The organism is Arsenophonus endosymbiont of Crataerina pallida, from assembly GCF_964020125.1.
Classification (GTDB): domain Bacteria; phylum Pseudomonadota; class Gammaproteobacteria; order Enterobacterales; family Enterobacteriaceae; genus Arsenophonus; species Arsenophonus nilaparvatae.
Map to the genome: position 1 here is coordinate 3,255,823 of NZ_OZ026540.1, position 461,373 is coordinate 3,717,195.

At 40.3% G+C, this 461,373-nt stretch carries 501 protein-coding genes, 2 tRNA genes, 49 pseudogenes and 1 riboswitch (2 of these 553 cut by a window edge); of the genes and pseudogenes, 248 read left to right on the forward strand and 304 right to left on the reverse strand.

What is annotated here, in order from left to right; genetic code table 11:
* A protein-coding gene (gene pmbA / locus AACL31_RS17315; protein WP_310511866.1) for a metalloprotease PmbA crosses the window boundary here: on the reverse strand, positions 1-300 show its beginning. The gene continues 1,041 nt to the left of window position 1, outside the view; the window shows 300 of its 1,341 coding nt (coding positions 1-300); the start codon lies at positions 298-300; the stop codon falls past the left edge of the window.
* 182 nt (positions 301-482) lie between these two features.
* Here pmbA and yjgA point away from each other — a divergent pair, with 182 nt between their 5' ends.
* Positions 483-1,022 carry a ribosome biogenesis factor YjgA gene (gene yjgA / locus AACL31_RS17320; protein WP_310511867.1) on the forward strand — a complete coding sequence of 180 codons (540 nt, stop codon included), beginning with the start codon at positions 483-485 and terminating at the stop codon, positions 1,020-1,022.
* Here the strand turns inward: yjgA and AACL31_RS17325 are convergent.
* The 10 genes and pseudogenes from AACL31_RS17325 to mreB form a co-directional block, all read right to left on the reverse strand.
* Positions 1,019-1,309, reverse strand: a complete 291-nt coding sequence (locus tag AACL31_RS17325; protein ID WP_238565690.1) for a barstar family protein — start codon at positions 1,307-1,309, stop codon at positions 1,019-1,021. The two genes, yjgA and AACL31_RS17325, sit on opposite strands and share 4 nt — an antisense overlap.
* The gene (locus AACL31_RS17330; RefSeq protein ID WP_310511868.1) at positions 1,310-1,771 is read right to left on the reverse strand and encodes a ribonuclease domain-containing protein; all 462 of its coding nucleotides are present in this window, start codon (positions 1,769-1,771) and stop codon (positions 1,310-1,312) included.
* 20 nt (positions 1,772-1,791) lie between these two features.
* Positions 1,792-3,237, reverse strand: a complete 1,446-nt coding sequence (gene tldD, locus AACL31_RS17335) for a metalloprotease TldD (protein WP_339053444.1) — start codon at positions 3,235-3,237, stop codon at positions 1,792-1,794.
* Positions 3,238-3,252: 15 nt separating this feature from the next.
* Positions 3,253-4,110, reverse strand: coding sequence for a deaminated glutathione amidase (nit1, locus tag AACL31_RS17340; protein WP_339053445.1), 858 nt, complete (start codon positions 4,108-4,110; stop codon positions 3,253-3,255).
* Positions 4,100-7,921 carry an AsmA2 domain-containing protein YhdP gene (yhdP, locus tag AACL31_RS17345; RefSeq protein ID WP_339053446.1) on the reverse strand — a complete coding sequence of 1,274 codons (3,822 nt, stop codon included), beginning with the start codon at positions 7,919-7,921 and terminating at the stop codon, positions 4,100-4,102. Before yhdP ends, nit1 begins: the two co-directional genes overlap by 11 nt.
* A gap of 54 nt (positions 7,922-7,975) precedes the next feature.
* The gene (gene rng, locus AACL31_RS17350; protein ID WP_310511872.1) at positions 7,976-9,445 is read right to left on the reverse strand and encodes a ribonuclease G; all 1,470 of its coding nucleotides are present in this window, start codon (positions 9,443-9,445) and stop codon (positions 7,976-7,978) included.
* An 18-nt stretch (positions 9,446-9,463) separates the two neighbouring features.
* A pseudogene (locus AACL31_RS17355) lies at positions 9,464-10,041 on the reverse strand (Maf family protein).
* Positions 10,042-10,083: 42 nt separating this feature from the next.
* Positions 10,084-10,572, reverse strand: coding sequence for a rod shape-determining protein MreD (gene mreD / locus AACL31_RS17360; protein ID WP_339053447.1), 489 nt, complete (start codon positions 10,570-10,572; stop codon positions 10,084-10,086).
* Between the two features lie 42 nt (positions 10,573-10,614).
* Complete coding sequence (gene mreC, locus AACL31_RS17365) at positions 10,615-11,604, reverse strand: rod shape-determining protein MreC (protein ID WP_310511874.1); 990 nt, start codon at positions 11,602-11,604, stop codon at positions 10,615-10,617.
* A 103-nt stretch (positions 11,605-11,707) separates the two neighbouring features.
* On the reverse strand, positions 11,708-12,751 hold the full coding sequence (gene mreB / locus AACL31_RS17370) for a rod shape-determining protein MreB (protein ID WP_026821343.1): 1,044 nt from the start codon (positions 12,749-12,751) through the stop codon (positions 11,708-11,710).
* Between the two features lie 616 nt (positions 12,752-13,367).
* Between mreB and AACL31_RS17375 the strand changes: the two are divergent.
* The 10 genes and pseudogenes from AACL31_RS17375 (at position 13,368) to AACL31_RS17420 (ending at position 22,954) form a co-directional block, all read left to right on the forward strand.
* Positions 13,368-14,345, forward strand: a pseudogene (locus AACL31_RS17375) (MDR family oxidoreductase).
* Between the two features lie 178 nt (positions 14,346-14,523).
* Positions 14,524-15,021, forward strand: a complete 498-nt coding sequence (gene aroQ, locus AACL31_RS17380) for a type II 3-dehydroquinate dehydratase (protein WP_310511893.1) — start codon at positions 14,524-14,526, stop codon at positions 15,019-15,021.
* A 17-nt stretch (positions 15,022-15,038) separates the two neighbouring features.
* Positions 15,039-15,509 (forward strand): acetyl-CoA carboxylase biotin carboxyl carrier protein, encoded by a 471-nt coding sequence (accB, locus tag AACL31_RS17385; RefSeq protein WP_063654248.1) that lies wholly within the window; start codon positions 15,039-15,041, stop codon positions 15,507-15,509.
* Positions 15,510-15,520: 11 nt separating this feature from the next.
* Complete coding sequence (accC, locus tag AACL31_RS17390; protein ID WP_310511875.1) at positions 15,521-16,867, forward strand: acetyl-CoA carboxylase biotin carboxylase subunit; 1,347 nt, start codon at positions 15,521-15,523, stop codon at positions 16,865-16,867.
* A 126-nt stretch (positions 16,868-16,993) separates the two neighbouring features.
* Positions 16,994-17,236, forward strand: coding sequence for a YhdT family protein (locus AACL31_RS17395; RefSeq protein WP_180816371.1), 243 nt, complete (start codon positions 16,994-16,996; stop codon positions 17,234-17,236).
* Positions 17,226-18,674, forward strand: coding sequence for a sodium/pantothenate symporter (gene panF / locus AACL31_RS17400; protein ID WP_310511876.1), 1,449 nt, complete (start codon positions 17,226-17,228; stop codon positions 18,672-18,674). The genes AACL31_RS17395 and panF overlap by 11 nt, the downstream gene beginning before the upstream one ends.
* 26 nt (positions 18,675-18,700) lie before the next feature.
* Complete coding sequence (gene prmA / locus AACL31_RS17405) at positions 18,701-19,588, forward strand: 50S ribosomal protein L11 methyltransferase (protein ID WP_310511877.1); 888 nt, start codon at positions 18,701-18,703, stop codon at positions 19,586-19,588.
* Positions 19,589-20,009: 421 nt separating this feature from the next.
* Positions 20,010-21,035, forward strand: coding sequence for a tRNA dihydrouridine synthase DusB (gene dusB, locus AACL31_RS17410; RefSeq protein WP_310511894.1), 1,026 nt, complete (start codon positions 20,010-20,012; stop codon positions 21,033-21,035).
* Positions 21,002-21,298 carry a DNA-binding transcriptional regulator Fis gene (fis, locus tag AACL31_RS17415; protein ID WP_032115641.1) on the forward strand — a complete coding sequence of 99 codons (297 nt, stop codon included), beginning with the start codon at positions 21,002-21,004 and terminating at the stop codon, positions 21,296-21,298. Before dusB ends, fis begins: the two co-directional genes overlap by 34 nt.
* A 1,042-nt stretch (positions 21,299-22,340) precedes the next feature.
* A pseudogene (locus tag AACL31_RS17420) lies at positions 22,341-22,954 on the forward strand (hypothetical protein).
* Positions 22,955-23,255: 301 nt separating this feature from the next.
* On the opposite strand, the gene rpoH reads toward AACL31_RS17420, so the two are convergent.
* The 4 genes from rpoH to ftsY all read right to left on the reverse strand — a co-directional run bounded on the left by rpoH (position 23,256) and on the right by ftsY (position 27,207).
* On the reverse strand, positions 23,256-24,113 hold the full coding sequence (gene rpoH, locus AACL31_RS17425; protein ID WP_310509660.1) for an RNA polymerase sigma factor RpoH: 858 nt from the start codon (positions 24,111-24,113) through the stop codon (positions 23,256-23,258).
* 226 nt (positions 24,114-24,339) lie between these two features.
* The gene (ftsX, locus tag AACL31_RS17430; protein WP_310511878.1) at positions 24,340-25,299 is read right to left on the reverse strand and encodes a permease-like cell division protein FtsX; all 960 of its coding nucleotides are present in this window, start codon (positions 25,297-25,299) and stop codon (positions 24,340-24,342) included.
* On the reverse strand, positions 25,292-25,957 hold the full coding sequence (ftsE, locus tag AACL31_RS17435) for a cell division ATP-binding protein FtsE (protein ID WP_310511879.1): 666 nt from the start codon (positions 25,955-25,957) through the stop codon (positions 25,292-25,294). The genes ftsX and ftsE overlap by 8 nt, the downstream gene beginning before the upstream one ends.
* Positions 25,958-25,962: 5 nt before the next feature.
* Positions 25,963-27,207 carry a signal recognition particle-docking protein FtsY gene (ftsY, locus tag AACL31_RS17440; RefSeq protein ID WP_310511880.1) on the reverse strand — a complete coding sequence of 415 codons (1,245 nt, stop codon included), beginning with the start codon at positions 27,205-27,207 and terminating at the stop codon, positions 25,963-25,965.
* 213 nt (positions 27,208-27,420) lie between these two features.
* Here ftsY and rsmD point away from each other — a divergent pair, with 213 nt between their 5' ends.
* Positions 27,421-27,999: a 16S rRNA (guanine(966)-N(2))-methyltransferase gene (rsmD, locus tag AACL31_RS17445; RefSeq protein WP_032115636.1), complete on the forward strand. Its 579-nt coding sequence runs from the start codon at positions 27,421-27,423 to the stop codon at positions 27,997-27,999.
* A 16-nt stretch (positions 28,000-28,015) separates the two neighbouring features.
* On the forward strand, positions 28,016-28,279 hold the full coding sequence (locus AACL31_RS17450) for a DUF1145 family protein (protein WP_310511881.1): 264 nt from the start codon (positions 28,016-28,018) through the stop codon (positions 28,277-28,279).
* 58 nt (positions 28,280-28,337) lie between these two features.
* Here the strand turns inward: AACL31_RS17450 and AACL31_RS17455 are convergent, their stop codons facing one another.
* On the reverse strand, positions 28,338-28,703 hold the full coding sequence (locus tag AACL31_RS17455; protein ID WP_310511882.1) for a DUF2500 domain-containing protein: 366 nt from the start codon (positions 28,701-28,703) through the stop codon (positions 28,338-28,340).
* Between the two features lie 105 nt (positions 28,704-28,808).
* On the opposite strand from AACL31_RS17455, the gene AACL31_RS17460 reads away from it, so the two are divergent.
* Positions 28,809-29,438, forward strand: coding sequence for a lysoplasmalogenase (locus AACL31_RS17460; protein WP_310511883.1), 630 nt, complete (start codon positions 28,809-28,811; stop codon positions 29,436-29,438).
* 144 nt (positions 29,439-29,582) lie between these two features.
* A complete protein-coding gene (locus AACL31_RS17465) occupies positions 29,583-31,949 on the forward strand; it encodes a zinc/cadmium/mercury/lead-transporting ATPase (RefSeq protein ID WP_310511884.1) in 2,367 nt (788 codons plus the stop codon).
* 105 nt (positions 31,950-32,054) lie between these two features.
* Here AACL31_RS17465 and tusA read toward each other — a convergent pair whose 3' ends face one another.
* Complete coding sequence (gene tusA, locus AACL31_RS17470) at positions 32,055-32,303, reverse strand: sulfurtransferase TusA (RefSeq protein ID WP_339053448.1); 249 nt, start codon at positions 32,301-32,303, stop codon at positions 32,055-32,057.
* 199 nt (positions 32,304-32,502) lie between these two features.
* On the opposite strand from tusA, the pseudogene AACL31_RS17475 reads away from it, so the two are divergent.
* The 3 genes and pseudogenes from AACL31_RS17475 (at position 32,503) to glpQ (ending at position 36,230) form a co-directional block, all read left to right on the forward strand.
* Positions 32,503-33,180, forward strand: a pseudogene (locus AACL31_RS17475) (7-cyano-7-deazaguanine/7-aminomethyl-7-deazaguanine transporter).
* Positions 33,181-33,700: 520 nt separating this feature from the next.
* Complete coding sequence (gene glpT / locus AACL31_RS17480) at positions 33,701-35,053, forward strand: glycerol-3-phosphate transporter (RefSeq protein WP_310511885.1); 1,353 nt, start codon at positions 33,701-33,703, stop codon at positions 35,051-35,053.
* 100 nt (positions 35,054-35,153) lie between these two features.
* Positions 35,154-36,230: a glycerophosphodiester phosphodiesterase gene (glpQ, locus tag AACL31_RS17485; RefSeq protein WP_310511886.1), complete on the forward strand. Its 1,077-nt coding sequence runs from the start codon at positions 35,154-35,156 to the stop codon at positions 36,228-36,230.
* A 60-nt stretch (positions 36,231-36,290) separates the two neighbouring features.
* Here the strand turns inward: glpQ and epmA are convergent, their stop codons facing one another.
* Positions 36,291-37,271, reverse strand: a complete 981-nt coding sequence (gene epmA / locus AACL31_RS17490) for an elongation factor P--(R)-beta-lysine ligase (RefSeq protein ID WP_310511887.1) — start codon at positions 37,269-37,271, stop codon at positions 36,291-36,293.
* A gap of 941 nt (positions 37,272-38,212) precedes the next feature.
* Here epmA and frdA point away from each other — a divergent pair.
* The 4 genes and pseudogenes from frdA to frdD all read left to right on the forward strand — a co-directional run bounded on the left by frdA (position 38,213) and on the right by frdD (position 41,509).
* Positions 38,213-40,009 carry a fumarate reductase (quinol) flavoprotein subunit gene (gene frdA / locus AACL31_RS17495; RefSeq protein ID WP_310511888.1) on the forward strand — a complete coding sequence of 599 codons (1,797 nt, stop codon included), beginning with the start codon at positions 38,213-38,215 and terminating at the stop codon, positions 40,007-40,009.
* Positions 40,002-40,736 (forward strand): succinate dehydrogenase/fumarate reductase iron-sulfur subunit, encoded by a 735-nt coding sequence (locus tag AACL31_RS17500; protein ID WP_310511889.1) that lies wholly within the window; start codon positions 40,002-40,004, stop codon positions 40,734-40,736. Before frdA ends, AACL31_RS17500 begins: the two co-directional genes overlap by 8 nt.
* A gap of 11 nt (positions 40,737-40,747) precedes the next feature.
* Positions 40,748-41,139: pseudogene (gene frdC, locus AACL31_RS17505) on the forward strand (fumarate reductase subunit FrdC).
* 13 nt (positions 41,140-41,152) lie between these two features.
* On the forward strand, positions 41,153-41,509 hold the full coding sequence (gene frdD, locus AACL31_RS17510) for a fumarate reductase subunit FrdD (RefSeq protein WP_310511890.1): 357 nt from the start codon (positions 41,153-41,155) through the stop codon (positions 41,507-41,509).
* A gap of 698 nt (positions 41,510-42,207) precedes the next feature.
* Here frdD and AACL31_RS17515 read toward each other — a convergent pair.
* From AACL31_RS17515 to AACL31_RS17600, 20 genes and pseudogenes are all read right to left on the reverse strand, one after another.
* The gene (locus AACL31_RS17515) at positions 42,208-42,828 is read right to left on the reverse strand and encodes a tail fiber assembly protein (RefSeq protein WP_339053374.1); all 621 of its coding nucleotides are present in this window, start codon (positions 42,826-42,828) and stop codon (positions 42,208-42,210) included.
* Positions 42,828-44,024 (reverse strand): phage tail protein, encoded by a 1,197-nt coding sequence (locus AACL31_RS17520; RefSeq protein WP_339053449.1) that lies wholly within the window; start codon positions 44,022-44,024, stop codon positions 42,828-42,830. Before AACL31_RS17520 ends, AACL31_RS17515 begins: the two co-directional genes overlap by 1 nt.
* An 8-nt stretch (positions 44,025-44,032) precedes the next feature.
* Positions 44,033-44,686 carry a DUF2612 domain-containing protein gene (locus tag AACL31_RS17525; RefSeq protein WP_339053372.1) on the reverse strand — a complete coding sequence of 218 codons (654 nt, stop codon included), beginning with the start codon at positions 44,684-44,686 and terminating at the stop codon, positions 44,033-44,035.
* Complete coding sequence (locus AACL31_RS17530) at positions 44,683-45,873, reverse strand: baseplate J/gp47 family protein (protein WP_339053371.1); 1,191 nt, start codon at positions 45,871-45,873, stop codon at positions 44,683-44,685. Before AACL31_RS17530 ends, AACL31_RS17525 begins: the two co-directional genes overlap by 4 nt.
* Entirely contained in the window at positions 45,873-46,226 is a 354-nt protein-coding gene (locus tag AACL31_RS17535; RefSeq protein ID WP_339053450.1) for a hypothetical protein, read from the reverse strand. The genes AACL31_RS17530 and AACL31_RS17535 overlap by 1 nt, the downstream gene beginning before the upstream one ends.
* 13 nt (positions 46,227-46,239) lie before the next feature.
* The gene (locus AACL31_RS17540) at positions 46,240-46,401 is read right to left on the reverse strand and encodes a hypothetical protein (RefSeq protein WP_339053369.1); all 162 of its coding nucleotides are present in this window, start codon (positions 46,399-46,401) and stop codon (positions 46,240-46,242) included.
* Positions 46,402-47,154: a Gp138 family membrane-puncturing spike protein gene (locus AACL31_RS17545; RefSeq protein WP_339053974.1), complete on the reverse strand. Its 753-nt coding sequence runs from the start codon at positions 47,152-47,154 to the stop codon at positions 46,402-46,404.
* Positions 47,154-48,125: a phage protein gene (locus tag AACL31_RS17550; protein WP_339053368.1), complete on the reverse strand. Its 972-nt coding sequence runs from the start codon at positions 48,123-48,125 to the stop codon at positions 47,154-47,156. Before AACL31_RS17550 ends, AACL31_RS17545 begins: the two co-directional genes overlap by 1 nt.
* A gap of 5 nt (positions 48,126-48,130) precedes the next feature.
* Positions 48,131-48,430 (reverse strand): phage baseplate plug family protein, encoded by a 300-nt coding sequence (locus AACL31_RS17555; RefSeq protein WP_339053118.1) that lies wholly within the window; start codon positions 48,428-48,430, stop codon positions 48,131-48,133.
* Entirely contained in the window at positions 48,420-48,596 is a 177-nt protein-coding gene (locus AACL31_RS17560) for a hypothetical protein (protein ID WP_339053451.1), read from the reverse strand. The genes AACL31_RS17555 and AACL31_RS17560 overlap by 11 nt, the downstream gene beginning before the upstream one ends.
* 5 nt (positions 48,597-48,601) lie before the next feature.
* A pseudogene (locus AACL31_RS17565) lies at positions 48,602-49,339 on the reverse strand (DUF2213 domain-containing protein); the annotation flags it as partial.
* 5 nt (positions 49,340-49,344) lie between these two features.
* A complete protein-coding gene (locus AACL31_RS17570) occupies positions 49,345-50,100 on the reverse strand; it encodes a phage minor head protein (RefSeq protein ID WP_339053453.1) in 756 nt (251 codons plus the stop codon).
* Positions 50,009-51,408 (reverse strand): annotated as a pseudogene (locus AACL31_RS17575) (DUF1073 domain-containing protein). Before AACL31_RS17575 ends, AACL31_RS17570 begins: the two are co-directional and overlap by 92 nt.
* On the reverse strand, positions 51,405-53,027 hold the full coding sequence (locus tag AACL31_RS17580; protein ID WP_339053454.1) for a TerL protein: 1,623 nt from the start codon (positions 53,025-53,027) through the stop codon (positions 51,405-51,407). The pseudogene AACL31_RS17575 and the gene AACL31_RS17580 overlap by 4 nt, the downstream one beginning before the upstream one ends.
* Before the next feature lie 163 nt (positions 53,028-53,190).
* Positions 53,191-53,664 (reverse strand): DUF2280 domain-containing protein, encoded by a 474-nt coding sequence (locus tag AACL31_RS17585; protein ID WP_310513533.1) that lies wholly within the window; start codon positions 53,662-53,664, stop codon positions 53,191-53,193.
* A 69-nt stretch (positions 53,665-53,733) separates the two neighbouring features.
* Positions 53,734-53,799: a hypothetical protein gene (locus tag AACL31_RS21165; protein ID WP_409014156.1), complete on the reverse strand. Its 66-nt coding sequence runs from the start codon at positions 53,797-53,799 to the stop codon at positions 53,734-53,736.
* The gene (gene lysC / locus AACL31_RS21170) at positions 53,789-54,016 is read right to left on the reverse strand and encodes an Rz1-like lysis system protein LysC (protein ID WP_422389257.1); all 228 of its coding nucleotides are present in this window, start codon (positions 54,014-54,016) and stop codon (positions 53,789-53,791) included. Before lysC (AACL31_RS21170) ends, AACL31_RS21165 begins: the two co-directional genes overlap by 11 nt.
* On the reverse strand, positions 53,931-54,311 hold the full coding sequence (locus AACL31_RS17590) for a hypothetical protein (protein WP_339053139.1): 381 nt from the start codon (positions 54,309-54,311) through the stop codon (positions 53,931-53,933). The genes lysC (AACL31_RS21170) and AACL31_RS17590 overlap by 86 nt, the downstream gene beginning before the upstream one ends.
* Positions 54,281-54,763 carry a lysozyme gene (locus AACL31_RS17595; protein WP_339053353.1) on the reverse strand — a complete coding sequence of 161 codons (483 nt, stop codon included), beginning with the start codon at positions 54,761-54,763 and terminating at the stop codon, positions 54,281-54,283. The genes AACL31_RS17590 and AACL31_RS17595 overlap by 31 nt, the downstream gene beginning before the upstream one ends.
* The gene (locus AACL31_RS17600; protein ID WP_339053455.1) at positions 54,723-54,944 is read right to left on the reverse strand and encodes a phage holin family protein; all 222 of its coding nucleotides are present in this window, start codon (positions 54,942-54,944) and stop codon (positions 54,723-54,725) included. Before AACL31_RS17600 ends, AACL31_RS17595 begins: the two co-directional genes overlap by 41 nt.
* A gap of 200 nt (positions 54,945-55,144) precedes the next feature.
* On the opposite strand from AACL31_RS17600, the gene AACL31_RS17605 reads away from it, so the two are divergent.
* Entirely contained in the window at positions 55,145-55,294 is a 150-nt protein-coding gene (locus AACL31_RS17605; RefSeq protein WP_339053351.1) for a hypothetical protein, read from the forward strand.
* On the opposite strand, the gene AACL31_RS17610 is transcribed toward AACL31_RS17605, so the two are convergent.
* From AACL31_RS17610 to AACL31_RS17625, 4 genes are all read right to left on the reverse strand, one after another.
* The gene (locus tag AACL31_RS17610; protein WP_339053456.1) at positions 55,275-55,844 is read right to left on the reverse strand and encodes a hypothetical protein; all 570 of its coding nucleotides are present in this window, start codon (positions 55,842-55,844) and stop codon (positions 55,275-55,277) included. The genes AACL31_RS17605 and AACL31_RS17610 overlap by 20 nt on opposite strands.
* A gap of 115 nt (positions 55,845-55,959) precedes the next feature.
* A complete protein-coding gene (locus tag AACL31_RS17615; protein WP_310513603.1) occupies positions 55,960-56,391 on the reverse strand; it encodes an antiterminator Q family protein in 432 nt (143 codons plus the stop codon).
* A gap of 799 nt (positions 56,392-57,190) precedes the next feature.
* Complete coding sequence (locus AACL31_RS17620) at positions 57,191-59,530, reverse strand: DUF5906 domain-containing protein (protein WP_310513068.1); 2,340 nt, start codon at positions 59,528-59,530, stop codon at positions 57,191-57,193.
* Positions 59,531-59,604: 74 nt separating this feature from the next.
* The gene (locus tag AACL31_RS17625) at positions 59,605-59,868 is read right to left on the reverse strand and encodes a Cro/CI family transcriptional regulator (protein ID WP_310509971.1); all 264 of its coding nucleotides are present in this window, start codon (positions 59,866-59,868) and stop codon (positions 59,605-59,607) included.
* A gap of 159 nt (positions 59,869-60,027) precedes the next feature.
* Here AACL31_RS17625 and AACL31_RS17630 point away from each other — a divergent pair, with 159 nt between their 5' ends.
* Positions 60,028-60,435, forward strand: a complete 408-nt coding sequence (locus tag AACL31_RS17630; protein ID WP_310509970.1) for a helix-turn-helix domain-containing protein — start codon at positions 60,028-60,030, stop codon at positions 60,433-60,435.
* 382 nt (positions 60,436-60,817) lie between these two features.
* Complete coding sequence (locus AACL31_RS17635; RefSeq protein ID WP_339053457.1) at positions 60,818-61,051, forward strand: hypothetical protein; 234 nt, start codon at positions 60,818-60,820, stop codon at positions 61,049-61,051.
* Here AACL31_RS17635 and AACL31_RS17640 read toward each other — a convergent pair.
* Complete coding sequence (locus AACL31_RS17640; RefSeq protein WP_310513645.1) at positions 61,020-61,259, reverse strand: hypothetical protein; 240 nt, start codon at positions 61,257-61,259, stop codon at positions 61,020-61,022. The genes AACL31_RS17635 and AACL31_RS17640 overlap by 32 nt on opposite strands.
* A 377-nt stretch (positions 61,260-61,636) precedes the next feature.
* On the opposite strand from AACL31_RS17640, the gene AACL31_RS17645 reads away from it, so the two are divergent.
* Positions 61,637-61,936 (forward strand): hypothetical protein, encoded by a 300-nt coding sequence (locus AACL31_RS17645; protein WP_310513657.1) that lies wholly within the window; start codon positions 61,637-61,639, stop codon positions 61,934-61,936.
* Positions 61,937-62,077: 141 nt separating this feature from the next.
* On the opposite strand, the gene AACL31_RS17650 is transcribed toward AACL31_RS17645, so the two are convergent.
* A complete protein-coding gene (locus AACL31_RS17650; protein WP_339053458.1) occupies positions 62,078-62,590 on the reverse strand; it encodes a hypothetical protein in 513 nt (170 codons plus the stop codon).
* A gap of 137 nt (positions 62,591-62,727) precedes the next feature.
* On the opposite strand from AACL31_RS17650, the gene AACL31_RS17655 reads away from it, so the two are divergent.
* The 6 genes from AACL31_RS17655 (at position 62,728) to AACL31_RS17680 (ending at position 66,820) form a co-directional block, all read left to right on the forward strand.
* The gene (locus tag AACL31_RS17655) at positions 62,728-62,862 is read left to right on the forward strand and encodes a hypothetical protein (protein ID WP_339053341.1); all 135 of its coding nucleotides are present in this window, start codon (positions 62,728-62,730) and stop codon (positions 62,860-62,862) included.
* A gap of 12 nt (positions 62,863-62,874) precedes the next feature.
* A complete protein-coding gene (locus AACL31_RS17660; RefSeq protein WP_339053459.1) occupies positions 62,875-63,828 on the forward strand; it encodes a hypothetical protein in 954 nt (317 codons plus the stop codon).
* Positions 63,800-65,119, forward strand: a complete 1,320-nt coding sequence (locus AACL31_RS17665; RefSeq protein ID WP_409013971.1) for a DUF2800 domain-containing protein — start codon at positions 63,800-63,802, stop codon at positions 65,117-65,119. Before AACL31_RS17660 ends, AACL31_RS17665 begins: the two co-directional genes overlap by 29 nt.
* A 15-nt stretch (positions 65,120-65,134) precedes the next feature.
* A complete protein-coding gene (locus tag AACL31_RS17670; RefSeq protein ID WP_310513679.1) occupies positions 65,135-65,689 on the forward strand; it encodes a DUF2815 family protein in 555 nt (184 codons plus the stop codon).
* 262 nt (positions 65,690-65,951) lie between these two features.
* Positions 65,952-66,548 (forward strand): pentapeptide repeat-containing protein, encoded by a 597-nt coding sequence (locus AACL31_RS17675; protein WP_339053460.1) that lies wholly within the window; start codon positions 65,952-65,954, stop codon positions 66,546-66,548.
* 14 nt (positions 66,549-66,562) lie between these two features.
* Positions 66,563-66,820, forward strand: coding sequence for a hypothetical protein (locus AACL31_RS17680; protein ID WP_339053226.1), 258 nt, complete (start codon positions 66,563-66,565; stop codon positions 66,818-66,820).
* Positions 66,821-66,893: 73 nt separating this feature from the next.
* Here the strand turns inward: AACL31_RS17680 and AACL31_RS17685 are convergent, their stop codons facing one another.
* Positions 66,894-67,286 carry a hypothetical protein gene (locus tag AACL31_RS17685; protein ID WP_339053461.1) on the reverse strand — a complete coding sequence of 131 codons (393 nt, stop codon included), beginning with the start codon at positions 67,284-67,286 and terminating at the stop codon, positions 66,894-66,896.
* A 159-nt stretch (positions 67,287-67,445) separates the two neighbouring features.
* Between AACL31_RS17685 and AACL31_RS17690 the strand changes: the two genes are divergently transcribed.
* The 14 genes from AACL31_RS17690 to AACL31_RS17755 all read left to right on the forward strand — a co-directional run bounded on the left by AACL31_RS17690 (position 67,446) and on the right by AACL31_RS17755 (position 77,306).
* Positions 67,446-68,198 carry a BRO-N domain-containing protein gene (locus AACL31_RS17690; protein ID WP_339054029.1) on the forward strand — a complete coding sequence of 251 codons (753 nt, stop codon included), beginning with the start codon at positions 67,446-67,448 and terminating at the stop codon, positions 68,196-68,198.
* Between the two features lie 25 nt (positions 68,199-68,223).
* Positions 68,224-68,397 (forward strand): hypothetical protein, encoded by a 174-nt coding sequence (locus tag AACL31_RS17695; protein WP_339053462.1) that lies wholly within the window; start codon positions 68,224-68,226, stop codon positions 68,395-68,397.
* A gap of 91 nt (positions 68,398-68,488) precedes the next feature.
* Positions 68,489-69,262: a BRO-N domain-containing protein gene (locus AACL31_RS17700; RefSeq protein WP_339053463.1), complete on the forward strand. Its 774-nt coding sequence runs from the start codon at positions 68,489-68,491 to the stop codon at positions 69,260-69,262.
* A 65-nt stretch (positions 69,263-69,327) separates the two neighbouring features.
* Entirely contained in the window at positions 69,328-70,029 is a 702-nt protein-coding gene (locus AACL31_RS17705) for a hypothetical protein (RefSeq protein WP_339053464.1), read from the forward strand.
* Positions 70,030-70,041: 12 nt separating this feature from the next.
* The gene (locus tag AACL31_RS17710) at positions 70,042-72,105 is read left to right on the forward strand and encodes a DNA polymerase (protein ID WP_339053465.1); all 2,064 of its coding nucleotides are present in this window, start codon (positions 70,042-70,044) and stop codon (positions 72,103-72,105) included.
* A gap of 28 nt (positions 72,106-72,133) precedes the next feature.
* Complete coding sequence (locus AACL31_RS17715; RefSeq protein WP_310513200.1) at positions 72,134-72,355, forward strand: ANR family transcriptional regulator; 222 nt, start codon at positions 72,134-72,136, stop codon at positions 72,353-72,355.
* Positions 72,346-72,627, forward strand: coding sequence for a VRR-NUC domain-containing protein (locus AACL31_RS17720; protein WP_310513574.1), 282 nt, complete (start codon positions 72,346-72,348; stop codon positions 72,625-72,627). Before AACL31_RS17715 ends, AACL31_RS17720 begins: the two co-directional genes overlap by 10 nt.
* A gap of 89 nt (positions 72,628-72,716) precedes the next feature.
* Positions 72,717-73,601: a DNA-processing protein DprA gene (locus AACL31_RS17725; RefSeq protein WP_310513575.1), complete on the forward strand. Its 885-nt coding sequence runs from the start codon at positions 72,717-72,719 to the stop codon at positions 73,599-73,601.
* Complete coding sequence (locus AACL31_RS17730; protein ID WP_339053466.1) at positions 73,598-74,242, forward strand: hypothetical protein; 645 nt, start codon at positions 73,598-73,600, stop codon at positions 74,240-74,242. Before AACL31_RS17725 ends, AACL31_RS17730 begins: the two co-directional genes overlap by 4 nt.
* Before the next feature lie 40 nt (positions 74,243-74,282).
* On the forward strand, positions 74,283-74,417 hold the full coding sequence (locus AACL31_RS17735) for a hypothetical protein (RefSeq protein ID WP_310513633.1): 135 nt from the start codon (positions 74,283-74,285) through the stop codon (positions 74,415-74,417).
* Positions 74,418-74,481: 64 nt separating this feature from the next.
* A complete protein-coding gene (locus AACL31_RS17740; protein ID WP_339053467.1) occupies positions 74,482-75,213 on the forward strand; it encodes an antA/AntB antirepressor family protein in 732 nt (243 codons plus the stop codon).
* A gap of 27 nt (positions 75,214-75,240) precedes the next feature.
* On the forward strand, positions 75,241-76,665 hold the full coding sequence (locus AACL31_RS17745) for an SNF2-related protein (protein WP_422389263.1): 1,425 nt from the start codon (positions 75,241-75,243) through the stop codon (positions 76,663-76,665).
* A gap of 195 nt (positions 76,666-76,860) precedes the next feature.
* Positions 76,861-77,037 carry a hypothetical protein gene (locus tag AACL31_RS17750; RefSeq protein ID WP_310513667.1) on the forward strand — a complete coding sequence of 59 codons (177 nt, stop codon included), beginning with the start codon at positions 76,861-76,863 and terminating at the stop codon, positions 77,035-77,037.
* 23 nt (positions 77,038-77,060) lie between these two features.
* Entirely contained in the window at positions 77,061-77,306 is a 246-nt protein-coding gene (locus AACL31_RS17755; protein ID WP_339053468.1) for a hypothetical protein, read from the forward strand.
* 235 nt (positions 77,307-77,541) lie between these two features.
* On the opposite strand, the gene AACL31_RS17760 is transcribed toward AACL31_RS17755, so the two are convergent.
* The 4 genes and pseudogenes from AACL31_RS17760 to dgt all read right to left on the reverse strand — a co-directional run bounded on the left by AACL31_RS17760 (position 77,542) and on the right by dgt (position 84,622).
* Positions 77,542-78,774, reverse strand: coding sequence for a site-specific integrase (locus AACL31_RS17760; protein WP_339053469.1), 1,233 nt, complete (start codon positions 78,772-78,774; stop codon positions 77,542-77,544).
* Positions 78,775-79,044: 270 nt separating this feature from the next.
* Positions 79,045-81,278: pseudogene (gene relA, locus AACL31_RS17765) on the reverse strand (GTP diphosphokinase).
* 13 nt (positions 81,279-81,291) lie between these two features.
* Positions 81,292-82,523 (reverse strand): annotated as a pseudogene (rlmD, locus tag AACL31_RS17770) (23S rRNA (uracil(1939)-C(5))-methyltransferase RlmD).
* A gap of 573 nt (positions 82,524-83,096) precedes the next feature.
* Positions 83,097-84,622: pseudogene (dgt, locus tag AACL31_RS17775) on the reverse strand (dGTPase).
* 123 nt (positions 84,623-84,745) lie between these two features.
* Here dgt and mtnN point away from each other — a divergent pair.
* Positions 84,746-85,459: a 5'-methylthioadenosine/S-adenosylhomocysteine nucleosidase gene (mtnN, locus tag AACL31_RS17780; RefSeq protein WP_310511969.1), complete on the forward strand. Its 714-nt coding sequence runs from the start codon at positions 84,746-84,748 to the stop codon at positions 85,457-85,459.
* A gap of 69 nt (positions 85,460-85,528) precedes the next feature.
* On the opposite strand, the gene erpA is transcribed toward mtnN, so the two are convergent.
* Positions 85,529-85,873, reverse strand: coding sequence for an iron-sulfur cluster insertion protein ErpA (gene erpA / locus AACL31_RS17785; RefSeq protein WP_032116700.1), 345 nt, complete (start codon positions 85,871-85,873; stop codon positions 85,529-85,531).
* Positions 85,874-86,091: 218 nt separating this feature from the next.
* Between erpA and hemL the strand changes: the two genes are divergently transcribed.
* Entirely contained in the window at positions 86,092-87,375 is a 1,284-nt protein-coding gene (hemL, locus tag AACL31_RS17790; RefSeq protein WP_310511968.1) for a glutamate-1-semialdehyde 2,1-aminomutase, read from the forward strand.
* Positions 87,376-87,442: 67 nt separating this feature from the next.
* On the opposite strand, the gene mrcB is transcribed toward hemL, so the two are convergent.
* Positions 87,443-89,923 (reverse strand): bifunctional glycosyl transferase/transpeptidase, encoded by a 2,481-nt coding sequence (mrcB, locus tag AACL31_RS17795; protein WP_310511967.1) that lies wholly within the window; start codon positions 89,921-89,923, stop codon positions 87,443-87,445.
* Positions 89,924-90,223: 300 nt separating this feature from the next.
* On the opposite strand from mrcB, the gene sfsA reads away from it, so the two are divergent.
* From sfsA to folK, 5 genes and pseudogenes are all read left to right on the forward strand, one after another.
* Positions 90,224-90,928 (forward strand): DNA/RNA nuclease SfsA, encoded by a 705-nt coding sequence (sfsA, locus tag AACL31_RS17800; RefSeq protein WP_310511966.1) that lies wholly within the window; start codon positions 90,224-90,226, stop codon positions 90,926-90,928.
* A 195-nt stretch (positions 90,929-91,123) separates the two neighbouring features.
* A complete protein-coding gene (dksA, locus tag AACL31_RS17805) occupies positions 91,124-91,579 on the forward strand; it encodes an RNA polymerase-binding protein DksA (protein WP_032116626.1) in 456 nt (151 codons plus the stop codon).
* Between the two features lie 61 nt (positions 91,580-91,640).
* A pseudogene (gluQRS, locus tag AACL31_RS17810) lies at positions 91,641-92,543 on the forward strand (tRNA glutamyl-Q(34) synthetase GluQRS).
* Positions 92,544-92,860: 317 nt separating this feature from the next.
* Positions 92,861-94,201: a polynucleotide adenylyltransferase PcnB gene (gene pcnB / locus AACL31_RS17815; protein WP_339054031.1), complete on the forward strand. Its 1,341-nt coding sequence runs from the start codon at positions 92,861-92,863 to the stop codon at positions 94,199-94,201.
* Positions 94,202-94,203: 2 nt separating this feature from the next.
* Positions 94,204-94,683 carry a 2-amino-4-hydroxy-6-hydroxymethyldihydropteridine diphosphokinase gene (gene folK, locus AACL31_RS17820; RefSeq protein ID WP_310511965.1) on the forward strand — a complete coding sequence of 160 codons (480 nt, stop codon included), beginning with the start codon at positions 94,204-94,206 and terminating at the stop codon, positions 94,681-94,683.
* A gap of 732 nt (positions 94,684-95,415) precedes the next feature.
* Here folK and AACL31_RS17825 read toward each other — a convergent pair.
* Both AACL31_RS17825 and AACL31_RS17830 read right to left on the reverse strand, forming a co-directional pair.
* Positions 95,416-96,186, reverse strand: a complete 771-nt coding sequence (locus tag AACL31_RS17825; RefSeq protein ID WP_310510966.1) for an ABC transporter permease — start codon at positions 96,184-96,186, stop codon at positions 95,416-95,418.
* Positions 96,183-97,127: an ABC transporter ATP-binding protein gene (locus AACL31_RS17830; RefSeq protein ID WP_310511964.1), complete on the reverse strand. Its 945-nt coding sequence runs from the start codon at positions 97,125-97,127 to the stop codon at positions 96,183-96,185. The genes AACL31_RS17825 and AACL31_RS17830 overlap by 4 nt, the downstream gene beginning before the upstream one ends.
* A 163-nt stretch (positions 97,128-97,290) precedes the next feature.
* Between AACL31_RS17830 and can the strand changes: the two genes are divergently transcribed.
* Positions 97,291-97,944 (forward strand): carbonate dehydratase, encoded by a 654-nt coding sequence (gene can / locus AACL31_RS17835; RefSeq protein ID WP_032116621.1) that lies wholly within the window; start codon positions 97,291-97,293, stop codon positions 97,942-97,944.
* Between the two features lie 58 nt (positions 97,945-98,002).
* Here the strand turns inward: can and hpt are convergent, their stop codons facing one another.
* Positions 98,003-98,539 (reverse strand): hypoxanthine phosphoribosyltransferase, encoded by a 537-nt coding sequence (hpt, locus tag AACL31_RS17840; protein ID WP_310511963.1) that lies wholly within the window; start codon positions 98,537-98,539, stop codon positions 98,003-98,005.
* Positions 98,540-98,654: 115 nt separating this feature from the next.
* Positions 98,655-100,238, reverse strand: a complete 1,584-nt coding sequence (cueO, locus tag AACL31_RS17845; RefSeq protein WP_310511962.1) for a multicopper oxidase CueO — start codon at positions 100,236-100,238, stop codon at positions 98,655-98,657.
* A gap of 226 nt (positions 100,239-100,464) precedes the next feature.
* Between cueO and AACL31_RS17850 the strand changes: the two genes are divergently transcribed.
* The 3 genes and pseudogenes from AACL31_RS17850 (at position 100,465) to speD (ending at position 102,612) form a co-directional block, all read left to right on the forward strand.
* The gene (locus tag AACL31_RS17850) at positions 100,465-100,818 is read left to right on the forward strand and encodes a YacC family pilotin-like protein (RefSeq protein WP_310510969.1); all 354 of its coding nucleotides are present in this window, start codon (positions 100,465-100,467) and stop codon (positions 100,816-100,818) included.
* 105 nt (positions 100,819-100,923) lie between these two features.
* Positions 100,924-101,786, forward strand: a pseudogene (gene speE, locus AACL31_RS17855) (polyamine aminopropyltransferase).
* 26 nt (positions 101,787-101,812) lie between these two features.
* Positions 101,813-102,612 (forward strand): annotated as a pseudogene (speD, locus tag AACL31_RS17860) (adenosylmethionine decarboxylase).
* A 131-nt stretch (positions 102,613-102,743) separates the two neighbouring features.
* On the opposite strand, the gene AACL31_RS17865 reads toward speD, so the two are convergent.
* Entirely contained in the window at positions 102,744-103,370 is a 627-nt protein-coding gene (locus AACL31_RS17865) for a TetR/AcrR family transcriptional regulator (protein ID WP_310511961.1), read from the reverse strand.
* A gap of 217 nt (positions 103,371-103,587) precedes the next feature.
* Here AACL31_RS17865 and AACL31_RS17870 point away from each other — a divergent pair.
* The 3 genes and pseudogenes from AACL31_RS17870 to AACL31_RS17880 all read left to right on the forward strand — a co-directional run.
* A pseudogene (locus tag AACL31_RS17870) lies at positions 103,588-104,804 on the forward strand (Tm-1-like ATP-binding domain-containing protein).
* Positions 104,805-104,819: 15 nt separating this feature from the next.
* Positions 104,820-105,650: a phosphoenolpyruvate hydrolase family protein gene (locus tag AACL31_RS17875; RefSeq protein ID WP_310511960.1), complete on the forward strand. Its 831-nt coding sequence runs from the start codon at positions 104,820-104,822 to the stop codon at positions 105,648-105,650.
* A 401-nt stretch (positions 105,651-106,051) separates the two neighbouring features.
* A pseudogene (locus tag AACL31_RS17880) lies at positions 106,052-106,611 on the forward strand (MATE family efflux transporter); the annotation flags it as partial.
* Here the strand turns inward: AACL31_RS17880 and AACL31_RS17885 are convergent.
* From AACL31_RS17885 to AACL31_RS17915, 7 genes are all read right to left on the reverse strand, one after another.
* Positions 106,500-106,943 carry a fimbrial protein gene (locus AACL31_RS17885; protein WP_339053470.1) on the reverse strand — a complete coding sequence of 148 codons (444 nt, stop codon included), beginning with the start codon at positions 106,941-106,943 and terminating at the stop codon, positions 106,500-106,502. The pseudogene AACL31_RS17880 and the gene AACL31_RS17885 overlap by 112 nt on opposite strands.
* A 282-nt stretch (positions 106,944-107,225) precedes the next feature.
* Complete coding sequence (locus AACL31_RS17890) at positions 107,226-107,765, reverse strand: fimbrial protein (protein WP_310511959.1); 540 nt, start codon at positions 107,763-107,765, stop codon at positions 107,226-107,228.
* A 1,199-nt stretch (positions 107,766-108,964) separates the two neighbouring features.
* A complete protein-coding gene (locus AACL31_RS17895; protein ID WP_339053471.1) occupies positions 108,965-109,705 on the reverse strand; it encodes a hypothetical protein in 741 nt (246 codons plus the stop codon).
* Between the two features lie 597 nt (positions 109,706-110,302).
* A complete protein-coding gene (locus AACL31_RS17900) occupies positions 110,303-110,968 on the reverse strand; it encodes a hypothetical protein (RefSeq protein WP_310511957.1) in 666 nt (221 codons plus the stop codon).
* A gap of 367 nt (positions 110,969-111,335) precedes the next feature.
* Complete coding sequence (locus AACL31_RS17905; RefSeq protein WP_339053472.1) at positions 111,336-112,085, reverse strand: hypothetical protein; 750 nt, start codon at positions 112,083-112,085, stop codon at positions 111,336-111,338.
* A 297-nt stretch (positions 112,086-112,382) separates the two neighbouring features.
* Positions 112,383-113,390 carry a hypothetical protein gene (locus AACL31_RS17910; protein WP_339053473.1) on the reverse strand — a complete coding sequence of 336 codons (1,008 nt, stop codon included), beginning with the start codon at positions 113,388-113,390 and terminating at the stop codon, positions 112,383-112,385.
* A 966-nt stretch (positions 113,391-114,356) separates the two neighbouring features.
* Positions 114,357-114,653 carry a helix-turn-helix domain-containing protein gene (locus AACL31_RS17915; RefSeq protein ID WP_032116439.1) on the reverse strand — a complete coding sequence of 99 codons (297 nt, stop codon included), beginning with the start codon at positions 114,651-114,653 and terminating at the stop codon, positions 114,357-114,359.
* A 925-nt stretch (positions 114,654-115,578) separates the two neighbouring features.
* Between AACL31_RS17915 and AACL31_RS17920 the strand changes: the two genes are divergently transcribed.
* The 4 genes from AACL31_RS17920 (at position 115,579) to AACL31_RS17935 (ending at position 120,631) form a co-directional block, all read left to right on the forward strand.
* Positions 115,579-116,361, forward strand: a complete 783-nt coding sequence (locus tag AACL31_RS17920; RefSeq protein WP_310511954.1) for a DUF1460 domain-containing protein — start codon at positions 115,579-115,581, stop codon at positions 116,359-116,361.
* A gap of 985 nt (positions 116,362-117,346) precedes the next feature.
* Positions 117,347-118,330 (forward strand): hypothetical protein, encoded by a 984-nt coding sequence (locus AACL31_RS17925; RefSeq protein WP_339053474.1) that lies wholly within the window; start codon positions 117,347-117,349, stop codon positions 118,328-118,330.
* A 259-nt stretch (positions 118,331-118,589) separates the two neighbouring features.
* Positions 118,590-119,591 (forward strand): DUF4056 domain-containing protein, encoded by a 1,002-nt coding sequence (locus AACL31_RS17930; protein ID WP_339053475.1) that lies wholly within the window; start codon positions 118,590-118,592, stop codon positions 119,589-119,591.
* A gap of 242 nt (positions 119,592-119,833) precedes the next feature.
* Positions 119,834-120,631 carry a protein bax gene (locus tag AACL31_RS17935; protein WP_310511951.1) on the forward strand — a complete coding sequence of 266 codons (798 nt, stop codon included), beginning with the start codon at positions 119,834-119,836 and terminating at the stop codon, positions 120,629-120,631.
* A gap of 132 nt (positions 120,632-120,763) precedes the next feature.
* Here AACL31_RS17935 and gntU read toward each other — a convergent pair.
* Together gntU and gntK are read right to left on the reverse strand one after the other, a co-directional pair.
* A pseudogene (gene gntU / locus AACL31_RS17940) lies at positions 120,764-122,114 on the reverse strand (gluconate transporter).
* A pseudogene (gntK, locus tag AACL31_RS17945) lies at positions 122,115-122,653 on the reverse strand (gluconokinase). It abuts the pseudogene before it with no gap.
* 383 nt (positions 122,654-123,036) lie between these two features.
* On the opposite strand from gntK, the gene zur reads away from it, so the two are divergent.
* Complete coding sequence (gene zur / locus AACL31_RS17950; protein WP_032116445.1) at positions 123,037-123,507, forward strand: zinc uptake transcriptional repressor Zur; 471 nt, start codon at positions 123,037-123,039, stop codon at positions 123,505-123,507.
* A 203-nt stretch (positions 123,508-123,710) separates the two neighbouring features.
* Here the strand turns inward: zur and lexA are convergent, their stop codons facing one another.
* Both lexA and AACL31_RS17960 read right to left on the reverse strand, forming a co-directional pair.
* Positions 123,711-124,325 carry a transcriptional repressor LexA gene (lexA, locus tag AACL31_RS17955; RefSeq protein WP_032116446.1) on the reverse strand — a complete coding sequence of 205 codons (615 nt, stop codon included), beginning with the start codon at positions 124,323-124,325 and terminating at the stop codon, positions 123,711-123,713.
* A 101-nt stretch (positions 124,326-124,426) separates the two neighbouring features.
* Complete coding sequence (locus AACL31_RS17960) at positions 124,427-124,801, reverse strand: diacylglycerol kinase (protein ID WP_290608249.1); 375 nt, start codon at positions 124,799-124,801, stop codon at positions 124,427-124,429.
* Positions 124,802-124,924: 123 nt separating this feature from the next.
* Here AACL31_RS17960 and plsB point away from each other — a divergent pair, with 123 nt between their 5' ends.
* A complete protein-coding gene (plsB, locus tag AACL31_RS17965; protein ID WP_310511950.1) occupies positions 124,925-127,375 on the forward strand; it encodes a glycerol-3-phosphate 1-O-acyltransferase PlsB in 2,451 nt (816 codons plus the stop codon).
* 96 nt (positions 127,376-127,471) lie between these two features.
* Here the strand turns inward: plsB and ubiA are convergent, their stop codons facing one another.
* The 3 genes and pseudogenes from ubiA to pgi form a co-directional block, all read right to left on the reverse strand.
* Positions 127,472-128,290 (reverse strand): 4-hydroxybenzoate octaprenyltransferase, encoded by an 819-nt coding sequence (ubiA, locus tag AACL31_RS17970; protein WP_422389289.1) that lies wholly within the window; start codon positions 128,288-128,290, stop codon positions 127,472-127,474.
* A gap of 70 nt (positions 128,291-128,360) precedes the next feature.
* Positions 128,361-128,892 (reverse strand): annotated as a pseudogene (gene ubiC / locus AACL31_RS17975) (chorismate lyase).
* 212 nt (positions 128,893-129,104) lie between these two features.
* Positions 129,105-130,754, reverse strand: a complete 1,650-nt coding sequence (gene pgi / locus AACL31_RS17980) for a glucose-6-phosphate isomerase (protein ID WP_310511949.1) — start codon at positions 130,752-130,754, stop codon at positions 129,105-129,107.
* A 267-nt stretch (positions 130,755-131,021) separates the two neighbouring features.
* Between pgi and lysC (AACL31_RS17985) the strand changes: the two genes are divergently transcribed.
* A complete protein-coding gene (gene lysC, locus AACL31_RS17985) occupies positions 131,022-132,401 on the forward strand; it encodes a lysine-sensitive aspartokinase 3 (RefSeq protein ID WP_310511948.1) in 1,380 nt (459 codons plus the stop codon).
* Positions 132,402-132,475: 74 nt separating this feature from the next.
* Here lysC (AACL31_RS17985) and AACL31_RS17990 read toward each other — a convergent pair whose 3' ends face one another.
* The 4 genes from AACL31_RS17990 to AACL31_RS18005 all read right to left on the reverse strand — a co-directional run bounded on the left by AACL31_RS17990 (position 132,476) and on the right by AACL31_RS18005 (position 136,577).
* Positions 132,476-132,694, reverse strand: a complete 219-nt coding sequence (locus tag AACL31_RS17990) for an SEL1-like repeat protein (protein ID WP_310511947.1) — start codon at positions 132,692-132,694, stop codon at positions 132,476-132,478.
* 18 nt (positions 132,695-132,712) lie between these two features.
* Positions 132,713-133,906, reverse strand: a complete 1,194-nt coding sequence (locus tag AACL31_RS17995; RefSeq protein ID WP_310511946.1) for a tetratricopeptide repeat protein — start codon at positions 133,904-133,906, stop codon at positions 132,713-132,715.
* Positions 133,907-134,549: 643 nt separating this feature from the next.
* A complete protein-coding gene (locus AACL31_RS18000; RefSeq protein WP_310511945.1) occupies positions 134,550-135,398 on the reverse strand; it encodes a hypothetical protein in 849 nt (282 codons plus the stop codon).
* A 288-nt stretch (positions 135,399-135,686) separates the two neighbouring features.
* Positions 135,687-136,577 carry a hypothetical protein gene (locus AACL31_RS18005; protein WP_310511944.1) on the reverse strand — a complete coding sequence of 297 codons (891 nt, stop codon included), beginning with the start codon at positions 136,575-136,577 and terminating at the stop codon, positions 135,687-135,689.
* 606 nt (positions 136,578-137,183) lie between these two features.
* Between AACL31_RS18005 and AACL31_RS18010 the strand changes: the two genes are divergently transcribed.
* Complete coding sequence (locus AACL31_RS18010; protein ID WP_339054032.1) at positions 137,184-137,300, forward strand: IclR family transcriptional regulator domain-containing protein; 117 nt, start codon at positions 137,184-137,186, stop codon at positions 137,298-137,300.
* A gap of 311 nt (positions 137,301-137,611) precedes the next feature.
* On the opposite strand, the gene AACL31_RS18015 is transcribed toward AACL31_RS18010, so the two are convergent.
* The 25 genes and pseudogenes from AACL31_RS18015 to AACL31_RS18135 all read right to left on the reverse strand — a co-directional run.
* Positions 137,612-138,232: a tail fiber assembly protein gene (locus AACL31_RS18015; RefSeq protein ID WP_339053477.1), complete on the reverse strand. Its 621-nt coding sequence runs from the start codon at positions 138,230-138,232 to the stop codon at positions 137,612-137,614.
* The gene (locus AACL31_RS18020; protein WP_339053478.1) at positions 138,232-139,428 is read right to left on the reverse strand and encodes a phage tail protein; all 1,197 of its coding nucleotides are present in this window, start codon (positions 139,426-139,428) and stop codon (positions 138,232-138,234) included. Before AACL31_RS18020 ends, AACL31_RS18015 begins: the two co-directional genes overlap by 1 nt.
* Positions 139,429-139,436: 8 nt before the next feature.
* Positions 139,437-140,090 carry a DUF2612 domain-containing protein gene (locus AACL31_RS18025; RefSeq protein WP_339053479.1) on the reverse strand — a complete coding sequence of 218 codons (654 nt, stop codon included), beginning with the start codon at positions 140,088-140,090 and terminating at the stop codon, positions 139,437-139,439.
* A complete protein-coding gene (locus AACL31_RS18030; RefSeq protein ID WP_339053371.1) occupies positions 140,087-141,277 on the reverse strand; it encodes a baseplate J/gp47 family protein in 1,191 nt (396 codons plus the stop codon). Before AACL31_RS18030 ends, AACL31_RS18025 begins: the two co-directional genes overlap by 4 nt.
* Positions 141,277-141,630, reverse strand: coding sequence for a hypothetical protein (locus AACL31_RS18035; RefSeq protein ID WP_339053480.1), 354 nt, complete (start codon positions 141,628-141,630; stop codon positions 141,277-141,279). Before AACL31_RS18035 ends, AACL31_RS18030 begins: the two co-directional genes overlap by 1 nt.
* Before the next feature lie 13 nt (positions 141,631-141,643).
* Complete coding sequence (locus tag AACL31_RS18040; protein ID WP_339053369.1) at positions 141,644-141,805, reverse strand: hypothetical protein; 162 nt, start codon at positions 141,803-141,805, stop codon at positions 141,644-141,646.
* A complete protein-coding gene (locus AACL31_RS18045; RefSeq protein WP_339054000.1) occupies positions 141,806-142,558 on the reverse strand; it encodes a Gp138 family membrane-puncturing spike protein in 753 nt (250 codons plus the stop codon). It abuts the gene before it with no gap.
* Positions 142,558-143,529 (reverse strand): phage protein, encoded by a 972-nt coding sequence (locus AACL31_RS18050; protein ID WP_339053482.1) that lies wholly within the window; start codon positions 143,527-143,529, stop codon positions 142,558-142,560. The genes AACL31_RS18045 and AACL31_RS18050 overlap by 1 nt, the downstream gene beginning before the upstream one ends.
* Positions 143,530-143,534: 5 nt before the next feature.
* A complete protein-coding gene (locus AACL31_RS18055) occupies positions 143,535-143,834 on the reverse strand; it encodes a phage baseplate plug family protein (RefSeq protein WP_339053118.1) in 300 nt (99 codons plus the stop codon).
* Entirely contained in the window at positions 143,824-144,408 is a 585-nt protein-coding gene (locus AACL31_RS18060; RefSeq protein ID WP_339053366.1) for a phage baseplate protein, read from the reverse strand. The genes AACL31_RS18055 and AACL31_RS18060 overlap by 11 nt, the downstream gene beginning before the upstream one ends.
* A complete protein-coding gene (locus AACL31_RS18065) occupies positions 144,408-146,375 on the reverse strand; it encodes a lytic transglycosylase catalytic (RefSeq protein ID WP_339053365.1) in 1,968 nt (655 codons plus the stop codon). Before AACL31_RS18065 ends, AACL31_RS18060 begins: the two co-directional genes overlap by 1 nt.
* Positions 146,362-146,541 (reverse strand): DUF6889 family protein, encoded by a 180-nt coding sequence (locus AACL31_RS18070; protein ID WP_310509987.1) that lies wholly within the window; start codon positions 146,539-146,541, stop codon positions 146,362-146,364. Before AACL31_RS18070 ends, AACL31_RS18065 begins: the two co-directional genes overlap by 14 nt.
* Before the next feature lie 11 nt (positions 146,542-146,552).
* Positions 146,553-146,963: a phage tail assembly chaperone gene (locus tag AACL31_RS18075; RefSeq protein ID WP_339053115.1), complete on the reverse strand. Its 411-nt coding sequence runs from the start codon at positions 146,961-146,963 to the stop codon at positions 146,553-146,555.
* Positions 146,963-147,403 (reverse strand): phage structural protein, encoded by a 441-nt coding sequence (locus AACL31_RS18080; RefSeq protein WP_339053364.1) that lies wholly within the window; start codon positions 147,401-147,403, stop codon positions 146,963-146,965. Before AACL31_RS18080 ends, AACL31_RS18075 begins: the two co-directional genes overlap by 1 nt.
* A gap of 9 nt (positions 147,404-147,412) precedes the next feature.
* Positions 147,413-148,891 (reverse strand): DUF3383 domain-containing protein, encoded by a 1,479-nt coding sequence (locus AACL31_RS18085; RefSeq protein WP_339053483.1) that lies wholly within the window; start codon positions 148,889-148,891, stop codon positions 147,413-147,415.
* Positions 148,891-149,442, reverse strand: a complete 552-nt coding sequence (locus tag AACL31_RS18090; RefSeq protein ID WP_339053484.1) for a phage neck terminator protein — start codon at positions 149,440-149,442, stop codon at positions 148,891-148,893. Before AACL31_RS18090 ends, AACL31_RS18085 begins: the two co-directional genes overlap by 1 nt.
* On the reverse strand, positions 149,432-149,821 hold the full coding sequence (locus AACL31_RS18095; RefSeq protein ID WP_339053485.1) for a head-tail adaptor: 390 nt from the start codon (positions 149,819-149,821) through the stop codon (positions 149,432-149,434). The genes AACL31_RS18090 and AACL31_RS18095 overlap by 11 nt, the downstream gene beginning before the upstream one ends.
* Complete coding sequence (locus AACL31_RS18100) at positions 149,808-150,356, reverse strand: hypothetical protein (RefSeq protein ID WP_339053360.1); 549 nt, start codon at positions 150,354-150,356, stop codon at positions 149,808-149,810. The genes AACL31_RS18095 and AACL31_RS18100 overlap by 14 nt, the downstream gene beginning before the upstream one ends.
* Entirely contained in the window at positions 150,353-150,763 is a 411-nt protein-coding gene (locus AACL31_RS18105) for a DUF4054 domain-containing protein (RefSeq protein WP_339053486.1), read from the reverse strand. The genes AACL31_RS18100 and AACL31_RS18105 overlap by 4 nt, the downstream gene beginning before the upstream one ends.
* The gene (locus AACL31_RS18110) at positions 150,714-150,950 is read right to left on the reverse strand and encodes a hypothetical protein (RefSeq protein WP_339053358.1); all 237 of its coding nucleotides are present in this window, start codon (positions 150,948-150,950) and stop codon (positions 150,714-150,716) included. Before AACL31_RS18110 ends, AACL31_RS18105 begins: the two co-directional genes overlap by 50 nt.
* A 72-nt stretch (positions 150,951-151,022) precedes the next feature.
* Positions 151,023-151,964 carry a DUF2184 domain-containing protein gene (locus tag AACL31_RS18115; protein ID WP_339053357.1) on the reverse strand — a complete coding sequence of 314 codons (942 nt, stop codon included), beginning with the start codon at positions 151,962-151,964 and terminating at the stop codon, positions 151,023-151,025.
* Between the two features lie 10 nt (positions 151,965-151,974).
* Positions 151,975-152,493, reverse strand: a complete 519-nt coding sequence (locus AACL31_RS18120; protein WP_422389258.1) for a structural cement protein Gp24 — start codon at positions 152,491-152,493, stop codon at positions 151,975-151,977.
* 2 nt (positions 152,494-152,495) lie between these two features.
* Positions 152,496-153,707 carry a DUF2213 domain-containing protein gene (locus tag AACL31_RS18125; RefSeq protein WP_339053356.1) on the reverse strand — a complete coding sequence of 404 codons (1,212 nt, stop codon included), beginning with the start codon at positions 153,705-153,707 and terminating at the stop codon, positions 152,496-152,498.
* A 5-nt stretch (positions 153,708-153,712) separates the two neighbouring features.
* Positions 153,713-154,468: a phage minor head protein gene (locus AACL31_RS18130; protein WP_310513535.1), complete on the reverse strand. Its 756-nt coding sequence runs from the start codon at positions 154,466-154,468 to the stop codon at positions 153,713-153,715.
* Positions 154,377-155,426: pseudogene (locus tag AACL31_RS18135) on the reverse strand (DUF1073 domain-containing protein); the annotation flags it as partial. The pseudogene AACL31_RS18135 and the gene AACL31_RS18130, both read right to left, overlap by 92 nt.
* Before the next feature lie 335 nt (positions 155,427-155,761).
* Between AACL31_RS18135 and AACL31_RS18140 the strand changes: the two are divergent.
* Positions 155,762-155,923 (forward strand): hypothetical protein, encoded by a 162-nt coding sequence (locus AACL31_RS18140; protein WP_339053487.1) that lies wholly within the window; start codon positions 155,762-155,764, stop codon positions 155,921-155,923.
* A 2-nt stretch (positions 155,924-155,925) separates the two neighbouring features.
* Here the strand turns inward: AACL31_RS18140 and AACL31_RS18145 are convergent, their stop codons facing one another.
* From AACL31_RS18145 to AACL31_RS18215, 15 genes are all read right to left on the reverse strand, one after another.
* Complete coding sequence (locus AACL31_RS18145; protein WP_339053488.1) at positions 155,926-156,573, reverse strand: hypothetical protein; 648 nt, start codon at positions 156,571-156,573, stop codon at positions 155,926-155,928.
* Positions 156,574-156,826: 253 nt separating this feature from the next.
* A complete protein-coding gene (locus tag AACL31_RS18150; protein WP_026821893.1) occupies positions 156,827-157,201 on the reverse strand; it encodes a Mor transcription activator family protein in 375 nt (124 codons plus the stop codon).
* Entirely contained in the window at positions 157,195-157,617 is a 423-nt protein-coding gene (locus tag AACL31_RS18155; RefSeq protein ID WP_310512882.1) for a regulatory protein GemA, read from the reverse strand. The genes AACL31_RS18150 and AACL31_RS18155 overlap by 7 nt, the downstream gene beginning before the upstream one ends.
* A 136-nt stretch (positions 157,618-157,753) precedes the next feature.
* A complete protein-coding gene (locus AACL31_RS18160) occupies positions 157,754-157,933 on the reverse strand; it encodes a hypothetical protein (RefSeq protein WP_310513441.1) in 180 nt (59 codons plus the stop codon).
* 16 nt (positions 157,934-157,949) lie between these two features.
* A complete protein-coding gene (locus AACL31_RS18165) occupies positions 157,950-158,183 on the reverse strand; it encodes a hypothetical protein (protein ID WP_026821890.1) in 234 nt (77 codons plus the stop codon).
* Positions 158,180-158,350 (reverse strand): hypothetical protein, encoded by a 171-nt coding sequence (locus AACL31_RS18170; protein WP_310512884.1) that lies wholly within the window; start codon positions 158,348-158,350, stop codon positions 158,180-158,182. The genes AACL31_RS18165 and AACL31_RS18170 overlap by 4 nt, the downstream gene beginning before the upstream one ends.
* Positions 158,347-159,336, reverse strand: a complete 990-nt coding sequence (locus AACL31_RS18175) for a DNA cytosine methyltransferase (RefSeq protein WP_310512885.1) — start codon at positions 159,334-159,336, stop codon at positions 158,347-158,349. Before AACL31_RS18175 ends, AACL31_RS18170 begins: the two co-directional genes overlap by 4 nt.
* Positions 159,336-159,863, reverse strand: a complete 528-nt coding sequence (locus AACL31_RS18180) for a host-nuclease inhibitor Gam family protein (protein ID WP_310512886.1) — start codon at positions 159,861-159,863, stop codon at positions 159,336-159,338. The genes AACL31_RS18175 and AACL31_RS18180 overlap by 1 nt, the downstream gene beginning before the upstream one ends.
* Positions 159,864-159,895: 32 nt before the next feature.
* Positions 159,896-160,126: a hypothetical protein gene (locus AACL31_RS18185; RefSeq protein ID WP_310512887.1), complete on the reverse strand. Its 231-nt coding sequence runs from the start codon at positions 160,124-160,126 to the stop codon at positions 159,896-159,898.
* Between the two features lie 2 nt (positions 160,127-160,128).
* The gene (locus tag AACL31_RS18190; protein WP_339053490.1) at positions 160,129-160,431 is read right to left on the reverse strand and encodes a hypothetical protein; all 303 of its coding nucleotides are present in this window, start codon (positions 160,429-160,431) and stop codon (positions 160,129-160,131) included.
* Positions 160,432-160,441: 10 nt separating this feature from the next.
* Positions 160,442-161,596, reverse strand: a complete 1,155-nt coding sequence (locus AACL31_RS18195; protein ID WP_310512889.1) for an AAA family ATPase — start codon at positions 161,594-161,596, stop codon at positions 160,442-160,444.
* Positions 161,597-161,608: 12 nt separating this feature from the next.
* Positions 161,609-163,396 (reverse strand): transposase family protein, encoded by a 1,788-nt coding sequence (locus AACL31_RS18200; RefSeq protein WP_310512890.1) that lies wholly within the window; start codon positions 163,394-163,396, stop codon positions 161,609-161,611.
* Positions 163,393-164,346 (reverse strand): DUF3102 domain-containing protein, encoded by a 954-nt coding sequence (locus tag AACL31_RS18205; RefSeq protein WP_310512891.1) that lies wholly within the window; start codon positions 164,344-164,346, stop codon positions 163,393-163,395. Before AACL31_RS18205 ends, AACL31_RS18200 begins: the two co-directional genes overlap by 4 nt.
* Before the next feature lie 12 nt (positions 164,347-164,358).
* Complete coding sequence (locus AACL31_RS18210) at positions 164,359-164,679, reverse strand: helix-turn-helix domain-containing protein (protein WP_310512892.1); 321 nt, start codon at positions 164,677-164,679, stop codon at positions 164,359-164,361.
* Positions 164,680-164,736: 57 nt separating this feature from the next.
* Positions 164,737-164,970 (reverse strand): hypothetical protein, encoded by a 234-nt coding sequence (locus AACL31_RS18215; protein WP_310512893.1) that lies wholly within the window; start codon positions 164,968-164,970, stop codon positions 164,737-164,739.
* Between the two features lie 139 nt (positions 164,971-165,109).
* Between AACL31_RS18215 and AACL31_RS18220 the strand changes: the two genes are divergently transcribed.
* Both AACL31_RS18220 and AACL31_RS21175 read left to right on the forward strand, forming a co-directional pair.
* Positions 165,110-165,235 (forward strand): hypothetical protein, encoded by a 126-nt coding sequence (locus AACL31_RS18220; protein ID WP_339053491.1) that lies wholly within the window; start codon positions 165,110-165,112, stop codon positions 165,233-165,235.
* A complete protein-coding gene (locus AACL31_RS21175; protein WP_409013956.1) occupies positions 165,235-166,146 on the forward strand; it encodes a helix-turn-helix domain-containing protein in 912 nt (303 codons plus the stop codon). Before AACL31_RS18220 ends, AACL31_RS21175 begins: the two co-directional genes overlap by 1 nt.
* A gap of 31 nt (positions 166,147-166,177) precedes the next feature.
* Here the strand turns inward: AACL31_RS21175 and AACL31_RS18230 are convergent.
* Positions 166,178-166,944, reverse strand: a pseudogene (locus AACL31_RS18230) (DNA adenine methylase).
* Between the two features lie 277 nt (positions 166,945-167,221).
* Here AACL31_RS18230 and AACL31_RS18235 point away from each other — a divergent pair.
* The 17 genes and pseudogenes from AACL31_RS18235 to AACL31_RS18315 all read left to right on the forward strand — a co-directional run bounded on the left by AACL31_RS18235 (position 167,222) and on the right by AACL31_RS18315 (position 177,592).
* A complete protein-coding gene (locus AACL31_RS18235; protein ID WP_310512923.1) occupies positions 167,222-167,575 on the forward strand; it encodes a putative holin in 354 nt (117 codons plus the stop codon).
* Positions 167,576-167,589: 14 nt separating this feature from the next.
* A complete protein-coding gene (locus tag AACL31_RS18240; protein WP_310512931.1) occupies positions 167,590-168,309 on the forward strand; it encodes a transglycosylase SLT domain-containing protein in 720 nt (239 codons plus the stop codon).
* Positions 168,302-168,925 (forward strand): hypothetical protein, encoded by a 624-nt coding sequence (locus tag AACL31_RS18245; RefSeq protein WP_310512924.1) that lies wholly within the window; start codon positions 168,302-168,304, stop codon positions 168,923-168,925. The genes AACL31_RS18240 and AACL31_RS18245 overlap by 8 nt, the downstream gene beginning before the upstream one ends.
* A complete protein-coding gene (locus AACL31_RS18250; protein ID WP_310512925.1) occupies positions 168,922-169,245 on the forward strand; it encodes a hypothetical protein in 324 nt (107 codons plus the stop codon). Before AACL31_RS18245 ends, AACL31_RS18250 begins: the two co-directional genes overlap by 4 nt.
* A gap of 2 nt (positions 169,246-169,247) precedes the next feature.
* The gene (locus AACL31_RS18255) at positions 169,248-169,559 is read left to right on the forward strand and encodes a hypothetical protein (protein WP_310512926.1); all 312 of its coding nucleotides are present in this window, start codon (positions 169,248-169,250) and stop codon (positions 169,557-169,559) included.
* 2 nt (positions 169,560-169,561) lie between these two features.
* Entirely contained in the window at positions 169,562-170,116 is a 555-nt protein-coding gene (locus AACL31_RS18260) for a DUF3486 family protein (RefSeq protein ID WP_310512927.1), read from the forward strand.
* Complete coding sequence (locus AACL31_RS18265; RefSeq protein WP_310512928.1) at positions 170,113-171,429, forward strand: terminase large subunit domain-containing protein; 1,317 nt, start codon at positions 170,113-170,115, stop codon at positions 171,427-171,429. Before AACL31_RS18260 ends, AACL31_RS18265 begins: the two co-directional genes overlap by 4 nt.
* A complete protein-coding gene (locus tag AACL31_RS18270) occupies positions 171,429-172,916 on the forward strand; it encodes a DUF935 domain-containing protein (RefSeq protein WP_310512929.1) in 1,488 nt (495 codons plus the stop codon). The genes AACL31_RS18265 and AACL31_RS18270 overlap by 1 nt, the downstream gene beginning before the upstream one ends.
* 67 nt (positions 172,917-172,983) lie before the next feature.
* Positions 172,984-173,469: pseudogene (locus AACL31_RS18275) on the forward strand (hypothetical protein); the annotation flags it as partial.
* 3 nt (positions 173,470-173,472) lie between these two features.
* The gene (locus AACL31_RS18280) at positions 173,473-173,826 is read left to right on the forward strand and encodes a capsid cement protein (protein WP_310513445.1); all 354 of its coding nucleotides are present in this window, start codon (positions 173,473-173,475) and stop codon (positions 173,824-173,826) included.
* On the forward strand, positions 173,826-174,287 hold the full coding sequence (locus AACL31_RS18285) for a DUF1320 domain-containing protein (RefSeq protein ID WP_339053492.1): 462 nt from the start codon (positions 173,826-173,828) through the stop codon (positions 174,285-174,287). The genes AACL31_RS18280 and AACL31_RS18285 overlap by 1 nt, the downstream gene beginning before the upstream one ends.
* Positions 174,287-174,748: a Gp37 family protein gene (locus AACL31_RS18290; protein ID WP_339053493.1), complete on the forward strand. Its 462-nt coding sequence runs from the start codon at positions 174,287-174,289 to the stop codon at positions 174,746-174,748. Before AACL31_RS18285 ends, AACL31_RS18290 begins: the two co-directional genes overlap by 1 nt.
* A 2-nt stretch (positions 174,749-174,750) precedes the next feature.
* Complete coding sequence (locus AACL31_RS18295) at positions 174,751-175,041, forward strand: hypothetical protein (RefSeq protein WP_310513448.1); 291 nt, start codon at positions 174,751-174,753, stop codon at positions 175,039-175,041.
* The gene (locus tag AACL31_RS18300) at positions 175,038-176,471 is read left to right on the forward strand and encodes a phage tail sheath subtilisin-like domain-containing protein (RefSeq protein ID WP_339053494.1); all 1,434 of its coding nucleotides are present in this window, start codon (positions 175,038-175,040) and stop codon (positions 176,469-176,471) included. Before AACL31_RS18295 ends, AACL31_RS18300 begins: the two co-directional genes overlap by 4 nt.
* A complete protein-coding gene (locus tag AACL31_RS18305; RefSeq protein ID WP_339053495.1) occupies positions 176,468-176,617 on the forward strand; it encodes a hypothetical protein in 150 nt (49 codons plus the stop codon). Before AACL31_RS18300 ends, AACL31_RS18305 begins: the two co-directional genes overlap by 4 nt.
* Positions 176,607-177,131: a phage major tail tube protein gene (locus AACL31_RS18310; protein ID WP_339053496.1), complete on the forward strand. Its 525-nt coding sequence runs from the start codon at positions 176,607-176,609 to the stop codon at positions 177,129-177,131. Before AACL31_RS18305 ends, AACL31_RS18310 begins: the two co-directional genes overlap by 11 nt.
* Before the next feature lie 188 nt (positions 177,132-177,319).
* Positions 177,320-177,592, forward strand: coding sequence for a phage tail assembly protein (locus tag AACL31_RS18315; RefSeq protein WP_280632355.1), 273 nt, complete (start codon positions 177,320-177,322; stop codon positions 177,590-177,592).
* A gap of 83 nt (positions 177,593-177,675) precedes the next feature.
* On the opposite strand, the gene AACL31_RS18325 is transcribed toward AACL31_RS18315, so the two are convergent.
* On the reverse strand, positions 177,676-177,969 hold the full coding sequence (locus AACL31_RS18325; RefSeq protein ID WP_310513134.1) for a hypothetical protein: 294 nt from the start codon (positions 177,967-177,969) through the stop codon (positions 177,676-177,678).
* Between the two features lie 38 nt (positions 177,970-178,007).
* On the opposite strand from AACL31_RS18325, the gene AACL31_RS18330 reads away from it, so the two are divergent.
* The 9 genes from AACL31_RS18330 (at position 178,008) to AACL31_RS18370 (ending at position 186,663) form a co-directional block, all read left to right on the forward strand.
* Positions 178,008-180,422, forward strand: a complete 2,415-nt coding sequence (locus AACL31_RS18330) for a phage tail tape measure protein (RefSeq protein ID WP_339053497.1) — start codon at positions 178,008-178,010, stop codon at positions 180,420-180,422.
* A gap of 73 nt (positions 180,423-180,495) precedes the next feature.
* Complete coding sequence (locus tag AACL31_RS18335; RefSeq protein WP_339053498.1) at positions 180,496-181,389, forward strand: phage tail protein; 894 nt, start codon at positions 180,496-180,498, stop codon at positions 181,387-181,389.
* Positions 181,389-181,553 (forward strand): tail protein X, encoded by a 165-nt coding sequence (locus tag AACL31_RS18340; RefSeq protein ID WP_422389264.1) that lies wholly within the window; start codon positions 181,389-181,391, stop codon positions 181,551-181,553. The genes AACL31_RS18335 and AACL31_RS18340 overlap by 1 nt, the downstream gene beginning before the upstream one ends.
* A 50-nt stretch (positions 181,554-181,603) precedes the next feature.
* On the forward strand, positions 181,604-182,791 hold the full coding sequence (locus AACL31_RS18345; protein ID WP_339053499.1) for a phage late control D family protein: 1,188 nt from the start codon (positions 181,604-181,606) through the stop codon (positions 182,789-182,791).
* Positions 182,788-183,429, forward strand: coding sequence for a phage baseplate assembly protein V (locus tag AACL31_RS18350; RefSeq protein ID WP_310513009.1), 642 nt, complete (start codon positions 182,788-182,790; stop codon positions 183,427-183,429). The genes AACL31_RS18345 and AACL31_RS18350 overlap by 4 nt, the downstream gene beginning before the upstream one ends.
* A gap of 62 nt (positions 183,430-183,491) precedes the next feature.
* Positions 183,492-183,851 (forward strand): GPW/gp25 family protein, encoded by a 360-nt coding sequence (locus AACL31_RS18355; protein ID WP_310513010.1) that lies wholly within the window; start codon positions 183,492-183,494, stop codon positions 183,849-183,851.
* A complete protein-coding gene (locus AACL31_RS18360) occupies positions 183,842-184,945 on the forward strand; it encodes a baseplate assembly protein (protein WP_310513011.1) in 1,104 nt (367 codons plus the stop codon). Before AACL31_RS18355 ends, AACL31_RS18360 begins: the two co-directional genes overlap by 10 nt.
* Entirely contained in the window at positions 184,938-185,525 is a 588-nt protein-coding gene (locus AACL31_RS18365) for a phage tail protein I (RefSeq protein ID WP_310513012.1), read from the forward strand. The genes AACL31_RS18360 and AACL31_RS18365 overlap by 8 nt, the downstream gene beginning before the upstream one ends.
* A 1-nt stretch (position 185,526) precedes the next feature.
* Positions 185,527-186,663, forward strand: coding sequence for a phage tail protein (locus AACL31_RS18370; RefSeq protein ID WP_339053500.1), 1,137 nt, complete (start codon positions 185,527-185,529; stop codon positions 186,661-186,663).
* Between the two features lie 15 nt (positions 186,664-186,678).
* On the opposite strand, the gene AACL31_RS21180 is transcribed toward AACL31_RS18370, so the two are convergent.
* Positions 186,679-186,780 (reverse strand): tail fiber assembly protein, encoded by a 102-nt coding sequence (locus tag AACL31_RS21180; RefSeq protein ID WP_422389265.1) that lies wholly within the window; start codon positions 186,778-186,780, stop codon positions 186,679-186,681.
* Positions 186,780-187,421, reverse strand: coding sequence for a hypothetical protein (locus tag AACL31_RS18375; RefSeq protein ID WP_339053501.1), 642 nt, complete (start codon positions 187,419-187,421; stop codon positions 186,780-186,782). Before AACL31_RS18375 ends, AACL31_RS21180 begins: the two co-directional genes overlap by 1 nt.
* A gap of 89 nt (positions 187,422-187,510) precedes the next feature.
* On the opposite strand from AACL31_RS18375, the gene AACL31_RS18380 reads away from it, so the two are divergent.
* The 3 genes from AACL31_RS18380 (at position 187,511) to AACL31_RS18390 (ending at position 192,283) form a co-directional block, all read left to right on the forward strand.
* Positions 187,511-188,101, forward strand: coding sequence for a recombinase family protein (locus AACL31_RS18380; RefSeq protein ID WP_310513658.1), 591 nt, complete (start codon positions 187,511-187,513; stop codon positions 188,099-188,101).
* A 222-nt stretch (positions 188,102-188,323) separates the two neighbouring features.
* Complete coding sequence (locus AACL31_RS18385; RefSeq protein WP_310512494.1) at positions 188,324-189,805, forward strand: hypothetical protein; 1,482 nt, start codon at positions 188,324-188,326, stop codon at positions 189,803-189,805.
* A 6-nt stretch (positions 189,806-189,811) separates the two neighbouring features.
* Entirely contained in the window at positions 189,812-192,283 is a 2,472-nt protein-coding gene (locus tag AACL31_RS18390) for a hypothetical protein (RefSeq protein WP_310512516.1), read from the forward strand.
* Here the strand turns inward: AACL31_RS18390 and AACL31_RS18395 are convergent.
* Positions 192,273-192,803 carry a hypothetical protein gene (locus tag AACL31_RS18395; RefSeq protein ID WP_310512495.1) on the reverse strand — a complete coding sequence of 177 codons (531 nt, stop codon included), beginning with the start codon at positions 192,801-192,803 and terminating at the stop codon, positions 192,273-192,275. The two genes, AACL31_RS18390 and AACL31_RS18395, sit on opposite strands and share 11 nt — an antisense overlap.
* Positions 192,804-193,026: 223 nt before the next feature.
* Between AACL31_RS18395 and AACL31_RS18400 the strand changes: the two genes are divergently transcribed.
* A complete protein-coding gene (locus AACL31_RS18400) occupies positions 193,027-193,344 on the forward strand; it encodes a hypothetical protein (RefSeq protein ID WP_310512496.1) in 318 nt (105 codons plus the stop codon).
* A 49-nt stretch (positions 193,345-193,393) separates the two neighbouring features.
* Here the strand turns inward: AACL31_RS18400 and AACL31_RS18405 are convergent, their stop codons facing one another.
* From AACL31_RS18405 to AACL31_RS18425, 5 genes are all read right to left on the reverse strand, one after another.
* Complete coding sequence (locus AACL31_RS18405) at positions 193,394-195,190, reverse strand: DUF2326 domain-containing protein (protein ID WP_310512497.1); 1,797 nt, start codon at positions 195,188-195,190, stop codon at positions 193,394-193,396.
* Complete coding sequence (locus tag AACL31_RS18410; RefSeq protein ID WP_310512498.1) at positions 195,177-195,428, reverse strand: ABC-three component system middle component 8; 252 nt, start codon at positions 195,426-195,428, stop codon at positions 195,177-195,179. Before AACL31_RS18410 ends, AACL31_RS18405 begins: the two co-directional genes overlap by 14 nt.
* Positions 195,412-195,858: an ABC-three component system protein gene (locus AACL31_RS18415; RefSeq protein WP_310512499.1), complete on the reverse strand. Its 447-nt coding sequence runs from the start codon at positions 195,856-195,858 to the stop codon at positions 195,412-195,414. Before AACL31_RS18415 ends, AACL31_RS18410 begins: the two co-directional genes overlap by 17 nt.
* Before the next feature lie 69 nt (positions 195,859-195,927).
* Positions 195,928-196,380, reverse strand: coding sequence for a hypothetical protein (locus AACL31_RS18420; RefSeq protein WP_310512500.1), 453 nt, complete (start codon positions 196,378-196,380; stop codon positions 195,928-195,930).
* A gap of 294 nt (positions 196,381-196,674) precedes the next feature.
* The gene (locus AACL31_RS18425) at positions 196,675-196,926 is read right to left on the reverse strand and encodes a hypothetical protein (protein WP_280548879.1); all 252 of its coding nucleotides are present in this window, start codon (positions 196,924-196,926) and stop codon (positions 196,675-196,677) included.
* Positions 196,927-197,086: 160 nt separating this feature from the next.
* Here AACL31_RS18425 and AACL31_RS18430 point away from each other — a divergent pair, with 160 nt between their 5' ends.
* The 6 genes from AACL31_RS18430 (at position 197,087) to AACL31_RS18455 (ending at position 200,734) form a co-directional block, all read left to right on the forward strand.
* Positions 197,087-198,697 carry a gp53-like domain-containing protein gene (locus AACL31_RS18430; RefSeq protein ID WP_339053502.1) on the forward strand — a complete coding sequence of 537 codons (1,611 nt, stop codon included), beginning with the start codon at positions 197,087-197,089 and terminating at the stop codon, positions 198,695-198,697.
* 14 nt (positions 198,698-198,711) lie between these two features.
* Positions 198,712-199,152, forward strand: coding sequence for a tail fiber assembly protein (locus tag AACL31_RS18435; RefSeq protein ID WP_310512503.1), 441 nt, complete (start codon positions 198,712-198,714; stop codon positions 199,150-199,152).
* Positions 199,153-199,238: 86 nt separating this feature from the next.
* The gene (locus AACL31_RS18440; RefSeq protein ID WP_310513377.1) at positions 199,239-199,628 is read left to right on the forward strand and encodes a putative holin; all 390 of its coding nucleotides are present in this window, start codon (positions 199,239-199,241) and stop codon (positions 199,626-199,628) included.
* Positions 199,615-199,884: a phage holin family protein gene (locus tag AACL31_RS18445; protein WP_310512505.1), complete on the forward strand. Its 270-nt coding sequence runs from the start codon at positions 199,615-199,617 to the stop codon at positions 199,882-199,884. The genes AACL31_RS18440 and AACL31_RS18445 overlap by 14 nt, the downstream gene beginning before the upstream one ends.
* 11 nt (positions 199,885-199,895) lie before the next feature.
* Positions 199,896-200,240, forward strand: coding sequence for a M15 family metallopeptidase (locus AACL31_RS18450; protein WP_310512506.1), 345 nt, complete (start codon positions 199,896-199,898; stop codon positions 200,238-200,240).
* Positions 200,240-200,734: a hypothetical protein gene (locus AACL31_RS18455; protein WP_310512507.1), complete on the forward strand. Its 495-nt coding sequence runs from the start codon at positions 200,240-200,242 to the stop codon at positions 200,732-200,734. Before AACL31_RS18450 ends, AACL31_RS18455 begins: the two co-directional genes overlap by 1 nt.
* Positions 200,735-200,901: 167 nt before the next feature.
* Here AACL31_RS18455 and AACL31_RS18460 read toward each other — a convergent pair whose 3' ends face one another.
* From AACL31_RS18460 to AACL31_RS18485, 6 genes are all read right to left on the reverse strand, one after another.
* A complete protein-coding gene (locus tag AACL31_RS18460) occupies positions 200,902-201,204 on the reverse strand; it encodes a transcriptional regulator (protein WP_310512508.1) in 303 nt (100 codons plus the stop codon).
* A 710-nt stretch (positions 201,205-201,914) separates the two neighbouring features.
* Positions 201,915-202,139 carry a hypothetical protein gene (locus AACL31_RS18465; RefSeq protein WP_310512509.1) on the reverse strand — a complete coding sequence of 75 codons (225 nt, stop codon included), beginning with the start codon at positions 202,137-202,139 and terminating at the stop codon, positions 201,915-201,917.
* Between the two features lie 647 nt (positions 202,140-202,786).
* Positions 202,787-202,972: a hypothetical protein gene (locus AACL31_RS18470; RefSeq protein ID WP_310512510.1), complete on the reverse strand. Its 186-nt coding sequence runs from the start codon at positions 202,970-202,972 to the stop codon at positions 202,787-202,789.
* Between the two features lie 520 nt (positions 202,973-203,492).
* Positions 203,493-203,711, reverse strand: coding sequence for a hypothetical protein (locus AACL31_RS18475; RefSeq protein ID WP_310512511.1), 219 nt, complete (start codon positions 203,709-203,711; stop codon positions 203,493-203,495).
* 1,084 nt (positions 203,712-204,795) lie between these two features.
* The gene (locus AACL31_RS18480) at positions 204,796-205,158 is read right to left on the reverse strand and encodes a hypothetical protein (RefSeq protein WP_339053503.1); all 363 of its coding nucleotides are present in this window, start codon (positions 205,156-205,158) and stop codon (positions 204,796-204,798) included.
* Positions 205,128-205,517, reverse strand: a complete 390-nt coding sequence (locus tag AACL31_RS18485; RefSeq protein WP_310512513.1) for an alpha/beta fold hydrolase — start codon at positions 205,515-205,517, stop codon at positions 205,128-205,130. The genes AACL31_RS18480 and AACL31_RS18485 overlap by 31 nt, the downstream gene beginning before the upstream one ends.
* A gap of 351 nt (positions 205,518-205,868) precedes the next feature.
* Here AACL31_RS18485 and AACL31_RS18490 point away from each other — a divergent pair, with 351 nt between their 5' ends.
* Positions 205,869-206,003, forward strand: coding sequence for a hypothetical protein (locus AACL31_RS18490; protein ID WP_310512514.1), 135 nt, complete (start codon positions 205,869-205,871; stop codon positions 206,001-206,003).
* Positions 206,004-206,550: 547 nt separating this feature from the next.
* Here the strand turns inward: AACL31_RS18490 and AACL31_RS18495 are convergent.
* From AACL31_RS18495 to AACL31_RS18505, 3 genes are all read right to left on the reverse strand, one after another.
* Positions 206,551-206,627, reverse strand: a tRNA-Pro gene (locus AACL31_RS18495).
* Between the two features lie 74 nt (positions 206,628-206,701).
* Complete coding sequence (gene yejM / locus AACL31_RS18500; protein ID WP_310512515.1) at positions 206,702-208,447, reverse strand: LPS biosynthesis-modulating metalloenzyme YejM; 1,746 nt, start codon at positions 208,445-208,447, stop codon at positions 206,702-206,704.
* 20 nt (positions 208,448-208,467) lie between these two features.
* Positions 208,468-208,695 carry a DUF1414 domain-containing protein gene (locus tag AACL31_RS18505; RefSeq protein ID WP_032114647.1) on the reverse strand — a complete coding sequence of 76 codons (228 nt, stop codon included), beginning with the start codon at positions 208,693-208,695 and terminating at the stop codon, positions 208,468-208,470.
* Between the two features lie 258 nt (positions 208,696-208,953).
* Between AACL31_RS18505 and yejK the strand changes: the two are divergent.
* Positions 208,954-209,958: pseudogene (yejK, locus tag AACL31_RS18510) on the forward strand (nucleoid-associated protein YejK).
* A 77-nt stretch (positions 209,959-210,035) separates the two neighbouring features.
* Here yejK and rplY read toward each other — a convergent pair.
* The 7 genes and pseudogenes from rplY to AACL31_RS18545 all read right to left on the reverse strand — a co-directional run.
* The gene (rplY, locus tag AACL31_RS18515; RefSeq protein ID WP_129109578.1) at positions 210,036-210,317 is read right to left on the reverse strand and encodes a 50S ribosomal protein L25; all 282 of its coding nucleotides are present in this window, start codon (positions 210,315-210,317) and stop codon (positions 210,036-210,038) included.
* Between the two features lie 210 nt (positions 210,318-210,527).
* A pseudogene (locus tag AACL31_RS18520) lies at positions 210,528-211,715 on the reverse strand (DEAD/DEAH box helicase); the annotation flags it as partial.
* Positions 211,716-211,890: 175 nt separating this feature from the next.
* Entirely contained in the window at positions 211,891-212,676 is a 786-nt protein-coding gene (locus tag AACL31_RS18525) for an ABC transporter ATP-binding protein (protein WP_310509328.1), read from the reverse strand.
* Positions 212,676-213,767: pseudogene (locus AACL31_RS18530) on the reverse strand (FecCD family ABC transporter permease). Before AACL31_RS18530 ends, AACL31_RS18525 begins: the two are co-directional and overlap by 1 nt.
* 9 nt (positions 213,768-213,776) lie before the next feature.
* Positions 213,777-214,859 carry an ABC transporter substrate-binding protein gene (locus AACL31_RS18535; RefSeq protein ID WP_310513076.1) on the reverse strand — a complete coding sequence of 361 codons (1,083 nt, stop codon included), beginning with the start codon at positions 214,857-214,859 and terminating at the stop codon, positions 213,777-213,779.
* 251 nt (positions 214,860-215,110) lie between these two features.
* A pseudogene (locus tag AACL31_RS18540) lies at positions 215,111-216,241 on the reverse strand (amino acid permease); the annotation flags it as partial.
* 6 nt (positions 216,242-216,247) lie between these two features.
* Positions 216,248-216,826 (reverse strand): annotated as a pseudogene (locus tag AACL31_RS18545) (DEAD/DEAH box helicase); the annotation flags it as partial.
* A gap of 265 nt (positions 216,827-217,091) precedes the next feature.
* On the opposite strand from AACL31_RS18545, the gene rsuA reads away from it, so the two are divergent.
* From rsuA to AACL31_RS18560, 3 genes are all read left to right on the forward strand, one after another.
* Positions 217,092-217,784, forward strand: coding sequence for a 16S rRNA pseudouridine(516) synthase RsuA (gene rsuA, locus AACL31_RS18550; RefSeq protein ID WP_290607281.1), 693 nt, complete (start codon positions 217,092-217,094; stop codon positions 217,782-217,784).
* A 38-nt stretch (positions 217,785-217,822) separates the two neighbouring features.
* On the forward strand, positions 217,823-219,010 hold the full coding sequence (locus AACL31_RS18555) for a Bcr/CflA family multidrug efflux MFS transporter (protein ID WP_310512861.1): 1,188 nt from the start codon (positions 217,823-217,825) through the stop codon (positions 219,008-219,010).
* A gap of 466 nt (positions 219,011-219,476) precedes the next feature.
* Complete coding sequence (locus tag AACL31_RS18560) at positions 219,477-219,833, forward strand: hypothetical protein (protein WP_310512860.1); 357 nt, start codon at positions 219,477-219,479, stop codon at positions 219,831-219,833.
* A 3-nt stretch (positions 219,834-219,836) separates the two neighbouring features.
* Here the strand turns inward: AACL31_RS18560 and mepS are convergent.
* Positions 219,837-220,384: pseudogene (gene mepS / locus AACL31_RS18565) on the reverse strand (bifunctional murein DD-endopeptidase/murein LD-carboxypeptidase).
* Between the two features lie 918 nt (positions 220,385-221,302).
* Here mepS and AACL31_RS18570 point away from each other — a divergent pair.
* Positions 221,303-221,662 carry a hypothetical protein gene (locus AACL31_RS18570; RefSeq protein ID WP_310512859.1) on the forward strand — a complete coding sequence of 120 codons (360 nt, stop codon included), beginning with the start codon at positions 221,303-221,305 and terminating at the stop codon, positions 221,660-221,662.
* An 83-nt stretch (positions 221,663-221,745) separates the two neighbouring features.
* Here the strand turns inward: AACL31_RS18570 and yeiP are convergent, their stop codons facing one another.
* From yeiP to AACL31_RS18590, 4 genes are all read right to left on the reverse strand, one after another.
* Positions 221,746-222,318: an elongation factor P-like protein YeiP gene (yeiP, locus tag AACL31_RS18575; RefSeq protein ID WP_310512858.1), complete on the reverse strand. Its 573-nt coding sequence runs from the start codon at positions 222,316-222,318 to the stop codon at positions 221,746-221,748.
* 151 nt (positions 222,319-222,469) lie between these two features.
* Entirely contained in the window at positions 222,470-223,714 is a 1,245-nt protein-coding gene (mtr, locus tag AACL31_RS18580) for a tryptophan permease (RefSeq protein ID WP_310512857.1), read from the reverse strand.
* A gap of 384 nt (positions 223,715-224,098) precedes the next feature.
* Positions 224,099-224,938, reverse strand: coding sequence for a deoxyribonuclease IV (gene nfo / locus AACL31_RS18585; protein WP_310512856.1), 840 nt, complete (start codon positions 224,936-224,938; stop codon positions 224,099-224,101).
* 135 nt (positions 224,939-225,073) lie between these two features.
* Positions 225,074-226,129: a YeiH family protein gene (locus tag AACL31_RS18590; RefSeq protein ID WP_310509443.1), complete on the reverse strand. Its 1,056-nt coding sequence runs from the start codon at positions 226,127-226,129 to the stop codon at positions 225,074-225,076.
* A gap of 186 nt (positions 226,130-226,315) precedes the next feature.
* On the opposite strand from AACL31_RS18590, the gene AACL31_RS18595 reads away from it, so the two are divergent.
* From AACL31_RS18595 to AACL31_RS18630, 8 genes and pseudogenes are all read left to right on the forward strand, one after another.
* Positions 226,316-227,179 carry a LysR family transcriptional regulator gene (locus tag AACL31_RS18595; protein WP_310512855.1) on the forward strand — a complete coding sequence of 288 codons (864 nt, stop codon included), beginning with the start codon at positions 226,316-226,318 and terminating at the stop codon, positions 227,177-227,179.
* 147 nt (positions 227,180-227,326) lie between these two features.
* Positions 227,327-228,814 carry an amino acid permease gene (locus tag AACL31_RS18600; protein WP_339053504.1) on the forward strand — a complete coding sequence of 496 codons (1,488 nt, stop codon included), beginning with the start codon at positions 227,327-227,329 and terminating at the stop codon, positions 228,812-228,814.
* A gap of 251 nt (positions 228,815-229,065) precedes the next feature.
* A complete protein-coding gene (locus AACL31_RS18605) occupies positions 229,066-230,148 on the forward strand; it encodes an ABC transporter substrate-binding protein (protein ID WP_310513076.1) in 1,083 nt (360 codons plus the stop codon).
* A 9-nt stretch (positions 230,149-230,157) separates the two neighbouring features.
* Positions 230,158-231,249: an iron ABC transporter permease gene (locus AACL31_RS18610; protein WP_310513455.1), complete on the forward strand. Its 1,092-nt coding sequence runs from the start codon at positions 230,158-230,160 to the stop codon at positions 231,247-231,249.
* Positions 231,249-232,034 carry an ABC transporter ATP-binding protein gene (locus AACL31_RS18615; protein ID WP_310509328.1) on the forward strand — a complete coding sequence of 262 codons (786 nt, stop codon included), beginning with the start codon at positions 231,249-231,251 and terminating at the stop codon, positions 232,032-232,034. The genes AACL31_RS18610 and AACL31_RS18615 overlap by 1 nt, the downstream gene beginning before the upstream one ends.
* 146 nt (positions 232,035-232,180) lie before the next feature.
* Positions 232,181-234,157 (forward strand): annotated as a pseudogene (locus AACL31_RS18620) (ligand-gated channel protein).
* Between the two features lie 276 nt (positions 234,158-234,433).
* Entirely contained in the window at positions 234,434-234,649 is a 216-nt protein-coding gene (locus AACL31_RS18625) for a hypothetical protein (RefSeq protein WP_032114629.1), read from the forward strand.
* Positions 234,639-236,018 (forward strand): annotated as a pseudogene (locus AACL31_RS18630) (APC family permease). The gene AACL31_RS18625 and the pseudogene AACL31_RS18630 overlap by 11 nt, the downstream one beginning before the upstream one ends.
* Before the next feature lie 107 nt (positions 236,019-236,125).
* Here AACL31_RS18630 and sbcB read toward each other — a convergent pair.
* Complete coding sequence (gene sbcB / locus AACL31_RS18635; RefSeq protein WP_310512908.1) at positions 236,126-237,553, reverse strand: exodeoxyribonuclease I; 1,428 nt, start codon at positions 237,551-237,553, stop codon at positions 236,126-236,128.
* A 449-nt stretch (positions 237,554-238,002) separates the two neighbouring features.
* Here sbcB and tmaR point away from each other — a divergent pair.
* A pseudogene (tmaR, locus tag AACL31_RS18640) lies at positions 238,003-238,321 on the forward strand (PTS system regulator TmaR).
* Positions 238,322-238,417: 96 nt separating this feature from the next.
* Here the strand turns inward: tmaR and AACL31_RS18645 are convergent.
* Entirely contained in the window at positions 238,418-239,011 is a 594-nt protein-coding gene (locus tag AACL31_RS18645) for an NAD(P)H-binding protein (protein ID WP_310512907.1), read from the reverse strand.
* 132 nt (positions 239,012-239,143) lie between these two features.
* Entirely contained in the window at positions 239,144-242,377 is a 3,234-nt protein-coding gene (gene rne, locus AACL31_RS18650; protein WP_339053505.1) for a ribonuclease E, read from the reverse strand.
* Between the two features lie 554 nt (positions 242,378-242,931).
* Between rne and rluC the strand changes: the two genes are divergently transcribed.
* Entirely contained in the window at positions 242,932-243,879 is a 948-nt protein-coding gene (gene rluC, locus AACL31_RS18655; protein WP_310512611.1) for a 23S rRNA pseudouridine(955/2504/2580) synthase RluC, read from the forward strand.
* Between the two features lie 71 nt (positions 243,880-243,950).
* Here the strand turns inward: rluC and AACL31_RS18660 are convergent, their stop codons facing one another.
* Complete coding sequence (locus AACL31_RS18660) at positions 243,951-244,532, reverse strand: nucleoside triphosphate pyrophosphatase (protein WP_310512610.1); 582 nt, start codon at positions 244,530-244,532, stop codon at positions 243,951-243,953.
* A gap of 142 nt (positions 244,533-244,674) precedes the next feature.
* On the opposite strand from AACL31_RS18660, the gene yceD reads away from it, so the two are divergent.
* The 23 genes and pseudogenes from yceD (at position 244,675) to AACL31_RS18775 (ending at position 262,800) form a co-directional block, all read left to right on the forward strand.
* Positions 244,675-245,205, forward strand: coding sequence for a 23S rRNA accumulation protein YceD (gene yceD, locus AACL31_RS18665; protein WP_310512609.1), 531 nt, complete (start codon positions 244,675-244,677; stop codon positions 245,203-245,205).
* Between the two features lie 5 nt (positions 245,206-245,210).
* Positions 245,211-245,381, forward strand: coding sequence for a 50S ribosomal protein L32 (rpmF, locus tag AACL31_RS18670; protein WP_026822220.1), 171 nt, complete (start codon positions 245,211-245,213; stop codon positions 245,379-245,381).
* 31 nt (positions 245,382-245,412) lie between these two features.
* Positions 245,413-246,450, forward strand: coding sequence for a phosphate acyltransferase PlsX (gene plsX, locus AACL31_RS18675; RefSeq protein WP_310512608.1), 1,038 nt, complete (start codon positions 245,413-245,415; stop codon positions 246,448-246,450).
* Positions 246,451-246,456: 6 nt separating this feature from the next.
* The gene (locus AACL31_RS18680; RefSeq protein ID WP_310512607.1) at positions 246,457-247,410 is read left to right on the forward strand and encodes a beta-ketoacyl-ACP synthase III; all 954 of its coding nucleotides are present in this window, start codon (positions 246,457-246,459) and stop codon (positions 247,408-247,410) included.
* 19 nt (positions 247,411-247,429) lie between these two features.
* On the forward strand, positions 247,430-248,362 hold the full coding sequence (gene fabD, locus AACL31_RS18685; protein WP_310512606.1) for an ACP S-malonyltransferase: 933 nt from the start codon (positions 247,430-247,432) through the stop codon (positions 248,360-248,362).
* 7 nt (positions 248,363-248,369) lie between these two features.
* Positions 248,370-249,104 carry a 3-oxoacyl-ACP reductase FabG gene (gene fabG / locus AACL31_RS18690; RefSeq protein WP_310512605.1) on the forward strand — a complete coding sequence of 245 codons (735 nt, stop codon included), beginning with the start codon at positions 248,370-248,372 and terminating at the stop codon, positions 249,102-249,104.
* 149 nt (positions 249,105-249,253) lie between these two features.
* Positions 249,254-249,517: an acyl carrier protein gene (gene acpP / locus AACL31_RS18695; RefSeq protein WP_310509338.1), complete on the forward strand. Its 264-nt coding sequence runs from the start codon at positions 249,254-249,256 to the stop codon at positions 249,515-249,517.
* 101 nt (positions 249,518-249,618) lie between these two features.
* A pseudogene (gene fabF / locus AACL31_RS18700) lies at positions 249,619-250,886 on the forward strand (beta-ketoacyl-ACP synthase II).
* 129 nt (positions 250,887-251,015) lie between these two features.
* Positions 251,016-251,852 carry an aminodeoxychorismate lyase gene (gene pabC / locus AACL31_RS18705; protein WP_310512604.1) on the forward strand — a complete coding sequence of 279 codons (837 nt, stop codon included), beginning with the start codon at positions 251,016-251,018 and terminating at the stop codon, positions 251,850-251,852.
* 57 nt (positions 251,853-251,909) lie between these two features.
* Entirely contained in the window at positions 251,910-252,935 is a 1,026-nt protein-coding gene (gene mltG, locus AACL31_RS18710) for an endolytic transglycosylase MltG (RefSeq protein ID WP_310512603.1), read from the forward strand.
* The gene (gene tmk / locus AACL31_RS18715) at positions 252,932-253,567 is read left to right on the forward strand and encodes a dTMP kinase (protein ID WP_032114615.1); all 636 of its coding nucleotides are present in this window, start codon (positions 252,932-252,934) and stop codon (positions 253,565-253,567) included. Before mltG ends, tmk begins: the two co-directional genes overlap by 4 nt.
* 1 nt (position 253,568) lies before the next feature.
* Entirely contained in the window at positions 253,569-254,558 is a 990-nt protein-coding gene (gene holB, locus AACL31_RS18720; RefSeq protein WP_310512602.1) for a DNA polymerase III subunit delta', read from the forward strand.
* An 11-nt stretch (positions 254,559-254,569) separates the two neighbouring features.
* Positions 254,570-255,355 carry a metal-dependent hydrolase gene (locus AACL31_RS18725; RefSeq protein ID WP_310512601.1) on the forward strand — a complete coding sequence of 262 codons (786 nt, stop codon included), beginning with the start codon at positions 254,570-254,572 and terminating at the stop codon, positions 255,353-255,355.
* 38 nt (positions 255,356-255,393) lie between these two features.
* A complete protein-coding gene (hinT, locus tag AACL31_RS18730) occupies positions 255,394-255,756 on the forward strand; it encodes a purine nucleoside phosphoramidase (protein ID WP_310512600.1) in 363 nt (120 codons plus the stop codon).
* Between the two features lie 152 nt (positions 255,757-255,908).
* On the forward strand, positions 255,909-256,484 hold the full coding sequence (lpoB, locus tag AACL31_RS18735) for a penicillin-binding protein activator LpoB (RefSeq protein ID WP_310512599.1): 576 nt from the start codon (positions 255,909-255,911) through the stop codon (positions 256,482-256,484).
* Positions 256,477-257,337: a phosphotransferase gene (locus AACL31_RS18740; RefSeq protein WP_310512598.1), complete on the forward strand. Its 861-nt coding sequence runs from the start codon at positions 256,477-256,479 to the stop codon at positions 257,335-257,337. The genes lpoB and AACL31_RS18740 overlap by 8 nt, the downstream gene beginning before the upstream one ends.
* Before the next feature lie 41 nt (positions 257,338-257,378).
* On the forward strand, positions 257,379-258,398 hold the full coding sequence (gene nagZ / locus AACL31_RS18745; protein ID WP_310512597.1) for a beta-N-acetylhexosaminidase: 1,020 nt from the start codon (positions 257,379-257,381) through the stop codon (positions 258,396-258,398).
* Positions 258,395-258,931 carry an alpha/beta hydrolase YcfP gene (ycfP, locus tag AACL31_RS18750; protein WP_310512596.1) on the forward strand — a complete coding sequence of 179 codons (537 nt, stop codon included), beginning with the start codon at positions 258,395-258,397 and terminating at the stop codon, positions 258,929-258,931. The genes nagZ and ycfP overlap by 4 nt, the downstream gene beginning before the upstream one ends.
* A gap of 253 nt (positions 258,932-259,184) precedes the next feature.
* Positions 259,185-259,952 carry a hypothetical protein gene (locus AACL31_RS18755; protein ID WP_310512595.1) on the forward strand — a complete coding sequence of 256 codons (768 nt, stop codon included), beginning with the start codon at positions 259,185-259,187 and terminating at the stop codon, positions 259,950-259,952.
* 12 nt (positions 259,953-259,964) lie between these two features.
* Positions 259,965-261,017 (forward strand): C80 family cysteine peptidase, encoded by a 1,053-nt coding sequence (locus tag AACL31_RS18760; RefSeq protein WP_310512594.1) that lies wholly within the window; start codon positions 259,965-259,967, stop codon positions 261,015-261,017.
* 47 nt (positions 261,018-261,064) lie between these two features.
* Entirely contained in the window at positions 261,065-261,475 is a 411-nt protein-coding gene (locus AACL31_RS18765; RefSeq protein WP_339053506.1) for a hypothetical protein, read from the forward strand.
* A 51-nt stretch (positions 261,476-261,526) separates the two neighbouring features.
* Positions 261,527-262,144, forward strand: coding sequence for a hypothetical protein (locus tag AACL31_RS18770; RefSeq protein ID WP_310512592.1), 618 nt, complete (start codon positions 261,527-261,529; stop codon positions 262,142-262,144).
* Positions 262,145-262,281: 137 nt separating this feature from the next.
* Complete coding sequence (locus tag AACL31_RS18775; protein WP_310512591.1) at positions 262,282-262,800, forward strand: hypothetical protein; 519 nt, start codon at positions 262,282-262,284, stop codon at positions 262,798-262,800.
* Between the two features lie 82 nt (positions 262,801-262,882).
* On the opposite strand, the gene AACL31_RS18780 is transcribed toward AACL31_RS18775, so the two are convergent.
* The 14 genes from AACL31_RS18780 to AACL31_RS18845 all read right to left on the reverse strand — a co-directional run bounded on the left by AACL31_RS18780 (position 262,883) and on the right by AACL31_RS18845 (position 270,038).
* Complete coding sequence (locus tag AACL31_RS18780) at positions 262,883-263,926, reverse strand: tyrosine-type recombinase/integrase (protein WP_339053507.1); 1,044 nt, start codon at positions 263,924-263,926, stop codon at positions 262,883-262,885.
* Positions 263,883-264,026 (reverse strand): hypothetical protein, encoded by a 144-nt coding sequence (locus AACL31_RS18785; protein WP_310513676.1) that lies wholly within the window; start codon positions 264,024-264,026, stop codon positions 263,883-263,885. Before AACL31_RS18785 ends, AACL31_RS18780 begins: the two co-directional genes overlap by 44 nt.
* Positions 263,998-264,126, reverse strand: coding sequence for an excisionase (locus tag AACL31_RS18790; RefSeq protein WP_310513673.1), 129 nt, complete (start codon positions 264,124-264,126; stop codon positions 263,998-264,000). Before AACL31_RS18790 ends, AACL31_RS18785 begins: the two co-directional genes overlap by 29 nt.
* 16 nt (positions 264,127-264,142) lie before the next feature.
* Entirely contained in the window at positions 264,143-264,754 is a 612-nt protein-coding gene (locus AACL31_RS18795) for an MT-A70 family methyltransferase (protein WP_339053508.1), read from the reverse strand.
* Position 264,755: 1 nt separating this feature from the next.
* Positions 264,756-265,004, reverse strand: a complete 249-nt coding sequence (locus AACL31_RS18800; protein ID WP_339053509.1) for a hypothetical protein — start codon at positions 265,002-265,004, stop codon at positions 264,756-264,758.
* Between the two features lie 206 nt (positions 265,005-265,210).
* Entirely contained in the window at positions 265,211-265,780 is a 570-nt protein-coding gene (locus tag AACL31_RS18805) for a hypothetical protein (RefSeq protein WP_310513203.1), read from the reverse strand.
* 140 nt (positions 265,781-265,920) lie between these two features.
* Entirely contained in the window at positions 265,921-266,490 is a 570-nt protein-coding gene (locus AACL31_RS18810; protein WP_339053510.1) for a hypothetical protein, read from the reverse strand.
* A gap of 86 nt (positions 266,491-266,576) precedes the next feature.
* Positions 266,577-266,822, reverse strand: coding sequence for a hypothetical protein (locus AACL31_RS18815; protein ID WP_339053277.1), 246 nt, complete (start codon positions 266,820-266,822; stop codon positions 266,577-266,579).
* A gap of 217 nt (positions 266,823-267,039) precedes the next feature.
* Positions 267,040-267,615 carry a DUF669 domain-containing protein gene (locus AACL31_RS18820; protein ID WP_310513102.1) on the reverse strand — a complete coding sequence of 192 codons (576 nt, stop codon included), beginning with the start codon at positions 267,613-267,615 and terminating at the stop codon, positions 267,040-267,042.
* Positions 267,612-268,277 carry an ATP-binding protein gene (locus AACL31_RS18825; RefSeq protein WP_339053511.1) on the reverse strand — a complete coding sequence of 222 codons (666 nt, stop codon included), beginning with the start codon at positions 268,275-268,277 and terminating at the stop codon, positions 267,612-267,614. The genes AACL31_RS18820 and AACL31_RS18825 overlap by 4 nt, the downstream gene beginning before the upstream one ends.
* A 2-nt stretch (positions 268,278-268,279) precedes the next feature.
* On the reverse strand, positions 268,280-268,576 hold the full coding sequence (locus tag AACL31_RS18830; RefSeq protein WP_310509880.1) for a hypothetical protein: 297 nt from the start codon (positions 268,574-268,576) through the stop codon (positions 268,280-268,282).
* Complete coding sequence (locus tag AACL31_RS18835; protein WP_290607096.1) at positions 268,573-268,722, reverse strand: hypothetical protein; 150 nt, start codon at positions 268,720-268,722, stop codon at positions 268,573-268,575. Before AACL31_RS18835 ends, AACL31_RS18830 begins: the two co-directional genes overlap by 4 nt.
* Positions 268,723-268,888: 166 nt before the next feature.
* The gene (locus AACL31_RS18840) at positions 268,889-269,239 is read right to left on the reverse strand and encodes a hypothetical protein (RefSeq protein ID WP_339053512.1); all 351 of its coding nucleotides are present in this window, start codon (positions 269,237-269,239) and stop codon (positions 268,889-268,891) included.
* Position 269,240: 1 nt separating this feature from the next.
* Entirely contained in the window at positions 269,241-270,038 is a 798-nt protein-coding gene (locus tag AACL31_RS18845; RefSeq protein WP_339053513.1) for an antA/AntB antirepressor family protein, read from the reverse strand.
* A gap of 101 nt (positions 270,039-270,139) precedes the next feature.
* On the opposite strand from AACL31_RS18845, the gene AACL31_RS18850 reads away from it, so the two are divergent.
* Entirely contained in the window at positions 270,140-270,664 is a 525-nt protein-coding gene (locus tag AACL31_RS18850; protein WP_339053514.1) for a coiled-coil domain-containing protein, read from the forward strand.
* Between the two features lie 73 nt (positions 270,665-270,737).
* Here the strand turns inward: AACL31_RS18850 and AACL31_RS18855 are convergent, their stop codons facing one another.
* Both AACL31_RS18855 and AACL31_RS18860 read right to left on the reverse strand, forming a co-directional pair.
* On the reverse strand, positions 270,738-270,995 hold the full coding sequence (locus tag AACL31_RS18855) for a hypothetical protein (RefSeq protein ID WP_310513665.1): 258 nt from the start codon (positions 270,993-270,995) through the stop codon (positions 270,738-270,740).
* 14 nt (positions 270,996-271,009) lie between these two features.
* Entirely contained in the window at positions 271,010-271,741 is a 732-nt protein-coding gene (locus AACL31_RS18860) for a pentapeptide repeat-containing protein (protein WP_339053515.1), read from the reverse strand.
* A 319-nt stretch (positions 271,742-272,060) separates the two neighbouring features.
* Here AACL31_RS18860 and AACL31_RS18865 point away from each other — a divergent pair, with 319 nt between their 5' ends.
* Positions 272,061-272,585, forward strand: a complete 525-nt coding sequence (locus tag AACL31_RS18865; protein ID WP_310513160.1) for a super-infection exclusion protein B — start codon at positions 272,061-272,063, stop codon at positions 272,583-272,585.
* A 29-nt stretch (positions 272,586-272,614) separates the two neighbouring features.
* Here AACL31_RS18865 and AACL31_RS18870 read toward each other — a convergent pair whose 3' ends face one another.
* The gene (locus tag AACL31_RS18870; RefSeq protein WP_310513159.1) at positions 272,615-272,890 is read right to left on the reverse strand and encodes a hypothetical protein; all 276 of its coding nucleotides are present in this window, start codon (positions 272,888-272,890) and stop codon (positions 272,615-272,617) included.
* A 164-nt stretch (positions 272,891-273,054) separates the two neighbouring features.
* Here AACL31_RS18870 and AACL31_RS18875 point away from each other — a divergent pair, with 164 nt between their 5' ends.
* Positions 273,055-273,582 carry a super-infection exclusion protein B gene (locus AACL31_RS18875; protein ID WP_310513158.1) on the forward strand — a complete coding sequence of 176 codons (528 nt, stop codon included), beginning with the start codon at positions 273,055-273,057 and terminating at the stop codon, positions 273,580-273,582.
* A gap of 293 nt (positions 273,583-273,875) precedes the next feature.
* Here the strand turns inward: AACL31_RS18875 and AACL31_RS18880 are convergent, their stop codons facing one another.
* Positions 273,876-274,400, reverse strand: a complete 525-nt coding sequence (locus AACL31_RS18880; protein ID WP_339053516.1) for a hypothetical protein — start codon at positions 274,398-274,400, stop codon at positions 273,876-273,878.
* Positions 274,401-274,417: 17 nt separating this feature from the next.
* A complete protein-coding gene (locus AACL31_RS18885) occupies positions 274,418-274,759 on the reverse strand; it encodes a hypothetical protein (protein ID WP_310513146.1) in 342 nt (113 codons plus the stop codon).
* A gap of 150 nt (positions 274,760-274,909) precedes the next feature.
* Between AACL31_RS18885 and AACL31_RS18890 the strand changes: the two genes are divergently transcribed.
* Positions 274,910-275,092 carry a hypothetical protein gene (locus tag AACL31_RS18890; protein WP_310513177.1) on the forward strand — a complete coding sequence of 61 codons (183 nt, stop codon included), beginning with the start codon at positions 274,910-274,912 and terminating at the stop codon, positions 275,090-275,092.
* A gap of 80 nt (positions 275,093-275,172) precedes the next feature.
* Here the strand turns inward: AACL31_RS18890 and AACL31_RS18895 are convergent, their stop codons facing one another.
* Complete coding sequence (locus tag AACL31_RS18895; RefSeq protein WP_310513178.1) at positions 275,173-275,823, reverse strand: LexA family protein; 651 nt, start codon at positions 275,821-275,823, stop codon at positions 275,173-275,175.
* A 106-nt stretch (positions 275,824-275,929) separates the two neighbouring features.
* Between AACL31_RS18895 and AACL31_RS18900 the strand changes: the two genes are divergently transcribed.
* The 5 genes from AACL31_RS18900 to AACL31_RS18920 all read left to right on the forward strand — a co-directional run bounded on the left by AACL31_RS18900 (position 275,930) and on the right by AACL31_RS18920 (position 278,947).
* Complete coding sequence (locus AACL31_RS18900; RefSeq protein ID WP_310513179.1) at positions 275,930-276,145, forward strand: Cro/CI family transcriptional regulator; 216 nt, start codon at positions 275,930-275,932, stop codon at positions 276,143-276,145.
* 119 nt (positions 276,146-276,264) lie between these two features.
* Positions 276,265-276,603 carry a CII family transcriptional regulator gene (locus tag AACL31_RS18905; RefSeq protein ID WP_310513180.1) on the forward strand — a complete coding sequence of 113 codons (339 nt, stop codon included), beginning with the start codon at positions 276,265-276,267 and terminating at the stop codon, positions 276,601-276,603.
* Complete coding sequence (locus tag AACL31_RS18910; RefSeq protein WP_339054037.1) at positions 276,600-277,088, forward strand: hypothetical protein; 489 nt, start codon at positions 276,600-276,602, stop codon at positions 277,086-277,088. The genes AACL31_RS18905 and AACL31_RS18910 overlap by 4 nt, the downstream gene beginning before the upstream one ends.
* Positions 277,063-277,530, forward strand: a complete 468-nt coding sequence (locus AACL31_RS18915) for a replication protein (RefSeq protein ID WP_310513215.1) — start codon at positions 277,063-277,065, stop codon at positions 277,528-277,530. Before AACL31_RS18910 ends, AACL31_RS18915 begins: the two co-directional genes overlap by 26 nt.
* A 325-nt stretch (positions 277,531-277,855) precedes the next feature.
* Positions 277,856-278,947, forward strand: a complete 1,092-nt coding sequence (locus AACL31_RS18920; RefSeq protein ID WP_339053517.1) for a replicative DNA helicase — start codon at positions 277,856-277,858, stop codon at positions 278,945-278,947.
* A 42-nt stretch (positions 278,948-278,989) separates the two neighbouring features.
* Here the strand turns inward: AACL31_RS18920 and AACL31_RS18925 are convergent, their stop codons facing one another.
* Positions 278,990-279,649, reverse strand: a complete 660-nt coding sequence (locus AACL31_RS18925) for a DUF4145 domain-containing protein (RefSeq protein ID WP_310513224.1) — start codon at positions 279,647-279,649, stop codon at positions 278,990-278,992.
* A 197-nt stretch (positions 279,650-279,846) separates the two neighbouring features.
* Between AACL31_RS18925 and AACL31_RS18930 the strand changes: the two genes are divergently transcribed.
* The 3 genes from AACL31_RS18930 to AACL31_RS18940 are packed head-to-tail and all read left to right on the forward strand — an operon-like array spanning position 279,847 to position 281,488.
* Complete coding sequence (locus tag AACL31_RS18930; RefSeq protein ID WP_339053518.1) at positions 279,847-280,110, forward strand: DUF1187 family protein; 264 nt, start codon at positions 279,847-279,849, stop codon at positions 280,108-280,110.
* Between the two features lie 8 nt (positions 280,111-280,118).
* Complete coding sequence (locus AACL31_RS18935; RefSeq protein ID WP_339053519.1) at positions 280,119-281,051, forward strand: hypothetical protein; 933 nt, start codon at positions 280,119-280,121, stop codon at positions 281,049-281,051.
* Positions 281,051-281,488: a recombination protein NinB gene (locus AACL31_RS18940; protein ID WP_339053520.1), complete on the forward strand. Its 438-nt coding sequence runs from the start codon at positions 281,051-281,053 to the stop codon at positions 281,486-281,488. The genes AACL31_RS18935 and AACL31_RS18940 overlap by 1 nt, the downstream gene beginning before the upstream one ends.
* A 214-nt stretch (positions 281,489-281,702) precedes the next feature.
* Here AACL31_RS18940 and AACL31_RS18945 read toward each other — a convergent pair whose 3' ends face one another.
* The gene (locus AACL31_RS18945; protein ID WP_339053521.1) at positions 281,703-281,900 is read right to left on the reverse strand and encodes a hypothetical protein; all 198 of its coding nucleotides are present in this window, start codon (positions 281,898-281,900) and stop codon (positions 281,703-281,705) included.
* A 394-nt stretch (positions 281,901-282,294) separates the two neighbouring features.
* Between AACL31_RS18945 and AACL31_RS18950 the strand changes: the two genes are divergently transcribed.
* The 15 genes and pseudogenes from AACL31_RS18950 to AACL31_RS19015 form a co-directional block, all read left to right on the forward strand.
* Positions 282,295-282,777 carry a hypothetical protein gene (locus AACL31_RS18950; protein WP_339053522.1) on the forward strand — a complete coding sequence of 161 codons (483 nt, stop codon included), beginning with the start codon at positions 282,295-282,297 and terminating at the stop codon, positions 282,775-282,777.
* 56 nt (positions 282,778-282,833) lie between these two features.
* Positions 282,834-283,325, forward strand: a pseudogene (locus AACL31_RS18955) (antiterminator Q family protein).
* Between the two features lie 187 nt (positions 283,326-283,512).
* Entirely contained in the window at positions 283,513-284,037 is a 525-nt protein-coding gene (locus AACL31_RS18960) for a hypothetical protein (protein WP_339053524.1), read from the forward strand.
* 12 nt (positions 284,038-284,049) lie between these two features.
* A complete protein-coding gene (locus tag AACL31_RS18965; RefSeq protein WP_339053525.1) occupies positions 284,050-284,919 on the forward strand; it encodes a Kiwa anti-phage protein KwaB-like domain-containing protein in 870 nt (289 codons plus the stop codon).
* A gap of 190 nt (positions 284,920-285,109) precedes the next feature.
* On the forward strand, positions 285,110-285,433 hold the full coding sequence (locus tag AACL31_RS18970; protein ID WP_339053526.1) for a GrlR family regulatory protein: 324 nt from the start codon (positions 285,110-285,112) through the stop codon (positions 285,431-285,433).
* Between the two features lie 323 nt (positions 285,434-285,756).
* Complete coding sequence (locus AACL31_RS18975) at positions 285,757-285,939, forward strand: HP1 family phage holin (protein WP_339053527.1); 183 nt, start codon at positions 285,757-285,759, stop codon at positions 285,937-285,939.
* Positions 285,936-286,418 carry a lysozyme gene (locus AACL31_RS18980; RefSeq protein WP_339053529.1) on the forward strand — a complete coding sequence of 161 codons (483 nt, stop codon included), beginning with the start codon at positions 285,936-285,938 and terminating at the stop codon, positions 286,416-286,418. Before AACL31_RS18975 ends, AACL31_RS18980 begins: the two co-directional genes overlap by 4 nt.
* Positions 286,388-286,768 (forward strand): hypothetical protein, encoded by a 381-nt coding sequence (locus AACL31_RS18985; protein WP_339053530.1) that lies wholly within the window; start codon positions 286,388-286,390, stop codon positions 286,766-286,768. The genes AACL31_RS18980 and AACL31_RS18985 overlap by 31 nt, the downstream gene beginning before the upstream one ends.
* Positions 286,683-286,910 carry an Rz1-like lysis system protein LysC gene (lysC, locus tag AACL31_RS21185; protein WP_422389251.1) on the forward strand — a complete coding sequence of 76 codons (228 nt, stop codon included), beginning with the start codon at positions 286,683-286,685 and terminating at the stop codon, positions 286,908-286,910. Before AACL31_RS18985 ends, lysC (AACL31_RS21185) begins: the two co-directional genes overlap by 86 nt.
* Before the next feature lie 304 nt (positions 286,911-287,214).
* Positions 287,215-287,757: a BRO-N domain-containing protein gene (locus tag AACL31_RS18990; protein WP_339053531.1), complete on the forward strand. Its 543-nt coding sequence runs from the start codon at positions 287,215-287,217 to the stop codon at positions 287,755-287,757.
* A gap of 43 nt (positions 287,758-287,800) precedes the next feature.
* A complete protein-coding gene (locus AACL31_RS18995; RefSeq protein ID WP_339053532.1) occupies positions 287,801-287,998 on the forward strand; it encodes a hypothetical protein in 198 nt (65 codons plus the stop codon).
* Positions 287,999-288,019: 21 nt separating this feature from the next.
* On the forward strand, positions 288,020-288,532 hold the full coding sequence (locus tag AACL31_RS19000) for a terminase small subunit (protein WP_339053533.1): 513 nt from the start codon (positions 288,020-288,022) through the stop codon (positions 288,530-288,532).
* A gap of 2 nt (positions 288,533-288,534) precedes the next feature.
* The gene (locus AACL31_RS19005; RefSeq protein ID WP_339053534.1) at positions 288,535-290,022 is read left to right on the forward strand and encodes a terminase; all 1,488 of its coding nucleotides are present in this window, start codon (positions 288,535-288,537) and stop codon (positions 290,020-290,022) included.
* Positions 290,022-290,321, forward strand: a complete 300-nt coding sequence (locus AACL31_RS19010) for a hypothetical protein (RefSeq protein WP_310513167.1) — start codon at positions 290,022-290,024, stop codon at positions 290,319-290,321. Before AACL31_RS19005 ends, AACL31_RS19010 begins: the two co-directional genes overlap by 1 nt.
* Positions 290,322-290,674: 353 nt before the next feature.
* Positions 290,675-290,923, forward strand: a pseudogene (locus tag AACL31_RS19015) (IS110 family transposase); the annotation flags it as partial.
* A gap of 41 nt (positions 290,924-290,964) precedes the next feature.
* Here the strand turns inward: AACL31_RS19015 and fliP are convergent.
* From fliP to fliF, 11 genes and pseudogenes are all read right to left on the reverse strand, one after another.
* Positions 290,965-291,702: a flagellar type III secretion system pore protein FliP gene (gene fliP / locus AACL31_RS19020; RefSeq protein ID WP_310512150.1), complete on the reverse strand. Its 738-nt coding sequence runs from the start codon at positions 291,700-291,702 to the stop codon at positions 290,965-290,967.
* Entirely contained in the window at positions 291,695-292,141 is a 447-nt protein-coding gene (gene fliO / locus AACL31_RS19025; protein WP_310512151.1) for a flagellar biosynthetic protein FliO, read from the reverse strand. The genes fliP and fliO overlap by 8 nt, the downstream gene beginning before the upstream one ends.
* Positions 292,142-292,144: 3 nt before the next feature.
* Positions 292,145-292,564: a flagellar motor switch protein FliN gene (gene fliN, locus AACL31_RS19030; RefSeq protein WP_310509061.1), complete on the reverse strand. Its 420-nt coding sequence runs from the start codon at positions 292,562-292,564 to the stop codon at positions 292,145-292,147.
* Positions 292,557-293,584 (reverse strand): annotated as a pseudogene (gene fliM / locus AACL31_RS19035) (flagellar motor switch protein FliM). The gene fliN and the pseudogene fliM overlap by 8 nt, the downstream one beginning before the upstream one ends.
* A 5-nt stretch (positions 293,585-293,589) precedes the next feature.
* Positions 293,590-294,072 (reverse strand): flagellar basal body-associated protein FliL, encoded by a 483-nt coding sequence (gene fliL, locus AACL31_RS19040; RefSeq protein ID WP_310512152.1) that lies wholly within the window; start codon positions 294,070-294,072, stop codon positions 293,590-293,592.
* A 217-nt stretch (positions 294,073-294,289) separates the two neighbouring features.
* Complete coding sequence (locus tag AACL31_RS19045; RefSeq protein WP_310512153.1) at positions 294,290-295,510, reverse strand: flagellar hook-length control protein FliK; 1,221 nt, start codon at positions 295,508-295,510, stop codon at positions 294,290-294,292.
* Complete coding sequence (gene fliJ / locus AACL31_RS19050; RefSeq protein ID WP_310512154.1) at positions 295,510-295,950, reverse strand: flagellar export protein FliJ; 441 nt, start codon at positions 295,948-295,950, stop codon at positions 295,510-295,512. Before fliJ ends, AACL31_RS19045 begins: the two co-directional genes overlap by 1 nt.
* Positions 295,947-297,344 (reverse strand): annotated as a pseudogene (fliI, locus tag AACL31_RS19055) (flagellar protein export ATPase FliI). The gene fliJ and the pseudogene fliI overlap by 4 nt, the downstream one beginning before the upstream one ends.
* The gene (locus tag AACL31_RS19060; protein WP_310512155.1) at positions 297,341-297,943 is read right to left on the reverse strand and encodes a flagellar assembly protein FliH; all 603 of its coding nucleotides are present in this window, start codon (positions 297,941-297,943) and stop codon (positions 297,341-297,343) included. Before AACL31_RS19060 ends, fliI begins: the two are co-directional and overlap by 4 nt.
* A 130-nt stretch (positions 297,944-298,073) precedes the next feature.
* Positions 298,074-299,066, reverse strand: coding sequence for a flagellar motor switch protein FliG (gene fliG, locus AACL31_RS19065; protein ID WP_310512156.1), 993 nt, complete (start codon positions 299,064-299,066; stop codon positions 298,074-298,076).
* Positions 299,063-300,727, reverse strand: a pseudogene (fliF, locus tag AACL31_RS19070) (flagellar basal-body MS-ring/collar protein FliF). Before fliF ends, fliG begins: the two are co-directional and overlap by 4 nt.
* A 274-nt stretch (positions 300,728-301,001) precedes the next feature.
* Here fliF and fliE point away from each other — a divergent pair.
* On the forward strand, positions 301,002-301,313 hold the full coding sequence (fliE, locus tag AACL31_RS19075; protein ID WP_310512157.1) for a flagellar hook-basal body complex protein FliE: 312 nt from the start codon (positions 301,002-301,004) through the stop codon (positions 301,311-301,313).
* 1,372 nt (positions 301,314-302,685) lie between these two features.
* Here the strand turns inward: fliE and fliT are convergent.
* Genes fliT through fliD form a run of 3 tightly spaced genes read right to left on the reverse strand, consistent with a single transcriptional unit; the run spans position 302,686 to position 304,826 of the window.
* Positions 302,686-302,982, reverse strand: coding sequence for a flagellar protein FliT (gene fliT / locus AACL31_RS19080; protein WP_310512158.1), 297 nt, complete (start codon positions 302,980-302,982; stop codon positions 302,686-302,688).
* Between the two features lie 29 nt (positions 302,983-303,011).
* Entirely contained in the window at positions 303,012-303,419 is a 408-nt protein-coding gene (gene fliS / locus AACL31_RS19085; RefSeq protein ID WP_310512159.1) for a flagellar export chaperone FliS, read from the reverse strand.
* Positions 303,420-303,422: 3 nt separating this feature from the next.
* On the reverse strand, positions 303,423-304,826 hold the full coding sequence (gene fliD / locus AACL31_RS19090; RefSeq protein ID WP_310512160.1) for a flagellar filament capping protein FliD: 1,404 nt from the start codon (positions 304,824-304,826) through the stop codon (positions 303,423-303,425).
* A gap of 193 nt (positions 304,827-305,019) precedes the next feature.
* Here fliD and AACL31_RS19095 point away from each other — a divergent pair, with 193 nt between their 5' ends.
* The 3 genes and pseudogenes from AACL31_RS19095 to fliZ all read left to right on the forward strand — a co-directional run bounded on the left by AACL31_RS19095 (position 305,020) and on the right by fliZ (position 307,995).
* Entirely contained in the window at positions 305,020-306,297 is a 1,278-nt protein-coding gene (locus AACL31_RS19095; protein ID WP_339053535.1) for a flagellin, read from the forward strand.
* Between the two features lie 412 nt (positions 306,298-306,709).
* Positions 306,710-307,432 (forward strand): annotated as a pseudogene (locus AACL31_RS19100) (RNA polymerase sigma factor FliA).
* Positions 307,433-307,479: 47 nt separating this feature from the next.
* Positions 307,480-307,995 (forward strand): flagella biosynthesis regulatory protein FliZ, encoded by a 516-nt coding sequence (fliZ, locus tag AACL31_RS19105; protein ID WP_310512161.1) that lies wholly within the window; start codon positions 307,480-307,482, stop codon positions 307,993-307,995.
* Between the two features lie 92 nt (positions 307,996-308,087).
* Here fliZ and putA read toward each other — a convergent pair.
* Positions 308,088-311,978, reverse strand: a pseudogene (putA, locus tag AACL31_RS19110) (trifunctional transcriptional regulator/proline dehydrogenase/L-glutamate gamma-semialdehyde dehydrogenase); the annotation flags it as partial.
* 574 nt (positions 311,979-312,552) lie between these two features.
* On the opposite strand from putA, the gene putP reads away from it, so the two are divergent.
* A complete protein-coding gene (gene putP / locus AACL31_RS19115; RefSeq protein WP_310512162.1) occupies positions 312,553-314,040 on the forward strand; it encodes a sodium/proline symporter PutP in 1,488 nt (495 codons plus the stop codon).
* 173 nt (positions 314,041-314,213) lie between these two features.
* On the opposite strand, the pseudogene cycA reads toward putP, so the two are convergent.
* Positions 314,214-315,608 (reverse strand): annotated as a pseudogene (gene cycA, locus AACL31_RS19120) (D-serine/D-alanine/glycine transporter).
* A 478-nt stretch (positions 315,609-316,086) separates the two neighbouring features.
* Between cycA and modA the strand changes: the two are divergent.
* From modA to modC, 3 genes are read left to right on the forward strand one after another with little or no spacing between them, the layout of a single operon-like run.
* Complete coding sequence (gene modA, locus AACL31_RS19125; protein ID WP_310512178.1) at positions 316,087-316,860, forward strand: molybdate ABC transporter substrate-binding protein; 774 nt, start codon at positions 316,087-316,089, stop codon at positions 316,858-316,860.
* A gap of 17 nt (positions 316,861-316,877) precedes the next feature.
* Positions 316,878-317,570, forward strand: coding sequence for a molybdate ABC transporter permease subunit (gene modB, locus AACL31_RS19130; RefSeq protein ID WP_310512179.1), 693 nt, complete (start codon positions 316,878-316,880; stop codon positions 317,568-317,570).
* The gene (gene modC / locus AACL31_RS19135) at positions 317,525-318,628 is read left to right on the forward strand and encodes a molybdenum ABC transporter ATP-binding protein ModC (RefSeq protein WP_310512163.1); all 1,104 of its coding nucleotides are present in this window, start codon (positions 317,525-317,527) and stop codon (positions 318,626-318,628) included. The genes modB and modC overlap by 46 nt, the downstream gene beginning before the upstream one ends.
* Positions 318,629-318,695: 67 nt before the next feature.
* Here modC and AACL31_RS19140 read toward each other — a convergent pair whose 3' ends face one another.
* On the reverse strand, positions 318,696-319,514 hold the full coding sequence (locus AACL31_RS19140) for a pyridoxal phosphatase (RefSeq protein WP_310512164.1): 819 nt from the start codon (positions 319,512-319,514) through the stop codon (positions 318,696-318,698).
* A gap of 761 nt (positions 319,515-320,275) precedes the next feature.
* On the opposite strand from AACL31_RS19140, the gene AACL31_RS19145 reads away from it, so the two are divergent.
* Positions 320,276-320,875: a lytic polysaccharide monooxygenase gene (locus AACL31_RS19145; protein WP_310512165.1), complete on the forward strand. Its 600-nt coding sequence runs from the start codon at positions 320,276-320,278 to the stop codon at positions 320,873-320,875.
* Positions 320,876-321,079: 204 nt separating this feature from the next.
* Here the strand turns inward: AACL31_RS19145 and AACL31_RS19150 are convergent, their stop codons facing one another.
* Positions 321,080-321,646, reverse strand: a complete 567-nt coding sequence (locus AACL31_RS19150; protein WP_310512166.1) for a 3'-5' exonuclease — start codon at positions 321,644-321,646, stop codon at positions 321,080-321,082.
* Between the two features lie 597 nt (positions 321,647-322,243).
* Between AACL31_RS19150 and pgl the strand changes: the two genes are divergently transcribed.
* The gene (pgl, locus tag AACL31_RS19155) at positions 322,244-323,236 is read left to right on the forward strand and encodes a 6-phosphogluconolactonase (protein WP_310512167.1); all 993 of its coding nucleotides are present in this window, start codon (positions 322,244-322,246) and stop codon (positions 323,234-323,236) included.
* Between the two features lie 12 nt (positions 323,237-323,248).
* Here the strand turns inward: pgl and bioA are convergent, their stop codons facing one another.
* Positions 323,249-324,523 carry an adenosylmethionine--8-amino-7-oxononanoate transaminase gene (bioA, locus tag AACL31_RS19160; protein ID WP_310512168.1) on the reverse strand — a complete coding sequence of 425 codons (1,275 nt, stop codon included), beginning with the start codon at positions 324,521-324,523 and terminating at the stop codon, positions 323,249-323,251.
* A gap of 97 nt (positions 324,524-324,620) precedes the next feature.
* On the opposite strand from bioA, the gene bioB reads away from it, so the two are divergent.
* The 5 genes from bioB to uvrB all read left to right on the forward strand — a co-directional run bounded on the left by bioB (position 324,621) and on the right by uvrB (position 330,802).
* Positions 324,621-325,652, forward strand: coding sequence for a biotin synthase BioB (gene bioB / locus AACL31_RS19165; protein WP_310512169.1), 1,032 nt, complete (start codon positions 324,621-324,623; stop codon positions 325,650-325,652).
* Entirely contained in the window at positions 325,652-326,818 is a 1,167-nt protein-coding gene (gene bioF, locus AACL31_RS19170) for an 8-amino-7-oxononanoate synthase (protein WP_310512170.1), read from the forward strand. The genes bioB and bioF overlap by 1 nt, the downstream gene beginning before the upstream one ends.
* Positions 326,787-327,560 (forward strand): malonyl-ACP O-methyltransferase BioC, encoded by a 774-nt coding sequence (gene bioC / locus AACL31_RS19175; RefSeq protein ID WP_310512171.1) that lies wholly within the window; start codon positions 326,787-326,789, stop codon positions 327,558-327,560. Before bioF ends, bioC begins: the two co-directional genes overlap by 32 nt.
* Positions 327,553-328,230: a dethiobiotin synthase gene (gene bioD / locus AACL31_RS19180; RefSeq protein ID WP_409013927.1), complete on the forward strand. Its 678-nt coding sequence runs from the start codon at positions 327,553-327,555 to the stop codon at positions 328,228-328,230. The genes bioC and bioD overlap by 8 nt, the downstream gene beginning before the upstream one ends.
* A gap of 559 nt (positions 328,231-328,789) precedes the next feature.
* On the forward strand, positions 328,790-330,802 hold the full coding sequence (gene uvrB, locus AACL31_RS19185; RefSeq protein WP_310512173.1) for an excinuclease ABC subunit UvrB: 2,013 nt from the start codon (positions 328,790-328,792) through the stop codon (positions 330,800-330,802).
* Between the two features lie 73 nt (positions 330,803-330,875).
* Here uvrB and AACL31_RS19190 read toward each other — a convergent pair whose 3' ends face one another.
* Entirely contained in the window at positions 330,876-331,829 is a 954-nt protein-coding gene (locus AACL31_RS19190) for a uridine diphosphate-N-acetylglucosamine-binding protein YvcK (protein WP_310512174.1), read from the reverse strand.
* Between the two features lie 240 nt (positions 331,830-332,069).
* Positions 332,070-332,219: riboswitch (molybdenum cofactor riboswitch) on the forward strand.
* On the opposite strand from AACL31_RS19190, the gene moaA reads away from it, so the two are divergent.
* From moaA to AACL31_RS19215, 5 genes and pseudogenes are all read left to right on the forward strand, one after another.
* Complete coding sequence (moaA, locus tag AACL31_RS19195) at positions 332,209-333,189, forward strand: GTP 3',8-cyclase MoaA (RefSeq protein WP_310512175.1); 981 nt, start codon at positions 332,209-332,211, stop codon at positions 333,187-333,189. It overlaps the preceding riboswitch by 11 nt.
* A 32-nt stretch (positions 333,190-333,221) precedes the next feature.
* A pseudogene (gene moaC, locus AACL31_RS19200) lies at positions 333,222-333,700 on the forward strand (cyclic pyranopterin monophosphate synthase MoaC).
* Positions 333,697-333,941: pseudogene (moaD, locus tag AACL31_RS19205) on the forward strand (molybdopterin synthase sulfur carrier subunit). The pseudogenes moaC and moaD overlap by 4 nt, the downstream one beginning before the upstream one ends.
* Positions 333,942-334,400, forward strand: a complete 459-nt coding sequence (gene moaE / locus AACL31_RS19210) for a molybdopterin synthase catalytic subunit MoaE (RefSeq protein ID WP_310512176.1) — start codon at positions 333,942-333,944, stop codon at positions 334,398-334,400.
* A gap of 196 nt (positions 334,401-334,596) precedes the next feature.
* Positions 334,597-335,307: a Bax inhibitor-1/YccA family protein gene (locus tag AACL31_RS19215; protein WP_310512177.1), complete on the forward strand. Its 711-nt coding sequence runs from the start codon at positions 334,597-334,599 to the stop codon at positions 335,305-335,307.
* A 61-nt stretch (positions 335,308-335,368) separates the two neighbouring features.
* Here the strand turns inward: AACL31_RS19215 and AACL31_RS19220 are convergent.
* From AACL31_RS19220 to AACL31_RS19295, 17 genes and pseudogenes are all read right to left on the reverse strand, one after another.
* A pseudogene (locus AACL31_RS19220) lies at positions 335,369-336,111 on the reverse strand (ABC transporter permease); the annotation flags it as partial.
* A gap of 372 nt (positions 336,112-336,483) precedes the next feature.
* Entirely contained in the window at positions 336,484-337,104 is a 621-nt protein-coding gene (locus tag AACL31_RS19225; RefSeq protein ID WP_339053536.1) for a tail fiber assembly protein, read from the reverse strand.
* A pseudogene (locus tag AACL31_RS21190) lies at positions 337,104-337,187 on the reverse strand (phage tail protein); the annotation flags it as partial. The pseudogene AACL31_RS21190 and the gene AACL31_RS19225, both read right to left, overlap by 1 nt.
* Before the next feature lie 126 nt (positions 337,188-337,313).
* A pseudogene (locus AACL31_RS21195) lies at positions 337,314-337,553 on the reverse strand (phage tail protein); the annotation flags it as partial.
* A gap of 842 nt (positions 337,554-338,395) precedes the next feature.
* On the reverse strand, positions 338,396-339,127 hold the full coding sequence (locus AACL31_RS19235) for a DUF2612 domain-containing protein (RefSeq protein WP_339053538.1): 732 nt from the start codon (positions 339,125-339,127) through the stop codon (positions 338,396-338,398).
* 2 nt (positions 339,128-339,129) lie between these two features.
* On the reverse strand, positions 339,130-340,041 hold the full coding sequence (locus AACL31_RS19240; protein WP_310513384.1) for a hypothetical protein: 912 nt from the start codon (positions 340,039-340,041) through the stop codon (positions 339,130-339,132).
* Complete coding sequence (locus AACL31_RS19245; RefSeq protein ID WP_339053539.1) at positions 340,038-340,376, reverse strand: hypothetical protein; 339 nt, start codon at positions 340,374-340,376, stop codon at positions 340,038-340,040. The genes AACL31_RS19240 and AACL31_RS19245 overlap by 4 nt, the downstream gene beginning before the upstream one ends.
* Before the next feature lie 31 nt (positions 340,377-340,407).
* On the reverse strand, positions 340,408-341,055 hold the full coding sequence (locus AACL31_RS19250; RefSeq protein WP_339053994.1) for a Gp138 family membrane-puncturing spike protein: 648 nt from the start codon (positions 341,053-341,055) through the stop codon (positions 340,408-340,410).
* Positions 341,007-341,864, reverse strand: coding sequence for a baseplate hub protein (locus tag AACL31_RS19255; protein WP_310513387.1), 858 nt, complete (start codon positions 341,862-341,864; stop codon positions 341,007-341,009). The genes AACL31_RS19250 and AACL31_RS19255 overlap by 49 nt, the downstream gene beginning before the upstream one ends.
* Complete coding sequence (locus AACL31_RS19260) at positions 341,861-342,184, reverse strand: phage baseplate plug family protein (protein ID WP_310513388.1); 324 nt, start codon at positions 342,182-342,184, stop codon at positions 341,861-341,863. The genes AACL31_RS19255 and AACL31_RS19260 overlap by 4 nt, the downstream gene beginning before the upstream one ends.
* A gap of 4 nt (positions 342,185-342,188) precedes the next feature.
* On the reverse strand, positions 342,189-342,944 hold the full coding sequence (locus AACL31_RS19265) for a phage baseplate protein (RefSeq protein WP_310513389.1): 756 nt from the start codon (positions 342,942-342,944) through the stop codon (positions 342,189-342,191).
* Entirely contained in the window at positions 342,941-344,935 is a 1,995-nt protein-coding gene (locus AACL31_RS19270; protein WP_339053540.1) for a hypothetical protein, read from the reverse strand. The genes AACL31_RS19265 and AACL31_RS19270 overlap by 4 nt, the downstream gene beginning before the upstream one ends.
* 3 nt (positions 344,936-344,938) lie before the next feature.
* Positions 344,939-345,061, reverse strand: coding sequence for a hypothetical protein (locus AACL31_RS19275; RefSeq protein ID WP_310513391.1), 123 nt, complete (start codon positions 345,059-345,061; stop codon positions 344,939-344,941).
* A 107-nt stretch (positions 345,062-345,168) separates the two neighbouring features.
* Positions 345,169-345,534, reverse strand: coding sequence for a hypothetical protein (locus AACL31_RS19280; protein WP_310513392.1), 366 nt, complete (start codon positions 345,532-345,534; stop codon positions 345,169-345,171).
* A 12-nt stretch (positions 345,535-345,546) separates the two neighbouring features.
* Positions 345,547-345,978, reverse strand: coding sequence for a hypothetical protein (locus AACL31_RS19285; protein ID WP_310513393.1), 432 nt, complete (start codon positions 345,976-345,978; stop codon positions 345,547-345,549).
* 9 nt (positions 345,979-345,987) lie between these two features.
* On the reverse strand, positions 345,988-347,517 hold the full coding sequence (locus tag AACL31_RS19290; protein WP_339053541.1) for a DUF3383 family protein: 1,530 nt from the start codon (positions 347,515-347,517) through the stop codon (positions 345,988-345,990).
* Positions 347,507-348,046: a phage neck terminator protein gene (locus AACL31_RS19295; protein WP_310513395.1), complete on the reverse strand. Its 540-nt coding sequence runs from the start codon at positions 348,044-348,046 to the stop codon at positions 347,507-347,509. The genes AACL31_RS19290 and AACL31_RS19295 overlap by 11 nt, the downstream gene beginning before the upstream one ends.
* Positions 348,047-348,147: 101 nt before the next feature.
* Between AACL31_RS19295 and AACL31_RS19300 the strand changes: the two genes are divergently transcribed.
* Together AACL31_RS19300 and AACL31_RS19305 are read left to right on the forward strand one after the other, a co-directional pair.
* The gene (locus AACL31_RS19300) at positions 348,148-348,327 is read left to right on the forward strand and encodes a type II toxin-antitoxin system HicA family toxin (protein WP_310513396.1); all 180 of its coding nucleotides are present in this window, start codon (positions 348,148-348,150) and stop codon (positions 348,325-348,327) included.
* 18 nt (positions 348,328-348,345) lie between these two features.
* Complete coding sequence (locus AACL31_RS19305) at positions 348,346-348,744, forward strand: type II toxin-antitoxin system HicB family antitoxin (RefSeq protein ID WP_310513397.1); 399 nt, start codon at positions 348,346-348,348, stop codon at positions 348,742-348,744.
* Here the strand turns inward: AACL31_RS19305 and AACL31_RS19310 are convergent.
* From AACL31_RS19310 to AACL31_RS19350, 9 genes are all read right to left on the reverse strand, one after another.
* Positions 348,736-349,101, reverse strand: a complete 366-nt coding sequence (locus AACL31_RS19310) for a hypothetical protein (protein ID WP_310513398.1) — start codon at positions 349,099-349,101, stop codon at positions 348,736-348,738. The genes AACL31_RS19305 and AACL31_RS19310 overlap by 9 nt on opposite strands.
* Positions 349,098-349,568, reverse strand: a complete 471-nt coding sequence (locus tag AACL31_RS19315; protein ID WP_310513399.1) for a hypothetical protein — start codon at positions 349,566-349,568, stop codon at positions 349,098-349,100. The genes AACL31_RS19310 and AACL31_RS19315 overlap by 4 nt, the downstream gene beginning before the upstream one ends.
* A complete protein-coding gene (locus AACL31_RS19320) occupies positions 349,568-349,954 on the reverse strand; it encodes a DUF4054 domain-containing protein (RefSeq protein WP_310513400.1) in 387 nt (128 codons plus the stop codon). Before AACL31_RS19320 ends, AACL31_RS19315 begins: the two co-directional genes overlap by 1 nt.
* A 33-nt stretch (positions 349,955-349,987) precedes the next feature.
* Positions 349,988-350,275 carry a hypothetical protein gene (locus AACL31_RS19325; RefSeq protein ID WP_310513401.1) on the reverse strand — a complete coding sequence of 96 codons (288 nt, stop codon included), beginning with the start codon at positions 350,273-350,275 and terminating at the stop codon, positions 349,988-349,990.
* Positions 350,276-350,380: 105 nt separating this feature from the next.
* On the reverse strand, positions 350,381-351,349 hold the full coding sequence (locus tag AACL31_RS19330; RefSeq protein WP_310513402.1) for a major capsid family protein: 969 nt from the start codon (positions 351,347-351,349) through the stop codon (positions 350,381-350,383).
* 3 nt (positions 351,350-351,352) lie between these two features.
* Positions 351,353-351,832: a structural cement protein Gp24 gene (locus AACL31_RS19335; protein ID WP_310513403.1), complete on the reverse strand. Its 480-nt coding sequence runs from the start codon at positions 351,830-351,832 to the stop codon at positions 351,353-351,355.
* Complete coding sequence (locus AACL31_RS19340) at positions 351,832-353,010, reverse strand: DUF2213 domain-containing protein (RefSeq protein ID WP_310513404.1); 1,179 nt, start codon at positions 353,008-353,010, stop codon at positions 351,832-351,834. The genes AACL31_RS19335 and AACL31_RS19340 overlap by 1 nt, the downstream gene beginning before the upstream one ends.
* Positions 352,997-353,539, reverse strand: a complete 543-nt coding sequence (locus tag AACL31_RS19345) for a phage minor head protein (protein ID WP_310513405.1) — start codon at positions 353,537-353,539, stop codon at positions 352,997-352,999. Before AACL31_RS19345 ends, AACL31_RS19340 begins: the two co-directional genes overlap by 14 nt.
* Before the next feature lie 291 nt (positions 353,540-353,830).
* Positions 353,831-355,018 (reverse strand): anti-CBASS protein Acb1 family protein, encoded by a 1,188-nt coding sequence (locus AACL31_RS19350; RefSeq protein WP_339053542.1) that lies wholly within the window; start codon positions 355,016-355,018, stop codon positions 353,831-353,833.
* 64 nt (positions 355,019-355,082) lie between these two features.
* Here AACL31_RS19350 and AACL31_RS19355 point away from each other — a divergent pair, with 64 nt between their 5' ends.
* A complete protein-coding gene (locus tag AACL31_RS19355; protein WP_339053543.1) occupies positions 355,083-355,217 on the forward strand; it encodes a hypothetical protein in 135 nt (44 codons plus the stop codon).
* 181 nt (positions 355,218-355,398) lie between these two features.
* On the opposite strand, the gene AACL31_RS19360 is transcribed toward AACL31_RS19355, so the two are convergent.
* The 11 genes from AACL31_RS19360 to AACL31_RS19405 form a co-directional block, all read right to left on the reverse strand.
* The gene (locus AACL31_RS19360) at positions 355,399-356,625 is read right to left on the reverse strand and encodes a PBSX family phage terminase large subunit (RefSeq protein WP_310513407.1); all 1,227 of its coding nucleotides are present in this window, start codon (positions 356,623-356,625) and stop codon (positions 355,399-355,401) included.
* Entirely contained in the window at positions 356,603-357,145 is a 543-nt protein-coding gene (locus AACL31_RS19365) for a terminase small subunit (RefSeq protein WP_310513408.1), read from the reverse strand. The genes AACL31_RS19360 and AACL31_RS19365 overlap by 23 nt, the downstream gene beginning before the upstream one ends.
* A 21-nt stretch (positions 357,146-357,166) precedes the next feature.
* The gene (locus tag AACL31_RS19370) at positions 357,167-357,523 is read right to left on the reverse strand and encodes a KilA-N domain-containing protein (RefSeq protein WP_310513409.1); all 357 of its coding nucleotides are present in this window, start codon (positions 357,521-357,523) and stop codon (positions 357,167-357,169) included.
* A gap of 229 nt (positions 357,524-357,752) precedes the next feature.
* Positions 357,753-357,980: an Rz1-like lysis system protein LysC gene (gene lysC / locus AACL31_RS21200; RefSeq protein ID WP_422389266.1), complete on the reverse strand. Its 228-nt coding sequence runs from the start codon at positions 357,978-357,980 to the stop codon at positions 357,753-357,755.
* Complete coding sequence (locus AACL31_RS19375) at positions 357,895-358,275, reverse strand: hypothetical protein (RefSeq protein ID WP_339053544.1); 381 nt, start codon at positions 358,273-358,275, stop codon at positions 357,895-357,897. The genes lysC (AACL31_RS21200) and AACL31_RS19375 overlap by 86 nt, the downstream gene beginning before the upstream one ends.
* Positions 358,245-358,727 (reverse strand): lysozyme, encoded by a 483-nt coding sequence (locus AACL31_RS19380; protein ID WP_339053545.1) that lies wholly within the window; start codon positions 358,725-358,727, stop codon positions 358,245-358,247. Before AACL31_RS19380 ends, AACL31_RS19375 begins: the two co-directional genes overlap by 31 nt.
* Positions 358,687-358,908 (reverse strand): phage holin family protein, encoded by a 222-nt coding sequence (locus tag AACL31_RS19385; protein ID WP_339053546.1) that lies wholly within the window; start codon positions 358,906-358,908, stop codon positions 358,687-358,689. The genes AACL31_RS19380 and AACL31_RS19385 overlap by 41 nt, the downstream gene beginning before the upstream one ends.
* Positions 358,909-359,057: 149 nt before the next feature.
* On the reverse strand, positions 359,058-359,927 hold the full coding sequence (locus AACL31_RS19390; RefSeq protein ID WP_339053547.1) for a Kiwa anti-phage protein KwaB-like domain-containing protein: 870 nt from the start codon (positions 359,925-359,927) through the stop codon (positions 359,058-359,060).
* Between the two features lie 12 nt (positions 359,928-359,939).
* Positions 359,940-360,464: a hypothetical protein gene (locus tag AACL31_RS19395; RefSeq protein ID WP_339053524.1), complete on the reverse strand. Its 525-nt coding sequence runs from the start codon at positions 360,462-360,464 to the stop codon at positions 359,940-359,942.
* Between the two features lie 187 nt (positions 360,465-360,651).
* Complete coding sequence (locus tag AACL31_RS19400; protein ID WP_310513647.1) at positions 360,652-361,143, reverse strand: antiterminator Q family protein; 492 nt, start codon at positions 361,141-361,143, stop codon at positions 360,652-360,654.
* A 56-nt stretch (positions 361,144-361,199) separates the two neighbouring features.
* Positions 361,200-361,682, reverse strand: a complete 483-nt coding sequence (locus AACL31_RS19405; protein WP_339053548.1) for a hypothetical protein — start codon at positions 361,680-361,682, stop codon at positions 361,200-361,202.
* 161 nt (positions 361,683-361,843) lie between these two features.
* Here AACL31_RS19405 and AACL31_RS19410 point away from each other — a divergent pair, with 161 nt between their 5' ends.
* Entirely contained in the window at positions 361,844-362,275 is a 432-nt protein-coding gene (locus AACL31_RS19410) for a type II toxin-antitoxin system PemK/MazF family toxin (RefSeq protein WP_310513240.1), read from the forward strand.
* A gap of 220 nt (positions 362,276-362,495) precedes the next feature.
* On the opposite strand, the gene AACL31_RS19415 is transcribed toward AACL31_RS19410, so the two are convergent.
* From AACL31_RS19415 to AACL31_RS19450, 8 genes are all read right to left on the reverse strand, one after another.
* Positions 362,496-362,936 carry a recombination protein NinB gene (locus tag AACL31_RS19415; protein WP_339054033.1) on the reverse strand — a complete coding sequence of 147 codons (441 nt, stop codon included), beginning with the start codon at positions 362,934-362,936 and terminating at the stop codon, positions 362,496-362,498.
* A complete protein-coding gene (locus AACL31_RS19420) occupies positions 362,936-363,892 on the reverse strand; it encodes a hypothetical protein (RefSeq protein ID WP_339053549.1) in 957 nt (318 codons plus the stop codon). Before AACL31_RS19420 ends, AACL31_RS19415 begins: the two co-directional genes overlap by 1 nt.
* A gap of 19 nt (positions 363,893-363,911) precedes the next feature.
* On the reverse strand, positions 363,912-364,163 hold the full coding sequence (locus AACL31_RS19425; RefSeq protein ID WP_339053550.1) for a DUF1187 family protein: 252 nt from the start codon (positions 364,161-364,163) through the stop codon (positions 363,912-363,914).
* 39 nt (positions 364,164-364,202) lie between these two features.
* Positions 364,203-366,089, reverse strand: coding sequence for a toprim domain-containing protein (locus AACL31_RS19430; protein ID WP_339053995.1), 1,887 nt, complete (start codon positions 366,087-366,089; stop codon positions 364,203-364,205).
* 117 nt (positions 366,090-366,206) lie between these two features.
* Entirely contained in the window at positions 366,207-367,211 is a 1,005-nt protein-coding gene (locus AACL31_RS19435; RefSeq protein WP_339053551.1) for a replication protein, read from the reverse strand.
* Complete coding sequence (locus AACL31_RS19440) at positions 367,208-367,375, reverse strand: DUF2740 family protein (RefSeq protein WP_310513698.1); 168 nt, start codon at positions 367,373-367,375, stop codon at positions 367,208-367,210. The genes AACL31_RS19435 and AACL31_RS19440 overlap by 4 nt, the downstream gene beginning before the upstream one ends.
* 67 nt (positions 367,376-367,442) lie before the next feature.
* Entirely contained in the window at positions 367,443-367,787 is a 345-nt protein-coding gene (locus tag AACL31_RS19445) for a CII family transcriptional regulator (protein WP_339053552.1), read from the reverse strand.
* A gap of 108 nt (positions 367,788-367,895) precedes the next feature.
* Positions 367,896-368,102, reverse strand: a complete 207-nt coding sequence (locus tag AACL31_RS19450) for a YdaS family helix-turn-helix protein (RefSeq protein WP_310513206.1) — start codon at positions 368,100-368,102, stop codon at positions 367,896-367,898.
* 117 nt (positions 368,103-368,219) lie between these two features.
* Here AACL31_RS19450 and AACL31_RS19455 point away from each other — a divergent pair, with 117 nt between their 5' ends.
* Positions 368,220-368,942 (forward strand): S24 family peptidase, encoded by a 723-nt coding sequence (locus tag AACL31_RS19455; protein WP_310513205.1) that lies wholly within the window; start codon positions 368,220-368,222, stop codon positions 368,940-368,942.
* Positions 368,943-369,043: 101 nt separating this feature from the next.
* Here AACL31_RS19455 and AACL31_RS19460 read toward each other — a convergent pair whose 3' ends face one another.
* Positions 369,044-369,238, reverse strand: coding sequence for a hypothetical protein (locus tag AACL31_RS19460; RefSeq protein WP_339053553.1), 195 nt, complete (start codon positions 369,236-369,238; stop codon positions 369,044-369,046).
* A gap of 150 nt (positions 369,239-369,388) precedes the next feature.
* Here AACL31_RS19460 and AACL31_RS19465 point away from each other — a divergent pair, with 150 nt between their 5' ends.
* The 4 genes from AACL31_RS19465 to AACL31_RS19480 all read left to right on the forward strand — a co-directional run bounded on the left by AACL31_RS19465 (position 369,389) and on the right by AACL31_RS19480 (position 370,777).
* Positions 369,389-369,730: a hypothetical protein gene (locus AACL31_RS19465; RefSeq protein ID WP_339053554.1), complete on the forward strand. Its 342-nt coding sequence runs from the start codon at positions 369,389-369,391 to the stop codon at positions 369,728-369,730.
* A 10-nt stretch (positions 369,731-369,740) separates the two neighbouring features.
* Positions 369,741-370,268 (forward strand): hypothetical protein, encoded by a 528-nt coding sequence (locus tag AACL31_RS19470; protein WP_339053555.1) that lies wholly within the window; start codon positions 369,741-369,743, stop codon positions 370,266-370,268.
* A gap of 61 nt (positions 370,269-370,329) precedes the next feature.
* On the forward strand, positions 370,330-370,506 hold the full coding sequence (locus AACL31_RS19475) for a hypothetical protein (protein WP_339053556.1): 177 nt from the start codon (positions 370,330-370,332) through the stop codon (positions 370,504-370,506).
* Between the two features lie 37 nt (positions 370,507-370,543).
* Entirely contained in the window at positions 370,544-370,777 is a 234-nt protein-coding gene (locus AACL31_RS19480) for a hypothetical protein (RefSeq protein ID WP_310513607.1), read from the forward strand.
* Positions 370,778-370,900: 123 nt separating this feature from the next.
* Here the strand turns inward: AACL31_RS19480 and AACL31_RS19485 are convergent, their stop codons facing one another.
* The gene (locus tag AACL31_RS19485) at positions 370,901-371,413 is read right to left on the reverse strand and encodes a super-infection exclusion protein B (protein ID WP_310513606.1); all 513 of its coding nucleotides are present in this window, start codon (positions 371,411-371,413) and stop codon (positions 370,901-370,903) included.
* A gap of 89 nt (positions 371,414-371,502) precedes the next feature.
* Here AACL31_RS19485 and AACL31_RS19490 point away from each other — a divergent pair, with 89 nt between their 5' ends.
* Positions 371,503-371,808, forward strand: coding sequence for a hypothetical protein (locus tag AACL31_RS19490; RefSeq protein WP_310513605.1), 306 nt, complete (start codon positions 371,503-371,505; stop codon positions 371,806-371,808).
* A 54-nt stretch (positions 371,809-371,862) separates the two neighbouring features.
* On the opposite strand, the gene AACL31_RS19495 is transcribed toward AACL31_RS19490, so the two are convergent.
* A complete protein-coding gene (locus AACL31_RS19495) occupies positions 371,863-372,273 on the reverse strand; it encodes a hypothetical protein (protein ID WP_310513604.1) in 411 nt (136 codons plus the stop codon).
* Positions 372,274-372,592: 319 nt separating this feature from the next.
* Here AACL31_RS19495 and AACL31_RS19500 point away from each other — a divergent pair, with 319 nt between their 5' ends.
* Positions 372,593-373,039, forward strand: coding sequence for a pentapeptide repeat-containing protein (locus AACL31_RS19500; RefSeq protein ID WP_339053557.1), 447 nt, complete (start codon positions 372,593-372,595; stop codon positions 373,037-373,039).
* A 14-nt stretch (positions 373,040-373,053) separates the two neighbouring features.
* On the forward strand, positions 373,054-373,311 hold the full coding sequence (locus AACL31_RS19505; RefSeq protein WP_310513665.1) for a hypothetical protein: 258 nt from the start codon (positions 373,054-373,056) through the stop codon (positions 373,309-373,311).
* 73 nt (positions 373,312-373,384) lie between these two features.
* On the opposite strand, the gene AACL31_RS19510 is transcribed toward AACL31_RS19505, so the two are convergent.
* A complete protein-coding gene (locus AACL31_RS19510) occupies positions 373,385-373,756 on the reverse strand; it encodes a hypothetical protein (RefSeq protein ID WP_339053558.1) in 372 nt (123 codons plus the stop codon).
* A 101-nt stretch (positions 373,757-373,857) separates the two neighbouring features.
* Here AACL31_RS19510 and AACL31_RS19515 point away from each other — a divergent pair, with 101 nt between their 5' ends.
* The 13 genes from AACL31_RS19515 (at position 373,858) to AACL31_RS19575 (ending at position 380,488) form a co-directional block, all read left to right on the forward strand.
* Positions 373,858-374,121 carry an antA/AntB antirepressor family protein gene (locus AACL31_RS19515; protein WP_339053559.1) on the forward strand — a complete coding sequence of 88 codons (264 nt, stop codon included), beginning with the start codon at positions 373,858-373,860 and terminating at the stop codon, positions 374,119-374,121.
* Positions 374,122-374,238: 117 nt separating this feature from the next.
* Positions 374,239-374,655 carry a hypothetical protein gene (locus AACL31_RS19520; RefSeq protein WP_339053560.1) on the forward strand — a complete coding sequence of 139 codons (417 nt, stop codon included), beginning with the start codon at positions 374,239-374,241 and terminating at the stop codon, positions 374,653-374,655.
* Between the two features lies 1 nt (position 374,656).
* Positions 374,657-374,977 (forward strand): hypothetical protein, encoded by a 321-nt coding sequence (locus tag AACL31_RS19525; RefSeq protein ID WP_310513104.1) that lies wholly within the window; start codon positions 374,657-374,659, stop codon positions 374,975-374,977.
* 343 nt (positions 374,978-375,320) lie between these two features.
* On the forward strand, positions 375,321-375,617 hold the full coding sequence (locus AACL31_RS19530; protein WP_310509880.1) for a hypothetical protein: 297 nt from the start codon (positions 375,321-375,323) through the stop codon (positions 375,615-375,617).
* A gap of 2 nt (positions 375,618-375,619) precedes the next feature.
* Positions 375,620-376,285: an ATP-binding protein gene (locus AACL31_RS19535; protein WP_310513103.1), complete on the forward strand. Its 666-nt coding sequence runs from the start codon at positions 375,620-375,622 to the stop codon at positions 376,283-376,285.
* Positions 376,282-376,857 (forward strand): DUF669 domain-containing protein, encoded by a 576-nt coding sequence (locus AACL31_RS19540; RefSeq protein ID WP_339053561.1) that lies wholly within the window; start codon positions 376,282-376,284, stop codon positions 376,855-376,857. Before AACL31_RS19535 ends, AACL31_RS19540 begins: the two co-directional genes overlap by 4 nt.
* Positions 376,858-376,873: 16 nt before the next feature.
* Entirely contained in the window at positions 376,874-377,050 is a 177-nt protein-coding gene (locus AACL31_RS19545) for a hypothetical protein (protein WP_310513101.1), read from the forward strand.
* Positions 377,051-377,074: 24 nt separating this feature from the next.
* The gene (locus AACL31_RS19550; protein ID WP_339053277.1) at positions 377,075-377,320 is read left to right on the forward strand and encodes a hypothetical protein; all 246 of its coding nucleotides are present in this window, start codon (positions 377,075-377,077) and stop codon (positions 377,318-377,320) included.
* Between the two features lie 86 nt (positions 377,321-377,406).
* Positions 377,407-378,183 carry a KilA-N domain-containing protein gene (locus AACL31_RS19555; protein WP_310513249.1) on the forward strand — a complete coding sequence of 259 codons (777 nt, stop codon included), beginning with the start codon at positions 377,407-377,409 and terminating at the stop codon, positions 378,181-378,183.
* Between the two features lie 183 nt (positions 378,184-378,366).
* Entirely contained in the window at positions 378,367-378,609 is a 243-nt protein-coding gene (locus AACL31_RS19560; RefSeq protein WP_310513649.1) for a hypothetical protein, read from the forward strand.
* An 8-nt stretch (positions 378,610-378,617) separates the two neighbouring features.
* The gene (locus tag AACL31_RS19565) at positions 378,618-379,229 is read left to right on the forward strand and encodes an MT-A70 family methyltransferase (protein WP_339053562.1); all 612 of its coding nucleotides are present in this window, start codon (positions 378,618-378,620) and stop codon (positions 379,227-379,229) included.
* 16 nt (positions 379,230-379,245) lie between these two features.
* Positions 379,246-379,488 (forward strand): excisionase, encoded by a 243-nt coding sequence (locus tag AACL31_RS19570; protein ID WP_339053563.1) that lies wholly within the window; start codon positions 379,246-379,248, stop codon positions 379,486-379,488.
* Positions 379,445-380,488: a tyrosine-type recombinase/integrase gene (locus AACL31_RS19575; protein WP_310513210.1), complete on the forward strand. Its 1,044-nt coding sequence runs from the start codon at positions 379,445-379,447 to the stop codon at positions 380,486-380,488. Before AACL31_RS19570 ends, AACL31_RS19575 begins: the two co-directional genes overlap by 44 nt.
* A gap of 139 nt (positions 380,489-380,627) precedes the next feature.
* Here AACL31_RS19575 and mrdB read toward each other — a convergent pair whose 3' ends face one another.
* From mrdB to miaB, 14 genes and pseudogenes are all read right to left on the reverse strand, one after another.
* Positions 380,628-381,740, reverse strand: coding sequence for a peptidoglycan glycosyltransferase MrdB (mrdB, locus tag AACL31_RS19580; RefSeq protein WP_310509816.1), 1,113 nt, complete (start codon positions 381,738-381,740; stop codon positions 380,628-380,630).
* A gap of 3 nt (positions 381,741-381,743) precedes the next feature.
* Positions 381,744-383,657 carry a peptidoglycan DD-transpeptidase MrdA gene (mrdA, locus tag AACL31_RS19585; protein ID WP_339053564.1) on the reverse strand — a complete coding sequence of 638 codons (1,914 nt, stop codon included), beginning with the start codon at positions 383,655-383,657 and terminating at the stop codon, positions 381,744-381,746.
* A gap of 22 nt (positions 383,658-383,679) precedes the next feature.
* A complete protein-coding gene (gene rlmH, locus AACL31_RS19590; RefSeq protein WP_310512698.1) occupies positions 383,680-384,150 on the reverse strand; it encodes a 23S rRNA (pseudouridine(1915)-N(3))-methyltransferase RlmH in 471 nt (156 codons plus the stop codon).
* Between the two features lie 2 nt (positions 384,151-384,152).
* Positions 384,153-384,471: pseudogene (rsfS, locus tag AACL31_RS19595) on the reverse strand (ribosome silencing factor).
* 279 nt (positions 384,472-384,750) lie between these two features.
* Positions 384,751-385,431, reverse strand: a complete 681-nt coding sequence (nadD, locus tag AACL31_RS19600; RefSeq protein WP_310512697.1) for a nicotinate-nucleotide adenylyltransferase — start codon at positions 385,429-385,431, stop codon at positions 384,751-384,753.
* Positions 385,415-386,458 carry a DNA polymerase III subunit delta gene (holA, locus tag AACL31_RS19605; RefSeq protein ID WP_310512696.1) on the reverse strand — a complete coding sequence of 348 codons (1,044 nt, stop codon included), beginning with the start codon at positions 386,456-386,458 and terminating at the stop codon, positions 385,415-385,417. Before holA ends, nadD begins: the two co-directional genes overlap by 17 nt.
* A complete protein-coding gene (gene lptE, locus AACL31_RS19610; protein ID WP_032116227.1) occupies positions 386,455-387,006 on the reverse strand; it encodes an LPS assembly lipoprotein LptE in 552 nt (183 codons plus the stop codon). Before lptE ends, holA begins: the two co-directional genes overlap by 4 nt.
* Before the next feature lie 17 nt (positions 387,007-387,023).
* Positions 387,024-389,606 (reverse strand): leucine--tRNA ligase, encoded by a 2,583-nt coding sequence (gene leuS / locus AACL31_RS19615; RefSeq protein ID WP_339053565.1) that lies wholly within the window; start codon positions 389,604-389,606, stop codon positions 387,024-387,026.
* Between the two features lie 271 nt (positions 389,607-389,877).
* Complete coding sequence (locus tag AACL31_RS19620) at positions 389,878-390,603, reverse strand: amino acid ABC transporter ATP-binding protein (protein WP_032116229.1); 726 nt, start codon at positions 390,601-390,603, stop codon at positions 389,878-389,880.
* Positions 390,604-390,788: 185 nt separating this feature from the next.
* Positions 390,789-392,321: an apolipoprotein N-acyltransferase gene (gene lnt / locus AACL31_RS19625; protein ID WP_339053566.1), complete on the reverse strand. Its 1,533-nt coding sequence runs from the start codon at positions 392,319-392,321 to the stop codon at positions 390,789-390,791.
* 5 nt (positions 392,322-392,326) lie between these two features.
* Positions 392,327-393,205, reverse strand: a complete 879-nt coding sequence (gene corC / locus AACL31_RS19630) for a CNNM family magnesium/cobalt transport protein CorC (protein ID WP_032116231.1) — start codon at positions 393,203-393,205, stop codon at positions 392,327-392,329.
* Between the two features lie 70 nt (positions 393,206-393,275).
* Positions 393,276-393,743, reverse strand: a complete 468-nt coding sequence (gene ybeY / locus AACL31_RS19635) for an rRNA maturation RNase YbeY (protein WP_310512693.1) — start codon at positions 393,741-393,743, stop codon at positions 393,276-393,278.
* 16 nt (positions 393,744-393,759) lie between these two features.
* On the reverse strand, positions 393,760-394,812 hold the full coding sequence (locus AACL31_RS19640) for a PhoH family protein (RefSeq protein WP_409013946.1): 1,053 nt from the start codon (positions 394,810-394,812) through the stop codon (positions 393,760-393,762).
* Positions 394,809-396,263 carry a tRNA (N6-isopentenyl adenosine(37)-C2)-methylthiotransferase MiaB gene (gene miaB, locus AACL31_RS19645; RefSeq protein ID WP_310512692.1) on the reverse strand — a complete coding sequence of 485 codons (1,455 nt, stop codon included), beginning with the start codon at positions 396,261-396,263 and terminating at the stop codon, positions 394,809-394,811. The genes AACL31_RS19640 and miaB overlap by 4 nt, the downstream gene beginning before the upstream one ends.
* Positions 396,264-396,457: 194 nt before the next feature.
* Between miaB and ubiF the strand changes: the two genes are divergently transcribed.
* Positions 396,458-397,639 (forward strand): 3-demethoxyubiquinol 3-hydroxylase, encoded by a 1,182-nt coding sequence (ubiF, locus tag AACL31_RS19650; protein ID WP_310512691.1) that lies wholly within the window; start codon positions 396,458-396,460, stop codon positions 397,637-397,639.
* A gap of 1,005 nt (positions 397,640-398,644) precedes the next feature.
* Here ubiF and AACL31_RS19655 read toward each other — a convergent pair.
* The 14 genes and pseudogenes from AACL31_RS19655 to AACL31_RS19720 form a co-directional block, all read right to left on the reverse strand.
* A pseudogene (locus AACL31_RS19655) lies at positions 398,645-399,662 on the reverse strand (integrase).
* Complete coding sequence (locus AACL31_RS19660; protein ID WP_310512690.1) at positions 399,643-399,870, reverse strand: DUF4224 domain-containing protein; 228 nt, start codon at positions 399,868-399,870, stop codon at positions 399,643-399,645. The pseudogene AACL31_RS19655 and the gene AACL31_RS19660 overlap by 20 nt, the downstream one beginning before the upstream one ends.
* A 27-nt stretch (positions 399,871-399,897) precedes the next feature.
* Positions 399,898-400,509 (reverse strand): MT-A70 family methyltransferase, encoded by a 612-nt coding sequence (locus AACL31_RS19665; protein WP_339053567.1) that lies wholly within the window; start codon positions 400,507-400,509, stop codon positions 399,898-399,900.
* 1 nt (position 400,510) lies between these two features.
* On the reverse strand, positions 400,511-400,759 hold the full coding sequence (locus tag AACL31_RS19670) for a hypothetical protein (protein WP_339053509.1): 249 nt from the start codon (positions 400,757-400,759) through the stop codon (positions 400,511-400,513).
* A 206-nt stretch (positions 400,760-400,965) separates the two neighbouring features.
* Complete coding sequence (locus AACL31_RS19675) at positions 400,966-401,535, reverse strand: hypothetical protein (protein ID WP_310513203.1); 570 nt, start codon at positions 401,533-401,535, stop codon at positions 400,966-400,968.
* An 11-nt stretch (positions 401,536-401,546) separates the two neighbouring features.
* Positions 401,547-402,245: a hypothetical protein gene (locus tag AACL31_RS19680; RefSeq protein ID WP_339053568.1), complete on the reverse strand. Its 699-nt coding sequence runs from the start codon at positions 402,243-402,245 to the stop codon at positions 401,547-401,549.
* An 86-nt stretch (positions 402,246-402,331) separates the two neighbouring features.
* Positions 402,332-402,577 carry a hypothetical protein gene (locus AACL31_RS19685; RefSeq protein ID WP_339053277.1) on the reverse strand — a complete coding sequence of 82 codons (246 nt, stop codon included), beginning with the start codon at positions 402,575-402,577 and terminating at the stop codon, positions 402,332-402,334.
* A 24-nt stretch (positions 402,578-402,601) separates the two neighbouring features.
* Positions 402,602-402,778 (reverse strand): hypothetical protein, encoded by a 177-nt coding sequence (locus tag AACL31_RS19690; protein ID WP_310509408.1) that lies wholly within the window; start codon positions 402,776-402,778, stop codon positions 402,602-402,604.
* Positions 402,779-402,795: 17 nt separating this feature from the next.
* Positions 402,796-403,371, reverse strand: a complete 576-nt coding sequence (locus tag AACL31_RS19695) for a DUF669 domain-containing protein (protein ID WP_310513102.1) — start codon at positions 403,369-403,371, stop codon at positions 402,796-402,798.
* Positions 403,368-404,033: an ATP-binding protein gene (locus AACL31_RS19700; RefSeq protein WP_339053569.1), complete on the reverse strand. Its 666-nt coding sequence runs from the start codon at positions 404,031-404,033 to the stop codon at positions 403,368-403,370. The genes AACL31_RS19695 and AACL31_RS19700 overlap by 4 nt, the downstream gene beginning before the upstream one ends.
* Positions 404,034-404,035: 2 nt before the next feature.
* Entirely contained in the window at positions 404,036-404,332 is a 297-nt protein-coding gene (locus AACL31_RS19705) for a hypothetical protein (protein ID WP_310509880.1), read from the reverse strand.
* Positions 404,329-404,478: a hypothetical protein gene (locus tag AACL31_RS19710; RefSeq protein WP_290607096.1), complete on the reverse strand. Its 150-nt coding sequence runs from the start codon at positions 404,476-404,478 to the stop codon at positions 404,329-404,331. The genes AACL31_RS19705 and AACL31_RS19710 overlap by 4 nt, the downstream gene beginning before the upstream one ends.
* A gap of 197 nt (positions 404,479-404,675) precedes the next feature.
* A complete protein-coding gene (locus tag AACL31_RS19715) occupies positions 404,676-404,996 on the reverse strand; it encodes a hypothetical protein (RefSeq protein ID WP_339053570.1) in 321 nt (106 codons plus the stop codon).
* A gap of 1 nt (position 404,997) precedes the next feature.
* Positions 404,998-405,795, reverse strand: coding sequence for an antA/AntB antirepressor family protein (locus tag AACL31_RS19720; protein ID WP_310513587.1), 798 nt, complete (start codon positions 405,793-405,795; stop codon positions 404,998-405,000).
* Positions 405,796-405,896: 101 nt separating this feature from the next.
* Between AACL31_RS19720 and AACL31_RS19725 the strand changes: the two genes are divergently transcribed.
* Positions 405,897-406,355, forward strand: coding sequence for a coiled-coil domain-containing protein (locus AACL31_RS19725; protein WP_339053571.1), 459 nt, complete (start codon positions 405,897-405,899; stop codon positions 406,353-406,355).
* Positions 406,356-406,428: 73 nt separating this feature from the next.
* Here the strand turns inward: AACL31_RS19725 and AACL31_RS19730 are convergent, their stop codons facing one another.
* Positions 406,429-406,686, reverse strand: coding sequence for a hypothetical protein (locus AACL31_RS19730; RefSeq protein ID WP_310513665.1), 258 nt, complete (start codon positions 406,684-406,686; stop codon positions 406,429-406,431).
* 14 nt (positions 406,687-406,700) lie between these two features.
* Positions 406,701-407,147, reverse strand: coding sequence for a pentapeptide repeat-containing protein (locus AACL31_RS19735; protein ID WP_339053572.1), 447 nt, complete (start codon positions 407,145-407,147; stop codon positions 406,701-406,703).
* 349 nt (positions 407,148-407,496) lie between these two features.
* Between AACL31_RS19735 and AACL31_RS19740 the strand changes: the two genes are divergently transcribed.
* Positions 407,497-407,865 carry a hypothetical protein gene (locus AACL31_RS19740; protein WP_339053573.1) on the forward strand — a complete coding sequence of 123 codons (369 nt, stop codon included), beginning with the start codon at positions 407,497-407,499 and terminating at the stop codon, positions 407,863-407,865.
* 89 nt (positions 407,866-407,954) lie between these two features.
* Here AACL31_RS19740 and AACL31_RS19745 read toward each other — a convergent pair whose 3' ends face one another.
* Positions 407,955-408,359 (reverse strand): helix-turn-helix domain-containing protein, encoded by a 405-nt coding sequence (locus tag AACL31_RS19745; RefSeq protein ID WP_310513089.1) that lies wholly within the window; start codon positions 408,357-408,359, stop codon positions 407,955-407,957.
* 136 nt (positions 408,360-408,495) lie between these two features.
* On the opposite strand from AACL31_RS19745, the gene AACL31_RS19750 reads away from it, so the two are divergent.
* Positions 408,496-408,732 (forward strand): YdaS family helix-turn-helix protein, encoded by a 237-nt coding sequence (locus tag AACL31_RS19750; protein ID WP_339053574.1) that lies wholly within the window; start codon positions 408,496-408,498, stop codon positions 408,730-408,732.
* A 133-nt stretch (positions 408,733-408,865) separates the two neighbouring features.
* Here AACL31_RS19750 and AACL31_RS19755 read toward each other — a convergent pair whose 3' ends face one another.
* On the reverse strand, positions 408,866-409,177 hold the full coding sequence (locus AACL31_RS19755) for a hypothetical protein (protein ID WP_310513088.1): 312 nt from the start codon (positions 409,175-409,177) through the stop codon (positions 408,866-408,868).
* Positions 409,178-409,677: 500 nt separating this feature from the next.
* The gene (locus AACL31_RS19760; protein WP_310513087.1) at positions 409,678-410,085 is read right to left on the reverse strand and encodes a helix-turn-helix domain-containing protein; all 408 of its coding nucleotides are present in this window, start codon (positions 410,083-410,085) and stop codon (positions 409,678-409,680) included.
* Positions 410,086-410,191: 106 nt separating this feature from the next.
* On the opposite strand from AACL31_RS19760, the gene AACL31_RS19765 reads away from it, so the two are divergent.
* The 6 genes and pseudogenes from AACL31_RS19765 (at position 410,192) to AACL31_RS19790 (ending at position 414,098) form a co-directional block, all read left to right on the forward strand.
* Positions 410,192-410,428, forward strand: a complete 237-nt coding sequence (locus tag AACL31_RS19765; RefSeq protein ID WP_310513086.1) for a transcriptional regulator — start codon at positions 410,192-410,194, stop codon at positions 410,426-410,428.
* Between the two features lie 107 nt (positions 410,429-410,535).
* Positions 410,536-410,901 carry a hypothetical protein gene (locus AACL31_RS19770; protein WP_310513085.1) on the forward strand — a complete coding sequence of 122 codons (366 nt, stop codon included), beginning with the start codon at positions 410,536-410,538 and terminating at the stop codon, positions 410,899-410,901.
* An 81-nt stretch (positions 410,902-410,982) separates the two neighbouring features.
* Positions 410,983-411,156, forward strand: a complete 174-nt coding sequence (locus AACL31_RS19775; RefSeq protein ID WP_310513084.1) for a hypothetical protein — start codon at positions 410,983-410,985, stop codon at positions 411,154-411,156.
* A pseudogene (locus tag AACL31_RS19780) lies at positions 411,131-411,933 on the forward strand (replication protein). Before AACL31_RS19775 ends, AACL31_RS19780 begins: the two are co-directional and overlap by 26 nt.
* Positions 411,930-412,679, forward strand: coding sequence for a replicative DNA helicase (locus tag AACL31_RS19785; RefSeq protein ID WP_339053575.1), 750 nt, complete (start codon positions 411,930-411,932; stop codon positions 412,677-412,679). The pseudogene AACL31_RS19780 and the gene AACL31_RS19785 overlap by 4 nt, the downstream one beginning before the upstream one ends.
* A 186-nt stretch (positions 412,680-412,865) precedes the next feature.
* Positions 412,866-414,098, forward strand: a complete 1,233-nt coding sequence (locus AACL31_RS19790) for a site-specific integrase (RefSeq protein ID WP_339053469.1) — start codon at positions 412,866-412,868, stop codon at positions 414,096-414,098.
* Between the two features lie 235 nt (positions 414,099-414,333).
* Here AACL31_RS19790 and AACL31_RS19795 read toward each other — a convergent pair whose 3' ends face one another.
* The 10 genes from AACL31_RS19795 to AACL31_RS19840 form a co-directional block, all read right to left on the reverse strand.
* Positions 414,334-414,579, reverse strand: coding sequence for a hypothetical protein (locus AACL31_RS19795; protein WP_339053468.1), 246 nt, complete (start codon positions 414,577-414,579; stop codon positions 414,334-414,336).
* 23 nt (positions 414,580-414,602) lie between these two features.
* Positions 414,603-414,779 carry a hypothetical protein gene (locus tag AACL31_RS19800; RefSeq protein ID WP_310513667.1) on the reverse strand — a complete coding sequence of 59 codons (177 nt, stop codon included), beginning with the start codon at positions 414,777-414,779 and terminating at the stop codon, positions 414,603-414,605.
* Positions 414,780-414,974: 195 nt separating this feature from the next.
* Positions 414,975-416,357, reverse strand: coding sequence for a DEAD/DEAH box helicase (locus AACL31_RS19805; RefSeq protein ID WP_339053576.1), 1,383 nt, complete (start codon positions 416,355-416,357; stop codon positions 414,975-414,977).
* A 20-nt stretch (positions 416,358-416,377) separates the two neighbouring features.
* A complete protein-coding gene (locus AACL31_RS19810) occupies positions 416,378-417,124 on the reverse strand; it encodes a Rha family transcriptional regulator (protein ID WP_339053577.1) in 747 nt (248 codons plus the stop codon).
* Positions 417,125-417,188: 64 nt separating this feature from the next.
* Entirely contained in the window at positions 417,189-417,962 is a 774-nt protein-coding gene (locus tag AACL31_RS19815; protein ID WP_339053154.1) for a BRO-N domain-containing protein, read from the reverse strand.
* A gap of 308 nt (positions 417,963-418,270) precedes the next feature.
* Positions 418,271-419,059 (reverse strand): KilA-N domain-containing protein, encoded by a 789-nt coding sequence (locus AACL31_RS19820; RefSeq protein ID WP_339053579.1) that lies wholly within the window; start codon positions 419,057-419,059, stop codon positions 418,271-418,273.
* Positions 419,060-419,120: 61 nt separating this feature from the next.
* The gene (locus AACL31_RS19825; RefSeq protein WP_339053580.1) at positions 419,121-419,402 is read right to left on the reverse strand and encodes a VRR-NUC domain-containing protein; all 282 of its coding nucleotides are present in this window, start codon (positions 419,400-419,402) and stop codon (positions 419,121-419,123) included.
* Positions 419,393-419,614 (reverse strand): ANR family transcriptional regulator, encoded by a 222-nt coding sequence (locus tag AACL31_RS19830; RefSeq protein ID WP_310513200.1) that lies wholly within the window; start codon positions 419,612-419,614, stop codon positions 419,393-419,395. The genes AACL31_RS19825 and AACL31_RS19830 overlap by 10 nt, the downstream gene beginning before the upstream one ends.
* Before the next feature lie 28 nt (positions 419,615-419,642).
* Positions 419,643-421,706, reverse strand: a complete 2,064-nt coding sequence (locus tag AACL31_RS19835; RefSeq protein WP_339053581.1) for a DNA polymerase — start codon at positions 421,704-421,706, stop codon at positions 419,643-419,645.
* A 12-nt stretch (positions 421,707-421,718) separates the two neighbouring features.
* A complete protein-coding gene (locus AACL31_RS19840) occupies positions 421,719-422,420 on the reverse strand; it encodes a hypothetical protein (RefSeq protein WP_339053582.1) in 702 nt (233 codons plus the stop codon).
* An 89-nt stretch (positions 422,421-422,509) separates the two neighbouring features.
* Here AACL31_RS19840 and AACL31_RS19845 point away from each other — a divergent pair, with 89 nt between their 5' ends.
* A complete protein-coding gene (locus tag AACL31_RS19845; protein ID WP_339053583.1) occupies positions 422,510-422,956 on the forward strand; it encodes a hypothetical protein in 447 nt (148 codons plus the stop codon).
* A 36-nt stretch (positions 422,957-422,992) separates the two neighbouring features.
* On the opposite strand, the gene AACL31_RS19850 is transcribed toward AACL31_RS19845, so the two are convergent.
* The 6 genes from AACL31_RS19850 to AACL31_RS19875 form a co-directional block, all read right to left on the reverse strand.
* The gene (locus AACL31_RS19850) at positions 422,993-423,226 is read right to left on the reverse strand and encodes a hypothetical protein (RefSeq protein ID WP_310513681.1); all 234 of its coding nucleotides are present in this window, start codon (positions 423,224-423,226) and stop codon (positions 422,993-422,995) included.
* Between the two features lie 45 nt (positions 423,227-423,271).
* Entirely contained in the window at positions 423,272-423,466 is a 195-nt protein-coding gene (locus AACL31_RS19855; protein WP_310513699.1) for a hypothetical protein, read from the reverse strand.
* 134 nt (positions 423,467-423,600) lie between these two features.
* Positions 423,601-424,155, reverse strand: a complete 555-nt coding sequence (locus AACL31_RS19860; protein WP_339053584.1) for a DUF2815 family protein — start codon at positions 424,153-424,155, stop codon at positions 423,601-423,603.
* A gap of 15 nt (positions 424,156-424,170) precedes the next feature.
* Complete coding sequence (locus AACL31_RS19865; protein ID WP_422389267.1) at positions 424,171-425,490, reverse strand: DUF2800 domain-containing protein; 1,320 nt, start codon at positions 425,488-425,490, stop codon at positions 424,171-424,173.
* Complete coding sequence (locus AACL31_RS19870) at positions 425,462-426,403, reverse strand: hypothetical protein (RefSeq protein ID WP_339053586.1); 942 nt, start codon at positions 426,401-426,403, stop codon at positions 425,462-425,464. Before AACL31_RS19870 ends, AACL31_RS19865 begins: the two co-directional genes overlap by 29 nt.
* 12 nt (positions 426,404-426,415) lie before the next feature.
* On the reverse strand, positions 426,416-426,550 hold the full coding sequence (locus AACL31_RS19875) for a hypothetical protein (protein ID WP_339053076.1): 135 nt from the start codon (positions 426,548-426,550) through the stop codon (positions 426,416-426,418).
* A gap of 137 nt (positions 426,551-426,687) precedes the next feature.
* Here AACL31_RS19875 and AACL31_RS19880 point away from each other — a divergent pair, with 137 nt between their 5' ends.
* Positions 426,688-427,200, forward strand: coding sequence for a hypothetical protein (locus AACL31_RS19880; RefSeq protein WP_339053077.1), 513 nt, complete (start codon positions 426,688-426,690; stop codon positions 427,198-427,200).
* Positions 427,197-427,565 (forward strand): hypothetical protein, encoded by a 369-nt coding sequence (locus AACL31_RS19885; RefSeq protein WP_339053587.1) that lies wholly within the window; start codon positions 427,197-427,199, stop codon positions 427,563-427,565. Before AACL31_RS19880 ends, AACL31_RS19885 begins: the two co-directional genes overlap by 4 nt.
* 12 nt (positions 427,566-427,577) lie before the next feature.
* Here AACL31_RS19885 and AACL31_RS19890 read toward each other — a convergent pair whose 3' ends face one another.
* Entirely contained in the window at positions 427,578-427,877 is a 300-nt protein-coding gene (locus tag AACL31_RS19890) for a hypothetical protein (protein ID WP_310513657.1), read from the reverse strand.
* 377 nt (positions 427,878-428,254) lie between these two features.
* Here AACL31_RS19890 and AACL31_RS19895 point away from each other — a divergent pair, with 377 nt between their 5' ends.
* Positions 428,255-428,494, forward strand: coding sequence for a hypothetical protein (locus tag AACL31_RS19895; protein WP_310513645.1), 240 nt, complete (start codon positions 428,255-428,257; stop codon positions 428,492-428,494).
* Here AACL31_RS19895 and AACL31_RS19900 read toward each other — a convergent pair.
* Positions 428,463-428,861 carry a hypothetical protein gene (locus AACL31_RS19900; RefSeq protein WP_339053588.1) on the reverse strand — a complete coding sequence of 133 codons (399 nt, stop codon included), beginning with the start codon at positions 428,859-428,861 and terminating at the stop codon, positions 428,463-428,465. The two genes, AACL31_RS19895 and AACL31_RS19900, sit on opposite strands and share 32 nt — an antisense overlap.
* Before the next feature lie 279 nt (positions 428,862-429,140).
* Positions 429,141-429,770 (reverse strand): LexA family protein, encoded by a 630-nt coding sequence (locus AACL31_RS19905; protein WP_310513063.1) that lies wholly within the window; start codon positions 429,768-429,770, stop codon positions 429,141-429,143.
* Positions 429,771-429,899: 129 nt separating this feature from the next.
* Here AACL31_RS19905 and AACL31_RS19910 point away from each other — a divergent pair, with 129 nt between their 5' ends.
* The 5 genes from AACL31_RS19910 to AACL31_RS19930 all read left to right on the forward strand — a co-directional run bounded on the left by AACL31_RS19910 (position 429,900) and on the right by AACL31_RS19930 (position 433,914).
* Positions 429,900-430,118, forward strand: coding sequence for a helix-turn-helix transcriptional regulator (locus AACL31_RS19910; RefSeq protein WP_310513064.1), 219 nt, complete (start codon positions 429,900-429,902; stop codon positions 430,116-430,118).
* 3 nt (positions 430,119-430,121) lie between these two features.
* Positions 430,122-432,092 carry a DUF5906 domain-containing protein gene (locus tag AACL31_RS19915; RefSeq protein WP_339053589.1) on the forward strand — a complete coding sequence of 657 codons (1,971 nt, stop codon included), beginning with the start codon at positions 430,122-430,124 and terminating at the stop codon, positions 432,090-432,092.
* Positions 432,093-432,154: 62 nt separating this feature from the next.
* Complete coding sequence (locus AACL31_RS19920; protein WP_339053590.1) at positions 432,155-432,472, forward strand: hypothetical protein; 318 nt, start codon at positions 432,155-432,157, stop codon at positions 432,470-432,472.
* Between the two features lie 330 nt (positions 432,473-432,802).
* On the forward strand, positions 432,803-433,234 hold the full coding sequence (locus tag AACL31_RS19925; RefSeq protein ID WP_339053591.1) for an antiterminator Q family protein: 432 nt from the start codon (positions 432,803-432,805) through the stop codon (positions 433,232-433,234).
* 110 nt (positions 433,235-433,344) lie between these two features.
* Positions 433,345-433,914 (forward strand): hypothetical protein, encoded by a 570-nt coding sequence (locus AACL31_RS19930; RefSeq protein ID WP_339053592.1) that lies wholly within the window; start codon positions 433,345-433,347, stop codon positions 433,912-433,914.
* Here the strand turns inward: AACL31_RS19930 and AACL31_RS19935 are convergent.
* The gene (locus AACL31_RS19935; protein WP_310513217.1) at positions 433,895-434,044 is read right to left on the reverse strand and encodes a hypothetical protein; all 150 of its coding nucleotides are present in this window, start codon (positions 434,042-434,044) and stop codon (positions 433,895-433,897) included. The two genes, AACL31_RS19930 and AACL31_RS19935, sit on opposite strands and share 20 nt — an antisense overlap.
* Positions 434,045-434,214: 170 nt before the next feature.
* Here AACL31_RS19935 and AACL31_RS19940 point away from each other — a divergent pair, with 170 nt between their 5' ends.
* The 5 genes and pseudogenes from AACL31_RS19940 (at position 434,215) to AACL31_RS19960 (ending at position 435,671) form a co-directional block, all read left to right on the forward strand.
* Positions 434,215-434,436: a phage holin family protein gene (locus AACL31_RS19940; RefSeq protein WP_310513216.1), complete on the forward strand. Its 222-nt coding sequence runs from the start codon at positions 434,215-434,217 to the stop codon at positions 434,434-434,436.
* Positions 434,396-434,872, forward strand: a complete 477-nt coding sequence (locus AACL31_RS19945; protein WP_310513284.1) for a lysozyme — start codon at positions 434,396-434,398, stop codon at positions 434,870-434,872. Before AACL31_RS19940 ends, AACL31_RS19945 begins: the two co-directional genes overlap by 41 nt.
* Positions 434,842-435,294 carry a lysis protein gene (locus tag AACL31_RS19950; protein WP_310512040.1) on the forward strand — a complete coding sequence of 151 codons (453 nt, stop codon included), beginning with the start codon at positions 434,842-434,844 and terminating at the stop codon, positions 435,292-435,294. The genes AACL31_RS19945 and AACL31_RS19950 overlap by 31 nt, the downstream gene beginning before the upstream one ends.
* Before the next feature lie 36 nt (positions 435,295-435,330).
* Positions 435,331-435,543 (forward strand): annotated as a pseudogene (locus AACL31_RS19955) (terminase small subunit); the annotation flags it as partial.
* A gap of 11 nt (positions 435,544-435,554) precedes the next feature.
* Positions 435,555-435,671, forward strand: a complete 117-nt coding sequence (locus tag AACL31_RS19960; RefSeq protein ID WP_339053593.1) for a tail fiber assembly protein — start codon at positions 435,555-435,557, stop codon at positions 435,669-435,671.
* Positions 435,672-436,089: 418 nt separating this feature from the next.
* Here the strand turns inward: AACL31_RS19960 and AACL31_RS19965 are convergent, their stop codons facing one another.
* The 10 genes and pseudogenes from AACL31_RS19965 to AACL31_RS20010 all read right to left on the reverse strand — a co-directional run bounded on the left by AACL31_RS19965 (position 436,090) and on the right by AACL31_RS20010 (position 451,168).
* Complete coding sequence (locus AACL31_RS19965; RefSeq protein WP_339053594.1) at positions 436,090-436,803, reverse strand: 4'-phosphopantetheinyl transferase family protein; 714 nt, start codon at positions 436,801-436,803, stop codon at positions 436,090-436,092.
* A gap of 171 nt (positions 436,804-436,974) precedes the next feature.
* The gene (locus AACL31_RS19970) at positions 436,975-437,121 is read right to left on the reverse strand and encodes a hypothetical protein (RefSeq protein ID WP_339053595.1); all 147 of its coding nucleotides are present in this window, start codon (positions 437,119-437,121) and stop codon (positions 436,975-436,977) included.
* Positions 437,122-437,141: 20 nt separating this feature from the next.
* Positions 437,142-438,545: a thioesterase domain-containing protein gene (locus tag AACL31_RS19975; protein ID WP_339053596.1), complete on the reverse strand. Its 1,404-nt coding sequence runs from the start codon at positions 438,543-438,545 to the stop codon at positions 437,142-437,144.
* A 94-nt stretch (positions 438,546-438,639) separates the two neighbouring features.
* Positions 438,640-439,905 (reverse strand): KR domain-containing protein, encoded by a 1,266-nt coding sequence (locus AACL31_RS19980; protein WP_339053597.1) that lies wholly within the window; start codon positions 439,903-439,905, stop codon positions 438,640-438,642.
* A gap of 3 nt (positions 439,906-439,908) precedes the next feature.
* The gene (locus AACL31_RS19985) at positions 439,909-441,021 is read right to left on the reverse strand and encodes a polyketide synthase (RefSeq protein ID WP_310512036.1); all 1,113 of its coding nucleotides are present in this window, start codon (positions 441,019-441,021) and stop codon (positions 439,909-439,911) included.
* The gene (locus AACL31_RS19990) at positions 440,994-446,240 is read right to left on the reverse strand and encodes a non-ribosomal peptide synthetase (RefSeq protein WP_310512035.1); all 5,247 of its coding nucleotides are present in this window, start codon (positions 446,238-446,240) and stop codon (positions 440,994-440,996) included. The genes AACL31_RS19985 and AACL31_RS19990 overlap by 28 nt, the downstream gene beginning before the upstream one ends.
* On the reverse strand, positions 446,237-446,716 hold the full coding sequence (locus AACL31_RS19995) for a hypothetical protein (protein ID WP_310512034.1): 480 nt from the start codon (positions 446,714-446,716) through the stop codon (positions 446,237-446,239). Before AACL31_RS19995 ends, AACL31_RS19990 begins: the two co-directional genes overlap by 4 nt.
* Positions 446,694-448,895 (reverse strand): AMP-binding protein, encoded by a 2,202-nt coding sequence (locus tag AACL31_RS20000; RefSeq protein ID WP_339054034.1) that lies wholly within the window; start codon positions 448,893-448,895, stop codon positions 446,694-446,696. The genes AACL31_RS19995 and AACL31_RS20000 overlap by 23 nt, the downstream gene beginning before the upstream one ends.
* Positions 448,872-450,116: pseudogene (locus tag AACL31_RS20005) on the reverse strand (condensation domain-containing protein); the annotation flags it as partial. The pseudogene AACL31_RS20005 and the gene AACL31_RS20000, both read right to left, overlap by 24 nt.
* 957 nt (positions 450,117-451,073) lie before the next feature.
* Positions 451,074-451,168: transfer RNA gene (locus AACL31_RS20010), tRNA-Sec, on the reverse strand.
* A 199-nt stretch (positions 451,169-451,367) separates the two neighbouring features.
* Between AACL31_RS20010 and prlC the strand changes: the two genes are divergently transcribed.
* The 6 genes from prlC to AACL31_RS20040 all read left to right on the forward strand — a co-directional run bounded on the left by prlC (position 451,368) and on the right by AACL31_RS20040 (position 460,351).
* Positions 451,368-453,410: an oligopeptidase A gene (prlC, locus tag AACL31_RS20015; RefSeq protein WP_310512033.1), complete on the forward strand. Its 2,043-nt coding sequence runs from the start codon at positions 451,368-451,370 to the stop codon at positions 453,408-453,410.
* The gene (rsmJ, locus tag AACL31_RS20020; protein WP_310512032.1) at positions 453,411-454,178 is read left to right on the forward strand and encodes a 16S rRNA (guanine(1516)-N(2))-methyltransferase RsmJ; all 768 of its coding nucleotides are present in this window, start codon (positions 453,411-453,413) and stop codon (positions 454,176-454,178) included.
* A 461-nt stretch (positions 454,179-454,639) separates the two neighbouring features.
* Positions 454,640-455,776, forward strand: a complete 1,137-nt coding sequence (locus AACL31_RS20025; RefSeq protein WP_339054035.1) for a collagenase — start codon at positions 454,640-454,642, stop codon at positions 455,774-455,776.
* A 99-nt stretch (positions 455,777-455,875) separates the two neighbouring features.
* The gene (locus AACL31_RS20030) at positions 455,876-457,108 is read left to right on the forward strand and encodes a hypothetical protein (RefSeq protein ID WP_310512031.1); all 1,233 of its coding nucleotides are present in this window, start codon (positions 455,876-455,878) and stop codon (positions 457,106-457,108) included.
* Positions 457,109-457,502: 394 nt separating this feature from the next.
* The gene (locus AACL31_RS20035; protein ID WP_310512030.1) at positions 457,503-458,963 is read left to right on the forward strand and encodes a type I secretion system permease/ATPase; all 1,461 of its coding nucleotides are present in this window, start codon (positions 457,503-457,505) and stop codon (positions 458,961-458,963) included.
* A gap of 50 nt (positions 458,964-459,013) precedes the next feature.
* The gene (locus AACL31_RS20040) at positions 459,014-460,351 is read left to right on the forward strand and encodes an HlyD family type I secretion periplasmic adaptor subunit (RefSeq protein WP_310512029.1); all 1,338 of its coding nucleotides are present in this window, start codon (positions 459,014-459,016) and stop codon (positions 460,349-460,351) included.
* A 171-nt stretch (positions 460,352-460,522) separates the two neighbouring features.
* On the opposite strand, the gene gdhA is transcribed toward AACL31_RS20040, so the two are convergent.
* Positions 460,523-461,373, reverse strand: the 3' portion of a protein-coding gene (gene gdhA / locus AACL31_RS20045; RefSeq protein WP_310512028.1) for an NADP-specific glutamate dehydrogenase. Its footprint extends 490 nt past the window's final position; the window shows 851 of its 1,341 coding nt (coding positions 491-1,341); the start codon falls outside the window, past its right edge; the stop codon is at positions 460,523-460,525.

The following is a 461,373-nucleotide window of genomic DNA, read 5'->3' on the forward strand; positions in this document are numbered from 1 at the left end:
CGAAGTATACTGTGCAATATCAATAGCGGCTTGCACAGTACGCTTAATCGCTGTTGGATGTAAATTAGTGGACGATGCACTACCTTTACGTTGTTTATGATAAACCGTAATGCCAAGAGCACCATCACTATTAAATTCAATATTTTCAGTTTCACCAAAACGTGTACTTACACTGATACCTGTTGATTTATTAATAGCCACTTCAGCTGCATCACAACTCTTTTTGGCGATTGATAATGCATATGCAACTGTTTCTTCTAATTGTTTACGTTGTAATAAAACCTGTTCCGTCAAACTCATTGATATCATCCAAAAATAGAAAATAAAATCAACTCAACCAATACCTATCTTCAGCAGAAAATAAATCCTCTGTAGCATTAAATCTATTTTCCCAGTTACAATAGATATAAGATGTTAACATACCAGACGACAGATTATTCTGAAATAAAATAATCCGACGTCTTGCTAAGAGGAAAACCGCGATGGCAAAACAGCCCGATAACTGGTTCGATGATAACGCCAATAATATCGATAAGGATGAAATCATCTGGGTCAGTAAAAGCGAAATCAAGCGTGATGCCGAAGCGCTAAAAAAGCTGGGAGCAGAACTGGTTGAACTTAGTAAACATGAACTAGAACGTATCCCCCTTAATGATGAACTACTAGCAGCTGTTGAATTAGCGCAAAAAATTAAGCGTGAAGGGCGACGACGCCAGCTACAATTTATTGGTAAATTACTCAGAGCGCAAGATCCTCAACCTATTTATGATGCGTTGGATAAGCTAAAAAATCGGCACAATCAACAAATCGCCATATTACATAAACTTGAAGCTTTACGTAATCAATTATTAGAGAATGGCGATAATGCAATTGAAGATGTAATACGTTTATTTCCCTTAGCTGATCGACAACAGCTACGGACATTAATTCGTAACTGTAAAAAAGAAAGGGAGGCAAATAAACCGGCTAAAGCCTATCGCCAACTCTTTCAATACCTAAAAACACTATCTGAAAGTGCCTAAGCTGGATTAGATTGGGAGGCTCGGCAATGAAATATGAATTGCCCTCCCAATGTTTGTTCAGCTTCTCTAAAAACCGTTATCAGCTCAGCAAATTCTGTTAACTGATATTCATTTATATGAGAAAAAATAACCTCTACCGGTAAAGCAATTCCACCAGTCAACATATCCCAAAGTGCATCCAAATTTTGGCCAAACCATTTTGGTAATTCAAAAACCAATATCGCTTTTTGATAAAAGTCATTCAGATTGTCTATTTCACGAAAATCAAATTCAACACAATGCATCATTTAATTCACTCTTGAAAAGGTTTTATAATGATCTAACGTCACATAAATCAATCCATCTGATGAATAAAGCAATCTATCACTAGCTCGATGACCACAGTGATAATTGATATCGGCTTCATACCATTGGCGATCTGGCGCAGCAGGTAGCAATTTTTCTCGGTTGTTGTATCTATCGCCACCAATCGCTTTACCCGGCACAACTTGACATAAATTACCTGCCCTTGGATCCCAACCACTTTGTCGTGCTTTTCTTTTTGTAATATAAAAGTCTGGTAATCGATGGTATTGCCTTAGATAATTAACCACATTTTGCTGTGCGGTTAACTTATCAATATTATGGACAGCCGTGGGCGCTACTGTTTGCCCTATTATGTCTGCCTGCTGCCGACTATGCCATTTAAAGTAAACGCCTGCCCCTATTAATATGGCTAATATTAGCAAGATAACAATTTTTTTATTCATCCAATCATCCAAAAAATTTATTATGCTGTTCCACCAACCGTCATACTATCGAGCTTTAATGTGGGTTGGCCCGCACCAACAGGAACACTTTGCCCTTCTTTGCCGCAAACACCAATCCCGCTATCAAGTTTGAGATCATTACCAACCATTGAAATCTGCTGCATTGCTTCTCGCCCGGAGCCAATTAATGTTGCTCCTTTTATCGGTTTTGTGATTTTCCCTTTTTCGATCAAATAGGCTTCCACAGTCGAAAAAACAAATTTGCCCGAAGTAATATCAACTTGCCCACCAGCAAAATTAGGTGCATAAATACCACGATCAACACTGGCTATTATCTCTGCCGGGGTTGATTGTCCGGCTAACATATAAGTATTTGTCATACGAGGCATCGGCAAATGCGCATAAGATTCACGCCGACCATTACCGGTTGGCACAACCCCCATCAAACGAGCGTTCATTTTGTCTTGCATATAACCTTTTAAAATACCATTTTCAATCAAGACATTATATTGTCCCGGTACACCTTCATCATCGATGGCTAAAGATCCTCTACGACCGACTAGAGTGGCACCATCAACCACGGTACAAAGTGGTGAAGCAACTTGTTGACCTACTTTTCCACTAAAAATAGATGTGCCACGCCGATTAAAATCACCTTCAAGACCGTGGCCGACTGCCTCGTGTAGTAAAACACCTGGCCAACCAGCACCGAGTACCACAGGCATTGTGCCTGCCGGTGCAGCAATTGCGGTAAGATTAACCAATGCTATGCGGACAGCCTCTCGAGTATAATATTCCGCCCGAACTTCACCTTGCTCTGTTTCAAGAAAATATTGGTAACCATAGCGCCCACCACCACCACTACCAGCACGCTCACGCTTGCCGTCATGTTCCACTAACACACTGACAGATAAGCGTACTAATGGACGAATATCAGCCGCTAACGTGCCATCTGTTGCTACGACCAGAACATGTTCATAAACACCAGATAGCGTTACATCGACCTCTTGCACACGAAGATCTTCGGCTCGGGCAACTTGATCAACACGCTGCAACAATGCGATTTTCTCTTCCGGGCTCATTGTTTGTATAGGATCAATCGCAGAATATAAATGTTTAAAATTAACCTTACTAATTAGACATGCTTTGCCCTTCCCAGCCTGATTTACAATGCTTCGAGCCGCATTAGCACTTTGCTGTAGTGCCTGTAAAGTTATCTGATCGGCATAAGCAAATCCAGTTTTATCATCACGAATAGCGCGAATACCTACACCCTGATCAATATTGTAGGATCCTCTTTTAATAATTCCGTCTTCCAATCCCCATGCTTCATGACAACTCGATTGAAAATAGAGATCGGCATAATCTAAATGTCGCTCGGCAAGTGATTGTAAAACATCTTGCAGATGTTGATGATTAAGATCGTTTGATGTCAGCAAATATTCACTAACAGAGGTTAAACTCATATTTATTTACTCTTTCTATTTCGTTTTGTGTTCAATTAATGGCATCAAACTAGTACGGAAGCGATTATGCTTTACGACTTTCATCTGTTCACGGACACCAATCAGGCTTTCTTTAGCTTTATCAATATTAAGCGTTAATGCACTGACTGCATCTGCATTTTCTTGCAAAATATTGCCCCAGCTATCAATCACCATTGAGTGACCCCAAGTACGACGTTGACCATGCACGCCTATTTGTGCCGGCGCCAAAATAATACATTGATTTTCAATCGCGCGGGCTTTTAACAGTGGCTCCCAGTGAGCTTCACCAGTTAAACGTGTAAAAGCAGCCGGCACAGCAATGAGATCCGCCCCTTGCTTTCTTAATGCCTGAAACAGGCAGGGAAAACGTAAATCATAACAAATCGTCATTCCTAAACGGCCAACTGGCGTATCAACTACTGTAATATGTTCACCACGTTGATAAATTGACGATTCGTTATAAATACCTTGTTCATCATCAATTATATTCACATCAAACATGTGAATTTTGTCATAGCAAGCACGAATTGCGCCGCTATCATCAAATAACAGACTACTACTCGTGATAAGCTCAGGATCTTCACGACTGATTAATGGCATAGAGCCCACCAATATCCATACTTGATAATGACGAGCCATTTCAGCAATTGCACCTTGTAAAGGACCTTCTCCCTGTGATTCAGCAAAATTACGGTAACTGATATTATCACTAAACAACAGTGCATTTTCCGGTGTTAAAACCAATTTCACACTATTTGGCAATTGTTTAATCTGCTGCTCTATCTGAGCAAGGTTATGTTTAGTATTTTTACCACTACACAATTGTAATAGTGTAATATTGTCACTTGTCATCCCGTTGATTCTCCTTCAATTGACGTAAAGTTTCATCAATTTTTGGTTGTTCCAGACTACCGGTAATTCGATAACGAATAACCGATATTTTACTCCATAATGGGCCCAATACTCTAGTTGCGGCAAACACTGCCGCACCCGCAAGTGGATTAACGGCAAATGCCGTTGCAACACTTACCGTGGTTGAAATTTCAGGGGTAATAATAGCTTCTAAATTCATATCACGACGAACTAAATTAATTTTGCCATGTATTGTAATATCAGCCATTAAACCATCAATATAAAAATTATCAGTATTCAAGATGCCATTTTTTATATTGGCGTTACCCCGAATGGCATCAAACGCAAAGTCATCACTAAAAGTATCACTAAAATCCAATTGCAATTTACGTAAAAGTGCGTCAAAACTGATAAAACGCAACAACTGACCGGCTCCACCACCACCCATCTGAGCAATTGCTCCCTTAGCTAATTTAAAGCTCAGATTACCGTTCAAACTAGCAACATCAGGTTGCCATGGTACTGCGGCCCAATTTAAATCAAAATCAATTTTAAAAGGTGCCTGTTTAATCGGCACAAGTATGCCGTAATAAGCAGCCAAATCATCAAATCGATTACCTTTTAATATCCCTTTTATCGTTGTACTGTTTAGCTGATCTGCATGCCACATACCAGAGATTTTCAAATCAGTGGAGCTATTTATTAACGATCCTTCTTTTAAAATGAGGGTTTGTCTATTGCGTATGACTTGTGCTTTTAGTTCACCTAGTTTATAGCCTGCAAGCCAACATTCTGAGCAATAAATATTCATATTTGGCCAAGCTGAAATATCATATCTTTGCGCAAGGTTATTTATTGCCACATAATTCTGCTGTTGGAATGAAGTTTCTGGATTAAAATAAAGATAGTTAATCTTAGCTTGCCAATCACCCTGCTTCGGAATACTTAAACTACCCTTCAAATTATCGCTATCTACAACAATTGTCGTTAATTCAGCGGTTTTATTAATGGTAAATGCCATATTATTCCATTGCTGTTTAGCAAAAGTGATCTTTGGCAAGTTAACAATAGCGATATCGGGTATTACAAATGATTTACCATAACTTTGCGGTGCTAAATTTAATGAAGAAAATGAAGTCAACAATGAAAGCCATTTCAGATCATTGATTTCAGGTAAGTTGATCATAACTAATCGACTGTCGAGCAGAACAACACCTTTAGCGGTGTAAGGCTGAATGGCTACTTTTAGCAAACGAACTTGCTTGTCAGTAAATTGCCATTGGCTATTAAAGCTAACTTGCTTACCAACATCACCATAAATTTGTAATTGCCGGGTATCACCACTAGCACGAATTTGCATATCACCTAATTGCCTTACTTGCTCGCTATCCAAAGCAGGAAATTGGCTAGTAAGCTTATCTAATTTGCTATTCAGAGCAATGGATAAGGTTGGATTTTGCTTAAATTGATTGGGCAATTGAATATTAACCTGTCCTTGCCAGGCTGTGCTACCTGCCAATTGACGTGTAATCGATTTAGGCAAAATAGCAATTTTTTTAGCTTGCCAATTACCGCCAACATTTACATTGATCTGGTAATTCTGTCGTTCATTAGTGGTATTAAATGTTAAATTTATCGGTTGGCCAAACCATTCAGCTTGCAGCTTTTCACTTTTCAAATCACCGTTACGAAAATAAAAACGCCCCGTTAGCTGTTCCAACTGACTATCAATAGCCGTGATATCGACATCATTATTCTTAAGATCAACTTGACCACTAGCAATCACACTACCACTATTTCTCTCTAACGGAATATCAAGCATCAATTTGCCACTAACGTTACCGCCTATTTTCACTGCATCTAATGCCTTGCCAATCGAACCTTCCATCGGGCTATGGATAAAATAATTACGGATCGCTTTTCCATCACCGGTAATATGAGATTTTATTAATAATTTAGATTGACTATAATCGGCAATATCTGCGCTAAGATCTACCGCTTTAGCATCACCTAATTTTACACTAAGCGCCGACATCCAAAGTCCATTACGTTCAAAATTAAGATCGATATCCAAATCAAAAATTGTCGGCCAATCAGGTTGATACTTAAAAGTCGCATCTCGTAGCGGTACAACAACTTGAAATTGTCCATTATTCTTTTTAAAAGGAAAATTAGCCGGATCACCGTGAAAAACCATCGTGGCGGCATCAACATGACCGCTAATAATTGCTTTCGTCAGATAATCAGATAAATCTTTACCCATTAACGTGGTGGGAAAATAACGCCATGCATCACCCGCATCGGTCAATTTTGCGCCAGCCAAAATACTTAATATAGGTGGCTGATCTTTTGCTGCCTGATAACGAAAATCGCCGGTTGTCGATAGCGATTTTGCTTGCAGCATCAGATCCTCACTCCAAATCTGGCGTGATTGGCCTTCTTCCGACCAAAAAATCGTTCCCTGTCCGGCAGAAATTTCCAATGGCACTTTAAACATTGGCACATATTCGATAAAACTATTATTTAAGTTAAATGAGAATCTTCCACTTTGCTGACTACCTCGCAATGAACCACTAAAATGGCTAACTGAAGGTATATCTTTCCAGCGTATCCAGCTAATATCTTGCCAGGTGGCATCAATGAGTGCCTTCTCTGGCTTGCCCGGCGTAATATCCAATGCCAGTGCGACGAGTTGACCTTTTGGCTGACGTTTTTGCCAATCACTAATAAATTCAGGCGTGAAAAAAGAGAAAATAGGGATAATAGTTCTTAATCGCTCTAATTGAATATTATTAATCCGTATACGCCAATGATTTTCATCTGCTTTTGATTGTGGTAAATAGAGTAGAGAAATTTGACCTTCAAGCCATTGTTGTTGATCAGTTTTTAAATGTTGTAGCTGTGGAATATTAAATAACCAACCATTCTCTTGACGATGCAGGGTCAGCAATAAATCATCAACAGCCAACTGATGCTCTTGTCCATCAACCTGCCAATTTGCCTGTCCTTGATGCAACTGTAATTGCCCACCTTCGATACGACTATCTTTGATAGTAATCCAGCTAGAAAGACTAAATACTGCATTCTGTAATCCAGTACTATCACGTAACCAACGACTTAACCAAGGGCGCAAATTTACATTATCTGCCTGTAAGTAAACCGTGCCGCTATTAATCACGCCATTTTTATTACGAAGATTGAGTTTAATTTGAATGGCATCTTGATCTTGCTGCTGTTCAAAATTATCAAGACTGATAAATCCTTGTGCTCGATGATATTCATTTTGATTTAACCAGGTCAGTTCAGGGATCTTTAAGATCTTTTTTTCTGCCGACGGCGTCAGAAAAGTGATACGGCTTTCTTTTAAGGTAAAATAATCAAATTGCTGTAAAAACAATTCATCTAAAGCATCTAAATCAAAATGACTAAAATCGCCTTCACTGACAAATTCAAGTGGTTTATAACAATCTGCATTTAATTGATAGAAAATAATATCCCGAAAACGGAGATGTAAAGAAAAGAGTGAACGCCATATATCAAGTGAAAATTTTATTTTCTTTACCTGAATATTCACTTTTTTCGTGCTGACACTGACATCAGAAAACGTTAATACTGGTCCAAAAGAGACCCATTCACCTTCAATATGACCAATTTTAAACGGTATTCCTGTTAACGATTGCAGCTGTCCTTCAAGTTGATTGCGATATTCATTAATTTGTGGAAGAAAAAGACGTAGTCCAATAATGGCCAATGCCATAATAAGTACTATTATTGCGCTTATGGCTACCAATACCTTAGGTAGTCGTTTCACCCATCTCTCCTTCCAAAAGAAGTTACTACAATGGCAATCTAACCACTATCATAACTACATCATAACGACATCAAACTGTTCCTGACTATACAGTGACTCAATTTGGACTTTGACAGATTTGCCAACAAAAATTTCTACTTCGGCCAATATATGAGATTCATCACCATTTAATGCTTCAACAACTGCCGCTGAAGCATAGACTAAGAAACGATTGGCATCGATAGTACGATTTATACGAACAATTTCACGTAAAATTTCATAACAGACTGTTTCTACCGATTTTACTGTTCCTCTACCCTGGCAAGTCGGGCATTCATCACATAGAACATGTTCAAAGCTCTCACGTGTTCTTTTGCGTGTCATCTCGACCAATCCTAGTTGAGAAAAACCATTAATGGTGGTTTTAACCCGATCTTTTAATAATGATTGTTCCAACGATGCCAAAACACGACGACGATGCTCAGGATCAAGCATATCAATAAAATCGATAATAATAATACCGCCCAAGTTGCGTAACCTTAACTGTCTCGCTATAGCTTGTGACGCTTCAATATTGGTATTAAAAATGGTCTCTTCCAGATTACGATGACCAACAAAAGCACCAGTATTAATATCAATAGTGGTCATTGCTTCAGTTTGATCAATAATGAGGTAACCACCTGATTTTAATTCAACTTTACGTTCTAAAGCACGTTGGATCTCTTTCTCAACATCATACAGATCTAATATTGGTAATGGTCCTTGATACAGTTCAAGTTTTACTGTCATTTCAGGCACATATTCATCAATAAAATCTTTTAATGAAATAAAAGTCAGGTTTGAATCAACACGGATCCAGTCTAATGAAGCACCGGCAAAATCACGAATGATACGATGTGCTAAAGCCAGTTCACCATAAATCTGCATACGGGACTTATGACGTTTTTTACGCTCAACAATTTTAGCCCATATACGCTTCAGGAAAGCGGCATCTTGAGCCAGTTCATCATCACCAATCCCTTCTGCCGCAGTACGAATAATGAAGCCACCATGCTCATCACAAAATAGCTCAACAATATTTTTCAAACGTTCTCGTTCTTCTTCACCTTCAATGCGTTGGGAAACGCCGACATGAGAAGCGCCCGGCATAAAAACCAGATAACGGGATGGTAATGTGATATCCGTTGTTAAACGAGCACCTTTTGTTCCTAGCGGATCTTTAACCACCTGTACCATAATATCTTGCCCTTGCCGAACCAATTCGCCGATATCACGTACATGAAAGTTTTTTTGTTCGTCGCCGGCAATGCATTCGGTGTGAGGCATAATATCTGAGGCATGAAGAAAAGCGGATTTTTCCAAGCCAATATCAACAAAGGCCGCCTGCATACCGGGCAAGACTCGACTCACACGACCTTTGTAAATATTACCTACAATGCCTCTTTTAGCTTCACGCTCAATATGAATTTCTTGTAACACGCCACCATCAATATAAGCCACCCGTGTTTCAGAGGGGGTTACATTGACTAATAGTTCAGCTACCATAACTCTCATTCCTATTATTTAACGCTTATTTAATGCCAGAAACTTGGTAAATAATTCATCTGTTTCAACTAACGGTAACCCTACTACAGCGTGATAACTTCCGACAATCCGCTTAACAAAACAGCCACCTTTACCCTGGATAGCATAAGCTCCTGCCTTGTCCATCGGCTCACCCGACAAGATATATTGATCGATTTCTTTATTTGTTAATTGCCGCAATGTCACTTTGGTGACAATTAAATCATACAATGTATTTCGCTTATCTGAGAACGCGATTGCAGTCATCACCAGGTGTGTTTTACCTGAAAGTTGTCTTAATATATGCGCAGCATGGTTTTCATCTTTAGGCTTACCCAAAATATTTCCGTCACTTACGACAATAGTATCCGCACCCAACACTGGGTAGGGTTTTTCTGCCATATCAACACCCGCCTGAGATTTTTCACATGCTAAGCGAATAACATACTCACAGGGTGTCTCTCCTTCGTAACATAATTCAGATATATCAGGGAGAATAATGTCAAATAACCACCTAGCTGCTCAATTAACTTACGCCTTCTTGGCGAAGCTGACGCTAAATAAATTCTATTTACCATAGAAAAAACTCTCAGAAAAAATAGACACTTGGCTGCCCATTTTTAACGAACTAAAAACTGGCGTCGAACTTTGCGCAATAATAAAAACATCCAAGGCCACAAGATGGCATTAATCAAACAATTCCAAAATACTTCGAGATGAAATAATACTAGAGAGGAAAGAAACTCCACCCAGAAGATCGTAAAATTCATAACCACTGATAATCCAGCAATAACAAGGGATTGTTGCCACAGTGCCATATTACGAAGAAGCTGATGTTTATACGATACCAAATAACAAATCATACTATAAGCTAATGCATGTACACCAAGAGCTGAACCTTGGATCAGATCCATAAAGATCCCCAAAAAAAATCCTGTGCCTACACTAACTCGATGCGGCAAAGCCATAACCCAATAAATTAAAATTAATGCTAACCATGTGGGGCGATAATAAATAAACTGCTCAGGCCAGGGCACTTGCTCTAGGATTATTGCAATTAAAAAGGACAGCCAAATGATCCACCGCCCATTTCCACGGTATTGATCCATTTTATGTTTCCTTTAGTTGCCTTGATTTCACGGTAGCAATTCCTACTGAGCGACCAAAGGAGGTTGCTCGACATTTTTTTTCATTTCTGTTGACGGTAGCTGTGGCCCTTGAAGCTCGTTTGGGCCAGGAAACACCTGGGGCAGAATCTTCATTAAACGTTCATTTGCTGCGCGATATACTTCTGATGGAGGTAAAGGATGAGAAGGATCGCTAGAGTTTCCCCATAGCAATAAAAGATAGCGTAGTCTTTGTAAATCTGCGGTAGGCCGTGCATGGATAATCGTATAAGCGCGCTGGGTATTATGTCTTACGGAAGAAACAGTCGCAACTGGGTAACCTTCAGGAAAACGCCCGCCTAAACCAGAAGTAACTATTACATCACCAATACGTATATCAATATTATCTGGTAAAGGTTCAAGTTGAAGATCATCACTACATCCTGTACCCACTGCAATAACCCGAATATCATTACGTAATACTTGTATAGGTAATGCATGCGTTGTGTCGCAAATCAGTAAAACACGACTATTAAACTGGCTCACTGCGATAACCTGTCCAACAACACCTTTATCACTAATAACAGGCAGGCCTTCATAAACACCATCATGTAAACCTTTATCAATCACAATTTGATCTCGATAAGGTGTATTCGCACCTGAAAGCACTTGAGTAACCATCATGTGTTCATCCTGACGTAGAGGTGAACCCAATAGCTCACGTAATCTAGCGTTTTCCTGTTTAAGTTGTCCAAGTAATAAATTATCTGCTTTTTTTAGTAAAACCTCTTTCTTCAATGCTTTATTTTCAAAAAGAAGTTGATCTCTTCTCGCCAATGCATCTGAAATATTATCAAGCAGTTCTCGCGGACCATTTGCCAAAAAATAAAAAGGACTAACAGCCGTATCTAAATAACTACGTATTTTATTAAAAGTATCAAATTGACGATCAAAAGCAACCAACACGATTGCAACAACGATCGCAATAATAATACGTAATTGTAGGGATGGCCCTCGACTAAAGATCGGCTTCATGAGTTATTTTGATAAAAAATAAATAAACGTTAAACATTAACATCGCTATACATAAAGTAAGGAGGAGCGCCATCCTTAAGTTCCTCCTTCTATTGGTTAACGTCTAGTCATCACTAAACAGATCACCACCATGCATGTCGATCATTTCCAATGCCTTGCCACCACCACGTGCAACACAAGTTAGCGGATCTTCAGCAACAATAACGGGAATGCCTGTTTCTTCCATTAATAGACGATCCAAATTACGCAACAACGCGCCACCACCAGTTAACACCATACCTCGTTCAGAGATATCAGAAGCTAATTCTGGTGGACATTGTTCCAAGGCCAACATAACGGCACTAACAATACCGGTTAAAGGTTCCTGTAATGCCTCAAGTATCTCATTAGAATTAAGTGTAAAACCACGTGGTACGCCTTCAGCCAAATTACGGCCGCGCACTTCAATTTCGTAAACTTGATCTGTAGGATAGGCCGAACCGATTTCATGTTTAATCCGCTCAGCAGTAGCTTCACCGATTAATGAACCATAATTGCGACGAACATAATTAATGATCGCTTCATCAAACCGGTCACCGCCTATACGTACCGATGACGAATAAACAACACCATTTAATGAAATAACAGCAACTTCTGTCGTTCCACCACCAATATCAACCACCATTGAACCCGTTGCTTCGGAAACAGGCAAACCAGCACCAATTGCAGCCGACATGGGTTCTTCAATTAAGAAAACCTCACGAGCGCCAGCACTAAGCGCCGACTCTCGGATTGCACGACGTTCTACCTGGGTCGCACCAACAGGTACACAAACTAAGACGCGTGGACTTGGACGCATAAAGCTATTGCTATGAACTTGTTTGATAAAATACTGTAACATTTTTTCAGTAACATAAAAATCAGCAATCACGCCATCTTTCATTGGACGAATAGCCGCGATATTACCTGGCGTCCGGCCTAGCATCTGTTTTGCTTCATGACCTACAGCAGCAACGCTCTTAGGTGAGCCTGCGCGATCTTGACGAATAGCGACAACTGACGGTTCGTCTAACACAATACCTTGTCCTTTGACATAGATGAGAGTATTGGCGGTACCCAAATCAATAGACAAGTCGTTGGAAAACATGCCACGAATTTTTTTAAACATAACGAAAGGATAATCCTGCAAGCTGGAAACGAATGAAAATCCGTCTACTTTACCAACCACATGAAGCGACGACAAGGAGTTAATTAAATCGCTTCAATAAAAAGTGGCTAATTTTTTTACAATACAAAAAACCACTACTACTGCTTATTCTCTATAATCAATTACAGTATAAAGTAAACAATACCCTCATAAAAATCACTTAATTCATTTAATATAAAACTTTCTAACAAGAAAATTAACTATTTTAGATTAAAATATACCACTGTATTAAGTTTATATGACGCTACATAATTATTAGTTGACATATGCTTCAAAGCAAGGTCAATTCGCTTTTTAATATTATATTAAAGTATAAAAGCCTGCCATGTTAATACGTTATTAAAGTAGCAATAAAAAATAATTTAAATGTAAGTATTAATTCTGCACGTTATTATTTATAGAAGAAAAAATTTTTTTTACTACTAAAATAAACTAGTATTCTGCCTGATAACGCCCTATTGACGCTAGTAAAAAAACATATTTACAATTTATTTATTATTGAGACTTTATGCCCGCCGAAATAACGAAAATAACTTTATACTGCAGCATCCTTATACAAACTTAAAGGCCACAAATTATGAAAGCCTTGCTATTAGAACAAGAAAATCAAGCATTAAAAGCCAGTATAAAATCGATCGATGACACACTTTTACCCTCTGATGACGTTACCGTAGATATTTATTGGTCTACACTAAACTACAAAGATGCTTTAGCTATTACTGGTAAAGGAAAAATTATCCGCCAATTCCCGATGGTACCAGGCATCGATTTTGCTGGTATCATTAAGTCTTCAACAGATGCAAAATTTCAAGTCGGCCAACAAGTTTTACTGACCGGTTGGGGTGTTGGTGAAAACCATTGGGGGGGATTAGCAGAACAAGCGCGAGTACCAGCCAAATGGTTAACAGCTATTCCTGACAAAATGACTATGCGACAAGCGATGATAATCGGCACCGCTGGTTTTACCGCTATGCTCTGTATAATGGCGTTGGAAGAAAACGGCGTAACCATTGATAAAGGCAACATTGTTGTGACAGGAGCCAGTGGTGGTGTAGGTAGTACCGCAATTCAACTGCTGGATAAACTTGGTTATTCCGTCACAGCAGTAACTGGTCGGGAGAGTAATATCGATTACTTAAAAGCACTTGGCGCTAAACAAGTGCTGCTACGTAAAGAGTTTACTACCATACCTCACCCTTTAGAAAAGCAACGTTGAGCAGGAGCTATTGATACCGTTGGCGGCAATATATTAGCAACCGTTATTTCACAAATGTGCTATTCAGGTACAGTAGCAGCATGTGGTCTGGCCGCTGATATTATGTTATCGACAACAGTGATGCCTTTTATTCTGCGTAATGTACGACTACAAGGGATAGACTCGGTGATGGTTCCAACGATCAAACACCCACAGATATGGCAACGGTTAGCCAATTTATTACCCGATAGTTTTTATCAATTAACAACCACAGAGATCCCGTTAGAAAAAGTGATTGATTATGCCGATAAATTAATCAATAACCAAATCACTGGCCGGACACTGGTAAAAATACGTTAAATTTTTCGAGCCAACCTTGCTGATTAGACTAAAATTTTGCTGCTAATTGCTATGAAATGTTTATAATATCGCTCTCTGTCGTCAAAATAAACGTTTTCATTATGAGAAAAAGATGACAAACTATTAGCATCAAGTTATGTTGTCTAATTATCAATTATCAGTCGGAGATACCCGCAAAATGGCAAAAGATTTCCACATTTTGCTGCTAAATGGCCCAAATTTAAATATGCTGGGGACGAGAGAACCACTATTCTATGGTGCTTTTACACTTCAGGATATTGTTAACCAAACGAGCCAAAAAGCAAAACAATTAGGAGTTAAATTAAGTCATTTTCAATCTAATGCGGAACATGAGCTTATTAATGAAATCCATCAAGCTCAAGGAAAAATCGACTTTATATTGATTAATCCGGCAGCATTAACGCATACTAGTGTGGCTTTACGCGATGCAATATTAAGCGTTGCCATTCCTTTTTATGAGATCCACCTTACTAATATTTATGCACGTGAGCCATTCAGGCATCACTCCTATCTCTCCGATATTGCAAACGGCGTCATCTGTGGTTTCCGTGCTGATGGTTATATTTTTGCATTAGAAGCTGCGGTTAAATTCTTATTAAATATTGAAGAATTAGCAACCATTGATGAATCCCAACCTAATAAATGTAAAGAATAAAAATACGGAATTAATTTATGGATATTCGTAAAATTAAAAAATTGATTGAGCTTGTTGAAGAATCTGGCATTTCTGAACTAGAAATTTCGGAAGGTGAAGAATCAGTGCGTATTAGCCGTACAATCGTGCAGAATTTACCAAATTTACAACAGTATATGGCAGCGCCAACCACGCATCAACCGGCTTTAGCAAACGCCATTGCACCTTCTCAAATTTTACCTGAAACAACAAATGAGAAAAAAGCAGAGATCAGTGGTTATACTGTTCGCTCGCCAATGGTAGGTACCTTCTACCGAGCGCCAAGTCCAGAAGCAAAACCATTTGTTGAAGTCGGCCAAACGGTTAAGCTAGGGGATCCTCTATGTATTGTCGAAGCGATGAAAATGATGAATCAGATCGAAGCAGACAAAGCAGGTGTAGTTAAAGCAATTCTGCTGGAAAATGGAGAAGCGGTTGAATTTGACGAGCCATTGGTTATCATCGAATAACGAGGCATCCTATGCTTAAAAAAATTGTTATCGCCAACCGTGGCGAAATTGCTTTACGCATTTTACGTGCCTGTAAAGAACTAAAAATAAAAACCGTCGCCGTGCATTCTGCCGCCGATCGTGACTTAAAACATGTATTACTTGCTGATGAAACTGTCTGTATCGGGCCTGCCGCTTCAGCTGAAAGTTATCTTAATATTCCAGCAATCATCTCGGCAGCAGAAGTTACTGCTGCAGAAGCCATTCACCCTGGTTATGGTTTTCTATCTGAAAATGCCGACTTTGCCGAAAAAGTGGAACGTTCTGGTTTTATATTCATTGGTCCCAAACCAGAAACTATTCGACTCATGGGTGATAAAGTTTCTGCCATTGAGGCGATGAAAAAAGCCGGTGTTCCTTGTGTTCCTGGCTCAGACGGGCCTTTAGGAAATGAGATAAAAACCAATAAAACAATTGCTAATCGAATTGGCTACCCAGTTATTATTAAAGCATCTGGTGGCGGTGGTGGCCGCGGTATGCGCGTTGTTCGTAACGAAAGTGAGCTAGAACAAGCCATTACCCTAACTCGCGCCGAAGCCAAAGCTGCCTTTAATAATAGTATGGTTTATATGGAGAAGTTCCTGGAAAATCCGCGCCATATTGAGATTCAAGTACTTGCTGACGGTCAAGGCAATGTGATTTATTTAGCCGAACGTGATTGCTCAATGCAACGTCGCCATCAAAAAGTGGTTGAAGAAGCGCCTGCACCAGGTATAAAAGTTGATATGCGTAAAAGCATTGGCGAGCGCTGCGCAAAAGCTTGTCTTGATATCGATTATCGCGGTGCCGGTACTTTTGAATTCCTTTATGAAAATGGCGAATTCTACTTTATTGAAATGAATACGCGTATTCAAGTTGAGCATCCTGTGACGGAAATGATCACTGGGGTTGATCTGATTAAAGAACAGTTAAGGATCGCTTCTGGCTTGCCCCTATCTATTAAACAAAAAGATGTTAAAATTCATGGGCATGCAATAGAGTGCCGAATTAATGCAGAAGATGCAAATACCTTCTTGCCAAGTCCGGGTAAAATTACTCGCCTCCATATTCCTGGTGGTTTTGGTATACGTTGGGAATCACACATTTATGCAGGTTACACCGTTCCACCTTACTATGACTCTATGATTGGTAAGCTGATCACATATGGTGAAACCCGGGAAATTGCTATCCTTCGGATGAAAAATGCCTTATCTGAATTAATTATTGATGGCATTAAAACTAACATAGAATTACAACAAAAAATTATTGATGACAGCAATTTTTTCAAAGGTGGTACCAATATCCATTACCTGGAAAAAAAACTCGCTTCACAGGAATAAACTTTTCTATTCACCTTTCATCACAATAGGGTACGGAATGTACCCTAATTTTTGATACTTTTTCTGAAGATAATCTTTAACTAATATACAAACCCTCAGATTAAATTTTTACTACCAGGAGAACCAATGGACAAACGTTTTCTTCAATCCAACAAAGAAGCTCGTTGGTCAGTTTTTCTTACTGTTGCTTATTTATGTAGTTGGATTATGACTGCCTACCTCCCCGGTGAGGAAATGGGAATAACAGGGATGCCATTATGGTTTGAACTTTCATGTTTATATTTACCTCTGATTTTTATTTTACTTTGTGTCTTAATGGTTAAATTCATTTTTAAACAAATGTCATTGGAAGATAAAGATGCAAATTGAAATTCTATTACCACTTATTGGTTATTTATTATTGGTTTGTTTACTGTCTATTTATGCTTATCATCGACGTCAAAAAGGCGAATTTTTGCATGAATATTTTCTAGGTAATCGCTCTATGGGCGGGGTTGTTTTGGCGATGACCATCACTGCTACCTACATCAGTGCTAGCTCTTTCATAGGTGGTCCTGGAGCAGCCTATAAATATGGCCTTGGCTGGGTGCTACTTGCCTTAATTCAAGTTCCAACTATTTGGCTGTCGCTTGGTGTACTAGGTAAAAAGTTTGCCATTTTGGCTCGTCGCTATAATGCGGTGACACTTAATGACATGCTGTATGCTCGTTTTCAAAGCCGTTTACTGGTATGGATTGCTAGCATTAGTTTACTCATCGCTTTCTTTGGTGCTATGACAGTTCAATTTATCGGCGGAGCTCGTCTACTTGAAACTGCGGCAAATATCCCCTATGAAATAGGGTTATTAATATTTAGCATCACTATTGCGCTTTATACTGCGTTTGGTGGTTTTAGAGCTAGTGTCCTTAATGACACCTTACAAGGCTTTGTTATGCTAGTAGGAACCATTATTCTGCTGGTTGCGACTATTCACAAGGCAGGCGGTCTGGCGGTGGCACCAGAGACACTAAAAACGATTGATCCAAAACTAATCACACCACAAGGTGCCGATAACATCTTTAGTATGCCCTTTATGTTTTCCTTCTGGATATTAGTTTGTTTTGGCGTTATTGGCTTACCACACACTGCTGTCCGCTGCATTTCTTATAAAAATAGCCAAGCGATGCACCGGGGGATCATCATCGGTACCATTGTGATGGTTATTTTAATGTTGGGAATGCATTTAGCAGGTGCATTAGGTCGAGCTATTTTACCGGATTTAACGATCCCAGATCAAGTCATCCCAACATTAATGATCACGGTTTTACCTCCATTCGCCGCAGGAATTTTCTTAGCCGCCCCAATGGCTGCCATTATGTCAACAATTAATTCACAATTACTCCAATCTTCAGCAACTATTATAAAAGATCTATATTTAAATATTGCACCAGAGGAGATAAAAAAAGAGAAAAAATTAACCTGGATCTCAAGTGCTTCTACCCTCATTCTGGGTGCTTTATTACTATTAGCTGCCTGGCATCCACCACAAATGATTATTTGGTTAAATTTACTGGCTTTTGGTGGATTACAAGCAGTTTTTCTTTGGCCATTAATACTCGGACTATATTGGCAAAGAGCAAACCGTTTTGGTGCATTAAGTTCAATGATCCTCGGTGCCCTTTCTTATACATTATTGACCGCCTTTGATGTTAAATTTTTAAATTTTCACCCCATCGTACCCGCTCTATTATTGAGTTTGATTGCTTTTTTAATCGGTAATGTTGTTGGTGAGAAAAAATCATTATCTACATCGATAAAAATGAGCTAATAACCTACGATCTCAAGAGAATATTTATGCCCTGGATACAAATACGTCTGAATTCGACAGCCGAGCAGGCAGAAGCCTTAAGTGATATATTAACGGAAACCGGAGCGGTTTCTGTCATCTTTCAGGATAGCTACGACAACCCTGTTTTTGAACCCTTACCGGGTGAAACTCGCCTTTGGGGAGATACGGATGTTATTGGTCTATTTGATGCTGAAAGCGATATGGAGCAGGTTATTAGCCAACTTGAAAATTACTCCTTATTGGGTAAAAATTTTGTTCATAAAATTGAACAAATAGAAGACAAAGATTGGGAACGTGAATGGATGGATAATTTCCATCCTATGCGTTTTGGACATAAACTATGGATTTGCCCTAGCTGGCGTGATACGCCTGATCCCAATGCGGTTAATGTCATTTTGGATCCTGGTTTAGCGTTTGGTACCGGCACCCATCCTACTACATCACTCTGTTTAGAGTGGTTAGATAGCTTAAATTTGAAAGATAAAACAGTTATCGATTTTGGTTGTGGCTCAGGCATATTGGCCATTGCCGCGCTTAAACTAGGCGCCAAAAAAGCGATTGGTATTGATATCGATCCTCAAGCCATCCAAGCTAGCCATAACAACGCCGAACAAAATAGAGTCGCCGATAAATTAGTTCTGTATTTGGCGAAAGATCAGCCTGAAGATCTAAAAGCGGATATTGTTATTGCTAATATCTTAGCTGGCCCCTTACGCGAATTAGCTGGTGCAATCGGTGGATTAACTAATCCAAATGGCTTACTTGGACTGTCTGGAATATTAGCCAGTCAGGCGGAAGCAATTATAACCGCTTACCAACAACAATTTAATATTGAGCCGATAATAGAAAAAGAAGGATGGTGCCGAATAACCGGAATAAAAAAAGCGGATTAGCCATAAGCGAGGTTAGCGCATGTTAATGCGCTAACCCGACAATAAAAATTTTGCTAAAAATCTGCTGCTATAAAAAATCACAAAATTATAACAATTATCAAACTAATTAATTTTATTGTTTATGCAAAATAATATCTTTTCAATAACCATCATAAAAATAGTGATCAAGGTTGATTTTTATACAATCAACAGAGATAATCTAATCTAACAAGGAATTTACGATAAAGAATAACAAAATTTGAAAACAAATCAGAAATTTTCATTATATTGATTTTTATGAATATTATTTGTAATCAAAAAAAATCAAGATAAAATTTTTCAAAGAAATATCAATTTGCTCAAAGTTTGTCCTTTCATATCTCGTAAAAAATGCGTAATATACGCGCCTTTGCAGTCACAGGATGGTGTTCTTTTATCGCCTATGTATATTGGTCAATATCAGATAAAAAACTGTCTCATTGCAGCACCAATGGCGGGTATCACCGATAGGCCTTTTCGGTCACTGTGTTACTCAATGGGTGCTGATATGACAGTGTCGGAAATGCTTTCTTCCAATCCTCAGGTTTGGAAAACAGACAAATCCAGATTGAGAATGATCCATAGTGATGAATTAGGCATTTGTTCTGTGCAAATTGCAGGTAGTGATCCCGATGAAATGGCAGCAGCTGCACGAATTAATGTTGCAAATGGTGCTCAGATCATCGATATCAATATGGGTTGCCCTGCCAAGAAAGTGAACCGTAAGTTAGCAGGTTCAGCATTATTGCGCTATCCAGAGTTGATTGAGAAAATTCTATTAGCTGTTGTGAATGCGGTTGATGTTCCTGTTACATTAAAGGTTCGCACTGGTTGGTCACCTGAAGAACGGAACTGTATAAAAATAGCTCAACTGGCCGAAAATTGCGGTATTCAAGCTGTAACTATTCATGGCAGAACTCGTTCTTGCTTATTTAATGGTGTAGCTGAATATGACAGCATTCGAGCAGCTAAGCAAAATGTTACTATTCCTATTATCGCTAATGGCGATATTACTGACCCGCTTAAAGCCAGAGCAGTGCTTGACTATACTGGGGCTGATGCCTTAATGATTGGTAGAGCTGCTCAGGGAAGACCCTGGATCTTTCGGGAAATCCAGCATTACCTGGAAACAGGTGAGTTACTGCCACCTATGCCTATTGCTGAGGTGCAGTGCTTAATGCAAGCGCATGTTAAGGAGCTGCATGGCTTTTACGGTCTAAGCAAAGGAATCCGCATCGCACGCAAGCATGTCTCTTGGTACTTAAGAGAACATGCACCTGATGACCAGTTTCGGCGCACATTCAACACCATAGAGGATGCCAGCGAACAGCTGGAAGTGTTGGAGGCATATTTCGAAAAATTTTGCGTAAATCAAAGAAAAGAGCTGACAGAACTATGTTCGAACAACGCGGAAATTCTGACGTACTAACCGTTGCTACTGTAAATTCACAAGATCAAATAACTCAAAAGCCACTACGTGATTCAGTTAAACAAGCACTGAAAAACTATTTTGCCCAACTTAATAACCAGGATGTTAATGACTTATATGAATTAGTATTGGCTGAGGTGGAAAAACCATTATTAGATATGGTAATGCAATATACCCGTGGAAATCAGACCCGTGCTGCGTTAATGTTAAGCATCAACCGTGGAACTCTACGTAAGAAATTGAAAAAATATGGTATGAACTAGCCATAAGTGGTTAACATACTAATTAAAAAAGCACTTTTATATTTTATATAAGTGCTTTTTTGTTATTACTTATACCCTACTCACTGAACAAATATATAAATAGAAGATAAGACGAAAACATGATGAGGCGGTAGCTAATGGCAGCTCTAAATGAAAACCGGCAAAATCCAATTACTCAACGTTGAAATCAGCTCTCCGAATCGATTGCTACTGACACAGGCAATCAAATCTAACAGCTCAGTTTGAAGTTCTACCGAATTTAGCATAAATTTGCTAATATCAGAGCCATGTGCATTCCATCTTCACTATAACCATTCATTATCCAGATAACCTCTTTGATTTAGGTATTAGCCAGATTAATACCAACCTCCTAAAAACCATTCAAAAAGAATATCCAGCATTAACGGAAAATAATTGATTAAATAATCCCAGCTTGAATATTCATCCAGGTACAATGATATTAAAGCGTAATTTTGTTTCATATGGGAGTAAATGGTTAACTACATAAATATATAATGCGGCGATGGGTAATCTTGATTCAACGATCCATAATCGTTTCCGTTATGCCAAAAAATTTATCAAAAGCTATTTTCACTACATGACTATTAATGTGGTTTTTCGTCAACATCGATTTTTAAATAACTGTTCCATCTCTGCATTTGTAAGACCACTTGACATGTTGATAACATTTTACCAACATCATTTTTAAGAAACTAGCGTGCTATCAGGCTAATATTGAATCAAACAAGAACTCAAATTGAATTAAACAAAAATAAAATTATTGATTCTCGATGATAATGAAAAAAATCCTAAATGATTGCAATTTTTGGTGTTTTTTAAAATTTATGATTTCTTTTCCACTTGTCAGTAAATCATGACAGCACAGCCTCCGTAACGAATTCATCATTCTGATGTAAAATTTTATCCTGATATTTAATTATTTTGCAGTCAACATTACTGTTTATATTCTGTTTGTATTGGTGATAGTATTGTTATACAGAGGCTGCGGTAAACAACAAGGACGTTTTTTATGAAAGATAAAATGACTGCTGTAATGATGCTGGCTGCTACAGTGATTGCCGGTGGTGCACAAGCCAATGATATAAATATGTGGCGTGAACCAGCACCGGTTGTTAAAGAAGGCAAATTTTTCTCCGTTATTCAGATCGAGGAACCTTGCAAAAGGCAGTTAAAAATAGCAATAACGAGTTTCTTTTTTCAGAAAAAGGTGCAGGCGTTAAGCCGCTAGTACTCATCGGATCACCAGTGGAGATTTTCGAATATTTGGAAAAAAATCAAACCCGCGGTATCGAAAACCATCTACAGGAAACCCCTGAAATATATATGGGCATCACAAAGTACGTACCACATAAACGTTTTAATGGACTTTTTCCGATACAGGATTTTTTAGTTAAAACACTTGAGCAGGTGCTTAAATTTGTACCTACCGGAACAGTTATTACGGACGCAGCTGGTATTCCTGCGGATCTTAAAGAACTTTATCGCGTTACCAATTCGTTTAAAAGTAAAGAAAAATCCAGTGGTGATTTACTCTACGTAAAATTTAGTTATCTTCCAGAAGATGGAATGCAAAAAATTGGTACCCGTTCGGTTAGCTTTGGTCGTATATTACAATTGATGCAGAATAAAAATTAACGATCGAGTCTATCAGAATAGGATAGGTGTATATTAAATATAAACACACGCAGAATGTCACTGACAGATAAAATATTAGGTAATATTGTAGGGAAGTAATAGACAAGCTACTAGATACATGTAAAAAGGCGCTTACCTCACAGGTAAATGCCTTTTTATTTTAACAGGTAACAATCAGAATAAATTTACTATTACCTTTCTATCTTTCAACAACTTTTCATATAGTTAATTGCCAAACTTTAAATTGGCTACATAACAAAAGTTTCAGCTAGATTTTTACATCACGCGAATGTGGCTTATTCTAAGCTTCCATTACTAACCGAAGTTTTTTCATGGCATTTTTTTCTAATTGACGAACACGTTCAGCGGATACACTATATTTATCGGCTAAATCCTGTAAAGTGGTTTTGTTTTCTTCATCAAGCCAACGCGCTCGAATAATATCCTGACTACGCTCATCTAAGGTGGATAATGCCTGCGTTAATTTATCAGTAGCATGGTTTTCCCAATTATCTTCCTCAATGCTATCGGCAAAATCAGAAGATTTATCCTGTAGATATAAAACCGGGGCAATAGTGGTATTTTCACCATTATCATCATCGTCATTCATGTCGAATGCCATGTCTTGTGCAGCCATTCGCGATTCCATCTCACGAACATCCTTGCTGGTTACGCCTAGCTCCTTGGCAACCATATCGACTTCATTTTGATTAAACCAGCCGATACGTTTCTTATTCTTACGCAAATTGAAAAAAAGCTTACGTTGAGCTTTAGTGGTGGCAACTTTAACTATCCGCCAATTACGCAATACATATTCATGAATTTCAGCTTTTATCCAATGAACAGCAAATGAAACTAAACGTACACCAACTTCAGGATTAAAACGACGCACAGCTTTCATTAGACCGATATTACCTTCTTGGATCAGATCCGCTTGCGGCAATCCATAACCTGAATAATTACGCGCGATATGAATAACAAAACGTAAATGAGAGAGTATAAGCTGTTTAGCCGCATTTAAATCACCATGATAATGCAGCCGTTTTGCATATTCTTGTTCTTCCTCTGCGGTTAGCATTGGATAAGCATTAGCTGATCGCACATAAGCTTCAATGCTACCTTGTGGAATTAATGCTAATGATTGCATATCTTTGGTCATTGATATCCTCTTTGAATTCAACAAACTAAGAGTTAGTTCTAAATAAAAAATTTATATTTGAGCAGATTCCATTGCTCAGCGATTAATCTGATATCGAGTAGTTTACCACTGCTTGGTATCGAAGAAAATTGCCTTGATTTAATTACATTGAACTTTTAACTTCGACAAAATGTCAGCATAAAAGTTCAATATTGATCACCCGTGTCACTTTTCCTGCTGATAATGATCATTCTGGCGTGAAACGTCTTAAATGTTGAGCTGTAGCCAGCCAAGCCGCTAACCAGCCAATCATTGCGACAATCAGTATAACTAATAGCACCTCATCCCATAAAAAACCTTGAATATGAAATGTAGTACCAAATACACCCGCTACCTGTGTAACGATACCGGTCAGTTGCCATACCAATAATGCAGAAAGTATTAATGAGAGTAAAGCACCAAAGAATCCCAGTATAATACCACTATTTAAAAAAGGACGCATAATAAAACCATCTGTCGCCCCAATCAACTTCATGACATTAATCGTATCCCTACGGGCAAAAATATTTAGTCTTATACTATTGCCTATCACTAAAAATACCGCCATAACCATTAAAATACCAATCACCATGGCAATTTGTCCAATCAGCCCGGTTAATGCTGCTAAACGGGTAAACCAGCTATCATCCATGCGAACATCTTCAATTCCAGCTAATTGACCTACTTTATTACGCAGGTTTATCAATGATTGTGAATTTTGAAAATCAATTTTAGGCGTGATAATGGCTACTGCTGGTAAAGGGTTTTCTTCCAACAGATCTAACGCTGTGCCGAATCCTGACCAATTGCGAAACTCAATCATGGCTTCTTCCCGCGACAGGTAATTAACACTCTTAACACCATCTAATTGCTTAAGTCCAGCGACTGTCTGTTCAGCGCCTTTTTCATCTAATGATTTATCCAAATAAATGGTTAATTGGGGTGCGGGATACCATTGTTGCGCGGCTTGTGAAACATTTTTCCAAACAATATAACAAAGACTGGGCAGCGTTATCGAGATAGCAATAACAGCCACCGTTAAAAGCGTGGCTAAAGGCTGGCGTAACATATCAGCTAATGTATTTAACCAAGCATAGCGCCATTGCTCTCGCCACCCTCCTTTCAATGCCTTGGCTTTGGCTATTTTATGGATAGGTTTTTTAGCCATTCTGACCTCCTACCATTCTTCCCTCGCTTAATGTCAAAATAGAATAATGACGACGCTCAATAAGCTCAAGATCATGAGTGGCTACCAAAACTGTTACCCCAACTCGATTGAATTCTTCAAACAATCGCATAATACCTTCAGATAATTCATCATCCAAATTACCCGTTGGCTCATCTGCTAGCAATACACTAGGCTTATTAACAATTGCGCGAGCTATACCTACCCGCTGCTGTTCCCCACCTGATAATTGAATTGGATAACTTTTCGCTCTATTAAGTAAACCCACCTTATCTAAAGCAGCAGAAACCCGACGACGAATATCCTCAGAGCTGGCACCGGCAATAATCAGCGGCATAGAGACATTGTCATATACGTTTCTATCAAACAACAAATGATGATCTTGAAAGATCATACCTATCTGCCGACGTAAAAAAGGGACTTCCCGTTTTTTTAAGCGACTAATGTGATGACCACCAAACCAAATATGGCCAGTACTGGGGCGTTCAATACCACATATTAACTTTAATAAAGTACTTTTCCCCGCCCCCGAATGGCCAGTAAGAAATGCCATTTCTCCAGGATGAAGATGAAAATCAACGCCCTGAAGTGCTTGCTTGCCACTACGATAAGCTTTACTAACATGTTCAAAGCGAATCATTGATATTAATCCTCTCGGACAAAAAGCGCCTCGATGAAATCATTAGCTACAAATGGCCGGAGATCATCAATGCCTTCACCAATCCCTATATAGCGAATCGGGATCTTAAACTGATCGGCAATAGCAAAAATCACGCCACCTTTAGCTGTACCATCAAGTTTAGTTAAAATAATGCCAGTTAACCCCACTGCCTCATGAAAAATTTTAGCCTGATTAATTGCATTTTGACCAGTACTTGCATCTAATGTTAGCATCACTTCATGAGGCGCTTGTTGATCAAGTTTTTGCATAACTCGGACAATTTTTTTCAACTCTTCCATCAAATGCGCTTTGTTTTGCAATCGTCCGGCAGTATCAGCAATCAATATGTCGACTCCCTTCGCTTTCGCCGACTGAATGGCATCAAATATCACTGAAGCAGGATCTGCGCCAGTATGCTGAGCAACAACCGGGATATTGTTACGCTCTCCCCAAACTTGTAATTGTTCAACCGCTGCTGCCCTAAATGTATCGCCAGCCGCTAGCATTACTGATTTACCTTCTGCCTGATATTGGCGGGCTAACTTACCAATTGTTGTGGTTTTACCGACCCCATTAACCCCAACCATCAATATTACATAAGGTAGCTTATTTTCTATAACCAATGGCTTATCAACATCAAATAAGATATTGGCCATCTCTTCGCGTAATTTGCTATAAAGCATCGCAGCATCATTCAACTCTTTACGATTAGCATGGGTAGTTAGGCTATCTATAATCTTTCGTGTTGTTTCTAGCCCCACATCAGCAACTAAAAGTTGTTCTTCTAACTCATCAAATAGCTCATCATCAATTTTTTTACCACGAAAAAAACTAACAAAACCGACTCCCATATTCTGCCGCGTTTTTAATAAACCTTGCCTTAACCGTGCAAAGAAATTCTCTTTTGCCGGTTTTTTTGGCTGTTGTATCGGCGGTACTTTTTTCTGTTCATCTATGTCTTGCAAAGTGGTTATCTGCTGACTAGGTGTAACAATTTTTGCGGCTTTCATGTCTGCTGTTTGGCATTGATCGTTTTTTTCTTCCGCTACTTGAGGTTGCACCTTTTCTACTTTTGCAGACTGCTGTGATGTTGCTATTACATCCGTCACCCCTTCAGAACTGTCTTCTACTTTCGGTTCGGATTGTTGCTCTGTCTCTCTTTTTTGCACTTCATTTTCAGATCCTAACCCTAGCCAGGAAAAAAAACTTTTTTTTCTCTTTTTAGCCATCTGCCATTACACTCCTAGCGGTAAAAATATGGTGTTACCAATGTAAATAATAAAAATAGGATGGCAGTGTATCACTTGATTTGATTGCAACACATATCTGACACCCATTTCATGTTAAATTAGCGATAATTTTCATGTTGTACATGCTGTCGATAAACATTGGTATTATTATCATCTATATTAACAAACTGTAATGACTAAACTATGTAAATTATGGCAAGAAAAATACAATCTGCATCACGTGGCCAAATTCGTATTATTGGTGGTAAATGGCGAGGTCGTAAACTACCTGTCTTTGATAGTGAGGGCTTACGCCCCACAACAGATAGGATCAGAGAAACTTTATTTAATTGGTTAATGCCTGTTATTCAGGAGGCTCGCTGCCTTGATTGTTTTGCTGGTAGTGGCGCTTTAGCTATTGAAGCACTTTCTCGCTATGCCGCTTCAGCTACCCTAATTGAATTAGAGCGCTCCGTCGCAACACAACTTGTGGCCAATCTAGCTAAATTAGAGGCAAAAAATGTACAAGTGATTAATAGCGATACATTGAACTATCTGGCACAGAACGGCACAGCCTATGATGTCATTTTTCTTGATCCGCCTTTTCGTAAAGATCTATTGCAACAAACAGCCTTGCTACTAGAACAAAATGGTTGGTTAAGCGAAAATTGTTGGATCTATGTTGAGGCAGAGGCAGAAGCTAATTTAGCCTTGTTACCTAAAAATTGGCAGCTTCATCGTAAAAAAGTTACTGGGCAAGTCGCTTACTGTCTTTATATTCGTAATCAATAATTAGTTGGAAAATATCATGTTAATAAATGCTGGAAAATTATTAATGGTTTTTGTTTGGGGATTCATGATGTTTAATTTAATCCATCCATTTCCAAAACCATTAAAATATTTTATAGATGTAGCAATGATATTTATGATTTTCATGCATGCCATGCAAGCCATTTTTTTGCACGCCGCTTTTGCAAAAACAGAAAAGCATCCTCGTTGGCTGCAAATAAAAATCTTTCTATTTGGCGTTTTTGAACTTTTAGCCTGGCAGAAAAGACAAAAAACTGACTAACTATAAAAAAAATCGCAAGTAATTACAAAGGCAATGCATTATTGGCTGATAAATTTAGCTATTTTGCATTGGCTTTGCTTTGAAAGCGAACAAACCTTGTTCCCTGCATATAAAGCGTACCTCTATCCCCTTTTTTAATCGCATTATATTCCTTCTCCTTTTTTAGGAAAATCTTTATTACCTCACTAGCCGATAGCCGCTGAAAATAAATTTCATAACGAAAAGTTTCCGGAGTAACAACCTCTCGTTGACGAGAACGCATATTAGGATAGGGATAATCTTTCTTATCAATGACCTCAACTTGATAACTGATAATCGGAGAATTATCATTAATGACATCTTGTCGACGTTGATCAAAAAAACGTTTCGTCGCTAACATAATAATGATAATAATAGTAATAACGAATATAACCGATTTATTCACAATATTTTCCAAGCTTTCATTATTCATATATTTAGTAACTATTATTGTCTATCCTCTAATAGGATCAATAATTTCTAATTAACCTTTTTAGTTAGTGGGGAAACCATGATCAGTTGGCCATTTCTTGCTGTGTTATTTTCTAGTTGGCTTTATATTGATGCTGCCTATCGCGGTCCACAATGGCAATGCTGGCTGTTTCGCCCAGTTACGCTATTATTGTTAGTATTTTGGGCTTGGAGTGCCGATTTTACTGATGCTGCCGGCTATCTGATCATGGCGGGTCTGTTGGTGATGCTAATTGCTGACAGCTGGCAAATGCTTTCCAAGGAACGTTTATTGCCGACTATTTTCTTGTTGTCTCTAAGCTACCTACTTTATACCATCAGTTTTGCTATGCAGATGAATTTCACTTTCTACTTGCCATTACTGACTATCCTACTAATACTTAGTGTCATGGTATTAATTATAATCTGGGCACCTCTTGGTTCACTACGCGCACCGGCCATTTTTCTACTAACAATGTCATTCATTATGGCTTGGATAGCGGGTGAACAATATTTCGGTCTAGCAAGAGAACATAATTTTTCCATTATGATAGGTGCATTTTTACTTTTTATTGCCAACAGTATTTGGCTTATCGCCAACTTTCGTTACCCATTTAAAGCTTCTAAAGCAACAATTACCGCTTGCTATTTTATTGGTCAATTTTTCATTGTACGTTCGCTTTACTTATAAGTTGGATTGATAACCATTTTTCAGCTAAATAGCATTTTTTGTCAAAAAATCCCCTCTTTTATGTTTGACTTTAGAGTTAACTCTAAAGTGTAAAGTAAATCACAGAAACGAAATTTTAAGTGAGTGAATTAAAAAGGGGATACTATGTGCGCGCATACCCATCAACAACATAAGCATACTGCAAAATGTTGCACAACCAATAGCCACAGCAGCGATAAAAAGAAAGTTAGTGGTCACAAACATAGCAAAAAAACCGTATCGCTATCAGCAAAAAATAGCGCTGATGATGAACATCATCCTGCGAAGAGTAACACTAAACTTATTGATCAGCAGGCATGCAGTGATACCAATCAATATAATTGTGTAAGTGAACATTCACTTATGCCTGAGGAAAGTAATGCCGTTATTTCAAGAGGAAAGCACCGCTTTCATTGGATTGTAAGCGGTATGGACTGCGCAAGCTGCGCGCGTAAAATTGAAATAGCCGTTAGCAAGGTCAAGCATGTCAAACAAGTAAAGGTACTGTTTACAACCGAAAAATTAATTGTCGATGCTGATGATGATGTTCGTGATGATGTAATCAAAGCTGTGCAACAAGCGGGCTTCAAATTATATAACCTCAATGCCGCCGAATCAGCCACAAAAAAGAGGCAAAATAATCCATTTAGTGAATCTAAACCTATCATTATTTTAATATTTTTTATGTTAATCAGTTGGGGAATTTCCTTCATTGATGTAAAAGTAGAACAAATTGCTTTTATTTTAACAACATTATATGGACTCTACCCGATTACAGTTAGAGCAATACAACTGATACGCTCAGGTACCTTTTTTGCAATAGAAACATTGATGAGTGTTGCGGCAATAGGCGCATTATTCATTAATGCCAGCGAAGAAGCCGCGATGGTACTGTTGTTGTTTATGATAGGAGAAAGATTAGAGTCATATGCCGCTGGACGCGCACGCCGAGGCATCAGTAGTTTAATGGCCCTTATTCCTGAACAAGCGGTACTCATTAAAAATGGTGTAAAAACCACTGTCCCTGTCTCGACACTGCAACCAGGCGACATCATTGAAATCCTTCCTGGTGGCCGTTTACCCACTGATGCTGGATTAGTGAATGAATTTGCCAGTTTTGATGAAAGTGCATTAACCGGTGAATCAATACCTGTTGAACGAAAAACGGGGGAAAAAGTATCAGCCGGCGCACTTTCTATCGATCGCGCTATACAAATGAAAGTAATATCTGAACAAGGGCAAAATGCGATCGATCGCATAATGATATTAATTGAAGAAGCTGAAGAGCGCCGCGCCCCAATTGAACGATTTATTGATCGTTTTAGCCAAATTTACACGCCCCTTATTATGTTAGTCGCAACATTGGTTATTATTATTCCACCACTATTTTTTGCTCAATCATGGGACATATGGATCTATCGTGGTCTAACCTTGCTGTTAATAGGCTGTCCTTGCGCTTTAGTGATCTCTACTCCAGCGGCAATTACTTCTGCTCTGGCAGCAGCAACCCGTCGAGGAGCCTTGATTAAAGGTGGCGCAGCCTTAGAGCAATTAAGTTCTGTCACCCAAGTTGCCCTGGATAAAACAGGTACACTTACCGAAGGGAAACCACAAGTTACTGACATCATAACCGCTGAAACAGTGACCGAGGAAAAACTATTGCAATTTACCGCTTCAGTCGAAAGCGGATCACACCATCCTTTAGCAAAAGCAATTTTGGCTAAGGCTCAAGCGCTAGAAATAAATGTTGAACCCGCCCAGAATCATAAAGCATTGGCTGGTATTGGGGTGGAAGGTTATTTGGCAGATAAATATATTCTGGTGTCAGCACCGAATAAAATCTCTGACGATATATTAACCATACAATGGCAGCAAACTGTAAAAACACTTGAAAATCAAGGTAAAACTGTTGTTGTGGTACTAGTCGATAACAAGCTACTTGGCGTTATTGCTATGCAAGATACATTACGCTCAGATGCCATTGATGCAGTTAATAAACTGCAAAAACTGGGTATTAAAACCGTCATGTTAACGGGTGATAACCCACTGGCAGCTGAATCAATTGCGCAAAAAGTTGGTTTAGATTATCGGGCAGGGCTGTTACCTGAAGACAAAGTCAATGCCATTATAGCACTCAGTAAAACCAACCATACACTGATGGTTGGCGATGGTATCAATGATGCTCCCGCAATGAAGGCCGCAAATGTTGGCATCGCCATGGGTAATGGAACGGATGTCGCTCTTGAAACCGCTGATGCGGCATTGACTCATAACCGGCTAACTGGATTAGCCGAGATCATTATGTTATCACGAGCAACCAGAGCCAATATTCGTCAAAACATTACTATCGCTTTAGGACTAAAAGCTATCTTCCTGGTGACCAGTTTATTAGGCATAACCGGCTTATGGATGGCTATTTTAGCAGATTCCGGTGCCACTGCATTAGTGACCGCAAATGCGCTCCGTTTATTGAAGGATCGCCACCCAGAATAAATACTTTGTTAAATATTATTTATATATTTGAAAAAAGAGAGACATGATTCAATAATCTCTCTTTTTTCAATATACTTTTTGTTTAACACCGTTTCGCTTTTAGTATTAATTAACTTTCTTGCGGATCAAATAACGGTAGGGAGGTTGCTGAATCTCTTCAGCAAGCAATTGATGTTCCATAAAACGGCAAAAAGCAGGAATATCACGGATTGTAGCCGGATCATCCGCAATAATTAATAACGTTTCATCTTCAACCATCTGACGAACCATTTTTCTTATCATCATCATTGGCTCAGGACAACGTAATCCTTGTGTATCAAGGGTTCGGTTAGGGTTAGTAAAAATATCTGGCATTGGTATTTAGTTTTAAAGCCTATTCAATAGGTTGGAATTATATTACAAATCAAATAAATTCTCCCGCCATTTATTAAATAAAAATAGATAAGAAAACTTTATTATTCATTTTGCTTTTATCTTATCTCAGGCGTATGATGCACCGCGTAAATTAAATTATCATGGGTTCCCTCACCCCATTTAACCAAAAAGGTATAATATGTTCGAATTTACGTCACAACAGCGTATCAAAGCACTCATTTGGCTTTCCTTTTTTCATATATTGATTATTACCTCCAGTAATTATCTGGTACAACTGCCAATTACCATTTTTAGCTTTCATACCACATGGGGAGCATTCACTTTCCCTTTTATTTTTTTAACAACGGATCTAACTGTACGTATTTATGGTGCTCCTCTCGCTCGACGGATTATTGCTGCAACTATGCTGCCGGCTCTTTCTGTCTCCTACATTCTTTCGGCGCTTTTTTACCAAGGACAATGGCAAGGGTTTATCACACTAAATGAATTTAATCTATTTGTTGCCCGTATTGCGCTAGCAAGCTTTATGGCTTACGCTTTAGGTCAGATTATGGATATTTTCGTGTTCAATAAATTACGTAATTATCGTCGTTGATGGATTGCGCCGACTGCGGCAATGTTTTTCGGTAATCTACTGGATACGATTGCTTTCTTTTTCATTGCATTTTATCACAGCACTGATCCTTTTATGGCGGCCAATTGGGTAGAAATTGCTTTAGTCGATTATAGCTTTAAGTTATTTATTTGTATGTTATTTTTCCTCCCTGCTTATGGATTGATGTTGAACTTCATTCTAAGTTACTTTTTCCAAGGTCAACACCAAAAGAATGGTTATCTAGCTGCAGATAATAATTAAGTTGAATCAAGACAAAATTTGCCTAATTGAATATCTGTTTAGCGACAAAACCATCTATTGAGTGGAAAGTGACGATATCCACTCAGTGGAATACCTTGTAACCAACAGAATGCGCAGCAATAATTCCGTTATAGGTGAATTGTTGACCTTAATCTAATGTCTGATAGCGACTTAATAAGTAGTCATCGAACACAATATAAGCCACTCTTAATCAATAATCTTTATTAAGAAACAAAAACGAGCATTCATGGTGACTTTTTGTAGCAGAACTAACAAATTTATGACAAAGCTCACAATTATACTTGAATAATTAAAAAATTATTTCTATCGCCGATATATATTTTGTCTGTTTACTCACAAATTTATAACATTTTCGCATTCGTATGCAGACATATGCATTAAAATGAGTTATCTTAGCGCGCGATTAAGAAAAAAGACCTAATAATAACGTCTCACATTTTCGTTTTAGCAATTGCTTATTACTTGATAGCAAAAATTTAAATGCTATCGGAGGGGAATTATGTTAAGTATTTTTAAGCCAGCACCACATAATAAAAGAGTTCCGGCAGATCAAATTGATCCGCTTTATCGTCGCCTACGTTGGCAAATTTTCTTCGGTATCTTTTTTGGTTATGCCGCTTACTACCTCGTTAGAAAGAATTTTGCATTAGCGATGCCCTATTTAATTGAGCAGGGTTTTTCTAAAGGTGATCTTGGTTTTGCTTTATCAGGTATCTCAATTGCGTATGGTATCTCAAAATTTATCATGGGCTCAGTCTCTGATCGTTCAAATCCGAGAGTATTTTTACCTGCCGGGCTAATTTTATCCGCCTCAGTAATGCTGATTATGGGCTTTGTGCCTTGGGCTACCTCAAGCATTATGATTATGTTTGTGCTGCTCTTCCTATGCGGGTGGTTTCAAGGTATGGGATGGCCTCCTTGTGGCCGAACAATGGTTCACTGGTGGTCACAAAAAGAACGGGGTGGCATCGTTTCAATTTGGAACTGCGCGCATAATGTTGGTGGTGGCATCCCGCCGTTGTTATTTATATTAGGCATGGCATGGTTCCACGACTGGAAAGCAGCACTATATATGCCTGCTTTTGCTGCCATTTTTGTTGCTATGATTGCCTTTGCTTTAATGCGTGATACGCCACAATCTTGTGGTTTACCACCGATTGAAGAATATAAAAATGACTACCCACCTGATTATACTGATAAAGACGAAAAAGAGCTGACTGCAAAGCAGATTTTTATGCAATATATTTTGCCTAATAAGCTACTTTGGATGATCGCTTTTGCTAACGTTTTCGTATACTTATTACGTTATGGTGTACTCGATTGGTCACCAACTTACTTACGTGAAGTTAAACACTTTGCTATGGATAAATCCTCATGGGCTTATTTCTTATATGAATATGCAGGTATTCCAGGCACGCTACTTTGCGGTTGGATGTCAGATAAAGTTTTCAAAGGAAACCGTGGCGCCACCGGCGTATTTTTCATGGCATTAGTCACCATTGCAACTATTGCCTTCTGGCTCAATCCGCCAGGTAATCCTCATATTGATATGGCTTGCATGCTAATTATTGGCTTCTTAATTTATGGCCCTGTTATGTTGATCGGTTTACATGCGCTTGAATTAGCACCCAAAAAAGCCGCAGGTACTGCTGCTGGTTTTACCGGTTTATTTGGCTACCTTGGTGGTTCGGTAGCAGCAAGTGCTATCGTGGGTTATACCGTTGACTATTTTGGCTGGAATGGCGGCTTTATGGTAATGATTGGCGGTAGTTTACTTTCTGTTATTTTATTATTTATCGTGATGCTGAGTGAAAGCAAGCATAAACGCGAAATGGCAGAACAACATAGCTAATTTATGTCATAAATCAGTTATCTTTAATTAATAAGCTTGGCAAAAAGGGGAACTCATTTTATCACTGATTTCCCCGCTCATAATAAAGAGAATTATACTAATGAATATAAAATTAAATAGCTTGGTTGCTAGTATGTTATTAGTTATGTCAATGTCAACAATGGCACAATCTAACGCAAAAGTCGTTATTGCTCACCGCGGGGCAAGTAGTTATCTACCAGAACATACATTACCCGCCAAAGCAATGGCTTATGCGCAAGGTGCCGATTTCCTTGAACAAGATCTGGTAATGACAAAAGATAATGAACTGATTGTATTACATGATCATTACCTAGATAGCGTTACAGACGTTGCGGATCGCTTCCCTGGCCGCGCTCGCAAAGATGGTCGCTTCTATGCCATTGATTTTACCTTACCCGAAATTCGATCACTCAAATTTACTGAAGCCTTTGAAATTAAAGATGGTAAAAAAGTTCAAACCTATCCTAATCGTTTCCCGATGGGAAAATCCAGCTTCCATATTCATACTTTTCAAGAAGAAATTGAATTTGTCCAAGGTTTGAATAAATCTACTGGCAAAAATATCGGCATTTACCCGGAAATTAAAGCACCTTGGTTTCACAAACAAGAAGGAAAGGATATTTCGACCAGAGTGTTAGAAGTTCTGAAGCAATATGGCTACAGCAAGAAAAGCGACAATGTTTATCTTCAGTGCTTTGATGCGAATGAATTAAAACGCATTAAAAATGAACTTTTACCTAAATTAGGCATGGATTTAAAACTGGTTCAATTAATTGCTTACACTGACTGGCATGAAACTTATGAAGAGCAGCCTAACGGTACATGGACAAATTATAGCTATGATTGGATGTTTAAACCGGGAGCAATGAAAGAAGTTGCTAAGTATGCTGATGGCATTGGCCCAGATTACCACATGCTTATTAATGAAAGCTCCAAACCTGGTAAAATAAAACTTACTGCTATGGTTAAAGATGTGCACAAAAATAAGTTAGTCGTTCATCCTTATACCATTCGGATTGATAAGCTACCAAATTACGTGAAAAACGGTCAACAGCTGTTTGATATTATCTATAACAAAGCTAACGTCGATGGTGCCTTTACCGATTTCCCTGATCTCGGGGTAAAATTCTTGCAAAAACAGCATCAACATCAATAATAGCCAGCAATAAATTCAGCGGTAATAATTTACCGCTGATTACTATTAGTTTACTGATAATTAAGCTCGCTCTATAGAAAAAGAGATAACATCACTGATTTTTTCTGCATTCAGCGCCAACATGACTAAACGATCAATACCTAAAGCAACACCTGAACAATCAGGTATGACTTTATCTAGCGCAGCAAGCAGACATTCATCAATAGGCTGTTCTGGTAAACCCATTTTTTCGCGCATTTGATTATCATGCTCAAAACGTTCTCGCTGTTCTTGTGCATCAGTCAACTCACGAAAACCATTGGCCAACTCAATACCCTTAAAATAAACTTCAAAACGCTCAGCAACTCGGTGGTCTTCTTTACTAATTTCAGCTAATGCTGCCTGTGAAGCAGGAAAATGATAGATAACGGTAGGTTTATCTTTACCTAAATTTGGTTCAACTCCCATAGTAAACAAAAATTGTAATAACACATCTTTGTCTTCTTCTGTTTCGGCATTATTTAAACCCAACTTCACTGCTGCATCACGTAATTGTTTTTTTTCTGACTCCAGTGCTAATGGATCAATGTTTAGATAACGCTGAAAGGCCTGTTGATATGATATCCGCTCAGTGGGTTGGCAGTCCAAAATTTGTTGCAACAAATCATCTACTTCATCAATAAGTCGGTACATGTCATAATGAGGCCGATACCATTCAAGCATAGTAAATTCTGGATTATGATAACGTCCCTCTTCTTCATTACGAAAAGCTTTAATCATCTGATATATAGGCCCACTGCCGGCCGCTAGCAAGCGTTTCATATGATATTCAGGACTGGTTATCATATACAATTTGGTGCTGTCAGCAATTACCGGAGCAACAAATTGGGTTTCAAACGGTGAGAGATGAATATCTGTTACCGTGAATTTGCTTAATATAGGCGTCTCTACTTCCACTACCCCTCGATCGATGAAAAAACGTCTGATTTCAGCAATAATTTTGTCTCTTTTCAGTAAGTTATTGATAGACGCGCTCGGTTGCCAATTCACTATCTCACTCATTGTAAAAACTCCAAAAAAGAATAAAGCGCGCTAGTTTACTCGCCTGTAAACAAATAAACAAATTTTTCATATCGTTAATCTCATCACTCTGTTTTTTAACAAAAATAAACTAACCCTTAGTTAAATAGTAAGAGAACTTGAAAATATTAATTAGTTGAAATAAATAATTAACGTTAGTTATAAGTTGATATAACTACTTTCTATATGATCTCCAATTTAGCTGAATAAAGAAAATATTTCAACTCAAAATCATCAAACCATAAAAAATAAATTCAAATAATATCAATATGTTAAGAACATTTGGAAGTTATTTTCAGCTATAAAATTAATAAAAATAATCATTTTAATGGATTAGTGTAAATTTTTATTTATTAAAATTGCATTTATTTATAATATTTTTATTTTTATAATATTTTTATTTTTATAAAATTATTATAAATATGACTAAAATTACCTTATTGCTCATAAAAATATTATCAATGAATATATTTTTATTGATATAAAAAAACACCAAAATAGAATAATGTTATATATCAATAAATAAGCATATAATTACGCTATTTTTATTAAATAAAAATCATATTATTTATTAAATTGGCAACAAAAATTTGCTGCTGGTAATTATTTGAGATTTATTTAAAAATCATTATCAATACAATAAAAATAAAAACCAACCCAAAATCCACTAAGTTAATAAGATAACATATAAACTTAATTATACCCATTTTATGATCAAAAATAGCTAATTTTTAAACAAGTCTATTAACTCTCACTTTTTATAAGCAAAATCCTAGAAAACTTGTACCTGAATCAAATCTCTGTCGGTAACAATTTGTTATAAATTGCTAAATAATAATTTATTGTTAATTATTAATCATAATTAAATAACAATGCCATAACAACATGAAGTTTATTTTCAATTAGTAATGGAGAAGCATAGTGTGCAAACCTTTAATGCTGATTTAGTCATAATAGGAGCTGGTGGAGCTGGTTTGAGGGCAGCAATTGCTGCTACTGAAGCTAACCCCAATCTAAAAATTGCTTTGGTTTCAAAAGCCTATCCCATGCGCAGTCATACTGTCGCTGCAGAAGGTGGCGCAGCTGCAATTGCTCAATCCCATGATACCTATGATTATCACTTTAATGATACGGTTTCAGGGGGAGATTGGTTATGTGAACAAGATGTGGTTGAATATTTTGTGAAACATTGTCCAACCGAAATGACACAACTGGAATTATGGGGATGCCCATGGAGTCGTAAAAAAGATGGTACAGTGAATGTCCGTCGCTTTGGAGGAATGAAAATCGAGCGCACTTGGTTTGCTGCTGATAAAACAGGCTTCCATATGTTGCATACTCTATTTCAAACCTCTCTCAAATACCCACAAATCCAGCGATTTGATGAACATTTTGTGTTAGACATTCTGGTTGATGAAGGAAGAGTACATGGCCTAGTCGCTATCCATATGATGGAGGGCACTCATATTCAAATTAACGCAAAAGCCGTTATTATGGTCACCGGTGGAGCCGGCCGTGTTTACCGTTATAATACTAACGGCGGAATTGTTACCGGTGACGGTATGGGTATTGCATTACGGCATGGCATTCCATTACGTGATATGGAATTTGTCCAATACCATCCGACTGGCTTGCCAGGTTCTGGAATACTTATGACTGAAGGTTGTAGAGGTGAAGGCGGGATCCTCATCAACAAAGATGGCTATCGTTATCTACAAGATTATGGTTTAGGGCCTGAAACCCCTCTCGGTAAACCAGAAAATAAATATATGGAATTAGGCCCTCGAGACAAGGTTTCTCAAGCTTTTTGGCATGAGTGGCATGCAGGCCGCACAATAAAGTCATCACGCGGTGATGTCGTGCATCTTGACTTACGCCATTTGGGCGCAGAGAAACTACATGAACGCCTACCCTTTATTTGTGAATTAGCCAAAGCTTATGTCGGCGTCGATCCCGTTACTGATCCTATCCCTGTTCGCCCAACCGCACATTATACAATGGGGGGAATTGAAACGGATCAGAAATGTGAAACATCAATTAAAGGTCTGTTTGCTGTGGGCGAATGTTCGTCAGTTGGCTTACATGGTGCAAACCGCCTGGGTTCTAACTCTTTAGCAGAATTAGTCGTTTTTGAGCGATTAGCTGGCATTGAAGCGGCTAAATATGCCACTGAAGTCTCTCCAGCCAATAATAACGCCATTGAATTAAAATCGCTTGAAGTTGAAACCAATTTAACCAAACTGATCAACCAAAAAGGTAAAGAGAATTGGGCTAACATCCGTGATGAAATGGTGATAGCAATGGAGGAAGGTTGTGGCATCTATCGTACACCTGAATTAATGCAAAAAACCATGGATAAACTAGCTGAACTTAAAGAACGCTTTAAACATATTGAAATTACAGACCATAGCAGCGTCTTTAATACTCAACTGCTCTACACTATCGAATTAGGCTTTAGTCTAGATGTAGCGGAATGTATGGCTCATTCTGCTTTCTATCGCAAAGAATCGCGTGGTGCTCATCAGCGTCTGGATGAGGGTTGTACTGTCCGTGATGATGTTAATTTTCTAAAACATTCTCTTGCCTATTATAACTCACAAGGCGCCCCAAATATTGCTTATCGCGATGTGAAAATTACCAAATTAGCGCCAGCTAAGCGAGTTTATGGTGGTGAAGCAACAGCACAAGAGCAAGCAAAGAAGGAGCAGGTGAATGGCTAAGATGAAAAAACTGAAAATGGAGATCATGCGCTATAATCCTGAAACTGACGATGTCCCCTATTCTGTTACTTATGAAGTACCTTATGATGAACAGACCTCTTTACTAGATGCTCTCGGTTATGTTAAAGACCACTTAGCACCTGAGCTCTCATACCGTTGTTCTTGTCGTATGGCAATATGTGGCTCTTGCGGTATGATGGTTAACCAGGTGCCTAAATTAGCCTGCAAGACTTTTTTACGGGACTATACCGATGGCTTAAAAGTAGAAGCATTGGGCAATTTTCCTATTGAAAGAGATTTAGTGGTAGATATGACCCATTTTATTGAGAGTCTTGAAGCTATTAAACCCTATATTATTGGTAATAATCGTAAAGTTAGTGATGGTCCCAATAAACAAACACCTAGTCAAATGGCTAAATATCATCAATTCTCTGGCTGTATTAATTGTGGTCTGTGTTATGCAGCTTGCCCTCAATTTGGCCTTAATCCAGAATTTATTGGCCCTGCTGCAATCACACTGGCAGAACGTTATAACCTTGATAGCCGCGATAAAGGCAAAAAAGAGCGCATGCCATTATTAAATAGCGATAATGGTGTATGGAGCTGTACATTTGTCGGTTACTGCTCTGAAGTATGTCCTAAACATGTCGATCCTGCCGCTGCTATTCAGCAAGGAAAAGCCGCAAGCGCAGAAGATTTTATTATTGCTATGTTGAAACCAAGGTAAGGAAGAAAAAAATGACGACAAAACGTAAGCCTTATGTACGCGAAATGTCATCAAATTGGTGGCAACAGATTGGATTTTATCGTTTTTATGTTATTCGGGAAGCAACCGCCATCCCTCAAATTTGGTTTAGTTTAGTCGTGCTTTATGGCCTATTTTCGTTAACAGCAGGGCCTGAAAGCTGGTTTAATTATGTACCTTTCTGCATAATCCAATCGTTTTATTAATTAATATTTTCACTTTAATAGCAACTTTATTCCATACAAAAACCTGGTTCGAACTGGCGCCTAAAGCTGTTAATATCGTGATAAAAAATAAAAAAATAGCCCAAGAAAGCATTATAAAATTACTCTGGGGTATCACTTTTCTAGTAACAATCATTATCTTAGCTATAGCGCTAATATAATTTAAGGAGAACAATGATGAATCAACCTCCTAAACGTTCTGATGAACCTATTTTTTGGAGATTATTTGGTGCTGGTGGTATGTGGAGTGCAATTATCTCTCCGGTTATTATTCTTTTGCTAGCAATTTTTATTCCTCTAGGTTTAGCACCAGAAATGTTAAGTTATGAACGCATTCTGACATTTTGCCAAAGCTTTATTCGCCGTATTTTTTTGCTATTAATGATCATTTTACCTATCTGGTGTGGACTGCATCGACTTCATCATGGCATGCATGATCTAAAAATAGCGATTCCAGCCGGTAAATGGATTTTTTATGGTGCGGCTGCCATTATTAGTGTGATTGCTATTATTGCTATCATCAAACTCTAATCAAAAGTTAATCTAATAAAAAAGCCAGATAGTTTCAAACCATCTGGCTTTATTGTTTGTGATAAGCATTGGCTAGGTTAATTGATAGACGGCGTAGCAAACGCTCGTTCCAGTTCATCTATATTATTAACTGTCAGATACGGATTAATAACCACGAATTCCACCGGGTTAAACTAATAAAGATTGATAACTCAAACGTTGGGTAACTAACAATAAAAATCGCTATTAGTTAAAGTAACCATTGTACTAATCCTATTGATTAATCTAATCTTTAATTGTGCCTTAATCAACATCGGCAAAAAACAATTCCAGTTGACGATATGAAATTGATTTATAAAATGAAATTTTTAAACACCAGCATGAAAAAAGTTTCAGTAGAAATTTTAATTTTTTTACCGGTTCTGGCTATTACTGAAATAGGTTGCTAAACATAGGAAAAATTATTTCCATCACAAATAATAAGTTAGATAAAATAAATTATATTAGTCAAAAGGTTAATTAAAAAATATGTATCTTAATTTATTTTTATATACACAGTCATGTACAAATTATTTTTCATACCCCCGTGTTATCTTTGCCATAATACCAAAAACAAAACCGCAATCTCTCACAAAGCCACTTACACTCAACCAACAACTAATAGTTAACAACTTCCGCCAACGCTGCTAATATCATGCCCCTGAAATGGGGCTAATTTGTTATTCGGGCTTCTTAGGCCAGTCAATCTCGGGTGCGGTGGCGGTATCAATATCATTGAGTTTTACGCTGTACATTTCCCAAGCCCGTAGCGCGGTTTTCTCGCTATTGGTGGCCATCCCTAATCGCACTTTACGCTCAAGCAAGGTAATTTTTGTTTCCGCTTCGTCGATTAAATGTAATTTTGTCTGATTTGCGGTGTTGATTTGGTCTGCTTTCATCGCCTGATTATCCGTTACCCATTTTTTGCCATCCCATTTATCGAATTTCGTTACCGGTGCTAACAAGGTGAAGCCGGTTTTTATCACGCCGAGATAATCAACGGGATAGGAAGCACGATTATTGGTATCGTATACCGTCTTGCCTCGGTGGTCAGGAACATATAGCCACTGTTTACCATCAAGACTCCGGATAATGGCGATTTCGTCATTGTTCGGTATTTCTGGCGCATCCGTATAAGAACATTCTCCCACGCTGAGACCATCATGCAAAAATTCCATTGTTGCACCGATATATTCATGGGGTGCGTCCTTCATGCAAATAAACGTTTTTATCCAGCCTCGGTTTTTCGCGAAACCGTTTTCACCGATTTCGGTGGTTTTTATGTCTACACTGTATTTCATTATGCAGCCCTCACGATGTATAAAAATGCGACATTTCGCGGTCGGTTTTCGTTTGCGGTAGGAACGACCCGCGAAGCATTAAAAGACATGACGCTGCCCCAATCGTCATTTCGTCCATTACCGATATTACTGTTGTGATTGCTGTCTTTTCGGAATGCGCCATCACCCCCTGCAATCGGTGGTTCGGTTCCGCCATGTCTGGCATACCCAATGCGTCCGGTGATATTTCGAATAGCATCACCTTGATTACTTAATACTGTTCTGCCTGGGTCAACTCCTATGCCTAAATCCAGCCCGCGAATAAATTCACCGTACAAAATGGGCAATTTCCCAGAAGGGTAAGCTAATGCTAATTGGGGATACTTGGCTTTATCGAAGTTATTGCCATCGCAGACAAAATAACCGTTAGGGGGTGTCGCCTGGGGCCAGGGAATGGGCGCGCCGACCGGATAATTGTTAATCGCGTCCACATCAGACGTTAAAGCAAGTTCACCGGATTTTTGCGGAAACAAAACCGTTGTTTTTGTGTTTGTATCGTGAACCTGGGTTCTTTTTGAATTTCTGACGTAAGCAAACTCAGCACCGCTAGAACCATTAGTGCCACCTAAATTGAAAACCGTATCACCCGTTGGTGATTCAATGTTCAGTCTTCCAACTTTGAGAGCTTCTTCTGAACTTTTCTTAGCATAATTATCGTCACAGGCTTTTTGGCTCAGCACTTTATCGGTCGAATTCCCCGTTGTTTGCAAGACGCTTGCTTTATCGAGTTTTTTATTGACTTCATCAATACTCACCGTTTTCGCCAAGTCATAAGCAATTTTAACCGCTTTAGGTGTGGCTGCTAGCGTTTCGTCATTGCTGTCAGTGGCGCTACTGAGTTTCGTTATACCTGCTACTGTTTTTGTGGCAGTTGGCACCGTGTTGTTAACGTTTTTTGATAAGGCACTGATGAGTCCGGCTTTCAGTTTATCAACGTTGCCATCGTCCAGTACATCACTGTTATTGGTTTCAGCGATGAATTGCGCGATGACATGCGCTATCACCGATGCCTGTCGCCAGACGGTGTTTAGCTCCTGTGAGCGAGCGACACCAGCACTAAAGCCGTTATTACGCGCAGGGAGTTTCTGATACTCATCTGCCGGCAATACGTTAGCCCCGTCGGCTATACCAAACGGTAAAATTTCATTTTTTTCCATGATTATTCCTATAATTTTACTGACCAGCTACCGACGTCAAAGCCGTCGATGTAACGATTATTGACATCAAACCCCAAAATACCGTTATCCCCTTCGGAACCGGTGTAGGCGTTAAGTCTTACGCCTTCTGGCTTGATATTGAGATATCCCTGTTTGATAACGGCTTTTGTCACTTCCGGTATGACGCCACCGGTTAGATACACATCCATCGACATATTCTGATTGTCGATAAAAAAGATTTTTACTGTTTCATCAGGGATTACGCCCTGATAAATTTCTGAGAGCATCTCGCTTGTGCCATCCCAGTGATTTGCGCGGATTTTTGCTCTTAATATGAAGCGGTAGGTTTCGTCATCAAGCTCAGTAAAACCACTATCAGCATCAAAGCGCCGTTTCCAGCTCCCTTGGTCAAAGCCCACCTTTTCGGTATCCAGTGAAAAATAGACCCCTTTTATCGGCGTTTTGACAAAACGTGATAAGCCTATCCATTCACCCACGGCATCCAGTTGTTTACCCGTTGCCGTATCAATACTGAAAAAGGCATTAAGCTGTGAGGCCAAAGCTGAAATATCACTTAGCGCGCGCGTCATTAACTCAATATGTTGCGTAAACTTTTCTGCTTGACGATGTTGTGGGGTAATGTACTCGGTGTAATCTCTCATGAGGTCACCACCAGTTTGATGTTATTCTCACGACAACTGACTGCTTCGTTGAAGGCAACGACTAAATTTTCTTCTTTCACGCTTTCTGGTGTTCGACCAATCTTTAACGACGTAATATCAAACGTTTTCCCTTCTTCATCAGCGGGCAGATTTGCCGGGGAGTAAAGACGGGTCAGATACAGATTGTCGCCAATGAGTTGCTGGTTAATATAGTCTGCAACTTTACGTCGGATTTTATCACCGGTTAAGGTGGTAAATCCTAAAAACGCCGTTAAGTCAATTTCAACGTGTACCTCAACCGTTTTAGGCCGGGAAAAGCGAATCGTAATTGGCATATCGTAACGGTCTTTTACTGTCACGGCGGTATCACCATACGTGCCTGCACCTGGGGTTTTCTTTTGTGCGATTGCGTTGGCAATCGTGGTGACATCGCCACCATCGACTATCATCGCAATGGAATGCGGAGAAATACCGGTTTTATCCGTTTTACTGGTGTCATTTTCAAAACCGCGTTGTCTCGTCACCCCTGATATGAGACTAATCGCGCCCTGTATACCTTCCAGTACCGTGCGTGAAGGGAGTGAGACCGATTTTCGCTGCCGTTCCCGTAACTGATTATCCGTTTCAATCGGCCTGCCTTGTGTTGCGGATTTTGGATTGCTCACCGTTTGCCAGCCTCGCGTGGGTGTGGCTATCTCGTTAATTTCACCGGTCAATGCGGTAACACTTCCGGCAACCAGACAAACCGCTGTCACCGTCGCTTCACCGTGCGTATCGAGCGTAACCGTTTTCGGTAACCGCCAGATATTGCCGTTTTTATCGCGCACACGGCCATTTTTTATCACCGTACCCACTTGCCCCGTTAATACGACATCCACATTCGAGTACCCCGATGCATGACGGGAAATGCCGTTAATGGCGACATTATTTGAAAGTGCAGCCCCTGTACTGGTACTCGGGCTAAAACTGTTGTAGGTGGCGATAAGCGCATTATTGGCATCGTGGATAGCGAGTGCGTAAATGGCTATCATCTGGCCGTCTTTGCTATCCGGCGTTAAATACGCATCCTGCCCATAAATTTCATGAAAAAAATCGGTTAATCGCATCAGTATCGTCTGATAATCCGGCGCACTGATGCCGTCGTCAGTCACTTTCGCTGACAACGCTAACGTATCAAGATTTAACATTATGCCTCTTGGATAAAAGAAGTTTCGCCGTATTGGGTTTGTACTTTTGTGCTGATAGTCAGTTTTCGCGTCGTTGAATTTTGATTGACATTGAAATCGGTTAATGTGGTTACACCCTGCGTGTCCAGTATGCGCTGTTTGAGGGTCATACCGTAAGCCTCCCGATAAGGCTTACCCAATACCGATTGCAACCAAGGCGTACCTTCTTCACGGTCTAAAAACCATTGCCCCTGCCAGAGGGACAAGCGGGTTTTAATTGCAAGGGCGACGGCATCAGGGGTGTTGGTTAAAAACGTGTTATCCCCTTGACCAAAGCTGTAGTCGCCTTTAGTCGTTTCTCGTCGATAACACATCAATAGAGTCCTTTTACTGTTGCTTTTTATTTTTTTCAACTACCTTGATGTCTTCTAACTTTAAGGATGGCTCTTCATTGATGATTAATAAAAAAATCACGCCCAGAAGTCGCCATGAGGTTTTTAGTTTGTGTAAATATGAACCGCCGAAAAAAATATTAACGCTTTCTTTCATTTAATTTACCTCACCTGAATTATCCCCACCGGCTTTGACACCTTTGTGGGTATGTGTGTCGTCAATCCGTTTGCCGTTGGCGGTCAATGTGCCCAAAAACTCAATCGCACCGGTGATTTTTGCAGCCACACCGGAGGCCGTTGAACCTACCATGCCACCTAGCCAACTCAATAGTCCTTTTACGGTAATTCTCTCCGAAAAAATAGCTTCCGGTGTGATAATTTCAAGCCCCCCAGGGGCGACAATTTTCATTTTTTGCGTTGTCGGGTTTACTTCAAAATAGGTTGCGCCATCGTCACTTCTTAACTGCATCGCATCGGTGCTAATTTGGCTTATCTTCTGTTTTTGTGATTGCACACCGACGAAAGCGAAGGCATCTGATAAATCATGCTGTCTGGGGTCGATCGCTTCTTGTATCCCGCCGTTTTGCCACCAAAAATCAATACATCTATCTGCAAACACCACCAGACACTCATCACCGCTTTTAATGGGGAAGGTCATTGTGACACCGCCACCGCGCGGGAACACAACCGGTACATCAACTAGCAGGGGCAAATTCACCGACTGGCTATTCCCTTTGGTATCCGTCAAGGCTCCCTTTATCGCTGGTTGTACAACACAAGTGACTTTGCTGGCATCGAAGGATTGAACAATAGCCGGCATCGCGACGCGAAGTTGTGACGAAATCGCATGGCGAAAGACTTCAAGCAGTTGTTGTTGGTCGCCGGTGCGCGCTGATACGGAAATCGCCATCATCCCACCTTCTTGATATCGATTCGGTCATTTGATCCCTTGGCAATACACACCAAATCCATATACCACGGCTTGCCGCGCGTATCGCCGGAATACGTGATGTTTTTCACAATATAATCCCCATCGGTGGAAAGACTGGCCGGTTGTGAAACAGCGCCTTGGGTTTGCTGTAAGCCGCCGTCATCGTTTTCGCTTAACTTGCTGTACCCCAAAGCGATATCGCTGTTGGGCAACATCGTGCGATAGATTAACGCCTGGTCAAGACGAATAAGCCCATTGATTTGAATGTTTGGGTTAATCAAACAACGCACATTCACCCCCGCCTCAATCGTTTGTTGCGGTAAGCCAATCAAGCCCGTTGCGCTATTCAGGACAATCGCTTCATGGATATAATTCTTCTCCGGCACCATCACGAGCTGGCCGTTAATGTATTGCCACGAGGCAAGGCATTGCCCTGCCAGATTATCAGCGGCGTCCCTAACCATACCAAAATGGACTTTACCCCTTGGAAAGCGGATACTATCAAACTCAGGCGTCACGCCTTTGACAATCCCGTAAGGGGTAAGCCCTGTCAGTAACGTATTGTGTTGCTCTGCCTGAGTATGCCCTGCGCTTAAGGTAGTATTTAGCGTGGCGTAGTCATAGGCCTCATGAGAATCAATCGCCTGAACAATAACAAACGTGTCAGTAGGATTATCTCTACCTGAAATCGTGTAGCGGATTTTTCCAGTAAATATCAGACCCGTATTATCCTGATAGCCTGCCATGAGCTGAATGTTAACAAACTCCTTCGCCTGAATTTGACTGACGGTTTCTTTTCTCAGATTCCAGACTTTAAACACCCCCGCACGAGGGTAACGCGTATCTGGCCACGTGATATTGAACGTGGCGCGAAAATCCGATAGCTCAATACCTTCCCCGTTTTTATCAGAAACAATCAGTGAGCATTTTCGTATCCAGTTTTTTGACATAACAATCAGTCCGTGATCCAGTATAATTTTACGGTTGCGCCCAACGTATCCGCGTTGATATCGCTTTCTTCATCTGATAGCAAAACGAGATTTCCTTTACTGATAAGGTGACTATATTGAGCCAGTAGATTTTCACCCACGATCAGCGGAATACCCTGTATCACCGGTTGATTGTCAACCGTGAGCATATCCAGCACCCAGCCCGCACTATCACGCCAGATAAGGCGAAACTGCCAAACAGTATCAGATAGCTTAATCGTAAATTGCTGGTTGGTGGGGGTAAGCGGTATTTCGTTAATTTCCATTGAAAAATGCGGCTCCTCGCTGTAATAGGCTGCGATTATCAACGGGTTTTGGCGTTTTCATACCGGTATTACTCACGCCACTCGTTGTATTCCCTTCCCGCATATTTTTTGCATCGGTAGATTTGATATTAACCGTTTGGGTTTGGGTGATGTTAAGCTCCCGCAAGGTTAATCGGGTTTTTCGGCTGGCATCGGATTTTGAGGGCTGATAGTAATATTAATCGCCTTCGGTAACTCGCCGGTGCCTTCATCACCGGTGAGGGATTCAGGCGGATTATTTAGGACTGATTCCATTGCCACGGCGTCTTTCGTGCGATGGGCACTTAGCAGCCGTTTGAACCAGGTTTGCGTTTTGTTTGACATACTGTCTCCAATTGCACATCGTATTCCCGCTCTGCCTTTAGGTACCAGAGCGACATGATTGCCAACGATTTCATACTGACGTGCGATGCCAGGCGCAATCTGTTCGTATTGCGCGTCATAACCACACGAGACTTCGTCGTTGCCGTTGTTAATTTCCTCGATAGCGAGCGCATCTTTGATAATCAAATCCGCGATTATTAAATCCGCCTGTTCACCCTCTCCACGTCTAACGTTTTGCACATGCCCTTGCGCTAAATCGCGCCAATTGTCGGTATCAACAAAAATGACATTGCCTTCTTCATCTTCGGGATGCAGTAGTGTGACACTCATCCCTTCAAACGAGGCCAGCGTTTCGGGACGAAAGACGTCACTTTCCTCTCTTTCTACCAGGATTTGTCCGCGGCTATCCGGTTTGACCTTCGGCAAATCCAAGGCGGAATAAACCTGCGTGCCCGTTCGGGCAATCGGTACGTTTTTACACAATAGCGAGCCGTCCGCCATCTGGTAACGGGTGTTACCAAGACGGGTTTCAAAATAATATTTCATGGGTTTTATCTGTCAGAAAAAGAGACTTCACAGTAGCAACGGCAATTGGGTAATGCGCCCGCGTGCCCTGTCATACCATCCAGGGTAGGTGGGTTGTGCCAATCGATAAATTGACCTTCCAGTTTTTTGTGTGATGGCCTTACATCACCATCATGGGCGGTACGCCAAATATAGCCGGTTGAGCCAATTGCCAATGCTCTCGCTTGAGTTAAGGCTTGCGTTGCTCGGCCTAGTTCGGTACGGGCTAGCATCTTTGCCCGCGATGCCGCCACCTGACCGGATTGCGCTATCATTGTGGTAAAATGTTCAGGTCTTTCGGCGTTCACTACCGCTTCAATCGCTCTGTTTTGGATATCGTAGACTCTATCAGCGGCATCCATTGGCAGCGATTTAATGTACTTGATTTGCTCATGGACAATAGACTGCATGACATGCCCCACGGGTGCTTGAGCAATTAACTGTTTGAGTTCCCCGCTCATTTCATGGCTATTTTGTTGCCACAATTTCGCGTTATCTTGTGATACCGTGTCGACAAATTTTGTCGCTACCCGCCTTGCCCAACTCTCGATAAGTTCGCTGTAATCCTCTAATGCTTGCTGAATGTCCAGCACTGAATCATTCGAACCGTCGTAGCGTTGGTTGATAATAGCGCCAATTTCGCGGGCAACCTTACTCAGGCTCGTTCGATATTGGGTTTCCGCCCGTTTTGACAGTCGCTGCGTGGACAGCACTGAACCTTGGCGGCGGTTCGTCTTCCGCATGATTGATATCCTCATCGGTGATGGTACTGCCAATACTGATAACATCGGACAAATCCCGTAGCGAGGACATGGCCGCTTTCACTGACAGCATGCCGCCATCCTGTGCGGCATTGAGCGCATTAATCATGTTAACCGCGACGGTAGACTTATCCATGTCTGACATTTGCCAAAGGGGATTAAACGCAAAACTAAAATCATCGGGTAAGGGTTTACCTAATGCCGATTGATGCGCTATCTCAAATAGCTTCCTTAACGGTTGCTTTAATCGCCTTGATTGTTGCGTGGCGATATTGTCGTAGTAATTGGCTAAATCGGCATCGCCAGTATTGAACCCTGACGGGGATTGACCAAACAGCCGGACTAAGGGAATACCTGTCGCTCCGCTAATCTGTTCAGCAAACCGCGTCAGCACGTTATCTAATCCTGAAAACGAATAGCTATGCGTTTCAAAGTCATCGTCCGTATCCATGAGCGTCATCCCTTCGTTGCTCTGGTACTGACGTATCATGTCCATGTGCTTCATCAGCGATTCGTATGGCTTGCCGCCAAAACCGATGATTTCACGGAGCTTATTCACTTTGAATGTTCGTAAATGCGCTTTATACACCAATTGCGCAATACCGGTTGTGGTGCTATCAAAGGCGGTTAACCGGTCAAAAATACGTTCAATGACCGACATGCCCCACTCATTCTCGGTTTTGGCTTGCTGGTAAGGGAGTGTCACCCCATCAAAACGGATTAATCGACTATGATGCACTTTCCAGGCGGGAATGCCGTTCTCAACGGTCACAATGTCGTAGAATTCTGGTCTACCTAGGTCCTTGCTTAACGTTTTGATACGACGATTCAAATCCGGGTTAACCTGCCAACGGTCAAGCGGTAAAATACCTTTGAATTTACCTTGTCCTATCGTCTCGATACGTAATGGTGTAAAAGCGCTTGCCCTTCTATCATAATAAGCCCTAATGCGCCGCCGTAAAGCCGTGACCACTTGATCGCGTTATTGAGACTCTCCCAGATTTCCAGTTCATCAAATAAAGATTCGATTTCCCCTTTGTCGCTCGACTCCATTTGTGAAGTAATGCGAACACCTTTTCGGGTCATATCATCGGCGACGGTATAGACCGCCGCACCAATGATCCACGATGAGCGATAAGCATATTCGAGTAATAACCGGTTTCGACTTGTCCAGTCAGGGCGATAAGTTGAATCCGCATGTTGATTGGGGGTTTGCATCCCGACACGGGCGGTAAAATTCTCATACCCGTCAGCCGTTTTTTGAGAGTGTGATTTTTTCTTTTTTGTCATGCGCTTCTACCCAGTAGTGTCCAGATTTCAAGTGCCGTGTTCATTGGGGCAAAGTTGATCATCACTGAATCGGCTAGATTGGGTGACTTTGTCCCATCGGGTTGTTTATCTATTACGATTTTTCCCACCGCGTTAATGGAATAGGTTGGCTGCGATAATTCAACGATGAGTTTGTCTTTGAGTCGCATTGCGCCATTAATGGCAATCAGTTCATCCGGTTTGAAGGGTTGTTTTTCGACTACCGCTCGGTAAACATTTTGGAAGCGTTTGCGTAAATGCCACCAACTTTGCGCTTTGGCATTGGCAAAAAAATCCTTGTTTAATCGCGCATTCTGGCCGTCAAATCCGGCGATCGCTTCTTTGTCTGGGTCAAACACCCCGCCACTGCCGCGAAACGGCACGGCGTCAATACGTACGGCTCTTCTTTGTCTGCGCTGGTCATTGATAATTCGCGCATCCCCTCTTACGCCCGCACCTAACCCATCCTCATCAAAGCGAAAACTCTCAAGCTGATACTTATCCGCTAACTGAAAAACGGTTTCAACGCTGCCGAAAATATCGCTGCCTTTTCCTGACCACTCTTCGATACCCTCAAGCAAAAAACCATGCCGCCAAGAAAAGGCGTTCTTGTCTCTGCCCTCATCCGCCACATCAAAGGCCCCTAGACGTATTCCGGTTAGGTTAATGCCAAGTTTCGTATGGGCATCAATTGCTGCTTGTACCCACTCTGCCGGAATCAGCACCCCTTCAACCGACGCCTGATAGTTCAAATCCAACTCTTGCGCCACAATGACCGGATTATCAATTTTCTGGCATTCTTTCTCGTACCATCCATCATCCTTGCGCGGGTCACTTCGCCAGTGAAAGGTAAACACCGGAATACGGCCACTATGACGTTTTTGGGCAAACGGATTAGCCATGCCGTTAACCGAGCTCAAATCAATGCGGCAACGGGTGGTTTGAGATAAGGCAGCATCAATCAGTAACGGTCTGGGCAAAAAGGCGGCTTCATCGACGAAATAGAGTGTCGTGCGGTCACCCCGTCCGATATTGTCCCCTGCTTCACCCTTGATAATGGCGCCTGTGTTTGGGAAATTGACCCGCATGTAGGGGGCGTGTTTTTTCGCTTCCCAACCGCCCCTAAACTCTTGAGGTAACGATTCCACAAACTTGCGCGCTTTCCAAAATAGCGCTTTCGGATCACCGGTGCTGTCAACGTACTCTTCTTTGCGGGAGCCAAAGCCAATCACCATTTCCTTGTTGAAGAGACATAACGCACAGGCTAACGCAATTGACGTCCAGCTTAAGCCCATTTCGCGGCTTTTTTCGGTAATGCCATTTTCACGCCCACGCCAGCGGGTCATTATCCAGTCAATCCAGGCTTCCTGTTTCGGGAACAGCAAAAAAGGAATAGTCATCGGTAGTCCATAATCAATATTGCGCGGATCTGTTGTCATGCCCCAGTCGATAATAAACTGCGCGGGATTATCCTTGTAAAATCGGGTTAATAGTTCAAAACTTTCCGGCTGCTCCCGAAGACGTTGTAGTCGCTCCGCGCGCCACTTAAACACCTGGACATAATCCGGCTTTTTAAAGTCAAAAGGGAACGGTAATGGCATAGGGATTTGTCCAGAAAAAAGCGAGTCAAAAAAATATATCGCACATAACTGCGTACATAAAAAATAAAAACAGGAAATTAATTAACGTAGTATATTGATATTAATACATAATATTTATCTAAATATTATTTCTAGTAAAAATAAGTAAGCGATTTTTAGCCCTTTACCCCATCAATTTTTTATAGGCTTCTGCCGCCTGTTCGGGGGTCATCTCATGCGTGATTAATTCAACCTGATTATGTGAAGTTCCTGAATGTTCTATTTTCTGTTTATTGGTATACGCGTCACCACATTCTTTAGCTGCTTGCTCTATCATTTGCGCCGTGAGTAAAAAATTATCCATCGACTCTGTTCGAATCGCCATACGGTTTAACACACGCAGTCGATACGCTTTATTGGCAATAGGAATATCACTAATCTCTTTTTTGAATCGCTCTCGCGTGAAGTGAAAGAGATCAACCCATTTTTGACCAAGGCTTTTTCCAATCGCTTTTGTGGGGTCATAGGAAGAGACCTGTTGTACGGTGAGCGTTAATCCAAATTCCAGTTTCACCTGTTTGAGCACCTGAGTTGGGCTATCGAAACAGGCTAACGACTGCACGATGAAGGCCTTAACCTCTGGAGATAATGCCGCCATTGGTTACCCCTCCTACTAAGTTAATATAATTTATTCTGGTTAATTTCAATCGAAAACACGTTTACTGATTTATTGACACTGTGTTTTGATGTACTGCTGTAAATATTCTGTCTGCTTTTCGTTCTCAACTATCATTTCTCTGCTCTTCAATTCGCTTTATTGCCTGTTTGTCAAGATTACACTGTTCAATCACTGTCAGTAACTGCTCATTGAGTATCAGGCTATCACGCCATGTCATCATACCCGCAATCGCTGGCGGCAAGCAGTCAGCGAGTAGGTGAGAGGGTATCGGAATGTGAGGAATCTGAACGTATTCGATTTGTGTGCTGCTGCAACTCGACAACAGCACCATTAGGGATAATGCGATTGGCACAATCCCGATTGGCGACATGCGTTTTAATTGCTGCTTGTGTTGCTTCAGAGTCAACCGCTTTACGCTGACGGGTTTCACTATTAATTCGTGCAATATCATTGATTACCCTTATTGACTGAAAAGCATTAGTCGTGATGGCTACCTGTTTATTGAGGTCAACAGTGAGTTTTTTATTTAATGCCCTGACTTCGTTTAAGGATGTCAACAACCAAGATGCCCATAAGATTAATCCTGCAATAATCACTACGACAAATGCGTAAGGTCGCCATAACATATTACGCTCTCTATTTCTCGACGGGTCATTAGTCCTTTCCAGACTTCGCCTTTCACATAAACCCATCGTTTCATCTCATCACATGCTCCCTTTCGGTCATCAGCGTTGAGCTTTTTGAGTAACGTCGATTTAGCGAAATTTCCTACGCCCACGTTGTAGGCAAATGAGTAAAGGGCTGCCTGAGTGAGCGTATTGATACTGACCTTAATCAACGGGTCAACGTAACGCTTAACCGCGTTTAAATCGTCATTAAGCCACTTATCACACTCTTCTTGCGTGTACGTCCGGTTAGGCTCAATCTCGTTGCCTGTGTGCCCGTAACAGACGGAAAGCACACCACCCCCATCGAAATAGGGCTTAAGTCTCAACCCTTCAAAATGCGTTATTATGCTTGAGGCCAAAAACAACGCACTACCGCCCGTTGCCATCACTATTTTTTTCGGTATTTTCATACTGACGCTCCTTGAGTTTGTACTCCTTTTTGCGGTAGTACACGTTGATTAAAAATGTCCCTATCGTGCAGACAATACCGACAATAGCCACCCACTCCTCAAGGGTAAAAAAACCTAAAATGGTCGTCATAATGCCCCAGAGATAGGCCGTTGGGGTTGAGTATTTTTCAGGCATGCGCATATACCCTCCTTGTTGAGGGTTCCATTGCTTGGATTAAACAGGGGAGCCAACCGCCTTACTCGTTTCGATTATTAGATTTGTCAGTATTGCGGTGGCGTAAATGCCAAAGCGAAATAAAGCCAGTTAAGCGACTGGCGGCACATATCCGTATTTGATATTGTTAAATCGTCAAATAAACCAATGTCAAAATAAGGAAAATTATGTCTGACCAAAAACAATCACCAAGTGAAAACAACACCCAATCTTCTAACGCCGGAAAAACCACGCCAGAACAAGGTGCTAAAGACTTCACAACAAAACGTATGGTTGTCGGGGATTCAGCGAAAAATATCAAAAAAAGTAATAAGTAATTGCAGATATTGTCATTGATAATATTGGAGTGAGGATTGTTGCGATCCTCACTCTATTTAAATGTTTTCTAATTTTGATGTTAATATCAATCAATTCATCCGCGGTAGCACATAAATCAATTAGCCGGTAACGCCGTATGAGCGTTAAGGGTTTTCTTTGCGCTTTGAACCCTTTGATTTCTAAATTTTTATAATCGGTATCACAAATGGCTTTGTAAGGTTGCGTATACAATCTGTTTGGCGAAGTAAACACAGCACCTCTAATATTTGGTCGTAAGCAGAACAAGACCAGATACCCTGCACAGAGCACCCAACACACCAGGAAGGTAGCTAAACCCATCGTTAAATACGCAAAAATTGGCTTTTGCGTTAAGAGCAAGAAAGCGGAGCCAATGCCTACTATCAAAATGTTTAGCAATTTATACGCGTTTTCAATATTAACCGTATTCGACTTGTAAATTTCTTTAGCGCACTCCTCACCTTGTTTTTCAAGAAATGCCAATAGGTCATCATCCACATCAAGGAAATAATCACTTGGAAGTTTGTTCATCCCCACCCCACAAAAAAGAAAACCTCGCAAAAGCGAGGTGAGCAAAAAATACTTAATCGAGGTTTTATTTATCAGCGTACATTTCGGCTGGACGCAAAAATTCATCATGGGCACTTTAGCATACCTTTTGCGGCCGCACCAGTGTTTGATAACTGTTTGTATGATATTTGTACAATACATCGATATCTAATTGAATATCAAGGGTTTCTAAGCATCCCAAAATAAAGCCTTCCGCAATTTGCATTCTTTTTCGCACCTCATCCTCTCGTACCGCAAACTTTCGCGCGATAGCACGCTTGGATATCCCACGGATATAATAATCCTCGATGTAATTCAGCTCTCTCGCCATCCCCACCGTGTTAAGGCGACTGACGCACACATCAATCACTAACCCATCTGCATCACTGCATGATAAACGATTTGCCCCGGTAAACGGCATGAAGCGATCAAAGCCCGATGCCACCGGCAACCAACTTACCGCGGCATACGGATTACCCGCACACCACCCGCCCCAGTGGAGTAGTATTTTCTCGATGTCTCTGCTCATGATCTTTGTCGCTCCTGTTGTGAACGGGAATGTTTTACTAATTTAATCTTCATATCCCCGTATGCGTCTGTAATGAGCATACTGCTTCTCCGCTTTCTCCCAGAATATTTTCGTCCCTTCTTCATGTTCCGATAACACTAAGTAAAACCATGTAGTACATTCTTCACACCTAAATTTCAAACGAACACCACTACGTTTAGGAGAAGGGTTATCAGTCATGTAGGTATCTTGGTGTATATCCCCGTGATATACCGTTACATGCTGTCCATACTTACTGTTTCTCTTTCTGTTAAACACGTGAACCGCATCGTGGGTTAAATAAGAACTACTACATTTTGGGCATAACAAATCTAAATCCGTATTGGTCACTATTTTCATTCTATTTTCCTTTTCTAAATTATTTAAAATTTTGAGGTAACAGATAGGTAACAGATAGGTAACAGATAAAAAGTTAACTGTTACCTGCCTTAACTCCTTTTACTATAAGGCTTTACGACTATTAAGGTAACAGGTAACGCTTATTTTCAACTCTATATACACACGTAACATGGTGTATGTATGCACCCACATCTCGCGCGTTATATGTTTAAAACAACTGTTACCTGTTACCTTTTGTACTTAAAGTTATGATTTTAATATAAAAAATAGAGGTAACAGATCTGCTTTTATCTGTTACCTATCTGTTACCTTTGCACTTAAGTAGTCAAAAATCTTTTTTTTAACTGTTACCTGTTACCTTTGCACTTAATTAGTCAAAAATCTTTTTTTAACTGTTACCTTTTGCAGTGGAATTTTTGTTTTATAAACTTTGCGCTTGCAATTTTTCATAAGTTTCAAAAAGCCCACGTAATTCAGTGCTACTAAATTCGCGATTTTTTTCCAATATCCAAAAACGGTAGGCTATACCTTTAATTTTTACTAATTTTGTAGCAGGCCGCTTCGTTCTTTCTTTTAAAATTCGAGTAATATGTTTCTGGTTAATCTCAGCTTCCAATCCAATTTCCTTAATAACTTCATTAACTATTTGCTGATAGGTCATAGCCGGTACGGGAGGATTCTCTAGAAGCGTAATAATCGCTACTTCAATATCACTTTTATTACTTTCGATCATTAATTGGCGTTCTTTGGTATTGGGAGCACGTTGCCAATTAAACTTTGATATATCAACACTCATGAGATACCAATACACCTGTGCGATAAAATCATTATCGCTAAGTGCACTATATAACTCGGCATAATGATCTTCATTAGCGGCAGTATCAGGCCCTCCAAGAACCGCTATACGTCGATCTTCCTCTGGTAACGCTAAAGCGTCATAATGGTTAGTGTAAAAAAGAAATCCTGTAAATATATCAATAGTCATTTTTCGTCCGTATTTTCTGTTAACCTCAAAACGAGACTCTGTCAGCACATCACGGATTTTATCATTAACCTCATACCTTTTAGTGTTTTCCTTAACTTCATCTACAGTACATAATAACGTGTGGTACAGATAATCGTGATACTGGTTATCGCACAAGACATTCATACGTGTTCGGGAGCAGTTCCATGCTCCTAACACTCTTTCCATTAATTGGCTAATCCACCCCCTGCCTGTACCATGTGCAGTGGCCACATGCAATATGGATATAGGACATCTACGTTCTGGACGCTGAACAAACCATGCCAGACGTGCAATGAAAAACTTACGTTGCCATTCATCTGGCACTAAATAATTCATATGGTTAAGAAAGATCTCAGTCTTACGTGTGTTTAAGTTTTTTTTATGCTTCGGCATATAGAATTGATTAATTTCGAAACGCCCGTCAGGACGTTGCACTAACCTACTTTTACCGGGCTGATACCCCGCACACTCAGCCACTTGTTTTTTAGGATGCTCTATCCAGCGTTTCGTTGCAGCAACTGGCTGACCTTTTTTACTTACTGAAGGTATTTGATAAGGTGCCATCAGATTTTTAAACGATCTCATCTCCATTACACAATTATAAGGAGGCCGTAGTAGGTCACAGACCTGATCACCTTCAATCACATAAATAAAACGTTCAAGGAAGTGGCTTGTCATATCCATATTGATATCGGTAAAACCCTCTTCAGTCTTATTATCCGACAGATCGTCAAAATCATCTTTACCAAACCCAATAGCGTGCAAGAAATCGCCATCGCTTCGGTGTGCACAACTGGCATGCAGACATTTGAAATGCCCTACTTCAAAACCAGCTGTATTTTTAGGGAAATACGCTGTACTGGTGACTCCACTATCCGTGCTATGTCCGCTTTCAAAAGGACAAGTGATATAGCGTTCACCATTACGACCATAGTCTAATGTTAGCCCTTGACTATCCAAGAACTCAGCGACTTCATCAGTTGCATTAGGCGTTGCGATCGAACGGTCTCGTACTTTACCTACGCGATTAGACTCTGACGACGACACAATAGCTAATTCATCCGCTAAGCCCTTCCAGAAATCATTCAATTGTTTTTCAGTGATCATGAAAGGTTCAGACGGTAAATCATTATCCCATCGAAGCCTCGCACCAGTAGGATGCACCCCCATGGCAACAAACTGTTGCCCTTTAGCGAGCAGCTCAATGATCTCCAAATCGTTTTTTAAACGATGTACACGTTTAGAATACTCACCTTCTACTGTGATGAGGTAAAGGCATTTGTTACTGTTATCTCTATAACGGCGTGGTGGGATTTGCCCAAAGGACTGTAACATAAAGGACTGGATACGGGATTGCACATCCGCATCGTCGCTATCACAATCCAGTGCTACTATGCCGGAGCCTGTTTTGACACAGATACCGTAATCAGGCTCCATCATCCATTTTTCGATATCTGCCCCTGTGGAAGATTTGCGAGTCCATTCGGTTATACCAATAACTTGTCGCTGAGAATTATAGATAGAGGGCGTTTTGCCTAGTGCTTTCATTTTGCTGGAAGGCGAAATAGTAGCCTCAGCATTACAAACCACAGGTAATAATCTATCGGTATAACCAAGGACTAAATCGAAGTGCACCCATTCATCAGGCAACGCACCCCATGTTTTTATGTGATCAAGCTCGGCAAAAGAGCCAACAACAGCAGGACTCGGGCGCTGATCAGTAACACTACGCCCGACGGAATAATTGATTTGCATGGATTATTTGGACTTTAAGGTTTTATGAATTAGTTTTTGGCGGATAGCCAAGATTGTTGCACATCCAAGATCCCTTAAAAATTTTCACATTTCGCCAGACCAATATTAATTTCTTTATTGCAGTATTCAGTTTTACTAGATTTATTTTGGGTAAATGGAGATTTAATATATAGGGCTGGATCATAAGTTAGAGCCCCAGCGGTAATACGTTCTATTTGAAGCGCCCTTTTTTCAGGAATAATTTCATTCCAAGTACTGATAGATGCTCGATTAATGTTTAACGCCCTTGCTAAAGCGGCCGCGCTATTAAAGTATTTAATCACATAACTTTTATACATAATCACCTCTAAATTGATGTTTAGCTAGCTACCCCTAAGCTTTTTAGCTGACTTAATTGCATATGTTAGGTTAAACTAACTTTTGTTAGCTTATCCTTACTATATAAGTTAATAAAAATGAAATCAATATTTGTTAATTTAATCTAACAAGAGGTATATATGGAAACATTAGGAAAACGTATAAAAGCACGTCGTCAAGAATTGAAATTATCTCAGCGCGCTTTAGCAACTATGTTAGGTATAGCTCATGTTTCAATATCTCAATGGGAGAGAGATGAATCTACACCAAAAGGTGAAAATCTAATGGCTCTTGCTAAAGAATTGCATTGCGAACCCTCATGGCTCTTTGAGGAACAAGGAAATTTACCTATATCGGCGAGTGAACTACCGGAAGCCCCATTAAAGCTATCCGATCTCCAAAAAACATTATTAGATTTATTCGACGAATTACCTGATAGCGAACAAGAAGAATTAGTTAAATCGCTCAAAGAAAAAAAACAATATTACGACCAACTATTTGAACAACTTGCTAAAAAGAGAATTCGAACCAATAGGCAATCAAGATAAATTTCATATCAAACTCCCCTACCTAAAAAGCTGACTTATCTTCTTCAGAGTTTTCTTTTCGCATTTATTGGTAACTAATACTAACAAAATAGTTGACGGTAATGTTATATAAAGTTAACATTAAATTATGTAAGAAATATGAACACCCGCTCTTTAACAATTTAGAAAGTCGGAATGTACAGCGCGTTATGTCTGTATGAGTGCAGTGATGCACGTTGCATTGAGTGCGATCCGCTCTTTGCAAAACAGCAATGTCAAGGGACAGGCAGCCATAATGGACTGTACAAACGCAAAAAACACTAATTATAGGTCATTTTGCGAAGTGGCCTATGGTGAGTGACGACAGTTAAACGCTAAATTACGTTAATCTAGGAGGTCAAAAATGGATAACGAACAGTTAAGTAGGAAAACCGTGATTATTGACGGGAAAGAAATTGATAAAGAAATTGTTCATCACTGTATGGATACGGTGGAGCAAACGGTTTTAGACGTTGTGACACATTTAGTGAAAAACGGTGCAGAAAAAGAAGACGTGATTAACGCTGCAAAAACTACCGCCGAGGCGATAGTTGTTGGAATGGTTTTTAATCTTTCTGGCCTAGCTTCTTCCAAATAGCTAAAGACTTCTTGCTGCCAGCATCCTCAATAATTTTTTGATAAACATCTTCTAGTTTAAGAACTTCAATAAGATATTCTTCAGGGGTAAATTTTTTATCACAACGTCTAAGGTATTCGACCGCTAAAGCGCGAGCATCGTATTTATAGCATACAAATTTTTCATTTTTATTGGACATTACTTTTTCCTTATAAGTTAATCGAACCATAAGGATACCACCTCGCCTGACGTGGTTAAAAGCAGGCAATGAATAAATTACGTTAACAAGCACCGCGCTTTAGCCCTTTTTACGGTGAACAAAATGCTCAGATATATCAATATTTCGATTAGGTTTTTATTTATAATTCTTGCTCTCCCAATCGTTTTTTATCTTGGTGTAGTTCAAAATACTGATTTGAGTTTTTTTATTGGTAGATGGGAAGCCAAGGCTGAAAAACTCCTCGCTTTACTACAAACATTCTTGGATAAATATTTCCCTGTAGCGTCAGAGCAAGAAAGATGATGCGCCAAACAGTCGGTTTTGGGGTGTGTGAATAACCAAAATACAGCCATTAAGTTAAAAACCAACACCAGGGCACTACCAATATGGCTGTAGATATAATCCGGATACCTCCGGCACACACCGCCAAAACCGATTGGTATTTAGGAGAAATGATGAAATTTGAAGAATTGAGTGAAAAATCTCAAGAGAAAGCCAGCGAAGCGCTACTGTATGCATTACAGGCAGAAATGGATTCAAATCGCGCTATCGATAATGTCAGGGCGAAAGCACTTGCATCGGCTATCAGAGACGGTTTTATTGCACTTGAAACAGAAGAGCTAGAAAAAAGAGCTAGTAAAGATCCTGGTAAAAACAATAAGAATTTTGGGTTTGCCAATTCATGATGTATACGGTAACCAGGCTTCCCAATCGTCAACCAGGCTAGTCACTCATTATTGATATACCTGTTTTGTGTGTTGTCGTAAACCACAAAGGGGGCGAGCCTGACGCGCCAGAAATATCAGGCAACTCAATAAAATAGTTGATCACTTGTAATCCCTAACATACTCATAAGGGAAATCATAATAGGCATTGCATCTATGACAATGGAAAAGCGCATCGTGAAGAGAAGTATCACCTGGTTTAATGACAGCATATTGAAGTATCGATTTCACGCCAGACTCATAGCAATGAATACAAAGATAGTGAGGTTTTTGCTCAGCACTTTCAGGTATTTTGCTACGGTAGACTACCGTACCCGGTTTAGGGTTATAAAGTTCATAATTAGATTTTTCAATCAACCATTGCTCTTTGTTATTAACCTCTTTTTCAAGCTCAATGATGCGATTCTTTGCCATCATCAAAAGTTCTTGAAGTAGTATTTGTTGTTGGGATACCGCACCTAATTTATTTAATAAATCTATCGTTTTTGATTTGACTTCATAATCGATTTTCATACTGAGAATAGCCCGTCCAGCACTAAAAGCCTGACCAACAGATGAAGTCGTATTTGTTAACACCTCAGTTATTTTAGTAATAATGTTTTTATCTTCTGACATAAAACTCTCTCACTCTGTAAGGGTGAAATTATTTTAGCCGATTTCTCTCTGTAGGGGTACAAGAGGAACCACTGCGGCCTGAAGTGGCAAAATAATCAGGCATACCCTATCTAGCCCATTCCATCGGAAAAACCACCATGCAAAAAGCAAAAATCCTGTCATCGGAGCGATTTCCGATGAACAACAACGTCCGGCGTTTACGCTATTTACAAAAATTAGAAGCGTTAAAACGTAATAGCAATCACCAATTCCCTGTCACTGTATATCGTTGAGGTCGACGCAAAATGCTTACCGCAAATAGCCCCCTGCTGGCAAGACTGGCAGAAAACCACACGCAAATGATCATGGCGCACAATCAACTGGCCGAAGCCCATAAAATGTTAATCAGTCAGTTGGTCGGACATACTGAAAATGACCCCAGTGACCCAAATGAACCGACAGGGGTGAAAAAGCCGAAACCCTTCACACCGGATGTTAAGCCACAACCTGTTGCGCCATCGGTTACCTTTGAACCTCAAGAAGCGATTGAACCTGAGCCTGTTGTCAAAGCACACACTAAAGCTGAAGACAAACCAGCCCCCGTTGTCGCCGAGAAAAAGGTTCAAGCCCCAAAGACCGAAACGAAACCTGCTAAAGCCGTTAAACCAATTGAGCCGATTATTGAAGCACCTAAAGTGGAGCCTAAACTTGAACCTAAGCCCGAACCGGTGGATATTGAATCACTTGATTTGCGTCACATCGTCGCCCTGTCGGTCTTGTTTGGGGATAAAGCAGTTAAACCTGACAATGCGCAAGTCGCTAAAGCCACCGCAACGCTTGCATCTGAGAAAGCAGATAGTGTTACCGGGCAAATTGATGCACTTTATTGCGCCTTGAACGGGTTACCTAAAGTGACATTTCTTCCTAAAGCCAAAACCTTCGACGTATGCCTAAAAATACTGGCTAACTGGGATAATCTCTTTGGCATTACCGATCGTCGCGAATTTGCCTTGTCATTACTGCGTGAATTGCCTACCCCAGCAGAAGTCAAACCGATTGATTTTAAGGCACTTCGCAGTGAGGCTTCGGCCTGCATTACTCAACTGGTCAAAGGCGGATATCGCAATGAAGCGCTGGATATCCTCGCCTCATTCAACGCTAAAAAGATGGGTGACGTAACCGATGACAATCTGGTTCAGTTTATCGAGAAAGCCCAACGCGTTTTAGCCGATGATAATGCCGAGGGTAGCGATGGCTGAACATGCAAAACTTTCTCCCTCCTCAGCGCATAGGTGGATGAGATGCGCAGCTAGTCTCGCAGTCGAGGCCACCTTACCCGATAAAACATCGCCGTTTGCGGAAGAAGGAAGCGCGGCGCATGCGTTAGCGGAAAGTATTTTAACAATGCGCCAAAACCCGTTTAGTGACGGGCGTAGACGAACATCTGGATTTGATGCGAAAGACTATATCGGCACGTATCCATTGTTAAAAGCCAACTCGCCACAAGTGGATGAGGAGATGATTGAGCACGTCCAGACCTATATCGATACCGTCTGGAGGCTTGCGGACGGGAAAATCTTACAGGTTGAGGAGCGAGTTGACTTTTCAGCCGTCATTGACGTAGAGAATTCGTTTGGTACCGCCGATGCGATTATTGTCAGCGAGGATGAGTTACAAATCCATGACCTGAAATACGGTAAAGGCGTTAAAGTCGATGCCAGGCAAAATGCGCAACTTATGCTCTATGCGCTAGGGGCGTTACATCAGTTTGACCTTATTTATGATTTTAACACGGTTCGTCTTTTTATTCATCAGCCCAGACTTAACCATCTGTCCGAATGGGCGCTATCGGTTGAGGACTTAAAAGACTTTGGGGACTTAGCCAGATTGAGGGCGCAAAAAGCCATGGAGATGGTAACCCTTGCCGAGCGCAACGGGCTTGATGCGCTACCGGATAGTGCCTTTTCACCGGGCATCAGGCAATGCCAGTTCTGCAAAGCAAAAGGCGGATTGTGTTTTGCCCAGGCGCAATTTGTCCATAATGAAGTCAAAGGCGATTTTGTCGATTTGACCCAACCGCTCGCACCACAATTAAGCGATGCGCCGAAACGTATTACGTTACTAACCCCTGGGCAAATGGCAACACTCTACCCGCATATCGATTTGATAGAGAGTTTTTGTAAAGCCCTGCGAAATCGGGTCGCTGAGGCATTACATACGGGGCAATCGGTACCGGGCTTTAAACTGGTTACCGGCAAACAGGGTAATCGCACCTGGTGTGATGAACGTGAAGCCGAAACGCTGTTAAAAGCCGCCAAACTTAAACAGGAACAAATCTACCACAAGAAAATTATTAGTCCGCCACAGGCTGAGAAACTACTTAAAAAAGACAAACCGAGTCGCTGGGCAAAACTGGAAGCACTTATTGAGCGAGCAGACGGGAAACCCGTTATCGCACCGGAATCTGACCCTCGCCCTGCCCTTGTTATTAATCCCTTAAACGACTTTGACGATGTGACCGAAGCGGCACTCGCTGATAAATCCATCTAATTAAAAGGTAACGTGATGAAAATTAAATTAAACAACGTACGTCTGGCTTTTCCTGAATTATTTGAACCTACGCAAGTCAGTGGTCAAGGAGCGTTCAAATACCGTGCCAATTTCCTTATCGCCAAAAGCCGTACTGACCTGATTGAAGAAATCAAAACGGGGATTAAGGCGGTCATTAAGGAAAAATGGGGAGCCAAAGAGGTAGAAAAAATTTATAACAGCATCTGCCACTCCAACAACCGTTTTTGCTTCCGCGATGGCGACAATAAAGAATACGATGGCTATGCCGGAAATATGTACATCACCGCCAGTAATAAAGATCGTCCGTTAGTCATTGACGTAAATCGTACACCACTCACCGCACAGGACGGTCGTCCCTACTCTGGCTGTTACGTTAACGCCACCATTGAATTTTATGCCTATGACAATAATGGTAAAGGGGTTTCAGCCTCCTTAAGAGGGGTTCAGTTTTTCCGGGATGGCGATGCCTTTAGCGGTGGAAGCGTGGCCTCCGTTGACGAGTTTGACGACCTGAGCATGGCTGAGGAAGAAGACGATATCGCCTTTTAAAACACCAGAGAAACCACTGCGGCCTGAGGTGGTTAAACATTCAGGCAATCTAATCAATTTAAGGATGTGTGAATACGGCTCTGCGCTCGTGGGACAGTCAACACTATAAATTATCTTTCAAATAGCTAATAGCGTTTGATTGCGTTTACCCGTCCGTCATGACTGTAAGCGGACACCGAGAGGCACTCGGCATACATCCTATCTCACACAAATGTATAAGACCTAATCAGGTCTTTTTTATTGCCTAAATTAAGGGTAAAAAATGAACAGCGATGAATTAAGAAAAATACTTGATGAACATAAAGTTTGGGTAGAGTCGCTTGGCGAGGATGGATCTAAGGCCGACCTGTGTAGAGCCAACCTACGTGAAGCCGACCTACGTGGAGCCGACAAAAATTGCAATCATTTAGGATTTTTTTCATTACGTGAAGCCGACCTACGTGGAGCCGACCTATATGGAGCCAACCTACGTGAAGCCAACCTATATGGAGCCGACCTGTGTAGAGCCAACCTATATGGAGCCAACCTATATGGAGCCGACCTACGTGGAGCCAACCTATATGGAGCCGACCTACGTGGAGCCGACCTACGTGGAGCCAACCTATATGGAGCCAACCTGCCAGAGTTTACATTTATGATCATCGGTGAAACCTATCCAATCACAATCACAAATGGAGAATATCTGCGTTCTGGATGTCAGCATCATTCGGTAGAGAAATGGCGGCAATTTACCAAAGAAGAAATCTCAGGGATGGACGGTAGAAAAGCACTTGAATTCTACCCTCGTTTACTTGACATTCTGGATTTTTACTTGGGTAAAGGTGAACGCCCTGACTGGTTAAACCAAACAGCGCAATAAGAAGGAGTCTGCTTATGGAGCTCGATAATCCACGCATTGTAACAGCGAAACATCCCAATATGGGCAATTTGGTTGGAGTAACTAATGGTAGTCGTCATTTGAGCGATGCAAAATACTTAAGCAGCATTGATATATGGAATGACGACGACATGGAAACAAGAACTTTCAAGGAAATTATACAGTGCTTAACAAAAGAAAATGAGCGTCTTAAAAAAGAGAATCGAAGGCTGATGAAGATATATCGTGAAATTGGCGGGCTGTGCAGGACTTGAACCTGCAACCGAAGAATTAAATCCCCTGCTATACCATTCAGCTAACAGCCCAATGATAATTATAGTGCAAGAATTAGAAGAATTTCAGTATTGCCGTTGCAGCACTAACAATCCCTAGCATAACAGCACTTAGTTTTATAAGAAGACTATTAGTTAACGCTTCGACATCTTTGCGGACTAATGCTATGTCAGAAGATAAATCTTTGCGGACTATTTCCATGTCTTTGCGGACATTGGTTATTTCAGCAGATAAATCTTTACGAACATCGGCTATTTGAGCTTCGTTCTTCTCAAAGCGAGCAGCCATGTCTTTACGGACATCTTCTAAATCTCTCTTGGTTGCTACATCAACCGCTTCGTGCGATTCACGAACAGCCAGAGATATAGCTTTTGCCTGGTCTTTAGGTAAACCAGCACCTTCAAGCGTTTCAACAAATTTTAATGTATCAAATGCAACTTGACCCATAGGGAATCCTCCTTTTTGGTAAGTATAACGGATTTCAGGTTCAATCTGCAAAATCTTTCACGTTAATACCTTCATTCGTTTCATTACGGAGAAATATTTTTATGTCAAAATTACCAAAACCGAATTAATGACTTTCAAAACCGATGATTTAGGTATTGAATTACAGGAACCCTTTATCAAGGCAAACCAGTATTCTTTGCCGTAAAAGTTGCTGAAGCTTTAGGATATGCACAGCCAGCAAAAGCATTAAATGATCATTGTAAGTCATTGATTAAACTTAATTGTGCTGAAACGGCAGAATTAAGTTTAGGATTCAGACCTAAAGGAATCATCCTTGTACCTGAAGGGGATGTTTTCCGTCTGATACTTAAAAGCAAACTTCCTTCCGCTGAACGTGTTCAGGATTGGGTCTGTGAAGACGTTTTACCAGCATTACGTCAACACGGAAGCTATAGCATTAAAAAGCATCACAAAGACGAAGGTAGCGGATTACCTGAATTTCGTAAAGCAAAGGCGATAGAAATTCAGGCTAAAGCCATACAAATTCAAATGGAAAATGTGAAGAAGATATTTGAATGGGCAACAAACCTTTCCGATAACGCCAGACAAACTATCATAGCCGGACTGATTAACCCTATTGCGGGTAGTGAAGTGATCCCCTTGCCGCTTATCACCGAAAAACATTATACAGCAACAGAGATTGGTAAAATGTTTAATGTTTCCGCAAATAAGATTGGGCGTATCGCTAATGACAATAAGATGAAAGTTAAAGCATACGGTGATACCTATCTCGATAAATCCCCTTACAGCAATAAAGAGGTTGAGTCCTTTCGCTACAACGACAACGCAATCAAGAAATTCAGGGAAATTCTTATTGCTGAACAAGAAGCAGCAAAAAGCGAACTTATTTAAATACCCATTGACGAAAGCAAAAATCATGCGCTATAGTTTATTTGCATCTGATAAATCAGGTGTCGGGATTGAGACCCCGGTAACTAAACAGGCGCATAGCACGCCAGAAGCGTGTTTTTTTATGCGTCAGTCTGCCCCATATCAAGAATCAATGGTGGGCTGGATGGGGGAGCCGAAAGGCTCGCCGGGTCCTGTTTAGCCGGTAGTCTCAACCCTGTTCAGTTCACCGCCAATATGAGTTTGAGACCTCTAGGTGGTGATTATCCTTAACTAAACAGGTAATCATTACTATGACTACTTTAATTTTCCGTAATACTATTCTTGAAACTATTTCCCATAACAGAGAAATTTGGTTTACTTCTGCTGAACTTGCTAGAGCACTGGAATATACAGAAACGGATGCAGTAACAAAAATTTTCAATCGCAATAAAGATGAGTTTTCCGAATGTATGACAACGACGGTCAATTTGGGCGTCGTTAGAAAAACGGGAACGGTTAGAATGCCAGTTCGCATCTTTTCTCTAAGAGGTGCACACCTAATCGCTATGTTTGCCCGTACACATATAGCAAAAGAATTCAGAAAATGGGTGCTAGATATCCTCGATAAACAAGCCGTTAATCAAAGCCCCAACTTTACTCCTCAATACCAACCAAAAGCCGTAGAGCGTTTCACTCATTCTGATACGCGCAATTTAACACATTTAGTCTGGTGTATGACAAATGGCTTTCGGTTTGAGCGTTCGTGGAGTAATGCGGTGTGGCTGGCTTTACGTGAAGTGACGTGCACGCCATCGCCTGAGCGTTTTCAGGTGGAGCATATCCCGTTAATGGCTGACGAATGCAGACGTATTTACTACATCACAGAATCACTGCGCCAGATTATTAATGACGCTGAAAAGCAGACGATTAAGCGCATTTTACGTAAACGTGAAAATATCGATACCGTGTTAGCGGAGATCAAACAGCTTTTTGAGCAATTTCACCATCAACAAATCGGGATAATCACCGCACGCACCGATCAGTGGTACGAAGGTGAATTGACCCATTTCCTAGAACGTCACTAATTAATCTTAACGCCCCTTTTTATAGGGGCAATCTTGCATCAATTTAACTATTGAGGAATTCCTACATGCAAAATTCAACCACTGAGCAAATTATCACATTTTCCAACAGCGAGACTATCGACTCACAACAATTACTCATCATGGTTAACGAAACACGAAAAGAACACGGAGAACCCGCTATTAGAAATAACGTTTTTATCGATCGCATTAAAGATGAACTCGAAGACGAGTACTACAAAATTTTTGTAGTGCAAAAAATGAACAACACGGAATCAGAAATTATCGAAATGACGCTTAAACAGGCACTGCGCGTTGCCGCCCGTGAATCCAAAGCCGTTCGCCGCTCGCTGATTGATAAACTGGAGCAGCAAAGTAAACCTAAATCACAGGCTGAACTTAATCTCGCTTATGCAATTGCACAAGTTGAGCAAGAGCGTCGGTTAAAGAGTATCGAGCATCAGGTAGAGCAAGTCTCAGAAGAAATCGAACAAATCAAACAAGGCACTATCCCAGCCGGTTTCCAGGGCTATAGCTATCTTAAAACAAAGTACGGCTTAAGCGATGCCAAATGTCGGCAATTAGTCATGGCGTGGAAGGTGCCTTGCAAAAAAGTGCCCCATGTTGCGCCTGGCGGCCAAATTACCCAAATGTCAGTGGTTGATGAAGCGGCATTTAAAAACGCGTTGGATAACATGATGCTTGAGGCTGAGAAACGCGGCAGTCAGTGGTATCACCCTAAAATGGGGCGTTTTTCCGTAACCGCCTGATAAGGATGGATTATGCAAAATTTACTATTTTGCGATTTAGAAACCTATAGCGATATTCCGATTAATTGTGGCACGCATCGCTATGCTGAAAATGCAGAAATTTTACTTTTTGCTTATGCTTACAATCATCACCCCGTAAAGGTCTGGGATGTGACGCAAGATAAAACGATGCCGACAGATTTGAAAGCGTATCTTAATGACACAGAAATTTTAACTGTCTGGCACAACGGCGGCATGTTTGATACGGTAATTTTAAAACAGGTGTTAAATATTGACTTACCGTTATCCCGCGTTCACGACACATTAGTACAAGCACTGACACATGGCTTACCCGGTGCGCTCGGTTCGCTTTGCGATATCTTCAACGTCAATAGCGATAACGCCAAAGATAAAGAAGGTAAAGCGCTCATACAGCTATTTTGCAAACCGCGTCCTAAAAATAGCAAAATACAACGCGCCACGGCGTTAACTCACGCAGAGGAATGGCAACGTTTTAAGCAATACGCAGGTTCTGATATTTTAGCCATGCGCGAGATTTATCAACATTTACCGGGTTGGAATATGAGTGTGGACGAAACCCAATTATGGCAGTTAGACCAAAAGATTAATCGCCGTGGGATGTGCATGGATGTTGAACTGGCGAAAAGCGCCTTGACTGCCGTTGAAAACGAGCAAAAACGGTTATCAACCGTCACCCAGCAATTAACAGATAATGCCGTGCAAAACGCAACACAACGCGATGCACTGTTACAGCATATCGTTTCGGCATTTGGCATCACGTTACCGGATATGCAAGCCAGCACGCTACAGCGCCGCGTTAATGACCCTGATATTCCACCGGCTTTACGCGAACTGCTGTCAGTCCGTTTGCAATCGTGTACAACCAGCACCAGTAAATATAAGGCGCTGTTAAAATCGGTAAGCGCAGATGGACGACTTCGAGGAACCAAGCAATTTTGTGGTGCCTCACGCACCGGACGATGGGCGGGACGTATTTTTCAGCCGGATAATCTCCCCAGACCCACGCTTGACCAAAAGACGATTGATAACGGCATTGACGCATTAAAAGCCGGTTGCGCCGAGCTGATTTGTGATGACATTATGCAACTGACCAGTTCTGCGCTTAGAGGGTGTATTATCGCGCCACCCGGTAAAAAACTGGTTATCTCGGATTTGTCGAATATCGAAGGCCGCATGCTGGCATGGCTGGCAGGGGAAAACTGGAAAGTCAATGCTTTTAGCGAGTTTGATAACGGCAAAGGCGATGACCTCTATAAACTCGCCTATGCGCGCGCATTTAATCTTTTACCTGAGAACGTCACTAAAGCTCAACGACAAATCGGTAAGGTGATGGAACTCGGCTTAGGCTATGGCGGTGGGGTTGCGGCATTTTTGACATTTGCCCTCGCCTACGGTCTGGATTTAGATGAACTGGCGGAAGCCGCATTACCTAACATACCGCCTAACGTTAAGCGAGAGGCGATGCGCTGGTATCAAAAATCCGTTGAAACGGAGAAGACTTATGGCCTCAGCGAAAAAGTCTTTGTTACCTGCGATTCCCTTAAGCGCATGTGGCGCAATGCCCATCCACAAACCGTATCATTCTGGTACGACATTGAAGACACTGTAAAACAAGCCATTCAGTCACCGGGGATAGTGTTTAAGTGCCGTAAACTTAGCCTTCGTCGCGATAAAGGCTGGCTCAGAATTTGTCTACCATCAGGTCGTAGTCTTTGCTACCCTTCTGCGCGAATAGAGAATGGACAAATTAGCTATATGGGCACCAATCCCTACAGCCGAAAATGGGAACGGTTAAAAACCTACGGCGGTAAAATTACTGAAAATATCTGTCAGGCCGCCGCACGCGATGTCTTGGCCTATAGCATGCCACGCATTGAAAAGGCGGGTTATGCGATTGTCTTAACCGTCCATGATGAAATTATCAGCGAAGCGCCGGATACTCCTCAATTTTCCGCCGAGGGGTTAAGTAAGCTGTTAAGTCTTAATCCGGATTGGGCTTTTAATTTACCGCTTAGTGCAGCGGGGTTTGAGACTTATCGTTATCGCAAGGAATAAATAACACACACAGGATAAAATAAACATCATGGCCTTTATGAAAAACGACAGCCCACTTTATTTCAAGGCAGCACAGGATGCGGTACACCTTGAACAGTCAGGCCAATACCATGAAGCGGCGCGCGCATGGTCACAGGCAAACCGACTGGCGCGCAATCGCAATAATCGTATCTGGAGTGAACACCGCGGCGATTTTTGCCTGATGCAAATCAAACGGGAACATATTAAAAGGATGTATCCATGCGGTTAATCAGGGAAGAGAGCATTGAAAAACATTTGGTGCGTGAGGTGCGAAAAATCGGCGGCATTGCCTATAAATTTGTTTCACCCGGGCGACGAGGCGTACCTGACCGATTAGTTGCACTCCCCAATGGCAAGATTATTTTTGTGGAATGTAAAGCACCGGGCGAAAAACCCACCCCTTACCAATTACGCGAACACGCACGGCTTTTTGCCTTAGGCCATCAGGTCATCGTACTGGACAGTCAGGATTTAAGCAGCATTTTACCTGCTTTTGGTTGATAACCTTAAAAACAATTTATTTCTTGTAGAATCCACATATTTTTATTATTTTTTAGTTAATTATTTTTGCATAAGGAGAGCAGTTACACATGCAGCTTAATTTCAGTTCGTTAGATTCTTTTGATCATGTCATATCTCCTTTTGAAGAAATGGCAGCTTATGAAGCTTTGTGGTCTGAAAATGGAGCTACATTCAGGTCTATTGCAGACAGATTTAGAAAATATCCTGATACCATTCCATCAAGAATGGTTACTGAGAATGTAAGAAAAGAATTTAAGGAGATCTTAAAAGATATTTTTGACCGATTTCAGGTTAAGCATTTTGGAATTAGAATACATGGAGCTAATGAATATCCCGAGAAATTAAGGGATGCTAAACATCCGATAGAAGTTTTTTATTATCAGGGATGGTGGGATCTAATAAATACTCGCAACGTTGCAGTTGTTGGCTCTCGTAGGGTATCTGAAGAAGGTAAGAAAAGAACAAGAAAGCTTGTTAAATGCCTTATAGAAGATAATTTTACCATAGTTTCCGGTCTTGCTGAAGGTGTTGATACTGAGGCTCATAGAACAGCATTGGATGCTGGAGGGAATACTATAGCAGTTATTGGCACGCCGTTATCACATTTTTATCCAAAACAGAATATTGAGTTACAACAACGGATTAGAGAAAATTATTTATTGATCAGTCAGGTACCGTTCAAACGTTATCTAGATCAAGATTATCGTACTAATAGATTATTTTTTCCTGAGCGCAATGCTACTATGTCTGCTTTATCGGAAGCGACAATTATTGTAGAAGCATCCGATACGTCAGGAACTTTGACTCAAGCCAGAGCAGCTTTGGATCAGGGTAGAAAATTATTTATACTGGATAGCTGTTTCCAAAATAGTACAATATCTTGGCCTGCAAAATATGAAGCTCGTGGTGCAATTAGAGTTAAGAACTACCAAGATATTAAGGATAATCTGTGACATTTCTATTACAAAAGATAGATGAGCTTACTCTTGGTCATCATTTTCATTTAACTGAAGATGATATCTGTCTTTATTTTGGAGAGTATACAGCGGAAAAAGGATTTGCTTTCAGTAATACTAACAATTTGATTCTTAATTTAAAAAAGGATGTTTTAAAAAAAGATAAACCTGAATATAAATACAAGAAAAGAGCGATTAAACAAATAGCTTCTTTTTTATCTGAATATCGTGATTATTTACTTAAATGTACAGTTGTACCTGTCCCACCATCTAGATGTAAATTAGACCCCAAATATGATGATAGATTAATTAACATCCTTGATGAATGTAAAAAAATAAATTCCACTGTTGACTTTAGAGAGCTAATAACACAAAGAGAAACGTTAATAGCATCACATAATTCTTCAAATAGACCATCTTGTGAAGAATTAGCAAATAATTATGAATTCCATGGCTCTTTAGCCAATAATATTAGATCTACTATAATTATTTTTGATGATGTTTTAACCGCTGGTAGTCACTATAAGGCGATGAAAACCGTTATTAAGCAACATATTCCAGATGTTCAAATAATAGGGCTTTTTATCGCAAGAACGATTAGAAATATTATTGATGATTTTGATGTTATAGATTTTTAATCAAATTTTATATTCAACGCCGATTTTCCCCCAGCAGTTTTTGTGTATCGATACCGTGTTAGCGGAAATAAAACAGCTTTTTGAACACTTCCACCATCAACAAATCGGGATAATCACCGCGCGCACTGACCATTGGTACGAAGGTGAACTCACCCACTTCCTAGAACGTCATTAATTAATCTTAACGCCCCTTGCTAAGGGGCAATCTTTCATCAATTTCATTATTGAGGAATACCTTTATGTCAAATTTAATCAACATCGAAACAAAAAACATCAATGGCGGATTAATCCAAACGGTTAATGCTCGTGATTTACATGCGTTTTTGGAAAGTAAGCAGGAGTTTGCTAATTGGATAAAAGATCGCATTCAACAATATGGTTTTATTGAACATCAGGACTTTTTGATAAATTTATCAAAAACCCCAAATGGAGGCCGTCCAGCAAAGGAATATCATATTTCCCTCGACATGGCGAAAGAGCTATCAATGGTTGAGCGCAATGAAAAAGGGAAACAGGCCAGACAGTACTTTATTGAATGTGAGAGACGAATTTTACAACCTCAAACATTACTACCAACGGCAAAAGAACTGGCGCTCATGGTTGTTCGTGCCGAGGAAGAGAAAGAAAAGTTATTACTGGAAAATAAAAACCTATCAACCGAAAACGATTGTCTTAAAAATCTATTCAAAGAAGGCATGACCCCTACCCAATTTAGCAAAATGCTTAACGGCGTGAATAGTCAACAGATAAATCATTATCTTGCTGAGATTAAGTGGCTCTATAACGACAGTAAGTCCGGCAACAATTTACGCTGGCGTGTTGCCGCTACCGCTCGGGATAAATATTTAACCGAAAAACAAAACGAAATAAGCCCCCATGGTGCAAATAGCTTTATTAGCTATCGCCCTGTTTTGCTCAGAAAAGGCGCACAGCGACTTTATGACCAGTATTTGGCTGACAAATTCCCCTGAAAAAGAACTGGAACGGATTACATACCCATGACAAAACTATCCAGATTGTCGCCTGAACAAAAGACAATCGCAAAAACCTTCACCCCTCGCCCTTACCAAAATCTCATTATCAATCACCTGCTCGATATTAAACGCTCAAATGTCTGGGCGGGGATGGGAATGGGTAAAACAGCAGCAACCCTGACGGCATTAGAAAATCTCTATTTATCAGGCAGTGAAACCAAACCCACACTGGTATTAGCCCCTTTACGGGTAGCCCAATCCACTTTGCCTGACGAAGCGCTTAAATGGGGCCACCTGCGTAATATTGAAGTGCAGCCCATTATTGGCACTGCAAAAACGCGGATGACAGCTCTCAAAAATACCCATGCCAGCGTATTTACGGTCAATTATGACAATCTCGTCTGGCTGGTTGAAACACTAGGTGACAGCTGGCCTTTCGGCACGATTATCGCTGACGAGAGCACCCGGTTAAAATCATTCCGGCTACGCAAAGGCGGTAAACGCACCGCTGCACTCGCCAAAATCGCCCATAAATCGGTTCATCGATGGGTAAATCTGACCGGTACGCCTTCACCGAATGGCCTGATGGACTTATGGGGGCAAACCTGGTTTGTTGACCAGGGCGAACGGCTAGGCAGAACCCATAATGCGTTTACGTCTCGCTGGTTTAACCGTATCCAGTTCCCCGGGCAACAGTGGAGCAGGTTTGAGCCTTTAGGGTTTGCTCATCAACAAATTCAGTTAGCACTCAGCGATGTCACGCTATCCCTTAATGCCGCTGATTGGTTTGATATCGACGAACCCGTACACAACGTTATTAACGTTGAACTACCCGCGAAAGCGCGAGCACACTATCAGGCCATGGAAAAAGAACTGTTTCTTGAATTGGGCGAGAGTGCGATTGAAGCGTTAAATGCCGCGGCCAAAACAATAAAATGTTTGCAAATTGCCAGTGGTGCTATTTATAGCGATGACAATCGCAACTGGACAGCGATACACGATGTCAAAATCCAGGCACTGGAGAGTATTGTTAATGAATCAGGAGGGACGCCAGTACTGGTCGCTTACCATTGGAAACATGACCTTGAAAGATTAGTAAAAGCGTTTCCAAAAGGCAAAATGTTAGACGCTAACCCACAAACCCTTACCAACTGGAATAGTGGCAAAATCCCGTTGCTTTTTGCCCACCCCGCAAGCTGTGGACACGGCTTAAATTTACAGGACGGCGGTAACATTCTGGTCTTTTTCTCCCATTGGTGGGACTTGGAGCAGTACCAGCAAATTATCGAGCGTATCGGCCCCACGCGTCAAGCGCAAGCCGGACATAATCGCCCTGTCTTTATTCATCATATCGTCGCTAAAGATACACTCGATGAAGTGGTGATGGCGCGCCGTAATTCAAAACGGGCAATACAGGATTTATTACTGGAAGCGATGAAGATAAAGTAAAAAAGACCAGCGCAAGGCTGGCCAACACCAGGTAAAAAAATTGTGAATAGCAAACACACAACCAAATAACTATGCCAAAGTATATCAAGACTGTATATATAAACAGACTTAACCTTAAATTTACAAAAATTTATATTTTAATATCAAATAGTTATCATTAACATTACCATTCTCATTAACAACGGAGAGCCCACCATGTGGATTTTAATCCTAGGCATGTATGCCAGCCCTTATGCATCGAGTAACTTTGCAAGTGTTCATACTCAGGAATTTGACACTGAGAACATGTGCCAATTCGCCGCTAAACAGTTTGAGAGGGAATTTGAAACTTTCAAGGATATCAACGCCAAAGCGATTTGCGTTAAGAAATAAGCTAATTTTACAAAGGCCAAACCATGAAACTTAACATCATCAAATTATTAATCACGACATTATTGTTTATCAGTGCAGCGTTCGCCTTCGAACTGATAGTTGGACATCTTGCGCACGCCGATACCGTCATTGACCCACAAATCAGGTTTAAACGTGGCGAATTAGGCAATATCCATTTAGGCGGGCAAGAGCTACTGGTTATCGGCATTATGATAGTGCCAGCACTCTTTGTCTATTTAGGGGTATTCCTCGACACATTGAAGAAATAGCATAGAGCGAATAAGCATTATCCCACCTGAATTTACCCCACTCAAATTACCCATACCGAAAGGTAAGCGTTTAACAGTAATAAAGGAGAATATCCTATGAATGAATCCCCTTTTGTCAAAACCAGTGAACTGGCAAAAAGGTACAAAGTGTCAACTCACACTATCAGACTATGGGCGGGTAACGGATACCAACGGCGGGAAGGTTTTCCACGCCCTCGGTTTAGATCTGATGAGCTTAATTTTGCCCGGCAGGATATTCTGGATTGGGAGATGGGTAAACGATTTGATTAACTTTATTCCACCAGCGATCATAAGCCTCTCGCTGTTCCTCTAGGTAGGTATGCTTGTCGTATACCTGCCAAATCCCCGGTAGTTTATGCCCTAACATGATCTCAGCAACATGGGGCTGGGTTAATTCCGCAACCCCCGTACGCATGGTTTTACGCAAATCGTGAATTGACCAGTGAGTATAGTTCTCAAATCTGCGAGCCATTTTTTTGTTGAGATTGCTAATAAAACTAATATGCCCACTGACACACAAAGGTTTCCCTTCTGAGACGGTAAATAAATAATCACTGCCATAATTCAATTTTTTAGCAGTTCTGATCAATTCCTCTGCCGCGGGGATAATAGGCCGGATAATGGGCTTTTTGCTTTTACACCCTGTTTTATGATTCTCTGGTGGCACTGTCCATATTCCTTTAGTAAAATCGAAATCAGCCATTTTTGCTTTTAGCAATTCACCTATCCGGCAACCAAACAATAACGCTAGGTTGATTATCAGGGCATTTCTAGGGTTATAGTCTGGCGCATCAATTAACGCAAATAATACCCTGAGCTCGTTGCTACTCAACACTCTCTCGCCTTGTTGCGTTTTTACCCCTAAATCCTGTGAGGTAACATCGATAAGTGGATTTAAAGAAATAATCCCCCTGCGAATTCCCCACCGATGGGCAGTTTTGGTATAACGTAAAATCCGTGCTCCTATCGCCGGTTTCGCTTTCACCACCTCTTCAATTAGCGATAGCCAGACATGCAAGTGCGTTTCGTTGTGGGGTAAATTGCCGATCTTGGGGAAAACATAAATTTCAAATGACCGTAATATCTCACCGGCTTTAACCTGTGAATTTTTAAGCGATTTCTCCCACCAGTCACGAATAACGGATTCAACCGTTCGCGCTTCAACTGATTTTTGTTTACGAGTGCGTTTGACCACTTTCGGGTTTCTGTGCTGCTCTAGTTCACCACGGTAAAAAAGCGCACTATCACGCGCATCTTTTAAACTAATTGCCGGATAGGTTCCAATGTCTATCCGATCACCTTTCCCCTGCCAACGATAGCGATATTGAAAAATGACTTTACCTTTTGGAGTCACGCGAACTGATAAACCCTCTCTGTCTGATTTAGTCATCATTTTAGCTTGTGGCTTACCATTTACCGCTCTTAACCAAGAATCACTTACCGCCATATTTTTTTCTCCTTACGTCTTTTTTATATAATATTTCATGTACACCAATATGTACATAAATTTGATGACACAAGGAATATAATAGGTGACTGAAAACAGTCATTCTATACTGAGATAAAAAATAAAAACATTATAAAACAAAGTATTAATTTTAATTTATCGACTGTCAGTGGCTGTTGACGACTGTTATTGAAGATTGTCTATTATTTCCATCCGTAATAAAGTTCAAAAACCTATCAATGCGCCGCTTGCTAAAACATGATGTTATAGTTACGACTTAATATAACGTTTAGCCTCAAATACATCAGGGAGTTGATTTAATTTCGCTAAAATACGACCTAAAACAGGTAAATGATTGATTTCAATATTTAAATCGGTAGTCGCCAATTGTTGTTTAACATCACTACGACTACTAACACTTAAAACATTTACTTTTTCATTAGCAAGAATAGTCGTAATATCTCTTAATAACCCACTACGATCATTAGCAATAATTCTCAATCCTAATGAATAACCACTAGCGTAGTTTTCACCCCAAATAGCATCGACAATTCTTTCTGGTGCATGCAATTGTAGCTCGATCAGTTGCTCACAATCGATACAATGGATCGAAATACCTCGACCTTTAGTAATAAAACCAACAATATCATCACCAGGAATTGGCTGACAGCAACGAGCAATGTGGTGCATCAAGTTGCCAACCCCTTCTACCACAATTCTACCGCTATCTTTCACTGGCAAGCGGATAGAGGATATTTTAGCTTCCAGTGTTTTTAACGCGGCGCGGTCTGCTTCTTCGGCAGTGGTTTGGCTAAACTTATTCTGTAAAAAATTTACTAGTTGATTAATACGAATATCACCAACACCAATACCTGCCAGCACTTCATCCAATGAGTTAACGTTGTAGCGGGTTAATAACAACTTTTCCGCCTCTTTTATACTTATCGCCAGTTGATTAAGTTCGTTATCTAATATTTGTCGCCCTGCCTGGATATTCTTATCACGATCCTGCTTACGAAGCCAATTGTGGATCTTAGCGCGACCGCGGTTTGTCGTAACATAGCCTAAATTTGGATTGAGCCAGTCACGGCTAGGATTGGGATATTTTTGCGTAATAATTTCAATTTGATCTCCCATCTGTAAGTGATAACTAAAAGGAACAATCCGGCCGCTGATCTTAGCGCCAATACAGCGATGACCGACATCACTATGAATATGGTAGGCAAAATCAAGTGGGGTTGAGCCAGCAGGCAAATCAATGACATCACCTTTAGGTGTAAAACATACACGCGATCATCAAAAACTTGGCTACGAACCTCATCAAGCATTTCCCCTGAATCAGCCATCTCTTCCTGCCAGGCTATCAATTTTCTTAACCAAACAATACGATTTTCATAGCTACTGCCTTTGCCTGTTATTACCGCACCTTCTTTATATTTCCAATGGGCGGCAATACCTAATTCAGCATTTTCGTGCATTTGGCTGGTCCGGATTTGTACTTCAATCGCTTTACCATTTGGCCCTAACACCACAGTATGAATGGATTGATAGCCATTCGGTTTAGGGTTAGCAACATAATCATCAAATTCATCAGGTAAATGGCGAAAATGAGTGTGCACAATACCTAATGCAGCGTAACAATCCTGTAAACGTTCAACGATAATACGCACAGCGCGCACATCAAACAGTTCATCAAAGGCCAGGTATTTTTTTTGCATCTTCCGCCAGATGCTATATATATGTTTCGGGCGGCCATAAATTTCTGCGGTAATACTTTCCTGTAGCATAAAATGTCGCAGTGACGAAACAAAATCATCAATATAGCGTTCACGATCGATACGACGTTCATGGAGTAATTCAGCAATCTTTTTATATTCATCCGGGTGTAAATAATGAAAACAGAAATCTTCTAGCTCCCATTTCAATTGCCCAATGCCTAAACGGTTGGCCAAAGGCGCATATATATTTAAGCACTCTTTTGCTGCTAAGACTCTTTCTTCTTCAGAGCGTTCCCTTACCTCGCGTAAATGGGCAATACGTTCTGCGATCTTAATCACCACGCAACGAAAATCTTCCACCATAGCGAGCAACATCCGACGAATATTATCCACCTGAGTAGAACTTTTTTCGCCTAATTTGCTAGCATTCAATTGGCGAATGGCGTCCATCTCCATCACACCTTTAACCAATCCGTGAATCGATTTACCAAATTCAATATTAATAATTTCCTCAGTGACAATTTTGGCATCAACTAAAGGAAACAGTATTGCCGCACGCAGACTATCGAGATCCATGCTTAATGTTGACAGGATTTCTCCCATCTCGATGCCACGCCATAGCAGTAATTGACGATGTTCATGTTGCTGAACTTTGCTATAGCAGTAATGCCAAAGTTCAATTAACTTTTGTTCTGAGTCATTGTTGGTAAGTTTGAGACTGGCAACCCACTTATCAACGGCAAATTCTCCTGCAGATGTCAAATGAGCGCTTCTAATTGCAACCATAATCTTTCCTTGCCTATTTGCTTAAATCGCGACAAAAAAGTGCCATAGACTCTAGATGACTAGTATGCGGGAACATATCTAACATCCTGACACTCATAAGTTGATAACCGGCTGTAAGTAATTGTTGACTATCTTTTACTAATGTCGTTGGGTTACAGGAGATATAGACCACCCGTTCTGGTTTAAATTTGATAATATGTGGCATTACGCCCATAATTGATTTAAACTAGCGTTAAACCGTCCTTGCGCCACCAATTCAGCGACGCCTTCAACACCAACAACAGCATTAACATGACGTGCAATAGGTAAGGTAAAATTACTCATGCCACAAAATAGATCCAAAACCCTATCTTGCGGCTCAAGCGCTAACCAATCCAACGCTTGAGCAACCATTTTTTTATTAATTTCAGGATTTACTTGAATAAAATTTTGAGGATCAAATGTCAATTTCACATTCTCAATAGAATAATAAGGCTCACTATCATTACTTGCCAAACTAACAAGTTTAAGCCGATTGGCACTATTATCAACCAAATAAACATTGAGATTATAGCGCCTGGCAAAAGCAGTTAATAATATTTTATCATTAGTAGTTAACGGCTTAAGATGACGCAAAATAACACTCACGCCGTTATCTGCATCAACAAGCTCAACATGACCTAAATGTTTAACTGCTGCCAATTTGTTTAAACAGTCAGCAACAGGAAGTAATAATTTTTCTAGTTCTGGCTGTAACACAGGACACATTTTCAGTTCCACTAACACATTTGATTGGCTCTGACGAAAACCCATGCGTAAACGACGCTCTGCATGCTGGTATTGAAGACCAAACCGCGCTCTACGGCGATATCCATACTCACTACCGGTAATAACTGGCAATGATTTTACCGCACTGCCCGTTTCACGTTGAAATAAATATTCTAACCTACTGATTTTCGCAGCACGTTGAAGAGCCGGCGTCACATGTTGTTGTTGACAACCACCACAGATGCCAAAATGACGACAAAAAGGCGCCACCCGATCAAGACTATCAGTCAATCGTTTGCTCACTTTTGCCTTGGCAAATTGCCTTTTCTCTTCTGTAAATTGAATTTGTACTTGCTCACCAGGAAGTAAATCAGTAATAAAAATTATTTTTCCTTGATAATGCGCAACACCTTGACCCTTAACATCAAGACTTTCAGCTATTACTGTCAAATTATCGGATTTAACTTTACGCTGCTTTGAAGAATAAAATTGTACCATATCATTAAAGGTATAAAATTTTGTTAGTCTATTAATAAAGAAACTGTCATCTCATATATTATCGGAAAATTAAGTTCACTTTATTCATTTTCTCAATGAGGATGAAGAATAGTATCACATCTCGAAGCAATTGAAGTAGATTATCCACCATTAAATTGTTAATTATTTGTAATTTAAAGAAATAAAGCAATAGATTTATTTATTTTTGTAAAAAATAAAAATAAAAAACAATGAAATAAATTCTCAAAAATCAAATAAACCAATATAATATTGCTAAATAATGTTATAAATTTATAACATAATGAAGTTTATTAAAATTTCAATTTCTGAATTATGTTATAACTAAATTGTTATCTAATTTCTAATAACAAATGTTATTAAAATCACTTTAATTATATAAATAGAATAATTTAGATTACAATGGTTTTTAAATTCAAAATATTTTTCACTTATCAGACCTTAACTCGATATTTAATTAATATGTTTATTCTAAAGCATTACTTAAAATATTTTCCAATCTATATATTTAAGCAATGCATATTTTCGTTATTTAATTTAATAACATAACATTTTTTAATTTTTCACTGTAAATTTTCGATATTCCTGATAAGCATAATGATCCGTCATACCGCTAATATAGTCTTGTATAAGACGCGCTCGATAATAAAATTCTAATATATCTTTTTCTGTCTCATCAGTAGTGCAAATTCTTTCAATGGCTTCACCATAAGCTAAACGATGTTTAGTTGATAATTTATGCAATAGACATGTTTCAATGAAATACTTCTTGTGATACTTATCTTGATAAAGCTGGGTAAAATCAGCACGTGGCATTAATAATAATGGGCGATAAAAGTTTAGTAAACCACTAATTATTCGATAACCCTGTAATTCTAATTGTTCAACTTCCGGGTGCATAAATACATGTTTATAGGCAACGCCTTTCAATACCTCCAAGAGATGATGTTCATCACTTTTATCTTCTAACAAGGCACTATTAAAACTTCCGGCATAAATTTCAGCTAAATGTTTAATAAAACGATGAGCACTATACGACGCCAATTTACTAATAATATTAACTCTAAGATACATAAAAAATTGATCTTGCTTGCTACGTCTTGTTTCATTGTGATTAATACTTTTGTAAGCTTTTTCTACTGTCTGTTCAAATAAATCACCTTTTGCTTTTTTACCTGTTTCCAACCAACCTTGCCGTAAATATTCCAACAGCTTATCAACACTGAAAATACCTTTTTCTACCGCATCATCCAAATCGGCACTGCAATAAGAGATATCATCTGCCGCTTCCATAATGTAGGAAAGCGGGAAACGACAATATGGCTTCATATCCAATCGACGATACAACTCTTTGATAAAACTATCTTCTGACCAATAATAGCCCGGTTTTTTAGTTAAATAATCAAAATCTTTAGGGATTTTATCCAGTTGATAAGCACCTTTAGTATATTTTAAGATTGAGCCAATTTGAGCATAAGTCAGGTTCAATTTTAATAATTGATGGATCATTCTAAGTCCCTGAGCATTACCTTCAAATTGACAAAGATCTATACGTAATTGGCGACGAAGTAAATCCTTGTTAGATTCATTTGTTAGTTGTAGAAAATTAATTTGGCATTGATCTATAGCCTTTGATTTAGTAGAAACAAATTCAGCGTCAAGTAATGTTGAAAACCAGCTCTTAATGGCGGCTTCACCAAAATGACCAAAAGGTGGGTTGCCAATATCATGCATTAAACATGCCATTTCAATCAAACTTTCAAACGCATCAAGGCGCTCAGAGAGACCATAAGTTGCCAGCAATTTCTTTTTTTCAATTGGCTTATCACAGTCTTTGCAATAAAACGGCCAATTTGCTGCACTTCTAACGAATGCGTCAGACGACTTCGAACCGCCGCATTTTGTTCTAAAGGAAAGACTTGAGTCTTCTGTTGTAATCGGCGTATTGCGGCAGAATTAATAATGCGCCCTCGATCACTTTCAAATTGACGATTAACTTGTTCCTCATTCTTTGCATCAACATTGTAATCACTATATTTACGAAGAAAATTGAGCTTTTGCCTAAAATCAATCTTGGACATTTCCCCTCCCGATGATGAAATATCCCCAGCTAATGGATCACAGTTAACTTTTTTTCTCTTTTCAATGTTACAATGGCACGGATCTGACAACATGTCTAATTAATCAACTATGAGTATGACACAATGAAAGTTGCAATAATAGGTGCAATGGAGCAAGAGGTGGCATTATTGCGCGAGCAAATCAATGCTCAGTTGACATTATCACGGGCTGGCTGCGAAATTTACTGCGGAAAATTTGATGATCTTGATATCGCATTATTAAAATCAGGCATTGGTAAAGTTTCTGCGGCAATGGGAACAACATTATTAATAGAACATTTTGCCCCTGAATTTATTATTAACACTGGCTCCGCCGGTGGGTTATTACCTGCTTTAGAGGTTGGTGATATCGTGGTTTCAACTGAAGTTTGCTATCATGATGTCAATATTACCGCCTTTGGTTACCAACCAGGCCAAATGGCACAATGTCCGGCCACATTTAAAGCGGATAAAAAATTACAAGAACTGGCCGAAAAGTGTATTGAAAAATTAGATTTACATGCTGTTCGCGGTTTTATTTGTAGTGGTGATAGCTTTATTAATGGCGCGAAAGAGCTAACCTATATTCGCCAAACTTTTCCTACTGCCATCGCTGTTGAAATGGAAAGCGCCGCAATTGGTCATGTATGTTATCAATTTGATATCCCATTCGTTGTTGTGCGTGCAATTTCTGATGTCGCTGATAAAGAGTCCCATCTCTCTTTTGAGGAATTTTTGCCTGTCGCGGCTCGTCAGTCAAGCCTATTGGTGCAAACTATGCTGGCTAATTTAGCTAACTCAAGCCAAAGCCGTAAATGAGCTATTAACAACCACTTCGGCTAGATCCCCATACTAAGGGTTATTAATTACCCTTAGTAAGTTAAGCGATTAAATACTAAATGAAGAACCGCAACCACAAGTTGTTTTCGCATTTGGATTGGTTACCACAAACCGTGACCCTTCTAATCCTTCAATATAATCAACACAACCGCCAACCAGATACTGTAAACTCATAGGATCAACGATTAGTTCGACGCCTTGCTTTTCAATCGTTAAATCACCTTCATTCATTTTATCATCAAAGGTGAAACCATATTGAAAACCACTACAGCCTCCACCAGTAATATAGACGCGCAAACGCAAATTGGGATTTTCTTCATCCGCAATCAACGCTTTAACTTTATTCGCTGCAGCATCAGTAAACTGTATAGGCAGTGCAGTATCATTACTCATTTCTAACTCCAGGCCGACATGCCAATCAATAGACGCAGGAAGCATCAATACTTCACTGGACAAGGGATGATTATCTAACAGCCGGCCAATTGGTTCAAGATCCAGCCGAAATTAACTGATTTAAAAAAATTCTCGCTACATTTGCTATTTGGTTTACTGCCAATATTGCTTTAAGATATGCGCAAAATTTCTGCTGGACCAATACTTGGAGTTATTTAATGAGTCAATCTGAAACACTTTACCTAAAAGCCAAAAAATTTATTCCTGGCGGTGTCAATTCACCGGTTCGGGCGTTTAATGGTGTTGGCGGCTATCCATTATTTATTCAGCGAGCTGACGGTGCTTATATTTATGATGTTGATGGCAAAGCTTATATCGATTACGTTGGTTCTTGGGGGCCGATGATTTTAGGTCATAATCACCCCACAATTAAGCAAGCGGTCATCCAAGCGGCAGAAAATGGCCTGAGTTTTGGTGCCCCGACCACCATTGAAGTAACAATGGCAGAAATAATTAGTCAACTTATTCCATCCATCGAAATGGTTCGTATGGTAAATTCAGGCACAGAAGCCACAATGAGTGCCATACGGCTTGCTCGCGGTTATACAGGGCGTGACAAGATTATTAAATTTGAAGGCTGCTACCATGGACATGCCGACTGCCTATTAGTTAAAGCAGGCTCAGGCGCTTTAACCTTTGGTCAACCTAATTCTCCTGGCGTTCACGCTGATGTTGCCAAACATACTCTTACCTGTACATTTAATGATTTAGATTCAGTTCGGCATACTTTTGCCCAATATCCGCAAGAAATCGCGGCTATTATTGTAGAGCCAGTAGCGGGCAATATGAATTGTATTCTACCCGAGGCTGAATTCCTGCCTGGACTACGTATATTATGCGATCAATTTGGCGCGTTATTAATTATCGACGAAGTGATGACCGGCTTTCGGGTTGCCTTAGGTGGCGCACAAGCACATTATCAAGTTAAACCTGATTTGACCTGTTTAGGTAAAATAATCGGCGGTGGTATGCCTGTTGGCGCATTCGGTGGCCGCCGCGAATTGATGGAAAAACTCGCTCCAATAGGGCCAATTTATCAAGCCGGTACCTTATCAGGCAACCCATTAGCGATGGCAGCAGGCCTTGCTTGCCTAACAGAAGTTGCTAAACCCAATACCCATAAACGCTTAGCAGAACTGACGAAAAAACTTGTTACAGGCTTACAAGAAAAAGCGCAACAAGCTGCTATTCCGTTGGTTGTTAATCATGTTGGCGGAATGTTTGGTCTATTTTTTACAGCAGCACCACAAGTTAACTGCTATCAGGATGTCATGCAATGTGATATTGAGAAATTTAAGCAATTCTTCCATTTCATGTTAGACGAAGGCGTTTATTTGGCACCTTCTGCCTTTGAGGCGGGTTTCATGTCCATTGCGCATAGTGATGAAGATATTGATCGCACAATTAAAGCAGCAGAAAATGCTTTTAATAAGATGAACTGATCATTTATTAAGCCATAAAAAAACCGGCGCTAATTTTTTACCATAGCGCCGGTTTACTAGATTTTTATTACTGTCCAAACATCTCTTTCACCCAAGCAGGTGCATCATTACTTTTGCTCTGCTGTTCATTTAAGTTCAGGTTTGGCTTCAATACTTGTACCCCTTGCTGACATAATGCTTGGGGATCCTCTGTCCATACTGGCAAAATACGATCTCCACCACCTGCGCAGTTAAAACTGCCATCGATATTCACTCGCATCTCCATAATTCCATCGGGAGAGCGATTATCCAATGCCAATGGAGTCTGATTTTCTAAATAACGACGATATAGATGTAATGCACCACTTGCACCAGTAAGATTTGTCGGACCATTATTATCACGACCAGCCCAAGCAATTGCCACTTCCTTACCATCGATACCAGCAAACCAACTATCGCGTAGATCATTTGTTGTTCCGGTCTTACCGGCTAAGTGATATTGAGCAAATTTATTCATTAATGAACGAGATGTTCCACGCTCAACCACTTGTTGCATACCATAAAGTGTTAGATAAGCTGCCTGCGGAGATACTGCCCGCTCTGCAGATGGATAACTTTGATAAAGTTCATTGCCATCACCATCAATCACGGAGCGTAATGCCGATAATGCCGCTCGATTGCCGCCACCACTAATGGTTTGAAACATTTGCGCCGTTTCCATTGGCGTTAAGTTCAAGGCACCTAATAACATTGCCGGCACTTTTTCTATCGCATCACTTGGCACACCAAGACTTACTAATACTTTACTAACCTGATCCAAGCCAACACTCAAGCCAACATTCACCGTCGGAATATTCAGCGAGCTGGCCAAAGCATCAATCAACATGACCTGTCCCCGAAAACGGCGATCATAATTTCTCGGTTCCCATATTTGATTATCAAATTTGACGCTAATCGGCTCGTCAGGTACCCAAGTATTTAAACGAAAACGGTCTGGTTCACTCAATGCGGTAAGATAAGTTGACGGCTTAGCCAGTGAACCAATTGAGCGGCGAGCATTTAACGCTCGGTTAAAACCAGAATATTGTGGTTGTGAGCCACCGACCATAGCGCGAACTTCGCCATTAATACGATCAACCACCACCATCGCGCCTTCCAGATCAGGCAACTTACGTGTTTTACGTAAATCTGCTATCCCCTGTTCGACGGCATTTTCAGCTGCTGGCTGCGAGACTGGATCTAAAGTAGTAAAGATTTTAGCTCCAGAAAGGTTATTTACTCTATCGCCCAATTTTTCAACTAATTCTTGCCGAACGAGCTGCATAAAGGCGGGTTGAGGTGTCAAAACACCGCTCCTGGGTTTAACGCCTAAAGGACGAGCACTCAATATATTATACATTTCATGATCGATAATTTCGCGCGTTTCCAACAGCTTTAACACTAAATTACGACGTTCTAGCGCCAATTTAGGGTTACGCCATGGGTTATATAGTGATGCTCCCTTCACCATACCGACTAATAACGCTTGTTGATCAATACTCAGCTCATCGATTGGACGACCAAAATAGTAGAGGCTAGCAAGGGGAAAACCCCGAATTTGGTCATCGCCGCTTTGTCCTAAATAAACTTCATTTAAGTACAGTTCAAGAATACGTTCTTTGCTATAGCGAGAATCCATTAAAATCGCCATATAAGCTTCATTGGCTTTACGTATTAACGTTCTTTCATTACTTAAAAATAAGTTTTTAACTAATTGTTGAGTCAGCGTACTGCCACCCTGAACCGTCTTACCAGCCATTAAATTAGCAATAACCGCACGCCCAATAGAATAAATACTTACTCCATCATGCTCATAAAAATGTCGGTCTTCAGTTTCAAGTAATAGTTTGACTAAAGAATCAGGAAAATCTTCTCTCGGCAAGACTAAGCGTTGCTCATTGTTCGCCGATTGCATCATGGTGATAAGTTTAGGATCTAGTCGAAAAAAACCAAACGAACGCCCATTTTCCATATTAGTAATATTGGTGAGCCGAGCATGATCAAAACTTAATTTAGCTAAAATCTGTTCTTCTCTTTGATCAGGAAAGGAAAATGGCCGGCGTAACATTTCTATCGTGTTATCTTTAACAATATACTCACCGGGTAAAGTAATTTTATTTACCTGGCGATATTGCATGCCATCTAATAATCGAATCATCTCTTCTTTACTGTAATTCATCCCCGGTTCAAGACTAACCATTCGGCCATAAACTGCAGCCGGTAGATCCCAAACTTTACCATCAAGACGATCACTGATTTTCTGATATAAATAGATACCATAGACACCAACTAACAATGCCAAGACTATGGCAATTTTGACAAACAACCAAAACCAACGCCATCTATCTTTAGGTGGCCGAGACTTATTGTCTTTACTTGCCATTAGTTCTTCTTCCTCGTTGTCATCAATATCTTCATACTCATAATCATAGTTATCTAACCGATTATTTTGATGAGATTTTGATTTTTTACCAGTGGGCTTTTTCTTAGATCTGCGCCCAATGGGTTCATAATTATCTTTGTCATGCATGGTATAAAATCAATCTTTATTTACTATTAGTTTATTTTTAGCCCAAGAGTTTAATCATAACTTACAGATATTTCTTTCATATATCTCATTAAAACAGCATTTTTATCATAATTAAATAATAAACATCCGCCAAATATCAGTTTTATACTCTGATAATAACATTATTACCACTATCTTACTAAATGAACACTATCTATCCATTAATTTATATGAAAAAGCAACAATTATTAACTTTTAGTGCCAAATATTGTAGCATTGCTTTGCCTTTAGCCGTGTCTATCACAACCGGAGTAGCTAGCAATGTATTGGTTCCCGCCACTAGAATCAGCCCAATTAGTAAAGCGTTATAAACGTTTTCTTGCTGATGTTATTACACCCGCAGGTAAATTACTAACCATTCATTGCGCCAATACAGGTGCCATGACAGGCTGTGCAACCCCCGGAGATACAGTTTGGTACTCAACATCTAATAATATTAAGCGAAAATATCCACATAGCTGGGAACTGACACAAACACAAACTGGCGATTGGATTTGTGTTAATACTCATCGAGCAAATGATTTAATTAGTCAATTTATAACTGAAAATAAAATTCCGGAATTATCCGATTATGATAACATTAGCCGGGAAGTGAAATATGGCGACGAAAATAGTCGAATCGATCTCCTTCTAAAGAAAAAACAGCAAGTTAATTGCTATATTGAAGTAAAATCAGTCACCTTACTAGAAAACAATATCGGTTATTTTCCTGATGCTGTTACAATAAGATGGCAAAAACATTTACGTGAACTATCCTTGATAGCCGAACGAGGCGAAAGAGCAGTTTTGTTCTTTGCCGTACTTCATACTGGTATAAAGAAAATGTCCGTTGCAAGCCATATTGATTGTCAATATGCTGCGCTCTTACAGCAAGCAACAAATGTTGGTATTGAAATACTCTGCTATCAGATTAAAATATCAGAAAAAGGGCTAGCAATGGATAAAAAAATACCATTTATTCAATAAACCAAGCTATTATATTCTTTTAGGCAAAATTCGTTTTACATACAAATTAAAGCAGATAACACGCGCATCACCCTGGTACAGTAAAACGAATTGTAAGAACCATTGCCAAGTTTAGAGTGTTCTGTTATTTATAGCGGCCTTAGTTTTTCCCCCTTGAGGGGTTCTTTTGAATATTGCGTGTGTAGGAGAAGCATTATGCAAGAAGGGCAAAAACCTAAAACCTCGTCCTTAAGCATTCTCGCCATCGCTGGGGTAGATCCTTACCAAGAAAAGCCTGGCGAAGAGTACATGAACGATGCCCAATTGGCACATTTTAAGCGCATTCTCGAAACATGGCGCAATCAACTCAGAGATGAAGTCGACCGCACTGTAACTCATATGCAGGATGAAGCGGCAAATTTCCCTGATCCCGTTGATAGAGCGGTACAGGAAGAGGAATTTAGCCTTGAGTTACGTAATCGCGATCGCGAACGTAAGTTGATTAAAAAAATCGAGAAGACGCTAAAAAAAGTTGATGATGAAGATTTTGGTTATTGTGAAAGCTGTGGGATTGAAATTGGTATCCGCCGCTTAGAAGCTCGTCCAACAGCTGATTTATGCATTGATTGCAAAACATTAGCTGAAATGCGTGAAAAACAGATGGCGGGTTAGCCAATAATCTTACACCATAAAAATACGGTACACAAAAGTGTACCGTATCCTTTTGAAATAAATGAGTAATTCAATAATTACTAACATTCCACCTTATATTGGCCGCTTTGCTCCGTCACCCACAGGTGATCTCCATTTTGGCTCGTTAGTTACTGCGCTTGGTAGCTACCTGCAAGCTAAAAAAAAGCAAGGAAAGTAGTATGTTAGGATCGATGACATCGATACCACTAGAGAAGTGCCGGGTGCAGCTTCTCGCATTTTAAAAACTTTAGACCATTATGGCTTACATTGGGATGGTAAAATAATCTATCAATCACAACGCCATGATATTTACTGTGACATTTTAACTCAGCTAAAACAGTGCCATGGCTGCTATTACTGTCGCTGTACCCGCCAACGTATTAATACTATTGGTGGTTATTACGACGCTCATTGTCGCAATCTTGGTTTATCTTGTTCTGCCGCAGCTTTGAGGATAATACAGTCAAAACCGGTGTATGGTTTTTATGATCAATTACAAGGTGATTATGTAGCGCCTTGCTCTTTGGCAGAAGAAGATTTCATTATTGTTCGAAAAGATAATTTATTTGCTTATAATCTTGTTGTCGTTATTGACGATCACGATCAAGGTATTACCGAAGTTTTTCGTGGTGCGGATCTCATTGCACCAACCGTTAGACAAATTTCTCTCTATCGCTATCTGGCTTTTCCGCAACCCGATTATGTGCATTTACCACTAGTATTAAATCGTTCTCATAATAAACTTTCTAAACAAAATCATACCCCGCCGCTGCCGATGAACGATCCGAGGCCTATTTTAGTTGATGCACTAAATTTTTTATCACAAACAACTATTATTAATTGGCAAGACCTTAGTACTGAACAATTACTTAGCCAGGCTGTACAAAATTGGCAATTAGATAGCATCCAACCAGGCGGGAGAATTGTTACCTATTATAATTAATTAGTAATTTTTATCCTACTTAGGCATTCTCAAAAAAAATCCTATAAGATATGATTAATTATTAGTATTTATTTTTTTAACTAAAATCGCATTAGATATCGAGGTGTATTATTTTTACCCGGGTAGCCAATTTCTGTCGTAATTTATTGATACGAGAAGAAAAGAATAATCGAAGTAAACAGAAATCTTATGATAGTTCTGCGACTGACACTAGGTCCAAAACTAAGGTAAAAGCTTTACTAACAAAAAGATATCGGATTACAAAAATCATTAAAAGTGCTCAATTAGCAGATAAACAGACGACACCCGATTCTGCTATAAATACTTCAATATCCATAGTTCCGCGCGATAAGCATCCTATTTCGCGAAGAGACATCAGTGACAATGCACTGAAAGTGCTTTATCGTCTAAATAATGCTGGCTATGAAGCCTATCTGGTCGGTGGTAGCGTCAGAGATTTACTATTAGGTAAAAAACCTAAAGACTTCGACGTTACTACAAATGCAACACCTGAACAAATTCGCAAATTATTTCGTAATTGTCGTTTAGTCGGACGCCGTTTTCGTTTAGCGCATATCATGTTTGGTTATGAAATCATCGAAGTTGCTACTTTTCGTGGTTCTCATGAGCAAACTGATACTAATAATAAGGATATGGCTCACCAGGCACAAAGTGGTATGTTACTGCGAGATAATATTTTTGGTAACATTGAAGACGATGCCATTCGACGCGACTTTACCATCAATAGCCTATATTACCGAATTAACGATTTTACCCTACGCGATTATGTTGGTGGATTTGAGGACCTAAAAAATGGCACTATTCGCCTAATAGGTGATCCAAAAATCCGTTATCGAGAAGATCCCGTTAGGATGCTACGCGCTATTCGGTTTGCCTGCAAACTGAATATGCAAATTGATGTTGAAACTGCCAAACCTATTCCACAACTGGCATTTTTATTAAAAGACATTCCATCTGCACGTCTATTTGAAGAGTCGCTCAAATTACTTCAGACTGGTCAAGGTTATCAAACCTATCAACAATTAAGGCGTTATAGTCTCTTTCAATCATTGTTTCCGTTAGTTGAACGACACTTCACCGCCAATGATGATTCACCGATGGAACTTATCATTAATCAGGTGCTGCAAAATACTGATTATCGAATAAAAAATAATAAACGCGTTAATCCTGCATTCTTATTTGCTACCATGTTATGGTATCCACTGGTAGAACATGCCGAAAGGCTTTCTCAGGAAAGTGGCTTACCCTATTACGAAGCCTTTGCGATCGCAATGAATGATATCCTCGATGAACAATGCCGTTCTATCGCTATCCCTAAACGGCTTACTTCAACAATGCGCGATATCTGGCAGCTACAATTGCGACTACCACGGCGCCAAGGGAAAAAAGCAGATAAGCTACTTGAACATCCAAAATTTCGCGCAGCGTTTGATCTCCTGGAGCTACGCGCCAACGTGGAACAACGACGTGAATTAGAAGAGCTGGCCCATTGGTGGGCTGAGTTTCAACAAGCCAATAATAACCTACAGCATGAAATGATCTCAGAGCTAGGAAGTATCCCGACTCATCGTCGTAACTGGACACGTCGTCGAAATCACACCAACCGTAAACCAATAAAAAACAACAGAGTTAATTAAATATGCAACGTGTTTATATCGCCATTGGCAGCAATCTAGATGACCCCTTACAACAAGTACAAAGTGCCATTAGAGAATTGCAGCAATTACCGAATACCAAACCAATTGCCGTTTCTTCTTTCTATCGCTCTAAACCGATGGGGCCACAAGATCAGCCTGACTATCTCAATGCCGTTATCGCGTTAGATACTGAGTTATTGCCCGAAACCCTACTTAAACATACTCAATCGATTGAATTAATGCATGCTAGAGTGCGTAAAGCCGATCGTTGGGGGCCAAGAACTCTCGATTTGGATATTATGTTATATGGCCAACAGGTTATTCAGACAACGCATTTAACTATCCCTTATTATGGCCTTAAAGAACGAGAATTTGTGCTTTATCCCTTAGCAGAAATTGCCCCTCAGCTACGCTTTCCGGATGGTGAATTACTCAGTGATAGATTGCAGCAGGTTGCTAAAAATGAGCTGACTTTATGGTAACTTAGCCAATGATTCAATTGGCTATGGGCAAGCTATATATCGATCGTAATATTTAATAATAAAATTTCATTAATAATGAAATTGTTACCGTAAATTAAACACTGCATAACTTAAAAAATAAACTTCCATTTTAAAATTGAACACGATTAGTAACCGTAGGTAATAAAATATTAGTTGTACACAACTAATATTGTCAGAAAAAATGAATAGGTAACTAAAATGAGATTTAAATGAAAAAATTTTCAAAAAAAAATGATTATTATCTGGTAACAGCAAAGGCATTAATGGTTGCCATTATACTATGCCGTTATTAAAAAAGAGTTGGAGTTAACTTATGTTGGCGTAACAATTTTAAATACTCACCAGCTGACAGTAAAAAAATTAACAGCATAAAATAAAAAAACAGATAGTTTTTAAAATAAAACCAATAATCGACGTTTATAAACGTTTTACAGTTAAAAAATTAAATTCAAATTATAATAAAAAACAAATTACTATAGAAATAGATAAACTACTATCGGTTCCGACACCTTAAAATTAAACTGAATTTTTTTATTATTTTTATTTACGCCTGCCACACGACTCACCATCATAAACTTTTACCATTATCTATAAAACTAACCAACATTATCAGAAAAAACAAAAACCATGACAGCAACATAAAGATAATGCAGCGGAAGCGCTAAAAAATAGCGCAATTCCTTATATATTTATCGCACTGTGCACTAGTAATTACGTTCTTAATCCTCGTCCTTTTTCAATTAAGTACCAAGTTATGGCATATAAGATAACAATGAAAATCACTAACACCGATAAGGTAATAGATAATTCAACATCGCTAATGCCAAGAAATCCATAACGTAACCCGCTGATCATATAGACAATCGGATTAAGCTTAGATACCATTTGCCAAAATTCAGGCAAAAGTGACAAAGAATAAAAAACACCACCTAAATACGTTAATGGTGTTAAGACAAAGGTAGGAATAATACTAATATCATCGAATGTTTTGGCAAATATCGCGTTCACCAATCCAGCTAATGAGAATAAAATTGCTGTCATTAATACAGTAATAATTACCACCCATAATGAATAAATATGTAATGGGACAAAAAAGAGCGAAACCAGAGTGACAAAAAGACCAACCAATACCCCTCTAGCAACCCCACCGCCAACAAAACCAATTATCACAATATGGGTAGGAACTGGTGCAACCAGCAATTCTTCAATGCTTTTTTGGAATTTTGCACCAAAAAATGAAGAGCAAACATTAGCATAAGCGTTAGTGATCACCGACATCATAATCAAACCAGGAACAATAAACTGCATGTAATTCACGCCATCCATATTGCCAATTCTTGAACCAATTAAACTACCAAAGATAATAAAATAGAGTGACATAGTGATCACTGGTGGTAGTAAAGTTTGTACCCAAATACGCGCAAAACGTGTTATTTCTTTGATCCAGATGGTTTTCATCGCCACCCAGTAGAGCTGAGTCATCTATTTTCCCCTTGCTTTATCGATAGTGGATGCTGTTTATTCATTAAACCAACAAATAATTCCTCCAAACGATTTACCTTATTACGCATACTGGTTATCTGTATTCCTTGCTCAGAAAATTGGCTAAATAAACCATTCAGGCCTTGATCTCGAAATACATCGACTTCTAGTGTTGAAGTATCTACCAGCCTGAATTTATAACCATCTAATGTAGGAATAGGACTCTTTGGCGCCAAATCAAAAATAAATGTCTCTGACTCCAACTGATTGAGTAGTTTTTTCATACTGGTATTCTCAATCAATTCTCCATATTGAATAATACCAATATTACGACATAACATTTCCGCTTCTTCCAGATAATGGGTCGTTAAAATAATGGTGGTGCCTTGCGCATTTAAAGTCTTTAAAAAACTCCACATTGAACGGCGCAGCTCAATATCGACCCCTGCGGTTGGCTCATCCAAAATTAATAACTTTGGTTGATGCATTAATGCGCGAGCAATCATTAAACGCCGTTTCATGCCACCGGAGAGATCTCGCGCAGGCTCATTACGTTTATTCCACAAAGCCAGTTGAGAAAGATACATTTCTGCCCGAGACAAGGCTAAGGAACGCGGAACCCCATAATAACCTGCTTGATTCAGCACTATCTGTAATACCGTTTCAAACGGATTAAAATTAAACTCTTGTGGCACTAGTCCCAATTGACGCTTAACATTCACCACGTCTTTATCGAGATCATAACCAAACACTCTCACTTTACCGCTCGTTTTATTGACTAATGAACTGATAATACCAATTGTCGTTGACTTACCCGCACCATTAGGTCCTAATAAGGCATAAAAATCACCTACCTCAACCTGTAAATCAACGCCGTTTAATGCTTTCACACCACCAGGATAGGTTTTTGTAAGCTGAAGCAGTTCTAAAGCATAAGTCATAAAAAACCTTTCTTATCTATTTTTATTCCATACATGATAATAAATCACACCATTAGCAATCTTTTTCAATTAAACTATAACTAACAGCTAGTAAATATTAAAAAATAAATTGATCTTGTATATGATTATTATCGCAGTTAAACATAACTAATCCACGTGAATTATGATGAAAAAAATTAAACAACTGTTTGAAAACAATCTACAGTGGTCAGAATCGGTAACCAAAGAAAATCCCTCTTTTTTTAAAGAATTAGCAAAATTTCAAAATCCACATTTTCTGTGGATAGGCTGCTCTGACAGCCGGGTTCCGGCCGAAAAATTAATTAAAGCAGCACCAGGCGATCTATTTGTCCATCGCAATGTCGCTAATTTGGTGATACATACTGATTTAAATTGCCTATCTGTTATCCAATATGCTGTTGACGTACTAAAGGTTGAACACATTATCATTTGTGGTCACTATGGTTGTGGTGGTATTGAAGCTGCAATTGATAATACTGAACAGGGCCTAATTAATAACTGGCTACTGCATGTGCGTGATATCTTGTTTAAACATAGCTCAATTTTAGGTGAACTGGCTCCGCAAGAACGGGCAAATCGTTTATGTGAACTCAATGTCATCGAGCAAGTTTATAATCTTGGTCATTCAACAATAATACAATCTGCCTGGCGACGCAGCCAAAACGTCATCATTCATGGCTGGGTCTATGGTATAAATAATGGCAGACTCAATGATCTTGATGTGACGGCTAATAGCCGTGAACAACTTGAACTCACTTATCGACAAGCTATTGCTAAATTAAACCAGCAAAAATAAACACCGCAAAAAATCGAACGTTAGTTCGATTTTTTCAGCCAATAAATAACACTACTGTTTAATCGTCTAGTAAAATAACATGCCCGATATAGGGTAAATGTCGATATTGCTGCGCATAGTCGATACCATAACCAACAACAAATTCATCTTGAATAGCATAACCAATCCATTCAACAGGAACCTCTACTTCACGTCGAGAAGGTTTGTCTAATAACGTACAAATAGCGACAGATTTAGGACCACGTAATTCTAAAATTTCACGGACTTTTTTGAGTGTATTACCAGAATCAATAATATCTTCAACAATCAGAGCATGCTTGCCGCGAATATCTTCATCCAGATCCTTAATAATTTTCACATCGCGAGTTGAAGTCATCCCATTGCCATAACTTGATACCGTCATAAAATCGACTTCATGCGGGATATCAATTTTACGACATAAATCAGCCATAAAAATAAAAGAGCCTTTCAAAAGACCAACCAACACCAACTCATCTTGCAATGATTTATAATGTTTAACAATCTCTTTTGCCATCTCATCTATACGTTGTTTAACATCCGCTTCTGAGATCATGACTTCTACAATTTGTTTCATAACTTTAGGCATTCATGGAAGTAAAAACCGTAGATTCTAACATAAGGACAATAAAGACGCGATAAAATGCCCTCACTCAATATTGATTAACAACATAAATAAAATAGTTAATATCTTAGCTAACCGAGAAACTGACCATCATGCCGGTATCTTCATGCTCTAACAAATGACAATGTGCCATATAAGGATGTGCCTGGGTTGCTACATGATCAAATTTTACTAGCACCTCACTGATATCGCCATCAACTCGTACAGTATCTTTCCACCCTTGTCGGTGAGGAGCCACTGCTTGACCATTCTCGCTAAGGATCCGAAATTGGGTTCCATGAATATGAAAAGGATGTAACATCATGTCACCACGACCGGAAATGAGCCAGCGTTCATATTGACCTTTAACGACATTAAATGCCAATTCATGCATTGAAAAAGGTCGGCCATTAATACTGTTGGCATGCTGAAAATCGAAGGGTTGATTCATGACTTTGCCTTGCTGATGACTATTATGCATAGGATGATCGCCGTTGCTATTCATCATATTGTGATGGCCATGCATATTCATACCCGCCAAAGCCTGCTCACCATACTGTTTTCTAAGCGCCATCATCCCTTGCATATCTAAACGGGCATCCATCATTAAATGCAATTGACGCTGTTTAATACCAGCCAAATCAGGCAATGAGACAATAGAAGCTAAGCTATCAGGTAAAAAAGTGGCTCTCGCGTTCAATCCGGGCTCAATATGCAATAAGGCCAGCGGTTGATCAAAAGGTGCGAGTGTCATAGCCATTTGTTTGACTGGCAATGTAACAATATCAAACGCTTTACCATTTGAGGCATCTATCAGTACCTCAAAGCGTTCGGCACTTATCATCGGTAATTGATCGACTGCAACAGGTTCATTTAACAATCCACCATCACTAGCAATAACATACATTTTACGTACATCACTAGTTGCCAAATTTAAACTTCTGGCATTACAACCATTAAGAAAACGTAAACGTAACCAACCCTTAGGTGCTGTATGTCTAGGTAATACAACGCCATTAGTCAACATAGTGTTACCAAACCAGCCAACAGCGGCACTCATTATATCAAGCTGATAATCTATCTGCCCTGCGCTATTTAAACGTTTATCCTGCAAAATGACCGGAATATCATCAATGCCCCATTGATTTGGCAATTTGAGTGATTGGCTGTTCTCATCCTCAATTAATACTAAACCCGCCAACCCCATGGCAACTTGATAACCCGTTTTGCCATGAGGATGCGGATGAAACCAACAAGTTGCCTCAGGCTGGTTAACCATAAAATTAACCCTCCTCACCGCATTTGGTTTAATTATTGAATGAGGGCCACCATCAACCTCGCCGGGGATCTTTAGTCCGTGCCAATGCAATGCGGTAGCCTCGGATAACTGATTATCAATATCAATAGTGACACGCTGGCCTGATTTAAGCTTAATAGCTGGTCCTAATAACGATCCATTATAACCCCATGTTAGCACTGATTTTGCTGGTAAAAATTGCGTTTTGCCTTGCGTAACCCGGATCTTAATTTTGCCATGATTATCAGGCCATAATAATGGTGGAATAGGTAAAGAAGGATATTGAGTTGCAGATAATGCAGCGCGACTCCAGGTTGGTAATAAGCTTACTGAACCGATTGCCGCTGCCAGTTTCATAAAATCCCGACGCAACATAGCTTGCTACTTTATTATTAGACCCTAATAAGATAAGGTATAGAAGTGAAATGGTAGAAAATAGATAATTTCACTAAAATATAGAGGTTCCACTTACTGGAAGGTCAAGCCAATATTTTTATCTACTATGACAATATATTTATCTAGTTTTGCTAAAAAAAGTATACTTAATAGAGCTATAACTATTAATAGAATAAATTGATATTTAAATTATACAAATAACTGAATGCGTAAAATTATTTTTATTTCACATATAACTCTGCTTTTTTGGTTTGTTTTTTCAACCAAAGCATTCGCCCTATCAATCAATGAAACAGAAAATCTAGCTGATTTAACAGCTGTTTATATATTTTTAAAGCATGATTGTGGTTACTCACAAATTCCTGATCGTGAAATTGAAAGAGCAATCTTCTATTTTGCCCAGAGTAATCATTGGGATATAAGTAATTACGACAAAAGTGCCATGGCAAAATTAAATGAAGAGCGTTATGATGACTTAAAAAAAATCCCTATCCCTCGTAAAAAGAAATGCCGGGTGCTTGCCAATGACGCTTTAGCACTATTTGCCTATGTAAAATAAATACTTTCTTTCGTCCATTTAGATAAGAAATTTCTAGCTGACCATTGAAACGAAACAAATTATTAGCTGCGCTTTTTTAACTCTGTTAGAAAGGAAAAGACAAGTATGTCAAAAAAAGAAATTTGGCTCGAAACACTCCACCATAATGTAGGTCAATATTTTACTATCGATAATATACTGTACCATAATAAAACAGCTCACTAAAATCTGATTATTTTTGAGAATGCTGAGATGGGGCGGATTATGGCTCTTGATGGCGTAGTACAAACAACTGAACGGGATGAATTTATATATCACGAAATGATGACTCATGTCCCTCTATTTGCCCATGGCTGCGCTAAAAAAGTACTAATAATTGGCGGTGGTGATGGAGGAATGTTACGTGAAGTATGTCGCCATCAATATTTAGAAAACATTACTATGGTTGAAATTGATGCGGGTGTAGTGGAATTTTGTCGCCAATATCTACCCAATCATAATGCAGGTGCTTATAACGATCCGCGTTTTAAATTGGTCATTGATGATGGCGTCAATTTCGTTAAGACAACCCAGCAAAAATTTGACCTTATTATTTCTGATTGCACCGATCCTATCGGACCAGGAGAAGGGCTATTTACCTCAGATTTTTACCAAGGATGTGTCAACTGCCTGAATGAAAATGGCATTTTAGTTGCGCAAAATGGTGTTTGTTTCTTGCAACAAGATGAAGTAATTAATAGTCATCAAAAACTATCTAATTACTTTAATGATTGCAGCTTTTATCAAGCCGCTATACCGTCTTACTATGGCGGCATGATGACCTTTGCCTGGGCAAGTCAAACAGCAAAATTACGTCAAATACCCTTGCAAATATTGGAAAACCGTTTTAAAAAAGCAGAAATTATTTGTCGCTATTATACACCAGCACTGCATCTAGCCAGCTTCGCTTTACACAGTACTTACTGGATTTACTCGCTAAAAAAGTTTAGTTTTACTCAATAGGAGGTGAAATAAATTGCAAAAATTGAAATTACATGGCTTTAACAATTTAACTAAAAGCCTAAGTTTCTGTATATATGATATCTGTTATGCCAAAACAGCAGCAGATCGCCATAGTTATTTGGCTTATATTGATGAACAATATAATGCAACACGCTTGACTGAAATCCTTACCGAAACCTGCTCTATCATTGACGCCAATATCTTGAATATTGCCCGACAAGATTATGAGCCTCAAGGTGCCAGCGTTACCATTTTGATCAGTGAAAATTCAACCAATCCAAAAGATGTAGACAACACCGAAAATCCGCGGCCATTACCCGATTCTATTGTTGCTCATCTGGATAAAAGTCATATTTGTGTTCACACTTACCCAGAAAGCCATCCAGAGGATGGTGTATCCACTTTTAAAGCAGATATCGAAGTTTCCACTTGTGGCGTAATTTCGCCATTAAAAACTCTTAACTATCTTATTCATCAACTTGAATCAGATATTGTTACTATTGATTATCGTGTTCGTGGTTTTACGCGCGATGTTAATGGCATCAAACTCTATATTGATCACGAAATCAATTCCATCCAAAATTATATGCCAGAAGAATTTCAGTCTCAGTACCATATGATAGATGTTAACCTCTATCAGGAAAATCTTTTCCATACTAAAATGATGCTAAAAAACTTTGAGCTTAATCTGAATAACTATTTGTTTAATACAACCGCAGAACAGCTGGCTGTTGAGGAAAAAAACAGATTACTTATCTGTTGAAAAAAGAGATGCAAGAGATTTATTACGGCCGTAATTTGCCAGAATTATAATTTATAACGATTAGCGGATCGAAAGTAGATTCTTATCCACTATTCATACGACTCCATTCAGTGTTGATATCAATTTTTTACTTTAGCAACTTCTGGCACACTAAATGAACATTACTGGCTAACAAACAGACCTATTGGCTTTTTTCATTATCTTTTATGGCTTGATTATAAATCGCTGTTGCTATCCATTGGTTAATTTTTATTACCTCCGCATTGTCCATATTCCAGATATCTTTCATTACCAAAAAGACTTCAGAACCATAAATAAGGGAAAACGATCTCTTCACTTTCTCAATAATTTCAGGGGAAAAATCATCCTTCATAGGTTCAACTATCATCGCCAAAATATCTTTCCGATGTCCCCGAACTAACCGTTTTTCTACTTTTACTATTGATGAGTGAGCTGCCGCCCATTGCTGCAAAGAAACTTGTAATGCTGCCCTAAGCGCCCCTTCATATTGAAACATCCTCGGATAGGCAAATAACAATAATTCTTGGATCCGTTCTTCAGTTTTTTGGCTATCAGGCAACCAAGTTAAAATAGGCCCCAAGCTTTCACTCACAATGGCGGAAACTAGATCACTGTGAGTTGGAAAATAACGATAAGCTGTCGCTCTCGAAACATCAGCATGCGAGGCAACTTCAGAAACAGAAGGCAATTTTCCATCTTCAAACAAGCTCAATGCGGTAGAAATTAATCGGTTAAAAGTTCGTTTCCTGGTGCCAGTATATTGTGAAGTAAAATCAATTGACGTCATAAAATTTATCCTTTATTACTAACCAAAATGGATTTAAACGTCACCTTTACGATAACTTTTATAATTAGAATTTACTGCATAAAAAAACAATATAACGCTAAAGAATTAAAAATAAATTGAGACTAATATCTCAATTTATAAAAAGCATAAATGATCGCTTACTTTTTTTGCGCCTATAATACTCCCATCCAAGTCAGCAAACAATTAAGGATTTATGATGAAGGAACAGCAAAGTTATATCTACATTGCCGCAACACTCGATACCAAGGCAATCGAAACTTATTATGTTAGTCAACTTATAAAAAAACTGGCTTAGCGGTACGTATTGTTGATTTAAGTACTAATCCTAACAATTTGAATAATAAAACGGATATTAGTGCTGAAACTATTGCCAGCTATCATCCTTTAGGAAGAGAAGCTATCTTTAGCCAAGATAGAGGAAAAGCTATCGCAGCTATGGCAATCGCATTTGAGAAATATCTCTCACAACAAAAAGATGTTTTAGCTATTCTTGGATTAGGTGGTTCAGGTGGAACAGCGCTTATTACACCCGCAATGCAGTCTCTTGCCATCGGTATTCCAAAGTTAATGCTCTCGACGATGGCATCTGGTGATGTTTCAGGCTATATCGGTGCCAGTGATATCTCCATAATGTACTCAGTTACAGATATTTCTGGCCTGAATACTATCTCCCGTAAAATTTTAAAAAATGCCGCTGCACAAATCGCAGGTGCGGTACTTTTTAATTCTGCTGATGAAGATGAAAACAAAAATAAACCAACTCTGGCGCTAACTATGTTTGGGGTAACAACACCCTGTGTCCAACAGTTAACCCAAAAATTAGATAACCATTATGATTGTTTAGTGTTTCATGCTACCGGAAGTGGTGGCAAAGCAATGGAAAAACTGGTTGATAGCCAATTATTGGATTGCGTGCTTGATATAACAACCACGGAAGTTTGTGATTACCTTTTTGACGGCATACTTGCCTGTGATGAAGATCGCTTTGGTGCCATCATGCGTACCCAAACACCCTGTATCATCTCTTGCGGTGCATTAGATATGGTTAACTTTGGTCGTCCAACCACCATCCCTGAAAAATATAAAGATCGTCATTTTTATCATCATAATAGCCAAGTTACATTAATGCGTACCACGGCCGAGGAAAATTATAAGATGGGGGTCTGGATTGCGCATAAGCTGAATCAATGTCAAGGCGATGTTACTTTTATCATTCCAACCGGGGGATTTTCCGCCTTAGATATTGAAGATGGCGTTTTTTGGTCACCACAAGCTAACCAAGCCTTCATTGATGCGTTTAAATCAAACTACCAAACCACAGCTAACAGAAAACTGATAATCACTCCTTATCATATCAATTCAGCAGAATTTGGTCATCAAGTGATAGAATTGCACCAAGAACTAATGAATTAATTTGGAGTTATGAAAATGAAACAAACACGCGCATCATTATTAGCAAAATTCCAAATGATGATCTCACATGGTCAACCGATTATCGGTGGCGGTGCCGGCACAGGTTTATCAGCGAGATGTGAAGAAAAAGGAGGGATTGATCTGATTGTGATTTATAACTCTGGCCGCTATCGCATGGCTGGTAGAGGTTCATTGGCGGGTTTACTTGCTTATGGTAACGCCAACGATATTGTTATGGAAATGGCAAAGGAAGTTTTACCCGTGGTTAAAAATACTCCGGTATTAGCGGGTGTTAATGGTACCGACCCATTTTGCCAATTCGATACCTATCTTGACTCTTTAAAAATAATGGGATTTGCCGGTATACAAAATTTTCCTACTGTTGGTTTGATCGATGGTAATTTCCGAGCTAACCTTGAAGAAACAGGCATGGGATATGCGTTAGAAGTTGATGTGATCCGTCAAGCCCATGAAAAAGATTTATTAACAACGCCTTACGTTTTTAGTGCCATCGATGCGAAAAACATGACAGAAGCTGGCGCTGATATTATCGTCACACATATGGGATTAACAACAGGTGGTGATATTGGTGCCAAAACAACTCACACATTAGAGGATTGCGTAAAACTGATTAACGATTGGGCGGCAGCGGCAAAGTCTGTTCGTAAAGATATTATTGTACTTTGCCATGGCGGTCCTATTGCAACACCTGAAGATGCAAAATATATTTTACAAAATTGCCCTGATTGCCACGGTTTTTATGGCGCAAGTTCTATGGAACGTTTACCGGCAGAAACTGCCATTACTGAAACTACAAAAATATTCAAAACGATAAAACGAAAATAATTTTTAATACATTTTAGGTTGTAAAATCAACCAAACTTTTGATCGCTAACGCCAGGAGCCTGTGGTATTTACCACAGGCTTATTTTTATTAATTAAATAATAATTAATACCCAGCCTATAAAATGGACTCTTGCAACAAATTAATAATTGTTAATAATAAGTTACTATAGATTTGTTAATATTAATATCATCACTTAACTTGTTAACGCAAAACAACAAATTATAAAATAAAGAAAATTCTTAAGCACTCTATTTAATCTAACTAATAAAATTTAAATAAAAAAGACCGATATATAATAAATAGTTAATCATCTATCATACAAAAATAAAATGTGTAAAATATTTAACTGTTTTTTGTCTATTTTGCCAAAAATCTTCTTGTATATTTAAAAAGGTGCATAATGCATTCATCTGACGTTACCAAGCGTTCACTTTACTCGCTAAGTTGGCCCATTTTTATTGATATTTTGCTACATTACTTATCAATACTTATATGGTTAGTCACGTCTCCACCGCTTATCTAGCCGCAATGGGAGTAGGCAACCAAGTTTTTGATCTTTTTATCACCATATTTAATTTTATCAGTGTAGGATGCAGCGTTGTTATCGCCCAATATTTAGGGGCAGGTAAAAAAGAAAAGGCTAGTCATGCCATTCATATCTCTATTGCTTTTAATTTCCTATTAGGCTTTATCAGTGCCGCCATTATTCTACTCTTTGGCTATAAGATACTTGGTATCATGAATACACCAGCACATTTGCTGGATTATGGTTACGCTTATTTACATATTCTTGGTTTATGTTTAATACCAGAAGCAATTTCAATCATATTAGCGGCTTGCTTGTGTGTTTATGGCAAATCACAACCGGCAATGTGGGTAACATTTATTGCCAATCTGATCACCATCCTCGGTAATATGATCGTTTTATATGGTTTTTTTGGTTTACCACAATATGGCTTAATATAATCAATAGTAAATGTTGCTGTTGCATTAACCGTTCCGGCAGAAACACTATTATCAGTTTGATAAAATTTTGCACTATAAGTTAATTGCTTTGAAAAATTTATGTTTAATTTTTTATTGAAGTATATAGGTGTATTATTAGCAAAAATCTGAATCCCAACTCCTGTTGCTGTCGAATTTGTATCAGCTGGTATAACGCCATTTGAATTTCCTCCTTGCCAGGTAATATAGGCTTGATTAACATCTTTACAGTTTACCTCAATATTAAAAGTTCGCTCTCCGGTGGTGCTGCCTTTACCTCTAAAATCTTTTTTAAATACTGTTCCCATCTGAACATTCAATTTTGGTGTTTTTACTATCCAAGAATGCTCTTTAATTTTTATGCCAGCAATATTATAAGTAAATAATATTTCATCGGTATCTTGTTTGTTTTCATCACGACGTATTACCTTTATAATTAATACATAGATATCAGTAACAAACTTATATTTGGTAAATAATTAGCAATCAATAATTTCTTTAATACTTAATACTTAATACTTAATACTTAATACTTAATAATTGCTGAAAATATTACTATTTTCAGCTTAATATAAGATAAATAGCAGAAATTATAAGTAACCTATTGTATATTCAACGATTGCTTGTACTTTACCCGCTTTTGCACTACCTTTTTCAGAAATATATTGCACGCCAAATGTATGCGAAGCTGTCGCTTCATCTTTTTTAAGAACTAAACCCGAAACTTCAGTCACATCATTTAATTCCACCGGTTTAGTCCCGTCTTTATTCTCAGTAATTTGAATTGCGACATTCTCGGCGCCGTTATCTTTAGGAAGTACAAGATTAGCTAAATTACCTGCAGTGGTTACATTGTGGCCCAAAAATTTTGTTTTAATATCAATATTACCACTAGTTGGTGCCGTACAATTTTTTATTGAGACATCAAATGGTGTTAAGCCAGCTGTGCTACCTGAGGTTGATAACTCACTAACAGAAACATTGGGTAAAAGAACTATCGAATTAGTCTCTTTATTAACCTCGGTTTCACATGTTTGTGCACTTACCTCACCTTCAAAGGTGATTGTCGGAGCAGCATTAACTGCAACAGGGATAACACTAATAGCTAGCAGCACTAAAGGGAATTTCATAAATACCTCAATATTATTAATACAACATCAATCTATTATTATTTATAAAAAATAAAATATAGCGTTATGAAATAGTTTCTTAACGGTAATATTTAATTTTGTTAAATAAGAATAAATTAATATGCGAAAACATAGTAGCTATAAATAAACACCTTATTTTCTATTTGCTTTTAAAAGAATTTTGATAAATAAAGTTTTAAATAAATTTATCGATAAAAAAATACTTACAGTTAATGAGTTTTAAATCACTATCTGCAAGTATTTTTGATTATGCAATTTCCAATCATTAATATCAATAATAAGGAATAAAAAAGAAATAAATGTTTATTTTATTCATTAATATTAAATCCCACAAAACCATTTAATAACAAAAATATAACCCAACAAAATCAACCAAATTAGATTTTTATACCTACATTTGGCAAATTTTCACTTATAAATAACAAAATATTGATTAAAATTAGTAAAATGTTTTTCTTTTATAACACAATAATTGACCATAACAATTTAATATATAAGATAAATTTCTATTTTTTATGAAAAAGTATAATATCTTTTCATTAGTAGAAAAATATAATTTCCATGATTTATTAAATTAAAAGAAATTGATAATATATTCAATAGTATAACTATAAAACAATATAACTTTTTGATATCATTAATGGAAACATAAAAAAAAGATAACTATCAGAATAGTCTGCAATTGCTTATATTGGCCAATATTCATTATTTTAAATTAATTCAATAGAAAATAAATTCTAATAAAAAAATACATTTTGTTACTTTTTAAAATCGAAAAAAATGATAATTAATATTTATTCTTACTTATAATCTTCAATTATCATTATCACCATTAGCAATAGTTTATCGAGATAACCTTATTTTACATATTTTTAAATATTAACCAAATCAAGATTACTAACATTCATGCTTATCAACATAATGCTAAAATAGTAAATACAATAAAATATTCGTTAACTTTAAAGTTTATTAAATCTATTTATTAGCTTACAGAATGTATAATCTAGGCAGAATTGCCACAATAAATCCTACCTATAAGAAAAAACTATCGCTCAATAAATAAAATTTCATAAAAAAATAAACGAGTAATTTCAACCACTAGCTTTTCAATAACGATTATTTCTATTCATGTTATCATTACTATTTTGATTACCGCTAGGCCAAATGGAGTTATTATTCTAGTTACCTCCCTGGCCACCTCCATTGTTGTTACCCTGCCCACCTCTATCTCTATTATCCTGTCTATTCCAGTTCTGATTACCCTGCTCACCACCATTGTTATTGCCTTGGCCACCATTATTGTTACTACCTTGACCTCCACTATTGTTATTGCCCTGCCCACTACTGTCATCGCCTAACGTCGTAATTTTAAAAGAATTTAAAAAAACCGAATTTTCTTTTGCCCAACTTTTTGTATCATCGTAGAAAAGACGGCTTGCTCCAACTCTTCTCGTTGAAACATAACCATTACCTGTCGGGCCTATTTTATAAATTCTTATACTAAATTTGTGTGTTATCGGATCCCAAATTCCACTACTCCAACAAGTAGAAGTAGCATCTAAATTATCAATCCAGCCCTTTGACGGAAAGTACATATCTCCACACATTGAATGAACACCAAATGCATAACCAATCCCGGTGATATTTGTCTTATATACTCTTACGTCATCAATATTGGTAACGAATTCACCATATGCTCTTCCACCGGAGGTCATATTCTTTACATTAGAACACTGATAAGTTTTAATTAAATCAGTTGTGAAAGTATCTAATAATGTACCTACCGGCATATCATCCGTCACCAGAAGATCTCTCCCATCCACCTTTATTTGTCCACCTATCTGAATACATTCAGCAAAAACAGATGGGGTATAACCAAAACTATAAGTAAGCAACACAATTAAAGATAAATTTTTCATAAACGTATTCCTTATTAAAATAATTTTTGCATAATCAGTATTCATGCCTAGTAAAATTGGATGTTTTATCCTGCTTTGTTATAGTAAAAATTTTATTCAGTTGCTGCTTTTTACTATATAAGTAATTGTTTTTATTGAATAGGAAGCTTTTTTTCTTATTTTTGATTTTCTTGTTTATATTATTGTTAATTGATTTTGCTAATTTATTTTATTAAAATAAAATATATCTTCCCTAAAAAGCATCATTGAAGAAATTAAGTTATTAATTGTTTTTCATTAAATTAAAAATATTAAATCATATGATTTGTTAGAATCTAGAAATAGTTATCACTCATATTAAAATACTATTCAGCAATAACTTAACCTAATTAAATCTAATCTTATCTACCAAAAATTCAATATTTAATAAAATAAAAATCACAACCATAAATTTTATTCGCATTATTTTATACATTAATAATAAAATGCTTACTATATAATTTAAACAAATATATGATTTTATAGCCAAAAATAGAAAAGCACCTAGCAAAAAATTAGATAAAAAATTTATAAAGAGATAATTTATCAATTTATATTATGCTTATTTTTATTATTAGACTAATTATTGTTACTCATATCATTACTAGGCCAAATATGATGGTTTTTGTTATCATTATTATTATTGTTGTTATTGATATTGTTATTATCTATCGTAGTAATCTTAAAATCTTTCAAAAATATTGGATTTTCTTTTGCCCAAACTTTATAATCATTATATACAAAAATTGTTGCCCCAATTTGTTTTCTTTTAAAAGTACCATTGCCAGTAGGCCCTATCTTATAAATTCTTATATTAAATTTATGACTTACTTTATTCCAGATACCTCCATATCTTTTACAAACAGCAAAACTATCAATATTACCTCTCCAACCTGTTGAAGGATAAAGCATCGCTTTATTACACATTGATTGAAAACCTACCGAATAACCTATTCCTGCAATATTTGTTTTATAGACTCTAATATTATTGATCCTTGTTGCAAATTCACCATATGCTTTCCCTCCAGAAATCATATTATTAGCAGTTTTATTATCACAACTATAAGTTTGATATGAATCACTGGTAAAATTCCCTAATAAAGTACCAACTGGAATATTATTATCGACAATAATATTTCTACCATTGATTTCTATTAAATTAGCAACTGCATTGCATTTTGCAAAAACTGAGGTGGTATAACTAAAACTATAAAGAATTAATATACTGGAAAATAATATTTTCATAAAAACGCTCCTTGTTAAAATAATTTTCACATGAAGATTATTATAATTTTATTAAAACAAAAACATATTACATTAAAATACTATGTCAGAAATTAACTTCATAAATTAGAAAATATTAAACTTTACAACCAAAAATTGAAAAATACCCAGAAAAAAACACTATATCATTTAACAACTAAATTGCTTTACTTAATTTATTTTATTAACAATATATATTTAATATAAATAAAATAATAGTGACAAACCTTATGCATATCATCTTATATATTAATAAAAAATGTTACACTACATAACTTAGATAAAAAATTTATAAAGAGATAATTTATCAATTGATATTACACTTATTTTTATTGTCTTTACAATTAGGTTAATTGCTGTTGCTGTTGCTGTTGCTGTTGCTGTTGCTGTTGCTGTTATTGTTGTTGCTATTCATACCATTATTAGACCATATATGGTTATTATTATTGTTGTTATTCTGTCCACTGCTATTATTGCCTATCGTCGTAATTTTAAAAGTATTTAAGAAAATAGGATTTCCTTTTGCCCAACTTACTGGAGGGTTTCTGTATTGAATAGCACTTTCTCCAATTTTTCTGGCTGCAACATAACCATTACCTGTCGCGCCTATTTTGTAAATTCTCACATAAAATTTGTGAGTTATCGCATTCCAAGCCCCAACATACCCACAACTAGTTACAGCGTCTAAATCACCCGACCACGACCTACCCTTTGCCGGAAAATATACATCGCCACACATTGAATAACTACCAAGTGTGTAACCAATTCCTGCAATATTTGTTTTATATACTCTTATGTTGTCTATATATGTCGCGAATTCACCATGTACTCTAGCACCAGTAATTATATTTTTTACATTAGCACACTGATAAGTTTTAATTAAATCAGTTGTGAACGTACCTAATAATGTGCCTACCGGCATATTATTCGTCACAATAATATCTCTTCCATTTATTGTCAGCGGTCCACTAATAGCATTGCAAACATTAGAATCAGCGCTAGAACCACCGAAGGGATCAAAACCAAGTAAACCATTAATATTAGTAAAACCAAGAGTTATATAACTAAGGTTAAAAATAATTATCAATATAATCCTCATAATTTTCTCCTTTATTAAAATAGATTTATAATATTTAAAATAAAAGCATCACAACATGATTAAACTTTTAATTAATAATTTTATAAAATTAGATTCTATCAAAACAGATAACTTTATAACGATTAACAAACAATATAATTGTAATATTAGAAATATTATTTAATTGACCAAATGGATTTTATTTTTCAACAATAAAATGAAGTTAAATTAATCAACCTACCTATATATTTTATATAGTCATAAAAAATCATCATAAATTTTTATAGATAAATATTTATCAGCAGTGTGATATTGTTTTTAATAACTATAATGATGGTGAAATCTAATATTATTGTTATTACCACTTTTATTTATATTGCTACTTTTATTACTTTTATTACTATTAGTGCTGCTATTGCTATTAGTGTTACTATTAGTATTAGCGCTGCTGTTAGTATTAGTGCTGTTATTAGTATTAATGCTACTATTCATATTAGTACTTTCATTGGCATTAGCACTCTCATTGGCATTAGAGCTTTCATTAGCATTAATGCTCTCATTGATATTAGTACTATTATTGATATTGTTATTACCTTCCTGCCCACTGTTACCACTTTGACCTCCACTATTATCTAATGAGCCATTATTATTGCTTTGGCCACTATTATTATCAATTGAACCATTGTTATTCGGTTTATTATCATTATTATTCAACGTCACAACTCTGAAATTACTTAATAAAACTGAATTTTCATGTGCCATCATATTTTGGTTATTAAACGCCAAAATAGTGGCGCCAATTTTTTTCTTTTCAACAATACCACTTCCTGTAGGGCCTATCTTATAGATCCTAACATCAAAATTATGTGTTATCTGGTTCCAAATATCTTCATTCCAACAAGTCGCAATATTATCTAAATTATCTCTCCAGCCGCTAGAAGGAAATGACATATCACCACACATCGATTGCACACCAAATGAATAACCAATACCTTCGATATTAGTCTTATATACTCTAATTCCATCTATATAAGTAGCAAAATCACCATAAGCCTTTCCACCTGTTCGCATATTTGCTGTATTATTATCATCACAACGATAAGTTTGAAAAGAACCTAATGAAAAAGTATCTAATAAAGTAAAAACAGGGGTTTCATTGTCTACCACAATATCTCGTCCATTTATTGTAAGTAGTCCAGCTACAGCGTTACATTTAGCAAGGGCTAAATTTACACAATAAAAATTACAAATAATAAAATTAATTAACAACATGATCTTCATATGTATTTTCCTTTTTAAAATAAATTTAAAATTATTAATATCCATAAAAAAATTATCAAAATACATAAATTAAATTACACATTTTAAATCAACTATTATATTAAAAATGAATCTATTAACTTAAGCGTAATTAAATTAAAAACACTAAGTATTATATACCTACAAATAAAATATTAAATATAATAAAAAACCATTCAATTGTTAGAAAAACTAAGTTAATTTAGTTTCATGACAATTAAAAACATTATTAAAATAATTATAGTAATTTCGCATCTTTTAATAATAAGTTTTCTATGCGATATGTTTATACAAAAATCAATTATCTTAACACCATTAAAATAATGACAAATCTATTAAATAAGAGGAATTATTACTTATTAAAACTATTCTTATTCTAACTGCGGCCTAAGATATCTTATTTATGCTAGTAACAAAAGTGCTATCTAACAATTACCTAAAAATATTATTTGCAACAATAAATTATACAAATTTACTTTTAAATCATAGTATTACATTATCATAATCAATCGTTGATAATAGTATCATGCCTTATCTGCATTAGTTAAATATTGTTATTTAGTGAATAAATATATTCCATATGTATAAAATACTAATAACCCAATATTTATATATTAAGATTATTTTATTTTTCAGGTTCTGAAATAAATAAAAATATACCAAAAAATGTATTATCCTATTTTTAGCATACAAAACTTTAATTTATCATGCTTGATATTAAATTATCATAAAAATTGAACAAAAATTTTATACAATACAAAATTATTAAAATAAAATCGACTGCTATGTTACAATTAGATATTACTTAATATGATTTCTTGCATGAATATTTGCATTAACACAAAGTCATTCGATATAGCATTATAATTACATTTATATCATTAAATAATAGAATTATTGGCTAGTCTAAAAATTAATTGATAAAAATATAATAATTTAAAAAATTCAAGTATTTTAAATAAAAATACAAAACTAAATATAATCTATATCTAATTATTCTAAAATAACACTTTCTGCTAACAATGAAAATTCGTCGGCCGGGCTATTTTTCTGCTTAATTTTCGATTGTTCTTCTATTAGTTCTGCAAAAAATGAATCTATTGGTATATTTAACACTTGAGTAATTGAATATAATGTATTTACTTTAATGTCATTGACACCACGTTCATAACGTGAGAGCTGTTGTTGGCTAACTCCTATTTTTTCAGCTAATAATTCTCCAGATAATCCCTTTTCTTTTCGTTTAAATTTAATCATTTTTCCTATATTTACATTGATATTGATACTCATATATTATCCTTGTATAGATATAAAAATTATTACCAGTAAGCAATGCTTAGTCTAAATAATAAATAATGTTATTATTTATTTTTCTTAATATAGAAAAATTAACTACAATTTACCACCTCTTGACTAATAAACCATTAACTTTAAGAGTATTAATAGTTATTTTATTTTCAATGCTCTAATATGAAATTTTATTCAATGATTTTCAATAAACAATCATCAATAAAAAAACATGATATTTAATATATATTTATCGTATAAAAATAAAATTTTCCACTTATTATATAGCTAAGATTATTGTCATTTTATAACTAATTAATAAATATACATTAACAATGCCTAACCAATCACATTGTAATTTATGCTCACTAATTATGATTTTATTAATGAACTATCTATTAAACAGCAATACAATAGATTTATAAAACTATACCTAAATTACATTAATAACTATCAATATGCCATTAATTGCACAATAATCTCATCGTATAATAAAATCATACTATTAATTAAATTAATATAAAATCATTATTAAGTTTATAAAATAAACTATTAACTATAAAAAAATCAATATAGTAATATAAAAATATAGCCAAATTAAAACTCATCCTTATTTATCTAAATTAATAAATATTTTAAAAAATTAACATTATTTATTATTCCAATTTATTTTAATCAACTAACAATACTGAAAATAAATATAGTATATATAAAATAATTAACAATATAAAACTATCTAAGGTTGTCTTCACTTCAAATAAAATCATATTCCTCATTAATTTCATATAGATATAATTTTATTATTTTTTATATCATAAAATTATATAATAAAACTAAAAATTATTAATCAAATAAAACAATGTTTTTATCAATTTTATAAAAATCTGATATTATCTAAGATCCATACAATGGCAATAAGGAAGTTTTTATGTACAAATCCATAATTTTGTTCTTAACTTTATTTTTATCCAGTCACGCTGTAGCCTATAACATCGAAATTGATAAAAAAACCGAACAAGAATTGGATAAAATAATCACGACCAAAGTTATTCCCAATCAACATGCAGAAAGAAGTATTTTATTAAATGAAATATCAGCATCTTTCCTTGATACACCTTATAAAGCTAATACACTTATCGGCTCACCAACCATAGCTGAAGCTCTGGTTATCAATTTCAACGGTGTTGATTGTTTCACTTTACTTGATTATATACAGGCCATTAGCCATTCAACCAATAAACAAACATTTTTAGAAAATTTGATAAAAACCCGCTATACAGATAGCAATGTTAGTTACTTAAAAAGAAAGCATTTCTTCTCTGATTGGTTTGCTAATTCTCCCAAAAATGCCAATGATATTACGAATAAAATAAGTGATAACTATTTTACCGTAACCAAACATCTTAATCTTAAATCCGATGGTGGCAAATTTATTCCTGATTTAAACATCATCGAGCGTAAAATAAATTATATTCCATCAGACAAAGTAAACTCACACACATTACAAAAATTAAAAACTGGAGATTACATAGGAATTTATTCAAAACTGGATGGATTGGATGTTTCTCATGTCGGCATGGTTATTAAAAAAGGAGACCAAATTTATTATCGGAATGCATCATCACTTTCAAAAAACATGAAAGTTGTTGATACACCTCTGCTCGATTATATCCGCTCACGACCAGGTATTATTGTTTTGCGTTCCATTTAGTAGTTTAAATTTTGATAGATGCTCTTTGAATTTATTAGGTTAAAGAGCATCTAGCTTTTTAAAGACCGTAGTAAAAAACTATACATCAAAATAAATCCATTTATTCCTGTTAGCAACTCCAGCATCAACTCTCAATAATTGCAAATTTAAAATTAGCAAAATCAATTAACAATAATATAAACAAGAAAATCAAAAATAAGAAAAAAAGCTTCCTATTCAATAAAAACAATTACTTATATAGTAAAAAGCAGCAACTGAATAAAATTTTTACTATAACAAAGCAGGATAAAACATCCAATATTAGATAAGTTAAAGGTATTCTGTATTAAATGAAATAATCGCAACGAAAAAAGCAACCCAAGTAACTATCAAGAAGATAACTAATTAAGCAGTCGAGGCAAAGAATTGAGACACTAGTCGTAGCTATTATTATTTAATGAATTCAATCTATTGGTGGTGATTAATCTAACAAAAAATTTTAAACAACATTCATTCGAATAACTTTAACGTAAACCACCAAAATTCCTAATTTATACTACAATCAACTTAATTAAGTAAATTAACATGCATTTTTTTTACATTTGCATCGCACGTTTAAACAAGTTTTATATATTTCAGCTAATTAAAATTAAAAGAATTGATAATCGTAAATTCAAGTTAGTTTTGAGATAAGTATAACCACTCAATCAGAATTATATTTTTCGTAAAAAAAAATTAATAGGATTTTCATGAGAAAATAAAATATTTTGATTTTCCATATTGAAAATACAATCTGAATGCTTTTAACTACAAAAACTAACCCTAATTAATAAATATTCGACAATAATTTATATTTCTAGAAATTTACAAGATATGCAATGTAACTAACAAAAATATTTAATAAATAACAACATAGCTACATCACTCGCTTAATCAAAGTCAGCTATTTCTGTTTGCTTACTCTGTTTTTTTAAGTATTTTACATATTAAATGGTGTTTTTAATCAATGAAATCTATTCACCTATATAAATTATTGTTACTGATAACGACTTTTGCTCTTCCATATTCGGGTTTTGCACAAGAGCGGCCATTATTATCAATTACGGTAAATGAGTCGTCTTACCAACAGCAACGCGATGACGACCTATCTCGGCCAGCGGTACAGAACGAGTCCCGTATTTTGCCAATTTGGGGTAATGAAGCTCGTGCTCGTGGTTATGCTCTCCCTGAACCATTTGGTATTGGCTACGGCTATATGAATTTACGACAGGACGTAGTAGTAGATAAAATTAATTTTATCTCACCGAAAATCCCACAACTATCTAACGTAGTAACAATAGATGCCGGCCATACCCGCGAGAAAAATGAATCGCATATGTTAAAATTAGATACTTGGGTATTCCCCTTTTTAAATATTTATGGCGTTTATGGCAAAACCAAAGGTTCCTCGAAAACCAAATTAGCTGGCGTTTATTTCGCGGGCGCTGAACTAGATTTCGCACGAAATATGCCTTTCGTATTAGATTTTGAAGGAAAAACCTACGGTGGTGGAGCTGTTCTTGCCGGTGGCTATAAGCAATTCTTTGCTACCTTAGATGCTAATTATACGCGCACTAACCTTGATATTTTAGATGGTGATATCAGTGCATTAGTTATCACTCCGCGCATCGGTTACGAGTTTACTTTTCAGCCCTTATTATCAGGTCAAGGCAATACCAAAGTACAAGTGTGGGTAGGTGCAATGTATCAGGATATCACTCAACGCTTTAAAGGTAATATTAATAACCTGAATTTACCTGAGGAATTCGCCGGATTAATCAAATTGCTTGATGATCCTAATATGAAATTTGATGTTAAACAACATTTAGCACACAAATGGAACAGCACGATAGGCGCTAGAATAGAAATTACTCGTAACTTTAATATCTTATCTGAAGTGGGATTTAATAATCGCAATAGCTTCTATATCTCGGGCGAATTACGTTTTTAAATAAAATAGCATTATCCATTAAGTTGATTACTTTATGTACTTCTGGCCTATACCATCAATTTTAAAAAAAGATAGTTCAGCTAAACGGTACGGATTACAGTATGTGAAAGGCTGGAGGTTGAATTTGAAATTTTTTATTAAGATCTTCAGTCTTTGCCTTTTCTTAATTAGTTGCAAAGAAAATACGGCAACTTCAATAACCATTGAACCAGTACTCACAACAGAAACTCACGAAGAGGCCCACAGGGTTTGGCCTGTTATGCAATCAATAGCACCACCGCAAGGCTTAAGACCGTGTTGTGCTTTTGGTTATAATCTCAAAGTTAAGCTTTGGCAAATACCAATCCCTTTTTATCAAATTGATAATATTGTTGAAGCCAACAAACTAGGTGAACATCATTATAATGATAGCTTTTGGGCAACATTGACAGTACTTAGCGGGTTGAGTAAAGAAAAATTAGGCCTTATTTATACTGAAAAAGGCGGGTTTATTGACATTGCCCATGTAAAAGATACTGCAGATTATACCCTATATCTTTTTACTGAAATTTTTGCTCATCTGGAAGAAAATTATCAAATTCAACTAGATGATGAATTAGCTGCCCGAAAAATACAACTTTTTGCGGTTAAACCATCAATACCCTATATTGAACGTTATACATTAAGTGCTTATCTGGCCGCTGAATTAGCTTTTGAATTAGCTGCCTGGCACGAAATCACTCAAAGTTATGGCTATGAATCTGTACCTGGTATTTCTGAAGGTATTTCCGCTTTTTCTCCTGAAGATCTCTATTCCAACCTGTTAGGTGCCCGTATTGCCCTTACATTGATTTTACAAGGTCAGGCCAGTTCAGTGACTCAATTTAGTGTAGCCATGGCTAAAACATTACCATTAACATTAAAAGAATTAGGCGCTTACGCTAAAAACGAAACCAAACAAATGTTCGATCAAATAGATAATCTATGGTGGAATAGCAAAATGCAGGTCCCTGAAAAATTTCTGGTCCTAAAACGAGACTATGAAACCAGTAGTACACGTATGCCAGTCATGCCGCCAAAAAATATCCAACACGGACACAAATTGTCCCTTCCTCAGAATTATAAACACTATAAGCTATCCCAATTTGCGCAACTACAGCTGTGGCCAACAAAATATTCTACTGCCTTACCAGCTAAAAATGGTTATTGGACACGTGAAGACTTTCCACAAATAGCAAAATTTACTGAAATTCGCGATAATTTGGAATTAAAGCAGCAATAAAATCATTAATTTTTGCTAAAAATATAGTAGTCCCATATGTAATTAATTAAATAAGTTTAACTATATTAATATCGATCGAAATATAACTTATTGTAAAATAATGATAAATATTTTTTTTAATTAAAATTAACAAATTTAAACTAAAATTTAATTAATAAATAGCCAATAATAAGTAGCACTTCTTAAATTTATCTGCTAGGATTTGTGCAATTTTTGTTCAACTTGAAACGAGGAGAAGCGCCATGCCCTCTCGAACGATGAGGACTAACGCCGTCTTCGCTTTCTTGGTGTTATTGTTTTCAACTAGTTTTAGTTATTCATCAACCAGTACGAGTTTGTCTCTAAAAGAGTATTATCACAAACCTGTGCAGACAAAAGAACTAACTCGTCTGCCTGATATGCGAAAATACCCATCAGGAGCTACTCGCAAGAAAGCGTTTTTAAAAGCGATTGTCCCAATAATTGAAAAGTACAACTACAAGATCATGCAAGATCGCCAGTGGTTATTATCCAAACGTTACAATAAAAATTGGAACGCTGCTGATAAACAACGATTAAACCAAATTTGTACCAGTTATAATATACCATGCAGTTCACCTGCTAGTTTAAACTGGAACAAGTTGCTAAGTCGTGTTGATATTATTCCTACCCATTTAGTTGTTACCCAAGCAGCAACAGAATCAGGTTGGGGAGCTTCTGGCTTAGCCCAGAAAAATAATAATTTGTTTGGCATGAAATGCGGTCGTAAATGTACCTACAATCCAGGTACCATCAAAGGCTATGCGGTTTATTCATCTGTCGATGCATCTGTCAATGCATACTTAAGAAATTTGAATACCAATAATGCCTATCAATTATTACGCAATTCACGTGCACAGCAGCGTAGTACCCAGAATTCATTAAGTACCAGTGTATTAATTGATAATCTGAAAAACTACTCACAACTTGGAGATAAATATAATCGTTATTTACAAAATATGTTCTCAAGTAACGAAGAGTTAATCACCCAAGTTCAGCAGAATATGCCAAAGCATATTTAATCAACTTGCTGTAATAATTGCTAAAAATAAAATCCATACATAATAAATGTGTGGATTTTATTATTTTTTAAATATTAACACCCTAATTCCTAACACAATAGCATCATTTAAAATTCATTTGATTCACTAACTTCAAAGAAAAATAAAAAATAGCATACCTATAATCACCCCAACAGTCCCTAAAATAGTTTCCATCAAAGTCCAAGTTTTTAATGTCTGCCCCTCGGTAGCACCAGTAAATTTACTAAACAACCAAAATCCAGAGTCATTTACATGGCTTAGTACTATTGAGCCGCCAGATATACAAACTGCCAAAGCGGCTAATTGCGCGCCAGAATAACCTAACTCACTGATCACCGGCAATATAAGTCCAATAGTCGTTAAACAAGCTACCGTCGCTGAACCTTGAATAATACGTACAGCAGCAGCTAATACAAAACAAGCCAATGCAATTGGTAAGCCTGTATTCATTAACGCATTACCTAATACTGGCCCAACACCTGAATTGACTAAAACTTGCTTAAAAACGCCCCCTGCACCTGTAATAAGTAAAATAATTCCTGCTGGCTGAATCGCTGCTGAACAGATCTCCATCACTTTTTCTCTATTCATACCATAGCGAAGCCCTAAACCATAGATAGCCAGTAGACAAGCTAACAGTAATGCGATAAATGGGTGGCCAATAAATTCTAACCAATGCTCTGCATCAGAATCCTTTACCAAAAAATAACTACTTAATGTTTTCAATCCTACCAACGCTAAAGGAAACAGTACGATCAATAGGCTGAACATAAACTTGGCATTTTACCTTTTTTGCTCTCATTGCCTTGATAATTTTCAGGTAACGCAATAAAAACATGCCGGCTAATAAAATTACCAAATAATGGTCCGGCGATAAGCATTGCTGGAATAGCTGCACATACGCCAACCAAAATCAGCATTCATCTGAGATGCAACTAACATTGGCGTTGGACCCGGAAGTAAAAAAGCAGTAGCAGCGGCCGGCTACACCGGCAAACAGGGGAATAGCTGTTTTAACAACATTGCCACCTAAACGGTTAGTAATGGTGAAAACAATACCAATTAACAATACTATTGCGACATCAAAAAAAAGCGGCAATGCGCAAATCAATCCTGTAATACCAATGGCTAAATTAGTCCGTTTTTCACCAAAACAATTGATTATTTTGATCGCAATTTGCTCTAATGCGCCTGTTTCATGGAGTATCCGTCCAAACATTGCGCCTAATGCCACAACAATTGCCAAGAATCCTAATGTTCCTGCCATACCTTCTTGCATTGTTTCTATGATTTTTTTAACCGGCATGCCAGAAAATAATCCCGCTAAAATAGAAACCACCATCAACGCAATGAACGCATGTAATCTTGCATACATAACCAGAAACAACAATAAAAAGACAGCCCCTGCGGCAGTCAATGTCAATACAAGCATATTTAATGTTTCAGGTATAAGCGTGTTCATCTATTTTTCCTTAGTAATAATTTCATCAATTAATTTTACTGTATTATCAATAACCTCAGCTAATGGTGGCTTAATATCGACGACATACACATCTTTTTCATCATTACTAGGTACTTCCAAAGTATCAAACTGCGAGACCAACATATTTGGTTTAAAAAAATGATTTTTACGCTTTTTTAATCGGTCTTCTATTAATTTAAAGTCTCCTTCAAGGTAAAGAAATGACAAATGTTGGTTTCCGTCTCTTAAAATATCTCGATATTTTTTTTCAACGCGGAACAAACAATCAAAGAAACCTTATTTGTTCTCTGCATAGCAAAAATAGCATCACTCAATGCCTTAAGCCAAGGCAGTCGATCAGAATCATTCAACGCATGGCCATCCGACATCTTTCTAATATTGGCACGTGGATGCAAAAAATCACCATCTAAAAAGGCAGTTCCTATTTTTTGAGCGATCCCACTCGCAACTGCTGATTTACCACTACCTGATACCCCCATAAGTATAAAAACATGGTGTATTTTTTTGCTATCACGCATTATTAACTCCTTTAAAAATCAAGCAATATATAAAATGTTACTGATAATTTTCAGTTATAAAAAATAATATAATAGAATTGTGATAAGAATCTCAGTAAAGAGGGAGGCGTAAGCGCAAGTAAAATTTGTTATCCATTTTATAACCCTTAATTTAAATAGAAATAACTTATATTAATTCACTAGATAATCAAAATTAATAATCTTAATTTCTACTCAATATTTATTCCATTTTCCAATTAAGTATCAGTTTATCGCAATAGGAAATAAAAAAGCATTATTACAAAATAGTAAAAGATATTATTTATTTTAGAACTATGGTAGATATCAAAAAGTATAAATATGATAATATCATTATTATAATGATCTTCACCTTAGGATAATTCATGACAAAGCAAGATCAGGAAAAAATACTGTCCCAGGCAAAAAAAATATGCCAAGCGCGTAATGTACGTTTAACACCCCAAAGAGAAGAGGTATTACGCCTTATAGCAGCCCAACCTTGTGCTATTAGTGCTTATGATTTGCTTGATTTACTTAGAATTTCTGAACCTCAAGCTAAACCACCGACTATTTATCGTGGCCTGGAGTTTCTCTTAGAACAAGGTTTTATACACAAGATAGAATCAACAAATAGCTATGTTATTTGTCATCATTTTGAGGATCCTAAACATACCTCAGTTATGCTAATTTGTGATAATTGCGGTAGTGTTGCCGAAAGTAATGGCCAAGCGGTAGAAACTGCTATTTTAAAATTAGCCAAACAGACTGGTTTCCAGTTGTCCCATACCGTTGTTGAAAGCCATGGGTTATGTTTACCCTGCAACAAAATTGAGAAAAAACAGTGTCAAAGCTAAGCATTATTAGGCTTAAATAGTGATATGAAAGCCGGCGGCTCATACAACCGGCCTTTATTAAAAAAGCAATAAAAATTTAAAAATAGTTTGCTTAATACCCATCAATCAAAAAATCAAACAAACTAGGAAATAATATTATATTCAATAAATTAAGCTGAATTTACTTAAAAAATTAATTAGAGATAAAAGAGCTAAAAGTTTAACTAAAATGAGTTACTACTACGAATAATACCAACAGCTAGTCCTTCAATAGTTAAGGTTTGTGTCCGCAAATCCACAATAATTGGCTCAAATTCAGGATTTTCAGCAATTAATTCAACTTTACTACCCACTTGCTTGAAGCGTTTAACCGTCACTTCATCATCAATACGCGCTACAACGATTTGTCCATTATGTACCTGCTGGGTTTTATGTACAGCAAGTAAATCCCCATCAATAATTCCAATATTTTTCATGGACATGCCATTAACACGCAATAAAAAATCAGCACTAGGTCTAAAAATAGTAGCATCAATCCGATAATGACTCTCGATATGTTCTTGAGCAAGTAAGGGTTCTCCTGCCGCCACCCGACCAATAAGTGGTAATCCTTCATCCTCATGTTCTTCTTGCAGTAGCCGGATACCGCGAGACGCGCCAGAAACAATTTCTATCACCCCTTTACGCGCCAACGCCTTTAAGTGTTCCTCTGCTGCATTTGGTGAACGAAAACCTAAACTTGATGCAATTTCAGCGCGTGTCGGCGGCATACCCGTTTGCGAAATGTGTTCACGCACTAGATCATAGACCTGCTGCTGCCTCAACGTTAATTCTTTCATTTCGCCCCCTATTTATTCGCATCCACACATTGTTACTGTAAGTATATACAGGTATATTAAGATTTAAAACCAATAAATGTGTAAAACCCTATTTTTTATAACTAGCTCACGAAATAATGATTACCAATTACAACTGACCAAATAAAAATTGCTAAACAAATTGAAATAAAAACCGCCGCCGAGCCGATATCTTTCGCTTTAGCAGAAAGCTCATGCAATTCTGTACCAATTCGATCAACCACTGCTTCAATCGCACTATTTAATAATTCAACAATAGCTATCAATACCATTGAGCTAATAAGTAATAACCGTTCAATCCATTGCACATCAAGTAAAAAAGCCACAATAATGGCAATAACCACCATAATTGCTTCTTGTCTAAAAGCGGCTTCACTCTTCCAGGCTGCTCTTAACCCTTTCAGCGAATAACCCGTTGCTTTAATAATTCGGGTTAAGCCGGTTGTTTGATTTGCCATAAAATTTACTCTCTAGGTTTAGATAAATGTGGGATTTAATATAATTATTATCTTTTAAACAGATATTAATTACTATTTCTGATATGCTTTGGTAGGATTCAAACAAGAGGCTATCGCTCATCTATGTCATTTTGGCGTAAAATTTACTATAATCTATTAGATTTACCAATGAAATTGTTGGTAAAAAGTAAGCTCATACCAGTAGATCCAATTAAAGAATTGCGTCTTGATACGACACATCCTTTTCTATATGTATTACCTTATCATTCTAAAACAGATTTATTGACCTTACGGCAACAATGTTGTTCTATTGGCTTACCTGATCCACTCGATCCGATTGAAATAGACGAAATTAAATTACCTGCCTATGTCTTTATCGATGATGGCCCGCGTGTATTTCGTTATTATTCGCCAGATCCACGTAAAGATTCAGTAAAAACATTTACTGCTTATCTTGATCTTCATTGCCATAATCCCGAGCTAAACATTCAGATGCTACCCGTATCAGTAATGTTCGGTCGAGCGCCTGGTCGAGAAGGCCACTCGCCAGCGCCTCCGTTACGTTTACTGAATGGTATCCAAAAATTCTTTGCCGTTATCTGGCTAGGACGTGACAGTTTTGTTCGTTTTTCTCCCACTGTCTCTTTACGCCAAATGGCTGGCGAATATGGTACTGATAAAATTATCGCCAATAAACTTGCCCGAGTAGCTCGAATTCACTATTCACGGCAACGATTAGCTGCGGTTGGCCCCAAACTCCCTGTACGCCACGATCTATTCAATAAACTGTTAACTTCAAAAGCGATAGAAAAAGCAGTTGAAGATGAAGCTAAAGCAAAAAAAATCTCCCTTGAGAAGGCAAAACATAATGCGATTGCCATGATGGAAGAAATTGCCGCTAATTTTTCCTATGAAGCGATCCGCATTACTGACCGCGTACTTAGTTGGACATGGAATCGACTCTATCAAGGAATTAATGTGCAACACGCCGAACGTGTGCGCCAATTAGCACAAGATGGCCATGAAATTGTCTATATTCCTTCTCATCGTAGTCACATGGATTATCTATTATTATCTTATGTGCTTTATCATCAAGGTTTAGTTCCGCCTCATATCGCTGCAGGTATCAACCTTAATTTTTGGCCGGCTGGGCCAATTTTTCGTCACTTAGGTGCTTTTTTCATTCGTCGCTCTTTCAAAGGCAATAAACTTTACTCGACCATATTTCGTGAATATCTCAGCGAATTATTTGCGCGTGGTTACTCAATTGAATATTTTGTTGAAGGTGGCCGCTCTCGAACAGGCCGACTACTGGAACCAAAGACTGGTACGCTGTCGATGACCCTGCAAGCAATGCTACGAGGTGATTCACGTCCAATTACCATTGTTCCAATCTACATAGGTTATGAACATGTATTAGAAGTTGCGACCTACGCTAAGGAACTAAAAGGGGCAGCAAAAGAGAAAGAAGGGTTTTTCTCAATGTTAAGAGGTCTACGCAAATTGCGTAAACTAGGCCAAGGTTATGTTAACTTTGGTCAACCGATTGCACTAACTCAATATTTAAACAAACATGTTCCCGAGTGGCGTCAATCTATCGATGCTATTCAGCCCCAGCGTCCAACTTGGTTAAATTCAACCGTGACTCGGTTAGCTCATAAAATCATGGTTAGAATTAACAACGCTGCTGCGGCTAATGCAGTCAATTTATGTTCAACTGCTTTGTTAGCTTCGCGCCAACGTGCATTAACCCGTGAACAATTAATTGAACAAATCGAATGTTACCTCCAACTATTAAGAAATGTGCCTTATAGCGATGATAGCACGACACCCAGCAAAACTGCTGAGCAACTATTAGAAGACGCCTTGCAATTGGATAAGTTTGAAGTCGAGCATGACAGCATGGGCGATATTGTAGTATTACCTCGAGAAAATGCTGTATTGATGACTTATTATCGAAATAATATTATGCATTTGTTGGTTTTGCCTTCTTTGGTAGCCAATATCGTATTACATAATGAAAGTGTTCAACGCCAGGAAATTGGTGATCAAATTGCACTCATTTATCCATTCTTAAAAGCAGAACTATTCATGCGATATAGCATAGAAGAATTACCTGAATCTATCGATATTCTGCTGAATGAATTGGCGCGTCAACAACTAATATTATTAACAGTAGAGGGTGTTGTAACTATCAATCCAGCTCGTATTCGCCCTCTTCAGCTTTTAGCTGCTGGTATTAAAGAAACTCTACAACGCTATGCGATTACACTTTCACTACTGAGTACGATACCTGAAATTAGCCGAGGAATATTAGAAAAAGAGAGCCGTATTCTTGCTCAACGTCTATCTGTACTACATGGTATCAACGCGCCTGAATTCTTTGATAAGGCGGTTTTCTCCACACTGGTAAATACATTAAAACAGGAAGGTTATATTAATAGAGAAGAAGATGCGATTATCATCGCCAATGCACAACGGCTTTATCGTATTATCGCTAAATTAATATCTCCTGAAGTGTGCTTAACTATTGAAAGTGTCAAACACGTTACTGAAGAGCCATTACCTAAATAAATCATCTTTATATTAGTATAGTAACGTAAAACGGATTTAGACTAAAATCGACCAACATTATAAAGGATAATCATTCGAGATTATCCTTTTTTATAATTAAAAATAATTTAATAAGATGCCAATAAATAAAACCAACCCCACATAATTGTTATTCATAAATGCTTTAAAACATAATATTGGTTGTCGATTGGCTATTAGTTTTTGTTGATAGGTAAATAAGCCTAATACCAATATCAAACTAACAAAATAAAACCCACCCAAATCTAGCAGTTGCCCTATATAAAATAACACCAGCACCATAGCTAATTGTAAAATGCCAATAATTAATTTATCAAAATGAGCAAAAATAATTGCGGTTGATTTTACACCAATTTTTATATCATCATTGCGATCAACCATCGCATACTGGGTATCATAAACAATAGACCAAATAATATTAACCAGAAATAATAACCAACATTCTAAAGGTAAGGACTCACTAACTGCTGCATATGCCATTGGAATTGACCAACCAAACGCAGCACCCAATACAATTTGCGGAAAATGGCTAAATCGTTTGATAAATGGATAAATCCAAGCTAATAACAACCCAATCACCGATAACCAAATTGCCATTTTATTCAAGGTCAACACTAATATAAAAGCGATGACGATCAATGAAAAAAATAGTGTCTTAGCTTCTTTTTCTGTTACATCACCATTTGGCAGGGGACGTTCCTTGGTTCTTGCAACATAACCATCAAATTTTCGATCCGCAAAATCATTGATAACACAACCAGCTGCACGCATCAAAAAAACACCCGCAGTAAAAACTAATAAAATAAAAAGATCTGGTAACCTCCGGCTTGCTAACCATAATGCCCAATAAGTAGGCCATAGTAATAATAAAATACCTATCGGTTTATCAATTCGCATTAAACGAAAATAGGCGTGCCATTTATTCAATTTCAACGTTGTTTGCCCTGCCAATCTATTTATCTCCCTATTATTTTGTATAGATAGGTGAATCTGGCAAAAAAAGTTCTGTTAATAATAAAGGTTTAGCAGATAATCATTAACAATGAACGCCTTACCAAACAATTATTCTGTATACCTAGATTAATATAATCACGAGTCAAATTATTTCCACTAAATAGGTATTTTCCCAATGGCACACTGCCTAAATTTATTAGCTCACTTTCAGGGCCAGTTAATGTCTCTTCTGGAATAACCGTCCGCCCATATAACCATGGACAACCATCGCCCAAAAGCACCACTTCACGTAACCAATAGCGTTGACTATTAGGCAAAAGTTTAGCTTCTTCGTCCTGACTATCTAACAGAATAAAACCTTCTTGATACAGTTTTACGGTGACTTGCTGGCAATAACGCGCAAGACGCTGAGTCATTGAACCTAATTCGGTTAACCAATTATATATTGGATTCGGTACGGTAACTTCTTGCGTCGAAAACCAATGAATCGGTTGATTGCAGAAAAGTAACTGATTGATATGGCTTATCTTTACAGTTACGCCCATAGAATACTTCTCTCACTCTATCTTGAGATTTAAAATACAAGATAGCATGCTAATAATGAATGGAATGATAGGATCTGCTAATTTATATAAAAAGTTATCTCTGATTGCAAAATTTTTATTAATTTTGCAATCTTTATATTAGCAAGAAGTGATCTATCTGGCAGGTTATTTATTGTCACCAAAACCTGCTGTTACAAGCTTTGGCGATAAAATTATTGTCGCCAGCTTTTAAAACAATTAATCAAGCCATTGGTAGAGGTGTCATGGCTGTTAATTTGATCTTCAGTTGCCAGCTCGGGCAGAATGCGACCAGCTAATTGCTTACCAAGTTCGACCCCCCATTGGTCAAAACTAAAAATATTCAATATAGCACCTTGCACAAAAATCTTGTGTTCATACATCGCAATCAAAGCGCCTAGCGTATATGGCGTAATTTGATTAACAAGGATAGAGTTAGTTGGGCGATTACCTTGGAAAACTTTATAAAGTGCCACATTGGCCATTTTAGCCGGATCTTGACCTGCCTCTTTAAATTCTTCGTCCACTTCAAGCCGATTTTTACCAAATGCTAACGCTTCTGTTTGGGCAAAAAAATTAGACATTAATTTATTATGGTGATCACTTAATGGATTATGACTTATCGCTGGTGCAATGAAATCACAAGGGATAAGTTTGGTACCCTGATGGATTAATTGATAAAATGCATGCTGACCATTAGTACCTGGTTCACCCCAAATAATGGGCCCAGTTTGATAATTCACTTTTTCGCCATTACGATCAACATACTTGCCATTTGATTCCATGTTGCCTTGTTGAAAATAAGCCGCAAATCGATGTAAATATTGATCATAAGGTAAAATGGCTTCAGTCTCAGTAGCAAAAAAATTATTATACCAAATCCCGATTAACGCCAATATCACCGGAATATTATGCTCAAAAGGTGTCTGTGCAAAATGTTGATCCATTGCATGAGCACCACTTAGTAATTGTTCAAAATTATTAAATCCGATGGATAAAACAATCGACAGGCCAATAGCCGACCACAATGAATAACGACCGCCAACCCAATCCCAGAATTCGAACATATTTTGTGTATCGATGCCAAATTTGGCCACTTGTTGCTCATTGGTTGATAAAGCGACAAAATGTTTGGCGATCTGTGTTTCATCCGCGGCAGCAGCTAAAAACCATTTTCTGGCTGTATGAGCATTAGTCATTGTCTCCTGGGTGGTAAAAGTTTTAGAGGCAATCAAAAATAATGTTGTTTTAGGTTTAATTTTTTGCAATGTTTCAGCAATATGGCTGCCATCTATATTGGAAACAAAATGCATATTTAAATGGTTTTTGTAAGGCCTGAGTGCTTCGGTTACCATATATGGCCCAAGATCAGAGCCTCCAATACCAATATTAACAACATCTGTTATTGCCTGGCCGGTAAAACCTTTCCAATCACCATTAATGACTCGTTCACTGAAACAACGCATTTTGTCTAGCACAGCATTAACTTGTGGCATAATATCAACACCATCAAGCTTTATCGGGCTATTACTACGATTACGTAAAGCAATATGCAAAACAGCTCTATCTTCTGTTCTATTAATTTTCTCTCCAGAAAACATGCTGTTAATTGCGGCGCTTAGCTTTGTCTCTTTTGCTAAATCTAGTAATTTAAGCAAGGTATTTTCAGTTATTCGATTTTTAGAAAAATCAACCAAGATCTGTTCATTAAAAGTGAGTGAAAAATTAGCAAAACGATCAGCATCATTAGCAAAAAGATCACGCAGATGGATATCTTTTACTGATTGATAATGTTGTTCTAATTCGTGCCATGCTGCTGTTAGACTTGGATTAATGTTTTCCATTGAAATACTCTCTATCTTTCTTCAACTCAGATTTACAACTACCAATGATTGGATAGTAACTCATTCTCCCCACCAATTTAACTTCTTTTAATGCCTTCCGCTGGTCAATTTAATCGTATCTGCTCAATTGTTCGAATATTGATAAAATTGATAATTTTTTGGTAATTATAAAAGTTATTGATTTCGCTAAAAATAAATTGACCTTCAGACAATAACTCGATAATGGTAGATTAATTGTTCGCCTTTCAAATACATGGAGATAGTATTATGAGTGCAGTTTCTACCGCCTCTGCAAATAAAAAATTTCATATTGCCAAATTTGGTGGCACCAGTGTCGCTAATTTTGAGACCATGTATAAAAGCGCGGATATCGTTATTGCTAATAAAAATGTGCGAATTGTTGTGCTTTCAGCTTCATCAGGCATTACCAATCTGCTGATCAAACTTACTGAGACGTGTAATGACAATAGACGTAAGGCGCTATTAAAACAAATTCGTCAGCACCAATACACGATAATCAATTGTCTAGACAACCCTTTTAGCATTCAACCAATAATTGATCACTTACTGGCAAGACTTACTTCTTTATCCGCAATCACGACCCAACAACCCCTTACCGCACCACAAATTGATGAAATTGTCAGTTATGGTGAACTAATGTCAAGCTACTTATTTGTTGAAATCCTACGACAACGAGGGGTGATCGCAACCTGGTTTGATGTTCGTAATATTATGCAGACCAATGATAAATTTGGTAAAGCCGAACCCAATCAGCAACAATTAAAGCGACTAGCTAATAAATATCTACTACCTAAACTGCAAGAAAAACTGATTGTAACTCAAGGTTTTATTGGTCAGGATGAAGCCGGTCGCACAACAACATTGGGGCGAGGAGGTAGCGATTACACCGCTGCGCTGATTGCTGAAGCGTTATCCTTTGACCAGGTTGATATCTGGACAGATGTTGCCGGTATCTATACGACCGATCCTCGTATTGTTGCTAGTGCCAAATCGATTAGCGCTATCACTTTTAATGAAGCCGCAGAAATGGCTGTATTCGGCGCTAAAATCTTACATCCAGCAACATTGTTACCCGCTATTCGAGCAGGCATTCCCGTATTTGTTGGCTCAAGCCAAATACCAGAAAAGAGTGGCACCTATATCTGCGCCAGCACCAAGAAATTACCTCAATTTCGAGCGCTGACCATAAGGCGAAAACAGACGCTTCTCACTTTGCATAGTCTAAATATGCTTCACGCTCGCGGATTTCTTGCTGAGGTATTCACACTATTATCTCAACATCATATTTCTGTCGATCTCATTACTACATCCGAAGTTAGCATTGCTTTAACCTTGGATACAACCGGCTCTACCACTACCAAAGGAAACCTATTAACTGACACTTTAATGACAGAATTAGCCAAATTATGTCGTGTAGATGTTGAGGAGGAGTTAGCACTAGTTGCCATTATTGGTAATAACTTATCGCAAATAGATGGTCTGGGAAGTCACATTTTTAGCGCGCTAGCAACTCATAATATCCGTATGATATGTTACGGAGCCAGTAGTCATAATATTTGTCTACTGGTCTCTGATAAAGAAGCTGAAACGATTATCCAAATACTGCATAAAAATCTTTTTGAATAACCGAAATATCATTACCGCTTAAAATGACTAATGCTAAATGACGCGGTGAGACTTATTTTTACCAATGCAAAGTTTTAGTCATATTTTTTTGATAATTTCAAATCTGTCGGCTTCACAACCAAGCTGGTTTGTAATCGTGTAAGATTTTCTTTCGCAAGACTATTATTAAGTTTTGCCGCAGTTGCAAACCACATAATGGCACGAAAAATATTTTTCTTTATACCCTCGCCTGTGGCATATAATACCGCTAAATTATTTTGTGCATCGGTTTCTTGTTTATAAGCCGCAGACAAAAACAGTTCACTAGCTTTTTATGGATTTTTTTCAGTGCCTATGCCATATAAATAAAAAAGTCCCAACTGGTTTTTTGCTTGTTGTATTTTCTGCGCGGCTTTCTGCATTAAGCTAAATGCTTTTTTAGGTTGCTTATTAATACCTTGACCAGCCAAATAGAGTTTCGCCAGTCGGTATTGCGCTTCAGCTTCACCTCTATTTGCCATGATCCGATACAATTCCGCAGCCTTAGTAAGATCTTTTTTTATACCGATGCCTTTTTCATAATAATAAGCAACTTTCATACTTGCATCAGCATAGCCAGCATCCGCTAATACCTCATACCACTGCCTGGCTATAATAGCATTCTGCTCAACTCCATAGCCATGTTGATAAAATTCGGCAAGACGATACTGTGCATCAACATGTCCTTGCTCTGCGGCTCGTTTGTACCAATAAAAAGCCTGATAATTATTTTTCTCTAAATATTTACCATCATCATAAATAAATCCCATATTATATTGAGCAATAGCATCACCGTTATATGCTGCGCGCCGATACAATTCAATGGCATAAGCCGGATTTTTCTTAACGCCATAACCTTTCTCATAAATCTGCGCTAAATTATTCAATGCGCCTAAATCACCTAAATCAGCACTTTTCTCATACCACTCTCTTGCTTTCTGATAGTCTTGATTAACACCAAACCCATTCTGGTATAAATATCCCAAAACAAACTGAGCATAAGCATCCTGCTGCAAAGCGGCTTTTTCATACCAATTTTTCGCTTGTTTATAGTCTTTATCAACCCCTAACCCAACGCTATACATATAACCCAAACCAGATTGAGCGTAAGGATCACCTTTGTTTGCGCCACGCTGCAACCAGGTTACCGCAGCTTTATAATCTTTTTTTCTTTGATTAATCACGCCCATATAATAAAAGGCATCGCTATTGCCTTTTACAATCGCTTTTTCAAACCAAAAATTGGCTTTCCCAATGTCTTCTTGTATATCTTTTGAGCCATAAAGATAAGTTATCGCAACATGCATTATGGCATTCATCTCACCTTGAGATGCTTTTTTTAATTGTTGGCTAAACGAATCGTTTTTTTCTTGTTCAACCGATTGCGTATTATTTGCTATATTCATGTCAATTTGTGGCAAGACATCACTCTTTGCCATTGGAAAATTCAATAATATCAACCAAGTTATAAATAATTTTTTTTTCATTTAATCCACTATCCAAATATTAACTTGAACCCAAAACACGAGGAAGAAAACTATATTATAAAACAGAGAATGTTAATAATATTTTTACATTTTTAAAACAATATCATACCCAATACAATTGTATTAAATAAATTTTATTCATCTTCACATCCCTTATTTACTTATATTCACTACCATAGCTAAATTTACTAAATTATTTTACTGATAAAATCGACTAACTCAATAAAAAATTTTTCTTTCCGCTTATTAAAATTGTTTAATTTTCTAAATAATTAAGACATTATGCAATCAAATTAGAAATCAAAAAACTGATGGCAATTCATTATCATTAAAAATGGTAATAATAATAATCAAAATATTTTATTTTTATTATATGCTCATATTTGAGATTTTTTCAGTTAAAACATCTAGCCATCTTAGTAGCTGTAATTGTATGTTTAAATATTTTTATAATGAAATTTTAATTTTTTTATTAAAAATTAATTAAATATTACATGTCATAAAAGTTATTTTTTTAAATAGTATTTTTATTAAATTTAATAAAAACAGGAAACCAAATACAGTTATCAAAATATTGAAACTAATTTATTACAACAAAAATATAAAACCCCTCTTTTTAAAGAGGGTGAAAATAAATTTATGGTCATACATTTTTATTCATAATATGATTGCAATAGTCAGCAAATGCCTTTGGGCTCTCTTTTAAAAGTTCAAATAATTTTTTTTCAATACTATTCTTTTCGTCATCAAATTGTTTTTTTAAACTCTTAGCTATTATTTCCCCTTTAGCATCAATTGATAACGCCAGGGTAATTGGCATCAAATGTGTAGAAACCCCTATAAAATAATCAAAACATTTCATCTTAGCCATAATAAAAGTTTGCAATAATTGACTATTATTAGCTAATATATCAAGAATCTCTAAAGGAAAGTCACTTATATCTAAACGTTCCTGATTACCTTTTGTAACACCAGCAATATTAAACCCTCTTTTTTCTTCCTTATTAATTGTTAACTTAACATTATCTTTTATAAATTTAATAAGCTGCTTTTCATCTATATTACTATCAATATCTAAATATTGAGCACCATTCATTAAAGGTATCTTTAACGCATTATGTAATTCTGTCATCAGATCATCAAAAATAGTAAAACTCTGACTAAATATATTTTCTATCAACAACTTTACTTGATTATTATATTCCTTAACTACCTCTATATTAAAATCATATCGATATTTTTCACCAGCAAGTTCTGCAAGTCGGATAAAGGCCAAAATTTTACCATAAGCTATTTTAGGAATATTATCAATATATAGCTCAGATAAAATTTGTAATTGCTTTTCTATTTCACTTTTATTAGAAGGCACCCCCCACTGATTCATTGCTTGTGATAATTTATCAAAGTCAGTTGTTACAACTTGCTTGGTTTTATCTGTATATGCTTGTTGAATATTACAATGGCGTCTAAAACAATCATCAATAAGCCCCATTAATATATCCTTAAAAATGATTATCAATGTAAATAAAAGTACCCGAGTTAACTATTTTATCGATATGAATAAAATAATATTTATATTTAAAAACCAAATTTAAAAAAATCTCATACTAATAAACATTTTATTAATTACCATTTTGCATTAATTCATTTTAAATAAAAATAAATTCACATGGTACATGGGATACTACTATATTCAATAACTAAAAATATAAACAAAAAGAGTATTCATTAATGAATACTCTTTTTTATCAAAACATTTTATATATCATCAATAAAAGCACTATATTTTCTTCATTAGAGTATTACAATGCTCAATAATATTTTCTGTATCTATATTCTTTTGATTAAATAAATTAAATAAGGTTTGTTCGGTATTTTCTCTAATTTTATCAAATTCCTGTTTCAAATTTTTAGCCGTCTCAAGAGAATTATGACCAGCAAGTTCAGAAAAAATTAATGATAAAGATGAAGCTGTAGCAGAAAAATAATCAAAACATTTCATTTTTGCCATAATAAAAGATTGTAGGAACTGCTTATTTTCTGCCAATTTCTCTCTCACCTCTAAAGAAAAGTTAGCGATATCTAAACGATTTTGATTCTTGTCATCTACACCTTGTAGACTAAACCCGTACGGACCATTATCATCTATAACCAGTGCCAAGTCATTCTGCATAAAAGCATTGATCTCTTTTATTGACATACTACTTTCTCCAGCCAAATATTCAGAAGAATTTGTTAAAGGCACTTTCATTGCATAAAATAACTCATTCATCGGATCACCAAACCAGATAGATACCTTATCCAATATACCGTTAACTAATATATCGATTTTACTAAAACCGAAATGGGAATGCGCGCTTGATATATCCGAATAAGGAACCATTTGTATTTTAAAATCATTCCGGTGTGGTTCACCTGCCAAGCTAGCAAGCCGAATAAATGCTGACAGCTTAGCATAAACTGATTCAGTATTATCAATAGATTGATGACGGAACAAAGTTTGTAAATGTTGTTCTATTTCACCTTTATCAGACGGATCACTCCATTTTTCCATGGCTATAGATAATTTATCAAATTTATTTGCTGTTGTAGGTTGTTCTGCCTTATTTGTCGAATTAACTGTAAAATTAAAAAAACTTTCAATACCATTAATGATACTTATATTCCACATTTAGATCTTCTTAGAAATTTATTTCAATAAATTAAAAGCACATCATATTTTCCTTATTGAGAATAATAAATTATTAAAATATGAATAATACCAGAAAACGATTATCCAATAATCTATTTTACTTTTATTAATTTATAAAATTAAAATGGCTTTAATAAGATGATTATATTGTAGAAATAAATACTTCACTTAATAACCAATTAATATCATTAATAAATCCATTTAAAAATCATTAACAGATTAGTATTCAATAATAATTATGCTTGACTAAAAAATAGAAGATTCTAATAGCGATGATACCGTAAAATATTTTTTAACTAACAAAAACAATCAACTCCTCCGATGAGAATTTATTGCTATTTCGTTCATAATAAATAGAAATTTATTCCAATTTTGAGAGCTGATAAGATGAAAAAAACGGCAATAAATAATAAGAAAAACAAAATTAAAACCGCTAACCTACACAAGCAAAGTTTACCCACCTATACACCTTATACACTGACGTCACCTTCAGCCCTAGAAGGAAATTTTAGCGATATCCAGACAAAAGTATTTTCATATGATAATCAGTAACATGCATTAGGATTACGTTGTATTGGTGCCTGCATTTATGATGAATACCAAGAAGTTTTCGCTGCAATTTCCATCTCAATCCCTAGTTCTCGTATTACAAATAATCGCATTAACAAATTAGGTAGCACTATTTTACAAGCAGCAAAATAGATCAGTCGTGAATATGGTGCTATTCATTAAAAATTTATTAAATAGCTAGAAATTAATTAATATTGAAAATAATAAGTTAGATAAAATAAATTATATTAGTCAAAAGGTTAATTAAAAAATATGTATCTTAATTTATTTTTATATACACAGTCATGTACAAATTATTTTTCATACCCCCGTGTTATCTTTGCCATAATACCAAAAACAAAACCGCAATCTCTCACAAAGCCACTTACACTCAACCAACAACTAATAGTTAACAACTTCCTCCAACGCTGCTAATATCATGCCCCTGAAATGGGGCTAATTTGTTATTCGGGCTTCTTAGGCCAGTCAATCTCGGGTGCGGTGGCGGTATCAATATCATTGAGTTTTACGCTGTACATTTCCCAAGCCCGTAGCGCGGTTTTCTCGCTATTGGTGGCCATCCCTAATCGCACTTTACGCTCAAGCAAGGTAATTTTTGTTTGCGCTTCGTCGATTAAATGTAATTTTGTCTGATTTGCGGTGTTGATTTGGTCTGCTTTCATCGCCTGATTATCCGTTACCCATTTTTTGCCATCCCATTTATCGAATTTCGTTACCGGTGCTAACAAGGTGAAGCCGGTTTTTATCACGCCGAGATAATCAACGGGATAGGAAGCACGATTATTGGTATCGTATACCGTCTTGCCTCGGTGGTCAGGAACATATAGCCACTGTTTACCATCAAGACTCCGGATAATGGCGATTTCGTCATTGTTCGGTATTTCTGGCGCATCCGTATAAGAACATTCTCCCACGCTGAGACCATCATGCAAAAATTCCATTGTTGCACCGATATATTCATGGGGTGCGTCCTTCATGCAAATAAACGTTTTTATCCAGCCTCGGTTTTTCGCGAAACCGTTTTCACCGATTTCGGTGGTTTTTATGTCTACACTGTATTTCATTATGCAGCCCTCACGATGTATAAAAATGCGACATTTCGCGGTCGGTTTTCGTTTGCGGTAGGAACGACCCGCGAAGCATTAAAAGACATGACGCTGCCCCAATCGTCATTTCGTCCATTACCGATATTACTGTTGTGATTGCTGTCTTTTCGGAATGCGCCATCACCCCCTGCAATCGGTGGTTCGGTTCCGCCATGTCTGGCATACCCAATGCGTCCGGTGATATTTCGAATAGCATCACCTTGATTACTTAATACTGTTCTGCCTGGGTCAACTCCTATGCCTAAATCCAGCCCGCGAATAAATTCACCGTACAAAATGGGCAATTTCCCAGAAGGGTAAGCTAATGCTAATTGGGGATACTTGGCTTTATCGAAGTTATTGCCATCGCAGACAAAATAACCGTTAGGGGGTGTCGCCTGGGGCCAGGGAATGGGCGCGCCGACCGGATAATTGTTAATCGCGTCCACATCAGACGTTAAAGCAAGTTCACCGGATTTTTGCGGAAACAAAACCGTTGTTTTTGTGTTTGTATCGTGAACCTGGGTTCTTTTTGAATTTCTGACGTAAGCAAACTCAGCACCGCTAGAACCATTAGTGCCACCTAAATTGAAAACCGTATCACCCGTTGGTGATTCAATGTTCAGTCTTCCAACTTTGAGAGCTTCTTCTGAACTTTTCTTAGCATAATTATCGTCACAGGCTTTTTGGCTCAGCACTTTATCGGTCGAATTCCCCGTTGTTTGCAAGACGCTTGCTTTATCGAGTTTTTTATTGACTTCATCAATACTCACCGTTTTCGCCAAGTCATAAGCAATTTTAACCGCTTTAGGTGTGGCTGCTAGCGTTTCGTCATTGCTGTCAGTGGCGCTACTGAGTTTCGTTATACCTGCTACTGTTTTTGTGGCAGTTGGCACCGTGTTGTTAACGTTTTTTGATAAGGCACTGATGAGTCCGGCTTTCAGTTTATCAACGTTGCCATCGTCCAGTACATCACTGTTATTGGTTTCAGCGATGAATTGCGCGATGACATGCGCTATCACCGATGCCTGTCGCCAGACGGTGTTTAGCTCCTGTGAGCGAGCGACACCAGCACTAAAGCCGTTATTACGCGCAGGGAGTTTCTGATACTCATCTGCCGGCAATACGTTAGCCCCGTCGGCTATACCAAACGGTAAAATTTCATTTTTTGCCATGATTATTCCTATAATTTTACTGACCAGCTACCGACGTCAAAGCCGTCGATGTAACGATTATTGACATCAAACCCCAAAATACCGTTATCCCCTTCGGAACCGGTGTAGGCGTTAAGTCTTACGCCTTCTGGCTTGATATTGAGATATCCCTGTTTGATAACGGCTTTTGTCACTTCCGGTATGACGCCACCGGTTAGATACACATCCATCGACATATTCTGATTGTCGATAAAAAAGATTTTTACTGTTTCATCAGGGATTACGCCCTGATAAATTTCTGAGAGCATCTCGCTTGTGCCATCCCAGTGATTTGCGCGGATTTTTGCTCTTAATATGAAGCGGTAGGTTTCGTCATCAAGCTCAGTAAAACCACTATCAGCATCAAAGCGCCGTTTCCAGCTCCCTTGGTCAAAGCCCACCTTTTCGGTATCCAGTGAAAAATAGACCCCTTTTATCGGCATTTTGACAAAACGTGATAAGCCTATCCATTCACCCATGGCATCCAGTTGTTTACCCGTTGCCGTATCAATACTGAAAAAGGCATTAAGCTGTGAGGCCAAAGCTGAAATATCACTTAGCGCGCGCGTCATTAACTCAATATGTTGCGTAAACTTTTCTGCTTGACGATGTTGTGGGGTAATGTACTCGGTGTAATCTCTCATGAGGTCACCACCAGTTTGATGTTATTCTCACGACAACTGACTGCTTCGTTGAAGGCAACGACTAAATTTTCTTCTTTCACGCTTTCTGGTGTTCGACCAATCTTTAACGACGTAATATCAAACGTTTTCCCTTCTTCATCAGCGGGCAGATTTGCCGGGGAGTAAAGACGGGTCAGATACAGATTGTCGCCAATGAGTTGCTGGTTAATATAGTCTGCAACTTTACGTCGGATTTTATCACCGGTTAAGGTGGTAAATCCTAAAAACGCCGTTAAGTCAATTTCAACGTGTACCTCAACCGTTTTAGGCCGGGAAAAGCGAATCGTAATTGGCATATCGTAACGGTCTTTTACTGTCACGGCGGTATCACCATACGTGCCTGCACCTGGGGTTTTCTTTTGTGCGATTGCGTTGGCAATCGTGGTGACATCGCCACCATCGACTATCATCGCAATGGAATGCGGAGAAATACCGGTTTTATCCGTTTTACTGGTGTCATTTTCAAAACCGCGTTGTCTCGTCACCCCTGATATGAGACTAATCGCGCCCTGTATACCTTCCAGTACCGTGCGTGAAGGGAGTGAGACCGATTTTCGCTGCCGTTCCCGTAACTGATTATCCGTTTCAATCGGCCTGCCTTGTGTTGCGGATTTTGGATTGCTCACCGTTTGCCAGCCTCGCGTGGGTGTGGCTATCTCGTTAATTTCACCGGTCAATGCGGTAACACTTCCGGCAACCAGACAAACCGCTGTCACCGTCGCTTCACCGTGCGTATCGAGCGTAACCGTTTTCGGTAACCGCCAGATATTGCCGTTTTTATCGCGCACACGGCCATTTTTTATCACCGTACCCACTTGCCCCGTTAATACGACATCCACATTCGAGTACCCCGATGCATGACGGGAAATGCCGTTAATGGCGACATTATTTGAAAGTGCAGCCCCTGTACTGGTACTCGGGCTAAAACTGTTGTAGGTGGCGATAAGCGCATTATTGGCATCGTGGATAGCGAGTGCGTAAATGGCTATCATCTGGCCGTCTTTGCTATCCGGCGTTAAATACGCATCCTGCCCATAAATTTCATGAAAAAAATCGGTTAATCGCATCAGTATCGTCTGATAATCCGGCGCACTGATGCCATCGTCAGTCACTTTCGCTGACAACGCTAACGTATCAAGATTTAACATTATGCCTCGTGGGTAAAAGAAGTTTCGCCGTATTGGGTTTGTACTTTTGTGCTGATAGTCAGTTTTCGCGTCGTTGAATTTTGATTGACATTGAAATCGGTTAATGTGGTTACACCCTGCGTGTCCAGTATGCGCTGTTTGAGGGTCATACCGTAAGCCTCCCGATAAGGCTTACCCAATACCGATTGCAACCAAGGCGTACCTTCTTCACGGTCTAAAAACCATTGCCCCTGCCAGAGGGACAAGCGGGTTTTAATTGCAAGGGCGACGGCATCAGGGGTGTTGGTTAAAAACGTGTTATCCCCTTGACCAAAGCTGTAGTCGCCTTTAGTCGTTTCTCGTCGATAACGCATCAATAGAGTCCTTTTACTGTTGCTTTTTATTTTTTTCAACTACCTTGATGTCTTCTAACTTTAAGGATGGCTCTTCATTGATGATTAATAAAAAAATCACGCCCAGAAGTCGCCATGAGGTTTTTAGTTTGTGTAAATATGAACCGCCGAAAAAAATATTAACGCTTTCTTTCATTTAATTTACCTCACCTGAATTATCCCCACCGGCTTTGACACCTTTGTAGGTATGTGTGTCGTCAATCCGTTTGCCGTTGGCGGTCAATGTGCCCAAAAACTCAATCGCACCGGTGATTTTTGCAGCCACACCGGAGGCCGTTGAACCTACCATGCCACCTAGCCAACTCAATAGTCCTTTTACGGTAATTCTCTCCGAAAAAATAGCTTCCGGTGTGATAATTTCAAGCCCCCCAGGGGCGACAATTTTCATTTTTTGCGTTGTCGGGTTTACTTCAAAATAGGTTGCGCCATCGTCACTTCTTAACTGCATTGCATCGGTGCTAATTTGGCTTATCTTCTGTTTTTGTGATTGCACACCGACGAAAGCGAAGGCATCTGATAAATCATGCTGTCTGGGGTCGATCGCTTCTTGTATCCCGCCGTTTTGCCACCAAAAATCAATACATCTATCTGCAAACACCACCAGACACTCATCACCGCTTTTAATGGGGAAGGTCATTGTGACACCGCCACCGCGCGGGAACACAACCGGTACATCAACTAGCAGGGGCAAATTCACCGACTGGCTATTCCCTTTGGTATCCGTCAAGGCTCCCTTTATCGCTGGTTGTACAACACAAGTGACTTTGCTGGCATCGAAGGATTGAACAATAGCCGGCATCGCGACGCGAAGTTGTGACGAAATCGCATGGCGAAAGACTTCAAGCAGTTGTTGTTGGTCGCCGGTGCGCGCTGATACGGAAATCGCCATCATCCCACCTTCTTGATATCGATTCGGTCATTTGATCCCTTGGCAATACACACCAAATCCATATACCACGGCTTGCCGCGCGTATCGCCGGAATACGTGATGTTTTTCACAATATAATCCCCATCGGTGGAAAGACTGGCCGGTTGTGAAACAGCGCCTTGGGTTTGCTGTAAGCCGCCGTCATCGTTTTCGCTTAACTTGCTGTACCCCAAAGCGATATCGCTGTTGGGCAACATCGTGCGATAGATTAACGCCTGGTCAAGACGAATAAGCCCATTGATTTGAATGTTTGGGTTAATCAAACAACGCACATTCACCCCCGCCTCAATCGTTTGTTGCGGTAAGCCAATCAAGCCCGTTGCGCTATTCAGGACAATCGCTTCATGGATATAATTCTTCTCCGGCACCATCACGAGCTGGCCGTTAATGTATTGCCACGAGGCAAGGCATTGCCCTGCCAGATTATCAGCGGCGTCCCTAACCATACCAAAATAGACTTTACCCCTTGGAAAGCGGATACTATCAAACTCAGGCGTCACGCCTTTGACAATCCCGTAAGGGGTAAGCCCTGTCAGTAACGTATTGTGTTGCTCTGCCTGAGTATGCCCTGCGCTTAAGGTAGTATTTAGCGTGGCGTAGTCATAGGCCTCATGAGAATCAATCGCCTGAACAATAACAAACGTGTCAGTAGGATTATCTCTACCTGAAATCGTGTAGCGGATTTTTCCAGTAAATATCAGACCCGTATTATCCTGATAGCCTGCCATGAGCTGAATGTTAACAAACTCCTTCGCCTGAATTTGACTGACGGTTTCTTTTCTCAGATTCCAGACTTTAAACACCCCCGCACGAGGGTAACGCGTATCTGGCCACGTGATATTGAACGTGGCGCGAAAATCCGATAGCTCAATACCTTCCCCGTTTTTATCAGAAACAATCAGTGAGCATTTTCGTATCCAGTTTTTTGACATAACAATCAGTCCGTGATCCAGTATAATTTTACGGTTGCGCCCAACGTATCCGCGTTGATATCGCTTTCTTCATCTGATAGCAAAACGAGATTTCCTTTACTGATAAGGTGACTATATTGAGCCAGTAGATTTTCACCCACGATCAGCGGAATACCCTGTATCACCGGTTGATTGTCAACCGTGAGCATATCCAGCACCCAGCCCGCACTATCACGCCAGATAAGGCGAAACTGCCAAACAGTATCAGATAGCTTAATCGTAAATTGCTGGTTGGTGGGGGTAAGCGGTATTTCGTTAATTTCCATTGAAAAATGCGGCTCCTCGCTGTAATAGGCTGCGATTATCAACGGGTTTTGGCGTTTTCATACCGGTATTACTCACGCCACTCGTTGTATTCCCTTCCCGCATATTTTTTGCATCGGTAGATTTGATATTAACCGTTTGGGTTTGGGTGATGTTAAGCTCCCGCAAGGTTAATATCGCCATCAACACGGTTTCTGTGTGCTTATCCGTGGTCACCTCGATAGCGCGAATGCGCATATTCTTATACTTGCGCTTACCTGTTATGACATCAAACGGTTGACGGCTGGCTTGAAGCGCTAAAATTTGCTGGTAGATTTCCGGTGCGCTTAACCCTGCGCGAATAGCCACTTTTGCCGTGTCCCAAAAATCCAGTAGAGATCCACCACTTGAAAAACCCACCTCCATGGTCACTTCCGCCGGACGTTTGTAAGCGTGATCGGCAATTTCCGCGCCCAGTTCAACCGGATGTTCTGTGATTTCAAGGGTGTCGTGATGTTTTTCTGAGATAATGACATCCGGCACCAGCAAACCGATTTTGCGCGATCGTTGTGAAAAAAGCGTAGAAAGGATATCCATCAGTAGGCTCGCTGGGTTAATTGTCCAATCAGTCTGGCGTTAACGCCCGTTTGTTTATCGGCAATCGCATTGGCGGTAGCGTGGGGGTCTAATGCGCCTTCAACATTGATCGTGATATTCTGGTCAATATTATTTCGCATACCCGCATTTGCGGCATGATAGAGCATTGCCTGACTATACGGCTGTCTGCCATTTTCGTGCTCAACGATGCCAGACATGAGCGATGTCATGACCGTCGGATTGGACAGATTCAACACGGTGTCAGGGGAAACCCCTAATTTACCGGATATTTTATCAATGTAGGCACGAGTATTATTTTCACTGGCGGGAGCCCAGGTGCTAATAATTTTTTCAACGGTATTTAATCCCCTTTCAGCGTAGCGATTAAGCTGTGAAGAAAGTGCTTGTAAACCCTCAAATGCGGTATTGAATTTGGCGAATCTTCCGTTAGGTGATTCACGTACTGCACCGCGTTGTCCAACAAAATTCAAATTACCCGGATTGTTATTACGAATACCCCGTGGAATATCGCCGGTAGGCACATCAGCGATATTATCCGGTATATTGCTGCCTTGATTTTTGTTTGCCCAGTCATTATCAATACCAAAAAAACGCAAACCGTTACCGATCGCACGTTTGACTTGACGGGTGTTGTAATCCCATGATGCGCTTGCGCTATCACTAATATTATCTTTATCTGAAATCAGATACCCCGCATAGAGACTCCACAATTTCAGCCAAGGTGGGATAGGTAACTTCGCTATTTTACTAAAAGCGCCCAATACCTTACTTACCCACGCGCCCGCAATAAAAATTGCTAAGATTTCAAGTGCATTTTTCCATCCACCCACCAGGTCAACCAATCCCGTTAATTTTTCACCTAACCATTTAAATGCCGCTTTTGCCTGGTTGATTTCACCTTCCCACTTAGACCAGTTGATAAAGGATTTTCCACCTTCTTTCCACGTCTGGTAGTCTTCCCAAAGTAACAATAAGGCCGCGATAAGACCGGTGATAATCCCGATGGGCGAAGCAAAGAATGCCCGATTGAGCCCCCAGATAGCCACTGCCAATCCGCTAAAGGTAGTGATGAGTTTTTTAGATTTTCCGTCTAAATTGCGCCACCAGTCAAAAATCTGCTCGATCGCCTGACTCATTCGCCAGATAACGCGCCCCACCATTTCACCGGCTCGAATAATGCCACTAATGAGACGGGTTAATACTCTCTCAATTTTAGGAAAATTATCCAGCAGTCTTTTGCGCAGATTGTCTATCTCTTTAGTCAACCCCCCTGCTAGGTTTGATCCGACTTTATCGCGTAAAATACCAAATAACCCGGTCAATCCTTTCATCGAGGTCATAAACTGGTTGGACTGTTTGGCAGCAACATCTGCGTTAAATCCGGTTTGTTTAAGCATACGCTGGTAATCAGCAGAAAATTTGTTCAACCCTCTACGCATGGCCATTAGCGTATTTTCATCAATGCCTAACAGTTGGGCATATTGATTGGCGCGGTAATAGGGCATTGAGGCCAGTTTATTCCCCACACGGGTAAAAATAGCGCTCATATCCTGCAAATTGCCATTGGCATCACGGGTCTGCACCCCAAGACGATTTAAAAACCCCTCAGCACCCGGACTGTTTCTCAAAAATCGTGCCAGATTTTCAAGTGAACCTCTTGCCGCTTCTGCGCTACTGCCGGTGAGACTGGCGGCATACCCTAATGCTTTCATGCCGTTAACACTAGCGCCTGTACGCTGTGACGCCCAGTACATCTTATCAAGACCGGCGGCAATTTGTGTGGTAAATCCCACGACGGCAAGCGCTGCCCCCTCAACCGACGCACCTAGTTTGATAACATTGGCACTCACCCCCGTAACAACGGACTGAAATTTTCGCAGGCCACTGTCATCAACCTTAAAACCTAAGCTGATGAGAAAATCTTGCAACGTTTCAGCATTCGCCATGGCGATTTCTCCAACGCGCAATTCGCGCTTCGTTATCCTGTTCGATATCTATCCACTCATTCATTTCTGCTAAATCTGCCAAATCGATTGAGCCATCTTTTAATTTGTCGAATTTTATGTACCCATACTTAACAGGAAGGCGTAAAAAGTCTTTACCATCCGGCATTGAATCCAGGGTTAATCCTGCGACAGGAGGCTGGCTGTCTCGTCGCCTTGGGGTGCGTGAAAAAAATTACCGAGGGAATCTCCAATCACCTGCGCCACAATCTCAAGCAGGGTTTTTAAGTCAATATCATCAAACATCAATTCGCCCTGGCGAAAAATCGGCGTCCATGCCTTGGCATTTTTGCGTGAAACCACGGCTAAACAAGGGTGCAAAATCGCGTTACAGTCTTCATCGCTCATTTGGGCAATGGAATTTGCCATAATGGGTAACACCGCTGCCATTGGCATTTCCCCTTGCTGTAATTTTTGCAGTTCACCCGTTAAACCGGATAACACCGGCAATAACTTTCGCGTCACCTTAAGCTGGTCAAACACATTGAGTTTTTGACTTCGATATTCATGACCGTTAATTTCAATTTCCACTAGAATTCTCCTAATAAGGCGTCGATCTTAATGCAGTCAAAGACCCATGCTAAAACATTCGCCTCTTTTGCATTTTGCAAATCCGGTATTTTTTGAAACGCACAACTGCGCGCGGTGATCATATCGCCAGATACCGGATTACGGATCACAATCACGTTATTACCCCAAAGGGTAGATGACACGCTTTGCGCGTTATAGGCGATCATCAGTTTTTTGTTAACCGGTGAGGCTTTAATCAGACTGACCGTAACGGTGCCGGATTTTCCGCCATGTCGGGTATGCATCCCTTCACCATCAGCACCAATGGTCATGGTGTTTTTGGCTTCGGTCATTGTCACCACTATTCCTTCTTCCGAGTTCGCCGAGCCAGCGCCCAAATCTATCACCCCCGTGGGGCCGGTTAGCGTGGCGGAAACATCAGCAAAACTATAAGCGGCCATTTTCTCTCCTTATCGAACAATGGTGATTAAGACATCCGCGAAATGCACGGCACCCGCTAACTTACAGGCAACCTGAATCGGCGGCGCCTTGCGTTTTTCGCGCTCAGATTGCGCCTGCTCTGCCAGCGGTTGAATATAAACGTAATATCCTTTGGTGAGCGTATCCCCGCTTGTTAATTGACCTATACTGCCACCGTTCCATACCCCCGGTGCCAGTAGCCCATTAGTGACCACCTGCGCTAACGATTGCTCAACATTGGTCAGAAGCTGCGTGCTGCCTTGCTCCGTTTGAGGGACTTTGGTGGGGCTGGTATACAAAAGATTATACAGATTGGTTTGCACAAAGTTTTGCAACCAGTCCAGCCCATGGCGTTCATCGAAAAAATCACCATTGGCCATCACGCCTTCTTGTATAATGGCGGTGTCGTTATCGTAATTGACAAACACGTTGCAGTTTTTGGCCGCCAGCGTATTCGCCTGTGACGTAGTCAACGTCTCCGCTTTAACACCCGGTTCCTGTTTGAATTTGAGGGTGATCGTGGTGTTATTGCCGTTGAAATTCACTGAAAACGCCCGTCCAAAAGCAGAGGCTGCTGCATAGGGGGTTGATGAAGAATATTGTGTAAAGACCCGTTGATATTTCGCTTTTTTCAAAACAGAAGCGATATCATCCGCTTTCGTACTATCCAGTACGGCGGTATCTTGGGTGGTAAACCCAAAAACGCGGGAACTTCCGGCCGCGCCAATAAAGTTGGCGATACCTTTCACTTCATCGGTAGAAAGCGCAGCGGTTACCACCAGTCCATACCAGCCGCTCGAAAAATCCGCCAATGTTGAAACCGCATCAACGATAGTTTCACCGTCCATACCTAAAACAGGGGTTGCGCCACTCTCTTGGGTTAGTTTCAACAACGCCGATAAATCGGTACCTGATTCCGGTGCGGAAGCAAAACCCACTGCGCTTGTTTTATCTGCCGTATTCGATGTCATCACAAATCGACTATCGTTATTATTCCACGTTATTGTAGACGTGCTCATTTTTTCACCAATTCGGGCGGCAACACCGTTTAAATTGGTTTCTTGCGAAAAATCAATGGCACTTAACTTAACCGTTCTTCCGTTTACACTGATATTCATCGCGCCATCGGTAATCGCCTTAAAATTGTTAATTTTTGTCTCTTCTTCGGACAAAATGCCACCGCGCAATAATGCGGGTGAGGCTGCTTTTACCCAGCGTCCCACGTATAAATCGACGGGTTTTGGTGACTGCTGGTAATAGAGTGAAGCCGCCTGATACTCGGGTGCGGTTGTACCAAAATCATTGGCGACTTCCTCAATATTGGAATACGCCCGTAATCGCTCAAGCGGATCGATAACGGGTGAATCACCTAAAATGAGTAGTGAACCAAAATTACGGCGACTTGCGGCACGCGGTGACATATCAAGCGTGACCTTAACCACCCTTGAAACGGGTAAACCTGTTGACATTATTTGTCTCCCAAAAACGTGACGTGGGCATCTGTCACTGATTTTATGTGATAGCGACGCACCACTTTGCGACGTAGATGAACGGTTATATCAAACCGGTTCACCCACTGATTGTTGATAAGCTCAGGAAACACGGTAATTTGGCTGTGGCTACCGAGGGTAAGATTGGACTTATTCAGTTCGGCGTTATTTTGACTGAGCATAATGCCATCCCGAAATCGGGCGGCGTAAACCATACCTTCTCTTCCGTAGAAAGAAGCCATACAGGTTAAGGTTTCGTACTGCCAAAGTTCGCTCGATTCATCGCTTTGTTTTACCAAAGCGGGATTTGGCTCACTGGTAATATCAATGATACCGAAGGCACACCAGTTAGTATCAGGGGATGGCAATGGCGCGGGCTTTGACTGCCAACGCGGTAATACCTGTTTTGCGGGCAACCCCGATACGCCACCAACCCAACGACTTAACAGACGATTTAAGCCTTCATTATACAGGGCATTATCATCAAAGGGCGTTAGCCATCCAGCCTCCGTACTGCTGTTATTGCTCATGAGCGATGCCTCCGTCAAACGGCATCAGTTCACAATGCGCCTGCACAAATCCCGCACCATAAGCGGTGTAAGGATCGACGGATTTGACCAGATATTTGCGCCCCTGATAGGTGACAATATCGCCAATATGATGGGTTTCACCGGCTATTAATCGGGTGGTGGTCACCACCAATATTCGACCACTGACCAGTTGACCAGACGTTCTTATTTGTGCCTCAATTGAACTATCCACCGTTACTACACCTGAAAAAGGATACGTACTTTCTTTTGTCGAAGTAATACCTTCATCATCAATCAAAATTTCCCGTCGTGTGTAAGTGAGCGAGGTATCGCAAAAATCCGGATCAAAAAGCACATCGGTTACATCAAGCATTGGCATTTTTCTTTCTCACAACATAGGTAATTGAACGACGATAGATACCGGTGTCAATCAGCGGTCTCGCGTTAGTATTATCCGGCGGTAAACCGGTTTTTCGATTCTCAAGCTCTTTCGCTGCGCCTTTACGTCCTCGTCGTGCTCTGGCAGCTAATGTACTGTCCGCCAGTGGCACAAATTTGCTTTGAGTAATGACGGCTTGCACGCCTTGAACGGCGATCTGACCTGCTCGATTTAACGCTTGCTCTGCTTTATCCGGCTGATCATCCAAAATGGCTTTAGCGGCAGATTTCAATTCAGCGGTGGTTTTAGTTTCCACTGAACGAATACCCGGTATTAAATGTGGCCTTGCCGGAATGTTTTTAGCCGGTGAGCCAAACTCGTTGAGATAACCAATCGCTGCATTGCTAAAGGGAATATCCTCGCGTTCACCCTTTTCAGCCGGAATACCGACCAGTACCTCTTTTTTACCAAGTTGAACGAGGGCATCAAACAATTTACCCGTGTTGTCAATACGTAAGGTGACGCCACTTTTCATAATTGCCGGCCTCCAGCCCCAAACATAAGCACCCATTGGTAAAACTCCGCACCAAAACGGGTGTTATTCCAAAATCCGGCATTGGGGTTTAGCGTCATGCTGTTATCGTAACTGACGCTGACCTTATCAACCGACTTGGATGTTGCCACCCCTGAACTTGAACCGCCAACACCGCCCGCCTGTAAATAACGCGAATCCATGGCATAAAGCGTGAGGTAATGCGCGACAAATAACCCCACCCAGTAAGGAAAAACATCACTACCGGACACATTTTCACTGAGGAATTTGTCGGCTAAATTTAAACGAAACTGAATTTGCGCATCTGGAAATTTAACCTCATCGTTAAACGGGGGAAAATCATTGCGAAATTGTTGTACCGTTGGCAGGTTTTTGTTCCGTTGACGCATCGATATCCTCTTTATTTTCAGTTTCCTTTTTTCCCTTCGCTTTTTTCTTGGTATGCCCGTTTTCTTTGGTTAACGCTTTAACGGGAGTAAGCACAATGCTATGCGCCTCGGTAAACCAATGTTCTGCCGTGCTTTTGCTTACGTCGTGAATACCGACATCATAAATGGGTTCGCTCGCCGGATTCATGGGTAAGCGTAAAGGGTGTGTGTACTTGAATCCGCATAAATAGACTCCAAAAAGAAAGCCTCATATAGGGACTTAAATGCCATCACAGTAAGCTAGCGTTTCCCGATAAACGGGCTCGACGGCACCTAGACGACCATAATAGGTGGTCAGTTGATACAATCCGCGGTATTGAATGGGAATACTTTGTAGTGGCACCATCGGAAAGCGTACATATTGCTTTTCGTTGGTATAGGCCACCATTCTATCTTTATTACCTACCCCACGGCCTTTTAACCATTTTACCGCCCGGATATTCAGCGGGATACCGTTTTGATGATACGCAATGGTATTGGTTTTCAGGTAAGTCAGTAAGGACTGGTTACCCGCACTAGACACCAAAATAGTGGATAACAATGCAAATTGTTCAGGTGGAATAAGTAAATCTGTGGGAACCATCGAGTACGCCGATGCTGCCCACGCATCGCTTAATATTTTATTGATGCTGTCGCGAATTTCATCGGCGGTTGATTCGCTCCACTTTTTGGCAGCGTTATTGGTCTTGATATTATCAAGATTGAGCAACCCTTTTACATTCATTGCGGTGTCACCAATATAGACTTGCTCGTCAATGTCCATATTCCATTTCAGACGCATACCGTCATATTTTTGCGAATCTACCGGACGACCAATTTGTCTTGCGGCTTCAAGTTCGACGACCGTCCAGCCAAGCTCCATCCCCCAAAGTTGCAGTGGGAACCCTTCTTTTTGAATATCGATATTCACGCCGGCGATCGCGGTAGAATCCTTCCCTATCCAGTTTTTACCGTTTGGATTGGCGCCTGTCCCTGCGGCGGCAAATCCGGTACGGGTAAAACTTGAAATATCATCCGCAATTGAAACATCTTCTCGTAACTGAATATCACGACTATAGGTATATTGCACCAAAGGGAGATTAATCGTCTGGTCTAAACGCTCAAGCTCACCAATCAAAAAAGCGCCGGTTGAGTCAATCGTACGCTGGTCAAATGTTAACATGGGTTATTCCTTAAATTTTGTACGATATTTCAACGTTGCCGTCAGCATCACCGTGTCCGGTGAATTCCGCATTAGCCAATATCACGGTATTTATGTTTTCTGACGCCCCTGACCCCGTTTTTTCTTCAGCAATTAAAATAGCACCCAGTGGGCTTTTATCCGTTGCCCCTGCCACTCGCACATAGACCTTGGCACCTTTTTTAACCTGTTCGCTATCCACACCCACATTCACCATCACATAGCCTCGCTTTAGCGCATCACCGGTGAAATTTTTATCTTTCCCGACTTGTTGAATAAAATCTTGCGTTTGCGTTGTTGGATAAGGGCGAATATAGATGCCTTTGATAACATCAGCGGTATCACCTTCGGCAAGCGGCACAAAATAATCGCCGTCATATTTCCCGGCTAATCCATAGGCGGGAAAACCGTCTTTAGATTTCAATAAGACAGGTTCAGTGGTCAAATCCCGATAGCGTGAGATAGCACCGGCGATACCCACTGGCATCCGATAAAGATAAGGTTTCATCATTTTTATTTCCCTCGTGTTGCCCAAAATTCGGCATTTGCCTTGTTTAAATCGGCGATAGTATTGCCGGATTTTCGGATTGAATCGATAGTGGGGGTATTGGCGGTATTGCGGTTTTTCGAAAGTTCTGCGACCGCATTAAACGCCATATCCACCGTGCGCTTAGGTAATCGGTTAATTTCTGCATCTCCCACAATAGAGCGCACAATAGTTTGGTCTGCATTGGCTAACACCTGACGTTTAAAGGCCGTGGGTTTTACCGGTGTTGAAAGGGCTACCCCTGGCATAATCAACTCTGCTTTATATGCCGCATCGCCGGTAATGGTTTCTGCCTTTTCGTTTTTTTCCTCGTCATCAACGGTACCGGCTGTTTTATCCTCCGGTTTATCGCCACTATCAGCGGTTTTACCCTCAAGAGCATCTAACCGGGTCAAAATAGCCTGAATGTAATCCGGTACCCCCTCATCACGGGTCTCGACTTCGGGTTTTTCGGCTGGCATCGGGGTTTGAGGGCTGATAGTAATATTAATCGCCTTCGGTAACTCGCCGGTGCCTTCATCACCGGTGAGGGATTCAGGCGGATTATTTAGGACTGATTCCATTGCCACGGCGTCTTTCGTGCGATGGGCACTTAGCAGCCGTTTGAACCAGGTTTGTGTTTTGTTTGACATACTGTCTCCAATTGCACATCGTATTCCCGCTCTGCCTTTAGGTACCAGAGCGACATGATTGCCAACGATTTCATACTGACGTGCGATGCCAGGCGCAATCTGTTCGTATTGCGCATCATAGCCACACGAGACTTCGTCGTTGCCGTTGTTAATTTCCTCGATTGCGAGCGCATCTTTGATAATTAAATCCGCGATTATCAAATCCGCCTGTTCACCTTCTCCGCGCCTCACATTTTGTACATGCCCCTGCGCCAAATCGCGCCAATTGTCGATATCAACAAAAATGACATTGCCTTCTTCATCTTCGGGATGCAGTAGTGTGACACTCATCCCTTCAAACGAGGCCAGCGTTTCGGGACGAAAGACGTCACTTTCCTCTCTTTCTACCAGGATTTGTCCGCGGCTATCCGGTTTGACCTTCGGCAAATCCAAGGCGGAATAAACCTGCGTGCCCGTTCGGGCAATCGGTACGTTTTTACACAATAGCGAGCCGTCCGCCATCTGGTAACGGGTGTTACCAAGACGGGTTTCAAAATAATATTTCATGGGTTTTATCTGTCAGAAAAAGAGACTTCACAGTAGCAACGGCAATTGGGTAATGCGCCCGCGTGCCCTGTCATACCATCCAGGGTAGGTGGGTTGTGCCAATCGATAAATTGACCTTCCAGTTTTTTGTGTGATGGCCTTACATCACCATCATGGGCGGTACGCCAAATATAGCCGGTTGAGCCAATTGCCAATGCTCTCGCTTGAGTTAAGGCTTGCGTTGCTCGGCCTAGTTCGGTACGGGCTAGCATCTTTGCCCGCGATGCCGCCACCTGACCGGATTGCGCTATCATTGTGGTAAAATGTTCAGGTCTTTCGCCGTTCACTACCGCTTCAATCGCTCTGTTTTGGATATCGTAGACTCTATCAGCGGCATCCATTGGCAGCGATTTAATGTACTTGATTTGCTCATGGACAATAGACTGCATGACATGCCCCACGGGTGCTTGAGCAATTAACTGTTTGAGTTCCCCGCTCATTTCATGGCTATTTTGTTGCCACAATTTCGCGTTATCTTGTGATACCGTGTCGACAAATTTTGTCGCTACCCGCCTTGCCCAACTCTCGATAAGTTCGCTGTAATCCTCTAATGCTTGCTGAATGTCCAGCACTGAATCATTCGAACCGTCGTAGCGTTGGTTGATAATAGCGCCAATTTCGCGGGCAACCTTACTCAGGCTCGTTCGATATTGGGTTTCCGCCCGTTTTGACCGTCGCTGCGTGGACAGCACTGAGCCTTGGCGGCGGTTCGTCTTCCGCATGATTGATATCCTCATCGGTGATGGTACTGCCAATACTGATAACATCGGACAAATCCCGTAGCGAGGACATGGCCGCTTTCATTGACAGCATGCCGCCATCCTGCGCGGCATTGAGCGCATTAATCATGTTAACCGCGACGGTAGACTTATCCATGTCTGACATTTGCCAAAGGGGATTAAACGCAAAACTAAAATCATCGGGTAAGGGTTTACCTAATGCCGATTGATGCGCTATCTCAAATAGCTTCCTTAACGGTTGCTTTAATCGCCTTGATTGTTGCGTGGCGATATTGTCGTAGTAATTGGCTAAATCGGCATCGCCAGTATTGAACCCTGACGGGGATTGACCAAACAGCCGGACTAAGGGAATACCTGTCGCTCCGCTAATCTGTTCAGCAAACCGCGCCAGCACGTTATCTAATCCTGAAAACGAATAGCTATGCGTTTCAAAGTCATCGTCCGTATCCATGAGCGTCATCCCTTCGTTGCTCTGGTACTGACGTATCATGTCCATGTGCTTCATCAGCGATTCGTATGGCTTGCCGCCAAAACCGATGATTTCACGGAGCTTATTCACTTTGAATGTTCGTAAATGCGCTTTATACACCAATTGCGCAATACCGGTTGTGGTGCTATCAAAGGCGGTTAACCGGTCAAAAATACGTTCAATGACCGACATGCCCCACTCATTCTCGGTTTTGGCTTGCTGGTAAGGGAGTGTCACCCCATCAAAACGGATTAATCGACTATGATGCACTTTCCAGGCGGGAATGCCGTTCTCAACGGTCACAATGTCGTAGAATTCTGGTCTACCTAGGTCCTTGCTTAACGTTTTGATACGACGATTCAAATCCGGGTTAACCTGCCAACGGTCAAGCGGTAAAATACCTTTGAATTTACCTTGTCCTATCGTCTCGATACGTAATGGTGTAAAAGGCGCTTGCCCTTCTATCATAATGATAGGACGTGAGATATTTAAAAGGGAAACGTGCGATAAATGTGGATCTACCTGGGACAAACTGGATCTATCTGGGACGGGTGAGGTAATTAAGTTTCACATAGTGAAACAGAAATCAGTACTCAAATCGACCGATTATTGAAATCATGTTGCTGCTTGAAGTCGTATCCGGTTCAGTCAGGAGAAGAGCCTGATGGCTTTCCTGCTGTAATTACTTTTCAGTATGTGAAAGAGAAAACAGAATCAAAATCACCTGCCATTGCATCTTTCCTCAACGATAATCTAGAATCTCGTTTGCTAGTACATCGATTCTTATACTACGTGAGGAAAGTGCAATGAGTGATAACAAAGACCAGAGGCATGACCGGGTTGACTACTCTGACGACTCCAAAGGTATGGTGACGATTGTTTTCGACAAAGATGCGCTTCGTAATGAGAAAACAGACTCATCTTCTAAACCAGTCACACCACCGCCATCCAGACCAGCCCAACAATAACGTTACTCTTCAGGGAGAACCCTTGCCTCTTTGAACTTGGTTCTCCTTACCTGTACCCGCGCTATCTGATCCGCAGGGACATAAGTCGCCAGTGCTCCCCAAGTTTCATGCAGTACATCACTGCATTCTTTCCAATCTGTGCTGCCAGCCGCTTTTTCATGGGTTACATAGAGCAAAATGTCTTTTTCGTTTCCCAGAACAAAGCATCCGCATGGTTGCCCTTCAAAGTGGCCAGGTGCTTCCGACAAAAGCGTTGAGCCATTTTTCAGGTAAACATAGACTTCCGAAGCATAGTAGCCACGCTGGTCAAACATCCTCTGCCAGGCAGAGTTGGTGCTGTCAGACCACGATATATCATATTTCCGCAGGAGGCCATACATCCATTTCTTGCCGTATTTGCGCCAAACCGAACCTACAATAAAAGCAGAGATAACAGCCGGAACAGATGCTATGTAGGTGTTGAACCCCAACCACACTGCTGAATGATAAAGCCCGGCGGGTAAAAGACAAAAGACCAAGGTCGTAAACGTGATATCAATAGGCTTATGGTGCTGTTTCAAGCCAACATTGGCAATAAAATAACCGATGTAGTCAGAGGCCAGTGTTACCAGAGTTGCCCAAGACAGATTCAGCAGCGATGCCTCTATCATTCAGTCTTCCTTCGCCCCGTGTTGCCAGGGCTCATTAGTGCTTTCTCGCGGAACATTCTTGTATACATATGGCAAATAGACTAGTAAACACCTTTAATGACGTTGAGAATTTTACCCTCATTGCACAACAAGTGATGAATCGAGCATATGAAATATTCTTCTATTGTCTGGTTAGCATTAAACCAATACTCACTATCTGGTGTATAGGTTATGTTTTTCTCTCCGACGTTTCACTGTGTGAAACAAGAAACGGTCATCGAGGCGGCTTATCTTCATCTTCAAACAGATTGCCCTGGATGCGAGCCAGTTCTTCTTTTTTAACCCGCTTGACTACCGAATAAATCCACTGTAGCGAGACTTTGTATTTACGCGCCAGCGCGTGGTGGTTATGGCCGTTGAAGTCGGCAAATATCTCCCGGTCACGCTGGCTGACTTTCCATATCAACCCCATCGGGAAATAGACATTCTGCCCACCCCAGACCGCCATCATCTGACTGGCGACGGCATCGCCTATCTGGCTGGCGACGGCGGGGTCAACATCGATAATCTGCCTGACGGTCTGGGCGGTGTGTTCGGCCAGCTCAACCAGTAACTCCGGCCCTTTGCTACGAAAGGTATTCTCTAGCATGATGTTGCCCTCGCCACGCGTTTTTGCCACTGCTTGAGTTTCTCGATAACCTGGCTGGCCTGCTGGCTATCCAGCCAGTAAGGCGAATCACAGCCGGTTTCCCGTTTAACAAAATGGGCCAGGGCTGTTGCTGACGCATCACGGACAATGCCCTCGTGGGCCATTGCCTGCCACAGGGCTTGCATTTTTTGGATTTGCGGACGGTCAGTCTGCTTTTTTGTAGTGGCGTGATGGGGCTGGATGCGGAAGCCTTTGGCTTTCAGGGCGTTTAACACCTGAGCCAGTTGACCGATATTCAGGGCTTTTGCCGATGTTTTCCCGGTTAGCCTGTGCAGCATCTGGCGGTAAGTCGTGTCGTCCAGCTTGAGATTGTGGGCGGCAATATGGATTAACTGCAGGTACTTTTGTCGGGTCATCGGGGGCGTCCTTTATCGTTGTGGTCGGGGTCAGGGTTCCTTATGCAGTGAGCAAAAAATAATCCTTCGGGTTTTGAAGGATTATAAAATGAATAGCGTTATTATACAATTGAATGAATTACATGTCGCTTTTCCGCTATGACTTCTTTACGCAAATTGCCCTGGCATCAATACCCTTGAAGGTTTCAAATTTTTCCGCAAACAGTCTGGCGGCCTGTTGACAGGCGGTTTCCGTGTCAAATTCCTGTGTATGCAGAGTGGAAAAGGCATTATCGCTATAAGGACTGGCGTACATGGCCAAAATTAATATCCACATGGTGATGTCCTCCTCGTTAATCGGCGGGTTTATGGTGAGTGTGTGGCGTTGATGGCGAATTTGCCGTGATACCTTTTAGTGGCACGACATCCCAGTTAAGTACCCAGGCGCTATACGACTGTCCGCAGTGTGGGCAGGCCAGTAGCAGGTCAATTCCCCACTCGCCGCTTTCCGGTTGTTGGATAATGTCTGCCTGGGTAGGATTCAGGCGTCGGGTTGCCTGATGGCAGCTGATGCAGGTAATACTCATAACGGGTTTTCCTTATCTAAGTCGACGATGAGTTCGGCCAATATCTCGAAGGCATTTTGAAATTCACAATACGCGGCGGCGGAATGGTCTGCCCGCAGGTGATGCATGGCGCGGTTTATGTGCCTTTCAATCTGACGGCGCAGATGTTTTATTTCCTGATAGCTCATGAGGTCACCTCCTGCGCCAAGGGTGTAATAATGACGTTTGACGGTGGGATTGTTTTAGTGGTGTCCAGGGTCAGGGCGTGCATACAGGCAGCGATGAAGTTCTCGGCCTGTGGCGCGTTGAGGGTGTTACCGTAGGCGCGCAGTCGTCCCACTCTGTTGGTAATCCCATTAGCCAGCGGGAGTGTGCCGGGTTCAACTGGCCGCCACTTGCCATCCCGGCAGAAGAGCCAGTCAGCCTCTTGCCAGAAGCCGTTAGTCGGACAGGTGGTGTCATTTGTGTCCATCCCGTCAGACAGGCAACGTCCTGTAAATTTGACTGTCTCCCTGCTTGTTTTCGGGCCAAAACTTTCTTCCAGTCCTGATAGGCATTTTTTATGTTGCCGGCGGTCGGCGTTGGCCAGCCCGTTAACCACACCACCCTCCCCAGTAGGGCATTGAGCGACACATTCGGGCATTCCCTGCCATCCTTTCCGTCCCGCGTGGTGGGCGTCGGCCACCCAGTAAAGTCGTTGTCTGATGTGCGGCGCACCGAAGCCCGCAGCGCATAAATCAAGCGCTGCTGTGGCGTAGTTCTCTGCTTCCAGGTCAGTCTGTACAAGGTCGAGCCATGCGAATCCGTCTTGACTTGCAACCTGTTCACCAAAGACAACGCCAGGCTTGCACTGCTGGATGAGGTGGAAGAACGCGGGCCATAAGTGCCGCTCATCAGTAAACCCCTTTCCTTTGCCTGCCGCGCTGAAAGGCTGGCAGGGGCAACTGCCTGTCCACACGGGTTTATCATCGGGCCATCCGGCTTTTCGCAGGGCGTATGACCAGGTGCCGATACCGGCGAAGAAATGACACTGGGTGTAGCCCTGTAACTCATCGGGTTTAATCTCCTCGATTGAACGTTCATCGACATCACCAGGCGCAATATGCCCGGCGGCTATCAGGTTTCGCAGCCACTGCCCCACATAGGGGTCAGTGTCGTTATACCAGGCGCACATTACTGCACCTCCTGCTCGAAGGGCGTAATAATGAAATCCTCAAGCTGGTGATGAAAGGTAATGCCGCGAATATTAAGGGAGCTGATGGTATCCTGATTTTTTAGCAGGGCATTTTTATCCACCTGTGCCTTGCGAATAATGCAGTGCTGTTGCCCGTTTTCTTCCAGCGCCTGCAGGATATCGTCCATCCCTTTAAGGGAGACGGATGGCGGGCGGTTACGCCATGACACCTCGCCGGTTATCAGGTTAACGGTTTTGGTTTTGCCGTTTTGGGTCAGCCCCTCCCGGTTGGCGTCGCACCAGGTCTGGATACCTTTTTGTAACAGGGTTATCCGGGCTTTCATGGCCTCAATATCAGCCGCATGCTGATGCGTTAACCGTGCGATTTCATCATTAATCTGCGTCTCCAGCCGGGTCATTTCCCGCTGGATATCGCCCATCCGTTTAATATCGTCCATCACCTGTTCGCGGGTTTGCGGCGTGCAGGCACCCGCCGCGGCTTTAAGCCGCGTTATTTTCTTTGCCATCTTTTTTACCTTTTAATTAACAACGTCGGGAATTAAACGCGCTCGAAAATAATGTCTTCAAGGGCGTCACTGTGTTGAATATGCTCAAATAAATTCATGTTGTATCGGGCCGCGATTTCACCAAGACGCTGGTCTTGTTCATCAAAATCACGGCAGTTTTCGCAAATCGATAAATAGGCTTCATAGTCCTGCTCGGTAATATCCACGGTTTTTTCCAGATAAACCGATTGGCGAGCGGTAATACGGACAGGTCGTGTTGTCATGATTAACGTACCTCCCAGGTTATTCGGCAGTTATCTTGCAGGAACTGGTATTTTTCCCAGCGGCCCTGACGGTCAGTGCCCAGGGCATAGCGAACGGCATGCCCCTTTTTATGTAAGGCATCACACCGTCGGTCATGCAGCAGGGTAATGGTCGGACGGCTATAGCCATCAACGGTAAACTGACTGACGATAAAACCTTCCTGGCTGAGTTTGTCCATCACTGACAGGCATTGCCTGAACTGTTGCTGGATGGTCTGGTAGGTCATCGCTGATGGGTTTTTAATGGTCACGGCGGGGTTCAGCATAAAAGCCTCCTTAATGCACACTGTGAATAATATTGGCGTCGATAACCGGGATGGCGTTTTGCGCGGCCAGGTTCATGGCGGCGGTCACCAGATTGCCGATAGCCAGGGGGTAAAGCAGGCTGACCGGCGTGTCTTTTTTCGGGCGCAGCCAGCTTAAGCGTTGGCGTAGTGCCGGTATCGCATCCGGGCCGAGAACGTTGTTCATGTCGCCGCCGACGCGCTTAAATTTGAAGTCAAGAAAGTCGGCCAGATGTTCATCCAGTGGCGGCAGGTCAATCACCTCGCAGCGCTGTACCACTTCCCTGACCGCCAGCAGGCGCTCAGATAACTTGTCGCCCAGCTCGGGTTGTCCCAGCAGGACGATGGACAGCAGTTTTTTAAAGCCGTCTTCCAGCTCAAAGAAGCGTTTGAGGTGCTTTAAGGTCGGTATGGGCAGCGCATGGGCTTCTTCAATCACCAGCACATGGCTGTACCCGGCACGGCTGCTGTCTTTTAATACCCGGTGTAGCTGACGAAAGCGGGCCTCCGGCGAGCGTTTGAGCTTTTCCAGTGGAGCCAGCGTATGAACAATAGCCTCGGCAAGACTGGCGGCTTTCAGGGTTTTGCCCTGATGGTCGTTGTCTTCCATGGCCAGCACGTAGGGTTCAATCACCACCACAGGGGCATGTTCCCGGTTAATCCGGTCAACCAGGTCGCGCCTCAGGGTGCTTTTACCCGAGCCGGATTCACCGATAACCGCGATAAAGCCGCCATAACGGGCGGTCTGGTACAACGCCTCACGCACATAACGGCTTTCAGGGGTTAAAAACACATCGTCATGACCTTGTACCGCGTTGTCATCAAACGGGGCGCGAAACAGCCCAAAATGCTTTTTGGTGGCAGGCAGTAATACCTGTTTTTTTAGTAACATGGTGTCTTCCTCATTGCTAAATAGTGGGCACTTTTCCTTGCCGTTAAGCGTGACCCCGTCAAAGCAGTCGTCCGCCGCGATGCCCTGGTCACGCAGCCAGGCCCGGATACGGTGTTTTAGCGCGTCGGTGTCCTGTTTTGGCCACTGGTGGTGATTGACTATCTGCGCCAGCGTCGCCTCGGAAAGGTCAAGCGCGCGGGCCAGTGCTGCTTGCGTCAGGTTGTGTTGTTGTAACAGGGTTTTCAGTTTCAGCATGATGGCCTCCCGTTAACCGTGACTGGCCAGGCTGACCACCACATCGCCCGTCTGCGCCATTAACTCATCACCCAGCGCGTCGACCTGGCCAGCGGGGATGCCGTCCGGGAAGCGCTGGGTTAGCGTAGTGTAAAATTCACTACGCCAGGTCTTGCCCGCCGCCTGAAAACGCGCCCGCAACTGTTGAACCACCACGACTGGGTTTAAACGTTCTTCAAAACGTGGGGCACAAACTGTGGATGCCTGCCCCTGTTTGGCGAGGTAAATGGGTGGGGTATCGCGTTCATTATCAAGATAAGGGTTAAAGCGCCCACCAAAGGGTAAGGCGTTGGCTTTTTGCACGGCGGCGGTTTCCCCCGGCGTGGTGGTGCCATACAGGGTCTGCTCGACTTCCGCCAGATGGTGTTGCGCCGGGGTGTGGGGTAATGCTTTGAACGATTCGCCGAGGGTCGGGCTGTTGAGGGCAAAGCCGTAGTCATCTTTCGCCACTTCCGGCACCCGGCAAAAGAATTCCAGTCCGTCCTCATTAATCATGACCACCTGCGCCTCACTGTCACGCCAGGGGTTACGCACTATCTGTACGGTGTCGCCTACGCAAACGCCAGGGACTTGCCGTACATCGTATTCACTGCCCCTGAACGACACGCGAAGATGCGTCGTGACCTTACGGCTTTCCGGCAGACTCACTGCCAGCTCACGGCATACGTCAACGGGCGGTGCCTTGATTAACTGTCCAGGGGTAATACGCAGCCAACAGTCGGTGCGGGTCATGCCGGTACGGCGATGCAGCGCGGTGCGGTTATACTTTTTACGCCATAACCCGACCAGGCGGTTCAGTTCATCAATATGATTGACTTGCACAAACCGCAGGCCGGATTCAAAATGGCACTCGAGAATGTCGCGCGCCTTTTCCACTGAGCCGGTAGCGCGGGCATTACCGGCTTTATGGGCGATAAGTTGAATACCAAGGGTTTTACACAGGTTGCGCAGGGTGGACGAGACCAGGGCGCAACCGGGGTCGGTATAAAGGATGCGCGGCACGCCATGCAGGACGTCGGCCCCACCGCGTTCTTGCATGGCATTAATCAGTACATCGGTAAAGTTTTGTGTCGTTTCGCCGCCAAAGCGGTACTCGGCGTAAATCCAGCCGCTGGTATGGTCGGTCAGCTCAAATGACCAGACACGGTCGTTAACAATACGGTCGAGATTTTTGGGCTTGTTCTTGTTAAATTCCGCCTCACTCATCATGCGCAGGCCGCTATCGCGCTTAGTGCGACCTTTGGCGGGATTTTTCAGGTAATAAAGCACACACAGCGACGCATCCAGTTGCCAGACATGATTGGGGTGGTCGGTTTTTAACTGGACGCACGGGGTCGGTGCCCGTAACTGGTTGGGGTGCAGGCGATATTGGTACAGCGCCCGACTGATGGCATCGACCGACAGGGGGAACCACTCGCCGGTCTCGTTATCAATATACCCAGCATTAATCAGGTTGTTCGCCCGTAGGTCATTAACCGCCTGCTCAAGGCTGTAAAGGCGCTTGCCGTTCTTGCGATGCGAGGCCATCATCACGCCAGATATCTGCAGGGCTTCTTCACGTGTCAGGGCACTGGTACCACAATCCACCCGTTGCTTGCGCGGCGGTTTAACGCTGACCTGTTTGATTTTTCGTAGCAGCGTGGCTTTGGAAATGCCGAGTGCCTGGCAACCTGTCTGATAAACGGCGTCTTTGCCGCCATGTCCGGCTTTTTCGGCGGCCTGGGCAATCGCCAGTACGCGTTCGGTCAGGATGGCGTTCATAACACCACCTCCTCGCCGCTATCCTGTCCGGTACCACGCAGGTGTTCCGGTAACTGAAAATCCGCGTCTTCAGCATCTGCATCATCCTTTACCCAGTCTGGTACGGTCTCTGATGGGGTGTGATGGGGGAGCGAAAAATCACTGCGTAACACATTGATTTCAAACTCAATGTCATTAAGCAAGCCTGCTAAATAGTCAGCATGGGACGTGATATCGCCACTGTGGCTATGCAATTTTTCCAGCCCTTCCCGAAAGCGCCCCATTAATATGGCTTTAACATCAAAGCCCACCAGGCCAATTTCTTCACGGAGCTGGCGTATGCCTTCTTCCCCTAACGGGCGATGCTGATTAAGCAGGCGGTTTTCACTCAGCTCATTGATTTTTTGGTCTTTTTCGTTGGCTAGGCGGCGGCTGGCTTCCAGGCTGTCACGGGTTTCACGCAGTTTTGCTTTTAGTTCACGCACGGACATGCGATCGACCTCATCGAGCGTCAAGCCCGCGATGGTGCCGCCTTCGGCGAGTTCGGCGAGGTCTTCATCGTCTTCTAACATCAGTTCATAGAGTTTTGCCTTGCCGAGAGCCGCAAACGTCTGCGCTTTTCCACCTAATTGAGGTGATAAATATTTTAGCGATGCCTTCATCATAATTTGAGCGGTTCTTTCAGCTAGCCCTAACTGGCTTGTTACGATATTTACAAACTCTCCATGCGGCTCATTCTCTTTCAGAATAATCAACCGCTTTCCCGCCTCCAGCATGGCTTCGGCACTTTGTGCCATATAGAAGCGCGCCTCATGTACAATCCTCTCTCGTTCATAGGGCAGGCCCTCGCCGTACTTCTCCATAATGGCTTGCTGATGTTCAGCCAGGGCATTAAGGTTGTTCATTAAATCCGGTGCTAAAGGCTGTTCGGGAGCGATTTCAGCCGTCATCGGTAACGCTTTTCTACCCATTATTTTTCTCTCTTACAATTTTGACGGTGAGGCTACGCAGCGGCCACGTCGTTCTGCCATCTTGATTTGCGCCCGTTCGGTTTCATCGAAAAAGGCCAGGGCAATCTGTATCAATTCCTCGCTGAGGGCGTAATTCCCATTGAAGCGCTGCTCAACCATGCCCTCTTCCACTAAAAATGGCAGAGTACGACTGATATTGGCGGGTGAGTCATTGATAAGCTCCGCCAGGGCTTTATTGGACAGGCCGTCACGGTAATGCCCCTTCATGGCTTTTAAAATACGCAGCGCCCGTCGTGTGCGTGAAGAAGGGTGCAGTAATAAGGTGTTTTTCATCGGATGCCTCTTTTTCATTAATGGAAATTGTGATACCGTCAGTGAAACAGGCGAATGTTATGTTTTATGGCGTTTTTTACTGTGTGGCATCGGTGAACCGACTATCTGTTCAATGGCGCGTTTTGCTTTACGGGCTTTTCCGCGTGAACCTTGGCAAGCACCATTCAGTAACACATAGATGTCATGAGGCTTAAAGCCAGATTCCTGTGCCCACTTAGCGACTGAAGGATATTGCTGATAGACATGCTCGTAAAAATTGCGCTTAAAATCGGCGGGATGTTGCAGTGACATGGTGTTATCTCCGTCATAAAAAGTTAAAAATAAATATATATTGGTATACAAAATATTGTAAAGTCTTTTTTGTTTATTTTTGTATATTTCTTATTACCGTAAAAAAACACTGGCTGTTATCGGCCTAAAGGAGACCTGTATGGCAAAGAAAAAAGCGGCAACCAGCCTGTCTGTAACTACCGCGGACAATATCACGATTGCGGGGGGGGGGGGGCAATTGCATACCCTGAAAAAAATGCAGCAAACAGTGCCCAGCAGGAGGTGATGGCACGTTTTGGCGATGGGCTGCCCTATGAACGAGAGAGGATTGTGCATGAAGCGCGCTTCTATATGGCACAAAGTGCCGAAGCCATGCTGGAGGCGGGAAAGCGGTTGATTATTCTGAAAGAGAATGAGCCGCATGGAGAGTTTGTAAATATCGTAACAAGCCAGTTAGGGCTAGCTGAAAGAACCGCTCAAATTATGATGAAGGCATCGCTAAAATATTTATCACCTCAATTAGGTGGAAAAGCGCAGACGTTTGCGGCTCTCGGCAAGGCAAAACTCTATGAGCTGATGTTGGAAGACGATGAAGACCTCGCTGAACTCGCCGAAGGCGGCACTATCGCAGGTCTGACCCTCGACGAAGTTGACCGGATGTCGGTACGGGAATTACGGGCAACATTACGTAAAGATGAAGCGGCGCTTAAACGCAGCCAGCAACTGGTGGCCGAAAAAGAGAAGCAACTACAACAGTTAAGCCAACAACTGGCGGGCAAAACCTCGTCGGTTGCTGCGAGCGATGAACAAATACCCGTTGATGCCCAGCAGTGGGTCACGCTGACACTCGAAGGCGTGGGAGATCGCCTCAAATCCGAGCGCCTGCGGTTGGGGCTTAGCCAGGAGATCTTCGCCGAACGCTGTGGGGTTAAAAAGCTCACTCAGTATAATTATGAAAAAAGTGAGCGACATCCGGATGCGGGCTACTTAATCGCGGCAAAAGCGTTAGGAGTCGATCTTCTTTATGTGATGACCGGTGAGCGCAGCGATGAAGCCAGTGCGCTCGATGTGGTGAGGGATGAGGAGGAAGCCACTTTATTGACGACGTTCCGACACATCCCTGGTGAAACACGCGAGGTGGCACAACGTACCCTGGCTGCAATGGCAGAGAAAAAATCCACTCGTCACCGCGCTTAAGTCTTCCCTGCATTCGTGGCCGCAAAAGGGATTATTTGACGGTAATAATCAGCTCACGCCGTTGGGTGGGCTGATTGCTATTGAGACTATACCGAATCGGTACGCTCTCCATCTCGAACCCCTGAAACACTGCCCGCATTTCAGGAATATCATTGACCGAAATAATCATCATCCCCGCCAGGTCTCGTCCCATCCCCGCCAGTTTTTCGTATTGTTCCAGACCAAAATCGACGCCATAGCCTTCCGTTCCCCAATACGGCGGGTCGCAGTAAAACAGCGTGTGCGGACGGTCATAACGGGCAATACAGCTGGCCCAATCCAGGTGTTCAATGGTGTGCGTGATAATCGCAGATGAGCGAGCGATAACTCTTCTTCCATGCGCAACAGGTTCAAGCGTGGCGCAGTGGTGGTGGTCACACCAAAGGTGTGATCCGCCACCTTGCCGCCGAACGCCTGTTTTTGCAGGTAATAGAAACGGGCTGCCCGCTGGATATCGGTTAAGGTCTCGGTCGGCGTGATGTTTAGCCATTGATACATCGCTCGGCTGACCAGCGCCCATTTAAACTGGCGCATAAACTCTTCCAGATGGTGTTTCAGCACCCGATAGAGATTGACCAGCTCGCCGTTGATATCGTTAATCACTTCCGCTTTGCTCGGTGACTTCATAAAGAAGAGCGCCGCTGCGCCACAAAACGGCTCCACGTAGCAGGTATGCGCAGGGAAGCGCGGTAAAATCTGTTTTGCCAGCCGCCGTTTACCGCCTATCCAGGGCAGTATCGGTAAAAAATGTTGCTGCATTGTCTGTAAGCCTTTTTCACTAATGGAAATTCGTGTAGACTCTTTCCTGTCCTCGAGGACGGAAAGCGCCACGGTTGACTCACAGGTTCGGTCTGTGTGTTGACGGCCTGTCCGGTGTGACTGCACTGGGTGGGTCGCGCTTTTTCCCTTGCCCCGTTAGGGGCTAATGACTGCGCCTAACCTAACCGTTCACCCATCCTCCCACTAGTAAACCGCTTTAAAAGCGTTTAGCGACCTGCCTTGTCACACTGTCTGCCTGATTCTCAGGGAGATGGTGATGAAAACACGAAAAAAATTAATCTTACCGCCCTTAACCACCCCGCGATTAAGCGGTTGGTTGCTCACCGCTGCCGGTTTGTTGCTGGTGATTGGCCTGGTCTCGCCACAGCAATTACCGGTGGTGCTCTACAAGCTGGCTTTGATTACCCTGGCGGCGGTGGTCGGTTACTGGCTTGACCGCTCGCTGTTCCCCAAGGCCCGCCCCGGTCAATACCTGCACCATGACCATCCCGAGGTGGCGCAGGGCCGTCATCCGGTGCGCGGCGGCTGCCATCAGGTGTTTGCTGCTGCACAACTGCGCCGGGCGCTGATTGTTGCAGCCGTTTGCCTGGCTGTGGCTACGGGGCTTTAACGATGACTCTCTATATGTACGGGCCTCAGGTTGTCTGGGCTGTGCTGGTACTGCTGAAACTGGGCATCGAGTTAGCCCTCCACGGGCAGGCCCGTACGAGTAAGCACAGTTTCTGGGGGCAGCTCTTTCGTTCGGCCACGGTAGCCTGGCTGCTCTGGTGCGGTGGTTTCTTCAGCCAGGCCAGAGCGGCACAGCCACCGCAGACGTCCCTGCAGTACCGTGCTGATGTGATCCGCAATGCGCGCCTCGAATGGGGAATGTCTGCGCCAGTGGCAGACTTTGCCGCGCAGCTGCATCAGGAGGGCGGATGGCGAGCAAATGCAGTTTCACCGCTTGGCGCTCAGGGGATGGCACAGTTTATGCCTGCCACCGCCGACTGGATTAGTCAACGGGTACCTGGGCTGAACAGCCGGGAGCCGTTTAATCCGGCATGGGCTATCCGGGCGCTGGTCAGCTACGACCGCTGGCTGTGGCAGCGTGTCAGTGCTGTTGATGACTGTGAGCGCATGGCGATGACCCTGTCGGCCTACAACGGTGGCCTGGGCTGGGTACAGCGTGACCGCCGTCTGGCGGAAAGTCAGGGGTACGATAGCCGCCGCTGGTTTGACAGCATTGAGCGAGTCAATGCCGGACGTCGCGTGAATGCCTGGCGTGAGAATCGTCATTATCCACGCCGCATTTTAAAAAGCCTGGCCCCCCTTTACCTGAGTTGGGGAGGGGCAAGCTGTGTTTAGTTCAGTCAGCCTAAAAAGCCTCGGCGGGGTGCTGGTGATGGCTCTGCTATCGGGCATCTGGTGGCACGGCTACACGCAAGGCAGCCATCGGGCAACGCAGAGGAGCGAGGCAACCCTCCATCAGCTGCGTGAAACATTTGCAATGCAGGAAAAGCAACGCGCCGAGCAGGCCGCGCAAGCCCTGCGAGTCCTGCAGCAACGTTTTGCCCATCAGGTGCGGGTCGCCCATCAGGCCGAACAGGACTACCTGACGCGTATTGAGCAGCTTCGCACTCAAACCCAACAATTAACCCGGCGGATAGATGATGTTACCCAACGTTGGCAGGATGAAAAAGGCCAGCCGCATGCTGTGTCCTGCGTATTTACTCGTGGCTTCGTGCAGCACTACAACGCCGCCCTCGGTGTGTCCGACGCCAATGATTCAGGCGCTGCCGCCGCTCCCGGCGGCGCTGGCAACACGCCCCAGCCCACTGCGCCCGCTGGTGAGCCGCTCAGACCCAGCCCGGTCACCCAGCGCGATATCCTCGCCAATATCACCGACAACGGGCAGCAATGTCAGGTCTGGCGGGCACAGGTAAACGGGCTACTGGATTATATTGAAGGATTAACACCATGACATTACAGGTCGATTTTTGGGTACTGGTGAGCTATCTGTTCGGACTGGCAGGCTTTTTGGGTGGGCTGGCCCGCTGGTTTATCCGGGAGACGGAAAAGCGCCAGGCCGAGCGGTTTGCGTCACTGGAGCGGTTAATGCGCGAGGCATCCGATAAAGGGTCGCGCCTTGAGCGTGAAGTCCTGGAGTTCAAAGTGGAAGTGCCGGCGCGTTATGTCCGGCGCGACGAATTTATTCATTATCAGCAGGTGGTGGAGTCACGGCTTGACGCGATTTACCAGAAGCTGGAAACGATACAACTGCGTCAAGTGACGGGAGGATAAGGATGATAGAGACCGAACAGGTGCGCCGCGAAGGGTTGCGCTGGGTGTTACTGCAGGTGGTCAACAAGGCACGGCCCTATCCGGCCAATGACCGGCTGCTATGGGATGTGGGCCATTCGCTCTACCCGGACATGACCATGCTGGAGCTGCAAAAAGAGTTACTGTTCCTTGAGGGCTTAAGTCTGGTTCGCCTGACCCGACCGCCAGCACGTGCCTGGACTGCCACGCTAACGCCGGAAGGGGTGAATCTGGTGGAATACGTCACCGACGATATCCCCGGGATTGCCCGCCCGGCCAAATACTGGAGGGAGTGACGATGGCACCGCGCAGTCATATCGAGGTATTGCCCCCATCGGTACGTGAATGGCTCGACCGGGCGCTGACCGAGCGCAATTTCAGTGGCTACCGGGAGCTGGAGACGTTGCTGCGTGATAAAGGGTATAGCATCGGTCGGGCGCAGATTTCCCGTTACGGTCAAAAGGTGCAGCGCCGCTTTGCCGCCATTCGTGAAGCCACCGAAATGGCACGCGTCATTACCGAAGGGGCGGAAGACGACCAGGACAAACGCTCGGAGGCGATTATCGCCACCATTCAGGCCGATATCCTGACCGCGCTGATTGACGTACGAGAAGCCAGTGATGACGAGATGGAGCCCGCCGAGCGCGCATCCCTGTTAGCCAAAGTGGGTAAAAGCATTGCCACCCTGACCCGCTCGTCAGTCAGCCTCAAACGCTATCAGGCAGAGGTGCGCGAGAAAATCGCCGCCCGTCTCGATGAGCTGGAGCAGGAAGCGGCGCAGCAAGGTAAAGCACATGTCAGTCTGGATACGCTGAAGCGGGTGCGTGAAGAAATTTACGGGATTATCGCATGAGCAAAAATGTTGAACTCTACCCTTACCAGCAGCGCTGGCTGCTTGACCGGTCGCGCTTTAAAATCGGCCAGTTTGCCCGCCAGACCGGCAAAACCTTTACCACCACGCTGGAGCTGGTTGACGACTGCTTTGAGACCGAGGCCCGTGGCGGTCGTACCCGCTGGGTCATTCTTTCGCGCGGTGAACGACAGGCCAAAGAGGCGATGGAAGAAGGCGTCAGAAAGCATTGCCAGGCTTATAGTCTGGTGGCGCGTGAGTTTGAAGGTTACCTGATGGGCAGTGGAGGTGAGCGTTATACGATGCTAGAGGCGGTGCTGCCCGGCGGCTCGCGTATTACCGCACTCCCGGCCAACCCGGATACGGCGCGCGGCTTTGCCGCCAATGTGTTTCTCGATGAGTTCGCCTTTCATGCCGACAGCCGCAAAATCTGGACGGCGCTATTTCCGGTGATATCGAACGGCTACAAGCTGCGCGTCACCTCCACCCCTAACGGCAAAGGCAACAAATTCTATGAACTGATGACCGATGCGTCATTAGATACCGTCTGGTCACGCCATGTGGTGGATATCTATCAGGCGGTGCGTGAAGGGCTGCCGCGCGATATTGCCGACATGCGTGCTGCCTTGAACGACGAGGATGCGTGGGCGCAGGAGTTTGAACTCAAATGGCTCGATGAAGCATCAAGCTGGCTCTCCTATGAACTGATTGACGGCGTAGAGCATGACCTGGCGGGCATTCCTGAGCACTATGCCGATGGCCCCTGTTTTGTCGGCGTTGATATCGCCACCCGTCATGACCTGTTTGTGATTTGGGTGATTGAGCAGGTGGGGGATGTGTACTGGACGCGCGACATCATTACCCGCAAACGGGCCACCTTTGCCGAGCAGGACGCGCTGCTCGATGATGTCTTTTTTCGCTACCGGGTACTGCGTTGCTGCATTGACCAGACCGGCATGGGCGAAAAGCCGGTGGAAGATGCCAAACGCCGTCATGGTACCCATCGCGTCGAGGGGGTGCTGTTTACCGCCGGTAATAAACTCACGCTGGCCACGCGCGGCAAAGAAATCTTTGAAGACCGCCGGTTGCGTATTCCGCAAGGTGACAAGGATTTACGGGCTGACCTGCACAAGTTAACGCGCGTGACCGGCCCGACCGGTGCCCCGCGCTTTGTGGCCGATAGCGATGCCAGTGGCCATGCTGACCGCACTTGGGCCTGTTTTCTGGCGCTCAATGCCGCCGACAGCCCGACCGGGCCGGGACGTGTTTACTCCCGCCGCCCCCGGCAGGCTAACCGATTACTGGAGGGTTATTAATGGCACAAGGACTCTATGTGACACCGACCGAATTTGTCGCCTTCGCTGACCCGCGTCGGCCACTGATGCGCACGATTGCCTCGCGCGAGCGCAGCCCGGCAGGCATTCTGGGGTTTACCCAGTGGCTGCCTAACCCGGACGTTATTCTTAAATCCCTGGGGCGCGACATCAGCGTCTACCGTGAACTGCGCGCTGAGCCGCTGGTCGGCAGCAGCATTCGCCGCCGTAAATCAGCGGTCAAGGCGCTGGAGCGGGGACTGACGCCCCGCAATGCCGATCCGGCGGTGGTGGATTTTCTGCGTGAGGTGATGGAAGGCTGGGATATCGACCGTATCATTGGCGAGCTGCTGGATGCGGCCTTCTTTGGCTACCAGCCCGCTGAACTGACCTGGGTCAAACGTCACGACCGCCTGCAGGTCAGTGATATTGTCGGTAAACCGCCGGAGTGGTTTAGCTTTGATGACGGCAACCAGCTGCGCTTTCGTGCCAGACAGGCCGGGCTGGCCGGTGAATTATTGCCGCCGCGCAAGTTTGTGGTGGCAACACAAGATGCCACCTTTGATAACCCCTACGGCTTTCCTGACCTGTCGATGTGCTTCTGGCCGGTGGCGTTTAAAAAAGGCGGCTGGCGTTTCTGGATGCGCTTTACCGAGAAGTACGGCAGTCCCTGGCTGGTTGGCAAACACCCACGCGGCACCGCCGATGCGGAAATTGACCTGCTGCTCGATTCGCTCGACAAGATGGTGGAAGACGCGGTGGCGGTTATTCCCAATGATTCCACGGTGGAAATCATTGAATCGGCGGGCAAGGGTGCCTCCAGCGACATCTATCGCCATCTGATTGAACTGGCGCGCTCTGAAATCGTCATTGCCCTGCTGGGACAAAACCAGACCACCGAAGCAGAGACCACGCACGCCTCGGCGCAGGCCGGACTGGAAGTCGCCGCCGATATCCGCGATGGCGATGCGTCCATGGTGATGAGTGCCATCAATCAGGTACTGCGGTTTATGGTGGAGCTTAACTTCGGTGAGGTGCCGATGCCTTCATGGGAGCTGTGGGCGCAAGAGACCATTGACGAGACCCAGGCCAAACGCGATTTGAGCCTGTCTCAGGCCGCGACGCTGTTTACCCCGCAATACTTTATGCGTGAGTACAACCTGCAGCCGGGCGACCTGCGCGAGTCTGCGGTCATGACGCCCCTGACGAACGCGGCCTTTGCCGAGACGCAGTCCGACGCCGCCGGGCTGGCAGAGGATGAACTGGAGCACGCGCTGGAGAGTCTGATAACCAGCGGGCAACGGGATAAGGCCATGCAGCCGATACTGGCTCCGCTGTTTGCCGCCGTCGAGCAGGGCCAGTCTCCCCAGGCATTAATGGGCATGCTGGCAGAAATGTATCCGCGTATGGCGGCTGACCGTCTGCAAGCGCACCTGGCGCGGATTTTATTTGTGGCGAACATCGCCGGGAGGCTCAGTGCTCAACAGTAACGACATTGCCGTCTGTTTTGGCCTGCCGCCTGCACGCGCCATTGCCTACCTCAGAGCCAAGGACAGCAACCCCCTCAAGGATATTGAAGCCGGCATGGAAATTGTTCGCCAGAACATTGGTCTGCGACCGAATGTGATCACGCTCGGTGCATCCGTGATGGCCCTGCTGCGTTTTCATCCCGCTCTGCAGGCTGCCATCGGTGCCAATGAGCGCAAGCGCATCACCGAGGAGATCCTCAAGGACCTGTTCCAGGTGGACAAGGTGCTGGTCGGCGCGCCACGGGCGATCGCCGAGGACGGCAAAAAGGTCTCCGACCTGTGGAAGGACAACGTGATGCTGCATTACGTGTCCGGGCCACAGGCCAGCGGCGACAGCGCCGATGAACACGAGCCGTCATTTGGTTACACCTTCCGCCGTCAGGGTATGCCGAGGGTCGATAAGTTTGACAGTGCCGGGGGCAAGGTGGTGAACGTGCGTTACACCGATATCTACAAGGTGGCGGTGGTGGGCAGTGATGCCGGTTATCTTATCACCAACGTAAAAGGAGCCTGAGTCATGGTGACCCAACAGGTGGTGCTGACCACCACAATGATTGCCGCCGAGGCGTTAATCCAGCACCGACTGGTCGGTATCTCCGGCAAGGTGTTTAAAGGCAGCGGCGCAGAGCTGGGCGTGGCGGCGGTAGACGGTAAAACCGGCGATGCCGTCCCGGTTAACGTGATAGGCATTATGGCGGTGGAAGCCGGGGGCGCAGTCAGTGCCGGTGAATATGTGAAAGCCGATACCGAGGGGCGTGTTATCCCTGAAAGTCCACTGGATAAGGGGGCGTTGCCCGTTTCTACGGTGGGGGTCGCGCTCGATAGCGCCACTGCCGAAGGCCAGCTTATCCGCATGGTGCGAGGTATCTGATGGATTACTGCACACCCGATGATGTGGCGGCGGTGATTCCCCGCCAGACGCTGATTGAGCTGACGCAGGATGAGGTGAGCATGGCGATTTGCCAGGCGCTACCGGAAGTGGTTAATGAGGCCGTGGTCAGTGAGGCTATCCGGTATGCGGTCGAGCTGATTGATGCGCATCTGCGCGGGCGCTATACCCTGCCGCTGACGCAGGTACCCACTGTCCTTAAGGATTTGGCGCTGAATCTGGTGTGCCATGCCCTCTATCGCCGCCGCCCTGAAGGTGACCTGCCGGACGCGGTGAAGGAAAGCTACCGCGCCACCGAGAAAACCCTGGTGGCATTGCGCGACGGCAAGCTGACGCTGGGCATTCAGGCGACACAGAAGGATATGCCCGAGCCGGGGGAATACCGTGTCCGCAGCCGGGAACGGCAGTTCGGTGGCCGTGATGGCCTGTTGGAGCGCTACTGATGGATACCCTTACCCTACTGAGTGCGGTGGTTGAACGCTTGCGCCTTCAGCTGCCAGGGCTGCATGTGGATTTTTTCCCCGAACGGCCTGAGCAGTTTCGCCTGAACCATCCGCACGGGGCGGTGCTGGTCAGCTACGGCAAATCCCGCTTTGGCCAGACGCAGGATATCGGGGTAGTTATTCAGCCGCAGACCGTCAGACTGACCGCCACGGTGGTAGTGAGACAGCTTAACGGCAAAGACGGCGCGGTGACGGTACTTGACCAGGTGCGCCAGTGTCTGGGCGGCTGGCGTCCACCCGACTGCCAGCGTGATATCTGGCTGGTCGAGGAGGTCTTTTTGGGGCAGACCGAGGGGCTGTGGCAGTACGCGCTCACTGTTGAGACCGTGACGGTCTTTATCCAGAACGACAGCCCCGAAGACAATCCCCCATTAACCCATATAACCCGTGAGGAGCAATAAAGATGGCCCTGTTTCGTTATGACGGCCCACCCAGTGGCGTCACCCTGCGTACCGGCGAGGTGCTGCAGGAAGTCCTGCTCTGGCCAGGGCGGGAAGTGAAAATGCCGGAAGATCATGAGTACACCCAGACACTGGTGTGTCTCGGCTATCTGACGCGCCTGGATGCGCAACCAGTCTACATTGAACCGGCGGCGCGTCCGGTGACATCCCGGCCTGCCGCCACCCCCTCGCCGACAGCGAAGGCGGGAGAGCGTAAAACAGACAACCCGCGCACGGAAGGAGAAAAAGCATGAGCGATCCCTATGTACACGGCCCGGAGACCATTGAGGTCGAGCGCGGCCCCCGTCCGGTACGAGGCTCTAAATCATCGGTGATAGGACTGATAGGCACCGCCCCGACCGGCCCGGTGAATAAACCGATACAATGCCTGTCAGAAAAGGACGCGGCCCAGTTTGGCCCGGAAATCGACGGTTTTACCATACCGCAGGCGCTGCGGGCGATTTACGATCATGGAGCCGGTACGGTGGTGGTTATCAACGTACTGGATCCAACACGGCACACCCAGCACGTGGATGAAAATGACCTGAAATTTGATGTACAGCATCAACGTGCCGGACTGCGCTATGGCTATGTCAGCCATCTGGTATTGAAAAGCGCCGACAGCAAAACCACGTATCGGCGAGAGACGGATTATCAGCTTGAGCCGATAAGCGGGACGCTAACGCGGCAAGCCAAAGGCGCTATCCCGGCAGGCGAAGCCTGTATCGCCAGCTACGATCATCTGGATACCGGTCAGGTCACGCCGGCAGATATTCTGGGCAGTATCGATACCGCCGGACGACGGAGCGGCATCAAGGTGCTCGACGATGTTTATAATCTGCTGGGCTATGACGCCAAAATTTTGATTGCACCGGTCTATTGTACCCAGACCTCGGTCACGGCGGAGCTGGCGGCCTATGCCGACAAGCTCAAGGCTATCGCCTATGTGGATGCGCCGATTGGCACCACCTTTGCGCAGGCTATCGCCGGTCGCGGGTCGGCGGGTACCATCAACTTCAACACCGCCTCCGAGCGGGTGCGCCTGTGCTATCCGCATGCCCTGGTCTATGACAAGGCCAGCAACAAAAATCGCCTGGAGCCGCTCTCGCAACGCGCGGCGGGATTGCGGGCGAAAGTCGACCTGGAAAAAGGGTTCTGGTGGTCGTCCTCCAATCAGGAGATTGCCGGGATTGTGGGTATGGAGCGGGCGCTGTCGGCGAAACTTGGTGATGCCCAAAGTGAAGTTAACCAGCTTAATGAAAACGGCATCACCACGGTATTTAACGGTTTTGGTACCGGTCTGCGCCTATGGGGCAACCGTACGGCTGCGTTTCCGACCGTCACCCATATGAAGAACTTTGAAAACGTGCGGCGCACCGGCGATATGCTCGACGAGGCGCTGCGCTTTTTCAGTCTGCAGTATATGGACAGGCCCATCGATCAGGCATTGATTGATGCCCTGTGCGAGTCGGTCAATGCCTACGGGCGCAAGCTGATAGGCGATGGGGCATTGCTTGGCTTTCTCTGTTGGTATGACAAGGCACGTAACACGCAAGAAGCGCTGTCTGCCGGGCATCTGCTGCTGAATTACGCCTATACCCCGCCCCCTCCGATGGAGCGGCTGACCTATGAAACCGAGATCACCGCCGAGTTTCTGGCTAACCTGAAAGGAAGCGCGTCATGATAAGGAGAGGTGGACGCCCGGTATTACGTCAGCGCCACTGTGTGGCGGTGATAAGCGGGCGTCTAATAAAAGAAAACAGCGGCGATGCGCGGCCCTGTGCTGTCAGCGGCATTAATGTTATCGAGGAGAATGCGTATGACCGGTAAAATTCAGCTTAACGCCATTAGCAATGCCAATATTTACGTTAATGGCAATAATCTGCTGGGCAGGGCCGAAGAGGTGAAGTGCCCGGAGATACAGGCCATCATGCAGGAGCGCAAGGCGCTCGGTCTGGTGGTCAAGATAGAGTTGCCCTACGGTTTTGACAAACTGGAGGGGGAAATCAAGTGGAACAGTTTCTACGCCGATGTCGCCCGGCTGGTCGCCAACCCGTTTAGCACCTACCAGCTGCAGTGCCGTTGCAGTGTTCAGCAGTTTGCCAGCCAGGGTCGGTTCAATGAAGTGCCGATGGTGACCTATATGACGGTGATGTTCAAAAAGAACCCGCTGGGCACCTTCAAGCAGCATGAGGATCCGGATTTAAGCAGCGCCTTTACCTGCACCTATATCAAGCAGGTGCTGGATGGCGAAGAATTACTGGAGCTGGACTACATGGCGAATATTTTTCGCGTCGGCGGGGTGGATATGCTGGCAGACTACCGGGCCAATATTGGTGGTTAGCGGGTGATCCCTTTTCAGCGGTGTTATCACGCCGCTATTGTCAACGACGGTCGAAAAGTGATCCACTTTTAGCACGTACCAACGGTTGAATAGTGATCCACACTTTTTAATGGTGTTTAAAAGACCCTGACCGCACCAAAAGACAGACTGTCAGGGTCAAGATCATCCTCTCAATCCAGGAGCTTATTATGCACGACACTTACCCCCTGCGTTTTCCCTATCCGCTCGCCAACGGCGAGACGCTGACCCAGGTCACCGTGCGGCGTTTGACCGTGCGCGACATGAAACAGGTACGCAAGCAAAGTCAGGATCCGTCTGATTTGGATGAATTGCTGGTTGCCAGCATGACCGGGTTGTTGCCGGAAGATTTGGACAAAATGGATCTGGCGGATTACCAGGCATTGCATGGCCGATTTCGCGACTTTGCGGGGCTGGATACAGTATCCGGGACAACTGCGTAAGGCGGAGGCGTTACTGGCAAGGTGGTTTCGCTGGCAGCCCAGTGAAATTGAGCGGCTAGCGGTAGAAGAATTTGAGGGCTACCTTAAGGAAGCGGGCGAACAGATAAAGCGCGAATACGGCGAATAGTCCAAAAAAGAAAGCGAAAAAAACCTTCAGTGGCGAAAAAAGCCAGTGCGATAAAGGGACCAAAACAGAACGCAAGAAGGGCTAAAGCCAGGCTAATTACGGCTGTAGCAATGCCGGACATCATAAAAATGGTTATCCAGGATTCGCTTTTGGCCACCATAGGTTCTATTACCCAGTACAGGCCATAGCAATAACATACAGTGACCACCATACCGATCAGCACGTTAAAGATATTAAGACGTGTTTCCATGGTTGCTCTCCTCATTGATTATTAGTGAGTTTACCATTATGGCAAGTAGTTTTTCAATTGGCATTGTCGTTTCCGCTGCCTTGCACGGCACGTTTCGGGCTGTCATGGGAAATTCGCAGCGCGCGCTGGAACGGCTCAGTTCAGCGACCAGTCAACTCCAGCAGCGTCAGGCATCGTTGACACGCGCGGTAAGTCGATATGGCGACATTGGCGGCGATGCTGCCCGTCGCCTGAACGGTGAACTGATCCGGGTTGGCCATACCCTGTCCCGGCTGGAAAGGCAGCAGGCTCGCCTGACGCGTGTTACTGCCACTTCGACTGCCTTACGTGATAATCGCCTGAAAATTTACGGTCAGGGACTGGAAACTTATGGCATGGCGCGCGCTGCCTATGGTGCCGTTCAACCGTCAGTAAAACAGTTCATGACTTTCCAGGACAACATGATCGACATGGCGATCACGGCGGGCTTTAACACGAAAACCCGTGACGCGCTGGGAAAAGATATTCGCGTCTGGAGCCTGAAGTACAACCAGACTCAGGACGATTTACAGGCGGCAAGCAGTTCACTGATTGGCAATAATATTGATGATTTGGATGATCTGCGCGCCTACCTGCCAAGTATTGCCCGCGCGGCGACGGCCACAAAAACCCCAGCAGAACTGTGGGCGCAAGCCGCTTTTACCACCAAACAATCATTAGGCATCGCAGCCAAAGATTTTGCTGCCGTACAGAACATCATGACCTATGGGGGTAAAGCAGGATCGTTTGAAATTGCTGATCAGGTGAAGTGGTTACCCGAGCTAGCCCCACAAATGGCGAGTGTAGCGCAGGGTAAGGAGGCCGTTGCGGAGATGGTGGCCGCCTTACAGGTGGCAAAAATTGGGGCGGGCAGTTCAGATAAAGCAGCGAACAATTTTAATAATTTTCTCGAAAAACTGTATGCCCCAGAAACAAGAAAACGCTTTGCCGATGTGCATATCGATATTGAAAAGTCGTTAATGCAGCAAAAAGCGTATGGCATTTCACCGATTGAAGGGATGATGAATACCCTGCAAACCTATCTGGCGCGAAAAAGTCCGCAAGCCCTGGCACAATTTAAATCGGCGATGGCACTGCAAGACGATAAGGCTCGCGATAAGGCGTTATTGGCACTTCAGCAAAATTTTGGGCTGGGTGAGCTGTTCGCCGATATGCAGGTGATGGCTTTTGTCCGTCCGATGCTGGCCAATATGGAGAAGTACCGCACTATCCGTGCTGAATCCTTGAGCACCGCCAACACCGACGTGCAGGCGGAGGACTATTCCAAGCGACTGGCATCGCCGATTGAGAAAATGAAGCAATTGATGATCGCCAGCAGTGATCTGGGGATCAGTATCGGGGAGCAGCTCACACCGCAAGTCGTCGGATTTGTCGATACGGTTGTGCCCTTGATAACGCAGATCAACAGCTGGGTTCAGGCTAACCCTCAACTTGTGCAAAGCATTGCCGGTGTGGTTGGGGGATTGCTGGCCTTTAAAATCGGACTATTTGGTGTGCGAATGGTGTTAAACTTGGTCGCTACCCCATTTGTCTCGCTTTTGAAGGGCTTTCAGACAGTTCGCAGCGGCTGGTTACTGATGTCTGCCGCCTTTAGCCAGGGCGGTAGCCTTCGCCGCCTGACCGGCTTTATGGGCCGACTCTCACGTGGCGCGTTGCGTCTGGGCAAGGTGCTTGGCGGTGGACTGGTGCGTGGTCTGATGATAGCGGGACGTGCCGTGCTGTTTATCGGTCGGGCACTGATGCTGACCCCCATTGGGCTGCTGATTACTGGCATTGCTGTGGGGGCTTTCCTGATTTACCGCTACTGGGGGCCTATCAGCGCCTGGTTCAAAGCCCGCTGGGCGGATATTAAACAGGCGTTTTCCGGCGGTATCGGGGGTGTCGCGGCGCTGATTATCAACTGGTCGCCGGTGGGGCTGTTCTATAAGGCGTTCGCGGGCGTCATGCGCTATTTCAATATTGAGTTACCTGCCAATTTTACCGATTTCGGTCGCAACCTGATTGAGGGGCTGGTCAGTGGTATTCGCAGCAAGCTGACGGCGGCGAGAGAGAGTATCACCGAGTTTGGTGGCAGTATCAAAAGCTGGTTTAGCGAGACGCTGGGCATTAATAGCCCTTCGCGGGTCTTTATGGGTTTTGGGGACAATATCGTTGAAGGTGCCGCTATCGGTATCCGACGCACCACCCCGAAAACCCGCAGTGCCACTACCGACTGGCTGGCGGCGTTGTTGCAGGCTGGTGCAGGACTGGCATTGCCGGGTCTGCCTGGCTGGCGACCCGCACCCATCCCCTCGGTGCCGAACGGGGCGGGTCATGGCATGGCAGGCCAGGGGGTATCGTGGTGCATTTTAGTCCCAACATCGCGCTTGATGGCCGGTCGCAAACCCCTGGTTCGGCGGTACAGCAGGCGTTGAGTCTGGGTGCGCGCGAACTGGAGCAGATGCTGGCGCGCGTACTGCAACAACAGCAGCGCAGGAGGCTGGAATAATGTTTGCCGTATTGGGGGATATCCCTTTTCAGCTGGGTACCAGCTTTGATGCTTTGGACGGCACCTTTGGCAATGACTTTGCCGAGCAGGCACGCATTGGCCACAAGCCGGGCTTACAGTTTACCGGGGCAAAACTGGATGAATACCATCTGACCCTGGTGCTTCATCAGCGTTATTGTGACCCGGCGCGTGAGTGGCAACGGCTGCAGGCGGCGAGCCGTGCCCATCAGGCGCTGGCCTTTGTGCTGGGTAACGGCGATTACAAGGGCTGGTTTGTGATCACCGACCTGTCGCTCAGTACCCAGCTTTGCAGCGCGCAGGGCAGTGCCCAGGCGCTGTCGGTTGAGGTGACGCTGCGCGAATATACCGGCGACCCGCAAAAGCCGCTCAGACCCCCTGCCGTCAAAGGTGGGTTGCCAAACCTGAATCAGACCCGGCAGGCGGCCTTGCCCGCGGCGGGACTGGGCCAGACGCTGCGCCAGGCGGTGGGCTTTGCCCGGCAGGCGCAATCGGCGCTACAGACCGCCTCCAGTGTCATCCGGGTCGCACGACAGATGAAAAGTAATCCGGTGGCGGCGCTGACCCGCGTACCCGGCGTATTAACCAGCCTGGGCGATGTGGCCGCGCCGCTGGCACAATCGCACCCCTGGCTACGCCAGTTAACCGGCACCTTACCCGACGCCATCCCGCTCCTGCGGGCGAGCGGTGAGGCGGCCACGATGATAGACCATGCCCAGGCTACCCTGCGCGGCCTTGCGCCGGGCGAGAGTCAACAGCTGCCCGGTGCGCTCGATACCGTCGCCGGTCTGGTTGGTAATGCCGTGACGGTGTACCAGCATCAGTCCGCACCGCTCAGTCGCCTGGCCAGCCGTATTATTAGCAGGAGGGGATAATGATGGCTACCGAAACCCCTGACGTCATTATCCATACCACCCGCCAAGGCGAACGCTGGGACACCCTGGCGCATCACTATTATGGCGATCCGTTCGGCTATGGGCGCATCATTATGGCTAACCCGCAGGTAGCCATTACTGCGTCGCTCCCGGCAGGCGTATAGCTGCTTATCCCTATCATCGCGGCAGATGACACCGAGGAGAACATACCACCGTGGCTGCGCTAACTCCCCTGTCCGACACGATAACCCCGGTAGATACGCCTACCTTTACCCTGCATTACGACCAGAAAGATATCTCGCGGGAAGTGACGCCTTATGTGTTGTCGGTGAGCTTTACCGACCGGCTGGCCGGGGAAGCCGATGAAATTGACGTTGAGCTGGAAGACAGTGACGGTCGCTGGCGTGAGGCTTGGTATCCAGGTAAAGGCGATAGCCTGACGCTGGCGATAGGTCTGGCCGGTCAACCGCTGCTGGCGTGCGGGACGTTCTCGCTGGATGAGCTGGAATTTTCCAGCCCGCCGGACAGCGTACGGTTACGGGGGCTATCGGCTCCGGTGACCCGCGCGTTGCGTACCCGCAGTAACCGGGCTTTTGAAGCCACCACGCTGCGGGCAATCGCCAGCCGGATAGCCAAAAAACATCATCTGCGGCTGGAAGGGTCCCTTGCGCCTTTGACGCTCGACCGGGTGACGCAGTATAACGAAACCGATCTGGCGTTTATCACCCGACTGGGGCGTGAGTATGGCTATATTGTCAAGGTGACCGATAAGGCGCTGGTGTTTTCCCATCGCGCGACATTGCGCGAAGCCACGCCGCTGTTGACGCTGACGCCATCAGCGGTGAGTCGCTTTACCCTGCGCGATACACTGAATCGCATTTATCAGCAAGGCAAGGTTAAATATCAGGACACCCGCACCAAAAAACTGGTCACCGTCGGGGTGCTGGCCGATGGCAGCATCGGCACGGTGGCAGAGGAAACCGTCCCTGCCAAGGGAAGCCGAACCACCAGTGCCGATACGCTGCACATGCAAAACCGGGCACGCACCCGCGATGAAGCGGTCAGTAAACTGTGCGTCGGACTTAACCGCCACAATGAATACCAGCGCACAGCAAATCTCAGCCTGCCGGGTCAGACCCGGCTAAAAGCCGGTATCACGGTGCAACTGGCGGACTTCGGTCGCTTGTCCGGAGTCTGGCTCGTCACCTCGGTGCGGCATGACCTTAACCGGCAAAGCGGCTATACCTGCGAACTGGAGTTAGGTCAGGGGCCGATTGCCAATGCGCATAAAAAAGGCAAGGCCAGCAATCCACAGACGCTGATGGTCATCGGCAAAAAAGCCGACGGCAGTATTGGCGTGGTGACAACAGAAACCCCCGTTGCACAGGAGAAAACCCGATGAGCGGTATCAAATTTACCACGGGCACGGTGAGTGCGGTGGATGAGAAAACAGTGCGGGTACGCGTTCGCCTGCCGGAGCTGGATAATCTGCGTACCGCCTGGCTTGAGGTGTTGCAGCGTAACACGCAGAACAACAAGGATTACTGGCTGCCGGATATTGGCGAGCAGGTCAAACTGTTACTTGACCCCTATGGCGATGATGGTGTGGTGCTCGGCGCGGTCTATTCACAGGTCGACCGACCGGCGATTGCGTCACGCGACAAACGCCGGGTCGATTTTGCCGATGGCACCTTTGTCGAGTATGACCGCAAAACCCATACGATGGCCGTCGGCGGCACCCTCCAGACCCTAACGTTGATCACTCAGGCTAATGTGCTTATTCAGACGCAAAATGCGACGGTGAAAGCGAGTCAACAGCTCATACTCGATGCACCTGATACCCTTACGACCGGTAACCTGACGGTGCAGAAGCAACTCACTTACCTGGGCGGTATGAGCGGCTCGGGTGGCAAGGGTGTGGCAGCCACCATTAACGGCGATATCAAGGCCAGCGGTGATATCCGGGCCGGGAACGTGTCGCTGGAGAACCATCAGCACAGTAACGGTCATGAGGGCAGGCCAACCGGCAAGCCGATATAAGCGCTTGCAGGCTTTAATGCGCTTTAATACCCTCTGTTGCCCGCCTGTGTCATGCTGCCGGTATGAAAAATGATTATGCAACGTCCGTTTACTGGCAGCCCGCGCTGAACCGTCCCGGCGAACGCGTTTCCGGGTTGGCCGATATTGAGCAGTCCATGCGTATTATTCTGGGTACGCCTTGTGGCGCAGACCTGCATCGACCCGATTTTGGCAGCAACCTGTACCGCTATCTGGATATGCCTACCGAGCAAGCTATCCCCCATGTCGTCAGAGAGACGGTCGATGCGCTGCGGCGCTGGGAGCCACGAATACAACTCCTTGAGGTGAAACCGCGGGTCGACGCCGAACATCTCTGGTTGCGGGTACGCTGGCAGCCGATAACTGACGGCACGCCACAGATGACGGAGGTCGCATGGCGTTAACGGACAAGAAACCGGTATTTGTCAACACCGATGCGGTGGCGCTGACCGCTGAAATGATAGCCTGGTATGAAAAAGTCAGCGGCAAGACGCTCTATCCGGCGCAGGATGAACGGCTGCTGATTAACCTGATGGCTTACCGTGAGGCACTGGTACGCATGGCGATCCAGGATACCGCCGAGCAGAATCTGGTGGCCTTTGCCCGCGCCCCGATGCTGGACTACCTGGGTGAACTGGTCGGTGTATACCGCTTGTCGGCTGCGGCAGCGCGTACCCGACTGCGTTTTCAGCTCGAAGAATCCCCCGACACGCCGCTGGTCATTCCGGCGGGCACGCGCGTCAGCGCCCGCGACAGTATTGTTTTTGCCACCGATGAGGCGGCCACCCTGAGCGACACTACCGTCAGCGTGACGGCCACCTGTACCGAGCGCGGCACACTTGGCAACGGCTGGCAACCGGCGCAAATCAGTACCTTGCTTGACGGCATCAACGATGCAGACCTGAGCGTGACCAATACCGAACCCAGTACCGGTGGCGCTGATCCGGAAGAGGATGCGCATCTGCGTGAGCGTATCCGGCTGGCCCCCGCGTCATTTAGTAACGCCGGTTCGCGCGAGGCGTACCGCTTTCATGCCATGAGCGCCCATCAGGATATCCGCGATGTGGCGGTGATGCGCCCGGTACCGGGTACGGTAGCGCTTTATCCACTGGTCAAAAGCGGCCTACCATCCGACACCTTGCTGGCGCTGGTTAATGGAGCCTGTTCTGACGACAAGGTGCGCCCGCTGACCGATACCGTCAAGGTGGCTTCGCCGGTTAAGGTGACTTACCGGATTGAAGCGGCTATCCGCGTTTATGCTGGCTACGATAGCGCCGAGGTCATGGCCGCCGTGAAGCAGGCCGCCCAGCGTTATGTTGACAAGCAGGCCGCACAACTGGGATGTGATATCGTGCCCAGCCAGATACAGGCCACCCTCTCGGCCAACGGGGTTTACAGCGTCGAGCTAAAACAACCGGCTCTGCAGGTGGTGAAAGAAAACGAATGGCCCTGGTGTGAAAACATCGACCTAACGTTAGCCGGGGTGGTCAATGACTGATATCACATCCGATACCCCCACCCGCGAGAGCTTGCTGCCCCCGCCATTAGCCGACGATAGCCGCTTTCAGTGGCTGGCGATATTGGCGGGCCGATTGCAGCAACTCGACCTGACGCCCCTGCTGGTTTACCTGATGGATATGACCGAAACCAGCGCCTTGCCCTGGCTGGCTGAGCAACTGTCGCTGACCGGCGATAATGGCTGGCATCTGGCGGAGTCCGATGATGCCCGCCGGGCGATGCTGAAAAACGCCATTGAACTGCATCGCTATAAAGGCACCCCCTGGGCGGTACGTGAAGTCATTCGCCGCCTGGGCTTTGGGGAGGTCGAACTGAGCGAAGGGGAAGCGGCATTGGGGGAAACTCTGACCCGTGCCTGGCCCGCGGAATGCCGCTGGGCGCTTTACCGGGTGGTATTGGAACAGATTATTACCAATGACCAGGCGGCGCTGTTACGCCAGACGCTGGCGGCGTTTGCCCCGGCACGTTGTGAACTGGCGGCGCTTGATTACACCGCCGTCCCGTTACGCTATAACCACACCGCCCAGTATGACGGAGTTTATAATCATGGGAGCAGCTAAAATGAGTTACTTAAAAGAATCCCCGACATGGGAAGACGGCATTTACCAGATAGAGACCTCAGACCCGGTATTGGGTGGCCCGGAAGGCATCACCAACCGACCACCCAGGGAATTGGCCAATCGCACCGCCTGGCTAAAGCAGCAGCTGGAAGGCACACAGGCGGCCCTGGAGGCCCATGCCAATTCGCGCAACCATCCAGACGCCACATTGGCAGCGAAAGGGTTTGTGCAGCTGAGTAATGCCACCTACAGTCAGGATGAGACTACCGCCGCGACGCCTAAACTGGTCAATGCTCGGGTCAATGCCATTGTTGACAATGCGCCATCCGATTTAGATACGCTCAACAAGCTGGCGCAGGCCATCAGCAATAACCCGAAATTTGCCGAAAGCGTGACGCAACTGTTGAGCCAGAAACTGGCAAAAAATGAAAATGGCGCTGACATCCCGGACAAAAATCAATTTATTAAAAACCTTGGTTTAACAGAAACAGTAGATTGTGCAAAAAATGCACTGAATAAACGGACTGGTGGTAGCGTCAATGGCAATCTGCATGTGACACAATCCGTGCATATCGGCGATAACGATTCAGGATTACGGGCTAATGGCGATGGCAACGTGGCTTTTTATGCTAATAATGCGAAAGTTGGAGACTGGAGTAATACCAGCCTCCATTGGTTAAGGAATGCTGAAGTTGATGGCACTATCAATACCCATAGCAATTTAGTTGTCTCATGGGGCGGCAGAACCGCGGTTTATCAAGAAAATGGTGATATAACTGGCCCTATTTGGGGCGGTGCGTTAAGTAGCTGGCTTAATATGCAGATTAACAATCGAGGAGCAAAAAATACAGCTCACCTCGCTACGAATGGATGGTGGAAATGTGGTGACACCGGCCTTATCAAACAATGGGGTATCACACCGCCACTCAATGCAGGACAAATTTATACCGTGTCGTTATCTTGTCCGGTTCCTCATGCTATTTTATCCGCAGTAGCGACGGTGAAATACAAAGGCATTGCTTCCGAGGGCAATCTAGGCACCTATGTCGAAATAGTCGGAAAATCGTTAATTATCAGTGCTGATTATACAAGAAAAGGGATTAAAGCGCCCAGAACCTGGGAGTTGGTTTGTTACTAACCCCAGATTATCACACTACTTTTTTGGTACTTCAGGCCACATGTCAACGATCACCGAAAACTGATCCAGAGTTTTGCTGATATCGACACGGTTTAGCAGCACGCGGTATTTTTTCATTACCACTCAATCGTTAACCAACCATTGGCACCATCGCCACCGTTACCGCCAGCCGTGCCAGAGATGCGTGTTCCACCGCCACCACCCCCTCCAGCACCATAGCCGTAAGCTGGTCGGGCATGGTGCGCTCCTTGTGACCCGACATGGCCACCTGGGCCACCCCCACCAAAAGCGCAGGATGCGCCGCTAGCCGCTACCATATAAAAAGTGCTCATGCCATTCAGGTTGCCGCCAATAGCCGTCTCGCCATAGGGATAACCGGCACCACCGTAGCCATTTGTTCCTCCTATACCAGGTGGCCCGCCATCACCTCCGGGTAACATGAGTAAATCGCCTAGCGCCGTCAGGCCACCGTTTTCGCCTTTTATTCCTGAATTATTCGACGCTCCTCCTGCACCGCCTTTGCCACCACGACCTATCGTAATGGTTATCTGTTCACCTGGTGTTACTTTCACAGCTTCACGTATAACAGCTTTTCCCGCACCACCGCCGCCTCCGCCAGAGGTATAACCATTCAGATAGCCAAGTCCACCGCCACCACCGCCCCCTGCTCCACAGCCTGAAACATAAACGGTCGTAATGCCTTCTGGAACGGCAAACACACCACCGTTAAAAAAGGTAGAAAAGCGAGGTTCTAACAAACCAAGGTTTTATAACATCGAGAGTTTAGCTAAAATTTTGACCTAAACCAGCGATTACAAGGCTTACCGAGGTCGAGAAAAGGTTAAAAATGGCAAAAATTGGCTATATGAGGGTGTCAAAAAATGACCAAAACACCGATTTACAGCAAAAATCCTTGATTTGTGCAAATTGTGAACAGATTTTTGAGGATAAAATCAGTGGAAAAACAGACCAGAGACCCGGATTAAAACGCGCGTTAAACTGCCTGAAATCGGGGGATACTCTGGTGGTCTGGAAGCTCGACAGGCTGGGTCGAAGCATTAAACATTTGATTACTTTAATATCCAAACTGGAAGATGAAGGCATCCATTTTCATAGCTTGACGGATGCCATTGATACCTCTACGTCCGCGGGCCGTTTTTTCTTCCATGTGATGAGTGCGTTGGCACAGATGGAGCGGGAACTGATTGTTGAGCGTACTAAAGCGGGTTTAGCCGCAGCAAGAAGCAGAGGACGTATCGGGGGTAGACCTTGCTCATTATCTTCCGCGCAGCAAGAGCAGGCTAAAAAATTACTTGAGTCAGGCCATAGTAGAACACAGCTGGCATTACTGTATGGGGTGTCATTGGCCAGCATCTACAAATATTGTCCAGTTAACCAGAATGCTCGAACAGGCCAAAATGACTCTGATGAAAAATAACAGTGTAATTTCGTTGCACTGATGGAAACAAAAGTAACCCACCATTTATCGCACGTTTTGGCTTCAAATATCGCGCGGCGCATCATCGGCTGATAGGTTTCAATTACAAAATTATGGTGATAGTCAGTACTTAATCATCCAAGGAAGCGGATATTTAAGACATAAAAACGGGCAGCCGATCATTATCGATGTCTCACAAGAAAAAATAAGAGATGTGCCATTATGAGTTATTTTGGTTTAGATCCGGTGGTTGATAATCAACGGTTAGATGATGCCATCCATAGCACAACTGAGCAGCAAGCTGGTTTTTTTGATGCATTTTTTTCTGCCGGCTATAAAGGTCTTTATACTGGATTAGTTGCTAAACCTGATCAGGTGCTTTGGGGATTAGTTGATACGGTTGTTTCGCCCGTAGCTCAATTTGTTAATGATCAGTTTGCCATCAATGATAGTTCTGAAGCCTTTATTAAACAGCAACGCAAATTGGCAGAACAGCAAGTTCGACGTTTAACCCCTGATCCGGCCACCACAGGAACGGCAGGTCAGGTATTGTTTAGCCTGTTTGATATCGGTAGTCAGGCAGTTGCTGCCTCAATAACCGGCGGCGCTACCGCGGCCGCTTTATCTGTTGGGGGCATACAGGGCTTTTCTGAATACGAAAAATTAACAGCAGAAGGTGTAGACAAAAGCACCGCAATAGACAAAGCCACTAGCGATGCAATTTTTACCACTGGTGGCATGTTTTTGCCAATGTCTTTGGGCTTACGCGGTGGTGGGATATTGTCCGACAGCGTTGCGGCACAGCTACTAACAAAAGGCAGAATGGCAGGAAACATAGCTGCACCTATCGTAAAGGCCACACCCGATATTGTTTTTTCCTCGGGTGCCAATATAGCGATGGGAATGGCTCAGCGGGGATTTGCTGGCAAAATTTTAACAGCGGGTGGCTATCATGACATCGCAGCACAATATGACATTTTAGATCAACAGGCTATCGCGATTGATGCGGTGTTGGGTGCCGCTTTTGGGGGTATTGGTCGGTTTATCAATAGCCGTGGAGAAAATATTAAGCCACCAGATTTTGAGACGACTCAGATAGATGCCGCCTTAACCGCCAACCAACAATTATATATTGAACTTGATACCGCGATCGGGCTACCGATTAATGCCATGTCATTAAATGGTCATGTGGCGGCAATGAACAAGGCGATGCAGGACTTATCGCAAGGTCGTGCTGTTGACGTTGGCAATCTATTAGCCGAGGCGGAATTTTTACCCAAAAGGCTCAATAGAACTTATGTTAATTCTGCTGTCCGTGATGCATTGGGCATTAATGAAGAGCTTAGTACTCAATCTAAACCCACTGATACGGTTGTTGATAATGTTGCTACAGAAAGTAATTTTACTTATATTTCGACACCTAAAGCCAGAGATAAAGCTCAGATAGCAAATGATGAAATGGGCAAAACAGAAGGATTGGTGACAGGTGATAAAACAGCAACTACTTTTGAGGCTGATTATCAAGGGGCTGAATTGGCAATAAAAGAACATCCGCATTTAGAAATAGACTTTATGGATGACGCTGGCAATACATCAAGAGTAAAAGCGACGGATTTATATGAGGAAGTTAATCGTCAGGTTGAGAATGCTAAACATGATGCCAGCTTATTTGACGTTGCGATTCGCTGTTTTCTTGGGAGATAAATGATTATGCGAGCTGAATGTATTCAGGCCGTGCAAAATGCTGCTAAACGTCCATTGAGCACCGCTGAAATTAATAATATTGAGCAGCGGATTATTAAAAGTATGCGCAATCTGGCCAGAAATGATCCAGCTTCCTGGCGGCTGTTAAGTGAACCCGAACGATTGCAACGTGCAGGGCAATTGGCGGCGGAAGAGTTGCAATATGAGGCTAAGCTTAAAAAAAGACGCGTGGCCTTAACGATTCTAGCCAGACAGCGATTGGATAGCCATATCAATAGCTTTGCTGGCAGCAAACTTGAAGCATTAAATCGAACAATCGCTTTTAGTGCCGATCGAAAAAGCAATTTTATGTCGGTGGAAACCAGAGCCAAAGCAACCTTTAATTATGCTCTAAGTCAATTGCAAGAAGCCTTTGAAGCCGTTGATGGTCGGTTTTTTAATTTGTTTGAAAATGAGCAAGCGGTTAAAGATCTTGTCTACGAAATTATGGGCCAGGAGACAAAAAACGTTAAAGCCAAAAAGGGCGCTAAAGCCTGGCAGCAGGTTACTACACTACTGCGAAATCACTTTAATGATGCGGGTGGCAATATTGGTTATCTGGAAGGATGGGGCCTACCACAGGGGCATGCTAGGGATCGGGTAGCAAAAGTGACAGTAGAAAAATGGACGTCGGATATTATCGGTAAATTAGATCGCAATAAATACGTTAAGGAAAACGGCGAACTGATAAACGATATTGAATTAACCGAATTTCTTCATCATGCTTATGAAACAATTGCGACGGGTGGATTAAACAAAATTGGTGATCAGCCAATAGTCGGTAAAGGAATGCGAGCCAATAGGGGCAATGCCTCTCGCCAGATCCATTTTAAAAATGCAGAAGCTTATTTAGACTATCAAAAACTTTATGGTGAAAAAGCGCTGTGGGATATTATGGTTGGTCATCTAAATGGGATTAGTAAAGATATCGCTTTAGTAGAAACTTATGGCCCCAATCCAGATCATGTCTTTAAAAGTTTATTGAATGAACTGTCGAGTAATGAAGCGAAACAAAACCCTACTAACGCCAGAAAAACAGATAGGCTAATGCGCAATACGGAAAATTTATATAACTTTGTGGCTGGCAAAACATTACCGGTTGCCAATGTTAAGATCGCTAAATTTTCGCAAGATTTACGTAATATTCTGGTTGCTAGCCGGTTAGGCTCTGCTTTTCTGACTTCTTTTACCGACGTTGGCACCATGTACCTAACGGCTAAGGTTAATCATCTGCCGGCAGCTCAATTATTAAAAAATCAATTAGCAGCTTTTAATCCGGCTAATAAAGAAGAATTACGCTTAGCGCGTCGGGCGGGCTTAGCGATGGAAACCTTGTTGGGCAGCATGAATCGCTGGGCAACTGATAACATGGGGCCGTCATTTTCCCGTTGGTCAGCTAATGCGGTTATGCGAGCTAGTGGCTTAAGTGCCTGGACAGATGCTAATAAACGCGCTTACGGTGTCACCATGATGGGCAGTATTGGGAGTTTGGTAAAAAAACATCCCCATATAGCCAAGGTTAGCCGTGATGATTTTGCTATTTTGACAAACAAAGGGATCACTGAGCGTGACTGGTCAATATGGAAAGTAGCCGAACAGGAAGATTGGGGCAATGGTAATAATACGATGTTAACTCCCGAGAGTGTCATGTATATCCAGAATGAAAAATTAACCTCTTTTGGCAATCCAGCACGGGTTAAGTTTGAAGCGGCCAGAAAATTGTTAGGTATAGTGACCGAAGAAGTAGATATGGCGGCCGTCACCCCTGGTGCAAGAGATAGTATGATAACCGGTGCCCCGTTGCAAAGAGGCTCTGTGCTGGGTGAATTAACCCGCAGTCTATTTTTATTTAAATCTTTCCCGATTGCGATGGTGGCGCGTCATTGGTCTAGAGCAATGAGTCTACCTTCTGCTGGTGGCAGAGCGGCTTATTTAGCCGCTTTCTTAGCCAGTACAACATTTTTAGGCGCTTTATCAATGCAAATTAATGATGTCGCCTCCGGCAAAAAGCCAAGAGATATGGATGGTAAGGACTGGTATAAGTACTGGTTACAAGCGGCCTTAAAGGGCGGTGGACTAGGGTTATACGGTGACTTTTTATTTGATGATCATACCTCATATGGCCAAGGGCCAATAGCTTCGATGTTAGGCCCAGTGGCAGGCATGGTTGAGGATATGGTTAAACTTGCACAGGGAGTACCTGTCAATGCTGTTGAAGGCAAGCCAGCACAAACCGGTAGTGATACCATAAAGATGGTTAAAGGGTTAATGCCATTTGCTAATTTATGGTATACAAAAGCAGTTACCGATCACCTGATCTTCAATCAACTTCAGGAATACTTTTCACCTGGTTATTTGCGCAGAATGGAAAAAAGAGCTAAAAAGGAGTTTAATCAAACTTATTGGTGGAGGCCGCAGGATGTGACGCCTAATTTTTGATAGCATTATCTCCACTGTGATACTCTTCATATCGATTAGAAAAGTCTATTGGATAAAATGTGTTGGTTTCTCTGTCATATAGAATATTTTTAAAATTTAAATCATCATGCATTATGCCTTTATCACCTAAATCGCAGATCATATGCTGAAAGCGTTCTTGCGCATTTGGTGGAAATATGTTGTCATTAATGCTGCTGAGTGATACTCCTGGTACTTTATACATCCTAATATAAAATGTATCCTTACTTTCTATTAACGCTGCAGATCCTTCTCCATAATATTTATTAAAACAGTTCACTTCTTCTCTAAAGCAGGATTCTATATAATGTCTATCATTAGTATGTAATTTTTTTAATATAAAATTTTTATTATTAGCGTCTATATATATTTTCCCCTCTATTCCCTCTCCAATTAGCTTTCCAAGTTTAATATTTTTATTTTCTATATCGTTTTTTTCTGACAATGCAGCAGATACACTGAACTTATTATGATGAAAAATACTTGATATTCTATTAAACACATATTCACCAGTGATGTAGTTATCGATACTATAATGGAAACTAATCATAACAAATGTTTTTTATGAAATAAATTTGTTTAGTTTGTTAATTATTGTTATTGAAATTAATTTATCTTAATGATTTTTATTATATTTTTTGTTTTATGGTTTTTATAATTCGTAATTAGATTTTATTAGTAGCGATTAATAGTAGGATGTGATGTCTAATTTTGGGGAGGGTACTATGTATTCGATAGAGTTTATTATTAATTGGATTAAATCAATGTCTAAATTTAGAGTATTTTTATTAGTTTTAAACTTTGCTGTTATATTTTTTAGTGCGGCCATTATGTTTAAATCAGGTTTTTTTACGAGTAAATACTACAATGATGAAAAATTTGTAACCGGAATTTTTTTATTTATAGTCTCTTTTTTAAATGCATTTTTCATCATAAAAACTCATGATAAACCTAAAACCAAAGATAATAAGTCATTAATTGGACTATGGTTAAAAAGAAAACGATTAGAGAATGAAGCCAAGATAAAAGAGTTAGAGAAATAATTAGAATAAGGTAGTTTTTACTTGTATTGATGATTGCATGAGTAAAAAGCTACCATGGTTGTATTTTGAATAAACGTCCGTCTTGATTTTCATCATGTAGTAGGAGAACGATCTCATCGTTATCAAATATTGGTGGATCGTTTTTAGTTCTATTAGGGAGATCTGAATCAATAAGCGTTATGATGGATTGGATACCTAACGCAACGTAGTCGTGTAATATAGCCAATAAATTTTCTTTTTTCCTATTATCTAAAGATTCAAAAATACCATCATGAAAAGCGAAATGCGGGAATTTATCCTTTATATAAGCTCTTGTTACCGCTAAATCAAAGGCGACGCATAGTAGCTTTCTATATGTATGCCCTAAACCGGCACTTGTACCATTTCCTGATTCATCAAGAATTTCTGCCTTAAACTCGATATGTCCTTTACTATTTGAAGATACGTTTAGTAGCGCTTTCCTATTAATTACAGACTCAATTATTTCACTAAAATACAAACGGATTTGAGAGAAGATGCTATTTTGATCGGAGTTCTGTAATTCAACGTTATCTTCTATTTTTGACTGTAAATTATTACATTCTTCTGATAAAGCTCTGATTTTAGCTCTAAGTTCTTGCAATTTTTGTAAATGAGATTTTTGTCTCTCAAGGTATTCTATATCAGCATGTAGCGAAATAAGTTCTTTTGATATAGTTTTATATTTAGTAAAAACATTTATATCTTTAAGAAATGATAAAGCGTCTGAACGACGTTTACCTAGTTCATTCAAATTAGTATTTATCTCTTTCACTTTTGTATCTATTTCTAATTTTTCTTCAGTTAAATACAAAAATCGTTCTTCTGTTATTGCTTGGTTGAATTGTATAAGTTGTTCAAAATCTTTTTTAATTTGACCTGAAAATAGTATTCCTGCCTCATCGAACAGTTTTTTTGCTTCATTAGGATTAAACAAAATTTTATCTTCTTCCAACGATTTTAGAATTTTTTTTCTATTCTGAATTAATGAATATCGCTCTTGATTAAGTTTGGCAATTTCTTCATCTATTTCATCAACTAGTAGTTTAGTTTTCTCTTTATCTTGTTTTCGAAAGTCAAACATATCAATAAGTTCTTGTTTTTTTTCTGCTTCTTTTTTCTTTAATAGTAACATGCCCTCAATCTTACTTATGTCCTCAATTGAACCACCCAGATCAGCCTTTACTGTTTTTTCAGTGGTACGTACTTCTGCTAGCTCTGCTTCTTTTTCATAATGTTTTTTTATAAGCTCAGAATCAAATCCTAATATGTGAGCAAGATATGGTTTCCATGAGGCATCTTTAGAACGGAATTTTCTTAATTGAAATATATCAATATAGTCATCTTGAGAACGAATTAGGTAACTAATGCAATTACGATAATTCCATGGTTTTATAACACGAAAGCCAAGTAAACTATCTAATAGTTCCTTAGCTCTATCCAAGGGAACGTTTGAATGATCCCATAGTTCAGGAACTAAAAGTGAATAGTCTTGGTGTTTTTCTTTGTGTTTCTTGAACGATATTTTTGATGGATTATTTACATCTCTTCTAATTGTCAAGTAACTTGAATCTTTAAGCTTGATTTCAAGGAAAAAAATAAATTGGCTGAAAACATCAAAATGTTTAAATAAAAAAAACTTTTTATCTCTTCTTGATAATAGCGTAAAGTCTATCACTCTTCCCAAAGTGCTTTTGCCTAAATTATGAGTATCTTTTTCTCTATTCTCGGGGAGTCTAATTTCACCATAAACAATATTGAACCCATCATTAAAAGTGGTTTGTTTAAAAAGATCCGGCTTGTTTGAGTAAATTTTAGACAATTTCATGGTTGTTAGCTATGTATTCAACAGAGTCAGTTTTAGGACGATATTCAATGACTCCCACAATAAACAAAAAATTTAGTGCGGGAAGAAATAAAATATTACCACCTGAGATTTTTCGTTTTACATGTTTCAGTAAGTTACTATAACTTTCAATTCTTTGTTCTTTTAATCGACAAAGGATAATCAAAGCTACATTGATAACTGTTTTATCTGGATGAGAGTGTTTAGTTGGCCGAAGCATAATTTTCACTTCCGATATCACAATTCCAATACATATAAAAAAGCATAAGTCTAGTTAATTTCTTATTTTTTCTTAGAACGTGATCTCTAGAAATAAGAAGATCAAAAAGGTGATTCATTATATCATCGAAAGAGTGAAACTCTTTCTTTTTTGCAATTACTTTAAGTTGACATTCATCTACTACATTTTCATATAGGTTTTGGATTTCAAGGTTTTCAGGAGCAGCTAGGAAATCTCGGATTTGGGCTGTCTCTTTCAAATATTTTTTTCTCATAGCTTCAGCATATTCATTGCTCATGTTGTTGATAAGATTTTTATCTTTATATGGTATCCTAGGCGTTGGTGGATCTGATTTTGTTGATAACCCGTTTGTCAATTGTTTAGCTAAGGAATATATAATGTCAGATAAATCGTTTGGACTTACTATCAATGGTGATTCTATTGGGTCAATGTTTGCGTTTTTTGCGGCATTAGGATAACGTTTCAGCCATATTTCTAATTACTCAATACCACAAAGACATATTGATGATTCTGGGATATTACATTCAGTTGATAAGTATTGTTTTATGTTTGCATCAGCATTGGCAGGAAGTCTTCTATTAGAAAAAAGCATGTAGTGATCTAATTGGTTCTTATTTTTTAATTGTTTGATTTTTATTATTTCTTTACTAAGAATACTTGACTTGCTACTAGGACTGTAAAAATCAGGTTCAGAAAAATGCTTATTGTAACCATTTGTATGTTTCGCTTGTATGATGACTATACCATTCCAAGGAGAAGTTGTACTAGGGTAATATTGGCAGGTACCCTCAAATTTTGCGTCTCTACCTCCATCAGGGCCTTTAGTAAAAGTTTGAACACCAATACCTAATATTTCTTGGCATAAGTATACAATAAGGTTTTCGAACTGATCACAACTTAAATCTTCATAAGCATATTTGGAATTTCGCATTTATTTTATTATTACCCATAATGTTAACTTATTGTTGATCTTTTTATTGGTTGATAATCATAAAATTAATATAGATGATGTTAATGAAAAAAGCACCGGTCTGTATAGGTATTTTGTCACATTAATAGCTTATTTATGGCAAATTCATTATATCGATAATGGATTATAATGTTATCCAATGTACCTAACATATATTTTGTATAGATATGATTTAATATTAATCAGATTTTTCAATGAAATTAAAATATTAGTGTGATTAAAAAGCACCACTTGGGTGCTTTAACCCATAATGGATTATTTGTTTAACTCTTTAATGATGTATTCAAAATGCGTCCTGATTTTGGCATCAGTTTTTAGTTTCTGACGGATATAATTTTTCATCGCAATAAGTTCAATCAAAGCAGCGCTGACATCATAGCCGTTACTATCTAAGGTTATCAGTAGGTTCTCAATATTGGATTTTATCGCCAACTTTGCCACTTCACTTTCCGTGTTTAGCTTTGCTGCATAGTTTTCAGGCGCTGGATAATTAATTTTCCTATACATTTTAACCCCTGTCTTTTTCACGAAATTTAATGAGAAATCTCCATATATAATATGCTGATTCTCATATTTTATTTATCTTTCCGTCTATTTTGATAAACATAATTCCTTAAAGGATTTATTAAGGCTATCATGTTTATTAGTTAGATGGAGGATAGCAATAATGACTGTAGTAACTGAGGTGAGCTCGAATGAATATATCGGAAACGGGGTTACAACTGAGTTTGATTATAAATTTAGAGTGTTTAGTGATGAGCACTTGGTTGTCACCGTTACTGATAGCAACGGTGATAATGAAAGAAAACTGACATTAAATAGCGATTATACGGTAACAGGTGTTAATAGTGATAAAGGCGGTAAAATTATCTTAACGTCACCGTTAGTAAACGGCAATAAGCTATTAATAGCCAGAGATTTACCAGCAAAGCAAGAAGTGTCATTTCGCAATCAAGGGCGGTTTTATGCTGAAACCCATGAAAATGCGTTTGATTATCTTACTATGTTGATTCAACGGGTATTAGGTAATTTATCACTGTTTTTAAAACGACCAAGCATATTATCAAACTATTTTGATGCTAAAAATTATCGGGTTTCAAACATCAGCCAACCTAAAAGTGATAACGATGCGGTTAACTTTGGGTTAATGAAATCAGCTATAAAAGATAAGGATGTTCGATCTTTACGGGTTAATGATATTGATATCCCCGCGCTACCGGATATCGCAACCCGCAAAAATAAGCAAATTGGGTTTGATGCCAATGGCAATCCGACTTTGCTCGATCCAAGTGAAACAGGCGCATTGGGTTATGTATTAGTCGATTCATTTGAAAAAGGATTTGAGATAACCGCTCGTTATCAGGCATTACATTATGAAAAAGAGGGCGGTTATTATCGCTGGGATGGACAACTACCAAAATTAGTAGCTAAAAATTCAACACCTGAATCGACAGGGGGTATTAAAGTTGGTGCTTGGATGCGGATTGTTCTTGATTCGTATACTAAAGCAGAAACAGATGATAAATTTGTTAAGTTGGTAGATGCTCGCGGTGTAACTGTTGGAGGGTTAAAAATTGAATATGGAAACCCTATACTTACTTTAAAAACAACTGCTCAAGATTATCAAATAGATTTTGAGTTAGATCCTAGTAGTACAATTTTAAATATTAATGGTATAAAAACTGGAGTAGGTTTGGAATACAGAGTACAAGTTCCTAGAACTAGTGGTACTTTAGCTTTGACTAATAATCCATCAGCTATAACCGCTTATGGATTTTACGCTACCCATCCTACTGGTGACTCTGTTATATGGTTAGGAGATCCTAAAGAGGGTTATGATTTAGTATATGCACGTTCATCTAAACGTGGATTTATACGTAACAATAGACTTGGCGCAGCAATGTTTTTTCCCGATAAAAGTGGAACATTTGCTATTCAAGAAGATAACTATACAAAAAAAGATATTGATTCTAAGATTAATGCTGTTAAATGGACTGCCAGCAAATCTACCAATGGATGGATGAAAGATCCAAGTACTGGCATCATTATTCAATGGGGAAATATACCTAAAGGTGTATATAGTACTACCTTTCCAATTAGATTCCCCAGTACAGTGTTTTCTGCTGTTAGTCAATGTGTAAATAGTAATACAACAATATCTCCACAAGCATCGGCTATATATGATTTATCTATTACTGGCTTTAATCTTAGATGGGGTACATTAGGTGGTAATGCATATGCAGGTGCATATACTCGGTGGTTCGCAATAGGATATTAATTAGAGATACAATTATGAACTCCAATGAAAAATATTATTTTAGTTGTAAAGATCAATTATGTTGGCTAGTTGGATCATTAAAAGAGAGATATATATCAGCTGGTACTTGGGATAACACAGCTAAAAAAGTGCCTTTTAACGTCTATCAAGAGTATGCACTTTGTACACCACCAACGGGGAAGATGATAGGCGCTAATGAAAATGGGGATCCGGTTTGGCTTGATATTCCCCCTAAAACAAAAAGTGAATTAGTTGCAGAGGCTGAGAATAAAAGAATTGAATTAATGCAAAATGCATCTGAAATTATTGCGCCGTTACAAGATGCGATTGATTTACAGATAGCAACCGAGGAAGAAGAGCAGCGACTAGTTGCCTGGAAAACTTATCGTATATTATTAAATCGGGTCGATATCTCAGCAGCGCCAGAGATCGATTGGCCAGAAGTACCAAGATAATAAAATAGGTTATTTTGATCATAAAAATAACTCTTATAAGGTTTATTGTTTATCTTTTTGTTGTATCATGATGATTATTTGTCAACATGGTACTACACATGCAGGAAGATGCTGTTATAAAAACATCATTAAGTGTTGCTGCATTCGCAAGTTATTTTTCTGGTCTTCCTGCTGAAGTTGTAATGGGCTCAATACTTGGGTCGATCTATTTTACTACTGCAGCCACTGAATTCACTATCTTACGCCGTTCTATTTTAGCCTTAGCCAGCTTTGTTGCTGGCTTAGTTCTTTTTAGTCCATTCGCGACAATGTTCATTTCTATAACCGCGCTAATTGGTGTCAAAGCGGAATATTACAACCTTGATAGTGTTAATACCATGGGAGCGTTTGCGGCTTCTTTATTGTCGGTAAAACTGAGTATCAAAGCCTATGACAGAGTAGATCTTCCTCGGGGTAGTAGCGATGACATTCGATAAAGTGTTAGTGCTTATTAATGTAATTATTTGCAGCATAATGTTTATCCGCCTTTTCACCTTCCGTCGTAATGGTAAAAATTATTGTAAGACGGGTGGCCGATTTGCTTGGCTGATGATGTTTTATGCTTCCAGTATACCCGTCTTGGCTTATTTCGATTCTTCCTATCAAACTGATTTACAAAATATTTTTGCTAATTCAATTATTTGTATTGCTCTATTGAAATATCGTGGCAACGTCACGCGGTTATTTAAGTGAGGTCGCTTTAAATGTCTTTGGTTGATAAACAAAATCAATTTACCGGAATGGTCGCTAAATTAATTCAATTTGCACAAAGCCAGGGTTACAAATTGACGTTTGGTGAAGCTTACAGAACGCCCGCTCAGGCAAATATTAATGCTAAAAATAGTACTGGAATTTTAAATAGCTTGCATACACAACGTTTAGCAGTTGATTTAAATCTGTTTGATAAAAATAACAACTATCTGACTGATAGCAATGATTACCAGTTATTGGGTGAATATTGGGAGTCCATTGGTGGAAGTTGGGGAGGGCGGTTTAAAACACGTCCAGATGGTAACCATTTCAGTCTTGAACATAACGGGATCCGTTAATGGCAAGATTCGTCATTATAATCAGTGTGTTGATTGTATCTTTTATTTCCGGTTGGTATTTAAGCGGTGTTTATTTTGCTAATAAACAGATGACAAAAGCAATAAAACAATATCAGCAAAATGAAAAAGATATAACAACAAATATTGCACTGCGTAAGCGGGCAGATAGTGAACAACAAAAGCGACTAGGAGATTATTATCATGCTAAAGAGGATGATGCCAAGCGTACGGAGAATTTGCTTAACCGCGTGCTTGATCACTTTGACAGCTTGCAGCAGCAAATCAATACCAAAAAAACAGAAACCACAGATACCTTTACCGCCAATTCCTGCCGAATTGAAAGAAACCAAATCAGTCAATTTTCTCAACAACTACGAAGCATACTTAAACAGTATGGGAATGAAGCTAAGCGCGCAGATGAAAACACAAGATTACTCAATTTGTGTATTATAGAATTAGGCGCTAAAGAACAATTATTTAGTAGGTATAAATAAAAAAACCAGCCTAAAATGGCTGGTTTGGGTTTCCCTGGTGTACATAATTATTATGTTGTTACTGAGATAATTATTTCGCATCAACTTAACGTTGCCTATTATCTAAAATTGATAATTGCGGATTAATAAAATTCGTGATAAGAAACGATAAATAATCAACTATTATACTAATTGGCATGATCCGCATAATTAATTGAATTATCTATATTTCTATACCAATGCATCGTGCCAAAATGGAATATTCTGGCCTGAAAAATTGAACGTAAATGGCTTATAGAATCAACTTCATATTTCTGTTTTATTCTTTCAATTGTTTTCCTAACTGTGACATAGGTAACAGATCGAAGAAAAGCTATGTTCTTCTCGGATATCCCCATCGCGAAGAACACAGCGGTTTCCAGTTGATCATGCGCCAGCTCGGGGAAAATATCTTTGTAGGCTTTAAGTTGTTCTTCAGTGATGGGGCTCATGCTATTACCCCCGTTAATACTTTACATACAGATATAACGGTAATAGACTTTTTCATAGCCTTACTCCTATTATCGGATAGGTTTAGGGTTAGCTGACTGTTCGGGCTGCAACCCGTTCAGTTAGCGACTACTTCTTTCTAGAAAGAGATAATGTTTGGTAATTTTCTACTTTGAGAACATAGAAAATATTTGTGACATATTTGTGCCACACGAAGTGGCATTCAAATGACATTGATTGCAATAATCTGCATTGATAATCTGTTTGTGAGTGATAAATATCAATTAAATCAATTTGTTATCTTTTAACTTACTGACTTGTAAGCCGTAGGTCACTTAGTCCGACCCCGGTAGCCGGCCCCAATTAAGTCAAAAGCTACTCAGTTTATCCCACAGTGCCTTTTAGGTAAGTGGGATATTTCTGGGGTGCTTCTATAGCATAAGTTCCTATTTATTGCCGCTGTTCTATTGAGTAAACAGACATACCTGTGAAACATTTGGTTTGATTTCAATTTAATCCACATTAGTAAAAATAGTATTTGCTGTCTAAAATAGCTGCTCAATCTCTTAAAATCATGTAAATGAAATTTTTTAATATTTTAATTTGATTTTAGGAAGCATATTAAACAATTCTTATTTTTAACCTTGTCACAATAGCGGTATGTTCAAAAGTAATATTGTTATGATTAATTGTGGTTATTTCACGGTTTGTTTTAGTGCGTAGCTTTGATATTTATATCCCCATAATCGACAATACCATTTTCATCAAAGCATAATTTTTCTTCAATTTTGTCATCATAATGACATACCGTAACCAGGCCATTTTGGTTATATATATATTCATCCGCGACTTTATCGTTAGTGCTCCCATTAGCAAAAGAATATGATTGAATAAGAGAGAGATAAATAATGGATAAAATCTTCACGCGATTTTTCATTTTTTTTCCTTTTGTTTTAACCTAACAATAAACAAAATATCTCTATCAACAATAAATTATGCATACCGATTAATTTTAAATTATTTTATTGCTCTTATCTATAAGATAGTTTGCGTTGATTATTTGCTTGTAATTTAAATATGTTACAGAGTGAGATTAATCAAGTTTTATATTTAATGTAGTTGATATTGTCAGCATAAATATTATTAAATAAATTCATGGTAATATCCAGTATAGTATTAGAAGCGGTAGCTTAATTTAGAAATTGAATGTGGATTTTTATCGATAAAGGCAAAAGATTAATATAATTAAACAATTGTATATTTCTAATTTGGTTGGTTTAAATTATATTAAAAATAAAATTAAAAAAATTCTTATGTTTGTTAATGTCAAAATAGATGTAAAATATATTTTAGGTTATTTAAATTAATTTTTTTAAAAAACTTTTAAAAAATAATTTATTTTTTTAATTCTGATGGTTTATAGTATTTCCTATGTTAATTTTTTATAATATTACAACCTATGATACTGATTTTTACTCTTAAGGTAAGCTATTCATACGATTTTTTATATTTTTGCTACTCATTTTATAATTAATTTAATAGTCTGCTTACCCGACAAAATAGATACCATCAAGCCTAATATTTTTAATTAGTTTTGCTGTTTCTTTTTTGTTCTTTTGCTGCTGAATTATTGACACTATTATAGAGTTTAAAATCAAACCAAGAGATATGAGATATTTCGTCAGTAGAAACAACAATATTTAAATCTTTTATCTTGCTAGGATATACATTTGTAAATTCTAATAACATCGTATCCGCTGATAATGCCAATATAAACCTTTTTTGAAGAGAGGTTTATTAATACTGGACGCTTAGGTGTTGACTCAAGGGCATCAAGTAACATGCAGTCAATAGTACCATTCGATAATGTTTTTCTCAGTACTCGCGCATTTTTAGCTTGGCATATATTATTGTAAGTCGCTAAATGTTTTTTACTGTAAAAATAGCCAAGTATATAGTTTTTTACCCAAACAAAAAAAACGTATATCCATGAAAATAAAATTGATGTGACTGATAATAATGTTAACAATGCATAGATATGATCATTTTTTTTATCACCAGTAAGGGTAAAATTTTTTGCAATCAAATCTATCAGATGAAAGTTTGGCAACAAGAATTTGATTAATACGCCAATTATCGTAGTGCAAAAAAGCAAAAAGTACCATAAGTAGCTACTTTTAAGTATAAAAGCTGTCCATCGTGCCTATGTAATCTAAAGTAGTGGTAGGGATTTAGGACTATCATAATATAGCCGCTAACTAAAATGGGAATAAGTAGTAATGCTAACAAGCTATTTCCTTGTACTGGTTTTTTTCTGTTTTACAATCAAGCTAGCCATCTTTTGCATTTCTTTTACTTCGGGTAATGCGGCAATTTCATTAGAGGGGATATAAGCGGCACCGCTTTTGTCAACACGTACAAATGCGGAAATTTTATCATTTTGTCTTTTGCTCATTTTTTGATGATCACTCGGAAAGTATCTGGCAATCCAATTCTGTAATGTTGACATAATAACCACCTATGAACACAGACTGTTTATCAGTTAATTGATTACTTGTTTGATGGTTTAAGCATCAAACAGTATTATATACTTTTTGCCGTTAATTTGTATACCGGCCAGTCATGACGGTTAAATTTATAGCAACTTATTAACTTCTGCCGTATTAATAATGATTTGGTGTATTAAATAAAATACTGCAAACAACATATATAATTTTATTGCTGATTGCATAGTAGGATACAGCTAGCAGCAATTGAGTAAAATACGTTGGATTGTTTTGCTTATTAAAATAGGTTGTTAAAACTATCAGATTTGGCAGGGCGTTATTATAAAGCTTTTTCAGTCATAATTTTTCATTTAGCTATTAGTAGGGTGATGATGTTTTTAGTAGCTAATTTATTGCGTTAGCGTTGTTTAATCATGAAATGAGGGTTTGGTTGGCTAAATGGTTAAATGAATAATTTGCTTATGTCGATTAGGTAAGTGGTCTGGTCCAGCAAGTTACTGAAAAGGGCAGAAAATTATTTTCCATATCCATTTTTCATTTGTTATTTATTGTTTGTCATTAGATCAGATCAATTACATTTTTGTAATTTAGAGTATTAAGCTGTGATGGATATCATACTAATTAGTTTTCAGATCAATATTTAAGCAAATTTGTGTTATGTTTCGTTTCTCGCAGCAATTGACTGACGTTATATTTTAGATATTTGTCTTACATCATTATTTTTTCCTGTGTGTTTTGGCCAGCTTAGCTGGCTTTTTTTTCTTTCTGTCTTGCAATGGTGGTAATTCATTTATGGCAATCAAATAAAATAGACCATAAATTAAAACGACTAATCAGCTGGTTATTAACGACTCAGCAGGATTGTCTGAATCAAAATTATTGGTCATTCACTAGAAAGTGAATTTTTTGTCAATTTTATCCTAATTTTACCCCACGTAAATTTCAGGCACAAAAAACCAATCATAACTAATTGGTTTTATTAGTAAAACTTGGTCGGCATGAGAGGATTTCAACCTCCGAATAAATCCTCCGCATAGGTTATATACCATGCTTGTTTAAAATTATTTTTATTAAAATAAAAAGAAATTAAGGTCTGCTAGCGTTTATTATACATTCAGTAAGTTTTTGAGGATTACTGAATAATACTTCATGGCTTCCTGGTAATTCAGTAAAACGGTAAATATTCAGACGATTGCTAAATTTAGGGTGCCAGCCATATTCACCAACAGGAAGAGCATTATCTGTTGACGCATATATTATGCTACGAGGAATTGATAGTGATTCAAATGTTTTTAGCGGTACTTTATCGTAATGACTTGCAGCACAACATGGGGACCAAAAATTATCATAAACTTCCTTTGCTTTTTCTAATTCAACATCACCAATAAATAACTCTCTAAAAATCTCAAAAGGGAGTATTATTTTATTATCAATGGTTCTTTTTTCCATATTTCGTGAAAAATAGGTGGGTACATATCATAAAGTGATTCTCCATCACGTAAAACAAATGCATTATGAAAGATCAAACGCTTTATACGAGATGATTCTATTTCTGCTAGCCGTTGTACAATAGTTCCACCAAAACTGTGTCCTAAGACAACTAGATTTTTTAAATTGTGCTGTCTTACATATTCAACGACAGAATCGACACAATCAGCGTGGCTTGCTCTATAATCAGCGTGTGGTCCATGTCCTGCTATGGTTGGGGTATGAACATCTAAACCTTGATTACGTAATATTTTTGCAACATCATTCCATGCACGCCCATCATGCCAAGAACCGTGTATTAAAAGATAAGTATATTGCATAATTTATTACTCCTACGGCTTAAAGTCGAATGTGATTAATAATTTTAAATTCAAAAATTCTTTATGTGGATGTAGCAAATATTTCTATTATGCTAAAAAAATTTTGTTGGCGAAGATACTTTATTTAATTATTTTTTATAGATAAAAAAGGGGTTAACTAACAGCATTATCATCACGCCCTTGGCAAGTGTGACAATAGATAACCGCTGGGTGCTACGGCATAGAAAATTAACTAACAAACAGCATTTTTATTTTTGTGAGATGACTCCACTCGGTTATTAGTGCCTGCTTTTAACCACATCAGGTGAAGTGGTTCTTTAGTTACCACCGCCAAATGAAAAGGATTTATTAATGACTGATAAAAGAGTTGTGACAGAAAGTGTTTCAGAGCAAAAGTATATGCCTGCAAAGGTTGCTAGGCCAACAGAACAAAATGAATTATCCACATCAAAAAACTCACAGAGTGATAATAAAAGTAAGGATTAATAGCGATGAAGCGAGAAGAAGTTACAGACAGATTTCTTTATAGTAATTTTCGGTTCAGCCATTGTGATAGCATGTAATCTTTTCTTCTTCGCTGTATTGATAGCTATTCTTTCCGCTATTCAGGTTCAGTGTCTAAATTGCTTTTCCATAAATGAAAGCCAGATACTACTAATGAACAACAGGGACTAACAATTTAATTGAACACTGAAGAAAAATAGGTAACGTGGACATAACAAGTGGTCACGTCAGCTTTGGTAATTTCCCTTATATCAGTTTTTGATTAGCTGAATAAGAAAACAAAGAAGCCCCCACAAGGAAAAATGTTATCTTTTTCATTTTATTCTCAAATTAAGCGGTATTAATTTAAAGGCTATTTTATTTAATTATAAATTTTGAAAATTGATTTATATGAAGTCTTTGATGCGATAGACCAATGAAAGAACAGAAAACCACCAATAATTATCGATCATCTTACTCCAATTTTACCATCGGTGAATTTCAGGCACAAAAAAACCAATCATAACTGATTGGTTTTCTTAGTAAATCTTGGTCGGCATGAGAGGATTTGAACCTCCGACCCCCGACACCCCATGACGGTGCGCTACCAGGCTGCGCTACATGCCGATATAGGCTCGCTATACTACCGTTTTTTTGGTTAAAATCAATAGCAAGTACTACGACCGCTTGATTTTTAAGCATTAATTAGTATTAAAACGGGTAAATTCGGCAAAAGCTCTTAGCAGTTGAGTTAAATCAGGTTTTTCATCTGTTATTTTATTGCCTTTATCATCAAAGATATAAACCTCTCCATTTTGATTAAGGTAAAGCGTTTTATTAGTAAAGTTAATAATTAGTACTTGTTCATCACCTGATAAAACCCAGGGTTGGTTACGTTTAGGGGTAAAAAGATCTTCGCCTTGAGAATAGTCTTCTGGTGAATTATCAACATAAAGTAAACGCTGCATTAAGGTGGTCATAATATCTTGATGACTGGTTAGCTTATTAATTTGCTGTGGCGGGGTATTAGGCCAATATACCCATAAAGGCACCTTCATTTGTTTAAGATTAAATTTACCGTTAGTGAGCCATTTTGTTGTTTCATGAGTTTCTGGATTGCTACTATGGTTTGCCGTAATGACGACAACGGTATTGTTTAACATATTTTTTTGTTTTAGCGCATCAATTATGCGTTTAATCTCATGATCTAATTGTAACTTATTGTCACTTTGCGATTTATGATTATCAAAACCATTAAGATTAAGAAAAGAAAACCACCGAGTCTGGTTTTCTATGCTATCTAACCATTTTACCCATTCATTGGTAGTTTGATAATCATTACCGGCAGTATTTTCGGGTAACGAATAATCTGCCAGAATTGCATGACGGAATAATGGTGAGCTAAAACCATTCGATGAAAACAGTCCAAATTGATAGTTTTGATATTTTAATGCTTCAATTAGGGCGGAAGGTTTTCTGCTATTAAGTATACTATCTAAATAACTAGGCGATAAACCGTAGAATAGGCTAAATAGCGCCCGTTGGTTTTGGATACCTGTACTGAGATGTTGATTAAATTGCGTACTGATTGATTTAACAGTATTCAATGCTGGCATACCTTCAGTGGTATCTTGATAGTTAAGATTATTAACGACCAGTAGTAATAAATTATACTTTAGTGCTTGTTTTTGATAGCTAAGTGGTTTGAGTGGATATTCAATAGACAGTGCTGAAGGGTTGCCTTCTTGTTGTATCTTGCGTTGATATTCTACTTGATCGAGATAACCATAGCGTTCAAGAAATTTTCTCGCTGTCATTGGGTGAGATAGGGGATAGTTAGCTCGTTGCATAGTTATTGGGCGATAAAAATTTGCATCAGCCCAAATATACATTAAATGGGAAGCAACAAATGCTGTGATGAAGATACCTGCCAAGGGTTTAGTGAATCGTTGACGGTTTAGGCTGCGTAATTTTTGCCAACTCCAGGTAGCAAATAACATCTCAATTAAAAAAATGATAGGCACACAAATAAACATCAACTGCCATTCTCTCGCCATTTTGCCGTTTTTAGGATTTATTAATAACTCCCATAGTAGTGGTGTTAAATGGAGGTTATAGCGCGAAAAAAACGCAATATCAAAAATGAGAAAAGTCAGTATGGTGGTGGTAAGGATGGTGTATAGAAATCTTAGCAGTCGCTGTGAACCAATAATGAAAGTAATAGGAAAGATAATTAAAAGATAACAGGCAAAAATAACAAAGCTAAAATGCCCAAGCCAGCTAACAATAGCATAAATACGGCCGAATAACGTACCCGGCCAATCAAAAACAAACAGATATCTGCTACTTAATACTAAACTGAGTACTATATTGAATAACGTAAACCAGTGTCCCCAGCTTATCATTTGGGAGACTTTTTCACGATAGTTTCGAGAGTTGGTCACCATGTAATATTTTATCTGCTAAATTAGTGAATTTTTTCTTCATTAACAGAAGCAAGTAACGCCTGAGCGAAAGATTCTGCAATAGTTTTACGCTGAGTCAGTGTAACAGTTGTATTAATTAAGTTTGTCACCATGTTACCTAATACTATCAATGATAGATCAGTTGGAGCTTTATATTTTTCTAATACCTTGACTAATTCTAGGAGTAGATGTTCAATTTGCTCATCACTATAACGGGATGATTGTGGCATAATAAAAATCCTGAATGAATAAAGCTTTATATTTTAGCGTATTATTGTGTTTTTTGCTGTAGCTGTTTTGTCTAATTTAACTGGATAATTTCATTTAGTAACATTTTAAATTGACCGGTTTCCATAAGTTACAAATCTTATTATATGCCCATAATACAAAAATGTTATATCAATAGATATCAATTTAGCCGCCGGAAAAAGTTATCGATGTCTGAATACCATTGATCTTTATGCCATAAAGAAAATAAGGAGTAAATGATGAGTCTGGATATTTGCCAGATTGCTTTACATCAGTTGATCAAACGTGATGAACAAACACTAGAGGTTGTGCTGCGTGATTCTTTATTAGGCACGGATAATATAGTGCAAGAAATGATGGCAGAATTGCATCGAATTTATGGCGCTAAAAGTAAAGCCTTTGCCACTTTTAATCAAGCGAGCGAATTAGCTGAAGCATTAGTGGCTTTGAGAAAAGGAGATGAAAACTTTTTGGGATTTAGCCGTGCGGCTACTATTCGTTTGCGGGATGAATTGGCAAAATATCCGTTTGCAGAAGGTGGGGTGGTACTGTTTTCTCAATATCGTTATTTGGCGGTAGATTACTTATTGATAGCTGTATTAAATAGCTGTAATAGTATGTTTGTTAATGATAATCTGGAATTGAATACTACTCATTATCTTGATATTCCGCATGTTGATATTGTTGCTCGCATAGACTTGACAGAATGGGAAAGAAATCCCGCTTCTGAACGTTATTTAACTTTTTTAAAGGGCCGCGTCGGGCGTAAAGTATCTGATTTTTTTATGGATTTCCTGTCAGCTAGCGAAGGTATGAATGCTAAAATACAGAATAAAGGATTACTGTAAGCCGTGAATGATTATTGTGATTCGTCTGAGTTAAACCAGGCCGCCACACAAGAATATCGCCAGCAAGTTTATCGCTATTGTAATGAGCAACAACAGGCCGGAGAAGAAATTGAATTAAAGTGTTTATCAAAAGAGTTGCCTGCTTTAGGAGAGCAGAATTTTGCTGAATTTACGCAACAAAATGGTTATCAATTGGCAGAAAGTTTTCCACCAGATCGTACGACTCTCAAACAATTAACCAAATATTCAGGTAGTGGTGGTGGCTTGACCATTAACTTTGATGCTTTGTTACTTAATGAGCGTGTTTTTTGGGATCCGGCAACGGATACGTTAACAATTAAAGGTACACCACCAAACTTACGTGAGCAATTAGAGCGTGGCAAGAAAAGCCGTTGATGATGGTAAAAACAAATAACGCCGCAAAAGCGGCGTTATTGATAACTGGCTTGGTAAAAAAGCGCAATTTTGCGTAATTAAACCCGCAAGAAATCGATATGGGTTAGTTTAGGCTTAAACGGATGACGTTGAACCGCTTGTACTTTAACTTTGGTTTTTTTCCCATCAACCACCAGTGTTAATACTTCATAAAACTCTGGCTTGCTTTCTTGGTTGATAATTTCATCATGGCTGAGTTCAATAGAAACGGGTTCCTGATCACCACCATAGACGATAGCCGGTAATTTGTTGTCTTTACGCAGGCGGCGGCTCGCACCCTTACCCTGCTCTTTGCGGATTTCTGCATTAATCGTTAGCATGATTTGTTCTCATAATATAAAAAGACTCTGCAACAGGCGACCCAGTGGCAGATCCGATAATAGAAACTTGTTAGTGATTGCTAATCAAGCGGGCGGCATTTTAGCGAAAAAAATGCTCTACAGCAATGCAAAAGATGTCCTAATTTTAGGGCATTGATATTCATTTCAGTAAAAACAGCGATATAGTAAATACAAATGGAAATCATGTTGTTAATAGAGGTCGTCAGCCAGACGATACTTTCCTTGGTAGTCAAAAATTTTCTCTCTTATTTGCCAAAACTGGCTTTTTTTACGTGCGATAACAAAGTTAGGATGACGTAATGATTCCTTTTAACGTAGAATATCGGCTGCAGTTTGCCATTGGAAGGGAAGGCCTGGAGCTCGCTGGTGGAGCAATAGAAAACGTTGTTCAAATACTTTGCGCTGAGCTGGGGTTGTTAATCGAAACAGTTCTGAGACGCTGCTACCATCTTCATCATAGTAAGTGGCTTTTAACCATTCTCCTTTCTTATCATATCCGGTAGTCAGTTGCATGCCACCGCAACGAAGGATCAGGGAATTTTTCAATTTTAACGCCGCTTTTAACATATCATCCGGATCAACTAAAATTGCCTGACATTGATGACAACGTCGTGCTGCAATGTCATTTTCAGCATTGCAGTTGGGACATTGTTTAAAACGAAAGCGAAATTCACACTGTTTTTTTTGTCCATTATGCTTTTCTTCCCAGCCTTGGCATCGACGGCCGTAATGTTCAATGATTTGACCGTCAGGATCGCTTTTCCCCCAAAATAGATTAGCAAAATGACAAAGTGGGCAAAAAACCTGAACTGGTACGTTTTGTGGATCACTTTTAGGGCTGCCAACTTCTGGCATATAAAGATCATGGGGATTTCCTGCATAATCAAGAATAATACACTGGCTTTTGTTAGGAAATAATCTTAATCCGCGACCAATTATTTGTTGATAGAGACTAACTGATTCAGTGGGACGCAAAATAGCAATCAGATCGACATGAGGAGCGTCAAAACCTGTAGTTAAGACAGAAACATTGACTAAATAGCGAATTTTTTGCGCTTTAAAGGCATCAATAACTTTTTCACGGACGATTGCCGTCGTTTCTGCGCATATTAATGCAGCAGCATCATTAGGTAATAATGTCAAAATTTCTTTGGCATGTTCAACGGTAGCGGCGAAGATCATACAGCCCTGACAGGAATGTGCATATTCGATAATTTGCTGAATAATCAGGGGAGTGACTCTATGCTGACGTTTAATTGTCTGATCCAAATCAGCGTGATTAAAAATACCCGTTTGGCTTATCTGCAATTGACTAAAATCATATTGAATAACTGGCATATCTAGACGTTTAGGTGGTACAAGATAATAATAATTAACGTTAATTTATTTTTATTAAAAAAATTCATTCCCTATTCTCCAAGAAATACCAGGATTATTTATTAGTCAGATAATCGACATACACTCAAATGCCAGTGAAATTAATTTCCCCTGTCTTTTTATTAATTTTTTATTTCACTCGAAAAACACAGCCTAATTAATTTGATATTTTTAATTAGAATAAATTAGCGACTAATCCATCGATTAATACTTGAGGAACCCCTTGCGAACAGTGCTCAATGCGTCCAACTACACCATAAACATCAGCCAGATTTTCAGGTGTAATAACCTCTCGAGCCGCACCTTCTGCAACCAGACGACCTTCTTTTAACATTAATATGTGTTCACCGTGTCTTAAGGCAATATTAATATCGTGCACAACAACGATAGTAATAATATCTCTGCGCTTAGTTTCTTTAGCAATTAAATCCATAACATGAAATTGATAATTTAAATCCAGCGCACTTAATGGTTCATCGAGTAACAATAGCTTTGGTTGCCGAATAAGTGATTGTGCCAAACCCACTAGCTGCTTTTGTCCACCTGACAGCTGATCTAAATAACACAGTGCCAGATGCTCTATGCCTAATTGCCGTAGTAGTTTCATAACCTCTAATTGGCAAATTTGATCGCAATTTCCGCCAGCAGCACGTTGGGCAACAATAATCGATTCCAGCACATGTAAATGAACACCATTTGGTAATGATTGCGGTAAATAAACCACTTGTTTGGCACGTTGAGCAAAATTCATCGCCATTAAATCCTGCCCATTCAACCATAACTGGCCAGCAGCGCTATTTAATCCAGCTAAAGAACGCAATAACGTAGATTTACCACTACCATTTGGCCCAAGTAAAACGGTAATTTTTCCAGTTGGTAAAATATCGGTGGATAAATTTTGGATCAGCGGACATTTAGGATAACCTGCATTAAATTGATTTATTCGTAATCCTTTTATCATTAAATATTACCTCTATGTCGCAAGATCATACTTAAGAAAAAGGGAACACCAACCAAAGAGGTGACAATACCAACAGGTATAATGACGCCTGGAATAATGTTCTTTGATGCAATCGAAGCTAGCGATAACACTAAAGCACCAATTAAGGCACTGGCCGGTAAATAAAATCGATGATCTTCGCCAAACATCATGCGAGCAATGTGAGGAGCGACTAAACCAATAAAAGCAATAGGGCCGACAAAAGCAACGGATAAAGCCGCCAACATACTAATTCTTAATAATGTCGCCAAACGCAACCGACGGACATCAATACCAAAACTGATTGCACGATCTTCACCTAAACGTAGCGCAGTTAACTTCCAGGCACTCATGATGGAAATGGGAAAAATGACCGCAAAAATGGCGGCCATCATTGCCAGCTTAGTCCAGGTTGCCTTTGCCAAACTACCCATTGTCCAGAAGACTAGTCCCTGTAAGGTATCTTCCGTGGCAATAAATTACATCATCGAAACTAATGCATTAAAGGTAAATACTAATGCAATACCAAATAGTACCACGCCAGAAGTTGCAATGCGGGTCCAACGGGTGATCGCATCTAGCATTAAGACCGCTAGTAAAGCAAAAATAAAAGCATTAACCGAAATAAACCATTGTTCAGGGATCCCGGCAATGCCAATGCCAAAAACGATCGCTAATGCGGCGCCAAAAGACGCGGCACTAGAAACACCTAATGTGAAAGGACTGGCTAGCGGATTATTTAAGATGGTCTGCATTTCAGCACCCGCCAGTCCAAGTGACATACCAACAGTGACAGCCATTAATGCATAGGGTAAGCGAATATCCCAAACAATCACCTAAGTACCAATATCAACACTCGCTGGTGAGACAAATGTTTGCCATAACTTGGCTACTGAAAGACCTGATGGCCCCAAGGTAAAATCAATCACTAATGACAGCACAATTAACATAATGATTGCCATCATCAATATAATACGGCGTTTCAATATATATTGATAATGAGCCTTAATATTTATGCCATCATGATTAGCTTGCTGCTTAATAGCTGACATAGGTTCAGTTGTCATACTCATTGAAAATAATTACCTGCTTTTTAATGAGTCTTGACTAACCCAGTAGACGCCCGTTGGCTCTATCGCTAAAAATTGACGATATAACTCTTTCATCGTAGTTTGCGGATCCAGATCGGCAAATTTATCTGGATAGAACCATTTAGCAAAAACTTGTGTCACGATAACGTTATAGGGCGAATTATAATAATTGTGCCAAATAGCATAACTGCGACCATCTTTAACGGCTGTAAGGGTATTGATACCTTTACGCTCGGTTATTTTGCTTAAACTGGTTATGGCTGCTTGCTCTGACGATAAAGCACCTAATTGTACTCCTAGCTCTTTGCTGCCAGGCATCTTGGCTCCACTGGCAATATAAATTGCAGGATCATCAGCAATGACCTTCTCAAGGTTCATCATCCCTAATGGTCCGGGTAACGCATTTTTGGCAATATTTATCCCACCGGCTAAATCAATAAAATTGCCCATATTACCGTTTCCTGCCGTACCACAGCAGTCTTCGGACGAGCCCGCTCTTAATTCAATAAAAACAGTGGGTTTTTTATCGTTAGCAATTTTATTGGTAATATCCGTTACTAACTTAAGATTTTTTTCATAGAAATTGGCGTATTTTTCAGCCTGTTGCTCCCGATGCAAAGCCTTACCTAATAAGCGAATACTCGGTAAAGTATTTTTTAGTGGCTCACTACGAAAATCAACAAAAACAACTGGCACACCAGCTTTTTCGAGTTGCATGACCAATTCACTATTTTTGCCTGGGCCGTTCCCGGATAGGCCAAAAATAGCAATATCAGGATTTAAGGTTAATACTTTTTCCGCACTAACACTTTCAGCACTGGTATTACCAATTAAAGGAATTTTGTCAATTTCTGGAAACTTGACTTTGTAAACCGCATATGATTGTGGATCAAGTTTACGAAAATCACCTTGCCAGCCAACAATGCGCGCTAAAGGTTTATTTCCTTCCAGTAAAGCAATCGCATGAAATAAGCGTCCTTCTCCCAACAGAATGCGATTTACCTTCTCCGGTACCTGAACAGTGCGACCCACTACATCAGTAACCGTTACTGACCATGCGGCAAACGATGTCATTAACGTTACACCCGCTAATAAACAACCATTAACGCCCTTGGTGATAAAACTACACGCAAACTTCACTTGATTGCCTCTCCATTCAACTGATCCGATTTGCGCGTAACAATAAAGCAAATAATAATTATTATCAATACGATTATTACTAACGTTATTTTTTTATTTATTCTTTGACCTAAGTAAAAAAATAACGCTCGGCACACGCATTTTATGGGTGTGCCTGGATAGAAAATTGATAGGATTTTTGACAATTATTTGTTTAAATTTTCATCATATTCAGGGAAATCCATCTGCCGATAATGAACAAAATGGGTTTTCTTGACGAGTTTATAACCAAACCATATGACCAGGAATAAAGGGATACCAATATAGGTGGCAATAACACCATACCAGTCAATCTTGTCCGCTAAAAATGCCTGATAATTTTGGCCTAATGTAATGACTAAACAGAGAACAAAAGCAAAAATAGGGCCAATAGGGAAAAAGCCTGAGCGATAGGGTAACTTATTTAAATCATAGCCTTGCAACATATAACCTTTACGAAAACGATAATGGCTAATAGCAATCCCTAACCAGGCAATAAATCCGGTCATACCTGAAGTATTCAGTAACCATAAGTAAACAACCTGGTTGCCAAACATTGAACTTAAAAAACAGAGTGCTGCCACAACGGTAGTTGCAATCAAGGCATAGCGAGGAACCCCACCCGGTGATAAGCGTGAAAAGATTTTTGGTGCTTTTCCTTCTTTGGCTAAGGTAAATAGCATTCGGGTAGAAGCATACATCCCTGAATTGCCAGCGGATAATACTGCCGTTAAAATAACCGCGTTCATGACGGCAGCCGCGGATAATAATCCGGCGTTTTCAAAAACCAAGGTAAAAGAACTAACACTAATATCAGCTACCTCATTACGCAGCAAACGTGGATCCGTATATGGAATAATTAAACTGATCACCAATATAGCAAAAACATAAAATAACAAAATCCGCCAAAATACTTGGCGCACCGCTTTAGGAATATTTTTACCTGGATTTTTAGATTCACCAGCGGCAATACCAATTAATTCCGTACCCTGAAAAGAAAAACCGACGATCATAGCAACCCCAATCATTGCCAAAAAGCCTCCCACAAAAGGCGCTTCACCAATCTGCCAGTTATGCCAGCCAGCATTTTCTGCTCCACGAAAAATGCCAATAATCATTAATATGCCAACCACAATAAAAATAATGACGGTAATGACTTTAATTAAAGAAAACCAATACTCTGCCTCGCCAAATCCTTTGACAGAAATATAATTAAGCATAAAAATGATAAACAGAAAAATCGCACTCCAAATCCAGCCATCAATCTCAGGAAACCAGTATCCCATCACTAATTGCGCTTAATGGTTTTTTATCATATACCTTAACGGTAGTTCATAAATACAATCACGAAAAAAACAGTTATCATCACCTTTTATCATACCATGGTAGTGATACTGATATATCCAGCCTTCAGACAGACGATAAGGTGTTGCTGTTAATCCCAAAACACATAAATTAGGATTATTGTGTTGTAATTTTTGAATGATTTGTTGATATTGACCATCGTTATTTAAACTGATGCGATGACATTCATCGATAATTAACAGTGAAAAAGAAGTATTAAAATCAGCTAAATTTTTTGCCACAGATTGTACGCTAGCAAAAATAACTTTATTTTCATTTTGTTTTTTATTAAGTCCGGCGGCATAAATGTCGGCGGTTAGCCCATAGGCTTGATATTTATTATGGTTCTGTTCAACTAATTCTTTTACATGGGCTAATACCAGTACTCGCCCACGGGCTAATCGGGCTAATTCAGCAATAACCAGACTTTTTCCTGCGCCAGTAGGTAACACAATAACCGCAGGTTGTTTATAGCGGCGAAAATAGTTTATCGCTGCATTAACGGCCTCTTGTTGATATGGTCTTAGCGTAACTATCATGATTATTAACTTAAATATTAAAAATAAATAACAAATAGAGTGGCAATTTTTGTTAATTTATATTGAAGTAATCTATATTAAAAATAAAATCTACTGTAGCAAGCTATATCTTCTCTAACAAGTTGTTGGTATAGTTAATCGCGTTATAGTTATTTGCGTTATTTATTATCTAGATTGTTTTAAAAGCAATTATTGTAATCATCCAATGATTTAGCATAATAATACATATGCATTCTAACCCTTTCATATACATTTAAAAATCATGATGCGACTTGATAAGTTTTTATCTCAACAACTAACAATTAGCCGTGGCTTGGTTATGCGAGAATTACGGGCAGGAAAAGTTATGGTTAATAATGAAGTAATAAAAACCGGCTCTCATCAAATTACGCCTGAAATGGTAGTTAGTTATGAAGATATAGTATTACAACATATTATTGGCCCACGTTATTTTATGTTGAATAAACCGCAAGGTTATGTTTGTTCGACGGCAGATAATGTTAACCCAACAATTTTATCTTTTATTGATGAGCCAGCTATAACAAAGTTACATATTGCCGGCAGATTAGACATAGATACAACCGGCTTAGTAATTATAACTGATGATGGTAAATGGACACATAAAATTATCTCGCAAAAGCATCATTGTGAGAAAACTTATCTTGTCACATTGACACAACCGATTTCGACTGAGGTAGCTGATAAGTTTTTAGCAGGTATATGGCTTAAAGGTGAAAAATCACCCACAAAGCCGGCCAAACTAGCAATAGTTTCATCAATGCAGGTGCGTTTGACAATTAGCGAAGGCCGGTATCACCAAGTCAAAAGAATGTTTGCCGCGGTGGGTAATCACGTTTGTGCGCTGCACCGTGAGCGTATTGGTGGTATTTATCTTGATCCAGCATTAGGGGCTGGTGAATATCGTTCTTTAACGAAAGAAGAAATAAAAACTATTTAAATTATATTTTTACTTGCTCGATTTGGGAGTATGTTAGTATGCAACGTCAGGGTTCATCTTATTTCAGCCTAATTCTGATTTTAGGCCTTATATCCATGTTGATGCCATTAGCCATTGACATGTATTTGCCTAGTCTGCCATCGATTGCAAAAAGTTTTAATGTTGATACCGGCCAAGTTCAGATGACCTTAAATAGTTATATTTTGGGCTTTGCAATAGGTCAACTGTTTTATGGCCCGATGGCTGATAGTATAGGTCGTAAGCCAGTGATATTAGGCGGCGTAATTATTTTTGCGATTACTTCAGCAATTTGTGCTTTAGCCAATAATATTGAGCAATTTATTTTTGTTCGTTTTTTACAAGGATTATCGGCAGCGGCAGCAAGTGTTGTCATCACTGCTTTGATGAGAGATATGTTTAGTAGTGATGAATTTTCACGAAGCATGTCTTTTGTTTTGCTAGTTATGACGATCGCGCCATTATTAGCACCGATCTTAGGTGGTATGGCAATGATTTGGTTTTCCTGGCATGCCATTTTTTGGATTATTTCCATAGCTGCAATCATAGGGGCGTTATTAGTTGCTTTTTTTATTCAAGAAACGTTGCCTAAGGAAAAAAGACAAAAATTTCATTTACGTAATACGATAAAACAACTTTTTACATTGTTTCGTGCTAGACAAGTCTTCTGTTATATTCTTGCTAGTGGATTTTCCTTTGCTGGGTTGTTTTCATTTTTAAATACCGGGCCGTTTGTCTATATTGAATTAAATGGGGTTTCGCCACAGCATTTTGGCTATTATTTTGGTTTAAATATTGTTTTTTTATTTTTACTGACCACGCTTAATAGCCGTTATGTACGCCATTTTGGCGCATTAAAAATGTTACATATGGGCTTAACATTGCAATTCATTATGGGAATGTGGCTGATCCTCAGTACTATATTGGACTTAGGTTTTATTCCTATGATATTTGGTGTTGCTGTTTATGTTGGTAGTATTGCTATGATCTCTTCTAATGCTATGTCTGTCATTTTAGATAATTATCCACATATTGCGGGTACAGTTTCATCTTTAGTTGGCACAATACGTTTTGGTATCGGTGCATTTTTTGGTTATTTGCTTTCTTGCTTTAAAACAACCACAGTGTGGTCGATGGTAGGATTTATGGGGTTATGTGTTTGTCTTGCAATGGGGTTTGTGTTGTTGGCTAATTACAGTAAAGACTAATGTGATTAGGATTATTTATCTATTTACTAAAGAAATAAATTTCATTAGTGTTGTATCGTTATTTAAATACTTTATTAATATGAACTCAATGTAATTTCTTATCTTTTACTTCGATAACAATCACAATTTAGATAGGCTCAATTCATGAGCCAATCAATTTATTAATTATTTCATTTTTATCTTTCATTACTGCTTATTTTAGCTAATTATCTGATATATGGCTTTTTTATAAAGAATTAAATGAAATAATACAGTTTTACTATTGAAAGATAATATGCTTTGTTGATTTTTAACAGATTTTATTTTGTTTAGGATAAGTTTTTATATTAGAATAACAAAAATTTATAATATTTATATGATGTAAAATACCAGGGCAAGTATAAAATAGCTTGATAAGTTAGTATGTTAAGTTATTTTTTTACTTAAATAGAAAAATAATATAATTAATTACAATATAGGGTTTTTAGTGGGTAATTTAAAGTTATCTGTCATTCATCGTTTGCCACAAAATTATCGATGGTTAACAGGGCATACAGGTGAAAAAATCGAGGTAATGCCTGATAATATATCCAGCTCCGAGTCTAATATATTAATTGGCTTTAAGGTACTTTGCTATGATATTAGCGATAATTTGGCGGTATTAAAGTATTTAAGTTCAGCTTTAGATGAAATACAAATTGCTAATGATTTGCTTGAATGGCAGGGTCAAGTTTGCCTTTTTATTCGTTATGAAGATGAAAGTTTAGCGATTTGTCATTTTAAAACAGTGGGTGTTGCTATTGCGGAATCAATAACGCTACCATCTCGTTATTATTCTCATTAAATATTAATACGTATCAATGATTCGACGAGCTGCATAATAACGTTTACTCCAGTAATCATCATTTATTGCAGAAACTGTTACACCGCTACTTGTTGAGGCATGGACAAATTTATCATTACCAATATAAATACCGACATGCCGATTAGTTGGGCCAGTTCTAAAAAAAAAACCAAATCGCCAGGGCGTAAATTTTGTTGCCTGACCCAGTGGCGGATATATTGTTGTTCATCTGTTGAGCGAGGTAAATCAACACCAAACTGCTCACTAAACATACGTTGAGTAAAGGCTGAACAGTCAATACCTTTCTTTGTTGTACCACCAAAACGGTAAGCAACACCTCTCCAGTTTGCATACTGCTCTAATATTTTTGTTTTAATTTCCACATTGCGTACTAATTGTTCAAACTCGGCTTGTGATACCTGATAAAGTGAGTTAGATTGTGTTTTATATAGCGGTGAGTTTGGTGAATTACAAGCGGATAGTAATAAAGTAATGATTAGTGCCGGAGTAGGCTTCATACAGTATCTCAGTAACGGTTGAAGTTTGACCATTATTGATTTATCCCTTGTTATCTTTATGTGGATATTCGATATAATGTAAATTTGACGATATTTTATTTTGTTAGCTAAAGGTTAAAATATCATCACTATTGCTCGTTATATAAATGTATATGATTGAGTACCTATTTCAAATACATTGATATGTTAAACATAAACAAGTTTATACAAGGAAATAAAAAATGGCGAGTTTTCTTGTATTAATTTACAAAAAATCAAAATTTTTTGATTAAATAACTAGTGTCGATGTAAATAAGCTTATTGAATAAAAGGTTTAATATTTTGGTTAAATATACTATTCAAAAAATCAGTGTATTGATGATTAGCAATTAAAATTAGCTAATTAATAAAAAATTAAGCTAAATTTGTTAGCAATATTTTATTAATTTATTGTTGGCTTTTTGTTAAATTTTAATAAAATTTAGTCTGTTACTTAAAATAATTTAGTCTGTTTTTCAGTAGCAGAAAATTATTCAATTTTGTATAAATATAGAAATTGTTATTTTAAAATTTTGCTCCAATACGTTGTTTTTACTTTACTAAATTATTTTTGACTTTATCAGTTAGATATTTGTGATATTTATTATAATACAGTTATATTAAACAAATAGTCGTGATGACGAGAGAGCCATAAATTTAAATAGCGGTTAAATTAAAATGATTAATAAAGAACAAAATATTTTAATAAAGATGAGTAATTAGTTGTTATATTTAAACGATAAAATAGACAATTTAATATTACATAGAAGCTATCTTATGTGGAATTTTGCGGTTAGCCATATTTCATGATTCAACAAGATATTGAGTTATAGTAGTAAATGTTATTTTAATAAATCATTAGCAATTTCTCAGTAATTATTTAATAAAAATATTTAATAGTAATTTTATTTATTGACCAGGATTAAACTTTTTATGATTTTATATAAAAAATATGGCAATGCCCAGCCTAAGATACCCTATTATTTAAATAAGAATTTTTTTATATCTCTACTGGTATTAACTTTATCATCTCAAGTTTATAGTGAATCAGATACTGGCGGTGTAATTCATTTTTATGGCGCTATTACTGTACCTGCCTGTCAAAATATTGTAAATGATAATATGCTAGAAACGAATTGTTGGGATAATGCTGGAAATATGGCAACCCAGAAGATAAGTATGGATTTATTAACTAATCAGCGACAAAAATCACTAATTAAATATGGTAAAACCCGTTTTTTGTGGCTTAATAAAAACAAAAAGCAGGGCATGTTAGAAATTAGCTATGATTGATTTTATTTTTAAGTTAGTCACTTTTATTTTTTAATATAACTACTCTTTAAGTAAGAGCAGCTATTGTTTGATTTTTATCGATTTTAATCACAACGGCCCATATAACGGCGTTCTGCAATGTGAATGCGAATTTTTTCGCCGATGGATAAGTATTCTGGAACTTGTATTATTAGCCCGGTTGCCATCATAGCTGGTTTTGTTCTTGCATTGGCTGATGCTCCTTTGAGACTTGGTGCTGTCTCTACAATTACCATATCGACAGTTTGCGGAAGTTCTAACGCGATAGCCTGGTTATTCATTACTAAAACTTGCAGTCCAGGTGTTCCTAAAGTAGTAAAGAATAAAAGCTCTTCTTCTATATCTGTTTTATTGAAACTATAGGGAGTAAAATCTTCATTATCCATGAATACATATTCATCAGCCTCAACATAAGAAAAACTTACTGCCCGATGAGTTAAATGGATTGTTTCTAGATTGTCATCGCCCTTAAAACGCTCTTCAACTTTTTGTCCGGTTTTAATATCAGTAAAACGCATTTTGTAGAGTGTGCTAGTGCCTCGTGCACTTGGTGTCTGAATATCAATATCTTTTACTAATAGCAGCTTACCATTTAAGCTTACCGCATAGCCTCGTTTTATTTCATTGGCTCTAGCCATATGAGTTCCTTTCATTAAATAAGTATAATCCCAATTTTATAATAAAATTACCGGCAATTAGAATACAAAGTGATGCTTACTAAGAATTTGCCTCATGACAACTATCAGCACGAAGTATGAGGCGTTGAAATTAATCTTGGCAATCGAAGCGCTACTTATAAACAGGCAAAATATTGAATAGCGCTAATATATGGATAACGGCGTTAATCAAACCAAAAAATATAACAAAATAAATTAATAGATTACCGCCAGGTGCATGATAAACCGCATGAGGAAATTTTTTCCGGCTAGCTTTAGCCATCATTGCCGGCACAATTACTGCCCATATAGTTGCCGCTAGACCAGCAAAACCAATAGCATGAATAAAACCATCAGGGTAGTATAAAGCTAAAAGGGTAGGAGGAATGAAGGTTATCAAAGCGGATTTTAAACGGCCTAGATTATTATCTTTGAATTTAAAAAAATCGGCAATGAAATCAAACAGCCCAAGTGTCACACCTAAAAATGAACTTGCAAGAGCCATATAAGAAAACAGATTTAAACACTGTTTTATAATATTGTTATTAGTGCTGTGATCCATTTGTTTTAATAGCGAGTCAATATTACCACCTTCAGTAATGATTTGTTTAAAGGCAGTGCGCGGTATATTACCTTGAATGGCATATTGCCATAAGATATAAATGACTAAAGCAATAAAAGTGCCATATAACAAACTAAGCACAACCGCTTTACTTTCCTTATGATAATATTTCACTAAGCCGGGCACATTACCATGATAGCCAAAAGAGGTTAGTAAATAAGGTAGAGCAATAAATGCATAAGGTAAATAATCTGTATCCAGACTATTTTTGTTGAATAAGATGGTGGATGAAGCACTATTAAACATGCCACTGACAGACATGATAAAAGTAATAACCATACCGCCAATCAAAATTGTACTTAGACGATCAACCGCTTTAGTCGATAGCCAAACAACAAAAGCGATCAATAAGCTAAATAATAAACCGGCCATAGGGTGATTTATGGGGATGATCTTATTAAGATTATGTGTAATGATCGATCCACCGGCTGAAATATAAGCATAAGTTAAGATATAAAGAACAAATGCAATTGAAATGCTATTTAGCAAATTCCAGCGTGTGCCAAGTAAATCTTTAACCATGGCATGAAAGCTTGCACCAGAAGGATAATTCATGTTGGCTTCTAAAATCATTAAACCAGAAGAAAACATACATACCCAAGTATAAACTAATAAAATGATTGAACCGGTAAACCAGACGCCAGAAGTGACAATAGGAATGGAGAACATACCGGCACCGACGGCAGTGCCAGCGATGATCATAGCACCACCAAATATGGAAGGGCGTTTAATATTTTGTATTACTTCGTTAGCCATTACTATAACTGCCTCTTTTATTATTGATTTTGTGTACTAGCTTGATGATACATTAGGTATGATATTTAAGTAAATTAATATTTTTGCCAGTTAGTTAAAATTGGTTTTAACCCTAGTGTTCGGATGCTGTATTTGATCGAGGGTTGATTTTGATAAATTAATAAAAAGGTTTCTGCTAATTTATTGATCTAATTTTGTTTTCAGCTTTATAAATAATTGCCTAGTGAGATGACGATTAAACAGACAATAATGCAATATTGATCTATTTTTTTACATCATAAAATCACAATAAAAGTTATACCCTACGGCTATTTACCAATAAAAAATAGCCGTACTAGATTAATTTTCATCTATTGTAAGAACGATAAATTTGCTGAAGATTGGTTATTGTTGCGACTTTAACCAGGCGATTTCTTGAGGCCAAAGCTCAGGATTTATGGTTTCTAGGATCAAAGGTATATTATCGAAGCGGTTATCTTTCATAATATAGCTGAAAGCTGTGTAACCGATATTACCTTCTCCTAGGCTTTGGTGGCGATCAACGTGGCTGGCAAATTGGCTTTTGGCATCATTTAAATGCATTGCTCGTAGGTATTGAAAACCGACAATTTTATTAAATTGGGCAAAAGTATTATCGCAAGCTTCGTTTGTTCGTAAGTTGTAACCTGCAGCAAAAGCATGACAAGTATCCAAACAAACACCAACTCGCTGTTTATCTTCAATATCTTCAATTATCGCTGCCAGATGCTCAAATTTAAATCCTAAATTAGAGCCTTGACCGGCAGTATTTTCAATCACAGCAATAACATTTTTAGTTTGCGCTAAAGTAATATTGATTGACTCAGCAATACGGGCGAGGCATACATCAACGCTAATTTTATTCAGATGACTACCTGGGTGAAAATTGAGCAAAGTAATACCTAATTGCTCACAGCGTTGCATTTCATCCAAAAAAGCGGCGCGTGATTTTTTCAGTGCTTCTGTTTCAGGATGGCCTAAATTAATAAGGTAGCTGTCGTGTGGCAGAATTTGCTGTTGGTCAAAACCATATTTTTCACAATTTAGTTTGAATTGTTCAACTGTTTCCGGTTTTAGTGGTGGAGCTTGCCATTGACGCTGATTTTTTGTGAAAAGAGCAAAGGCTGTGGCATTGATTTCGTGGGCACGGAGTACGGCTTGATCAACACCGCCAGCAGCGCTGACGTGGGCTCCAACAAATTTCATTTTTTTCTCCTAATTTTATTTTAATTATGACACTATTGGCTTAAAAAATGAAATGCATAGGCTTAAGTCATTTAGGCATTAATAATGTCTGTTTGTTAACGACAGGGGAGATAAAAAACAAAATTTTATCGGATGTTAATGAAAAATAGATTGCATCGATGAATTTATAAATAACCCACCGATAGTTAGCCAGCCAAAAAGACACAAAGCCATCACCAGTGGTTTGATCCCGGCTTGTCGAATTGCACTTATATGTGTAGTTAATCCAAGTGCAGCCATCGCCATAGATAATAGAATAGTATCAAGGGTAATAATGGATTGAACTAAAATTTGTGGCAATAAATGAAAAGAGTTTATGTATGCAATGATAATAAAAATTATTGCAAACCAAGGGATCACAATAGTGGGCTTTGATTGCGATAAATTGCTAGTTACCATTTTGCGATTTAGATAACCTGATAATATCAATAAAAATGGTGCTAACATCATAACGCGGATCATTTTACTGATCACCGCACTGTTTTCTGCCTCAGGGCTGATCGCATGGCCAACAGCAACCACTTGAGCAACTTCATGAACGCTAGAGCCAACAAAAATACCAAACTGAGCCGGATCAAGTGAAAACCAGTGATGTATTTGATTTAGATGATAAAACCACGGATAGAGAAAAATAGCCAAGGTACCAAAAATAACGACGGTTGCTACCGCAATGGCAACTTTATCTGCCGATGTTTTGATGACAGACTCGGTTGCTAAAACCGCAGCTGCGCCGCAAATGCTACTACCGGCTCCAATCAAAATGGTGGTTTGACTATCCAACTTGAAAAAATATTTGCCTAGTAACAGCGCAATTAAGAATGTAGAAGTTAGCATAATTAAATCGGTCATAATACCAATCGTGCCTACATCCATGATTTGTTGAAATGTCAAACGAAAACCGTACAAAATAATCCCGGTTCTTAATAAATAATGTTTAGCGAATCTGATCCCTTCATCACAAACGGGTTTTACGGCAAAATAAACGGTGTTTCCAATCACAATGCCCAATAAAATCGCCAAGCTTAGAGCACTTAATCCAATATTGGCAAACCATTCGTTATTACCAAGATAAACGGCAATAGTAGTTACAAAACCCGTTAATAATAAGCCAGGGATAAATTTAAAATTTTTATGCTTAATAGGTGTTGCCATAACTGTTTTAACCATAGGTTTATGCAATATGCATTATCTCATTCTGTTATAAGCATATATCATTATAATCTATCTTAAAAATGGATTATTTTTGTATTATCTATTAATAAAAGTGGTAAATTAATAGTTGGCTAGATTATTATGATAGCTTGATTTATGTGATTAATTAATAAAGTGAGCATTGTTATGCGAATAACCCTTAGACAACTTGAAGTTTTTATTGAAATTTTACAATGTGGCTCAACAACACAGGCTGCTCAATCATTGTCATTATCCCAATCAGCTGTAAGTGCTGCTTTAACAGATTTGGAGTCCCAACTTGAGGTGCAGTTATTTGATAGAGTTGGTAAACGTTTAGTTACTAATGAATATGGTCGGCTATTATATCCAAAAGTATTCGCGTTACTTGAACAGGCGACAGAAGTTGAACAGATTTCAAAAAAAGGCTTAGGTGCCGTAAAATTGGCAGCAAGTACGACAATTGGTAACTATATGTTGCCAGGTAAATTGGTACATTATCGTCATGATAATCCGACTATTCCTTTTGAATTATTAATAAATAATACTGCGGAAGTGATTAAAGCGGTACAAGAATTCAAGGTTGACTTAGGATTAATTGAAGGCAGCTGTTATGAATCAGAATTGCTCACTATACCATGGAAAAAAGATCAGCTGGTGGTATTTTGTGCGCCAAATAACCCACTTGCAGGCCGTCAATTAAAGCAACATGAGCTAGAAAATGTGGGCTGGATTTTGCGTGAAAGCGGTTCAGGAACCCGCAATATTGTTGATCAACTGTTATTAAGTAAACTAACTCAGTGCAATATTTTAATTGAATTTAATAATTCTGAAGCCATTAAGCATGCAGTTATGAATAGCATGGGAATAAGCTGTTTATCTTCACTCACGATTGAAGAGCAATTAAAAAATGGCTCATTGGTTGCGTTAAATATCGATAAACTCGAACTTTCACGTACATTATATTTAATTCATCATCAAAATAAGCATTTATCTAAGGCTTTATTACTTTTATTAGAATATTGTCAGTGAATTTTTTAATATCAAGATCCTGCGCAATACTAATAATTTTTAGTCAATTATGAAGGTATCTTATAACTGAGAATAGATGCTTATTTATAGTAACACTGTCTGTTACAATCACTGACGTTAAGATCCACGTTGAATAAAAGGTCATTAATGTCAGAACAATCAACACATACATCACAGGGCGCTACAACAAAATTGCGCCGAGAACTAAAAGCACGTCATTTGACGATGATAGCTATTGGCGGCTCTATTGGTACCGGATTATTTGTTGCTTCCGGCGCAACGGTAGCGCAAGCCGGCCCAGGTGGTGCTTTATTCTCTTATATTATTATTGGTTTAATGGTTTATTTTTTGATGACCAGTTTAGGCGAGCTTGCGGCTTATTTACCCGTTTCTGGCTCTTTTTCTACTTATGGTTCTCGATACGTTGATGAAGGCTTTGGTTTCGCTCTTGGCTGGAATTATTGGTATAACTGGGCGGTCACTATTGCTGTTGACTTAGTTGCAGCGCAATTAGTGATGGGATACTGGTTTCCTGAGATTGATGGCTGGATTTGGAGTGCGATTTTTCTGTTTATCATTTTTATGCTTAATTATATTTCTGTCAAAGGATTTGGCGAGGCAGAGTATTGGTTTTCTTTAATTAAAGTCATTACCGTCATTATTTTTATTGTGGTTGGCATATTAATGATTATTGGCATTTTTCGTGGAGCAGAAAATGCTGGCTGGCATAACTGGCAGATTGGTGAAGCGCCTTTTGTGGGAGGCTTTTTGGCAATGATTGGGGTTGCTATGATCGTCGGTTTTTCTTTTCAGGGTACGGAATTAATTGGTATTGCCGCTGGTGAATCTAAAAATCCAGGTAAAAATATTCCTAAAGCGGTGCGCCAAGTATTTTGGCGGATTTTGTTATTTTATGTTTTTGCTATATTGGTGATCAGTTTAATTATTCCATATACGGATCCACGTTTACTGCGTAATGAGGTAGCTGATATTAGTGTTAGTTCTTTTACCTTGGTTTTTGAAAACGCCGGATTATTATCCGCGGCTGCCGTCATGAACGCGGTTATTTTAACGGCAGTATTATCCGCTGGCAATTCAGGGATGTATGCTTCTACCCGAATGCTATTTACCTTAGCCAAAGAAGGAAAAGCACCAAAAATCTTTTCACGCTTATCACCGGGTGGGGTTCCTCGCTATGCCTTGATTGCAACTACCGTTGTGGCAGCACTCTGTTTTTTAAGTTCAATGTTTGGCAACCAGGTTGTTTACTTATGGTTACTGAATACTTCAGGTATGACCGGATTTATTGCCTGGTTAGGGATTGCTATTAGCCATTATCGTTTTCGTAAAGGTTATATGTTGCAAGGCTATGATTTAAATAAGTTACCCTATCGCTCAGGCTTTTTCCCTATTGGCCCTATTTTTGCTTTTGTTCTCTGTTTAGTCATTACATTAGGCCAAAATTATCAGGCATTTTTAGCGGACAAGATTGACTGGTATGGTGTTATTGCCACCTATATTGGTATCCCTTTATTCCTGGTCATATGGTTTGGTTATAAACTCGTCAAGAAAACCCATTTTGTTCATTATCGGCAGATGGATTTCCCTGAATATGATGAAAATTTAAACAAATAATTGTCAAAAATTCTATCAATTTTCTATCCAGGCACACCCATAAAATGCGTGTGCCGAGCGTTATTTTTTTACTTAGGTCAAAGAATAAATAAAAAAATAACGTTAGTAATAATCGTATTGATAATAATTATTATTTGCTTTATTGTTACGCGCAAATCGGATCAGTTGAATGGAGAGGCAATCAAGTGAAGTTTGCGTGTAGTTTTATCACCAAGGGCGTTAATGGTTGTTTATTAGCGGGTGTAACGTTAATGACATCGTTTGCCGCATGGTCAGTAACGGTTACTGATGTAGTGGGTCGCACTGTTCAGGTACCGGAGAAGGTAAATCGCATTCTGTTGGGAGAAGGACGCTTATTTCATGCGATTGCTTTACTGGAAGGAAATAAACCTTTAGCGCGCATTGTTGGCTGGCAAGGTGATTTTCGTAAACTTGATCCACAATCATATGCGGTTTACAAAGTCAAGTTTCCAGAAATTGACAAAATTCCTTTAATTGGTAATACCAGTGCTGAAAGTGTTAGTGCGGAAAAAGTATTAACCTTAAATCCTGATATTGCTATTTTTGGCCTATCCGGGAACGGCCCAGGCAAAAATAGTGAATTGGTCATGCAACTCGAAAAGGCTGGTGTGCCAGTTGTTTTTGTTGATTTTCGTAGTGAGCCACTAAAAAATACTTTACCGAGTATTCGCTTATTAGGTAAGGCTTTGCATCGGGAGCAACAGGCTGAAAAATACGCCAATTTCTATGAAAAAAATCTTAAGTTAGTAACGGATATTACCAATAAAATTGCTAACGATAAAAAACCCACTGTTTTTATTGAATTAAGAGCGGGCTCGTCCGAAGACTGCTGTGGTACGGCAGGAAACGGTAATATGGGCAATTTTATTGATTTAGCCGGTGGGATAAATATTGCCAAAAATGCGTTACCCGGACCATTAGGGATGATGAACCTTGAGAAGGTCATTGCTGATGATCCTGCAATTTATATTGCCAGTGGAGCCAAGATGCCTGGCAGCAAAGAGCTAGGAGTACAATTAGGTGCTTTATCGTCAGAGCAAGCAGCCATAACCAGTTTAAGCAAAATAACCGAGCGTAAAGGTATCAATACCCTTACAGCCGTTAAAGATGGTCGCAGTTATGCTATTTGGCACAATTATTATAATTCGCCCTATAACGTTATCGTGACACAAGTTTTTGCTAAATGGTTCTATCCAGATAAATTTGCCGATCTGGATCCGCAAACTACGATGAAAGAGTTATATCGTCAATTTTTAGCGATAGAGCCAACGGGCGTCTACTGGGTTAGTCAAGACTCATTAAAAAGCAGGTAATTATTTTCAATGAGTATGACAACTGAACCTATGTCAGCTATTAAGCAGCAAGCTAATCATGATGGCATAAATATTAAGGCTCATTATCAATATATATTGAAACGCCGTATTATATTGATGATGGCAATCATTATGTTAATTGTGCTGTCATTAGTGATTGATTTTACCTTGGGGCCATCAGGTCTTTCAGTAGCCAAGTTATGGCAAACATTTGTCTCACCAGCGAGTGTTGATATTGGTACTCAGGTGATTGTTTGGGATATTCGCTTACCCTATGCATTAATGGCTGTCACTGTTGGTATGTCACTTGGACTGGCGGGTGCTGAAATGCAGACCATCTTAAATAATCCGCTAGCCAGTCCTTTCACATTAGGTGTTTCTAGTGCCGCGTCTTTTGGCGCCGCATTAGCGATCGTTTTTGGCATTGGCATTGCCGGGATCCCTGAACAATGGTTTATTTCGGTTAATGCTTTTATTTTTGCTTTACTAGCGGTCTTAATGCTAGATGCGATCACCCGTTGGACCCGCATTGCAACTTCTGGCGTGGTACTATTTGGTATTGCATTAGTATTTACCTTTAATGCATTAGTTTCGATGATGCAATTTATTGCCACGGAAGATACCTTACAGGGACTAGTCTTCTGGACAATGGGTAGTTTGGCAAAGGCAACCTGGACTAAGCTGGCAATGATGGCCGCCATTTTTGCGGTCATTTTTCCCATTTCCATCATGAGTGCCTGGAAGTTAACTGCGCTACGTTTAGGTGAAGATCGTGCAATCAGTTTTGGTATTGATGTCCGTCGGTTGCGTTTGGCGACATTATTAAGAATTAGTATGTTGGCGGCTTTATCCGTTGCTTTTGTCGGCCCTATTGCTTTTATTGGTTTAGTCGCTCCTCACATTGCTCGCATGATGTTTGGCGAAGATCATCGATTTTATTTACCGGCCAGTGCCTTAATTGGTGCTTTAGTGTTATCGCTAGCTTCGATTGCATCAAAGAACATTATTCCAGGCGTCATTATACCTGTTGGTATTGTCACCTCTTTGGTTGGTGTTCCCTTTTTCTTAAGTATGATCTTGCGACATAGAGGTAATATTTAATGATAAAAGGATTACGAATAAATCAATTTAATGCAGGTTATCCTAAATGTCCGCTGATCCAAAATTTATCCACCGATATTTTACCAACTGGAAAAATTACCGTTTTACTTGGGCCAAATGGTAGTGGTAAATCTACGTTATTGCGTTCTTTAGCTGGATTAAATAGCGCTGCTGGCCAGTTATGGTTGAATGGGCAGGATTTAATGGCGATGAATTTTGCTCAACGTGCCAAACAAGTGGTTTATTTACCGCAATCATTACCAAATGGTGTTCATTTACATGTGCTGGAATCGATTATTGTTGCCCAACGTGCTGCTGGCGGAAATTGCGATCAAATTTGCCAATTAGAGGTTATGAAACTACTACGGCAATTAGGCATAGAGCATCTGGCACTGTGTTATTTAGATCAGCTGTCAGGTGGACAAAAGCAGCTAGTGGGTTTGGCACAATCACTTATTCGGCAACCAAAGCTATTGTTACTCGATGAACCATTAAGTGCGCTGGATTTAAATTATCAATTTCATGTTATGGATTTAATTGCTAAAGAAACTAAGCGCAGAGATATTATTACTATCGTTGTTGTGCACGATATTAATATTGCCTTAAGACACGGTGAACACATATTAATGTTAAAAGAAGGTCGTCTGGTTGCAGAAGGTGCGGCTCGAGAGGTTATTACACCTGAAAATCTGGCTGATGTTTATGGTGTAGTTGGACGCATTGAGCACTGTTCGCAAGGGGTTCCTCAAGTATTAATCGATGGATTAGTCGCTAATTTATTCTAATTAAAAATATCAAATTAATTAGGCTGTGCTTTTCGAGTGAAATAAAAAATTAATAAAAAGACAGGGGAAATTAATTTCACTGGCATTTGAGTGTATGTCGATTATCTGACTAATAAATAATCCTGGTATTTCTTGGAGAATAGGGAATGAATTTTTTTAATAAAAATAAATTAACGTTAATTATTATTATCACGTTTATTTCTGCTGCCGGTTATGCTGCTGAAGATAGCGATACCATTATTGTCACTACCGCAGCTGGTTTTCAGCAAAAAATTGAAGATGCGCCTGCATCTATTTCAGTCATAGAAAGAAAATAATTAGAAGATAAGGCTTATCGTGATGTTACCGATGCATTAAAGGATCTGCCAGGTGTTAATGTGATAGGGGGTGCAAGTAGCACTGATATAAGTATTCGAGGCATGCCAGCAAAGTACACCATGATTTTAGTTGATGGTAAACGGGTAGATACACGCAATACCCGACCCAATAGTGATGGCTCTGGCATAGAACAAGGTTGGTTGCCGCCCTTGGTTGCGATTGAACGTATCGAAGTTGTGCGTGGTTCGATGTCTTCACTTTATGGCTCAGATGCCATGAGGGGCGTGATCAACATCATTACTCGCAAAATAGGTAAAACCCGGCATGGTAGTTTGCGAGCGGATACAACTATCGCTGAACGTAGTAACTCGGGTAATGCGGGTCAGGGTAGTTTTTATCTGGCCGGCCCATTAATTGACGGTGTGTTGGGAATGAAAGCAAATGGTCTTTATTCCCGTCGTAATGAAGATAAATTTGTTGGTGGTTATAAGAAACAGTCAATGGGTAATGCTGGGGTAACATTCTCATTTACTCCCGATGAGCAGAATAATTTTGATTTGGATTTAAAGCACGATGAACAGCAACGTGACTCGACGATTGGTAAAACCCGTGCTTGCACTAAACGGTCATGTGAAGATGATAATACCACTTATCGACGTAATAACTATGCATTGACGCATAACGGTAATTATCAGTGGGGTTCAATGGATACATTTATTCAACGTGATGAATCAGAGAACCCAAGTAGAAAGATGAAATATAATGATAACTTACTTAAAAACCAGACAGTATTTGACTTAGATTCACATAAGCTCAGTATTGGTGGTCAGTATCGTTATGAAGATTTACATGATCAAGACAACCAATTACCGACAGCGACCAATGTTAATAAATTAACCCGTTGGAGTTGGGCATTATTTACCGAAGATGAATGGACGATCACCAATGATTTCAGCTTAACCGCTGGTATTAGAATGGATAAAGATGAGAATTTTGGTGCACATTGGACGCCTCGCTTATATGGTGTTTGGCATATCAATGATCAATGGATACTTAAAGGTGGCGTTTCGACCGGATATCGTTCACCTGATTTACGCCAAGTGGCGCCTAACTGGGGACAAATAACTGGCGGCCAAACAAGTAAAGGGATCATTCTCGGTAATCCAAATTTAAAACCGGAAAAAAGTATTGGTCAGGAAATTGGTTTGTTATGGAATAATCAGGATGACCTGAATATCGGTGTAACAGTTTTTAATACTGATTTTAAAGATAAAATTATGGAATATCGTCTATGTGGCGATAAATTAGCCGCTTGTAGTAATGCGATTATTCCCAATGGCAGTCAATATGATTTTATAAGTACACGTGATAATGTCGATAAGGCAAACTTGCGTGGTATTGAGGCGACATTTGATTGGCAAATTATGGATAATCTATCAATGGCAGCCAATTACACCTACTCAGATTCTGAGCAACTAAGTGGCAATTTTAAGGGCCAAGCCTTTAGTCAAACACCTAAGCATATGGCGAATGCATCGTTAAGCTGGCAGGCAACCACTGAATTAGAAGCTTGGACACGGGTAAATTTCCGTGGTAGAACCAATCAATATCTTTCTCGCTCATCGATGGCGAATGAATTACCCTCTTATACCTTTGTTGATCTGGGAGTAAATTACGCGCTGAGCAAAAATCTTTCTTTATTCACAGGGGTTTATAATATTTTAGATAGGCGTTTAGTGGATAATGATAATAAAGCCCTATTAGATGGCCGCCGTTACAATTTAGGATTAAATTATAACTTTTAAAATCATTTTGAGTTAAAAAGTTAGCTAGCTATACTCATGGTAACAGCTAGCTAATTTTTTATTAAAAATTAAAAAAATATTGCTATTTCATAGGATGAAGTGCAGAATGCGCCATCAGAAATAACTGATGCTCATTAATTGCATCAGTTATTTTTTTATTTGTAAGCTGATTTATTTAATTTTATATGAGGCCTGAAACCTGGCCGGAGTTGATACAACTGTTAGAAAAAACGTGTAGTCAAACCAAAGCAGATTACCGTAGTGAGGAATGCTATTATGGCGCAATTATCTATTTTTGCACCTGTGCCAATGGGTCATGGTTGCTGTATTATTGATGACTACGGAGCGTTCGGCTTCGAAGATAACTTATTCTCTCATTTCTCTTTTTTCTCAGCCTATAGGCGTGAGCGAAGTCTTCCTTATAACTATCGATTTAGGCAAAATAGCCAGGCGAAATCGGAAGTTGTAGGAGGTTTTGGCCATGTCTCATGATATCCAATTAGCTCTCAGTAAAGAATCTACCGAGATAAATAATCGTGCGCAACTGGTTAAGACATTAACTTTAATCCAGGTTGTCATGATGGGGCTGGCTTATTTGCAGCCAATGACGGTTTTTGACACTTTTGGTTTAGTGTCATTAAAAACTGATGGGCATGTTCCTTTTTCTTATATCATTGCTTTGATTGCTATTCTTTTTACTGCATTGAGTTATGGTAAATTGGTAAAACGATTTCCTTCGGCGGGATCGGCCTATACCTATGCACAAAAATCGATGAGCCCACATTTAGGTTTCATGGTGGGATGGTCATCTTTGCTTGATTATTTATTCATGCCGATGATTAATATACTGTTAGCGAAAATTTATCTGGAAGCTATTTTTCCGGCTGTTGCGCCTTGGATTTTTGTGGTCGGATTAGTTTTTTTGATGACTATTTTTAATCTACGGGGTATCAATTTAGTCGCTAACTTAAATACCATTATTGTGATTATTCAAATCGCTGTTATGCTAGTTTTTTTAGCTGTTTTGATCCATTGATTATCTAAAGGCGAAGGTTCTGGTCAGATTTGGTCATGGCGACCTTTTACCTCCGAACAGGCGCATTTAATTCCGATGATCACCGGGGCGACGATTTTATGTTTTTCATTTCTCGGCTTTGATGGCATCAGTTCATTATCGGAAGAAACACCAAATGCAGGAAAAGTAATACCAAAGGCGATTTTCTTGACGGCCTTGATTGGTGGTTTGATTTTTATTGGCGTTTCTTATTTTTTACAGCTGTATTTTCCTGATGTTTCGCATTTTAAAAAACCTGATGAATCGCAACCTGAAATTATGCTATATGTTGCTGGTGTACTTTTTCAGTCTATTATTTTGGTTTTCTCTTGTGCAACCGTATTAGCATCAGGTATGGCTGCGCATGCAGGAGTTTCTCGTCTCATGTATGTGATGGGACGAGATGGCGTGTTTCCTGAGCGTTTTTTTGGTTATGTTCATCCAATATGGCGAACCCCAGCTTTTAATGTCATTTTAGTTGGCATGCTGGCGTTAACGGCAATTTGGTTTGATATGGAAATTGCCACAGCATTGATTAATTTTGGTGCATTAATTGCTTTTACCTTTGTTAATCTTTCGGTTATTTCGCAATTTTATTTTAGAGAGCGTCGCTGTCATACTTGGCGGGATAAATTTAATTACTTAATTCTACCTATTATGGGCGCTTTAACCGTATCAGTGCTTTGGATCAATTTAGAGAAAACTTCCATGCTATTAGGGATGGTATGGGCAGCGGTTGGGATTTTTTATATGGCAATTATCACCCGCCGTTTTCGTCGGCCATTACCACAAATGAATGACGCTTAGTGATCGCAAATTTTAGCGCTATCGACGGTTTCACCACAGCAAAGGCCAATTATTTGGCCTTTTGCTATATTAGCTAACCCGTTTTTGTATGTTATGACGAAACCCAATTAACTGGCTATCTGTTTGGCATAATCTACCAGTGCTTTTAGTTGCAGGCACTTCTCTTTATCTTCTTGATGTTCAATAAATAATTGCTCGATAGTTTGCAGATATTCGGTTATTTTCTCGCTGGTCAATCTATCGCGTCGGTGATGTAACCAGGCAAGCTGTTCTTGTTCTGTCAGTGTGGCCGGATAGTTCCTGGCACGGTAACGAAAAAATAGTTGCTTCATGCGCGGATCGTCAAATTTGAGATCCAATGCGGGTAAATTTTGCGGTAAAGTTTGACGGATAATAGCCATTGTTGAACGATCATTATCACCAAAAAAACCGGCATAAAGCTTAGTATCTACATCAGCTGCTTCAGGAAAGGGTTGCGGTTCGGTAAAAAGCTGAATAACTTTATCCCGCACTTCACTATGTTGTCGCAATATGGCTAAATTATTCAGACAGACATCGAGATCTAGTGCTATGCGTTGTGCATCTGCTGCCCGCAGTGTGTTGGCCGGAGCCAGAATTGGACATTTATTAATATGTATCAGTTTAATAGGAATGGCTAATTCACCGGCTAACTCTGCTTTGGGTGTGTATAAACGTTGCCTTAGAGTATCACTATCTAATGTTAACAGTGGGCTAATGTCTGCCGCTAGATCACAGGCAATAATGGCATTACGGTTTTCGGGATGCCAGGCTAGTGGTGCAATTAGACTGGTATTAGCTCGTATTGCGCCCAACATGCCGGAAACATGCACTAACGGGGTCATGGCAATAATATCAATCAATTGGCGAATTTCATTTTTATTTCTTAATTGAAAGAAGTAATCGAACATCCTTGGCTGTGCTTGCTTAACTAATTTTGCCATTTCGATAGTAGCAAAAACGTCGGCCATTGCATCATGAGCATTTGCATGCTCAATACCGTTTGCAGTGGTCAGATGTTCTAATTTGAAACTAGGTAGTCCTTCATCATTGCTAGGCCAGTTAATGCCATCAGGTCGTAGCGCATAGCAAGCGCGTAACACATCAAGTAAATCCCAACGTGAATTACCTTGCTGCCAGCTATAAGCATAAGGATCATAAAAATTACGGTAGAAAATATGACGAGTCACTTCATCATCAAATCGAATATTGTTGTAACCGACAATACAACTATTGGCTATGCTAAATATTCCATGAATACGTCTAGCAAATTCAGCTTCATTTATGCCATGAGCTATTGCATATTGGGGCGTAATACCCGTGATCATTATGGCTTGAGGTTGAGGGAGATAGTCATCGGCAGGGGCACAGTAAAAAATTTGTGGCTCTTCGATAATATTAAAATTTGAGTCGGTTCTGATGCTGGCAAATTGTGCGGGTCGATCGAGAGCAGGATGCTGCCCAAATGTTTCATAATCGTGAAACAGAAATGAGGATTTTTGCTTATTGGCCAAAATATTTTCCCAATTTTTATGTAGCGCAATATGTTGTTTAATAATATTAAAATATTCCAATCTGACAATGAATGTTTTTTTACTCTCTGTGTTAACTTATTTTTAATGACTGATTGATGAGTCCAGCAGAAATGAATTTTGTATTTTAAATTATCCGCAATCGCAATAATACGCCGTTAATGGATACTTAAGCTGAATATCATTATTATGCAATGAATTATCATAGTATTAGTGCTAACTTTGAAAATTTCACTTATTTATCATTTTTTGTTTAACTAAATTTAGGTTATTAATAACACAAAATTAATAAAGACAGACCAAAAGCGTCATTATCAGTGCAAAGATAATAAAACAGAGTAAAAATCTTAGAAATTGGCTTGTGTCATTAAGTTAATCGCCGTATCGTGTAGTTTATTATTCATAATGCATATGTTTTATTGAAAGGTATAGAAATGACAAGTAAAAATAAGCAGTCATTCCAAAATGTACTGGAGTTTGTACGTATGTTTCGTCGTAAAAATAAGATCAAACGTGAATTAGCGGATAATGAAAAAAATTCGTGATAATCAGAAACGAGTTTTGCTGTTGGATAACTTAAGTGAATATATTAAAGAAGGCATGACCATTGAAGAGATCAGAGCAATAATTGCTAATATGCGTAGTGATTATGAAGATCGGATCGATGATTATAATATCAAGAACGCAGAATTATCAAAAGAACGTCGGGAGTTATCACAAAAATTGAAAACCACGGCTGATACTAACGGCTAATAGAATTTGCTTAACCTTATGAATTCCCTGTAACACTTTTTTATTACAGGGATTTTATTAATCGTTACTTCATATTAAAACTCAAATTTGGATCTATTACCGTATAGGTTTGTTGTAAGTTAGCTTATTTTCAGCAATATTTGATAGCTCTATGGCAATATCTTGCCGAGTAACTAATCCTATTTGAGGGAGTTGAATACGTTGGTGATTGCCGGTAGCAGGTAAATTAAGCAGTCCACCAGGCCGAAGGATAGTGTAATCTAATGAACTGGTTTTTAGGTAGCACTCAACCATTGATTTATGGCGAATTGACATACCAAATAGCGCCTTAGCTTTAGATGAGAGATATTTCCAATCATCACCGCAGCCAACAGAGGTCACCAATAATAAGCGCCGCATATTTAACGTTTCGGCCGATTTAATAATATTAAGATTACCAGTTAGATCAGCGCTCTTACCGCCTATTGCACTAAATATAATGCTGTTATTAGAAATATCAGCTAATGTATTTTTTATGTCATTATATTGGCAAGCATCTCCTTCAATAACTTGCGCGCCTATTTGTGTTAGTCGTGTTTTATATTTTGCATTACGAATAAAAGCGATGACTTGATGACCTTGCCGAAGACCATATTGTACAAGATGATAACCAATTCCTTTACCTGCGCCAAAAACAATCCATTGAGACATATTTATTCCTAATTTAATAATAAAGAATACATATTTTACTAAAAGTACTCTGATATTAAACGCGAATAAGTAAGTTTTAGTTAAAATTTAGAATAAAAAAAATGCCCAAATTAGGGCATTTTTTATTGGTTATTATTTGGGTTTAAACATATTGGATGTGGCTATATTTGTGGCAACATGACCACCGGCACCATTTTTACCATGGAAAGCTATCGCAGGTCGTACGTAAGCTTTAATTTCCAAACCGCTTTCAATAATTTCCGGCGCCGGTGCTTTTGTGGTCGGCGCATGGGAATAGCCTATTTTTTTTACTAATTTTATCGCAGCAGTTTCTTCTTTTCGATGACTTGCCTTTTTTGCAATGACATCGGTCACAGAAGATATATTTGGCTGAACATGGCTATAATTTTCATCCGATGAGTCGGTTGTTTTTTCCTGACTGATTTCATCGACTGAATATTCATCCTTTTTAATCTCATTGGCTATGAAAAGTTCATCATTAACCGATTGCCCATTTTGTAGCTGATCGGTTGCTCCACTATCTACTAGCGTTTCTACAACCACATTAGTGTTGTTTTCAGGCATTACTTTCGCTTCAATAAGTGGTTGACAAGCTTTTTCGTTTTGTTCAGTACCTTGAGTCTTTATGGGAATAAGCAATACTTCGGCTGAGGGTAGTAAGCTTTTTTCCATCGTTGATTGAGCCGCTTCACTAATTGGCACTGTTTTTTCTTCTGCTTCAACTTTATCGATGATGTCATTACCGTTAATTGGATTGGCAGAAGATGCTGTTTTTTCATTAAATGTCATCATATTTTTACTATTTGATGACACTTCGTTCAATTCATTTAACTTAATCGGGTATTGGATCCAGACTTTACCTGAAGATAATTCAGGCGAAGCAACAGCCATTTTTAATGGTACTAATGATTTGCTTTGATTTTCATCACGATAACGACGACGGCGTTGTCCGCTAACGCGTAGGTGGCGAGGAGATCGTCTTGATCGCCGCGGAATGATCGTTTCTTGTCGTTCATTAGCATAATTGGTAGCTGCTTCTTGAGATTCAACCTGTTCGGTGACATGCGGCATATAGGTTTTTTGCTCCGCAGGCAGAATCGGTTCGGCAGTTAACAAACCAGGCTTATCCTCTATGCTATTGGCAATAGGCAACTTAATATCTTGATATTCTTTATCAATAGATAATTTTTGCTGCTCAGTGGCACTATTTGCAACCCGTATTGATTGAGCTAGTTGACGCTGTTGACGGCGAGGAGAGGTAACGACTGTTCTTTCCGTTTCAGCCTCTTTCTTGTCAAGTGGTTGTGTTTTAGTTTCAAGTTGCAGCTGGCGTTTTTCTTCCTGACGACGACGTTCAGCTCGCTGCTCGCGACGCTGTTGTTGAGTTTCACGTGCTGCGCTCTCTTGAGTATCATTAAAATGACTTTTCTGATTACGGCTTTTACGTGATTGTTGCTCATCGGTATGTCCACGATTTTGACGGTTATCGATATTGTCATTCTGTTCACGGCGTTGAGTTGGCCGACGATTATTACGCCGCTCACTATTACGTCGCTTATCATTACCACTTTTCGATTTTTTTTCTGCTTTTTCGATTGGTTGCGGTGATTCGGTAAATAATTTTTTCAAGAATGAGGTAATTCTATTAAACAGACTTGTCGAAGTTTGCTTGTTGGTTAATTTACTCTGTTTACTTGATTTGCCCTTAGCAACCCCGGCATTTTTTGTATCTGCTTGAGATTGAAGAGCAAAAGTAGAAATAGCCGGTTGTTCAGGTAACTTTTTCTCACTGGCGGCATCATCTATTAGATTATTGGTTTCAGCTTCGTGATATTGAGCGAGATAGTAACTTAATGCTGAAACTTCTTCACCCTTACGAATGCGGACCACATTAAAATGCGGTGATTGCATCTGATCGTTAGGAACAATAATGACACGTATATTGTGTTGCCGACGTTCAATTTCATTGACAGACTGGCGTTTTTCATTCAATAGATAAGAAGCAATTGGTACCGGTACAATAGCATGTACTTCATGGGTATTTTCTTTTAATGCTTCTTCTTCGATCAAACGTAAAATAGAGAGTGAAAGTGATTCATTATCACGAATTGTTCCTGTGCCGCTACAACGAGGGCAAACGTGATGACTGGATTCACCAAGTGACGGACTCAAACGTTGGCGTGACATTTCAAGTAGACCAAATCGTGATATCCGAGCGATTTGGATACGTGCTCTGTCTTGGCGTACGGCTTCACGCAGACGATTTTCAACTTCACGCTGATGGCGGACGGGTGTCATATCAATAAAATCGATAACAATTAGTCCACCTAAATCCCGTAACCGTAATTGACGGGCAATTTCATCAGCAGCTTCTAAATTGGTGTTGAATGCGGTTTCTTCAATATCGCCACCACGGGTTGAACGTGATGAATTGATATCGATAGCCGTTAATGCCTCAGTGGTATCGATAACCAGTGCACCACCCGACGGTAAACGAACCTCACGTTGAAAAGCCGACTCGATCTGTGATTCGATTTGATAGTGGCTAAAGAGTGGAACATCTCCACTGTAATATTTGATTTTACTTGCAAAATCACCACGACCAATCGCTTCAATATGATGACGAGCCATTTCGACAATTTTCGCATTATCAATCAGGATTTCACCAATATCAGGGCGCAGGTAATCACGAAACGCCCGCACAATGACGTTACTTTCTTGATGAATAAGGAAAGGCGCTGATCGGTTTTCTGCAGCTTTTTTTATGGCTTGCCAATGTTTAAGACGATATTGTAGATCTTGCTGTAGCGCTTCCGCTGATTTACCTACACCAGCAGTACGGACAATTAATCCCATACCATCGGGTATTTCTAATGAGGATAATGCCTCTTTCAGTTCTGTGCGATCTTCACCCTCAATACGTCGTGATATTCCACCTGCGCGAGGGTTATTTGGCATTAAAACAAGATAGCTACCAGCTAAACTAATAAAAGTCGTTAGCGCGGCCCCTTTATTTCCTCGCTCTTCTTTATCAACTTGGATAATAACTTCCTGGCCTTCTTTTAAAACATCCTTTATGTTTGGGCGACCGTGGGGTTGATAATGGCTAGGGAAGTATTCACGAGCAATTTCTTTAATCGGGAGAAAGCCGTGTCTTTCTGAGCCATAGTCAACAAATGCTGCTTCTAGACTAGGTTCTATACGGGTAATTTTGCCTTTGTAAATATTTGCTTTTTTTTGTTCGTGTCCGGGATTTTCAATATCTAGGTCATAAAGACGTTGCCCATCAACAAGAGCAACGCGCAACTCTTCTTGTTGAGTTGCGTTAATTAACATTCTTTTCATTATAAATACTCATTATTCTACTAAGTCAAAAAAGTTGCGACTAAAAATGGTTACTGTTGACCGATGGTTTCGTGACTTTTACAAAATCGTCAACCTCGCGGTTGTCGGTTGTATTGAAACGCAATTTTTCGGTGAAGCTACGTTTAAATAAAATGCTGCATTCTTAAATTAGTACTGTTGCTGAATTTATCCGTTCAATGTACAGTTTAGCTAATCCAGTAAACCTTTGTTCACAATTCAATAATTTATTTTTGATTTTACACACCGTCTTACACCATTGCTGCGTTTATGTGTTATCAAAATAGATCGATCTCAAATTACGCCAACGCTTGTTTTAATAAACATTATGGCAACTGTCCATTATTCCATTGCTTATGGGTAGATATCAAGATAACTTTTGCTGTTTATTACGTTTTTATAGGGAAAAATGTGAAAAAAATGCATTTGACAACGGAATTGACAAAGTTTAAGAAAAAAGGCTAAAACAAGGTATCATAATATTCGGTCGCAATATTTAACAAGTTCAAATGTTAACAAAATGTTATAATTAGATAATGAAAATACAGAATCAGGTCCAATTTGTTACTATCGATAATGATGAAGCAGGTCAACGTATTGATAATTTTTTATTGACACGTTTAAAAGGTGTTCCTAAGAGTATGATTTACCGAATTATTCGCAAGGGTGAAGTAAGAATAAATAGCGGTAGAATCAAACCTGAATATAAAATTCAAGCAGGCGATTTAATCAGGATCCCACCCGTTCGGCTGGCAGAAAAGCAACAGAATGTTATTTCGGCTAAATTGGATAAGGTAGCTGCACTCACTGATTATATACTTTACGAAGATGAGCATCTGCTGGTTTTGAATAAACCTTCCGGTATGGCTGTTCATGGTGGCAGTGGGGTGAATTTTGGTGTTATTGAAGCTTTACGCGCATTACGTCCTGAAGCACGTTTTTTGGAACTTGTCCATAGGTTAGATCGCGAAACATCGGGTGTTTTACTGATAGCGAAAAAACGTTCGGCTCTTAGGCTATTACACCAACAGTTACGTCTGAAACAAATGCAAAAACAGTATGTTGCGTTAGTGAAAGGGCAATGGCCGTCGCATATTAAAGTTGTTCAGGCACCTTTATTAAAAAATATTTTACAAAGTGGCGAACGGATAGTAAAAGTCAGCGCTGATGGTAAACATTCAGAAACCCATTTTAAAATTGAAGAGCGTTTTTCTAATGCTACGTTAGTCAATGCCAGTCCAATAACAGGGCGAACACATCAGATCAGAGTACATGCACAATATGCAAAGCATCCTATAGCATTTGATAACCGTTATGGTGATCGCGATTTTGATCAACAGTTAACGATTACCGGTTTGAAACGACTTTTTTTACATGCTAGCTCATTAATGTTTATCCATCCGGCCAGTGGGGAAAAATTAACTTTCAATGCCCCTTTAGATCAACAACTTAAAAACTGTTTGGCAATATTACGTAAGCAATAATGCATCGCTAATCAAATTAGTAAACCAGCTTGCATTATAAACTGGTTTGCTTTTTGTATGCTGTAAGATAGTTAATTGAGAGGGTTGATGCCGTGAGCACGTAACATATTGATTAAACTAATTAAAGGTAAACCGATTAAAGTATTAGGATCCCGTCCAACGAGTTTTTCAAATAATGTGATGCCTAATCCTTCTGACATAAAAGCCCCTGCGCATTGATAAGGCTGTTCTTTTGTAAGATAGTTTTCAATTTGTGTATCTGTTAAATGGCGAAAATAAACAGTGAAAAGTTTACATCTAGCATTGTATTTTCTGCTTTCACTATCAAATAAACAGAGTCCGGTATAAAAGATAATTTTTTTGCCGGAGGCTTGCTTCAGTTGCTTGGCTGCTTTGCTATGAGTTAGTGGTTTTCCTATTATTTGATTTTCCAGGATACAGACTTGATCTGCACCTATTATTAAATGTGTAGGATATTTAGTTACTAATGATTTTGCTTTTTCAATGGCTAAGCGAGTGACGAGAAAAGTTGCCGATTCATTGATTAATGGGGTTTCATCTATATTAGGCGCATCCGCAATAAAAGGTAAGTCTAACTTTTGTAGTAGATGATAACGTGAAGATGACATTGACGCCAATACAATTGATTTCATAAAATATCTAAAATCCATAGCCAAATGAGGTGAGACATTTTAAACTAAATAGAGCTTAAATAGCGAATATTTGGTGGAAAAATAAGCAAAAGCAGCCTTTTCCTTTGACTATGTCTCATTACAAAGATAATATGCGCGCCTTATGCAAAAGGTAAAATTACCCTTAACGATTGATGCGCATCGCGCAGCACAAAAAAAACTGGATTATTCAGGATATTATTCACCTGAACAGGTTTTGCGTGTCGAAGAATCAGTAGTAAGTATAGATACCGATGTAACTAGTGAGCTATCGTTTGCAATAGATAATCAACATTTAGTTGTCATAAAAGGCGATTCTGATGTTGATGTCACGTTAAAATGTGAACGTTGTGGTAAAAATTTTAACCACCATGTTCATGTAACTTATTGTTTTAGTCCTGTCATTGATGATGAGAGGATTGAGTTATTACCTGAAGAGTATGAGCCAATCATTATTGATCAATTTGGTGAAATAGATTTGCTAGCAATGATTGAAGATGAAATAATCCTCTCTTTGCCGGTGATCCCGGTTCATAACTCTGAACGCTGTGAAGTGTCCGACGCGGATATGGTTTTTGGTGAGTTGCCTAATGAGGCAGAAAAGCCAAATCCCTTTGCCGTATTAGCTAGTTTAAAAAAAGTACTTAAGGATTAAGGTCAATGGCCGTACAACAAAATAAACCCACTCGTTCTAAACGTGGTATGCGTCGCTCACATGATGCATTGACAACTGCCGAAGTGTCGGTAGATAAAACTTCTGGTGAAACCCATTTGCGTCATCATGTGACTGCTGATGGCTATTACCGTGGTCGCAAGGTTATTAATAAATAGTTGTTGTGTTAATTATTAAACGATTAATGCCTTGGCTAATTTAACCTTAGCATTAGATGCGATGTGTGGGGATAATGGTCCTCGCATTATTGTGCCTGCTGCATTGCAGGCACTCGTTTCTAACCCACAGTTAAGATTATTACTGGTTGGTATTCCCGAAATTTTAAACCCATTGCTTGCAGATCAGCGTGCTGAGCTGCGTGAGCGTTTGCAAATTATTCCTGCTGAATATGCTATTGCTAATGATATTAAGCCATTACAAGCAATCAGGCAAAGTAAAGGCTCGTCAATGCGGATTGCTTTAGAATTAGTGAAGTCTGGTCAGGCGCAAGCGTGTATTAGTGCTGGAAATACTGGTGTACTTATGGGGTTAGCAAAACTCATATTGAAGACAATAAATGGTATTGAAAGGCCAGCGTTGACAACGATTTTGCCAAATCAAGAACATGGTAAAACCGTTGTACTTGATTTAGGCGCTAATGTTAACTGCGATAGTCAAATGTTAGTACAATTTGCCGTGATGGGAGCAGTAATGGCTGAAGAGGTTGCTAATATAAGCAATTCACGCGTAGCATTATTAAATATTGGTGAAGAAGAAAATAAGGGTTTAGATAATATCCGCGAAGCCGCCTCAATATTAAAAGCAACACCTTCTATTAATTATATTGGTTATCTAGAAGGTAATGAGTTATTGACGGGGAAAGCTGATGTATTCGTTTGTGACGGCTTCGCAGGTAATGTAACGTTGAAAACAATGGAAGGTGTGATACGAGTTATTTTATCTTTAGTAAAATCTTCAACTACAGAAAATAAGATCTCATCGTGGCTGATGAAGTTGATTAAACCGTGGTTACAGAAACGTATCTCAAAACGTTTTGGGTACCTGGATCCTGATCAATATAATGGTGCTTCACTTTTAGGATTACACGGCATTGTAATTAAAAGTCATGGAGCGGCAAACCAAAAAGCATTTAAAGCTGCAATTGAACAGGCGATTCAGGCGGTAGAAAAGCAAATTCCTGATAGAATTGCGACTCGCTTGAATACCTTACTACCCAAGAGTGATTAAAGCAAAATGTATACAAAAATCTTAGGTACTGGCAGTTATTTGCCTGTACAGATTCGTACGAATGCTGATTTAGAAAAAATGGTAGATACTTCTGATGAATGGATAACTACCCGAACAGGAATTAAAGAACGCCGCATCGCAACAGAAGAAGATAATGTATCTACAATGGGTGCTAATGCTGCGCAAAAAGCGTTAGAAATGGCTGGCATCGCAGCTAATGAGATTGATTTAATCATTGTAGCAACGACTTCTTCGACCCATGCTTTTCCAAGTGCGGCATGTCAAATCCAACAAATATTAGGCATTAAAAACTGTGCCGCATTTGATGTTGCTGCTGCATGTGCTGGCTTCACTTATGCACTGAGTATTAGCGATCAGTTCATTAGAACAGGGATGGCGAAGAAGGCATTAGTTATTGGTTCTGATGTATTATCAAGAGTATTAGATCCGAATGATCGTAGTACACTTATTTTATTTGGTGATGCAGCAGGTGCAATCGTTGTCGGCGGTTCACCAGAGCCAGGAATTTTGTCGACCCATTTACATGCCGATGGTAATTATGGTGATTTATTAACTTTACGCCATCAAGAGCATAGTAAATGCTCAGAGCCAACTTATGTCACAATGGCGGGTAATGAGGTTTTTAAGATCGCGGTGAGTGAGTTAGCTAATGTTGTGGGTGAAACATTAGAAAAAAATGCACTAGATAAATCAAAATTGGATTGGTTAGTCCCGCATCAAGCTAATTTACGGATTATTCAAGCAACAGCAAAAAAGCTGGCTATGCCAATGGATAAAGTCGTTATTACGCTGGATAGACACGGTAATACTTCAGCAGCATCAGTACCGACAGCGTTTGATGAAGCAGTCAGAGATGGCCGCATACAGCGAGGGCAAATGGTATTGCTTGAAGCATTTGGTGGCGGTTTTACTTGGGGCTCAGCGCTGATCCATTTTTAAATTATACAGGAAAATAAAAATGTCTAATTTTGCAATGATCTTTCCTGGCCAAGGTTCTCAATCTCTTGGCATGTTAGCTGATCTAGCAAAAGAGTTTGCAGTAGTAGAGGAAACGTTTGCTGAGTCTTCTAATGTCTTAGGATATGATTTTTGGGATTTGGTCCAAAGTGGCTCAGAAGAAGAATTAAATAAAACTTGGAAAACACAGCCAGCACTTTTATCCGCATCTGTGGCAATTTTTCGAGTATGGCAGGAAAAAAAAGGCAAAATGCCTACACTAATGGCAGGCCATAGTTTAGGTGAATATTCTGCATTGGTCTGCGCCGATGTCATCGATTTTAAATCCGCTGTCAAATTGGTAGAACTACGCGGGCAATTGATGCAAGAGTCTGTGCCGGCAGGGATGGGGGCTATGTATGCAATTATTGGTTTGGATAATGAATCAGTATTAGCATCGTGTCAGCAAGCTGAACAAGGCCAAGTGGTTTCTGCAGTTAATTTTAATTCGCCAGGTCAGGTTGTTATTGCCGGTGAAAAAAGTGCTGTTGAGAGAGCGGCAGCCTTATGTAAAGCTGCTGGTGCAAAACGTACTTTACCGTTGGCTGTCAGTGTACCTTCACATTGTGCATTGATGCAGCCTGCTGCAAAAAAATTAGCGCAAGCATTAGAAGAAGTTGTATTTAATAAGCCTAATATCGCTGTTGTAAATAATGTCGATGTTAAAATCGAAAATTCGGTAGAGGGTATTCGACAGGCTTTAGTCAGGCAGCTGTATAATCCTGTACGCTGGGTTGAAACCATCGAATTCATGGCTGAGCAAGAGATCGTGCAACTATTAGAAATAGGGCCAGGTAAAGTATTGACTGGTTTAACTAAGCGCATTGTGAGTACGATTAATTCGGTAGCGATTAATGATACGGCATCATTAAACGCTGCGTTGATAAATAATTGAGGAAAACATGAATTTTGATGGAAAAATAGCCTTGGTAACTGGGGCAAGTCGTGGTATCGGGCGATCAATAGCTGAACTACTGGCTGAACGTGGTGCGAAAGTAATTGGTACTGCTACAAGCAAAGAAGGTGCCGAGGCGATTAGTAGCTATCTTGGTGATAAAGGTAAAGGTTATGTCTTGAATGTGACAAACACTGAATCTATTGATAGTACTCTATCTAAAATTCGTGCAGAATTTGGTGAAATTGATATTTTAGTTAATAATGCAGGTATTACCAGTGATAATCTATTGCTGCGAATGAAAAAAGAAGAGTGGGACAGAGTTATTGATACAAACTTAACTTCGATCTTTAGTCTATCCAAAGCTATAATGCGTTCAATGATGAAAAAACGTTATGGTCGCATTATCTCTGTCGGCTCAGTAATTGGCACATTGGGTAATATTGGACAGGCAAATTATGCAGCGGCTAAAGCAGGTGTTATCGCTTTTAGTAAATCATTAGCACGTGAAGTAGCTACCCGCGGTATTACGGTGAATGTTGTTTCACCTGGTTTCATAGAAACCGATATGACTCGAGCATTGACAGATGAACAGCAAGCAGGCATTTTAGCTAATGTTCCTGTAGGGCGGCTCGGTGATGCAAAAGAAATTGCCAGTGCTGTAGCATTTTTAGCTTCTGATGAAGCAGCTTACATTACGGGTGAAACATTACATGTCAATGGTGGCATGTGTATGATTTAAAAACCAATGAATCATTTGCATGGTTAATGCTAAAATAGCATATAATAATGCGAAATCAGGTTCGAATAGCCAGGATTGGGTTGTGCCTTTCCTGTATCTAAACTACGAAAACCATCGTGAAAGCGAGTTTTAATAGGAATTTAAATAGTATGAGCACTAAAGACCAAGATGTTGCCAACAACAGTATTGAAAGCCGTGTTAAAAAAATAATTGCTGAACAGTTAGGTGTTAAAGAAGATGAAGTTGCAAATAATTCTTCATTTGTTGAGGATTTAGGTGCGGATTCTCTTGACACTGTTGAACTAGTCATGGCATTAGAAGAAGAGTTTGATACCGAAATTCCTGATGAAGAAGCGGAAAAAATCACGACAGTGCAAGCAGCTATTGATTATATTAATAGCCATAGCTCATAAGCCGTAAATTTAATTATAGAGAGCTTTTATGCACATATTTAGGCGGTCGATCGACCGCCTATATTTTCACCGAAACTTATTCCTTTTCCTGGAGGATATACGTGTCTAAACGTCGAGTAGTTGTGACTGGCCTCGGCATGTTATCTCCTGTCGGCAACACAGTTGAGTCATCTTGGAATGCTGTATGTGCCGGACAGAGTGGCATCAGCCTTATCGAGCATTTTAACACTGAAAACCATACAACCAAGTTCGCCGGTCTAGTTAAAAATTTTAATCATGACGATTATGGTATTTCGGCTAAAGATGCGCGCAAGATGGATCTTTTTATTCAATATGGGCTTGCTGCTGGTAAACAAGCTATCGAAGATGCAGGTATAGAAATCACAGAAAAAAAAATGCGCATCGCATTGGCGCAGCAATTGGTTCTGGTATTGGCGGATTAGGACTAATCCAGGAAAACTGTGATGTTTTACTGACTAATGGCCCTCGTAAAGTAAGTCCTTTTTTTGTTCCTTCAACTATTATCAATATGGTTGCTGGACACTTAAGTATTATTTATGGCTTTGAGGGGCCAACTATCTCTATTGCTACCGCTTGTACTTCTGGGGTGCATAACATTGGTCATGCAGCGCGGATTATTGCTTATGGTGACGCGGATATCATGCTGGCGGGTGGCGCAGAAAAAGCAAGTACATCCTTAGGTATTGCTGGATTTGGCTCTCTCAAAGCCTTATCAAGACGTAATGACGAACCTGAGCGAGCAAGCCGACCTTGGGATCAGGAACGAGATGGTTTTGTATTAGGCGATGGAGCGGGTATTTTGGTGCTGGAAGAGTATGAGCATGCTAAAGCTCGAGGCGCCAAAATCTATGCTGAATTTGCGGGTTTTGGTATGAGTAGTGATGCCTATCATATGACGTCACCACCAGAGAATGGTGAAGGTGCGGCACTGGCCATGACAAATGCGTTACAGGATGCAGGTATAAACGCAGAAAAAATAGGTTACATTAATGCTCATGGTACATCAACACCGGCAGGAGATATTGCTGAAGCGCGAGCAGTTGCATCAATTTACCCAGAGCAGAGTAAAATATTGGTTAGCTCGACTAAATCGATGATCGGTCATTTATTAGGTGCAGCAGGTGCAATTGAATCTATTTTTACGATTCTGTCGTTAAGAGATCAACTTATTCCTCCAACAATTAACCTTGAAAATCTCGATAGTGAATTAGACGAATTAGTGAAGACAGGACGGCTAGATTTTATACCGGATAAGAAACGTAAAGTTGAAGATATGCAGTATGCATTATGCAATTCTTTTGGTTTTGGCGGCACAAATGGTTCAATTATTTTTCGTAAAGTCAATTAATTGATATTTTCTTATAAAGAGGCCTCAATCTAACTTAAGTTGAGGCTTTTTTATTGATATAAATGATGGATTTCAAATAAACTGTAGCGATAAGTAGCAGGTATTCAGTTTGATTAAGAAGTTAACGCAATGATATGTTGGATTAATGGTGAACAGCAAAATAATATTTCGGTAATGGATAGAGCTGTTCAATTTGGTGATGGCTGTTTTACAACAATTCGCGTGGTTGGACATCAACCAGCCTTATTGTCACACCACATTTATCGATTACAAAAAGGGGTTACACAACTACTTTTACCTACACCAGATTGGCAAAAATTGGCTGCTGATATAAATAAAATAGCGCTATTGAATAAAAAGGATTTAGCGGTGATTAAAGTTATCATTAGTCGTGGTGAAGGTGGGCGAGGATATAGCATAGCAGGCCTCAACAAAGCAACAGTCATTATTTCGTTAACTGATTATCCAGCTATTTATTTAAATCAACAGCAAACAGGTATTAATTTAGCATTGAGTAAAATACCCGTAAATAGTAACTGTTATTTGGCCGGCATTAAACATTTAAATCGATTAGAACAAATATTAATAAAACAGCAAATTGAATTATTAAATGTTGATGAAGCTATTGTGACGGATACTAATGGCATATTGATTGGATGTTGCGCAGCAAATATTTTTTTACGGAAAGGAAAACAAATTTACACGCCCAATTTAAATCACGCTGGTGTTGAAGGTGTAATGCGCAAACAGGTTATTGCGAGTTTATCTGATACTGATTATGAACTTTTCTATATCAGCGACTATCCTAATATATTGGCACAGAGCGATGAGGTAATCATTACTAATGCTTTAATGCCCATATTATCGGTTAAGCGTATTATAACGCAGCCTAAGCAACCCGTATGGAACTATTATTCTCGTGAATTATTCAATTTTCTTATGCCATATTGTTTGAGGTTAACTTAATTTTGTGATTAATATTAGATTAACTTTTATAGTGTAATATTAGGAAATGAATGTTAAATGAAGTATGCAAGAAGAATATTGTGGTTGATTATTTTTTTATTAATATTGAGTGGCTGTATTCTTTATACATTTTACCGTCAGATACAAAATTACGCTGATACAGCGATTAATATTCATGAAACAACTATTTTTACTTTGCCAGCAGGTACAGGGCGAGCAGGATTAGAATCATTGTTAGCAGAGCAGAAAATAATAAATTCGGCGAATAATTTTCAATGGTTACTAAGATTAGAACCACAATTGGCGCAATTTAAAGCGGGAACCTATCGATTAAATCCTGGCATGTCTTTGCGGGCAATGTTAGCAATGTTTTATGCTGGTAAAGAAGCGCAATTTAGCTTGCTGTTTATTGAAGGCTCTCGTTTTGAAGACTGGAAAAAAGCATTACATCAAGCGCCTTATTTAAAACAGACTATTGAAAATCAGTCTGCTGATAAACTAGCGCAGCAATTAGGGTTACCGCCAGGTCAATCACTAGAGGGATGGTTTTATCCAGATACTTACTATTACACCGCAGAAATGAATGATATTGATATATTAAAGCGTGCGCATCAGAGAATGTTAACGGCTGTTGAATATGAATGGCAGGGACGACCGTCAAATTTGCCATATAAAACGCCATATCAAATGTTAATTATGGCTTCAATTATTGAAAAAGAAACCGGCATTGATATAGAGAGAACTAAAGTGGCATCGGTATTTATTAATCGATTAAAGAAAAAAATGCGGTTGCAAACGGATCCTACTGTTATATATGGTTTAGGCGATAAATATCGTGGGGTGCTTTATCGTAGTGACTTAGATAAGCCGAGTCCTTATAACACTTATTTGATTGTTGGGTTGCCTCCTTCGCCAATTGCTATGCCAGGTAGAGCTTCAATTAAAGCAGCGGCTCATCCTGATGAAACCGATTATTTTTATTTTGTTGCCACAGGTAATGGTGGGCATACTTTTACTACCAATATTAATGATCATAATCAGGCCGTTAAACATTATCGTCATACAAAAGATAAAAATGAATGAAAAGTCGTTATATAGTTATTGAAGGGCTCGAAGGTGCAGGAAAAACTACCGCGATAAAAACAGTTGTAGAAACTCTCGCTAAGGTAGGAATAACTGAGATTGATTTTACCCGTGAGCCGGGAGGAACGCCGTTAGCAGAAAAATTGCGACAATTAATTAAACATGGTATTGCCGAGGAAAAAGTCACTGATAAAGCGGAGTTACTAATGCTTTATGCCGCGCGTATTCAATTAATTGAAAATGTTATCAAGCCTGCTCTTGCAAAGGGAAGGTGGGTGATTGGTGATCGCCATGATCTCTCATCACAAGCATATCAAGGTGGAGGACGTGGGCTTTCTGCCGAATTGATGCAAGTATTGCGCAATACGATATTGGATGATTTTCGACCTGATCTAACACTATATCTTGATATAGAACCCACTCTTGGCTTGCAGCGAGCGCGGGATCGTGGTGAACTAGATCGGATAGAAAAAGAGTCATTGGACTTTTTTGAACGAACCCGTCAGCGCTATCTTGAATTAGCTGCGGAAGATGACACAATTATCACAATTGATGCTAACAAATCACTAGAAGAGGTGCAAAAAACCATTCGCCAGACATTATCGAATTGGTTGGTAGCGCAAGGCAAGTAGAATGAACTGGTATCCATGGTTAAATCATGCATATAGACAGATAATTGCTTTTCATCAGAAGAAGCAAGGACATCATGCATTGCTATTACATGCTAATGCTGGAATGGGAAGTGATTCACTCATTTATGCTATTAGCCGCTGGCTGATGTGCCAACAACCAGTGGGCATGAAAAGCTGTGGTAGCTGTCATAGCTGTCAACTGATGTTAGCAGGGACACATCCTGACTGGCATAAAATTACCGCTGACAAAGGTAAAAATACGATAGGTATTGAAAGTATTCGTTGTTTAACTGACTTTTTAGTTAGCCATGCACAGCAAGGTGGTGCGAAAGTTATTTGGTTTCCTGCGTTGGAAGCACTAACAGAAGCGGCTAGCAACGCATTATTGAAAACTTTAGAAGAGCCGACGGACAATACCTATTTTTTTTTAGAGTGTCGAGATCCAGCTTCATTGCTAGCCACGTTACGTAGTCGATGTTTTTATTATTACCTTTCAGTACCTGAGTGTAAAACCGCGATTTCATGGTTACAAAAACAAAAAATATCGTTAGCGCAAGTTGATATTGAAACGGCAATAAAACTGAATGCAGGTGCGCCTCTTGCCGCTTTAACACTGTTACAACCGGATAATTGGTTGAAAAGAAAGCAATTTTGCCAATCATTAATGCAGCATTTATCAACAAAGACACTTTTAAACTGGTTGCCTGAATTGGATCAGCCAGACGCTGCCTGTCGGATCAGCTGGCTGATAAGCCTATTGTTGGATGCAGTAAAATATCAACAGCAAGCAGGTAATTATTGTGTCAATCAAGATCAGTCATCATTAATTACTAAATTGGCTGGCATCAACTCTGTAGACATCTTATTGAAGAGCGCTACTGAATGGCAAAATTGTCGCCATCAATTAATGTCAGTGATGGGATTGAATCAGGAACTACGATTGACATCTCAGTTAATCAACTGGCAAAACACACTTCATCACCATAATTAAAAGAGTTTATTATGTTTTTAGTGGATTCACACTGTCATCTCGATTGTTTAGATTATAAGAATAAACATAAAGATATCGATGATGTTATCGCAAAAGCAGCGGCTAATGAGGTAAAATATATTTTGGTTGTTGCAACAACCCTGCCAGGTTTTATTAGCATGAAAAAGCAGATTGGTCAGCGTAACAATGTGGCCTTTTCTTGTGGTATACATCCGCTAGATCTCAATCAAGGTAATGATTTTGATGAGCTGGCACGTTTAGCGTCAGGCGATGAAGTTGTTGCGTTAGGTGAAACCGGTTTGGATTATCACTACCAAAGTGAAAATGCTAAATTGCAACAAACATCTTTTCGTCAACATATTCGTATAGGTTGTCAATTAAAAAAACCTGTTATTGTCCATACACGAGCAGCCCAGCAAGACACATTAGCGATATTGAAAGAAGAACAGGTGGGTAATTGCGGTGGGGTTTTACACTGTTTCACGGAAGATGAGCAGATGGCTAAAGCATTATTAGATTTAGGGCTTTATATCTCATTTTCCGGTATAGTGACATTTCGTAATGCCGAACAGATCCGCCAGGCTGCGCGTATGGTGCCTTTAGATCGTATTTTAATTGAAACTGATGCTCCTTACCTGGCGCCTGTTCCCCATCGCGGCCAAGAAAATCAACCCGCTTATGTAAGAGATGTAGCACAGTTTTTAGCCCAATTGAAAGGTATAGATATTGAAGAAATTGCGCGAGCTACTACACAAAATTTTTATGATCTTTTTCATTTAACCATTAAACGTGATTAAGACACTTGCATCTTCATAAAAATTTAAAGGATGAAATTATGGCAGCAGAAACGATTTTTAGTAAAATTATTCACCGCGAAATCCCCGCTGATATTGTTTATCAAGATGATTTAGTGACGGCGTTTAGGGATATTGAACCACAGGCTCCGGTCCATATTTTAATTATTCCTAATATTTTGATCGCCACTATCAATGATGTAAAACCTGAGCATGAACAAACGTTAGGCCACATGATTACGGTTGCGGCAAAGATTGCTAAGCAGGAAAACATTGCTGATGATGGTTACCGTTTAATTATGAATTGTAACCAACATTCCGGCCAGGAAGTTTTCCATATTCATATGCATTTAGTGGGAGGTCATCCTTTAGGGCCGTTATTAACAAAAAAGATAGATAGATAAATTTTGTACCGTTATTTTGTTGATTTGTTATTAGAAAGACAAAAGTAATTTTTTTGTTAATATTTAATTATAAAGCAATTTAAATTGGTATTTTGGCGCAGGCTTTGTTATTCAGTTTACCTTGTAATTAAAGGTACACAGGAGAAGAGTAAATGAGATGTATTTTTCAACTTATGGTTGTGACATTCATATTAGTTGGTTGTTCATCGATAACGAGTAAAAAACCAGCACCTGTTATTACAATCGAACCGACTGAGCCTACCGAACAACCAACAACACCAACGTCTCCAGATACTGTACTGCAGCTACCAAAGGTAAAAACAGTAGATTGGTCAACAGCCGTGATTCCTTTAGCCCATCAATTGGTACAAGCTCAAGGGGTTGAGTCAGGCAAGGTGTTATTAATTGATTCAATAAAAAATAATACCAATATGTCAATTCAATCAATGCAAGCAACCGATGCGATTATTGAGGCGGTTAATAACCAAAATGTATTCAAATTAGTTCCACAAGATGTGGTGGCAAATGCACGTAAAGCACTGGGCTTATCTCAGGAAGACAGTTTAGTTACGCGGAGTAAGGCTATTGGCCTAGCGCGTTATGTGCAAGCTGACTATGTGCTTTATTCGGTCATTTCGGGCAATCAACAGCAAAGTGAAATTGAAATGCAGCTAATGGCAGCACAAACGGGTGAGATCCTCTGGTCGGGATCAAATCGCATTGAATAAAAAGAAAACACTTATTAACTTGTTATTACAAAAATATCCAGCAATAACTAGTGATAAGTGGCGAATTAAGGCGTTATCAGGAGCGAGCGGTGGAAGTTTTTACGCTGAAGCAACTGCCAATATTAAATTGATTGCGCGTTTTGCCGGAAAAGATCAGCGTTTATTAGGTATTAACCGGCAAAAAGAGCGTAAAATATTACACCAGCTTACTCAATTTGTTGCTGCTCCGAAGGTACTGGGAGCTGATAATGACTGGTTACTATTAGAATGGATGGAAGGTAAGGCAGTTATTGATACCGCATATTCTTTACTGGAATTATATCAACCATTAAGTCGGATACTTGCATCATTACATTCATCTCCATTATCTGGTTATTCACTGCATCTGAAACAACATTTAGCCAGTTACTGGTATCAAATTGATCGGCGCAGGCTATCAGCTAATTGGTTAAATTTACATCATTTTTTTCAACATGCCTGCCAACCTAAAATCAGTAAAAAAGTACTTGCCCATCTTGATATTCATAATGGAAACGTTTTATTAACTGATAACGGAACTTTAAGACTTTTGGATTGGGAGTATGCCGCTGATTGTGATTTGGCATTTGCACTGGCAACGTTATTCGCGACAAATAGTTGGGATGAAAATGAACAAAGTCAGTTTTTGCAACACTATTGTCAGCAATTGCATGCTTATAATGATTTTTATAAATTAAACCAGCAAGTGCTGTTATGGCAGCCTTGGGATAATTATATGAGAATGATGTGGTATGAAGTCCGATGGATGCAGACAAAAGATCCGCAATACATAGCCCTGGCTCAGCCTATTAGAATATGGTTTGGTTTGATCTGATAATAAATAGTAATTCAAAAAATGTATTAAGAGGATAATTTATGGGGCTAATTATATTAAATCTACAGGGATTTGAATTAGATGCTGAAGAACGTGAAATTCTACAGCATCCGCTGGTTGGCGGTATTATTCTCTTTACGCGCAATTATCATGATCCTGAGCAACTCAGAGAGCTAGTCCGCCGAATTCGCAATGCGACAGATAACCGTTTAATTATTGCTGTGGATCAAGAAGGTGGCCGTGTGCAGCGATTTCGAGACGGATTTACTGCGCTACCTGCGGCCCAATCTTTTGCCATGCTTAATGATCAGTATACGGCGGCTAATCTAGCGGAAGAAGCTGGTTGGTTGATGGCAGCAGAAATGATCGCGATGGATATTGATATTAGTTTCGGCCCTGTACTTGATATTGGACATAATTGTATAGCTATCGGTGATCGCTCTTTTCATCAACAACTGGATATGGCTGTTATTATGGCTGAGCGTTTTATTAAAGGCATGCATACGGCGGGAATGAAAACAACAGGTAAACATTTTCCCGGCCATGGTGCAGTTAGTAGTGATTCACATAAAGAAACACCGATTGATGATCGCCCGTTAACCATTATCCGCGCACATGATATGAAAATCTTTAGTTATTTTATTCAACGTCGTTTACTTGATGGCATTATGCCAGCTCATATCATCTATACTCAAATTGACGAACGACCGGCGAGTGCTTCGGCTTATTGGTTGAAGTCAGTTTTGCGCCAACAGCTAGGATTTAGCGGGACAATATTTTCTGATGATCTCTCGATGGAGGGAGCGGCGATGATGGGAGGATATCCTGAACGGGCACAGGCAGCACTTAATGCCGGCTGTGATAGGCTGCTTATTTGCAATAATCGTATGGGGGCGATTAGTGTATTAGATAGTTTACCAAACGCAAAATATAACCAAACGGTAGAGCTTTATCATGATGCGCAGCAATACTCTTTAGCTGAATTACAAAAAACATCACGCTGGCAAGCGGCGAATCTAGCATTAACGTCCTTGAGTGAAAAATGGCAGAGGCAGTTATGATTATTTATTTACATGGTTTTGATTCAAATAGTCCAGGAAATCACGAAAAAATCATGCAATTACAATTTATTGATCCGGATGTGCGTCTTATCAGTTACAGTACACTATATCCACGGCATGATATGCAACACTTACTTAAGGAAGTCGATAAAAATATTCAAAATATTAATCAAACACCAATTTTAATTTGTGGTGTGGGCTTAGGTGGTTTTTGGGCTGAACGGATAGGATTTTTGTGTAATATAAAACAATTGATGATTAACCCCAATCTATTTCCTTATGAAAATATGATAGGAAAAATTACCCGACCGGAAGAGTATTTAGACATCATGACCAAATGTGTGGATAATTTTCGCCAAAAGAACAAACATAACTGTTTGCTAATATTATCTCGCCATGATGAACTTATTGATAGCCAAATAAGCGCTAATATTTTAAAACATTATTATCCTATAATTTGGGATGAAAAACAAAATCATAAATTTAAAGATTTGTCATGTCATCTAACCAAAATTAAATCATTTTATTATTAAATCTTATATTCTAATAACGTCATTTCTTTATTTAAAAAATATAATTTATCATATTTAAAATGATTGCTATTATAAAAATAACAGCATGAAGAATATATTATTTAATTAACTCTATTTTATATATAGTCATAATTTCCCACCAAATTTTTATAGTTGATAACAAATGATTATTCACTTTTATTTTAGCCAAGAGTTTGTTATTAATAACGCCTAAAATTTAAATAAAAAATAATGATATATAAGGTGATTTATTATGCCAAATATTATGAAGTATTTTTTTGATATTAGTTTTTCGCAAGATGATTATATTTATAATGAATTTGAAGATAAACTATTATTTATTTTTAATAAATTTGTTGCGACTAATGATAGCAATATTACTGAAGGGATCACCGGATTATGTGCAGCACTTAGTGCTGAATATTTAACGCATGTACGTCAAGGGGGGTTAGAACAAGGTAAACATTATTTGGAGAGTATCAAAATTTTGACAAAAATCTTAGATGAAGAGATATATTCTCATACTTCCCCTTATTTGAAGGCCAACTTACAAGCGAAAAAACTTCATGCCCAAGAAAAAATTAATTGTTTATTAATTGATTTAGCAAATCGACAACGAGCATCATTTGATATGTTAGATATTGCTAGTTATGAACCAGCCTATTGGTATTGGCCGAAAAAAGAATCTACGGAAACATTAGCTAATTATATTGAAAAAGTGAGTGAATATGAAAATAACGTCCAAATTTTATATAAAGATAGATTCTGGTTTAAAGAATTTTTTCTTGAAACAGCACTCCAGGTTGATAATGAAAGTTATACTACCGAAGAAGTTAAATTTTTTGCTAATAATGCCCTTATCGCGCTTAAGAAAAAATATTTTGAAAAATATATTAATTATTACAATCAGCGAGGATTAAAGACCATTAATAATAGCCAAAAATACATTTTAAATGAGATTAATTTTGATGAATTTATTAAAACAAGTATAGATATTGAAGATATAGATAAAAATAAATAAATACAGTATGATTTGGCAACTGATCAGTATCGAGTTATCTATGGTGATATGGATAAAGTGGCTGGCAAAAAAACGCGTTGGCTACTCGTCGGCCATGGCCGTTTAGATAAGCAGAGCAACCAACGACTGTTTGCTAATAAGCATGCTTATGACATTGTTGATAAATTAAAAAAATTAAAAGAAACATTATTAGTTAGCAATGAGCCAGAAAAAATTGTTTTGTTAGGTTGTAAACTAGGCCAGGATAATTTTGCTTTAAATATCAGTCAGGAATTTTGGCACAAAGGTTTTAGCGCAACTGTAGTGGCCTACACCAAAGATTTATACATTAGTGATAGTGGCCGTAAACAAGTTTATTTGGATGGTGAACAACATAAACAGCCGGCTAAATATTATAAGAATCGATATATAAAAGATAGTGCTAGTGGTGAAATAACGATTAATGGCGAAGCTTTAATATTATCTCTTTTACGGGAAATAAATTTAGCTGATATTTCTTTACCAAAGGCAGTAAATCGTTATCGTGACTACCTTAATCAATATTTTTATTATCCTAATGGCGAGCTGGATTTAGATTTGCTTAAAACGGTTGCTTACGATGGTGAAGCTTATCAAATTTTTATTGATAATTTTACCAGCGATGAAAGAATAAGCAATAATTACGATATTGGTGTATTAATTGATAATTTACATAAAAAAAATATTTATAATGTCCCTTTATGGTCAAAAGTTAATGCTGCTAATATAACTGCGGGATCATCACAAATATTAAATGAAAATGGCGCACAAATAATATTTCGTTTTTCTGGTGATAAAATATTTCGTCAGCAAGCTGAATTATTAGCTCAACAGTTACCAGAAAATACGTTTATTTTTCAGGTTGATAAATATACAAATACAGCGATTATAGAGTATGGTGAATTAAATAAATTAAATAATACTGAAATTAAAAAATGGATCTTATTAGGTAATATTGTTAACTACGATGAGCAATCTTTATTTGAAGGGCTATTATCAGCCAAATTAGTTGATGTTCTTGGCGAAATAAAGCTATTTTGGGTTTAAATATTCCGGCAGAAGTCTGTTTTTTCTCTCAACAAGGGCTAGGTAAATTGGCTAACCCTTATGATCCAAGTGGTATGGCAAGTGAAACCGTAATCAATTTGGCAGGAAGAGCGATAAATAGTACAGTAATCACCTACCAAAATGAAAGCAATAGCTTACTGTCATTATCGTCGGATGAGTTGCATCAATATAATGTATTAACACCCAACCCGCAAAAATTAAGTCGATTTGATTATAATATTGATACTAAGCAGCTTTATTTTAATAATATACCTATTGAACAATATTTGTTAATGGATATTGTCATAAATAAAATAGATTTGAATAAAAATAGCCATAAATATAGTTATCATTTACAAGGTTATTTAATGGATAAAAATGATCAATTAGATATTAATAAAATAAATCAGATTAAATATGATCCTATTATAAACAGAAAAGTAAATAGTTATTTTTAACAGAATAAATATATTGGTGTTAATGCGTTAATTGAATGGCGTAATTTATTTTTGAATAATCAGTTGCCGACGATACAACAGCAGGCATACGATATTAAAATATTATTAGAGAATATTGCTTATCGACCTCAGATTATTCATTATTTAAGTAATTATTCAAATTATTTATTATCACAATTATTTTTCTACCCTAATGGAACGATAAATATGGCAAAAATAATGATGTTAATTCAGGATCATACATCATTAGAAAATTTAAAAATATCGTTAATGGAACTAGCCAGTATAGATAGACGCAGTAGCCTCAGTAAGTTAACTTTAAAACAGGAATTAGTTAAAAGTCAACAATGGCATAACCACTATTTAAGTAATATAATAAGTTTAGCGAATAGAATTGATAAAAAATCGATTCCAACTTTTGATATAACCATAAATCCGATATCGCATGCTTTTTATTATGAAAAAAGTAATCGATTAGAGAAAAACTTATCATTATTTTATGCTTATAATGAAAATAATACTGCTAGATTAAGTGAATTATTACAATATCATCATAGTTTATTAGCATTCTCTAACCAGCGGTTATTAACCGACCAAGAGCAGCAGTTTTTAGCAGCTTTGAATAATGTATTTAATAGTTTTGACTTTCTTCTTTCACAAAAAAAATAGTTGAGAAAAAAGATATCAATGAATTAGCAAATTTACCAATTGGCAGATATCAACTGGTTATTGACGATTATATTTTTACTATTTTAATTCAAAGCAAAATTAATGATTACTATCAAGCTAAAATATTTGATCCAAGAATGGGAGAAATAAAATTAAATACAGTCAGTAAAGAAGATGCCTATAAAGATATTAAAGCTTTTATAACTGTGTATCTTGATGATCAAATTATTATTGACAATGAAAAATTTTATCGTTATGAAACATTAGGCATCAAAAAAAATAACTATAATAATTATGATGTAAAATTATATGAAATAAAAAATGATGCAATATTAAATTATAAATTAGAAAAATTAATAGATTATTTACCAATAAAAGAACATCAACCTGAGGGGCATATTTTAGTCCAGATAGATGGTATTGATATTCCACTTGCTATATTGCAACAAACTGGAGCCTATGTAGAAGATAAAAAACTCTCCTTATTAACAATTAGAAATGTTCCAGATTGGCAGAAAAAAATACGATTTGATGTGGTAGCATTGAATGATTATCTTAGTTTTTACCATGCAAGAGCAAATGACATAAATATTATCAAGCTATTAAAAGAAAGAATTAATTCAGTCAGTAACTACACAGAACTATTTATGGAGTAGTTAACTGAAATTAAAATCATTATTTATCAGACAGATACAAGGTTATTGTCACTATAATTCACAATTTGCTTACTATATTTTTTTAAATCTCAATCCAACTATTGTTTCTATCATCTTGATACTTAGCTGTCATTTCTGCTGACTTATGGCCTAATAATTTACGAGTAAATTCGCTTCCATTTTTTTCTGTATACAATCTTGCTGACAAACTCCTTATCTCATGAAAAGATGGAGGCGAGCCGTCCCATGCTAATTTTGTTTTATCCCTAAATTTTGTAAATTCGGTTGATATTCTTACTGCTGTAATTTGTTTTTTATTTTTTGTGATAACAAAGTCAGCTACATGATTAATGTTCTTCAAAATATTGATTAATTTTGTAGACTCAATTTCAAGATCCAATGGAATTGCTATTTTAGTTTCGGTTTTTTGTTGAACAATCCATAGTTTCCCATCATATATATCTTTCCATTTCATTTTTGCAATATCAGATACTCTTTGCCCCGTAACTAAAGCAAGTTTCATTGCTTGACTCAACCAATGATGATCGTCATTTATTAAACTCAAAATAGTATTAAAGTCATCAAGAGACAACCTTGCTCTCTGAACTTTGATTTTTGGTGTTTTTGTTAGTTCTGCAGGATTTAATTGTACTAAACCACTAGCTAATGCTTCCTTGAAGCAGTCAATCAAAGATACTCTCAATATTTTTGCTGTTGTTATTTTTCCTTCACGAATAAAGGTATGAAGAAAATCCGCAATATTTTTTGTGGTTATGTTTTGTATCGGCGTATCAATGAATCCTTTTCTGATTACACCTATTCTCTGTCGATAGTCTTTTAATGTTTTCTCTCTTAATCCTCTTGTTTTCAATATATCTTCATATCTTTCTAAAAACTCATGAAAATAGACATTTCCCTGTCCATCGATCCTTTCTGTTAGAGGTTTTATTTTCTCTGTATTGAGCAATAACTGATTCGCACTGATAGCCTCGTTAATTGCATAGGCTTTGTTTCTACCCAAACCGTATTCCTTCCGGGTACGTGGGTCTCTATAGGAATAATACCCTTTTCTTTTGTACAGGTTAGGGGGCAAATCCCGATTTTTTATTTTCCTGATTCTGGTCATGACCTATCCTTTGCAGCAACATACTTTGATGGCTAACTTCGTTAATGCCGTTAACTTTGGTTGCATATTCTTCAACTAAATATTCCCTTCCATCCTTGATCGGGGGGAGGTTGGATTAGCCCATTTCTAACCCAACCTCTGACGGTATCCATTCGGCGAGGTCTGTCCCTCCTTGCATTCCATTCCGCTAAAGTAATCATGTTTATTTATCCTCATTCAAAAACTCACACTATTCTCAGGCGCTTCATTGCCCCACATATCCCACCCATGCACTTTGTCGCGAGCAAAAAGTTCGATACGTTTCACATCACCGTAGAGCTTCTCTAATCGGTAATGGACTTCCTTAGGTTTTTGGCTATGTTCACCGAGACAGGCGTAGATAACCTGTTTGATGGAAGCGTCCTTGCGTTCTAGTCCTTTCCCCTTGATGGCAATTAAGCAATCTTCTGAATTACTGCGGGTATAATTACCGCCATTCATGCGTGTTTCAGCATTGAGTAATGCCAGAAAGTCATCAGCATCAGACAGCTTGGCTTTTTCGATAGCTTTAGAAATCCGCTCTTTGGCTAACTTATTCAACTTGACCCAAGTAAATCCCTTCATGGTTTTGACTTTAAATCCCCATGCCTCCGCTAGTCGGATAGCTTCCAGCGCAAAGTTCCCCGTGTACCACATGCAGAGTACGGAGTTATCATTAACGATGGTTTCTATGGGTAATCGGGTGAGGGCGTAAAAGTCAGTGGTGTTGTAGTGATTGTGTGCTGCGCCGTTTGATGCTTTGTTTTGGTATTGCCAGGGTGGGTCTGCGAGTATCAGGTCATACTTCACTTCATCTCCTAAACATACCAACTTTACTTTTATGCAAGTCGTCTATTTTTTCTAACACAGTGATTTTATTACCGCCATTTCCGGTTAATGTTCCACTTTCTCCATCGATATCAAATTGATATATCAATCCTTTGTTTGTTAATTTCTTCTCCCGCAACCTGATTATTGTCATCATCTCACCATGATAAATAACCTGCATCCCTGCTTTGACATGATGTAACGTTGTTCTGTATTCATGGATGTTATTCATAGTATTTCTCCGGTTATTGATTACATGAATGTAAATTTTGATCAAAATTTGATTAAATTCAATTATTTATGGTAGTATTGTTTCTGTTGTGTGTTGGTTAACAGCAACATTTCAGCAACATTTTCCCTGGTGTTGGCCAGCCTTGCGCTGGTCTTTTTTAAAGTTGCTCGGAAATACCAAATAGCGGTTGATTTCTTGAGTAATTGCTAGTGAACCATGACAGGTAATGGTATACCTTCATCTTGCAGCATCTTTAAATAGTCTTCATGGAGCGTTGTCAGACTTTCACGACCAAAATCAGATAAAATCATCCCGTCTTCAGGTGTAGTCGTAATAAAACCGTTATACATCCTGATGGCCATTTCCAGCCCTTGCTCTCTGCCATACTTCTCAATAGCAATGCTTTCAACATGATTAGCTAAAGCAAAGCGTTCAGCCGCAGGGTAAATGGTTATTGATGATGTGTCGTTCGCGTAAAGCGCCGCAATATCGATGCTACCCTCCTCATTTTGAACTTCAACTATCCCGTTCTTTTTGGTTTGCTCGATAATAAAGCAAGTGGCCACTATCCAGCGCCAAATACTTACACGTTGGTCTACGGTGGGTGAAAAGTAATTATGCTCCCATCCCTTGGATATGGCTCCTACAAGCGTGCATCCAGATTTTAAATCGTTATCAAATTTACCAGAGTCGAGCATATTGATAGCATCGGCATAAGTGAAACATCCTTGTTTCTCGTTAAAAATACCGGTTGATATCGGCACAAAATCAGTCATTATTTAGTTTCCTATTCTGAAATAGCAAAGCGCCCCATTTTGGGATGATACCACTGACTGCCACGTTTCTCAGCCTGAAGCATCATGTTATGCCGTGCACTTCTAAAGGCTGCTTCATCAACCACTGACATTTGGGTAATTTAGCCGCCTGGCGCAACATGGGGCACTTTTTTGCAAGGCACATTCCACGCCATGACTAATTGCCGACATTTCGCATCACTCAAGCCATACTTTGTTTTCAGATAGCTATAGCCTTGGAAACCGGCTGGGATAGTGCCTTGTTTGATATGTTCGATTTCTTCTGAGACTTGCTCTACCTGATGTTCAATACTCTCTAACCGACGCTCCTGTGCAACGTTAGCTAATGCCATTGCCGCGATAATTTCATTGGCGCTTTGTGGTTTACTTTGCTGCTCCAGTTTATCAATTAGCGAGCGGCGAACCGCTTTAGATTCACGGGCGGCAACGCGGAGGGCTTGCTTAAGCGTCATTTCGATAATTTCAATATCAGCGCCGTTTTTTTGACCTACAAAAATTTTGTAGGTCTCTCCTTCAAGTTCATCTTTAATGCGATCAATAAAGACGTTATTTCTAATAGGTGATTCACCATATTCTTTTCGTGTTTCGTTAACCATGAACAGTAATTGTTGCGAGTCTATTGTTTCACTGTTAGGAAGCATAACATTTTGTATATTTATTAAATTTTTCATGTAGTTATCCTTCAATATTAAAATTGATGAATGAGTATTAATTAAGTGGAATAAGCTAGGTGGGGTAATGACTTCTTGTTTTGTGACTATTTCTTCAATGTGTCGAGGAATACCCCCAAATAAACCATAAGAGCTGGCACTAGCATGATGCTAATAACCAGTAGCTCTTGCCCGCCTAAATGGATATTGCCTAATTCGCCACGTTTAAACCTGATTTGCGGGTCAATGACGGCATCGGCATGTGCAAGATGTCCCACTATCAGTTCGAAGGCAAACGCTGCGCTGATAAACAATAATGTCGTGATTAGTAATTTGATGATGTTAAGTTTCATGGTTGAACCTCCGATATAATTAGCTTATTTCTTAACGCAAATCGCTTTGGCGTTGATATCCTTGAAAGTTTCAAATTCCCACTCAAACTGTTTAGCGGCGAATTGACACATGTTTTCAGTGTCAAATTCCTGAGATGAAGGCTGGCTACGTTACTTGATGCGTAAGGGCTGGCGTACATGGCTAAGATTAAAATCCACATGGTGATTTCTCCTGCGTCTAAAAAGGGGTAAACTCATTATTTACTTGTTCAGTGCTTACTGGCGTATTAGTTGGTCTACGCTCGTCTCTATCTTTCAGAGTGCGTAATAGATTTTTAACAGCTTGAGCGGGTTTGTTTTCAACTTTTTCTAAAAGCGTTTGCCCCGTGTTTGCTACAAATGGCATACGGATATCAAAGCTGTAACTTTCATCACCATTTTTCTTTGTTCTCAGAATTTTTTGTAAAACAAGTCCTACTTTCTTGCCATGAAATTCTGGTGCAACTAGGTTATTGTTGTGAACAACCGAGGTGACTCGCTGAATACCGACGCATCCCATAATGGCATTGACCATATTCTGACCAAAATTGTTGACTGTGCCGTCATTTTTCTTACAACAAATACTCAGATAGTTAACTTTTTTCCCATCCTCAGATTCACCCGAGAATTCAATAAACTCTGCGCCTCCTTCGCTTCTTGTTAATTTAGCCTCCGTAATAGTGATTACATATGCGCCTGTTTCATTAATGAAGCCTCCCTGATAAGCAGCAAGGGCGGATTCTTCTGTATAAGTAAAAATAACGTTGTGATTCATACTTTATTTTCCTCTTGTTGTGGCGTGATGCCATAATAGTTGCAGATAACTTTATCTATCTCGTTCAGGTCATTCTCAATGAGTTGAGAATCAAACATTCCCATAGGGCTTTTGCAGCAATCACTGCCATTTGATTGAGTTGAGAAAGAGTAAGAGCCGTTTGATACATGTGTTCGCAAAACGATAGTAAAATACCCTTCGGGTACGAGTGTTGAGTCAACTAATTTACCGACCGTTTTCATCCGAACGCTGCCGAAGTCATCGGTTTGAGTGTGAGACAAGATGTAAACACGCCGACGCGCTGAACCCTCGCCAGCAGCTCTAAACACATCCCAGGCATTCTTACCAATAGATGTGAATTTGTCATACCCTCTTTCATTGCACTTTGCCATGAGTTCGTTAACCATCACAGCCTGATAGTCATCAATAACAATAATTTCATGTGGCGCTTTTTTAAGAACGGCTACGATATTATCGGTTTGGTCAGTACGATATACATTGCCATCAGGGTTAGCGCTATTTCTTAATTTCCATTGTTTAGTGGGAAATGGCAGCGGTTTATTTATGCATTGAACGATTAACGTTTTACTTGTATTAAGATTTCTTAAGCTGGTACTTTTTCCTGTTCCTGACTCACCTAATATTAATGTTGCTGTTCCCATATCTAATCACCTCTGATTTTTCCACCGAACGGTCCATCTCTTAGTTCTTGACCAATGAAAGGGTTGTATTTTTTATTTTCTGTATTTATCGGTTGGTAATTTGTCGATGTTTTGGTTATTAGTTTTTCTATTTCTTTTGCTTCTTTATCGTACATTTCCATTGCTTGACGTTTTTCTTTCATTGACGGCGATAAGGGTTCTTTACCTTGTTTGATAACCTCTATTTGTTGCATTGCATAAGCAATAGCTTCCTCTTTCGACTTACATCTCTTATCATCAGTCAATCGTGGCATTTTCATGTAAAATCTCCTCGAAAATCCTGCCAGCTGATAGGGACGTTTTGTTGTCCAAGCACTTCACGTTGATGTTCATATTTGTTATGCTCCTTAAGCTCATTGCTTTTTCTTTGCTCCTTGAGCAACTGAGTCAATTCAAATAAAGTCATGGGTTATTCCTATCTTGCTAACAGTAAAACGAGGCTTGCCAACGCGATGATTAGCAAGGTGGGGATAATTTTTATGGATTCTTTCCGAGAGAAGCTGTCACTATTTAAGATATAGCGAAGCTCCTGCTGTTTAAGCTGGTTCATGTTTTTAAACCTTAATTGATATTTAGATGTGATTAATTTGTAGAATCCGGTCTTTATTCGTCCGTTTTCTTTGATTGATATTTGAGTAATGCCTGTGTTGCTCTGCGGCGGCGGCGATGTGCATATAGAGTTCACGCTTTTTCTTCATTAACGCTCTATAGTGAGGCTTTGTATATTTGATGACCCCTTCGTATTCCGGTTTTTCTGGGCTAAGTGAACCACAATTCGCTCTAGGGTCACCATTTTTGAGTAAATATTGGCGTATAGCAGAATGATAAATATCTTTCAGCGTCACAATGGATTTTTCACAGGTAAAAATATCTTTGGATGCCGCAATGATACGAGCAATAATAACGTCCTGATTCATCGTCATCTTATGCCACCTGACTATATTTGTCGTGGGTGAATTCACCGTTCCAGTCTTTCTTCATTGGTAGCTTACCTTTGAGGTATTGGTTATATAGCCATGCAGCGCCTTTTTTTAGCAGAACAACTTTGTAACACTGGCGTTGCCCGTAATCGTTTGTCATGATAAAAGGTGATTCGGTTAGATACGTATCTCTCGCATAGGAGTGAACCCGCCAAACATGGGGCTTGCAGATATCCTTTTCTGCATCGTAGAGAAAATGACGCGATTCTAGAAATAGATTTATCTGGTTGATGTTCACGCCATTAAGTTGTTTGCAAAACTGAACAGGTGACATGCCAACCTGGAACAGGTTTTTAAGACTATCGATTTCGGTTTTTTGCTCTTTGTTAACTAACGACAAGTGTTGAACTTTCTCTGCCATTTCAGCGGCAAGCCGTAGTGCTTCAGGAAGTGTTTGTGGAATAACATGTGTAGCAGTTTTTGCCTGTCTTTCGCATTCAATAAAGTACTGCCTCGCCTGTTTCCCTTTTTCGTTGTGCTCAACCATGGATAGTTCTTTCGCCATATCGAGGGAAATATGATATTCCTTTGCTGGACGGCCTCCATTTGGGGTTTTTGATAAATTTATCAAAAAGTCCTGATGTTCAATAAAACCATATTGTTGAATGCGATCTTTTATCCAATTAGCAAACTCCTGCTTACTTTCCAAAAACGCATGTAAATCACGGGCATTAACCGTTTGGACAGTTTCGCCATTAATACTATTAGTTTCTATTGCAATCAGTTGATGTAATTTTGACATAAAAATATTTCTCCGTAATGAAACGAATGAAGGTATTAACGTGAAAGATTTTGCAGATTGAACCTGAAATCCGTTATACTTACCAAAAAGGAGGATTCCCTATGGGTCAAGTTGCATTTGATACATTAAAATTTGTTGAAACGCTTGAAGGTGCTGGTTTACCTAAAGACCAGGCAAAAGCTATATCTCTGGCTGTTCGTGAATCGCACGAAGCGGTTGATGTAGCGACTAAAGCTGATATTACCGAAGTCAAACGTGATATAGCTGATGTTCGCAAAGACATGGCTGCTCGTTTCGAAAAAAATGAAGCTCAAATAGCCGATGTTCGCAAAGACTTATCTGCTGAGATAGCTGATGCTCGCAAAGACTTATCTGCTGAGATAGCTGATGTTCGCAAAGACTTATCTGCTGAGATAGCTGATGTTCGCAAAGACTTATCTGCTGAGATAGCTGATGTCCGTAAAGACTTATCTGCTGAGATGAATTTACGTTTTGAGAAAACTGATGGTCAGATAGCGTTGATTCGTAAAGACGTTGAAACTATTGCTACTGGATTACTTTTAAAACTTGGTGGTGTAATCGTTGTGACTATTAGTGCTGCAACGGCAATACTGAAATTCTTCTAATTCTTGCACTATAATTATCATTGGGCTGTTAGCTGAATGGTATAGCAGGGGATTTAATTCTTCGGTTGCAGGTTCAAGTCCTGCACAGCCCGCCAATTTCACGATATATCTTCATCAGCCTTCGATTCTCTTTTTTAAGACGCTCATTTTCTTTTGTTAAGCACTGTATAATTTCCTTGAAAGTTCTTGTTTCCATGTCGTCGTCATTCCATATATCAATGCTGCTTAAGTATTTTGCATCGCTCAAATGACGACTACCATTAGTTACTCCAACCAAATTGCCCATATTGGGATGTTTCGCTGTTACAATGCGTGGATTATCGAGTTTCATGAGCAGACTCCTTCTTATTGCGCTGTTTGGTTTAACCAGTCAGGGCGTTCACCTTTACCCAAGTAAAAATCCAGAATGTCAAGTAAACGAGGGTAGAATTCAAGTGCTTTTCTACCGTCCATCCCTGAGATTTCTTCTTTGGTAAATTGCCGCCATTTCTCTACCGAATGATGCTGACATCCAGCACGCAGATATTCTCCATTTGTGATTGTGATTGGATAGGTTTCACCGATGATCATAAATGTAAACTCTGGCAGGTTGGCTCCATATAGGTTGGCTTCAAATAGGTTGGCTCCACGTAGGTCGGCTCCACGTAGGTCGGCTCCACGTAGGTTGGCTCCATATAGGTTGGCTTCACGTAGTTTGGCTCCATATAGGTTGGCTTCAAATAGGTTGGCTCCACGTAGGTCGGCTCCACGTAGGTCGGCTCCACGTAGGTTGGCTCCATATAGGTTGGCTTCACGTAGTTTGGCTCCATATAGGTTGGCTTCAAATAGGTTGGCTCCATATAGGTCGGCTTCAAATAGGTTGGCTCTACACTGGTTGGCTCCATATAGTTTGGCTCCACGTAGTTTGGCTCCATATAGGTTGGCTTCAAATAGGTTGGCTCCATATAGGTCGGCTTCACGTAGTTTGGCTCCATATAGGTTGGCTTCAAATAGGTTGGCCTTAGATCCATCCTCGCCAAGCGACTCTACCCAAACTTTATGTTCATCAAGTATTTTTCTTAATTCATCGCTGTTCATTTTTTACCCTTAATTTCGGCAATAAAAAAGACCTGATTAGGTCTTATACATTTGTGTGAGATAGGATGTATGCCGAGTGCCTCTCGGTGTCCGCTTACAGTCATGACGGACGGGTAAACGCAATCAAACTCTATTTAGCTATTTGAAAGATAATTTATAGTGTTGACTGTCCCACGGGCGCAGAGCCGCATTCACACATCCTTGAATTTATTAGTTGCCTGTCTTTTCACCACATCAGGCTCGGTGGTTTCTCCTGTACCCCTACAGGGAGATATGAGCTAAAATAATCTCACCCTTACAGAGTGAGAAAATTAAGCCTATGAACAACACTTGGTGGCAGGAATTTGTTCGTTTCTTCCTGCAAGGAATAACACTAAACCGATTGATTTATATGCTTATTATCTTGATAATATTAATAATTATTACACCAACACAGATAAAAGAATGGATAAATTTTTACAATCCTGAAATTATTCCAAATTATTGGATGTACTACATTCTATTATTTTGTGTTAGTTATGTTATGTCTTCCATTCTCGGCGCCACCTACAATTTTATAAAGCCTTTTTATTACTCACTGTTAAATTGGATATATAAGCGTAAAGCCGAAAAATATATAGACCAATTAACGGATGATGAGAAAGACTTTATTTGTCTGTTTTTAGATTTGAAGTACCCAGTAAATAAATTCAATAGGAATAACCCGCTGATAGAAACATTGGTTCAAAAAGGGATCCTGATTGATTTGGGCACATTAGCCTATCAGCAAGATAAAAATCAGTATAAAATTAATGAGTATTATTCCTCTTTGATTATAATAAAGCTTTCATCTAGATGGGATTAAACTTTAATTAAATACAAATCTGGATTTTATTATTGTTCATTTTTTGACTTCTCACGCTGCTCTATAATATATTCAGCTAGCCTTAGAAATTGTTCTTCAGGCATTTTAATATTTGCAATTGTTTCTCTTGTCAGTCTGGTATTTTCATCATCGATCCATTCTATTACATGCTTAAAAAATGATATTGAGCCAATTCTATTCTTAGTGTCACCGAAAGATGAATAGCCAAAGTGATCAGCGTATTGGCTGATGCAATCAGCACTTTCTTTGAATATAATTCTTTTATCTTCGCAATCGATGGTCATTTTTTATCCCCTTAAATTTCCCATTTGAACCTGTTATTGCAATGAAAGATTGCAAATATGATTTAATTGCCTGCTTTTAACCACGTCAGGCAAGGTGGTTTCATCGTTCCCCAACGAATGAAATCATGTATAATCAATTCACCCCAACGAATTGAGAATAATTAATGGAGCTTTTAGCGATCATTGGTCGTGTTATTAATAGCGAACCTCTGGAGAGGGTTATGTGGTTTGTCATTATTTGGGTTTCACTATTAATGCTCAGCCCTGAATCTTGGGGACAGAGTGTTAATGCAAAGATTGGAATACCTCATGTTTGGCATGTGTTTGTTTTTGCGCTTTCTTTTGTGCTTGCCCTTAATACACAAAGAGTGGTCAAGTTATTTAGAATGGAATTAGCTTTAATTATAGATAATAGAAAACTGGCTAACCATAAAAATAAGATTGCTTTTCAAATAGCTAATCTTTCATATGAAGAAAAAACCTATTTGGCAATGTTTGTAGATACCCGTAAAAAATTTTTAGGCGGTAACCGTGGAGATTTGATAATTAACTCATTAATTGAAAAAAACATTATCTACGATGTTACAAAACATTTAAGTACAAGATATTCAGATTACTTTACAATTAATCCAGAATATTTTCACGAGTGCGCCAAGCAGCTTACCTGTTTCTTTGATGAAAAGAAAAAATAAAGAAAAAACTCCACGATATACAATCGGAAAATACAAAGTTACTTGAGGCTATTAACGAGAAACAAGAGTCTATACTGCTCCTTGAGCAATCTCTCGCTGAAGCACAGGCAAAAATGCTGACAAAGATAAATGGGCTTCTGAGTCTCTTGAGTATGAAGCATGGAGCCTGATGACTGGAACGACTTTCTATCGCAAGAAGCTTTCTTCTGATTCCATTGGAAAATATTCCTATTTTTGTGCTAATCGTTGACCTCCTCCTCGCCCTAAAGTACGAGGAGGAGGTCAAACGGTAATTAGATCTTCATCGGCATAATGATTACGGACACGTTCTCGCTTAATTCGACAATTGATGCATTGTCATTACCGTTAGGTTTAATTTTTATTGATTGGTATTTGGGGTTATAAATCTTGGCGACTTTCTGTATATCTGCGAGATAACTCGCATTAAAGCCAATGATTGAAACAGGTTTATTTTCCTTTGGTATCACTTGCTCTATGTTAGGATATTCCCCGTCAATAACCTCACAGATTGCTGCACCAACACGTAATTCATCTTCATCAAAATAAGTCACAATTCCAGAGTGGGTATCAATTTGTGCCTTGTCAAAGCGAGTAAATTTTGCGCCTTTAATTGAAATAATCACGCTTTCATGTAGCGATTCAGTCTCATGCTCGCCAATAAAAACTCGATAACCGTCAGTCGAATAAAGTTTATTGTCAGGGGCAAAACAAATGCCGTTAAGATAATATCTGACATCACATTTAGCCTGAAAAATCATTGCACTGAGAAGCGCTTTTTTATCTACCGTCAAAATCATTTTAACCCCTTTAGCAATTAGCAGTTAGCGGTGACTCCAAAATTAGACTTAGGTTTATTGTTAAACTTTTTAGCGCTGTACAAAGCTACTTTAGGCAAGCAGCAATTATCGAATGCGTCATAAACTTTAGTAGGACGAATTGATATAGCTTTTTCTACACGATTTATCACTTTTCTTTTTAGTGAAAGAATAGGGCGTTTAGTGTTTGGCGTTGTTTGTTGCTGAGAGGGTTTAGATGGATTTAACGCTGCTTTTAATGCCATATTAAGCGCTTTGTTATAGTGATAGGCTGCTTGCTTGGCGCTTCTACGCTCATGTCGACGACGGCGAGCATTATCATAACCATGAAAGTTACACATATGACCTCCTGACAATGGGTTTTGGTGGTGTGTGATAAAGCTAACAAGTCAAATTTACAGTCATATTAATAGTGCCCTGGTGTTGGTTTTAACTTAATGACTGTATTTTGGCTATTTCACACACCCCAAAACCGACTGTTTGGGTGTTTTATGGTTACGCTTTTTCAGCAAAAGAGTGTTAAAGAGCGGTACGGCTTAACTGTCGTCACTTGCCTTCATGTTCATACGCCTCAGGCTAGCTACTTAGCAACGTCTGGCAAGGTTTCAGATAACTCGGGGTATTGTCTGGCGTTTGCCTGTTGCAGTGAGTTGATGGATATAAATATAAAATAATTTAGTTTATATTGCAACTAAAAAATAAATATATTTATTTTTTATGGCGATCTTAGATCGCCAGAATGAAAGGAAGAGGGTTATAATTCGAAGTGGACTCCACGAACGGTGCCAATAATTTCGCAAAAATCGGTTATGAGTATTTTGTCGTATCTGGGGTTTAATGGCATTAAATAACTATTGAGGCCATCGATAACTAATTTTTTTACCATCATTATACTTCGTGGAGGATGACTTAGATTATCAGATATGATAGCAGCAACTATTTTCCCATTCGTTGGTTTATCTAAAGGATCTATAGTAATTATCGCTCCTTTGGGAATGCTTGGTTCTCCATAAGGATTAACCATTGTATCGTCATCTATTCTTACACAAAAAGCCTTTGGTGAGGCATTAACAAAATCAGGGATTACTTTTTCTTGGTTAGGCATTTCATACCCTCCATTTTTGGTGAAAGAAACTGCTTCTTCCCAAGTCAATAGAGGGATAAATCTAATATTACTATTCTTTATAGGAATAACTGATCCTGGATTTTTTCCGTATAATAAGTAGTTTTCTGTTGTATTAAGTGCTCTTGCTAGCTTGCTAAGAGCTTTACCTCCAGGTTCATTTAGGTCTTTTTCCCAATATCCTACTGTAACTCCTGTAACGCCTATAGCTTTTCCAAGTGTAACTTGAGTGTATTTTTTTAATTTTCTTAAATATTTGAGGCGTTGACCTAATGTTTTCACAATAGACTCCATGAATTTGTAATCTAATTTATTTTAGTTTAGTTTTTATTGACATAATAAAAGTTATTTTATAGAATCTAAATAAAATTATATAAATGGAGTAAATATGACAGTTAATCAGTTGAAATCGTATTTTGGTAAAAATAGGCACATAGCCGATTTTTATGACATCACTCTGGAGGCGGTATATATGTGGCGAAAAAGAAGTGGTCAAATAATACCTAAATCTAGAGCTTTAGAAGCCGAATATAGAACTAATGGGGCCTTAAAGTTCGATCCGTCGTTTTATGCAAAAAATAATAAACATATTACCAAAATATAATTTTTAGTTTAAAAATCGCTCTTTAACAACCTGGCCTCCCTGAAATTGGGAGATTTCAAATTCCCAGCCCATCGGGATGGGATAACTATTATCTGAAACTTATGGAATTAATTATAGACATGGAAACCACGATTACACGCAAATCAAATGCAAAAAACATTGAAGCCAAAATACGCAATGGCATTCAGGCACATTCAGCAATAAGAATTGCTCAGGCTATTGACGTAAATCCCTCTCAAATCACGAGATGGCAGTCAGAAGATGGGATAATTCCGAAGATGGCAAAACTGCTTGATTGGATTGGCTACGATTCACCGAAGCAAGACTTAGTTATTACAAATATATCGGGGAAGGAAATCCGCAAGCTGATAGACATGCTGGAGCACTTAAGATTGCCAAAAAAAGAAGCTCCAGAGTTAAAAAACAATGGAGCCTGCAAATATCATATCGAACTTTGAGTTTAGTTAGTATTTCAAGGAGAAGGGAGAAGGGAGAAGGGAGAAGGGAGAAGGGAGAAGGGAGAAGGGAGAAGGGAGAAGGGAGAAGGGAGAAGGGAGAAGGGAGAAGGGAGAAGGGAGAAGGGAGAAGGGAGAAGGGAGAAGGGAGAAGGGAGAAGGGAGAAGGGAGAAGGGAGAAGGGAGAAGGGAGAAGGGAGAAGGGAGAAGGGAGAAGGGAGAAGGGAGAAGGGAGAAGGGAGAAGGGAGAAGGGAGAAGGGAGAAGGGAAACGGCAAATTTCCCTTTTTTTCTTTCAATTTCAGCGAGGTTATTATGCCCAAAAAACGCCGATTTATCAATAAAAACCATGAAGAAAAAGCCCGTCCAGATAGCCCAGATGGGTTATTGGTTGCTGCATCAAAAAATAAAGATTTCGCCCGTCGGTTAGTATCAGAATTCAGAAAGTTACAAGGAGTTAAACATGGCTGCAACAGTCACCAGTCTTGATGATTACAGAGTTAAAAACGAAGTCAGGGAGAATGCCGTGGCTGAAATTGAAAATGGGTATACCAGAATAGCGAATGAGTTACTGGAGTCTTTGGCCAGTTCAGATCTGACATCCAGACAGTTAAAAGTTATGTTGGCAATTGTCAGAAAAACATACGGTTTTGGTAAAAAGTTTGATCGTATTTCTGATTCACAAATTGCGGAAGTAACAAGTTTATCAAGACAGAATGTGAATAAAGCAAAAAATGAATTGATTACAATGTGTTATTTAATTATCGATGGTAATAAAATAGGGGTAAATAAAACGGTTTCAGATTGGATTAATCAATCTAGAGACACTGTCTCTAATTTGAAGACAAAAAATGTCTCTAAGTTGGAGACAGATGATGTCTCTAGATTGGAGACACACAAAAGAAATCTTTTAAAGAAAATACACCCCTAACCCCTCATGAGGGGAATGATGAGAAATTAGTTTCTAACAATCGAAAAACCAAAATCCCCTATCAGGAAATCCTGCAAGTTTACAACGAGACAGTAGGGGACAGATTACCCAATGCTGAATCACTGAATGACAAACGTAAACGGGCTATTGGTAAATTCTGGAAAGAACTCAAAACTCCTTCGGTTGATGCTGCTAGAAATTATTTCGAAGTATTTGTTGAAACCGCTAATCCCTGGTATTTCGGTGAAAATGACCGAGGCTGGCGAGCAAGTTTTGATTATCTGCTAAGACCCGACACGGTAACGAAAACAAGGGAGGGTGCGTTATGATAAATCAAGTCCCCAACAACCTTCCAGCCGAGCAAAGTGTTATCGGTGGTTTACTGATAGACCCGATGAGCGATAATGCCTTGAAGGTGTTTTCACTGCTAAGCCCGGATGATTTTTACGCAACACACCACCGATTGATTTATGCAGAAATGCGCGCGATGAGTCGGAAACGTCAGGCAATTGATATTATCACGGTGGATGAAGCATTATCCAAATCAGGGATGGCTCAAAAGGTGGGCGGCTTTGCCTATCTTGCTGAGATAGCCAAAAATACACCGAGTGCCGCAAACATAGTAAGTTACGCAAAAAGCATCAAAGAGAGTGCGGCAGGACGCTACACGGTTGAGAAAGCGATTGAGATTCAAAAACTGTTTACTCAGCCTAATGTGCTAGGATTTACTGATAAAATCGACATAGCGCAACGTCTGATTGATGAAGCTACAAAGTTTGGCAAGGTTGGACACAAAACAGGCCTTCGTCGAATTGATGATGTACTGGATAGTGTATTTACAGATATTTGTGACCGTCAGGATAATCCTGAAAAACATTGTGGACTCAAGACAGGATTTAGGGACTTTGACGACCTACTTAAGCCTAAACAAATCGTTAATGGTTCGCTGTTTGTGGTTGGTGCACGCCCCAAAATGGGGAAAACCACCGTGTTGACTGAAATGGCGAAAAACGTTTCCAATCAGGGAAGAACGGTGTTGTTATTTAGTATGGAAATGACCGATTGTCAGTTAGCCGAGCGAACGTTAAGCCAACAATCCAATCTCAATTCAAATCGGTTTTATGAGAAACTGGAAGAGCATGAATGGGATGGACTGTGTAATGCGATTGGCCGACTCAAACAGTGCCCTAATATCTGGATTGATGATACGCCAGCCATGACTTTGCAGCACATACAATCAGAGAGTCGAAAAATAAAACGTAAATTAGGGGATATTGGTTTTATTGGCGTTGATTATTTAACGCTTATGCAGACAGAAAAAGCGGATAGAAACGACTTAGCCTATGGAAATATCACCAAAGGATTAAAAGTTCTCGCAAAAGAACTTAATACGGTTGTCGTGTTATTAACGCAATGAAACACCAAATCGAAGCAACCATCAAAAAGGATGGTATGCGACTTAATATGTAGTAGCATGTTTTCTCGATTCGACCATTGCAGGAAGTGTGAATGCATAGAGCAAAAATAATTCTGTAAAATTGAGTATTTCTTCTGCCTCTTCTGGAGTGAATTCTTCGTCTGAATGGACAGCACCATTTGAATCAATCCGAATAATATGTGCCCAGTTTTTCATTTGTTCAGTGATCCTATCTTTGGCCTGCAGCATGGAAATACGTTGAGAAAGTTTTTCATTTTTCGCTTCCTTCTCTAAAAGTTCTTTTGTTGAAATATCGATAACCTTTCGACAATTCATCACGCAAGTTTCATAGCGCTGAAGTTGTAAATCATCTTTCGATTCGATGAAAAATTTAGCTGCTCTAATAGGAACAGCATCAGGACAGGTGTTGGTTTTCGGTTCAGGATAAACTTTAACCAAAGTGTAAAGTGAGTTATCACGAGGGATAACAATATTTACATTATTATCTTTGCATGAACCTTCGTAAGGGCCACTGTTTGTGAAAGATTTCACAACCGCAACTCCTGTCTGTTCGCAGCTTCTGCAAAAAAACGGAACATCATAAATATTTGTATTATTTCTATTACGTTCACTAAATCCTTCCAGCACGGCATTGTCTTTAAGGCAGTGTGGGCAGGTAATATCAAAAGAGAGCATTCCCATGAGTAATTTAACTCCCTATTTAAACGATATATCGTCAATATTAAAAAATTCAGAAAGACCGGAGTTGGCATTGTTACAACGTTATGAAACGACATCCGATAACCAAAAAATTAAATTTATCCTATCGATGATAGGCAAGCTCATTGAACAGGACAGAATGTTGAGAGTCAAGCATAAGGGAATTTAGGTCAATAATCATGAAATACCAAATCGAAGCAACCCTTGTTAAGGATGGTGGCGAATCTGTCTATTGGTATCGCTTTAGCGACAAAGCACTCTCAGAACAGGATTGCCTGGAAATGTTATCCCAGCCGTCCATGTTCAAAATGCAATTTATGAAGACGGATTACTACTGGACTGTTGGCAATGGCAAAGCTGGAAAGCGTGACAAATTGCCAAAAGTATCAATAGAAAATTTCACTTGTACTTCGCTAAACCTACCCCCAATAAAAATCAAATAGGCAAAAATATGAAAATTCAAAACATGGCAAATCGCTGTGAGGGACATTTTTGTGCCCAAAGTGAGGACTTCAATATATTTAACCGCCGAAAAGCGGTGATTACGGGTAACTGGTCAGCCATTAACAACGGTATCTGTACATTAACGGATTTAGGACTGAGACACAATGGAAATGGGTTAGTCTGGCTAAACTCTGGAATTTCCGTTCATGAGGCAGATAGCGATATCGGCCTGACAGGTCAGGATAAGCAATCTTATGATTATCATTCAGAGGTGCGCACAACTAATCGATTGAAAAATAATAATTATTATGAATTTGTGCAGCCCAAAGATATTGATAGTTATGCACTGAATATTATCGGCAAAGTCAGTAAGAATTTTACTGAACGTAAAGATGGTTCTCCTTTGGTTACCTTCGCGTTGTTGATTGACCAACAAGCACAGAAAGAAGCCGTTGATAATTGGATATTATACCGTCATCCGAAGCAAGGCGATAAATACACGATTTTGAATAAATATTACCATCGCGGATTGATAAAAATCTATGAGGCTAAAGACTGGCAAGCTGAACTACCACGATATATCGGGAATTTAATTCGTAATGACGCTGAATTTAGCAAATTTATGAAGCGACAGGGTTATATCAAAGTACGTACCAGAAAGATAACCGGAAAACTCAATGATTTTTGGATTTACCGATGTAAAGAAAAAACGCTCAAAGAGGTGCGCACAAAAGAAAAAATTAAAAACAATGAGTTAATACGATTTGTGCAGTATGCAAAACAACCAATGAAAGCTTTTAAACACATCCTTGTCGATGGTGAATACCGTTATGTTTATGAAGACCATATCCATTTTTTGACGAAAAAGCGTCAGCGGATAGCGGGGAAACAGGTAACCGGTTATGCCGCTAAAGGGGTGGAGATGAGAGAAGTTAAGTGATGGAAGATAACTTACTCTTCCACGAATCAACGAAACAATCCGTCTGCCAAACCTTAAAAGCTGTCCTCGCAACAAACCAACCGCATCAACTCATTATCAAGCCTTACCTTAAAACCCGTTCACTCTCTCAAAATTCACTTTTTCATTTGTGGTGCGCAGAGATAAGCAAATATCTGTGTGCTAACAACGCTAACTTTACCGCTGAGCAGGTTAAGGAAATGTTGAAACACACATTCCTAGGTTATGAGGTGGTTGAGCGTATTGATGTGACCACACAGCAGCCAGAGCGCGTCAGAGCGCTCAGGAGGACATCAAAACTTGATACGGGTGAGATGCATTTTTTTATGCAAAAGGTGGAATGCTGGGCGATTGGCATACGTTGTTTCGTGACAATACCGGAAGGCTCGGAGTATATGAAATTAAAACAGGAACAGTGATCCATTAAAAGCAAAACCCCCATGAAAGGGGGCTTATTCTCAGCGTTGACTTAGCTTGCAATCGCTTTCTGTCACGCTGGCTACAATGGACGCACCTTAGAGTAGTCTTAAAGCCTGTCAGCTAATCGTGAATGTGATTAACGCAGGAGACATTAGCAATGCTAGCAGGAAAAAATTTTTATGCAACACAGAATTAAGATAACAAATTATTCCATTACAAGTATTGACACATAAAACTCATACCCATTCCATGAAGAACACAACGATATATTTCATTCATTTGTTCTTTTCCAAGTCGCTGGGTAAAATAGTCTCTTTTACCTTCGCGGTTTTTACTCAAGTAGATTAGATCCAATCGGTGATAGGCAACAGTATAAACCATGTCACCTTTTACCCATGTGTCTCTACCCATAAAATGTTTATTTTTAGGGGTTGATTGATCAGGGAGTTTGTAATGATAATTCCTGACAATATCGGGTTTAACTGTACTACACGATACGATAGTTGCTAAGTTTTTCGCCCAGGAATAAAACCTGACAGTATTATGACAGGACGAGAGGCCTTTACCATTTCAGGCTCTCTAAATCCTTTAGAAAAATCACAAAGTAGTAATTGCCCCGCCTTGGGATGAATAGTAATTGGCATAAAATTTATTATATAAGTTAAGAGTTGTCGGATTATATAAAAAAATCGGTCAAACGGAGAGAATTTTATTGAGAGACGGCAAGAATAATCAATCACCTTAAATTTAATCATTAATTGCTACCCCTCCAATGAGGGGTTTTTTATTGGGAGAAATAATATTAATGGCACTAAAAAGGGATAAATACGATGCCGTGTTCTCTGAATTAGTCCGCGAAAGAACAAACTGGATATGCGATTATTGCGGACGATATTTTCAGCATGAACGCGCTAAACTGCACTGCTCACACTTCAAATCAAGACGACACAAAGCCACCCGTTATCACCCCTGTAATAGTTTTTCGCACTGCGTAGGCTGTCATCGTAAGCTAGGCGAAGACCCTTACGAGTTTACCGCGCATGCAGAAATAACGTATGGCGAGATGACCATATCCAAAATAGCGATGCTGGCGAATACCCCTGTAAATCTAAAGGTGGGTGAAATGGATGAAATCTACCGTCAAATGAAAAGTGAGCTAAAAAGAATGAAAACGATGCGACTTGATGGATATACAGGGCGCATTGAGTTTTTCTTACCGGATTGGTATCAGGCAGGTATTACCTTTCGAATGAGCGAAGAAAAAGCCCACACACTAAACCACCATTAATATTCAACGCAGGGCATTGAAACCATGCCCCTATTCCTATTTTTGCCGGAGGAGAGATGAAGGCGGTTAAGTCATTGGAATTAACAAAAGCACAGTATGACTGGGTAAATCATTGGCTTGAGCTTTGGGGCGCATGGGTGTATTCGGGTGAGTTGGATAAATGACAATTCAACATTATCTGGCGATTCATGAAAAAAGCGAAAGGGGAAAGTATATCCTCAAGACCCATGTGTCGTGATGATGAAGGGTTGATTATTTCTGAAGTTGTTAATTCTGTTATGCGAGTTGACGAGAGAGCCTACAACATTTTGTTAAGTTATTATGTTCACGGTAAATCAAAGCTCAGCATAGCCACGTATTATCACAAGACAGCGAAACCCAGAAGGATGATGACCAGAGCGGGGGGAAGGTGGAAAAGGCCATCACCAAGAACATGCAGAAGGGAGATTGATGATATTTTCAATGCCAGCCTGTATTTAATACACAATCGGCTATTAACTGTCATGAAAAATAAAAATTCGGTTGCTAAAGTGGTTAATTTTACCTAATTATGACTTGACTTTAATGGACAAATGGCCAATAATTTTAGGGTAAGCTGATACAGTTATATAAAAAATCATAGAGCCTCGCTTTTTGCGGGGCTTTTCGTTTAAAAGTTCGTTGTATTTTTAGGTCAGCAGTTCTAAAATTATTATGATTTGAAGCCTCTCAAAAAATGAGGGAAAGGGGGGGAATATGTTAAGCCGACTCATACGTATTTTGTTTGCGCTTACTGCTATTGCTCCACTTTCTATATCATTAACATACGTGTTTGTAACAAGTAATAAGTTTCAATTTGCAGTAATCGCTCTTGTGGCATGTCTTATTCTCGGATTGACTGCAATTGTTGTAGTCAATAGAGCACGCGCGCATCTTGAATGCTTACCGATAAGTATAAAAAAAGCAAAAAGCGCAGATAAAGAAGTTATCGGTTTTTTTACCGCGTATGTATTACCGTTGGTATTTAAAGGTGTATCTGCACCAGACTTGGGTGCTTGGGCTATGGCTGCCGTTATGCTTTTGTTTGTATTGTGGAGCACGCATGCGTTTCAGGTAAACCCTGTTCTCGGGTTGTTTGGCTATCATTTTTATGAAGTTGAAACCGCAGATGGGATAACCTATCTGATGATAACCAAAAGAAAAATAAATGACATCACTACTGTGAATTATGTTGTGCAACTTGGGGAGCATGGGGTTTTAGACATTAGTGTGGCAAATTAAGGAATAGGTTTAATGAATCTTTTTGCATTGACGGACGTTCCAGGTGCACGAATTATTAGATTTCCGCTTACTCAATCTTTGCAGGCTGAAATAAAGGCATTGTTTAGTAAGCAATTCGAATCTTTTTGGGGTAACGAGCCTGAGCTTATACCGTTTGATGGGCGTTGTAGCCCTGATGAGGGAGAATTATTAAATATTGCTGATTTTACCGATATAGATGGTATAAATGAGATAGTAGACAATCCTTTGTCAGTAGGGACTTTCAATGCTCAACTCCATTATCTTGATAAAGTTAAGGCGATATTCACATCGCATCTACACAAGGGGCAAAAGTATATTCTTATTCAGTTATTTGAACGACGCCGACTAATTTCTTCTAAAAATCGAGTATCAATGTTTTTTTCAAAAGACACGTTTCAACAAATAAATGACTCAGGAATTACGTTAGATACTAAATTATTAGCAGTCATGAATGGGAATTCATTAAGTTTTCAGAGCTTTTACCTTCTTCGGCGTGTTTTTGACATGACTGAATATTTTAAGGAAGCGACTAATGATGAGGTTGCAGCCTTTGCTGGTCATAAAAGTTTACAGGTTAATGATATATCAAAATTTTTAGGTCAAGCTGGGAGATTGATTAGAAATAAGATTGCGTTGATTCTCCAATCAAAAGTACTTGATAATTTTACGACGCATCAAATAGTCGCTGCTGCTAAGAATTTCAATCTAATTATACAACTATCTCAAGATGGAAGAATTATTCTTCCTGAAAAAAGAGCTGAATTGATGCGAATTTTACGTTTTTTGGATGAAGATTATTACGAATCAGCGCTATCTCAAACTATCTATGTTTCTAAAACAAGACAAACTGCTGATTGTTGATACTTTTCTGCAAATTTATTGGCCTCATGTGAAAACGTGGGGTTTTTCGTTTACGCCACCGCAAAACTGACAGACTCAAATAGCCTAAACGAGTAAGGCGGTTGACTTCTTATCCATTCGATTAGATACCTTTAATCCTTTATTATTTATAGGCTGGTTATTCAGCTAAATATTAATGCATGAAGTATTTATGAAGGATGGGATTTATTACGTTACATTTAAAAGTAATATGCAAGATTTTGGAAACGGAACAGTCGTAGCAAAAAGTAATACCGTTAACGGTGGTGACTTTGCTTACTCCTACAAGGGTCATGTTAATAGTAATTCCGTATCATTAACTATTGAGCGACATGATAACTCAGCAACGTCAGTGTTCGGTAATCTGGATAGCTTCAATCTCGATTTATCTATTGAGGAGTCGGCAAAGGGTTATTTATTATCCGGTAATATTGAAGGTATGCCGCAAATGAAAATAACGATTGATGCCAAATACATCGGCGACTTGGTAAGTTAAGTTTCTGGTATAAATAATAAAGTCACTTCGGTGGCTTTTTTTTGGAAAATTATCATGAAAAATCTATTCATTACTATTTGTATGAAAATTTCGGGGAAAACCCAAAAAGAGCTATCCAGAGATTGGTCACTCCAATATTTTATGACGCGCTCAAGAATAAGAGCCTATTGGCGATCGGTTTTTTGTTAATCTTATCGTGGATCCTCATGCAAACATTTGCGATAATCGCGCCTAAGGTGGAGTTGCGCCCACCATCTCTTATTTATGCCCTCCTCTTTTTTAACAAATAACTCAAAGCAATGGAACCCTCAACGGGAGGGTATATGCGCATGTCTGAAAAATACTCAACCCCAACGGCCTATCTGTGGGGCATAACGACAACCATTTTAGGTTTTTTTACCCTTGAGCAGTGGGTGGCTATTGTCGGTATTATCTGCACGATAGGACATTTTCAATCAACGTGTCTACCGCAAAAAGGAGTACGAACTCAAAGAGCGTCAGTATGAAAATACCGAAAAAAATAGTGATGGCAACGGGCGGTAGTGCGTTGTTTTTGGCCTCAAGCATAATAACGCATTTTGAAGGGTTGAGACTTAAGCCCTATTTCGATGGTGGCGGTATTCTTTCTGTTTGTTATGGCCATACGGGTAACGAGATTGAGCCTAACCGGACGTACACCAAAGCAGAATGTGACCAGTGGCTTAATGATGATTTAAACGCGGTTAAACGTTACGTTGATCCATTGATTAAGGTCAGTATCAATACGCTCACTCAGGCAGCCCTTTACTCATTTGCCTACAACGTGGGCGTAGGAAATTTCGCTAAATCGACGTTACTCAAAAAGCTCAACGCTGATGACCGAAAGGGAGCATGTGATGAGATGAAACGATGGGTTTATGTGAAAGGCGAAGTCTGGAAAGGACTAATGACCCGTCGAGAAATAGAGAGCGTAATATGTTATGGCGACCTTACGCATTTGTCGTAGTGATTATTGCAGGATTAATCTTATGGGCATCTTGGTTGTTGACATCCTTAAACGAAGTCAGGGCATTGAATAAAAAACTCACCGTTGACCTCAATAAACAGATAGCCATCACGACTAATGCTTTTCAGTCAATAAGGGCAATCAATGATATTGCACGAATTAATAGTGAAACCCGTCAGCGTAAAGCGGTTGACTCTGAAGCAACACAAGCAGCAATTAAAACGCATGTCGCCAATCGGGATTGCGCCAATCGCATTATCCCTAATGGTGCTGTTGTCGAGTTGCAGCAGCACACAAATCGAATACGTTCAGACTCCTCACATTCCAGTACCATCTCACCTACTCGCTGATTGCTTACCGCCAGTAATCACGGGTATGATGACATGGCGTGATAGCCTGATACTCAATGAGCAGTTACTGACAGTGATTGAGCAGTGTAATCTTGACAAACAGGCGATAAGGCGAATTGAGGAGCAGAGAGATGATAGTTAAGAACGAAAAACAAACGGAATATCTACAGCAGTACATCAAATCACAGTGTCAATTTCATTAAAAAGAAAATCAATAATATCCTAGGGGTCAATTTGACCTCTTGTAATAAAAACAATGAGATATGTGTCAATGAATCGTTAATTGGCGCATTTAAATCTTAACACTCACTGCGCCCTCACCGCGCATTAATCAAACACAGAACCTTACAGAAAGTCGAGCCTGAGAATCGCCGTTTAAAATGGTGCTTTTTCTGTGGGCGGCTTTTCTGCGTGAGCAGGTTCGATTTTCTATAAGGAAAAGCACGATGAATAGCGTTTTAACTTTTAAAGAAAAAAGTATTACTCCCTTTGACAAGGGAGATAACAAAATTTGGTTTACAAGTAAACAAGTAGCTGAATTGCTGGCTTATTCGAAGACTAAATCGGTAACGAATTTATACAATGCTAATGCTGATGAATTTACTTCTGCGATGACCGAGGTCATCACAACAGTGACCTCGAATAAATCAAAGCGAGGAGCCAATCTTCAAACTAAAGTACGTTTATTTTCTCTGCGCGGTCTTCACTTGTTAGGCATGCTTGCTGATACGCCAGTTGCTAAAGAGATACGTAAATGGGTACTTAATTTGATAGAAAAAGAAGAGATTGATAAAACAACTTTAGCCTCTCTCGATATTAATGAATTGAAGGATTTAACCATTGGCGAAATGCAAAACAGGTTGGTTGCTGCGAATAAATGGTCTTTTGACAATTTTGGTAGAAAAGGAAGCGACTTAATGAACTTACGTAAGCGTCATCTGAATAAGATACGTAAAGCAGAAAAACCATTATGGCACTTTCTCAATTAAGACTACCAGGATTTGATGATACGCCAAATGGAGATAATTCAGTATGACCCCAGAACAATTCATCGAAGCGAATGTCAAGGCCGAGTTATTAAAGCTCGGCTTTTCTCTATCTGTAGCAAGTTTAGCCACAAGTGAAGCGATTCGCTATTACCGCAAACAGCCAGCGAGTAAACGAGGCAAGATGATATCGGATTGTCTCAATCAGGCTAAACGATGGGCGAAATTAACAAAAAAACGATAATTATTAATTGAGGTAGATATTATGACTCTCACAAACAAGCAGGAAGCATTTTGTCGAGAGTATCTAATTGATTTAAATGCGACGCAGGCGGCAATAAGAGCAGGGTACAGTGAAAAAACTGCAAAAGATATCGCATGTCAAAACTTAGCAAAACTCAACATTCAAAAACGCATACAAGACCTCATGGAGGAGCGCAAAAATCGCATTGAAGTTAACGCTGATTACGTACTTAAGCGATTGGTTGATATCGACCAGATGGACGTTATCGATATTTTTGATGAATCAGGTGATTTAAGACCGATTAAAGACTGGCCTAAAGTGTGGCGAACAACATTAAGCGGTTTTGACATTGCAGCCATACGAGTTGATGGCGCAGAAGCATTGCTCAAAAAAATAAAGTGGCCTGACAAAATCAAAAACCTTGAGCTGTTAGGTAAGCATGTTTCTGTTCAGGCTTTCCGAGATCAAATAAAAAATGAGCATGATGTAGTTGGTACGCTATCTGACCTCATGGATGATTTGTCTAAAGGGTAGTTATGGAACCAGCACATTTAGCATTATTACACAATAAGTTTTGGAGACTGAATCATCTCTATTGGATAACAAATAAAACAGGTAAATCGATTCGCTTTAATATGACGCCTGAGCAGTTGACTTATTTTGAGGGAATGCACACCAGGAACATCATTCTTAAAGCGCGTCAGCTGGGTTTCACTACGGAAGTTTGTATTATTCAGCTCGATGCGGCCTTATTTGAATCGGCTAAATGTGCGTTAATTGCGCATACGTTAATTGATGCCAAGCGACTTTTCAGAGAAAAAGTCAAATACGCTTACGACAAACTTCCAGCCGAAATCAAGGCAGCCAATCCTGCCAGTAATGATTCTGCTGGAGAGCTGGTTTTCAAAAAGGGTGGTTCACTTTACATTAGTACGTCCTTTCGTGGTGGCACATTGCGTTATTTACATATTTCTGAATTTGGTAAAATATGCGCAAAATATCCTGATAAGGCAAGAGAAATTGTAACAGGTGCGTTTGAGGCTGTCTCCAGTGAGTGTTTTACGACAATAGAAAGCACAGCGGAGGGACGAGCAGGATATTTTTATGATTACTGTCAATCTGCTGAAAAAGCGCAAATTCAGGCAAAACCGCTTTCGCCATTAGACTGGAAGTTCTTTTTTTTCCCCTGGTGGAAAAATCCTGACTATTCAATGACGCCTGTTTCGTTATTACCTCAACGGTTAATCGATTATTTCGATGAATTGGCAGGAAAGCAAGGAATTGAGTTAACCAACAACCAAAAAGCGTGGTATTACGCCAAAGAAAAAACACTTGGCGATGATATCAAACGGGAATATCCCTCACTGCCATCTGAAGCTTTCCAGCAATCAGTAGAGGGCGCTTATTATGCTAAACAATTTCGCTATCTCTATCAAAACAAGCGTATTGGACAACTGCCTGATAACAGCCATTTGCCCGTTCATACTTTCTGGGATATTGGGGTGGGGGATTCAACTTCAATCTGGTTTGTTCGTGAGGTGGGTAAGGAATTTCATGTTATCGATCACTACGCAAATAGTGGTGAGGGCTTACGGCACTATATGGAGGTGCTAAAAAATAAAGGTTACAGTTACGCCAGTCATAATGCCCCCCATGACATCGATAATCGTGAATTTGGCTCGGATGCGAAATCACGGCGTGAAATTGCCAGAGAAGGCTATGATATTGGTGGACAGAAATACACAATACGATTTGATGTAGTGCCAAGATTATCGATCGATGAAGGGATTGAGGCTGTACGTGAAATATTACCAAATTGTGTTTTTGATGAACATCAATGTGCCGAGGGTATCGCAAATCTAGAAGCTTATCGCAAAGAATGGAATGACAGGCTCGGCTGCTGGAAAGACAAGCCACTGCATGATTTCACTTCTCATGATGCCGATGCATTCAGGTACTTTGCTGTTAGCCGAAAAAATAAACATCGTCCCGCCTTTGAGATTAATTTAGGAACTACATTCTAATGAGTATGACTAATGTTGATTTTATCCGTCCTGAATATAATTTATTTACGTTGCAATGGGGATTGGTTCGGACAGTGTGTCGAGGGGGTGAGGATATTAAATCATACTTGCCAACATTAGAAGAGTCTGATGAAAACCGCAAAAAAAAGCGCAATAAAGATTATCAGGAACGGGCAGTTTTCTATCCCATAACGGGTAATACCCGTAATGGGATGATAGGAATCTCGTGGAGATTAATGAAAGGCTTGCTTATCTTAAAAAGGATGCTGATGGAGCGGGCTCCAGTCTTTATCAATTAGCGCAATCGTCACTGGAATCCGTGTTGGAAGTGGGACGACATGGCTTGTATGTCGATTATAATGATACGTCAGAACAAGTCTATTTTTTTCAATACAAAGCTGAAGACATTATTAACTGGCGAACCCAACGCATTAATGGCCGTAATCACTTAACGTTGGTGGTATTACGTGAAACAGTAGAAGAAAAAGCGGGTTTTGGGTTTAAGGATGTCACTCAATACCGGGTTCTTGCTATTGAAGACGGGAAATTTATCTGTCGAGTGTATCGTAAACCCGCAGGCAGCAACCTTTACCAAATAGATGTCGAGTATATTCCAAAGCGTAGAATTGGCGGTGCGTGGGATGAAATTCCGGGTACCATGCGTGGTCGGCGAACCATATTTGGCGGAAGGGACGGAGTCCGAACAGCACTTTATATGGCCGCGCTTGTAGCAACTCACTTTAATCCGGTGATAAAAGCCTTTTACATGCGTCTGCTTGCAGCGGGAAAAGCCAAAAAAGTGGCGCTGGTCGCCTGTATGCGCAAGCTGCTGACTATCCTGAACGCGATGCTCAGAAAGAACGAAGAATGGAATGAGTCGTACCATCACGTTTCTCCATAATTTTAACGTTCAAGACAGTTGCTAATTAAAAAAGCTTTGCGCTAATTAAAAAAGCTTTGCGCTAATGAGCCTAAAATTAATTGCCAGCCATCAACCAAAACAAACAACATTAATTTGAATGGCATCGCAACAGTGGCAGGCGGAACCATCATCATACCCAGCGCCATTAATACGCTGGCAACCACCAGATCGATAATCAGGAAAGGAATAAATAACATAAAACCGATTTGAAAAGCTGTTTTTAGTTCGCTGGTAATAAATGCCGGCACTAAAATACGCAGCGGAACATCAGCTTGTGTTTGATACTCTTTATCATTGGCTAAGCGGGAAAATAGTGCTAAATCAGGTTGTCGGGTTTGTTGTAACATAAATTGACGTAAGGGTTTAGCGCCTTCAGATAAAGCCACTTCAATGGTAATTTTCTCTTCACTAAAGGGTAAATAAGCATTTTGATAAATTTTATCAAATACGGGTGATATGACAAAAAAAGTCATAAATAGCGCCAGGCCTAATAAAATTTGATTAGGTGGTGCGGTCGGGGTGCCTAACGCATTACGTAATAAGCCTAGGACGATGATGATGCGAGTAAAACTGGTGGTCAGCAGCAGCAGCGCAGGAATAAAACCGAGCGCGGTGATAAAAATAAGCGTCTGCACTGGCAATGACCAGCTCTGGCCGCCATTGGCTAATGGCTGGCTAACGATGGTGGGTATAGCAGAGTAGGTATCGAATGGCAGCCAAAATAGCGTGCCTAATAATAAAAATAGCCGTTTACGCATCACTGTTTCTACTTTTTACTAAGCATGTTTTTATTAATTGGCCAAAAGAAGGTGGAGCAGATTTTGCCTCAGCTTGTTCGCTTAGTTCTGTTTTGGCCGGCATTTTATGTAGCAAGCTAATGTTTTCTTCGGTAACACCGAGCACCAGCGCTTGTTGATCAACTTCAATAATAGTAATTTTGGTTTTACTACCTAATGAATAGTTATCTATTACCTTGATGGCGCTTGCGCCAGTGGGCAGATAACGCTTAGGTAAAAAACGGCGCACCAGCCATAAGACAATCAGTAGACAGCCAATAATCAGTAACAAGGAACTACTCATTTCAGTTAACATGCTACTGCCTGAAAGCATCGGACTGTTGGGCGTAGCGCCCCCTTTTAATAAAGGGGCCACGCTATCAGCCGCGCCAGATATGAAAAAAGACGAATAGGCTGGCATAATTTATCGACTCAACCTACGCATGCGTTCTGATGGAGTAATAATATCAGTAATACGAATACCATATTTTTCTGAGACCACTACCACTTCACCTTGTGCGATCAAATAGCCATTGATCAGAATATCTAACGCTTCACCAGCCAAACCATCGAGTGAAACAACCGAACCTTGTGTCAAGGTTAATAGTTTTTTGATAGTCATTTTGGTACGCCCTAACTCAACAGTGAGTTTTACCGGGATATCCATAATCATGTTGATATCTGAAAATTGATTTTCAATATTTTGCATTTCCAGATTATCAAAGATAGCCGGCCCATTATCACTTGGTTTCGGCGGTTTAGATTGCTGAGCAATGGTTTCTATCCAGATATCTTCAGCAGAAGTGTTAGCTTGATTTTCAGTAAAATCGTTGGTGTCACTCATGGTTTTGCTCCTCTTCCTGAGCGTTTAAAACTGGATTAATAAGATGTTCGACACGAAGAGCATATTGCCCATTCAATGTTCCATATTTACTGGTTAGTACGGGCACACCATCGACATGGACGATAAGACGTTCCGGTTTTTCAATAGGGATCACATCCCCTTCTTGCAGTTTGAGGATATTAGACAGCCGTGTTGGATGTTCAACTAAATTAGCAATTAACTCTAATTCAGAATATTTAACCTGTTTAACCCAACCTTTCATCCAGACGCCGCCATCTTGTTTCATCTTTTCAACTGGCGGGTTGGTTAATTGTTCATAAAGAGGTTCGATCATAGAAAAAGGCATGCAAATATTAAATTCACCGATCATATTGTTAATCTCCATTAAAAATGGAGTAGTAATGACGATATCATTAGGTGAAGAGGTAATATTAGTAAATTTTGCCTGTGCTTCAGAACGAATATAGATTGCCTGGATTTTGTGAACAATTTGCCATGCATCACTATAGGCATCGAGTGCTAACTCAACTATTTTATCAATAATGCGCTGTTCGGTATGGGTAAATTCCCGCTCATCAATAGCGGTGGTAAATCGGCCATCTCCACCAAACAGATTATCAACTGCAATAGAAACTAAATTAGTTTCAAAAGTGAAAAGGGCGGTTCCGTTCAGTGGTTTCAGTTGGATCAGGTTAAAGTTACTCATCGCAGGCAGATTGTCGGCAAAATCACAGAAAGGCTCAATTTTTATTGAACCGACTGTAATATCCGGGCTATACCGCATAAGATTAAATAATTTCATCCGAAATTGGCGGGCAAAATGCTCGTTGATCATTTCCAGCGATTGCAGCCGCTCGCGAACAGTACGTCTTTGGGTATTCGGATTGTAAGGTTGGATATCCATTTTAGCTGTAGATGTTTTTTTAGATGTTTTTTCGCTTTACTGACAATAGGATTACCAGCTGGAGCATCATTTAACAGGGCATCACCCTCTGTTTGTGAAAGAAAATTCTCGCTCATGGGATTTATCGTAAAATAAATGTTGTGAATAATACATCGGTAATAATTTGCTCAGACTCTTCTAATTCAGATTCAAAAGTCGGTCTTAATGCCTGTTTAATTTCAGACATTAGGTGGATCTTGCCGGCTTCTGTGACTAACTCAGTGGCTTTTTGGCGGGATAACAACAGTAATATTCGACTGCGTACTTCAGGCATAAAATCATGTAGGCGTTTACGTGTCTTTTCATCGGTAAGGCGTAAAGTAATCTCCACATATAACACGCGATCGCGTTTATCATTATCAATCAGATTAACCGTAAACGCCCCTAGGGACATAAATACCGGGATCACCAGGGTTCTTTTTTCTGGTTGATATTCATCCTGTTTTTTTATTTGGTATAGCCACCAACAGTAGCCAGCAATAAAACAACTTAATATTAAGAGTAACGCGATAATGGTTAGCATGATCCGACTTATGCGTTTTCCTTGACGTTGAGACTTGGACATAGACAGGTAATTCCTTTTGATTTTACTTGGGATAATGAAACTATTAACAATTAACGTGTTATCCCTGTTTCTGCATTTCGATATAATTATCCTGCTCAATGAATATTTTGACGGAGGAATAAAACAATAAAAATGGGAGGTTATTTTGCCATTGATAAATGTTGAAAATAGTAGGGGAAATTTTCCCCCGTCAAAATAATAAAGATGGTTAATAAATTTAAGCAAATATATCAATACCGGTTGTTATGGCGGTCTGCATAATTGGTTGGGATCTGACTAATGCATCATCTTTTGTCTGTTGCTGTCGATCATCAGCGATTGATGATGGTGATGTGAACGGTTGACTATTTTCATCACTATGTTGCTTATTATGCTGATCACCAACATGTGTTTGACCCAGTTTTATGCCTTGTTCTGATAATGCATGACGTAACTGAGGCAGATTTGTTTCAATAACCTGACGGACTTGTTGGTTAGCCGCAACAATAGAGAGTTGAGCTTTATCATCGAAAACTTTAAGTTGGATCTGTAGGTTGCCTAATTCTTCGGGATAAAGCCGTAGCTCCGCTTGTTGTGAGCCATGGCGACTGAGAAATAAGATCTGCTCACTAAATTTTTGTCCCCATTCAGGATGATCAATCGGGGTAGCCAAGGCAATAGAATTGATGGTAGGTGAAATTGAGTGGCTTAATGTTGTTGAGTTTGGCATTAAGGATGTTAATGATAGCGTGGTATTATTGGTTATCGATCCAGTAGCTAGTGCAGGGTTTTCTATTGACTGAGTCTGGCTTGTGGCAGCGATATTAGCCTGAATTGGTGGTAATAATGCTTCAGATGGCGAGACGCCTTGTTTTGCCACTAATGACTGCAATGGCGCTATATCCTGTTTAGTCAATTGTGACTGAGATTGGGCGGCGTCCGGTTTAACAAACGGCGATGATAAATTGGACAGAGGAAAGTCAATTGAGGGATTATTTGTGGTTGATAGCAGAGTAAAATGTTTTAAACTAAGGTTTTTATCCCGCTCCTCAATATCATCAGTTAACGTTTCGCTATTAGCCTGCTCGGGTAACTCTTCTGATAAACCGGCCGGACTATTTTCCTGCTTTAGCTGAGAGGCTATGGTTGCCAGTGAAATCGGTAGTTGATCAATAAGTTGATTGTCAGTTAACAGTGTCAATTCTTGCTCAAGGGATAAGTCGGCGCTGTCGTTGATTTGTGCAGTGACTTCATCCGCCAAAAAGCCATTGATAGCAGATAGTTCATTTTCCTGTTGGGCCAGGTCTGAGTTAGCACCGTCTGGTGGGTTTCTCTCTTTTCCTGCTAGTGAATAGTTAGCTAGCATGTCAGCAAAATTGGCAGCATTTTCTGTTGGTGATGATAGCTGTTGCTTAGATGAGTGCGCGCCAGCGCTAAATGTTACCGATGTATCTATCATTATGATGTCCTTAAAACGGCACGTTGTGCTATTTCATCCATTTGTTTTTGTTCAATAAAATCAGCCTGTTTTTTCTGTAAACGTTCACTACGTTGTTGTAGCTTATTGAAGGCGTTAGTTTTTTGCTGTTTTCCCTGCCAATTTTTTTTGGCGATCGTTTCACGCTGCTGCCAGCTAACTAGCTGTTGTTGATGTTGGGTGATCGCTTGTTCAAGCATCAGTAAAAACTGCTGATAATTTTGTAATATCGCTGAAGAAGTTCCTTGGTGGAGTATGCTATTAAGCTGTTGGCGATATTCATCTTGGTACTGTAGCAACTGTATTAGCTGTTGTTGCATTTGTTGACGTTGCTGCTGAATATGCGACAACTGTAGCGCCGCCTGGTGGCTATCGTTATGGCTTAAATTATGTAATAGTGCGAAGGAGTTTGTTTGCTTCATGTTTCCTCACTAGGATTTTCAGGACTAGCCGCAGGAAATAACTGACAAAGCTGTTGGTGGGAAGTCTCCTTTGAACAGTATTGATCGCAATCCTGGCGTAAAAATTGCTGCAAATGGGGATAAAGCTGAATGGCTTGATCCAGGATCGGATCACTACCCGCGGCATAAGCGCCAACATTAATCAGATCTTGATTACGTTGATAACGGGATAATAGCTGTTTGAACTGTTGCGCCTGTTAAAAATGGCTTTTAGTAACAAGATTATTCATCGCTCGACTAATTGAGGCTTCAATATCAATAGCCGGATAATGCCCTGCTTCTGCCAGGCAACGTGACAGTACTATGTGTCCATCAAGAATAGCCCGCTCTGAATCAGCGATCGGATCTTGTTGATCATCACCTTCGGTTAGCACGGTATAGAAAGCGGTAATGCTACCGCTACCTTCAGTACCATTACCGGCCCGCTCTATTAGCGAAGGTAATTTGGCAAATACTGAAGGCGGGTAACCTTTAGTTGCAGGAGGTTCACCGATCGCTAGTGCAATTTCACGTTGTGCCATAGCATAACGGGTGAGCGAATCCATAATCAGTAATACCTGTAAACCACGATCGCGAAAGTCTTCCGCGATCAGGGTGGCGTAAGTGGCGCCTTGTAAGCGTAGTAGGGGAGAGACATCAGCCGGCGCAGCGATAACCACTGAGCGCTGTAAACCTTCAGAACCAAGAATATTTTCGATAAAGTCTTTTACTTCCCGACCCCGTTCACCAATCAGGCCAACAACGATCACGTCAGCCTGGGTATAACGCGCCATCATGCCTAATAAAATACTTTTTCCTACCCCTGAACCGGCAAATAGTCCCATCCGTTGGCCGCGACCGACCGTCAACAAACTGTTAATCGCTCTTACTCCCACATCAAGCGGGTGATTAATCGGTTCGCGTTGTAGTGGATTAATAGGAGGGGTAACCAGAGAAGAGAAAGTATCTATGGTAGGCAAGGGCTTACCATCTAATGGTTGACCAAAACCATCCAGCACACGACCTAGTAGCGCAGGGCCAAGGGGAAATTGTTGACCACTATTTTGCTGCTTATCTGACGTTGATGGCTGATAAACCTGAGCGCCTGGCACAATCCCCTCTAGATCCTGGTAAGGCATCAACAGCATTTTGTCGCCATTAAAACCCACCACTTCACAGTTAATTTCGTCACTGGCATGTCGCTGTTGCCGTTTTATTAAACAATTGGCGCCTAACGGCATTTGCAGACCGGTTGCTTCTAATACTAAACCCGTTACGCGGGTTAATTTGCCATAGTGACGCACTGACGGTAGTTGGCTGATCTGCTTTTCAAAGCTATCTATTCGGCTTAAGCAGCGGGCAAGTTTTGCCGTCATGCGCATTTCTCCGGCATAATTAACTGACAAAGCTCAAGCCATCGGGTTTCTATGCTGGCATCTAATTCACTGTTTTCTGAGCTAATTTTACAACCATATCGATGTAGTTCTGGCGTTGGCATCAAACGCCAGCCATTGGTGGTTAGGCTATCACCTAGTTGTGATTCAATCAGTGCCAGATCAGCAGGGTTAACGTGTAGTTGACGAGTGCCTGACAATAGCGGATCTTGTTGCAGAAAATGACTAATTTGGTTCAATAACGCGCTACCGTCACAAACCGCCGGCTGTCCTAATAGTTGACCGGCAGCCTGCAGGGCAATCTGCATTAAGCGTGAGGCAATGATACTGTCTAAGCCTTCTAAACAATGGCGAAACTTAATTAGTAATGCTTGCCATTGTTGGGTGATAGCGGCCATCTCTTTTTTGACCTCATTGGTCGCTGCCTGGTGGCCTTCAGTCAAACCTTGTTGATAGCCAATCTGATAACCTTCTTGCTGGCTTTTCACCAAGCCGGCTTGGTGCCCTGCTGACAATCCTTCCTGATAGCCGATTTCTTTAGCTTGCGCTTTTAATTCATCCAATTGGTTGATTTTATTCAAAACATCTTTTTCATTATCTTCAACGGATGAATTTTCATCTTCTTCATGCAGGCGATTAATCGCAGGATTTAAATCTGCCTAAATGGTAATTTCATCGGGCAGCCAGGGCTGCCATCGAGATTGAGATTTTTTAGACATAACGATCATCACCACCATTCAACGCAATCTCACCACTTTCAGACAAGCGGCGAACAATAGACAGGATTGCTTTTTGTTCTGTTTCCACTTGAGATAGGCGAACAGGCAGCTGTGAATCGAGATCATCACGCATGATTTCAGCTGCACGTTGTGACATGTTATTGAGGAAATGATCACGTAAAGTGTGTGAACAACTTTTTAAGGCAAGAACCAGAGAATCGTTTTCCACCTCTTGTAGCAGGCGTTGCATCGAACGATCGTCCATTTCGATAAGATCCTCAAACAAGAACATTTCAGCGATGATTTTTTGCGCCAATTCATCGTCATATTCTTTAACGGCGCTAATAACCATTTCTTCTTGCTGGCTTTTCATCAAATTGATGATTTCGGCAGCAGTACGGATACCACCCATTTTACTTCGCTTAATATTTTGCTCATCGAGTAAACTATTAAGCACTTCAGTTAACTCAGCTAAAGCGGACGGCTGTATGCCACCAAAGGTTGCGATCCTCAATACCACATCATGACGTAATTCTTTATCCAACAGCGCTAAAATTTCAGCAGCTTGGGTGCGCTTTAAATGAACTAAAGTAGCGGCAATAATTTGCGGATGTTCATCGCGGATCATCTCTACTGCCATTTCGGGTGCCATAAAGTTCAGTTTATCAATACCAGTGACGGTTTCCTTGGTCTCAAAAATATCTTCTAATAAACTATTAGCATGCTCTTCACCCAGCGCTTTGACTAATACTGAATTGAGGTAATCTTTGGTATTAACATTAATTGCAGCATATTGGGTAGCATTTTCTTCGAATTCAGACAATATATCCGTCAATTGATGATTAGAAATATGACCTAAATTTGATATGGCGACACTTAATTTTTGTACTTCACCGCTATTCAAATGTTTAAAAATTTCAGCAGCCAGCTCTTCACCTACCGACATTAACATAACTGCACTTTTTTCAATTCCATTAAAACTCATAGTTCTTCACTTATCCAATTACGAACAACCATCGCCATCACGCGGGGATTTTTTTGCACCATTTCACGTAACCGTTTGGTCTGCATTTCTGCGTTGATACGCTGACGCTTCTGCTCCTGGCGCATGGCTTCGTCATGTTCAATTTTTTGTTGAGCGGCGCGTTCTGCCTCTCTTATTATGGCAAGATCAGCGGCCGTTTTAGCGCTCTCCGCCGCTTCACGTTTTTTGCGTAACTGAGGTTTGATTATCAGACGCTAAAATAGCCAGGCCAAAAACGATAACAACAGATAACGGCCAATTTCTAATAGATTGGCGATAACAATAGGTTGCTGCCAAAATTCAAGCGGTTTTAGTTCTGCATCCTGCGGTTCAAATGGTGCATTTACCACATACAGGCTATCACCACGCTGTTCAGAAAACCCCATCGCTTCCTGGGCTAATGTTTTTATTTGGGCCAATTTTTCATTTGTCAGCGGTAAACTATCATCATTTTCTTTTCTGTCGCTATCGGCATAATTAACGATGATTGCCACCGACAGTCGCTGTAGAGAGCCTATTTGATGTTGGGTATGACGAATGCGCCGATCGATTTCATAATTGGTCGTTTCATCAACCCGACTATTATGATTATTATTCAGCGGGCGAGGGTTGTTCTTATCATTAGCTCTGTCAATCGGTGCTTTTGGCTCAGGTGTTGGCTGGTTAGACAGCGCACCAGGCACACCACCAATCAGTGATTGGCCATTCTGTTCACTGCGACTACTCTGTTTTGAACGCACGGCTGATTCATTAGGCGGTTGATTGGTTTTATACTCTTCCGCGGTCTCTTCGCTACGGGCAAAATTAACTTGGGCAGTAACCTGCGCCTGTACGTTACCCCGGCCAACCAGTGGCGTAATAATCGATTCAATACGCTGCTTATAACGATTTTCGATCGATTGAACATAGTTGAGCTGTGTCAGATTAAGATCACGGCTAATACCCTCGGGTTGAGTTAATAGATTACCTGACTGATCAACGATGGTGACATTATTGCCAGATAAGCCACTGACACTACTGGAAATCATATGCACAATAGCTGCAACCTGACCATCATCCAGTTTACGGCCGTTTTGTAAGTTGAGGGTGACTGACGCGGTGGGATCTTTTTGCTCACGAACAAACAGTGACGGTTTTGGGATAGCTAAATGTACCCGGGCGCGTTGTACAATACCAAGTGATTCAATAGTGCGGGCTAATTCGCCCTCCAAAGCTCGTTGATAGTTGATTTGTTCATTAAATTGACTCAAACCAAATTTTTCTTGATCCAGTAGCTCAAAACCGACATTGCCGCCTTTGGGCAACCCTTGTTGCGCTAACTTTAGTCTCACCTCATGCACTTTATCAGCCGGCACCTTAACCATACTACCATCGTCAGACAGCTGATAAGGAATATTCATTTGGCTTAGTTGAGTAACAATTTCTCCTCCATCTTTATCGCTAAGATTGGTATAAACCGGTCGATAGTCGGTTCCCTGTAACCAAAACATAGCAGCGATGAAAAAAGTAATAGCCAAAGCACCGGCAACGATCAGCGGCACTTTAGGATCAGATTTTATTTTTTCGAAAATGCTACTTAATCCCTTGAGCGGATTTGCTCCATTCGTATTTATGGCATTCATAAACAATCCTTGCCTTCTTGTTCTTGATCAAGATTTATAACGTGGCGTAGCAAAGTGGTTTCCCCATACTGATAAAGTATTTCCAGTTTCATCCTGCTATTATCGTTTTTTGCCATCGGTTTAATGGCCGAAATAGACTTTTAGTTCGACGCTAATTGTTGGTTTTGATTTATTTTGCTTGTGATAGGGTTGTTTTCCGATTAGTGCCAAAAGATAAATCAATACGATGGCACGACTTAGAGAAAGTTATTGGAAAAAATAGGTTGAGGTTTTTATGTCAATTCCCGCTATTCAGTCTGTTATTGCGCAAATGACAACAGAAATGGTTAGCATCAATAATAGTCAACTGGCAGCCGCACCACAAACTGGTTTTGCCAGCCATTTATTAAATGCGGTAGCTAAAATTAATCAGACACGCCAGAACGCCAGCCAGAAAGCCCAGGCATTAACGTTGGAAACTCCCGGGGTTGAGCTCAATGATGTGATGGTCGATCTGCAAAAGGCCAGTTTATCACTTCAGTTCGGCATTCAGGTGAGAAATAAGTTAGTTGGCGCCTATCAGGAAATCATGAATATGCCGGTTTAAAGGGCATTTATTAATACTAAGCCACCAATAAGTGGCTATTTTTTTATTATATGGTACTGATAAATTCGGTTATTATAAATAATAGCAACGAAATTACTGACTGATAAAAGTGAACGATTGTAATCTATTATCACAAGTAATTAAATTTTTAAGCTGGAAATATCAAATTCTATTTGCTAATAATATTTAAAATATATCTTTCTATATTAAATATATTTATTACTGACAATTCAGTTAAAAATTAAGTTTTTTTACTTAATTTTAAACTTTATGCCAAACTCATCGTCAAGCTTGCGTTGACTAAATAGAAAATAAAAAATTTATTTGATATTAACCAGCCGTTGCTTTTAATCAACGATTAGTGGTTATTTTTATCTTGAACCGATTGTTTAGATGAAAAATAGCAGTAGTATTCATCTGGATTATCAGCAGGGCAGCATACATTACCAGGCCGTGTTGGTGTAATTTTTGGATTTAATTGACAGCCGTGATCGGTAAAAAGATCAGTAGAAACTGAGTCACTTGAAAATAAACAAAAAATCACTACCGGGCATAAAATTTTAATCAAAGTATTCATATCGACTTAGGTTATTGATAATTAGTATAATTATTTTATGATGATAATTATATATTTCAATCTTTTTGGTAAAAAATTAGTCATGTTGCTTATAAGATAATGTTACCAGTATTTAATATCGGCATCTTGCTAGCTGGAGACAAATATTTCTGCCAATAGGGTAAGTAAAGTTGAATTTTCAATTAACATTTTTTAGCGTTATTTATCTGCTGGTCTTTAATAATTATCAGTTAAAATTATAAATAAAAAATTTACCCGGTTGTTGTTTATGGTAACTAATTAAATTTAAAGATAATTATATTAATATTAATCTTTGCTGGAAAAAAAACTGTTTGAACTTATAAATTGGGTTGCGTATTTTCTTTATTAAAATATGACAGACAATAAATTAAATAATTATTAATAAAATAAACAATTGTGATGGTTTAAACTGCCTGCTAAGCATAATTACAGCGCAAAAATATAATAAAACTTTAAATCATCAGCCAATATCAACCATAAAAGAACTTATTATTCAGGAGAATAAATTATAGCAACAAGCAAAGGAGATTTTTGGAGTAAGCAAGGGGCATTTGGGCTTAACTATTTGCTAAACTGCCAATCCAAAAGCATGCCGATTTATTATTTCCACAGTAAAATATGTATCATTTACCTACCCTGGTATTATGTTTTGACCGCTTATAGCGGTCTTTTTTTATTTTATACAGATAAAATTGACCCTTGTTGAGTGAATAAAACTGGCGCGCTATTGATGATTAGCTTAATAATAAAGTTGATAATTTAAGTCACATAAACTTATTGTTCGACTAGATTATAATAACATTGCAGCTGTTGCTGTTGAGCGGTCTGTCTAATAAAGGTTGCCAGTTGATGCGCTCTGCTGTGCATTAATTGCCGAATTTCCCTTTCATCACGCAATATTGTTTGCAACATGTTAGTTAATTTTTGCTGTAAAGGCTCAGGCAATCCGGCAATGGCGCCTAACGCCGTCACCTGGCCAACCGTTTGGCGATAATCCGGTTCTACAATTAATAGTTTCTCCCACTGCGCTTGTTGTGCCAGCATTAACATTTGCTGACTGATCGTCAGCAAATGTTAATGCTGGCAAAAAGGTCTGTTGCTCACTGTTCATTAGATTGTGTTGCCGGATCGTTAAGTTGTGCCCATGTTTCTGCCGAGTCAGTCAATAATTTAATTACCTGCTGAATTCTGTCAACATCATTATAAAGATTGGCATATAGCAACTGGCGGATCATATAGTCATACAGTAACGAGATATTTTCAGCAATTTCACCGCCATGTTTTAGATCAACGCCACTATTTAATCCTTCATTAATAATGGCAACCGCTTTTGAGATAGCACGGCTTTTTTGCCGAATATTATTTTGTTCAATATAAATTACTGCCCGTTTTAAGGCACTCAAGGCGCCATCAAATAAAATTTGTACTAGCTGATAAGGGGAAGCATTTAAAACCTGGCTTTCAATATCAACCTGAGTATATAAAGTTTCAGCTGCTGATGTATTCATAATTTATTTCGTCAGTAAGGCCACTAAAGAGTTGCTGCTTTGTTTCATATCGCTGATGGCTTTATCCATGGCAATAAATTTGTCCCGCTGAGTTTTAAGTTTTGCTTCAATATTCTTTTGCGCACTTTCCATTTTCACATCGAGTATTTTTATCTGTTGATTCAGTGACTCTGTGGTGAGGTGTAGTGGGCCTTCCAGGGTATCCAGCGTCTTTTTAAGATAATTAAAGGTTTCAGTGGCAAAACCGGTTTTTTCACCATCGCCCATAAAAAATTGTTTAACTTTCGCCGGGTTATCTTTTAGTGTTTTATCCAGTTTTTTATCATCAATAGTGAGTTTGCCTTCATGATTAAAGCCGATACTAAAATGGTTCAAATGATTCATATCCGGCAGATTTTGCACATTTAAGGTCAAATTTTTCACTTGCGAGAAGATCATTGCTGAACTGCTATCGTTTAATAGCACGCCATTATTGGCAGAAAGCGCTTCACCCAATTTAGTTGGCACATATTTGGTTTGTGTTTTATAAAAGCTATGCAGATTATTGTAAGCATCAACCCAGTTTTTAATCGCCTTTTTAGTCGGCTCGATATCGCGAGTCACAGTGACGGTTTCTGATATTAATTGATCAGCTTTATCTTTTTCTGCCGTTTTAACCAGGGTAAATGTGATCCCTTCCGGCGCGTCTTTAATTTCATTACTACTATGCTCAATTTGGATACCATTAATAGTTACTTTAGCATTTTCAGCAGCAACGGTTTGTTGCATTTGGCTACTATTTAGGATCTTATTTAGCTCGCTATCACCTTTAACTTCAATCTCCATCGCCGAATCGGCGCCAGTTTTTTTGGCAGTGAGTACTAATTGATGTTCACCCTCTTTTATTTTCACCAGGCTGGCACTGACATTGCTATCGGTTTTATTGATGGCATCGCGGATCTCAATCAGTGATGTTTGCTGCTCGCTTAATTTAATTTCCAGCGGCTGTTTTTCACTGTTTTGTTTGATAACCAATATCCGCTCTTGGCCTACAGTAACAGGGCCAGCCAATTTTTTCTTTACATCATCGACCTTAGTGGTGGCTAATGATTGGGCCTGCGCCAGTTGCTCAACTTTCACCTCATAACTACCAGCCACCGCTTTTTCGTCGCTGCTAACGGTTACCGTCTTATGATTTTTACTGACTGAAGTGGCGCTAATTTTATCAAACTTCATTAATAATTCAGCGGCTTGTTGTAATTTATCCAACTGAGCCCGCAATGAACCATAAGCACTGATCTTTTGATTATATTTTTGTTGCTTCTGTTTTAATGACCGCAATCTTTGCTTTTCATTGGCCTCCATACTATCCAGCCATTGATCAATTGGCATGCCTGATCCTACACCCAACGAAGTCATATTTGACATGATTTTTCCCTATCCTATTTGATTAGTTAAACCTGATTACCATGATTATCGGCCCCAGCTAATAGAAGTTAAATAATCAGGCCAAATTAATTTATTGCCACAAAAAATTAAAGTATCAAACCGCTGTGACGATAATCAAAACAGCCAAACGTTTTGGCCAATTAAAAAGTTAAATTTAAATAAAGGAATTATTATGGCTCTGGTTATCAATACCAATATGTTTGCGTTAAATACGCAAAAAGCATTAAATAAAACCCAAAGTAACTTGGGCACCACTATCCAACGTTTATCTACTGGCCTGCGCATTAACAGTGCCAAAGACGATGCGGCCGGCATGTCAATTGCCAATGGCATGACCTCTAACATTATGGGTATGAAACAAGCGACGCGTAACGCCAATGATGGTATCTCGTTAGCACAAACCGCCGAAGGGTCGTTGTCACAGGTGAATGATAACTTGCAGGCGATCCGTAATTTAGCGGTGCAGGCCAGTAACGGTACTAACTCAAAAAAAGATATTGACACACTGCAAAATGAAGTAAAACAGCGTATAGAAGAAATTGGCCGTATCATTAAGCAAGCTGAGTTTAACGGCAATAAAACATTAGATACCACTGGCAAGATACTGCTGCAAACCGGTGCCAACTATGGTGAACAAATTGAGGTAGATGTAACGGCAACCACTATCGCTACTCTAGATAATAAAGATATTGATTTAAATGTATTCGCAGCAGCCGCGGCGGGAACGGGAACGACACCACCACCAGCAACAACACCGACTTATGCGGATTATGAAACAGCTGCATCAGATAACGCTGCCATTGAAGGCGATACCCACTTGAACTTCGTTGGTAACGCGAGTTCTCTAGATGACACTGATATTACAATAGCCAATGCTACTCCTCATACTGCAAGTGGTTTGGATAATACTAAAGCTTTTGGCGCAGATTATAAATTGCACCAAAAAATTGATAAAGCCACTGGTAATGCTTTGAACGGTGAATATGTTGTCGTTGTCGGCACAGGTGCAAATGCTAAAGTCTTTGATGCTACCTTAGCAGTATCAGGTACCGCTGGTGCCGATGATAATGCTTTGGCGATTACAGTTGGCAATGAAATCACTGGTGCCAATGCGGGTACGGCAGGTACGGCCTTACCAGGTACGGGTACAGGTACAACAGCAGGTTCGGTAGCACAGGATAAAGTTTTTGAAAAACTTGATAAAGCCTTGGATGATGTCTCTGCTAAACGTAGCCAATGGGGTGCAATACAGAGCCGGTTGGAATCAGCGGTTGAGAATTTAACCAATACAGTTAACAACCTGTCTGCTGCCCGTAGCCGTATTCTGGATGCCGATTTTGCCGAAGAAGTGTCTAACTTAAGTAATGCCCAAATCTTGCAACAAGCGGGCACCACGGTATTGGCGATGGCTAATCAGTCTAACCAGTCAGTGCTTTCTTTACTGCGTTAATAGTTTAACTAGTCATTATTTTGGTAATATTTTGCAGGCCGGCTTTTGTCGGCCTGTATTTTCAAATAGGCGCAGATATTATCGCCATCAATGTTAAAATCAATAATTATTAATAGCAATTAATGGTAATATGGCGTTATCGCCGCTAGCCATCCTGCCTGATTCACGGACATCGCTCCTGGCAACCACTATCCTAAAGCAACAAAATATTGCCCTGGATGGCGATCAGTTAGCCTAAGTCAACGCTTTTCACACTGGCCATGATTTGCCGCTAGGTTCCGTATTTGGTTAACTGAGGTGGTTAAAAATAATAGATAAGTAAAAAAAGCCCGTTTTATAGCACTATTTTCGCCATTATTTACCACCTCAATTTCGGATAATAAGCGCCTGTTATCAATGACAGGTGCTTACGGTGAATGATCTCTACACCCAGGATGGGATAATTGAAAAAGATGTACTATTGGAACGCTATATTCCTTTAGTACGTCATGAAGCATTAAAACTGCAAGTTAGATTACCGGCTAGCGTCGAACTGGATGATTTAATTCAGGCTGGCGGTATTGGTCTGCTGGAGGCATTAGAGCGGTTTGATGCTATGCAAGGTACCGCTTTTACCACTTATGCCGTGCAACGGGTGCGTGGCGCGATGTTAGATGAATTACGCGCCCGCGATTGGGTGCCGCGTAGTGTGCGCCGTCTGGCGCGGGAAGCGGCCAAAGTAATGCAGCGGCTTGAGCAAGCGCTAGGCCGACCGGCGAGCGAGCAGGAGATTGCTGATAAATTGCACATCGGTCTGTCGGAGTATCAGCAGTTATTGCAGGATAGCAACAATAGTCAATTATGCTCTTATGATGAGTGGCATGAAGTGCATGGTGAGAGCTGTTAACCGATTATTGAGGTTGACGACGAGCGAAATCCGCTGCAAACTTTAATAGCAACTGATATTCGCAAAAATATTATAAAGGCGATAGAATGTTTGCCTGAAAGGGAAAAAATGGTTTTGACGCTCTATTATCAAGAAGATCTGAACCTGAAGGAGATAGGCGCGGTGTTGAATGTCGGGGAATCCCGCGTCAGCCAGCTACATAGCCAGGCGATAAAACGGCTACGAGCGCGCTTAAATCCAGATAAATAATATTTTTTATTTTTTTGTTTACGATTTACACACAGGGCTTATCTAATATGTCTGTTTCTAACCAAAAGAAGCGGCCGCTGAGCCGTTATATTAAACACTATAAACATAGTCAAATTCACTGCGCACACTGTAACAAAACCCTTGATCGGATTTCATTGGTGTTTAATGATCAAATTCTGAATAAAGAAGCGATTTCAGCGATGACCGAGCTGGTTGATGGGCAGGCTTGGGCCGAATTACAGCATAAATTTACCGCGTTATGTCGTTTTTGTAGTGAAATCTATTGTAATAGTGATACTGGTTATTTTGATATTATGTCGTTTAAACAGTATCTGTTTAAAGAGACTGAAATGAGCCATAGTACCGTACGCGAATATGTGGTGCGGCTGCGTCGGCTGGATGAGTTGTTAAGTGAAATGCAATTTCCGCTCGCTGAATTGGAGATTGAAAAAATTCAGGCTCAGATGCAGGATAAAATGACCGACTCTGCCTTTAGTAATTACAATATTGCGTTGCGTAAATATGAGCAATTCCTAGGCTGGCGGGCTGGTCACTCAGCATAAGGTTGCTATGGATAGAAACTAAATTATTTCACAGTTATTAGATAAATAAAGCCTTAGCAAATCGCTAAGGCTTTATTGTTGGCAATGAAAAATTATTCTAGTGTCATTAAACTGGCATTGCCGCCGGCCGCCGCAGTATTGACACTGACAGCTCGTTCATGGACTAAACGCTCAAGGAATAACTGCTGGTCTCCGGATCGATATCCTTGCACGGAAATAATTGGCCCGTCACGTTCAGCCACTGCTTGACAAACAATTTGTAACTGATGGCGATCGCCATGAAAAATAACCCCATCAAATTGGCAGTCGGCTAGTTGCCAATTATCAGTTAGCCTGATCATCTGGTTGACTAAAGCAGGCAACTCTGCCTGCAAATGCTGCTGGATGGCATTATTTGGCCATAGCACCTGACATCCCATCGCTAACACCGCTGCCAGCTGGAGCACTGCATCCGCTTCTGTTTCTGCCAGACACAAAATCCGCCTACGTGGCACTAGCCTATAACTATTATGCTCTCCGGTTGGGCCAGGCAGCTGATGGCAGATGCCAGTTGTGGACAATGGTTGATAGTGGTCAATAACCGCAGCAGCTGTTGCATGCTGGCGGTTGGTTGCCCAATCACAGAAGGCAGCAAAGGGCGTTAATGGCTGCAATGATGGTTGGCCATGTTTTACTGGATAGCGATTATCTGGTGGCGTAAACAGTTTATCCATGATGGCAGCGGGTCTTTGGCTGAGCAATCGATAGAGATAAAGCGGGCCACCGGCTTTTGGCCCGGTACCCGATAGTCCTTCTCCGCCAAAGGGTTGTACCCCAACTACCGCACCGACCATATTGCGGTTAACGTAAATATTACCTACTTTGGCCGTCTGGCAAACGTCGGCGATAGTTTCATCAATACGGCTATGCAGCCCTAAAGTTAAGCCATAACCTGAGTCATTAATTTGTTTGATCAGGCTGGTTAGTTGATGGCGCTTAAAGCGTAAAATATGTAGTACTGGGCCAAAAATTTCATTTTTCAGTTCATTAAAATGGTCAATTTCAATCAAGGTGGGTCGGACAAAGGTGCCTTGTTGCCATTGATTATCATGCTGTTGGCTAGTTTGCTCAGCCTGATACAGGGTTTTCCCTGCTTGACGCAGCTGGGCAATGTGCTGTTCGATATTCTGCTGTGCTTCGCTATCAATGACCGGGCCAATATCGGTTGCCAGCTGGCTAGGATCACCGACCCGGTATTCGGCCATCGCACCTTTTAACATCGTCAGTGTGCGTTCAGCGACCTCCTCCTGGATACAAAGAATACGTAGGGCAGAGCAGCGTTGACCGGCACTATCGAAGGCTGAAATGATAACGTCATTGACAACTTGCTCCGTCAGTGCGGATGAATCAACAATCATGGCATTTAAGCCGCCGGTTTCGGCAATCAGTGGAATAGGTTGTTGCTGAGCATTGAGTCGGCCGGCAAGATTATGCTGGATCAGTTTGGCCACCTGGGTTGAACCGGTAAACATCACACCGTCCGTCCGCTTGTCACTGATCAGTTTGCTACCCACTTGCTCGCCGCTACCGGGCAGCAGCTGGAGAACATCGCGGGGGATGCCCGCCTGGTGCAGTAACTCAACCGCTAGCATGGCAATAATCGGTGTTTGCTCTGCCGGTTTGGCCAATACGCTATTACCGCTCGCTAAAGCGGCAGCGATTTGGCCGCTAAAAATCGCCAGTGGGAAATTCCACGGACTAATGCAAACCACCACACCCAGTGGCGAATAGCTTTCATTATTGAAATTTTCACTGATCTGTGCTGCGTAGTAACGCAAAAAATCGATCGCTTCGCGCACTTCAGCAATGGCATTACTAAAGGTTTTGCCAGCTTCACGGATCAATACGTCAATTAAACGGGAGAATTGCTGCTCCATCAGGCTAGCCGCTTGTTGCAAAATGGCCGCTCGTTCTATGACGGGGGTCGTCGCCCAGCGAGTAGCTGCGTCGGTAGCAATTTCTAACGCATGCTCGACGTCGGTTAAGCTTGCTTCATGGACATAGCCGACGATATCGTCAAAATTAGCCGGATTAGTGATCGGCTGTCGGGCTGAAATTTCAGCTGGCGAGGGCGGTTCTTCGGCCAGTAAAGGTTTAACCTGATAACAGAGAGGGGTGGTCAGTAGGGTCTGCGCCAGTGCCGCCAGGTGATGTTCGTTAGTCAAATCAATACCAATAGCATTGAGGCGTTTGCTGCCATATAACGCACGGGGCAGTGGGATTTGTGGATGTGGCAAACCCAGTTGGCCTGCCGTTTCAGCCACCGCCAGTACTTGTTGCACTGGATCGGCCACCAGTTTATCTAATGGAATATTAGGATCGGCAATCTGATTAACGAATGACGTATTTGCGCCATTTTCCAGTAAGCGGCGCACCAGGTAAGCCAACAAGGTTTGATGACTACCGACTGGCGCATAAATACGGCAGGGACGATTAAGTTTACCTTCGGCGATGGCGCCGACAACTTGTTGATATAGCCCTTCGCCCATGCCATGTAAACATTGAAATTCATATTGGCCAGGATAATAATTTTCACCAGCCATATAATAAATCGTGGCTAAGGTATGGGCGTTATGGGTGGCAAATTGGGGGTAAATCAAATTGGGCACCGACAGCAATTTACGCGCACAAGCCAGATAACTGACATCAGTATAAATTTTTCTGCTATAGACCGGGTAACCTTCAAGACCATCTATTTGCGCGCGTTTAATTTCACTATCCCAATAAGCGCCTTTTACCAGTCGGATCATCAAACGGTGCTGACTGCGTTGCGCTAAATCGATAATTTCATCGATAACATAGGGGCAGCGTTTTTGATATGCCTGAATGACAAAGCCAATTCCATCCCAGCCGGCTAGTTGCGGTTCGAAGCACAGCTTTTCTAACAGATCGAGGGAAATCTCCAATCTATCAGCTTCTTCAGCATCAATATTAATGCCAATATCGTAATGACGTGCTTGTAAGGTTAATGTTAGCAGACGAGGGTAAAGCTCAGACATCACCCGCTCATATTGAGCCCGGCAATATCTTGCATGGAGGGCAGACAGTTTAATGGAAATTCCGGCACTGGCATAAATGCTTTTGCCGTGGGAAGCTTTACCAATGGCATCAATCGCTTGTTGGTAAGCAGCCATGTAGCTTTTGGCATCTTCTTCGGTTAAGGCCGCTTCACCTAACATATCATACGAGTAGCTAAAACCTTTATTTTCCATTTTATGCGCATTACTTAATGCTTTTGTGATGGTTTCACCAGTGACAAATTGCTCACCCATTAGCCGCATTGCCATATTCACAGCTTGACGAATAATGGGTTCACCACTTTTACTAATGATCCGGTTAAGAGCACTGGTAAGTTTAGTTTCATGATGGCTGGCAACTAATTTGCCGGTAATTAGCAAACCCCAGGTGGCGGCATTAACAAATAATGATGAACTCTGTCCAATATGTGACTGCCAGTCACCACCACTAATTTTGTTGCGGATCAATATGTCACGGGTAGCGTTATCGGGGATGCGCAGCAGTGCTTCAGCCAGGCACATAAGCGCAATCCCTTCTTGCGACGAGAGAGAAAATTGTTGTAATAGACTCTGGACTAAACCAGAACGGCCAACACCATTTTTTTGCTGGCGGAGATTTTTTGCTAGCTGATAGGCTAGTTGATAAGCCGCTTGTGTCTCAGTTTCTGGTAGCTGTGCCTGTTGCAGTAATGGAGGTAATAGCTGTGTTTCAGGTAATCGATAGGCAGCAGTGATTGCTGAGCGTTTTGCGGATTGAGGTAAAATATGCTGTGCAAAATTTAAAAAGGAGGGCTTTCCTCTTTTAGGGCATATTGCGATGTCACTAGATGAATTTTCTTTTTCATTAACTTTGGTAGCCGGGAATTGAACCATAGTTTCCTCATTATCAAAGTGTCTAAGATAATTAAATATTGCCTGTCCTGTTAACTAATCGATCTAAGCTCCAGGCGTTGTAAAGTTGTTTCAATACCTTATCTGGTTACTTTATCAACAGAAAGAATGACTGCAGTTATGCGGCGATTCATTCTTATTCTTTTGCTGATTGTTAGAAGTCGGTAATTTAACAATATCCTTTATGTTTTAATTTGGTGCAATATTGTTAACTAATGAAAGTGTGAGAAATGTGAAATAAATCTATTTTTGTATTAATTAAAATAGATTTTATTATAAGTATTGTTATATCTTGCTGAAACATAAATAAATAAAAAAATATTAAATTAATTAATGTTATAATTATTTAACTAAATATATCACCAAACAAATTAACATTTGTGGCTAGTTTTCTGATTATTGGCCCAATAGCTGTTAATTTTTTGTTATTTTATGGTTTATTTATTGAGTTGATTATATTTTCATCAAAATAAAATTTCAGGAAGAATAGGAAAATAAAAAGTCAGTTTATGCGTTAAAAATAGGTCTAATTTTCGTTAATTCAAAATTATAACTTACATGCCTGCATACTAACAAAACTAAAAAAGAGAAAAACGATGGAGAGGGACAGATGACATTAAGCTACCCAATGATAATTATGTTTGTGATTTATATTTTTGTGATGTTGTTAATCGGTTTTTGGGCCTATCGCTCAACAACCAGTTTTGATGATTACATTTTAGGCGGACGTCGTTTAGGTGGGGTAGTAACGGCGCTTTCTGCTGGTGCATCAGATATGAGTGGTTGGTTATTAATGGGATTACCGGGCGCTATTTTTCTAAGCGGAATAGCGGAAAGCTGGATTGCGATCGGATTATCTTTAGGCGCTTATTTAAATTGGCGATTAGTCGCTGGGCGATTACGCGTGCAAACCGAAAATAATCATAATTCGCTGACATTACCTGACTATTTTACCAGCCGCTTTGAAGATAAAAGTAAAATGTTGCGTATCGTTTCGGCCTCGGTGATCATGGTTTTTTTTACTATCTATTGTGCTTCCGGTGTGGTTGCCGGCGGATTACTGTTTGAAAATACTTTTGGCATAAGCTATCAGCAAGCGATGTGGTTAGGTGCATTAGCCACCATTATTTATACTTTTTTGGGCGGTTTTCTAGCCGTTAGCTGGACGGATACGGTACAAGCCACTTTGATGATTTTTGCCTTATTATTAACACCAATCATGGTGATTTTTGCTGTCGGTGGCTTGGACAGCGCGGTAACATTCATTAACAATAAAGATCCCGCATATCTTGATATGTTTAAAGGATTAAATTTTGTTGCCATTATCTCTTTATTGGGATGGGGCTTGGGCTACTTTGGCCAACCGCATATATTAGCACGTTTTATGGCAGCTGAATCAGCTCAAACCATTAACCGGGCACGGCGTATTAGTATGACCTGGATGGTACTCTGCTTAGCAGGCACGATTGCGGTTGGTTTTTTTGCCATTGCTTATTTTGATCTGCATCCCGCCGTTGCCGGTGCGGTTATGGCTAATCCTGAGCGGGTATTTATGGAATTAGCCATTATTTTATTTAATCCTTGGCTGGCCGGGATATTGTTATCAGCCATTTTGGCTGCTGTGATGAGTACCTTAAGTTGTCAATTATTGGTTTGTGCCAGTGCGTTGACTGAAGATCTCTATAAACCGTTTATCAGACCTAAAGCTCGCCAGCGAGAGTTAGTTTGGGTTGGTCGTGCCATGGTGTTAGTGGTGGCGGCAATGGCTATTTTTATTGCTCGTGATCCCAATAATAAAGTATTGGTTTTGGTTAGCAACGCCTGGGCGGGCTTTGGCGCGGCCTTTGGTCCAGTGATCTTGATTTCTGTCTTGTGGCAACGTATGAATTGCTATGGTGCTTTAGCCGGTATGCTGGTCGGTTCCTTAACGGTATTGATATGGATGCAATATAAGTGGTTTGGTTTGTATGAAATTATTCCCGGTTTTATTTTTGCCTCAATCGCCATTGTTGTCGTTAGCCTGTTAACTACCGCACCTAGCCAGAGCACCGTGAAACGCTTTATTAAAGCGGAAGCTGAGTATAAAGCCAGTCAATAAGTCGCAACTAATAGACGCGCTAAATTTATCGCTTTGCTAACTAATGCATCGACGTTGTTATATAACCCGATCAATAGTAATGATTTCATGGCTTGATGCTATTTTTAGCCACTAACTATTTTATCGGTAACTTGAAAATGGTGGTTTTAGGCAAACCACCATGGTTAGATTAATTAGCAAGAAGTTTTACGTTTTTTAGCGATTTGATAACCAATTAATAACATCGCAAACCAAATGGGTACCGCCAATAGTGCCTGGCGAGTATCTTTTTCTAAAGTTAGCAATATTAAAACAAACACAAAAAATAGTAGGCAAACCCAAGACATAACAATGCCAGCTGGCATTTTATAAATCGAAGTTTGATGGCGATGCGGTTGTTTTTTGCGATAAGCCAGATAAGCACACAGGATCATACTCCAGATAAACATAAAAAGGATCGCAGCTACGGTGGTGATCAGGACAAAAACCCGCATAACATCGGGAATAAAATAGATCAATACCACTGCCATACTAAGGCAGCAGCAGGTAAAAAATAATCCCTTAACTGGCACTGCTTTATTGGATAATTGACTAAATTGGCTGGGGGCATTGGCTTCCTTGGCTAGCCCAAATAACATCCGGCTGGTGGAAAAGACGCCACTATTGGTAGAGGAAGCGGCTGAAGTCAGCACCACAAAGTTGACAATACTGGCCGCAGCCGGTACACCAATTAAGACAAACAATTCGACGAATGGGCTCTTATCGGCAGCAATCTCACGCCAAGGGGTGACTGACATAATAACCACTAAAGAAAGGAAATAAAAGGCGATAAATCTAAACGGAATGGCACTGATCGCTTTTGGTAACACGCGATTTGGATCGCGCGTTTCGGCAGCGGTGGCGCCAACGATTTCAATCCCAACGAAAGAGAAGATGGCTAATTGGAAACCGGCAAAAAAACCGTTAATGCCCATGGGAAAGATGCCATCATTCCACAGGTGACTGAAGGATGCAATATGACCGGTAGGCGTTTTGAAGCCGATAATCACTAATATTACGCCAATCAAAATAAGAAAGACAATGGCAATGATTTTGATAATCGCAAACTAAAATTCTGTTTCACCAAATAAGGAAACCGAGACCAGATTAAGGGTTAATAACAAGAGTATGCAAAGTAATGAAGTCAGCCAGGGCGGAAAATCAGGTGCCCAGTAACCAATATAGGCAGTAATAGCAACAATTTCTGCGATTGCGGTGATCACCCAACAAAACCAATAAGTCCAGCCAACGAAAAAGCCGGCCCATGGGCCTAATAGTTCAGCACAAAAATCACTAAAGGATTTATAATTTAAATTAGAAAGGAGTAGTTCCCCCATGGCCCTCATTACGAAAAATAAAACAAAGCCGATAATTAGATAAATAATAATAAGGGACGGGCCAGCTAAAGAGATAGCTTTGCCTGAGCCCATAAATAATCCTGTGCCTATGGCACCACCTATAGCAATCAGTTAAATATGGCGATTTTGTAAACCTCGTTTGAGTTGTCCTTGATCTATGTTTGTTGCCGATGATAATGGTTTGTCGTTCATAGATTGTCCAATGTTGTTTTATTTTATTCAGCAAGGGTTAGCGGGTTATTATTTTTAAAATATCATTATTTAACTTATGGTGACACAATTATAGCAGGGTGGAAGATGATATTGATTTAATTAGCTAGGCCTCTAATAATTAATTGCCAATTTTTTATATTCTTTAATAAATAAAATTTGTATAAATAACTTTATTTAAATGATAAGCAAAATAACGGTTTTTTATCAGCTAATTCCAGCCATTGAAATTTTCAGCTGATTTTTTTTATTAACTATCAAGATGATATAATTATTTTTATTTTGTTGTTAATTATCTTTTAACAACAGATGTTTAGCAATTGTTATACCGCTCATTTATTCTGTTTACCACTGTTTTTAACTAACTAGGACAATTTAATTTTATCGATATCATACGGCTTTCATTATTCGTTATACCCTGATATATATAACGATAAAAATAATGAAAAAGGTATCAATGATGAAAAAATATATTGCCAAAATAGTGACAGCGGTTGCACTTTTTTTGTTGGTCATTGGCCAAAATTGGGCGGCGGAGAATAAAGTGACCGTTTTTGCTGCCGCATCGTTAACCAATGCCTTAAATGATATCGTAACGCAATATCAAAAGGTTCATAATACTAAAATTATTGCCGCTTATGCTTCCTCTTCAACGTTAGCCAGACAAATTGAACAGGGTGCTCCGGCCGATATTTTTATCTCTGCTGACCAACAATGGATGGATTATGTGCAACAGAAACAACTTATGGTTAATGCCAGTCGCCATACTTTGTTAGGTAATAATTTAGTTCTTATTGCGCCAATAAATTCAACACTAAAACCAATCACAATTAGCCAAAAAACTGATTGGCGCACACTTGCCAATGGTGAACGAATTGCTGTCGGTGATCCTGATCATGTCCCGGTTGGTATCTATGCTAAACAGGCACTAGTTGCTTTAGGCGCCTGGAAAACCGTTGATACGATGTTAGCCAGAACCAATAATGTTCGCAGTGGTATGGCATTAGTTGAGTTGAATGAAGCACCTTTAGGCATAGTGTATGGCTCTGATGTGGGGGTGAGTAAAAAGGTTAAAGTAGTTGGCATATTTCCAGAGAACAGTTATAACGCTATCAAATACCCGATGGCGATTGTCAAAAATCATCAGACTAATCAGGTTAACGATTTTTTTGCCTATTTAAAAACGCCGGCCGCAGCGGCAATATTTAAACATTATAGTTTTAGGCCATTATAGGAAATTAATTTTTGCAGATGCTAAGTGAATATGAGTGGCAAGCTATTATTTTAAGCTTAAAAGTATCGAGTGTTGCGGTATTGGTGAGTCTGCCTTTAGGAATATTAATGGCCTGGATCTTGGTGCGTTGTCATTTTTCGGGCAAAACATTATTCGATAGTCTGATCCATTTACCTTTAGTATTACCACCAGTAGTGGTAGGTTATCTCCTTTTACTGTCATTTGGTCGCCATGGGGCAATAGGTGAATGGCTATACGATTGGTTTGGATTTAGTTTTACTTTTAGTTGGCGAGGTGCCGCTTTAGCTTCTGCCATCATCGCTTTTCCATTGTTGGTTAGAGCAATAAGATTAGCATTGGAAGGCGTTGATAGACGCCTTGAGCAGGCCGCCCGAACCTTAGGCGCTAATCCATTACGGGTTTTTTTTACCATCACCTTACCGCTTATCTTACCGGGAATTATTGTCGGTATGGTTTTGGCTTTTGCTCGTTCATTAGGTGAATTTGGTGCCACGATTACCTTTGTTTCTAATATTCCAGGTGAAACCAGAACCATTCCATTAGCCATGTATACTCTAATTGAAACACCAGGCGCAGAAATAGCCGCGGCTCGTTTATGTATTATTGCTATCATCTTAGCCTTGCTGTCGTTACTCTTTTCTGAATGGTTAACTCGTTGTGGCAGAAAACGCTTGGGGGCAATGTGTTAGCTTTGCGTCTGCAACAGCAGCTAGGGGATTTATCGCTCTCTGTTGATACCGCACTTTCGACTCAAGGGATCACTGCTATTTTTGGCGTTTCCGGTGTTGGTAAAACCTCCCTGATAAACTTGATAGGTGGGCTTACCAAACCTGATAAAGGACAGATTATTTTTAATGATCGGGTTTTAGTCGATACGGATAAAGGTCTGTTTGTACCACCAGAAAGGCGTAAAATGGGTTATGTTTTTCAAGATGCGCGCCTGTGTCCACATTATAGCGTCAAAGGTAATTTGCAATATGGCATGTCTGGCGCAATGAAATCACACTTTGATGATATTGTTCAATTGCTCGGTATTGAAACATTATTGCCGCGCTTGCCAGCTATGTTGTCAGGTGGCGAAAAACAACGAGTGGCTATTGACCGTGCATTATTAACCGCGCCTGAATTATTATTAATGGATGAGCCATTAGCTTCGTTAGATTTACCACGCAAAAGAGAGTTACTTCCCTATTTGGAAAAGTTATCGCAAGATATCCAAATCCCTATTCTCTATGTCAGTCATAATCTGGATGAAATAGTCCGGTTGGCTGATAATGTAATTGTTATGTCAGCAGGTAAAATTGAAGCAGTCGCGCCATTAGCTGATATTTGGTCAAGCAGTGTTTTCCGTCCCTGGTTACAAGCTGATGCATTAAGTAGTATCTTAAATGTTAAGGTGATCGAGCATCATAGCCTTTATACCATGACATCGGTTGCTATATCGGATCAACGATTGTGGCTTCCCCAGTTGCAATTTCAATTAGGTCAATCGGTTCGGATCCGTATTGATGCCGCAGACGTTTCTTTAACCTTACATAAGCCAACGCAAACGACGATTCGTAATATATTAAGGGGCAAAGTAATGGAGTGCATTGATGACATCGAGCAAGTAGATGTTAAGTTAGCAATAGATAGCCACTTTATCTGGGCCAGGATCACGCGTTGGGCAAGAGATGAGCTAGAAATAAAGCCGGGTAAATGGGTTTATGCCCAAATCAAGAGTCTATCGCTAACTCGGCGGCTTTAATTCTAATGATGATGCAATATTTGCGAACAAAGATTGTTAGCCAGTTGTGCAAATAGCTTTACAGCCTTTATAACACATATTTTTCGATCACTTGAGCGATCCCTGGCGCGCTATTTTGATCGGTAATTATATCAGCATGTTTTTTCACCTCATCACAGCTATTACCCATTGCAACGCCGAGACCTGCGGCAGTTAGCATGCTGACATCATTGAAATTATCACCAAAAGCTATCACATCTTTCATCGCTAAACCCTGAGATTCGACCCAACGTTGTAAACGCAAACCTTTGCTATTGCCTTTTTTAGCAATATCAACTTGATCAAACCATGACCACTCGCAAGCAAGCTCCAGCTCTTGTTGAATAGTTTGGCTAAAAGTACGTAATTTTTCGATATCAGGCGTACAAGTGGCAAATTTCCAAATAGCCGTAACCTGTTGGATTGCTGTATTAAAATTGTCAATTTTATGGATATTGGGACGTTGATTTTCAGGTAAAGAATCTGCCCATTTCAATGTTCGTTCAATAGCATCATTATGTTGTTGATATAGCATGGCGTCATCAACATACATCAAGTGGTTGATATCGGTACCTTGTAAATAGACAACCACCTTAGTCGCTTCTGCTGCTGATAACGGATCCGATTCCAGCATTTTTTTAGCATGATAGTCATAGAGATAAGTACCATTGCAACAAATTGCCGGCGTATCCAAATTCAGTGCTTGATAAAATGGGTGAATAGCAACGTGATGGCGGCCGGTAGCAATGATAACGTTGATCCCTTGGCGACGAGCTTGGTTTATAGCTGCTAAAGATTGTGGCAAGATCTGTTTTTGTGGATCCAATAGGGTACCATCGAGATCTAAAGCGATGACGCGATATGACATAAATCAGCCTCATTAAATAGTGATATAGCATTTAATCTAGCTAGTAATTTTAAACAATGTAACTTAGTAAATTATTTATCTTACAGGTGCAAACCGATAAATTTTTCCAAATCTAATCATATCGAATAATAGTCGTTAACTAAACCAGAAAAAATAAATAATTACCCTAGTGGATAATAAACTAGCAACATAATTGAATATTAATAAGCAGCAAAATTTTTGGCTCGTTGAGTTAATAAATGGCCATTTTTTTTAATTTAATGTCAATGTTGTTAATTTTAAATCGATATTTATTGCCTTTTTTAACAATAAATGCTTCTATCTGAACAGCGTATTTTAATATTAGTATTTAAATTTATTATGCTGATGGTTGTTAATTTTAACTGATATTTTGGTTAGATGATAAATTAGATATTAATTTATTATATTTTATAAAAATGGATTATTTATGAATTAAAATTCTTCTTATTATTAAATATAACGTTAGAATAATTTAGCTAAGATTTTATGAAATTATATTTATATCCTATTTAATATATTATTTTATTTGTTATTTGATGGTCATAATTTTTCACATAAAGGCCAATATATTAATTTTTTATTTTATTTATATTTAAGTGAAATGTTTTTTTAAGCAAAAAATAGATTAATTAAATTGATATTCTAGTTTTATCGGCATAATAATTTAGCCTGCTGTAAGTAATGTTATATAAAAATAGTGTTAATTATTAAAAGTAGAAATTATTTAAGGGATGTATTAAATGAAAAGTAAATTACTATTAGCTCCGTTAGCACTCATGTGTGCTGCCAATATTGCAACTGCATCTGCAAAACCGGAACCACAGCATGGTTTTATTTTTGAACCTAAGAGCCGGGCAGTTTTATGTTGGATACATGAAAATAATAATTGTGGCGCTGTTGAATATGATCCTATGTCTATTGAAGGGCCGAAAGGTTTTCCGCAAGGCGGTGCTCGTGATGGTAAAATAGCCAGTGGTGATAATTCATCATTTTATAAACTCAACGAACAAAGTGTTGATCGCTGGAAAAAAGTACCGCTAACTTCAGGCAAAAACACCTTTCGTTGGTCGCTAACCCAGCCACACAGAACAGAAAAATGGGAGTTTTTTATTACTAAACAGGATTGGAATCCCAATGCACCATTAACCCGTGCCTCTTTTGATTTAAAACCGTTCTGTGAGCGTTTTGACGGTGGTGAGATGCCAGCTAAAGATCAGATTTATTTTGATTGTGATGTTCCACAACGCACTGGTTATCAAGTTATTTTAGGTGTTTGGTCAATTGCTGATACGGCAAATGCTTTTTATCAAGTTGTCGATGTGGATATGCAAGCTAAATAATATTAATAGCCATTTTTAGTGTGTGAAGTAACCAATATTATAATTTCAAATCAGATTTGCAAACTTTTGTATTATGCAATATTTACTATTATTAATTGCTAGCTATTTCTACTTAGCTAGCTTTTATCAAATAATTTAGTGTAATGTGAGTTTATTGGTATTTGATATTAATCATTGGTAATTTTCATTAGCAGGAATAAATTTTCACCCCTCATGTTGGATAATTTTTTGCCAAATATTGGCAACATGGTTCACTTGATAAAGCGCACAATTAAGCACATTATTTTGCGTTTTAACCATTGACAACTCATTTTGTAGATTAAAGCCAAGGTTCATTCCCATATCGATAATAGTGTGTACATCACGATCATTACCGACATGCCAAAAAGGGGTTAAATTTGATCTTTCATAAGCGCCTCTTAAGACAAAATTAGCGCTTTTCCCCCAGACTTTTAAACCATCCATTCGTTCTTGTGCATTTTCGCGCGCCCAGAAATGTAATTCGCGCAGAACATTATCAATTAGTGGTAAACTTTTTTTGGCAATCGTTGCTCGAGCTTCATTAGATTGGCATAACCACCATTTTATGGTTTCGCCATTAACTGTTCCACCGGCAGACATTGATGAAGAGAGATCGACAGCTTGATAAAAGGCAGCACCGGTTTCACCGGTTGTTGGATCAAAAAAAACCGCACCGATTGCTACAATGGCGGCGCAACTACCCATTCCCATGGTTTCTAAGTCTACCATTAAATTTTCGCGGGGTTTCATTACTATTCCTTAATTTTTTATTAACACTTAATGGTGTTAATCTGCTCATCCTGATATTTTCGGTTTATTATTTTAAAATTTTGCTCACGGCTTGCTGATGTTATTTATGACTTAATTATGCGAGACTGATAAAATCTATATAAAGCGCTTGGTCAAATAAACTCGGCTTATATGTTGCTTACAGTAAACAATAATGTGAAATTTATATTAAATATTTAATGGCTGTATTGATTGTATTGCGTTTTTGTTAAAATATTTTTATTAACAAAAAATATCTTATATATTTATATAATATTATTTTTTTACTTTTTAACAACAGATTTTTATAGGGTTTAATTTAATTGGTGATAATCTGAATACTAAATTTAGTTGAATAAGGCTATATTCAATGGCTCTCAACAGTTGTGAAATCATTATCGGTAAATATAAACTTTAGTCACACAGTGATAATTTATAAAAACCTGCAACATAGTGACATCAGTCAGCTGATGAATAAATTTTTTTATTAACCATTTGGCTATTTTTGTCATTATTTAGCAGCAAATCGGATATGATAACTGAGGCTATTTTGTCGAATCATTTCTGAGGAGTTAAGCAATGAAACAGGTGGTGTATGTTGCCAGTCCAGAAAGCAAGCAAATTCATGTTTGGTCAATGGATGAAAAGGGCAAACTGACATTATTGCAACAGTTGACATTACCAGGTGAAGTACAGCCGATGCAGATTAGTCGTGATGGTCGACACCTTTATGTTGGTATCCGTCCTGATTTTGCGATTATTACTTATCTTATTTCAGCTGAAGGAAAACTCAGCCAACAGGCCATTACCGCTATTCCCGCCACGCCAACCCATATTGAAATTGATAATCAGGGTCGTTGGTTATTTATTCCCTCTTACCATCAGGGTAATTTAATGGTGTTACCGGTTGATCAACAGGGGATCGCTCAATCACCAATTCAAGTTATTGGCAATTTAAAACATCCCCATGCATCGGGAGTAAGTTTTGATAATTCACACTTGTTTGTCCCTTGTTTAGGGGAAGATCAGATCCGCGTTTATACCATTAATGACAATGGACATTTAACCGAACAGGTTGCCTATCGGATCACAACTAACGAAGGCGCAGGGCCCCGCCATTTGGCATTTTCGCCCAACCACAACGCTTTTTATTGTTTAAATGAGTTAGATGCCACCATTAATGTTTATTCTGCATTTGAACCTTATCAGCAAAAGCAAAATTGTGACATTTTAGCTGCCGGAGCAGCATGTAAACCTTGGGCTGCCGATATCCATATTACGCCAAATGGTCGACATCTTTATGCTAGTGAACGTTCTGCCAGTATAATACGCCACTTCGAGGTGACAGCAGAGGGGTTAGCATTAACGCCGATAGCAGCTTATGCAACCGAAACTCAACCACGTGGCTTCAATATTGATCAAAGCGGTCATTTTTTGCTGGCCGCAGGCCAAAAGTCGGATCATATTGCGGTTTATAAAATAGATGCGGTGACTGGCGTGCTACAAGCATTAGAACGGTATCCGGTTGGCAAAGGGCCGATGTGGATCACGACCCATATAATTGAAAACTAAATTATTTTTAATTTACAGCTTGATGACTATTTTTTTTATCGCTTGCGTTAACTTAGTCAGCTGTTCAGCGGTAATAATATAGGGTGGCATTAAATAAATTAATTTACCAAATGGCCGGATCCAGACTCCCTCAGCGACAAAATGACGTTGTAATTCAGGCACATTGACGGGGCTTTTCATTTCAACAACACCAATTGCGCCTAAAACCCGCACGTCAGCAACTTGTGGTTGATCTCGCAGTGGGTAGAGTTCAGCCATTAATTGAGTTTCAATGTTTTTCACCCATTTTTGCCATGGGCTATTCCTTAGTAATGTTATGCTCGCATCAGCGATCGCGCAGGCTAGTGGGTTGCCCATAAAAGTGGGCCCATGCATAAAACAGCCGGCTTTACCTAGGCTGATAATCTCTGCGATAGAACGGCTGGTCAGAGTGGCTGACAGAGTAACATAACCACCGGTTAGCGCTTTACCTAAACATAAAATATCCGGCGCAATGCCGCTGTGTTGACAAGCAAATAATTTGCCGGTACGGCCAAAACCGATGGCGATTTCATCGGCAATCAGCAAAATATTATAGCGATCGCATAATTCTCTCACTGCCGTCAAATAATTAGGGTGATAAATTCGCATACCGCCCGCTCCCTGAACGATCGGCTCAACGATGATGGCAGCAATTTTATCGGCCCGTTCGGTTAGTATTTTTTGTAATGGGATCAGAGAATCAGCATTCCATTGTTGATAAAAACCGCATTGAGGCGCTTGCACGAAAATATGTTCGGGTAGATAGCCGCGATAAAGACTATGCATCGAATTTTCCGGATCGCAAACTGACATAGCACCAAAGGTATCACCATGATATCCTTGTTGTAAGGCAATAAACTGGTGGCGCGCTTCGCCTCGTGCCTGCCAATATTGTAATGCCATTTTTAATGCCACCTCGACCGCAACTGAGCCGGAATCAGCCAGAAAAATACACTCTAATTTATCATCAGTTATATCGATTAATTGTCGGCACAAAGCAGTCGCTGCTGGATGTGTGATGCCGCCAAACATTACATGGGACATTTTCGTTAATTGCTCTGTAGCGGCTTGATTGAGTACGGGATGGTTATAGCCGTGAATTGCTGCCCACCAGGAAGCCATACCATCAATCAATTTTCTGCCATCAGCTAATTCAAGTTCGACACCTGAAGCGCGCACGACAGGATAGGCTGGTATTGGTTTGGTCATTGAAGTGTATGGGTGCCAAATATGTTTCGCATCAAAATTAAGATCGTCGATTTTCATTATCCATAGTCAACTAATTATATTTATTTTAGTTGACATGATAACGCAGTTATTTAAACTGGCAATACTTTTTGTTTCATAAGAGAGAATGGTGAAGATGGAAAAACCATGGACACTTAGCCAGGCACAAGCACTATTTGATTTACCTTTTTTTGCATTACTTTTTCAAGCTCAGCAAGTTCATCGTCAACATTTTGATCCGCAACAGATCCAGATTAGTACTTTACTCTCCATTAAAACCGGCGCCTGCCCGGAAGATTGCAAATATTGCCCACAAAGTGCTCGCTATAAAACCGGATTAAAAGCCGAGCGACTATTAGAAGTCCAGCAAGTGATCGAATCGGCTAAACAAGCCAAAAAAGCCGGTTCAACCCGTTTTTGTATGGGCGCTGCCTGGCGCAATCCCCATGAACGCGATATGCCTTATCTCGAAACCATGGTGAAAGAAGTCAAAGCGTTAGGCCTAGAAACCTGCATGACACTGGGTAAATTAAATGATCAGCAAGCACACCGGTTAGCGGAGGCTGGACTTGATTATTACAATCACAATTTAGACACCTCACCTGAATTTTATGGCAGCATCATTACCACTCGAACCTATCAAGAAAGGCTGGATACGATTGATGTAGTTCGTCAGGCAGGCATGAAGGTATGCTCTGGTGGAATTGTTGGTTTAGGTGAAAAGGTGACTGATCGGGCGGCGCTATTGGTTCAATTAGCTAATTTACCACAGGCTCCTGAAAGTGTGCCGATTAATATGCTAATAAAAATAAAAGGCACGCCCCTTGAAGATAATGAAGATGTCGATCCTTTTGACTTTATTCGCACCATCGCTGTTGCCCGTATTATGATGCCAACCTCTTTTGTCCGGCTTTCTGCTGGCCGTGAACAGATGAATGAACAGATGCAAGCACTCTGTTTTATGGCCGGGGCTAACTCCCTTTTTTATGGCTGTAAGTTATTGACGGCCGCTAATCCCAAAGAAGATAAAGATCAGCAACTTTTTCGCAAGCTAAATATTAATCCTCAACCGATTGAAACCGCCTTGACTCACCACCAGCAAATTGAGCGGCTGGAAGAAGCGATGATGCAGGTGGATACGGAACAGTTTTATAACGCGGCACTATAATGAATTGGTCAACATTTTTAACTCGTCAACTTGATAGGCGCAAGCAGCAAGCATTGTGGCGGCAGCGGCAGCTAATTAAAAAAAATGATGCGTGTACGCTAATCTTTGATCAACAGCAGTATATCAATTTTTCAAGTAATGATTATCTGGGATTAAGTCATCATGCGGTAATTATTAAAGCCTGGCAAACAGGATTAAGCCAATATGGAGCAGGTAGTGGAAGCTCTGGTCATGTTATCGGTTTTAATTGCGCTCACGCCCAATTAGAGCAACAGCTTGCCGATTGGTTAGGTTACCCCCGTGCTTTGTTATTTATTTCCGGCTATGCGGCAAATCAAAGTGTAATAACGGCCTTAATGAACAAAAATGATCATATTGTGGCCGATAAACTCAGTCATGCATCCTTACTGGAAGCCGCGATGTTATCGCCAGCTAGATTACAACGTTTTGCCCATAATCAACCTGACGCCTTAAGGCATCTTTTGGCGACCAATCATAATGGTAAAACACTGGTTGCCACTGAAGGTATATTTAGTATGGATGGCGATAGTGCCCCTTTAGCTCAATTACATGCAGTGACGCGGCAAGCGCAGGCGTGGTTATTAGTGGACGATGCCCATGGTATTGGCGTAAGAGGCCATGAAGGCAGAGGTAGTTGTTATCTGCATAAGATAAAACCTGAACTGCTGGTGGTGACATTTGGTAAAGCTTTTGGTCTTAGTGGTGCGGCACTGCTTTGTGATGAAAACACCGCTGACTATTTTCTGCAATATGCTCGCCATTTGATTTATAGTACTTCAATGCCTCCGGCTCAAGCAGTGGCATTAACTGAGGCGGTTAGACAAATTCGTCAAGCAGATGAATTAAGAGCCAATTTACAGCGCAATATCGATTATTTTCGTCAATTAGCCAACCACTATCAATTGCCACTATTAAATTCCGCTAGCGCAATTCAGCCACTCATTGTTGGTAGTAATCAACGATGTTTACAGTTATCTCAATTTTTACGCCAGCAAGGATTTTGGGTGCAAGCTATTCGGCCGCCAACGGTACCAGCGGGTAGTGCAAGATTAAGGATCACCTTGATGGCAAATCATCAATTAGCCGATATTGCTCAGTTAATGGAAACATTAAATGACTTCTTTAACAACGACGCCGATGAATAAGCAAGCGATTGCTCATGCTTTTGGGCGGGCGGCCAAAAATTACGACAATATTGCCTTATTTCAACAACAAAGTGGCCAACATCTGTTTGATTGTTTATCTGCAATACCTGGTAAAAAAGTGCTGGATGCTGGCTGTGGTACCGGCTATTTCAGTGCGCAGTGGCAGTTAGCCGGAAAATGGGTTATAGCCCTCGATCTGTCTGCATCAATGTTAGCCATTGCTCAACAAAAGCAAGCAGCTATGAGCTATATCCAGGCCGATATGGAGAGGTTACCACTGGCCGATGAAAGTGTTGATCTCTGTTTTAGTCATCTTGCTATTCAGTGGTGTAGTAATTTATCTACCCCATTAAGTGAGTTATATCGTGTTACTAAAAAGGGTGGGGTCGTTGCTTTTTCTACTTTAGTCGATGGCTCATTACAAGAGCTACAACAGTGTTGGCAAAAAGTTGATAATAACCGGCACATTAATTCTTTTATGACTTTTGAACAAATTAAGCAAGCTTGTCGTGATTGGCCGCATAGTTTAGAACAGCGTTGCTGGCATTTAACTTACCCTTCATTTGCTTGTTTACTTCAATCTATAAAGGGTATTGGCGCGACTTATCTAACGGATGGGCGTCAGCAGCAGGGTCTAATGACAAAAAACCAGTTAGCTAAACTGGTTGATCATTATCCTCATATTAATCAGCAATTTCCCTTAACTTATCAACTGGTTTATGGAATGTTATATCGTGAATAGATGTTTTTTTGTCACTGGAACTGACACAGATGTGGGTAAGACTGTCGTCAGCTGTGCGCTGCTACACGCAGCTGCCGATCAGGGTTATCAAACAGCGGGCTATAAACCGGTAGCCTCAGGCAGTGAACAGTTAACCATTGGCTTAAGAAATTCAGATGCTCAGTTATTAAGAAAAAATAGTAGCGTGAAACTGAATTACCATGATGTTAATCCGATCGTTTTTGCTCAAGCAACGTCACCCCATATTGCTAGTCAACTAACAGGGGAGCTTATCGATTGGCAGATAATGCATACAGGATTAAATAAATTAACACAATCTGCTAACTGGATTATTATCGAAGGTGCTGGTGGATGGTATACACCGCTTTGTGCTGAGCACACTTTGGCTGATTGGGTTATACAACAGCAATTGCCAGTGATATTAACAGTTGGCATTAAATTGGGTTGTATTAACCATGCAATATTAACCGCACAGGCCATTGAGCAAAGTGGCTTATTATTGGCAGGCTGGGTGGCTAATGAAATTGTTTTTCCGGGTCAATATCAGCAGGATTATTTGTTAACATTACAGCAACGGCTGTCAGCACCATGTTTAGGCGTTATTCCGCATTTGCCGAATTGGCAATCTCATTCGATTGGCAAATTTGTCAATTTAGATAACCTACTGTAATAGGAGTAATTTTGGGGCTAAAGCGTTATGCCGCTTTAGCCATATTTTGCTTGAATTAGCTTAATTGCAACAAATGAAATGCTATTTTTCTTTTTTTTGCTTATAAAAAAATTTTTTTTTGTGATTATTTTTTTGGCAAAAATTTTTGCCAATGCTCAAGTGAAAATCTTACAACTATTGATGCTGAAAAGAATTTTTTGAATTATCCACTATTCCTGTGGATAACCTTGTGTATTAGATCTAGAAAAGTTACGCTAACCGAGATGGGATGAGGCTTGGCGGGCAGTTGATGCCATTCTCGGCTCTGAAGTAAAATTTTATAAATATTAACATGTTATATAAAATCAAGTCTGAAATGATATATAATAAAGTTTTACATTGGCTGATTAGCATAAAATATAATTCAAGGTAAAAAAAGCTTGGGGATAACTAAGTTATTAAAATAATAAATATATGTAAATAATTGGTTGTGGATGAAACTGGGTTTTTATTTCTGCTGTCATTGAAACTGTTTTTTTATCCAGTATGATAAAGAAATATTTTTAGTAGAGAGGGTTAGATGAGTAAAGTCTTCAAATTGCATGCTGAATTTCAACCTGCCGGTGATCAGCCTGCAGCGATAAAGAAATTAATCGAAGGTCTTAATGATGGATTGGCTCATCAAACCTTACTTGGTGTCACCGGATCGGGTAAAACATTCACTATCGCTAATGTTATTGAGCAGGTTAACCGCCCGGTAATGGTAATGGCTCACAATAAGACGTTGGCTGCACAATTATATAGTGAGATGAAAGCTTTTTTCCCTGACAATGCGGTGGAATATTTTGTTTCTTATTATGATTATTATCAACCAGAAGCATATGTTCCAAGCTCCGATACCTTTATTGAAAAAGATGTTTCTATTAACGAACATATTGAACAGATGCGACTCTCTGCCACTAAAGCACTGCTTGAAAGACGTGATGTTATTGTTGTTGCTTCGGTATCAGCGATTTATGGTTTAGGTGATCCTGATAGCTATCTAAAAATGATGCTTCATTTAACCAAAGGTATGATTATTGATCAGCGAGCTATCTTACGCCGCCTGGCTGATTTGCAATATAGCCGCAATGATCAAGCATTTCAGCGAGGAACATTTAGAGTTAGGGGGGAAGTGATTGATATTTTTCCTGCCGAATCAGATCAATATGCGTTACGAGTTGAATTATTTGATGAGGAAGTAGAACGGCTAGCGCTTTTTGATCCCTTAACCGGACAGATCCAACATAATGTACCGCGATTTACCATTTATCCTAAAACCCACTATGTAACTCCACGTGAGCGTATCCTTGAAGCCATGGAGCAGATTAAAACTGAATTGGCACAAAGACGTAAATTACTACTGGAAAATAGTAAACTTGTTGAAGAGCAGCGGTTAACACAGCGTACCCAGTTTGATTTAGAGATGATGAATGAATTGGGTTATTGTTCTGGTATTGAAAATTATTCACGTTATCTTTCTGGCCGTGCAACCGGTGAACCACCACCAACGTTGTTTGACTATTTACCCGCAGATGGTTTATTAGTTATTGATGAATCGCATGTCACCATCCCACAGATTGGCGGTATGTATCGTGGTGATCGCTCGCGTAAAGAGACATTGGTAGAATATGGTTTTCGCTTACCTTCGGCGTTGGATAATCGCCCGTTACGTTTTGAGGAATTTGAAGCACTTTCCCCACAAACAATTTATATTTCTGCCACGCCAGGTAAGTATGAATTGGAAAAATCGGCAAATGAAATTATTGAGCAAGTTGTGCGGCCAACTGGCTTACTCGATCCCGAAATTGAAGTTCGTCCGGTAGCCACTCAGGTTGATGATCTGTTATCTGAAATCAATTTGCGTACAGCGGTAAATGAACGAGTGCTAGTAACAACGTTAACCAAAAGAATGGCAGAAGATTTGACCGATTATCTGCAAGAACATGACATAAAGGTTCGTTATTTGCATTCAGATATTGATACCGTTGAACGGGTCGAAATTATTCGTGATTTGCGATTAGGCGTATTTGATGTTTTAGTGGGCATTAACTTGTTGCGTGAAGGGTTGGACATGCCAGAGGTATCATTAGTTGCTATCTTAGACGCAGATAAAGAAGGATTTTTACGTTCAGAGCGTTCATTAATTCAAACGATTGGGCGTGCAGCGCGTAACCTGAAAGGTAAAGCTATTTTATATGGCGATAAAGTTACTGATTCAATGGCAAAAGCGATTAAAGAAACGGAACGTCGTCGCGAAAAGCAAATCACCTTTAATCAACAGCATGGTATTGTGCCTAAAGGTTTAAATAAAAAAGTTGGCGATATTTTACAAGTCGGTGTACCAGTATCGGCAAAAGGTAAACATAAACAACCGCAAGTATCACCGATTATCGAAGATTATCAGAAACTTTCGACCAAAGAATTGGAGCTTAAAATTCAGGCGTTAGAAGCGCAAATGTATCGTTATGCACAAGATCTTGAATTTGAACAAGCAGCCAGTTTACGCGATCAAATTCAATTGCTACGTGAACAGTTTATTGCTAATTCTTAAAGCATTAGACAATTTTTATCCGCAGTGCGGTGCAGCCACGCCCTCTAAGGCGGGGTGGGTGCCAAGTAAGCCGTTAGCTGGCATTCGGGTAAGGAGATAAGTTAAAAGGTTTAAGTTGATGAATTTTGTGTGCCATGTCTTCAATAGCCTGGCGCAATAAATCTCGATCATGACGGTAACAGACATTTTGGTCAGCCAGTTTTCTTTGGAGCACGATTCGATCTGGTAGGCTTGATGTATCGGTTACTGGACCAGCGATAACCGCATCAATTTTCTGTTGGCCAATGTGTTTTTCAATCATTGCAATTTTTTCGGTTAGTTGCATATTGGCAGCGGGTTGGTTTAGTTCTTTACCAAGATTACCAATATAGATGATTGCTGCCCGGCATGCTTGTAATGCTTGCGTTAGGTCATTCATTAGAAATAAAGGCATCAGGCTGGTTAAAAAGCTACCTGGGCCAATGATGATCAAATCAGCATTATGGATAGCATCGAGAGCCTCTGGCGTGCAACTTACCTGAGGAGATAACATTAATTTTTGTGGTAGTGAGGTGAGTTGATCAACATTAACTTCGCCATAGATTTCATTGCCCATCAAATCGATTGCCAGTAAATCAGCTGGTTGCTCAGACATAGGAATAAGATGCGCCTTAACTTTTAATAGACTACGGATTAAGTTGATCGCATCTAACGGCCTAACACTGAGATGATCAAGCGATTTTAGCATTAAGTTACCCAGATTATGGCCACCAAGTTCACCGTTACCGGCAAAACGATATTCAAACATAGTTGATGCAATCGACGGTTCCGTAATTAATTGGTTTAAACAGTTGCGCGTATCTCCCCAGGCAATACCACCTTCAGAACGGCGAATTCGACCGGTAGAGCCACCATCATCGGTTGTAGTGACAATCCCTGTTAATTGAGAATTTAGAAAGGCAAGGGATGACATCACCCGACCCAAGCCATGACCACCACCCAGCGCGACAACTTGCCCTAGATTATTAAGAATACTGCGATTATGCATTACTTCCCCTATTTTATTATCTGCCTGATAGCGGTTTGACATAATTGATTATCAAATATCAAACCTTATTGAATTAACGTGATATTAAACAATAACTTTGTCATTCTTTTATATTACATTATTTTCCGCTAATTGATTAACTTGTTGAATTGCAACCTATAGATTTGAGTGCTTAATCGCTTTTTTAAATATTTAGCAATAAGATTTATAGCAATCATCACATTACGCTATTATTGTATGTGGTGTTATTAACTCCTAGCCTTTTTACCTAAGTTTGTGAACTTAACATTTAAATAGGGTATTAAGGCCGTGGCATTTATCAGCCACCAGGGTGCAAGGTAGAAATGCCTGCATCTCCCGTATTTGGAAAGGCGTTATTATGACTCAACTTATTGATACTTTTGCCCGTAAATTCTACTACTTAAGACTATCCATAACGGATGTATGTAATTTTCGCTGCACATATTGTTTACCTAATGGATATAAATCGAATGGTGATCAAGCCTTTTTATCGTTACAGGAAATTACTTTTCTGACTAAAGCTTTCGCTGAGCTTGGTACCGAAAAAATTTGCTTAACCGGCGGCGAACCCACCATGCGCCGTGATTTTATTGACATTATTGCTACCATCAAACAAAACCATGCGATCAAGAAAATTGCCCTAACTACTAATGGTTATCGGCTGGCCAAAAATGTTAGCCAGTGGAAAAATGCCGGTTTAACGGACATTAATGTCAGTGTTGATAGTCTTGATCCGCGACAGTTTTTAGCCATTACCGGGCAAGATAAATTTTTTCAAGTCATGGCCGGGATTGATGCTGCTTTAGAGGCAGGTTATGACAAAATAAAAGTCAATGTTGTGTTGATGAAAAACATCAATGACAGTAATTTAGCGAGTTTTATCAACTGGATCAAACTGCGGCCAATCCAACTACGATTTATTGAATTAATGGAAACTGGCGAGAGTGATAAAATATTTCGTCGTCACCATGTCTCAGGCGAAAAGATCCAGCGGCGGTTATTAGAGCAAAATTGGCAGCAAATACCACGCTGTCGTTCTGATGGACCGGCCCAGGTTTTTAAGCACCCTGATTACTATGGTGAAATTGGTTTAATCATGCCTTATGAGCAGAATTTTTGTCAAAGTTGTAATCGCTTACGGGTCTCTTCTATCGGTCATCTTCATCTCTGTCTGTTTGGCGAGCGCAGTATTATTTTACGCGATCTATTGGTTGATGCATCCCAATCTGAGGCATTAAAAGCACGTATTCGGGCAGAATTACAGTTAAAACGTGCAAGCCATTTTCTTCATCAAGGAGATAGTGGTATCACGTCAAATCTTTCAATTATTGGGGGATAAATGCGATTTTTAGCGATCTCAAGGAGCTTAAAATGTCTCAATTAACCCATATCAACTCAGCGGGGGAGGGCATATGGTGGATGTGGCTGCTAAAGCGGAAACCATACGTGAAGCGCGGGCTGAAGCATTTATAACAATGAAGGCTAAGACGCTTAATATGATTATCAATGGTAGTCATCATAAAGGTGATGTTTTTGCTACTGCGCGGATTGCTGGTATTCAGGCCGCCAAAAAGACGTGGGCTCTGATCCCGCTTTGCCATCCACTATTACTCAGTAAAGTGGAAGTTTTACTGGAAGCACAAACAAGCAATAATTGCATTCGAATTGAGTCATATTGTCGGTTATCCGGTAAAACTGGCGTTGAAATGGAAGCGTTGACCGCTGCATCAATTGCCGCATTAACCATTTATGACATGTGTAAAGCGGTGCAGAAAGATATGGTGATTAGTGCGGTTAGATTATTGGAAAAAACGGGTGGTAAATCCGGTGATTTTAAGGTAACACCATGATTAAAGTGCTTTTCTTTGCCCAAGTCCGTGAATTGACAAGCACTGATAGGTTAGAGTTAGAAAATCGTTATTCCACCGTGAAGAATTACGTGATGCATTAAGCCAACGTGGAGAGCGCTGGGCATTAGCACTAGATCACAAAAAACTGCTTTTTGCGGTCAATCATACCTTTGTACAATCAGATCATCCATTAACTGCTGGCGATGAAATCGCATTTTTTCCACAGGTAACGGGAGGATAAATGACAAATACACGATTGCTTATTCAACAAGCGAATTTTAATGTTGGTGAACAATATGAATGGTTAGCACAATGTTATGATGATGGTGCGGTGGTTATTTTCACTGGTAAAGTGCGTAATCACAACTTGGGTGATAGTATTAACACCCTCACTCTTGAACATTATCCAGTCATGACAGAGAAAGCGTTACAGGATATTGCCAATGAAGCGCGTGGTCGTTGGCAGTTGCAACGTATCTGTATTATTCATCGGATTGGTACTTTACAGCCGGGTGAGGAAATCGTGTTTGTGGGTGTTACTAGCGGTCATCGTAGTAGCGCTTTTTTAGCGGCAGAATTTATTATTGATTATATGAAAACAATAGCGCCATTTTGGAAAAAAGAGCATTTAGCGCAAGGACAAAACAGTCGTTGGGTTGAGGCCAGAGCGAGTGATCAAGCCGCATTTCAGCGTTGGTAACACAATTTTTATTGAATTTATTTCAATTTATTGAAATTTAGCTAAATAAAGTAAAAGTAATGTAAAACCTTCTCTTATTTGCGCATATCAAACCATGGTTTTAGCCAGAAATTATGATAGACTTAACTTAAGTTTACTGAGTTATTTAGTTTACTAAATAGCTTTATCTTTAACGCAAGTGATGAGGGTAATCATCATGGATCGATTTGAACATCAAAATGATTCGATCGTCCAGCGCGCTGGCGCAGGTATTCAAACCTATATGGCGCAAGTATACGGCTGGATGACGGTAGGTTTGTTATTAACTGCGTTTGTTGCTTGGTATGCGATTAATAATAGTAATATTATTATGTATCTGGTGACGCATAGTTGGGTATTGATAGGCCTCATTGTTGCTGAATTTGCATTAGTCATAGGATTATCATTTCTGTTGCCCAAATTGAGTGGCGCGCTGGCAACGGCCATGTTTATGCTCTACTCGGCGCTGACAGGCTTAACCATTTCTCTCGTATTAGTTGCCTACACTGGCGCTTCGGTTGCCAGCACCTTCTTTATCACTGCTGCTATGTTTGGGGCACTTAGTTTTTATGGTTATACAACCAAGCGTAGCTTAAGTGGTATGGGTAGTTTCTTATTTATGGCACTAATCGGGCTAATTATTGCTTCATTGGTCAATATTTGGCTGCAAAGTTCTGGCTTAACGTTGGTTATCACCTACGCCGGTGGATTAATTTTTGCAGGTTTGACGGCTTATGATACACAGAAACTGAAAGACATGGGCAGCCAAATTGATAGCCGTGATCAAGAAGGTATGCGTAAATACGCTATTCTTGGTGCATTGACACTCTATTTAGATTTTATTAACTTGTTCTTAATGATGTTACGTATTCTAGGCGATCGCCGTTAATTTAATCTGTTTGTTAAAAAAATCCTGCTGATAATGTTAGCGAGATTTTTTATTTTACCATTTAGGCAATTTTTCGGCGAAATAACCAATAAGCCAGGCTTGTGGTAAATAATGAAATAATCAGTAATGGCCACAAATTGTGCCATAGTACGGCCAAACCGGCATATTTTCTATAGGTGAGACGTAACCTGATAGCAATATTGACGGCATCATAAAGACAAACACACCAATAAACGCTTGTTGCTGAGTTGAGCATATAGCGGAGATCAATAAACCAAAACCCACTAATGACAAACCATAAATTGCCATCGTAGTATAAAAAATAAACAATGAACCGGAAAATGGAATTTTGTAACAGAAAATCCCGATAATCAGCACCAATGTTGCCTGAAAGGTAGCAATAAGTAATGCTGGCACTGCTTTACCGATAAAGATCTGCCAGGTAGTCAGGGGCGAAACCAGTAACTGATCCAGTGTGCCTTGTTCACGCTCACGGGCAATTGACAATGAAGTGACAACTAATACACCAATGGTAGTAATTAATGCTAGCAGGGATGGAATAATAAACCATTTGTAATCAAGATTAGGGTTATACCAATGACGAATGATTAATTCGCTATTATTATGCGCTATCTGCTGGTTTGTTAATTGTTGTTGATAATTTTCAATAACCTGACTAACTGTGTTAGCGGCGATTTGAGCACTATTAGAATTTCTACCATCAAGTATTAGTTGAACCGGCGTCGATTTTCTTTGTGCCAGTTGAGCACTAAAATTTTGCGGAAAATGTACCACTAAAAGTGCTATAGTTGATTTAAAAACAAAAAAACTTTTAATATCAATTACTTATAAAAATATAGCTCATTTAATATACACATTTACACGCAAAAACAAGCGATTTCACTCACTATAAATCAATGGGTTACAGCTTATAGTGAACTCTAATTTTAACTGAAATTTTAGTCTAAATTCACACTCATTTTCAATTCTAAAAACACCCTAACCATTATTTTATCAATAAAGAAATTTTTTTATGTCTGAAATTACTCACAATTGAAAATAGTCAATCACCTATTTGGGCTGACTTTCACCAAGTCACTTGTACCCACAACAACTAATAGTTAACAACTTCCTCCAACGCTGCTAATATCATGCCCCTTAAATGGGGCTAATTTGTTATTCGGGCTTCTTAGGCCAGTCAATCTCGGGTGCGGTGGCGGTATCAATATCATTGAGTTTTACGCTGTACATTTCCCAAGCCCGTAGCGCGGTTTTCTCGCTATTGGTGGCCATCCCTAATCGCACTTTACGCTCAAGCAAGGTAATTTTTGTTTCCGCTTCGTCGATTAAATGTAATTTTGTCTGATTTGCGGTGTTGATTTGGTCTGCTTTCATCGCCTGATTATCCGTTACCCATTTTTTGCCATCCCATTTATCGAATTTCGTTACCGGTGCTAACAAGGTGAAGCCGGTTTTTATCTCGCCGAGATAATCAACGGGATAGGAAGCACGATTATTGGTATCGTATACCGTCTTGCCGCGGTGGTCAGGAACATATAGCCACTGTTTACCATCAAGACTCCGGATAATGGCGATTTCGTCATTGTTCGGTATTTCTGGCGCATCCGTATAAGAACATTCTCCCACGCTGAGACCATCATGCAAAAATTCCATTGTTGCACCGATATATTCATGGGGTGCGTCCTTCATGCAAATAAACGTTTTTATCCAGCCTCGGTTTTTCGCGAAACCGTTTTCACCGATTTCGGTGGTTTTTATGTCTACACTGTATTTCATTATGCAGCCCTCACGATGTATAAAAATGCGACATTTCGCGGTCGGTTTTCGTTTGCGGTAGGAACGACCCGCGAAGCATTAAAAGACATGACGCTGCCCCAATCGTCATTTCGTCCATTACCGATATTACTGTTGTGATTGCTGTCTTTTCGGAATGCGCCATCACCCCCTGCAATCGGTGGTTCGGTTCCTCCATGTCTGGCATACCCAATGCGTCCGGTGATATTTCGAATAGCATCACCTTGATTACTTAATACTGTTCTGCCTGGGTCAACTCCTATGCCTAAATCCAGCCCGCGAATAAATTCACCGTACAAAATGGGCAATTTCCCAGAAGGGTAAGCTAATGCTAATTGGGGATACTTGGCTTTATCGAAGTTATTGCCATCGCAGACAAAATAACCGTTAGGGGGTGTCGCCTGGGGCCAAGGAATGGGCGCGCCGACCGGATAATTGTTAATCGCGTCCACATCAGACGTTAACGCAAGTTCACCGGATTTTTGCGGAAACAAAACCGTTGTTTTTGTGTTTGTATCATGCACCTGGGTTCTTTTTGAATTTTTGACATAAGCAAACTCAGCACCGTTAGAACCGTTTGTGCCACCCAAATTGAGAATCGCATCACCCATGGGCGATTCAACGTTCAATCTTCCTACCTTGAGGGGTTCTTTTGAGTCTTTCTTGGCAAAAGTGTCAGTAACTGCTTTTTGACTCATCGCCTCGGTTGTCGAATTGCCAGTTGTTTGTTTGACGGCGGAACTGTTGAGTTTGGTATTCAGTCCTTGGGTTAATTCTGTTTTGGTGGCGTAATCGCCTTTTGGCTGCTTGCCGTTTAATGCATCTGTCACCGATTTCTGGCTCATCACCTTATCAGTGGCACTACCTGTTTGCTGCACGATATTTGCGGACAAAATAGCGTCTTTTAGCGACTGCCATTGTGTTTTATCAGTTAAGGGATTTCCGGCGTTGTTTTCTGTCTTTGAGAGATAGATATTACCGTCAGACAGACATACCGCGCCTTTGTTGTAAATCTGCTTTTCGGCATATTCAGCAATGCCGTTTTGGTAAAGGTGGGTCACAAGGGAGCTAATCGTAAACCCCACGGCGTTAAAATCCTGCATCGTTGGCAATTCTGACACGGACACAATGCCCCAGCCACGCGCAAAATCGGCATTGAGGTTTTTCTCAAGATTGTCCGTGATTTCTTTTGAACCAAACGCGGTTCTTTCTTCCGTTTTGCTGCTGCCTGCAAACGGTTGAATATCAATGTTGGGTCTGTCAATTTTCAAAGTTATCTCCTGTTGTTCAAAAAGGTTTTCTTGGCAAAATAGCCAATTCTTGCTTCGGGATTAACGTCAAAACGGCTGTACCACGAAATGGCATTTTGATGCCCCTCAAATCCAAACGTGCCTTTGGGCTCTTGTGTGACGTAGTGAATCTGCACGCCTTGCGGACGAGGCAGTAAATCAAGCCTTAAGATGAATTCCAGCCACTCCCTGTCCGCTCTGGGCGTAATAACGATGGTGAGGCTCATGTTCTGGCGGTCAATCAAATAGCCTTCACCCTCCATCGCTGCATTGACGGCCTGTTGCAGTGACGATAGGCTCACATCCCCCGTTTGGGTGGCGGTGGCAAGGGCGGTATTTTTGATGATTTTGAGCTTAATCAGGCTGCGATATTGCTTATCGGGTAATTTGAGCGGTAAAAAATCCTGCGCAAAACGGGAGCGAAAACCCCCTTGTTTTTTCCCGCTTTTTTGACCAAACGGCAACGCTTTTGTGTGTTTTTCAAAACCAAAAAAGCCTTTGCGCTCACCGCTTGGCTGGAAGCGGCTGATACCGACCCAACTGCCGATGATATCCAGCTGGTCACCTTGCGCATTTTCAAGATTTAACGCTTCCCGAAAGTCATCAACGGTATCAAAACAATCTGCAAACCCATTAAAAAGGGCGGAAATCTCCGCCCTTGCCTTGGGTTTGGTGTAATACTGCTTAATCAACAGTTTTTGATATTCTTCTTCCAAATTCACGTGACCACCTCATTAACCGCGATGTTGTCACTGACGATGTTGAATTTTTCATCCACATTGGCTTTTAAAATCCCACTCGTCCACGTGTTGCCGTCTTTTGCTATTTGCAGGTCTGAAACATAGTAAGAGCGTGCAATCCCGTTCAAAATGCAGTAAAGCGCAGTCACCTTGACATTTTCGCCAATCCGATAAAGGGATTTAACCAGTTCGTCTTTAATCTCCTGTATCGGCACAGGCTCGTTGGCTTTTTCACGGGTGGCGGTCAGTTTGATTGAAATTTCGGTGATTTTTGGGCGGTCAAATCGGTACTCGTGCACCACCTCAAAAAACGTGCCGTCGGCTCTGGCTATCTTGTCAGTGTATTTGCCTGTGATAGTCCCTTTAAGTCCCGTGCCACCTGTTTTGTTGCGAGCGATGCAATCAACGATCGCCTGATTTTCGCCGCCTTCAACAATCACCCAGATTGCATGGGGCGGAATATTCAGCGCGTCAGTCTCATTGGTGGTGTTTTCGTACACCACTGCATCGGTCACGTCTTTGACCAGATTTAACCGAGCAGCAATGCCACCTATCGTGCTTTGACTGGCATTTTCAAAGGTTTTTAACCGTCTGCGTCGTAACTCACTATCGCTTTCATTTTCCTTGCGTAGCAGCCCGTTAATTCTGGCTAAATAATCAAGGTGGAGCCCTTCGGCTTGCTCAGGCTTTAAGTTTTGATAGAGCTTTTTTACCAGTACCAGACATTCGTGGGCAATCCGGCTATAAATAGCAATGCGTTGCCCGTCAGGAGTATCTTGTGAGAGATTGATGTCACTGCCGTAAATTGCTTTAAACTCACCAATCAACGTTTCAATCAGTTCCGGCAACGTTGCAATCGTGATGCCGTTCTCATCAAGTTTGATATTCACTGCCTGACCTCCTGATTTAGAGTGCGTGTTCGGTTAAACACATCGGTATAATCTATCTCAATATGCGCTGTGAAGTCGTTAACGGTAATGTTGAGTTTATCAACACGCACGACGCCCTCCGTACCCAATGCTACCTTGTAGATTTCACGGCGCAGCGTTTCGCCTGTGCCCCGACTGCCTAGCAGTTGCAGCCAATCCAAGCCAAACTCAACATCCAGCCACCAATCAGACTTGAAGCATTGCAAACGGGTTTTGATATTCTGATGAATCGCCTCGCTGTCAATCAGGTAATCATCAAACGAGTGACCAAATCGCCAATCGTTGTGTTCGGTCAACTGGCTGGTTTTCATAAAAATCACCTTGGGGTTATTTTGGTTTTCCGGTGCTGTCATTGCCTGTTTCTACGCCTCCGTGCGTATGATTGCCGACATCAATATTGCCGACTGTTAACGATTGCTGTGCGGTGATTTGTGGGGCAGCGATAGTGCCTTTGACATCAAGGTTGCCGTCAATCGTGACGTTGAGTTTGACGTGAATATTATGAGTAAAAACGTGGTCACCCACAGTTGTCGCCACCTTCGGTATCACAAATGCCCCGTCACGATTGCAAAGTCCAAAAAGGGCGACACAATCGCTATAATCATGCAACCTGTTTTCTGCTCCTCGCACGTTGTCGTTGCCTATCCACCAATTATCAATGCAGCTATCAAAGGTCAGCAAAATGCAGTAATCGCCCACGGCTACGGGATAGGCGGTGTAGCTTCCGCCACCTTGTGACCAAGAGACAGGCACATTGGGGAAAACCGGAAATTCGATAGCGTGAATTTCATCATTAATCACGACGTTTTTTAAGGTGACAGGCTGGCAATCAATTGTGGTTTGGTTCACTTTGACCACTTTGGCAATCAAGGCACAGCCAATCTCAGATTTGATATGATTGGCAATGGTTTTCATCAGTTCGATATTCACGCCTTGCTCTCCTTCACTACCGCATAGTTTTTTTCCTGCTGGCATTTGCACGTCATCGACCACTCGCCTGTATCGCTTTCGCCTGCGTAGTCAATCGCACAAATGCGATAAACGCCGTTAAGATGTGGGGCAACCTTGCTGTCAATTGTCACCTGATAGCCAATTGACACATTGGGATTGAGGACGCTTTTAAATATCAGCACGTTTTTGTCATCGAGCGTGGGTGTTTCCATCAATCCGGTACTCACACTGATTAACTCCGCTTTCCCATTTTGCACCTCATTTCTTTTGAGAAGATGCAACTGTCCGTTGTCGATATAGAGTTGTTCTTTTTCGTCTTTGAGCTTGCGTAATTCATCAAACGAAAAGCCAGCCATGATTTTTGGGCGACTTAACGGGGATTGCGCGGTGACTTTGCCTTTTTTCACGCCTGTCATCGTGTTCACCGCTTCATTAACCGCCTCAGATTTTGAAGTTACCGCTTTGCTAATTGTTGCCGTACGAAAAGCAAAACCGCCATCGGAAATTTCCAACGTTGTGACTATCTCAGTGCCTTGTTTTGACAAGGTTATGTTGGTCACCGAACCGGAAAACAGGAGCTTCAAACCTGTTGTCACGTAACCTACGGAAAGTTGGGCTGCAATATGCTGTTTTCGGTATTGAAAATCAGCCAGCGAATGACGACGGGACGGCGACAGATTAAACAACGAAATTAGCCCAATATTGGGGCGGTCACGGGTTAAATCCTTTGAAAAGGAAAAAGCGATTTTAAACGGCGGTACCATCTTTATCGCTTTTTTGCCCTCACCAATCAACAACTCGAAATCACGGAAAAACGGCGTTTGACGGTTCAATAGACGGCCTCCTTTTCATCTTCACCAACCAGTAGATAGAGATTGACCCTGCTACTTGAAAAATCATCAAACAAAGAAGGCTCAATATCGGGATTGTCACGTGCGATAGCCACTATCGTAAACGGTAATCGGCTATCGTGTAGCAGCGGTACGCCGAGTGAAACAGCGACCCCGTTAATCGTGATATTCTGATAGCCAATATCCATGCTCCACGCTGAAATACTCGGGTAAAACGTTAACGTCAGTTCAATATCATCAATGTCGGTTAACAGCGTGTGCGTCTGGATGGGATCGCTTGATAGGTTTTCAATCTGGTACATTCCGTCAACCTCCAAATAATGTTTTTAACGCGCTTTTTTGTGGCGTTTGGCTGCCTTTGTTTTTTGCCCCACTCATTTGTGCGGCACCCGTTTTGCTCATCCCCGCTGCGGATTTGTTGGCAACAGGGGTGATGTTCACCTGCTCAAAGGTGACAAAGCGCACTTGCTTGAGCGTTAATGTGAAAAGCAAAAAGCTATCTTCATTGCTTTGCGACGTGGCGAAACTCTCTAGTGCCATGTTATCCAGCACCTGATAGCCCATATCGACGCTAATTAATTCCCGATTTTCAAAAATGCCCGTGAACGTATCGACAAACTGTTGAGCAATGCCGTTGCCGGATTTGCTGCCCGTCACCGTATGGTAAATTCCCTGCGCCGTGTTTTCGACTTGCGCTTTTAAATCCAGAATTTGCTGCGCTTTGCTGTTCATTTCGTTGATTTTTTGCCTGACTGCCTGTGTCCGATTGCCTACATAGCTATCAATAAAACCAATTTGCCGATTAAAAGACTCAAATACGGTATTCTCGGCACCTAAACGTAAAAACGAATCGGAAATCACGCCGCCTATCGAAATTTGCACCGGACTAGGATTAATGTGATCGGCAATCACAACCCCCGTTTCCAGCGGAATATCGGTGACGGTAGCACTTCGTTGCGTGGTTTTGTCCGTCCAGACATAGGCGGTAAATCCTGCGATACCAATTTTTTGCGTGGGCGTATTTGATATGTGATTGGAGATCACTTGCGACAGAAAACTCAAAATTGCCCTCCTCGTACCAACTGGTCTTGGCTTAGCATGGGGATATTGTTATGAACTTCTCTACCAATCTGTTGACCGATTGCCTTGTTACCCCCTGCCACATTCACATTGATGTTGTTGGTCTGTGAGGCCGCATTACTGATAACTTTCTGGCTGTTTGTTGAGATGTGATTAATCGTCTGGCTGGCTTGTTGCAGCCTGTCATTGGCGAATTCCACGTTTTTGGTGGCGTTGTCGAGTTCCTTATCGGAATCAGAGAAAATACTTTTGATCGCATTCCACGTCCCTGTGAAGATTTTCTTCACGCCGTCCGCCACTTTTTTGAATTTGTCGCTGATGATGTTGCCGATATCACCAAAATTACCCGAAAAAAGCGCTTTAACAATCTTAAGCGGCGCCGTGAATATCGTTTCAAGGATCTCACACACGGCGTGCAAACTGGCGGTCATCTCCTCGGTAGTTTCCGCGATACCGCCCGTGAAAAGGCCTTTGATCCATTCCCACGCAGTGACAAACGGCGCTTTGATATCTTCCCACATCTGAATGAAAAACTGCGTGACCGCGTCACAGGCTTCGTTAAAGGTTTTCTCACACCAATTGCCAATCGCGGAAAATTTTTCACTGAACCAATTGACCAACGGTGAAAATATCGCTTTCAAATCCGCCCAAAATTGCACAAACGACTGTTTTACCATGGCAATCACCGTATCCCAGTCAGCAGTGAACAACGCCGTCAGGAAATTGGATAAATCGGTGAAATCTTTAATGATGCGATCCCACATGGCAGAAAAATAACCAATGACCGTATCAATCATTTTTCGCATATCATCGGGGAATATTCCCCAATCTTCCATCCACTTGCCAAACACACTTTTTCCGCCGCTCATCCAGACGTACAGGTCTTCAATGACGGCGATAATGCCGATAATGAGCACGGTAACGCCAAAGAGAATAGGATTAGCGAGAATAGCTGCGCCAATCGCTTTTATGCCTGCCGTGATAAGCGGAAACACTTTCACCAGTGCCAAGGCTGCCGGAACCAGCAGCCAAAAGCCGTTGGTGGTTTTGTTGAGAAAATTAATCAGCTTGGCAAATGCACCGATAACGCGCGCGATAAAACCAATCACGGGCTGCAAACCTTTCAACACAAAATTGAAAATCGGCGCAAGGGTGGCAAAGACTTTTTCTGCAATTTGTTGCAGTTGCAGCAATACACTGGCAAACGTGCGCCGGAAAATTCCCGCTTGCTCCAAATCGTCTTGCGTCAATGCACGACCTTCTGCTACTTTTTTCTCAAGCGCTGTCCACTCTTCACGGGTTTTGCCGATAGCATCAACTATCTCATAGGAAAGTCCAACCTGTTCAGCAAGCGCGTTTCTTGCGCCCTTGTCCTGTATGTTGTTTAGAGCGCGGCCCGTTTCACGCAACAGGACGCTGGTATCCCTGATTTTGCCGTTATTGTCTTTAAAGGCAATGCCGAGCTTCTTAAACACTTGGCTTGCGGTGTCACCGTCACTATTGAGCGACCGTTGAAATTCTTTTACCCCATCCGATAATTCATCAAAGCTCACACCTACCGTTTGCGCGCCTTCTCTTAACACCTGAAAACTTTTTGCGTCAATACCTGTTTGTCGAACCGCTTTATTAAAGCTATTAATGTGCTCACCTGCGCTCATAATCGCACTAATCGTGAAGGCTCCAGTGATAATGCCTTTAAACTCGCTGAGTTTTTCGCCCAATTTGCCCAATTTGCTTTCGGTTTTTTTCGCCTCTTTGCCGAGTTCATCCACAGAATCTGAGGCTTTGTGAACGTCTTTTGCGGTGCTGGTGCTTTTCGTCCCCAACTGGTCAACTTTTGCCGTGACGGTGGTGAATTTCCCTGTTACACCGCCTAGTTGTTGCGATAATTTGTCAAGTGCAGCAATTAACTCATCAATCACGCCAGCATTAGCATTAACGCCAATATCCAGACTTAACTTTTCTTCACTCATCCATCACCCCTTTTGCTTCGCTTCGTCATGCTGTTTCCACTCTATCGCCCCTGTGATAAAGGCATGTTCGGCGGTTTTCAAGTAAAAGAACACGTCGTCATCGCGCAACGCCAGAAGCTCACCCACCGAACCGTAACCTGCTTTCACAAGCGAAAAAAGCAGTTTGTCATGCTCGGTGAGTGAGGATTTTCTGACGTACTGTCGCCAGCTGTTGGGATAACGCGGCGTAAAGGTCAGCTCGCCGTTAATGCCGATAAAAAAGGGGCGGCATAGAGGTGAAGCACCGTTAACGTTAAGGGAATGAAAAGCTCAGGTTTTTCATCAAAAAAGTTCGGCAATTTGGTAATACTCATGCCGTCGTGGGTGATTTGGTTAAAAAGCTGTCTCAGATTGCCGTCACTGTGACTTGAGAGTGTCGCGGCAATCCGTTTTGACTGCCCTAAATCTTCGACAATTTCCAGCGCCTTTAACCGCAAATGATGATTGAAATTGCCAATCTGAAATTCGTTACCTTGCACCTTGAACGTTTTGTTTTTGGTGATATCGACAATATCATCCTGCGATAGCCCTGTCAGGCTACCTAATCCTTGTTCTGTCATGATTTGTTCTCGTTAAATTGAGCGGGTGAAATCCCGAAATTGCAGTTTGTAGGTCATTTCAGCATTGTGATCTGTATTGGCAAAGGTAAATTGCGGCTGGTCAGTGATACTCCCACCTGTAAACGTAAATGTTTCAGTTTTGGCTTTGCCGTCGAGCTTGTACAGCGTGCTCACCGAGGCATTGAGCAACGTCACTTCACCACTGCCTTGTAGCGTCGATAACCAGACATCATCCGCACTGCCTCTTAAAATATGAAACTCAAGCTCGGAAACTTTGGCATCCGTGCGCTTTGCCACACTGACCGAACCACCGGAACCGTTAAAACGGCTGGTATCGGGATTGGGGAAGGTGATTTGCACAGTGGTGCCAGCAATGAAATCACTCAGGATGCGTCCGCCTAGAATGACGGTTGTTGCATCCACATCATAGGAAATTTGCGCCATTTTTCGCCTCTAGTAGTTGAAATTAATGATGATGTCCGCCCGATGAAATGCCCCTGCATTTTTCACTGCTTGCTGGATAGTGGGCGATTTTCGGTTTGTGCGGTCAACCTGTGATTGTTCTGCCAACAGATTGGCATAGGTGAAATACCCTTTGCTCTCAATTGACCGCTTAAACTGTTCAACATCGCCGAAGGTATCGGGTGATGTCCATTTTCCGGCAGCAAACACGCTAGCTCTCACAAAGCGCGCGGCCACCTGATTGATGCAATCAACGAGCAAATCGACACCTTTTTCCGTTTGCGGTATTTTGGTAGCAGTAGATTTCATCAAATTAAAGGTATCAACCTGTACCTGATTGACATACGCTTTCAGGTTATAGACATTATCGACAAATTCATTGGCATTTGAGCACATCACCACCGGACGGTCTTTAATTAACGTGTAAATATCGATACCCACGGATGAAGCGCTGTCTACCTCGGTTTGGGTATAACTTTCTGGCTCACAGGCCAATTCTTTCAAATGAATGGTCATCGCACTGTTTTCAGCGCTGAAATCGACCACATGCACCCTTGCCATGTAGGAAACCGCCAAGGCTTTCTGATTGCGCTTTGAAAAAAGCAGCCGGAAATATTCCTGACCTTTTTTACTCACTTGCCACGCCAAGCCTTTTGTCGTGAGATTATCAGGATGTGAAACGACTTGATAACCCAATATCTTGTTGGCTTGACTGTAGTTAGCCAGTTTTAAAATCTGGTCATTGGTCAATTCATCGATGAAACAATACCCACAACCCGAAGACGCTGCCACCACATCAGCAATCGCCTCTTCCGGTGATTGTGCGGGCAAGGTTTGAGATGGTGTCGCTTTGGTTAACACAGCGCTATCACCCAGCCCTAGCAGATTACCAATAAATGTCCCTGTTCCCACCTCGCTGGCTTTGGCTAATCCCTTTCCTGACACCACGAAACGCTTGTCTTGGTGAGTAAATGTGGATTTTCCGGTTGTAGGTACATTGCTGTCGTTGGGCTGATTTTCAGCAGACGGGTAGCCGTCTGGCAACGACCGATTGAGGGTATCAATCACATCACCAAACGTGACTGCATCACCAAAATTGAGATTTTCGAGCGTCAATTCTCCTAGCGTCATACTGCCGTCTTCGATTTGACGCAGCGCTTTAAGTGATTCGTTACTGTCAATCACTGAGCCTGTCAGCGTGTCAAATGCCACCGCTGGCAACGTTAAATCGGTTTTTCGCCAATGCCCAATGATAAGACTGCCACCGGAGCCTATCGGATTGGGGGACGTACCAAAAAAGGCGGTGGCCATCTGGTAGGTTTTCGAGGTAATACTAAAATCGGCTTTCACACCTGCGATATTTTTGTAGGTAGCGTAAATTGTTTTACCGTCAAAAATCGTGCCCGTTTCACTGGTCATCATGATGACGTGGTTGATGTTGTCGTAATTTGCCCCTCGTTGCTCTTTGAGTAGCTGAACATTGACAACATTTTCAATATCTATGCCAAGATTATTGCTCATGTTGTAAACCTTTTTCGTTGGAAAGTTGGAAAGTAAGATGGTTAATTGATGGGGTTAAGACGTTGAGGTAATCCGCCACATAGGCGTTAATCGAAAACATCACCCGCTCTCGATACTGGCTACCTGTCGCAAAGTGCAAATCACGCACGCCCGTTGGCGCAGATAAGCTAATCGTGTGTTTCCACTGTTGCTCAAAGCCTTTTTGCGTTCGTAGTAACCGCAGTAGAATTTGCGCCCGTTGCAAGGCCTGCTTTCCCCAGACATTCACGTCAAAGAGGATTTTCTCAAACTGGCTGTATTCCATCACCTCAACGTTTCGTCGATATGTTTCGCTAAAGCCTTTCACTTCACTGTTGCCAGATTGCTCAATACTGATAACAGGTGCGTTGAAATCCTGATTAGCCAGATTTTCACGTCCGATAAATATCGTGTTTTCGGCAATCTCTAGCGTATCTCGAATTACCATTGCCAACCGTTGGATCGGTGGCTGGTAGTTTTTGTGTTGTAAATCAACTTGATTAACTGACATATCTCCTCGCAAAAATAACCACAATAACCCTAAAAGTTGACATTAAATAACATCAGGAGTTATAATAACCCCAATAGATGAAGTCTGGGAAGGTGGAGGTTGTGGATAGCAGAAATGCAATAATATTAATTGAAAAAGATGGGTGGTACTTGGTTAGAGTGAAAGGCAGTCATCACCAGTTTAGACACCCAACAAAAAAGGGGCTGGTAACAATAAAACACCCTCAAAAAGATATTCCGTTACCAACATTTAAAAGTATTAAAAAACAAGCTGGGCTATAAGCTCAGCAAGGAGATTACATGTTGTATCCCATCGCTATTGATAAATCCAGTTCATCATTTGGTGTAAGAATTCCTGATATTCAAGGTTGTTTCTCTGGTGGAGAAACATTGAATGAAGCAGTAGAAAGTGCAAAAGAAGCAATTGAGGCACATCTTGAATTATTACTTCAAGAAAACGAATCATTACCTATAGCTAACAGCATTGATAAATATTTATCTGATTCTGAATATAAAAATGTGATTTGGGCAGTCGTTGATGTCGACGTTACTCGATTGATGGGTAAAACAGAAAAAATCAACGTGACTTTGCCATCTTTGTTAATTCACCGCATTGATCAATATGTTGCTTCTCATCCTGAATACGGTAGTCGTTCTGGTTTTTTGGCTAAAGTTGCTGCTGAGAACATTCTAGTTTGATTCTCTCAATCTTGTTGTTACCTCACTATCCTTCACTTCCTCAAAGACATAGCGCACAAAGCCATAGTCGCTATAGTCTTTGCGGTTAATTGATTTAAAAATTTTTCCTTTGTACTCCAAGTAAACACCGAGCAAATCGGCATATTGCGGTTGCACATGCACCGTGAAATACTCCAATGACCAATCCAGACTATCTTTGTTAATTGCTTCATCCGGCAAACTGCTGATCACCCCTTCAATCGATTTTCGTGTTATCACAAAATCCGGCTTAAAATCTTTCGTGGTGATCACTTCCGTGATGAAAGTTAATGGTTGTGAAAATCGGCGGATGGTTCTTGCCATATTAGGCAGTCTCATTTTTTCACCATCTGATAGGTTATCGATTTTTTTAATGCTCCCGTGTCTTGCAATAGCCTTGCTTCGATGACACCTTTTCTTTTCAATTGCGCCTTGGTGCTTTCAGCATGCAAAGGCCACGACCCAAAACCTTGCGTATCAAATGCCTCAATTGACCAACCAACCGCCAGTTCGCCGATATAAGCCAGAAATGCTTTTGCGCTGATATCACCTGAAATGAATAAGCAGTATTTTTCTTTTACCGCTTTTTCAATGATGGCTTTTTGGTGATCACGAATCGGCACTCGCAAAAATGAGCGAGGCGGGATTTTCTCCGTGCCAAATTCGTGGATCGTAGCGACTTCCACCACACTGATATCCGAATCTTTGTACGGTCTGGTATTTTCCAATACGCCCACTTCAACTTTCAGTTTGTTGAGTTCTTCAAACTGTTTTTTGGCTTTTTCAAGCAATGTTGATTTAAGCATCACCAGTTCATCCCAACCGCCAAGGCGTAATTGTTAATGCGACTTTCCAGCGCCAAATATTGCTCACCAAAAGCGGAAGTTTTAAACCAATCATTCTCGATTCCTGAAAAATTCGCGCTGACACTGACATCGCCCACACTTTGACTACCAAACAGCACATTGGGATCGGCTGAATGAGAACCGTTGGTTGGACTGTTTTCATGGAATCCCGCCAAAAAAAGCAGATGAGCGGTGAGATACATCAAGCCTTGCTCATACATCGCACCCCACACTTTTTTGTCCATCCGGTTTTCAGCATCGGTTAAATAGAGCAACAATTTGTTGTCATCGGCGGTAAAGGTTTTTTCACCAAAACGGTCACGAAATTTCTTTAACATTTCTTGCATGATGCCCCCAAAAAGCGGATAAAATCCACTTAATTATACTTCAAACGAAGGCGTCTGTTTTGTGCCGTCAGTTAACTCAATCGTCAACGTCACCACATTACCTTCTTTGGCAGAGGTGATTTTTTTAATACCAACACCTGCATCGCCTTTCGTGCCTTTTTCACCCTTTTCACCTTGATCGCCTTTGTCTCCCTTGAGCGTTCCGGCATCCAGCGCTTCGTGAAGAGCAGATACCCCCGTTTCAATATTGTTCAGATTCTCCGCATTTAAGGGGGTTTTGGTTGACGGCGAATTTTCCCAGTTTGTTTTTGTATAGCTCATTATTTACTCCAAGATTGAACTAAGCATGAGGGGCTTGCCCTCATGCTGGTAATTGCGGAAAGTGATTATCAGACGGTAGGGTTGTTCCGCTTGGAAAACCGCCGTCTATGACTTTGGGGCAGTTTTGTAATCGGCGTAAACGGCAGATAGTGGTTGTTTCCACATTGCACCTCCGAAAGCCGACCGATAGCCACACTCATAGGTCAGCAAATCCCTCTGGCGAACCGCCAATAATTCCGGCATATGCACTTTCATCTCAACATACTCTTCGTCATAGGTATAAATCGCCAGACGGGTTTTGCCTTTGGTTATCTCTTTGGCATATCCTGCTGGAACTTTCACAAAGGTGATAGTAAAGCTGTCATTGCCTGAAGCTTTCCTTAAAGCGGCCATAATCCTGTCCATGGCAGAAACAGGAAGAAGGTCAGTACCCACAATCGGACTTTGGCTATCAAACTTTTGCATCGCCAGCATGAAATCAGCGGCATCCATCGCTATGTGCGTTGGTTGCACCCGATAATCTGAGTTTGCCCACGCCTTGTTGTAAGCATCCAATACCAGTTTGATAAACTCATTAGCGCTCATATCTTTCAGCGACTTACCCGATGCTTCCTGCATCACCTGAATTTTACTACCTGTCAACAAACCTTCTTGCCCTTTAACTTTGGCATGACCAAGGTAGCCTGCATATTGCAGCGTAGACAGGGCATTGGCGTACAAATCATCTTGCTTTTTGCTTTGCAGATTAATATTGATTTTGTTGATTTTCTCAAGTTCCTGCTGTGTCCAGACAACGGCTTTTGCCCACTGGCAAACAGGCGCTTTGTACATCTCAATGGTGCTGTCGATAGTGACTAACGAGTTGGTTTTGTTGCCAATAATGCCGTCTTTGACAGAGCCCAATACTTCGGTGATGCCGTATTCAATGTATTCATCGGCAAAATCCAGTCCTTCATTAATCGGGATTGCCTCACCAATATTAATTTCAGGCAGCTGTTTTTCCTGCAGTTGCGTGTCACGTTCGGTTAATGCTTCTTGCAATACCGTTTCAAAATAGGCTTCTTCAATCGCCATCTGTTATTCTCCTACCTTTTGAATGAAGCCAAGCGTAATCGCCACGCACTGACTGCCTGAACTGACATTTTCGACCCAATAACCCAAGTCGATATTGCCTGTTGCGGTTTTGGAGACTTTGCCTACATCGTCACCTGTTGCGACCACATAGACTTTGTCACCTCGTTTGAAGGTTTCATCTTTCGCGGTTGCCGCACCCACGCAATCCCCGTGTGAAAAATGCCCCACATTGACTTGCTTGTTGTGTGGTGCTTTGTCGCTATAGATATCTCTCACCACAATACCGTGGATGACATCGGTGGCAGCGGAAATCGGCTTAACACCGCCGTCAGGGTTCACCGCCACAAATACGCCGTAGGCAAGGTCAGCAGTGGTGTTGTTTTCTTCGCCCCACACTTTGTCATTGGAGCTTGATGCGCGATAGATTGTGCCTGCGCGTAAGGTTCCTTTATCGGAATCCCAATTTGTGAATCCAAATTCCATTATCGGCCTCCTAAGCGTTGTGATGCGGATTTGGTAGGTTTTCTATCGCCTAAGTTCAATCTAGGCTTGTTCTGTTCACGCTGGCGATTAATCAAATAATCGTATTTGCCGTTAATCGCAGAATCGCCGAGTTTTCTGGCTTCTAGCTGCGTCACCAAACCTTTCGCAATAATCACATTTTCCTTGATTTGTCGTGCGGTTCGACCGTGACCAATTGCCACGTCCCCAAACGTTGACTTGGCTTCGGCTTCCGTTTCCGCTAGCTCTTTTTCTGCTTTCAGTCGGGCGTTTTCTTCTTCCAACGCGTTGAGTTTTTCGGTCAACTCTTCGAGTTGTTTTTTCAGCGTCTCAATCAGCGATTTTTCATCGGTAACCTCTGTATTTTCAGGCACGGAGGGGATTTCACTGGCTGCATCGCCTTGCTTGATCTCACTGGTGGGTGACGGACTCACATTCATACTTTGCGCTTTACCAATCAATCCTGTTAATATTTCACCAATTTCTTTGGTGGCTTCATCGGCGGATCCGGTGAGCAACTGGATGTAATCACTCATCTGAATCAATAGGGTATCGGGTGTTTCGCCCTCATCCCCCAACGTATGCTGCTCTTTTACGGCAGCGAGTTTTGCTTTCATAGACACAGCGCTATCTCCTAGTTTTACATCATGTCCAGAGCGACCTACGTCAACAATCGCCACGTGGTCACCTCTGATGTGGGTTTTCTTGAAATCAATCCCCGTTGTGGTAGTCGGTTCGATAAACGACTTGTAACCACAACTGAGTTCTTTGATTTGGTAATTTTTAATGGCAGCAATCGCCTCAGCGTCATAAAGAAAAACATCGGCTGAAAGATAATCACCGTCTTGTTTCACATTTTGCACATGCCCAATGGCGGTTTCTTTCCAATTATCATTGGTCACCTCGTTATTGGGCGCATGAAAAAAGGTGAGCGGTTTTCCCTCAAAAGAGGCGATGGTTTCAGCGTCAAAAAGGTCTTCGGGTAACACCTCAACCTTGTAGCGTTTGGTGGGTAGCAAATTAGGTACATGACTGGAGAGTTCCTTCCCCTCAAATTCCTGTATCCCCACTTTGGCAATTTTGCTCGGGATGCGATAACCCGTTTCTAACTGCTGGGCGCCCTTAATATCAATAGGCAATCGGTTGTCATTGCCGTTCATCGTTCAGTCCTTCTATGCTTTGTAAAATCACTTTGCTGACGCAGCGACAATTGAAATCTTGCGAAGGGTGAAGCTCCACGCCCCCAATGCGTTTTCGTTTTTCCCACTGCTTGGTTTTCTCGTTGAAATACACGCTTGGGTCATCAAATCGGCAAATGCGATTATTCATCGCTGCATGCGAGGGACGGGTTCCGCCGTTTTTTCGTTTATCCATCACCGCTGACCAGCGATATAATTTAATCCCCAGTTTTTGCATTCTGAGATTGGTTAAATCGCCCATCGCTTTACGGCTTTGATCAATCGCAATTCGCATCCCTCGGTTTTGCTGAATATTTAACGCTGCCGTTATTTCCTTTCCCGCCTCTCGCAACGTTTTGTTGCCGCCTATCATCGATTGCCCAATTTTTTGTACATTGCTTAATGATTCGGTGTGTAATCCTTTAATCAACTGGACGTTTTCGCCAATCATGCCTTTAAAGAAATCCTGCGTTTGCTTAGTGTCCAACACCGCTTCGGGATTAATCGCCATCACAGACTCAAATTCACGGCTTAACCGTTTTTTGTTATCTGCGTTAGTTATCTTTGCAAAATTGCGGGCTACCCGTGTTGCAAATGCGCTGATGTCAATCGTTAAAAAGCGGTCAACAATGCGGTTAAAGGTTTGAAAACGTTTTTGGATAGAATCGGGGCTGGCATCGCCTAGATTTTTTTGCTGATTTTCACGGTAATTTCTTGCTTAACAACGAACTTTAAAAGTGAAATAAGATGTTTAACTGAGGAGGCATAATAGACTTCTGCGCGCTTACTCGGATTAATCGGCTTACACTCCCTCCCCGTTAATTTGCCTTTGGGTAGTAAATTCACTGCCATGCTCCTCACTGAGTAGGTTTGCCATCATCGTCACTTCCGGTACATTTTTAACGTCAACCAGTTCACGACGATTAAGCTCATTGAGTGCATCTTGTGGCTCAATCACGCCGTGTTCCAGCAACAGCATTAATGCCGTAGTCACGGTATTAAGATTCGTGGCAGACTCGGCTTTATTTTCAGTTTTGATTTGGACAAATTCAAAGGCGATTTCCGTTTCGCTAATGCCATGCTTGGCACAAATGAATTTGTCGAAGAAGTTAACAATCGGGCGCAACCGGGATTCTTGAATTTCAAAAATCGTGTCGTAGTAAGATTGTAAATCTTCCTGTCCGGTGGAAAATCCGGCGGCGCTATCACCAAACAAAATGGTTTTCGGTCTGTCCATCGCAACCGCCAATCGGTCTTGCGCTTTTGTCCAGATGTCTGAAACATTTGCTAGCGACAACTCTTTTTGCTCATACTGACTGTCGGCGTCTAACATCAAAACGTTGTGTCTGCTCTTTGCCTGTAAAACCAGTTTCAGCCAGTTAATAATCTCTTCTCCCCTTCCACCTGAAATATTCATATTCAGGTCTTTCAGCAAAAAGATATCGGACTTCATCTCACGCAACATGCCGAGCACTTCATCATTGACGTAAAGGTAACCGAGCAAATCGGAGATAAACGCCAGAATATCGCTTTTACCGTCATTGGCTTTTTCGCTCGCCTTGACAGTGCTATTGGTGATTTGATTAATGACAGTTAAACAACAACGGGAATGATGCACGGCTATCTTTTCGTCACTTTCCAATTCAAATAACAATGGCTTGTTAAAGTACGGACTAAAAATGTTGGTAGCGATTTTACGGATGCGATATTCCCCTTGCCGGACGACCAAAAACCCTTTTAGCTGTTCGTTATTCACATTGAGCGGTTTTTCCAGATTTTCTTCATCGGTCACCGCAATTAACAGACTACCACCGTAGAGTGCAGCCAGTTTTAACGCCATTTCTGCGTGCTTTTTGATGTTAAGGCGCTTTTCTTCGCCTGTGAACACATCATTCAGTTGTTCGGTTCGTTCTTCATCATCGCCCGTAAAACGCACGGTGCGCCAATGCTTAATACAGTCGCCTGACGTTTTGTTGATATATTTCCGCACAATCGACACATGCTCATATAGCCACGTCAAGCCTTTATCCGTTTCAAAATAGCCAGCACCTGCTATGCCAAGTGCGGCAAAACTGGACGGCAATGTGGTGGTGGACGCCCCTATCGCATTCACATCACGCATTAGATTACCCAACCCGCCATCAGCGAGTTTTTGGGGTGATTTTTTTCGAAAAGATGAAAGCATATGACCTCTCATGAGGTTAATTATTTGTATTTAACGAATAAGTGAAGGAGGTATCTTAGTTGAGATTATTTTAAGTGTACGAAATGGGTGTACACATTATACTGCATATCCGAAATTTATTTCACTGACTTTCGTACATATTAGGCGGCGTACGAAACTGCTCGATTTTGTACACCTATTAATGCCTACAATGTATCCAAAAAAGATACTGAACCTTTGATATATCCATCAAGCGAATAACGGATTGCATCCCAACAGTGATTGTTAGCATCAACAATGACAGGAAGTACGTCACCCGTATTGCGGTCAACTTTGTACGAATACAAACGAGCTTCTTCAATCGTATGTTTGCAGCGTGGGTGAATGATGATTTTTTTGAAGCCTCTTAGGTGCGCTATGCCGTCTTCTACGCTACCATTCCATTTAGATGCCGGCGCAATATTAAAACCCTGTCGTTTTAAGTAGCTGATAGTCTCTGGTCTGCTGTTGTCTGCTTTAATTGGCCAACGTGTTGTTTCCGGTATCGCTTGATAGAAATTCGGTAGTGCGTCCAACTCAACGCCGACCTTGTAGGCTTCATATTCGACGTACAAACAGTCACCAAGGATGAAACTCCGGATCAAGGTACTTGGGTCATTTGAAAAGCCAAAATCGGCACCAAACAACAATCGGTCTGCTTTTTTCCAGAGGTCATCATCAAATTCACTGATCTCATATTTGCCGTTCAATACTTGCTTATTGGAATTTTCCAAATAAGCACCTTCCCAAATCCACGCATAGGTATTAGCATCAAGCCGGATCCGGTCGTTTCTCCTTTCTTCATCCAAAACCTCGGGAAACCACGGATTGTCATTATAGTTAAGTTCAACTGACAAACAGTTACTTGGTTTTTTCTGCCTAAAGCGAACATCGGTTGCGCTCCCTTTTCGCTCTGGATTCCACGTCACCCAGATTTCAGAAGCCTCTTCTCGCACCGTCGGGATTAATTTTTGCCATGCGTACTCAGGGACATTTTCAGCCTCATCTATCCAACAAAAGAGAATTGATGATTTTGATTTTAGACTATCCAAATTGTGCCTTAATCCACAGAAGACAAAAGAAATTCGTTTGTCTTTGGTACGAATGTATCTTTCACCAATATCAAAAAAGGCATCAAGCCAACTGACGCTTTGTATTGCCTGTTTTACTTCCTGCATACTGGAATCTTCAAGGGAGTTCATGAACTCACGGGCGCAAAGGATAACGCCTTTTTTGCCTGACCTGGCTGCACTAAAAGCCTTAATCGCCAACATTAACGCAAAGGTATGTGTTTTGCCACTTCCTCGCCCACCGTAAGCGCAACGATAACGAGCACTCCCGTAAAACACTTCGGTTAATTTGGGTGGTATTTCAATCGTTGCCACTTTTATCATATGGAAACTTTCCTGCTTCTATCTTTATGACCTCTGGCAAAATAACAACATTTTCATCACGCTCATTTTTTATTTGATCTCGGAAAGCCTGAACAGAAACATGTTTACCTAACAGCTCAAGGTTTTTGATTTTGTCAGGCCATTTTATTTTTTTGAGCAATGCATCTGCACCCTCAACTCGTATGGCTGCAATGTCAAAACCACTTAATGTTGTTCGCCACACTTTAGGCCACGCCTTAATCGGCTTTAAATCACCTGATTCATCAAGAATATCGATAACGTCCATCTGGTCGATATCAACCAATCGCTTAAGTACGTAATCAGCGTTAACTTCAATGCGATTTTTGCGCTCCTCCATGAGGTCTTGTATGCGTTTTTGAATGTTGAGTTTTGCTAAGTTTTGACATGCGATATCTTTTGCAGTTTTTTCACTGTACCCTGCTCTTATTGCCGCCTGCGTCGCATTTAAATCAATCAGGTACTCTCGACAAAATGCTTCCTGCTTGTCTGTGAGAGTCATAACATCTACCTCAATTAATAATTATCGTTTTTTTGTTAATTTTGCCCATCGTTTAGCCTGATTGAGACAATCCGATATCATCTTGCCTCGTTTACTCGCTGGCTGTTTGCGGTAATAGCGAATAGCAACAAGTTCTAGCCCCCATACACCATGGGAACATCCACCATTATTTACAACCACCGCAGGACAATTTTGTCCCGCGCTTAATACTTGAACAAATTTTTTAATCTGAGAACTTCTCATAAATTTGCTTGGCTTTTGAGATTCTGTGGCTTCACCTTTTATTACTGCTGCCGCATGCAAATCATTAAGGCTATAGCGCCCTTCTTCATCGACTCTAACAGGAATGCCATAAATATTTACTTTTGGATATTTCATGATGCTAACCTTTCAAAAAAGAGACCTCAGCTCACACAGAACGAACAGGCCCCGAACGCATCATGATTGACTGACGTTCTCTGAGGTCTATTTTGTGAATTGTCTCGGGTTTATTTAAATGCGCGGTGAGGGCGCGGGGACTATCCGGAATTTCCGGATAGTTAAGTACTTAATTCATTGACGCTGTGTTTTGATGTACTGCTGTAAATATTCCGTTTGTTTTTCGTTCTCAACTATCATCTCTCTGCTCCTCAATTCGCCTTATCGCCTGTTTGTCAAGATTACACTGCTCAATCACTGTCAGTAACTGCTCATTGAGTATCAGGCTATCACGCCATGTCATCATACCCGTGATTACTGGCGGTAAGCAATCAGCGAGTAGGTGAGAGGGTATCGGAATGTGAGGAGTCTGAACGTATTCGATTTGTGTGCTGCTGCAACTCGACAACAGCACCATTAGGGATAATGCGATTGGCGCAATCCCGATTGGCGACATGCGTTTTAATTGCTGCTTGTGTTGCTTCAGAGTCAACCGCTTTACGCTGACGGGTTTCACTATTAATTCGTGCAATATCATTGATTGCCCTTATTGACTGAAAAGCATTAGTCGTGATGGCTACCTGTTTATTGAGGTCAACAGTGAGTTTTTTATTTAATGCCCTGACTTCGTTTAAGGATGTCAACAACCAAGATGCCCATAAGATTAATCCTGCAATAATCACTACGACAAATGCGTAAGGTCGCCATAACATATTACGCTCTCTATTTCTCGACGGGTCATTAGTCCTTTCCAGACTTCGCCTTTCACATAAACCCATCGTTTCATCTCATCACATGCTCCCTTTCGGTCATCAGCGTTGAGCTTTTTGAGTAACGTCGATTTAGCGAAATTTCCTACGCCCACGTTGTAGGCAAATGAGTAAAGGGCTGCCTGAGTGAGCGTATTGATACTGACCTTAATCAACGGGTCAACGTAACGCTTAACCGCGTTTAAATCGTCATTAAGCCACTTATCACACTCTTCTTGCGTGTACGTCCGGTTAGGCTCAATCTCGTTACCCGTATGGCCATAACAAACAGAAAGAATACCGCCACCATCGAAATAGGGCTTAAGTCTCAACCCTTCAAAATGCGTTATTATGCTTGAGGCCAAAAACAACGCACTACCGCCCGTTGCCATCACTATTTTTTTCGGTATTTTCATACTGACGCTCTTTGAGTTCGTACTCCTTTTTGCGGTAGTACACGTTGATTGAAAATGTCCCTATCGTGCAGATAATACCGACAATAGCCACCCACTGCTCAAGGGTAAAAAAACCTAAAATGGTTGTCGTTATGCCCCACAGATAGGCCGTTGGGGTTGAGTATTTTTCAGACATGCGCATATACCCTCCCGTTGAGGGTTCCATTGCTTGGATTAAACAGGGGAGCCAACCGCCTTACTCGTTTCGATTATTAGATTTGTCAGTATTGCGGTGGCGTAAACGAAAAACCCCACGTTTTCACATGAGGCCAATAAATTTGCAGAAAAGTATCAACAATCAGCAGTTTGTCTTGTTTTAGAAACATAGATAGTTTGAGATAGCGCTGATTCGTAATAATCTTCATCCAAAAAACGTAAAATTCGCATCAATTCAGCTCTTTTTTCAGGAAGAATAATTCTTCCATCTTGAGATAGTTGTATAATTAGATTGAAATTCTTAGCAGCAGCGACTATTTGATGCGTCGTAAAATTATCAAGTACTTTTGATTGGAGAATCAACGCAATCTTATTTCTAATCAATCTCCCAGCTTGACCTAAAAATTTTGATATATCATTAACCTGTAAACTTTTATGACCAGCAAAGGCTGCAACCTCATCATTAGTCGCTTCCTTAAAATATTCAGTCATGTCAAAAACACGCCGAAGAAGGTAAAAGCTCTGAAAACTTAATGAACTCCCATTCATGACTGCTAATAATTTAGTATCTAACGTAATTCCTGAGTCATTTATTTGTTGAAACGTGTCTTTTGAAAAAAACATTGATACTCGATTTTTAGAAGAAATTAGTCGGCGTCGTTCAAATAACTGAATAAGAATATACTTTTGCCCCTTGTGTAGATGCGATGTGAATATCGCCTTAACTTTATCAAGATAATGGAGTTGAGCATTGAAAGTCCCTACTGACAAAGGATTGTCTACTATCTCATTTATACCATCTATATCGGTAAAATCAGCAATGTTTAATAATTCTCCCTCATCAGGGCTACAACGCCCATCAAACGGTATAAGCTCAGGCTCGTTACCCCAAAAAGATTCGAATTGCTTACTAAACAATGCCTTTATTTCAGCCTGCAAAGATTGAGTAAGCGGAAATCTAATAATTCGTGCACCTGGAACGTCCGTCAATGCAAAAAGATTCATTAAACCTATTCCTTAATTTGCCACACTAATGTCTAAAACCCCATGCTCCCCAAGTTGCACAACATAATTCACAGTAGTGATGTCATTTATTTTTCTTTTGGTTATCATCAGATAGGTTATCCCATCTGCGGTTTCAACTTCATAAAAATGATAGCCAAACAACCCGAGAACAGGGTTTACCTGAAACGCATGCGTGCTCCACAATACAAACAAAAGCATAACGGCAGCCATAGCCCAAGCACCCAAGTCTGGTGCAGATACACCTTTAAATACCAACGGTAATACATACGCGGTAAAAAAACCGATAACTTCTTTATCTGCGCTTTTTGCTTTTTTTATACTTATCGGTAAGCATTCAAGATGCGCGCGTGCTCTATTGACTACAACAATTGCAGTCAATCCGAGAATAAGACATGCCACAAGAGCGATTACTGCAAATTGAAACTTATTACTTGTTACAAACACGTATGTTAATGATATAGAAAGTGGAGCAATAGCAGTAAGCGCAAACAAAATACGTATGAGTCGGCTTAACATATTCCCCCCCTTTCCCTCATTTTTTGAGAGGCTTCAAATCATAATAATATTAGAACTGCTGACCTAAAAATACAACGAACTTTTAAACGAAAAGCCCCGCAAAAAGCGAGGCTCTATGATTTTTTATATAACTGTATCAGCTTACCCTAAAATTATTGGCCATTTGTCCATTAAAGTCAAGTCATAATTAGGTAAAATTAACCACTTTAGCAACCGAATTTTTATTTTTCATGACAGTTAATAGCCGATTGTGTATTAAATACAGGCTGGCATTGAAAATATCATCAATCTCCCTTCTGCATGTTCTTGGTGATGGCCTTTTCCACCTTCCCCCCGCTCTGGTCATCATCCTTCTGGGTTTCGCTGTCTTGTGATAATACGTGGCTATGCTGAGCTTTGATTTACCGTGAACATAATAACTTAACAAAATGTTGTAGGCTCTCTCGTCAACTCGCATAACAGAATTAACAACTTCAGAAATAATCAACCCTTCATCATCACGACACATGGGTCTTGAGGATATACTTTCCCCTTTCGCTTTTTTCATGAATCGCCAGATAATGTTGAATTGCCATTTATCCAACTCACCCGAATACACCCATGCGCCCCAAAGCTCAAGCCAATGATTTACCCAGTCATACTGTGCTTTTGTTAATTCCAATGACTTAACCGCCTTCATCTCTCCTCCGGCAAAAATAGGAATAGGGGCATGGTTTCAATGCCCTGCGTTGAATATTAATGGTGGTTTAGTGTGTGGGCTTTTTCTTCGCCCATTCGAAAGGTAATACCTGCCTGATACCAATCCGGTAAGAAAAACTCAATGCGCCCTGTATATCCATCAAGTCGCATCGTTTTCATTCTTTTTAGCTCACTTTTCATTTGACGGTAGATTTCATCCATTTCACCCACCTTGAGATTTACAGGGGTATTCGCCAGCATCGCTATTTTGGCAATAGTCATCTCGCCATACGTTATTTCTGCATGCGCGGTAAACTCGTAAGGGTCTTCGCCTAGCTTACGATGACAGCCTACGCAGTGCGAAAAACTATTACAGGGGTGATAACGGGTGGCTTTATGTCGTCTTGATTTGAAGTGTGAGCAGTGCAGTTTAGCGCGTTCATACTGAAAATGTCGTCCGCAATAATCGCATATCCAGTTTGTTCTTTCGCGGACTAATTCAGAGAACACGGCATCGTATTTATCCCTTTTTAGTGCCATTAATATTATTTCTCCCAATAAAAAACCCCTCATTGGAGGGGTAGCAATTAATGATTAAATTTAAGGTGATTGATTATTCTTGCCGTCTCTCAATAAAATTCTCTCCGTTTGACCGATTTTTTTATATAATCCGACAACTCTTAACTTATATAATAAATTTTATGCCAATTACTATTCATCCCAAGGCGGGGCAATTACTACTTTGTGATTTTTCTAAAGGATTTAGAGAGCCTGAAATGGTAAAGGCCTCTCGTCCTGTCATAATACTGTCAGGTTTTATTCCTGGGCGAAAAAACTTAGCAACTATCGTATCGTGTAGTACAGTTAAACCCGATATTGTCAGGAATTATCATTATAAGCTCCCTGACCAATCAACTCCTAAAAGTAAACACTTTATGGGTAGAGACACATGGGTAAAAGGTGACATGGTTTATACTGTTGCCTATCACCGATTGGATCTAATCTACTTGAGTAAAAACCGCGAAGGTAAAAGAGACTATTTTACCCAGCGACTTGGAAAAGAACAAATGAATGAAATATATCGTTGTGTTCTTCATGGGATGGGTATGAGTTTTATGTGTCAATACTTGTAATGGAATAATTTGTTATCTTAATTCTGTGTTGCATAAAAATTTTTCCCTGCTAACATTGCTAATGTCTCCTGCGTTAATCACATTCACGATTAGCTGACAGGCTTTAAGACTACTCTAAGGTGCGTCCATTGTAGCCAGCGTGACAAAAAGCGATTGCAAGCTAAGTCAACGCTGAGAACAAGCCCCCTTCCATGGGGGTTTTGCTTTATTAATCGCTCATTCATCCTGTGCCTGTTTTAATTTCATATATTCCGAGCTTTCCGGTATCGTCACAAAACAACCGATGCCAATCGCCCAGCATTCCACTTTTTGCATAAAGACATGCAATTTCCCCCGTATCAAGTTTTGATGTCCTCTTAAGCGTTCTGACGCGCTCTGGCTGCTGTGTGGTCACATCAATACGCTCTACTACCTCATAACCAAGAAAAGTGTGCTTGAGCATTTCCTTCACCTGCTCAGCGGTAAAATTAGCGTTGTTAGCACACAGATATTTGCTTATCTCTGCGCACCACAAATGAAAAAGTGAATTTTGAGAGAGTGAACGGGTTTTACGGTAAGGCTTGATAATGAGTTGATGCGGTTGGTTTGTTGCGAGGACAGCTTTTAAGGTTTGCCAGACGGATTGTTTCGTTGATTCGTGGAAGAGTAAGTTATCTTCCATCACTTAACTTCTCTCATCTCCACCCCTTTAGCGGCATAACCGGTTACCTGTTTCCCCGCTATCCGCTGACGCTTTTTCGTCAAAAAATGGATATGGTCTTCATAAACATAACGGTATTCACCATCGACAAGGATGTGTTTAAAAGCTTTCATTGGTTGTTTTGCATACTGCACAAATTTATTATTATCTTTATATATCAATACATTAGATGGACGTAACGTTTTTCTTGCTTTCGATTCTTTAATTTCCTTCTCTGCACCCCTGTATATCCAGAATGTTTCTTTATGGCCCGTAATTTTACGTGTACGAACTTTAATATAACCAAGCCGTGCCATTAATCGACTAAACTCATTATTACTTTTTACCAACAAAGAAAGTTCATAGGTTGATTCACATAACCAGCCATGACGAACATACTCTTTGACCAATGCCTTATTGTGTTCAATGTTAATCACTGTATATTTATCATGTTGTCTAGGATGTCGATAGATAACCCAATTATCAAAAGCGTCTTGCCTTTCATTTGTTAATATCTGCACTGCAAAAGTTCTTAACGCTTTTCCATTTTTACGATTCCAATATTCAACCCATGAATCAGAGCGGTTAAGTATCAAAAGACAGTAATTATCAACTTTATGTGAATGCACGCCACGTGAAAAAACCTTATTTTCCAATGGCCTATCTGGACATAACGATGCTTGATATTCATAAGATTTTTTATATCCTCCGGTGAATCCGGTATCACTATCTGCCTCATGAACGGAAATTCCAGAGTTTAGCCAGACTAACCCATTTCCATTGTGTCTCAGTCCTAAATCCGTTAATGTACAGATACCGTTGTTAATGGCTGACCAGTTACCCGTAATCACCGCTTTTCGGCGGTTAAATATATTGAAGTCCTCACTTTGGGCACAAAAATGTCCCTCACAGCGATTTGCCATGTTTTGAATTTTCATATTTTTGCCTATTTGATTTTTATTGGGGTAGGTTTAGCGAAGTACAGGTGAAATTTTCTATTGATACTTTTGGCAATTTGTCACGCTTTCCAGCTTTGCCATTGCCAACAGTCCAGTAGTAATCCGTCTTCATAAATTGCATTTTGAACATGGACGGCTGGGATAACATTTCCAGGCAATCCTGTTCTGAGAGTGCTTTGTCGCTAAAGCGATACCAATAGACAGATTCGCCACCATCCTTAACAAGGGTTGCTTCGATTTGGTGTTTCATTGGGGGTGTCCTGATTATTTGAAGATGTTGAAACTGGGTTTAATCTCTAGATACATTGTTGTTCATCCAAACTTGGTCATAGTCACTGTTTGGCATGTTGGCGATGTAATTGTATGGACTTGTATTTTCTTCTGCTAAAAATTGATGCGCCTGTTTATCCAAATACAATGAGATTTTTCCTTCCCACCCTTCCCCATTTCGCTGTTTTTCCAGACACAATATGGAAGCGGGCTCTTTTAAATATTCCTGCTCTTTTTCAGTTAGTATTTGACTAGCCTCTAGTTTCTGTAACGCTCGTTCTCTGCGTTTATTTCGCCAGATGATGAAAAGGTTATCGGCAAGGTCAGTGATTGAACCTGAGCCTTTTACGTCCATTTTTCCTGTGGGTTTTTCTTCACTTTCCGATTTACGGCTGTGTGTCACTAAAATAACATGACTTGAAGTTTTGTTTTTAAAATCACACAATGCATCCATGAAGGCTTTTTGCCCATTGTAATCATCATCGGCAAGCCCACACTTCATCAGGCTATCAATGATAAACAGATTGATACCATATCGGCGGTTAGCATATCTAAATATTTCCAGTAATCGTGATGATTTCGCTGTCCCTGTTAAGCCAAATAACCAGAGACTATCATCATAAAACTTAAAAGCGGACTCAATTTCTAATTGTGAGGGTAATTTAGTGCATGTTGCTTGACGGGTTAGACGCTTTAGAAATGTTGCGGGTTTTAACTCAAACGAAGCAACACAGGCTCTGATTTCTTGGCGCATCGCTTCACACAGAATATGCCCCAATATTTCACTCTTACCGTGTCCATTGACCCCATTGAGTAGCGTTAACTCAGATTCACGATAACTAAAATGGCGATTTAATGACTCCCAAGGTGTCTTGAACAAATATTCCTCTCTACCGTAGAATGCATCCAGCGTACTCTGATAAAAATCTCTCGCTGTGCAGAGTTCTTCAGGGTCAAAATAAGCGGCTGTTTCAAGGTAGTGTACAATTTCCTGTTGTGTCAGGCCAGCCTGTAAACATTCGTTAATGTCCTTGTGGGGCAATTTGACTAAACGACACCGATATTCCCCTAATCGACGAGCAATTTCCAAGGCGGCCTGTTGCCCCACTTCGTCATTGTCCATTGACAACCAGATTTCAGTAAAGCGGTCAAGATTATGAAATTCATACTCAATCCACTGTTGTTTTGCCCCACTGCCGCCACCAAAGGGAACCGACAATGCGCTTAACCCGTACTGATGATAACTCATGCAATCAATTTCACCCTCGCACAATATGACTGCACGAATCGCTTTAGGTAACGCTTGCCAGCCAAACAAACAAGGTTCACAATCCGCTTCAACTGAAATGACCTTCTTCCCACTGGGTCTTACTGTGCTAATCCGTTTTACCTGTATCAGCTCGCCTTCTCGCTTGTAAGGGAAGGCTATCGCGGGTATTTCTTTGTTTGCTTCAGCTGACCAAACAACGGCATCACTGACTTGGAATTCTTCTGCCGTTTTGCGGTCTATGCCTCGTGATTGAAGATATTCGTAACAGTCTTTTGGTTTACGGACGGTTTTCTTCAGTGATGCGGGTTGTGGGCGTTTAAACTGTTTTTTCCGTTTTGCTTCAAATGCACCGGATTCATCCACTATCCCTAGAAACTGTTTTGCCTCTGCCATCGCCTGATGCAAACTACAGTCCCTGACCTGAATCCATAAATCAAGTAAATCCCCCCCTGTTCCCTCAGCAAAATCTGACCAAACCTTTTTGCCAGACAGATTAACTTTTAAACTTTTCCCCTGCTCACCATGCACAGAGCCAGCCACCCACTCATGACCCTCTTTTTTGCCTTCAGGTAAGAGATATTTAGCCACTCTGACAACATCAAGCCATAAGCGCTCAGATAATTCCGTAATCGTTATCATGCTTCCCTCAGATTAAATTTATCAAAACCGTATTGCACAATGCCAGCACTTAGCCAGCCGTAGTTATACCCACGGATGAGTATTGATTTGATAATTGATTTCATGATGATTTTGTTAGAAAAATACCAAGCCGTTACTAACGGTAAACGTTGATGTGGTTGTTGCTTGAGGTTTGGTTGAATGGGATTGTATTACCGGTTTGTCATCCAGCCAGCGTTTGCCATTGAGGTAAGTGGCAGGATGTAACTTTTCAAAGCCAAACTGATTAGCCTGTAACCTAGATTGAATATCAGACACAAGAAATTCTGCAAACTGCTCAGGTGTTTCCCCAGTCTCCTTCCGCCACAACTTGAATTGAGTTTTGAATGCGGATTTGGCGGATTGCTTACCCACTTTGCGCTGAACCTGTGACCAGAATATGCCTTCAAACGCTAAATCAATTGGATTTTGATTTGCTTTTGCAATTTCAGAGTCTGTTTTTTTAACCTCAGATCGAACGGGTTCGATCAATATGTTTTTATTCTTTGTAGTAATCTCTGTAGTAGTCTCTGTATACGTCTTACGTTTCAACGTAGGGGGTGTTACGTTTTTTCGTAGGGGGTATTCCGTTTCAACGTAACCCCTATTGCATTTTTTCGTAGGAGCTATTACAGAAACTGATTCTAGTTCAGGGTGATTATTAACCCATTGTGTGGCGTTAGTTATCTCATCAATGCGTGCAGGAACAGGTTCAATAAACAAAACATTACAACAAGCCCCGGTTGAAGTATTAATTGTACGGAGTTCTAGGGTAATAATACCTTGCGATTTCAATCGCTTTAAGGCATCAGTCACTTCTCGTTTTGTAAATCCGAACTGATCAGCAAAAGATTGATAACTACGCTGTAATTTGTCACCCTGAAAACGCTTGCGCCAGCCTTTCAGTTCGCCCGTACATTCGTCTCTGATTTCAGTTGGACGATACCAGTAAATAATTTCAGACAGTAGAACAATAGCGGTGCTATCAGGCTTTCCACTTGGCATTTTGATATGATGCCACCAGTTAGCAGGGATAACATTACCAGACAGATTTAGACGCCCAATTTGGTTAACGGTCTCGGTTGGAGTAAGATGTTTCATTGATTACCTCTAATTGATTCTTGACGATGTTTAAGCCTTAATTTTGCATCTTCTAATGCAGCTTTGAGCTTCTTGGCGGCTAATTCTGTGAAAGAGTGATTGACCCTCTCTCGAATAATGTTTTTATGGATATTTGACTGGTAAAATCGGCGCTTTTTTGGCATAATAACCTCGCTGAAATTGAAAGAAAAAAAGGGAAATTTGCCGTTTCCCTTCTCCTTGAAATACTAATTAAATACAACCCTCGACTTGACATTTAGAGGCTTCATCGTTTTTTAACCTTGAAGCTTCTTTTTTTGGCAATCTCAAATGCTCCAGCATGTCTATCAGCTTGCGGATTTCCTTCCCCGATATATTCGTTATGACTAAATCCTGCTTCGGTGAATCGTAGCCAATGCAATCAAGCAATTTTGCCATCTTCGGAATTATCCCATCCTCTGACTGCCATCTCGTGATTTGAGATGAATTTACACCAATAGCCTGAGCAATTCTTATTGCTGAATGTGTCTGAATACCATTGCGTATTCTGGCTTCAATGTTTTTTGCATTTGATTTGCGTGTAATTGTGGTTTCCATGTCTATACTTAATTCCATAAGTTTCAGATAATAGTTATCCCTCCCGATGGGCTGGGAATGTAAAATCTCCCAATTTCAGGGAGCCCAGGTTGTTAAAGAGCGGTAATTTTATTTAAATGTTTCTGGATACAATATTTCTAAAGGCAAATTAGTTGCTTCTCTAAATTCTCTGATCCTTGTTTTAGGAAGCTTTCCACCTCTTTTTTTTAATTGACTAATTGCCTGTGGTGTTAAGCCAACTTTTTCGGCAAGTATTTTTTGTTTACCTCCAACAGCTTTTATAGCTATTTGGAGAGGCGTTTTATGCTTTTTCATAAAACAACTTCCTGTTAATTAAAATCCACTAAATGTTAATTCATGCAACAGGATTAATCAATATAAAGATGATTGAAGAAATTCACTTTTTGTTTATTTTATTTATGCGAGGTATATATGAAACTGAAACAACGAATTGAATTTCTTCTTAAAAATGAATCTATTAAACAAAAAGATCTGGCTAGAATTCTTAACACCAGTCCTCAAACAGTTAATAATTGGTTAAAAAGAAACTCAATTAGTAGGGAAGCTGCACAAAATATCAGTACATTATTTGGTTATTCTCTTGATTGGCTTCTAAATGGTGTAGGTTTACCGAAAAAAAGAAATAATCATAAAATTAATCAATCATCAAATATTCCACCAGAAGATCACTGGTTACCTATCGCAACTTGGGACGATAATACTCCTTTAGACGATGATGAAGTGGAGGTGCAATATTTGAAAGATATTGAATTTGCTTGTGGCAATGGTCGCATTTCCAGTTATGATTACAATAATTGTAAGCTAAGATTTTCTAAATCAACATTGAGAAAAATTGGAGCTAAAAGTGATGGATCAACAGTTTTATGTTTTCCTGTAAAAGGAAACAGCATGCAACCATTAATACCTGATGGTTCTGTTGTAGCTATTGATATTTCTAATAAAAAAATAATTGACGGAAAAATTTACGCAATCGAGCAAAATGGACTTAAACGCATAAAGATCTTACATCGACTACCTAAAGGAAAACTTATAATAAGAAGTATTAACCGTGAAGAATATGAAGATGAAGAATGTCAAGAAGATGAAGTTGACATTATTGGTCGGTTATTCTGGTATTCCGTGATGGCTTATTAAAAGAAATATCCTCCATTCAAAATTTAGATAACTCATCAAAAATCAACAAACTAACAAAATCATAAACGTTCCCCCCATAATTAAATCAACAAAATATTGACTTAAATGTTGATATCATGTTTAATTAACCCCATCAACTCACTGCAACAGGCAAACGCCAGACAAGACTCCGAGTTATCTGAAACGTTGCCAGACGTTGCTAAGTAGCCAGCCTGAGGCGTATGAACATGAAGGCAAGTGACGACCGTTAAGCCGTACCGCTCTTTAACACTCTTTCGCTGAAAAAGCGTAACCATAAAACACCCAAACAGTCGGTTTTGGGGTGTGTGAAATAGCCAAAATACAGTCATTAAGTTAAAACCAACACCAGGGCACTATTAATATGACTGTAAATTTGACTTGTTAGCTTTATCACACACCACCAAAACCCATTGTCAGGAGGTCATATGTGTAACTTTCATGGTTATGATAATGCTCGCCGTCGTCGACATAAGCGTAGAAGCGCCAAGCAAGCAGCCTATCACTATAACAAAGCGCTTAATATGGCATTAAAAGCAGCGTTAAATCCATCTAAACCCTCTCAGCAACAAACAACGCCAAACACTAAACGCCCTATTCTTTCACTAAAAAGAAAAGTGATAAATCGTGTAGAAAAAGCAATATCAATTCGTCCTACTAAAGTTTATGACGCATTCGATAATTGCTGTTTGCCTATGGCAGCTTTATACACTTCTAAAAGGTTTCACAATAAACCTAAATCCAACTTTGGAGTCACTGCTAACTGTTAAAGGTATTAAAATGATTTTGACGGTCGACAAAAAAGCGCTTCTCAGTGCAATGATTTTTCAGGCTAAATGTGATGTCAGATATTATCTTAACGGCATTTGTTTTGCCCCTGATAAAAAGCTGTATGCTGCTGACGGTTATCGAGTTTTTATTGGCGAGCATGAGACTGAATCGCTACATGAAAGCGTGATTATTTCAATTAAAGGCGCAAAATTTACTCGCTTTGACAAGGCACAGATTGATACCCACTCTGGAATTGTGACTTATTTTGATGAAGATGAATTACGTGTTGGTGCAGCAATTTGTGAGGTTATTGACGGGAAATATCCGAACATAGAGCAAGTGATACCTAAGGAAAATAAACCTGTTTCAATCATTGGCTTCAATGCGAGTTATCTTGCAGACATACAGAAGGTAGCCAAGATTTATAACCCCAAATACCAATCAATAAAAATTAAACCTAACGGTAATGACAATGCATCAATTGTCGAATTAAGCGAGAACGCGTCCGTTATCGTTATGCCAACACGGATTGATTAGTCTAGTGCGAGTTTTTACTGCGTATATGATAAACCTAAATCACATTTTGGAGTTAGTGCAAATGCTTGATAATGACGAAAAAGAGCGTAAAGAATGTGAATGGTCTTGGATTGATTCAGATTATTATTGGGACGCATCTTGCGGATTTACATTTCAATTCATGGATGGTGGCCCGAAAGAAAACGACATGAACTATTGCCCAGAATGCGGAGGTAGGTTAATTGTAGAAAATACATAAGTTTCGCACTGACATATTACATTCTAATTTAGGAGAAATGATGAAATTTGAAGAGTTGAGTGAAAAATCTCAAGAGAAAGCCAGCGAAGCGTTACTGTATGCATTACAGGCAGAAATGGATTCAAATCGTGCTATCGATAATGTCAGGGCGAAAGCACTTGCATCGGCTATCAGAGACGGTTTTATTGCACTTGAAACAGAAGAGCTAGAAAAAAGAGCTAGTAAAGATCCTGGTAAAAACAATAAGAATTTTGGGTTTGCCAATTCATGATGTATACGGTAACCAGGCTTCCCAATCGTCAACCAGGCTAGTCACTCATTATTGATATACCTGTTTTGTGTGTTGTCGTAAACCACAAAGGGGGCGAGCCTGACGAGCCAGAAATATCAGGAGTTAATAAAGGAAATCGCTTTTATAAGCATCAGCTATCTTAAAAAGTTCTTTTTCATTGTCACCCACAAAAAATATAAGCAAGGATTCCGTAGGGGGATAATAGCGTTCAATTATGCCTTTTTGCCTCAATTTGTTGACTATTCTGTTTTCTGTTGGTAATTCAACGATTTCGCCTGAGTCAATCATGTATTTAATTAAACTGATCTCATCATTAGTTAACGTATTTAATATTGCTTGCCTTGTTGAGCGTTTAATACGAGACCTGAATCTTCGTTTAACACCAGCTATTAAGAGCATGATTAATTGCGAAGTCACATAACTAACAAGAAACAAACAGAAATAAAGCCAGTAAGATAAAAAAATATCCGGACTACTGGAATTAATCCAGTCTTTTATTGATGAGGGTGTAATTAATATCAATAGTACAAAAATAATAAGCATATACATCAATCGGTTTAGTGTTATTCCTTGCAGGAAGAAACGAACAAATTCCTGCCACCAAGTGTTGTTCATAGGCTTAATTTTCTCACTCTGTAAGGGTGAGATTATTTTAGCCTATTTCTCTCTGTAGGGGTACAAGAGAAACCACCGAGCCTGATGTGGTGAAAAGACAGGCGTTTCAACCTAAAATTCACGCCTCCGGTCAAGCTACCGCCGGAAAATTCAATAACAAACACGAGGTTTCTATGGAAAACAAAGTTAATTCAACTGAGAAATTGGTCACTATCGGCGACAGGAAAATTGATAGGGAAATTGCCAAGTACTGTTTGGAAAAAGCGGAGCCCGCTATTTATGAGGTGGTGACACATTTAGTCAAAGAACGGTGTGAAAAAGCGGATGTCATCGAAGCAGCAAAAACGACCGCCGAGGCGATCGTAGAAGGCATGACCTCTATTTTTCGTCGTTAAAGAAATTAAGTAATCTAGAAGAATTCTCTCTTAATTTTTAGTTAAAATTTACCTTTAAGGTAAGGAACTCATTATATGCTTAAGCTCTCTACCTTTAAACGAAGAAAGCCAACCACAAGTTCGACACTGAAAGGGGAAATGGGGGAATCCAGCGCCGACCTGTTTAAGACAATTGGGGCAATACACCGATGTGATGTAGCCGCCAGAGGGATTTTTTCGAAAAGACGCTCCCATATGCTCGACAAACTCATCTTTTTCCCTATAACTCGCTATTTGCTTCTCAAATTCTATTATTTTTGCTTTTGCTTCGGACAGTTCTTTTATGGTAGCTTCATTGGATTTTCGAACTACCTCCAGCTGCTCATGGATGAAAACGATTCTCTCTCGAAGGACTTCATTGCTTTGAACGCTAGAAAGCGCCCCAATAGCATTTTTAATCGTGCCGATAAATAAATTAATATCCATGTTAAATATATTTTCTTTGACTGTGGAAAAGTCAATATATCAAATTTCCTTGACTGTGGAAAGCAAGGAACCACTGCCGCCTGAGGTGGTTAAACATTCAGGCAATCTAATCAATTTAAGGATGTGTGAATACGGCTCTGCGCTCGTGGGACAGTCAACACTATAAATTATCTTTCAAATAGCTAATAGCGTTTGATTGCGTTTACCCGTCCGTCATGACTGTAAGCGGACACCGAGAGGCACTCGGCATACATCCTATCTCACACAAATGTATAAGACCTAATCAGGTCTTTTTTATTGCCTAAATTAAGGGTAAAAAATGAACAGCGATGAATTAAGAAAAATACTTGATGAACATAAAGTTTGGGTAGAGTCGCTTGGCGAGGATGGATCTAAGGCCGACCTGTGTAGAGCCAACCTACGTGAAGCCGACCTACGTGGAGCCGACCTATATGGAGCCGACCTACGTGGAGCCAACCTATATGGAGCCAACCTACGTGGAGCCAACCTATATGGAGCCAACCTGCCAGAGTTTACATTTATGATCATCGGTGAAACCTATCCAATCACAATCACAAATGGAGAATATCTGCGTGCTGGATGTCAGCATCATTCGGTAGAGAAATGGCGGCAATTTACCAAAGAAGAAATCTCAGGGATGGACGGTAGAAAAGCACTTGAATTCTACCCTCGTTTACTTGACATTCTGGATTTTTACTTGGGTAAAGGTGAACGCCCTGACTGGTTAAACCAAACAGCGCAATAAGAAGGAGTCTGCTCATGAAACTCGATAATCCACGCATTGTAACAGCGAAACATCCCAATATGGGCAATTTGGTTGGAGTAACTAATGGTAGTCGTCATTTGAGCGATGCAAAATACTTAAGCAGCATTGATATATGGAATGACGACGACATGGAAACAAGAACTTTCAAGGAAATTATACAGTGCTTAACAAAAGAAAATGAGCGTCTTAAAAAAGAGAATCGAAGGCTGATGAAGATATATCGTGAAATTGGCGGGCTGTGCAGGACTTGAACCTGCAACCGAAGAATTAAATCCCCTGCTATACCATTCAGCTAACAGCCCAATGATAATTATAGTGCAAGAATTAGAAGAATTTCAGTATTGCCGTTGCAGCACTAATAGTCACAACGATTACACCACCAAGTTTTAAAAGTAATCCAGTAGCAATAGTTTCAACGTCTTTACGAATCAACGCTATCTGACCATCAGTTTTCTCAAAACGTAAATTCATCTCAGCAGATAAGTCTTTGCGAACATCAGCTATTTGAGCTTCGTTTTTTTCAAAGCGAGCAACCATATCTTTACGTACGTCTTCTAAATCTCTTTTGGTGGCTACATCAACCGCTTCGTGCGATTCACGAACAGCCAGAGATATAGCTTTTGCCTGGTCTTTAGGTAAACCAGCACCTTCAAGCGTTTCAACAAATTTTAATGTATCAAATGCAACTTGACCCATAGGGAATCCTCCTTTTTGGTAAGTATAACGGATTTCAGGTTCAATCTGCAAAATCTTTCACGTTAATACCTTCATTCGTTTCATTACGGAGAAATATTTTTATGTCAAAATTACATCAACTGATTGCAATAGAAACTAATAGTATTAATGGCGAAACTGTCCAAACGGTTAATGCCCGTGATTTACATGCGTTTTTGGAAAGTAAGCAGGAGTTTGCTAATTGGATAAAAGATCGCATTCAACAATATGGTTTTATTGAACATCAGGACTTTTTGATAAATTTATCAAAAACCCCAAATGGAGGCCGTCCAGCAAAGGAATATCATATTTCCCTCGATATGGCGAAAGAACTATCCATGGTTTAGCGCAACGAAAAAGGGAAACAGGCAAGACAGTACTTTATTGAATGCGAAAGACAGGCAAAAACTGCTACACATGTTATTCCACAAACACTTCCTGAAGCACTACGGCTTGCCGCTGAAATGGCAGAGAAAGTTCAACACTTGTCGTTAGTTAACAAAGAGCAAAAAACCGAAATCGATAGTCTTAAAAACCTGTTCCAGGTTGGCATGTCACCTGTTCAGTTTTGCAAACAACTTAATGGCGTGAACATCAACCAGGTAAATCTATTTCTAGAATCGCGTCATTTTCTCTACGACGCAGAAAAGGATATCTGCAAGCCCCATGTTTGGCGTGTTCACTCCTATGCGAGAGATACGTATCTAACCGAATCACCTTTTATCATGACAAACGATTACGGGCAACGCCAGTGTTACAAAGTTGTTCTGCTAAAAAAAGGCGCTGCATGGCTATATAACCAATACCTCAAAGGTAAGCTACCCATGAAGAAAGACTGGAACGGTGAATTCACCCACGACAAATATAGTCAGGTGGCATAAGATGACGATGAATCAGGACGTTATTATTGCTCGTATCATTGCGGCATCCAAAGATATTTTTACCTGTGAAAAATCCATTGTGACGCTGAAAGATATTTATCATTCTGCTATACGCCAATATTTACTCAAAAATGGTGACCCTAGAGCGAATTGTGGTTCACTTAGCCCAGAAAAACCGGAATACGAAGGGGTCATCAAATATACAAAGCCTCACTATAGAGCGTTAATGAAGAAAAAGCGTGAACTCTATAACGCGCATCGCCGCCACCGCAGAGCAACACAGACACTACTCAAATATCAATCAAAGAAAACGGACGAATAAAGACCGGATTCTACAAATTAATCCCATCTAAATATCAATTAAGGTTTAAAAACATGAACCAGCTTAAACAGCAGGAGCTTCGCTATATCTTAAATAGTGACAGCTTCTCTCGGAAAGAATCCATAAAAATTATCCCCACCTTGCTAATCATCGCGTTGGCAAGCCTCGTTTTACTGTTAGCAAGATAGGAATAACCCATGACTTTATTTGAATTGACTTAGTTGCTCAAGGAGCAAAGAAAAAGCAATGAGCTTAAGGAGCATAACAAATATGAACATCAACGTGAAGTGCTTGGACAACAAAACGTCCCTATCAGCTGGCAGGATTTTCGAGGAGATTTTACATGAAAATGCCACGATTGACTGATGATAAGAGATGTAAGTCGAAAGAGGAAGCTATTGCTTATGCAATGCAACAAATAGAGGTTATCAAACAAGGTAAAGAACCCTTATCACCGTCAATGAAAGAAAAACGTCAAGCAATGGAAATGTACGATAAAGAAGCAAAAGAAATAGAAAAACTAATAACCAAAACATCGACAAATTACCAACCGATAAATACAGAAAATAAAAAATACAACCCTTTCATTGGTCAAGAACTAAGAGATGGACCGTTCGGTGGAAAAATCAGAGGTGATTAGATATGGGAACAGCAACATTAATATTAGGTGAGTCAGGAACAGGAAAAAGTACCAGCTTAAGAAATCTTGATACAAGTAAAACGTTAATCGTTCAATGCATAAATAAACCGCTGCCATTTCCCACTAAACAATGGAAATTAAGAAATAGCGCTAACCCTGATGGCAATGTATATCGTACTGACCAAACCGATAATATCGTAGCCGTTCTTAAAAAAGCGCCACATGAAATTATTGTTATTGATGACTATCAGGCTGTGATGGTTAACGAACTCATGGCAAAGTGCAATGAAAGAGGGTATGACAAATTCACATCTATTGGTAAGAATGCCTGGGATGTGTTTAGAGCTGCTGGCGAGGGTTCAGCGCGTCGGCGTGTTTACATCTTGTCTCACACTCAAACCGATGACTTCGGCAGCGTTCGGATGAAAACGGTCGGTAAATTAGTTGACTCAACACTCGTACCCGAAGGGTATTTTACTATCGTTTTGCGAACACATGTATCAAACGGCTCTTACTCTTTCTCAACTCAATCAAATGGCAGTGATTGCTGCAAAAGCCCTATGGGAATGTTTGATTCTCAGCTCATTGAGAATGACCTGAACGAGATAGATAAAGTTATCTGCAACTATTATGGCATCACGCCACAACAAGAGGAAAATAAAGTATGAATCACAACGTTATTTTTACTTATACAGAAGAATCCGCCCTTGCTGCTTATCAGGGAGGCTTCATTAATGAAACAGGCGCATATGTAATCACTATTACGGAGGCTAAATTAACAAGAAGCGAAGGAGGCGCAGAGTTTATTGAATTCTCGGGTGAATCTGAGGATGGGAAAAAAGTTAACTATCTGAGTATTTGTTGTAAGAAAAATGACGGCACAGTCAACAATTTTGGTCAGAATATAGTCAATGCCATTATGGGATGCGTCGGTATTCAGCGAGTCACCTCGGTTGTTCACAACAATAACCTAGTTGCACCAGAATTTCATGGCAAGAAAGTAGGACTTGTTTTACAAAAAATTCTGAGAACAAAGAAAAATGGTGATGAAAGTTACAGCTTTGATATCCGTATGCCATTTGTAGCAAACACGGGGAAAACGCTTTTAGAAAAAGTTGAAAACAAACCCGCTCAAGCTGTTAAAAATCTATTACGCACTCTGAAAGATAGAGACGAGCGTAGACCAACTAATACGCCAGTAAGCACTGAACAAGTAAATAATGAGTTTACCTCTTTTTAGACAAGGAGTCCCCACCATGTGGATTTTAATCTTAGCCATGTACGCCAGCCCTTACGCATCAAGTAACGTAGCCAGCCTTCATACTCAGGAATTTGACACTGAAAACATGTGTCAATTCGCCGCTAAACAGTTTGAGTGGGAATTTGAAACTTTCAAGGATATCAACGCCAAAGCGATTTGCGTTAAGAAATAAGCTAATTATATCGGAGGTTCAACCATGAAACTTAACATCATCAAATTACTAATCACGACATTATTGTTTATCAGCGCAGCGTTTGCCTTCGAACTGATAGTGGGACATCTTGCCCATGCCGATGCCGTCATTGACCCGCAAATCAGGTTTAAACGTGGCGAATTAGGCAATATCCATTTAGGCGGGCAAGAGCTACTGGTTATTAGCATCATGCTAGTGCCAGCTCTTATGGTTTATTTGGGGGTATTTCTTGATACCTTGAAGAAATAGTTACAAAACAAGAAGTCATTACCCCACCTAGCTTATTCCACTTAATTAATACTCATTCATCAATTTTAATATTGAAGGATAGCTATATGCAAAATTTAACAAATGAAAATTATCCCGTTATTGCGGGCGTAGAAATCACGACAGACTCAGAAGGCCGATTCAACCTTAATGCGTTACATAAAGCCAGTGGTGGCAAAGATGCTAAACGCCCTAAAACATGGCTTGAGACAAAACAAGCCAAAGAGTTAATTGAAGAGCTAAGGCAGAATTCCGCCTTAGGTCAAGAAGTAATCAAAGTTCAAAAAGGCGGCATAAATCCAGGCACTTTTGCTCATGAACTGTTAGCCATTGAGTATGCAGGCTGGATTGCACCAAAGTTCAGATTAATGGTTAATCAAACCTTCCTTGATTACAAAACAGGAAGATTAGCCCCTGTCATCCAAACAACAGATTGGTTAGATAATCCCGCCCAATTACGAAAAATGCTAATTAGCTATACCGAGCAAGTGGAAAAAATAAGCAGTGAGCGTGATGAAGCAATTAGAACAAAATCACAAATCAGTCGGACGCGTGAAGCTTCTGCAATGGGTAAACTCAGTGTTGCTACCCGTAAAAATCGGGAGCTAACAGAACGATTAGGAGAAAGTGTTAAACATGCCACCATCACAGCAGTAAAGAATGCTACAGGGAAAGAATATAAATTTGCCCCACTTCGTCGATGGTGCCGTGAGAACGAGGTGGAAGCAACCGAAGTGCCTGATATTCGTTATGGTCAGGTTAAGTCATGGCCTGCTGAATCATGGCTACAGGTATACGGCATCAATCTGAAATCGTTATTTGCTAATAGCCAACGTATTCACTAGAAATTGACCGCTATTTGGTATTTCCGAGCAACTTTAAAAAAGACCAGCGCAAGGCTGGCCAACACCAGGGAAAATGTTGCTGTTAACCAACACACAACAGAAACAAGACTACCATAAATAATTGAATTTGATCAAATTTTGATCAACATTTACATTCATGTAATCAATAACCGGAGAAATACTATGAATAACATCCATGAATACAGAACAACGTTACATCATGTCAAAGCAGGGATGCAGGTTATTTATCATGGTGAGATGATGACAATAATCAGGTTGCGGGAGAAGAAATTAACAAACAAAGGATTGATATATCAATTTGATATCGATGGAGAAAGTGGAACATTAACCGGAAATGGCGGTAATAAAATCACTGTGTTAGAAAAAATAGACGACTTGCATAAAAGTAAAAGTTGGTATGTTTAGGAGATGAAGTGAAGTATGACCTGATACTCGCAGACCCACCCTGGCAATACCAAAACAAAGCATCAAACGGCGCAGCACACAATCACTACAACACCACTGACTTTTACGCCCTCACCCGATTACCCATAGAAACCATCGTTAATGATAACTCCGTACTCTGCATGTGGTACACGGGGAACTTTGCGCTGGAAGCTATCCGGTTAGCAGAAGCATGGGGATTTAAAGTCAAAACCATGAAGGGATTTACTTGGGTCAAGTTGAATAAGTTAGCCAAAGAGCGGATTTCTAAAGCTATCGAAAAAGCCAAGCTGTCTGATGCTGATGACTTTCTGGCATTACTCAATGCTGAAACACGCATGAATGGCGGTAATTATACCCGCAGTAATTCAGAAGATTGCTTAATTGCCATCAAGGGGAAAGGACTAGAACGCAAGGACGCTTCCATCAAACAGGTTATCTACGCCTGTCTCGGTGAACATAGCCAAAAACCCAAGGAAGTCCATTACCGATTAGAGAAGCTCTACGGTGATGTGAAACGTATCGAACTTTTTGCTCGCGACAAAGTGCAGGGGTGGGATATGTGGGGCAATGAAGCGCCTGAGAATAGTGTGAGTTTTTAAATGAGGATAAATAAACATGATTACTTTAGCGGAATGGAACGCTCGAAGGGACAGGCCGCGCCGGATGGATACCGTCAGAATTTGGGCAAGAAATGGACTCATACAGCCCCCACCCATTAAGGACGGTAGAGAGTACCTTGTCGAAGAATATGCCGTCAAAGTCAATAGTCTTAACGAAATTAGCCATCAAAGTATGTTGCTGCAAAGGATAGGTTATGACCGGAATCAGAAAGATAAAAAATCGGGATTTACCCCCTAATTTGTACAAAAGAAATGGCTACTATTCATACAGAGACCCTCGCACACGGAAGGAATACGGTTTAGGCAGAAACAAGGCCTATGCAATTAACGAGGCTATCAGTGCGAATCAGTTATTGCTCAATACAGAGAAAGTAAAACCACTGACAGAGAGGATTGATGGACAGGGAAGTGTCTATTTTCATGAGTTTTTAGATAGATATGAAGAAATATTGAAAACAAGAGGATTAAGAGAAAAAACATTAAAAGACTATCGACAGAGAATAGGCGTAATCAGAAAAGGATTTCTTGATACACCGATACAAAATATAACCACAAAAAATATTGCGGATTTTCTACATCCTTTTATTCATGAAGAAAAAACTACAACTGCGAAACTAATGCGCAGTTTATTAAATGACTGTTTTAAAGAAGCAATATCATTAGGGTTACTACAAATAAATCCGGTTATATCAACAAAGACACCAAAAATAAAAATACAAAGAGCGAGATTATCTTTCAATGATTTTAATGCTATTTTGAGCTTAATAAATAATGACAACCATTGGTTAACTCGCACCATGAAATTAGCTCTAGTTACAGGGCAAAGAGTATCTGATGTTTCAAAAATAAAATATAAAGATATTCATGATAATAAATTATGGATTATTCAACAAAAAACAGGAGCAAAAATAGCAATACCTCTTGATATTGAACTTTATGGAATAAAGTTATCAGATATTTTGGCAGATTGTAAAAATAATTCAGAGTTTGTTATTAATATTAATGGAAATAAAATTACAGTAGAAAAAATATCAAAAGAATTTAGAAGATTTAGAGATATTTCTCAATTGAAATGGAAAGGTGAACCACCCTCTTTTCATGAAATTAGAAGTTTATCAGCAAGACTGTACACTGAAAAAATGGGTAGCGATTTTGCTCGAAAATTGCTTGGGCATAAGTCGGCTGCAATGACAGCTAAATATCAAGATGATAGAAATAATGGTTGGATTGAACTTTAATTTATAGTGAATGAATGGTGAATTATAGTGATAATATTATTTTAATATATTGATTTTTATAAATAAATTATTGTGGAAACTAAAAGTGCTATAGTAATGCTAAATATAAGCCAGTGGTAGTGCATTACAGACCTCGTGATTATAAGCTTTTTGACAGAAATTTTCGATGGGTATGGATTGACATAATAATTCCAAATCCAGCCATTAAAACGATTAATGCCGAGCCGCCATAACTTACCAACGGTAAAGGAACACCCACTACAGGTAAGATACCGCTAACCATGCCAATGTTGACAAATATGTAGACAAACAGAATTAACATTAAGCCACCAACCATAACTCTACCAAAGGTATTTTGTGCATTAGCTGCAATTATTAACCCTCGCATGATTAGTAGTAGATATAATACCAGTAAAATAACTACGCCAATTAACCCGAGTTCTTCAGCTAATACGGCAAAAATAAAATCAGTATGACGTTCTGGTAGAAATTCTAATTGCGATTGCGTGCCATGTAACCAGCCTTTGCCAAATAATCCCCCTGAACCAATAGCAATTTTAGATTGGATAATATGATAACCAGCACCGAGTGGATCTGTTTCTGGATCGAGTAACATCATAACACGATCTCGTTGATAGTCGTGCATCAGAAAGAACCATAGAATAGGAATAAAGCAAGCGATGCCCGTGGCCGCAATGGCAATCAATTTCCAATTCATACCCGCTAAGAACAGGATAAACAAACCGGAGGCAGCAACTAAAATAGATGTGCCCAGATCAGGTTGAGCGGCAACCAGTAGTGTGGGGAGAAATATAAGTATCAATGCCAGCAGGGTATTTTTTAAGGTGGGAGGGCAGAGATCGCGATTGACAAAACGTGCAACCATCAATGGAACCGCAATTTTAGCAATTTCAGACGGTTGAAAACGAACGAAGCCAAGATCTAACCATCGTTGCGCACCTTTACTGATTTGCCCAAATGCATCGACAAAAATTAACAGCATTAAGCAAAAAATATACAGGTAGGGCGCCCAATTTTCATAGATACGCGGTGAAATCTGCGCCATAACAATCATGACAACAAATCCAATCGCGATTTGTATCAGCTTACGCTGCATCATATCAATATCTTGCCCACTAGCACTCCACATGATCATGACACTGTATATCGTTAAGGCGAGAATAATCAGCAACATTGGAATATCAATATGTAAACGCGTCCAAATAGGTAATTTATGTGATTTATCGGTCATATATTACTGATCTTCTTCTGGAGATACACTGGTATCTGGTGTTTGTGATATCGTTTTTTTACCAAGCAAAACATAATCAAGAATATTGCGGACAAGATCGCCAACGGCCGGTCCAGCCCCACCATTTTCTAGAATAATAGCAACGGAAACGGTCGGCTTTTGATAAGGGGCAAATCCAATCATTAATTTATGATCACGCAAGTGCTCAGCTAATTTACTTGCATTATAGGTTTCATAACTGAATACCTGCGCCGTACCTGATTTGACGGCAGCCTTGTAGGGAGTGTTGGCAAAACTTCTACGTGCTGTACCATTTGGTGCATTAGCAACGCCATACATACCTTCTTTAGCTAACTCCCAAAAGCCTGAATGAATATCACCAATTTGGATATGCTCTTTCTGCTCATAAGGCAGCATAGCATTACCTAATTTAGTGCCATAAAGTAGATGGGGAATTTTAACCGTGCCGTCATTAATTAACGTCACTAATGCTTTTGCCATTTGGATCGGTGTTGTGGTCCAATAACCTTGGCCGATGCCGACTGGAATAGTGTCTCCTTGATACCAAGGTTTTTTGTAGCGTTTTAGTTTCCATTCCCGGGTTGGCATAATGCCAGAGCGTTCTTCGGCAAGATCAATACCAGTATAATGCCCATAGCCAAATTTCTGCATCCAATCGGAGATATGATCGATACCCATATCATAAGCAATCTGGTAGAAAAAGGTGTCGGCTGATTCGATAATGGCTCTAACGACATTTAATCTACCGTGTCCCCATTTTTTCCAGTCTCGGTAACGTTTTTCGGAATTTGTTAATTGCCACCAACCAGGATCAAATATGGTGGAGTTGGCGGTGACAATGTTTTCACTTAACGCTGCGACCGCCATAAATGGTTTAACGGTTGAGGCGGGCGGATATAATCCCTGGGTAGTTCTATTAATTAGCGGACGATTAGGATTATTTAATAAAGCTTGGTAATCTTTATTAGAGATACCATTAACAAATAGATTAGGGTCATAGCTTGGAGTAGATACCAGCGCCAGTACTTCTCCGTTGCGAGGATCGGTTACAACAACGGCAGCTCGGCTGGTGGTGAGCAACTTTTCGATCTCAATTTGTAAATTGAGATCAATAGTGAGATAAATATCTTTGCCTGCCTGAGGTGCTTGTTCATGAAGTTGGCGTATGACTTTTCCCCGACTATTAACTTCGACCTCTTCATAGCCTGTTTTGCCATGTAAAATATTTTCGTAATACCGTTCTATACCTAATTTACCAATATCATGGGTGGCAGTGTAATTTTTTAGTAGACCATCATTTTCTAGACGTTCTATATCCTTATCATTAATTTTGGCTACATAACCAATAACATGCGTTAGCGCAGAGCCATAAGGATAATAGCGGCGTTGGTAACCTTTGACTTCAATCCTGGGAAACCGGTATTGATTAACGGCAAAACGTGCAACTTGCACTTCATCTAGTGAGGTTTTTAACGGTATAGAGGTAAAGCGGCGTGAACGTTTACGCTCTTTTTTGAAGTTTGCAATGTCGTCGTCAGTGAGATCAACCACATCACGCAATTGTGCCAATAGCTCTGTTAAATTAGGGACTTTTTCAGGAATGACTTCTAACTGATAAAATGTTCGGTTTAACGCGAGAGGAATCCCATTTCTGTCATAAATAATACCTCTACTAGGCGGAACAGGAACCAATTTTATCCGATTATCATTGGAGCGAGTTTGGTAGTCTTCATGGCGAACCACTTGTAGATGATAAAGATTAGCAATTAAAATACTTACTAATATCACAATGATAATAAAAGCTATCAACGCCCGACGAATGAATAGAGTAGATTCAGCGGTGTAATCGCGAAAAGGGGTGCGTTTCTTTTTTTTTGTTTCTTTCTTCGCATTCACACTAATAACCTACACAAATATGTTATTCCCGATGGTAAGGATGATTTGTTGTAATGCTCCATGCCCGGTAAAGGCTCTCTACAACAAATATTCGAACTAAAGGATGAGGCATTGTTAAGGATGACATTGACCAACTTTGTTCTGCTGCTGCTTTACGGGCAGGGGCAAGACCTTCTGGGCCACCAATTAGAAAGCTAATATTACGTCCATCTTGTTTCCATTGATCTAATTGTTCAGCAAGTTGTCGAGTTGTCCAGCTTGTACCTGGTATATCAAGGGTAATTATACGGTTACCTTTGCCAACTGCAGCTAGCATCTGTTCTCCTTCTTTCTCGATGATACGTTTGAGATCAGCATTTTTCCCACGTTTTCCCGAAGGGATCTCAATGAGTTCAAAAGCCATATCTTTTGGAAAACGATGAAGATAATCTTGAAAACCGGTCTGGATCCAATCAACCATTTTGCTACCAACGGCAATCAGTTGTAATTTCAAATTCAACTCCAGAGTTTTTCAAGTTCATACATACGGCGACTATCTTCTTGCATGATATGCACAATTGCATCGCCTAAATCGACAACGATCCAATCAGAAACACCTTGTCCTTCAACACCCAGAGGAATTATTCCTGTCTTACGGCATGCTTCAATTAATTTGTCCGAAACTGATGTTAAGTGGCGATTAGATGTTCCGGTACAGATTATCATGCAATCGGGTAATGCTAGATTTTCCACGTACATCAATAGTGACAATATCTTGCGCTTTTGTATCGACAAGCCTGTCGATAATAAATTGTTGGAGTTCAGTTCCTTGCAAAGGTTCACCTTTAATTTCAAGTTAAATAAAAAAATATTAATGTTATATTTTATTCAGTTATAAAATTCTGTTGAAAGAAATAAGCATAAGATAATCTATATTTTAATCTAATTTTTAGTAAAACCAGTTGAATATTTATAATTAGTTTTAAGATAAATTATCGGAAATTATGCCTTATTTTCATCAGCAATATAAAAAGCGCCAAGATATTACCAATCACCTTATATACTCACAATAGTTTAAGGGAATTTTTGTCAATTTTTTATATTTATTGGTTAATTATGAGCAATTTTGATAAAGATGATGTTTATCAATATAGCGCAAAACTGCAGGTGGCAATATATCTTTGCAACTTTTTCTATCACGTTTTCGTTCACGAATTTCAGTTGCAGAAATATTTAACAAGGGAGTATCAGCCAGATATATGGCACCACAAGGTTTATGGCTGAGTATTTCCGGCTCATGCACTTGATGATTTTTTAGCCATTGTTGCATTGATGGAGTTGAAAAATAAGTGCTATAGCCTGGGCGAGCACAGACTAATAAATGACAAAGATCCAAAATTTTTTGCCAATCAAACCAGGTATTGATTGATAGTAGTGAATCTTGTCCGATAATAAAGGCTAGTGGTTTTTGCCTACCGATTTGTTGCCGAAAAGAGAGTAGTGTTTCAACGGTATAAGAGGGAGTTTTACGTTTAAGTTCACGGGTATCAATACTAAATAGCGGATTATTTTTGATAGCTAATTTTATCATTGCCAATCTTTGTTGAACGGTTGCTTCAGGTTGTGGGCGATGGGGTGGCACATGATTGGGAAGTAAAACAACCCGTTGTAAACCGACTTGCTTGGCTAGCGCTTCAACGGGAAGTAAGTGACCATAGTGAATAGGATCAAAGGTACCACCAAATAGTGCTTGAATAGATTTAGAATTAGCTGTTTGCTTAGTTTGTTGAGTCATTAATAAAACTCTCGGGCAGTGATTTACCGCACAATAGCATAGATAAAGTTTCTAATTTTGGCCAAATTGACTGGCCATAATCTTGTTTTAAATGTAATTCAGCATGGGTAATTAACTGTATTGCAAGCTGTAGTTCGCGAATGGATAAACGCTGTAGCGCAGCGCTAAGAAGAGGGCGGCGGGCTTGCCAAATTTTATGCTGATCAAATAATTTTTTTAAATCTTTATCGCTATTTTGTTGTGTTAATGTCAAAAGCAATATCAGTTCACGTTGAATTATACGTAATAGAATCACTGCTTCATAATCTTCGCGTTGTAATTGTTGTAGGATATGCCAAACGCGTTTAATTTTACCTGCAAGTAGCGCATCAACCCAATGATAAGGTGTAAAATTAACGGCATTATTTACCGCCTCTTTGACACGAGGTAGGGTGAGGTTACCATCGGGATATAAGAGTGATAAACGTTCAAGAGCTTGGTTAAGAGCTAGTAAGTTGCCTTCATAACAGTAACAAAGAAGCTCATTAGCTTGTTTATCTAAGGTAACAGATATGGCTTTTGCTCGTTGGTTTATCCATTGAGGTAGTCTGGACTGTTCTGGTGTCAGACAATTAATATAGACTGCATCTTGGCCTATTTTTTTGCACCAGGCACTATTTTCTTGTGCTTTTGTTAATTTGCCGCCGCATAATATGAGTAATAAATCAGGATGTAATAATTCAGCCAACTTAAGTAGCTTTTCCGCTATGACGGTTGTGGGGCCACTTTCAGGTAATATTAAGATCAGGATTTGTCGGCTAGCAAATAGGCTAAGTGATTGACTAAGATGATAAATAGTGTCCCAGTCGGTGCTTGTATCTAGCGAATAGGTATAACGTTCAGAAAAACCCTGCTGTTGAGCAACTTGACAAATTTTATCCATGCTTTCTTGTGATAAAAGCGGATCATTGCCAAAAATCAGATAACAGGTTCGCAGCTTATCAGTAAGCTGCGAACCTGTTATCTGCTCCGGGTAAATACGGATCATTCTGAGTCTACCGATAGCGCTTTCTCGACAACCACAGATCCTTCTGGCTCATTCTGAATAGTGCTATGAACGATCAGTAATTTACGAATTAACTGGCGAGCCGCTTGTTCACGCATTTCTTGTTTAACAAGTTCGCTTTCGGCGTCTTTAGCTAGTGTTTCTAACGGATTGTCGAAGAAAGCGCGCTCGACGCGTGTTTTTATCGGATAAACAGTGCCGTTAGGGAGGATAATTTGTGCGCTGACCCAGAAATTTAATTGTTTTTCTGCACTTTTACCGTCTTGATAGATGGAAACGGTTTTGGTGTTTTCAGATGAACCCACTATTTTTAAAATTGGCACATTCTGAAGATTTTCATCGATTAAGTTGACATTATTTAGGCGTAATTGCTGTCTAATTGCACGTGCTAGCGGGCCGTAGGGATCACCACTACTTAATCTTAATGTTTTTAGTTCTTCAGGTATTTGCGTCGTACCTTGTAGGCGAAATCCGCAGCCAGCCGTGATCAACACGGCTAAGCTTAGAAATAAGGTAATTAAATAACGCACATGGTCTCCTTATTAAGTTAGCCGACAACAAGGTTTAACAGCTTGCCTGGCACATAAATTACCTTACGGATGTTCATACCTTCAAGGTATTTTGCCACACCATATTCTTGCGTTGCCATAGCTAACACAGAATCTTGTGATGCATTGATATCGACAGTAATACGCCCACGAACTTTACCATTAACTTGAATAATGACTAATTTAGTATCGTCTATTTTTGCTTGTTCGTCAGCAACTGGCCAAGGCGCATTATCGATATCTTCCAGCTGACCAAGTGCTTTCCACAGGATAAAGCAAGCATGGGGGATAATGGGCGATAGCATCCGCACAATAGCTTCTAGAGATTCTTGTATTAATGCTCGATCCTGTTCACTATCATGGGAGGCTCGCGTCAGTTTATTCATGAACTCCATAATAGCAGCAATCGCAGTATTAAATGCATAACGGCGGCCGATATCATCAGTCACTTTAGCGATGGTTTTATGTAGGTCACGCCGTAGGTTTTTCTGCTCTGGAGTAAGGTTGGTGCTATTTAATGGCGCTGTTTTACCTTTTTGCGTATGTTCAAAAACGGTACGCCAAAGACGACGAACAAAACGATTTGCACCTTCTACACTTGATTCTTGCCATTCTAAAGTAAGTTCCGGCGGAGCGGCAAACATCATAAATAAGCGAACCGTATCCGCCCCATATTTTTCTACCATTAATTGTGGATCAATACCGTTATTTTTCGATTTAGACATTTTACTCATCCCGGTATAGGAGAGTTGATGTCCATGCTTATCAGTTGCTTTGACAATCTTACCTTTTTCATCCCGTTCAACAGTCACATCAACGGGTGACACCCAAACTCGTTGTCCATTTTCACCTAAGTAATAAAAAGAATCGGCTAATACCATTCCTTGACATAACAGACGTTTAGCTGGTTCATCAGAATTTACTAAGCCTGCATCACGCATTAGTTTGTGGAAAAAACGGAAATATAATAGATGCATAATGGCATGTTCAATACCACCGATATATTGATCAACAGGCAACCAGTAATTGGCCGCGGCTGGATCTAGCATCCCTTGGTCATAATTAGGACAGGTATAACGGGCATAATACCAGGAAGACTCCATAAAGGTATCAAAGGTATCCGTTTCACGTAATGCTGCATGACCATTGATGTTAGTCTTGGCCCATTGTGGGTCGGCTTTGATAGGACTTGTGATGCCATTCATCACCACATCTTCAGGTAAGATGACAGGTAGTTGTTGTTCGGGTACTGGCATGACAGAACCATCTTCCATGGTTACCATAGGAATTGGTGCTCCCCAATAACGTTGGCGAGAAACCCCCCAATCACGTAGACGATAATTGACTTTACGTTGCGCCGAAGCTTGTGAAACCAGTTTATCGGCAATCGCATTGGCGCCTGTTTTATTGTCCATGCCACTAAATTCGCCTGAATTAATCAGTGCATTTTTATCAGTCAACGGACCTGCTTTTAGATCGGGCATCTGGCCTTCATTATCAGCAATAACCGCTTTGATCGGTAAATGATATTTGGTTGCGAATTCCCAGTCACGTTGGTCATGCCCTGGAACTGCCATTACTGCCCCTGTACCATATTCCATTAACACAAAATTGGCTATCCAGATCGGAATTTTTTCATTAGTTAGCGGGTGAATTGCGAACAGATTGGTGGCAATACCTTTTTTCTCCATGGTTGCCATTTCTGCTTCAGCAACCTTGGTATTACGACATTCATCAATAAAAGCGTTAAGTTTAGCATTTTTTTCTGCCGCGCTTTTTGCTAACGGATGAGTTGCTGCAATAGCGAGATAAGTCACCCCCATAAAAGTATCTGGCCGAGTAGTATAGACAGTTAGCTTTTCATCCATGTCTGCCAGTTCAAAGGTAATTTCAACCCCTTCTGAGCGGCCGATCCAATTGCGCTGCATGGTTTTAACTTGCTCTGGCCAGCCATCGAGTTTATCTAAATCATTGAGTAGCTCTTCTGCATAAGCGGTAATTTTTATGAACCATTGGGGAATTTCTTTGCGTTCGACCGGGGTATCGCAACGCCAGCAGCAGCCATCAATGACTTGCTCGTTTGCTAACACCGTTAAATCATTTGGACACCAGTTAACGGCAGCGGTTTTTTTATAAATTAAACCTTTTTCATAAAGCTTAGTAAAAAACCATTGCTCCCAACGATAATACTCCGGTGTACAAGTTGTGACTTCTCGACTACAGTCATAACCAAATCCGAGCATTTTTAATTGATTTTTCATGTAATCAATATTGGTATAAGTCCAAGGCGCTGGAGCAGTATTATTTTTTACTGCGGCACCTTCTGCCGGTAAACCAAAAGCATCCCAGCCGATAGGTTGCAGTACATTTTTGCCTAGCATGCGTTGATAACGTGAGATAACATCACCAATGGTATAGTTGCGTACATGCCCCATATGTAGCTGACCAGATGGGTAAGGTAACATTGACAGGCAATAGTATTTTTCTTTGTTATTATCTTCTATTACTTTAAATGTTTGTTTTTCTTCCCAATGACGTTGTACGTATTGCTCTATCTCTTCTGGTCGATATTGTTCTTGCATGACACCGATGTTCCTATGGAGATAATGCGGCATTGGCCGCGAATGATATAGTTTATTTTAGATCTGCATAGAATAGCGGATAAATGCCTCTAACAACAACTATTGATAAATATTTAACGATCAAGTTAAATTAATTTTATTAATGCAAATGGTGGGGTGTTTCAGAGGGTAGCATGTTAGATGGTCAGTCTAGCCCGCTTTAGGCGCTATTTTAATATTATTATTTAGCCGATTGGGCGACGATTTTTGTCACCCAACAAGGATAGAGGGATTAATGTATGATCTTAGCAAGAAATTCTTTAGCACGTTTTGATTTCGGCGCAGCAAAGAAATCATCTTTATTGCTATCCTCAATAATTTTTCCTTCGTCCATAAAAATCATTCGATGAGCAACTTTTTTAGCAAATCCCATTTCGTGAGTGACTACTATCATGGTCATTCCTTCATTAGCAAGCTTTATCATTACATCAAGTACTTCGTTGATCATTTCTGGATCTAATGCGGAGGTCGGTTCGTCAAAAAGCATCGCAATCGGATCCATACAGAGTGCTCTGGTAATGGCAACGCGTTGTTGTTGCCCACCAGATAATTGAGCTGGAAATTTATTGGTATGGTTAGCTAATCCAACTCGCTCTAATAATTTTAAGGCAGTACTTTCAGCGGTTTTTTTATCTCTGTTTAAGACTTTTATCTGTGCTAGTGTTAAGTTTTCAATAATTGATAGATGAGGGAATAATTCAAAATGTTGAAATACCATACCGACTTTTGAGCGCAATTTAGCCAAATCTGTCTTTTTGTCATTAACATGAATATTATCAATATATATTTCACCATGTTGAATCGGTTCTAAGCCATTAATGGTTTTTATTAATGTTGATTTACCTGAACCGGAAGGGCCACAAATAACGACAACTTCCCCTCTTTTGACATTCATCGAACAATCAGTAAGCACTTGAAACTGTCCATACCATTTAGAAACATTTTTTAAAGAAATCATTAATAGTCCTTTTTCAGATAGCTAACCAGCATAAATCTATATAAATTAATGAAATATTATTTTTTTTAACAAATTATTATAATAAAAAAGCTCATTAACTAAATTTAATGATAAATATCAATAACAAGATAAAACCGTATCATCGGTTGTTAAGACATGATGATAATTAATATATGCTAAATTGATTAGTCTTCTTTTCGCTTAATAAAACATGCCAATATGATAAATAGGGCAACCAATGCCCACATAGGCCAGTTACTCCAACGTGCATAAGGTGTAAGACCAGATGTTGGTGTTACCTCAGTATTTAATACTGAGCGAGTGAATTGAGGAAGTTCTGCCTGAATATCACCATTAGGTTTGATTACTGCTGTAACACCATTATTAGTGGCACGTAATAGTGGTCGACCAAGCTCGAGTGCCCGCATGCGCGCCATTTGAAAGTGCTGCCATGGGCCAATAGTATGTCCAAACCATGCATCATTTGAAAGCGTCAATAGAAAATCGGTATCTGATTTAAAGTTGTCTCTAACTTGGGAGCCTAAAATAATTTCATAGCAGATAGCAGCAGTTAGATGAATATTACCAGCAATTAACTGCTGCTGCTCATAATCACCACGACTAAAACCTGACATTGGTAAATTAAATAAAGGGGCAATTGGTCGAAGAATATTTTCTAATGGTACAAATTCACCAAAAGGCACCAGGTGGTGTTTCTGATAACGATTACTGGTTGGATATTGGTAAGGTTTATTTTCTCCCAACACAATAATACTATTAAAAAAATTACTCACACCCTGTGTGCTTGGTTTAGCATCAACTATACCAGTAATTAGGCGAGTATTTTGTAAGCGCAGTAGTTTATCTAATGAGGTTAGCCAAACGTTATTATCCAATTCGATCGATGGAATAGCGGATTCTGGCCAGATAACGATATTGGCATTGCCAAAATAAGGTTTAGAGAGATCGAGATAAGTACTAATGGTTTGTTCGAGAAATCCTGGTTGCCATTTTAAGCTTTGCGGGATGTTACCTTGAACTAAAACAATTTGTGATTTTTTTTCTGCGACCGGCGTGAACCACTGATAATTTTTAAATATTAGGGGTAACAATAATAAGATAATTGCTGTAATTAGCGGAATAATTCTGCGTTTTAGGCAAGTAAACACTAAGCAGCTGCTAATGATCAGCAGTAGTAATGTTATCATCTCAACGCCAAATATCGTCGCGATGCCTTTAAGCGGCCCGTCGATTTGACTATAACCAAATTGTAGCCAAGGGAAACCAGTTAGTATCCAGCCACGTAAATATTCAGTTATTTGCCATATTGCTGGTGCGGCAAAAATAAAGCGAGCAATATTAAGGTGCGGAAAGAATCGATTGAGCAGATAAGCAAATAGCGCGGGATAAAGTGATAAATAAGCTGCCAGTAAGATGACTAAAAAGACATTAACCACTAATGGCATACCACCAAAATCGGCAATACTGACATAAACCCAGTTAATACCACTGCCAAAAAGACCAATTCCCCAACAAAATGCTATTAAACTTGCTTGTTTGCTTGAGCAATTAACAATTAGCAGCTGTAAGCCAAAAAGAGAAAAAAGCGCGGCTAACCAAATATCAAAAGGTGAAAAAGCCAGTGTTCCGCAGAGCCCGAAAATTAACGCGATCAAAGCTCGTAACCACTGACGTTGATAGAGTGGCATTTTTTTCATTAATGCTATTCTTCTATAAGATTTGGGATTGGTGCTTCATCAGGAATTTTTACCTGAACTTGAATGATTTTGCGGCTATCAGCCATGGTAATTTTAAACATATAACCATCAATTGTGATCACTTCCCCTCGGGCAGGCAAATGTCCAAATGCTTGCATCACCAAGCCACCAATGGTATCAACCTCTTCATCATTAAAGCGTGTGCTAAATGCTTTGTTGAAATCATCAATTTGGGTTAGCGCACGAACAGAATAAGCATGTTTGCTTAACTGGCGAATATCAATGTCTTCTTCATCATCATATTCGTCTTCAATCTCACCAACAATTAATTCGAGAATATCTTCGATTGTTACCAAACCAGAAACGCCACCAAATTCATCGATGACTATTGCCATATGATAACGTTGTGAACGGAACTCTTTTAATAACAGATCAACACGTTTACTTTCAGGCACAACAACGGCGGGACGTAATACTTTATCGATAGTGAAAGGTTCAGCATCAGTACGCATAAATGGCAGTAAATCTTTAGCCATTAATAGACCTTCAATATGGTCTTTATCTTCACTAATTACTGGAAAACGAGAATGTGCTGAGTCGATAATCACATCAAGGCATTCATCTAACGATTGATTTCGTTTTAAGGTTACTATCTGAGAGCGAGGGATCATGATATCCCGAACACGCTCGTCGGAAATATTCATTACTCCTTCAAGCATTTCTCTGGTATCAGGATCAATAACATCTTTTTGCTCTGAATCACGAATGAGTTCAACTAAGTCATCACGATTTTTGGGTTCACCGTGAAATAATTGATTTAGACGCCCGAAAAAACTCTTTTTCGAGTGATGATTATCATTGTTTGTAGGATGGTCGTCGCTCATGGCGTTTTATTAAAATTTCTCTAAGTAGTTTATCGTATCATAATTATTTAGCACAAAAGTAGCATTATAGTTATGCTTTTTCATGCTGATAAGGATCAGGATAACCCAATTTTTGCATAATTTCAGTTTCTATTGTCTCCATTTCTTCTGCTTCAAAGTCAGTTAGATGATCATAACCTAATAGATGAAGACAACCGTGTATTACCATATGCGCCCAGTGAGCATCCTGGTTTTTTTGTTGTTCAATCGCTTCTTTTTCAACAACTTGACGACAAATAATCAGATCGCCAAGTAAGGGTAATGTAATGTTTTCTGGCGCTTCAAAAGGGAAGGATAGCACATTTGTTGGTTTATCTTTTCCTCGATATGTCAGATTTAAATATTGGCTTTCTGCTATATCGACAATACGAATTGTGATTTCACTTTCAGATTGAAATTGTGGCAGGAAAGCTTCAAGCCAGTGTTGGAATGTCGTTTCACTGGGTAATCCATTATGATCGCTACCGGCCAGCTGGAGATCAAGAATAACTGATTGCAAGCAAATATCTCCTTTTCTATAGGGCGCTTGATGGTTCTTTTTGTTGACGAAGTAACTGTTTTCGTTCTTGTTCTTTTGTTTCCCAGTTTTCGTAGGCAATAACCACTTTTGCTACTACAGGATGGCGTACTACATCATCACTATGAAAAAAATTAAAGCTCAGTTCTTTAACTTCAGAGAGTACTTCAATTGCGTGGCGTAAACCTGATTTGTGGCCACGAGGCAGATCAATTTGAGTTACATCGCCGGTGATCACGGTTTTAGAGTTAAAGCCGATGCGGGTCAGAAACATTTTCATCTGTTCAATGGTGGTATTCTGGCTTTCATCAAGAATGATAAAAGCGTCATTGAGTGTGCGACCGCGCATATAGGCTAATGGCGCCACTTCAATCACATTGCGCTCAATCAATTTTTCTACTTTTTCAAAACCCAGCATTTCAAATAGGGCATCATAAAGTGGCCGTAAATAAGGATCAACTTTTTGACTAAGATCACCTGGCAGAAAGCCGAGTTTTTCGCCGGCCTCAACAGCTGGGCGAGTGAGTAGAATACGACGTATTTCTTGACGTTCTAAAGCATCAACCGCAGCAGCAACGGCGAGATAGGTTTTACCTGTTCCGGCAGGGCCAATGCCGAAAGTAATATCATGGCTATGTATATTAGCAATATATTGAGCCTGATTCGCTGTTCGTGGTTTGACAACGCCTCGGTTGATTTTAATGTTTACAAATTTGTCGTAACTGCCAACATTTTCAACGGATTGCTCAAGAAATTGACTTTCCATAATAGATAAGTGGATTTGTTCAGGGACAATGTCAGGGATAATGCCACGTATAGGGGCTGTATCAACATATAGGCGGCGTAAAATGTTGCTAGCTGCGTTGATATTAAGTGGTTTGCCAATCAATTTGAAACGGTTATTTCGACGATTAATTTCGATAGCGAGTCTACGTTCCAATTGCTTTATATTATCATCGAACGGGCCACAAAGGCTGATTAACCGTTGGTTATCGGCTGGCTCTAAAAATATTTCGCTGGTGGTAATTTGTGGATTATCTTTTGCGATCACTGAGTCTCTCTACTTAATATATAAGGTTGGTAATTTGCTACACCGAGCTCGTCTTCTTTGCGTGTCCTTGCAATAACCGATTCGGGTGATTCTTGGCTCCTTAATGCCATACTATCTTCTGTTTTAACTACTTTACCGCGTAAAGAATTGGCATAGACATCGACAATTTCGACATCAACAAACTTTCCGATCATATTTTGGCCACCTTCGAAGTTTACCACCCGATTATTTTCGGCACGGCCGGAAAGTTCCATAATATTTTTACGTGAAGGCCCTTCAACCAGAATACGTTGAATGCTACCCAACATTGTTCGGCTATAATTCATTGCTTGCTGATTAATACGTTGCTGAAGTAGATAGAGGCGTTGTTTTTTTTCATCTTCGCTGACATTGTCAGGTAAATCAGCGGCCGGGGTACCAGGGCGTGGTGAGTAGATAAAACTAAAACTCATATCAAAATTAACATCGGCAATAAGCTGCATGGTTTTTTGAAAATCATCTTCTGTTTCACCCGGAAAACCAATAATGAAATCTGAGCTAATGAGAATATCGGGTCGTGCTTTACGTAATTTACGGATAATGCTTTTATACTCAAGAGCTGTATGAGACCGTTTCATCATCGTCAAAATACGATCTGACCCACTTTGAACGGGAAGATGCAAGAAGCTAACAAGTTCAGGGGTATCTTCATAGACAGCAATAATATCGTCGGTAAATTCAATTGGATGACTGGTGGTAAAACGGATGCGATCAACGCCGTCAATGGCGGCAACCAGACGTAATAATTCGGCAAATGAACAAATTGCACCGTCAAAAGTTGTTCCACGATAGGCATTGACATTTTGACCCAATAAGTGAATTTCACGCACACCTTGCGCAGCTAATTGTGCGATTTCAAATAAAACGTCATCACATGGTCGGCTGACTTCCTCACCACGCGTGTAAGGAACGACACAAAATGAGCAGTATTTATTACAGCCTTCCATAATGGAAACATAAGCTGAAGGGCCTTCTGCTCGAGGTTCCGGTAATCGATCAAATTTTTCAATTTCTGGAAAACTGATGTCGACGATTGGACTACGTGTACCTTTGACTTGATTGATCATCTCTGGTAGACGGTGCAAAGTCTGTGGGCCAAAAATAATGTCAACACTGGGAGCCCGTTGACGAATGAAATCCCCCTCCTGTGAAGCGACACAACCACCAACACCAATAATAATGTCGGGATTAACATCTTTTAGATTTTTCCAACGCCCTAATTGATGAAATACTTTTTCTTGCGCTTTTTCGCGAATTGAGCAGGTATTTAGCAGTAGAATATCGGCTTCTTCGGCTATCTCTGTTAATTGATATCCATGGGTGCTGTTGAGCAGGTCAGCCATTTTTGATGAATCGTATTCATTCATCTGGCAGCCCCAGGTTTTAATGTATAGTTTTTTATTCGTCAACATTTTGTATATCCGAAGTTTTCAGTAGCAAAATCTGTCATACTGGGAACATTATGTATTAAATTAGAAAATTTTGATATGTATTGTATTCGTTTGGGGCATCGGTGACCAGTATACCAGTATGTTGGATAGATTATTAGTAAATGACTTAAGAAAAGCCTACTATTAGATTGATGACTATTGATAGCTAAGTTGATATGAATAGAATAGATGAAAATTATGACATTGTAGTGGTTGGTGCCGGTATGATAGGTGCAGCCATGGCAATTGGATTAGCCAAAGAAGGTTGGCAGATCCTGTTACTTGAACACACTAAACCTGCACCTTTCGAACCTTTAGAGCAGCCTGATTTACGCGTTTCAGCGCTAAGTTATACTTCGGTGGATCTACTTAAGCAACTTGGTGTGTGGGATAGTGTTTTAAATATACGCGCAGCCCCTTATCGAAGGTTAGAAACGTGGGAAGGGGAAAACTCACATGTGATGTTTGAAGCAGACAGCCTTGGTTTACCTGAACTGGGTTATATGGTTGAAAACCGTATTTTGCAATTGGCATTATGGCAGCAATTTTCTCAATATCCCAATCTTAGCTTGTTATGTCCCGCCAAATTGGTAGCAATGCAGCGTCAGAATCAACAGTGGGAAATGACTTTAAGTAATAATCAGCAACTATCGGCAAAGTTAGTTATTGCGGCTGATGGCGCATGTTCTCAGGTGCGATCTTTAGCTGGCATTGGCAGTAGCGGTTGGCAATATAATCAATCATGTCTGCTTATTACAGTTAAGATGGACCAACCGCAACAGGATATTACTTGGCAGCAATTTTTTCCTTCTGGTCCACGAGCATTTTTGCCGTTATTTGATCATTGGGCCTGTTTGGTTTGGTATGATAAACCTGCCCGAATTAGACAACTGCAAGCTATGTCCTTAGAGCAGCTTAAGCAAGAAATTATGGCAGCTTTCCCTGCTCGTTTTGGCTCACTGCAAGTTGTTGCTAAAGGGAGTTTTCCACTGACCCGCCATCATGCTAATCGTTATGTTGAAGAAGGGCTAGCTTTGATTGGCGATGCGGCTCATACTATTAATCCACTTGCTGGTCAGGGCGTTAATCTTGGTTACCGTGATGTTGATAGTTTGTTGAAAGTATTGATTAATGCTAAAACCTATTTATTACCTTTTTATGCTCGAAAAACTTTACTGACTTATCAACATGATAGGATGCCAGATAACAAATTGATGCAGGCAGGTATGGATGCTATTTATACACTGTTTAGTTCTCAGCTAGCGGGTGTAAAATCGGGCCGAAATTTAGCATTAATGTTAGTACAAAGACTAAATACAGTTAAGAAAAAGCTACTTAAATATGCTTTAGGTTTATAACATAAAGTCGATTATGATATTTTTTGACTGTTATGTTGTGAAACGCTGTTTTTCAGGTTGAGAGAATGTCAAGATTAATTAAATTGTGAGATGGATCAAAAAAACATTATTTTTGTTATTTTTTTATGATTCACGTGTTATACTGTATTTAGATGTTTGTTTTTATTCATAAAGTTTATCGTTTTTACTGGTGTTGGTAGTCCAACTTGGCATATGTTTTTGACTATTTCTGTCATGTTACTGTGACATTAATAGCTGTGTTTTGATACTTTTTATTTTACGCGTTTGAAGTAGATCGCCGCTGTTTTTCATCGGCGTTATTAATTGTTATCAACCATCAACTTCCTTTTCTTTAACTGGTTATAGAGCTAAGTTTTTGGCAAAACAAAGGCGTATTACAATAATTAATAAAAAGTAATCAATGGCTATTTTGTGATGGTTTGTAATTGTTTGAATAAATTATCAAACAATTCTTGATTAGATTTTTAGGTTATCTCACTTTGGGGATTTTTTACCCTTAGCCATGTTTAACTAAAATGCTAGAGATATGCCGGTAAATCATTATTAACAAAAAATAATTTTTTATATGTAACTTATTCTTATTCAATGCCGCTCGGGATTTTTGATTTGCCTAATTTACTAAGTTAGCTGGCTGTTGGTGGTACACCTTCAGTTAGCGACATTTTTAAATCATATTTAAATTAGATAAAAGACACGCCATTAAGTATGTCGTATCGTTGCTTTTAAATTTAATTTATGGAAAGTAAAATATTCTTACTGGATATTCTTTTTGAATTCTTTGCAAAATTATTTAATTTTGTAGCTAATTGAAAGCTGATGGCTGGGGTACCAGGATTCGAACCTGGGAATGCCGGAATCAGAATCCGAGCAAAAAATTATTTAAATCAAATGGTTAAAACATATTGAAAGAATATACAGTATATTTTTGTGTTAAAAATTACTGATTTTTTAATGAGTTAATTCTTTTGATTTTTGTATATTCTTTCATTTTTTCAATTTAGGAAGGTCAAGTGTGGGTGTTATTTTTACTTTTCTATCATAAATTTGTACTTGAGATTCAGTTTTATGACCGCTAAATAGTTATTTATCTTTTGAGCTACCATCAAAATCTGATATCCCTTTCGCTTTTATATCGTGAAATGTAAAGTCAAGATTTCTTCCTAAAGTTTTAGTTGCTTTTGATTTCGCTTCACGCCAATGATTATCAAACCCAGATTTTGTAAATTTAGTTCCATTTGAGTTTGTAATAACATAAGACTCTATATTTTGAGGTGGAAATAAATTAATAGCATAATCAATCGTTTCTTTTAGTCTTGGTGTCCATTGTTTTATTTGTTTCACCCCTGTTTTTCCTTGTCTTATATATATTCCTTCTTCCAATATTTGATTATGTTTTAATTCAAGAATGTCTCCAATTCTAGATGCACAAAGATATGAAATTTCCATGGCAATTTTGACAATTTGTGATGCAGAGTCATATGTAACATTATATTCTTCATTAGTAATATATTTATCCCTATTTTTTAATGAAAACTTTTTTATCCCTAAACAGGGATTATTTTTACAGTAACCTCTTTCATAACCCCAACTAAAGGTGACAGACATGTAGGATAACTCATGATTTGCCTGTGTTTTACTCTGTGTTCCTCTAATATCCATATATTTTCTAATATGCTCAGGTTTAATATTATTGATATGAATATTTCCAAAAACTTTTAAAATATTTTTTCCTCCTTGATGTTTGTCTTTTTGAGATCTAACTGAAAGTTCAGAAAAATGAGGACTATTTAAATACATACTCCATAATTCTTTAAATGATAATAATTTTTTTTATATTATGAATCTTATTTTCATAAACAGACCATAATTCAGACATTGACATTGATAATGGACCAAGAATAATAGTTTTGTTTTCCTTAGTTTTTAGATAATAAGAACTTTTGCTCTTCGACACTCTGCTTGGCAATTTGTTATCTTCTTTATTATTGCGTTTCCTGGCCATTGATCAAAGCTCCAAAATCTGGTTCAACTTCTGGTTTAAAAGTAACTCTTTGTTTAGTAAATAATATTTCTTTGAAAACAATAGGTTTGCCTAATTTATTTACTAGATGAGGTAATTTATTTTGTTCTAACCATTTAATTTGAGATTTCTTCTGTTTGTAACCTGTAAGTACAGAAAGCTCATCATCAGATAAATATATTGACTGCATTTTGATTCTTCCTTTTAATGAACTAATTTAAAAACTCACACTATTCTCAGGCGCTTCATTGCCCCACACATCCCACCCCTGCACTTTGTCACGAGCAAAAAGCTCAATACGTTTCACGTCACCGTAGAGTTTTTCTAATCGGTAATGGACTTCCTTGGGTTTTTGGCTATGTTCACCGAGACAGGCGTAGATAACTTGTTTGATGGAAGCGTCCTTGCGTTCTAGTCCTTTCCCCTTGATGGCAATTAAGCAATCTTCTGAATTACTGCGGGTATAATTACCGCCATTCATGCGTGTTTCAGCATTGAGTAATGCCAGAAAGTCATCAGCATCAGACAGCTTGGCTTTTTCGATAGCTTTAGAAATCCGCTCTTTGGCTAACTTATTCAACTTGACCCAAGTAAATCCCTTCATGGTTTTGACTTTAAATCCCCATGCTTCTGCTAACCGGATAGCTTCCAGCGCAAAGTTCCCCGTGTACCACATGCAGAGTACGGAGTTATCATTAACGATGGTTTCTATGGGTAATCGGGTGAGGGCGTAAAAGTCAGTGGTGTTGTAGTGATTGTGTGCTGCGCCGTTTGATGCTTTGTTTTGGTATTGCCAGGGTGGGTCTGCGAGTATCAGGTCATACTTCACTTCATCTCCTAAACATACCAACTTTACTTTTATGCAAGTCGTCTATTTTTTCTAACACAGTGATTTTATTACCGCCATTTCCGGTTAATGTTCCACTTTCTCCATCGATATCAAATTGATATATCAATCCTTTGTTTGTTAATTTCTTCTCCCGCAACCTGATTATTGTCATCATCTCACCATGATAAATAACCTGCATCCCTGCTTTGACATGATGTAACGTTGTTCTGTATTCATGGATGTTATTCATAGTATTTCTCCGGTTATTGATTACATGAATGTAAATGTTGATCAAAATTTGATCAAATTCAATTATTTATGGTAGTATTGTTTCTGTTGTGTGTTGGTTAACAGCAACATTTCAGCAACATTTTCCCTGGTGTTGGCCAGCCTTGCGCTGGTCTTTTTTAAAGTTGCTCGGAAATACCAAATAGCGGTTGATTTCTTGAGTAATTGCTAGTGAACCATGACAGGTAATGGTATACCTTCATCTTGCAGCATCTTTAAATAGTCTTCATGGAGCGTTGTCAGACTTTCACGACCAAAATCAGATAAAATCATCCCGTCTTCAGGTGTAGTCGTAATAAAACCGTTATACATCCTGATGGCCATTTCCAGCCCTTGCTCTCTGCCATACTTCTCAATAGCAATGCTTTCAACATGATTAGCTAAAGCAAAGCGTTCAGCCGCAGGGTAAATGGTTATTGATGATGTGTCGTTCGCGTAAAGCGCCGCAATATCGATGCTACCCTCCTCATTTTGAACTTCAACTATCCCGTTCTTTTTGGTTTGCTCGATAATAAAGCAAGTGGCCACTATCCAGCGCCAAATACTTACACGTTGGTCTACGGTGGGTGAAAAGTAATTATGCTCCCATCCCTTGGATATGGCTCCTACAAGCGTGCATCCAGATTTTAAATCGTTATCAAATTTACCAGAGTCGAGCATATTGATAGCATCGGCATAAGTGAAACATCCTTGTTTCTCGTTAAAAATACCGGTTGATATCGGCACAAAATCAGTCATTATTTAGTTTCCTATTCTGAAATAGCAAAGCGCCCCATTTTGGGATGATACCACTGACTGCCACGTTTCTCAGCCTGAAGCATCATGTTATGCCGTGCACTTCTAAAGGCTGCTTCATCAACCCCTGACATTTGGGTAATTTGGCCGCCTGGCGCAACATGGGGCACTTTTTTGCAAGGCACATTCCACGCCATGACTAATTGCCGACATTTCGCATCACTCAAGCCATACTTTGTTTTCAGATAGCTATAGCCTTGGAAACCGGCTGGGATAGTGCCTTGTTTGATATGTTCGATTTCTTCTGAGACTTGCTCTACCTGATGTTCAATACTCTTTAACCGACGCTCCTGTGCAACGTTAGCTAATGCCATTGCCGCGATAATTTCATTGGCGCTTTGTGGTTTACTTTGCTGCTCCAGTTTATCAATTAGCGAGCGGCGAACCGCTTTAGATTCACGGGCGGCAACGCGGAGGGCTTGCATAAGCGTCATTTCGATAATTTCAATATCAGCGCCGTTTTTTTGACCTACAAAAATTTTGTAGGTCTCTCCTTCAAGTTCATCTTTAATGCGATCAATAAAGACGTTATTTCTAATAGGTGATTCACCATATTCTTTTCGTGTTTCGTTAACCATGAACAGTAATTGTTGCGAGTCTATTGTTTCACTGTTAGGAAGCATAACATTTTGTATATTTATTAAATTTTTCATATAGTTATCCTTCAATATTAAAATTGATGAATGAGTATTAATTAAGTGGAATAAGCTAGGTGGGGTAATGACTTCTTGTTTTGTGACTATTTCTTCAATGTGTCGAGGAATACCCCCAAATAAACCATAAGAGCTGGCACTAGCATGATGCTAATAACCAGTAGCTCTTGCCCGCCTAAATGGATATTGCCTAATTCGCCACGTTTAAACCTGATTTGCGGGTCAATGACGGCATCGGCATGTGCAAGATGTCCCACTATCAGTTCGAAGGCAAACGCTGCGCTGATAAACAATAATGTCGTGATTAGTAATTTGATGATGTTAAGTTTCATGGTTGAACCTCCGATATAATTAGCTTATTTCTTAACGCAAATCGCTTTGGCGTTGATATCCTTGAAAGTTTCAAATTCCCGCTGAAACTGTTTAGCGGCGAATTGACACATGTTTTCAGTGTCAAATTCCTGAGTATGAAGGCTGGCTACGTTACTTGATGCGTAAGGGCTGGCGTACATGGCTAAGATTAAAATCCACATGGTGATTTCTCCTGCGTCTAAAAAGGGGTAAACTCATTATTTACTTGTTCAGTGCTTACTGGCGTATTAGTTGGTCTACGCTCGTCTCTATCTTTCAGAGTGCGTAATAGATTTTTAACAGCTTGAGCGGGTTTGTTTTCAACTTTTTCTAAAAGCGTTTGCCCCGTGTTTGCTACAAATGGCATACGGATATCAAAGCTGTAACTTTCATCACCATTTTTCTTTGTTCTCAGAATTTTTTGTAAAACAAGTCCTACTTTCTTGCCATGAAATTCTGGTGCAACTAGGTTATTGTTGTGAACAACCGAGGTGACTCGCTGAATACCGACGCATCCCATAATGGCATTGACCATATTCTGACCAAAATTGTTGACTGTGCCGTCATTTTTCTTACAACAAATACTCAGATAGTTAACTTTTTTCCCATCCTCAGATTCACCCGAGAATTCAATAAACTCTGCGCCTCCTTCGCTTCTTGTTAATTTAGCCTCCGTAATAGTGATTACATATGCGCCTGTTTCATTAATGAAGCCTCCCTGATAAGCAGCAAGGGCGGATTCTTCTGTATAAGTAAAAATAACGTTGTGATTCATACTTTATTTTTCTCTTGTTGTGGCGTGATGCCATAATAGTTGCAGATAACTTTATCTATCTCGTTCAGGTCATTCTCAATGAGTTGAGAATCAAACATTCCCATAGGGCTTTTGCAGCAATCACTGTCATTTGATTGAGTTGAGAAAGAGTAAGAGCCGTTTGATACATGTGTTCGCAAAACGATAGTAAAATACCCTTCGGGTACGAGTGTTGAGTCAACTAATTTACCGACCGTTTTCATCCGAACGCTGCCGAAGTCATCGGTTTGAGTGTGAGACAAGATGTAAACACGCCGACGCGCTGAACCCTCGCCAGCAGCTCTAAACACATCCCAGGCATTCTTACCAATAGATGTGAATTTGTCATACCCTCTTTCATTGCACTTTGCCATGAGTTCGTTAACCATCACAGCCTGATAGTCATCAATAACAATAATTTCATGTGGCGCTTTTTTAAGAACGGCTACGATATTATCGGTTTGGTCAGTACGATATACATTGCCATCAGGGTTAGCGCTATTTCTTAATTTCCATTGTTTAGTGGGAAATGGCAGCGGTTTATTTATGCATTGAACGATTAACGTTTTACTTGTATCAAGATTTCTTAAGCTGGTACTTTTTCCTGTTCCTGACTCACCTAATATTAATGTTGCTGTTCCCATATCTAATCACCTCTGATTTTTCCACCGAACGGTCCATCTCTTAGTTCTTGACCAATGAAAGGGTTGTATTTTTTATTTTCTGTATTTATCGGTTGGTAATTTGTCGATGTTTTGGTTATTAGTTTTTCTATTTCTTTTGCTTCTTTATCGTACATTTCCATTGCTTGACGTTTTTCTTTCATTGACGGCGATAAGGGTTCTTTACCTTGTTTGATAACCTCTATTTGTTGCATTGCATAAGCAATAGCTTCCTCTTTCGACTTACATCTCTTATCATCAGTCAATCGTGGCATTTTCATGTAAAATCTCCTCGAAAATCCTGCCAGCTGATAGGGACGTTTTGTTGTCCAAGCACTTCACGTTGATGTTCATATTTGTTATGCTCCTTAAGCTCATTGCTTTTTCTTTGCTCCTTGAGCAACTGAGTCAATTCAAATAAAGTCATGGGTTATTCCTATCTTGCTAACAGTAAAACGAGGCTTGCCAACGCGATGATTAGCAAGGTGGGGATAATTTTTATGGATTCTTTCCGAGAGAAGCTGTCACTATTTAAGATATAGCGAAGCTCCTGCTGTTTAAGCTGGTTCATGTTTTTAAACCTTAATTGATATTTAGATGTGATTAATTTGTAGAATCCGGTCTTTATTCGTCCGTTTTCTTTGATTGATATTTGAGTAATGCCTGTGTTGCTCTGCGGCGGCGGCGATGCGCGTTATAGAGTTCACGCTTTTTCTTCATTAACGCTCTATAGTGAGGCTTTGTATATTTGATGACCCCTTCGTATTCCGGTTTTTCTGGGCTAAGTGAACCACAATTCGCTCTAGGGTCACCATTTTTGAGTAAATATTGGCGTATAGCAGAATGATAAATATCTTTCAGCGTCACAATGGATTTTTCACAGGTAAAAATATCTTTGGATGCCGCAATGATACGAGCAATAATAACGTCCTGATTCATCGTCATCTTATGCCACCTGACTATATTTGTCGTGGGTGAATTCACCGTTCCAGTCTTTCTTCATTGGTAGCTTACCTTTGAGGTATTGGTTATATAGCCATGCAGCGCCTTTTTTTAGCAGAACAACTTTGTAACACTGGCGTTGCCCGTAATCGTTTGTCATGATAAAAGGTGATTCGGTTAGATACGTATCTCTCGCATAGGAGTGAACACGCCAAACATGGGGCTTGCAGATATCCTTTTCTGCGTCGTAGAGAAAATGACGCGATTCTAGAAATAGATTTATCTGGTTGATGTTCACGCCATTAAGTTGTTTGCAAAACTGAACAGGTGACATGCCAACCTGGAACAGGTTTTTAAGACTATCGATTTCGGTTTTTTGCTCTTTGTTAACTAACGACAAGTGTTGAACTTTCTCTGCCATTTCAGCGGCAAGCCGTAGTGCTTCAGGAAGTGTTTGTGGAATAACATGTGTAGCAGTTTTTGCCTGTCTTTCGCATTCAATAAAGTACTGCCTTGCCTGTTTCCCTTTTTCGTTGCGCTCAACCATGGATAGTTCTTTCGCCATATCGAGGGAAATATGATATTCCTTTGCTGGACGGCCTCCATTTGGGGTTTTTGATAAATTTATCAAAAAGTCCTGATGTTCAATAAAACCATATTGTTGAATGCGATCTTTTATCCAATTAGCAAACTCCTGCTTACTTTCCAAAAACGCATGTAAATCACGGGCATTAACCGTTTGGACAGTTTCGCCATTAATACTATTAGTTTCTATTGCAATCAGTTGATGTAATTTTGACATAAAAATATTTCTCCGTAATGAAACGAATGAAGGTATTAACGTGAAAGATTTTGCAGATTGAACCTGAAATCCGTTATACTTACCAAAAAGGAGGATTCCCTATGGGTCAAGTTGCATTTGATACATTAAAATTTGTTGAAACGCTTGAAGGTGCTGGTTTACCTAAAGACCAGGCAAAAGCTATATCTCTGGCTGTTCGTGAATCGCACGAAGCGGTTGATGTAGCGACTAAAGCTGATATTACCGAAGTCAAACGTGATATAGCTGATGTTCGCAAAGACATGGCTGCTCGTTTCGAAAAAAATGAAGCTCAAATAGCCGATGTTCGCAAAGACTTATCTGCTGAGATAGCTGTTGTCCGTAAAGACTTATCTGCTGAGATAGCTGATGTTCGCAAAGACTTATCTGCTGAGATGAATTTACGTTTTGAGAAAACTGATGGTCAGATAGCGTTGATTCGTAAAGACGTTGAAACTATTGCTACTGGATTACTTTTAAAACTTGGTGGTGTAATCGTTGTGACTATTAGTGCTGCAACGGCAATACTGAAATTCTTCTAATTCTTGCACTATAATTATCATTGGGCTGTTAGCTGAATGGTATAGCAGGGGATTTAATTCTTCGGTTGCAGGTTCAAGTCCTGCACAGCCCGCCAATTTCACGATATATCTTCATCAGCCTTCGATTCTCTTTTTTAAGACGCTCATTTTCTTTTGTTAAGCACTGTATAATTTCCTTGAAAGTTCTTGTTTCCATGTCGTCGTCATTCCATATATCAATGCTGCTTAAGTATTTTGCATCGCTCAAATGACGACTACCATTAGTTACTCCAACCAAATTGCCCATATTGGGATGTTTCGCTGTTACAATGCGTGGATTATCGAGTTTCATGAGCAGAGTCCTTCTTATTGCGCTGTTTTGTTTGTCCAATCAGGACGCAGACCTTCACCTAAATAGAAATCTAAAATATCAAGTAAACGAGGGTAGAATTCAAGTGCTTTTCTACCGTCCATCCCTGAGATTTCTTCTTTGGTAAATTGCCGCCATTTCTCTACCGAATGATGCTGACATCCAGCACGCAGATATTCTCCATTTGTGATTGTGATTGGATAGGTTTCACCGATGATCATAAATGTAAACTCTGGCAGGTTGGCTCCATATAGGTTGGCTTCAAATAGGTTGGCTCCACGTAGGTCGGCTCCACGTAGGTCGGCTTCACGTAGTTTGGCTCCATATAGGTCGGCTTCACGTAGGTTGGCTCTACACAGGTCGGCCTTAGATCCATCCTCGCCAAGCGACTTTACCCAAACTTTATGTTCATCAAGTATTTTTCTTAATTCATCGCTGTTCATTTTTTACCCTTAATTTCGGCAATAAAAAAGACCTGATTAGGTCTTATACATTTGTGTGAGATAGGATGTATGCCGAGTGCCTCTCGGTGTCCGCTTACAGTCATGACGGACGGGTAAACGCAATCAAACGCTATTAGCTATTTGAAAGATAATTTATAGTGTTGACTGTCCCACGAGCGCAGAGCCGTATTCACACATCCTTAGTTACACATATGACCTCCTGACAATGGGTTTTGGCGGTGTGTGCCGGAGATAACCGGATAGGTATCAAGGTTGATATTTCCCTGGTATAGAAACGCGACTCAACGATGATTTGTGTTTTTCACACACCCCAAAACCGACTGTTTGGGTGTTTTATGGTTCGCTTTTTCAGCGTAAGGGTGTTAAAGAGCGGTACGGCTTAACGGTCGTCACTTGCCTTCATGTTCATACACCTCAGGCTGGCTACTTAGCAACGTTTGGCAAGGTTTGGCAAGGTTTGGCAAGGTTTGGCAAGGTTTGGCAAGGTTTGGCAAGGTTTGGCAAGGTTTGGCAAGGTTTGGCAAGGTTTGGCAAGGTTTGGCAAGGTTTGGCAAGGTTTGGCAAGGTTTGGCAAGGTTTGGCAAGGTTTGGCAAGGTTTGGCAAGGTTTGGCAAGGTTTGGCAAGGTTTGGCAAGGTTTGGCAAGGTTTCAGATAACTCGGGGTATTGTCTGGCGTTTGCCTGTTGCAGTGAGTTGATGAGGTTGATTAAACAATAAAATATTGTTTATGTCAATAGTTTTTTCTTGTTATTGAGGGCGATGAAATTTACGGAAGAAGAATTTAATTTAAAATAGTTGGTGTTTTTTTGATTCGTGCTTAACTTTTAACTCTTCAAATAGAGTTCTATAATAATCTGTCTTATCTTTTAACTCACTCATAATCTTTACTACTTCTTTTTCTGGTAGCTCATATATCAGTGATAAAATTTGTTGACCTCGTTTATCAATATTATGACTATTAAAATTATTTGGATTTTCAATTGAGGGTATTTCCTCGTCTTTTTCAGGTAAGCGATAAAACCAGTCAATATCATATCCTGTTACCTCGGATAGTTTATCTAAACTTGCTGGTTTTGGTGTGCTTTTCCCTGATATCCACTGTTGTACTGTTTGTTGTGTCACACCAATTTTTTGGGCGAGTTCACGCTGGCTCCAATTTTTATCTTTAAGGAGCTTGCTGATACGGTACATTGATATCTCAATAGCTGTAAGTTTCATATATAACATTATACAAGATCATCTTGTAAACCTATTAAATAAGAATTTATTGTTGAAATTGACAATATTTTCTTGTATTTTGGTTTTAGATTTTAAAAGAGGTTTTGACATGGAAAGACAGACAAAAGAAAAAATTATGTCAAGGTATACCCAAGCTGAAATAGCTAACTATTTTGGTTGTAAACAACAGTCTGTAGCTCAATGGTTTTCTAGATCTATACCCTCTCAGAGAGTTATTCCTCTTTGTGAGATGTTGAAATGGAATATAACACCACACCTACTACGTCCTGACATTTACCCAAACCCAACAGATGGTATCCCTGCTGATAAGCAAAATACTCTCTAAGTAACACCGCTCTTTAACAACCTGGGCTCCCTGAAATTGGGAGATTTTAAATTCCCAGCCCATCGGGAGGGATAACTATTATCTGAAACTTATAGATTAAGTGTAGAACAGGATTGCTGCAAAGACTATCAAATCATTTTGTATGTATGCTATTTGGTTTGCGTGTTTTTGAGTATCTTCTTGCAGAATACAGATAAGTATTTGGTAAGCAACAGTTATCAAATGAAGGCTGAGGCTTTTTGTCTTTTAGATTGAAAGTGAGTGATGCAATGGTATTAACAGTATCATCTTGCTTGTTGAATATGGAATCAAGGATTTGCTCTGTAGAACGAGGTTTAGGTTTCGCTTCATATTCAGCGCGTTTTCTATCCCAGAATGCCATTTGTTTTGCTAGGCGACGAGATTTAGCATTGTCTTTTTTAGGTTTAAAGATAATGGTTGCCATTTTGTTTCTCCTAAATAAGTTTTGGTGGTGTGTGCCGGATACTTTCGGTTAATGTTCACAGCCTGTTTATTCCCTGGTGTAGAAACGAGAGTTGACTGTTTTATTACATTCACACACCCCAAAACTCACTTGGTGGTGATGCTCTAAAGCTTATTCAGAGCGGTGATTCCAATATGTTAAAGAGCGAGATGACTTAGTTACTGCTGACTGCACTTGCCTTCATGTTCATACGCCTCAGGCTGGCTACTTAGCAACGTCTGGCAAAGTTTCAGATAACTCGTGGTATTGTCTGGCGTTTGCCTGTTGCAGTGAGTTGATGGGGTTATTTAAACATGAAACTTAAATTTAAGTCAATATTAAATTTAATTAAAAATAAGTATTAAACTTATTAATTAAGTTAACAATATGATTTTATTTAAAAAATAAATTTAGAATTAATTGATAGAGGTTTTTTGCTTTTTTATGGGGGAAAAGACGAGGATTTTATTAAAGTTTTACCTTTACAATGATTTGTTTATGTTTTTCTTTTGTAAAAGTTCTTTTAATAGTTTGTCGTAATAATATTTTTTTTCAGTCAAAGTTTTTAAAAGTTCGTTAGATTCACTTTCTGGTAATTCATTGAATAGTTTTAATAATAATTTTTCTTTTTCTGATAATTCAGGTTTCGGGAGGTCTAAGTCATCAATTGAAGCATCACCTTCACCTAAGAGCCAAGCCACAGAAACATTTAAATGATCCGCTAATTTTATAGCAGATTCTTTTCCTATGCTTCCCCTTATATACCAGCCATTAACAGATTGAGGAGTGACTCCGCAAATTTTTGCCATGTCTGATTTTGTAATTGATTTTACCTCAATAAGTTTATTGAGCCTTTCTGATAAGGGGTTGTTTGTGTTTTTATTTATCATTTTGTTCATATATTAATTTTAAACTTAAAGTTTAAATAATGAAATAAGTTTAAAGTTGACTTTTATTAAGTTTTTTATTTAAATAAAAACTAAAGGAGGAACAATCATGTCTGCCCTAAAGAAAGTTATTAACGTAACAGGCACTGCTACTCGTTTAGCTGCTGTGTTAGATGTTTCAAATATGAAAGTTAGTCAATGGAAAAATAAGTATAAAGGTCGTGTGCCTGTCGATCGTGTTTTAGCAATTTACGAATTAACAGGAATAACTCCCCATGAGTTACGCCCTGATATTTACCCAAATCCAACAGATGGTATACCTGCTGATAAGCAAAATGCCATCTAAGTAACACCGTTCTTTAACATTTTGACTCGCTCTGAATAAGCGTTAGAGCCACCACAACCTCATAGGAATATGGAGGTAGGGAATTTTATTACTTAAGGATTATAATCATGGAATATTCAAATACTATCAAAATCACCTGCAAACCTGAGCATTTAGAATCTTACTTCTACCAGAAGATGGCATCAGAAGGCGGTAATAACGGGTTTGCCAAATCATTAGGAATTCACCCCTCAACAGCGAGTCGGGATAAAACCAGAATCTTTAAACTAGCCTGTCAGGTCGTCTCAGAATACGGCTTGCCGAGGCATGTGGTGAATGTGCCTGATTCATCGACACAGGAGGTTGTTATTACGAATATCTCAGGTGAAGAGATATGCAAGCTGATAGACATGCTGGAGCATTTGAGATTGCCAAAAAAAGAAGCTTCAAGGTTAAAAAACGATGAAGCTTGCAAATATCATATCGAACTTTGAGTTTGGTTAGTATTTCAAGAAGTTTAATACGAAGGGAAACCGCAAATTTCCCTTTTTTCTTTCAATTTCAGCGAGTTCATTATGCCAAAAAAGCGACGATTTATCAATAAAAACCATGAAGAAAAAGCCCATCCAGATAGTCCTGATGGGCTATTAGTTGCTGCATCAAAAAATAAAGATTTCGCCCGTCGGTTAGTATCAGAATTCAGAAAGTTACAAGGAGTTAAACATGGCTGCAACAGTCACCAGTCTTGATGATTACAGAGTTAAAAACGAAGTCAGGGAGAATGCCGTGGCTGAAATTGAAAATGGGTATACCAGAATAGCGAATGAGTTACTGGAGTCTTTGGCCAGTTCAGATCTGACATCCAGACAGTTAAAAGTTATGTTGGCAATTGTCAGAAAAACATACGGTTTTGGTAAAAAGTTTGATCGTATTTCTGATTCACAAATTGCGGAAGTAACAAGTTTATCAAGACAGAATGTGAATAAAGCAAAAAATGAATTGATTACAATGTGTTATTTAATTATCGATGGTAATAAAATAGGGGTAAATAAAACGGTTTCAGATTGGATTAATCAATCTAGAGACACTGTCTCTAATTTGAAGACAAAAAATGTCTCTAAGTTGGAGACAGATGATGTCTCTAGATTGGAGACACACAAAAGAAATCTTTTAAAGAAAAAAGAAAATACACCCCTAACCCCTCATGAGGGGAATGATGAGAAATTAGTTTCTAACAATCGAAAAACCAAAATCCCTATCAGGAAATCCTGCAAGTTTACAACGAGACAGTAGGGGACAGATTACCCAATGCTGAATCACTGAATGACAAACGTAAACGGGCTATTGGTAAATTCTGGAAAGAACTCAAAACTCCTTCGGTTGATGCTGCTAGAAATTATTTCGAAGTATTTGTTGAAACCGCTAATCCCTGGTATTTCGGTGAAAATGACCGAGGCTGGCGAGCAAGTTTTGATTATCTGCTAAGACCCGACACGGTAACGAAAACAAGGGAGGGTGCGTTATGATAAATCAAGTCCCCAACAACCTTCCAGCCGAGCAAAGTGTTATCGGTGGTTTACTGATAGACCCGATGAGCGATAATGCCTTGAAGGTGTTTTCACTGCTAAGCCCGGATGATTTTTACGCAACACACCACCGATTGATTTATGCAGAAATGCGCGCGATGAGTCGGAAACGTCAGGCAATTGATATTATCACGGTGGATGAAGCATTATCCAAATCAGGGATGGCTCAAAAGGTGGGCGGCTTTGCCTATCTTGCTGAGATAGCCAAAAATACACCGAGTGCCGCAAACATAGTAAGTTACGCAAAAAGCATCAAAGAGAGTGCGGCAGGACGCTACACGGTTGAGAAAGCGATTGAGATTCAAAAACTGTTTACTCAGCCTAATGTGCTAGGATTTACTGATAAAATCGACATAGCGCAACGTCTGATTGATGAAGCTACAAAGTTTGGCAAGGTTGGACACAAAACAGGCCTTCGTCGAATTGATGATGTACTGGATAGTGTATTTACAGATATTTGTGACCGTCAGGATAATCCTGAAAAACATTGTGGACTCAAGACAGGATTTAGGGACTTTGACGACCTACTTAAGCCTAAACAAATCGTTAATGGTTCGCTGTTTGTGGTTGGTGCACGCCCCAAAATGGGGAAAACCACCGTGTTGACTGAAATGGCGAAAAACGTTTCCAATCAGGGAAGAACGGTGTTTTTATTTAGCATGGAAATAATAGACAATCTTCAATAACAGTCGTCAACAGCCACTGACAGTCGATAAATTAAAATTAATACTTTGTTTTATAATGTTTTTATTTTTTATCTCAGTATAGAATGACTGTTTTCAGTCACCTATTATATTCCTTGTGTCATCAAATTTATGTACATATTGGTGTACATGAAATATTATATAAAAAAGACGTAAGGAGAAAAAAATATGGCGGTAAGTGATTCTTGGTTAAGAGCGGTAAATGGTAAGCCACAAGCTAAAATGATGACTAAATCAGACAGAGAGGGTTTATCAGTTCGCGTGACTCCAAAAGGTAAAGTCATTTTTCAATATCGCTATCGTTGGCAGGGGAAAGGTGATCGGATAGACATTGGAACCTATCCGGCAATTAGTTTAAAAGATGCGCGTGATAGTGCGCTTTTTTACCGTGGTGAACTAGAGCAGCACAGAAACCCGAAAGTGGTCAAACGCACTCGTAAACAAAAATCAGTTGAAGCGCGAACGGTTGAATCCGTTATTCGTGACTGGTGGGAGAAATCGCTTAAAAATTCACAGGTTAAAGCCGGTGAGATATTACGGTCATTTGAAATTTATGTTTTCCCCAAGATCGGCAATTTACCCCACAACGAAACGCACTTGCATGTCTGGCTATCGCTAATTGAAGAGGTGGTGAAAGCGAAACCGGCGATAGGAGCACGGATTTTACGTTATACCAAAACTGCCCATCGGTGGGGAATTCGCAGGGGGATTATTTCTTTAAATCCACTTATCGATGTTACCTCACAGGATTTAGGGGTAAAAACGCAACAAGGCGAGAGAGTGTTGAGTAGCAACGAGCTCAGGGTATTATTTGCGTTAATTGATGCGCCAGACTATAACCCTAGAAATGCCCTGATAATCAACCTAGCGTTATTGTTTGGTTGCCGGATAGGTGAATTGCTAAAAGCAAAAATGGCTGATTTCGATTTTACTAAAGGAATATGGACAGTGCCACCAGAGAATCATAAAACAGGGTGTAAAAGCAAAAAGCCCATTATCCGGCCTATTATCCCCGCGGCAGAGGAATTGATCAGAACTGCTAAAAAATTGAATTATGGCAGTGATTATTTATTTACCGTCTCAGAAGGGAAACCTTTGTGTGTCAGTGGGCATATTAGTTTTATTAGCAATCTCAACAAAAAAATGGCTCGCAGATTTGAGAACTATACTCACTGGTCAATTCACGATTTGCGTAAAACCATGCGTACGGGGGTTGCGGAATTAACCCAGCCCCATGTTGCTGAGATCATGTTAGGGCATAAACTACCGGGGATTTGGCAGGTATACGACAAGCATACCTACCTAGAGGAACAGCGAGAGGCTTATGATCGCTGGTGGAATAAAGTTAATCAAATCGTTTACCCATCTCCCAATCCAGAATATCCTGCCGGGCAAAATTAAGCTCATCAGATCTAAACCGAGGGCGTGGAAAACCTTCCCGCCGTTGGTATCCGTTACCCGCCCATAGTCTGATAGTGTGAGTTGACACTTTGTACCTTTTTGCCAGTTCACTGGTTTTGACAAAAGGGGATTCATTCATAGGATATTCTCCTTTATTACTGTTAAACGCTTACCTTTCGGTATGGGTAATTTGAGTGGGGTAAATTCAGGTGGGATAATGCTTATTCGCTCTATGCTATTTCTTCAATGTGTCGAGGAATACCCCTAAATAGACAAAGAGTGCTGGCACTATCATAATGCCGATAACCAGTAGCTCTTGCCCGCCTAAATGGATATTGCCTAATTCGCCACGTTTAAACCTGATTTGTGGGTCAATGACGGTATCGGCGTGCGCAAGATGTCCAACTATCAGTTCGAAGGCGAACGCTGCACTGATAAACAATAATGTCGTGATTAATAATTTGATGATGTTAAGTTTCATGGTTTGGCCTTTGTAAAATTAGCTTATTTCTTAACGCAAATCGCTTTGGCGTTGATATCCTTGAAAGTTTCAAATTCCCTCTCAAACTGTTTAGCGGCGAATTGGCACATGTTCTCAGTGTCAAATTCCTGAGTATGAACACTTGCAAAGTTACTCGATGCATAAGGGCTGGCATACATGCCTAGGATTAAAATCCACATGGTGGGCTCTCCGTTGTTAATGAGAATGGTAATGTTAATGATAACTATTTGATATTAAAATATAAATTTTTGTAAATTTAAGGTTAAGTCTGTTTATATATACAGTCTTGATATACTTTGGCATAGTTATTTGGTTGTGTGTTTGCTATTCACAATTTTTTTACCTGGTGTTGGCCAGCCTTGCGCTGGTCTTTTTTACTTTATCTTCATCGCTTCCAGTAATAAATCCTGTATTGCCCGTTTTGAATTACGGCGCGCCATCACCACTTCATCGAGTGTATCTTTAGCGACGATATGATGAATAAAGACAGGGCGATTATGTCCGGCTTGCGCTTGACGCGTGGGGCCGATACGCTCGATAATTTGCTGGTACTGCTCCAAGTCCCACCAATGGGAGAAAAAGACCAGAATGTTACCGCCGTCCTGTAAATTTAAGCCGTGTCCACAGCTTGCGGGGTGGGCAAAAAGCAACGGGATTTTGCCACTATTCCAGTTGGTAAGGGTTTGTGGGTTAGCGTCTAACATTTTGCCTTTTGGAAACGCTTTTACTAATCTTTCAAGGTCATGTTTCCAATGGTAAGCGACCAGTACTGGCGTCCCTCCTGATTCATTAACAATACTCTCCAGTGCCTGGATTTTGACATCGTGTATCGCTGTCCAGTTGCGATTGTCATCGCTATAAATAGCACCACTGGCAATTTGCAAACATTTTATTGTTTTGGCCGCGGCATTTAACGCTTCAATCGCACTCTCGCCCAATTCAAGAAACAGTTCTTTTTCCATGGCCTGATAGTGTGCTCGCGCTTTCGCGGGTAGTTCAACGTTAATAACGTTGTGTACGGGTTCGTCGATATCAAACCAATCAGCGGCATTAAGGGATAGCGTGACATCGCTGAGTGCTAACTGAATTTGTTGATGAGCAAACCCTAAAGGCTCAAACCTGCTCCACTGTTGCCCGGGGAACTGGATACGGTTAAACCAGCGAGACGTAAACGCATTATGGGTTCTGCCTAGCCGTTCGCCCTGGTCAACAAACCAGGTTTGCCCCCATAAGTCCATCAGGCCATTCGGTGAAGGCGTACCGGTCAGATTTACCCATCGATGAACCGATTTATGGGCGATTTTGGCGAGTGCAGCGGTGCGTTTACCGCCTTTGCGTAGCCGGAATGATTTTAACCGGGTGCTCTCGTCAGCGATAATCGTGCCGAAAGGCCAGCTGTCACCTAGTGTTTCAACCAGCCAGACGAGATTGTCATAATTGACCGTAAATACGCTGGCATGGGTATTTTTGAGAGCTGTCATCCGCGTTTTTGCAGTGCCAATAATGGGCTGCACTTCAATATTACGCAGGTGGCCCCATTTAAGCGCTTCGTCAGGCCAAGTGGATTGGGCTACCCGTAAAGGGGCTAATACCAGTGTGGGGTTGGTTTCACTGCCTGATAAATAGAGATTTTCTAATGCCGTCAGGGTTGCTGCTGTTTTACCCATTCCCATCCCCGCCCAGACATTTGAGCGTTTGATATCCAGCAGGTGATTGATAATGAGATTTTGGTAAGGTCGAGGGGTGAAGGTTTTCATAAATTGCCTTTTAGCTGTTTTTAAAATAATTCAGCGATATCGATACCGTGTATTTCAAGCCACACCTCCCTCGGATAAATCACTTCACGGCGGTTTTGGTCAGGATTGAAACAGGTTGGGTATCTCGAGGTGAGTGCGTCATAAATATCGTGTTTGTCGAGCCAGGCATTTAACACTTTCCAGCCAAACATTTTTCCCGTCGCTCTCCACACTGCCTGTTGAGAAGCCCATTCTTTACTTGCGCCAAATCGGGAGGCCATTTTTTCACGCTCTCGTGTCGCACGATTAGCAATGCGCTGGTAGGCTGAATTACGTTGAAGTGCAATAGCTTCCCTTTTGCGACTAATATGGGACTTGGTACGGATAGCTTCATTTCTCTGGTCAGTAATAACAGCCTTTTCCTTTTCTGAGATAACCAAGGCTTCAAGCGCTTCGATGTAGTTAGTGGGTAATGAAGGGGTGTTTAATTTCTGTTCCAGTTCTTGCCAACGATCAACCAGGCGAGCCGTAAATTCAGGGCAAAGTTGAGCAACAACAATAATGCTGTCACGTTTACCTTGTTCACCTTCAAAAATAAAAACTTCAGTGAAGCGATTTGGGCTATTTGATTGTTTATTCTCAATTTTCTCAGATTGAGGAAGTTGAATAATCTCACTCTTAGCCAATGTTTCAATAGTCCGTTTTACGTTGTCGTGACGTTTGTTGACCAGTTCCGCAATCTCAAGGCTTGACATAGTTAAACTTTGGAAAGTTATTAAATTTTGCATGTAAAAATTCCTCAATAATGAAATTGATGAAAGATTGCCCCTTAGCAAGGGGCGTTAAGATTAATTAGTGACGTTCTAGGAAATGGGTCAACTCACCTTCGTACCACTGATCGGTGCGTGCGGTGATTATCCCGATTTGTTGATGGTGAAAATGTTCAAAAAGTTGTTTTATTTCCGCTAACACGGTATCGATATTCTCACGCTTGCGTAAAAGCCGTTTGATAACTTGTTTTTCAGCGTCATTAATAATTTGGCGCAATGACTTGGTGATATAGTAAATGCGTCGGCACTCATCAGCCATCAGCGGTATATGCTCCACCTGAAAACGCTCAGGTGATGGCGTGCACGTCACTTCACGTAAAGCCAGCCACACCGCATTACTCCACGAACGCTCAAACCGAAAGCCATTTGTCATGCACCAGACTAAGTGCGTCAGGTTACGGGTGTCTGAATGGGTAAAACGCTCTACGGCTTTTGGTTGGTATTGAGGAGTAAAGTTGGGGCTTTGATTAACGGCTTGTTTATCGAGGATATCTAGCACCCATTTTCTGAATTCTTTTGCTATATGTGTACGGGCAAACATAGCGATTAGGTGTGCACCTCTTAGAGAAAAGATGCGAACTGGCATTCTAACCGTTCCCGTTTTTCTAACGACGCCCAAATTGACCGTCGTTGTCATACATTCGGAAAACTCATCTTTATTGCGATTGAAAATTTTTGTTACTGCATCCGTTTCTGTATATTCCAGTGCTCTAGCAAGTTCAGCAGAAGTAAACCAAATTTCTCTGTTATGGGAAATAGTTTCAAGAATAGTATTACGGAAAATTAAAGTAGTCATAGTAATGATTACCTGTTTAGTTAAGGATAATCACCACCTAGAGGTCTCAAACTCATATTGGCGGTGAACTGAACAGGGTTGAGACTACCGGCTAAACAGGACCCGGCGAGCCTTTCGGCTCCCCCATCCAGCCCACCATTGATTCTTGCTATGGCAGACTGACGCATAAAAAAAACACGCTGTCGGCGTGCTATGCGCCTGTTTAGTTACCGGGGTCTCAATCCCGACACCTGATTTATCAGATGCAAATAAACTATAGCGCATGATTTTTGCTTTCGTCAATGGGTATTTAAAATGTCAATATTTTATTATGTTGCTGCAATTCCGTTCATCATGATGCTTAGCAATCTGGGAAATTGGCTATCATAGAAATGGGGCTGAGTCTGACGGGGATGGTTTGGGTCAGTTAAGTTTTTTCCAAACTGTAATCCTCTTTCCGTCAGTGACCAGAATAGTTTTTCCTTGTCAGGATGTTTGCTACTTGGGCGTGATTTACGCTCAACAATACCTAATAATTGCAAACGTTTAAAGCCGGATGGCGGACTGTAAGGCTTACCATGCAGCAGTAAAAGCTCCGTAAAAGAGTGCGTCACTTCGCTTGATACTGTCATGCTTCCTTCAGGTGCATCAACGGCGTAAGCAGGTAGTACATCTGGCATACCAAGGGAAGATTGCAATTTTTTCATTGCACCAAGTAGACCAGAAGGGGCGATACGCAGCTCTTGTTTGTAAAAAGCGATCATGGCTAAACCAGCTTGCACTTTATCGGTTAGCGGTTGTGTAGGTGTAGCGATAACTTCATCGAAAGTACGAATAACTTTAAGATTAAAAGCTGCGCTAATCCACATGGCGTAGGCGTAAACTAGTTCTTTAGCAACGTAAGTTCCTTGCTCGACACCTCCTCGAATGACCGATACCGGAATTCCGCCCTCGCTCAAAAATTGTTCAATTAATTCTTGAGTTTGTTTATTAGCAAGCCAATATGCAGGACTGTCTTTTTTAAGATCACCAGCGGCTTTATGTAAATCATTTAGACAATAACGCCCGAAAGCGTCTTGACGAACAACGGTATTTTCAATAACAACTAATTTAGACATGGAAACACGCCTCCGTAGTTAAACAAAGAGAATCAATAAGATATAGTGACTTAAAGGGTTCTTAGTCCACAGTGGGTAAGATGCTGCTTAAATCGTGACTGTCCAGTACGATGACCTGATGGCCTAGGGCAAAAAGCCGTGCGTGTTCGCGTAATTGGTAGGGGGTGGGTTTTTCGCCCGGTGCTTTACATTCCACGAAAATAATCTTGCCATTGGGGAGTGCAACTAATCGGTCAGGTACGCCTCGTCGTCCCGGTGAAACAAATTTATAGGCAATGCCACCGATTTTTCGTACTTCACTGACCAAATGTTTTTCAATGCTCTCTTCCCTGATTAACCGCATGGATACATCCTTTTAATATGTTCCCGTTTGATTTGCATCAGGCAAAAATCGCCGCGGTGTTCACTCCAGATACGATTATTGCGATTACGCGCCAGTCGGTTTGCCTGTGACCATGCGCGCGCCGCTTCATGGTATTGGCCTGACTGTTCAAGGTGTACCGCATCCTGTGCTGCCTTGAAATAAAGTGGGCTGTCGTTTTTCATAAAGGCCATGATGTTTATTTTATCCTGTGTGTGTTATTTATTCCTTGCGATAACGATAAGTCTCAAACCCCGCTGCACTAAGCGGTAAATTAAAAGCCCAATCCGGATTAAGACTTAACAGCTTACTTAACCCCTCGGCGGAAAATTGAGGAGTATCCGGCGCTTCGCTGATAATTTCATCATGGACGGTTAAGACAATCGCATAACCCGCCTTTTCAATGCGTGGCATGCTATAGGCCAAGACATCGCGTGCGGCGGCCTGACAGATATTTTCAGTAATTTTACCGCCGTAGGTTTTTAACCGTTCCCATTTTCGGCTGTAGGGATTAGTCCCCATGTAGGTGATTTGTCCATTCTCTATTCGCGCAGAAGGGTAGCAAAGACTACGACCTGATGGTAGACAAATTCTGAGCCAGCCTTTATCGCGACGAAGGCTAAGTTTACGGCACTTAAACACTATCCCCGGTGACTGAATGGCTTGTTTTACAGTGTCTTCAATGTCGTACCAGAATGATACGGTTTGTGGATGGGCATTGCGCCACATGCGCTTAAGGGAATCGCAGGTAACAAAGACTTTTTCGCTGAGGCCATAAGTCTTCTCCGTTTCAACGGATTTTTGATACCAGCGCATCGCCTCTCGCTTAACGTTAGGCGGTATGTTAGGTAATGCGGCTTCCGCCAGTTCATCTAAATCCAGACCGTAGGCGAGGGCAAATGTCAAAAATGCCGCAACCCCACCGCCATAGCCTAAGCCGAGTTCCATCACCTTACCGATTTGTCGTTGAGCTTTAGTGACGTTCTCAGGTAAAAGATTAAATGCGCGCGCATAGGCGAGTTTATAGAGGTCATCGCCTTTGCCGTTATCAAACTCGCTAAAAGCATTGACTTTCCAGTTTTCCCCTGCCAGCCATGCCAGCATGCGGCCTTCAATATTTGATAAATCGGAGATAACCAGTTTCTTACCGGGGGGGGCAATAATACATCCTCTTAGCGCAGAACTGGTCAGTTGCATAATGTCATCACAAATCAGCTCGGCGCATCCAGCTTTTAATGCTTCAATCCCGTCATTAATGATGTTTGGGTCAAGCGTGGGTCGGGGGAGATTATCCGGTTGAAAAATCCGCCCCGCCCAACGCCCAGTGCGTGAGGCGCCACAAAATTGCTTGGTTCCTCGAAGTCGTCCATCTGCGCTGACCGATTTTAACAGCGCCTTATATTTACTGGTGCTGGTTGTACACGATTGCAAACGGACTGATAGTAGTTCGCGTAAAGCGGGTGGAATATCAGGGTCATTAATGCGTCGCTGTAGCGTGCTGGCTTGCATGTCCGGTAATGTGATGCCAAATGCTGAAACGATATGCTGTAGCAGTGCATCGCGTTGGGTCGCGGACTGTACGGCGTTACCCGTCAATTGCTGAGCGACGGTTGATAACCGTTTTTGCTCGTTTTCAACGGCAGTCAAGGCGCTTTTCGCCAGTTCAACGTCCATACACATCCCACGGCGATTAATTTTCTGGTCTAACTGCCATAACGCTTTTTCATCAAAACTCATATTCCAACGTGGTAAATGCTGATAAATCTCGCGCATCGCTAAAATATCTGAGCCTGCGTAAGTTTTAAACCGCTGCCATTCTTCAAAATGTGTTAACGCCGTGGCGCGTTGTATTTTGCTGTTTTTAGGACGCGGTTTGCAAAATAACTGTATGAGCGCTTTACCTTCTTTATCTTTGGCTTTATCGCTATTGACGTTGAAGATATGGCAAAGCGAACTGAGTGCACCGGGTAGACCGTGTGCCAAAGCTTGTACCAGGGTGTCGTGAACGCGGGATAACGGCAAGTCAATATTTAACACTTTGCTTAAAATCACCGTATCAAACATGCCGCCGTTATGCCAGATGGTTAAAATCGCAGGGTCATTAAGATAAACTTTTAAATCTGTGGGCATTGTTTTATCTTGCGTCACATCCCAGACCTTTACGGGGTGATGATTGTAAGCATAAGCAAAAAGTAAAATTTCTGCATTTTCAGCATAGCGATGCGTGCCACAATTAATCGGAATATCGCTATAGGTTTCTAAATCGCAAAATAGTAAATTTTGCATAATCCATCCTTATCAGGCGGTCACGGAAAAACGCCCCATTTTAGGGTGATACCACTGACTGCCGCGTTTCTCAGACTCAAGCATCATGTTATCCAACGCGTTTTTAAATGCCGCTTCATCAACCACCGACATTTGGGTAATTTGGCCACCGGGTACAACATGGGGCACTTTTTTATAAGGCACCTTCCACGCCATCACTAACTGGCGACATTTGGCATCGCTTAAGCCGTACTTTGTTTTAAGATAGCTATAGCCCTGAAAACCGGCTGGGATAGTGCCTTGTTTGATATGCTCGATTTCTTCTGAGACTTGCTCTACCTGATGCTCGATACTCTTTAACCGACGCTCCTGTGCAACGTTAGCCAATGCCATTGCTGCAATAATTTCATTGGCGCTTTGTGGTTTGCTTTGCTGCTCCAGTTTATCAATCAGCGAGCGGCGAACCGCTCTCGATTCACGCGCCGCAACACGAAGCGCTTGCTTAAGCGTCATTTCGATAATTTCAGACTCCGTATTGTTCGTTTTTTGCACTACAAAAATTTTGTAGTACTCGCCTTCGAGTTCATCTTTAATGCGATCGATAAAGACGTTATTTCTAATATTAGGTTCTCCGTGTTCTTTTCGTGTTTCGTTAACCATGACCAGTAATTGTTGTGAGTCGATAGTCTCGCTGTTGGAAAATGTGATAATTTGCTCAGTGGTTGAATTTTGCATGTAGGAATTCCTCAAAGTTAATTGATGAAAGATTTTGCAGATTGAACCCTAAACCCGTTATACTTACCTAAACACGGGAGGATAACGTTATGGGTCAGGTTGCATTTGATGCACTACAAGCATCGGAAGAACTAGAAAGTGCTGGCATTTCCAGAGAACAAGCCAGAGCCATTTCACTTGTCGTACGTAGATCGCATGAGGTTGCAGATGTTGCGACTAAAGCGGATATTGTTGAGGTCAACCGCAATATTGCTGATGTCCGCAAGGACTTATCGGCTGAGATAGCTGATGTTCGTAAAGACTTATCGGCTGAGATAGCTGATGTTCGTAAAGACATGGCTGTTCGTTCTGAGAAAACGGATGCTCAAATCGCTGATGTCCGTAAGGATATTGCTCAGATAGATAAGCGCCTTGATTTTTCAGAAAAACGGTTTGACAGACTGGAACAAAAATTTGACCGGCTGCAATGGTTCTTATTGGCGGGTATTCTCGGTTTACTGTTTAAAGAAATAATCCCTAAATTATGGGGCGGTTAATTTTATCAATATGCCAGTAATAAGTGTGTTGATTGCTTAAATGTTTCTTTTAAGGCAGTTAGCGTCTTGAGCAATGCTGTGTAATAAAACAGCGATTTTCTCTCTGATAATTACTGCAATCCTGATTTTTTCAATAAAAACACCTTGTATTTCTATATGTTTAGCTTTGATTGTTGCTAGTTTGTGTAAGCCATAAATTGCTGTTTTCAACTCCTCAATATTTTTTAATACTGAATCTATAGAGGTTTCTTTTCCGGTAAGATAATTCATCTTTTACTCCTTGATTGAATCTTTAACATCTGTACAGCCCCCAACTTACCGATGCATTTTTGCCAGTCGTTTATTCTCTTTTCTCAGGTATTGATTTTCTTCTGCCAGTAGTTGAATCATATTGATTAATGTCTTGGTTTCCTCATCGGCATAAACGGGTTGCGCTAAGTTAAGTAAATAACGGCCGTTGTTACTGGGGTTAGTGAGCGTAAGGACTTCAGTCATATTATCTAATTTCATTTTTAAGCCTCCTTGAGTTATTTACACTTTACATATCAAATTTCCCGTAAGCTAAATAGAGTAAAAACTACTCATATTTTTAATCGATGCCTGATTATTTAGCCACTTCAGGCCGCAGTGGTTTCTCTGGTGTTTTAAAAGGCGATATCGTCTTCTTCCTCAGCCATGCTCAGGTCGTCAAACTCGTCAACGGAGGCCACGCTTCCACCGCTAAAGGCATCGCCATCCCGGAAAAACTGAACCCCTCTTAAGGAGGCTGAAACCCCTTTACCATTATTGTCATAGGCATAAAATTCAATGGTGGCGTTAACGTAACAGCCAGAGTAGGGACGACCGTCCTGTGCGGTGAGTGGTGTACGATTTACGTCAATGACTAACGGACGATCTTTATTACTGGCGATGATGTACATATTTCCGGCATAGCCATCGTATTCTTTATTGTCGCCATCGCGGAAGCAAAAACGGTTGTTGGAGTGGCAGATGCTGTTATAAATTTTTTCTACCTCTTTGGCTCCCCATTTTTCCTTAATGACCGCCTTAATCCCCGTTTTGATTTCTTCAATCAGGTCAGTACGGCTTTTGGCGATAAGGAAATTGGCACGGTATTTGAACGCTCCTTGACCACTGACTTGCGTAGGTTCAAATAATTCTGGAAAAGCCAGACGTATGTTGTTTAATTTAATTTTCATCACGTTACCTTTTAATTAGATGGATTTATCAGCGAGTGCCGCTTCGGTCACATCGTCAAAGTCGTTTAAGGGATTAATAACAAGGGCAGGGCGAGGGTCAGATTCCGGTGCGATAACGGGTTTCCCGTCTGCTCGCTCAATAAGCGCTTCCAGTTTTGCCCAGCGACTCGGTTTGTCTTTTTTAAGTAGTTTCTCAGCCTGTGGCGGACTGATAATTTTCTTGTGGTAGATTTGTTCCTGTTTAAGTTTGGCGCCTTTTAACAGTGCTTCGGCTTCACGTTCATCACACCAGGTGCGATTACCCTGTTTGCCCGTAACCAGTTTAAAGCCCGGTACTGATTGCCCATTATGTAATGCCTCAGCGACCCGATTGCGTAAGGCTTTACAAAAGCTCTCTATCAAATCGACATGCGGGTAGAGTGTTGCCATTTGCCCAGGGGTTAGTAACGTAATACGTTTTGGCGCATCACTTAATTGTGGTGCGAGCGGTTGGGTTAAATCGACAAAATCACCTTTGACTTCATTATGGACAAATTGCGCCTGGGCAAAACACAATCCGCCTTTTGCTTTGCAGAATTGGCATTGCTTGATGCCCGGTGAAAAGGCATTATCCGGGAGGGAATTGATACCGCTGTGCTCGGCAAGGGTGGCCATCTCCATGGCTTTTTGCGCCCTCAATCTGGCTAAGTCACCAAAGTCTTTTAAATCCTCAACCGATACTGCCCATTCGGACAGATGGTTAAGTCTGGGCTGATGAATAAAAAGACGAACCGTTTTAAAATCATAAATAAGGTCAAACTGATGTAACGCCCCCAGGGCATAGAGCATTAGTTGCACATTTTGCCTGGCATCGACTTTAACGCCTTTACCGTATTTCAGGTCATGGATTTGCAGTTCACCATCGCTGACAATAATCGCATCGGCGGTACCAAATGAATTATCGACGCCGATGACCTGGGAAAAATCCACTCGCTCCTCAACCTGTAAGATTTTCCCGTCCGCCAGTTGCCAGACAGTATCAACATAGATCTGGACGTGCTCAATCATCTCCTCATCCACTTGTGGCGAGTTGGCTTTTAACAATGGATACGTGCCGATATAGTCTTTCGCATCAAATCCAGATGTTCGTCTACGCCCGTCACTAAACGGGTTTTGGCGCATTGTTAAGATACTTTCCGCTAACGCATGCGCCGCGCTTCCTTCTTCCGCAAACGGCGATGTTTTATCGGGTAAGGTGGCCTCGACTGCGAGACTAGCTGCGCATCTCATCCACCTATGCGCTGAGGAGGGAGAAAGTTTTGCATGTTCAGCCATCGCTACCCTCGGCATTATCATCGGCTAAAACGCGTTGGGCTTTCTCGATAAACTGAACCAGATTGTCATCGGTTACGTCACCCATCTTTTTAGCGTTGAATGAGGCGAGGATATCCAGCGCTTCATTGCGATATCCGCCTTTGACCAGTTGAGTAATGCAGGCCGAAGCCTCACTGCGAAGTGCCTTAAAATCAATCGGTTTGACTTCTGCTGGGGTAGGCAATTCACGCAGTAATGACAAGGCAAATTCGCGACGATCGGTAATGCCAAAGAGATTATCCCAGTTAGCCAGTATTTTTAGGCATACGTCGAAGGTTTTGGCTTTAGGAAGAAATGTCACTTTAGGTAACCCGTTTAAGGCGCAATAAAGTGCATCAATTTGCCCGGTAACGCTATCTGCTTTTTCGGACGCAAAAGTCGCTTTGGCTTTAGCAACTTGCGTATTGTCAGGTTTAAGCGCTTTATCCCCAAACAAGACAGACAGGGCGACCACGTGACGCAAATCAAGTGATTCAATATCCACCGGTTCGGGCTTAGGCGCTACTTCAGGCGCTTCAATAATCGGCTCAATTGGTTTAACGGCTTTAGCAGGTTTCGTTTCGGTCTTAGGGGCTTTAACCTTTTTCTCGGCGACAACGGGGGCTGGTTTGTCTTCGGCTTTAGTGTGTGCTTTGACAACAGGCTCAGGTTCAATCGCTTCTTGAGGTTCAATGGTAACCGATGGCGCAACAGGTTGTGGCTTAACATCCGGTGTGAAGGGTTTCGGCTTTTTCACCCCTGTCGGTTCGTTTGGGTCACTGGGGTCATTTTCAGTATGTCCGACCAACTGACTGATTAACATTTTATGGGCTTCGGCCAGTTGATTGTGCGCCATGATCATTTGCGTGTGGTTTTCTGCCAGTCTTGCCAGCAGGGGGCTATTTGCGGTAAGCATGATGTGTCGACCTCAACGATATAAAGTGACCGGGAATTGGTGATTGGCATTCCGTTTTAGCACTTCAAGTTTTCTCAAATAGCGTAAACGCCGGACGTTGTTATTCATCGGAAATCGCTCCGATGACAGGATTTTTGCTTTTTGCATGGTGGTTTTTCCGATGGAATGGGTTAAATAGGGGATGCCTGATTATTTAGCCACTTCAGGCCGCAGTGGTTTCTCTTGTACCCCTACAGAGAGAAATTGGCTAAAATAATTTCACCCTTACAGAGTGAGAGAGTTTTATGTCAGAAGATAAAAACATTATTACTAAAATAACTGAGGTGTTAACAAATACGACTTCATCTGTTGGTCAGGCTTTTAGTGCTGGACGGGCTATTCTCAGTATGAAAATCGATTATGAAGTCAAATCAAAAACGATAGATTTATTAAATAAATTAGGTGCGGTATCCCAACAACAAATACTACTTCAAGAACTTTTGATGATGGCAAAGAATCGCATCATTGAGCTTGAAAAAGAGGTTAATAACAAAGAGCAATGGTTGATTGAAAAATCTAATTATGAACTTTATACCCCTAAACCGGGTACGGTAGTCTACCGTAGCAAAATACCTGAAAGTGCTGAGCAAAAACCTCACTATCTTTGTATTCATTGCTATGAGTCTGGAGTGAAATCGATACTTCAATATGCGGTCACTAAACCAGTTACTACGTCTTTGCATAGCGCGCTTTTCCATTGTCATAGATGCAATGCCTATTATGATTTCCCTTATGAGTATGTTAGGGATTACCCGTGATCAATAATTTTATTGAGTTGCCTGATATTTCTGGCGCGTCAGGCTCGCCCCCTTTGTGGTTTACGACAACACATAAAAGAGAAACAATATTAACAATGGCTAAATATATGGTGCGAGTTGAACTGCATGATGCTGATTCAAAACAATATGAAATTCTTCATGAAAGGATGGAATCACTTGGATTTTATCGAACACTCATGAGCGATAATAACAGACTGCTCAAATTACCAGATGCCACATATCAAGGTGATACATCTATCACTGCAAAAGATATATGCAATCAAGTTAATCGTATTGCCCATCCTCTATCTTACGGTAGTCCATCTATAATAGTTTGTAGCATGGTTGACGATTGGGAAGCCTGATTACCGTATACATCATGAATTGGCAAACCCAAAATTCTTATTGTTTTTACCAGGATCTTTACTAGCTCTTTTTTCTAGCTCTTCTGTTTCAAGTGCAATAAAACCGTCTCTGATAGCCGATGCAAGTGCTTTCGCCCTGACATTATCGATAGCGCGATTTGAATCCATTTCTGCCTGTAATGCATACAGTAACGCTTCGCTGGCTTTCTCTTGAGATTTTTCACTCAATTCTTCAAATTTCATCATTTCTCCTAAATACCAATCGGTTTTGGCGGTGTGTGCCGGAGGTATCCGGATTATATCTACAGCCATATTGGTAGTGCCCTGGTGTTGGTTTTTAACTTAATGGCTGTATTTTGGTTATTCACACACCCCAAAACCGACTGTTTGGCGCATCATCTTTCTTGCTCTGACGCTACAGGGAAATATTTATCCAAGAATGTTTGTAGTAAAGCGAGGAGTTTTTCAGCCTTGGCTTCCCATCTACCAATAAAAAAACTCAAATCAGTATTTTGAACTACACCAAGATAAAAAACGATTGGGAGAGCAAGAATTATAAATAAAAACCTAATCGAAATATTGATATATCTGAGCATTTTGTTCACCGTAAAAAGGGCTAAAGCGCGGTGCTTGTTAACGTAATTTATTCATTGCCTGCTTTTAACCACGTCAGGCGAGGTGGTATCCTTATGGTTCGATTAACTTATAAGGAAAAAGTAATGTCCAATAAAAATGAAAAATTTGTATGCTATAAATACGATGCTCGCGCTTTAGCGGTCGAATACCTTAGACGTTGTGATAAAAAATTTACCCCTGAAGAATATCTTATTGAAGTTCTTAAACTAGAAGATGTTTATCAAAAAATTATTGAGGATGCTGGCAGCAAGAAGTCTTTAGCTATTTGGAAGAAGCTAGGCCAGAAAGATTAAAAACCATTCCAACAACTATCGCCTCGGCGGTAGTTTTTGCAGCGTTAATAACGTCTTCTTTTTCTGCACCGTTTTTCACTAAATGTGTCACAACGTCTAAAACAGCTTGCTCCACCGTATCCATACAGTGATGAACAATTTCTTTGTCAATTTCCTTCCCGTCAATAATCACGGTTTTCCTACTTAACTGTTCGTTATCCATTTTTGACCTCTTGATATTGGTATCTGATGTGCAAATGTCGTCACTCACCATAGGCCACTTCGCAAAATGACCTATAATTAGTGTTTTTTGCGTTTGTATTTCTTTTTCTGTCAGTGTTGCCCTTTCACGACCATTTTTATCAAATGGGGCTAATCTTCTCGCCAACCGGATCGCGTTTGACGGTACATCGCATTTTATGCGTAGGGGTCTATACAGAAAAATCTGTGCGGTTCCGACTTTCTAAATTGTTAAAGAGCGGGTGTTCACTTCTAATCGTGATTTTGAAAATTTCATTTCGTGTTTATTTGTATAATAGATCATCACATTATGCATTGTAAACACATAATGTGTATTTATTTTCTATGGGCGAAAAAAAATCTTGTTTTTGAGATCATCAATTGTATTGTGACACAACAAGATTAGTGGCGTTGATTTATATAAATATTAGCGTTTTCTACGGTGAATTCTATGCTCCACCATTGTGCCAATAATGCTTATATTATGTGTGTCAGAATCAAGAATAGAATAGTCTGGGTTTAAAGGAACTAGCTCAAAACCGCCATTGTTTTTTTCTCGATATTTTTTAAAGGTAACTTCATGCTCACCATTTTTTGCAATTACAAATTCGCCCGGATGGGGCCCAATTGAAGAATCTATAATGATCGTATCACCTTCCTTAAATTCAGGTTCCATTGAATCCCCTTTTATTTTTAAAGCAAAAATAAGTTCTGAGCTCGGACCATCAAAATAAATTTTTTCTTCTATGCCATCAGGTGTAAATAAACAATCTGGCTCACCGAACATCCCTGCTTGTACGTAACTTAATACGGGTATTGGGCGTAACCCAGGTGAAATAAATTCTGCATTATCAGGAGTATTAAAAAGTAATTCTCCTGGAGTTATATTTAAAGCTTTAGCTATTATAACCGCATCTTCAACACTAACTTTACGAGCCCCTGTTTCATAGTTACCAATCCTAGACTGATAGCCCCATCCACATTTTTCTGCAAGATCAGATTGGCTAAGTTTTAAAGTTTCCCTAATACGTTTTATACGCTGTCCAACAGTTTCCATATAATCTCTCACTACCACAGTTGAAGATATATGTAGTTTATTTTAACACGATACGTGTAGTTTAATAACGTCTTGTTGTGTTGATTTTAAAACACGATTTGTGTTTTAATTGAATGCGAGAGGTGAATTATGAATAAAATTTCTTGTACACGTAAAAGTATTAATGTAACGCAACAAAAGCTAGCTGATACTTTGGGTTGGAAACAATCTCGCATCGGTAATTATGAATCAGGTATCCGTACCCCTGATCTGGTTTCATCCCGAAAGATTGTTAATGCCTTAAATCTGTTAGGTGCTGATTGTACTTTAGATTCTTTGTTTCCCCCTGATAGCATAAAGGCCAAATAACCCATGCAAATCAATTATTCTGTCGGGCGTAGTGTGAGTGACCAGCGCCCGAGTCCTGCTGTTGTTGGCTCTTTTGCCGAGCTTGATCACATAAAAACATGGGGTGCGTTGCCTGATGAATGGGCGCACTTCGATTTAGTCCTTGGTTATACCGATAGGTTATTACCTGTGGTTTGTAATGCTGAGGCTGCTATTTCGCCTTCCAGTAAAATGAAAACGCTAGGCAAAACGCCCTCTATCTATAATTCTCAGCGACAGGTTATTGGTATAACCGAATGGACTCGCAAATCTTCCACAGGGACCGATATCGAAAAATGGATGATGGAGCCTGATTACGGTATCTGTGTCAAAACAGGCTCCGGCATAGTAGCACTGGATTGTGATAGTGACGATGCTGATGTGCAATCCCGTATCCAGTCCTTTATGCTACAGTCCTTTGGTCAAATCCCACCACGCCGTTTTCGAGATAACAGTAACAAATGCCTTTACCTCATCGCAGTAGAAGGTGAGTTTTCTAAACGTGTACATCGTTTAGAAAACAATTTGGGGATCATTGAGCTTCTCGCTAAAGGTCAGCAGTTTGTCGCCATGGGGACACATCCTAGTGGTGCGAGGCTTCAATGGGATAATGATTTACCTTCTGAGCCTTTCATGATCACTGAAAAACAATTGAATGATTTCTGGAAGGGCTTAGCGGATGAATTAGCTATTGTGTCGTCGTCAGAGTCTAATCGCGTAGGTAAAGTACGAGACCGTTCGATCGCAACGCCTAATGCAACTGATGAAGTCGCTGAGTTCTTGGATAGTCAAGGGCTAACATTAGACTATGGTCGTAATGGTGAACGCTATATCACTTGCCCTTTTGAAAGCGGACATAGCACGGATACTGGAGTCACCAGTACGGCGTATTTCCCTAAAAATACAGCTGGTTTTGAAGTAGGGCATTTCAAATGTCTGCATGCCAGTTGTGCACACCGAAGCGATGGCGATTTCTTGCACGCTATTGGGTTTGGTAAAGATGATTTTGACGATCTCTCGGATAATAAGACTGAAGAGGGTTTTACCGATATCAATATGGATATGACAAGCCACTTCCTTGAACGTTTTATTTATGTAGTCAAAGGTGATCAGGTGTGTGATTTATCACGCCCCCCTTATAATTGTGTCATTGAGATGAAATCATTTAAAAATCTGATGGTACCTTATCAAATACCTTCAATAAGTAAAAAAGGTCAATCAATCCCAGCAGCGAAATGTTGGATAGCGCATCCTAAAAAACAAGTAGCTGAAAGTATTGGATACCAATCAGGCGAAGGGCGTTTAATTAAACGACATGATGGGCGCTTTGATATCAATGAGTTTTATCTCCCTGAACATGGGAAGGTTTCTAATTTTGATAAGTCAGATAACGTATTTCGTAAACACATGGAGTATCTTCTGCCTAAAAAAGAGCAAAGGGACTTTTTCATTGCGCGCTTAGCCTGGATAGTTCAACGCCCGGATCGTCGATGCCCCATCACTATGCTTCATATATCTATGTTACACGGAACGGGCAGAGGATGGGTGATTCAACTGATGGAAAAAATTCTAGGCTCCTGGAATTGTACAAGGGCGAAAATGGATGTTATTTGTAAAAATCAATACCATGACTATTTACACCATTCTCTACTATGTACCGTCGATGAAGTAAGAGAAAACACCGATAAACGGTATTCAATTAGTGATCAACTACGTGACATTCTTACCGAGCCTAGATTTGAAGTTAATAATAAATATGGAAAGAAAATAACTGAAGACATTTTTACTAGCTTTCTGTTTTTATCAAACCATATAGATGCAATTATTATCCCTGAAGAAGATAGACGTATTGCAGTCTTTGGAGGGCCTGATCACTTACAAGATGTCAAGTATTATGAAACCCTTTATCGTCATTTACAAGACGCTAATTTTATATCACAGGATTTTGGTACTTAAAATCAATTGATTTGAATCAATTCAATTGGCAAAGAGCACCTGATACTGAAGAGCGTCAGATCATGATAGAAAGTAGCCGTTCAGATGTTGCCAAAACCTTGCATGATTTGATTGATGAGCCTATTTCTCCCGTTATGACCTATCAGCAAATAGTTAATTATATTATTAGTGATATGGGTACAGCAGTGGAGATCAACGCTAAACAAATTACGGCGATTTTAAGAGCAAAAGGGTTGACGCAATATGGAAAATTAAAATTTAAAGGCGACACAGTTCGTCCTTGGGTACTTGTTAAAAATTACAAGTTGACTAAAGAAGAAGTTCGTAACGAATTAGAAAAATGCGAAGAGCTGCAAGAAAAGGTGGCAGGTGGCACTTAATTTTAAAACTTTTCATTTTCAAGACTAAAGGTGGCACATGGTGGCAGATAAAAAGGTAACTGCCACCTTAAAAAAAACAATAAAATCAATGGGTAAAATACTAAAGGTGGCAGGTGGCACTTGTTTTAAGTTATTACGTGCGAGATAGCGTAATATTTTGTTACATAATATACGTATTTTATATATATATGTTTAAAGTATCTGCCACCTCCCCCCTTTTTTGTAAAGATGTAGATACGGTAAGGCTTAGTGAGGGGGGCAGATAGGTATTTTAAGCGCCACCCAGTGCCACCTCCACGTTTTCACACTTCTAACGGAGCGACAAAGATCATGAGCAGAGACATCGAGAAAATACTACTCCACTGGGGCGGCTGGTGTGCGGGTAATCCGTATGCCGCGGTAAGCTGGTTGCCGGTGGCATCGGGCTTTGATCGCTTCATGCCGTTTACAGGCGCAAATCGCCTATCGTGCAGTGATGCGGACGGGTTGGTGATTGATGTGTGCGTCAGTCGGCTTAACACGGTGGGGATGACCCGAGAGTTGAGTTACATTGAGGATTATTATATCCGAGGGATATCCAAGCGTGCCATTGCGCGAAAGTTTGCGGTACGAGAGGATGAGGTACGAAAAAGAATGCAAATTGCGGAAGGCTTTATTTTGGGATGCCTTGAAACCCTTGATATTCAATTAGATATCGACATATTGTACAAATATCATACAAACAGTTATCAAACACTGGTGCGGCCGCAAAAGGTATGCTAAAGTGCCCATAATGGTTTTTTGCGTCCAGCGAAAATGCAAGCTAATAAAACCTCGATTAAGTATTTTTTGCTCACCTCGCTTTTGCGAGGTTTTTTGTTTATGGGGTGGAAATGAACAAACTTCCAAGTGACTATTTCCTTGATGTGGATGATGACCTATTAGCCTTTCTGGAAAAGCAAGGTGAGGAATGTGCTAAAGAAATTTACAAGTCGAATACGGTTAATATTGAAAACGCTTATAAACTGCTGAATATTTTAATCGTGGGTATCGGCTCCGCTTTCTTGCTCTTAACGCAAAAGCCTATTTTTGTGTATTTAACGATGGGTTTAGCTACCTTCCTGATGTGTTGGGTGATCTGTGCGGTGTATCTGGTCTTGTTCTGCTTGCGGCCTAATGTTCGCGGAACGGTTCACACCGCGCCAGATAGATTGTATACGCAACCTTACAAAGCCATTTGTGATTTAGATTATAAAAATTTAGAAATCAAAGGGTTCAAAGAACAAAGAAAACCATTAAATCTTATACGGCGCTACAGGCTAATTGATTTGTGCGAAACAACTGATGAATTGATTGGTGTTAATATCAAAATTAGAAAGCATTTAAATAGAGCGAGGACCACAACAATCTTCGCTCCAATATTATCAATGACAATATCTGCTATTACTTATTATTTTTTTTGACTCTTTCAGCAGAGTCGCCAAATTTGATGCGTTTAGTGGTAAAGTCTTTAACGTTTTGTTCTAACTCAGTTTTTTTATCATTAGAAGGTTGGGCGTTGTTCCCATTTGATGATTGTTTTTGGTCTGACATGGTTTTCCTTACTTTAGTATTGTTTATTTGACGATTTAACAATATCAAATAAGGCTATAAGTCGCCATCATTTGTACCCCTGCAATACTCACAAAGCCAGCAACATAAACAAGTAAAGCGGCTGTCTCCCTTTTTAATTTAAAGCAATGGAACCCTCAACGGGAGGGTATATGCGTATGTTTGAAAAACACTCAACCCCAACAGCCTATCTGTGGGGCATAACGACAACCATTTTAGGTTTTTTTACCCTTGAGCAGTGGGTGGCTATTGTCGGTATTATCTGCACGATAGGGACATTTTCAATCAACGTGTACTACCGCAAAAAGGAGTACGAACTCAAAGAGCGTCAGTATGAAAATACCGAAAAAAATAGTGATGGCAACGGGCGGTAGTGCGTTGTTTTTAGCGTCAAGCATGATAACGCATTTCGAAGGGTTGAGACTTAAGCCCTATTTTGACGGTGGCGGTGTGCTTTCGGTTTGCTATGGACACACAGGCAACGATATTGAGCGTAACCGGACGTACACCAAAGCGGAATGTGATAACTGGCTTGATGACGATTTGAAAGTGGTTAAACGTTACGTTGACCCGTTGATTAAGGTCAATACGTTGACACAAGCCGCGATTTACTCATTCGCTTACAATATTGGCGTGGGAAATTTGGGGAAATCCACCTTGCTTAAAAAGCTCAACACAAATGACCGAAAGGGCGCTTGTGACGAGATGAAACGGTGGGTTTATGTGAAAGGCGAAGTCTGGAAAGGGTTAATGACTCGCAGGGAAATTGAGAGCGTAATATGTTATGGCGACCTTACGCATTTGTCGTAGTGATTATTGCGGGTTTAATTCTTGCGTTAGTTTTCAATAATTCCCGTTATCAAGACGTCAAACAAAACTACCAAACGTTAAAACAGCAATATCACGCTCAACTCGAAGCCGTGAAATTACAGCAGGACAAGCTCGATGCGTTGCAAAAGATTGATATTCAACAGACTGAAAAACTCAATAATGCCAAAGCTCAAATTACCAAGCTTAATGATGCTGAGCGTGCTGGCGCTAAGCGGTTGCGCGTTAACGCCGTGTGTCGTACATCCAAAACCGCTCCCTCCCAGAGCCGATATGATGAAGCCACCCCACAACTTAGAGAAGCAGCTCGACAAGATTATTTCCGTCTCAGAGCGATGATAGTTGAGAACGAAAGGCAGACGGAATACTTACAGCGTTATATCAAGACGCAGTGTAGTGGCTAATTTTAATTGACCATGACAAAAGTAGAGGAAAGGGAAATGGCACTCACAGACAAACAGGAAGCCTTTTGTCGCGAGTACCTGATTGATTTGAATGCGACGCAAGCGGCAATAAGAGCCGGCTATAGCGAAAAAACCGCAAAAGATATCGCATGTCAAAACTTAGCAAAACTCAACATCCAAAAACGCATACAAGACCTCATGGAGGAGCGCAAAAATCGCATTGAGGTCAACGCTGACTTCAGCGTAAAGTGCGATTAGGGATGGCCACCAATAGTGAAAAAACCGCGCTACGGGCTTGGGAAATGTACAGCGTGAAACTGAATGATACTGATACCGCCACCGCGCCCGAGATTGACTGGCCTAAGAAGCCCGAATAACAAATTAGCCCCATTTAAGGGGCATCATAATAGCAGCGTTGGAGGAAGTTGTTAACTATTAGTTGTTGGTTGCGTGTTAGTGGCTTTGTGAGAGATTGCGGTTTTGTTTTTGGTATTATGGCAAAGATAGCACGGGGGTATGAAAAATAATTTGTACATGCCTGTGTATATAAAAATAAATTAAGATACATATTTTTTAATTAACCTTTTGACTAATATAATTTATTTTATCTAACTTATTATTTGATTTAGTAATAAAGTCCCCCATCAATACTGACAAATAAATTTTCATAATATTATTTTGTCCATCTGCTGTTCTGTCTTAATCAAGTTTTCCTCTCAGTTAGAGCCAGCTAAAAAATTTCTGCTATTTACAGCTAAATTAAGCACTATTATCTGGAGATAAAACAATTATATTTCACGCAAATAAAGTAATAACTTGGTTGTCCCGCATTACATAATAACCTGCTATCTGGCTACCTTTTTTACGATTCTGGGTAAGTGTTTGTGTCAATTCCAACGTAATTCGTTGATGTAAAATGTCTATTTTACAAACCCTGGCTGCTTCAAAACCAAAAAAATATCTGACCTCAGGGTAAAGCGCCTTGAATAAACTTTCTTTGGCAGAAAACGTAACTAATAATGCTATTTCATAATCAATACCACTATCTGCCAGCAGTGCTTGTTCATCCAACGAAGAAAAAAGATTTGCGGTCTGCCTGATTGTTAACGAAGAGAATGTCTCGATATCGACACCCAGTATCAGGTCGGCTTCCTGTGGCGATACTAGTGCGATAGCATGTCCATCGGTATGGGACAGGCTACCACACCATCCTGATGGCCAAGCTGGCGCACGATCCTGCCCAATACCGGGTGTGTTATTACATCCTGCAGTTCGTAGCAGTATTTTAGCCGCATATCGTACTGCAATATATTCCGCTCGACGTTTAACAACCGCTGAACTCAACGTTTGCGGAAAAGGAATAGCAAAATAGGTAAACAATGCGTCCTGATAACAGCGAATATCAAAATTGATCAAGCAGTAACGCAGACCAGGTAAAGAGGTAATCGTCCCCACCTCAAAAGATCGAATAAAAGGCGGCATTGAGCCTGTCGTGATTGAAGTGAACATTTAACAAACCATCGCTAATAACCAACAAAATAAAACGCCATAAAATAATTAATCCCGCTATTATCAATAGCAGGTTAAAAATGATTCATTTTTTATCTCCAGCGAAAGTTTTATGTTGCTTCACTATTTCTTTTCGGGTCAGCTGGTGTATGCTGCTCGCATTACTCTTTTTTAACCGATAGCCTTTCTTTTCTCTGTACTATCTGTAAGGCTGCATCCAGCGCTATATTTGCCGCGCAGAGCAAACCGTTTAGATAGCAAACCAGTGTTGCCGAGATTTGTTTTCACTTCTGCCGTCAACACTGATTGGTTTCCCAAGAAAGGCTATCCCTCGGAAGTTAAGTTACCGTATGCTCGATGCTATGCGAATACACAGTCACGGCTCTAGCGTTGATTACAATGGCGATAATTCGGTTTAGTTGACTGAATAGTTCTTTCCCGTTGTTGCTGTTCAAAATTGAGTAGTGGTTACCTTCAATACAAATACACTCGGCGGTTTTAAGTTGCTGACGCCAGAACTGCATCGCCTGCTGACTTTGACTCGCATAAAGCAGATAGGTCATTACTTGCGGTGGGCAACCTGGAATGAAACTACGCAAGCAAGTGAGATTACGTCGGAAAGCTTGTAGCAGATTAGCTACATAATTCCGGGTAAAAGGTGGCAAATCCAACCCTTCGCTAGCTTTACCCATCATCAAAAGTTTCACCTGTGGCAGAGTAATATCATGCAGTTTGTAATTCAGTTCCTTGGCAAACCCATGCAATTGGGAGTCATCCGTTGGTGGCGTTTGCCATGAGTACGCAGCAGGCGGATCTATCATGATTAAAACCGGTTTTTTGCTCTGTAATTCTGACATAGCCACCATTTGATAGGCCAGCAGTGCACCAAATGACCATCCCACAACTATCAGAGGACAGTTGTCTTTCAGCTGCGGCAATACCTGGCGGCAGTAAACTGCAGCTCGTTCAACAAGTGTATCTTCTGCTAGCACCTGTCCATCTAACATAGGATCCTGGATCTGAATAACACTGACCCGGCTATCGAGCATCTTCAACATTTCCCTGTAGGCTAAGAGATCTCCGCCAATCGGGTGAAGTAAAACCATCTGAGCCACAGCCATCTTACTGATCTGCTGCGATGGTTTGGCGGTAGCCGTATCATCAGTAATAAAACGGTAAAGTGCCTCAGGTGTATCCAGTTGCATAAATTCAGCAAGTGTAAATGGGCGGGGAGATTTGGTATTCAATTCATCGAGTAAATCCAGCGCCTGAATGCTGTCACCGCCCATACTCTCCCAGGAAGTATTATTGTCACTCTCTTCAATACCAAGATGTTCCGCGTACAGTTTTCGAATCAACGGTAATGAAAATTTATCCGCTAGATCAGAGCTGGCAGCCATAGATGGACGGGATGGTATGTGCTGTTGATAAAACCAGCGGGATTCAGTAAAACCGGTTGTACATACCAGTTGCTGAGTCTGCGGTGTACTCATGGTTTGATAGAGCATTTCAGCCCCTTCACGACGAGTGATACCGGTACTCAAATGCAGCAGATTATCATGACGACGCAGTCCAGCAGGAAGCTCCTGCACTGACATACCACCATCCTGCCAGATATCCCAGTTGATTGTTCGATAGCAACAGTTTTGCTGACTGGCGGCTTTGGTTGCTACCCATGCATCCAGATATCCGTTAGCACAAGCATAACTAAGCTGTCCAACACCACCATGGATAGCCGACATAGAGGAAGCACAGATAATCCAACGCGGCTCAAGTGCCTACAGAATTTCCAGCGCGTCGCAGCTACGAATTTTTTCCTCAACAACGACAAAATCTTCAGCACACTGATGACGCGCAATAAGCGCCCCGGCCGGCACAGTGTAAAATCCCCTGTATATGGCTATAACGCTCTTGTAACAAGTGCGTTAGTGATTGTACCTCGGCGATGTTGGTGATGTCGCAACTCAGCGATTCGTACTCACACTGACCAGCCAAATGCAAAACGACAGGCTCTTTATTTACACAGCGTGAAACAAGAACAAATTGGCTATGTGGGGCAATGGCAGCAATGGCCTGTACCAATGCCTGACCGATGCCACCGCTGCCACCTAATACAAGATAAGTGCCTGATGGCAGCAGCGTAGATAACTGATGCAGTGGTTGCTCTGCCAACGGCTGATAGCTGAGCTTTAACCATCCCTTCCTGCGCCACGCATGTACCATGCCATGCTGACTTAGGCCATATCCGATAGCGACAGTCGGACTATCAGCAGAACAATCAAGAAAGGCACAATGTATCTGTGGGTGTTCCTGCATAATAACATTCAGTGCACTGGTTAACATCGCCTGTTCAGGTAGTACAGCCTCCCCCACTGCCGTACTCAATGCATTGACAGTGAGCAGATCCAATTCTAGCGTGCGATTCGGCAGCCACTTGCTAGCAGCCTGTACGACATCAGTGAGACTCAACAACAGTTCAACAGCGCTCTCGCCAACAGAAGAAATCCACAGAATTTGTACATTACCTGCCGTGTTTGCTGCCTGCTGTAATAGTTGATCGGATTTTTCTTCTACTGATAACACTCGCACCTGACGAGCAGTCAGCTGTACATTATGGGGCAATCTGCCAATAACCAGGCAGAGATCGGCAACCGCCATCTTAGGCTGTAATGCCACTTGCCAGCAAGGAGTGTAACGCCATTGTTTAGTGGGTAGCTTTGCAGGAACTCCTGTAGGAAGTAACATAAAAGGTGCACAGGCAAAGTTGGTAATAGAAAACTGCCAGCTTGCGGGATGATTATCTACCCGACTGATTGGCCAACTACTTTCCTCATCCAGCAACCAATCACGACACTGCTGAGCCTGAGTAGACGACAGCTGCTGGCTGTTTTGTAGTCTATCAATCCGCCGTAATATCTGCTGGCTATTTTGTCCCTGGGTTAACCAACTTTCCATTTCTGCCTGCGCTTTACCAAGTTCGTTCCATATACCAAGATAGCGTATTGATTGTGGTTTATGCAGTGATAAGCGTGCGCAGAGGGTAAATAAATCCAGTGAAGAGGTGCGCATGACATTCAACAATTGAACGATAAGCCGTTGCAACGCCTACGGCGTAGAAGCAGATAATGGCGCCAGACAGATCCCTGTTTGCTTAACTGAATGCGTACAGCGCTCCTGCTGCTGTGGCTCACGTAAGATAAGATGCGCATTGGTACCACCCATACCAAAACTACTAACACCTGCATAGCGTAGCTCTTCACTATTCCACTGGCGACTGGTGGCACTGGTAGTGAACGGTGTTTTATCTATTTCTAGCAATGGATTAGCGCGCTCATAGCCTACGTTAGCAGGCAGTACTTGATGATAGAGCGCCAAAGCAGCACGGATCAGCCCTAAGATACCAGCAGCTGGACCAGCGTGACCGAGCTGATTTTTTACTGAGGCGATATGGCAGAAACCCGTTTTACTCGTTGTCGATAAGAATGCCCGGCTAAGTGCAGCAATTTCGATCGGATCACCCAGCGGTGTTGCCGTGCCGTGAGCTTCAACATAACCAATTCGATCGGCAGCTATTCCGGCACGTGCGAGTGCCAAATTAATCACCTTTGTCTGACCAGCAACAGAAGGCGCGGTATATCCCGCTTTATCGCGACCATCATTGTTAATTGCACTACCGCTGATAACGGCATAAATACGGTCATTATCGCGCCGAGCTGCCGCCAATGGTTTGAGGATCACTACGCCACACGCATTAGTCGCCAACGTGCCATCCGCCGTATCACTGAACGGATTAGTACTACCTTGTTTAGAGAAGATATGGCCAGGCGCCCATTTATATCCCTGTACTGCATCAGGATCGATATTGACACCAGCCACCACCATCATTTCAGCATCACCCATATTTAATGCATTGCATGCCTGATGCACTGCCACCAAAGAGCTTGAACATCCCGTTTGTACCGTCAGCGCCGGGCCCCGCAAGCCAAGATAATAAGCCACCTTAGTCGCCACAAAATCCTTTTGATAAGATAAACCCAAGGAAAAAGGATCGCTATTGTGATTTTCCGCACAATTTCTACGCTCTAACCAGCGTTGGTAAAAGGCATCACCTGTACTGGCTACGATGCCAACAGACGCCAAATCTTCCCTGCTACTATAGCCGGCATTTTCTAACGCCTGTATTACACTCATCAACAAATGGCGTTGTTGTGGATCCATGCGTTTCGCCTCTTGTGGCGAAATACCAAACCAATTTGGATCGAAGTCAAAAAACCTGATAAGGATGAACGTACTGTCACTTTACGCTCTTTATCTTCGCTATTAGTGATGATTGAAGATCTGTCACGTTCTACCAACTCGCGAGAATCCATAACAGCACGCCAAAACGTTGCCAGATCAGCACATTGACTGACATTGATTGCCATGCCAATCACCGCAATGGCTCCTTGGTCCGCTGAGGTTTCGTTTAACGTGGCTTGTTCAGTTACTGTCGATGCGATTGAAGGTGGTGACATAGATTCACCGGCTAAAAAAGAGCTTAGCTCATCAATACTCGCATGCTCAAACAGATCATTAAGTTTGAGAGTACCAGCGCCGGCCTGAATCAATGCTACATGGATTTTTATCAGTCGTAGCGATGTTAAGCCCATAGCAAAAAATTTGGTCTGCCCACTGTTAGGCTTCCCATCAAGCTCTTTCTCTATTAACTGGCTTAATAAATAGTGCCAGTCTGCTACTGAGCGCTGATTTGTTGCTTGCCGTTTGATAATCGGCTGAGCACTAAGATTATCATCTGGCAGAGGATACCATAACAGCCCGGCTAAACCAGCCCGGTCGATTTTGCCGCTCGGTGTCGTACTAAGTGCATCTACCACGCGGAATTCCATTTTTAAAGCACCTGCTGGCAACCACTGCTGCAATCGCTGATATAACTCCGTCGTTGACACTCGGGTATCTGCCGATTTAAGACGCAAATAGGCTACTAATTTCTCTTGCTGAGCCGTCACCGCCACTGAATGGAAACAGCCGCTTTCTAGCAGCAGTGTTTCCAACTGCCCGCATTCCACTCGGTAACCATTAATTTTGACTTGATAATCGCGTCTCTCAAGGTAATTAAGACGCCCCTGGTTATCATAATGACCTATGTCTCCGGTCAGATAAGCTAACTGATGTTGTCCGTTCAGTGAGAGCTGACAGAATTTCTGCTGATTAGCGCTGGGATTATTTTGATAGCAGGGCCATACGTGCATTCCAGTGATCGCAATCTGTCCGATTTGTTGTTGATCGGCCAGCAGTTGGTTGGTTTCATCAACGATATACACGCCACAATTATCTGCCGGATAACCGACCGGCACAGCTGTTGGCCAGTTATCGGGCTCACCCTGCAAGGTATAGCTAGTGACGACGTGAGTTTCTGAAGTACCATACATATTAATAAGCCGGGAACCCGGTGATTTGCGAAATAGATCCTTAATGGCCTCAGTACAAAAAAGCATCTCTCCAGCACTGACTATTTCACAAAGACAGTCTGGCGCCATTTTCAACGCTTGCGCAGTCTCGGCTAAGGATTGCAAAACAATATAGGGAATATACAAGCGCTCAACGCGCTCAGTTTGTATAAATCGCAGTAAAGCCTGATGGTCACGACGAAAATCCGGTGGAGGTAATAACAATGTACCGCCGGTACATAAGGTTGTGCAGATCTCCTGATGAGAAATATCAAAGGAGAGAGAGGTAAACTGTAAGGTACGTGCCGGTTTGTCCAGCCCAATACCATTTTGCCACTGAATAATATTCAACATTAGGCTGTGGCGTGCTGCCAATTCTTTAGGCAATCCGGTGGAGCCAGAAGTATATACCTTATACATCAAGGTATCTGTATTAATAGCCTTATCTGGGGGCAACGGCTGCCAATTAGTCACTTGCAGATAACCGTCAATCGGGATTAACGGCAACTCGGGTTGAGCGGTTAATAATGGCGAAGCTGCATTGGCGCGATCAACCATCACGGCATCGATTCCTGCCGTGGTTAAAATATTTGTAATTAGTTTATCTGGGTAGTTCACATCCAAACCGACAAAACAAATACCGCGACTGGCCATCGCTAAAATGGCAATAATTGCATGGCGGTCAGCATGAGCGTAGATCGCTACCACGCTGCCATAAGACAATTTCCACTGTTTACTAAGGAATATTTCCATGCGCGCTACCTGTTCCATTAAGTCGGAATAGGTTAGCGTCATCCCGTTATTATCAACCAATGCCAAAGCTTCGGGGATCAGGTTCCTTTGATGATCAAGCCAGGCTCGCAACGTAGCAAAAGGGAGCGTCTGCTGCTGCCCCTGATTAGCAATAACAGAGGGAGCGAATGAAGGGGAAGAGGAAAACTGAGTTGAAAGTGTGTTCATAACAGCTGGCTCGCAGGTTAACTTTTGTAACAGACTGATCCACTGGCTGGCAAAAAAATGAGCCTCCTCACGACTGAACAACGCCGTCTGATACTCCAGAATCACTTCTGTTGCCATCCCCTGTGGTGTCAAACAGACCAAAAATGGAAATTTGGCGCTACCGATGTCTGGTACACTGCTTTTCATCTTCAGGCCTGGCAATTCAAGGCAACAAAAATCGGTATTCTCCATAACAAATACTAGGTCGAATAGCGTTTGTCCTGCCGCCTGCATAGTTGAAGCAAGTTCAGTTAAGTCTGCATAGTTCACCGTGTGATGACGGAAAATATTTTTCAGCTCTTGTCCCGAACGATCCAAGAAGCTAGCCAATGTGTCATCGGGCAATATCTGCTCATGCCATACCAGCGTATTAACTAACATACCAATGATGTTTTCACTACCTGGCAAAAAGCGACCGGCGTCAGGGAAACCAATAGTGACAGCACTCTGATTTTGCCATTGTCCCCAACTCCATCCCAACACACTGAGCAGCAATCCGGCAAACGTCATCCCTTGTTTTTTTGCCAGCACTTTAATGGCCTGAGTCGTCTGTTGGTCGATCATCAGCTGCTGACGCTCACCAGCCATATCAGCAGCGGGAATTAAACCATAGCGTCGCCGTATCGCCAGTATCTCTGGCAGCCTTGCGCGCCAAAAATTTAGGCTCTGCTTATAACTATCCTGCTGATAGTAAAGATTTAATGCTGCTGTATGGTGTAACAGTGAGTAATTTAGTGGCACAAACCCTGGTTGCTGGTTGTGCTGTAGCGCCACATAACAGTGGCTCAGCTCACATAGTAAAATATTGATCGACTCACCATCAATCAGTGCATGGTGCATATTTAGCAACAGCACTCGCCGATCACTCTCTATTGTGAGTAAACAAGCACGCAGAGCACACTTTTGACCTATATCGAAAGGCTGTCTGAACCACTGTTTAGCCCAGCTGGACCAAGCAACATCGCTCACTTGTTGATGCTCAAGGCTAAAATCACTTTGCGGAATAACGCGTTGCATTAGCTGTTGCGAATTTATGTCAAACTCAAACAAGGTACGGAAAGCACCATGGCGTTGTACCAATATCCGTAGTGCCTGCTCAAGACTCTGCTCGTCCATCTGACCCTGAAATTCAAATTGAAAAGGCGTCGCATAAGCATAAAGACTGGGATCATGCTGCTGTAGAAACCACATGCGCAATTGTTCACTAGAGGCCACATGACTAATATCGTTATCAAGCACAATGGTTGCTTGCGCAGCAACTGGCTGTAGCCTGGCTAATACCGCACTGACGGGGTTGGTATAAAGTAATTCAGCAGCTGTCACTGCCGCCTGACCTTGTGGCGCTTGCCAGGCTGATAACATTCTCATAGCTGTCAGCGAATCACCGCCATTTTCCATTAAGGAAAGTTGCGGGTAGAAATTATCGTGGCGCAACAGACATCGCAGTGCCGCCTCAGCATCGTTTTGACTAAACGGTTGTAGCTCTTGTGACCGATTTTGCACAGCGAGTGATTGAAATAATGCCTGGCGATCAATTTTGCCATTTGGTGTCAAAGGCAGAGCTGGTAGCCTGTGCACTTGATGGGGGATCATCCAGCCGGGCACTCGTGACTTAAGAAAATCTATCAGTCGATCGACACTACCACTGACAAATGCGATTAACTCAATGGAAACCTCATTTTCACGCGTCAGCACCGCTGCCGCCTCAACATCCGGTGCCAAGAGAATATGCTGTTCCAGCTCATTGATATCAACACGAAAACCACGAACTTTTACCTGATTATCAATCCGCGCCAACCACTCCAATTGACCCTGCTTGTTCCAGCGTACTTTGTCACCGGTGCGATAACAACTAACAGATGGTGCAGTAAAATGACCGTCGACAAACTTCTGCTGAGTGGTTTGTTCATCTGCGTAATAGCCTAGTGCCACGCCAGGACCAGAAAGATAAAGCTCACCACTTTCTCCCTCGCTAACGAGTTCCCCTTCCGGTGTCAAAACCCAGCACTGAGTTTTTCCGATCCCTTGTCCGATCGGTAGCCGGTCACCTATGAAATTCTGCGGAACTGGCCAGGCAGTAGCAAAAGTGCTGCATTCCGTCGGTCCATAAACCTGGATCAGCTGAGGTGGATTTGGCATAAACTGACGGTAAAACTGGCGAACCGCTTTCGGTCTTAATGCTTCTCCCCCTACTAATAAGTAGCTTATCGAGGCCAGCAAAGGGGCGGTACCGACGACTAAGGAGTGAAATAGTGCAGAGGTGATAAATAGCACATCGACTGGAGCAGCAGGTTTAAAATCACTGTCTGTTCCCTGATAACAGAGCATATCCGGCGTGATCATTACCGTATATGCCCCATTGGTTAATGCTGCCCAAAAATCGAAACTGAAAGCATCAAAAGCGGGAGTAGAAAGCGAGCCTATCCCTTGGCCAGGGGCAATAGTGACATAATCTGGCTGCCAAGCCATATGCAAGATCCCTTGGTGGCTAATTGCTACTGCTTTCGGTTTCCCGGTGGTGCCCGAGGTATAAAACAGGCAGGCACAAGTCTGCGGTGTTGAATGGTACCCCCAAAATGTAGAGATAGGACTAGCTTCAGGTAACTGACTGTAATCAATACAGCGTGTGGTCTGCGGTAAAGCACAATTTACGACAGATGATGTCAGTACCAGCGCCGGCGCTACATCTTGCAACAGTTGTTCTAAACGGGCTTGAGGTGTATCCGGTTCAACGCAAAGATAACTGGCTCCAAGCTTTACTACCGCCAATATTGCTATCGCCATATCGGCACCTTTTTGCAAATGCAGAACAATAATGTCGCCAGGTTTTCCAACTAAAACAGCCAATTTGGCCGCCAATACGCTACTCTTGTCCTCCAGTTCACGGTAGCTCAAGCTTTGCTGTGCATCGACCCAAGCATTGGCTTCAGGCACCGCTTGAAGCCAATGGTGAAAAGCAGCAAGTAAATTTTGCGGTTTTTCGGTGTTCATATGCATACTTCCTCAACCATCTCCTGGCAATGTTCAGCCATGATATTTTCCACCATCGTCACCACTTTTTGCACGTGAGGTGGATCCATCAACGACCAATGATTACCTGAGGTGGGCAACGCAACTAATTGGGGAATAACCTGACACCATGCTGCGGCGGCACGTTCAATATCAAAGGTGTACTCTTTGTCGCGTACCTGAATTAACCAGGCACGGCCAGAAAAATGGGGAACCTCAGTTATACCAGTAAGTAAGAGACGGTGATGATTGTATAAGCGGTGATAACGATCAATATCTTCTTCACGAATATCTGGAAATATGCCATCAAAACGACATAATTTCTGTTTAAATTCGTCCAATCCCATTTGTGGGATACAGCGCACCATTTCGGGATAAGGGTAGCCAGTATCAAACATAATAATTTTGCTATGGTGAAAACCTCGTTGTTGAAGCTTACGCGCCATTAATAATGCCATCAGCCCCCCCTAATGACCAACCGCATAGTATATGAGGCTGACTAAGCAGATGTTCAATTTCAGTCAGGTAATGGTCTGCCATTGCATCAAAACTGGGTAAAAATGATTCTCCCTCTTTTAAACCTTGCGCCTGAATACCATGTATGCCGAGGTCACGATTGAGAGCATTAGCCAGTTTTAGATAGCAATAAGCGGTACCGCCTCCAGGATGTATACAGATAAGATGGCGCTTGCCGTCACGAAAGGTCATTAAATTGTCTGCCCGCACATTTTGCTGCTGGCTACCTCTGGTGCGTGTCCGTAGTAAAACCGCTAATTGCTCAATAGTTGGATAACGAATTAATTCAGTCAGTGAAAGAATTTGGCCAATCTCTTTTTCAACCAGATTTACCAGTCTTAATGCATCCAGCGATGAACCACCAAGTTCAAAAAAGTGGCTATGGATATCAATCGTTACGTTAAGAAAAAGCTGCGAAAAAAGAGTATACAACTTCATCTCAATATCATTACGAGGCGCAATAAATTTGTCATTGCGCGGCCGATCAATCACCCGCATAGCCTCTAGCGCCCGCAAATCAAATTTACCGTTCACCGTCAGTGGCATTTTTTCAATTTGCTGCAGATAACGTGGAACCATATATTCTGGCAATTTATCAGCTAGCTCTTTACGCACTTGGCTGCTATCCAACGGATTATTACTAATATAAAAACCATGTAGTTCCCGATGACCGGCTTCTCCAGGCGCTATGACCACCCCAAGAATGACACCCGGTACAGCTTCCAGTGCCAGGCGCACCTCTTTTAATTCAACACGATAGCCCCTGATTTTGACCTGATCATCACGCCGTCCGACAAAAATCAATCCCTCTTCGCTCCAAAAACCGTAATCACCACTGCGATAAGCTCTAACCTTTTCTTTCTTAGAACCGGGAAGAGTAATTTCAACAAATGCGTTTTCATCTAAATCTGGCCGATGATGGTAACCACGCGCTAATACCTGACCGACAAAATAGAGTTCACCAATGGCGCCATCAGGAACATGTTGCTGCTGCGAATCAAGAATATAGACCTGCATGTTATTGGAAACCCAGCCAAGAGGAACCGGGCCGTTGATTTGGCGACGTACCGCATAAGCAAAACTGTAAACACACGTTTCCGCCGGACCATAGATATTAAACAAATTTTTGACCCCAGCCTGCTGGGCAGCACGCACCGCTGTAGGGTTAACAACATCACCACCAAAAATCACCGTATCAACCGTTGAAAAAAGCGCGGCCTTAACAGACTGCATGTAGCTATCAAATAATCCCGTCGCTAAGAAAATATTATCTGGTTGATAATTCTCAATCAGCTTCTGCATTCGCTGTGGATCAGCAATGGCTTTTCTTTCTGGGGTAATGACCGTCGCACCATGGATCCAAGCTGACCACAACTGCAGCGTTGCACAATCAAAAGTTTCATTCGCAGAATAGAGAACACGCTGTGAGACTGGCAGGTGTCGAGGCTGATATAAGGTACTCATCACTGACTGATGAGATAATGCCACACCTTTGGGGGTGCCTGTGGTACCGGAGGTAAAAATTAGGTGACTCAGATCTTCGACCGACCCTTTTGGCCTCTGGCTTAAGGGAGATATGGCATCAAACAAAGACGTTTGAGCCTCCTCCAGCAGAAGTGATATCTCTAATTGCGGTAATGCCAGAGCGAACATTTGGGGTTGATCGACTAACAGTAAATCGGGCTGTACCACCCCCTTCATCACTGCTTTACGCTCCTCAGGTGCACTACGATCAATACAGTAATAAATCATTCCTGCATACTGTACCGCCAAAATAGCAATCACCAACTGCGCCAGAGGTTCAATATGCAACATGACAATCATTTGGCGCGGATCAGTAAACATGGTATTTAAATGATTAGCGATATGGGTTGCAATCTGGTGAAGTTGGCCATAACTCCACTGTTGACCGGTCACATCATCAATAAGCGCAATATGGTCAGGTTGTTCTAACACATGAGTATAGAATTGTTCTGCCAAAGTATGGTCAGGCCAAGCGACGGCGGTAGCATTACGTTGATCTATCTTCGCTATCATAGCCGGTGTAAGCAGCGGTAAATCGATAATACGCTGATCAGAATTTACCAACACCGTCTCTAACGCTGTTTGATATTGCACCATAAAAGCGTTAAATAGCCCATCCTGATTAATGGTTGGCGCGATATTTAAACGTAAATGGATTTCACCATTTTCTGCCTGGCAATACAGTAGTTGTAGGTCATTACTACTTTCGATAAATTCATAATTTTCGCAGACGGTGACGCCATCACTGAAACGGTAGCTGTGGTTTAATGCCACCGTTTCACCAAACATCAGATTGAACCTTTCTAATGAATGTTCTTTTTTCTGTTTACGCAACGCATTAATGATATTTGCCAAAGGGATATGTTTTGCCGCTTTCCAGCGTTTACGTTGCAAAATGATTTGTTCAAATAAGTTAGACCAACTCAAATCTGCGGTAAAATGGTGACCTAAAATGACAGTGTTGACCCAACATCCGCCTTCTTCGCCGCGAGAGATTGGGCGCATACTCACTGGCGAGAGCATGAAAATATCATTTTGACCCGATAAACGGTGGAGTAAGCCAACAAATATTGCCTGTAAAATAATATGCCGGGTTGCATTATGCTTATCCGCTAAAACCTGGATACTTTTCACAAGCGTTTCAGGTAACGATAACATTTTACTTTCTACCTTTTCATTCTTATACGAACTGCGAGGTAGCATTAATTGACACGGTTGCCCAATTAAATCTTGTGCACGTTGCTCCGCCAGCGCCAATTCTGATTGAGTTAAACTATTTTCTGGCTGTTGATTGATGAAATAACATTCTGGCGATGCTCATTGCGGTAATGGTTGAGACTCTATTAATAATTGATAAAAGCGCTGGACATTAAACATAAACTGACGAAATGAGGTGCCGTCAATAATTAGATGATGAATAACAAGATTTAATACATGCTCCATCTGCTGATCGTTTTTACCCAGATAGCATAAGCACCATTTAAATAATGGTGTCACACCAGGGATCAATCGATGTTGGTAAAGGGCATTAAGATTATCTTGGCCAGACTGCTGCGGTGAATCGTGTTGTGAAAAATCATAATATTCACCTTGTGTCGGTACCTCAACATGGCATTTTTTTAATTCGTTTTGCCATAAAAACGTCCACTGAAAACTTGGTTGCTTTAGTGCATGGGACAGAGCCAACATAAAAATGTCACGATTAAGTTCACCTGTTAATTTTATTGAAAAAAGTGTATTGGAAATTTCAGCGTTATCAGATGATTTATCGGATAAATAAAATGCATTTTCCCACTTAGTCGCAAGCCATTGTTTCATGGTATATTTTTCCTTGTATGTTGTGAGAAAGGGTAATTCCACTGCTTAGTAGATTTTTATTGATAGTAAGCAGCAGCTGGTTATTACTTTTGCTCAGCAGCAAAAAACTGCTATCAATCAGATATATGCTCAGTTAAGTGAACTTATAGCGTCACAAGTACGGTAATGGTCAGCAAATCGAGACAATCTGGTATTTCAACGCTTCTTTTGTATTTGCCCAGTCAACCGACGATATCAAGCTCCTTCAAACCTTGCTTGCGCAGGGAAGTGTTAGATGTTAGCGGTTTTTAGGTTGTCGCGTTACAACCTCTAAGAATTAAGAATTTTCATTTTTATTACCCATTTCAAACGCGATCAGTAACCTGGGACAAAATGGCAGATATCGTCAATATTTTTAAAAATATGCATACATATCATTAACCTACCATAACTAATGGTTTTAATACGTTATCTTCTTTATTGGTTTATTTTCGTGCGGGGTTTCACATTTTCCAATTTATTTAGCGTTTTATGACCAACTAAAACTGACCACCACATTAAATTGTTAACGGAAATAACTGACCTGAACCATTCAGAGTCAATACATCGTTATAGTTCTGTCATATTAAGATAATTAAGTGTTATTTGCTTAGTTTCATTGATTTTCCGATAGATAAAATCGCGGTTAAACTTAATCAAAATTCCATTAGGGAGATATTGGTTTGTTTAGTAAATATTTAAGTGTTAGGTAACCTAAAACAGATGAAGCGGGAAAGAGGGATTAAAATTGACTATTTGATTATTTATTAATTATCAGGTTTTACACTTAAGCACAAATTGACCTCGATTTATTGCCCACTAAGAAACGAAAAATTTATGGTAGCAGTGGCTATCTGGATAAAACCGATATCAGGATAAAAAATAGCATTCTCTTTATCAGAAAGTCGGGGATTTTTGGTGATACTAATAGTTTGAGAATGGTGGAAGACCACAGGAGTCGAACCTGCCAAGAACCGCTGGCGGCCCCATCTGGATTTGAAGTCCAGCCACCCCACCGGGGACGATGATCTTCCATGGAAAAATTGGCAATCATTATAATTTTATTTTCAGAAATTCTAAACCTAGGTATTTAAACAATCTGGTAAAAAAACAGATAAAATATTTGTCTTCATATTGAACTCAGCCGTTTGTAGCCATATCTTAATCACATCTCTTATTTAATATTTAATTGTACCTATCAAGTAGTATAATTAATCACAGGATGTTTTTATTATGACAAATCCTTTACTAACAAAATCTGTGTTACCTCATTTTTCAACCATTACACCGCAAGATGTTCTCCCTGCGATAAAAACCGTATTAGACAACTATCGGCAGACAATTGAGACCATAGTTAAAGAAAATAGCACCTTTAACTGGCACAATTTATGTCAACCATTAGAAGAAGCTAACAACAAACTCTCTCGAGCCTGGTCACCCGTAGGTCATCTCAATGCAGTAAAAAATAGCACCGAATTACGACAAGTATATGATACCTGTTTACCTATGCTATCAGAATTTAGTACCTGGATGGGACAACATACCGGTCTTTACCAAGCTTATAAATCGTTAAAAAATAGTGCTGAATTTGATACCCTCAATCAAGCACAACGTAAATCAATTGAAAATACGTTACGTGATTTTGAATTATCCGGAATTGGTTTACCAGCAGAAAAAAAGAAACGTTATGGTGAAATTGCTATTCGAATTGCCGAATTAAAAACTAAGTTTAGCAATAATGTGTTAGATGCAACGATGGGTTGGACGAAACTGATTAAAAATAGTGATCAGTTAACTGGCATATCGGAAAGTGCTCTTTTAGCAGCAAAAGCATTAGCTAAATCTAAAGGAGAAGAAGGCTGGTTATTAACGTTGGATATGCCAAGCTATCTGCCAATTATGACTTATGCTGATAATCGTCAACTACGCCAAGAAATTCATCACGCCTATAATACCCGTGCTTCTGATCAGGGACCAAACGCTGGTAAATGGGATAATAGTGACATTATGGATGAAATTTTAGCCTTACGTTACGAATTAGCACAATTACTTGGTTTTAATAATTTTGCTGAAAAATCTTTAGCCACTAAAATGGCCGAATCACCCAAACAGGTTCTGGATTTTCTTACTGATCTTGCGCAACGAGCCTACCATCAAGGTGAAAAAGAGCTTGCGGAATTGACCCAGTTTGCTAAGGATCACTACGGAATTGAGAAACTTGAGCCCTGGGATCTGGGTTACTATAGTGAAAAACAAAAACAGCATAAATTTTCAATTGATAATGAACAACTACGTGCTTACTTTCCAGAACAACGGGTTATCAACGGTCTGTTCGAAGTCATTAACAGAATTTATGGTTTGACAGCAAAAGAGCGTCATGATGTGGAGATATGGCATCCCGATGTACGTTTCTTCGAATTATATAATGAACGTGGTGATTTATGCGGCAGCTTCTATTTAGATCTCTATGCCCGAGAACATAAACGTGGCGGTGCCTGGATGAATGATTGTGCGGGCAGATTAAAGCATATCAATGGCAGCTACCAAAAACCTGTGGCTTACCTAACCTGTAATTTTAACCAACCTGTTGGTGATAAACCCGCGCTGTTTACCCATGATGAAGTTATTACCTTATTTCATGAGTTTGGCCATAGTTTACACCATATGTTAACCCAAATTGATGTAGCGGATGTAGCTGGTATTAATGGGGTGCCGTGGGATGCGGTCGAACTACCCAGTCAATTTATGGAAAATTGGTGTTGGCAACCTGAAGCACTTACCTTCATTTCAGGTCATTATGAAACAGGTGAACCGTTACCAAAATCAATGTTAGATAATATGTTAGCAGCCAAAAATTATCAGGCCGCAATGTTTATTCTTCGTCAATTAGAATTCGGTTTGTTTGATTTTCGCTTACATACTGAGTATTCTCCGCAAAAAGGCGGCCAAATTTTATCAACCTTACGATCGGTTAAACAACAGGTTGCTGTAGTGCCGTCACCCGAGTGGGGCCGTTTCCCCCATGCATTTAGCCATATTTTTGCCGGTGGTTATGGTGCCGGTTACTATAGTTATTTATGGGCCGACGTTTTAGCTGCCGATGCATTTTCACGATTTACCGAGGAAGGTATTTTTAATCGCAGTACTGGGTTATCATTTCTTGATAATATTTTAAGTCGTGGTGGTTCAGAGGAACCAATGGTACTGTTTGAACGTTTCCGCGGACGAAAACCTAAGCTGGATGCAATGTTACAAAGTTATGGTATTAATGTATAAATGGCAATTGATATTCAATTAATTTGTGAACCTGGCGCTTCTCAAAGCGCCTTATCGCTGATTGCTGACAAATGGCAACTTAAACACACGCCTGCTGCATTAATGGCATTAGTGCTAACACCCCAGTATTTACAATTAAAAAAATTGGACGAACCTAAATTAGGTGGCATTTACGTTGATTTTGTTTCAGGGGCAATGAGACACCGACGTAAATTTGGTGGTGGTCGAAATGAAGCTATTGCCAAAGCAGTTGGCATCAAAAAATCCTATTTACCGACGATTGTTGATGCTACTGCCGGTCTTGGCAGAGATGCTTTTGTCCTTGCTGCACTAGGCTGTGAAGTCCGGCTGTATGAACGTCATGCCATAGTTGCGGCACTTCTTGATGACGGATTACAACGGGGTTACGCTGACGCTGAAATAGGAGGCTGGTTAAGACAGAGAATGACATTGCTACACGCTTCAAGCATCGATGCATTGACAACGCTGTCACCCGCACCAGATGTAGTTTATCTCGATCCGATGTATCCCCATCGACAAAAGAGTGCCTTAGTAAAAAAAGAAATGCGCGTTTTTCAATCGCTTGTTGGTAATGATGACGATGCTGACAGCCTTTTAATTCCGGCAATGACAATAGCTAAACGCCGGGTTGTGGTGAAACGAGCCAATTATGCATCCCCCCTAGCAGCAATCTCTCCACAAGCGACGATCAAAACTAAAAATCATCGTTTTGATATTTATTCATTTTCAGCTGATTCACTCCGTTAAATATTCATAAAAATAATAAATAACCAAAAATGTTGATAAAAAGCGAAATATTATATAAATATTAACTCTTCTATAAAAATATCCCCTATTTATTGTTCTAAAATACCATTTTTTTTAAAATAATATTCATATTATAAACATTAAAATAAACTTACAATAACCTTAAAACAAATGTAATTTAACAAATGTTATTGTTTAAATGGATATTGTTAATAATATTGGAGATAATTTGTGGATCATAAAATAAAACAACAGGATACATTTGATTATTATTTCAACACCAAAACCTCAAAACAAGAAATAACCCTAACAGAAAAAATAAAAGTTATTCTTAATTATAGAAATCCCTCCCCAAAAAACAAAATAAAATAATTGAAGAAATCCAACAGGCGGTAAATGATTTTAAAATTTTTGCTGATTTAAAAAATATTAAATCAAGCGAAAAACCACTTGAAATATATATATTCGATAATAACGAAGATTACCAACATTATGGTAAAGAAAAAGGTTTAGGAACCGAAGGTGGTAAATTTTATTCAGGAAATCCACCGACCATATATGTATATCAACAGGGGAATGTTTTTAATCTTAAACATGAATTTACCCATTATTTAACTAATATAAATATAGCTAATGAAGCTCACTTACCTACCATATTAAAAGAGGGTATCGCTGATTATATTGAATATTTTTCCGATAATAAATTTAATGCCCAAGCAAATAGCATTGACCTAACTGAAGATGAAATAAAATCAAAAAATATATCTGAATTCTTAAAATTAAAATATTCAAATGACTTTCATGAAAATTCCAAGGTTTATAAAGTAGGTCTTGCTCTTACTATGTATTTAAAAGCAAAAAAACCTGAATTGTTAAAAAATCTTTTACATAATGAAAATCCAGAACAATATTTAGAGCTAATTAAAAATGAAAATGATAATTTTAAAAATTGGCTTAATGAAAATAATAGCAATAATGCCATGCAAAAAATAAATGCTTTAGAAGTGACTAAAGGTGAATTTATTGCTAGCAAAAAAGAAATAATAGATGGTGAAGTTCAAAATGTAAATTATTATACCGCTGATATAAAAAGTTTAGAAACAAAAGAATTTGTTGGTAAATTTGCTACTGTAGAATACACAGGTTATGGTAATTATATTCGTTGCTATAATGCAGCATCTAGAGACTATTTCGATATCAAAATAACCGGTGATTATCACTATTTAAAATTAATTGAAAATAGTAACAATGAAATTAAATTAGTGTTTACCAATGAAGATGGCACTAAATATTTTACCGATAGTTATGAATATCAACATAAACTCAAAATTATAAACTCAAAATACGATCAAAAAATTTTTGAGGGAAAAATAACTGAAGAAAGAGTAAATGAAATAATTGCTCAATTAACAGAAATTAACCCTAATGTGCTAACTAATATGAACTTAGCCAATAAACCTTTAGGTACTATTTTCAATGTAAAAAAACTCGGTAAGGGTATGGTCAGTGCATTATCTTTATATGATGGAGAAGAAAAAGTTAGCGAATTACTTAGCGAAACCGGTTTCTTCAAACAAATTGATGGCCAACAGCAATAATCCTTTGTTTTTTCCAATGCGCTTCATAATCTCCATACAAGTTATGGTGGCAAGGTTTATCTGGCTGTTGAAAAAGAGGAGCAACAATATAAAGCTTCTTTGATAGATGGTAGAGAAGTTCATAAAGACCCATATTTTGATCAGCCACATTTACATAAAAATGAGTTACTAAGCCCCAGTATCAATCATATTCAGCAAAAAGATCTGCCATCATCACAACTCAATGGTACCAAAATATACAATCATAAAGATTCCCCATTAGCCCAATATGCAACTTCACAAGAACAACCGCCGTACACGATTAAAAAGGGTGAATTATTAGACAATAAAGGAAGTTCAAGCATAGATGATGATGTATACGAAGCGGTGATTTATAAAGATGATAAAGTAATTTATAATTTCAAGACCACCGGATTTTATATTACTGAAGAAATAACCGACCAAAATAATAATATTATTGATGGCAGTGAGTTATTTATTCATGATCATGGCAAAAATATTCGTTATCAATTACCAAAAGAAATAACATATCTAAAATTAATAAAAAAAGACGACGCCTATAAACTTGCAGTTTGTGACAAAGAGGGTACTGAATATACTGACATACCCGATGAATATAGACTTATCGATTCCATTTTTGCCCACCGATACGAAAAAAAAGATCACTCAAATAACCATCTTAATATTGGCTTAATAAATTTTGACAAATATCCAGAGGGTTCTCTTTTTCAACTTAAATACGATCCAAATGATTATCAAATTCCAAGAAATGAAAATAATGATATAGTAAGAATTTCTGATAGTTATAAATATTCTACTAAAGTAAAAATATTTTATAATGGCACTGACATTGGCATGTTATCTAATGATCACCATAATTTTCAAGGTCATATTTTCTTTTCCATTGATTATAACTACAGTTTCAAGGATTTTCTCGCCTCTTATTCTCCACAAGTTAATATTATTGAAGACTCTTATTCTCCACAAGTTGATATTATTGAAGAGGTAATAGTGTTCGAACAAGGTTATGGTGACATTGGCAATACAAATCACGGATATACCGACTATAAAAAAATTCATTTAACAACAAATGACCATCAGCCAGTTAATAAAAGCCCTGACAATAAGATTACTACTGACATTCTTTATAAGAACAAGCCCTTCAGCCATAACCCTTCCTATCAACCATTATCCGATAATAAATATAATGAAAATAATATTTATCATAGACAACATTCGGATATGGGCTGTGCTGATTATCAGGTTGAAAATAATCAAAATATAGGGAGTGATAATGGAACGATTGATTATGAAAACGCTATTTATCCATAGGAATAGATAATATAACCTAATAAAAACAACGTCGTTTACTAATTTTAAAATTGTCATATTAATTTTAACCGGATTGGAAAATGAAAAACATTTTCCAATATTTTAATTATTTACATAATGAATATTAGGATTGAATCTTATAAAAATAAAAATGGGAATAGCATGACAGATAATTCAAAAACTAAAAATAGCAATATATTAATTAAATAAAAACATATAAAAAAGCGTTTTATAGTATTGGCATATTTACCGCTATCATTAATATACTGATGCTAGCCCCCTCTATTTATATGTTACAAGTTTATGATCGTGTCTTGGCGTCAAATAATAAAATGACGTTATTAATGTTGACACTACTTGTTATTTGCATTTATTTATTGGCGTACTCGAATGGGTGCGTAATCTGATTGTTATACGTATTAGCACAGGCCTAGACCTATCAGTTAATCAATCGGTATTCAATGCAGCTTATCAGCAAAGCTTAAAATATAATGATTCACAAGCCAGCCAAGCGTTAAGTGATCTCACAACACTACGCCAATTCGTAACAGGGAACGCTCTATTTGCTTTATTTGATGCGCCTTGGTTTCTCTTTTTCCTCTGTGTGGTGTTTTTACTCCATCCATGGTTAGGCTATCTAGCCTTAGGTGGCGCAACTTTTATTTCCCTACTTGCCTGGCTGAATCAACGTTATACTCATAAACCACTAGCGCAAGCCAATCTAATGGCTCGCAAAGCTATTAATCAGGCCTCTACCCACTTGCGTAATACAGATGTAATCGAGGCAATGGGCATGTTAGGTAATATACGTCGCGGCTGGTTAAGCTACCATCACGCTTTTTTATCCCAACAGAATTTAGCCAGCGAAAGAACTTCAACCACCAGCGCATGGTCAAAAACCTCACGTTTGATGCTGCAATCTCTGGTATTAGGCATGGGCGCCTGGTTAGTCACTAATAATGAATTGACCGCAGGTATGATGATCGCCAGTTCTATTCTGGTGGGACGTGTACTCAGCCCGATCGACCAACTTATTGCTGTTAGCAAACAATATAATAATGCCAAACAGGCTTATCTACGCTTAGATCAGTTATTCAAACAGCATCCTCCCCGTAAACAAGTGATGACTTTACCTGCGCCAACTGGCGAATTAAGCGTTGAAAATGTTCTCTACCGCCCTGATCCTGAATATCCACCGCTGTTATTTGATATCCAATTTTCACTCTCTGCCGGCCAAACATTGGCTATTATTGGTGCATCTGGTGCAGGGAAATCGACATTAGCTCGGATACTTGTCGGCGCGCTTCCTCCTACTCTAGGATACATCCGGTTGGATGGTGCAAATATTCACCAAATGGATAGAGAAATTTTAGGGCCTCACATTGGTTATCTACCGCAAGATATACAATTATTCGATGGTACAATCGCAGAAAATATTGCTCGTTTTGCTGAAATTGACGTAGACAAAGTAATTACTGCCGCCAAAATTGCCCGAGTGCATGACTTAATTCTCACTTTACCTAATGGATATGACACTCAATTAGGCGAGTACGGCCGTGGCTTATCTGGCGGACAAAAACAGCGATTAGCTTTGGCGCGAGCTATTTATGGCCTTCCCCGTTTAATTATTCTCGATGAACCTAACTCTAATCTTGATAGCGAAGGAGATAAAGCCCTGTGCCTTGCGATTGAAGAACTTAAAAAACAACATTGCACCCTTATTATAATTACCCATCGCCCTTTTCTGCTCAGATATGTAGAGCATGTGCTAATTTTACAAGCCGGAATGTCACCACGTTTTGGAACACCACAAACATTATTAAATGAACATAAAACGTCACAACTAACAACGTGATCCTTCAATATTTCAGTCTGTAAAAATAATAGCAATTAATGGAAAAAAATATGTCAGCACAAGGTAAATATCACAAATCATCTCCTATCTTAACAGACAAATTAATCAGTAATGAAAAACGAGCTGTATACTTAGGCTGGTCATTAGTGACTATTGGATTTGGTGGTTTTTTATTATGGTCTGCACTGGCTCCTTTAGATAAAGGGGTTCCTGTATCAGGTAATGTGATTGTGGCAGGCAATCATAAAACTATTCAACATCAATACGGCGGGATCATTGAACAACTATCCGTTAATAATGGTGAAAAAGTACAAGCAGGACAAATTCTTTTAACACTCAACACCGTTGAAGTGCATGCAGAATACAATATAAAACTAAAACAATACCACGAACTGTTAGTAAGAGAAGCCCGCTTATTAGCTGAACAGCAGGGCAAAAAACGGTTGATTTTCTCACCCGCTTTGCAAGGTGAAATGAAGAAACATGATATAAGCGAACTTATTCAATTAAATCAACAATTGCTGGAAAACCAATATCAAGTTTTACAATTAGAGTTGGCCAGTATTAAAGAAAAAATAACCGGATTGAACGCTACTTTATATGCCCAACAACAAAAAGCAAAGAGCCAAAAAACGCAACTTACTATATTATTGCAACAATTAGAAGGATTAAGGGAATTAGAAAAAAACGGCTATATTGCTCGCAATACATTATTAGAAACTGAAAATAAATATACTGAAGTCGATGGTAATTTAGCGCAAACACTTGGTGATATTAGTCGCATCCAACATCAAATATTAGAACAAAAACTGCTTAGCGAAAAACTCCAACAAGAATATCAAAAAGATGTTCATGCCCAACTAGCAGACACACAAACAAAGATTAATCATACCAACAGTCAGCTCGTTAAAGCAAAGTTCATGCTGAATAATTCTCAAATACGTGCCCCGGTTGCTGGCACCATAATTGGTATGTCAATTTTTACTGAAGGCGGCGTAATCGCTGCCGGACAAAAAATGATGGAGATTGTTCCCGATGATCAACCACTATTGGTTGATGCACGGGTTCCGGTACATTTGATTGATCAAGTGAAATTAGGTTTACCGGTAGAGTTACAATTTACTGCATTTAATCAAAGTACGACTCCTAAAGTGGAAGGCAACGTGACGATGATTTCTGCTGATAGGCTACTTAATGAACAGACTGTTGAGCCCTATTATTTATTACAGGTTCAAGTAAATGATGAAAATCGTCAACGCCTAAATCAGTTAACCATCAAACCAGGAATGCCAGTAGAAGTTTTTATTCGTACTGGCGAACGGTCGCTACTAAATTACTTGTTTAAACCTTTAATTGATCGCCTGCATATGAGTCTAAATGAAGATTAATATAACTATAGGTCAGCTGATAGGATAAATAATAATCGACAAATTTTTGCTAACAACATCGCCTGAAAAGGATAGTTGCAGGCGATGTTCAATAAGCAAAATAATATTCAGAATTTTACTAGCATTAAGCGATATAATTAGTTTTTAATTTGCCCTATCGCTATTGATTTATTACAGGATACCTTGTGCTAACATCGCATCGGCGACTTTAACAAAACCGGCAATATTAGCGCCTTTAACATAATTAGTCTGCTTATCTTCTCCACCATATTTCACACAATTCTGGTGAATATCTAACATAATATGTTTCAAGCGGCTATTCACTTTTTCTGCTGTCCAACTCAAATGCGCCGCATTTTGTGCCATTTCCAAACCTGATGTTGCAACCCCTCCGGCATTGGCCGCTTTTCCCGGTCCAAACAGAACACCAGCCTCAATAAACGCTTCAGTAGCTTCAATTGTTGTCGGCATATTTGCACCTTCAGCAACCGCTTGAACACCATTTTTAATTAAAATTTTCGCATCTTCTATATCAAGTTCATTTTGAGTGGCGCAAGGTAAGGCAATATCTACTGGCACCGACCAGGGGTTTTTTCCTTTAAGATAAGTCAAACCAAACTCTTCTGCATATGACTCAACACGACCATATTGATTTTTAATTGCTTCCAATCGTTTAAGTTTTTCGGCTGTAAAGCCTACTTCATCAACAACGGTTCCATTTGAATCGGAAGCGGTAACAACCTTAGCGCCTAAAGACATACATTTCTCAATAGCATACTGAGCAACATTTCCTGAACTAGAAACGGATACGCGTTTTCCTTCAAACGCTAAACCATGATGTTTTAACATCGCATCAGTAAAATAGACCAAACCATAACCGGTCGCTTCAGGTCGAATTAAGCTACCACCAAAAGACAAGCCTTTACCGGTAAAAACACAAGAAGTGTTGTTAGACAGCTTCTTCATCATACCTGCCATAAAACCGACTTCACGCCCACCCACGCCAATATCTCCAGCAGGAA

Bases quoted from the DNA above. Each gene is read 5' to 3' on its own strand.
- AACL31_RS18485 (WP_310512513.1), bottom strand. From the start codon at position 205,517: ATGCAATATACTTATCTTTTAATACACGGTTCTTGGCATGATGGGCGT.
- AACL31_RS18980 (WP_339053529.1), top strand. From the start codon at position 285,936: ATGAAAATACCGAAAAAAATAGTGATGGCAACGGGCGGTAGTGCGTTG.
- fliG (WP_310512156.1), bottom strand. From the start codon at position 299,066: ATGAGTTTTAATGGAATTGAAAAAAGTGCAGTTATGTTAATGTCGGTA.
- AACL31_RS19890 (WP_310513657.1), bottom strand. From the start codon at position 427,877: ATGGCTGTAGATATAATCCGGATACCTCCGGCACACACCGCCAAAACC.
- AACL31_RS17515 (WP_339053374.1), bottom strand. From the start codon at position 42,828: ATGAAATACAGTGTAGACATAAAAACCACCGAAATCGGTGAAAACGGT.
- AACL31_RS18090 (WP_339053484.1), bottom strand. From the start codon at position 149,442: ATGAGCAATAACAGCAGTACGGAGGCTGGATGGCTAACGCCCTTTGAT.
- AACL31_RS18025 (WP_339053479.1), bottom strand. From the start codon at position 140,090: ATGAGAGATTACACCGAGTACATTACCCCACAACATCGTCAAGCAGAA.
- AACL31_RS19455 (WP_310513205.1), top strand. From the start codon at position 368,220: ATGAAACTGAAACAACGAATTGAATTTCTTCTTAAAAATGAATCTATT.
- AACL31_RS19715 (WP_339053570.1), bottom strand. From the start codon at position 404,996: ATGACGATGAATCAGGACGTTATTATTGCTCGTATCATTGCGGCATCC.
- AACL31_RS18020 (WP_339053478.1), bottom strand. From the start codon at position 139,428: ATGGCAAAAAATGAAATTTTACCGTTTGGTATAGCCGACGGGGCTAAC.
- AACL31_RS18935 (WP_339053519.1), top strand. From the start codon at position 280,119: ATGAAAATTCAAAACATGGCAAATCGCTGTGAGGGACATTTTTGTGCC.
- AACL31_RS19935 (WP_310513217.1), bottom strand. From the start codon at position 434,044: ATGTCAGACCAAAAACAATCATCAAATGGGAACAACGCCCAACCTTCT.
- AACL31_RS18990 (WP_339053531.1), top strand. From the start codon at position 287,215: ATGAATAGCGTTTTAACTTTTAAAGAAAAAAGTATTACTCCCTTTGAC.
- putP (WP_310512162.1), top strand. From the start codon at position 312,553: ATGACATTAAGCTACCCAATGATAATTATGTTTGTGATTTATATTTTT.
- AACL31_RS18995 (WP_339053532.1), top strand. From the start codon at position 287,801: ATGACCCCAGAACAATTCATCGAAGCGAATGTCAAGGCCGAGTTATTA.
- rne (WP_339053505.1), bottom strand. From the start codon at position 242,377: ATGAAAAGAATGTTAATTAACGCAACTCAACAAGAAGAGTTGCGCGTT.
- AACL31_RS17830 (WP_310511964.1), bottom strand. From the start codon at position 97,127: ATGACTTATGCTTTAGAACTGCTTCAGCTTACAAAAACCTATCCTGGT.
- AACL31_RS17570 (WP_339053453.1), bottom strand. From the start codon at position 50,100: ATGCGGAAGACGAACCGCCGCCAAGGTTCAGTGCTGTCCACGCAGCGA.
- AACL31_RS18205 (WP_310512891.1), bottom strand. From the start codon at position 164,346: ATGGGTAGAAAAGCGTTACCGATGACGGCTGAAATCGCTCCCGAACAG.
- panF (WP_310511876.1), top strand. From the start codon at position 17,226: ATGCAAATTGAAATTCTATTACCACTTATTGGTTATTTATTATTGGTT.
- AACL31_RS18570 (WP_310512859.1), top strand. From the start codon at position 221,303: ATGATTTTATATAAAAAATATGGCAATGCCCAGCCTAAGATACCCTAT.
- AACL31_RS17920 (WP_310511954.1), top strand. From the start codon at position 115,579: ATGTACAAATCCATAATTTTGTTCTTAACTTTATTTTTATCCAGTCAC.
- rsmJ (WP_310512032.1), top strand. From the start codon at position 453,411: ATGGCAATTGATATTCAATTAATTTGTGAACCTGGCGCTTCTCAAAGC.
- AACL31_RS19465 (WP_339053554.1), top strand. From the start codon at position 369,389: ATGTGTAACTTTCATGGTTATGATAATGCTCGCCGTCGTCGACATAAG.
- AACL31_RS18920 (WP_339053517.1), top strand. From the start codon at position 277,856: ATGATAAATCAAGTCCCCAACAACCTTCCAGCCGAGCAAAGTGTTATC.
- AACL31_RS19330 (WP_310513402.1), bottom strand. From the start codon at position 351,349: ATGGCGATTGAAGAAGCCTATTTTGAAACGGTATTGCAAGAAGCATTA.
- AACL31_RS19340 (WP_310513404.1), bottom strand. From the start codon at position 353,010: ATGAACGGCAATGACAACCGATTGCCTATTGATATTAAGGGCGCCCAG.
- AACL31_RS19190 (WP_310512174.1), bottom strand. From the start codon at position 331,829: ATGCATAATCGCAGTATTCTTAATAATCTAGGGCAAGTTGTCGCGCTG.
- AACL31_RS19705 (WP_310509880.1), bottom strand. From the start codon at position 404,332: ATGAAAATGCCACGATTGACTGATGATAAGAGATGTAAGTCGAAAGAG.
- AACL31_RS19775 (WP_310513084.1), top strand. From the start codon at position 410,983: ATGCCAAAAAAGCGACGATTTATCAATAAAAACCATGAAGAAAAAGCC.
- AACL31_RS18365 (WP_310513012.1), top strand. From the start codon at position 184,938: ATGACTGATATCACATCCGATACCCCCACCCGCGAGAGCTTGCTGCCC.
- AACL31_RS19380 (WP_339053545.1), bottom strand. From the start codon at position 358,727: ATGAAAATACCGAAAAAAATAGTGATGGCAACGGGCGGTAGTGCGTTG.
- AACL31_RS18085 (WP_339053483.1), bottom strand. From the start codon at position 148,891: ATGTCAACAGGTTTACCCGTTTCAAGGGTGGTTAAGGTCACGCTTGAT.
- AACL31_RS19000 (WP_339053533.1), top strand. From the start codon at position 288,020: ATGACTCTCACAAACAAGCAGGAAGCATTTTGTCGAGAGTATCTAATT.
- AACL31_RS19895 (WP_310513645.1), top strand. From the start codon at position 428,255: ATGGTTCGATTAACTTATAAGGAAAAAGTAATGTCCAATAAAAATGAA.
- glpT (WP_310511885.1), top strand. From the start codon at position 33,701: ATGTTAAGTATTTTTAAGCCAGCACCACATAATAAAAGAGTTCCGGCA.
- AACL31_RS18450 (WP_310512506.1), top strand. From the start codon at position 199,896: ATGTCTTTGGTTGATAAACAAAATCAATTTACCGGAATGGTCGCTAAA.
- AACL31_RS18615 (WP_310509328.1), top strand. From the start codon at position 231,249: ATGATAAAAGGATTACGAATAAATCAATTTAATGCAGGTTATCCTAAA.
- AACL31_RS19660 (WP_310512690.1), bottom strand. From the start codon at position 399,870: ATGCAGTCAATATATTTATCTGATGATGAGCTTTCTGTACTTACAGGT.
- AACL31_RS18965 (WP_339053525.1), top strand. From the start codon at position 284,050: ATGAATCTTTTTGCATTGACGGACGTTCCAGGTGCACGAATTATTAGA.
- AACL31_RS18105 (WP_339053486.1), bottom strand. From the start codon at position 150,763: ATGCGTCAACGGAACAAAAACCTGCCAACGGTACAACAATTTCGCAAT.
- AACL31_RS18045 (WP_339054000.1), bottom strand. From the start codon at position 142,558: ATGGCGATTTCCGTATCAGCGCGCACCGGCGACCAACAACAACTGCTT.
- AACL31_RS19520 (WP_339053560.1), top strand. From the start codon at position 374,239: ATGGCAGAGAAAGTTCAACACTTGTCGTTAGTTAACAAAGAGCAAAAA.
- AACL31_RS18175 (WP_310512885.1), bottom strand. From the start codon at position 159,336: ATGTGCGCCTGGTATAACGACACTGACCCCTATGTGGGGCAGTGGCTG.
- AACL31_RS19550 (WP_339053277.1), top strand. From the start codon at position 377,075: ATGAAACTTAACATCATCAAATTACTAATCACGACATTATTGTTTATC.
- AACL31_RS18235 (WP_310512923.1), top strand. From the start codon at position 167,222: ATGAAAACACGAAAAAAATTAATCTTACCGCCCTTAACCACCCCGCGA.
- AACL31_RS19425 (WP_339053550.1), bottom strand. From the start codon at position 364,163: ATGAAACACCAAATCGAAGCAACCCTTGTTAAGGATGGTGGCGAATCT.
- fliL (WP_310512152.1), bottom strand. From the start codon at position 294,072: ATGTCCAAGTCTCAACGTCAAGGAAAACGCATAAGTCGGATCATGCTA.
- AACL31_RS18680 (WP_310512607.1), top strand. From the start codon at position 246,457: ATGTATACAAAAATCTTAGGTACTGGCAGTTATTTGCCTGTACAGATT.
- AACL31_RS17635 (WP_339053457.1), top strand. From the start codon at position 60,818: ATGGATAACGAACAGTTAAGTAGGAAAACCGTGATTATTGACGGGAAA.
- AACL31_RS18820 (WP_310513102.1), bottom strand. From the start codon at position 267,615: ATGAATCACAACGTTATTTTTACTTATACAGAAGAATCCGCCCTTGCT.
- AACL31_RS19410 (WP_310513240.1), top strand. From the start codon at position 361,844: ATGCCAATTACTATTCATCCCAAGGCGGGGCAATTACTACTTTGTGAT.
- AACL31_RS17330 (WP_310511868.1), bottom strand. From the start codon at position 1,771: ATGAATAAAAAAATTGTTATCTTGCTAATATTAGCCATATTAATAGGG.
- AACL31_RS18180 (WP_310512886.1), bottom strand. From the start codon at position 159,863: ATGGCAAAGAAAATAACGCGGCTTAAAGCCGCGGCGGGTGCCTGCACG.
- AACL31_RS18800 (WP_339053509.1), bottom strand. From the start codon at position 265,004: ATGAATAACATCCATGAATACAGAACAACGTTACATCATGTCAAAGCA.
- AACL31_RS19865 (WP_422389267.1), bottom strand. From the start codon at position 425,490: ATGATAATGCCGAGGGTAGCGATGGCTGAACATGCAAAACTTTCTCCC.
- AACL31_RS18645 (WP_310512907.1), bottom strand. From the start codon at position 239,011: ATGTCTCAATGGATTGTTTTTGGCGCAGGTAAAGGAATTGGTTATCAT.
- AACL31_RS18170 (WP_310512884.1), bottom strand. From the start codon at position 158,350: ATGAGCTATCAGGAAATAAAACATCTGCGCCGTCAGATTGAAAGGCAC.
- AACL31_RS18755 (WP_310512595.1), top strand. From the start codon at position 259,185: ATGCCAAATATTATGAAGTATTTTTTTGATATTAGTTTTTCGCAAGAT.
- nadD (WP_310512697.1), bottom strand. From the start codon at position 385,431: ATGACTCAACAAACTAAGCAAACAGCTAATTCTAAATCTATTCAAGCA.
- AACL31_RS19415 (WP_339054033.1), bottom strand. From the start codon at position 362,936: ATGGAAGATAACTTACTCTTCCACGAATCAACGAAACAATCCGTCTGG.
- AACL31_RS19830 (WP_310513200.1), bottom strand. From the start codon at position 419,614: ATGGCCTTTATGAAAAACGACAGCCCACTTTATTTCAAGGCAGCACAG.
- AACL31_RS19510 (WP_339053558.1), bottom strand. From the start codon at position 373,756: ATGGGTCAAGTTGCATTTGATACATTAAAATTTGTTGAAACGCTTGAA.
- AACL31_RS18190 (WP_339053490.1), bottom strand. From the start codon at position 160,431: ATGCTGAACCCCGCCGTGACCATTAAAAACCCATCAGCGATGACCTAC.
- AACL31_RS18220 (WP_339053491.1), top strand. From the start codon at position 165,110: ATGGCAAAGAAAAAAGCGGCAACCAGCCTGTCTGTAACTACCGCGGAC.
- AACL31_RS19145 (WP_310512165.1), top strand. From the start codon at position 320,276: ATGAAAAGTAAATTACTATTAGCTCCGTTAGCACTCATGTGTGCTGCC.
- hinT (WP_310512600.1), top strand. From the start codon at position 255,394: ATGGCAGCAGAAACGATTTTTAGTAAAATTATTCACCGCGAAATCCCC.
- AACL31_RS18490 (WP_310512514.1), top strand. From the start codon at position 205,869: ATGACTGATAAAAGAGTTGTGACAGAAAGTGTTTCAGAGCAAAAGTAT.
- AACL31_RS18040 (WP_339053369.1), bottom strand. From the start codon at position 141,805: ATGAAAGAAAGCGTTAATATTTTTTTCGGCGGTTCATATTTACACAAA.
- AACL31_RS18975 (WP_339053527.1), top strand. From the start codon at position 285,757: ATGCGCATGTCTGAAAAATACTCAACCCCAACGGCCTATCTGTGGGGC.
- AACL31_RS18915 (WP_310513215.1), top strand. From the start codon at position 277,063: ATGGCTGCAACAGTCACCAGTCTTGATGATTACAGAGTTAAAAACGAA.
- AACL31_RS18210 (WP_310512892.1), bottom strand. From the start codon at position 164,679: ATGAAAAACACCTTATTACTGCACCCTTCTTCACGCACACGACGGGCG.
- AACL31_RS21175 (WP_409013956.1), top strand. From the start codon at position 165,235: ATGGCACGTTTTGGCGATGGGCTGCCCTATGAACGAGAGAGGATTGTG.
- erpA (WP_032116700.1), bottom strand. From the start codon at position 85,873: ATGAGTAATGATACTGCACTGCCTATACAGTTTACTGATGCTGCAGCG.
- AACL31_RS19495 (WP_310513604.1), bottom strand. From the start codon at position 372,273: ATGGATATTAATTTATTTATCGGCACGATTAAAAATGCTATTGGGGCG.
- AACL31_RS17910 (WP_339053473.1), bottom strand. From the start codon at position 113,390: ATGGATATTAATAATTTTAAATTTATTTTAAAAAGGAAAATACATATG.
- AACL31_RS18280 (WP_310513445.1), top strand. From the start codon at position 173,473: ATGGTGACCCAACAGGTGGTGCTGACCACCACAATGATTGCCGCCGAG.
- AACL31_RS19745 (WP_310513089.1), bottom strand. From the start codon at position 408,359: ATGTACCGTATCAGCAAGCTCCTTAAAGATAAAAATTGGAGCCAGCGT.
- AACL31_RS19765 (WP_310513086.1), top strand. From the start codon at position 410,192: ATGTCTGCCCTAAAGAAAGTTATTAACGTAACAGGCACTGCTACTCGT.
- fis (WP_032115641.1), top strand. From the start codon at position 21,002: ATGTTCGAACAACGCGGAAATTCTGACGTACTAACCGTTGCTACTGTA.
- AACL31_RS18250 (WP_310512925.1), top strand. From the start codon at position 168,922: ATGACATTACAGGTCGATTTTTGGGTACTGGTGAGCTATCTGTTCGGA.
- holA (WP_310512696.1), bottom strand. From the start codon at position 386,458: ATGATCCGTATTTACCCGGAGCAGATAACAGGTTCGCAGCTTACTGAT.
- AACL31_RS18355 (WP_310513010.1), top strand. From the start codon at position 183,492: ATGAAAAATGATTATGCAACGTCCGTTTACTGGCAGCCCGCGCTGAAC.
- AACL31_RS19815 (WP_339053154.1), bottom strand. From the start codon at position 417,962: ATGACTACTTTAATTTTCCGTAATACTATTCTTGAAACTATTTCCCAT.
- AACL31_RS17915 (WP_032116439.1), bottom strand. From the start codon at position 114,653: ATGAGTATCAATATCAATGTAAATATAGGAAAAATGATTAAATTTAAA.
- AACL31_RS19620 (WP_032116229.1), bottom strand. From the start codon at position 390,603: ATGATTTCTTTAAAAAATGTTTCTAAATGGTATGGACAGTTTCAAGTG.
- fliN (WP_310509061.1), bottom strand. From the start codon at position 292,564: ATGAGTGACACCAACGATTTTACTGAAAATCAAGCTAACACTTCTGCT.
- AACL31_RS19290 (WP_339053541.1), bottom strand. From the start codon at position 347,517: ATGAGCAATAATCTTGGCATAGATATTGAAAATGTTGTCAATGTTCAG.
- glpQ (WP_310511886.1), top strand. From the start codon at position 35,154: ATGAATATAAAATTAAATAGCTTGGTTGCTAGTATGTTATTAGTTATG.
- ubiF (WP_310512691.1), top strand. From the start codon at position 396,458: ATGAATAGAATAGATGAAAATTATGACATTGTAGTGGTTGGTGCCGGT.
- AACL31_RS18505 (WP_032114647.1), bottom strand. From the start codon at position 208,695: ATGCCACAATCATCCCGTTATAGTGATGAGCAAATTGAACATCTACTC.
- AACL31_RS19805 (WP_339053576.1), bottom strand. From the start codon at position 416,357: ATGAAAACCTTCACCCCTCGACCTTACCAAAATCTCATTATCAATCAC.
- AACL31_RS19785 (WP_339053575.1), top strand. From the start codon at position 411,930: ATGATAAATCAAGTCCCCAACAACCTTCCAGCCGAGCAAAGTGTTATC.
- fliP (WP_310512150.1), bottom strand. From the start codon at position 291,702: ATGCGTAAACGGCTATTTTTATTATTAGGCACGCTATTTTGGCTGCCA.
- modC (WP_310512163.1), top strand. From the start codon at position 317,525: ATGGTTAACTCGTTGTGGCAGAAAACGCTTGGGGGCAATGTGTTAGCT.
- AACL31_RS17550 (WP_339053368.1), bottom strand. From the start codon at position 48,125: ATGTCAAAAAACTGGATACGAAAATGCTCACTGATTGTTTCTGATAAA.
- AACL31_RS19995 (WP_310512034.1), bottom strand. From the start codon at position 446,716: ATGGCATTATTAATGGCGCGTAAGCTTCAACAACGAGGTTTTCACCAT.
- epmA (WP_310511887.1), bottom strand. From the start codon at position 37,271: ATGAGTGAGATAGTGAATTGGCAACCGAGCGCGTCTATCAATAACTTA.
- AACL31_RS17460 (WP_310511883.1), top strand. From the start codon at position 28,809: ATGATCAGTTGGCCATTTCTTGCTGTGTTATTTTCTAGTTGGCTTTAT.
- AACL31_RS18130 (WP_310513535.1), bottom strand. From the start codon at position 154,468: ATGCGGAAGACGAACCGCCGCCAAGGCTCAGTGCTGTCCACGCAGCGA.
- AACL31_RS19840 (WP_339053582.1), bottom strand. From the start codon at position 422,420: ATGCAAAATTCAACCACTGAGCAAATTATCACATTTTCCAACAGCGAG.
- ftsE (WP_310511879.1), bottom strand. From the start codon at position 25,957: ATGATTCGCTTTGAACATGTTAGTAAAGCTTATCGTAGTGGCAAGCAA.
- rpmF (WP_026822220.1), top strand. From the start codon at position 245,211: ATGGCCGTACAACAAAATAAACCCACTCGTTCTAAACGTGGTATGCGT.
- AACL31_RS17745 (WP_422389263.1), top strand. From the start codon at position 75,241: ATGACAAAACTATCCAGATTGTCGCCTGAACAAAAGACAATCGCAAAA.
- AACL31_RS17760 (WP_339053469.1), bottom strand. From the start codon at position 78,774: ATGGCGGTAAGTGATTCTTGGTTAAGAGCGGTAAATGGTAAGCCACAA.
- AACL31_RS19500 (WP_339053557.1), top strand. From the start codon at position 372,593: ATGAACAGCGATGAATTAAGAAAAATACTTGATGAACATAAAGTTTGG.
- AACL31_RS19315 (WP_310513399.1), bottom strand. From the start codon at position 349,568: ATGCTTAAATCAACATTGCTTGAAAAAGCCAAAAAACAGTTTGAAGAA.
- AACL31_RS19670 (WP_339053509.1), bottom strand. From the start codon at position 400,759: ATGAATAACATCCATGAATACAGAACAACGTTACATCATGTCAAAGCA.
- AACL31_RS18055 (WP_339053118.1), bottom strand. From the start codon at position 143,834: ATGGAAATTAACGAAATACCGCTTACCCCCACCAACCAGCAATTTACG.
- rsmD (WP_032115636.1), top strand. From the start codon at position 27,421: ATGGCAAGAAAAATACAATCTGCATCACGTGGCCAAATTCGTATTATT.
- AACL31_RS20000 (WP_339054034.1), bottom strand. From the start codon at position 448,895: ATGGTGCAATATCAAACAGCGTTAGAGACGGTGTTGGTAAATTCTGAT.
- AACL31_RS19140 (WP_310512164.1), bottom strand. From the start codon at position 319,514: ATGTCATATCGCGTCATCGCTTTAGATCTCGATGGTACCCTATTGGAT.
- AACL31_RS19215 (WP_310512177.1), top strand. From the start codon at position 334,597: ATGGATCGATTTGAACATCAAAATGATTCGATCGTCCAGCGCGCTGGC.
- AACL31_RS17960 (WP_290608249.1), bottom strand. From the start codon at position 124,801: ATGGCAAATCAAACAACCGGCTTAACCCGAATTATTAAAGCAACGGGT.
- AACL31_RS17895 (WP_339053471.1), bottom strand. From the start codon at position 109,705: ATGAAAAATTTATCTTTAATTGTGTTGCTTACTTATAGTTTTGGTTAT.
- mrcB (WP_310511967.1), bottom strand. From the start codon at position 89,923: ATGCATGACAAAGATAATTATGAACCCATTGGGCGCAGATCTAAGAAA.
- AACL31_RS18830 (WP_310509880.1), bottom strand. From the start codon at position 268,576: ATGAAAATGCCACGATTGACTGATGATAAGAGATGTAAGTCGAAAGAG.
- AACL31_RS17670 (WP_310513679.1), top strand. From the start codon at position 65,135: ATGAAAATTAAATTAAACAACGTACGTCTGGCTTTTCCTGAATTATTT.
- AACL31_RS18860 (WP_339053515.1), bottom strand. From the start codon at position 271,741: ATGAACAGCGATGAATTAAGAAAAATACTTGATGAACATAAAGTTTGG.
- AACL31_RS18035 (WP_339053480.1), bottom strand. From the start codon at position 141,630: ATGCGTTATCGACGAGAAACGACTAAAGGCGACTACAGCTTTGGTCAA.
- AACL31_RS18095 (WP_339053485.1), bottom strand. From the start codon at position 149,821: ATGCCAATGCTTGATGTAACCGATGTGCTTTTTGATCCGGATTTTTGC.
- AACL31_RS19225 (WP_339053536.1), bottom strand. From the start codon at position 337,104: ATGAAATACAGTGTAGACATAAAAACCACCGAAATCGGTGAAAACGGT.
- AACL31_RS17325 (WP_238565690.1), bottom strand. From the start codon at position 1,309: ATGATGCATTGTGTTGAATTTGATTTTCGTGAAATAGACAATCTGAAT.
- AACL31_RS18445 (WP_310512505.1), top strand. From the start codon at position 199,615: ATGACATTCGATAAAGTGTTAGTGCTTATTAATGTAATTATTTGCAGC.
- AACL31_RS18400 (WP_310512496.1), top strand. From the start codon at position 193,027: ATGTATTCGATAGAGTTTATTATTAATTGGATTAAATCAATGTCTAAA.
- AACL31_RS19685 (WP_339053277.1), bottom strand. From the start codon at position 402,577: ATGAAACTTAACATCATCAAATTACTAATCACGACATTATTGTTTATC.
- AACL31_RS19345 (WP_310513405.1), bottom strand. From the start codon at position 353,539: ATGGCGATTAATCCCGAAGCGGTGTTGGACACTAAGCAAACGCAGGAT.
- AACL31_RS18725 (WP_310512601.1), top strand. From the start codon at position 254,570: ATGTTTTTAGTGGATTCACACTGTCATCTCGATTGTTTAGATTATAAG.
- AACL31_RS19820 (WP_339053579.1), bottom strand. From the start codon at position 419,059: ATGTCTAAATTAGTTGTTATTGAAAATACCGTTGTTCGTCAAGACGCT.
- AACL31_RS18185 (WP_310512887.1), bottom strand. From the start codon at position 160,126: ATGACAACACGACCTGTCCGTATTACCGCTCGCCAATCGGTTTATCTG.
- AACL31_RS18970 (WP_339053526.1), top strand. From the start codon at position 285,110: ATGAAGGATGGGATTTATTACGTTACATTTAAAAGTAATATGCAAGAT.
- AACL31_RS18420 (WP_310512500.1), bottom strand. From the start codon at position 196,380: ATGCGAAATTCCAAATATGCTTATGAAGATTTAAGTTGTGATCAGTTC.
- bioB (WP_310512169.1), top strand. From the start codon at position 324,621: ATGGAAAAACCATGGACACTTAGCCAGGCACAAGCACTATTTGATTTA.
- AACL31_RS17900 (WP_310511957.1), bottom strand. From the start codon at position 110,968: ATGAAAATATTATTTTCCAGTATATTAATTCTTTATAGTTTTAGTTAT.
- AACL31_RS19440 (WP_310513698.1), bottom strand. From the start codon at position 367,375: ATGCCAAAAAAGCGCCGATTTTACCAGTCAAATATCCATAAAAACATT.
- AACL31_RS18465 (WP_310512509.1), bottom strand. From the start codon at position 202,139: ATGAAAAATCGCGTGAAGATTTTATCCATTATTTATCTCTCTCTTATT.
- AACL31_RS19770 (WP_310513085.1), top strand. From the start codon at position 410,536: ATGGAATATTCAAATACTATCAAAATCACCTGCAAACCTGAGCATTTA.
- AACL31_RS18880 (WP_339053516.1), bottom strand. From the start codon at position 274,400: ATGATTTTGACGGTAGATAAAAAAGCGCTTCTCAGTGCAATGATTTTT.
- nfo (WP_310512856.1), bottom strand. From the start codon at position 224,938: ATGAAATTTGTTGGAGCCCACGTCAGCGCTGCTGGCGGTGTTGATCAA.
- lnt (WP_339053566.1), bottom strand. From the start codon at position 392,321: ATGAAAAAAATGCCACTCTATCAACGTCAGTGGTTACGAGCTTTGATC.
- pgl (WP_310512167.1), top strand. From the start codon at position 322,244: ATGAAACAGGTGGTGTATGTTGCCAGTCCAGAAAGCAAGCAAATTCAT.
- modA (WP_310512178.1), top strand. From the start codon at position 316,087: ATGAAAAAATATATTGCCAAAATAGTGACAGCGGTTGCACTTTTTTTG.
- AACL31_RS18865 (WP_310513160.1), top strand. From the start codon at position 272,061: ATGAACAACACTTGGTGGCAGGAATTTGTTCGTTTCTTCCTGCAAGGA.
- AACL31_RS19535 (WP_310513103.1), top strand. From the start codon at position 375,620: ATGGGAACAGCAACATTAATATTAGGTGAGTCAGGAACAGGAAAAAGT.
- AACL31_RS18070 (WP_310509987.1), bottom strand. From the start codon at position 146,541: ATGCCGGATGGTAAAGACTTTTTACGCCTTCCTGTTAAGTATGGGTAC.
- prmA (WP_310511877.1), top strand. From the start codon at position 18,701: ATGCCCTGGATACAAATACGTCTGAATTCGACAGCCGAGCAGGCAGAA.
- AACL31_RS18600 (WP_339053504.1), top strand. From the start codon at position 227,327: ATGTCAGAACAATCAACACATACATCACAGGGCGCTACAACAAAATTG.
- AACL31_RS17465 (WP_310511884.1), top strand. From the start codon at position 29,583: ATGTGCGCGCATACCCATCAACAACATAAGCATACTGCAAAATGTTGC.
- AACL31_RS20040 (WP_310512029.1), top strand. From the start codon at position 459,014: ATGTCAGCACAAGGTAAATATCACAAATCATCTCCTATCTTAACAGAC.
- AACL31_RS19395 (WP_339053524.1), bottom strand. From the start codon at position 360,464: ATGTTAAGCCGACTCATACGTATTTTGTTTGCGCTTACTGCTATTGCT.
- AACL31_RS17450 (WP_310511881.1), top strand. From the start codon at position 28,016: ATGTTAATAAATGCTGGAAAATTATTAATGGTTTTTGTTTGGGGATTC.
- AACL31_RS19355 (WP_339053543.1), top strand. From the start codon at position 355,083: ATGCCAAGTGCGGCAAAACTGGACGGCAATGTGGTGGTGGACGCCCCT.
- AACL31_RS18110 (WP_339053358.1), bottom strand. From the start codon at position 150,950: ATGAATCCGGCGAGCGAACCCATTTATGATGTCGGTATTCACGACGTA.
- AACL31_RS18660 (WP_310512610.1), bottom strand. From the start codon at position 244,532: ATGAAATCAATTGTATTGGCGTCAATGTCATCTTCACGTTATCATCTA.
- AACL31_RS18555 (WP_310512861.1), top strand. From the start codon at position 217,823: ATGCAACGTCAGGGTTCATCTTATTTCAGCCTAATTCTGATTTTAGGC.
- AACL31_RS17640 (WP_310513645.1), bottom strand. From the start codon at position 61,259: ATGGTTCGATTAACTTATAAGGAAAAAGTAATGTCCAATAAAAATGAA.
- AACL31_RS18945 (WP_339053521.1), bottom strand. From the start codon at position 281,900: ATGGGTAGAGACACATGGGTAAAAGGTGACATGGTTTATACTGTTGCC.
- fliZ (WP_310512161.1), top strand. From the start codon at position 307,480: ATGTCTGTTTCTAACCAAAAGAAGCGGCCGCTGAGCCGTTATATTAAA.
- ubiA (WP_422389289.1), bottom strand. From the start codon at position 128,290: ATGCGAATTGATAAACCGATAGGTATTTTATTATTACTATGGCCTACT.
- AACL31_RS19730 (WP_310513665.1), bottom strand. From the start codon at position 406,686: ATGAAACTCGATAATCCACGCATTGTAACAGCGAAACATCCCAATATG.
- rluC (WP_310512611.1), top strand. From the start codon at position 242,932: ATGAAAATACAGAATCAGGTCCAATTTGTTACTATCGATAATGATGAA.
- aroQ (WP_310511893.1), top strand. From the start codon at position 14,524: ATGGCAAAAGATTTCCACATTTTGCTGCTAAATGGCCCAAATTTAAAT.
- AACL31_RS18950 (WP_339053522.1), top strand. From the start codon at position 282,295: ATGGCACTAAAAAGGGATAAATACGATGCCGTGTTCTCTGAATTAGTC.
- mtr (WP_310512857.1), bottom strand. From the start codon at position 223,714: ATGGCTAACGAAGTAATACAAAATATTAAACGCCCTTCCATATTTGGT.
- AACL31_RS18925 (WP_310513224.1), bottom strand. From the start codon at position 279,649: ATGGGAATGCTCTCTTTTGATATTACCTGCCCACACTGCCTTAAAGAC.
- AACL31_RS17655 (WP_339053341.1), top strand. From the start codon at position 62,728: ATGCAAAAAGCAAAAATCCTGTCATCGGAGCGATTTCCGATGAACAAC.
- AACL31_RS19965 (WP_339053594.1), bottom strand. From the start codon at position 436,803: ATGTTCACTTCAATCACGACAGGCTCAATGCCGCCTTTTATTCGATCT.
- AACL31_RS18940 (WP_339053520.1), top strand. From the start codon at position 281,051: ATGGAAGATAACTTACTCTTCCACGAATCAACGAAACAATCCGTCTGC.
- AACL31_RS17685 (WP_339053461.1), bottom strand. From the start codon at position 67,286: ATGGGTCAAGTTGCATTTGATACATTAAAATTTGTTGAAACGCTTGAA.
- AACL31_RS19810 (WP_339053577.1), bottom strand. From the start codon at position 417,124: ATGCAAAATTTAATAACTTTCCAAAGTTTAACTATGTCAAGCCTTGAG.
- AACL31_RS17695 (WP_339053462.1), top strand. From the start codon at position 68,224: ATGCGCTATAGTTTATTTGCATCTGATAAATCAGGTGTCGGGATTGAG.
- AACL31_RS19915 (WP_339053589.1), top strand. From the start codon at position 430,122: ATGCAAATCAATTATTCTGTCGGGCGTAGTGTGAGTGACCAGCGCCCG.
- yeiP (WP_310512858.1), bottom strand. From the start codon at position 222,318: ATGGCTAGAGCCAATGAAATAAAACGAGGCTATGCGGTAAGCTTAAAT.
- AACL31_RS18960 (WP_339053524.1), top strand. From the start codon at position 283,513: ATGTTAAGCCGACTCATACGTATTTTGTTTGCGCTTACTGCTATTGCT.
- AACL31_RS19925 (WP_339053591.1), top strand. From the start codon at position 432,803: ATGAGCAGAGACATCGAGAAAATACTACTCCACTGGGGCGGCTGGTGT.
- AACL31_RS19875 (WP_339053076.1), bottom strand. From the start codon at position 426,550: ATGCAAAAAGCAAAAATCCTGTCATCGGAGCGATTTCCGATGAATAAC.
- AACL31_RS18100 (WP_339053360.1), bottom strand. From the start codon at position 150,356: ATGAAAAGTGGCGTCACCTTACGTATTGACAACACGGGTAAATTGTTT.
- cueO (WP_310511962.1), bottom strand. From the start codon at position 100,238: ATGTTGCGTCGGGATTTTATGAAACTGGCAGCGGCAATCGGTTCAGTA.
- AACL31_RS19480 (WP_310513607.1), top strand. From the start codon at position 370,544: ATGATGAAATTTGAAGAGTTGAGTGAAAAATCTCAAGAGAAAGCCAGC.
- AACL31_RS18150 (WP_026821893.1), bottom strand. From the start codon at position 157,201: ATGCTAGAGAATACCTTTCGTAGCAAAGGGCCGGAGTTACTGGTTGAG.
- AACL31_RS19560 (WP_310513649.1), top strand. From the start codon at position 378,367: ATGAATAACATCCATGAATACAGAACAACGTTACATCATGTCAAAGCA.
- AACL31_RS18905 (WP_310513180.1), top strand. From the start codon at position 276,265: ATGGAAACCACGATTACACGCAAATCAAATGCAAAAAACATTGAAGCC.
- AACL31_RS19555 (WP_310513249.1), top strand. From the start codon at position 377,407: ATGCAAAATTTAACAAATGAAAATTATCCCGTTATTGCGGGCGTAGAA.
- ftsX (WP_310511878.1), bottom strand. From the start codon at position 25,299: ATGGCTAAAAAACCTATCCATAAAATAGCCAAAGCCAAGGCATTGAAA.
- AACL31_RS18825 (WP_339053511.1), bottom strand. From the start codon at position 268,277: ATGGGAACAGCAACATTAATATTAGGTGAGTCAGGAACAGGAAAAAGT.
- AACL31_RS18285 (WP_339053492.1), top strand. From the start codon at position 173,826: ATGGATTACTGCACACCCGATGATGTGGCGGCGGTGATTCCCCGCCAG.
- AACL31_RS18065 (WP_339053365.1), bottom strand. From the start codon at position 146,375: ATGGCGAATGCTGAAACGTTGCAAGATTTTCTCATCAGCTTAGGTTTT.
- AACL31_RS19375 (WP_339053544.1), bottom strand. From the start codon at position 358,275: ATGTTATGGCGACCTTACGCATTTGTCGTAGTGATTATTGCAGGATTA.
- AACL31_RS17530 (WP_339053371.1), bottom strand. From the start codon at position 45,873: ATGTTAAATCTTGATACGTTAGCGTTGTCAGCGAAAGTGACTGACGAC.
- holB (WP_310512602.1), top strand. From the start codon at position 253,569: ATGAACTGGTATCCATGGTTAAATCATGCATATAGACAGATAATTGCT.
- AACL31_RS18455 (WP_310512507.1), top strand. From the start codon at position 200,240: ATGGCAAGATTCGTCATTATAATCAGTGTGTTGATTGTATCTTTTATT.
- AACL31_RS18260 (WP_310512927.1), top strand. From the start codon at position 169,562: ATGGCACCGCGCAGTCATATCGAGGTATTGCCCCCATCGGTACGTGAA.
- AACL31_RS17905 (WP_339053472.1), bottom strand. From the start codon at position 112,085: ATGAGGATTATATTGATAATTATTTTTAACCTTAGTTATATAACTCTT.
- tusA (WP_339053448.1), bottom strand. From the start codon at position 32,303: ATGCCAGATATTTTTACTAACCCTAACCGAACCCTTGATACACAAGGA.
- AACL31_RS18435 (WP_310512503.1), top strand. From the start codon at position 198,712: ATGAACTCCAATGAAAAATATTATTTTAGTTGTAAAGATCAATTATGT.
- AACL31_RS17585 (WP_310513533.1), bottom strand. From the start codon at position 53,664: ATGGCGGCATTATCTCCAGAGGTTAAGGCCTTCATCGTGCAGTCGTTA.
- miaB (WP_310512692.1), bottom strand. From the start codon at position 396,263: ATGTTGACGAATAAAAAACTATACATTAAAACCTGGGGCTGCCAGATG.
- AACL31_RS19870 (WP_339053586.1), bottom strand. From the start codon at position 426,403: ATGCTTACCGCAAATAGCCCCCTGCTGGCAAGACTGGCAGAAAACCAC.
- uvrB (WP_310512173.1), top strand. From the start codon at position 328,790: ATGAGTAAAGTCTTCAAATTGCATGCTGAATTTCAACCTGCCGGTGAT.
- AACL31_RS19790 (WP_339053469.1), top strand. From the start codon at position 412,866: ATGGCGGTAAGTGATTCTTGGTTAAGAGCGGTAAATGGTAAGCCACAA.
- AACL31_RS18605 (WP_310513076.1), top strand. From the start codon at position 229,066: ATGACATCGTTTGCCGCATGGTCAGTAACGGTTACTGATGTAGTGGGT.
- AACL31_RS17615 (WP_310513603.1), bottom strand. From the start codon at position 56,391: ATGAGCAGAGACATCGAGAAAATACTACTCCACTGGGGCGGGTGGTGT.
- AACL31_RS18845 (WP_339053513.1), bottom strand. From the start codon at position 270,038: ATGTCAAAATTACATCAACTGATTGCAATAGAAACTAATAGTATTAAT.
- mreB (WP_026821343.1), bottom strand. From the start codon at position 12,751: ATGTTTAAAAAAATTCGTGGCATGTTTTCCAACGACTTGTCTATTGAT.
- AACL31_RS18610 (WP_310513455.1), top strand. From the start codon at position 230,158: ATGAGTATGACAACTGAACCTATGTCAGCTATTAAGCAGCAAGCTAAT.
- AACL31_RS17590 (WP_339053139.1), bottom strand. From the start codon at position 54,311: ATGTTATGGCGACCTTACGCATTTGTCGTAGTGATTATTGCAGGATTA.
- AACL31_RS18325 (WP_310513134.1), bottom strand. From the start codon at position 177,969: ATGGAAACACGTCTTAATATCTTTAACGTGCTGATCGGTATGGTGGTC.
- AACL31_RS18160 (WP_310513441.1), bottom strand. From the start codon at position 157,933: ATGTGGATATTAATTTTGGCCATGTACGCCAGTCCTTATAGCGATAAT.
- AACL31_RS18370 (WP_339053500.1), top strand. From the start codon at position 185,527: ATGAGTTACTTAAAAGAATCCCCGACATGGGAAGACGGCATTTACCAG.
- fliS (WP_310512159.1), bottom strand. From the start codon at position 303,419: ATGAATACATCAGCAGCTGAAACTTTATATACTCAGGTTGATATTGAA.
- mreC (WP_310511874.1), bottom strand. From the start codon at position 11,604: ATGAAGCCGATCTTTAGTCGAGGGCCATCCCTACAATTACGTATTATT.
- lysC (WP_422389251.1), top strand. From the start codon at position 286,683: ATGGTGCTGTTGTCGAGTTGCAGCAGCACACAAATCGAATACGTTCAG.
- AACL31_RS19305 (WP_310513397.1), top strand. From the start codon at position 348,346: ATGTTGTATCCCATCGCTATTGATAAATCCAGTTCATCATTTGGTGTA.
- AACL31_RS18050 (WP_339053482.1), bottom strand. From the start codon at position 143,529: ATGTCAAAAAACTGGATACGAAAATGCTCACTGATTGTTTCTGATAAA.
- AACL31_RS18835 (WP_290607096.1), bottom strand. From the start codon at position 268,722: ATGACTTTATTTGAATTGACTCAGTTGCTCAAGGAGCAAAGAAAAAGC.
- AACL31_RS19735 (WP_339053572.1), bottom strand. From the start codon at position 407,147: ATGAACAGCGATGAATTAAGAAAAATACTTGATGAACATAAAGTTTGG.
- pabC (WP_310512604.1), top strand. From the start codon at position 251,016: ATGATATGTTGGATTAATGGTGAACAGCAAAATAATATTTCGGTAATG.
- AACL31_RS19855 (WP_310513699.1), bottom strand. From the start codon at position 423,466: ATGAAATTAGATAATATGACTGAAGTCCTTACGCTCACTAACCCCAGT.
- accC (WP_310511875.1), top strand. From the start codon at position 15,521: ATGCTTAAAAAAATTGTTATCGCCAACCGTGGCGAAATTGCTTTACGC.
- AACL31_RS19320 (WP_310513400.1), bottom strand. From the start codon at position 349,954: ATGCAAGAAATGTTAAAGAAATTTCGTGACCGTTTTGGTGAAAAAACC.
- bioF (WP_310512170.1), top strand. From the start codon at position 325,652: ATGAATTGGTCAACATTTTTAACTCGTCAACTTGATAGGCGCAAGCAG.
- dusB (WP_310511894.1), top strand. From the start codon at position 20,010: ATGTATATTGGTCAATATCAGATAAAAAACTGTCTCATTGCAGCACCA.
- frdD (WP_310511890.1), top strand. From the start codon at position 41,153: ATGATGAATCAACCTCCTAAACGTTCTGATGAACCTATTTTTTGGAGA.
- AACL31_RS19940 (WP_310513216.1), top strand. From the start codon at position 434,215: ATGCGTATGTTTGAAAAACACTCAACCCCAACAGCCTATCTGTGGGGC.
- AACL31_RS18890 (WP_310513177.1), top strand. From the start codon at position 274,910: ATGGTTACGCTTTTTCAGCAAAAGAGTGTTAAAGAGCGGTACGGCTTA.
- AACL31_RS18265 (WP_310512928.1), top strand. From the start codon at position 170,113: ATGAGCAAAAATGTTGAACTCTACCCTTACCAGCAGCGCTGGCTGCTT.
- AACL31_RS19695 (WP_310513102.1), bottom strand. From the start codon at position 403,371: ATGAATCACAACGTTATTTTTACTTATACAGAAGAATCCGCCCTTGCT.
- AACL31_RS18315 (WP_280632355.1), top strand. From the start codon at position 177,320: ATGCACGACACTTACCCCCTGCGTTTTCCCTATCCGCTCGCCAACGGC.
- AACL31_RS18805 (WP_310513203.1), bottom strand. From the start codon at position 265,780: ATGACTGATTTTGTGCCGATATCAACCGGTATTTTTAACGAGAAACAA.
- AACL31_RS19525 (WP_310513104.1), top strand. From the start codon at position 374,657: ATGACGATGAATCAGGACGTTATTATTGCTCGTATCATTGCGGCATCC.
- AACL31_RS17600 (WP_339053455.1), bottom strand. From the start codon at position 54,944: ATGCGCATGCCTGAAAAATACTCAACCCCAACGGCCTATCTCTGGGGC.
- AACL31_RS17720 (WP_310513574.1), top strand. From the start codon at position 72,346: ATGCGGTTAATCAGGGAAGAGAGCATTGAAAAACATTTGGTGCGTGAG.
- AACL31_RS17650 (WP_339053458.1), bottom strand. From the start codon at position 62,590: ATGTCAGAAGATAAAAACATTATTACTAAAATAACTGAGGTGTTAACA.
- AACL31_RS19860 (WP_339053584.1), bottom strand. From the start codon at position 424,155: ATGAAAATTAAATTAAACAACATACGTCTGGCTTTTCCAGAATTATTT.
- plsB (WP_310511950.1), top strand. From the start codon at position 124,925: ATGTCATTTTGGCGTAAAATTTACTATAATCTATTAGATTTACCAATG.
- AACL31_RS17825 (WP_310510966.1), bottom strand. From the start codon at position 96,186: ATGACTCAGCTCTACTGGGTGGCGATGAAAACCATCTGGATCAAAGAA.
- AACL31_RS18115 (WP_339053357.1), bottom strand. From the start codon at position 151,964: ATGTTAACATTTGACCAGCGTACGATTGACTCAACCGGCGCTTTTTTG.
- AACL31_RS17680 (WP_339053226.1), top strand. From the start codon at position 66,563: ATGGAGCTCGATAATCCACGCATTGTAACAGCGAAACATCCCAATATG.
- AACL31_RS17935 (WP_310511951.1), top strand. From the start codon at position 119,834: ATGCCCTCTCGAACGATGAGGACTAACGCCGTCTTCGCTTTCTTGGTG.
- folK (WP_310511965.1), top strand. From the start codon at position 94,204: ATGCAACGTGTTTATATCGCCATTGGCAGCAATCTAGATGACCCCTTA.
- AACL31_RS19250 (WP_339053994.1), bottom strand. From the start codon at position 341,055: ATGCCAGCAGGAAAAAAACTATGCGGTAGTGAAGGAGAGCAAGGCGTG.
- AACL31_RS18350 (WP_310513009.1), top strand. From the start codon at position 182,788: ATGAGCGGTATCAAATTTACCACGGGCACGGTGAGTGCGGTGGATGAG.
- moaA (WP_310512175.1), top strand. From the start codon at position 332,209: ATGACTCAACTTATTGATACTTTTGCCCGTAAATTCTACTACTTAAGA.
- AACL31_RS17580 (WP_339053454.1), bottom strand. From the start codon at position 53,027: ATGCCATTACCGTTCCCTTTTGACTTTAAAAAGCCGGATTATGTCCAG.
- AACL31_RS17890 (WP_310511959.1), bottom strand. From the start codon at position 107,765: ATGAAATTCCCTTTAGTGCTGCTAGCTATTAGTGTTATCCCTGTTGCA.
- AACL31_RS18475 (WP_310512511.1), bottom strand. From the start codon at position 203,711: ATGTCAACATTACAGAATTGGATTGCCAGATACTTTCCGAGTGATCAT.
- AACL31_RS18985 (WP_339053530.1), top strand. From the start codon at position 286,388: ATGTTATGGCGACCTTACGCATTTGTCGTAGTGATTATTGCAGGATTA.
- AACL31_RS19295 (WP_310513395.1), bottom strand. From the start codon at position 348,046: ATGTCAGTTAATCAAGTTGATTTACAACACAAAAACTACCAGCCACCG.
- AACL31_RS18270 (WP_310512929.1), top strand. From the start codon at position 171,429: ATGGCACAAGGACTCTATGTGACACCGACCGAATTTGTCGCCTTCGCT.
- AACL31_RS18930 (WP_339053518.1), top strand. From the start codon at position 279,847: ATGAAATACCAAATCGAAGCAACCCTTGTTAAGGATGGTGGCGAATCT.
- AACL31_RS18310 (WP_339053496.1), top strand. From the start codon at position 176,607: ATGACCGGTAAAATTCAGCTTAACGCCATTAGCAATGCCAATATTTAC.
- AACL31_RS18145 (WP_339053488.1), bottom strand. From the start codon at position 156,573: ATGATAGAGGCATCGCTGCTGAATCTGTCTTGGGCAACTCTGGTAACA.
- AACL31_RS19010 (WP_310513167.1), top strand. From the start codon at position 290,022: ATGAGTATGACTAATGTTGATTTTATCCGTCCTGAATATAATTTATTT.
- can (WP_032116621.1), top strand. From the start codon at position 97,291: ATGATGAAAAAAATTAAACAACTGTTTGAAAACAATCTACAGTGGTCA.
- AACL31_RS18900 (WP_310513179.1), top strand. From the start codon at position 275,930: ATGACAGTTAATCAGTTGAAATCGTATTTTGGTAAAAATAGGCACATA.
- AACL31_RS18790 (WP_310513673.1), bottom strand. From the start codon at position 264,126: ATGATTACTTTAGCGGAATGGAATGCAAGGAGGGACAGACCTCGCCGA.
- AACL31_RS18005 (WP_310511944.1), bottom strand. From the start codon at position 136,577: ATGTGGAATATAAGTATCATTAATGGTATTGAAAGTTTTTTTAATTTT.
- AACL31_RS19910 (WP_310513064.1), top strand. From the start codon at position 429,900: ATGAATAAAATTTCTTGTACACGTAAAAGTATTAATGTAACGCAACAA.
- fliO (WP_310512151.1), bottom strand. From the start codon at position 292,141: ATGCCAGCCTATTCGTCTTTTTTCATATCTGGCGCGGCTGATAGCGTG.
- AACL31_RS17755 (WP_339053468.1), top strand. From the start codon at position 77,061: ATGAAACTTAACATCATCAAATTATTAATCACGACATTATTGTTTATC.
- mreD (WP_339053447.1), bottom strand. From the start codon at position 10,572: ATGGATCAATACCGTGGAAATGGGCGGTGGATCATTTGGCTGTCCTTT.
- AACL31_RS21180 (WP_422389265.1), bottom strand. From the start codon at position 186,780: ATGAAAAAATACCGCGTGCTGCTAAACCGTGTCGATATCAGCAAAACT.
- acpP (WP_310509338.1), top strand. From the start codon at position 249,254: ATGAGCACTAAAGACCAAGATGTTGCCAACAACAGTATTGAAAGCCGT.
- AACL31_RS19760 (WP_310513087.1), bottom strand. From the start codon at position 410,085: ATGATAAATAAAAACACAAACAACCCCTTATCAGAAAGGCTCAATAAA.
- AACL31_RS18080 (WP_339053364.1), bottom strand. From the start codon at position 147,403: ATGGCCGCTTATAGTTTTGCTGATGTTTCCGCCACGCTAACCGGCCCC.
- AACL31_RS19385 (WP_339053546.1), bottom strand. From the start codon at position 358,908: ATGCGCATGTCTGAAAAATACTCAACCCCAACGGCCTATCTGTGGGGC.
- bioC (WP_310512171.1), top strand. From the start codon at position 326,787: ATGACTTCTTTAACAACGACGCCGATGAATAAGCAAGCGATTGCTCAT.
- nit1 (WP_339053445.1), bottom strand. From the start codon at position 4,110: ATGACAAGTGACAATATTACACTATTACAATTGTGTAGTGGTAAAAAT.
- AACL31_RS19710 (WP_290607096.1), bottom strand. From the start codon at position 404,478: ATGACTTTATTTGAATTGACTCAGTTGCTCAAGGAGCAAAGAAAAAGC.
- AACL31_RS18480 (WP_339053503.1), bottom strand. From the start codon at position 205,158: ATGGAAAAAAGAACCATTGATAATAAAATAATACTCCCTTTTGAGATT.
- AACL31_RS18000 (WP_310511945.1), bottom strand. From the start codon at position 135,398: ATGGGGCTTATTGATGATTGTTTTAGACGCCATTGTAATATTCAACAA.
- tmk (WP_032114615.1), top strand. From the start codon at position 252,932: ATGAAAAGTCGTTATATAGTTATTGAAGGGCTCGAAGGTGCAGGAAAA.
- AACL31_RS18855 (WP_310513665.1), bottom strand. From the start codon at position 270,995: ATGAAACTCGATAATCCACGCATTGTAACAGCGAAACATCCCAATATG.
- rplY (WP_129109578.1), bottom strand. From the start codon at position 210,317: ATGCTAACGATTAATGCAGAAATCCGCAAAGAGCAGGGTAAGGGTGCG.
- AACL31_RS17740 (WP_339053467.1), top strand. From the start codon at position 74,482: ATGTCAAATTTAATCAACATCGAAACAAAAAACATCAATGGCGGATTA.
- AACL31_RS18525 (WP_310509328.1), bottom strand. From the start codon at position 212,676: ATGATAAAAGGATTACGAATAAATCAATTTAATGCAGGTTATCCTAAA.
- AACL31_RS19150 (WP_310512166.1), bottom strand. From the start codon at position 321,646: ATGAAACCCCGCGAAAATTTAATGGTAGACTTAGAAACCATGGGAATG.
- AACL31_RS19505 (WP_310513665.1), top strand. From the start codon at position 373,054: ATGAAACTCGATAATCCACGCATTGTAACAGCGAAACATCCCAATATG.
- tldD (WP_339053444.1), bottom strand. From the start codon at position 3,237: ATGAGTTTAACCTCTGTTAGTGAATATTTGCTGACATCAAACGATCTT.
- AACL31_RS19700 (WP_339053569.1), bottom strand. From the start codon at position 404,033: ATGGGAACAGCAACATTAATATTAGGTGAGTCAGGAACAGGAAAAAGT.
- AACL31_RS19725 (WP_339053571.1), top strand. From the start codon at position 405,897: ATGGGTCAAGTTGCATTTGATACATTAAAATTTGTTGAAACGCTTGAA.
- AACL31_RS17710 (WP_339053465.1), top strand. From the start codon at position 70,042: ATGCAAAATTTACTATTTTGCGATTTAGAAACCTATAGCGATATTCCG.
- AACL31_RS18810 (WP_339053510.1), bottom strand. From the start codon at position 266,490: ATGAAAAATTTAATAAATATACAAAATGTTATGCTTCCTAACAGTGAA.
- AACL31_RS18215 (WP_310512893.1), bottom strand. From the start codon at position 164,970: ATGTCACTGCAACATCCCGCCGATTTTAAGCGCAATTTTTACGAGCAT.
- AACL31_RS18295 (WP_310513448.1), top strand. From the start codon at position 174,751: ATGGCCCTGTTTCGTTATGACGGCCCACCCAGTGGCGTCACCCTGCGT.
- AACL31_RS19365 (WP_310513408.1), bottom strand. From the start codon at position 357,145: ATGACTCTCACAGACAAGCAGGAAGCATTTTGTCGAGAGTACCTGATT.
- AACL31_RS19270 (WP_339053540.1), bottom strand. From the start codon at position 344,935: ATGAGTGAAGAAAAGTTAAGTCTGGATATTGGCGTTAATGCTAATGCT.
- ftsY (WP_310511880.1), bottom strand. From the start codon at position 27,207: ATGGCTAAAAAGAGAAAAAAAAGTTTTTTTTCCTGGCTAGGGTTAGGA.
- pgi (WP_310511949.1), bottom strand. From the start codon at position 130,754: ATGGAAAACATTAATCCAAGTCTAACAGCAGCATGGCACGAATTAGAA.
- AACL31_RS17605 (WP_339053351.1), top strand. From the start codon at position 55,145: ATGTCTGACCAAAAACAATCACCAAGTGAAAACAACACCCAATCTTCT.
- AACL31_RS17660 (WP_339053459.1), top strand. From the start codon at position 62,875: ATGCTTACCGCAAATAGCCCCCTGCTGGCAAGACTGGCAGAAAACCAC.
- AACL31_RS19680 (WP_339053568.1), bottom strand. From the start codon at position 402,245: ATGAAAAATTTAATAAATATACAAAATGTTATGCTTCCTAACAGTGAA.
- AACL31_RS17395 (WP_180816371.1), top strand. From the start codon at position 16,994: ATGGACAAACGTTTTCTTCAATCCAACAAAGAAGCTCGTTGGTCAGTT.
- AACL31_RS19985 (WP_310512036.1), bottom strand. From the start codon at position 441,021: ATGGATCCACAACAACGCCATTTGTTGATGAGTGTAATACAGGCGTTA.
- AACL31_RS17500 (WP_310511889.1), top strand. From the start codon at position 40,002: ATGGCTAAGATGAAAAAACTGAAAATGGAGATCATGCGCTATAATCCT.
- AACL31_RS19920 (WP_339053590.1), top strand. From the start codon at position 432,155: ATGATAGAAAGTAGCCGTTCAGATGTTGCCAAAACCTTGCATGATTTG.
- AACL31_RS18030 (WP_339053371.1), bottom strand. From the start codon at position 141,277: ATGTTAAATCTTGATACGTTAGCGTTGTCAGCGAAAGTGACTGACGAT.
- AACL31_RS18300 (WP_339053494.1), top strand. From the start codon at position 175,038: ATGAGCGATCCCTATGTACACGGCCCGGAGACCATTGAGGTCGAGCGC.
- dksA (WP_032116626.1), top strand. From the start codon at position 91,124: ATGCAAGAAGGGCAAAAACCTAAAACCTCGTCCTTAAGCATTCTCGCC.
- AACL31_RS19675 (WP_310513203.1), bottom strand. From the start codon at position 401,535: ATGACTGATTTTGTGCCGATATCAACCGGTATTTTTAACGAGAAACAA.
- AACL31_RS19460 (WP_339053553.1), bottom strand. From the start codon at position 369,238: ATGGTTACGCTTTTTCAGCGAAAGAGTGTTAAAGAGCGGTACGGCTTA.
- AACL31_RS17620 (WP_310513068.1), bottom strand. From the start codon at position 59,530: ATGCAAATCAATTATTCCGTCGGGCGTAGTGTTACTGATCAGCGCCCG.
- AACL31_RS19755 (WP_310513088.1), bottom strand. From the start codon at position 409,177: ATGGCAACCATTATCTTTAAACCTAAAAAAGACAATGCTAAATCTCGT.
- AACL31_RS17700 (WP_339053463.1), top strand. From the start codon at position 68,489: ATGACTACTTTAATTTTCCGTAATACTATTCTTGAAACTATTTCCCAT.
- mrdB (WP_310509816.1), bottom strand. From the start codon at position 381,740: ATGACCGATAAATCACATAAATTACCTATTTGGACGCGTTTACATATT.
- AACL31_RS19405 (WP_339053548.1), bottom strand. From the start codon at position 361,682: ATGGCACTAAAAAGGGATAAATACGATGCCGTGTTCTCTGAATTAGTC.
- mtnN (WP_310511969.1), top strand. From the start codon at position 84,746: ATGAAAGTTGCAATAATAGGTGCAATGGAGCAAGAGGTGGCATTATTG.
- AACL31_RS19945 (WP_310513284.1), top strand. From the start codon at position 434,396: ATGAAAATACCGAAAAAAATAGTGATGGCAACGGGCGGTAGTGCGTTG.
- rsuA (WP_290607281.1), top strand. From the start codon at position 217,092: ATGCGACTTGATAAGTTTTTATCTCAACAACTAACAATTAGCCGTGGC.
- fliJ (WP_310512154.1), bottom strand. From the start codon at position 295,950: ATGAAGCAAACAAACTCCTTCGCACTATTACATAATTTAAGCCATAAC.
- fabD (WP_310512606.1), top strand. From the start codon at position 247,430: ATGTCTAATTTTGCAATGATCTTTCCTGGCCAAGGTTCTCAATCTCTT.
- AACL31_RS19530 (WP_310509880.1), top strand. From the start codon at position 375,321: ATGAAAATGCCACGATTGACTGATGATAAGAGATGTAAGTCGAAAGAG.
- rng (WP_310511872.1), bottom strand. From the start codon at position 9,445: ATGGTAGCTGAACTATTAGTCAATGTAACCCCCTCTGAAACACGGGTG.
- AACL31_RS19850 (WP_310513681.1), bottom strand. From the start codon at position 423,226: ATGAATTATCTTACCGGAAAAGAAACCTCTATAGATTCAGTATTAAAA.
- AACL31_RS18305 (WP_339053495.1), top strand. From the start codon at position 176,468: ATGATAAGGAGAGGTGGACGCCCGGTATTACGTCAGCGCCACTGTGTG.
- fliE (WP_310512157.1), top strand. From the start codon at position 301,002: ATGTCAATTCCCGCTATTCAGTCTGTTATTGCGCAAATGACAACAGAA.
- AACL31_RS19845 (WP_339053583.1), top strand. From the start codon at position 422,510: ATGGGTCAGGTTGCATTTGATGCACTACAAGCATCGGAAGAACTAGAA.
- AACL31_RS19485 (WP_310513606.1), bottom strand. From the start codon at position 371,413: ATGAACAACACTTGGTGGCAGGAATTTGTTCGTTTCTTCCTGCAAGGA.
- AACL31_RS17865 (WP_310511961.1), bottom strand. From the start codon at position 103,370: ATGACGTCAATTGATTTTACTTCACAATATACTGGCACCAGGAAACGA.
- AACL31_RS19360 (WP_310513407.1), bottom strand. From the start codon at position 356,625: ATGATAAAAGTGGCAACGATTGAAATACCACCCAAATTAACCGAAGTG.
- AACL31_RS17885 (WP_339053470.1), bottom strand. From the start codon at position 106,943: ATGGGAACAGTATTTAAAAAAGATTTTAGAGGTAAAGGCAGCACCACC.
- zur (WP_032116445.1), top strand. From the start codon at position 123,037: ATGACAAAGCAAGATCAGGAAAAAATACTGTCCCAGGCAAAAAAAATA.
- AACL31_RS19905 (WP_310513063.1), bottom strand. From the start codon at position 429,770: ATGGAAACTGTTGGACAGCGTATAAAACGTATTAGGGAAACTTTAAAA.
- AACL31_RS18430 (WP_339053502.1), top strand. From the start codon at position 197,087: ATGACTGTAGTAACTGAGGTGAGCTCGAATGAATATATCGGAAACGGG.
- AACL31_RS19420 (WP_339053549.1), bottom strand. From the start codon at position 363,892: ATGAAAATTCAAAACATGGCAAATCGCTGTGAGGGACATTTTTGTGCC.
- AACL31_RS18255 (WP_310512926.1), top strand. From the start codon at position 169,248: ATGATAGAGACCGAACAGGTGCGCCGCGAAGGGTTGCGCTGGGTGTTA.
- AACL31_RS18140 (WP_339053487.1), top strand. From the start codon at position 155,762: ATGAGTGATAACAAAGACCAGAGGCATGACCGGGTTGACTACTCTGAC.
- AACL31_RS19825 (WP_339053580.1), bottom strand. From the start codon at position 419,402: ATGCGGTTAATCAGGGAAGAGAGCATTGAAAAACATTTGGTCAGTGAA.
- yejM (WP_310512515.1), bottom strand. From the start codon at position 208,447: ATGGTGACCAACTCTCGAAACTATCGTGAAAAAGTCTCCCAAATGATA.
- mltG (WP_310512603.1), top strand. From the start codon at position 251,910: ATGAAGTATGCAAGAAGAATATTGTGGTTGATTATTTTTTTATTAATA.
- AACL31_RS19835 (WP_339053581.1), bottom strand. From the start codon at position 421,706: ATGCAAAATTTACTATTTTGCGATTTAGAAACCTATAGCGATATTCCG.
- AACL31_RS19435 (WP_339053551.1), bottom strand. From the start codon at position 367,211: ATGAAACATCTTACTCCAACCGAGACCGTTAACCAAATTGGGCGTCTA.
- AACL31_RS17995 (WP_310511946.1), bottom strand. From the start codon at position 133,906: ATGAAAAAAAAATTATTTATAACTTGGTTGATATTATTGAATTTTCCA.
- lysC (WP_310511948.1), top strand. From the start codon at position 131,022: ATGAGTGCAGTTTCTACCGCCTCTGCAAATAAAAAATTTCATATTGCC.
- AACL31_RS17875 (WP_310511960.1), top strand. From the start codon at position 104,820: ATGAAACAAACACGCGCATCATTATTAGCAAAATTCCAAATGATGATC.
- AACL31_RS18775 (WP_310512591.1), top strand. From the start codon at position 262,282: ATGGGAGAAATAAAATTAAATACAGTCAGTAAAGAAGATGCCTATAAA.
- AACL31_RS17750 (WP_310513667.1), top strand. From the start codon at position 76,861: ATGTGGATTTTAATCCTAGGCATGTATGCCAGCCCTTATGCATCGAGT.
- AACL31_RS18335 (WP_339053498.1), top strand. From the start codon at position 180,496: ATGTTTGCCGTATTGGGGGATATCCCTTTTCAGCTGGGTACCAGCTTT.
- AACL31_RS18060 (WP_339053366.1), bottom strand. From the start codon at position 144,408: ATGGATATCCTTTCTACGCTTTTTTCACAACGATCGCGCAAAATCGGT.
- leuS (WP_339053565.1), bottom strand. From the start codon at position 389,606: ATGCAAGAACAATATCGACCAGAAGAGATAGAGCAATACGTACAACGT.
- AACL31_RS19795 (WP_339053468.1), bottom strand. From the start codon at position 414,579: ATGAAACTTAACATCATCAAATTATTAATCACGACATTATTGTTTATC.
- AACL31_RS19880 (WP_339053077.1), top strand. From the start codon at position 426,688: ATGTCAGAAGATAAAAACATTATTACTAAAATAACTGAGGTGTTAACA.
- rpoH (WP_310509660.1), bottom strand. From the start codon at position 24,113: ATGACCAAAGATATGCAATCATTAGCATTAATTCCACAAGGTAGCATT.
- AACL31_RS17610 (WP_339053456.1), bottom strand. From the start codon at position 55,844: ATGAACAAACTTCCAAGTGATTATTTCCTTGATGTGGATGATGACCTA.
- AACL31_RS17645 (WP_310513657.1), top strand. From the start codon at position 61,637: ATGGCTGTAGATATAATCCGGATACCTCCGGCACACACCGCCAAAACC.
- AACL31_RS17675 (WP_339053460.1), top strand. From the start codon at position 65,952: ATGAACAGCGATGAATTAAGAAAAATACTTGATGAACATAAAGTTTGG.
- AACL31_RS17545 (WP_339053974.1), bottom strand. From the start codon at position 47,154: ATGGCGATTTCCGTATCAGCGCGCACCGGCGACCAACAACAACTGCTT.
- AACL31_RS19285 (WP_310513393.1), bottom strand. From the start codon at position 345,978: ATGGCGCAAATTTCCTATGATGTGGATGCAACAACCGTCATTCTAGGC.
- AACL31_RS18240 (WP_310512931.1), top strand. From the start codon at position 167,590: ATGTACGGGCCTCAGGTTGTCTGGGCTGTGCTGGTACTGCTGAAACTG.
- AACL31_RS18410 (WP_310512498.1), bottom strand. From the start codon at position 195,428: ATGCTTCGGCCAACTAAACACTCTCATCCAGATAAAACAGTTATCAAT.
- sfsA (WP_310511966.1), top strand. From the start codon at position 90,224: ATGTATTGGTTCCCGCCACTAGAATCAGCCCAATTAGTAAAGCGTTAT.
- AACL31_RS18405 (WP_310512497.1), bottom strand. From the start codon at position 195,190: ATGAAATTGTCTAAAATTTACTCAAACAAGCCGGATCTTTTTAAACAA.
- lexA (WP_032116446.1), bottom strand. From the start codon at position 124,325: ATGAAAGAATTAACGTTGAGGCAGCAGCAGGTCTATGATCTAGTGCGT.
- yceD (WP_310512609.1), top strand. From the start codon at position 244,675: ATGCAAAAGGTAAAATTACCCTTAACGATTGATGCGCATCGCGCAGCA.
- AACL31_RS19475 (WP_339053556.1), top strand. From the start codon at position 370,330: ATGCTTGATAATGACGAAAAAGAGCGTAAAGAATGTGAATGGTCTTGG.
- AACL31_RS18330 (WP_339053497.1), top strand. From the start codon at position 178,008: ATGGCAAGTAGTTTTTCAATTGGCATTGTCGTTTCCGCTGCCTTGCAC.
- prlC (WP_310512033.1), top strand. From the start codon at position 451,368: ATGACAAATCCTTTACTAACAAAATCTGTGTTACCTCATTTTTCAACC.
- AACL31_RS17930 (WP_339053475.1), top strand. From the start codon at position 118,590: ATGCAATCAATAGCACCACCGCAAGGCTTAAGACCGTGTTGTGCTTTT.
- AACL31_RS18155 (WP_310512882.1), bottom strand. From the start codon at position 157,617: ATGACCCGACAAAAGTACCTGCAGTTAATCCATATTGCCGCCCACAAT.
- lpoB (WP_310512599.1), top strand. From the start codon at position 255,909: ATGAGATGTATTTTTCAACTTATGGTTGTGACATTCATATTAGTTGGT.
- AACL31_RS19570 (WP_339053563.1), top strand. From the start codon at position 379,246: ATGATTACTTTAGCGGAATGGAACGCTCGAAGGGACAGGCCGCGCCGG.
- AACL31_RS19400 (WP_310513647.1), bottom strand. From the start codon at position 361,143: ATGAAGGCGGTTAAGTCATTGGAATTAACAAAAGCACAGTATGACTGG.
- AACL31_RS19325 (WP_310513401.1), bottom strand. From the start codon at position 350,275: ATGAGCTATACAAAAACAAACTGGGAAAATTCGCCGTCAACCAAAACC.
- AACL31_RS17630 (WP_310509970.1), top strand. From the start codon at position 60,028: ATGGAAACATTAGGAAAACGTATAAAAGCACGTCGTCAAGAATTGAAA.
- hpt (WP_310511963.1), bottom strand. From the start codon at position 98,539: ATGAAACAAATTGTAGAAGTCATGATCTCAGAAGCGGATGTTAAACAA.
- AACL31_RS18380 (WP_310513658.1), top strand. From the start codon at position 187,511: ATGGCAAAAATTGGCTATATGAGGGTGTCAAAAAATGACCAAAACACC.
- AACL31_RS18290 (WP_339053493.1), top strand. From the start codon at position 174,287: ATGGATACCCTTACCCTACTGAGTGCGGTGGTTGAACGCTTGCGCCTT.
- AACL31_RS17925 (WP_339053474.1), top strand. From the start codon at position 117,347: ATGAAATCTATTCACCTATATAAATTATTGTTACTGATAACGACTTTT.
- AACL31_RS18840 (WP_339053512.1), bottom strand. From the start codon at position 269,239: ATGACGATGAATCAGGACGTTATTATTGCTCGTATCATTGCGGCATCC.
- corC (WP_032116231.1), bottom strand. From the start codon at position 393,205: ATGAGCGACGACCATCCTACAAACAATGATAATCATCACTCGAAAAAG.
- AACL31_RS19005 (WP_339053534.1), top strand. From the start codon at position 288,535: ATGGAACCAGCACATTTAGCATTATTACACAATAAGTTTTGGAGACTG.
- AACL31_RS18440 (WP_310513377.1), top strand. From the start codon at position 199,239: ATGGTACTACACATGCAGGAAGATGCTGTTATAAAAACATCATTAAGT.
- AACL31_RS19750 (WP_339053574.1), top strand. From the start codon at position 408,496: ATGGAAAGACAGACAAAAGAAAAAATTATGTCAAGGTATACCCAAGCT.
- AACL31_RS18125 (WP_339053356.1), bottom strand. From the start codon at position 153,707: ATGAAATATTATTTTGAAACCCGTCTTGGTAACACCCGTTACCAGATG.
- AACL31_RS19950 (WP_310512040.1), top strand. From the start codon at position 434,842: ATGTTATGGCGACCTTACGCATTTGTCGTAGTGATTATTGCGGGTTTA.
- AACL31_RS19095 (WP_339053535.1), top strand. From the start codon at position 305,020: ATGGCTCTGGTTATCAATACCAATATGTTTGCGTTAAATACGCAAAAA.
- AACL31_RS17665 (WP_409013971.1), top strand. From the start codon at position 63,800: ATGATAATGCCGAGGGTAGCGATGGCTGAACATGCAAAACTTTCTCCC.
- AACL31_RS17595 (WP_339053353.1), bottom strand. From the start codon at position 54,763: ATGAAAATACCGAAAAAAATAGTGATGGCAACGGGCGGTAGTGCGTTG.
- bioA (WP_310512168.1), bottom strand. From the start codon at position 324,523: ATGAAAATCGACGATCTTAATTTTGATGCGAAACATATTTGGCACCCA.
- AACL31_RS18885 (WP_310513146.1), bottom strand. From the start codon at position 274,759: ATGTGTAACTTTCATGGTTATGATAATGCTCGCCGTCGTCGACATGAG.
- nagZ (WP_310512597.1), top strand. From the start codon at position 257,379: ATGGGGCTAATTATATTAAATCTACAGGGATTTGAATTAGATGCTGAA.
- AACL31_RS18340 (WP_422389264.1), top strand. From the start codon at position 181,389: ATGATGGCTACCGAAACCCCTGACGTCATTATCCATACCACCCGCCAA.
- accB (WP_063654248.1), top strand. From the start codon at position 15,039: ATGGATATTCGTAAAATTAAAAAATTGATTGAGCTTGTTGAAGAATCT.
- AACL31_RS19720 (WP_310513587.1), bottom strand. From the start codon at position 405,795: ATGTCAAAATTACATCAACTGATTGCAATAGAAACTAATAGTATTAAT.
- AACL31_RS19545 (WP_310513101.1), top strand. From the start codon at position 376,874: ATGTGGATTTTAATCTTAGCCATGTACGCCAGCCCTTACGCATCAAGT.
- AACL31_RS17555 (WP_339053118.1), bottom strand. From the start codon at position 48,430: ATGGAAATTAACGAAATACCGCTTACCCCCACCAACCAGCAATTTACG.
- AACL31_RS19690 (WP_310509408.1), bottom strand. From the start codon at position 402,778: ATGTGGATTTTAATCTTAGCCATGTACGCCAGCCCTTACGCATCAAGT.
- AACL31_RS19450 (WP_310513206.1), bottom strand. From the start codon at position 368,102: ATGAAAAAGCATAAAACGCCTCTCCAAATAGCTATAAAAGCTGTTGGA.
- AACL31_RS19310 (WP_310513398.1), bottom strand. From the start codon at position 349,101: ATGAGACTGCCTAATATGGCAAGAACCATCCGCCGATTTTCACAACCA.
- AACL31_RS19045 (WP_310512153.1), bottom strand. From the start codon at position 295,510: ATGATAGATACATCGGTAACATTTAGCGCTGGCGCGCACTCATCTAAG.
- AACL31_RS19575 (WP_310513210.1), top strand. From the start codon at position 379,445: ATGACCGGAATCAGAAAGATAAAAAATCGGGATTTACCCCCTAATTTG.
- AACL31_RS19470 (WP_339053555.1), top strand. From the start codon at position 369,741: ATGATTTTGACGGTCGACAAAAAAGCGCTTCTCAGTGCAATGATTTTT.
- moaE (WP_310512176.1), top strand. From the start codon at position 333,942: ATGACAAATACACGATTGCTTATTCAACAAGCGAATTTTAATGTTGGT.
- AACL31_RS19975 (WP_339053596.1), bottom strand. From the start codon at position 438,545: ATGTCGGCTATCCATGGTGGTGTTGGACAGCTTAGTTATGCTTGTGCT.
- AACL31_RS17715 (WP_310513200.1), top strand. From the start codon at position 72,134: ATGGCCTTTATGAAAAACGACAGCCCACTTTATTTCAAGGCAGCACAG.
- AACL31_RS18200 (WP_310512890.1), bottom strand. From the start codon at position 163,396: ATGAACGCCATCCTGACCGAACGCGTACTGGCGATTGCCCAGGCCGCC.
- AACL31_RS18590 (WP_310509443.1), bottom strand. From the start codon at position 226,129: ATGGCAACACCTATTAAGCATAAAAATTTTAAATTTATCCCTGGCTTA.
- AACL31_RS18875 (WP_310513158.1), top strand. From the start codon at position 273,055: ATGGAGCTTTTAGCGATCATTGGTCGTGTTATTAATAGCGAACCTCTG.
- AACL31_RS19960 (WP_339053593.1), top strand. From the start codon at position 435,555: ATGGCCACCAATAGTGAAAAAACCGCGCTACGGGCTTGGGAAATGTAC.
- AACL31_RS18780 (WP_339053507.1), bottom strand. From the start codon at position 263,926: ATGACCAGAATCAGGAAAATAAAAAATCGGGATTTGCCCCCTAACCTG.
- AACL31_RS19800 (WP_310513667.1), bottom strand. From the start codon at position 414,779: ATGTGGATTTTAATCCTAGGCATGTATGCCAGCCCTTATGCATCGAGT.
- ycfP (WP_310512596.1), top strand. From the start codon at position 258,395: ATGATTATTTATTTACATGGTTTTGATTCAAATAGTCCAGGAAATCAC.
- AACL31_RS19335 (WP_310513403.1), bottom strand. From the start codon at position 351,832: ATGGAATTTGGATTCACAAATTGGGATTCCGATAAAGGAACCTTACGC.
- AACL31_RS17705 (WP_339053464.1), top strand. From the start codon at position 69,328: ATGCAAAATTCAACCACTGAGCAAATTATCACATTTTCCAACAGCGAG.
- AACL31_RS18460 (WP_310512508.1), bottom strand. From the start codon at position 201,204: ATGAGCCCCATCACTGAAGAACAACTTAAAGCCTACAAAGATATTTTC.
- AACL31_RS19540 (WP_339053561.1), top strand. From the start codon at position 376,282: ATGAATCACAACGTTATTTTTACTTATACAGAAGAATCCGCCCTTGCT.
- AACL31_RS18360 (WP_310513011.1), top strand. From the start codon at position 183,842: ATGGCGTTAACGGACAAGAAACCGGTATTTGTCAACACCGATGCGGTG.
- AACL31_RS19390 (WP_339053547.1), bottom strand. From the start codon at position 359,927: ATGAATCTTTTTGCATTGACGGACGTTCCAGGTGCACGAATTATTAGA.
- fabG (WP_310512605.1), top strand. From the start codon at position 248,370: ATGAATTTTGATGGAAAAATAGCCTTGGTAACTGGGGCAAGTCGTGGT.
- AACL31_RS19930 (WP_339053592.1), top strand. From the start codon at position 433,345: ATGAACAAACTTCCAAGTGACTATTTCCTTGATGTGGATGATGACCTA.
- AACL31_RS19445 (WP_339053552.1), bottom strand. From the start codon at position 367,787: ATGGAAACCACAATTACACGCAAATCAAATGCAAAAAACATTGAAGCC.
- lysC (WP_422389257.1), bottom strand. From the start codon at position 54,016: ATGGTGCTGTTGTCGAGTTGCAGCAGCACACAAATCGAATACGTTCAG.
- AACL31_RS18120 (WP_422389258.1), bottom strand. From the start codon at position 152,493: ATGATGAAACCTTATCTTTATCGGATGCCAGTGGGTATCGCCGGTGCT.
- AACL31_RS19515 (WP_339053559.1), top strand. From the start codon at position 373,858: ATGTCAAAATTACATCAACTGATTGCAATAGAAACTAATAGTATTAAT.
- AACL31_RS19370 (WP_310513409.1), bottom strand. From the start codon at position 357,523: ATGAAATATCCAAAAGTAAATATTTATGGCATTCCTGTTAGAGTCGAT.
- AACL31_RS18390 (WP_310512516.1), top strand. From the start codon at position 189,812: ATGCGAGCTGAATGTATTCAGGCCGTGCAAAATGCTGCTAAACGTCCA.
- hemL (WP_310511968.1), top strand. From the start codon at position 86,092: ATGAGTCAATCTGAAACACTTTACCTAAAAGCCAAAAAATTTATTCCT.
- AACL31_RS18195 (WP_310512889.1), bottom strand. From the start codon at position 161,596: ATGCTGAAACTGAAAACCCTGTTACAACAACACAACCTGACGCAAGCA.
- AACL31_RS18165 (WP_026821890.1), bottom strand. From the start codon at position 158,183: ATGAGTATTACCTGCATCAGCTGCCATCAGGCAACCCGACGCCTGAAT.
- AACL31_RS18385 (WP_310512494.1), top strand. From the start codon at position 188,324: ATGAGTTATTTTGGTTTAGATCCGGTGGTTGATAATCAACGGTTAGAT.
- modB (WP_310512179.1), top strand. From the start codon at position 316,878: ATGCTAAGTGAATATGAGTGGCAAGCTATTATTTTAAGCTTAAAAGTA.
- AACL31_RS17540 (WP_339053369.1), bottom strand. From the start codon at position 46,401: ATGAAAGAAAGCGTTAATATTTTTTTCGGCGGTTCATATTTACACAAA.
- AACL31_RS18425 (WP_280548879.1), bottom strand. From the start codon at position 196,926: ATGTATAGGAAAATTAATTATCCAGCGCCTGAAAACTATGCAGCAAAG.
- AACL31_RS18595 (WP_310512855.1), top strand. From the start codon at position 226,316: ATGCGAATAACCCTTAGACAACTTGAAGTTTTTATTGAAATTTTACAA.
- AACL31_RS17520 (WP_339053449.1), bottom strand. From the start codon at position 44,024: ATGGAAAAAAATGAAATTTTACCGTTTGGTATAGCCGACGGGGCTAAC.
- AACL31_RS18535 (WP_310513076.1), bottom strand. From the start codon at position 214,859: ATGACATCGTTTGCCGCATGGTCAGTAACGGTTACTGATGTAGTGGGT.
- AACL31_RS18015 (WP_339053477.1), bottom strand. From the start codon at position 138,232: ATGAAATACAGTGTAGACATAAAAACCACCGAAATCGGTGAAAACGGT.
- lysC (WP_422389266.1), bottom strand. From the start codon at position 357,980: ATGGTGCTGTTGTCGAGTTGCAGCAGCACACAAATCGAATACGTTCAG.
- AACL31_RS18815 (WP_339053277.1), bottom strand. From the start codon at position 266,822: ATGAAACTTAACATCATCAAATTACTAATCACGACATTATTGTTTATC.
- AACL31_RS17535 (WP_339053450.1), bottom strand. From the start codon at position 46,226: ATGTGTTATCGACGAGAAACGACTAAAGGCGACTACAGCTTTGGTCAA.
- yjgA (WP_310511867.1), top strand. From the start codon at position 483: ATGGCAAAACAGCCCGATAACTGGTTCGATGATAACGCCAATAATATC.
- AACL31_RS17725 (WP_310513575.1), top strand. From the start codon at position 72,717: ATGCAGCTTAATTTCAGTTCGTTAGATTCTTTTGATCATGTCATATCT.
- AACL31_RS18850 (WP_339053514.1), top strand. From the start codon at position 270,140: ATGGGTCAAGTTGCATTTGATACATTAAAATTTGTTGAAACGCTTGAA.
- AACL31_RS17525 (WP_339053372.1), bottom strand. From the start codon at position 44,686: ATGAGAGATTACACCGAGTACATTACCCCACAACATCGTCAAGCAGAA.
- AACL31_RS19280 (WP_310513392.1), bottom strand. From the start codon at position 345,534: ATGACAGAACAAGGATTAGGTAGCCTGACAGGGCTATCGCAGGATGAT.
- AACL31_RS19260 (WP_310513388.1), bottom strand. From the start codon at position 342,184: ATGTACCAGATTGAAAACCTATCAAGCGATCCCATCCAGACGCACACG.
- AACL31_RS17850 (WP_310510969.1), top strand. From the start codon at position 100,465: ATGCGTAAAATTATTTTTATTTCACATATAACTCTGCTTTTTTGGTTT.
- AACL31_RS19990 (WP_310512035.1), bottom strand. From the start codon at position 446,240: ATGAACACCGAAAAACCGCAAAATTTACTTGCTGCTTTTCACCATTGG.
- AACL31_RS18870 (WP_310513159.1), bottom strand. From the start codon at position 272,890: ATGACCATCGATTGCGAAGATAAAAGAATTATATTCAAAGAAAGTGCT.
- AACL31_RS18625 (WP_032114629.1), top strand. From the start codon at position 234,434: ATGGCGCAATTATCTATTTTTGCACCTGTGCCAATGGGTCATGGTTGC.
- fliD (WP_310512160.1), bottom strand. From the start codon at position 304,826: ATGTCAAATATGACTTCGTTGGGTGTAGGATCAGGCATGCCAATTGAT.
- AACL31_RS17625 (WP_310509971.1), bottom strand. From the start codon at position 59,868: ATGTATAAAAGTTATGTGATTAAATACTTTAATAGCGCGGCCGCTTTA.